Annotated in this window: 422 protein-coding genes, 2 tRNA genes, 2 other RNA genes and 20 pseudogenes (1 of these 446 cut by a window edge); 203 read left to right on the forward strand and 243 right to left on the reverse strand. The window is 58.9% G+C overall.

Annotated features, from left to right (window positions below):
- Nucleotides 1-59 precede the first annotated feature (59 nt).
- The 4 genes and pseudogenes from PCPL58_RS22625 to PCPL58_RS22640 all read left to right on the forward strand — a co-directional run bounded on the left by PCPL58_RS22625 (nt 60) and on the right by PCPL58_RS22640 (nt 3,902).
- Nucleotides 60-890, forward strand: a complete 831-nt coding sequence (locus PCPL58_RS22625; RefSeq protein ID WP_331716530.1) for an effector protein Tle3 domain-containing protein — start codon at nt 60-62, stop codon at nt 888-890.
- 33 nt (nt 891-923) lie between these two features.
- A pseudogene (locus PCPL58_RS30065) lies at nt 924-2,589 on the forward strand (type VI lipase adapter Tla3 domain-containing protein).
- 167 nt (nt 2,590-2,756) lie between these two features.
- Nucleotides 2,757-3,281, forward strand: coding sequence for a hypothetical protein (locus tag PCPL58_RS22635; RefSeq protein WP_065350498.1), 525 nt, complete (start codon nt 2,757-2,759; stop codon nt 3,279-3,281).
- Nucleotides 3,282-3,566: 285 nt separating this feature from the next.
- Nucleotides 3,567-3,902, forward strand: a complete 336-nt coding sequence (locus PCPL58_RS22640) for a hypothetical protein (protein ID WP_065350499.1) — start codon at nt 3,567-3,569, stop codon at nt 3,900-3,902.
- 172 nt (nt 3,903-4,074) lie between these two features.
- On the opposite strand, the gene PCPL58_RS22645 is transcribed toward PCPL58_RS22640, so the two are convergent.
- Both PCPL58_RS22645 and PCPL58_RS22650 read right to left on the reverse strand, forming a co-directional pair.
- Complete coding sequence (locus PCPL58_RS22645; protein WP_003363993.1) at nt 4,075-4,905, reverse strand: mechanosensitive ion channel family protein; 831 nt, start codon at nt 4,903-4,905, stop codon at nt 4,075-4,077.
- 121 nt (nt 4,906-5,026) lie between these two features.
- Nucleotides 5,027-5,506, reverse strand: a complete 480-nt coding sequence (locus tag PCPL58_RS22650) for a YajQ family cyclic di-GMP-binding protein (protein WP_003304827.1) — start codon at nt 5,504-5,506, stop codon at nt 5,027-5,029.
- A 168-nt stretch (nt 5,507-5,674) separates the two neighbouring features.
- Between PCPL58_RS22650 and PCPL58_RS22655 the strand changes: the two genes are divergently transcribed.
- The 3 genes from PCPL58_RS22655 to PCPL58_RS22665 are packed head-to-tail and all read left to right on the forward strand — an operon-like array spanning nt 5,675 to nt 9,270.
- On the forward strand, nt 5,675-6,595 hold the full coding sequence (locus PCPL58_RS22655) for a putative 2-dehydropantoate 2-reductase (protein ID WP_065350500.1): 921 nt from the start codon (nt 5,675-5,677) through the stop codon (nt 6,593-6,595).
- Between the two features lie 44 nt (nt 6,596-6,639).
- Nucleotides 6,640-8,676 (forward strand): sensor histidine kinase, encoded by a 2,037-nt coding sequence (locus PCPL58_RS22660; protein ID WP_003363997.1) that lies wholly within the window; start codon nt 6,640-6,642, stop codon nt 8,674-8,676.
- Between the two features lie 15 nt (nt 8,677-8,691).
- Nucleotides 8,692-9,270 (forward strand): cob(I)yrinic acid a,c-diamide adenosyltransferase, encoded by a 579-nt coding sequence (locus tag PCPL58_RS22665; RefSeq protein WP_065350501.1) that lies wholly within the window; start codon nt 8,692-8,694, stop codon nt 9,268-9,270.
- 262 nt (nt 9,271-9,532) lie between these two features.
- Here the strand turns inward: PCPL58_RS22665 and PCPL58_RS22670 are convergent, their stop codons facing one another.
- The 4 genes from PCPL58_RS22670 to secA form a co-directional block, all read right to left on the reverse strand.
- The gene (locus PCPL58_RS22670; RefSeq protein ID WP_024662628.1) at nt 9,533-10,483 is read right to left on the reverse strand and encodes a Nudix family hydrolase; all 951 of its coding nucleotides are present in this window, start codon (nt 10,481-10,483) and stop codon (nt 9,533-9,535) included.
- Nucleotides 10,484-10,485: 2 nt separating this feature from the next.
- Complete coding sequence (locus PCPL58_RS22675) at nt 10,486-11,112, reverse strand: glutathione S-transferase family protein (RefSeq protein ID WP_044308998.1); 627 nt, start codon at nt 11,110-11,112, stop codon at nt 10,486-10,488.
- A 57-nt stretch (nt 11,113-11,169) separates the two neighbouring features.
- Nucleotides 11,170-12,387 carry a bifunctional glutamate N-acetyltransferase/amino-acid acetyltransferase ArgJ gene (gene argJ, locus PCPL58_RS22680; RefSeq protein ID WP_054082051.1) on the reverse strand — a complete coding sequence of 406 codons (1,218 nt, stop codon included), beginning with the start codon at nt 12,385-12,387 and terminating at the stop codon, nt 11,170-11,172.
- Between the two features lie 109 nt (nt 12,388-12,496).
- Nucleotides 12,497-15,238, reverse strand: coding sequence for a preprotein translocase subunit SecA (gene secA, locus PCPL58_RS22685; RefSeq protein WP_065350502.1), 2,742 nt, complete (start codon nt 15,236-15,238; stop codon nt 12,497-12,499).
- 305 nt (nt 15,239-15,543) lie between these two features.
- On the opposite strand from secA, the gene PCPL58_RS22690 reads away from it, so the two are divergent.
- Nucleotides 15,544-15,999, forward strand: a complete 456-nt coding sequence (locus tag PCPL58_RS22690; RefSeq protein WP_003313540.1) for a DUF721 domain-containing protein — start codon at nt 15,544-15,546, stop codon at nt 15,997-15,999.
- A 104-nt stretch (nt 16,000-16,103) separates the two neighbouring features.
- Here the strand turns inward: PCPL58_RS22690 and lpxC are convergent, their stop codons facing one another.
- From lpxC to rsmI, 18 genes are all read right to left on the reverse strand, one after another.
- Nucleotides 16,104-17,015, reverse strand: a complete 912-nt coding sequence (gene lpxC, locus PCPL58_RS22695) for a UDP-3-O-acyl-N-acetylglucosamine deacetylase (protein WP_003364012.1) — start codon at nt 17,013-17,015, stop codon at nt 16,104-16,106.
- A gap of 112 nt (nt 17,016-17,127) precedes the next feature.
- Entirely contained in the window at nt 17,128-18,315 is a 1,188-nt protein-coding gene (ftsZ, locus tag PCPL58_RS22700) for a cell division protein FtsZ (protein ID WP_065350503.1), read from the reverse strand.
- 101 nt (nt 18,316-18,416) lie between these two features.
- Entirely contained in the window at nt 18,417-19,673 is a 1,257-nt protein-coding gene (gene ftsA, locus PCPL58_RS22705; protein WP_003364017.1) for a cell division protein FtsA, read from the reverse strand.
- Nucleotides 19,674-19,687: 14 nt separating this feature from the next.
- Nucleotides 19,688-20,557, reverse strand: a complete 870-nt coding sequence (locus tag PCPL58_RS22710) for a cell division protein FtsQ/DivIB (protein WP_065350504.1) — start codon at nt 20,555-20,557, stop codon at nt 19,688-19,690.
- Nucleotides 20,558-20,560: 3 nt separating this feature from the next.
- Nucleotides 20,561-21,520, reverse strand: coding sequence for a D-alanine--D-alanine ligase (locus tag PCPL58_RS22715; protein WP_065350505.1), 960 nt, complete (start codon nt 21,518-21,520; stop codon nt 20,561-20,563).
- Nucleotides 21,517-22,977: a UDP-N-acetylmuramate--L-alanine ligase gene (murC, locus tag PCPL58_RS22720; protein ID WP_003424493.1), complete on the reverse strand. Its 1,461-nt coding sequence runs from the start codon at nt 22,975-22,977 to the stop codon at nt 21,517-21,519. The genes PCPL58_RS22715 and murC overlap by 4 nt, the downstream gene beginning before the upstream one ends.
- Nucleotides 22,970-24,040, reverse strand: coding sequence for an undecaprenyldiphospho-muramoylpentapeptide beta-N-acetylglucosaminyltransferase (murG, locus tag PCPL58_RS22725; protein WP_003431460.1), 1,071 nt, complete (start codon nt 24,038-24,040; stop codon nt 22,970-22,972). The genes murC and murG overlap by 8 nt, the downstream gene beginning before the upstream one ends.
- Nucleotides 24,030-25,244: a putative lipid II flippase FtsW gene (ftsW, locus tag PCPL58_RS22730; RefSeq protein WP_003431463.1), complete on the reverse strand. Its 1,215-nt coding sequence runs from the start codon at nt 25,242-25,244 to the stop codon at nt 24,030-24,032. Before ftsW ends, murG begins: the two co-directional genes overlap by 11 nt.
- Nucleotides 25,241-26,587 carry a UDP-N-acetylmuramoyl-L-alanine--D-glutamate ligase gene (murD, locus tag PCPL58_RS22735; protein ID WP_065350506.1) on the reverse strand — a complete coding sequence of 449 codons (1,347 nt, stop codon included), beginning with the start codon at nt 26,585-26,587 and terminating at the stop codon, nt 25,241-25,243. The genes ftsW and murD overlap by 4 nt, the downstream gene beginning before the upstream one ends.
- Nucleotides 26,588-26,592: 5 nt before the next feature.
- A complete protein-coding gene (gene mraY, locus PCPL58_RS22740; RefSeq protein WP_003431468.1) occupies nt 26,593-27,675 on the reverse strand; it encodes a phospho-N-acetylmuramoyl-pentapeptide-transferase in 1,083 nt (360 codons plus the stop codon).
- Nucleotides 27,675-29,045, reverse strand: a complete 1,371-nt coding sequence (locus PCPL58_RS22745) for a UDP-N-acetylmuramoyl-tripeptide--D-alanyl-D-alanine ligase (RefSeq protein ID WP_065350507.1) — start codon at nt 29,043-29,045, stop codon at nt 27,675-27,677. The genes mraY and PCPL58_RS22745 overlap by 1 nt, the downstream gene beginning before the upstream one ends.
- A complete protein-coding gene (locus PCPL58_RS22750; protein ID WP_044308990.1) occupies nt 29,038-30,501 on the reverse strand; it encodes a UDP-N-acetylmuramoyl-L-alanyl-D-glutamate--2,6-diaminopimelate ligase in 1,464 nt (487 codons plus the stop codon). Before PCPL58_RS22750 ends, PCPL58_RS22745 begins: the two co-directional genes overlap by 8 nt.
- Nucleotides 30,501-32,228 (reverse strand): peptidoglycan D,D-transpeptidase FtsI family protein, encoded by a 1,728-nt coding sequence (locus PCPL58_RS22755; RefSeq protein ID WP_010427469.1) that lies wholly within the window; start codon nt 32,226-32,228, stop codon nt 30,501-30,503. The genes PCPL58_RS22750 and PCPL58_RS22755 overlap by 1 nt, the downstream gene beginning before the upstream one ends.
- On the reverse strand, nt 32,228-32,521 hold the full coding sequence (gene ftsL, locus PCPL58_RS22760; protein ID WP_003340690.1) for a cell division protein FtsL: 294 nt from the start codon (nt 32,519-32,521) through the stop codon (nt 32,228-32,230). Before ftsL ends, PCPL58_RS22755 begins: the two co-directional genes overlap by 1 nt.
- Nucleotides 32,518-33,459 carry a 16S rRNA (cytosine(1402)-N(4))-methyltransferase RsmH gene (gene rsmH / locus PCPL58_RS22765; protein ID WP_074805056.1) on the reverse strand — a complete coding sequence of 314 codons (942 nt, stop codon included), beginning with the start codon at nt 33,457-33,459 and terminating at the stop codon, nt 32,518-32,520. Before rsmH ends, ftsL begins: the two co-directional genes overlap by 4 nt.
- Before the next feature lie 2 nt (nt 33,460-33,461).
- Complete coding sequence (gene mraZ, locus PCPL58_RS22770; protein ID WP_002555055.1) at nt 33,462-33,917, reverse strand: division/cell wall cluster transcriptional repressor MraZ; 456 nt, start codon at nt 33,915-33,917, stop codon at nt 33,462-33,464.
- Nucleotides 33,918-34,224: 307 nt separating this feature from the next.
- Nucleotides 34,225-34,582: RNase P RNA component class A (rnpB, locus tag PCPL58_RS22775), an RNA gene on the reverse strand.
- Nucleotides 34,583-34,668: 86 nt separating this feature from the next.
- Nucleotides 34,669-35,538 carry a 16S rRNA (cytidine(1402)-2'-O)-methyltransferase gene (rsmI, locus tag PCPL58_RS22780; RefSeq protein ID WP_003431476.1) on the reverse strand — a complete coding sequence of 290 codons (870 nt, stop codon included), beginning with the start codon at nt 35,536-35,538 and terminating at the stop codon, nt 34,669-34,671.
- 280 nt (nt 35,539-35,818) lie between these two features.
- Here rsmI and PCPL58_RS22785 point away from each other — a divergent pair, with 280 nt between their 5' ends.
- The 4 genes from PCPL58_RS22785 (at nt 35,819) to PCPL58_RS22800 (ending at nt 39,341) form a co-directional block, all read left to right on the forward strand.
- Nucleotides 35,819-37,633 carry a penicillin-binding protein activator gene (locus tag PCPL58_RS22785; RefSeq protein WP_065350508.1) on the forward strand — a complete coding sequence of 605 codons (1,815 nt, stop codon included), beginning with the start codon at nt 35,819-35,821 and terminating at the stop codon, nt 37,631-37,633.
- The gene (locus tag PCPL58_RS22790) at nt 37,630-38,004 is read left to right on the forward strand and encodes a YraN family protein (RefSeq protein ID WP_172666106.1); all 375 of its coding nucleotides are present in this window, start codon (nt 37,630-37,632) and stop codon (nt 38,002-38,004) included. The genes PCPL58_RS22785 and PCPL58_RS22790 overlap by 4 nt, the downstream gene beginning before the upstream one ends.
- 168 nt (nt 38,005-38,172) lie before the next feature.
- The gene (locus PCPL58_RS22795; RefSeq protein ID WP_065350509.1) at nt 38,173-38,766 is read left to right on the forward strand and encodes a phosphoheptose isomerase; all 594 of its coding nucleotides are present in this window, start codon (nt 38,173-38,175) and stop codon (nt 38,764-38,766) included.
- Nucleotides 38,763-39,341 carry a BON domain-containing protein gene (locus PCPL58_RS22800; protein WP_065350510.1) on the forward strand — a complete coding sequence of 193 codons (579 nt, stop codon included), beginning with the start codon at nt 38,763-38,765 and terminating at the stop codon, nt 39,339-39,341. Before PCPL58_RS22795 ends, PCPL58_RS22800 begins: the two co-directional genes overlap by 4 nt.
- Before the next feature lie 59 nt (nt 39,342-39,400).
- Here the strand turns inward: PCPL58_RS22800 and PCPL58_RS22805 are convergent, their stop codons facing one another.
- The 4 genes from PCPL58_RS22805 to rplM all read right to left on the reverse strand — a co-directional run bounded on the left by PCPL58_RS22805 (nt 39,401) and on the right by rplM (nt 41,578).
- The gene (locus PCPL58_RS22805; protein WP_065350511.1) at nt 39,401-39,826 is read right to left on the reverse strand and encodes a ClpXP protease specificity-enhancing factor; all 426 of its coding nucleotides are present in this window, start codon (nt 39,824-39,826) and stop codon (nt 39,401-39,403) included.
- A gap of 17 nt (nt 39,827-39,843) precedes the next feature.
- The gene (locus PCPL58_RS22810) at nt 39,844-40,461 is read right to left on the reverse strand and encodes a glutathione S-transferase N-terminal domain-containing protein (protein WP_065350512.1); all 618 of its coding nucleotides are present in this window, start codon (nt 40,459-40,461) and stop codon (nt 39,844-39,846) included.
- A gap of 281 nt (nt 40,462-40,742) precedes the next feature.
- The gene (rpsI, locus tag PCPL58_RS22815) at nt 40,743-41,135 is read right to left on the reverse strand and encodes a 30S ribosomal protein S9 (RefSeq protein ID WP_002555064.1); all 393 of its coding nucleotides are present in this window, start codon (nt 41,133-41,135) and stop codon (nt 40,743-40,745) included.
- A 14-nt stretch (nt 41,136-41,149) separates the two neighbouring features.
- Nucleotides 41,150-41,578, reverse strand: coding sequence for a 50S ribosomal protein L13 (gene rplM / locus PCPL58_RS22820; RefSeq protein ID WP_002555065.1), 429 nt, complete (start codon nt 41,576-41,578; stop codon nt 41,150-41,152).
- A gap of 494 nt (nt 41,579-42,072) precedes the next feature.
- Between rplM and PCPL58_RS22825 the strand changes: the two genes are divergently transcribed.
- Complete coding sequence (locus PCPL58_RS22825; RefSeq protein ID WP_162273835.1) at nt 42,073-42,978, forward strand: GlxA family transcriptional regulator; 906 nt, start codon at nt 42,073-42,075, stop codon at nt 42,976-42,978.
- A gap of 57 nt (nt 42,979-43,035) precedes the next feature.
- Here PCPL58_RS22825 and zapE read toward each other — a convergent pair whose 3' ends face one another.
- The 3 genes from zapE to PCPL58_RS22840 all read right to left on the reverse strand — a co-directional run bounded on the left by zapE (nt 43,036) and on the right by PCPL58_RS22840 (nt 46,210).
- Nucleotides 43,036-44,130: a cell division protein ZapE gene (gene zapE, locus PCPL58_RS22830; protein WP_003340671.1), complete on the reverse strand. Its 1,095-nt coding sequence runs from the start codon at nt 44,128-44,130 to the stop codon at nt 43,036-43,038.
- Nucleotides 44,131-44,192: 62 nt separating this feature from the next.
- Nucleotides 44,193-45,542: a tryptophan--tRNA ligase gene (locus PCPL58_RS22835; protein WP_065350514.1), complete on the reverse strand. Its 1,350-nt coding sequence runs from the start codon at nt 45,540-45,542 to the stop codon at nt 44,193-44,195.
- Nucleotides 45,543-45,580: 38 nt separating this feature from the next.
- Nucleotides 45,581-46,210, reverse strand: a complete 630-nt coding sequence (locus tag PCPL58_RS22840; RefSeq protein WP_065350515.1) for an alpha/beta hydrolase — start codon at nt 46,208-46,210, stop codon at nt 45,581-45,583.
- Nucleotides 46,211-46,355: 145 nt separating this feature from the next.
- Between PCPL58_RS22840 and PCPL58_RS22845 the strand changes: the two genes are divergently transcribed.
- Entirely contained in the window at nt 46,356-46,799 is a 444-nt protein-coding gene (locus PCPL58_RS22845; protein ID WP_003364066.1) for a Z-ring associated ZapG family protein, read from the forward strand.
- A 112-nt stretch (nt 46,800-46,911) separates the two neighbouring features.
- Here PCPL58_RS22845 and cysN read toward each other — a convergent pair whose 3' ends face one another.
- The 3 genes from cysN to PCPL58_RS22860 form a co-directional block, all read right to left on the reverse strand.
- Complete coding sequence (cysN, locus tag PCPL58_RS22850; RefSeq protein WP_003364069.1) at nt 46,912-48,810, reverse strand: sulfate adenylyltransferase subunit CysN; 1,899 nt, start codon at nt 48,808-48,810, stop codon at nt 46,912-46,914.
- 10 nt (nt 48,811-48,820) lie between these two features.
- On the reverse strand, nt 48,821-49,738 hold the full coding sequence (gene cysD, locus PCPL58_RS22855; protein WP_003313577.1) for a sulfate adenylyltransferase subunit CysD: 918 nt from the start codon (nt 49,736-49,738) through the stop codon (nt 48,821-48,823).
- 153 nt (nt 49,739-49,891) lie between these two features.
- Nucleotides 49,892-50,650, reverse strand: coding sequence for a Nif3-like dinuclear metal center hexameric protein (locus PCPL58_RS22860; RefSeq protein WP_003364071.1), 759 nt, complete (start codon nt 50,648-50,650; stop codon nt 49,892-49,894).
- Nucleotides 50,651-50,761: 111 nt separating this feature from the next.
- On the opposite strand from PCPL58_RS22860, the gene algW reads away from it, so the two are divergent.
- On the forward strand, nt 50,762-51,922 hold the full coding sequence (gene algW / locus PCPL58_RS22865; protein ID WP_002555073.1) for a Do family serine endopeptidase AlgW: 1,161 nt from the start codon (nt 50,762-50,764) through the stop codon (nt 51,920-51,922).
- 773 nt (nt 51,923-52,695) lie between these two features.
- On the opposite strand, the gene hisC is transcribed toward algW, so the two are convergent.
- From hisC to PCPL58_RS22915, 10 genes are all read right to left on the reverse strand, one after another.
- Nucleotides 52,696-53,748, reverse strand: coding sequence for a histidinol-phosphate transaminase (hisC, locus tag PCPL58_RS22870; RefSeq protein ID WP_065350516.1), 1,053 nt, complete (start codon nt 53,746-53,748; stop codon nt 52,696-52,698).
- A complete protein-coding gene (gene hisD / locus PCPL58_RS22875) occupies nt 53,748-55,094 on the reverse strand; it encodes a histidinol dehydrogenase (RefSeq protein ID WP_058397322.1) in 1,347 nt (448 codons plus the stop codon). Before hisD ends, hisC begins: the two co-directional genes overlap by 1 nt.
- A gap of 123 nt (nt 55,095-55,217) precedes the next feature.
- A complete protein-coding gene (hisG, locus tag PCPL58_RS22880; RefSeq protein WP_002555077.1) occupies nt 55,218-55,853 on the reverse strand; it encodes an ATP phosphoribosyltransferase in 636 nt (211 codons plus the stop codon).
- A gap of 153 nt (nt 55,854-56,006) precedes the next feature.
- On the reverse strand, nt 56,007-57,272 hold the full coding sequence (murA, locus tag PCPL58_RS22885) for a UDP-N-acetylglucosamine 1-carboxyvinyltransferase (protein WP_002555078.1): 1,266 nt from the start codon (nt 57,270-57,272) through the stop codon (nt 56,007-56,009).
- A 22-nt stretch (nt 57,273-57,294) separates the two neighbouring features.
- A complete protein-coding gene (locus tag PCPL58_RS22890; protein WP_002555079.1) occupies nt 57,295-57,534 on the reverse strand; it encodes a BolA family protein in 240 nt (79 codons plus the stop codon).
- Nucleotides 57,535-57,648: 114 nt separating this feature from the next.
- Entirely contained in the window at nt 57,649-57,954 is a 306-nt protein-coding gene (locus PCPL58_RS22895; RefSeq protein WP_003431491.1) for an STAS domain-containing protein, read from the reverse strand.
- Nucleotides 57,951-58,601, reverse strand: coding sequence for an MlaC/ttg2D family ABC transporter substrate-binding protein (locus PCPL58_RS22900; RefSeq protein WP_065350517.1), 651 nt, complete (start codon nt 58,599-58,601; stop codon nt 57,951-57,953). The genes PCPL58_RS22895 and PCPL58_RS22900 overlap by 4 nt, the downstream gene beginning before the upstream one ends.
- 10 nt (nt 58,602-58,611) lie before the next feature.
- On the reverse strand, nt 58,612-59,079 hold the full coding sequence (gene mlaD / locus PCPL58_RS22905) for an outer membrane lipid asymmetry maintenance protein MlaD (protein ID WP_003313587.1): 468 nt from the start codon (nt 59,077-59,079) through the stop codon (nt 58,612-58,614).
- Nucleotides 59,079-59,876, reverse strand: a complete 798-nt coding sequence (gene mlaE, locus PCPL58_RS22910) for a lipid asymmetry maintenance ABC transporter permease subunit MlaE (protein ID WP_065350518.1) — start codon at nt 59,874-59,876, stop codon at nt 59,079-59,081. Before mlaE ends, mlaD begins: the two co-directional genes overlap by 1 nt.
- Nucleotides 59,876-60,685, reverse strand: a complete 810-nt coding sequence (locus PCPL58_RS22915; RefSeq protein WP_003313589.1) for an ATP-binding cassette domain-containing protein — start codon at nt 60,683-60,685, stop codon at nt 59,876-59,878. Before PCPL58_RS22915 ends, mlaE begins: the two co-directional genes overlap by 1 nt.
- Nucleotides 60,686-60,989: 304 nt before the next feature.
- On the opposite strand from PCPL58_RS22915, the gene PCPL58_RS22920 reads away from it, so the two are divergent.
- The 10 genes from PCPL58_RS22920 (at nt 60,990) to PCPL58_RS22965 (ending at nt 68,029) form a co-directional block, all read left to right on the forward strand.
- Nucleotides 60,990-61,964 (forward strand): KpsF/GutQ family sugar-phosphate isomerase, encoded by a 975-nt coding sequence (locus PCPL58_RS22920; RefSeq protein ID WP_003400250.1) that lies wholly within the window; start codon nt 60,990-60,992, stop codon nt 61,962-61,964.
- The gene (locus PCPL58_RS22925) at nt 61,964-62,503 is read left to right on the forward strand and encodes a KdsC family phosphatase (RefSeq protein ID WP_003413390.1); all 540 of its coding nucleotides are present in this window, start codon (nt 61,964-61,966) and stop codon (nt 62,501-62,503) included. Before PCPL58_RS22920 ends, PCPL58_RS22925 begins: the two co-directional genes overlap by 1 nt.
- A gap of 8 nt (nt 62,504-62,511) precedes the next feature.
- On the forward strand, nt 62,512-63,084 hold the full coding sequence (lptC, locus tag PCPL58_RS22930; protein WP_024661038.1) for an LPS export ABC transporter periplasmic protein LptC: 573 nt from the start codon (nt 62,512-62,514) through the stop codon (nt 63,082-63,084).
- A complete protein-coding gene (lptA, locus tag PCPL58_RS22935) occupies nt 63,071-63,619 on the forward strand; it encodes a lipopolysaccharide transport periplasmic protein LptA (RefSeq protein WP_002555088.1) in 549 nt (182 codons plus the stop codon). The genes lptC and lptA overlap by 14 nt, the downstream gene beginning before the upstream one ends.
- Nucleotides 63,620-64,345 carry an LPS export ABC transporter ATP-binding protein gene (lptB, locus tag PCPL58_RS22940; RefSeq protein WP_002555089.1) on the forward strand — a complete coding sequence of 242 codons (726 nt, stop codon included), beginning with the start codon at nt 63,620-63,622 and terminating at the stop codon, nt 64,343-64,345.
- Between the two features lie 183 nt (nt 64,346-64,528).
- Entirely contained in the window at nt 64,529-66,022 is a 1,494-nt protein-coding gene (locus tag PCPL58_RS22945; RefSeq protein WP_003364093.1) for an RNA polymerase factor sigma-54, read from the forward strand.
- Between the two features lie 75 nt (nt 66,023-66,097).
- Nucleotides 66,098-66,406: a ribosome hibernation-promoting factor, HPF/YfiA family gene (gene hpf, locus PCPL58_RS22950; RefSeq protein WP_002555091.1), complete on the forward strand. Its 309-nt coding sequence runs from the start codon at nt 66,098-66,100 to the stop codon at nt 66,404-66,406.
- A 10-nt stretch (nt 66,407-66,416) separates the two neighbouring features.
- On the forward strand, nt 66,417-66,881 hold the full coding sequence (gene ptsN / locus PCPL58_RS22955) for a PTS IIA-like nitrogen regulatory protein PtsN (RefSeq protein ID WP_003364094.1): 465 nt from the start codon (nt 66,417-66,419) through the stop codon (nt 66,879-66,881).
- A 2-nt stretch (nt 66,882-66,883) separates the two neighbouring features.
- Nucleotides 66,884-67,741, forward strand: coding sequence for an RNase adapter RapZ (gene rapZ, locus PCPL58_RS22960; protein ID WP_003364096.1), 858 nt, complete (start codon nt 66,884-66,886; stop codon nt 67,739-67,741).
- 15 nt (nt 67,742-67,756) lie between these two features.
- Nucleotides 67,757-68,029, forward strand: a complete 273-nt coding sequence (locus tag PCPL58_RS22965) for an HPr family phosphocarrier protein (protein ID WP_003431495.1) — start codon at nt 67,757-67,759, stop codon at nt 68,027-68,029.
- Between the two features lie 186 nt (nt 68,030-68,215).
- Here the strand turns inward: PCPL58_RS22965 and PCPL58_RS22970 are convergent, their stop codons facing one another.
- The 3 genes from PCPL58_RS22970 to pmbA form a co-directional block, all read right to left on the reverse strand.
- Nucleotides 68,216-68,827 (reverse strand): superoxide dismutase, encoded by a 612-nt coding sequence (locus PCPL58_RS22970; protein ID WP_003364098.1) that lies wholly within the window; start codon nt 68,825-68,827, stop codon nt 68,216-68,218.
- A gap of 1 nt (nt 68,828) precedes the next feature.
- A complete protein-coding gene (locus tag PCPL58_RS22975; RefSeq protein WP_044309009.1) occupies nt 68,829-69,290 on the reverse strand; it encodes a tetratricopeptide repeat protein in 462 nt (153 codons plus the stop codon).
- A gap of 472 nt (nt 69,291-69,762) precedes the next feature.
- Nucleotides 69,763-71,109 (reverse strand): metalloprotease PmbA, encoded by a 1,347-nt coding sequence (gene pmbA / locus PCPL58_RS22980; RefSeq protein WP_044308979.1) that lies wholly within the window; start codon nt 71,107-71,109, stop codon nt 69,763-69,765.
- Nucleotides 71,110-71,216: 107 nt separating this feature from the next.
- Between pmbA and yjgA the strand changes: the two genes are divergently transcribed.
- The gene (gene yjgA / locus PCPL58_RS22985) at nt 71,217-71,738 is read left to right on the forward strand and encodes a ribosome biogenesis factor YjgA (protein WP_065350519.1); all 522 of its coding nucleotides are present in this window, start codon (nt 71,217-71,219) and stop codon (nt 71,736-71,738) included.
- Between the two features lie 47 nt (nt 71,739-71,785).
- Here the strand turns inward: yjgA and tldD are convergent, their stop codons facing one another.
- From tldD to mreB, 8 genes are all read right to left on the reverse strand, one after another.
- The gene (gene tldD, locus PCPL58_RS22990; RefSeq protein WP_065350520.1) at nt 71,786-73,225 is read right to left on the reverse strand and encodes a metalloprotease TldD; all 1,440 of its coding nucleotides are present in this window, start codon (nt 73,223-73,225) and stop codon (nt 71,786-71,788) included.
- A gap of 2 nt (nt 73,226-73,227) precedes the next feature.
- Nucleotides 73,228-74,073, reverse strand: coding sequence for a carbon-nitrogen hydrolase family protein (locus tag PCPL58_RS22995; RefSeq protein ID WP_065350521.1), 846 nt, complete (start codon nt 74,071-74,073; stop codon nt 73,228-73,230).
- 48 nt (nt 74,074-74,121) lie between these two features.
- The gene (locus tag PCPL58_RS23000; RefSeq protein ID WP_065350522.1) at nt 74,122-77,937 is read right to left on the reverse strand and encodes a YhdP family protein; all 3,816 of its coding nucleotides are present in this window, start codon (nt 77,935-77,937) and stop codon (nt 74,122-74,124) included.
- 180 nt (nt 77,938-78,117) lie between these two features.
- On the reverse strand, nt 78,118-79,575 hold the full coding sequence (rng, locus tag PCPL58_RS23005) for a ribonuclease G (RefSeq protein ID WP_065350523.1): 1,458 nt from the start codon (nt 79,573-79,575) through the stop codon (nt 78,118-78,120).
- A complete protein-coding gene (locus tag PCPL58_RS23010; protein ID WP_044308976.1) occupies nt 79,572-80,174 on the reverse strand; it encodes a Maf family protein in 603 nt (200 codons plus the stop codon). The genes rng and PCPL58_RS23010 overlap by 4 nt, the downstream gene beginning before the upstream one ends.
- A gap of 67 nt (nt 80,175-80,241) precedes the next feature.
- Nucleotides 80,242-80,733 (reverse strand): rod shape-determining protein MreD, encoded by a 492-nt coding sequence (gene mreD, locus PCPL58_RS23015; RefSeq protein WP_003364106.1) that lies wholly within the window; start codon nt 80,731-80,733, stop codon nt 80,242-80,244.
- Nucleotides 80,726-81,793, reverse strand: a complete 1,068-nt coding sequence (gene mreC / locus PCPL58_RS23020; protein WP_024663093.1) for a rod shape-determining protein MreC — start codon at nt 81,791-81,793, stop codon at nt 80,726-80,728. The genes mreD and mreC overlap by 8 nt, the downstream gene beginning before the upstream one ends.
- A gap of 231 nt (nt 81,794-82,024) precedes the next feature.
- A complete protein-coding gene (mreB, locus tag PCPL58_RS23025; RefSeq protein ID WP_002555108.1) occupies nt 82,025-83,062 on the reverse strand; it encodes a rod shape-determining protein MreB in 1,038 nt (345 codons plus the stop codon).
- 205 nt (nt 83,063-83,267) lie between these two features.
- Between mreB and gatC the strand changes: the two genes are divergently transcribed.
- From gatC to PCPL58_RS23055, 6 genes are all read left to right on the forward strand, one after another.
- The gene (gatC, locus tag PCPL58_RS23030; protein ID WP_002555109.1) at nt 83,268-83,555 is read left to right on the forward strand and encodes an Asp-tRNA(Asn)/Glu-tRNA(Gln) amidotransferase subunit GatC; all 288 of its coding nucleotides are present in this window, start codon (nt 83,268-83,270) and stop codon (nt 83,553-83,555) included.
- Nucleotides 83,556-83,569: 14 nt separating this feature from the next.
- On the forward strand, nt 83,570-85,021 hold the full coding sequence (gene gatA / locus PCPL58_RS23035) for an Asp-tRNA(Asn)/Glu-tRNA(Gln) amidotransferase subunit GatA (protein WP_065350524.1): 1,452 nt from the start codon (nt 83,570-83,572) through the stop codon (nt 85,019-85,021).
- 10 nt (nt 85,022-85,031) lie between these two features.
- The gene (gatB, locus tag PCPL58_RS23040; RefSeq protein ID WP_058398014.1) at nt 85,032-86,477 is read left to right on the forward strand and encodes an Asp-tRNA(Asn)/Glu-tRNA(Gln) amidotransferase subunit GatB; all 1,446 of its coding nucleotides are present in this window, start codon (nt 85,032-85,034) and stop codon (nt 86,475-86,477) included.
- Between the two features lie 355 nt (nt 86,478-86,832).
- Complete coding sequence (locus tag PCPL58_RS23045; protein WP_003307318.1) at nt 86,833-87,201, forward strand: septal ring lytic transglycosylase RlpA family protein; 369 nt, start codon at nt 86,833-86,835, stop codon at nt 87,199-87,201.
- A 78-nt stretch (nt 87,202-87,279) separates the two neighbouring features.
- The gene (locus PCPL58_RS23050) at nt 87,280-88,311 is read left to right on the forward strand and encodes a calcium/sodium antiporter (RefSeq protein WP_003431514.1); all 1,032 of its coding nucleotides are present in this window, start codon (nt 87,280-87,282) and stop codon (nt 88,309-88,311) included.
- 33 nt (nt 88,312-88,344) lie between these two features.
- On the forward strand, nt 88,345-88,728 hold the full coding sequence (locus PCPL58_RS23055; protein ID WP_065350525.1) for a carboxymuconolactone decarboxylase family protein: 384 nt from the start codon (nt 88,345-88,347) through the stop codon (nt 88,726-88,728).
- Here the strand turns inward: PCPL58_RS23055 and PCPL58_RS23060 are convergent.
- Both PCPL58_RS23060 and PCPL58_RS23065 read right to left on the reverse strand, forming a co-directional pair.
- Nucleotides 88,725-89,666, reverse strand: a complete 942-nt coding sequence (locus tag PCPL58_RS23060; RefSeq protein ID WP_065350526.1) for an AEC family transporter — start codon at nt 89,664-89,666, stop codon at nt 88,725-88,727. The genes PCPL58_RS23055 and PCPL58_RS23060 overlap by 4 nt on opposite strands.
- A 107-nt stretch (nt 89,667-89,773) precedes the next feature.
- Nucleotides 89,774-91,357 (reverse strand): alkaline phosphatase D family protein, encoded by a 1,584-nt coding sequence (locus tag PCPL58_RS23065; RefSeq protein WP_003364116.1) that lies wholly within the window; start codon nt 91,355-91,357, stop codon nt 89,774-89,776.
- Nucleotides 91,358-91,514: 157 nt separating this feature from the next.
- Between PCPL58_RS23065 and PCPL58_RS23070 the strand changes: the two are divergent.
- The 3 genes and pseudogenes from PCPL58_RS23070 to PCPL58_RS23080 all read left to right on the forward strand — a co-directional run bounded on the left by PCPL58_RS23070 (nt 91,515) and on the right by PCPL58_RS23080 (nt 95,973).
- Nucleotides 91,515-92,530 (forward strand): annotated as a pseudogene (locus tag PCPL58_RS23070) (class I SAM-dependent rRNA methyltransferase).
- Nucleotides 92,531-92,653: 123 nt separating this feature from the next.
- Nucleotides 92,654-95,638, forward strand: a complete 2,985-nt coding sequence (locus PCPL58_RS23075; protein ID WP_065350527.1) for a DUF748 domain-containing protein — start codon at nt 92,654-92,656, stop codon at nt 95,636-95,638.
- A complete protein-coding gene (locus PCPL58_RS23080) occupies nt 95,635-95,973 on the forward strand; it encodes a DUF2845 domain-containing protein (protein WP_003364124.1) in 339 nt (112 codons plus the stop codon). The genes PCPL58_RS23075 and PCPL58_RS23080 overlap by 4 nt, the downstream gene beginning before the upstream one ends.
- Nucleotides 95,974-96,123: 150 nt before the next feature.
- Here PCPL58_RS23080 and PCPL58_RS23085 read toward each other — a convergent pair whose 3' ends face one another.
- From PCPL58_RS23085 to rlmE, 16 genes are all read right to left on the reverse strand, one after another.
- A complete protein-coding gene (locus tag PCPL58_RS23085; protein WP_002555119.1) occupies nt 96,124-96,477 on the reverse strand; it encodes a BON domain-containing protein in 354 nt (117 codons plus the stop codon).
- Nucleotides 96,478-96,765: 288 nt separating this feature from the next.
- Nucleotides 96,766-98,871 carry a polyribonucleotide nucleotidyltransferase gene (gene pnp, locus PCPL58_RS23090; RefSeq protein ID WP_065350528.1) on the reverse strand — a complete coding sequence of 702 codons (2,106 nt, stop codon included), beginning with the start codon at nt 98,869-98,871 and terminating at the stop codon, nt 96,766-96,768.
- Nucleotides 98,872-99,045: 174 nt separating this feature from the next.
- Nucleotides 99,046-99,315, reverse strand: a complete 270-nt coding sequence (gene rpsO, locus PCPL58_RS23095) for a 30S ribosomal protein S15 (RefSeq protein ID WP_002555121.1) — start codon at nt 99,313-99,315, stop codon at nt 99,046-99,048.
- 159 nt (nt 99,316-99,474) lie between these two features.
- Nucleotides 99,475-100,392, reverse strand: a complete 918-nt coding sequence (truB, locus tag PCPL58_RS23100) for a tRNA pseudouridine(55) synthase TruB (RefSeq protein WP_065350529.1) — start codon at nt 100,390-100,392, stop codon at nt 99,475-99,477.
- A 3-nt stretch (nt 100,393-100,395) separates the two neighbouring features.
- Nucleotides 100,396-100,812, reverse strand: a complete 417-nt coding sequence (gene rbfA, locus PCPL58_RS23105; RefSeq protein ID WP_003364128.1) for a 30S ribosome-binding factor RbfA — start codon at nt 100,810-100,812, stop codon at nt 100,396-100,398.
- A gap of 159 nt (nt 100,813-100,971) precedes the next feature.
- Nucleotides 100,972-103,497, reverse strand: a complete 2,526-nt coding sequence (gene infB, locus PCPL58_RS23110) for a translation initiation factor IF-2 (RefSeq protein WP_003431531.1) — start codon at nt 103,495-103,497, stop codon at nt 100,972-100,974.
- 27 nt (nt 103,498-103,524) lie between these two features.
- Nucleotides 103,525-105,006, reverse strand: coding sequence for a transcription termination factor NusA (gene nusA / locus PCPL58_RS23115; RefSeq protein WP_003364132.1), 1,482 nt, complete (start codon nt 105,004-105,006; stop codon nt 103,525-103,527).
- A gap of 59 nt (nt 105,007-105,065) precedes the next feature.
- Nucleotides 105,066-105,524 (reverse strand): ribosome maturation factor RimP, encoded by a 459-nt coding sequence (rimP, locus tag PCPL58_RS23120; protein WP_065351099.1) that lies wholly within the window; start codon nt 105,522-105,524, stop codon nt 105,066-105,068.
- 130 nt (nt 105,525-105,654) lie between these two features.
- Nucleotides 105,655-105,731: transfer RNA gene (locus PCPL58_RS23125), tRNA-Met, on the reverse strand.
- Between the two features lie 96 nt (nt 105,732-105,827).
- Nucleotides 105,828-105,913, reverse strand: a tRNA-Leu gene (locus PCPL58_RS23130).
- Nucleotides 105,914-105,959: 46 nt separating this feature from the next.
- Nucleotides 105,960-106,340 carry a preprotein translocase subunit SecG gene (secG, locus tag PCPL58_RS23135; RefSeq protein WP_065350530.1) on the reverse strand — a complete coding sequence of 127 codons (381 nt, stop codon included), beginning with the start codon at nt 106,338-106,340 and terminating at the stop codon, nt 105,960-105,962.
- 4 nt (nt 106,341-106,344) lie between these two features.
- Complete coding sequence (tpiA, locus tag PCPL58_RS23140) at nt 106,345-107,100, reverse strand: triose-phosphate isomerase (protein WP_003364135.1); 756 nt, start codon at nt 107,098-107,100, stop codon at nt 106,345-106,347.
- Nucleotides 107,101-107,166: 66 nt separating this feature from the next.
- Complete coding sequence (glmM, locus tag PCPL58_RS23145; protein WP_003395197.1) at nt 107,167-108,510, reverse strand: phosphoglucosamine mutase; 1,344 nt, start codon at nt 108,508-108,510, stop codon at nt 107,167-107,169.
- Nucleotides 108,511-108,526: 16 nt separating this feature from the next.
- Nucleotides 108,527-109,378, reverse strand: coding sequence for a dihydropteroate synthase (gene folP, locus PCPL58_RS23150; RefSeq protein WP_065350531.1), 852 nt, complete (start codon nt 109,376-109,378; stop codon nt 108,527-108,529).
- 8 nt (nt 109,379-109,386) lie between these two features.
- Entirely contained in the window at nt 109,387-111,291 is a 1,905-nt protein-coding gene (ftsH, locus tag PCPL58_RS23155) for an ATP-dependent zinc metalloprotease FtsH (protein ID WP_065350532.1), read from the reverse strand.
- Between the two features lie 193 nt (nt 111,292-111,484).
- Nucleotides 111,485-112,135, reverse strand: coding sequence for a 23S rRNA (uridine(2552)-2'-O)-methyltransferase RlmE (gene rlmE, locus PCPL58_RS23160; protein WP_003313635.1), 651 nt, complete (start codon nt 112,133-112,135; stop codon nt 111,485-111,487).
- Between the two features lie 103 nt (nt 112,136-112,238).
- On the opposite strand from rlmE, the gene PCPL58_RS23165 reads away from it, so the two are divergent.
- Nucleotides 112,239-112,550: a YhbY family RNA-binding protein gene (locus tag PCPL58_RS23165; RefSeq protein WP_003340569.1), complete on the forward strand. Its 312-nt coding sequence runs from the start codon at nt 112,239-112,241 to the stop codon at nt 112,548-112,550.
- A gap of 78 nt (nt 112,551-112,628) precedes the next feature.
- Here PCPL58_RS23165 and greA read toward each other — a convergent pair whose 3' ends face one another.
- From greA to grpE, 7 genes are all read right to left on the reverse strand, one after another.
- Complete coding sequence (gene greA / locus PCPL58_RS23170; RefSeq protein WP_003400161.1) at nt 112,629-113,105, reverse strand: transcription elongation factor GreA; 477 nt, start codon at nt 113,103-113,105, stop codon at nt 112,629-112,631.
- The gene (gene carB / locus PCPL58_RS23175; RefSeq protein ID WP_058444169.1) at nt 113,102-116,323 is read right to left on the reverse strand and encodes a carbamoyl-phosphate synthase large subunit; all 3,222 of its coding nucleotides are present in this window, start codon (nt 116,321-116,323) and stop codon (nt 113,102-113,104) included. The genes greA and carB overlap by 4 nt, the downstream gene beginning before the upstream one ends.
- A 136-nt stretch (nt 116,324-116,459) precedes the next feature.
- A complete protein-coding gene (gene carA, locus PCPL58_RS23180) occupies nt 116,460-117,596 on the reverse strand; it encodes a glutamine-hydrolyzing carbamoyl-phosphate synthase small subunit (protein ID WP_065350533.1) in 1,137 nt (378 codons plus the stop codon).
- A 216-nt stretch (nt 117,597-117,812) separates the two neighbouring features.
- Nucleotides 117,813-118,616: a 4-hydroxy-tetrahydrodipicolinate reductase gene (gene dapB / locus PCPL58_RS23185; RefSeq protein ID WP_065350534.1), complete on the reverse strand. Its 804-nt coding sequence runs from the start codon at nt 118,614-118,616 to the stop codon at nt 117,813-117,815.
- A 21-nt stretch (nt 118,617-118,637) separates the two neighbouring features.
- Complete coding sequence (dnaJ, locus tag PCPL58_RS23190; RefSeq protein WP_065350535.1) at nt 118,638-119,780, reverse strand: molecular chaperone DnaJ; 1,143 nt, start codon at nt 119,778-119,780, stop codon at nt 118,638-118,640.
- 326 nt (nt 119,781-120,106) lie between these two features.
- Complete coding sequence (gene dnaK, locus PCPL58_RS23195) at nt 120,107-122,023, reverse strand: molecular chaperone DnaK (RefSeq protein ID WP_003431542.1); 1,917 nt, start codon at nt 122,021-122,023, stop codon at nt 120,107-120,109.
- A gap of 111 nt (nt 122,024-122,134) precedes the next feature.
- Nucleotides 122,135-122,698, reverse strand: a complete 564-nt coding sequence (gene grpE / locus PCPL58_RS23200; RefSeq protein WP_003313642.1) for a nucleotide exchange factor GrpE — start codon at nt 122,696-122,698, stop codon at nt 122,135-122,137.
- A 270-nt stretch (nt 122,699-122,968) separates the two neighbouring features.
- Here grpE and recN point away from each other — a divergent pair, with 270 nt between their 5' ends.
- Nucleotides 122,969-124,642: a DNA repair protein RecN gene (recN, locus tag PCPL58_RS23205; protein WP_003431547.1), complete on the forward strand. Its 1,674-nt coding sequence runs from the start codon at nt 122,969-122,971 to the stop codon at nt 124,640-124,642.
- A gap of 44 nt (nt 124,643-124,686) precedes the next feature.
- Here recN and fur read toward each other — a convergent pair whose 3' ends face one another.
- The gene (fur, locus tag PCPL58_RS23210; protein WP_003313643.1) at nt 124,687-125,094 is read right to left on the reverse strand and encodes a ferric iron uptake transcriptional regulator; all 408 of its coding nucleotides are present in this window, start codon (nt 125,092-125,094) and stop codon (nt 124,687-124,689) included.
- Nucleotides 125,095-125,192: 98 nt separating this feature from the next.
- Between fur and PCPL58_RS23215 the strand changes: the two genes are divergently transcribed.
- Nucleotides 125,193-125,714: an outer membrane protein assembly factor BamE gene (locus PCPL58_RS23215; protein ID WP_003431549.1), complete on the forward strand. Its 522-nt coding sequence runs from the start codon at nt 125,193-125,195 to the stop codon at nt 125,712-125,714.
- A 64-nt stretch (nt 125,715-125,778) separates the two neighbouring features.
- Here the strand turns inward: PCPL58_RS23215 and PCPL58_RS23220 are convergent, their stop codons facing one another.
- From PCPL58_RS23220 to PCPL58_RS23230, 3 genes are read right to left on the reverse strand one after another with little or no spacing between them, the layout of a single operon-like run.
- Nucleotides 125,779-126,093: an RnfH family protein gene (locus PCPL58_RS23220; RefSeq protein ID WP_065350536.1), complete on the reverse strand. Its 315-nt coding sequence runs from the start codon at nt 126,091-126,093 to the stop codon at nt 125,779-125,781.
- Nucleotides 126,086-126,520 carry a type II toxin-antitoxin system RatA family toxin gene (locus PCPL58_RS23225; RefSeq protein ID WP_003431552.1) on the reverse strand — a complete coding sequence of 145 codons (435 nt, stop codon included), beginning with the start codon at nt 126,518-126,520 and terminating at the stop codon, nt 126,086-126,088. The genes PCPL58_RS23220 and PCPL58_RS23225 overlap by 8 nt, the downstream gene beginning before the upstream one ends.
- 7 nt (nt 126,521-126,527) lie before the next feature.
- The gene (locus PCPL58_RS23230; protein WP_024648070.1) at nt 126,528-127,931 is read right to left on the reverse strand and encodes a sodium-dependent transporter; all 1,404 of its coding nucleotides are present in this window, start codon (nt 127,929-127,931) and stop codon (nt 126,528-126,530) included.
- A gap of 113 nt (nt 127,932-128,044) precedes the next feature.
- Between PCPL58_RS23230 and smpB the strand changes: the two genes are divergently transcribed.
- The 7 genes from smpB (at nt 128,045) to PCPL58_RS23260 (ending at nt 132,855) form a co-directional block, all read left to right on the forward strand.
- On the forward strand, nt 128,045-128,527 hold the full coding sequence (smpB, locus tag PCPL58_RS23235) for an SsrA-binding protein SmpB (RefSeq protein ID WP_003313649.1): 483 nt from the start codon (nt 128,045-128,047) through the stop codon (nt 128,525-128,527).
- 310 nt (nt 128,528-128,837) lie between these two features.
- Nucleotides 128,838-129,122, forward strand: coding sequence for a hypothetical protein (locus PCPL58_RS23240; protein ID WP_065350537.1), 285 nt, complete (start codon nt 128,838-128,840; stop codon nt 129,120-129,122).
- Nucleotides 129,123-129,232: 110 nt separating this feature from the next.
- Nucleotides 129,233-129,624, forward strand: a transfer-messenger RNA (tmRNA) gene (ssrA, locus tag PCPL58_RS23245).
- 282 nt (nt 129,625-129,906) lie between these two features.
- The gene (locus PCPL58_RS23250; protein ID WP_054082016.1) at nt 129,907-130,410 is read left to right on the forward strand and encodes an Hcp family type VI secretion system effector; all 504 of its coding nucleotides are present in this window, start codon (nt 129,907-129,909) and stop codon (nt 130,408-130,410) included.
- Nucleotides 130,411-130,421: 11 nt separating this feature from the next.
- Nucleotides 130,422-130,853 (forward strand): STM2901 family protein, encoded by a 432-nt coding sequence (locus PCPL58_RS32805; protein ID WP_083188472.1) that lies wholly within the window; start codon nt 130,422-130,424, stop codon nt 130,851-130,853.
- Nucleotides 130,831-131,280 carry a DUF1493 family protein gene (locus PCPL58_RS23255; protein WP_065350538.1) on the forward strand — a complete coding sequence of 150 codons (450 nt, stop codon included), beginning with the start codon at nt 130,831-130,833 and terminating at the stop codon, nt 131,278-131,280. The genes PCPL58_RS32805 and PCPL58_RS23255 overlap by 23 nt, the downstream gene beginning before the upstream one ends.
- Nucleotides 131,281-131,769: 489 nt before the next feature.
- Nucleotides 131,770-132,855: a GGDEF domain-containing protein gene (locus PCPL58_RS23260; RefSeq protein ID WP_065350539.1), complete on the forward strand. Its 1,086-nt coding sequence runs from the start codon at nt 131,770-131,772 to the stop codon at nt 132,853-132,855.
- Between the two features lie 15 nt (nt 132,856-132,870).
- Here PCPL58_RS23260 and PCPL58_RS23265 read toward each other — a convergent pair whose 3' ends face one another.
- Nucleotides 132,871-133,302, reverse strand: a complete 432-nt coding sequence (locus PCPL58_RS23265; protein ID WP_024662458.1) for a GNAT family N-acetyltransferase — start codon at nt 133,300-133,302, stop codon at nt 132,871-132,873.
- A 392-nt stretch (nt 133,303-133,694) separates the two neighbouring features.
- Between PCPL58_RS23265 and katG the strand changes: the two genes are divergently transcribed.
- Nucleotides 133,695-135,965: a catalase/peroxidase HPI gene (katG, locus tag PCPL58_RS23270; RefSeq protein WP_065350540.1), complete on the forward strand. Its 2,271-nt coding sequence runs from the start codon at nt 133,695-133,697 to the stop codon at nt 135,963-135,965.
- A 91-nt stretch (nt 135,966-136,056) separates the two neighbouring features.
- Here the strand turns inward: katG and PCPL58_RS32810 are convergent.
- The 9 genes and pseudogenes from PCPL58_RS32810 to PCPL58_RS31595 all read right to left on the reverse strand — a co-directional run.
- A pseudogene (locus PCPL58_RS32810) lies at nt 136,057-136,317 on the reverse strand (methyl-accepting chemotaxis protein); the annotation flags it as partial.
- Between the two features lie 15 nt (nt 136,318-136,332).
- Nucleotides 136,333-137,355: pseudogene (locus PCPL58_RS32360) on the reverse strand (PAS domain-containing protein); the annotation flags it as partial.
- Between the two features lie 54 nt (nt 137,356-137,409).
- Nucleotides 137,410-138,636 (reverse strand): Na+/H+ antiporter NhaA, encoded by a 1,227-nt coding sequence (gene nhaA, locus PCPL58_RS23280; protein ID WP_065350542.1) that lies wholly within the window; start codon nt 138,634-138,636, stop codon nt 137,410-137,412.
- A 164-nt stretch (nt 138,637-138,800) separates the two neighbouring features.
- A complete protein-coding gene (locus PCPL58_RS23285; protein ID WP_065351100.1) occupies nt 138,801-140,315 on the reverse strand; it encodes an ABC transporter substrate-binding protein in 1,515 nt (504 codons plus the stop codon).
- 38 nt (nt 140,316-140,353) lie between these two features.
- Entirely contained in the window at nt 140,354-141,334 is a 981-nt protein-coding gene (locus tag PCPL58_RS23290; RefSeq protein WP_065350543.1) for an ABC transporter ATP-binding protein, read from the reverse strand.
- Nucleotides 141,331-142,335, reverse strand: coding sequence for an ABC transporter ATP-binding protein (locus PCPL58_RS23295; protein WP_065350544.1), 1,005 nt, complete (start codon nt 142,333-142,335; stop codon nt 141,331-141,333). The genes PCPL58_RS23290 and PCPL58_RS23295 overlap by 4 nt, the downstream gene beginning before the upstream one ends.
- Nucleotides 142,332-143,195: an ABC transporter permease gene (locus tag PCPL58_RS23300; protein WP_065350545.1), complete on the reverse strand. Its 864-nt coding sequence runs from the start codon at nt 143,193-143,195 to the stop codon at nt 142,332-142,334. Before PCPL58_RS23300 ends, PCPL58_RS23295 begins: the two co-directional genes overlap by 4 nt.
- Entirely contained in the window at nt 143,192-144,139 is a 948-nt protein-coding gene (locus tag PCPL58_RS23305; protein WP_065350546.1) for an ABC transporter permease, read from the reverse strand. Before PCPL58_RS23305 ends, PCPL58_RS23300 begins: the two co-directional genes overlap by 4 nt.
- Nucleotides 144,139-144,294 carry a hypothetical protein gene (locus tag PCPL58_RS31595; RefSeq protein ID WP_003368637.1) on the reverse strand — a complete coding sequence of 52 codons (156 nt, stop codon included), beginning with the start codon at nt 144,292-144,294 and terminating at the stop codon, nt 144,139-144,141. The genes PCPL58_RS23305 and PCPL58_RS31595 overlap by 1 nt, the downstream gene beginning before the upstream one ends.
- A 183-nt stretch (nt 144,295-144,477) precedes the next feature.
- On the opposite strand from PCPL58_RS31595, the gene PCPL58_RS23310 reads away from it, so the two are divergent.
- From PCPL58_RS23310 to PCPL58_RS23325, 5 genes and pseudogenes are all read left to right on the forward strand, one after another.
- The gene (locus tag PCPL58_RS23310) at nt 144,478-145,242 is read left to right on the forward strand and encodes a LuxR family transcriptional regulator (RefSeq protein WP_003368638.1); all 765 of its coding nucleotides are present in this window, start codon (nt 144,478-144,480) and stop codon (nt 145,240-145,242) included.
- 95 nt (nt 145,243-145,337) lie between these two features.
- Nucleotides 145,338-146,261, forward strand: a complete 924-nt coding sequence (locus PCPL58_RS23315) for a proline iminopeptidase-family hydrolase (RefSeq protein WP_065350547.1) — start codon at nt 145,338-145,340, stop codon at nt 146,259-146,261.
- 267 nt (nt 146,262-146,528) lie between these two features.
- Nucleotides 146,529-147,296 (forward strand): annotated as a pseudogene (locus tag PCPL58_RS32815) (MCP four helix bundle domain-containing protein); the annotation flags it as partial.
- Between the two features lie 69 nt (nt 147,297-147,365).
- Entirely contained in the window at nt 147,366-148,154 is a 789-nt protein-coding gene (locus tag PCPL58_RS32820; protein WP_371123822.1) for a methyl-accepting chemotaxis protein, read from the forward strand.
- 414 nt (nt 148,155-148,568) lie between these two features.
- A complete protein-coding gene (locus tag PCPL58_RS23325) occupies nt 148,569-149,069 on the forward strand; it encodes a GAF domain-containing protein (protein WP_003431595.1) in 501 nt (166 codons plus the stop codon).
- Between the two features lie 13 nt (nt 149,070-149,082).
- Here the strand turns inward: PCPL58_RS23325 and PCPL58_RS23330 are convergent, their stop codons facing one another.
- Nucleotides 149,083-149,538, reverse strand: coding sequence for a GNAT family N-acetyltransferase (locus tag PCPL58_RS23330; RefSeq protein ID WP_054082003.1), 456 nt, complete (start codon nt 149,536-149,538; stop codon nt 149,083-149,085).
- Between the two features lie 362 nt (nt 149,539-149,900).
- Between PCPL58_RS23330 and PCPL58_RS23335 the strand changes: the two genes are divergently transcribed.
- The 3 genes from PCPL58_RS23335 (at nt 149,901) to PCPL58_RS23345 (ending at nt 153,022) form a co-directional block, all read left to right on the forward strand.
- Entirely contained in the window at nt 149,901-151,724 is a 1,824-nt protein-coding gene (locus tag PCPL58_RS23335) for a sensor domain-containing phosphodiesterase (protein ID WP_065350548.1), read from the forward strand.
- A gap of 92 nt (nt 151,725-151,816) precedes the next feature.
- Entirely contained in the window at nt 151,817-152,602 is a 786-nt protein-coding gene (locus PCPL58_RS23340; RefSeq protein ID WP_065350549.1) for a sulfite exporter TauE/SafE family protein, read from the forward strand.
- A gap of 219 nt (nt 152,603-152,821) precedes the next feature.
- Complete coding sequence (locus PCPL58_RS23345; RefSeq protein ID WP_003313743.1) at nt 152,822-153,022, forward strand: hypothetical protein; 201 nt, start codon at nt 152,822-152,824, stop codon at nt 153,020-153,022.
- Nucleotides 153,023-153,286: 264 nt separating this feature from the next.
- On the opposite strand, the gene PCPL58_RS23350 is transcribed toward PCPL58_RS23345, so the two are convergent.
- From PCPL58_RS23350 to PCPL58_RS23390, 9 genes are all read right to left on the reverse strand, one after another.
- A complete protein-coding gene (locus PCPL58_RS23350) occupies nt 153,287-153,481 on the reverse strand; it encodes a hypothetical protein (RefSeq protein ID WP_003431599.1) in 195 nt (64 codons plus the stop codon).
- Between the two features lie 189 nt (nt 153,482-153,670).
- Nucleotides 153,671-153,910 carry a PLDc N-terminal domain-containing protein gene (locus tag PCPL58_RS23355; protein WP_003368647.1) on the reverse strand — a complete coding sequence of 80 codons (240 nt, stop codon included), beginning with the start codon at nt 153,908-153,910 and terminating at the stop codon, nt 153,671-153,673.
- 244 nt (nt 153,911-154,154) lie between these two features.
- Nucleotides 154,155-155,708 carry a galactarate dehydratase gene (gene garD / locus PCPL58_RS23360; protein WP_065350550.1) on the reverse strand — a complete coding sequence of 518 codons (1,554 nt, stop codon included), beginning with the start codon at nt 155,706-155,708 and terminating at the stop codon, nt 154,155-154,157.
- Nucleotides 155,709-155,718: 10 nt separating this feature from the next.
- Nucleotides 155,719-157,104 (reverse strand): MFS transporter, encoded by a 1,386-nt coding sequence (locus PCPL58_RS23365; protein ID WP_065350551.1) that lies wholly within the window; start codon nt 157,102-157,104, stop codon nt 155,719-155,721.
- A 165-nt stretch (nt 157,105-157,269) separates the two neighbouring features.
- Complete coding sequence (kdgD, locus tag PCPL58_RS23370; protein ID WP_044309446.1) at nt 157,270-158,181, reverse strand: 5-dehydro-4-deoxyglucarate dehydratase; 912 nt, start codon at nt 158,179-158,181, stop codon at nt 157,270-157,272.
- 280 nt (nt 158,182-158,461) lie between these two features.
- Complete coding sequence (locus PCPL58_RS23375; protein ID WP_065350552.1) at nt 158,462-159,211, reverse strand: FadR/GntR family transcriptional regulator; 750 nt, start codon at nt 159,209-159,211, stop codon at nt 158,462-158,464.
- 114 nt (nt 159,212-159,325) lie between these two features.
- Nucleotides 159,326-161,044: an ABC transporter ATP-binding protein/permease gene (locus PCPL58_RS23380; RefSeq protein ID WP_065350553.1), complete on the reverse strand. Its 1,719-nt coding sequence runs from the start codon at nt 161,042-161,044 to the stop codon at nt 159,326-159,328.
- An 89-nt stretch (nt 161,045-161,133) separates the two neighbouring features.
- On the reverse strand, nt 161,134-161,697 hold the full coding sequence (locus PCPL58_RS23385) for a response regulator transcription factor (RefSeq protein WP_003395104.1): 564 nt from the start codon (nt 161,695-161,697) through the stop codon (nt 161,134-161,136).
- Entirely contained in the window at nt 161,694-162,953 is a 1,260-nt protein-coding gene (locus tag PCPL58_RS23390) for an ATP-binding protein (RefSeq protein ID WP_065350554.1), read from the reverse strand. Before PCPL58_RS23390 ends, PCPL58_RS23385 begins: the two co-directional genes overlap by 4 nt.
- Nucleotides 162,954-163,145: 192 nt before the next feature.
- Here PCPL58_RS23390 and PCPL58_RS23395 point away from each other — a divergent pair, with 192 nt between their 5' ends.
- The 10 genes from PCPL58_RS23395 to PCPL58_RS23440 all read left to right on the forward strand — a co-directional run bounded on the left by PCPL58_RS23395 (nt 163,146) and on the right by PCPL58_RS23440 (nt 176,578).
- Nucleotides 163,146-163,859: an SIMPL domain-containing protein gene (locus PCPL58_RS23395; RefSeq protein ID WP_003419020.1), complete on the forward strand. Its 714-nt coding sequence runs from the start codon at nt 163,146-163,148 to the stop codon at nt 163,857-163,859.
- A 137-nt stretch (nt 163,860-163,996) separates the two neighbouring features.
- The gene (locus PCPL58_RS23400) at nt 163,997-165,604 is read left to right on the forward strand and encodes an ABC transporter substrate-binding protein (protein WP_003431608.1); all 1,608 of its coding nucleotides are present in this window, start codon (nt 163,997-163,999) and stop codon (nt 165,602-165,604) included.
- Between the two features lie 257 nt (nt 165,605-165,861).
- The gene (locus tag PCPL58_RS23405; RefSeq protein WP_065350555.1) at nt 165,862-167,490 is read left to right on the forward strand and encodes an ABC transporter substrate-binding protein; all 1,629 of its coding nucleotides are present in this window, start codon (nt 165,862-165,864) and stop codon (nt 167,488-167,490) included.
- Nucleotides 167,491-167,811: 321 nt separating this feature from the next.
- Nucleotides 167,812-169,404: an ABC transporter substrate-binding protein gene (locus tag PCPL58_RS23410; RefSeq protein WP_065350556.1), complete on the forward strand. Its 1,593-nt coding sequence runs from the start codon at nt 167,812-167,814 to the stop codon at nt 169,402-169,404.
- A 156-nt stretch (nt 169,405-169,560) separates the two neighbouring features.
- Nucleotides 169,561-170,940, forward strand: coding sequence for an OprD family porin (locus tag PCPL58_RS23415; RefSeq protein ID WP_065350557.1), 1,380 nt, complete (start codon nt 169,561-169,563; stop codon nt 170,938-170,940).
- A gap of 82 nt (nt 170,941-171,022) precedes the next feature.
- A complete protein-coding gene (locus tag PCPL58_RS23420) occupies nt 171,023-172,618 on the forward strand; it encodes an ABC transporter substrate-binding protein (protein ID WP_003431611.1) in 1,596 nt (531 codons plus the stop codon).
- Between the two features lie 74 nt (nt 172,619-172,692).
- A complete protein-coding gene (locus PCPL58_RS23425; RefSeq protein ID WP_003313766.1) occupies nt 172,693-173,703 on the forward strand; it encodes an ABC transporter permease subunit in 1,011 nt (336 codons plus the stop codon).
- 10 nt (nt 173,704-173,713) lie between these two features.
- Nucleotides 173,714-174,625, forward strand: a complete 912-nt coding sequence (locus tag PCPL58_RS23430) for an ABC transporter permease subunit (protein WP_003431612.1) — start codon at nt 173,714-173,716, stop codon at nt 174,623-174,625.
- Nucleotides 174,626-174,635: 10 nt separating this feature from the next.
- On the forward strand, nt 174,636-175,604 hold the full coding sequence (locus PCPL58_RS23435) for an ABC transporter ATP-binding protein (protein WP_003431613.1): 969 nt from the start codon (nt 174,636-174,638) through the stop codon (nt 175,602-175,604).
- Nucleotides 175,604-176,578: a peptide ABC transporter ATP-binding protein gene (locus tag PCPL58_RS23440; protein ID WP_003313770.1), complete on the forward strand. Its 975-nt coding sequence runs from the start codon at nt 175,604-175,606 to the stop codon at nt 176,576-176,578. The genes PCPL58_RS23435 and PCPL58_RS23440 overlap by 1 nt, the downstream gene beginning before the upstream one ends.
- 299 nt (nt 176,579-176,877) lie before the next feature.
- Here PCPL58_RS23440 and PCPL58_RS23445 read toward each other — a convergent pair whose 3' ends face one another.
- The 3 genes from PCPL58_RS23445 to PCPL58_RS23455 all read right to left on the reverse strand — a co-directional run bounded on the left by PCPL58_RS23445 (nt 176,878) and on the right by PCPL58_RS23455 (nt 180,971).
- Nucleotides 176,878-179,400, reverse strand: a complete 2,523-nt coding sequence (locus PCPL58_RS23445; protein ID WP_065351101.1) for a PepSY domain-containing protein — start codon at nt 179,398-179,400, stop codon at nt 176,878-176,880.
- Between the two features lie 36 nt (nt 179,401-179,436).
- Nucleotides 179,437-179,700, reverse strand: coding sequence for a binary cytotoxin component (locus PCPL58_RS23450; protein WP_065350558.1), 264 nt, complete (start codon nt 179,698-179,700; stop codon nt 179,437-179,439).
- Between the two features lie 107 nt (nt 179,701-179,807).
- Nucleotides 179,808-180,971 carry a type III PLP-dependent enzyme gene (locus PCPL58_RS23455; RefSeq protein ID WP_003368674.1) on the reverse strand — a complete coding sequence of 388 codons (1,164 nt, stop codon included), beginning with the start codon at nt 180,969-180,971 and terminating at the stop codon, nt 179,808-179,810.
- Between the two features lie 468 nt (nt 180,972-181,439).
- Here PCPL58_RS23455 and PCPL58_RS23460 point away from each other — a divergent pair, with 468 nt between their 5' ends.
- Nucleotides 181,440-183,914 (forward strand): M60 family metallopeptidase, encoded by a 2,475-nt coding sequence (locus PCPL58_RS23460; protein ID WP_065350559.1) that lies wholly within the window; start codon nt 181,440-181,442, stop codon nt 183,912-183,914.
- Between the two features lie 40 nt (nt 183,915-183,954).
- On the opposite strand, the gene PCPL58_RS23465 is transcribed toward PCPL58_RS23460, so the two are convergent.
- The 4 genes from PCPL58_RS23465 to PCPL58_RS23480 are packed head-to-tail and all read right to left on the reverse strand — an operon-like array spanning nt 183,955 to nt 187,397.
- On the reverse strand, nt 183,955-185,112 hold the full coding sequence (locus tag PCPL58_RS23465) for an osmoprotectant ABC transporter ATP-binding protein OsmV (RefSeq protein ID WP_003368676.1): 1,158 nt from the start codon (nt 185,110-185,112) through the stop codon (nt 183,955-183,957).
- The gene (locus PCPL58_RS23470; protein ID WP_005745339.1) at nt 185,109-185,762 is read right to left on the reverse strand and encodes an ABC transporter permease; all 654 of its coding nucleotides are present in this window, start codon (nt 185,760-185,762) and stop codon (nt 185,109-185,111) included. Before PCPL58_RS23470 ends, PCPL58_RS23465 begins: the two co-directional genes overlap by 4 nt.
- A 13-nt stretch (nt 185,763-185,775) precedes the next feature.
- Complete coding sequence (locus PCPL58_RS23475; RefSeq protein WP_003431617.1) at nt 185,776-186,669, reverse strand: glycine betaine ABC transporter substrate-binding protein; 894 nt, start codon at nt 186,667-186,669, stop codon at nt 185,776-185,778.
- Between the two features lie 14 nt (nt 186,670-186,683).
- Nucleotides 186,684-187,397: an ABC transporter permease gene (locus PCPL58_RS23480; protein WP_065350560.1), complete on the reverse strand. Its 714-nt coding sequence runs from the start codon at nt 187,395-187,397 to the stop codon at nt 186,684-186,686.
- Nucleotides 187,398-187,741: 344 nt separating this feature from the next.
- On the opposite strand from PCPL58_RS23480, the gene PCPL58_RS23485 reads away from it, so the two are divergent.
- Complete coding sequence (locus tag PCPL58_RS23485; protein ID WP_003368681.1) at nt 187,742-189,325, forward strand: peptide chain release factor 3; 1,584 nt, start codon at nt 187,742-187,744, stop codon at nt 189,323-189,325.
- Between the two features lie 314 nt (nt 189,326-189,639).
- Entirely contained in the window at nt 189,640-189,882 is a 243-nt protein-coding gene (locus PCPL58_RS23490) for a PA4570 family protein (RefSeq protein ID WP_003368682.1), read from the forward strand.
- Nucleotides 189,883-189,961: 79 nt separating this feature from the next.
- On the opposite strand, the gene PCPL58_RS23495 is transcribed toward PCPL58_RS23490, so the two are convergent.
- From PCPL58_RS23495 to PCPL58_RS23515, 5 genes are all read right to left on the reverse strand, one after another.
- Nucleotides 189,962-190,579: an FKBP-type peptidyl-prolyl cis-trans isomerase gene (locus PCPL58_RS23495; RefSeq protein ID WP_065350561.1), complete on the reverse strand. Its 618-nt coding sequence runs from the start codon at nt 190,577-190,579 to the stop codon at nt 189,962-189,964.
- A 152-nt stretch (nt 190,580-190,731) separates the two neighbouring features.
- A complete protein-coding gene (locus PCPL58_RS23500) occupies nt 190,732-191,040 on the reverse strand; it encodes a DUF6482 family protein (RefSeq protein ID WP_003368683.1) in 309 nt (102 codons plus the stop codon).
- A 108-nt stretch (nt 191,041-191,148) separates the two neighbouring features.
- Nucleotides 191,149-191,637, reverse strand: coding sequence for a TIGR00645 family protein (locus PCPL58_RS23505; RefSeq protein WP_003313787.1), 489 nt, complete (start codon nt 191,635-191,637; stop codon nt 191,149-191,151).
- 213 nt (nt 191,638-191,850) lie between these two features.
- Nucleotides 191,851-192,180: a PA4575 family protein gene (locus PCPL58_RS23510; RefSeq protein ID WP_032609169.1), complete on the reverse strand. Its 330-nt coding sequence runs from the start codon at nt 192,178-192,180 to the stop codon at nt 191,851-191,853.
- A gap of 167 nt (nt 192,181-192,347) precedes the next feature.
- A complete protein-coding gene (locus PCPL58_RS23515) occupies nt 192,348-194,783 on the reverse strand; it encodes a Lon protease family protein (protein ID WP_065350562.1) in 2,436 nt (811 codons plus the stop codon).
- A 276-nt stretch (nt 194,784-195,059) separates the two neighbouring features.
- On the opposite strand from PCPL58_RS23515, the gene PCPL58_RS23520 reads away from it, so the two are divergent.
- From PCPL58_RS23520 to PCPL58_RS23535, 4 genes are all read left to right on the forward strand, one after another.
- Nucleotides 195,060-195,548, forward strand: coding sequence for a DUF3015 domain-containing protein (locus PCPL58_RS23520; RefSeq protein ID WP_002555221.1), 489 nt, complete (start codon nt 195,060-195,062; stop codon nt 195,546-195,548).
- Between the two features lie 62 nt (nt 195,549-195,610).
- A complete protein-coding gene (locus PCPL58_RS23525; RefSeq protein ID WP_065350563.1) occupies nt 195,611-197,464 on the forward strand; it encodes an Lnb N-terminal periplasmic domain-containing protein in 1,854 nt (617 codons plus the stop codon).
- A gap of 133 nt (nt 197,465-197,597) precedes the next feature.
- On the forward strand, nt 197,598-197,951 hold the full coding sequence (locus PCPL58_RS23530; protein WP_065350564.1) for a lipoprotein: 354 nt from the start codon (nt 197,598-197,600) through the stop codon (nt 197,949-197,951).
- Between the two features lie 73 nt (nt 197,952-198,024).
- Nucleotides 198,025-198,522 carry a GreA/GreB family elongation factor gene (locus PCPL58_RS23535; RefSeq protein WP_003368688.1) on the forward strand — a complete coding sequence of 166 codons (498 nt, stop codon included), beginning with the start codon at nt 198,025-198,027 and terminating at the stop codon, nt 198,520-198,522.
- A gap of 60 nt (nt 198,523-198,582) precedes the next feature.
- Here the strand turns inward: PCPL58_RS23535 and ettA are convergent, their stop codons facing one another.
- Nucleotides 198,583-200,247 carry an energy-dependent translational throttle protein EttA gene (gene ettA / locus PCPL58_RS23540; protein ID WP_003368689.1) on the reverse strand — a complete coding sequence of 555 codons (1,665 nt, stop codon included), beginning with the start codon at nt 200,245-200,247 and terminating at the stop codon, nt 198,583-198,585.
- A 1,241-nt stretch (nt 200,248-201,488) separates the two neighbouring features.
- Here ettA and PCPL58_RS23545 point away from each other — a divergent pair.
- The 4 genes and pseudogenes from PCPL58_RS23545 to PCPL58_RS23555 all read left to right on the forward strand — a co-directional run.
- A pseudogene (locus PCPL58_RS23545) lies at nt 201,489-204,467 on the forward strand (sensor domain-containing protein); the annotation flags it as partial.
- 138 nt (nt 204,468-204,605) lie between these two features.
- The gene (locus PCPL58_RS23550; RefSeq protein ID WP_065350565.1) at nt 204,606-205,598 is read left to right on the forward strand and encodes a helix-turn-helix transcriptional regulator; all 993 of its coding nucleotides are present in this window, start codon (nt 204,606-204,608) and stop codon (nt 205,596-205,598) included.
- A gap of 138 nt (nt 205,599-205,736) precedes the next feature.
- Nucleotides 205,737-206,631: pseudogene (locus PCPL58_RS30100) on the forward strand (SphA family protein).
- Nucleotides 206,632-206,678: 47 nt separating this feature from the next.
- Nucleotides 206,679-208,130 (forward strand): amidase, encoded by a 1,452-nt coding sequence (locus tag PCPL58_RS23555; protein WP_065351102.1) that lies wholly within the window; start codon nt 206,679-206,681, stop codon nt 208,128-208,130.
- An 84-nt stretch (nt 208,131-208,214) separates the two neighbouring features.
- On the opposite strand, the gene PCPL58_RS23560 is transcribed toward PCPL58_RS23555, so the two are convergent.
- On the reverse strand, nt 208,215-210,953 hold the full coding sequence (locus PCPL58_RS23560; RefSeq protein ID WP_065350566.1) for a HopW family type III effector protein: 2,739 nt from the start codon (nt 210,951-210,953) through the stop codon (nt 208,215-208,217).
- Nucleotides 210,954-211,295: 342 nt separating this feature from the next.
- Here PCPL58_RS23560 and glyA point away from each other — a divergent pair, with 342 nt between their 5' ends.
- Nucleotides 211,296-212,549 carry a serine hydroxymethyltransferase gene (gene glyA / locus PCPL58_RS23565; RefSeq protein WP_003340745.1) on the forward strand — a complete coding sequence of 418 codons (1,254 nt, stop codon included), beginning with the start codon at nt 211,296-211,298 and terminating at the stop codon, nt 212,547-212,549.
- A 106-nt stretch (nt 212,550-212,655) separates the two neighbouring features.
- Here the strand turns inward: glyA and yjiA are convergent, their stop codons facing one another.
- The 3 genes from yjiA to PCPL58_RS23580 all read right to left on the reverse strand — a co-directional run bounded on the left by yjiA (nt 212,656) and on the right by PCPL58_RS23580 (nt 216,029).
- Complete coding sequence (gene yjiA / locus PCPL58_RS23570; protein WP_065350567.1) at nt 212,656-213,633, reverse strand: GTPase; 978 nt, start codon at nt 213,631-213,633, stop codon at nt 212,656-212,658.
- A gap of 95 nt (nt 213,634-213,728) precedes the next feature.
- Nucleotides 213,729-213,926, reverse strand: coding sequence for a YbdD/YjiX family protein (locus tag PCPL58_RS23575; protein WP_003313802.1), 198 nt, complete (start codon nt 213,924-213,926; stop codon nt 213,729-213,731).
- 27 nt (nt 213,927-213,953) lie between these two features.
- On the reverse strand, nt 213,954-216,029 hold the full coding sequence (locus PCPL58_RS23580; protein ID WP_003368701.1) for a carbon starvation CstA family protein: 2,076 nt from the start codon (nt 216,027-216,029) through the stop codon (nt 213,954-213,956).
- Between the two features lie 285 nt (nt 216,030-216,314).
- Here PCPL58_RS23580 and PCPL58_RS23585 point away from each other — a divergent pair, with 285 nt between their 5' ends.
- On the forward strand, nt 216,315-216,689 hold the full coding sequence (locus PCPL58_RS23585) for a PilZ domain-containing protein (protein WP_003368702.1): 375 nt from the start codon (nt 216,315-216,317) through the stop codon (nt 216,687-216,689).
- Between the two features lie 14 nt (nt 216,690-216,703).
- Here the strand turns inward: PCPL58_RS23585 and radA are convergent, their stop codons facing one another.
- Nucleotides 216,704-218,071 (reverse strand): DNA repair protein RadA, encoded by a 1,368-nt coding sequence (gene radA / locus PCPL58_RS23590; RefSeq protein ID WP_002555235.1) that lies wholly within the window; start codon nt 218,069-218,071, stop codon nt 216,704-216,706.
- A 196-nt stretch (nt 218,072-218,267) separates the two neighbouring features.
- On the opposite strand from radA, the gene mscL reads away from it, so the two are divergent.
- A complete protein-coding gene (gene mscL / locus PCPL58_RS23595; protein WP_003368707.1) occupies nt 218,268-218,714 on the forward strand; it encodes a large-conductance mechanosensitive channel protein MscL in 447 nt (148 codons plus the stop codon).
- A 244-nt stretch (nt 218,715-218,958) separates the two neighbouring features.
- Here mscL and PCPL58_RS23600 read toward each other — a convergent pair whose 3' ends face one another.
- Entirely contained in the window at nt 218,959-219,735 is a 777-nt protein-coding gene (locus PCPL58_RS23600; protein ID WP_065350568.1) for a ferredoxin--NADP reductase, read from the reverse strand.
- Between the two features lie 336 nt (nt 219,736-220,071).
- Between PCPL58_RS23600 and PCPL58_RS30110 the strand changes: the two genes are divergently transcribed.
- Nucleotides 220,072-220,305, forward strand: a complete 234-nt coding sequence (locus PCPL58_RS30110) for a helix-turn-helix domain-containing protein (RefSeq protein ID WP_003340758.1) — start codon at nt 220,072-220,074, stop codon at nt 220,303-220,305.
- Between the two features lie 129 nt (nt 220,306-220,434).
- Complete coding sequence (locus PCPL58_RS23610; protein WP_065350569.1) at nt 220,435-221,559, forward strand: methyltransferase; 1,125 nt, start codon at nt 220,435-220,437, stop codon at nt 221,557-221,559.
- 93 nt (nt 221,560-221,652) lie between these two features.
- On the opposite strand, the gene PCPL58_RS23615 is transcribed toward PCPL58_RS23610, so the two are convergent.
- The 6 genes from PCPL58_RS23615 to PCPL58_RS23640 form a co-directional block, all read right to left on the reverse strand.
- Nucleotides 221,653-221,820: a DUF2474 domain-containing protein gene (locus PCPL58_RS23615; protein ID WP_002555239.1), complete on the reverse strand. Its 168-nt coding sequence runs from the start codon at nt 221,818-221,820 to the stop codon at nt 221,653-221,655.
- Nucleotides 221,821-221,841: 21 nt separating this feature from the next.
- Nucleotides 221,842-222,849: a cytochrome d ubiquinol oxidase subunit II gene (gene cydB / locus PCPL58_RS23620; RefSeq protein ID WP_003368713.1), complete on the reverse strand. Its 1,008-nt coding sequence runs from the start codon at nt 222,847-222,849 to the stop codon at nt 221,842-221,844.
- 3 nt (nt 222,850-222,852) lie between these two features.
- Entirely contained in the window at nt 222,853-224,292 is a 1,440-nt protein-coding gene (locus PCPL58_RS23625; protein ID WP_003431639.1) for a cytochrome ubiquinol oxidase subunit I, read from the reverse strand.
- 422 nt (nt 224,293-224,714) lie between these two features.
- On the reverse strand, nt 224,715-226,916 hold the full coding sequence (locus tag PCPL58_RS23630; RefSeq protein ID WP_065350570.1) for a xanthine dehydrogenase family protein molybdopterin-binding subunit: 2,202 nt from the start codon (nt 226,914-226,916) through the stop codon (nt 224,715-224,717).
- Nucleotides 226,913-227,902, reverse strand: a complete 990-nt coding sequence (locus tag PCPL58_RS23635) for an FAD binding domain-containing protein (protein ID WP_054081984.1) — start codon at nt 227,900-227,902, stop codon at nt 226,913-226,915. The genes PCPL58_RS23630 and PCPL58_RS23635 overlap by 4 nt, the downstream gene beginning before the upstream one ends.
- Nucleotides 227,899-228,429, reverse strand: coding sequence for a (2Fe-2S)-binding protein (locus tag PCPL58_RS23640; RefSeq protein WP_065350571.1), 531 nt, complete (start codon nt 228,427-228,429; stop codon nt 227,899-227,901). Before PCPL58_RS23640 ends, PCPL58_RS23635 begins: the two co-directional genes overlap by 4 nt.
- Before the next feature lie 265 nt (nt 228,430-228,694).
- Here PCPL58_RS23640 and PCPL58_RS23645 point away from each other — a divergent pair, with 265 nt between their 5' ends.
- The 5 genes from PCPL58_RS23645 (at nt 228,695) to PCPL58_RS23665 (ending at nt 234,758) form a co-directional block, all read left to right on the forward strand.
- Nucleotides 228,695-229,990: an NCS2 family permease gene (locus tag PCPL58_RS23645; protein WP_003396212.1), complete on the forward strand. Its 1,296-nt coding sequence runs from the start codon at nt 228,695-228,697 to the stop codon at nt 229,988-229,990.
- Nucleotides 229,987-231,072: a tRNA (uridine(54)-C5)-methyltransferase TrmA gene (gene trmA / locus PCPL58_RS23650; RefSeq protein WP_003399943.1), complete on the forward strand. Its 1,086-nt coding sequence runs from the start codon at nt 229,987-229,989 to the stop codon at nt 231,070-231,072. The genes PCPL58_RS23645 and trmA overlap by 4 nt, the downstream gene beginning before the upstream one ends.
- 342 nt (nt 231,073-231,414) lie before the next feature.
- Entirely contained in the window at nt 231,415-232,701 is a 1,287-nt protein-coding gene (locus tag PCPL58_RS23655) for an MFS transporter (protein WP_032609214.1), read from the forward strand.
- 172 nt (nt 232,702-232,873) lie between these two features.
- Nucleotides 232,874-233,764 (forward strand): KPN_02809 family neutral zinc metallopeptidase, encoded by an 891-nt coding sequence (gene ypfJ / locus PCPL58_RS23660; protein ID WP_065350572.1) that lies wholly within the window; start codon nt 232,874-232,876, stop codon nt 233,762-233,764.
- 4 nt (nt 233,765-233,768) lie between these two features.
- Nucleotides 233,769-234,758: a hypothetical protein gene (locus tag PCPL58_RS23665; RefSeq protein WP_003368723.1), complete on the forward strand. Its 990-nt coding sequence runs from the start codon at nt 233,769-233,771 to the stop codon at nt 234,756-234,758.
- Between the two features lie 234 nt (nt 234,759-234,992).
- Here the strand turns inward: PCPL58_RS23665 and PCPL58_RS23670 are convergent, their stop codons facing one another.
- From PCPL58_RS23670 to PCPL58_RS23680, 3 genes are all read right to left on the reverse strand, one after another.
- Nucleotides 234,993-235,583, reverse strand: a complete 591-nt coding sequence (locus PCPL58_RS23670; protein WP_003431646.1) for an HAD family hydrolase — start codon at nt 235,581-235,583, stop codon at nt 234,993-234,995.
- A complete protein-coding gene (gene tesB / locus PCPL58_RS23675) occupies nt 235,580-236,449 on the reverse strand; it encodes an acyl-CoA thioesterase II (protein ID WP_003368725.1) in 870 nt (289 codons plus the stop codon). Before tesB ends, PCPL58_RS23670 begins: the two co-directional genes overlap by 4 nt.
- A 139-nt stretch (nt 236,450-236,588) precedes the next feature.
- Nucleotides 236,589-237,158: a GNAT family N-acetyltransferase gene (locus PCPL58_RS23680; RefSeq protein WP_003368726.1), complete on the reverse strand. Its 570-nt coding sequence runs from the start codon at nt 237,156-237,158 to the stop codon at nt 236,589-236,591.
- 120 nt (nt 237,159-237,278) lie between these two features.
- Here PCPL58_RS23680 and PCPL58_RS23685 point away from each other — a divergent pair, with 120 nt between their 5' ends.
- Both PCPL58_RS23685 and PCPL58_RS23690 read left to right on the forward strand, forming a co-directional pair.
- Nucleotides 237,279-238,196: a histone deacetylase family protein gene (locus tag PCPL58_RS23685; protein WP_065350573.1), complete on the forward strand. Its 918-nt coding sequence runs from the start codon at nt 237,279-237,281 to the stop codon at nt 238,194-238,196.
- A gap of 106 nt (nt 238,197-238,302) precedes the next feature.
- On the forward strand, nt 238,303-239,541 hold the full coding sequence (locus PCPL58_RS23690) for a TIGR03862 family flavoprotein (RefSeq protein ID WP_197676938.1): 1,239 nt from the start codon (nt 238,303-238,305) through the stop codon (nt 239,539-239,541).
- 160 nt (nt 239,542-239,701) lie between these two features.
- On the opposite strand, the gene PCPL58_RS23695 is transcribed toward PCPL58_RS23690, so the two are convergent.
- Both PCPL58_RS23695 and yedA read right to left on the reverse strand, forming a co-directional pair.
- Nucleotides 239,702-241,030 (reverse strand): DEAD/DEAH box helicase, encoded by a 1,329-nt coding sequence (locus tag PCPL58_RS23695; protein ID WP_003368731.1) that lies wholly within the window; start codon nt 241,028-241,030, stop codon nt 239,702-239,704.
- A gap of 62 nt (nt 241,031-241,092) precedes the next feature.
- Nucleotides 241,093-242,007, reverse strand: a complete 915-nt coding sequence (yedA, locus tag PCPL58_RS23700; RefSeq protein WP_044309420.1) for a drug/metabolite exporter YedA — start codon at nt 242,005-242,007, stop codon at nt 241,093-241,095.
- Between the two features lie 167 nt (nt 242,008-242,174).
- Between yedA and PCPL58_RS23705 the strand changes: the two genes are divergently transcribed.
- Entirely contained in the window at nt 242,175-242,642 is a 468-nt protein-coding gene (locus PCPL58_RS23705) for an Lrp/AsnC family transcriptional regulator (protein ID WP_003368733.1), read from the forward strand.
- Nucleotides 242,643-242,646: 4 nt separating this feature from the next.
- Here PCPL58_RS23705 and PCPL58_RS23710 read toward each other — a convergent pair whose 3' ends face one another.
- From PCPL58_RS23710 to PCPL58_RS23720, 3 genes are all read right to left on the reverse strand, one after another.
- A complete protein-coding gene (locus PCPL58_RS23710) occupies nt 242,647-243,258 on the reverse strand; it encodes a 3'-5' exonuclease (protein WP_054082176.1) in 612 nt (203 codons plus the stop codon).
- Between the two features lie 21 nt (nt 243,259-243,279).
- On the reverse strand, nt 243,280-243,756 hold the full coding sequence (locus PCPL58_RS23715) for an NYN domain-containing protein (protein ID WP_003313837.1): 477 nt from the start codon (nt 243,754-243,756) through the stop codon (nt 243,280-243,282).
- 397 nt (nt 243,757-244,153) lie between these two features.
- Nucleotides 244,154-244,858 carry a DUF2076 domain-containing protein gene (locus tag PCPL58_RS23720; RefSeq protein WP_044309419.1) on the reverse strand — a complete coding sequence of 235 codons (705 nt, stop codon included), beginning with the start codon at nt 244,856-244,858 and terminating at the stop codon, nt 244,154-244,156.
- A 197-nt stretch (nt 244,859-245,055) separates the two neighbouring features.
- Between PCPL58_RS23720 and PCPL58_RS23725 the strand changes: the two genes are divergently transcribed.
- The 3 genes from PCPL58_RS23725 to PCPL58_RS23735 all read left to right on the forward strand — a co-directional run bounded on the left by PCPL58_RS23725 (nt 245,056) and on the right by PCPL58_RS23735 (nt 247,316).
- On the forward strand, nt 245,056-245,718 hold the full coding sequence (locus PCPL58_RS23725; protein WP_003368738.1) for a YciC family protein: 663 nt from the start codon (nt 245,056-245,058) through the stop codon (nt 245,716-245,718).
- A 33-nt stretch (nt 245,719-245,751) separates the two neighbouring features.
- Entirely contained in the window at nt 245,752-246,894 is a 1,143-nt protein-coding gene (locus PCPL58_RS23730; protein ID WP_065350575.1) for an endonuclease/exonuclease/phosphatase family protein, read from the forward strand.
- A 173-nt stretch (nt 246,895-247,067) separates the two neighbouring features.
- The gene (locus PCPL58_RS23735; protein ID WP_065350576.1) at nt 247,068-247,316 is read left to right on the forward strand and encodes a hypothetical protein; all 249 of its coding nucleotides are present in this window, start codon (nt 247,068-247,070) and stop codon (nt 247,314-247,316) included.
- Nucleotides 247,317-247,449: 133 nt separating this feature from the next.
- On the opposite strand, the gene PCPL58_RS23740 is transcribed toward PCPL58_RS23735, so the two are convergent.
- Nucleotides 247,450-247,812 carry a hypothetical protein gene (locus PCPL58_RS23740; protein WP_065350577.1) on the reverse strand — a complete coding sequence of 121 codons (363 nt, stop codon included), beginning with the start codon at nt 247,810-247,812 and terminating at the stop codon, nt 247,450-247,452.
- Between the two features lie 60 nt (nt 247,813-247,872).
- Complete coding sequence (locus PCPL58_RS23745; RefSeq protein WP_065350578.1) at nt 247,873-248,328, reverse strand: winged helix-turn-helix transcriptional regulator; 456 nt, start codon at nt 248,326-248,328, stop codon at nt 247,873-247,875.
- 190 nt (nt 248,329-248,518) lie between these two features.
- Between PCPL58_RS23745 and PCPL58_RS31600 the strand changes: the two are divergent.
- Nucleotides 248,519-248,677 (forward strand): annotated as a pseudogene (locus tag PCPL58_RS31600) (alpha/beta hydrolase); the annotation flags it as partial.
- Between the two features lie 6 nt (nt 248,678-248,683).
- Nucleotides 248,684-248,839 (forward strand): annotated as a pseudogene (locus PCPL58_RS30125) (tyrosine-type recombinase/integrase); the annotation flags it as partial.
- Between the two features lie 59 nt (nt 248,840-248,898).
- On the opposite strand, the gene PCPL58_RS23750 reads toward PCPL58_RS30125, so the two are convergent.
- Together PCPL58_RS23750 and PCPL58_RS23755 are read right to left on the reverse strand one after the other, a co-directional pair.
- Nucleotides 248,899-249,321: a DUF6166 domain-containing protein gene (locus PCPL58_RS23750; RefSeq protein WP_199520794.1), complete on the reverse strand. Its 423-nt coding sequence runs from the start codon at nt 249,319-249,321 to the stop codon at nt 248,899-248,901.
- A 19-nt stretch (nt 249,322-249,340) separates the two neighbouring features.
- Nucleotides 249,341-249,646, reverse strand: a complete 306-nt coding sequence (locus PCPL58_RS23755; RefSeq protein WP_083188476.1) for a hypothetical protein — start codon at nt 249,644-249,646, stop codon at nt 249,341-249,343.
- A 109-nt stretch (nt 249,647-249,755) separates the two neighbouring features.
- On the opposite strand from PCPL58_RS23755, the gene PCPL58_RS23760 reads away from it, so the two are divergent.
- Nucleotides 249,756-250,235 carry a hypothetical protein gene (locus PCPL58_RS23760; RefSeq protein WP_065350579.1) on the forward strand — a complete coding sequence of 160 codons (480 nt, stop codon included), beginning with the start codon at nt 249,756-249,758 and terminating at the stop codon, nt 250,233-250,235.
- A 91-nt stretch (nt 250,236-250,326) separates the two neighbouring features.
- Here PCPL58_RS23760 and PCPL58_RS23765 read toward each other — a convergent pair whose 3' ends face one another.
- Genes PCPL58_RS23765 through PCPL58_RS23775 form a run of 3 tightly spaced genes read right to left on the reverse strand, consistent with a single transcriptional unit; the run spans nt 250,327 to nt 251,074 of the window.
- Nucleotides 250,327-250,554 (reverse strand): hypothetical protein, encoded by a 228-nt coding sequence (locus tag PCPL58_RS23765; protein WP_065350580.1) that lies wholly within the window; start codon nt 250,552-250,554, stop codon nt 250,327-250,329.
- 33 nt (nt 250,555-250,587) lie between these two features.
- Nucleotides 250,588-250,827 (reverse strand): hypothetical protein, encoded by a 240-nt coding sequence (locus tag PCPL58_RS23770; protein ID WP_065350581.1) that lies wholly within the window; start codon nt 250,825-250,827, stop codon nt 250,588-250,590.
- A 19-nt stretch (nt 250,828-250,846) separates the two neighbouring features.
- Entirely contained in the window at nt 250,847-251,074 is a 228-nt protein-coding gene (locus PCPL58_RS23775; protein WP_065350582.1) for a hypothetical protein, read from the reverse strand.
- 350 nt (nt 251,075-251,424) lie between these two features.
- Between PCPL58_RS23775 and PCPL58_RS32200 the strand changes: the two are divergent.
- Nucleotides 251,425-251,517, forward strand: a pseudogene (locus PCPL58_RS32200) (recombinase family protein); the annotation flags it as partial.
- A 71-nt stretch (nt 251,518-251,588) separates the two neighbouring features.
- On the opposite strand, the gene PCPL58_RS32450 reads toward PCPL58_RS32200, so the two are convergent.
- Both PCPL58_RS32450 and PCPL58_RS32210 read right to left on the reverse strand, forming a co-directional pair.
- Nucleotides 251,589-252,020 carry a YopT-type cysteine protease domain-containing protein gene (locus PCPL58_RS32450; RefSeq protein ID WP_331716587.1) on the reverse strand — a complete coding sequence of 144 codons (432 nt, stop codon included), beginning with the start codon at nt 252,018-252,020 and terminating at the stop codon, nt 251,589-251,591.
- A gap of 534 nt (nt 252,021-252,554) precedes the next feature.
- Nucleotides 252,555-253,088 (reverse strand): hypothetical protein, encoded by a 534-nt coding sequence (locus PCPL58_RS32210; RefSeq protein WP_232002853.1) that lies wholly within the window; start codon nt 253,086-253,088, stop codon nt 252,555-252,557.
- Nucleotides 253,089-253,391: 303 nt separating this feature from the next.
- Between PCPL58_RS32210 and PCPL58_RS23785 the strand changes: the two genes are divergently transcribed.
- Both PCPL58_RS23785 and PCPL58_RS31165 read left to right on the forward strand, forming a co-directional pair.
- Nucleotides 253,392-253,928 carry an ATP-dependent zinc protease family protein gene (locus PCPL58_RS23785; protein WP_065350583.1) on the forward strand — a complete coding sequence of 179 codons (537 nt, stop codon included), beginning with the start codon at nt 253,392-253,394 and terminating at the stop codon, nt 253,926-253,928.
- Nucleotides 253,929-254,207: 279 nt separating this feature from the next.
- The gene (locus PCPL58_RS31165; protein WP_157893927.1) at nt 254,208-254,477 is read left to right on the forward strand and encodes a hypothetical protein; all 270 of its coding nucleotides are present in this window, start codon (nt 254,208-254,210) and stop codon (nt 254,475-254,477) included.
- An 815-nt stretch (nt 254,478-255,292) separates the two neighbouring features.
- On the opposite strand, the pseudogene PCPL58_RS23790 reads toward PCPL58_RS31165, so the two are convergent.
- The 10 genes and pseudogenes from PCPL58_RS23790 to PCPL58_RS31415 form a co-directional block, all read right to left on the reverse strand.
- Nucleotides 255,293-255,673, reverse strand: a pseudogene (locus PCPL58_RS23790) (Tn3 family transposase); the annotation flags it as partial.
- Between the two features lie 274 nt (nt 255,674-255,947).
- Entirely contained in the window at nt 255,948-256,790 is an 843-nt protein-coding gene (gene xopAF, locus PCPL58_RS32215) for a XopAF/AvrXv3 family type III secretion system effector (RefSeq protein ID WP_083188478.1), read from the reverse strand.
- Between the two features lie 180 nt (nt 256,791-256,970).
- Entirely contained in the window at nt 256,971-257,792 is an 822-nt protein-coding gene (locus PCPL58_RS23800; RefSeq protein WP_065350586.1) for a YopT-type cysteine protease domain-containing protein, read from the reverse strand.
- 441 nt (nt 257,793-258,233) lie between these two features.
- Complete coding sequence (locus PCPL58_RS23805; RefSeq protein ID WP_157893928.1) at nt 258,234-258,914, reverse strand: hypothetical protein; 681 nt, start codon at nt 258,912-258,914, stop codon at nt 258,234-258,236.
- Nucleotides 258,908-259,165 (reverse strand): hypothetical protein, encoded by a 258-nt coding sequence (locus PCPL58_RS31410; RefSeq protein WP_162273821.1) that lies wholly within the window; start codon nt 259,163-259,165, stop codon nt 258,908-258,910. The genes PCPL58_RS23805 and PCPL58_RS31410 overlap by 7 nt, the downstream gene beginning before the upstream one ends.
- Before the next feature lie 317 nt (nt 259,166-259,482).
- Nucleotides 259,483-260,010, reverse strand: a pseudogene (locus PCPL58_RS23810) (replication initiation protein); the annotation flags it as partial.
- Nucleotides 260,011-260,059: 49 nt separating this feature from the next.
- A complete protein-coding gene (istB, locus tag PCPL58_RS23815; protein ID WP_005741073.1) occupies nt 260,060-260,869 on the reverse strand; it encodes an IS21-like element ISPsy4 family helper ATPase IstB in 810 nt (269 codons plus the stop codon).
- Nucleotides 260,866-261,888 carry an IS21-like element ISPsy4 family transposase gene (istA, locus tag PCPL58_RS23820; protein WP_002551322.1) on the reverse strand — a complete coding sequence of 341 codons (1,023 nt, stop codon included), beginning with the start codon at nt 261,886-261,888 and terminating at the stop codon, nt 260,866-260,868. The genes istB (PCPL58_RS23815) and istA (PCPL58_RS23820) overlap by 4 nt, the downstream gene beginning before the upstream one ends.
- A gap of 66 nt (nt 261,889-261,954) precedes the next feature.
- Nucleotides 261,955-262,125 (reverse strand): annotated as a pseudogene (locus PCPL58_RS30170) (primase C-terminal domain-containing protein); the annotation flags it as partial.
- A gap of 137 nt (nt 262,126-262,262) precedes the next feature.
- Nucleotides 262,263-262,604 (reverse strand): hypothetical protein, encoded by a 342-nt coding sequence (locus tag PCPL58_RS31415; RefSeq protein ID WP_054098188.1) that lies wholly within the window; start codon nt 262,602-262,604, stop codon nt 262,263-262,265.
- Nucleotides 262,605-262,651: 47 nt separating this feature from the next.
- Between PCPL58_RS31415 and PCPL58_RS23830 the strand changes: the two genes are divergently transcribed.
- The gene (locus tag PCPL58_RS23830) at nt 262,652-263,521 is read left to right on the forward strand and encodes a hypothetical protein (RefSeq protein WP_003381810.1); all 870 of its coding nucleotides are present in this window, start codon (nt 262,652-262,654) and stop codon (nt 263,519-263,521) included.
- Between the two features lie 49 nt (nt 263,522-263,570).
- On the opposite strand, the gene PCPL58_RS23835 is transcribed toward PCPL58_RS23830, so the two are convergent.
- From PCPL58_RS23835 to PCPL58_RS23885, 13 genes and pseudogenes are all read right to left on the reverse strand, one after another.
- Nucleotides 263,571-263,858 (reverse strand): hypothetical protein, encoded by a 288-nt coding sequence (locus PCPL58_RS23835; RefSeq protein WP_065350588.1) that lies wholly within the window; start codon nt 263,856-263,858, stop codon nt 263,571-263,573.
- Between the two features lie 15 nt (nt 263,859-263,873).
- Nucleotides 263,874-264,134: a hypothetical protein gene (locus tag PCPL58_RS23840; protein ID WP_065350589.1), complete on the reverse strand. Its 261-nt coding sequence runs from the start codon at nt 264,132-264,134 to the stop codon at nt 263,874-263,876.
- Complete coding sequence (locus PCPL58_RS23845) at nt 264,131-264,451, reverse strand: hypothetical protein (RefSeq protein WP_065350590.1); 321 nt, start codon at nt 264,449-264,451, stop codon at nt 264,131-264,133. The genes PCPL58_RS23840 and PCPL58_RS23845 overlap by 4 nt, the downstream gene beginning before the upstream one ends.
- Nucleotides 264,452-264,586: 135 nt before the next feature.
- Nucleotides 264,587-264,898, reverse strand: coding sequence for a hypothetical protein (locus tag PCPL58_RS23850; RefSeq protein ID WP_065350591.1), 312 nt, complete (start codon nt 264,896-264,898; stop codon nt 264,587-264,589).
- Nucleotides 264,899-264,950: 52 nt separating this feature from the next.
- Nucleotides 264,951-265,203, reverse strand: a pseudogene (locus PCPL58_RS23855) (antirestriction protein ArdR).
- A gap of 17 nt (nt 265,204-265,220) precedes the next feature.
- A complete protein-coding gene (locus tag PCPL58_RS23860) occupies nt 265,221-265,502 on the reverse strand; it encodes a DUF6874 family protein (protein WP_065350592.1) in 282 nt (93 codons plus the stop codon).
- Nucleotides 265,503-265,589: 87 nt separating this feature from the next.
- Entirely contained in the window at nt 265,590-265,835 is a 246-nt protein-coding gene (locus PCPL58_RS30175) for a PapB/FocB family fimbrial expression transcriptional regulator (protein ID WP_083188481.1), read from the reverse strand.
- A 188-nt stretch (nt 265,836-266,023) separates the two neighbouring features.
- Nucleotides 266,024-266,233, reverse strand: a pseudogene (locus PCPL58_RS23865) (DEAD/DEAH box helicase); the annotation flags it as partial.
- A 119-nt stretch (nt 266,234-266,352) separates the two neighbouring features.
- A complete protein-coding gene (gene hopI1, locus PCPL58_RS23870) occupies nt 266,353-267,366 on the reverse strand; it encodes a type III secretion system effector HopI1 (RefSeq protein ID WP_065350594.1) in 1,014 nt (337 codons plus the stop codon).
- A gap of 95 nt (nt 267,367-267,461) precedes the next feature.
- Nucleotides 267,462-268,085 (reverse strand): glutathione S-transferase family protein, encoded by a 624-nt coding sequence (locus PCPL58_RS23875; protein WP_065350595.1) that lies wholly within the window; start codon nt 268,083-268,085, stop codon nt 267,462-267,464.
- Between the two features lie 49 nt (nt 268,086-268,134).
- Nucleotides 268,135-268,446, reverse strand: a complete 312-nt coding sequence (locus PCPL58_RS32225) for a hypothetical protein (RefSeq protein ID WP_232002857.1) — start codon at nt 268,444-268,446, stop codon at nt 268,135-268,137.
- Nucleotides 268,447-268,458: 12 nt separating this feature from the next.
- A complete protein-coding gene (locus PCPL58_RS32230) occupies nt 268,459-269,118 on the reverse strand; it encodes a DKNYY domain-containing protein (RefSeq protein ID WP_232002860.1) in 660 nt (219 codons plus the stop codon).
- 132 nt (nt 269,119-269,250) lie between these two features.
- Entirely contained in the window at nt 269,251-269,634 is a 384-nt protein-coding gene (locus tag PCPL58_RS23885; protein ID WP_065350596.1) for a RidA family protein, read from the reverse strand.
- Nucleotides 269,635-269,801: 167 nt separating this feature from the next.
- On the opposite strand from PCPL58_RS23885, the gene PCPL58_RS23890 reads away from it, so the two are divergent.
- Both PCPL58_RS23890 and PCPL58_RS23895 read left to right on the forward strand, forming a co-directional pair.
- Nucleotides 269,802-270,497, forward strand: coding sequence for a tRNA (adenine(22)-N(1))-methyltransferase (locus tag PCPL58_RS23890; RefSeq protein ID WP_331716535.1), 696 nt, complete (start codon nt 269,802-269,804; stop codon nt 270,495-270,497).
- Between the two features lie 340 nt (nt 270,498-270,837).
- Nucleotides 270,838-271,377 (forward strand): DsbA family protein, encoded by a 540-nt coding sequence (locus tag PCPL58_RS23895; RefSeq protein ID WP_065350598.1) that lies wholly within the window; start codon nt 270,838-270,840, stop codon nt 271,375-271,377.
- Between the two features lie 9 nt (nt 271,378-271,386).
- Here PCPL58_RS23895 and PCPL58_RS23900 read toward each other — a convergent pair whose 3' ends face one another.
- Both PCPL58_RS23900 and PCPL58_RS23905 read right to left on the reverse strand, forming a co-directional pair.
- Entirely contained in the window at nt 271,387-272,358 is a 972-nt protein-coding gene (locus tag PCPL58_RS23900) for an alpha/beta hydrolase (RefSeq protein WP_065350599.1), read from the reverse strand.
- 75 nt (nt 272,359-272,433) lie between these two features.
- Entirely contained in the window at nt 272,434-273,360 is a 927-nt protein-coding gene (locus PCPL58_RS23905; protein ID WP_065350600.1) for a Gfo/Idh/MocA family protein, read from the reverse strand.
- A gap of 287 nt (nt 273,361-273,647) precedes the next feature.
- On the opposite strand from PCPL58_RS23905, the gene PCPL58_RS23910 reads away from it, so the two are divergent.
- Nucleotides 273,648-274,067, forward strand: coding sequence for a hypothetical protein (locus PCPL58_RS23910; RefSeq protein ID WP_003368770.1), 420 nt, complete (start codon nt 273,648-273,650; stop codon nt 274,065-274,067).
- A 25-nt stretch (nt 274,068-274,092) separates the two neighbouring features.
- Complete coding sequence (locus tag PCPL58_RS23915) at nt 274,093-274,986, forward strand: cation diffusion facilitator family transporter (RefSeq protein WP_054081967.1); 894 nt, start codon at nt 274,093-274,095, stop codon at nt 274,984-274,986.
- A gap of 6 nt (nt 274,987-274,992) precedes the next feature.
- On the opposite strand, the gene PCPL58_RS32455 is transcribed toward PCPL58_RS23915, so the two are convergent.
- The gene (locus tag PCPL58_RS32455) at nt 274,993-275,712 is read right to left on the reverse strand and encodes a DUF6515 family protein (protein ID WP_003431673.1); all 720 of its coding nucleotides are present in this window, start codon (nt 275,710-275,712) and stop codon (nt 274,993-274,995) included.
- On the opposite strand from PCPL58_RS32455, the gene PCPL58_RS32460 reads away from it, so the two are divergent.
- Together PCPL58_RS32460 and PCPL58_RS23930 are read left to right on the forward strand one after the other, a co-directional pair.
- Nucleotides 275,656-276,204 carry a hypothetical protein gene (locus PCPL58_RS32460; RefSeq protein ID WP_065351104.1) on the forward strand — a complete coding sequence of 183 codons (549 nt, stop codon included), beginning with the start codon at nt 275,656-275,658 and terminating at the stop codon, nt 276,202-276,204. The two genes, PCPL58_RS32455 and PCPL58_RS32460, sit on opposite strands and share 57 nt — an antisense overlap.
- Nucleotides 276,205-276,552: 348 nt before the next feature.
- Entirely contained in the window at nt 276,553-277,032 is a 480-nt protein-coding gene (locus PCPL58_RS23930) for an Lrp/AsnC family transcriptional regulator (protein WP_002555305.1), read from the forward strand.
- A gap of 13 nt (nt 277,033-277,045) precedes the next feature.
- On the opposite strand, the gene PCPL58_RS23935 is transcribed toward PCPL58_RS23930, so the two are convergent.
- The 4 genes from PCPL58_RS23935 to PCPL58_RS23950 all read right to left on the reverse strand — a co-directional run bounded on the left by PCPL58_RS23935 (nt 277,046) and on the right by PCPL58_RS23950 (nt 283,040).
- Nucleotides 277,046-277,678: a pseudouridine synthase gene (locus tag PCPL58_RS23935; RefSeq protein WP_003368776.1), complete on the reverse strand. Its 633-nt coding sequence runs from the start codon at nt 277,676-277,678 to the stop codon at nt 277,046-277,048.
- Nucleotides 277,679-277,757: 79 nt separating this feature from the next.
- A complete protein-coding gene (gene amn, locus PCPL58_RS23940; RefSeq protein ID WP_065350601.1) occupies nt 277,758-279,221 on the reverse strand; it encodes an AMP nucleosidase in 1,464 nt (487 codons plus the stop codon).
- Nucleotides 279,222-279,273: 52 nt separating this feature from the next.
- Nucleotides 279,274-280,923 carry an acyl-CoA dehydrogenase family protein gene (locus PCPL58_RS23945; protein WP_065350602.1) on the reverse strand — a complete coding sequence of 550 codons (1,650 nt, stop codon included), beginning with the start codon at nt 280,921-280,923 and terminating at the stop codon, nt 279,274-279,276.
- Between the two features lie 122 nt (nt 280,924-281,045).
- Nucleotides 281,046-283,040, reverse strand: coding sequence for a sensor histidine kinase (locus PCPL58_RS23950; protein ID WP_065350603.1), 1,995 nt, complete (start codon nt 283,038-283,040; stop codon nt 281,046-281,048).
- 365 nt (nt 283,041-283,405) lie between these two features.
- Between PCPL58_RS23950 and PCPL58_RS23955 the strand changes: the two genes are divergently transcribed.
- From PCPL58_RS23955 to PCPL58_RS23970, 4 genes are all read left to right on the forward strand, one after another.
- Nucleotides 283,406-284,203, forward strand: coding sequence for a hydroxymethylpyrimidine/phosphomethylpyrimidine kinase (locus tag PCPL58_RS23955; RefSeq protein ID WP_065350604.1), 798 nt, complete (start codon nt 283,406-283,408; stop codon nt 284,201-284,203).
- 23 nt (nt 284,204-284,226) lie between these two features.
- Nucleotides 284,227-284,844 (forward strand): thiamine phosphate synthase, encoded by a 618-nt coding sequence (gene thiE / locus PCPL58_RS23960; RefSeq protein ID WP_003368782.1) that lies wholly within the window; start codon nt 284,227-284,229, stop codon nt 284,842-284,844.
- 256 nt (nt 284,845-285,100) lie between these two features.
- Complete coding sequence (hemL, locus tag PCPL58_RS23965) at nt 285,101-286,384, forward strand: glutamate-1-semialdehyde 2,1-aminomutase (RefSeq protein WP_003368783.1); 1,284 nt, start codon at nt 285,101-285,103, stop codon at nt 286,382-286,384.
- Nucleotides 286,385-286,680: 296 nt separating this feature from the next.
- Nucleotides 286,681-287,229: a tetratricopeptide repeat protein gene (locus PCPL58_RS23970; RefSeq protein ID WP_065350605.1), complete on the forward strand. Its 549-nt coding sequence runs from the start codon at nt 286,681-286,683 to the stop codon at nt 287,227-287,229.
- 42 nt (nt 287,230-287,271) lie between these two features.
- On the opposite strand, the gene PCPL58_RS23975 is transcribed toward PCPL58_RS23970, so the two are convergent.
- Nucleotides 287,272-287,598 carry a DUF1820 family protein gene (locus tag PCPL58_RS23975; protein WP_003368785.1) on the reverse strand — a complete coding sequence of 109 codons (327 nt, stop codon included), beginning with the start codon at nt 287,596-287,598 and terminating at the stop codon, nt 287,272-287,274.
- A gap of 139 nt (nt 287,599-287,737) precedes the next feature.
- Here PCPL58_RS23975 and miaB point away from each other — a divergent pair, with 139 nt between their 5' ends.
- From miaB to lnt, 5 genes are all read left to right on the forward strand, one after another.
- Entirely contained in the window at nt 287,738-289,066 is a 1,329-nt protein-coding gene (gene miaB, locus PCPL58_RS23980; RefSeq protein WP_003368786.1) for a tRNA (N6-isopentenyl adenosine(37)-C2)-methylthiotransferase MiaB, read from the forward strand.
- Between the two features lie 176 nt (nt 289,067-289,242).
- Nucleotides 289,243-290,265: a PhoH family protein gene (locus tag PCPL58_RS23985; protein ID WP_003431685.1), complete on the forward strand. Its 1,023-nt coding sequence runs from the start codon at nt 289,243-289,245 to the stop codon at nt 290,263-290,265.
- Nucleotides 290,258-290,758 carry an rRNA maturation RNase YbeY gene (gene ybeY / locus PCPL58_RS23990; RefSeq protein ID WP_003368789.1) on the forward strand — a complete coding sequence of 167 codons (501 nt, stop codon included), beginning with the start codon at nt 290,258-290,260 and terminating at the stop codon, nt 290,756-290,758. The genes PCPL58_RS23985 and ybeY overlap by 8 nt, the downstream gene beginning before the upstream one ends.
- Nucleotides 290,759-290,763: 5 nt before the next feature.
- Complete coding sequence (locus PCPL58_RS23995) at nt 290,764-291,606, forward strand: HlyC/CorC family transporter (RefSeq protein ID WP_003368790.1); 843 nt, start codon at nt 290,764-290,766, stop codon at nt 291,604-291,606.
- A 28-nt stretch (nt 291,607-291,634) separates the two neighbouring features.
- Complete coding sequence (lnt, locus tag PCPL58_RS24000) at nt 291,635-293,155, forward strand: apolipoprotein N-acyltransferase (protein WP_003419312.1); 1,521 nt, start codon at nt 291,635-291,637, stop codon at nt 293,153-293,155.
- Between the two features lie 66 nt (nt 293,156-293,221).
- On the opposite strand, the gene PCPL58_RS24005 is transcribed toward lnt, so the two are convergent.
- Nucleotides 293,222-293,992 carry a YdcF family protein gene (locus PCPL58_RS24005; RefSeq protein ID WP_065350606.1) on the reverse strand — a complete coding sequence of 257 codons (771 nt, stop codon included), beginning with the start codon at nt 293,990-293,992 and terminating at the stop codon, nt 293,222-293,224.
- A gap of 113 nt (nt 293,993-294,105) precedes the next feature.
- Nucleotides 294,106-294,447: a hypothetical protein gene (locus tag PCPL58_RS24010; protein WP_065350607.1), complete on the reverse strand. Its 342-nt coding sequence runs from the start codon at nt 294,445-294,447 to the stop codon at nt 294,106-294,108.
- A gap of 312 nt (nt 294,448-294,759) precedes the next feature.
- Here PCPL58_RS24010 and leuS point away from each other — a divergent pair, with 312 nt between their 5' ends.
- From leuS to PCPL58_RS24035, 6 genes are all read left to right on the forward strand, one after another.
- Nucleotides 294,760-297,366 (forward strand): leucine--tRNA ligase, encoded by a 2,607-nt coding sequence (leuS, locus tag PCPL58_RS24015; protein ID WP_058398064.1) that lies wholly within the window; start codon nt 294,760-294,762, stop codon nt 297,364-297,366.
- An 89-nt stretch (nt 297,367-297,455) separates the two neighbouring features.
- The gene (locus PCPL58_RS24020) at nt 297,456-298,061 is read left to right on the forward strand and encodes an LPS-assembly lipoprotein LptE (protein ID WP_065350608.1); all 606 of its coding nucleotides are present in this window, start codon (nt 297,456-297,458) and stop codon (nt 298,059-298,061) included.
- Nucleotides 298,062-298,102: 41 nt separating this feature from the next.
- On the forward strand, nt 298,103-299,140 hold the full coding sequence (gene holA, locus PCPL58_RS24025) for a DNA polymerase III subunit delta (protein ID WP_065350609.1): 1,038 nt from the start codon (nt 298,103-298,105) through the stop codon (nt 299,138-299,140).
- 6 nt (nt 299,141-299,146) lie between these two features.
- The gene (locus tag PCPL58_RS32240) at nt 299,147-299,362 is read left to right on the forward strand and encodes a hypothetical protein (RefSeq protein WP_080336603.1); all 216 of its coding nucleotides are present in this window, start codon (nt 299,147-299,149) and stop codon (nt 299,360-299,362) included.
- A gap of 273 nt (nt 299,363-299,635) precedes the next feature.
- Nucleotides 299,636-299,791, forward strand: a complete 156-nt coding sequence (gene arfA, locus PCPL58_RS24030) for an alternative ribosome rescue factor ArfA (RefSeq protein WP_002555325.1) — start codon at nt 299,636-299,638, stop codon at nt 299,789-299,791.
- Nucleotides 299,792-299,874: 83 nt separating this feature from the next.
- On the forward strand, nt 299,875-301,212 hold the full coding sequence (locus PCPL58_RS24035; RefSeq protein WP_065350610.1) for a lytic murein transglycosylase: 1,338 nt from the start codon (nt 299,875-299,877) through the stop codon (nt 301,210-301,212).
- 120 nt (nt 301,213-301,332) lie between these two features.
- Here PCPL58_RS24035 and lipA read toward each other — a convergent pair whose 3' ends face one another.
- The 12 genes from lipA to PCPL58_RS24095 form a co-directional block, all read right to left on the reverse strand.
- Nucleotides 301,333-302,340 carry a lipoyl synthase gene (gene lipA, locus PCPL58_RS24040; RefSeq protein WP_002555327.1) on the reverse strand — a complete coding sequence of 336 codons (1,008 nt, stop codon included), beginning with the start codon at nt 302,338-302,340 and terminating at the stop codon, nt 301,333-301,335.
- The gene (gene lipB, locus PCPL58_RS24045; protein WP_003368798.1) at nt 302,333-302,989 is read right to left on the reverse strand and encodes a lipoyl(octanoyl) transferase LipB; all 657 of its coding nucleotides are present in this window, start codon (nt 302,987-302,989) and stop codon (nt 302,333-302,335) included. Before lipB ends, lipA begins: the two co-directional genes overlap by 8 nt.
- Nucleotides 302,989-303,264, reverse strand: coding sequence for a DUF493 domain-containing protein (locus PCPL58_RS24050; RefSeq protein ID WP_065350611.1), 276 nt, complete (start codon nt 303,262-303,264; stop codon nt 302,989-302,991). Before PCPL58_RS24050 ends, lipB begins: the two co-directional genes overlap by 1 nt.
- Before the next feature lie 90 nt (nt 303,265-303,354).
- On the reverse strand, nt 303,355-304,515 hold the full coding sequence (locus PCPL58_RS24055) for a D-alanyl-D-alanine carboxypeptidase family protein (RefSeq protein ID WP_065350612.1): 1,161 nt from the start codon (nt 304,513-304,515) through the stop codon (nt 303,355-303,357).
- 241 nt (nt 304,516-304,756) lie between these two features.
- Nucleotides 304,757-305,785 carry a septal ring lytic transglycosylase RlpA family protein gene (locus PCPL58_RS24060; RefSeq protein ID WP_065350613.1) on the reverse strand — a complete coding sequence of 343 codons (1,029 nt, stop codon included), beginning with the start codon at nt 305,783-305,785 and terminating at the stop codon, nt 304,757-304,759.
- Nucleotides 305,785-306,792: a lytic murein transglycosylase B gene (gene mltB, locus PCPL58_RS24065; protein ID WP_002555333.1), complete on the reverse strand. Its 1,008-nt coding sequence runs from the start codon at nt 306,790-306,792 to the stop codon at nt 305,785-305,787. The genes PCPL58_RS24060 and mltB overlap by 1 nt, the downstream gene beginning before the upstream one ends.
- 17 nt (nt 306,793-306,809) lie before the next feature.
- A complete protein-coding gene (gene rodA, locus PCPL58_RS24070) occupies nt 306,810-307,913 on the reverse strand; it encodes a rod shape-determining protein RodA (RefSeq protein ID WP_003368803.1) in 1,104 nt (367 codons plus the stop codon).
- Nucleotides 307,914-307,944: 31 nt separating this feature from the next.
- The gene (gene mrdA, locus PCPL58_RS24075) at nt 307,945-309,840 is read right to left on the reverse strand and encodes a penicillin-binding protein 2 (RefSeq protein WP_003431692.1); all 1,896 of its coding nucleotides are present in this window, start codon (nt 309,838-309,840) and stop codon (nt 307,945-307,947) included.
- 28 nt (nt 309,841-309,868) lie between these two features.
- The gene (gene rlmH / locus PCPL58_RS24080) at nt 309,869-310,336 is read right to left on the reverse strand and encodes a 23S rRNA (pseudouridine(1915)-N(3))-methyltransferase RlmH (RefSeq protein ID WP_002555336.1); all 468 of its coding nucleotides are present in this window, start codon (nt 310,334-310,336) and stop codon (nt 309,869-309,871) included.
- Between the two features lie 9 nt (nt 310,337-310,345).
- A complete protein-coding gene (gene rsfS, locus PCPL58_RS24085; RefSeq protein WP_002555337.1) occupies nt 310,346-310,732 on the reverse strand; it encodes a ribosome silencing factor in 387 nt (128 codons plus the stop codon).
- Nucleotides 310,733-310,792: 60 nt separating this feature from the next.
- Complete coding sequence (gene nadD, locus PCPL58_RS24090) at nt 310,793-311,452, reverse strand: nicotinate-nucleotide adenylyltransferase (protein WP_161420682.1); 660 nt, start codon at nt 311,450-311,452, stop codon at nt 310,793-310,795.
- 22 nt (nt 311,453-311,474) lie between these two features.
- On the reverse strand, nt 311,475-312,740 hold the full coding sequence (locus PCPL58_RS24095; protein WP_065350614.1) for a glutamate-5-semialdehyde dehydrogenase: 1,266 nt from the start codon (nt 312,738-312,740) through the stop codon (nt 311,475-311,477).
- 285 nt (nt 312,741-313,025) lie between these two features.
- Here PCPL58_RS24095 and PCPL58_RS24100 point away from each other — a divergent pair, with 285 nt between their 5' ends.
- The 3 genes from PCPL58_RS24100 (at nt 313,026) to PCPL58_RS24110 (ending at nt 317,188) form a co-directional block, all read left to right on the forward strand.
- Nucleotides 313,026-313,697, forward strand: coding sequence for a DNA-3-methyladenine glycosylase (locus PCPL58_RS24100; RefSeq protein WP_044309545.1), 672 nt, complete (start codon nt 313,026-313,028; stop codon nt 313,695-313,697).
- 3 nt (nt 313,698-313,700) lie between these two features.
- Complete coding sequence (locus tag PCPL58_RS24105; RefSeq protein ID WP_065350615.1) at nt 313,701-315,017, forward strand: bifunctional DedA family/phosphatase PAP2 family protein; 1,317 nt, start codon at nt 313,701-313,703, stop codon at nt 315,015-315,017.
- A 137-nt stretch (nt 315,018-315,154) separates the two neighbouring features.
- Nucleotides 315,155-317,188, forward strand: a complete 2,034-nt coding sequence (locus PCPL58_RS24110) for a TadG family pilus assembly protein (protein ID WP_065350616.1) — start codon at nt 315,155-315,157, stop codon at nt 317,186-317,188.
- Here PCPL58_RS24110 and PCPL58_RS24115 read toward each other — a convergent pair.
- Entirely contained in the window at nt 317,185-319,965 is a 2,781-nt protein-coding gene (locus PCPL58_RS24115; protein ID WP_065350617.1) for a PAS domain-containing sensor histidine kinase, read from the reverse strand. The two genes, PCPL58_RS24110 and PCPL58_RS24115, sit on opposite strands and share 4 nt — an antisense overlap.
- Complete coding sequence (locus PCPL58_RS24120) at nt 319,955-320,410, reverse strand: TadE/TadG family type IV pilus assembly protein (protein WP_065350618.1); 456 nt, start codon at nt 320,408-320,410, stop codon at nt 319,955-319,957. The genes PCPL58_RS24115 and PCPL58_RS24120 overlap by 11 nt, the downstream gene beginning before the upstream one ends.
- 75 nt (nt 320,411-320,485) lie before the next feature.
- On the opposite strand from PCPL58_RS24120, the gene PCPL58_RS24125 reads away from it, so the two are divergent.
- Complete coding sequence (locus PCPL58_RS24125) at nt 320,486-320,956, forward strand: A24 family peptidase (protein WP_065350619.1); 471 nt, start codon at nt 320,486-320,488, stop codon at nt 320,954-320,956.
- Nucleotides 320,957-321,123: 167 nt separating this feature from the next.
- Nucleotides 321,124-321,918, forward strand: a complete 795-nt coding sequence (locus PCPL58_RS24130; RefSeq protein ID WP_161806720.1) for a response regulator transcription factor — start codon at nt 321,124-321,126, stop codon at nt 321,916-321,918.
- A gap of 7 nt (nt 321,919-321,925) precedes the next feature.
- Here the strand turns inward: PCPL58_RS24130 and PCPL58_RS24135 are convergent, their stop codons facing one another.
- Nucleotides 321,926-323,581 carry a response regulator gene (locus tag PCPL58_RS24135; protein WP_044309551.1) on the reverse strand — a complete coding sequence of 552 codons (1,656 nt, stop codon included), beginning with the start codon at nt 323,579-323,581 and terminating at the stop codon, nt 321,926-321,928.
- Between the two features lie 264 nt (nt 323,582-323,845).
- Between PCPL58_RS24135 and PCPL58_RS24140 the strand changes: the two genes are divergently transcribed.
- The 6 genes from PCPL58_RS24140 to PCPL58_RS24165 all read left to right on the forward strand — a co-directional run bounded on the left by PCPL58_RS24140 (nt 323,846) and on the right by PCPL58_RS24165 (nt 330,382).
- A complete protein-coding gene (locus tag PCPL58_RS24140; RefSeq protein WP_003431710.1) occupies nt 323,846-324,925 on the forward strand; it encodes a DUF2333 family protein in 1,080 nt (359 codons plus the stop codon).
- A complete protein-coding gene (locus PCPL58_RS24145; protein WP_065350620.1) occupies nt 324,925-325,470 on the forward strand; it encodes an NUDIX hydrolase in 546 nt (181 codons plus the stop codon). The genes PCPL58_RS24140 and PCPL58_RS24145 overlap by 1 nt, the downstream gene beginning before the upstream one ends.
- A gap of 188 nt (nt 325,471-325,658) precedes the next feature.
- Complete coding sequence (locus PCPL58_RS24150; RefSeq protein WP_003313912.1) at nt 325,659-326,030, forward strand: translation initiation factor Sui1; 372 nt, start codon at nt 325,659-325,661, stop codon at nt 326,028-326,030.
- Between the two features lie 88 nt (nt 326,031-326,118).
- On the forward strand, nt 326,119-328,032 hold the full coding sequence (speA, locus tag PCPL58_RS24155; RefSeq protein ID WP_003431712.1) for an arginine decarboxylase: 1,914 nt from the start codon (nt 326,119-326,121) through the stop codon (nt 328,030-328,032).
- A gap of 230 nt (nt 328,033-328,262) precedes the next feature.
- Nucleotides 328,263-329,399 carry a contractile injection system protein, VgrG/Pvc8 family gene (locus PCPL58_RS24160; protein ID WP_065350621.1) on the forward strand — a complete coding sequence of 379 codons (1,137 nt, stop codon included), beginning with the start codon at nt 328,263-328,265 and terminating at the stop codon, nt 329,397-329,399.
- An 80-nt stretch (nt 329,400-329,479) separates the two neighbouring features.
- Nucleotides 329,480-330,382, forward strand: a complete 903-nt coding sequence (locus PCPL58_RS24165) for an alpha/beta hydrolase (RefSeq protein WP_054081955.1) — start codon at nt 329,480-329,482, stop codon at nt 330,380-330,382.
- Here PCPL58_RS24165 and PCPL58_RS24170 read toward each other — a convergent pair.
- A complete protein-coding gene (locus PCPL58_RS24170) occupies nt 330,376-331,716 on the reverse strand; it encodes an MATE family efflux transporter (protein WP_065350622.1) in 1,341 nt (446 codons plus the stop codon). The genes PCPL58_RS24165 and PCPL58_RS24170 overlap by 7 nt on opposite strands.
- Nucleotides 331,717-332,062: 346 nt before the next feature.
- On the opposite strand from PCPL58_RS24170, the gene PCPL58_RS24175 reads away from it, so the two are divergent.
- On the forward strand, nt 332,063-337,009 hold the full coding sequence (locus PCPL58_RS24175; protein WP_065350623.1) for an alpha-2-macroglobulin family protein: 4,947 nt from the start codon (nt 332,063-332,065) through the stop codon (nt 337,007-337,009).
- Nucleotides 337,010-337,321: 312 nt separating this feature from the next.
- On the opposite strand, the gene PCPL58_RS24180 is transcribed toward PCPL58_RS24175, so the two are convergent.
- The gene (locus PCPL58_RS24180; RefSeq protein WP_003307908.1) at nt 337,322-337,615 is read right to left on the reverse strand and encodes a hypothetical protein; all 294 of its coding nucleotides are present in this window, start codon (nt 337,613-337,615) and stop codon (nt 337,322-337,324) included.
- 95 nt (nt 337,616-337,710) lie between these two features.
- On the opposite strand from PCPL58_RS24180, the gene pbpC reads away from it, so the two are divergent.
- Nucleotides 337,711-340,059 carry a peptidoglycan glycosyltransferase PbpC gene (gene pbpC / locus PCPL58_RS24185; RefSeq protein WP_065350624.1) on the forward strand — a complete coding sequence of 783 codons (2,349 nt, stop codon included), beginning with the start codon at nt 337,711-337,713 and terminating at the stop codon, nt 340,057-340,059.
- Between the two features lie 126 nt (nt 340,060-340,185).
- Here pbpC and PCPL58_RS24190 read toward each other — a convergent pair whose 3' ends face one another.
- Together PCPL58_RS24190 and PCPL58_RS24195 are read right to left on the reverse strand one after the other, a co-directional pair.
- The gene (locus tag PCPL58_RS24190) at nt 340,186-340,593 is read right to left on the reverse strand and encodes a response regulator (RefSeq protein WP_003368825.1); all 408 of its coding nucleotides are present in this window, start codon (nt 340,591-340,593) and stop codon (nt 340,186-340,188) included.
- Between the two features lie 41 nt (nt 340,594-340,634).
- Complete coding sequence (locus PCPL58_RS24195) at nt 340,635-340,874, reverse strand: Flp family type IVb pilin (protein WP_065350625.1); 240 nt, start codon at nt 340,872-340,874, stop codon at nt 340,635-340,637.
- A gap of 320 nt (nt 340,875-341,194) precedes the next feature.
- Between PCPL58_RS24195 and cpaB the strand changes: the two genes are divergently transcribed.
- The 20 genes and pseudogenes from cpaB to PCPL58_RS24300 all read left to right on the forward strand — a co-directional run bounded on the left by cpaB (nt 341,195) and on the right by PCPL58_RS24300 (nt 363,736).
- Nucleotides 341,195-342,154 carry a Flp pilus assembly protein CpaB gene (gene cpaB / locus PCPL58_RS24205; protein ID WP_065350627.1) on the forward strand — a complete coding sequence of 320 codons (960 nt, stop codon included), beginning with the start codon at nt 341,195-341,197 and terminating at the stop codon, nt 342,152-342,154.
- A 20-nt stretch (nt 342,155-342,174) separates the two neighbouring features.
- The gene (locus PCPL58_RS24210) at nt 342,175-343,425 is read left to right on the forward strand and encodes a type II and III secretion system protein family protein (RefSeq protein ID WP_058402619.1); all 1,251 of its coding nucleotides are present in this window, start codon (nt 342,175-342,177) and stop codon (nt 343,423-343,425) included.
- Nucleotides 343,422-344,612: an AAA family ATPase gene (locus PCPL58_RS24215; RefSeq protein WP_003368829.1), complete on the forward strand. Its 1,191-nt coding sequence runs from the start codon at nt 343,422-343,424 to the stop codon at nt 344,610-344,612. Before PCPL58_RS24210 ends, PCPL58_RS24215 begins: the two co-directional genes overlap by 4 nt.
- On the forward strand, nt 344,612-345,868 hold the full coding sequence (locus PCPL58_RS24220) for a CpaF family protein (RefSeq protein WP_003313926.1): 1,257 nt from the start codon (nt 344,612-344,614) through the stop codon (nt 345,866-345,868). The genes PCPL58_RS24215 and PCPL58_RS24220 overlap by 1 nt, the downstream gene beginning before the upstream one ends.
- 18 nt (nt 345,869-345,886) lie before the next feature.
- The gene (locus PCPL58_RS24225; RefSeq protein ID WP_065350628.1) at nt 345,887-346,771 is read left to right on the forward strand and encodes a type II secretion system F family protein; all 885 of its coding nucleotides are present in this window, start codon (nt 345,887-345,889) and stop codon (nt 346,769-346,771) included.
- 1 nt (nt 346,772) lies between these two features.
- Entirely contained in the window at nt 346,773-347,657 is an 885-nt protein-coding gene (locus tag PCPL58_RS24230) for a type II secretion system F family protein (RefSeq protein WP_065350629.1), read from the forward strand.
- Between the two features lie 35 nt (nt 347,658-347,692).
- Nucleotides 347,693-348,430: a tetratricopeptide repeat protein gene (locus PCPL58_RS24235; RefSeq protein ID WP_065350630.1), complete on the forward strand. Its 738-nt coding sequence runs from the start codon at nt 347,693-347,695 to the stop codon at nt 348,428-348,430.
- Nucleotides 348,427-348,699 carry a DUF3613 domain-containing protein gene (locus PCPL58_RS24240; RefSeq protein WP_003431725.1) on the forward strand — a complete coding sequence of 91 codons (273 nt, stop codon included), beginning with the start codon at nt 348,427-348,429 and terminating at the stop codon, nt 348,697-348,699. The genes PCPL58_RS24235 and PCPL58_RS24240 overlap by 4 nt, the downstream gene beginning before the upstream one ends.
- 105 nt (nt 348,700-348,804) lie before the next feature.
- On the forward strand, nt 348,805-350,592 hold the full coding sequence (locus tag PCPL58_RS24245) for a protein-disulfide reductase DsbD (RefSeq protein ID WP_269453965.1): 1,788 nt from the start codon (nt 348,805-348,807) through the stop codon (nt 350,590-350,592).
- A 129-nt stretch (nt 350,593-350,721) separates the two neighbouring features.
- Nucleotides 350,722-351,174: a type II 3-dehydroquinate dehydratase gene (gene aroQ / locus PCPL58_RS24250; protein ID WP_002555369.1), complete on the forward strand. Its 453-nt coding sequence runs from the start codon at nt 350,722-350,724 to the stop codon at nt 351,172-351,174.
- Between the two features lie 76 nt (nt 351,175-351,250).
- Nucleotides 351,251-351,712, forward strand: coding sequence for an acetyl-CoA carboxylase biotin carboxyl carrier protein (gene accB, locus PCPL58_RS24255; protein ID WP_003368836.1), 462 nt, complete (start codon nt 351,251-351,253; stop codon nt 351,710-351,712).
- Nucleotides 351,713-351,729: 17 nt separating this feature from the next.
- Nucleotides 351,730-353,073, forward strand: coding sequence for an acetyl-CoA carboxylase biotin carboxylase subunit (accC, locus tag PCPL58_RS24260; RefSeq protein ID WP_003368837.1), 1,344 nt, complete (start codon nt 351,730-351,732; stop codon nt 353,071-353,073).
- A gap of 137 nt (nt 353,074-353,210) precedes the next feature.
- Complete coding sequence (prmA, locus tag PCPL58_RS24265; protein WP_065350632.1) at nt 353,211-354,089, forward strand: 50S ribosomal protein L11 methyltransferase; 879 nt, start codon at nt 353,211-353,213, stop codon at nt 354,087-354,089.
- Between the two features lie 24 nt (nt 354,090-354,113).
- Nucleotides 354,114-355,451 carry a DUF3426 domain-containing protein gene (locus tag PCPL58_RS24270; protein ID WP_065350633.1) on the forward strand — a complete coding sequence of 446 codons (1,338 nt, stop codon included), beginning with the start codon at nt 354,114-354,116 and terminating at the stop codon, nt 355,449-355,451.
- A 317-nt stretch (nt 355,452-355,768) separates the two neighbouring features.
- Nucleotides 355,769-356,782 carry a tRNA dihydrouridine synthase DusB gene (gene dusB, locus PCPL58_RS24275; RefSeq protein WP_003368840.1) on the forward strand — a complete coding sequence of 338 codons (1,014 nt, stop codon included), beginning with the start codon at nt 355,769-355,771 and terminating at the stop codon, nt 356,780-356,782.
- Nucleotides 356,779-357,099, forward strand: coding sequence for a DNA-binding transcriptional regulator Fis (fis, locus tag PCPL58_RS24280; RefSeq protein ID WP_002555375.1), 321 nt, complete (start codon nt 356,779-356,781; stop codon nt 357,097-357,099). Before dusB ends, fis begins: the two co-directional genes overlap by 4 nt.
- A gap of 80 nt (nt 357,100-357,179) precedes the next feature.
- On the forward strand, nt 357,180-358,784 hold the full coding sequence (purH, locus tag PCPL58_RS24285) for a bifunctional phosphoribosylaminoimidazolecarboxamide formyltransferase/IMP cyclohydrolase (RefSeq protein ID WP_065350634.1): 1,605 nt from the start codon (nt 357,180-357,182) through the stop codon (nt 358,782-358,784).
- 118 nt (nt 358,785-358,902) lie between these two features.
- Nucleotides 358,903-360,198 carry a phosphoribosylamine--glycine ligase gene (purD, locus tag PCPL58_RS24290; RefSeq protein WP_003431732.1) on the forward strand — a complete coding sequence of 432 codons (1,296 nt, stop codon included), beginning with the start codon at nt 358,903-358,905 and terminating at the stop codon, nt 360,196-360,198.
- Nucleotides 360,199-360,288: 90 nt separating this feature from the next.
- Entirely contained in the window at nt 360,289-363,078 is a 2,790-nt protein-coding gene (retS, locus tag PCPL58_RS24295; RefSeq protein ID WP_003431733.1) for a hybrid sensor histidine kinase/response regulator RetS, read from the forward strand.
- A gap of 69 nt (nt 363,079-363,147) precedes the next feature.
- Nucleotides 363,148-363,736, forward strand: a pseudogene (locus PCPL58_RS24300) (MarC family protein).
- A gap of 6 nt (nt 363,737-363,742) precedes the next feature.
- Here PCPL58_RS24300 and PCPL58_RS24305 read toward each other — a convergent pair.
- From PCPL58_RS24305 to cobG, 8 genes are all read right to left on the reverse strand, one after another.
- Nucleotides 363,743-364,378 carry a hypothetical protein gene (locus PCPL58_RS24305; protein WP_065350635.1) on the reverse strand — a complete coding sequence of 212 codons (636 nt, stop codon included), beginning with the start codon at nt 364,376-364,378 and terminating at the stop codon, nt 363,743-363,745.
- A gap of 35 nt (nt 364,379-364,413) precedes the next feature.
- Nucleotides 364,414-365,049 carry a hypothetical protein gene (locus tag PCPL58_RS24310; protein WP_065350636.1) on the reverse strand — a complete coding sequence of 212 codons (636 nt, stop codon included), beginning with the start codon at nt 365,047-365,049 and terminating at the stop codon, nt 364,414-364,416.
- The gene (locus PCPL58_RS24315; RefSeq protein ID WP_065350637.1) at nt 365,042-365,740 is read right to left on the reverse strand and encodes a hypothetical protein; all 699 of its coding nucleotides are present in this window, start codon (nt 365,738-365,740) and stop codon (nt 365,042-365,044) included. The genes PCPL58_RS24310 and PCPL58_RS24315 overlap by 8 nt, the downstream gene beginning before the upstream one ends.
- Nucleotides 365,741-365,798: 58 nt before the next feature.
- Complete coding sequence (locus PCPL58_RS24320; protein ID WP_065350638.1) at nt 365,799-366,614, reverse strand: hypothetical protein; 816 nt, start codon at nt 366,612-366,614, stop codon at nt 365,799-365,801.
- A 347-nt stretch (nt 366,615-366,961) separates the two neighbouring features.
- Nucleotides 366,962-368,665 carry a precorrin-3B C(17)-methyltransferase gene (cobJ, locus tag PCPL58_RS24325; protein ID WP_065350639.1) on the reverse strand — a complete coding sequence of 568 codons (1,704 nt, stop codon included), beginning with the start codon at nt 368,663-368,665 and terminating at the stop codon, nt 366,962-366,964.
- On the reverse strand, nt 368,665-369,396 hold the full coding sequence (locus PCPL58_RS24330; protein ID WP_003368854.1) for a precorrin-2 C(20)-methyltransferase: 732 nt from the start codon (nt 369,394-369,396) through the stop codon (nt 368,665-368,667). Before PCPL58_RS24330 ends, cobJ begins: the two co-directional genes overlap by 1 nt.
- Nucleotides 369,396-370,022, reverse strand: coding sequence for a precorrin-8X methylmutase (locus PCPL58_RS24335; RefSeq protein ID WP_003368856.1), 627 nt, complete (start codon nt 370,020-370,022; stop codon nt 369,396-369,398). Before PCPL58_RS24335 ends, PCPL58_RS24330 begins: the two co-directional genes overlap by 1 nt.
- The gene (gene cobG, locus PCPL58_RS24340; protein ID WP_083188485.1) at nt 370,015-371,358 is read right to left on the reverse strand and encodes a precorrin-3B synthase; all 1,344 of its coding nucleotides are present in this window, start codon (nt 371,356-371,358) and stop codon (nt 370,015-370,017) included. The genes PCPL58_RS24335 and cobG overlap by 8 nt, the downstream gene beginning before the upstream one ends.
- Nucleotides 371,359-371,493: 135 nt before the next feature.
- Between cobG and PCPL58_RS24345 the strand changes: the two genes are divergently transcribed.
- From PCPL58_RS24345 to PCPL58_RS24355, 3 genes are read left to right on the forward strand one after another with little or no spacing between them, the layout of a single operon-like run.
- Complete coding sequence (locus tag PCPL58_RS24345) at nt 371,494-372,696, forward strand: bifunctional cobalt-precorrin-7 (C(5))-methyltransferase/cobalt-precorrin-6B (C(15))-methyltransferase (protein WP_065350641.1); 1,203 nt, start codon at nt 371,494-371,496, stop codon at nt 372,694-372,696.
- Nucleotides 372,696-373,808 (forward strand): cobalt-precorrin-5B (C(1))-methyltransferase, encoded by a 1,113-nt coding sequence (locus PCPL58_RS24350; RefSeq protein ID WP_065350642.1) that lies wholly within the window; start codon nt 372,696-372,698, stop codon nt 373,806-373,808. The genes PCPL58_RS24345 and PCPL58_RS24350 overlap by 1 nt, the downstream gene beginning before the upstream one ends.
- Nucleotides 373,805-374,524, forward strand: coding sequence for a cobalt-precorrin-6A reductase (locus PCPL58_RS24355; protein ID WP_065350643.1), 720 nt, complete (start codon nt 373,805-373,807; stop codon nt 374,522-374,524). The genes PCPL58_RS24350 and PCPL58_RS24355 overlap by 4 nt, the downstream gene beginning before the upstream one ends.
- Nucleotides 374,525-375,342: 818 nt before the next feature.
- On the opposite strand, the gene PCPL58_RS30200 is transcribed toward PCPL58_RS24355, so the two are convergent.
- On the reverse strand, nt 375,343-375,801 hold the full coding sequence (locus PCPL58_RS30200) for an REP-associated tyrosine transposase (RefSeq protein ID WP_003431749.1): 459 nt from the start codon (nt 375,799-375,801) through the stop codon (nt 375,343-375,345).
- Nucleotides 375,802-375,942: 141 nt separating this feature from the next.
- On the opposite strand from PCPL58_RS30200, the gene PCPL58_RS24360 reads away from it, so the two are divergent.
- The 14 genes and pseudogenes from PCPL58_RS24360 (at nt 375,943) to PCPL58_RS24425 (ending at nt 392,436) form a co-directional block, all read left to right on the forward strand.
- Complete coding sequence (locus PCPL58_RS24360; RefSeq protein WP_065350644.1) at nt 375,943-376,404, forward strand: copper chaperone PCu(A)C; 462 nt, start codon at nt 375,943-375,945, stop codon at nt 376,402-376,404.
- A 395-nt stretch (nt 376,405-376,799) separates the two neighbouring features.
- A pseudogene (locus PCPL58_RS24365) lies at nt 376,800-379,990 on the forward strand (dermonecrotic toxin domain-containing protein).
- 255 nt (nt 379,991-380,245) lie between these two features.
- Entirely contained in the window at nt 380,246-381,511 is a 1,266-nt protein-coding gene (gene urtA / locus PCPL58_RS24370; protein ID WP_058397068.1) for an urea ABC transporter substrate-binding protein, read from the forward strand.
- Between the two features lie 214 nt (nt 381,512-381,725).
- Complete coding sequence (gene urtB / locus PCPL58_RS24375) at nt 381,726-383,315, forward strand: urea ABC transporter permease subunit UrtB (RefSeq protein ID WP_065350645.1); 1,590 nt, start codon at nt 381,726-381,728, stop codon at nt 383,313-383,315.
- Nucleotides 383,315-384,394, forward strand: a complete 1,080-nt coding sequence (urtC, locus tag PCPL58_RS24380) for an urea ABC transporter permease subunit UrtC (protein WP_065350646.1) — start codon at nt 383,315-383,317, stop codon at nt 384,392-384,394. Before urtB ends, urtC begins: the two co-directional genes overlap by 1 nt.
- A complete protein-coding gene (gene urtD / locus PCPL58_RS24385) occupies nt 384,391-385,251 on the forward strand; it encodes an urea ABC transporter ATP-binding protein UrtD (RefSeq protein ID WP_065350647.1) in 861 nt (286 codons plus the stop codon). Before urtC ends, urtD begins: the two co-directional genes overlap by 4 nt.
- A 101-nt stretch (nt 385,252-385,352) precedes the next feature.
- On the forward strand, nt 385,353-386,051 hold the full coding sequence (gene urtE / locus PCPL58_RS24390; protein ID WP_065350648.1) for an urea ABC transporter ATP-binding subunit UrtE: 699 nt from the start codon (nt 385,353-385,355) through the stop codon (nt 386,049-386,051).
- Nucleotides 386,052-386,099: 48 nt separating this feature from the next.
- Nucleotides 386,100-386,945, forward strand: a complete 846-nt coding sequence (locus tag PCPL58_RS24395; RefSeq protein ID WP_003431754.1) for an urease accessory protein UreD — start codon at nt 386,100-386,102, stop codon at nt 386,943-386,945.
- Nucleotides 386,946-387,247: 302 nt separating this feature from the next.
- On the forward strand, nt 387,248-387,550 hold the full coding sequence (gene ureA / locus PCPL58_RS24400) for an urease subunit gamma (protein WP_003317023.1): 303 nt from the start codon (nt 387,248-387,250) through the stop codon (nt 387,548-387,550).
- Between the two features lie 10 nt (nt 387,551-387,560).
- Nucleotides 387,561-388,103, forward strand: coding sequence for a GNAT family N-acetyltransferase (locus PCPL58_RS24405; protein ID WP_065350649.1), 543 nt, complete (start codon nt 387,561-387,563; stop codon nt 388,101-388,103).
- Nucleotides 388,104-388,113: 10 nt separating this feature from the next.
- A complete protein-coding gene (locus tag PCPL58_RS24410) occupies nt 388,114-388,647 on the forward strand; it encodes a GNAT family N-acetyltransferase (RefSeq protein WP_003431756.1) in 534 nt (177 codons plus the stop codon).
- Entirely contained in the window at nt 388,644-388,952 is a 309-nt protein-coding gene (locus PCPL58_RS24415) for an urease subunit beta (protein ID WP_065350650.1), read from the forward strand. The genes PCPL58_RS24410 and PCPL58_RS24415 overlap by 4 nt, the downstream gene beginning before the upstream one ends.
- A 331-nt stretch (nt 388,953-389,283) precedes the next feature.
- Nucleotides 389,284-390,984, forward strand: coding sequence for an urease subunit alpha (ureC, locus tag PCPL58_RS24420; RefSeq protein ID WP_003368889.1), 1,701 nt, complete (start codon nt 389,284-389,286; stop codon nt 390,982-390,984).
- 321 nt (nt 390,985-391,305) lie between these two features.
- The gene (locus PCPL58_RS24425) at nt 391,306-392,436 is read left to right on the forward strand and encodes a sensor histidine kinase (RefSeq protein WP_065350651.1); all 1,131 of its coding nucleotides are present in this window, start codon (nt 391,306-391,308) and stop codon (nt 392,434-392,436) included.
- A 75-nt stretch (nt 392,437-392,511) separates the two neighbouring features.
- Here the strand turns inward: PCPL58_RS24425 and cbpA are convergent, their stop codons facing one another.
- Nucleotides 392,512-393,456: a curved DNA-binding protein gene (cbpA, locus tag PCPL58_RS24430; RefSeq protein WP_003368891.1), complete on the reverse strand. Its 945-nt coding sequence runs from the start codon at nt 393,454-393,456 to the stop codon at nt 392,512-392,514.
- Between the two features lie 327 nt (nt 393,457-393,783).
- On the opposite strand from cbpA, the gene PCPL58_RS24435 reads away from it, so the two are divergent.
- Nucleotides 393,784-395,049, forward strand: a complete 1,266-nt coding sequence (locus PCPL58_RS24435; protein WP_065350652.1) for an Hsp70 family protein — start codon at nt 393,784-393,786, stop codon at nt 395,047-395,049.
- Nucleotides 395,050-395,360: 311 nt separating this feature from the next.
- On the opposite strand, the gene PCPL58_RS24440 is transcribed toward PCPL58_RS24435, so the two are convergent.
- Nucleotides 395,361-396,371 (reverse strand): AI-2E family transporter, encoded by a 1,011-nt coding sequence (locus tag PCPL58_RS24440; protein ID WP_003368896.1) that lies wholly within the window; start codon nt 396,369-396,371, stop codon nt 395,361-395,363.
- Between the two features lie 188 nt (nt 396,372-396,559).
- Nucleotides 396,560-396,850: a PsiF family protein gene (locus PCPL58_RS24445; protein ID WP_003368898.1), complete on the reverse strand. Its 291-nt coding sequence runs from the start codon at nt 396,848-396,850 to the stop codon at nt 396,560-396,562.
- 152 nt (nt 396,851-397,002) lie between these two features.
- On the opposite strand from PCPL58_RS24445, the gene PCPL58_RS24450 reads away from it, so the two are divergent.
- The gene (locus tag PCPL58_RS24450) at nt 397,003-397,884 is read left to right on the forward strand and encodes a DMT family transporter (RefSeq protein ID WP_065350653.1); all 882 of its coding nucleotides are present in this window, start codon (nt 397,003-397,005) and stop codon (nt 397,882-397,884) included.
- Here the strand turns inward: PCPL58_RS24450 and PCPL58_RS24455 are convergent.
- Nucleotides 397,881-398,114 (reverse strand): hypothetical protein, encoded by a 234-nt coding sequence (locus tag PCPL58_RS24455; RefSeq protein WP_065350654.1) that lies wholly within the window; start codon nt 398,112-398,114, stop codon nt 397,881-397,883. The two genes, PCPL58_RS24450 and PCPL58_RS24455, sit on opposite strands and share 4 nt — an antisense overlap.
- A gap of 311 nt (nt 398,115-398,425) precedes the next feature.
- Between PCPL58_RS24455 and osmE the strand changes: the two genes are divergently transcribed.
- Nucleotides 398,426-398,764: an osmotically-inducible lipoprotein OsmE gene (osmE, locus tag PCPL58_RS24460; RefSeq protein WP_065351105.1), complete on the forward strand. Its 339-nt coding sequence runs from the start codon at nt 398,426-398,428 to the stop codon at nt 398,762-398,764.
- Between the two features lie 208 nt (nt 398,765-398,972).
- On the opposite strand, the gene PCPL58_RS32895 is transcribed toward osmE, so the two are convergent.
- On the reverse strand, nt 398,973-399,059 hold the full coding sequence (locus tag PCPL58_RS32895) for a small membrane protein YohP (RefSeq protein WP_441344152.1): 87 nt from the start codon (nt 399,057-399,059) through the stop codon (nt 398,973-398,975).
- Nucleotides 399,060-399,269: 210 nt separating this feature from the next.
- Between PCPL58_RS32895 and PCPL58_RS24465 the strand changes: the two genes are divergently transcribed.
- Nucleotides 399,270-399,809 carry a ferritin-like domain-containing protein gene (locus PCPL58_RS24465; RefSeq protein ID WP_003431762.1) on the forward strand — a complete coding sequence of 180 codons (540 nt, stop codon included), beginning with the start codon at nt 399,270-399,272 and terminating at the stop codon, nt 399,807-399,809.
- 178 nt (nt 399,810-399,987) lie between these two features.
- On the opposite strand, the gene PCPL58_RS24470 is transcribed toward PCPL58_RS24465, so the two are convergent.
- Entirely contained in the window at nt 399,988-402,054 is a 2,067-nt protein-coding gene (locus tag PCPL58_RS24470) for an AsmA family protein (protein ID WP_065350655.1), read from the reverse strand.
- A gap of 223 nt (nt 402,055-402,277) precedes the next feature.
- On the opposite strand from PCPL58_RS24470, the gene PCPL58_RS24475 reads away from it, so the two are divergent.
- From PCPL58_RS24475 to PCPL58_RS24495, 5 genes are all read left to right on the forward strand, one after another.
- Entirely contained in the window at nt 402,278-402,910 is a 633-nt protein-coding gene (locus PCPL58_RS24475; RefSeq protein ID WP_002555418.1) for a TetR family transcriptional regulator, read from the forward strand.
- A 236-nt stretch (nt 402,911-403,146) separates the two neighbouring features.
- Nucleotides 403,147-403,647 (forward strand): urease accessory protein UreE, encoded by a 501-nt coding sequence (gene ureE / locus PCPL58_RS24480; RefSeq protein ID WP_003431764.1) that lies wholly within the window; start codon nt 403,147-403,149, stop codon nt 403,645-403,647.
- The gene (locus PCPL58_RS24485) at nt 403,644-404,318 is read left to right on the forward strand and encodes an urease accessory protein UreF (protein ID WP_065350656.1); all 675 of its coding nucleotides are present in this window, start codon (nt 403,644-403,646) and stop codon (nt 404,316-404,318) included. The genes ureE and PCPL58_RS24485 overlap by 4 nt, the downstream gene beginning before the upstream one ends.
- Before the next feature lie 21 nt (nt 404,319-404,339).
- Entirely contained in the window at nt 404,340-404,957 is a 618-nt protein-coding gene (ureG, locus tag PCPL58_RS24490; RefSeq protein WP_003368915.1) for an urease accessory protein UreG, read from the forward strand.
- Between the two features lie 25 nt (nt 404,958-404,982).
- Entirely contained in the window at nt 404,983-405,555 is a 573-nt protein-coding gene (locus tag PCPL58_RS24495; protein ID WP_065350657.1) for a HupE/UreJ family protein, read from the forward strand.
- Between the two features lie 41 nt (nt 405,556-405,596).
- Here the strand turns inward: PCPL58_RS24495 and PCPL58_RS24500 are convergent, their stop codons facing one another.
- The 9 genes from PCPL58_RS24500 to nrdR form a co-directional block, all read right to left on the reverse strand.
- The gene (locus PCPL58_RS24500) at nt 405,597-406,016 is read right to left on the reverse strand and encodes a hypothetical protein (RefSeq protein WP_003368918.1); all 420 of its coding nucleotides are present in this window, start codon (nt 406,014-406,016) and stop codon (nt 405,597-405,599) included.
- Nucleotides 406,013-406,630 (reverse strand): GTP cyclohydrolase II, encoded by a 618-nt coding sequence (ribA, locus tag PCPL58_RS24505; protein WP_003368920.1) that lies wholly within the window; start codon nt 406,628-406,630, stop codon nt 406,013-406,015. The genes PCPL58_RS24500 and ribA overlap by 4 nt, the downstream gene beginning before the upstream one ends.
- A gap of 133 nt (nt 406,631-406,763) precedes the next feature.
- Nucleotides 406,764-407,729: a thiamine-phosphate kinase gene (gene thiL / locus PCPL58_RS24510; protein WP_065350658.1), complete on the reverse strand. Its 966-nt coding sequence runs from the start codon at nt 407,727-407,729 to the stop codon at nt 406,764-406,766.
- A 16-nt stretch (nt 407,730-407,745) separates the two neighbouring features.
- Nucleotides 407,746-408,243, reverse strand: coding sequence for a transcription antitermination factor NusB (gene nusB, locus PCPL58_RS24515; RefSeq protein WP_003368925.1), 498 nt, complete (start codon nt 408,241-408,243; stop codon nt 407,746-407,748).
- On the reverse strand, nt 408,240-408,716 hold the full coding sequence (gene ribH / locus PCPL58_RS24520; RefSeq protein ID WP_002555427.1) for a 6,7-dimethyl-8-ribityllumazine synthase: 477 nt from the start codon (nt 408,714-408,716) through the stop codon (nt 408,240-408,242). Before ribH ends, nusB begins: the two co-directional genes overlap by 4 nt.
- A 130-nt stretch (nt 408,717-408,846) precedes the next feature.
- Complete coding sequence (gene ribBA / locus PCPL58_RS24525) at nt 408,847-409,938, reverse strand: bifunctional 3,4-dihydroxy-2-butanone-4-phosphate synthase/GTP cyclohydrolase II (protein ID WP_065350659.1); 1,092 nt, start codon at nt 409,936-409,938, stop codon at nt 408,847-408,849.
- Between the two features lie 21 nt (nt 409,939-409,959).
- Nucleotides 409,960-410,622, reverse strand: a complete 663-nt coding sequence (locus PCPL58_RS24530) for a riboflavin synthase (RefSeq protein WP_065350660.1) — start codon at nt 410,620-410,622, stop codon at nt 409,960-409,962.
- Between the two features lie 47 nt (nt 410,623-410,669).
- Complete coding sequence (gene ribD / locus PCPL58_RS24535; protein WP_162273836.1) at nt 410,670-411,770, reverse strand: bifunctional diaminohydroxyphosphoribosylaminopyrimidine deaminase/5-amino-6-(5-phosphoribosylamino)uracil reductase RibD; 1,101 nt, start codon at nt 411,768-411,770, stop codon at nt 410,670-410,672.
- 41 nt (nt 411,771-411,811) lie between these two features.
- Entirely contained in the window at nt 411,812-412,276 is a 465-nt protein-coding gene (nrdR, locus tag PCPL58_RS24540; protein WP_003317051.1) for a transcriptional regulator NrdR, read from the reverse strand.
- A gap of 176 nt (nt 412,277-412,452) precedes the next feature.
- Here nrdR and PCPL58_RS24545 point away from each other — a divergent pair, with 176 nt between their 5' ends.
- The 3 genes from PCPL58_RS24545 (at nt 412,453) to trxA (ending at nt 414,642) form a co-directional block, all read left to right on the forward strand.
- The gene (locus tag PCPL58_RS24545) at nt 412,453-412,902 is read left to right on the forward strand and encodes a hypothetical protein (protein ID WP_065350662.1); all 450 of its coding nucleotides are present in this window, start codon (nt 412,453-412,455) and stop codon (nt 412,900-412,902) included.
- Complete coding sequence (locus PCPL58_RS24550) at nt 412,899-413,552, forward strand: class I SAM-dependent methyltransferase (RefSeq protein WP_065350663.1); 654 nt, start codon at nt 412,899-412,901, stop codon at nt 413,550-413,552. Before PCPL58_RS24545 ends, PCPL58_RS24550 begins: the two co-directional genes overlap by 4 nt.
- Nucleotides 413,553-413,799: 247 nt before the next feature.
- The gene (gene trxA / locus PCPL58_RS24555) at nt 413,800-414,642 is read left to right on the forward strand and encodes a thioredoxin (protein ID WP_065350664.1); all 843 of its coding nucleotides are present in this window, start codon (nt 413,800-413,802) and stop codon (nt 414,640-414,642) included.
- 84 nt (nt 414,643-414,726) lie between these two features.
- Here the strand turns inward: trxA and PCPL58_RS24560 are convergent, their stop codons facing one another.
- The gene (locus PCPL58_RS24560) at nt 414,727-415,080 is read right to left on the reverse strand and encodes a hypothetical protein (protein WP_065350665.1); all 354 of its coding nucleotides are present in this window, start codon (nt 415,078-415,080) and stop codon (nt 414,727-414,729) included.
- 61 nt (nt 415,081-415,141) lie between these two features.
- Nucleotides 415,142-415,559, reverse strand: a pseudogene (locus tag PCPL58_RS24565) (nuclear transport factor 2 family protein).
- Nucleotides 415,560-415,858: 299 nt separating this feature from the next.
- On the opposite strand from PCPL58_RS24565, the gene PCPL58_RS24570 reads away from it, so the two are divergent.
- The 5 genes from PCPL58_RS24570 (at nt 415,859) to PCPL58_RS24590 (ending at nt 419,816) form a co-directional block, all read left to right on the forward strand.
- On the forward strand, nt 415,859-416,446 hold the full coding sequence (locus PCPL58_RS24570) for a DUF2796 domain-containing protein (RefSeq protein WP_003368941.1): 588 nt from the start codon (nt 415,859-415,861) through the stop codon (nt 416,444-416,446).
- 69 nt (nt 416,447-416,515) lie between these two features.
- Nucleotides 416,516-417,226, forward strand: a complete 711-nt coding sequence (locus PCPL58_RS24575; protein ID WP_003368944.1) for an ABC transporter ATP-binding protein — start codon at nt 416,516-416,518, stop codon at nt 417,224-417,226.
- A 1-nt stretch (nt 417,227) separates the two neighbouring features.
- Nucleotides 417,228-418,493 (forward strand): ABC transporter permease, encoded by a 1,266-nt coding sequence (locus tag PCPL58_RS24580; protein WP_065350666.1) that lies wholly within the window; start codon nt 417,228-417,230, stop codon nt 418,491-418,493.
- An 8-nt stretch (nt 418,494-418,501) separates the two neighbouring features.
- A complete protein-coding gene (locus PCPL58_RS24585) occupies nt 418,502-419,026 on the forward strand; it encodes a DUF3299 domain-containing protein (RefSeq protein WP_003431776.1) in 525 nt (174 codons plus the stop codon).
- A 103-nt stretch (nt 419,027-419,129) separates the two neighbouring features.
- A complete protein-coding gene (locus PCPL58_RS24590) occupies nt 419,130-419,816 on the forward strand; it encodes an OmpW/AlkL family protein (RefSeq protein ID WP_003368950.1) in 687 nt (228 codons plus the stop codon).
- A 276-nt stretch (nt 419,817-420,092) separates the two neighbouring features.
- Here the strand turns inward: PCPL58_RS24590 and PCPL58_RS24595 are convergent, their stop codons facing one another.
- From PCPL58_RS24595 to PCPL58_RS24610, 4 genes are all read right to left on the reverse strand, one after another.
- Nucleotides 420,093-420,587, reverse strand: a complete 495-nt coding sequence (locus tag PCPL58_RS24595; protein ID WP_065350667.1) for a hypothetical protein — start codon at nt 420,585-420,587, stop codon at nt 420,093-420,095.
- A 354-nt stretch (nt 420,588-420,941) separates the two neighbouring features.
- Nucleotides 420,942-421,871, reverse strand: coding sequence for an NAD-dependent epimerase/dehydratase family protein (locus PCPL58_RS24600; RefSeq protein WP_065350668.1), 930 nt, complete (start codon nt 421,869-421,871; stop codon nt 420,942-420,944).
- On the reverse strand, nt 421,864-422,748 hold the full coding sequence (locus PCPL58_RS24605; RefSeq protein WP_003431778.1) for a sugar nucleotide-binding protein: 885 nt from the start codon (nt 422,746-422,748) through the stop codon (nt 421,864-421,866). The genes PCPL58_RS24600 and PCPL58_RS24605 overlap by 8 nt, the downstream gene beginning before the upstream one ends.
- A 153-nt stretch (nt 422,749-422,901) precedes the next feature.
- A complete protein-coding gene (locus PCPL58_RS24610) occupies nt 422,902-425,214 on the reverse strand; it encodes a mechanosensitive ion channel family protein (RefSeq protein WP_065350669.1) in 2,313 nt (770 codons plus the stop codon).
- A 291-nt stretch (nt 425,215-425,505) separates the two neighbouring features.
- Between PCPL58_RS24610 and PCPL58_RS24615 the strand changes: the two genes are divergently transcribed.
- A complete protein-coding gene (locus tag PCPL58_RS24615; protein WP_065350670.1) occupies nt 425,506-426,324 on the forward strand; it encodes an alpha/beta fold hydrolase in 819 nt (272 codons plus the stop codon).
- A gap of 45 nt (nt 426,325-426,369) precedes the next feature.
- Here PCPL58_RS24615 and PCPL58_RS24620 read toward each other — a convergent pair whose 3' ends face one another.
- Nucleotides 426,370-427,218, reverse strand: a complete 849-nt coding sequence (locus PCPL58_RS24620; RefSeq protein WP_065350671.1) for an ureidoglycolate lyase — start codon at nt 427,216-427,218, stop codon at nt 426,370-426,372.
- Between the two features lie 320 nt (nt 427,219-427,538).
- Here PCPL58_RS24620 and PCPL58_RS24625 point away from each other — a divergent pair, with 320 nt between their 5' ends.
- The 5 genes from PCPL58_RS24625 (at nt 427,539) to PCPL58_RS24645 (ending at nt 432,367) form a co-directional block, all read left to right on the forward strand.
- On the forward strand, nt 427,539-428,375 hold the full coding sequence (locus PCPL58_RS24625) for an energy transducer TonB (RefSeq protein ID WP_065350672.1): 837 nt from the start codon (nt 427,539-427,541) through the stop codon (nt 428,373-428,375).
- 10 nt (nt 428,376-428,385) lie between these two features.
- Nucleotides 428,386-429,078 (forward strand): MotA/TolQ/ExbB proton channel family protein, encoded by a 693-nt coding sequence (locus PCPL58_RS24630; RefSeq protein ID WP_003431782.1) that lies wholly within the window; start codon nt 428,386-428,388, stop codon nt 429,076-429,078.
- 1 nt (nt 429,079) lies between these two features.
- Entirely contained in the window at nt 429,080-429,484 is a 405-nt protein-coding gene (locus PCPL58_RS24635; RefSeq protein ID WP_065350673.1) for an ExbD/TolR family protein, read from the forward strand.
- Nucleotides 429,485-429,556: 72 nt separating this feature from the next.
- Nucleotides 429,557-431,863, forward strand: coding sequence for a TonB-dependent receptor (locus PCPL58_RS24640; protein ID WP_065350674.1), 2,307 nt, complete (start codon nt 429,557-429,559; stop codon nt 431,861-431,863).
- 264 nt (nt 431,864-432,127) lie between these two features.
- The gene (locus PCPL58_RS24645; protein ID WP_003317071.1) at nt 432,128-432,367 is read left to right on the forward strand and encodes a hypothetical protein; all 240 of its coding nucleotides are present in this window, start codon (nt 432,128-432,130) and stop codon (nt 432,365-432,367) included.
- A gap of 170 nt (nt 432,368-432,537) precedes the next feature.
- On the opposite strand, the gene PCPL58_RS32245 is transcribed toward PCPL58_RS24645, so the two are convergent.
- Nucleotides 432,538-432,963: a hypothetical protein gene (locus tag PCPL58_RS32245; RefSeq protein WP_065350675.1), complete on the reverse strand. Its 426-nt coding sequence runs from the start codon at nt 432,961-432,963 to the stop codon at nt 432,538-432,540.
- 281 nt (nt 432,964-433,244) lie between these two features.
- Here PCPL58_RS32245 and PCPL58_RS24655 point away from each other — a divergent pair, with 281 nt between their 5' ends.
- Complete coding sequence (locus PCPL58_RS24655; protein ID WP_065350676.1) at nt 433,245-433,796, forward strand: hypothetical protein; 552 nt, start codon at nt 433,245-433,247, stop codon at nt 433,794-433,796.
- Nucleotides 433,797-433,839: 43 nt separating this feature from the next.
- Here the strand turns inward: PCPL58_RS24655 and PCPL58_RS24660 are convergent, their stop codons facing one another.
- Nucleotides 433,840-434,475 (reverse strand): hypothetical protein, encoded by a 636-nt coding sequence (locus PCPL58_RS24660; protein ID WP_003368973.1) that lies wholly within the window; start codon nt 434,473-434,475, stop codon nt 433,840-433,842.
- A 315-nt stretch (nt 434,476-434,790) separates the two neighbouring features.
- On the opposite strand from PCPL58_RS24660, the gene PCPL58_RS24665 reads away from it, so the two are divergent.
- The gene (locus tag PCPL58_RS24665) at nt 434,791-435,612 is read left to right on the forward strand and encodes an SDR family oxidoreductase (protein ID WP_065350677.1); all 822 of its coding nucleotides are present in this window, start codon (nt 434,791-434,793) and stop codon (nt 435,610-435,612) included.
- A gap of 94 nt (nt 435,613-435,706) precedes the next feature.
- On the opposite strand, the gene PCPL58_RS24670 is transcribed toward PCPL58_RS24665, so the two are convergent.
- Nucleotides 435,707-438,625, reverse strand: a complete 2,919-nt coding sequence (locus PCPL58_RS24670) for a putative bifunctional diguanylate cyclase/phosphodiesterase (protein ID WP_065350678.1) — start codon at nt 438,623-438,625, stop codon at nt 435,707-435,709.
- Nucleotides 438,626-438,656: 31 nt separating this feature from the next.
- The gene (locus tag PCPL58_RS24675; protein WP_065350679.1) at nt 438,657-439,478 is read right to left on the reverse strand and encodes a phosphate/phosphite/phosphonate ABC transporter substrate-binding protein; all 822 of its coding nucleotides are present in this window, start codon (nt 439,476-439,478) and stop codon (nt 438,657-438,659) included.
- Between the two features lie 195 nt (nt 439,479-439,673).
- On the opposite strand from PCPL58_RS24675, the pseudogene PCPL58_RS24680 reads away from it, so the two are divergent.
- Nucleotides 439,674-440,223, forward strand: a pseudogene (locus tag PCPL58_RS24680) (serine hydrolase domain-containing protein); the annotation flags it as partial.
- 48 nt (nt 440,224-440,271) lie between these two features.
- Here PCPL58_RS24680 and PCPL58_RS24685 read toward each other — a convergent pair.
- Nucleotides 440,272-441,402, reverse strand: a complete 1,131-nt coding sequence (locus tag PCPL58_RS24685; RefSeq protein ID WP_003431794.1) for an ROK family transcriptional regulator — start codon at nt 441,400-441,402, stop codon at nt 440,272-440,274.
- Nucleotides 441,403-441,567: 165 nt separating this feature from the next.
- Between PCPL58_RS24685 and PCPL58_RS24690 the strand changes: the two genes are divergently transcribed.
- From PCPL58_RS24690 to PCPL58_RS24720, 7 genes are read left to right on the forward strand one after another with little or no spacing between them, the layout of a single operon-like run.
- Nucleotides 441,568-442,884: an extracellular solute-binding protein gene (locus PCPL58_RS24690; protein WP_065350680.1), complete on the forward strand. Its 1,317-nt coding sequence runs from the start codon at nt 441,568-441,570 to the stop codon at nt 442,882-442,884.
- On the forward strand, nt 442,881-443,774 hold the full coding sequence (locus PCPL58_RS24695) for a carbohydrate ABC transporter permease (protein WP_065350681.1): 894 nt from the start codon (nt 442,881-442,883) through the stop codon (nt 443,772-443,774). Before PCPL58_RS24690 ends, PCPL58_RS24695 begins: the two co-directional genes overlap by 4 nt.
- On the forward strand, nt 443,771-444,664 hold the full coding sequence (locus PCPL58_RS24700; RefSeq protein WP_044310365.1) for an ABC transporter permease subunit: 894 nt from the start codon (nt 443,771-443,773) through the stop codon (nt 444,662-444,664). The genes PCPL58_RS24695 and PCPL58_RS24700 overlap by 4 nt, the downstream gene beginning before the upstream one ends.
- On the forward strand, nt 444,661-445,767 hold the full coding sequence (locus PCPL58_RS24705; protein WP_003431800.1) for an ABC transporter ATP-binding protein: 1,107 nt from the start codon (nt 444,661-444,663) through the stop codon (nt 445,765-445,767). Before PCPL58_RS24700 ends, PCPL58_RS24705 begins: the two co-directional genes overlap by 4 nt.
- 6 nt (nt 445,768-445,773) lie before the next feature.
- Complete coding sequence (locus PCPL58_RS24710; protein ID WP_003368990.1) at nt 445,774-446,535, forward strand: glycerophosphoryl diester phosphodiesterase; 762 nt, start codon at nt 445,774-445,776, stop codon at nt 446,533-446,535.
- Complete coding sequence (locus PCPL58_RS24715) at nt 446,532-447,275, forward strand: inositol monophosphatase family protein (protein ID WP_065350682.1); 744 nt, start codon at nt 446,532-446,534, stop codon at nt 447,273-447,275. Before PCPL58_RS24710 ends, PCPL58_RS24715 begins: the two co-directional genes overlap by 4 nt.
- Complete coding sequence (locus PCPL58_RS24720; protein WP_065350683.1) at nt 447,275-448,387, forward strand: endo-1,4-beta-xylanase; 1,113 nt, start codon at nt 447,275-447,277, stop codon at nt 448,385-448,387. The genes PCPL58_RS24715 and PCPL58_RS24720 overlap by 1 nt, the downstream gene beginning before the upstream one ends.
- Before the next feature lie 614 nt (nt 448,388-449,001).
- On the opposite strand, the gene PCPL58_RS24730 is transcribed toward PCPL58_RS24720, so the two are convergent.
- From PCPL58_RS24730 to PCPL58_RS24740, 3 genes are all read right to left on the reverse strand, one after another.
- Nucleotides 449,002-449,835 carry a DUF5677 domain-containing protein gene (locus tag PCPL58_RS24730; RefSeq protein WP_065350685.1) on the reverse strand — a complete coding sequence of 278 codons (834 nt, stop codon included), beginning with the start codon at nt 449,833-449,835 and terminating at the stop codon, nt 449,002-449,004.
- Between the two features lie 192 nt (nt 449,836-450,027).
- On the reverse strand, nt 450,028-451,833 hold the full coding sequence (locus PCPL58_RS24735) for an ATP-binding protein (RefSeq protein ID WP_065350686.1): 1,806 nt from the start codon (nt 451,831-451,833) through the stop codon (nt 450,028-450,030).
- On the reverse strand, nt 451,830-452,966 hold the full coding sequence (locus PCPL58_RS24740) for an SIR2 family protein (protein ID WP_065350687.1): 1,137 nt from the start codon (nt 452,964-452,966) through the stop codon (nt 451,830-451,832). The genes PCPL58_RS24735 and PCPL58_RS24740 overlap by 4 nt, the downstream gene beginning before the upstream one ends.
- Before the next feature lie 795 nt (nt 452,967-453,761).
- Here PCPL58_RS24740 and PCPL58_RS24745 point away from each other — a divergent pair.
- Nucleotides 453,762-454,862 carry a hypothetical protein gene (locus tag PCPL58_RS24745; RefSeq protein WP_065350688.1) on the forward strand — a complete coding sequence of 367 codons (1,101 nt, stop codon included), beginning with the start codon at nt 453,762-453,764 and terminating at the stop codon, nt 454,860-454,862.
- A 60-nt stretch (nt 454,863-454,922) separates the two neighbouring features.
- Here PCPL58_RS24745 and istB (PCPL58_RS24750) read toward each other — a convergent pair whose 3' ends face one another.
- The 6 genes and pseudogenes from istB (PCPL58_RS24750) to PCPL58_RS24770 all read right to left on the reverse strand — a co-directional run.
- Complete coding sequence (gene istB, locus PCPL58_RS24750; protein WP_005741073.1) at nt 454,923-455,732, reverse strand: IS21-like element ISPsy4 family helper ATPase IstB; 810 nt, start codon at nt 455,730-455,732, stop codon at nt 454,923-454,925.
- Nucleotides 455,729-456,751 carry an IS21-like element ISPsy4 family transposase gene (istA, locus tag PCPL58_RS24755; protein WP_002551322.1) on the reverse strand — a complete coding sequence of 341 codons (1,023 nt, stop codon included), beginning with the start codon at nt 456,749-456,751 and terminating at the stop codon, nt 455,729-455,731. The genes istB (PCPL58_RS24750) and istA (PCPL58_RS24755) overlap by 4 nt, the downstream gene beginning before the upstream one ends.
- A 502-nt stretch (nt 456,752-457,253) precedes the next feature.
- On the reverse strand, nt 457,254-459,695 hold the full coding sequence (locus PCPL58_RS24760; protein ID WP_104685629.1) for a DEAD/DEAH box helicase: 2,442 nt from the start codon (nt 459,693-459,695) through the stop codon (nt 457,254-457,256).
- Nucleotides 459,696-459,955: 260 nt separating this feature from the next.
- Entirely contained in the window at nt 459,956-460,267 is a 312-nt protein-coding gene (locus PCPL58_RS24765) for a hypothetical protein (RefSeq protein WP_065350689.1), read from the reverse strand.
- 70 nt (nt 460,268-460,337) lie between these two features.
- Nucleotides 460,338-460,442: pseudogene (locus PCPL58_RS32465) on the reverse strand (nucleotidyltransferase domain-containing protein); the annotation flags it as partial.
- A gap of 521 nt (nt 460,443-460,963) precedes the next feature.
- A protein-coding gene (locus PCPL58_RS24770; RefSeq protein ID WP_065348561.1) for an IS5 family transposase crosses the window boundary here: on the reverse strand, nt 460,964-461,373 show its final stretch. Its footprint extends 568 nt past the window's final position; the window shows 410 of its 978 coding nt (coding positions 569-978); its start codon lies beyond the right edge, outside the window; its stop codon occupies nt 460,964-460,966.

Below are 461,373 nucleotides of genomic sequence, written 5' to 3' on the forward strand. Positions count from 1 at the left end.
CTCTCTATATCAGCACTCTCGCTCGGAACGAGCGGCTGGTTTTATATAACGGAGCAACAATGTTAAAGGATCTAACGGCGCTATTTGCGCCACAAAACCGTCGTCTGATCAAACTGACGACCGTTGCCCGTGACGAACAGGAACTCCTGCTGGAATCTCGCTATCCCGGTGGCGGATGGGTCACTGGGCCCCTATCTAAAGGAGCTATTGAAAAAGGGCATAAAATCCTGATCAACGCTGAACAACTGTACCCGCCACATGCCCCCCAAATGTTTGGAGGGGAGGAGAAGACAGAAAAATCGAGCCCATCGGGGCTAGACAGGCCGGATGATGCGAACCAAGCCTCTGCCTTGGGTAATCCCAGGGCCAAATTCAAATGGCGCTATGTTCGCAGCCAGATTGGACCCGTAGATCTGGAGCTAGAGGTCGCCAAATGGAACATGGGAAAAGCGCCAGGTAAACAAACTCGAATGATGCGCAAACGAAGAGCCCCGGGCGAGGGTGCATCGAAACCTATGGATCCTTACGACATAGAACGGGAAGAAACCCCGGACGAAATACGTGAATACATGGACAAGAGCACAGATGTGCTAGATAAAAACAGCTACCATTCGGGCCTGCTGCGAAGCCCGGAAAACCATCAATGGGTAACGGCGATGGATATCGCGATTGGTCAGGCGAAATGCTTGGACGATCCAGAAATGCGTGATGTGCTGGTGGCGATTGCGGATTGGAAGATGGATAAACAGTTTTTCGAAGACGTCCTAAAAATGCCTGGCTGGGAACGACTCAGCGTTGACGCTCAGTTACTGGTCGCAGCCAGCCATAAATATTACGAATACGGAAAATTCCCTTCTGCCAGCCTGGTGTCTTTGCCCCCCCTTCTCTAGTCAATGTTGCCTCTAAAAAAGTGAGGCTCAGTGATGGAGCGAAGAAATAAATTATCAACACGACCGAAGCTGAGGCCTTATCTCTGGATAACCGGAATGATGCTAACACTTTGGTTAGGGTTCGTCCTGCTTGTCCATTTCAAAGCACAGGAAAACAACATGGAACTGCGTGACATAAATTCAGTAACACGCTGGGGGGGTGGCAGCGGTTTTAGGCATCACGCTCTTCGCGTACAGCGGACACTGGTGGGGCAAAGCCGTCGCACATGAAAAAGCCGAGCTAGTCGCATACAAATCCAAGGTAATGAGTCAGGCATCAGAACAGCAAGAGGCGCAAAAACGAAATTATTCTCTAGAAATACGAGGTACGGGCATAACCGTCCATAACTGGCATCAATCTTCAGTTTGGCGAGAAATAGTCGCGAAGAACAACAACTTTTTATCAATATACCCATCATCCCCAAAAGAATACGATTCAGGCCTGAGCTCGCGCGAGATCACTAGAAGCATAAACACACGCGTGGCGTTCCAGCACTCCGCTGGAGAATCTGTTGCATACTGGCCTGTCCCAACATTTGCAATCGCACCTCCCAAACAGCCTTCAGACACGGGAGCTGCAAGTAACATAATGAGTGGTCGAAATGCTGCGACCCTAGGGGTCACTCTTGTTTTGTGGCAAGACGCTGAAAATACTACTCATGCTCAAAAAATGCTTGAGCGTTTATTCCGTTTTTTTGACGACAACCTCAAAGTGCCTGAAGCGCTAATCGTAAGTGAGGATGGTGATGTCACACGAAACGGTTTGCGCGTGGCCGGCACTCCAGGCCTGCAAAAAAACGCTCAAGTAATACCCACTATATTCGAAAGCATGACCGGACTGCTGGTCACTCGTTCAGACAGGGTAGATCGATATATTCGTCCCTATGCGACCGACGAAACGGAAGACAATCAGAACAAAAATACCGATCTGGGCAAGCTTTGGGCTTTCTACTGGAATCGTGATGACGCATTTACGGAACAGTACGAAAACGAACAAAGAGCCAAGGGCGTTGTAATTCCACTAGCCCCCGGCACCATGTCAACCGCCTACTGGCAGTCCCAACTCCCCACCCTGTGGAAAACCATCAGCAATCGCAGCCCCGGCAATTTCGAGCCCTCCCCCTGGCTACCAATCCGCTGGGGTCAGCATCAGGTCAAGGAGTTCGATGCTGCGCCGGTACTTGGCTATCTACATCGCCCGATCAAAGCGCCTATGCAGGATGAAAACGGCAAGCGTCTGAAACCGGCCTTGCAAGCCAAAGCGCTGCAAGCCGCCTGGGTGCAGGCGCTGGATACCTTGCCAGATGGTCAGGAACCTGTGCGGGTGTTCTATGACAGCACCAACAACCCGGAAGCCGAAATTGCCCTGAACAACGCCCTGCACGACCTGGACAAGGACGGCCACGGTCTTGAGCTCGGCAATGTTGAAGAGGGCTACGACATCGGTCGTCGTCTGGGCAATACCGGGGTCAGCGGTGCGCTGGTCGAGATCAATCTGGCGACGATCGCCAGTTACAAGGATGGCGGCGTCAGCGCCGTGGTCTACGCAGGCACCGATGGCAGCCTGACCGTACAAATGGTCCGCCTGCCCGATGAAGCCCGTAAAGCGAAGAACAGCCAGAACCGCGGCGCAGATCCGTTCACCTATGGCTCACCGTAAGTACGAGCCGTGCGAGAGGTGTGTTATTACACCCTTTGTGGCCCTCACGAAATGACCACAGGGCCGAACCTGCACGGAACATGCAACAATGCCGCACGATCAACCCGGGTACCGTGATCCAAAGGGCATGGCTGTCCGGGATGGCGTCCTTTATAGAAGACCTCTCAATGAAAGCATTTCCCCTGCTGGCCACGGCGGCCGTACTGATCTTGTGCGTGGCCGGATGCACGTCGGGCGTAGAAAAAAGCCGTATGCCTAAACCGGTGCACATTACCGTGCAAGTGGTCGATGAAAACGACCAGCCCCTTGCCAATACGGTGGTACGTGTTCAACAAAGCGCACCGGCCGGCGACCGGTTCTTTTGCCTGAACATCGCGCTCTATGGTGGCAGGGGATGCGGTACCTTCAAGGAATGGTCGCTGTTCGAGGGCGATTATCCTGCCAGTGGTTCACTGGACATCACTATCGAGTATTTTGGCGGGCTGAATGTCCAGGTCGTCGAGCCTTGCGATAACACAGACCCCAAGGCCATGCGCCGGTATTCCTTGCTTTCGCTGGCCACCACGGGGCTCATCGACGGCCAGCAGTTCAAGGTAAAGCCGGTGGATAGTCATCTGACGGGGCACAGCGTGGAGTACGGCCCCTGCACGACCCGTCTGCCATCTGTCGAAAGCTTCGACAAACAATTTTGATCGAAGATTGCAGCAAGACAGCGGTGCAGGAAATCGAAGCGCCGGGCTGGGCACGCTCTTGAATGACCTGGGCTTTGAAGGACTTGGAATAGGAGCGGCGTTTTGGCTGCATGAAATACCCACTTAAAAGGCTAGGACTGGTGCCCACTTAAATTTAAGTGCACACCATGTCCTGGCTTTGCGGGGCTGGGTAGATGACTTGGTCGGACGCTTACAGAGGTGTGACGTTTCACTATCGAAGAAAAAACCTGCACGCCAACTGGATAGAAAAACAAGGATCGAACAATGACAACAGAAGCTGAAAATCATATCGGCCACTATTTTCTTCTCACGCTCATTGGCTTGGGAATCTGGCTGCCCATTAGCGGTATAGCCCTTTGTATATACGTGCTTCAAACGGCCAGCAATTTAGGCATGGGCGCGCTGACTGTCGTCGGAACGATATTCTCACTCCTGGGCATAGAGTTTGTCGCAACTGGAATGTTGCTTATATACGCCTATTTGAAGAAACCGTGGAGACGCTCCAGAAAAATCCGAACAGTTTTTTTCTTACATGCCTTGGCGGGAGGCCTGACGGCAAAGTCAGCCTTTGTGTGCTTTTTAATCATCAAGCTGCAATGAGTCCCAAAAATCACACCCAAAAATGTCTGATCTATGTAGACGCAATATTCAAGCAGACGATGATGAGTCGGCCATAAAGGCGGTACTCGCCACAAAAGACCAGCCTTTAACGAACGCATACAAAAAAGCCCCGACTCTCACGAGCCAGGGCTTTTTCATACCGCACTCACAACTATTCCTGAACCACCCGCACAATCCGTTGCGGCAGTGGGATCTCGATGCCTGCGTCCTTCAGGCGGTCGCGCGCTTCGATGTTGAACATCGACGTCACGTCGCCCATGTCGCCACTGCTGGTCCAGACACGCAGGGACAAGGTAATTGCGTTCTCCCCCAGCGCAGCCACCACAGCCTGGGGGGCCGGGTCCTTGAGTACGCGTGGGTCGTCTGCCATGTCCAGCAGGACCTGCAATGCTTTCCTCAAATCCGCATCGTGGCTGACGCCGATGTCGAAGGTGATCTTACGGGTCGGTTGACGGTTGGTGTTGGTGATGATGCCGTTGGACAGGTTGCCGTTGGGAATGATCACGGTACGGTTGTCGCCGGTGCGCAGCACGGTGTGGAAGATCTGGATGTTGTCGACGGTTCCCGACACACCCTGGGCTTCGATCCAGTCACCGATACGGAACGGGCGGAACAACAGAATCAGCACGCCGCCGGCGAAGTTCGCCAGGCTGCCTTGCAACGCCAGACCGATCGCCAGACCGGCAGCACCGATCGCCGCCACGAACGAGGTGGTTTCCACACCGATCATCGACGCGACGCTGACCACCAGCAGGATTTTCAGAATGATGTTGGCCAGGTTGCTGACGAAGCCCTGCAAGGCCAGATCGGCGTGTCGCAAGGCCAGCAAGGCGCCGAGTTTGCCGGTCAGCCGGTTGATCAGCCACCAGCCTACGCACAATGTAACGACTGCCAGCAGCAAGCGGCTGCCGTACTCCATGATCATCGGAATCCAGGCCTGCGACGCTTGCCACAGATGACCGACTTCTGCGTTTAAATCCATCGTTATCTCCTTACTCGTCACGAACTGCGATCAAAACCACGGCAGCCTGCCGTCATTTCAATGCTCAGGGCGATTCGGACTGGCCAGGGAACGCAGGGTTCCCCGGCTTTCAATGCAACGATCAGTCGCGGAAGTTGTTGAATTGCAAAGGCATGCCAGAATCGTAGGCACGCAGCGCTGCGATAGCTTCTTGCAGGTCGTCGCGCTTCTTGCCGGTCACCCGTACCTGCTCGCCCTGAATGGCGGCCTGGACCTTGAGTTTGGCTTCCTTGATGTGAGCGACGATTTTCTTCGCCAGCTCCTTGTCGATGCCTTCACGCAGGATGACTTCCTGCTTCATCAATTTGCCGGAAGCATAAGCGTCCTTGATCTCGAGGCATTTCGCGTCGATCTTGCGTTTGACCAGCGCCAGCTTGAGGATTTCGATCATGGCCTCCAGCTGGAAGTCTGCTTCTGCAGTCAGCGTGACGGTCAGTTCCTTGAACTCGAACGTGCCTTTGCCTTTGAGGTCATAGCGACGGTCCAGCTCTTTGATAGCGTTGTCGACGGCATTCGTGACTTCGTGTTTATCCAATTCGGACACTACGTCGAACGAGGGCATGTATGTTCTCCAGATAAACGGCGTGCGCACAATTCGGGCACGCATGACTTGACGGTGTGAAAGAACGCTCATTATAACGAGACTTTTCCAGCGTTCACTGTGAGCCTCCATGCACATCCTTGTTTTCACCTTCTGCAGACCGCTTCAGCGCCATAACGTGCCGCTGTGATGGCGGTGACATGGCATGTTCTCGGTGCAGGCAGCCTGGGCAGTCTCTGGGCGACGCGACTGGCACGCGCGAATCTGCCGGTGCGGTTGATCCTTCGCAACGCTGATCGGCTGGCCGCCTACCAAGCCAATGGCAGTTGCGTGACGCTGGTCGAGAACGATATTGCCCATGCGTACCCGGTTGAAGCGCAGACCGCCGACCATCGACAACCCATCGAACGACTGCTGGTGGCCTGCAAGGCTTACGAGGCCGAGCAGGCCGTCGCTCAGCTGGCTCCGCGATTGACGGCGCAGGCCGACGTCATCCTGTTGCAGAACGGCCTGGGCAGCCAGGACGCAGTGGCTGCGCGAATCCCCCACGCGCGCTGCCTGTTTGCCTCCAGCACCGAAGGCGCGTTTCTGGAGTCGGACTGGCGTGTCAGGTTTGCTGGCCATGGTTTCAACTGGCTGGGTGACGCATCCAACCCGACAGCCCCCGCGCTTCTGCAGGACTTGCACGACAGTGGCATTCCCCACCAATGGACGCCGGACATCCTGACCCGCCTGTGGCGCAAGCTGGCCCTCAACTGCGCGATCAACCCGCTGACGGTGCTGCATGACTGCCGTAATGGTGGCCTGCTCGAGCACGCCTGCGAGGTCGCCACGCTGTGCGCCGAGCTGACCGAGCTGCTGGGCCGCTGCGGCCAGCCAGCGGCCGCGCAGGAACTGCATGCCGAAGTGCTGCGGGTCATCCAGGCGACCGCCGCCAACTGTTCATCCATGTATCAGGATGTGCTTCACGGACGACGCACCGAAATCAGCTACCTGCTGGGTTATGCGTGCGCAGCCGCAGCGCGTCATGGCAGCCCCGCACCGCACCTGCAGCATTTGCAGACGCGTCTGACAGCCCATCTGGCAAGCAAGGGTTTGCGTACCGACTAGCCCGCGCTACCCTGCTCGCATCACCCGTCACTGCGACTTGCCCAATGCCCTTGCGCCAACGCCTGGAAAACCTGCCAGTCGGCCAGAAACTGCTGGCCGCCCTGCTGGTCCTGATGACCACCGTACTGCTGGTCGCCAACCTGACCTTCATCAGCGCGGCCTATTACATCTCTCAGGAGGCGATGGCTCCGCAGGCCCTGCAGACCATTGGCCGGCTGATCAGCAGCGCCAACCTCAACGAACGGGCCTTGTACTCGCCTGATGAGGCGCGCGCGCTGCTCAAGGAACTGAGAAGCTACGGGCCGTTACGTGCCGCAGCCCTGTATGACAACAACGGCGAGCGGCTTGAGCAGATGCATCAGGGCGAAAGCCTTGAGCTGCCCAGACACTTCAAAGACATGGACAACTGGCGCCTGACCGAATTTCGCAGTACGCAGGTCATTACCGTACCGAAGGGCGACGAGCCGCCAGGGCACTTGTTGCTGGTTGCCAGCAGTGAGCTGCCACCAGCGTTTTACACCGGTACGCTGACTGCCAGCCTGGGCATTCTGGTGTTCAGCGTGTTGCTATGGCTGGTGGTGGCACGGCAGATTCGGCGCCTGATTACTGAACCTATTTATCAGCTTGAAGAACTGTCCCGGCAGGTGACCCGCGAAGAGAACTACGCACTCCGCGCAGAACCCGGTAACGAGGATGAAATCGGCAGCCTGGCCGAGGCGTTCAACACCATGCTGTCGCGTATCGAGGCGCGTGAACAGCAACTCAAGCGCGCGCGGGACGATTCGCAGGAAGCCTACGATCAGGCCCAAGGGCTGGCCGAGGAGACACGCCACACCAACCGCAAGCTGGAGCTGGAAGTCCAGGTGCGCAGCAAGATCGAGAAGAAGCTCACCGGCTTCCAGAACTACCTCAACAGCATCATCGACTCGATGCCGTCGGCGATGATCGCGCTGGATGAACAGCTGTACGTCACCCAGTGGAATCAGGAGGCGACGGCATTGTCCGGGACGACTCTGGACGAAGCGCTGAACCAGCCGATCTTCCTGGCCTTCGAGCCGATGCGCTCGTTTCTGCCGCAGATCAAGCACACCGTCGAGCGCCACAGCGTGACCAAGATCGAGCGCGTGACCTGGATCAAGAATGACGAGTCCCGCCACTACGCGCTGACGTTCTACCCATTGACCGGTGATGCCGGGCGCGGCGTGGTGATCCGGATCGATGACATCACCCAGCGCATATCGCTGGAAGAAATGATGGTGCAGTCGGAAAAAATGTTGTCCGTCGGCGGGCTGGCAGCAGGCATGGCGCATGAGATCAACAACCCGCTGGGCGCCATTCTGCACAACGTGCAGAACATCCGCCGGCGGCTGTCCCCGGAGCTGCCGAAGAACATCGAGCAGGCCGAGGCCGACGGCGTCGATCTGGCGCAGGTCAACCATTACCTGGAAAGCCGCGAAGTGCCCAAACTGCTCGACGGCATTCAGCAGGCCGGTGCCAGGGCTGCAAAAATTGTCAGCCACATGCTCAATTTCAGCCGCCTGAGCAGTCGTCAGTTATCACCCTGCGACTTGCCGGCCTTGATCGATCAGGCCGTGGAGATCGCCAGTAACGACTTCGATCTGACCATCGGTTTCGACTTCAAGGGCCAGCACATCATCCGTCAGTTCGACCCCGAACTGGGTCCGGTGCCGTGTATTGCCAACGAGCTGGAGCAGGTGCTGCTGAACCTGCTGAAGAATGCCGCGCAGGCCATTCACCAGCGGCCGGAGAGCGAAGAGCCCGGGCGCATTACCCTGCGCACGCGCCTCAATCCGCCGTGGGCCGAGATCCAGGTCGAGGACAACGGCATCGGCATGTCGGAGAACATCCGCAAGCGTACGTTCGAGCCGTTTTTCACCACCAAGGAAATCGGCCAGGGCACCGGACTGGGCTTGTCGGTGTCCTACTTCATTGTCACCAACAACCACAAAGGCCAGATGGAGGTACATTCCTCTCTCGGCACAGGCACCTGCTTTACGCTGCGTCTACCGCTGGTGGCCAACCAGGTGAGCGTTCAGCAGCAGGTCATTTCAAAATCCTGATCAGGAATCGCATCAATGGGCTTTCGTTTGTCGAAGATTTACACGCGCACTGGCGATGCCGGTGAAACCGGTCTGGGCGATGGCGGTCGGGTCTCCAAGGATCATCCGCGCGTCGAGGCCATCGGTGAGGTCGATACGCTCAACAGCCAGCTGGGGCTATTGCTGGCAGGGTTGATCGATGAAGCTCAGCGCGTCCCGGCCCTCAAGGAAGTGATCGAAGTACTTGCACCGTGTCAGCACCGTCTGTTCGATCTGGGCGGCGAACTGGCCATGCCGACCTACAAGGCGCTGAACGAAGCCGAGGTCGAGCGACTGGAGGCCGCCATCGATGTCTGGAATGACGAACTGGGGCCACTGGAGAATTTCATTTTGCCAGGCGGTTCATCGCTGATCGCCCAAGCGCACATCTGCCGTAGCCTGGCGCGCAGTGCAGAACGTCGCTGTCAGCATCTGAATGCTGTCGAGCCGCTGGAAGGCGCAGGGCTGGCGTATATCAACAGGCTGTCGGACCTGCTGTTCGTCGCTGCTCGATTGATCGCCAGAAGACAGGGCATTGCCGAGATCCTTTGGCAGCCCGCGCCCAAGCCGGTTTGACGGGCATATCCATTACACGGAGCATCACAGAAGACACCCTCACGCCAGCGGCCTGGCGTTATGTATAGGCCTTGTGGGATTGAGCGGGGCGGGCTCACGAAGACATCTGTCCAGACGCCCCATTTTCAGGGGTTTTACTGGCCTCTTCGCGAGCAAGCTCACTCCCACGGCCTGCGGCCAGAATCAAGAGCAGACTTGTGTATAACGTCAGGTACTCTGCGTGGGCATGCCGTTCTGGGAGCTCTGCGTCCTCTGCTGAGCGTCAGACGATCTCGTCAGGCCAGAACGCGCGAATCCCGGCCACGCCCTGTGCGCCGCTTTCCCAGGCCTGTTGACGCTCGGCAGGGCCTACGCCACCCAACAGAAAGACCGGCTTATTGAAGCCTGCAATCAGTTGCGTTGCCTGCGGCCAGCCCAGTGGCTGCGCATCCGGGTGGGTCAGGGTTGGCTGAACAGGCGACAGGGTGACGAAATCCACACCCATCTGCTCTGCCAAAGCAAGCTCTTCGGCGTTATGGCATGACGCAGCCAGCCAACGGTTCTCAGGGAACGGACGCCCGCGACTGGCGTACTTGCGCAGTTGCTCCGCCGTCAGGTGCCAACCGGCGGACGGAAAGTCGCCCAGCCACTCCAGAGGCCCTTTGAGCATGAGCTGCGCCTTGCCGGCACACAGGCCCGCCGCATCCACGGCCAGGTCACGGTACTTGGGGTCGTAACCACCCGGCGCACGCAACTGGACCAGTTTGATGCCGCCTGCGATGGCTTTCTGCATACCGCGCAACAGCTCGATATTGTCCAGCCCCTCAGGGGTGATCAGGTACTCGCCGGGCAAACGTGCCGCCGCGACGATAGGCTGATTGGCGGCCGGAAAGTCATAATTGGCCAGTTCACGCGGGCTGGCCCAGACCAGCGGCTGCCCTTCTGCACCATGCGCCAGGCCAGTGAAGGCCGAGACTTCCCAGACGTCCAGCAGCACCTGCTTGTCCGGATAGTCGTGACAAACCTTGATCAGCGGACGTGCCGCCGTCACCAGGATGCCCAGCTCTTCCTGCAGTTCACGTGCGAGCGCGGCCTGGACGGTCTCGCCCTCCTCGACCTTGCCGCCAGGAAACTCCCAGAGGCCGCCTTGATGCTGAGTGTCGGCACGTCGGGCAATCAATACGCTGCCGTCAGCGCCACGAATGACGGCGGCGGCCACATGAACTCGTTTCACCATCAGGACTCCTCCAGACCGGCCTGCTGCCAGCGCTTGAAAGCAGGCCACTGGTAAATGGTTTCGATGTACTTCAGCGCTTCTTCAGGCAACTCGACACGGTAGCTGCGCAGGCGAATGGCTACCGGGGCAAAGAACGCGTCGGCAATGCTTGGCTTGCCGAACAGAAACGGACCACTTTCGGCCGACGCAGTGCGGCATTCGGCCCACAGTTCGACGATACGGTCGATGTCGTTCTGGGTATCGACCGGAATCACTTCCAGTGCCTGATCCTGGCGCAGGTCCATCGGCATGTTCGAACGCAGACTGACAAAACCGCTGTGCATCTGCGCGCAGGCAGAACGTGCCTGAGCACGCGCGGCGATGTCACTCGGCCACAGGCCAGCATCCGGAAAACGTTCGACCAGGTATTCGCAAATGGCCAGCGAATCGATGATCGTGCCGTGCTCGCACTGCAACGCAGGGACCTTGCCGGTGGGTGAATACTTGAGAATGTTCGCACGGGTGTCAGGCTGGTTCAGGCGGATGACCTGATCGGTGAACGAAGCACCGGTCATTTCCAGCACCAGCCAGGGACGCAGCGACCAGGAGGAGTAGCGTTTGTCGCCGATAATCAGGTGCAGGCTCATGGTTCAGCTCCATTGAGCCCGGCGCGAAGACAGGATGCCGGCGCGCCGGGCATTGAATCAGGTGCGATATTCCGCGTTGATCTTCACGTACTCGTGAGAAAGATCGGTGGTCCAGATTGTTTCGCTGCAATTGCCGCGGCCCAGCTCGATACGGATGGTGATTTCTTCTTCGGCCATCACCGCCGAGCCCTGCTCTTCGGTGTAGGTCGTGGCGCGGCAGCCCTGGCTGGCGATGCACACGCCACTCAGGAATACGTCGATCTTGCTCACGTCCAGATCCGGCACACCGGCACGGCCGACAGCCGCCAGAATACGTCCCCAGTTCGGGTCGGAGGCGAACAGCGCAGTCTTGATCAGTGGCGAGTGGGCCACGGCATAACCGACGTCCAGGCATTCCTGATGATTGCCGCCACCGTTGACTTCAACGGTCACGAACTTGGTCGCACCTTCACCGTCACGCACGATGGCCTGAGCGACTTCCATGCACACATCGAACACGGCTTTCTTCAACGCTTCGAATAGCGGGCCTTTGGCCTCGGTGATTTCCGGCAGGTCAGCCTGACCGGTGGCGATCAGCATGCAGCAATCGTTGGTCGAGGTGTCGCCATCGATGGTGATGCGGTTGAACGACTTGTTGGCGCCGTCACGAATCAGGTCCTGAAGCACGCTCTGCGCCACTTTGGCATCGGTGGCGATGTAACCGAGCATGGTCGCCATGTTCGGTCGAATCATGCCTGCGCCCTTGCTGATGCCGGTCACAGTGACGGTCACGCCGTCATGGCTGAACTGACGGCTGGCGCCCTTGGGCAGGGTGTCGGTAGTCATGATCCCGGTCGCCGCAGCGGCCCAGTTATCCACAGACAGATCATCCAGCGCAGCCTGCAGAGCGCCTTCGATCTTTTCCACTGGCAGCGGCTCGCCGATCACGCCCGTCGAGTACGGCAGCACCGCAGAAGCATCGACGCCAGTCAGTTGCGCCAGTGTCTCGCAGGTACGCCGCGCCGCCACAAGACCTGGTTCGCCTGTGCCCGCATTGGCATTACCGGTGTTGGTCAGCAAATAACGCACGGTGCCCTGAACACGCTGTTTGGCCAGAATGACCGGCGCCGCGCAGAACGCATTCAAGGTGAATACACCGGCAACGCTGGAGCCTTCGGCACAGCGCATGACCACGACATCCTTGCGCCCCGGGCGTTTGATGCCGGCAGAAGAAATGCCAAGTTCAAAACCGGGAACCGGGTGCAACGCAGGCAAAGGACCAAGACCAACAGCCATCGGGGTGCTCCTCATGGAGTTTGGCGCCGTCCGCATCGGTACGGCGATCAATGAAAAAACGCCGCGACGGGCAAGCCGGTCGCGGCGCAGGTATTACACAGTCAAAGGCTTAGTTGATCTGGCCGTGACAGTGTTTGAATTTCTTGCCCGAACCACACCAGCACAGCTCGTTGCGGCCCAGTTTCTGGTCGTTGCGAACCGGCTCGGATGCAACGGCAACAGGCGCTTCGCCACCCTCTTCGTCGAGCAGCGGCTGCTCGATACCCGGTGCAGGCGCGTGTTCGAACTGCATGCGACTGGCCAGCTCTTCGGCTTCCTGACGCAGGCGGGCTTCTTCTTCCTCTGGATCTTCGCGGCGAACCTGAACATGCGAAAGCACACAAATAGTATCGCGCTTGATCGAATCGAGCAGTTCCTGGAACAGCGTGAAGGACTCGCGCTTGTATTCCTGCTTAGGGTTCTTCTGAGCGTAACCGCGCAGGTGGATACCGTGACGCAGGTGGTCCATGGTCGACAGGTGATCTTTCCACAGGTCGTCCAGCACGCGCAGGAGGATCTGCTTCTCGAAGGAACGCAGGGCTTCGGCGCTGGCCTGGTCTTCCTTCTCGTTGTAAGCCAGCAGCAGCTGCGCCATGATTTTTTCGCGCAGGCTGTCTTCGTGCAGGTTGTCGTCTTCGTCGAGCCACTGCTGGATCGGCAGTTGAACCGCGAAGTCGGTGTTGAGCGCCGATTCCAGACCGGCAACATTCCACTGCTCCGGCAGGGATTGTGGCGGAATATGCTGGCTGATCAGGTTGTTGAGCACTTCTTCACGGAAGTCGGCAATGGTCTCGCCAATGTTCTCGGCGGCCAGCAACGTGTTACGCATGTGATAAATCACTTTACGCTGTTCGTTGGCAACGTCATCGAACTCCAGCAATTGCTTGCGGATGTCGAAGTTGCGACCTTCCACCTTGCGCTGCGCTTTTTCGATGGCGTTGGTCACCATGCGATGCTCGATGGCCTCACCGGACTGCATGCCCAGCGCCTTCATGAAGTTCTTCACCCGGTCAGAGGCAAAGATGCGCATCAGGCTGTCTTCGAGCGACAGGTAGAAACGGCTGGAGCCGGTGTCGCCCTGACGGCCGGCACGACCGCGCAGCTGGTTGTCGATACGGCGCGATTCGTGGCGCTCGGAGGCGATGACGTGCAGGCCGCCCGCTTCGATCACCTGCTGATGGCGTTTCTGCCAGTCAGCCTTGATCTGCGCGATCTGCTCCGGAGTCGGGTCTTCCAGATTGGCGACCTCGACTTCCCAGTTGCCGCCCAGCAGGATGTCAGTACCACGACCGGCCATGTTGGTGGCGATGGTCAATGCACCCGGACGACCGGCCTGCGCAATGATTTCCGCTTCTTTCTCGTGGAACTTGGCGTTCAGAACCTTGTGCTCGATGCCTTCCTTGTTGAGCAGGCTGGACATGTGCTCGGAAGTTTCGATGGTCGCTGTACCCACCAGCACCGGACGGTTTTCTGCAAGGCAGGCCTTGATGTCGGTGACGATGGCGGCGTACTTCTCTTCCGCCGTCAGGTAGACGAGGTCGTTGAAGTCCTTGCGCGCCAAAGGCTTGTTAGGCGGGATGACCATCACGGCCAGGTTATAGATCTGGTGGAATTCGAACGCTTCGGTGTCGGCTGTACCGGTCATGCCGGACAGCTTGTTGTACAGACGGAAATAGTTCTGGAACGTGGTCGATGCCAGGGTCTGGCTTTCGGCCTGAATGTTCAGGTTTTCCTTGGCTTCGATAGCCTGATGCAGGCCCTCGGAGAGGCGACGACCCGGCATGGTACGGCCGGTATGCTCGTCAACCAGCAGCACCTGACCGTCGGAAACGATGTATTCGACGTTGCGATTGAACAGCTTATGCGCCCGCAGACCGGCATAGACGTGAGTCAGCAGGCCCAGGTTATGCGCCGAATAGAGGCTCTCGCCTTCAGCCAGCAGGCCGACTTCGGTGAGCATTTCCTCGATGAACTGGTGACCGGCTTCGTTCAGCTCGACCTGACGGGTTTTCTCGTCAACGGTGAAATGACCCGGCTTGGTGACTTCGCCTTCCACTTCCTCGATATGCTGCTCGAGCTTGGGGATCAGGCGGTTGATTTCGGTGTACAGCTTGGAACTGTCTTCAGCCTGACCGGAGATGATCAGCGGCGTACGCGCTTCGTCGATCAGAATCGAGTCGACTTCGTCGATCACGGCGAAATTGAGTTCGCGCTGGAACTTGTCGTCCACGCTGAACGCCATGTTGTCGCGCAGGTAATCGAAACCGTATTCGTTGTTGGTGCCGTAAGTGATATCGGCAGCGTAGGCGGCGCGCTTCTCTTCCGGCGGCTGGAATGGCGTGACGATGCCTACGGTCAGGCCGAGGAATTCGTACAGCGGACGCATCCAGTTGGCATCGCGGCGAGCGAGGTAGTCGTTCACGGTAACCACGTGAACGCCCTTGCCGGACAATGCGTTGAGGTAGACAGCCAGCGTACCGACCAGGGTTTTACCTTCACCGGTACGCATTTCCGCGATCTGACCTTCGTGCAGGGTCATGCCGCCGATCAACTGTACGTCGAAGTGGCGCATGCCCATGACACGCTTGCCCGCTTCACGAGCAACAGCAAAGGCTTCAGGGAGCAATTGATCGAGGGTCTCGCCTTTGGCTATGCGGGCCTTGAACTCTTCGGTCTTGGCGCGCAGTTGCTCGTCCGAAAGGGCCACCATTTGCTCTTCGAAGGCATTGACGATCTGTACCGTCTTGAGCATGCGTTTTACTTCACGCTCGTTCTTGCTTCCAAAAAGTTTTTTCAACAAAGGCGCAAACATATCGACAGGATCTTCCACACATAGGAATGGAGGGCGGCCCCGTGAGTCGCCCGTGCAGCCCAGATGGCCGCATGCGAACGAGCATTCTACCCGGAAACGATGGTGAGGAAAGTGGCGTTATTCCACGATGCTGGCACAGCGCTGTGACGGGGCAGGTTTACAATGGGGCCATTTTCAAGCACTTCAACCCGTTATCCGGGGAAGTTACTCATTGATTTGCATATGAAAGCACGGAAATGCCCTGAAAAGCAGCCGTCAGAACGCTTTCTGTTAAGATGTTCATCTTGTTACCCAGGCATCCCTCCATGGCCTTTCGTCCTCTGAACGCCCGCCCGCCCGCGGTTTTGCTGCGTGAAGCCAAGCCCCTGAAGGCTATATTTCGTCACGCCGAGCGACTCAGCCACTTGCAGCGCCTGCTCGAAAGCCAGCTGCAACCAGCGGCCCGGGAGCATTGTCGCGTGGCATCGTGGCGCGAAGGTACCTTGTTGCTGATCGTGACGGACGGTCACTGGGCCACGCGCCTGCGCTACCAGCAGAAACGCCTGCACCGGCAAATGATGGCCTTCGACGAATTCATCAACCTGACCCGCATTGTGTTCAAGGTGCAGCCGCCTGAAGCGCCACGCGGAGCTGCCACGCACACCATCGACCTGTCGGCAGTGGCTGCCGAAAACATTCAGGCCACCGCTGAAGGCATCACCGATCCGCGCTTGCGTGCCGCACTGGAAAGACTGGCCAGCCATGCAAAGGACAGGAAGTAACCCTGCCTGATCGCCGCCAGCACTGACTTCCCCTGAAAAACCCATAAAAAAAGGCCACCCGAGGGCAGCCTTTAAAGAACAAAAGGAAAGAGAGTAAAGCTTGCTTACACGGCCGCGACAGGACGCATGTAAGAAATAGGTGCCGTACTGGCATCCTCGAAAGTCACCACTTCCCAAGCGTCTTTCTGCTCGATCAACGTACGCAGCAGACGGTTGTTCAGTGCATGCCCCGATTTGAAACCCCGGAACTCACCAATCAGGCTGTTGCCCAGCAGGTAGAGGTCACCGATGGCGTCGAGGATTTTGTGTTTAACGAATTCGTCCTCGTAACGCAGGCCGTCTTCGTTCAGTACACCGTCCTTGTCGACCACGATGGCGTTTTCCACGCTGCCGCCGAGTGCGAGGTTGTGCTTGCGCAGGTACTCGATATCACTCATGAACCCGAAGGTCCGGGCACGGCTGACTTCCTTCACGAAGGAAGTACTGGAAAAGTCCACGCTTGCACTCTGGGTGCGGTCACGGAAGACGGGGTGATCGAAATCGATCTCGAAACTGACCTTGAACCCTTCGAAAGGCACAAAAGTAGCGCGTTTACCGCCCTCCTCGACTGTGACTTCACGCAGGATACGGATGAATTTCTTCGGCTCGTCCTGTTCTTCCAGGCCTGCCGATTGAATCAGGAATACGAAAGGGCCTGCGCTGCCGTCCATGATAGGAACTTCGGAGGCAGAGAGCTCGACGTAGGCGTTATCGATGCCAAGGCCAGCCATGGCCGAGAGCAAGTGTTCTACCGTGTCGACTTTGACATCACCATTGACCAGAGTGGTCGACAGAGTGGTGTCACCGACGTTTTCCGCACGCGCAGGGATCTGCACGACGGGGTCAAGGTCAGCTCGGCAAAACACAATGCCGGTATTCACAGGTGCGGGCTTGAGGGTCAGGTAAACCTTCTCCCCGGAGTGCAGGCCTACACCTGTGGCACGGATAATATTTTTCAGGGTGCGTTGTTTTATCATGGCATGGGCCGCTTCAGCGCAAGTTGCGAACTGGTATCAACAAAGGCTGGCGATGATAGCAGACCATGCCTTTGCTGAACACCAATCACCCTAATACCCCTGATACATTTCATCAATCGGCCTGACGACGCAGGAAAGCCGGGATGTCCAGGTAATCGAGATCATCGTTTAGATTCATCTTCGCCGCTGCTGTAGCGCCTGCGTGTGCCTGATTGCGCATCACGGTAGGACGATCCAGGTCACGGTAGTTGACCGACGGTGCTTCCTGACGGGACGCCTGCTGCGCAGGAGCCTGCTGGGTGGTCTGCAGCGTGTTGTCGATGACCTTGACAGGTTTCTCGATTTTCGCGCCCAGGCCGGTGGCAACCACGGTCACGTGCAACTCGTCACGCATGTCCGGATCGATAACGGTACCGACCTTGACCATCGCGTGCTCGGAAGCGAACGCTTCGATGATGCTACCCACGTCCGAGTACTCACCCAGAGACAGGTCAGGACCGGCAGTGATGTTGACCAGGATGCCGCGAGCGCCCTGCAGGTTGACGTCTTCGAGCAACGGGTTGCGGATCGCCGCTTCGGTCGCTTCACGTGCACGGTTAGGACCGCTGGCGCAGCCAGTGCCCATCATCGCCATGCCCATTTCGCTCATCACGGTACGCACGTCGGCGAAGTCGACGTTGATCATGCCCGGACGCTTGATGATGTCGGAGATACCGCGAACGGCACCGGCCAGTACATCGTCAGCCTTGGCGAAAGCCGACAGCAGGCTGGCGTCTTTACCGAGGATGGTCAGCAGCTTCTCGTTGGGAATGGTGATCAACGAGTCGACGCTTTCGGACAGCATGCGGATGCCTTCATCGGCGATCTGCATACGCTTGCGACCTTCGAACGGGAACGGACGGGTCACGACTGCGACCGTCAGAATACCCATTTCCTTGGCCACTTCAGCAATGATCGGAGCTGCACCGGTACCGGTACCGCCGCCCATGCCAGTGGTGATGAAAACCATGTTGGTGCCCTGCAGAACTTCTGCAATGCGCTCACGATCTTCCAGTGCGGCCTGACGACCGACTTCAGGATTGGCGCCAGCGCCAAGGCCCTTGGTCACGCCGGTGCCCAGTTGCAGAATGGTCCGCGCGCCGATGTTTTTCAGCGCCTGAGCATCGGTGTTGGCGCAGATGAATTCCACGCCTTCGATGTTGCTCTTGACCATGTGATTGACAGCGTTGCCGCCACCACCGCCTACGCCGATAACCTTGATAACCGGGCTTTGCGGGACGTTGTCTACGAGTTCGAACATTTTCTCTCTCCTTCCGCTTTCTAGTTAGTTTTGCCTACTGCCTGCCGATACTGCTGGTGAAGCCCTGAATCTGAAGCTGTGAAACCGTTGAACGTTGAAACTTAGAAATTGCCCTGCACCCAACGCTTGATACGCTCAAGCACCGGTGCCTTGGTTTCGTCGCTGTAGCTGCTGTTGCCGACAATCCCGGACAGCGAAATGCCATCCGATTGTTTTTGCAGCCCGTACATCAACAGGCCTACGCCGGTTGAGTAAATCGGGTTGCGGACGACATCAGCGAGCCCTTTGACGCTGTGCGGTACGCCCAGGCGAACCGGCATGTGGAAGATTTCCTCGGCCAGTTCGACCGCACCTTCCATTTTCGCTGTGCCCCCGGTCAGCACGATGCCGGCCGGGATCAGGTCTTCGTAGCCGCTGCGGCGCAGTTCGGCCTGGATCAGGGTGAACAGCTCGTCGTAACGAGGCTCTACCACTTCGGCCAGGGCCTGACGCGACAGCTCGCGAGGTGGGCGGTCGCCCACGCTCGGCACTTTGATGGTTTCGCCTGCACCGGCCAGCTTGGCCAGCGCACAGGCATAACGAATCTTGATTTCTTCGGCGTACTGGGTCGGAGTGCGCAACGCCATGGCGATGTCGTTGGTCACCTGATCACCCGCAATCGGGATAACCGCTGTGTGGCGAATGGCGCCTTCGGTGAAGATCGCGATGTCGGTGGTGCCGCCACCGATGTCCACCAGGCAGACACCCAGTTCTTTCTCGTCATCGGTCAGCACGGAATACGCCGAGGCCAACTGTTCGAGAATGATGTCGTCGACTTCCAGCCCACAGCGACGTACGCACTTCTCGATGTTCTGCGCCGCGTTCACCGCACAGGTCACCACGTGAACCTTGGCTTCCAGACGTACGCCGGACATGCCCAGGGGCTCACGCACGCCTTCCTGGTTATCGATCACGTAATCCTGAGGCAAGGTGTGCAGCACGCGCTGGTCGGCAGGAATGGCCACCGCCTGAGCAGCATCGAGCACACGCTCCAGATCCGCAGAGCTGACTTCGCGATCACGAATCGCCACGATGCCGTGTGAGTTCAGGCTGCGAATGTGGCTGCCTGCCACACCAACAAATGCCGAGTGGATACGGCAGCCGGCCATCAGCTGCGCTTCTTCGATTGCGCGCTGGATCGACTGCACGGTCGATTCGATATTCACCACCACGCCCTTCTTCAGGCCGCGGGAGGGATGGGTACCGATACCCACGATTTCCAGCGAGCCATCGGCCGCGACTTCGCCTACCAGTGCCACCACCTTGGAGGTACCGATATCCAGCCCGACGATCATTTTGCCGCTTTGCACATTTGCCATGGTCCTGCCTCTTATCAATTCTTCGCGACGGCGGGTTTTTCCGTCGCCGGCGCTGCCTGTTCGCGCCAACCGACCGCAAGGCCGTTGGAGTAACGCAAGTCGACGCGCGCGATATTCGTTATTTGGTCTTTCAGCGTTTTGTCGTAAATCGCGATGAAGCGGCGCATTTTTTCGACAAGGTGGTCGCGTCCAAGCAACAACTCGATACCCGGGCCAGCACTACCGGCACCTGTCGTCAGGAACCAGCTGCCACGCTCGCGCAGCTCCAGGCGCACGATGGAGAAGCCCATCGGGCGCAACATCTGACTCAACACCTGATACTGCTGCATCACCTGCTGTTGGGCCCGCTGCGGACCGAACAACTGGGGAAGATGTTCGTAATTGGACAGTTCACGCGGTGTGAAAGCCTGCCCCTGGTTATTCAACAGCGCTTCATCGCCCCAACGGGCAACCGGCAACTGCTCTTCAAGACGAATCACGACCTGATCCGGCCATACACGACGGACCTCGGCGTGCGCGATCCATGGCATCTGCTCAAGCTCGGTGCGCATGGCAGCCAGATCGATCTTGAAAAAGCTCGACGCCACATAAGGCGCAATCCGCTGCTGCACAGCCTGCTGGCTGATGTAACTCAAATCGCCCTGCACGTTGATGCGGGTGATCGGGCGGTCGGCGTACGGCAGCAGACGCTGTGCTGCCTCATAAGTACCGAAGCCCAGAACCACCAACAGCACAGGCCAGAGCAGACGCTTCAGAAAACTGAAGTTGGCCTTGGGCAGGCGCGCCGACAAGGGCTCCTTGGCCACCATACGGCTGGCGCCGCGCGGCACCGGCTTGTTGCGGCCGGGAGCAGGTGGTTGAGGACGTGTCGACGCGCCGTACATGCCTTAACCTCTCGCCTGAACGCTGTCGGCCAGAATCGCCAACACAAGTTGTTGAAAATCCAGACCTGCCGCACGGGCCGCCATAGGCACCAGACTGTGATCGGTCATGCCGGGTACAGTATTAACTTCCAGTAACCAGAACTTGCCTTGTGCGTCCTGCATGACATCCGTGCGCGCCCAGCCTGCAATGCCGATGGCATCGCAAGCACGTGCTGCAAGTTTTTTGAGTTCCTGTTCCTGCGCATCGCCAAGTCCGCACGGAATCCGATACTGGGTATCGGACGCCAGGTACTTGGCATCGTAATCATAAAAACTATGAGGAGTGCCCAGGCCGATGGGAGGCAACACCTGGCCACGCAGAGACGCCACAGTGAACTCAGGTCCCTGAATCCACTGTTCGACTAATACTTGCGAATCGTAGGTACTGGCGGCTTTCCAGGCGGCGATCAATTCATCGACGCTGTTCACCTTTGCCATACCGATACTTGAACCTTCATGGGCCGGTTTGACGATCAAAGGCAGGCCCAGTTCCGTCACGGCGCAAATACAATCACTCTCGTTTTCAAGAACGGCATGCAGCGGTGTGGCGAGGCCGAGACTCTGCCAGACCTGCTTGGTGCGCAACTTGTCCATCGCCAGGGCAGAAGCCAGTACGCCACTGCCGGTATAAGGGATTTCCAGGCACTCCAGCAGGCCTTGCATGGTGCCGTCTTCACCGCCACGTCCGTGCAGAACGATAAAGGCACGGTCGATTTTCTCGCTGACCAGTCGCTGCAGAAAGTCATCGCCCACATCGATGCCGAACGCATCCACGCCAGCCTCGAGCAACGCGCCGAGCACGGCATTACCCGAGTTCAGCGAGACCGCCCGCTCGGCACTCTTGCCACCGAAGAGCACGGCGACACGGCCGAAGCTTTTCGGCTCGAGTGTCGAGCGCAGGGACGACTGGGCGACGGCTGTCATTTCAGCTTCCCTTCGGTGGAGGCCACTTTGGCACCGGCGAACAGTGGGCTTTTCAGCAGCTGTGGCGCAAGACCACCGATGTCGCCAGCGCCCTGACACAACAGGATGTCGCCGGCACGCAACAGCGGCTTGACCAGCGGCGCCAGCTCGACACCACGCTCGATGTAGATCGGGTCCAGCTGGCCACGCTGACGAATGCTGTGGCACAGGTTGCGGCTGTCCGCACCAGGAATCGGTTCTTCACCGGCCGGGTAGACTTCCATCAGCAGCAGCACATTGGCGTCCGCCAGCACCTGCACGAAATCGTCGTACAGGTCACGGGTGCGACTGAAACGGTGTGGCTGGTAGACCATCACCAGACGACGGTCAGGCCAGCCGCCACGCACAGCGTTGATAACGGCAGCGACTTCGCGCGGATGGTGACCGTAGTCATCGACCAGCATCACGTTGCCGCCGTCAACCGGCAGCTCGCCGTAGACCTGGAAGCGCCGACCGACGCCCTGGAACCCGGAAAGGCCCTGAACGATGGCCTCGTCGCTGACGCCCTCGTCGGTGGCGATAGCGATGGTCGCCAGCGAGTTGAGTACGTTGTGATTGCCGGGCATGTTCACCGACACATCCAGCGGCTCGCGGTCGCGGCGCAGTACGGTGAAGAATGTCAGCATGCCGTCCTGACGCACATTGATTGCACGTATATCGGCAGACTCGCTGAAGCCATAGGTCAGCGTCGGACGCTTGACCAGCGGCAGAATTTCACGCACCACCGGATCGTCGATGCACATCACCGCCAGCCCATAGAACGGCAGGTTGTGCAGGAACTCGACAAAGGTCTTCTTCAGTTTGTTGAAGTCGCCTTCGTAGGTCGCCATGTGATCGGCGTCGATATTGGTGACCACAGCGACCAGAGGCTGCAGGTGCAGGAAGCTGGCGTCGCTCTCATCGGCTTCGGCGATCAGGTAGCGGCTGGTGCCCAGCTGCGCATTGGTGCCCGCCGCGTTGAGACGGCCGCCAATCACGAAGGTCGGGTCCAGGCCGCCGGCAGCGAATACCGAAGCGATCAGGCTGGTGGTGGTGGTCTTGCCGTGCGTACCGGCAACAGCGATGCCGTGGCGATAACGCATCAGCTCGGCGAGCATCTCGGCACGCGGTACGACCGGAATGCGGCGCTCCAGCGCGGTGGCCACTTCCGGGTTGGAGGTGTTGACGGCACTGGACACTACCAGCACGTCGGCACCGATGGTGTTCTCGGCACGATGGCCGATAAAAATCTGTGCGCCGAACGATTCCAGGCGCTCGGTCACGGCCGAGCCCTTCAGGTCGGAGCCCGAGACTTCGTAACCCAGGTTCAACAACACCTCGGCGATCCCGCACATGCCGACACCGCCGATACCGACGAAGTGGATACGACGGATACGGCGCATTTCAGGTTGTGGCATGGCGCGTTGATTCTCAACCATGGGCCACCTCCACACAGACGTTGACGACAGTGCTGGTTGCATCAGGCATGGCCAGGCTGCGTGCAGTGCGGGCCATGCTGTTCAATTGTTCGGGTTGCATCAAAACCTCTTTCAGGCGTGCTGCCATCTCGGCGGCGCCAGTTGTCGCTTGCGGCATGACGAAGGCTGCGCCTTCGCGAGCCAGATAGTCAGCGTTACGTGACTGATGGTCATCAATCGCGTGGGGCAGCGGTATCAGCAACGACGGCAGGCCGGCGGCGGCCAGTTCGCTGATGGTCAATGCGCCTGCGCGGCAGACCACCAGATCGGCCCAGCCATAGGCTTGGGCCATGTTCTGTATGAATGGCGCAACCTGCGCCTCGACGCCCACGTTGCGATAGCGCTCGGCGGTGACTGCGTCATGATTCTTGCCCGACTGATGAAACACTTCGGGCTGGATGTCCTGAGGCAGCTGAGAAAGCGCCTCGGGCAGCAATTTGTTCAACGGCTCCGCGCCCAGGCTTCCGCCCAGTACCAGCAGACGAGCCTTGCGTCCGGCCAGAGCCTGACGCGGTGTTTCCAAAAACAGCTCGACACGCACCGGGTTGCCGGTGGTGCGACGCTTGGATGAATCCGCAAAGGTGTTCGGGAACGCTTCGCACACCCGGCTGGCGAACGAGGCCAGACTGCGGTTGGCGGTACCGGCAACGGCATTCTGCTCGTGAATGATCAACGGTACGCCTGCCAGCTTCGCCGCCAGACCGCCAGGGCCGGTGACGTAGCCACCGAAGCCGACCACGCAGACCGGTTTCACCTCACGCACAACCTTGCGTGCCTGCATCAGGGCCTTGAGCAACATGAACGGCGCCTTGAGCAGCGACAAGCGGCCCTTGCCACGCAGACCGGTAACGTTGATCAGGTGCAGCGTCAGACCGGCCTGCGGCACCAGTTCGTTTTCGATACCACGCGGCGTGCCCAGCCAATGGACCTTGTAGCCGCGTGCCTGGAACTCGCGCGCACAGGCCAGCGCCGGGAATACATGCCCGCCGGTCCCGCCTGCCATGATCAGCACGTTAGCGTCCATGCGGTGTGTCCTCGGCGAAGTCGCTTTCCTTGAACTCGGCTTCTTCACTGCCCATGTTGTTGCGCGACTCCCACTCGATGCGCAGCAGCAGCCCGAGGCTCGCGCAGCAGATCACCAGCGAGCTGCCGCCGTAGCTGAGGAACGGCAGGGTCAGCCCCTTGGTAGGCAGCAGACCGACGTTCACACCGATGTTGATCAGGAACTGACCGATCCACAGGAACGAAAGGCCGTAGGCCACATAGGCACCGAAGAACTGCTTGGCGCGCTCGGCCCACATGCCGATGTACATGCCGCGAATACTGACGAACAGGAACAGCGCGACGGTGATCAGCGAACCCACCACGCCCAGCTCTTCTGCAAGTACCGAGAACACGAAGTCGGTGTGCGCTTCCGGCAGATAGAACTGCTTCTGCACGCTGTTGCCCAGCCCGACGCCGAACCACTCGCCGCGACCGAAGGCGATCAGTGCCTGGGTCAATTGATAGCCGGAACCGAACTGGTCGGCCCACGGATCGGTAAAGTTGGTCAGACGCGCCATCCGGTAAGGTTGGGCCTGGACCAGCACCACCACAGAAGCGACCGCCAGCACCACCATCAGCGAGAAGCGGAACAGGCCGACACCGCCGAGAAACAGCATGGCTGCCGCCGAGCCCATCATTACCACGGTCGCACCGAAGTCAGGTTCCATGAGCAGCAGACCGGCCATCGGCAGCAGCACGATGAACGGCTTGAAAAAGCCCATCCAGCTTTCGCGAACTTCCTGCTGCTGACGAATCAGGTAGCCGGCAAGGAAGATCACTACGAATACCTTGGCGATTTCCGACGGCTGTACGTTGAACGCGCCGAAACCGATCCAGCGCATCGAACCGTTTACCTCGCGCCCGATTCCCGGCACCAGTACCAGCAGTAACAAGCCGAACGCGCCAAGCAGCATCATCCAGCCCAGGCGTTGCCAGGTGGCGACCGGAATCATCATGGTCACGCCGCAGGCACCCAGACCGATCAGCAGATAAACCAGGTGACGGGTCATCATGTACAGCGTGTTACCGGACTGTACGGCGGCAACTTCCGACGAGGCCGAGGTAATCATCACCAGGCCAAGGCCGAGCAGCGCCAGGCAGCCGACCAGCATCGGGAAGTCCAGGTCGATGCCTCGCCCACTGATCAGTGGCGATGGATAAGGCTTGATCACACCGAAGATCATGACAAGAACTCCACTGCCTGCGCGAACACACGTCCGCGCTCTTCATAATTCTTGAACATGTCCAGACTGGCGCATGCAGGAGAAAGCAATACGGCATCGCCACGCTGAGCCAGTTTTGCGCTGTGCTCGACAGCCGCCTGGACGGTGTCGACATGCACCAGCGGGACAGCGTCGCCCAATGCCTGGGCAATAAGCTGGGCATCACGCCCGAGCAAGACCGCCGCGCGGCAATGCTCGGCGACTGGCGCGCGCAAACCGCTGAAATCAGCGCCTTTGCCATCGCCGCCGGCGATCAGCACCAGCTTGCCGTCGATATCCGAGCCCAGCCCTTCGATGGCAGCCAGCGCGGCACCCACGTTGGTGGCTTTGGAGTCGTTGTAGTAATGAACGCCTTCGTGCTCGCGCAGCCACTGGCAGCGATGCTCCAGACCAGTGAACTCGCGCAGGCTGGCGAGCATGGCGTCGAACGGCAGGCCGACCGCATGCCCCAGGGCCAGGGCGGCAAGCGCGTTGGACTGATTGTGCGCACCACGCACTTTCAGCTCACGTACCGGCATGAGGTTTTCAAACTGGAACGCCAGGTACTTTTCGCCGTTCTCTTCACGCAGGCCGAAACCATGGAAGTCGGGCTTGTTGAGGCCGAATGTCCAGCACGGCAGGCCTTCGCCAATCAACGGACGGGACAGCGCATCCTGACGATTGACCACCACCTGCCGCGCGCCACGGAAAATCCGGTGCTTGGCCAAGTGGTAGGCAGGCAGGCCGCTGTAACGGTCCATGTGGTCTTCGCTGATATTCAGCACGGTCGCCACTTCGGCATTGAGCTGATCAGTGGTTTCGAGCTGAAAGCTGGAAAGCTCCATCACGTACAGCTCGACGTCGTCGCTGAGCAGGTCTAGCGCCGGAGTGCCGAGATTGCCGCCCACCGCCACACGCTTTCCAGCGGCAGCAGCCATTTCGCCGACCAGCGTCGTCACGGTGCTTTTCGCATTCGAGCCGGTAATGGCAATCACCGGCGCCTTCGCGTGACGCGCGAACAGTTCGATGTCGCCCGACAGTTTGACGCCACGTGCGTGAGCCTGCTGCAGGGCCGGGGTCGCCAGGGCCAGACCGGGGCTGACGTACAGCTCATCGGCACGGCAGAGGAAATCCACGTCCAGCTCGCCACAACGCACTTCCACCTGCGGATAGTCGCGACGCAAGGTCGCCAGCTCAGGAGGATTCTCCCGCGTGTCGGCCACGGCAAAGGACACGCCCTGGTTCGCCAGGAAGCGAACCAGGGACATGCCGCTTTTGCCTAGACCCACGACAATGCGGAAGCGGTCGGAAACGATCAGGGACACTCGTTCTACCTCAGTTTCAGCGTGGCAAGGCCAATGAGCACCAGAATCACGGTGATGATCCAGAAACGGACGATCACACGTGGCTCGGGCCAGCCTTTGAGTTCAAAGTGGTGGTGGATCGGCGCCATGCGGAATACGCGGCGGCCGGTAAGTTTGAAAGACGCAACCTGAATGACCACTGAAAGGGTTTCCATCACGAACACGCCACCCATGATGAACAGGACCATTTCCTGACGAACGATCACCGCCATGGTGCCCAGCGCCGCGCCGAGTGCCAGCGCACCGACGTCGCCCATGAACACCTGCGCCGGATACGTGTTGAACCAGAGGAACCCGAGCCCGGCGCCAATCAGCGCCCCAGAGAACACAATCAGCTCGCCCGCCCCCGGCACGTAGGGAATCAGCAGGTATTCAGCAAATTTCACGTTACCCGACAGGTAGCAGAAGATGCCCAAGGCACCGCCTACCATCACCGTCGGCATGATCGCCAGACCATCCAGCCCGTCAGTCAGGTTGACTGCATTGCTGGAGCCGACAATCACGAAATAGGTCAACACGATGAAACCGATACCGAGCGGGATACGCACATCCTTGAGCATCGGCACGATCAGCGTGGTTTCAGTCGCCGACGGTGCAGTCGTATAAAGGAAGATCGCTGCACAGAGGCCAAAAACCGACTGCCAGAAATACTTCCAGCGGCTCGGCAGGCCTCGGGAATTCTTTTCGATCACCTTGCGGTAGTCATCGACCCAGCCGATGGCGCCGAACAACAGTGTCACCAGCAACACAACCCATACGTAACGGTTGCTCAGGTCAGCCCACAGCAATGTACTGATACCGATGGACGACAGGATCAGCGCCCCACCCATGGTCGGCGTACCCGACTTGGACAGGTGCGATTGCGGACCATCGTTGCGCACCGACTGACCGATCTGACGCATCTGCAGGGTGCGGATCATCCACGGCCCCAGGCACAGCGACAGCGTCAGGGCGGTGAGCACGCCAAGGATCCCGCGCAATGACAGGTACTGAAAGACCGCGAAGCCTTTGTAGAACTGTTGTAAAAACTCGGCCAACAGCAGCAGCATTAATGTTTCTCCAGGCTAGAACCGCACAAGGCAGCCACGACGTGTTCCATCGCAGCGCTACGCGAGCCCTTGATCAGTAAAGTGGTATCAGGATTCTGCTCGGCGCCCAGCGCCGCGATCAGTTCAGCCTGACTGGCAAAGTGGTAAGCGTGCTCGCCGAAGGCGCTGACGGCGTGAGTCATCAATGGCCCGACGGCATACAGCGCCGACACCTTGCCAGCGGCATAGGCGCCCACTTCGCGATGGCCCTGCTCGGCCCATTCGCCCAGCTCACCGATGTCACCCAGCACCAGTACTGTACGACCGGTGAAGCCGGTGAGGATGTCAACGGCCGCGTTGATCGAGGCAGGGTTGGCGTTGTAGGTGTCATCGATGACGCGCATGCCATTGCTGGCGATTTGCGCCACGGCACGGCCCTTGACCGGCTGCACGTTGTTCAGCCCGGTGACGATCCCTTCCAGCGGCACGCCCATTGCGCAGCCCGCAGCCGCAGCGGCCAAGGCGTTGGACACATTGTGTGTGCCGAGCAGGTTCAACTGGACCCGGGCATTGCCGAGCGGGCTGTTGAGGGTAAAAGCCGGGCAGCCCCGAGCATCACGGCTCAGCTCGCTGGCGTACACGTCAGCCGCAGAGTCGGTCAGTGCGAAGGTCAGGACATTGCGATCGCCGGCGCGCTTGCGCCAGATCGGAAACGCCTTGTCTTCCAGATTCAATACTGCAGTGCCACCCGCGCCGAGACCTTCGAGAATCTCGCCCTTGGCTTCGACAATTCTGTCCGGGCCGCCGAACTCGCCGACGTGGGCAGTTCCGGCGTTGGTGATCATGGCGACGTGCGGCTTGGCGAGGCTTACGGTGTAGGCAATCTCGCCGACCCGCGACGCACCCAGCTCGATCACAGCGGACGTGTATTCGGGGGCCAGTTCCAGCAGAGTCAGTGGAACGCCCAATTCGTTGTTCAGGTTGCCTCGGGTCGCCAGCACGGGGCCGCGCGTGCGCAGGATGCTCGCGAGCATTTCCTTGACCGTGGTCTTGCCACTGGAGCCGGTGACTGCAGCAACCGGCCGGTCGACGAATGCATTGCGATTCATGGCACCCAGTTGGGCAAGCGCCTTGCGGGTATCCAGCACGACCAGTTGCGGCAAGGCGGCGCCCTGCACTTCGCGCTCGACCAGAGCACCGACCGCGCCTTTGGCAGCCACTTGATCGAGGTATTCATGACCGTCAAAACGCGGCCCGGTCAGGGCTACGAACAGCTGGCCTGGCTCGATGCCACGGCTGTCGGTGCTCACGCCGGAAAAGCTGCAGTCGCCCCCGACCAGACGCGCATCGAGTGGTACAACCAGTTCGCTGAAGGTCATTGGCTTAAGCATTTGCAGGCTCCCATATGGCAAGCGCGCTGGCGGCTTCTTGCAAATCGGAGAATGGCTGCCGCTGACCATTGATTTCCTGATAGTCCTCGTGGCCCTTGCCGGCGAGCACTACGACGTCATCGGCATTGGCGCTGGCAATCAGTTCGGCAATGGCCTGACCGCGACCTTCGATGAAACGCACCTTGTCGACAGCAGCGAAGCCAGGGCGAATATCGTCAAAAATACTGGCTGGCGATTCGGAGCGCGGGTTGTCGTCGGTGACCCACGCACCGTCTGCCAGGCGTTCGACCACTTCAGCCATCAGCGGACGCTTGCCGCGATCACGATCACCGCCGCAGCCGAACAGGCACAACAGACGGCCTTTGGCGTGCGGGCGCAGTGCTTCGAGGACTTTTTCCAGCGCATCCGGAGTATGCGCGTAATCGACAACCACCAGCGGCTTGTCGGCACCACCCAGACGCTGCATGCGCCCGACCGGGCCTTCGAGTTTCGGCAGCACCTTGAGAATTTCGTCCAGCGCGTAATCCAGGCCCAGCAAAGCGCCGACCGCAGCCAGCACGTTGCTCAGGTTGAAGCGACCCAGCAGGCTGCTGCGCAGGAAATGCTCGCCCTGAGGCGTGACCAACGTAGCGCGCACGCCATCATCATCGAATTTCGCATCGCGGCAATACAGGTAGGCCGAGCTATCCAGCTGGCTATAGGTGATCAACCGCGACTCTTGCTTGATACCGGCCAGTTCACGACCGAAAGTATCATCCAGGTTGATTACCCGGCATTTCAGGTTGGACCATGCAAACAGCTTGGCCTTGGCGGCAGCGTACGCTTCCATGGTGCCGTGATAATCCAGGTGATCACGGGACAGATTGGTCAGCACCGCCACATCAAACGCCAGCGCCGTCGCCCGCCCTTGATCCAGCCCATGAGACGACACTTCCATCGCCACTGCGCGCGCACCGGCCTTTTTCAGATCGGCCAGCGTCGCCTGAACGGCAATCGGGTCAGGCGTGGTATGACGGCCGCTTTGTAGCGCGCCGTAGAATCCTGTGCCCAGTGTGCCGACGATGCCGCAGTGCTGACCCAGCGCATCAAGCGCCTGCGCAACCAGCTGGGTGACGCTGGTCTTGCCGTTGGTGCCGGTAACACCTACCAGATTCAGACTGCGACTCGGGTCGCCGTAGAAGCGGCCGGCAATATCGGACAACTGCGCGGCGAGCCCCTTGACCGGGATCAGCGGCACGTCAGTGATCGGCAGAACGGTCGAGCCTTCGACTTCGTACGCCACAGCCGCCGCGCCACGCTTGAGCGCGTCGGCAATATGCGCACGGCCATCGACCTTGATACCCGGTATGGCTAGAAACAGATCACCCGGACGGACATTGCGACTGTCGAGAGTCAACTCGCGAATCAGCGCATCGCGGTCGGTGTGAGCGAAAATCTTGCTCAGATTAAAGGCCATCAACCACGCCCTCCTTTGGCTGCCGGTGCGGCGTTGACTTGTTCAGGTGGCGCAAGGTTGTCCGGCGTCACGTTCATCAGACGCAACGTGCCGGACATGACCTTGCTGAATACCGGGGCCGAAACCAGACCACCGTAGTAACCACCCTTGCTCGGCTCGTCGATGACGACCACGATGGCGTAACGCGGGTTACTCATCGGGCCAAAACCGGCGAACAGCGAGCGATAGGAGTTTTCCGCGTAGCCCTTGGTACCGATGGACGTCTTACGCGCCGTACCACTCTTGCCACCGACGTGGTAAGACGGTACACGGGCGCGATAGACGCCGCGCGGGTCCTCGATAACCTGCTGCAACATGCCTTGCAGGGTCTTGGCGGTTTTCTCCGGAATGGCCTGGGTCGATTCCGGCTCTTTATCTGTTTTCAGAATGGTCAACGGCACAATGCGGCCATTGTTGGCCAGCGCGCCGTAGGCATGCACCAGCTGCAAAGCCGTGACCGACAAACCGTAGCCATAGGACAGCGTGGCGGTTTCAGCCTTGCGCCATTCGCGGTAGTTGGGCAGGTTGCCGACGCGCTCGCCAGGGAAGCCAAGGCCGGTGTACTGACCGAAACCGACGCGCTGCATGGCACGAAAGATCGCCTCACCGCCCACATCGAACGCAACCTTGCTCATGCCGACGTTACTGGAGTTGATCAGAATGCCGGTCAGATCGAGGATCGGGCCTTCGGTCTTGGTCACGTCACGAATCGTGTATTTGCCGATCTGCAGGGTGCCCGGATAAACCTCGACCTTGTCGGTCGGCTTCCAGCGGCCACTGTCCAGCGCCGCGGTCATGGAGATCGGCTTCATGGTCGAACCAGGTTCGAACACGTCGATGATGGCCCGGTTGCGCATGGCGGCAGGCACCATGGTGCGGCGGTTGTTCGGGTTGTAGGTCGGCTGGTTGACCATCGCCAGCACCTCACCGGTCTTGACGTCCATGATCACCATGCTGCCGGCCTTGGCCTCGTTCTCGACGATGGCATTGCGCAGTTCACGGGTCGCCAGGTACTGCAGGCGCAGGTCAATGGACAAAGCCAAGGTCTTTCCGGCCTTGGCATTCTTGGTGACCTGAACATCCTTGATCAGTCGACCGCGCCGGTCCTTGATGACCTGACGTTTGCCGGGCACACCGGCGAGCCAGTCGTCATACGCCAGCTCGACGCCTTCGCGGCCATGGTCATCAAGGTCGGTAAAGCCGACCATGTGTGCGGTGACATCGCCGGCCGGATAAAAGCGGCGGAATTCTTCGATGCCGTAGACACCCGGTACTTTCAGGTCGATGACCGACTGGCCCTGCTCTGGCGTCAGGCCACGGACCAGATAGATGAATTCCTTGTTCGCCTGCGAGTCCAGACGCTCGGTCAATGCCTTGAGATCCTGACCCAGCGCGGCTGCCAGCATCGGCCACTTGGATTTGTCCTGCTGCATTTCACGCGGGTTGGCCCACAGCGTCGTCACCGGAGTACTGACCGCCAGCGGCTCGCCGTTACGGTCGGTGATCAGGCCACGGTGCGCCGGAATAGGGATATGCCGAAGGCTGCGTGCATCGCCTTGCTCTTTAAGAAAGGTATGGTCGATGACCTGCAGGTCGACGATGCGCCAGCAAATGGCGAGCACGAGGGATACCAGCAGCCCTACGACTACGCGAAAACGCCACGGATAAAGAGCGCCATCGAGCTTCATCATGGCGCCACCATCCGTACTTCGGCAGCGCTCGGGATGCGCATCTTCAGTTGTTCGGTGGCCAGAGTCTCGATACGGCTGTGTGCAGTCCAGGTGCTCTGCTCAAGAATCAGCCGGCCCCACTCTGCCTGCGCCTTGTCGCGCACGCTCATTTCCGAATACAGCGAGTTGAGCAGTTGACGATTCCAATGTGCGCTATAGGAAACGCCAATCGCCGAAATCAGGACAGCAATGAACAGCAGCAGCATAATGAAGCTGCCGCCGGGCAGAGGTTTCAGAAACAGACGGCTCACCTGAGCTTCTCCGCTACACGCATGACAGCACTGCGCGAGCGCGGGTTGGCTTTGGTTTCGACATCAGAGGCGAACTGGGCCTTGCCGTGAATTTTGATTTTCGGTTCGAACGGCTTGAACTGGATCGGCAGATTGCGCGGCATGTTGTCGGCTTCGCCCTTGGCGAGCTTGCGCATGAACAACTTGACGATGCGGTCTTCCAGCGAGTGAAAGCTGATGACGACCAGACGGCCGCCCACTTCCAGCGCATCCAGAGCCGCTTCGAGACCGGCTTCCAGATCGCCCAATTCGTTGTTTACGTGAATACGCAGGCCCTGAAAGGCACGCGTTGCAGGATTCTTGCCCTTTTCCCAGGCAGGGTTGGCGACCTTGAGCACTTCTGCCAGATCGGCTGTGCGCTCGAAAGGCTGGACTTCGCGGCGCGCGACGACCGCATTGGCCATCCGCTTGGCAAATCGCTCTTCGCCGTATTCCTTGAAAACGCGGGCAATTTCTTCAGCCGGTGCAGTCGCGATGAACTCGGCAGCGCTCACGCCACGGGTCGGGTCCATGCGCATGTCCAGAGGACCGTCGTTCATGAAGCTGAAACCGCGCTCGGGATCATCCAGCTGCGGGGAAGACACACCCAGATCCAGCAGAATGCCACTGACCTTGCCCGCCAAACCGCGTTCCTGAGTCTCGGATCCCAATTCGGCAAAGCTGCGCTGCACAATGACAAAGCGGCCGTCTTCGGCCGCTAGCGCTTGCCCGGTGGCAATCGCTTGAGGGTCCTTGTCGAATCCCAGGAGCCGACCCTCTGGGCCCAGCTGGCTGAGTATCAGACGACTATGCCCGCCACGCCCGAACGTGCCGTCCAGGTAGCAGCCATCGGCGCGCACCGCGAGAGCCTCCACGGCTTCTTCAAGCAGCACGGTGATGTGGGTAAAGCCGCTATTCATAGTCACAGGATCAAATCACGTAATTCGTCGGGCATCGCGCCAGGTTTTTGAATGGCAGCCAGGTCAGCATCAGCAAGAGCATTCCAGGCGTCCTCGTCCCACAGTTGAAACTTGTTGAGCTGGCCCACCAGCATTACGCGCTTATCCAGCCTGGCGTACTCGCGCAGGCGCGGCGGCACCAGAAAACGCCCACTCCCGTCGAGCTCCAGATCGACAGCATTACCAATCAGAAGCCTTTGCAGACGGCGGTTCTCTTCACGAAACGTCGCCAGATCACGAAGTTTTGCTTCTATCAGCTCCCACTCGGAAAGCGGATAAAGGCAAAGGCATGGATCAACGGCATCAATGGTCACGATAAGTTGGCCGGCGCTACGCGAATCCAACTCGTCACGGTACCGACTCGGCATAGCGAGACGGCCCTTGGCATCGAGATTGATCGCATTGGCACCACGGAACACAGGCGCATTCTCCGAATATTAGCTTTTTGCGCTAAAAAAACCCACTTCGTGCCACTTTCTGCCACTTGCGCACACTATAGGAACGCGCCCACCACACCGTCAAGGCACGGTCTTAAGGAAAACCCTTACATTTCGGAGATTTAGGAGAGGTATCAGGGCTAAAAAGGTAATTTTGCGAAGGAACTGACGGATAAATCCCACACAGCTCAAATCGTTGCGATTCAAAGTTAATGTGATTTATGAGCTGTAAGATTTTTTTGGTATTACGGAGGGGTTTTGCTGCGTGAAACGAAGGGGAAGAAAAAAGGTGGAGAGTCGATCTGTAAGCCGGGTTCTGTCGAGAACAGTCATTCCTCTACGACGGCCATCACTGGACGCCTTTAGCAACCTACCCGGTTCCAGCGCGGGCCACGCCTAGGAACCCTATTTGGTCTTGCTCCGAGTGGGGTTTACCTTGCCACGAACTGTTACCAGACGTGCGGTGCGCTCTTACCGCACCTTTTCACCCTTACCGGCACCGAAGCGCTTAGGCGGTTATTTTCTGTGGCACTTTCCGTAGGCTCGCGCCTCCCAGGCGTTACCTGGCACTCCGCCCTATGGAGCCCGGACTTTCCTCCCCCCCTTGTTGCGGAACAACAAGAGGCAGCGACTGTCCAATCGACTCTCCGCCGACAAGGTTAGCGGCACACGCCATCAAGAACAAGCTTTAATAGCATTGTGTGGCTCGCTTACCCCCTTCAAAAGCAGCCCGTTACTCCTTCTGTTTCTCCAGCGCCACCTGATACAGCAGGTTCTTGCGCACGCCGGTTATTTCGGCTGCCAGCGCTGCGGCGCGCTTGAGCGGCATCTCTGCAAGCAGCAGATCCAGCACCCGACGAGCCTCTTCACCAATGACATCTTCGTCATCCGGCGGCGTCCAGCCAGCCACCAGCACCACGCATTCTCCGCGCTGCTGATTACTGTCCGACTCGACGAATGCACGCAGCTCACCCAAAGGCAGACCCTTGAGGGTTTCGAAAGTTTTGGTTATTTCACGCGCCAGCAAGGCCTGACGGTCAGCACCGAAGACCAGCTCCATATCCTGCAGGCACTCCAGGATGCGGTGCGGCGCTTCATAGTAGATCAGCGTGCGCGGCTCTTCCCTGACACGCTCGAGCCTGGCCTTGCGACCCGCAGCCTTGGCCGGAAGAAAACCTTCGAAAATGAATCGATCTGACGGCAGCCCGGCCGCAGACAGAGCCGCAATCAAGGCACACGCGCCCGGCACCGGTACAACCTGAACACCTGCGGCACGCGCCTGACGCACCAGGTGATAACCGGGGTCGGAGATCAATGGCGTGCCGGCATCGGAAATCAGCGCAACGTCATCACCGGCCAGCAGACGTGTAATGAAGCGACTACCCTCATCACGTTCGTTATGTTCGTGACAGGCTGCCAATGGAGTCGAGATGCCGAAGTGCTGCATCAGCCGTGCGGAATGGCGCGTGTCTTCAGCTGCGATCAGCGCGACCTCACGCAACACCTTCAAGGCTCGCACACTCATGTCGTCCAGATTGCCGATGGGAGTCGCCACTACATAAAGCGAACCCGGAGTGGAATTCGAAACAACCGGAACAGTCAAAACGCAAACCTCGCAGGTTATAACAGGTGCTTGGAAAAACTGCATTGTACAGGCTGCGGCGCGGCGGAACGGTTCGCGCGTCAGGATGCCGACAAAAAAGGAATGAAAACATGTTCAGACCCGAGCAAGAAACGCGGCGCACCTCTCCAATTGAACGATTTGGCCGCCAGATGACCTTAACGCGACTGATATCACGGCTTTAAATACCTTCGACATCGCACCCCGGCCAGCGCTTGGGTACAATCCCCCGTTAATTCGCTCGAGTTTCAGGAACATACCAATGATCGCTTGTCTGCGGCTGCTCTCTGCCCTCTGCCTCGCTGCCCTCCTTGCAGCCTGTGCCAGCTCGCCCTCGTCCAGCCTTGGCGAGCTGCCTCGAACCCCTGATGCCAGCATCGAGCAACTGCTCGAGCAGGCCGCCAGCGCCAAAACCCCCGAGCAGGCCGCAACGCTGCGCTTGAGTGCGGCCGATCTGGCCAGCCGCCAGAATGACGCAGGACGCGCCGCGCAAATCCTTGGACAGGTGCAAATCGATCAACTCAAGCCCGGCTTGCAGGTTTTCGCCAGCACACTGTCCGCCGAACTGGCGATGGGCCGTAATCAACCCAAGGCAGCGCTGACCGCCCTGAATCATCCAAGCATGCAGCGCCTGGGCGAGCTGTCGGTCGAGCAGCAGATTCGCACGCACATGGTCAAGGCACGCGCTCTTGAAGCCGATGGCCAGGCGCTCGCAGCCGCCAATGAACGTGTTTACGCCGGCCCGTTGCTGCAAGGCGCAGACGCCAGCGCCAACAATGACGCGATCTGGACACTGGTCTCTGCCCTGCCTGCCGAGCAACTGCAGAGCACAGCGACCGACGATATGGGCGGCTGGCTGAACCTGGCTCGCTCGATCAAGGGCGCAGGCACGCTTGAGCAGCAACAGACTGCCATCGACAGCTGGAAAGCGCAGAATCCGAAACACCCTGCTGCACTGCAACTGCCAACCGCTCTCGCGCAGCTGCGTGCACTGACCAGCGAGCCGATTACCAAAATTGCCCTGCTGCTGCCGCAGGATGGCCAATTGGCCGCAGTCGCCAAGGCGCTGCGCGAAGGCTTCATGGCCGCGCACTTCCAGGCTCAGCAAGCAGGCGAGAATCCTCCGGCCATTCAGGTCTTCGACAGCTCGCGAATCACCTCGATGGACGAGTTCTACCGTCAGGCTCAGGCCGCTGGTGTGCAGCTGGTCGTCGGTCCGCTGGAAAAGAATCTCGTCAAACAACTGAACAGCCGTCAGCAGTTGCCTATCACTACACTGGCGCTGAACTACAGCGATACCAGCAATGAAGGCCCGGCGCAGCTGTATCAGTTCGGCCTGGCCGCAGAAGACGAAGCCCGCGAGGTTGCTCGTCGTGCCTGGGCGGACGGCAAGCGCAGCGCCGTGGCGATGGTTCCGAAAGGTGAGTGGGGCGACCGCGTGCTGGATGCCTTCCGCAAGAGCTGGCAAGCCAAGGGCGGTACGCTGATCGCTGCAGAGCACGTTGATCAGCCGGTAGAACTGGCACAGCAGGTCGCCGACCTGTTCCAGCTGCGCAATAGCGAAGGCCGCGCTCAGCGCCTGCAAAGCACGGCCGGCACTCAGATCGCAGCTCAGCCGAGCCGTCGCCAGGACATCGACTTCATGTTCCTCGCCGCGACGCCACAACAAGCGCAACAGATCAAACCCACCATGGTCTTCCAGTACGCCGGTGACGTTCCGGTCTATGCCACTTCGCACTTGTTCACCAACAGCAACGATCACGCCCAATACATGGACCTGAATGGCGTGCGCTTCTGCGAAACGCCATGGCTGCTGAACGCCGAAGACCCGCTGCGCCAGCAGGTCACCGCGCAATGGCCACAGGCTGCAGGCAGCCTGGGTCGCCTGTATGCGATGGGTATCGACGCGTATCGCCTGGCGCCGCGCCTCGCTCAACTCAAGGCGATGCCTGACAGCCGCATTGACGGGCTGTCCGGTAGCCTCAGCCTGAACCCTGGCCGCCGCGTCGAACGCCAGCTGCCATGGGCCGAGTTCGTCGACGGCAAGATCCAGCGCCTGCCGGACACCGCTCCTTGATGCAACGCAGCACCCGCCAGCAAGCAGGGCGCGAGGCCGAAGCCTTCGCCCTGCAGTTTTTGCAACAGCAGGGCCTGCGCCTGATTGAACAAAACTGGTTATGCAAACGCGGCGAGCTTGATCTAGTCATGCTTGACGGCGATACAGTAGTATTCGTCGAAGTTCGCTACCGGCGCCACTCAGGCTGGGGCGGCGCCATGGAAAGCGTCGATTTTCGCAAGCAGGAGAAACTCGTCACAGCCGCACAGCTTTTTCTTCAGCACGCAACGGCATGGGCCAATCACCCCTGCCGTTTCGACGTGATCGCCATTGAAGGCGAGCCCGGCAAGGCCGCACCACTGAACTGGATCAAGAGCGCTTTTGACAGCTGACCTGGCGCAGTGAAGCAGCAATCCGACTTGAGTCATGACCTGCAACACACTAACCGTCACCGATTTCGCTATTTGTTTTGCCGGCCGCACACCTTGTGTGCCGGATAGCTCCCGGGAGAACCCGGCGCATCCGTCCCGCCGCCGTACGCTCTAATTAAGGTCACATTGATGGACATGCAATCCCGAATTCGCCGGCTGTTCCAGGCCAGCATCGAAACCAAGCAACAGGCGATGGAAGTCCTTGCACCCTATATCGAGCAAGCCAGTCAGGTCATGGTCAATGCCCTGCTCAACGAGGGCAAGATGCTCGCGTGCGGCAACGGCGGGTCGGCTGGCGATGCACAGCACTTTTCCTCGGAACTGCTCAACCGTTTCGAGCGCGAGCGGCCGAGCCTGCCAGCCATCGCACTGACCACCGACAGCTCGACGATCACCTCGATCGCCAACGATTACAGCTACAACGAAATCTTCTCCAAACAGATTCGCGCGCTGGGTCAGCCAGGCGATGTGTTGCTGGCCATTTCCACCAGCGGCAACTCGGCGAATATTATTCAAGCCATCCAGGCCGCACATGATCGCGAAATGATTGTCGTAGCATTGACAGGACGCGACGGTGGCGGCATGGCCTCGCTGCTATTGCCCGAGGATGTGGAGATCCGCGTACCCGCCAATGTCACGGCACGCATACAAGAAGTCCATCTGCTGGCGATCCATTGCCTTTGCGATTTGATCGACAGCCAACTGTTCGGGAGTGAAGAATGACCCCTAATCGTCTCAGCCTACTGGTTCTGACACTGTGCCTCAGCATCACCGGATGCAGTTCGGTGATCACGGCCACTCGCGAAAAACCGATCGAAGACGATCGCGGCACGCGCACCTTCGGCAGCAAGATCGACGATTCACTGATCGAGACCAAGGCAGCCGTCAACATCTCCAAGGCCAACCCTGACCTTGCAGAGGGCTCGCACATCGTCGTGACCAGCTTCAACGGCATCGTGCTGCTGGCTGGCCAGACACCGCGTGCCGACCTCAAGGCAATGGCCGAACAGGCCGCCAGCGCCGTTCAGCGCGTCAAGAAGGTCAACAACGAACTGCAGGTGATGGCACCCTCCTCGCTGCTGGCGCGCAACAATGATGCCTGGCTGACCACCAAGATCAAAAGCCAGATGATCGCTGACGCATCCATTCCCGGCTCGCGCATCAAGGTGGTGACCGAGAACGGCATCGTCTTCCTGCTGGGCCTGGTAACCCAGGACGGAGCTAATCGCGCCACCAACCTGGTACAGGGCGTCTCCGGCGTGCAGAAGATCGTCAAACTCTTCGAGTACATCGACTAACGGGTAACCGACAGGCATGAAAAAGGCGATCCGAAGATCGCCTTTTTTATTGCCGGTTTTTACTTCACGACCTTCAGACTCGGCCTACCACTCGGACGAGGCGGTTCGCTGTCTGGCGGAGGCGTATCGTCTTCGATCTCGATCTCGATCTCGATTTCCTCGCCCTCTTCCATGGAAGGCTCCAGATCGAAAACCATGCCCTGACCGTTCTCGCGGGCATAAATACCCAGGATGGCAGCGACAGGTACATAAAGCGTGTGCGGCACACCGCCGAAGCGGCCTTCGAAGCTCACCGCTTCGTTATCCATATGCAGATGACGCACGGCACTCGGCGAAACATTCAGGACAATCTGCCCGTCATTGGCAAATCCTTGCGGGACCTGCACCGACGGGTAATCCGCATTGACCAGCACATGCGGGGTGCAATCGTTATCGACGATCCACTCGTAAAGAGCACGAACAAGATAAGGGCGACTGGAGTTCATTAACGGCTCCTTAAGCCTTAGCGCATTTCACGTTCGGCAGCAGACAGACTCGCCTGAAAAGCCTCACGCGCAAATTGGCGCTCCATGTAATCAAGCAGCGGCTTGGCAGGCCGCGGCAATTCAATACCCAAAATTGGCAAACGCCAGAGTATGGGGAGTAGACAGCAGTCAACAAGACTTAGCTCGTCGCTCATGAAAAAAGCTTTTTCCGCGAACAACGGAGAAACCCCGGCCAGACTCTCGCGGAGCTCCTTGCGCGCCTGAACACGAGCAGGGTCTTTGCTGCGCGTATCCAGAATCAGGTCGACAAGGCCACACCAGTCTCTCTGGATACGATGGATCAGCAAACGACTGTTGGCACGGGCAACCGGATAGACAGGCAGCAGAGGCGGATGTGGATAGCGCTCATCCAGATACTCCATCACCACGGTCGACTCGTACAACGCCAGGTCACGATCGACGAGGGTCGGCACGCTGCCGTATGGATTTACTTCAATCAGCTGCGGCGGATGACGACCTGCCACCACTTCAATGATTTCGGCGCTGACACCCTTCTCGGCGAGCACAATGCGTACGCGATGAGAATAGTGGTCGGCGGGGTCGGAGTAGCAGGCCAACCGGTTGGTCACGCCCATGGCGGTCCTCCTCGCTTGTTAAAATTTATCGGACAGACGAACGAACGCGCTTCAAGGGCGCATCCGATAATGAACACAACATGACAGGCGTTCGTCGCGGGCCACAAGATAGCTCATTTACGCGATGTAAATTCCGTAATCTTCGTCGAAAGGCGGATAAATTTCACAATATCGACGTAAAATGAGCAACGCAAAAACATCATGACCGTAAAAATCACGCCCATAAAAAAACGCCCAGCCCCGCGAGGGGATGGACGTTCTTTCTTTGAACGAAGAGCGTATTAACGCTTCGAGTACTGCGGACGCTTACGCGCTTTACGCAGACCGACTTTCTTACGCTCAACTTCACGAGCATCGCGAGTCACGAAGCCTGCTTTACGCAGAGCACCGCGCAGTGTCTCGTCGTACTGCATCAGAGCGCGAGTGATACCGTGGCGGATTGCGCCAGCCTGACCACTTACGCCGCCACCGATAACGGTGACGTAGATGTCGAACTTTTCAACGGTCTCGGTCAGTTCCAGCGGCTGACGAACTACCATGCGAGCAGTTTCGCGGCCGAAGAAATTGTCCAGGGAGCGGTTGTTGATCGAGATGTTACCAGTACCCGGACGCAGGAAAACGCGAGCGGTTGCGGTCTTGCGACGGCCAGTGCCGTAATTTTGAGTCGCCGACATAATGAACTATTCCGTTAAAACTTCAGTTCTTGGGGCTGCTGAGCAGTATGAGGGTGTACAGCGCCCGCATAGACTTTCAGCTTACGATACATGTCGCGACCCAGCGGGTTCTTAGGCAGCATGCCTTTGACCGCGGTCTCGATCACGCGCTCAGGAGCTTTGGCGATCAGCTTTTCGAAGTTGATCGACTTGATCCCGCCCGGAAAACCGGAGTGTGAGTAGTAGATCTTGTCGGTGGTCTTGGCACCAGTAACGCGGATCTGCTCGGCATTGATCACGACGATGTAGTCGCCGGTATCAACGTGCGGAGTGTATTCCGGTTTGTGCTTGCCACGCAGACGGCTCGCGATTTCGGTGGCCAGACGACCCAGGGTCTGACCAGCAGCGTCGACGACGAACCAGTCGCGCTTAACTGTTTCCGGTTTAGCAGTAAAAGTTTTCATTCTTTATAGCCTCAGGGGCCGCCCTGAAAATTAGACGGCGGATCTTACTGAATAGTGCGTACTTTGACAAGTCAAAGGCAGCCGGAAACAGACGCTATCGGGGGCTCGGGTCAGCGCGTCCGTTATACGGCAAGATTCTTCGGCAGACGGCGCATCACTTCCACTGCAAAGAGCTGGCGGATTATACAGACTGTAAAAATAACCTCAACCGGATTTTTTGTTCACATTCTGTTTATTGCCTGCGAGGCGTGGATTGGCGGATATTGAGCCTCTTAGCACAAAGCCATCATGGGTGCCCTGCCAAGGGGCTCCACGTAACGAGACTGGACAGTTTTGGCAAAAAATAAGACGATCCAGCCGTAGCTTGACCATTTACCCATATAAGAATAACGATTATGCCGATCCGACACGCCACTCTTCTGCGCCGCGTAAGTATTCTGACCACGGACAAGATGTTTGCCTCCACTGTCATGCAGGCCAAGGACTTCTTCCACCTGGCGAGCCTGCGCTACAGCAAGCAACTGGGCCACGGCCTGGTGCCCGCCTTCGAAACGCGCCTGGTCAGCCCCGACGGGCTGCCTGTCAGCAGCTTCAGCGATGTCACCCTGCCGGTCGACGGCGCGCTGTGCCAGAGCGACATTATCGTCATCCCGGCCTTCTGGGACGATTTTGAAACCCTCTGTCAGCGCTATCCACAGATCCTGCCGTGGTTGCGCGAACAGCACGCCAACGGCGCCGTACTCTGCGCCGAAGCCACCGGCGTCTACTGGCTTGCCGAAGCCGGTTTGCTGGACGGCAAGGAAGCGACGACCTACTGGCGTTTTTTCAGCGCATTTGCCGAGCGCTATCCCAAGGTCCTGCTCAATCAGGAGAAGCACCTTACCGACGCCGACAACGTGTATTGCGCGGGCGGCACGACCTCAGCCTGCGATCTGTATATTTATCTGATCGAGCGCTTCTGCGGCGCCAATGTCGCCCAGGCCGTCGCCCGCGACATCCTCTATGAAGTGCGTCGCACCTACTCGCCGGGGCGAATCGGTTTTGGCGGTCAGAAGCTTCATCAGGACGTGATCATCCTGCAGATTCAGCACTGGCTGGAAGAGCACTTTGCCGACAAGTTCCGCTTTGAAGACGTGGCCCGCGAGCATGGCATGAGCATTCGCAATTTCATGCGCCGCTTTCAGACCGCCACGGGCGACAAGCCACTGCATTACCTGCAACGACTGCGGATCGAAACGGCGAAGGGATTGCTCTCTGGGACGCGCAAGAGCATCAAGACCATCAGCTATGAAGTGGGCTACGACGACGCCAGCTTCTTTGCCCGACTGTTCCGCCAGCACACCGAGCTGTCACCCAATCAGTACCGGCAACAGTTCGAAGGCCATAAAGAGCGGCTTTGAGGTACAAGGCGCAGCGTGATCGAGCTTCAGGCCTGTCGCCTGAAGCTCGCCGCATTGCTAAGGCTTGTGCGCCCGCGAGAGGAATTCGTGGGATTGCATTTCCAGCAGGCGGCTGAGGGTACGCTGGAACTCGAACATCAACCGGCCGCCGGTGTACAGGTCCTTCAATTCAACCTCGGCCGAGATGATCAGCTTGACGTTGCGATCGTAGAACTCGTCGACCATGTTGATAAAGCGCCGGGCGATGTCGTCAGTAGCAACGTCCATCTGCTCGACGCCGCTGATCAGCACGGCATGGAAGATCTTGCCCAGCTCGATGTAATCGTTCTGACTGCGCGGGCCGTCGCACAACTCGCGGAAGTCGAACCAGGCCACATCATCACAGGTGCGCAGCGCGCGGATCTCGCGGTTTTCGATCATCAACACATCGTTTTCGATGGTTTCTGCGCAATCCGGCGTCAGGGCCTTGAAGCTCTTACGCAGGCTTTCCTGTGCAACTTCGTTAAGCGGAAAGTGGAACAGTTCGGCCTGCTCCAGGTGGCGCAGACGGTAATCGACGCCACTGTCGACGTTGACGATGTCGGTGTTCTGCTTGATCAGCGCGATGGCCGGCAGGAAACGCGCCCGCTGCAGGCCGTCCTTGTACAGGCCGTCCGGGACGATGTTGGACGTAGCCACAAGCGTCACGCCGTTCTTGAACAGCTCTTCCATCAGCGTGCCGAGGATCATGGCATCGGTGATATCGGAGACGAAAAATTCGTCGAAGCAGATGACCCGCGCCTCGTCGGAAAACCGCCTGGCGATGATCGTCAGCGGGTTTTTCTCGCCCTTGAGGGTCTTCATCTCTTCGTGCACGCGCTTCATGAAGCGGTGGAAGTGCGTACGGACCTTGTCCTGGAACGGCAGTGCGTCGAAGAACGTATCGACCAGATACGTCTTGCCGCGGCCTACGCCACCCCAGAAGTACAGCCCCTTGACCAGCGTCTGCTCTTTCTTGCCGAACAGTTTGCCGAACAGGCCAGGCTTGCTGTCGTGAGCGGCGATCAGATCGTCGTACAGGCGCTGCAGATGACGCACAGCGTTTTCCTGCGCGGCATCGTGAAAGAAGTCCGGGCGTTTCAGATCAGCTTGATATCGTTCTAGGGGCGTCATAATTCGTTAGCAAGGCAACAAAAACGGGTCGTCACTGTAGCGACGACCCCGGGGATTGGCAATCAGTCCTGTTGAGGAGCGAGCGCCAGCTTGAGAGTTTCGATGGCACTGTCGCGCGCGGCAGCGTCGGCGAATACCGGACTGTCCGCCACACAGGCGCCGTCCAGCCACAGCGTGAAGCGATCGTCTTCGCTGCGCAGGTCCAGTTCGCCGCCCTGCTGCAACTGCTTGCTGACCACGCCTGCAGCCTTGCCATCGGCAAAGTTGCGCGACAACAGCAACTGCTCGCCATCGGCTGCCAGCAGGCGGAAACGGAAGCTGCCGTCGTCTTCACGGAAGCTGACGAAACGAACGCCCTTGCTCGCCTTTTTCTTGCCGGTGTCGGCGTTCTGCACCACGGTACGGAACGACCGCAGGCCCACCGCCTCGCGCAATTGCTCGAGGAACGGAGTGGCGACGCGACGGGCTTTCTGCGCGCCAGCGAGCAGGATGTCTTCGAGATCGGCAGGACGCTCGATCAGCCCCAGATACTTTTCACGGGGTTCGCTCAGTTGTGCATCCAGCAACGTGAACAGACGATTCTTGGCTTCGCCCCAGCCCAGGCCCTGCAACAGGTCAGAGCGGAATTCAGCGCACTGCTCGGCCGTCGAGAACGCCTGGTACAGAGTAAACAGGTGCGAGGTGTCCGGGTCTTTCGCTTCGCCCGGCGCACGCGAGTCGGTGACGATGCGCGATATCGCGCTTTTCATGTCCTTGGCACCGCTGAACAACGGGATGGTGTTGTCGTAGCTCTTGGACATCTTGCGACCGTCCAGGCCTGGCAGCGTGGCTACGCTCTCTTCGATCAATGCCTCGGGCATGACGAAGAACTCCTTGCCATTGCCGAACAGGTGATTGAAACGCTGGCCGATGTCACGGGCCATTTCAACGTGCTGAATCTGATCACGCCCTACCGGAACCTGATGCGCATTGAACATCAGGATGTCGGCAGCCATCAGCACCGGGTAGCTGTACAGCCCCATGGTGATGCCTGCATCCGGGTCTTCGCCACCTTCCACGTTCTTGTCCACCGACGCCTTGTAGGCGTGGGCGCGATTGAGCAGGCCCTTGGCCGCGACGCAGGTGAGCAGCCAGGTCAGTTCCGGGATTTCAGGAATGTCCGACTGGCGATAGAAGGTCACACGATCAACGTCCAGCCCCGCTGCCAGCCAGGTCGCGGCGATTTCCAGACGCGAGCGCTGAATGCGCAGCGGGTCATCGCATTTGATCAGCGCGTGGTAGTCGGCCAGAAAGTAGAACGAGTCGAAATCGCTCTGACGGCTGGCGACAATGGCCGGGCGAATGGCGCCCGCGTAGTTGCCCAGATGGGGAGTGCCGGTGGTCGTGATACCGGTCAGGATACGAGTGGTCATGGCAGGTCGCTTATCAATAGGATGCAATACGGCTGCAATCAGCTGGAAAGTCGCGGCAGGAGCAGATCTTTCAGATCAGTCAGCTTGCCGTGAAAAAAGTGTCCGCATTCTGCCACTTTCAGCAGCTCATGGGGACGTTGCAACGCGGCGGACCATGCATAGACGGTCTCGGGCTCGATCACTTCGTCGTTCTCGGGCTGAATGATCGTCAGCGGGCAAGCCTGGGGCAGCACGCTCTGATCCTCGAGCCGCGAAGCCGCAGCAGCAACCAGAAACACGTGCGTGAGCTTTTCACCCTGCGCTTCCAGCCTGCCACCCAGGTTTACAGCAACGTAGCCGCCAAAGGAAAATCCGAACAGGGTCATCGGCAGATCCGGATGTTGCGCCCGCAGCCATCGGGCGGCAGCCTGGGCATCATCAATCTCGCCCGGCCCGGCAACCGACGTACCGGCACTGGCGCCGACGCCGCGATAATTGAAGCGCAATGTGATCAAACCCTGATCGCGAGCGGTGCGCTGCAACGTCGAAACGACTTTATTGAGCATCGTTCCGCCCTGTATCGGGTTAGGATGGCAGATCAGTGCAACACCTCGGGCGTCGGGGACGTCCTGATACAGCGCTTCGAGCTGGCCCTCAGGGCCATCGATAAATAATGGGGTTTCACGCATGAGCAAAACAGAACTCCGTGACCTCGAAATGGGTCGACTCGTCTAGCTGATTGTCTGCGGCATGCATATCAACGATACGTCGCGGGTATACAGCGCAGGTTCGAGCCGTTAACGTAAAGCAAAGCCGTTTATAGAGGAAGGACTCGTGGAACACTCGCTCTTAGTCTGGTTGTTGCCGACGCTCGCCCTGGTGGCCGGTGTCGTCATTGGTTTTCTGGTGGCACGCCTGCTGCCCAACACCGTTCCGAACAGCACCCAGCGCCAGCTGGATGACATTCAGGAGCGTTTCGACACCTATCAGAACGAGGTAGTCACGCACTTCAACAGCACGGCCAATCTGGTACAAAAGCTTTCACAGAGCTATCAGGATGTTCAGGAACACCTTGCCGAGGGCGCCAACCGCCTGGCTCTCGACGAGCTGACCCGCCAACGCCTGCTGGCCGCCCTGCACCCTGAGGCCAATCATGCGCACCGCGATCATCGCGACCGCCTGACCCCGCCACGCGACACTGAAACACCCAAGGACTACGCCCCCAAGTCTCCCAACACCCCGGGCATGCTGGATGAGCATTACGGCTTGAAGAAGTAAGCTTTCGCAGCCACACAAAAAGCCCGCCGCAGAGAGCATCTGCGGCGGGCTTTTTTGTGGGATCGAAACTGCAATCCCTTGCAGATGTAAGCCCCTTGCTAGAGGCTATGAATCAGATCGCGCCGCGGCTGCGCAGCAGATCCAGCACCTGCCTGACGCTTTCTTCGACGTTGAGTGTCTGCGTGTCGATCACCAGATCGGCATTCAGCGGCACGTCATACGGGAAGGACTCGCCAGGAATGTTGTCGCCGTCGGCGGCATACAGGCCCTGTGGATCACGCTCGCGGCAGACCGCTGGCGATGCCTGCACATAGACCGTGAGCAAACGATCCTTGCCGATCAGCGCCTTGGCGCGCTCACGCCCTTCGGCGTCCGGCGCAACGAATGCGGCCAGAGTCAGCAGGCCGGCTTCGTTGAACTGACGCGCCACATGAGCAGCACGGCTCCAGTTCTCGGTACGACCGGCACGATCCTGTGGCAAGCCCTTGTTCAGGTCATGACGCAGGTTCTGACCGTCCAGTACATAGACCGCACGGCCCATGTCGAACAGCTTGCGCTCGACCGCATAGGCCAGCGTGCTTTTGCCCGCGCCGGACAGGCCGCTGAACAACACGGTGGCCGGTTGCTGACCGAAGCGCTGCGCGCGCTCCTCTGTGGAGACGTGAGCCAGTTCGCCATGGTGCTGCGATCCGCCACCTGAAACCGGCTTGGCGATGATCATGCCCGCCGCAACGGTGCCATTGGTCAGACGATCGATGACGATGAACGAACCCGTGGTGCGGTTGCTGCTGTAGCCGTCCAGCGCGATGGGCGCATCGAGGCTGACCTTGACGCGGCCGATCTCGTTCAGTTGCAACGAGCTGGCAGGGCCTTCCTCCAGTGTGTTCACATCGACCCGGTGGGTGATGCTGGCAATCGAGCCCGGCACATAGCTGGTGGCGCGCTTGATGTCGTACTTCTTGCCCGGCAGCATCGGCTCTTCGGCCATCCACACCAGCATGGCCTCGAACGCATCGCTGACCTGCGGAACGTTGTCGGCATGCACCAGCAGGTCACCACGGGAAATGTCGATCTCGTCTTCCATGGTCAGCGTCACTGCCTGGCCCGGCCCGGCCTGCTCCAGCTCACCTTCAAAGGTGACGATGGACTTCACACGGCTGCTCTTGCCCGATGGCAGCACGACGATCTCGTCGCCCTTGTGCACGATGCCGCTGGCCAGCGTACCGGCGAAGCCACGGAAGTTCAGGTTCGGACGGTTGACGTACTGCACCGGGAAACGCAGGTCCGCATAGTTGCGGTCGCTGGCGATTTCGACCGTTTCGAGAATTTCCATCAACGACTGGCCGGTGTACCACGGCGAACGCTCGCTCTTGTTCACCACGTTGTCGCCCTTGAGCGCCGACATCGGCACAAAAGCCATGGTGGTCGGCTTGAACGCGATACCCTCGGCGAACTTCAGGTAATCGGCCTTGATCGACTCGAACACGCCCTCATCAAAGCCATTGAGGTCCATCTTGTTGATGGCGACGACGATGTGCTTGATGCCCAGCAGCGAAGCGATGTAGCTGTGACGACGGGTCTGGGTCTGCACGCCATAGCGCGCGTCCACCAGAATGATCGCCAGGTCACAGGTCGACGCGCCGGTCGCCATGTTGCGAGTGTACTGCTCATGGCCCGGCGTATCGGCAATGATGAACTTGCGCTTGGCCGTGGAGAAATAGCGATAGGCGACATCGATGGTGATGCCCTGCTCCCGCTCGGCCTGCAGACCATCCACCAGCAACGCCAGATCGACGTCATCGCCAGTGGTGCCGGACTTCTTCGAGTCACGGGTGATGGCTTCCAGGTGATCTTCGTAGATCATCTTGGAGTCGTGCAGCAGACGCCCGATCAGCGTGCTCTTGCCGTCATCGACGTTGCCACAGGTAAGAAAGCGCAGCATTTCCTTGCGTTCGTGCTGGCCCAGGTAGGCGAGGATGTCCTCGCTGATCAAATCAGATTGATGCGACATGTGACACCCCTTAGAAATAACCCTGACGTTTCTTTTCTTCCATCGAGCCAGCGCCGTCATGGTCAATGACCCGGCCCTGGCGCTCGGAAGTTCGCGTCAGCAACATTTCCTGAATGATGTCGGTCAGGCTGGTCGCTTCGGACTCGACAGCACCGGTCAGCGGGTAGCAGCCGAGGGTGCGGAAACGGACCTTTTTCTTGACGATGCGCGACTTCTCTTCATCGGTGAGATGCTCGAGGATGCGCTCGTCGTCGATCATGATCAGCGTGCCGTTCTTCTCGATGACGTCGCGCTCGGCGGCGAAATACAGCGGCACGATCGGGATGCCTTCGAGGTAGATGTACTGCCAGATGTCCAGCTCGGTCCAGTTGGAGAGCGGGAACACACGGATCGACTCGCCTTTGTTGACGTTGCCGTTGTAGACGTTCCACAGCTCGGGACGCTGGTTTTTCGGGTCCCAGCGGTGCTTGCTGTCGCGGAACGAGTAGACGCGTTCCTTGGCCCGGGACTTTTCTTCATCGCGTCGGGCACCGCCAAAGGCGGCGTCGAAACCATGCTTGTCGAGCGCCTGCTTCAGGCCCTCGGTCTTCATGATGTCGGTGTGTTTGGCACTGCCGTGGGTGAACGGGTTGATGCCCTGTGCCACGCCATCGGGGTTGATGTGGGTGATCAGGTCCAGCCCCATTTCCTCGACCATCTGGTCGCGGAAGCGATACATCTCCTGGAATTTCCAGCGCGTATCGACGTGCATGACCGGGAATGGCAGTTTACCGGGGAAGAATGCCTTGCGCGCCAGGTGCAGCATCACGGCCGAATCCTTGCCGATCGAGTACAGCATCACCGGGTTATCGAACTCGGCGGCGACCTCGCGGATGATGTGGATGCTTTCCGCCTCCAGCTGTTTCAGATGCGTCAGTTTGTCAACCATGGCTACTCACGGATTGCGTTCGTTATGGACCGGGAAACCCCGGGGCGGCCAGCGGGCCGTATTCGAGCCGGGCACTTTAACATGCGTGATATCGCTAATCAGCGATGCAGCTAGATCGAAACGATCTATGCATATGCCCTGCTGTTTGATCGTTCAAATCGGGTTCGGGCAGTCGATGAAGATATGCTCGAGCGCAAACCGTCGCGCCAGATAATCGCCCAGCGCCTGCACGCCATAGCGCTCGGTGGCATGATGACCGGCCGCAATGAAGCTGATGTCATTCTCGCGTGCGCTATGAAACGTCTGCTCTGACGCTTCGCCACTGAGGAACAGATCGACACCTTCCAGCACTGCCTGATCAATGTAGTTCTGACCACCGCCCGTGCACCAGCCGACACGGCGAATCATCTGACTGCCTTCGATGAGCAATGGCTCACGCCCCAGCGCATCCTGCACGCGACGGGCAAAATCCCGCGCAGTCATGGGCTCGGACAACGAGCCGATCAACCCGACCACACGCGGGTTTTCAGGGTCCAGAGGGCCTTCGACCGTGATGTCCAGTTGACGCGCCAGTTGCACGTTGTTGCCCACTTCGGGATGCACATCCAGCGGCAGATGATAGGCCAGCAGGCTGATGTCGTGTTTGAGCAAGGTCTTCAGGCGACGCTGCTTCATGCCGACGACACACGGGTTTTCGCCCTTCCAGAAATAACCGTGGTGAACCAGAACCAGATCAGCCTGGGCATCGACTGCCGCATCCAGCAGGGCCTGACTGGCCGTCACGCCGCTGACGATGCGCATGACTTGCGGCCGCCCTTCGACCTGCAGGCCATTGGGGCAGTAATCCTGAATCCGGGCACTGTTCAGATAGCGGTCGGCTTCTTCGACCAGGGTGCTCAGGGCAACAGCCATAAAAGACTCCTAAATATGCAGTTCAGAGCTGCGTTGTACTCGTATAATGCCCGCCATTATGGCGCACCCGTGGCAAAACTTTCTGCGCCCGCAACCATCAGGACTTGTTAAATGTTCAAGGCACTGCGTTTTTTCGGCTGGCCATTGCTGGCTGGCGTGCTTATCGCCATGCTGATTATTCAGCGCTATCCGCAGTGGGTCGGTCTGCCGAGCCTGGATGTCAATCTGCAACAGGCCCCACAGACCACCAACGTCATGCAAGGTCCGTCTTCCTATGCCGACGCGGTCATTGCCGCAGCGCCCGCGGTGGTCAACCTCTATACCACCAAGATGGTCAACAAGGGCAACAACCCGCTTTTCGAAGACCCGCAGTTCCGCCGCTTCTTCGGCGACAACACGCCCAAGCAGAAGCGTATGGAATCGAGCCTGGGTTCTGGCGTGATGATGAGCCCTGAAGGCTACATACTGACCAACAACCACGTCACCACTGGCGCGGACCAGATCGTGGTAGCGCTAAAAGACGGCCGCGAAACCATTGCCCGGGTCATCGGCAATGACCCGGAAACCGACCTGGCGGTGCTCAAGATCGATTTGAAAAACCTGCCCGCGATTACCATCGCGCGCTCTGACAGCATCCGCATCGGCGATGTTGCGCTGGCGATCGGCAACCCGTTCGGGGTCGGCCAGACCGTGACCATGGGGATCATCAGTGCCACCGGGCGCAATCAATTGGGCCTCAACACTTATGAAGACTTCATTCAGACCGATGCGGCCATCAACCCGGGTAACTCGGGCGGTGCGCTGGTAGACGCCAGCGGCAATCTGATCGGTATCAATACCGCGATTTTTTCCAAGTCCGGAGGCTCCCAGGGCATCGGCTTCGCTATTCCGACCAAATTGGCAATGGATGTCATGAAGTCGATCATCGAGCACGGTCAGGTCATTCGTGGCTGGCTGGGCATCGAAGTTCAACCCCTGACCCAGGAACTGGCCGAATCCTTCGGGCTGAAGGATCGTCCAGGTATCGTTGTGGCCGGCATCTTCCGCGACGGACCGGCGCAGAAAGCAGGCCTGCAACTGGGCGACGTGATCCTGAGCATCAATGGCGAACCTGCCGGCGACGGTCGTCGCTCGATGAACCAGGTGGCGCGCACCAAACCCAAGGACAAGATTGCTATCGACGTGATGCGCAACGGCAAGGAGATGCGCTTGAGCGCCGAAGTCGGCCTACGCCCACCACCCGCCCCGACACCCGCCGCAGCGCCGGAGTGATGCGCCATTACCTGAAAGTGCGGTACAGCACAGATCTGTGACGCCGGGAATAAAGGGCGTCCGGGCTTCTGCCCGAAGTGCGTGGGGGGCGAGCTTGCTCGCGAATACGGTGTTTCAGTCGATGCATTTTCGGCGCTTGTGCAGGCCTTTTCGCGAGCAAGCTCGCTCCCACAGGTCCGGAGTGTTTTCAAGCCATGCGAGACACTCACACAGGTCCGGGATGTTTCAAGCCATGCGAGACACTCACACAGGTCCGAAGTGTTTCAAACCATGTGGATGCTCTGCGGCATCGATGATCCTGTGGGAGCGAGCTTGCTCGCGAATACGGTGTTTCAATCGATGCATTTTCGGCGCTTGTGCAGGCCCTTTCGCGAGCAAGCTCGCGAATACGGTGTTTCAGTCGATGCATTTTCGGCGCTTGTGCAGGCCCTTTCGCGAGCAAGCTCGCTCCCACAGGTCCGGGCTGTTTCAAGCCATGCGAGACACTCACACGGGTCCGAAGTGTTTCAAGCCATGTGGATGCTCTGCGGCAGCGATGATCTTGTGGGAGCGAGCTTGCTCGCGAAGGCGGATTACCTGATCAATGGAGTTTCAGAGGCTGAACGGGCCTCTTCGCGAGCAAGCTCGCTCCCACACAGGTCCGGGGTGTTTTCGAGCCGTTTGGATTACTCACATAGGTCGGCGGTGTTTCCAGGCCATGCGGATGCTCTGCGGCATCGATGATCCTGTGGCAGCGCAAGGTCAGCCCGTTTTCGGGCTGACCGATCCGCGCCTCAGATGTCGCTCAGACCTTCCAGCAACGCCTGATGCTGCTCTGGCGTGCCGATGCTGATACGCAGGAACTGGGCGATTCGCTGCTGTTTGAAGTGGCGGACGATGACGCCCTGCTCGCGCAGTTTGGCGGCCAGTGCTGCGGCATCGTGTTGCGGGTGGCGAGCGAAGATGAAGTTGGCTGCCGATGGCAGCACTTCAAAGCCCTTGCCCTGCAACTGCTCGACCAGCGCCTCGCGGCTTTCGATGACCTTGTTGCGGGTCGTCTCGAAGTGCTCGCGATCCTCGAAAGCCGCTGCCCCTCCCACATTGGCCATGCGATCCAGCGGGTAGGAGTTGAAGCTATTCTTGACCCGCTCCAGCGCCTCGATCAGGTCAGGATGCCCCACCGCCAGGCCGACGCGCAGACCGGCCAGCGAGCGCGACTTGGACAGGGTCTGGGTGACCAGCAGGTTCGGGTAACGGTCGATCAGCGTAATGGCTGTCTCGCCACCAAAGTCGATATACGCTTCATCGACGACCACCACCGAATCCGGGCTGGCCTTGATGATCTGCTCAACCTTGTCCAGACCGAGCAGGCAACCCGTCGGCGCATTCGGGTTGGGGAAGATGATCCCGGCATTCGGCTTGGCATAGTCCACAGCACGGATCTTGAACTGCTCGTCCAGCGGGACCGTTTCATAGTCGATGCCATACAGGCCGCAATACACCGGATAGAAGCTGTAGCTGATATCCGGGAACAGCAGCGGAGCATCGTGCTGAAACAAAGCGTGGAAAATGTGCGCCAGCACTTCATCCGAGCCATTACCCAGGAACACCTGATTGGGCTGCACCTTGTAGTAATCGGCGACAGCGTGCTTGAGCAGATCGCTGTTGGGGTCCGGGTACAGACGCAAGTCGTCGGTCAGCGCAGCGCGCATGGCGTCGATGGCCTTTGGCGAAGGGCCATACGGGTTTTCATTGGTATTAAGCTTGACCAGTCGGGTCAGCTTCGGCTGTTCGCCCGGCACATAAGGCACCAGATCGCTGACAAAAGGGCTCCAGAATTTGCTCATTATTTGCCGTCCTCTGTGTTGCCTGCTTTCCAGTCAGGGTCAGTGATTCGATATTCGGCACTGCGCGCGTGGCCGCTCAGGGATTCGCCACGAGCCAGCACGGACGCTGTCTTGCCCAGCTCGGACGCACCTTGCGGCGAGCAATAGATGATCGACGAGCGCTTCTGGAAATCGTAGACGCCCAGCGGCGAAGAGAAACGCGCCGTACCAGAGGTCGGCAACACATGGTTGGGACCTGCGCAGTAGTCGCCCAGTGCTTCGGAGGTGTGGCGCCCCATGAAGATCGCACCCGCATGGCGGATCTGCGGCAGCCAGGCTTCCGGATCGGCGACCGACAGTTCAAGGTGCTCGGGCGCAATGCGATTGGCGACTTCGATAGCCTGGGCCATGTCAGCCACCTTTATCAGCGCACCGCGGCCATTGATCGACGTTTCGACGATGGCCGCCCGCTCCATGGTCGGTAGCAGACGGGTGATGCTGGCGGCGACCTTGTCGAGAAATTCGGCATCCGGACTGACCAGAATGGCCTGGGCGTCTTCGTCGTGCTCGGCCTGGGAGAACAGGTCCATGGCAATCCAGTCAGGATCGGTCTGGCCGTCACACACCACCAGAATCTCGGAAGGACCGGCGATCATGTCGATCCCCACCTGACCGAACACATGACGCTTGGCGGTCGCCACGTAAATGTTGCCAGGACCGACCACCTTGTCGACTTTCGGCACGCTTTCAGTGCCGTACGCCAGCGCGGCAACAGCTTGCGCCCCGCCGATGGTGAACACCCGGTCAACCCCTGCAATACAGGCAGCGGCCAGCACCAGCTCGTTGATTTCACCACGCGGCGTCGGCACGACCATGACCACTTCGGTCACGCCTGCCACCTTGGCCGGTATAGCGTTCATCAATACCGAAGACGGGTAGGAAGCCTTGCCACCCGGCACGTACAGGCCTGCACGGTCCAGCGGCGTGACCTTCTGGCCCAGCACCGTGCCGTCGGCCTCGGTGTAGCTCCAGGAATCCTGCTTCTGCTTTTCGTGGTAGCTGCGTACACGCTCGGCGGCCTTTTCCAAGGCTTCGCGCTGAACCGGGGTAATGCGCGTCAACGCCAGCTCCAGGCGCTGGCGAGGCAGGATCAGGTCGGCCATCGACGCAACCTGTAGCCCGTCAAACTTCTGGGTGAACTCGACCAGCGCCGCGTCGCCCCGCTCACGCACCGCCTTGATGATGTCGAGCACGCGCTGGTTGACCGAATCGTCAGACACACTTTCCCAGCTCAGCAGATGATCCAGATGTCGTGCGAAATCCGGGTCAGCAGCGTCGAGTCGGCGAATTGCAGTGGGAGTGGTCATAGCGGGGCCTCAATAATTGGCGGATGCTCAGGAGCCTAAAGCTACCAAGCTATCCGCGCAGGCACCTGAGAAATTTGGCTATGACACGGATAGCTGGACGCAACTCAACGTTGCGTGAAGGGATCAGCTACGGTGTCGCGACTCCACTGCCTTGCGCAGGGTGTCGATGAGGGCCTGGATACGTGCGTGCTGCATCTTCATGGAGGCCTTGTTGACCACCAGACGCGAACTGATGGTCGCGATCAGTTCCTGAGGCTCGAGGCCGTTGGCGCGCAAGGTGTTACCGGTGTCGACCACATCGATGATCTTGTCTGCCAGGCCAATCAGCGGTGCCAGCTCCATGGAGCCGTACAACTTGATGATATCGACCTGACGGCCCTGCTCGGCGTAGTAACGCTTGGCAACGTTGACGAACTTGGTAGCCACGCGCAGACGGCCCTTGGGCTCGACCGCACCGATGGCGCCAGCGGTCATCAGCTTGCACTTGGCAATCTGCAGGTCCAGCGGCTCATAGAGGCCCTGACCGGTGTATTCCATCAACACATCCTTGCCCGCGACACCCAGATCGGCGGCACCATGCTCGACATAGGTCGGCACGTCGGTGGCGCGCACGATCAGCAGGCGCACATCGGCCTGAGTCGTGGGGATGATGAGCTTGCGGCTCTTGTCCGGATTCTCGGTCGGCACGATGCCCGCTTCAGCGAGAAGCGGCAGGGTGTCATCAAGAATGCGGCCCTTGGACAGTGCGATGGTCAACATGGGAAACGTAAGTCCTTATCAGGAAACTTTTGTCACGACGCAAGCGGCGCATGACAACCCTCAGGCCTGTTGACCTGAAGTGAAACGAATCAGAAATCACACCCGCGACAGAACAGGCGGCCCCGATGCCAGCGGCATCAGGGCCGCGTGCTGCTAGCCCGGAACGCGGCGGATCTTGGCACCCAGCATTTGCAGCTTCTCTTCGATGCACTCGTAACCACGGTCTATGTGGTAGATGCGGTCGATCAGCGTGTCGCCCTGAGCGACCAGCGCCGAGATCACCAGACTGGCCGATGCACGCAGGTCGGTCGCCATGACTGGCGCGCCCTTGAGTACTTCGGTGCCGGTGACAATGGCGGTGTTGCCTTCAACCTGAATCTGAGCACCCATGCGGTGCATTTCATACACGTGCATGAAGCGATTTTCGAAGATGGTCTCGATGACCGCCCCCGTGCCTTCGGCAATCGCGTTGAGCGAAATGAACTGCGCCTGCATGTCGGTCGGGAACGCCGGGTAAGGCGCGGTACGCACATTGACCGCCTTTGGACGCTTGCCGTGCATGTTCAGCTCGATCCAGTCTTCACCGGTCGTGACTTCAGCACCTGCCTCCTGAAGCTTGAGCAGCACAGCTTCGAGGATGGTCGGATCGGTGTCCTTGACCTTGACGCGACCGCCGGTAACAGCAGCGGCCACCAGGTAGGTGCCGGTCTCGATACGGTCAGGCATGACCTTGTAAGTGGCCGGGCCCAGACGCTTGACGCCATCGATGGTGATGGTGTCGGTGCCTGCACCGTGAATCTTGGCGCCCATTGCGATCAGGAAGTTGGCCAGATCGACAACCTCGGGCTCGCGTGCGGCGTTCTGCAGCACGCTGCGACCGTTGGCGAGGCTGGCTGCCATCATGATGTTCTCAGTACCGGTCACGCTCACGGTATCGAAGAAGAAGTTGGCACCGCGCAAGCCACCCTCGGGTGCCTTGGCCTTGATGTAGCCACCTTCGACGTCGATGATCGCGCCCATGGCTTCAAGACCACGGATGTGCAGGTCGACCGGACGCGAACCGATGGCACAGCCGCCTGGCAGAGCCACTTCGGCCTCACCGAATCGAGCGACCATCGGGCCCAGCACCAGAATCGACGCACGCATGGTTTTCACCAGCTCGTACGGGGCGACCAGGGTCTTGATGGTGCGCGGATCGATTTCGACACTGAGCTTTTCATCGATGACAGGCTCGATGCCCATGCGACCGAACAGCTCGATCATGGTCGTGATGTCGTGCAGGTGCGGCAGGTTCTGAACGGTGACGGGTCCGTCCGCCAGCAACGTGGCGGCAAGGATCGGCAGGGCAGAGTTCTTTGCCCCGGAAATGCGAATTTCGCCATCAAGACGAACGCCGCCGGTAATAATCAATTTATCCATTAGAGTCTCGACACCAATTGGCTCAGGAACGCTCGGCCCATGCGGCGCGGCTGAAAAATTTCATGGTCACCGCGTGGATGCTGCCATCGGCAATCCAGGGGTTCAGATGGGTATAAATCTGTTGCTGACGTTTGACCGGGCTCAGGCCGGCCAACTCGTCGCTGATGATGTTCAACTGGAAGTTGCAGCCTTCGCCTTCGACTTCCACTTTGATTTCCGGCAGCTTTCCTTCAAGGAAGCTTTTAACTTCTACGGCCTGCATGCTTAACCTCGATCGGCGCTGTACGCGCGCGGGTCTGGCATCATACAAAAAAAGCCCATGTTATGCGAAGCCCGACAAGCAGGTCCCGGATAAAGGGCTTTTCGATGATGCCTTTCAGTGGGCGTCCAGCAGCTCGGTCAAACCTGATACGCGAGCTATCTGGCGCATGTCTTCGGGGAGTGCGCGGATGGTCATCGACTTGCCCGCATCCCGGGCGTCGCGCATGAACGCCAGCAACAAGGCCAGGCCGACGCTGCTGGACTTCTCGACACCCGAACAGTCAAGCGTGAGGTCTGCGAGATCACCGGACTTGATCAGTGCCGCACCCTGCTTGCGCAGTTGCGGCCCTGTACGGTAATCCAGCACACCGATCAGCCTGAGCTCACCCGGCCCGACGAGGCGGACGGCAGATTCGGTCATTGCACCGGCTTCTGCGTGGCATCAACGGTAGATTTGGTCTTGGCCACTTCGCCAGCCCAGTTGTTGATGGTGGTATCCAGGTTGTTGCCGTTGCGCTGCATGGCATCGGCGAACTGATCACGGAACAGCTTGCCGATATTGATACCGTTGATGACAACGTTACGCACTTTCCACTCGCCGTTCAGCTTGACCAGCGTGTAGGAAACCGGATAGATCGCGCCGTTATTGCCCTTGACCTGCATGTCAACGCTGGTGCGGTCATCGCCTTCGTCCTTGGCAGGTGCGACGGTGATGCCCTGGTTGTTGAATTCAAGCAAGGCGTTGCCGTAGAACTGCATCAGGCTGCGCTTGAAGTTTTCCTCGAAACGCTTCACCTGTTCAGGGCTCGCCTTGCGGGAGTACTTCACGGTCATGATGCTTTTGGAAATGCCATCGGCATCCACGACAGGACCGACAATGCGGTTCAGTGCATCATAGAACGCGCTTGGGTTGGCTTTGTACTGCTCGCGATTGTTCGCCAGGTCACTCAACAGTTCCTTGGTGGTGCGCTCCACCAGGTCATGAGCCGACGGGGTCGCCGCGGCATTCGCCAGCATTGGCAGAGTGGCCAGCAATACCAGCAGGCCACGGCGCAGAATAGAGATCATTTGAAGCTCCTCACTTGGCGTCTTTACTAACAGTATTGAGCAGGAATTTTCCGATCAGGTCTTCCAGCACCAGCGACGACTGCGTGTCATGGATAGTCCCGCCATCCTTGAGCAGCTTGTCATCGCCACCGACGCTGAGACCGATGTATTTTTCACCCAGCAAACCGGCAGTCAGAATCGACGCAGTCGAGTCCGAAGGCAGGTTATCGACCTTCTTCTGAATCTCCAGCGTGACGCGACCGGTAAAGGTATCGCGATCCAGATCGATCGCCGTCACCTTGCCGATCGTGACGCCGGCCATGCTTACTTTGGCTCTGACAGTCAAACCGGCAATATTGTCGAAGTAGGCATAAAGTTTATAAGTGTCGGTGCTCGCGCTCGTGCTCAGACCACTGACTCGCAGGGCCAGCAGGAGCAGAGCCAGTATCCCCGCCAGCAGGAACAGACCGACTCCGGTTTCGATGGCACGGTTTTGCATCAGAAATCTCCAAACATCAAAGCGGTCAAAATAAAGTCCAGTCCCAGCACGGCCAACGAGGCGTATACGACGGTTCTGGTCGTCGCGCAACTGATCCCCTCGGAAGTAGGCTCGCAATCGTAACCCTGGAAAACGGCAATCCATGTCACCACGAAGGCAAATACGACGCTTTTGATCACCCCATTGAGCACATCGTTCGTGAAAGAAACGCTGTTCTGCATGTTCGACCAGAAAGAACCGTCATAGACTCCGAGCCAATCGATCGCCACCCAGGAAGCCCCCCAGATACCGACCACGCTGAAAATCATCGCCAGAATCGGCAACGAGATGAAGCCGGCCCACAGACGCGGCGCAACGATGTACTTGAGTGGATCGACACCGATCATTTCAAGGCTCGACAGCTGCTCGGTGGATTTCATGTTGCCGATCTCGGCGGTCAATGCAGACCCGGCACGACCGGCGAACAGCAAGGCCGTCACCACAGGACCGAGTTCACGCAGCAGAGTCAGGGCAACCATCTGGCCGACCGCCTGCTCCGAACCGTATTTGGTCAGGATGCTGAAGCCCTGCAACGCCAGTACCATGCCGATGAACATGCCGGACACCACAATGATGACCAGCGACATGACCCCCACCGAATACAGCTGCCTGACCAGCAATTGAAAACTGCTGCCGGCACCGCCGCGACCGAGCAGGGCATGTACCAGAAACAGACCGGAACGCCCCAGAACAGTAACAATATCAATGGCCGAACGCCCCAGCAGGCTGACCCGGTCCATCAGTGACTTATTGCGCATCAGCGCTTCCCCAATAGATCTTCGCGAAAATCCGGCGCCGGATAGTGGAACGGTACAGGGCCGTCCGGCTCGCCGGTCATGAATTGACGAATACGTGGATTGTCCGAGGACATCAGTTCCTGCGGCGTACCCTGCCCCAGCACCTGCCCGTCGCCGACGACATATAGATAGTCGGCAATGCTCGCAGTCTCGCTGAGGTCATGGGACACCACGATGCTGGTGATACCCAGTGCGTCGTTAAGCAGCCGGATCAGACGCACCAGCACCCCCATCGCAATAGGGTCCTGCCCGACAAAAGGCTCGTCATACATGAGAATCTGCGGATCGAGAGCGATTGCGCGCGCCAGCGCGACACGACGCTTCATGCCGCCCGATAATTCGTCCGGCATCAGTTCCACCGCGCCGCGCAGGCCCACGGCCTGAAGCTTGAGCAGAACGATGTCGCGGATCATTTCTTCCGGCAGCTCGGTGTGCACGCGCAGGGGAAAGGCGACGTTTTCGAAAACATCCAGATCGGTAAACAGTGCACCGCTCTGAAATAAAACGCCCATCTGCTTGCGGGCATCGAACAGATCACTGCGCGACAGCTCCGGCAGATTCTGGCCATTGACCCACACCTGCCCCTCGCTCGGGCGCAACTGGGCACCCATCAGGCGCAACAGGGTGGTCTTGCCGCAACCTGACGGCCCCATGATCCCGGTAACCTTGCCGCGCGGAATACGAATATCAACGTTATTGAAAATGCTGCGCGCACCGCGTTTGAAAGACACACCTTTCAACTCGACCGCATAGGCGTCATCAGGACTCATCTAAACTCCTTGCGATACAGCTTCCGCCTTGAGCCGCCGGTTTTTGAACACCGACAGGCTGTCCAGGCGTGCCGAACAGGCCGCGAACTATATCACCGCAGCCACCCGCCCCCAAGAAGAGAACCGAGCGGTTCAGGTATTCGCTGAATTATTCTGTACCACAATGTTATGGCCACAGGCTTGAATACAGACCCGCAGGTACGTAGGAAATTCGTTTAAAAACAACACAACGACGATCAGACGTGAGGGAATCGTTCATTACCGCTATAATCGCCGCCTTTCAGCAGGCTGACCCTTTCCAGACATGAACCAATCCAGTGACCTGATCCAATCGGCGCAACGCACCATTCGCCTTGAGATAGAAGCCATGCAAGGCTTGCTTGAACGTCTTGACGGCGATTTCGTGCGCGCGTGCGAAATGATCCTTGCCAGCAAAGGGCGCGTGGTCGTGGTCGGCATGGGCAAGTCCGGACATATCGGCAACAAGATCGCTGCCACGCTGGCGAGCACGGGCACCACCTCTTTTTTCGTGCATCCGGCCGAAGCCAGCCATGGCGACATGGGCATGATCACCCGTGACGACATCATCCTGGCCTTGTCGAACTCTGGCAGCACCAACGAAATCGTCACCCTGCTGCCACTGATCAAGCGCCTGGGCATAAAGATGATTAGCCTGACCGGCGACCCCGAGTCCATTCTGGCCAAGGCTGCCGACATCAACCTCAACGCGCATGTCGTGCATGAGGCCTGCCCGCTCAACCTGGCACCGACGTCCTCGACAACCGCCGCACTGGTCATGGGCGACGCCCTCGCCGTAGCGCTGCTCGACGCCCGCGGTTTCACCGCCGAAGATTTCGCATTCTCCCATCCGGGCGGCGCATTGGGTCGTCGCCTGCTGCTCAAGGTCGAGAATGTGATGCACTCCGGCGAATCACTGCCCAGCGTGCAACGCGGTACCTTGCTGCGCGACGCACTGCTTGAAATGACTCGTAAAGGTCTGGGCATGACCGCCATCGTCGAAGCCGATGGCACCCTGGCCGGCATCTTCACGGACGGTGACTTGCGCCGGACGCTGGACCGCCCTGTCGATATCCGCCAGACAATCATCGATGAGGTCATGACGCTTCATGGCAAGACCGCCCATGCCGAGATGCTCGCCGCCGAGGCGCTGAAAATCATGGAGGACAACAAAATCAGTGCGCTTGTTGTCGTAGACCAGAACGACCGGCCGGTTGGCGCATTCAACCTGCAGGATCTCCTGCGCGCAGGCGTCATGTAATGGAAACCGAAATAATGACCCAGGATCTCATGCAACGCGGCAAGGCCATCAAGCTGGCAGTCTTCGACGTCGATGGCGTGCTGACCGATGGCCGCCTTTACTTCATGGAAGACGGCAGCGAGATCAAGACATTCAATACCCTCGACGGCCAAGGCATTAAAATGCTGATAGCCTCGGGCGTCACCACGGCGATCATCAGTGGCCGCAAGACCGCGATAGTCGAGCGCCGGGCAAAGAGCCTGGGCATTGAACACCTGTTCCAGGGACGTGAAGACAAACTGGTAGTGCTGGACAAGTTGCTGGCAGAACTCAATCTGAGTTACGAACAGGTCGCCTATCTGGGTGATGATCTGCCAGACTTGCCCGTCATCAGACGCGTTGGTCTGGGCATGGCAGTGGCCAATGCTGCCGGCTTTGTACGCGAGCATGCACACGGGATAACCAGGGCGCGAGGCGGCGAAGGTGCAGCGCGCGAATTCTGCGAACTGATTCTGAGTGCGCAAGGCAACCTTGAAGCGGCTCACTCCGCCTATTTATAGAAGCCATTATGTTCACTAAAAAAATTCGCAAGTTCCTGCTTCTCGGGGTACTGGCGCTGCTGCTGGCAGCGGTCGGCTACTGGAACATCAGCCCGGAAAGCTTCATGGATCAACCGGTCTCGACGGTCGACGACACTGTCATCGACTACTATGCAATCAACGCCCACAGCGTTCAGTACCTGCCCGACGGCACGCTTCAGTACGACATGACCTCCGACAAGGTGGAGCATGTGAAAGCCACTGACGTGACCCTGCTGACCACGCCCGACCTGCACATGTACCGCGGCGGCGAGTTTCCCTGGCACGTGCAGAGCAAGAAAGGCGAGGTTTCGTCCGGCGGCGACCAGGTCGAGCTGATCGATTCCGTGCGCGTTGAACGCACCGATGAAAAACAACGTACGACTATCATCACCAGTAGTCGCATGACCGTATTCCCTCAGAAGCAATATGCGCAGACCGACCAAGACGTTAGAATCGACGGCGCAGGCGGTGTGACCACGGCCAAGGGAATGAAAGCGTATTTGAAAGACAGCAGGATGGACCTGCTGTCCAACGTAAGAGGACAGTATGAGGCTCGTTAAAACTCTTCCTTTATTGCTCGGCCTGGGCGCAGCACTGGGAAGCGCGAGCGCCTGGTCCCTGCCAACCGACCGAGATCAGCCTATTCACATCCAGTCTGACGATGCTCAGCTCGATGACAAGAAAGGCGTGGCGACTTACAAGGGCAATGTCATCATCACTCAGGGCTCGATGAAAATCACGGGCAACACCGTGACGATCACGCGTAATGCCCAGGGCGAAGTCGACGTATTCACCTCGGTCGGCAATCTGGCCTACTACGAGCAGAAGCCTGCCGTGGACAAGCCGATCGTGCAGGCCTATGCCGTCACCATTCAGTATTACGCCGGCCAGGACCGTATCGTCCTGATCGACAAGGCCAAGGTCATCAATGATGGCAACACCTCGGAAGGCGAGAAAATCGTCTATGACACGGTCAGACAGGTCGTCAGTGCCGGCCGGGCCAATGGCGGTGCCAAGGTGACTACACCACGTCCGCGTATCGACATGGTCATCCAGCCGAAAAAGAAAACCGATCAACCTCAGAAGGCCCAGTAAATGGCGACGCTCAAAGCCCAGCATCTGGCTAAAAGCTACAAAAGCCGGCAGGTCGTGCGCGATGTGAGCATCTCCATCGACAGCGGCCAGATCGTCGGCCTGCTGGGCCCGAACGGCGCCGGCAAGACCACCTGCTTCTACATGATCGTGGGTCTGGTCCAGGCTGATCAGGGTCGTGTGCTGATTGACGATCTGGATGTCAGCCATCAACCCATGCACGGTCGCGCCCGCGCGGGTATCGGCTACCTGCCACAGGAAGCCTCGATCTTCCGCAAGCTCTCGGTGTCCGACAACATCATGGCGATTCTCGAGACCCGCAAGGAGCTCGACGCCGGTGCACGCCGCAAGGAACTGGAAAGCCTTCTGCAGGAGTTCCACATCACCCATATCCGCGACAACCTGGGCATGAGCCTGTCGGGTGGTGAACGTCGCCGTGTGGAAATCGCCCGAGCCCTGGCCACCGCGCCGAAATTCATCCTGCTGGATGAACCATTCGCAGGTGTCGACCCTATTTCGGTAGGCGACATCAAGCAGATCATTCACCATCTCAAGGCCAAGGGTATCGGTGTACTGATCACCGACCACAACGTCCGGGAAACACTGGATATCTGCGAAACGGCCTACATCGTCAACGATGGACAGCTGATTGCGGAAGGCGACTCCGAGACCATTCTGGCGAACCAGCTGGTGAAAGAGGTCTACCTCGGCCACGAGTTCCGCCTTTAATCGACTGCCCCTTTGCGCTTCGCAGCCGATTGATGCCTACGCAGTGTATTGACAACATTTTATTTGTCATATCACTCTAGGCAAATGCACAGGTTTCAGGCATATAATTTGCTTAAGTTGGCGCCACGGCGCCTGTAGTAGATGGCGCATGCGCGCCGGCGAATAAGGTGTTTAGCCCCTGCCATGAAACCATCGCTAGTCTTGAGAATGGGCCAGCAGCTGACGATGACACCGCAGCTGCAACAGGCAATCCGCTTACTTCAGCTTTCAACTCTGGATCTTCAGCAGGAGATCCAGGAAGCGCTGGAGTCAAACCCTATGCTGGAGCGGCAGGAAGAAGGCGACGACTTCGACAACTCCGACCCGCTTGCCGACAACATCGAACAAAAGCCCAACCCCGACGTTCAGGAACCGACCTATCAGGAATCCGCGCCTACCGTGGACAATCTTGAAGACGGTGAATGGAACGAGCGCATTCCCAACGAGCTGCCCGTCGATACCGCATGGGAAGACATCTACCAGACCAGCGCCAGCAGCCTGCCAAGCAACGATGACGACGAGTGGGACTTCACCACACGCACCTCCGCCGGTGAAAGCCTGCAAAGCCACCTGCTGTGGCAGTTGAATGTTGCGCCGATGTCCGACAAGGACCGTCTGGTGGCGGTCACGCTGATCGACTGCATCAACAATCAGGGCTACCTCGACGAGACGCTCGATGAGATTCTCGAGTCGTTCGACCCTGAGCTGGACATCGAGCTCGACGAGATCGAAGCCGTACTACATCGCATCCAGCAGTTCGAACCTGCCGGCATCGGTGCTCGCAATCTGAGCGAATGCCTGCTGCTGCAACTGCGCCAGCTGCCAGCGAAAACGCCGTGGCTGACAGAAGCACAGCGCCTGGTCAGCGACTACATCGATCTGCTCGGAAGCCGCGACTACGGCCAGCTGATGCGGCGCATGAAGCTCAAGGAAGACGAGCTGCGCCAGGTCATCGAGCTGGTGCAAAGCCTCAACCCGCGTCCAGGCTCGCAGATCGAATCCACCGAAGCCGAATACGTCATTCCGGACGTGATCGTGCGCAAGGACAACGAACGCTGGCTGGTCGAACTCAATCAGGAGTCGGTGCCACGCCTGCGAGTCAATCCGCAATACGCGGGCTTCGTGCGGCGCGCTGACACTAGCGCAGACAACACCTTCATGCGTAATCAGTTGCAGGAAGCGCGCTGGTTCATCAAAAGCCTGCAAAGCCGCAACGAAACACTGATGAAGGTCGCCACGCAGATCGTCGAACACCAGCGCGGTTTCCTCGAGTACGGCGACGAGGCCATGAAGCCGCTCGTCCTGCACGACATTGCCGAGGCAGTGGGCATGCACGAATCGACCATCTCGCGGGTGACCACGCAGAAATTCATGCACACCCCACGTGGCATTTACGAGCTGAAATACTTCTTCTCAAGCCATGTGAGCACCTCCGAGGGCGGCGAATGCTCGTCCACGGCAATTCGCGCAATCATCAAAAAACTGGTTGCGGCGGAAAATCAGAAAAAGCCGTTGAGTGATAGCAAGATCGCTGGTTTACTGGAGGCACAAGGCATTCAAGTAGCCCGTCGCACAGTCGCCAAGTACCGTGAGTCTCTCGGGATCGCCCCTTCCAGTGAGCGTAAGCGACTGATGTGATGCAGGCCGAGCCACAGCGTCCCAGTGGCAGGCGCCATGCCTGCCTCTTTATGCACTGGCAAAGGAGAAAGCTGTATGCAAGTCAACATCAGTGGACACCAACTGGAAGTGACCAAACCCCTTCGTGAATACGTTGAGCTCAAGCTCAAGAAGCTCGAGGGGCATTTTGACAAGATTACCAACGTGCAGGTCACGATGACGGTCGAAAAGCTCAAGCAGAAGATCGAAGCCACGTTGCACATCCATGGTGGAGAGGTCGTTGCCAATGCTGAACATGATGACATGTACGCTGCCATCGACCTGCTCACTGACAAGCTAGACCGACAATTGCTCAAGCATAAGGAAAAGCAGCAAAGCATCCTCAAAGGTGCGGCAGCTCGCTAACGCCCAATTAATGATCCGAATTGAAAATATCCTGACCCCCGGCCGCTCCCTCGTGAACGTGCCGGGTGGCAGCAAAAAGCGTGTACTCGAAGAAATTGCCAACCTGATCGGCCGTGAAGTGCCGGGCATGGTTTCGGATACAGTATTCGCAAGCCTCGTTGCCCGGGAAAAACTGGGCTCGACCGGTTTTGGCAACGGTATTGCCATTCCCCACTGCCGCCTTGCTGACTGCAGCGAGCCTGTCAGTGCAGTCATTCACCTCGCTACACCCGTGGATTTCGACGCCATCGATGGCGCGCCGGTTGACCTGCTGTTCGTCCTGCTGGTCCCGCAAGCCGCTACCGATGAGCACCTGGAGCTGCTGCGCCAGATCGCCAGCATGCTCGACGACAAAGATGTGCGTAAGCGCCTGCGCAGTGCCGAAAGCGCCCAGGCGCTTTATCAAGTGGTGCTGGACGTGCAGAACGGAAACTGACCATGCGCATGATCATCGTCAGCGGTCGCTCCGGCTCAGGCAAGAGTACGGCGCTCGACGTGCTGGAAGACAACGGTTTTTACTGTGTCGACAACCTGCCGGCAGGTCTGTTGCCGGAGCTGGCGGAACGCGCGCTGATCAACACCGAACTCGCCGAACCGCTGCTGGCGGTTTCAATAGATGCGCGCAACCTGCCCAGCCATCTGACCCGTTTTCCGCAGATGCTGAATGAAGTACGCGCGCGCAATATTCAGTGCGACGTGCTCTACCTGGATGCAGACGAAGCCACACTGCTCAAGCGCTTCTCGGAAACCCGGCGCCGCCACCCCCTGAGCACGGCCGATCGTTCGCTGGCCGAAGCGATACGCGACGAGACCGCACTGCTTGGCCCGATCATCGATCTGGCCGACCTGAAGATCAACACCACCCACCTGAACCTCTATCAGTTGCGCGACGCGCTCAAGCTTCGCCTGCTGAACAAGCCCGAGCCAGGCACGGCGTTTCTGATCGAGTCATTTGGTTTCAAGCGTGGCATGCCCATCGATGCAGACCTGGTATTCGATGTGCGCTGCCTGCCCAATCCCTACTGGAAGCCAGAACTGCGCGACCATTCAGGGCTTGAACAGCCTGTTATCGACTACCTGTCGGTGCAGCCTGATGTCGAAGAAATGTTTCAGGACATCTTTGCCTACCTGAACAAATGGCTACCCCGGTTTGCAGCCAGTAACCGTTCCTACGTTACCATTGCCATCGGCTGCACCGGCGGACACCACCGTTCGGTCTACCTGACCGAGCGGCTTGGTCAGGTTTTGCAACAATCACTCAAGAACGTTCAGGTCCGCCACCGCGACCTCAGCTGAAGGATTTTCACTGCGATGCCCGCTCGTCAAATCACCATCATCAACAAACTGGGCCTGCATGCCCGCGCTGCCGCCAAATTCGTCGGCGTCGCAGGCAAGTTCCCCTGCAAGATCAGGGTCGGCCGCACTCCGGAGAGCATGGTCGATGGCAAAAGCATCATGGCCGTGATGATGTTGGCTGCCGGCAAGGGCACCGAGGTCCACCTGCACACTGAAGGTGAATTCGAACAGGAAGCGCTCGATGGCCTGGTCGAGCTGATCAACAACCGGTTTGATGAGGGCGAATAAGCCCTCGGACAAACGCGGTATACGTCACCACAAGCCTTGCAAGTGCATCCAGCTCAGCCCATGGGCAACCAGTAGCGCCATACCCGCCAACAACAGCACGCTACCCACTACCATCCGAAATAACCGCGCAGTACTGAGCGTAAGGAATCCGAAGCGCATGGGCTGCCTTGGGTCCGGGTGCCAGGCTCAGGCCAGGGCGGCCTGATAACGGCGGGACACCTCATCCCAGTTGATCACGTTGTAGAACGCGTTGATGTATTCGGGACGACGGTTCTGATAGCGCAGGTAGTAAGCGTGCTCCCACACGTCCAGCCCTAGAATCGGCGTGTTGCCGTTCATCAGCGGGCTGTCCTGATTACCGCTGCTTTCCACCACCAGCTTCTTGTCAGGCGTGACGCTCAGCCATGCCCAGCCACTGCCGAATCGGGTCAACGCGGCCTTGGTGAACGCTTCCTTGAAGCTTTCGTAGCCGCCCAGTTGTTCGTCAATCGCCAACGCGACAGCGCCTGTGGGCAAGCCTCCCCCGCCCGGCACCATGACTTCCCAGAACAACGAATGATTGGCATGGCCGCCACCCTGATTGATCACCGCTGGACGCAGGTTTTCAGGCAATTGCTGGACACTGGCGACGAGTTTCTCGACAGACCAGTCCGCAAACTCCGTGCCTTCGACCGCTGCATTGAGGTTGTTGATGTACGTCTGGTGATGCTTGGTGTAGTGGATTTCCATGGTTTGCGCATCGATATGCGGTTCAAGGGCATCGTATGCGTAAGGCAGTGCGGGCAAGGTGTATGGCATGTCAGTGTGCTCCGTAGAAAAGTCCGGAAGGGGCTGCCGAATGGCGTTGCAGCGCTGAGCGCGTATGCTCGCCGCTGCTGTTCAGCAACCGATGGGTGCGCGGGTATTCGCCATGTTCGCTGATGAAACTCAGCAGCTCGGCGTAGGTTTTGCTGCTATGACGCAAGGCCGCCTCGCGCAGGGCGGGCGGGAGGCGCTGATCCTGCAGGGTCCGCAACAGGTGCTGGTGGATGGCACACAGGTACTCGGCGCTCTCCTCCGGCTGGCCCAGACTCAGGTGCAGATCCGCCAGGTTATGGTGAGAAATCACACAGGCCGCGACCGCTTCGTCGGCATCCGCCCAGCGTTCGAACAGGACTTGCGCCAACGCCAGCGCCTGAAGGTACAACTCGCGGGCCTCGACCCACTCGCCGAGATTGAAACAGCGATTGGCCTGCTCGATGGTGCGTTTCCAATGCTGCATGACATACCTCCAGGAACGTTGGCTAGGCAGCGACCATGGGCCAGGGCGTGGCGGTCAACCGCGTCAGGAACGCCTCTTGACGAGGTAATGCTCGATCAGCAGAGGCTCGTCGGTTTAAAGCGCACAACGAATCCGCAGACTCAAGCCACGCTGGTTTCCAGCTAAGACAACTCGTTCAAAGCAGACCCCATGATCGCAGTTCATTTTATAAATGATATTCATTATTAAATGAGATAAGAATCAACACAAGCCCGATCGCTTCACCGCCTTGCGCCGGTGAGCGTGAACATGCTTTGAGGGAAACGTAAAACGCGGGTTCGGAGGGAGGTTATTGGCGGTCAAAGCCGCAAGCGGATGGGTGACGCAGAGCGTCACGAAATGCATTCCCAAGCTGAAGCGTAGGGAACGATGATCGCAACTATCGTGCCCACGCTCTGCATTTATAGGCACGATAGCCGGAATCGGGGGCCTGTCAGCTACCCGCTACGGTCATTCGCTCGATCAGTACCGAGCCGGTGCGGATGTTGCTGCGCAGCTCAAGATCGCTGCCAACGGCGACGATCTGCTTGAACATGTCGCGCATGTTGCCGGCGATGGTCACTTCCTGAACCGGGAACTGAATCTCGCCATTCTCGACCCAGAAGCCTGCCGCGCCACGCGAATAGTCGCCGGTGACCATGTTCAAACCGCTGCCCATAAGCTCGGTGACCAGCAAGCCGCGCCCCATGCGCCGAATCAGCGCAGCCTGGTCGTCCGAACCATGGGTGACGAACAGGTTATGTACACCGCCCGCGTTGGCGGTGCTCGGCAGGCCCAGCTTGCGGCCGGAATACGTGCTCAGCACATAGGAAACCAGATCCCCACCTGCCACGAATGGCTTGGCGAAGGTCGCCAGACCGTCGCTGTCGAATGCCGAACTGCCCATCGCATGCTTCAGGTGCGGGCGCTCATCGATGGTCATCCACTCAGGGAACAGGCGCTGACCCAGCGCGCCTTCGAGGAACGACGATTTGCGGTACAGCGTGCCACCGGAAATGGCGCCGAGAAAGCTGCCGAACAGACCGCCCGCCAGTTCCGCAGCAAACAGCACTGGCACTTCACAGGTCGGCACCGGACGCGCACCCAGACGGCTTGCCGCACGCAACGCGGCCTTGCGGCCAATGCTCTGCGCATCGGCCAGCAGCTCGCCCTGGCGGTTGACGTCATACCAGTAATCGCGCTGCATCTGGCCTTCACCCTCGGCAATCATCACACAGCTGAGGCTGTGACGCGTTGAGGCATAGCCACCGATAAAGCCATTGCTGTTGCCATACACGCGGCAGCCCTGATGGGTATTGAGCGTAGTGCCATCGGCGTTCTTGATGCGGCTGTCGGCATCGAAGGCCGCCGCTTCGCAGATCAGCGCTTTCTCGATGGCCTGCTCGGGCGTGATGTCCCAGGTGTGATAAAGGTCAAAATCCATGACCTCTTTGGCCATCAGCGCAGCGTCGGCCAGCCCGGAGCTTTCATCCTCGGAGGTGTGTTCGGCAATCGCCAGTGCAGCGGCGACCGTTTCACGAATCGCATCGGCGCCGGTTGCCGACGTGCTGGCCGAGCCCTTGCGCTGCCCGACATACAGGGTGATACCAAAGCCCTGATCGCGGTTGAACTCGACGGTTTCGACTTCACGCTGACGGACCGATGTCGACAGCCCCTGGTCCACCGACACCGCGACTTCGCAGGCGCTGGCACCCTGACGCCGGGCTTCGGCGATGATCTGCTCGACCTGTTCCTGCAGTTCGGGCAAGGCTTGTGGGCCGACGCTTTGGGTTGCACTCATGACTTTCTCCATCAAATTCTTCTTTCAGCACAGGCCGAATACCGACCGGGCCGGACAAGCGGCCCACGACTGGTTATCATGGCGGCGTTTATTTGCGGACTGCCCCCATGGTTGATTCTTACGACGACTCCCTCGACGGGGAGAAAAGCAAAAGCCAGGTCAAACGAGAGCTGCATGCTCTGGTCGACCTCGGCGAGCGACTGACAACACTCAAAGCCGATGTGCTGGCCAAGCTGCCGCTGACCGACGCTTTGCGCAAGGCCCTGGCCGAAGCGCCCAAGCACACGGCGAACATCGCGCGAAAGCGGCACATTCTGTTCATCGGCAAGCTGATGCGCGATCAGGACCAGGAAGCCATTCTGGTGTTGCTGGACCAACTCGATGCCTCCACTCGCCAATACAATGAACGTTTCCACAATCTGGAGCGCTGGCGTGATCGCCTGATTGCGGGCGATGACGCCGACCTCGAGAAATTCGTTGTCGAATACCCCGATGCCGACCGTCAGCAGCTGCGTTCGCTGATCCGTCAGGCGCAACACGAAGTTGCACGCAACAAACCGCCGGCCACCAGCCGCAAAATCTTCAAATACATCCGTGAGCTGGACGAACTTCAACGCGGTCTGCGTTGATTTCGCCCTCGGGGCCGGCAGCAGAGGCAGCCGGCCCCGACTCACATTCAGCTACCGGTGCCACCCACGGTGATCGCGTCGATTTTCAGCGTAGGCTGACCCACACCAACCGGCAGCGACTGGCCATCTTTCCCGCACGTACCGACGCCGCTGTCCAGCGACAGATCATTACCCACCATCGACACCCTGCTCATGGCTTCCGGCCCGTTACCGATCAAGGTCGCGCCTTTGACCGGCGCGGTGATCTTGCCGTCTTCGATCAGATAGGCCTCACTGGTTGAAAACACGAACTTGCCGCTGGTGATATCCACCTGGCCACCGCCCAGGTTGGCGCAGTAGATGCCGCGCTTCACTGAGGCGATGATTTCCCGCGGATCGCTCTGCCCGCCCAGCATGTAGGTGTTGGTCATGCGCGGCATCGGCAGGTGGGCATAGGACTCGCGACGGCCGTTGCCGGTACGTGCCACGCCCATAAGGCGCGCATTGAGCTTGTCCTGCATGTAGCCCTTGAGCACGCCATTCTCGATCAGCGTGGTGCATTCGGTAGGTGTGCCCTCGTCATCGACACTCAGCGAGCCACGACGCCCCGCCAGGGTGCCGTCGTCGACGATGGTGCAGAGTTTCGACGCAACCATCTCGCCAATGCGCCCGCTGTAGGCCGAACTGCCCTTGCGGTTGAAGTCGCCCTCAAGGCCGTGACCCACTGCTTCGTGCAGCAGCACGCCAGACCAGCCAGAGCCAAGTACTACCGGCAAGGTGCCTGCCGGGGCGGGAATCGCTTCCAGGTTGACCAATGCCTGACGCAGGGCCTCACGGGCATAGCCCATAGCGCGATCGTCGGTCAGGAAATAACGGTAGTCGGTACGCCCGCCGCCACCATGCCCGCCACGCTCGCGACGGCCATTCTGCTCGACGATGACACTGACATTGAAGCGCACCAGCGGGCGCACATCGGCGGCAAGGCTGCCATCCGCGGCGGCCACCAGAATGCGCTCCCAGACGCCGGCCATGCTCACCGAAACCTGCTGGATACGCGAGTCCAGCGCACGCGTCGCAACGTCGATGCGCTTGAGCAACTCGACCTTCTCGGCGCGGCTCAACACTTCCAGCGGGTTATCCGGGGCGTACAACTGCGCCACGTCCTGCGAGGTGAAAGCCTGCACGCGACCATTCTGGCCAGCGCGGGAGATGGAACGCGCGGCCTGCGCGGCGGTGCGCAGTGCCTCGGCGGTGATCGCGTTGCTGTACGCAAAGCCGGTTTTCTCACCCGACTGGGCACGCACGCCCACGCCTTGATCGAGATTGAAACTGCCTTCCTTGACGATCCCGTCTTCGAGCGACCAGGACTCGGAGATCATGCCCTGAAAATACAGATCGGCCGCGTCGATTCCTGGCCCAGCCAGATCGCCCAGCACGGACTGCAGGCTGTCGAGGTTCAGGCCGCCGGGTGCCAGAAGGTGTTCGCTGACTGAGGACAGATCACTCATATTCACTCCGAAGCAGGCCGCATGGCGTCCTGCGAAAAAAAGCGCCGGTGACTGGACACCGGCATCCGCGCCCGTATGGACGCCTGTTCTTGACTGTCTCGTGTGGCCAGCAGCACCGCTTCACCCTGTGCCTGCTCGGCCAGTACGCGGCCCCATGGATCAACGATGGCCGCGTGTCCGTAAGTCTCGCGAGGCCCCGGATGGCCCCCGCCCTGTGCTGCCGCCAGCACGTAACACTGGGTTTCGATGGCACGCGCGCGGATCAGAATGTCCCAGTGCGCAGCCCCCGTTACCGCAGTGAAGGCTGACGGCGCGGTTATCAGTTCAGCACCGGCTTCACGCAGCGCGGTGTACAGCTCGGGAAAGCGCAGGTCGTAGCAAACGGTCAGCCCCAGACGCCCCACGGGCGTATCGGCTACCACAACACTGCTCCCATGAGCATAGTCATCCGATTCACGATAGCGGCCACGGTTGTCAGCGACGTCTACATCGAACAGATGCAGTTTGTCATAACGGGCCACCTGCTCACCGTGCTCGTCGATCAACAGCGAACACGCCGTCACCTTGCCATCCGGCCGATCATCCGGCGGCAGTGGCAAGGTTCCGGCAACAATCCATAACTTGAGGTCGCGAGCGGCCAGTTTCAACCATGGCAGGATCGGTCCGTGCCCCTGAGCCTCGGCACGACCGATATCGGCAACGTCACGGCGCCCCATCGCGACGAAGTTTTCGGGCAGTACCGCCAACCGCGCGCCACCTTCAGCCGCCTGTTCCAGCAAACGCCGAGCACTGCTCAGATTAGCCAGTACATCGCTTTGGCTGACCATCTGAATCACCGCGAAAGACATGGCAACCCGCTCCTGAATGACATGGCCACCACTGTACTCCATGAGACGCTACTGGGGCTTTTCAAATGGCTTGTCGAACGTGATCTTCGGATCTTTCCAGGGCCCTTCGACCTTGTATTGAACGCTGGCGAAACGCGCAACCCGGTCGCCCAGCAGCTTGTCGACCAGAAACAGCGCCCCGCCAATGGCGGGTGCGCCTACAATCAGCGCAGCGATAGGCAGGTTGTTGGTGACCGGCAAGGTCACCAGCAGCTTCGCATCGACGCGATCACGAACCATGTCCAGGGTACCGTTGAGCTCCAGATTACTCGAAGGCCCGGTCAGGGTGATCGGGTTGCGCGTCACATAGACACCGTCGCTGGCGACCAGCAGCCCTTTGACCCGGTCGTAGCTCAGGCCTTTGCCCAGCAGGTCGGAGAAGTCCAGGCGCAGACGCCGGCCGATGGAGTTGAAGTTCAACAGCCCGAATACCCGCAACGCCTGAGCACCGCCCTCGACTTCGACAAACTGGCCTCTGTTGAGCGTGGCATCCAGACTGCCGGAATAGCGCTTCAGACCGACCCAGGCAGGCGAACCCGGCCAGCGTCCGTCCACGTTCATCTCGAAGCGTTCACTGGTGACGGTGGGGGCGAAGTTCCACGCCTTGAGCACATCCGCGAGGTTCTTGCCCGCCAGGCGGCCTTTGAACGAACTGCTGCTGGCCCCGGGCGTGCCCTCCCAGGTAGCGTCACCCTCCAGCAGGATGCCTTTGAGCCCCAGGCTCATGTCCGACATGCGCATGCCGGCAGGCGTCGGCCGGGATTTCAACGCCCAGGCCCCCAGCAACTGATCGCCCTGAAACAGTTGGGAGATCTTCACGTCCAGCGCAGGGATATTGTGCGGGTCGATATCCGCCAGAGGGTCAGGTGCGTTTTCCACTACGGTCGCTGTCGGATCGGATGCAGGCAGTCGAACGTAGAGCATGTTGATGCCGATCGGGGCAGACTTGGCGTCGGGCAGCGTTGCCGTGCCCTTGGCCAGCGCGCTGTCCAGCGACAGGGCCCAGGCTGCCGCGTTGCGCTGCAATTGAACACGCACGTCATTGAGTGTGGTGCCCATCGCGGTCAGCTTGCCGATCTGCAGATCGACGCTGTTAAGCAGTTGCTTCGCGTTGCCGCCCGGATCATTCCCGGTGTACCGCGCGGCCAGTTCCTGCCAGGGCGCTATATCCAGCTCGGACAACTCGCCACGGATCCGCAAGCCTTTGGCGTCCGGCACGATCGCCCCGCCGCGCCCCAGATAGAGTTCGCCTCGACCTTCGGCAAACTTGCCATTCGGTGCAGCGAAAGCAAAGTTGGCCTGATCGTTATACGCCGCGCCGAGCCTGCGCTCCGCGCCTTGCAGAGTCATGCGGAACTCGCTGGGACGCTCCTGTTCGGCGGTTTTGCCAAACGGTGCGGGCAAATCGATCGCCACGCCCTTGAGCGTGGAGTTGATTACCAGCGGGCTGTCCTTGCTGTCCAGAATCAACTGCAACTGATACGGCAGGTCACCGGAGACCGGCAGCGGCTGGGTCACGTTAAGCCAGTCGGTCAGCCGCTTCACGGTGATTTGCCCGTTCGCCACAATGCGTGTCACGTTGTCGCCTGGCTTGCCCTCGGCGGCGATTTCTGCGGTCACAGGACGATCGAATGCCTGGGCCTTGATGCCTTTGCCACTCAGGCCACTGGCGCTGTCGAAACGGAAATCGCCCTTCAGGCGAGTCAGCTCCAGCACCGGGTCAGCCAGTTTCAGACGCGCATTGTCGGTGCTGAAATCCACCACGACCTTTGGCTCGACGCCCTTGGCCAGCGGGATATCCAGCTTCAGTTTGCCGTCCAGCGGGCCTTCGCCCTGCCATCCGGCAAATGTGCTGCCCGTGCCAATGGGCGCCTGCTGGAGAATCTTCAGGCCGTCGATCAGGTTTCCGGAGAAATTACCGTCCACCAGCAGGTGACTGTCCTGACCTGACGGCACATGGGGAATATTGACCAGCACGTTGCTGACCTTGGTATCGAGCAACTGGCCTTTGCTTGCCTTGACACGTACACCGCTGTTTTCGACGTAGACCTTGCCATCCACCCCGGTCAGCGACGGCCAGCCCGGCTGGAACGCCAGCGTTGCGTTACTGACATCGAAGAACAGGCTGATGACACGCGCCGTATCGGGCGAATTCTTGTTCAGCGACCCTTGATACTGGAAGAACCCCTGCTTGACCGCGCCACTTACCACCGCGGTGCGCAACCAGTGATCAAGCTCCGGACTGAGCGCTGTCGGCAGGTACTTGCTGGTGTAACGGCCATCGCCGTCAACCATGCCGACCCGCAGGTCCATGTAATCTTCCTGATCATGACTGAGATGAATCTTGATCAGAAAGTCCGCCGCAATCTTGCCTTCGTCGCCAAGCACCTTGATATACGGGGCGATCAGCGTGAACGCCTGATCATCCAGTTTCCAGGTCAGACGGGCATTGGCCTTCTGGTAACGCCAGGGTTTGGCGAAGATCGGGTCCAGGTGCAGCATGAAATCATCGGTGTCGAGGCGCAGCTCGCCCTGCCCCAGATCGCCGCTGATGGCACCGGTGACGTTTCCGGCCGCCGGAGCGCCGCGATAGGCGTTGAAACCCACCTTGTCCAGATTGGCGGCAAAGCTCAGGCGCTTGTCGCCCACTGCCTGCGGCCGGTAGTCGAGCAGCACGTTATGCAGCCCGCCTGTCACCTTGAGGCCGTCGACCACTGCCATGGCCTTGTCAGGCAGGGGCGCAAGGGAGTCGATCAGCGGCGTGACGGGAGTCAGGTCCAGACGATCAGCCTGTACGTGCCAGAGCTCTTCGCTGTCGGGCGTCGCGGCGGTTTGCGTCAGTTGCACACGGCTTTCCCAGCGCGTGTCGCCAAGGCTCATCGCCAGTGAATCGAGGTTCAGGTCGAAACCTGTTTCAGTCCGTGCAAACCATGCGTTCAGCGCAAGGTTATCGATCGTCGCCGGTTTGCGACCGGCATAAACGCCTTTGACCTGCGGTGCATTGAGGCGCGTCGTCGCGCTTTGCACGGTGCCCTTGCCCCAATTCAACCAGACCTCGCCCCCGGCCTGCAGCTTCGACAGTGTCCATTCGCGCGTGAGACTTTTCGGCAGCCACTTGGCCCAGTCGCTTTGCGGCAGGCTGGCGTAGACATCGGCCTCGCCGTCCTTCCACTGACTGGCCTGAATGCGCGAACGCACGTTGAGCGCGACCGGTTGACCATCCGGCAGGGTCAGGCGTGCGTCAAGTCGCTGGGCATAGCTGCCGGTGTCCAGGCTGAGGTTTACATAGGTGAGGGTCAGCGGCGCGGCGTCAAACGGTTGCACCGTAACCTGGCTATCGAGTAGCGACAAATGCGCGACCATCTGCATCTGCCTGAGCACCTGCTCGGGGTCGAAGGGGCTGTCGTTGTGCACCGGCAAGCCCTGAACCGACCACGCGCCGTCCTTGTCCTGCCTGAGACTGAACTGCAGGCCGTCCACTTCAAGATGAGCGATGCGCACGTCACGCGCCAGCAGGCTTTCCCAAAGGTCGGGAACAACCCTTACACGATCCAGACGCAGGGCACTGGTGCCCTCGCCGACCATCACATCGTTGGCCAGCAACACCGGAGCAAAGCGGCTCCAGCTGCCTTCCAGGCTGCCGATGCTCAACGGTATACCCAACGCGCTGCTGGCACGGGTTTCCACATCGACACGGTATTCGGCAACCAGCGGCGTCAATTGACGGCCGAGACTCACGTACAGCGCCGCAAGCACCAGCATCAGTGCGCACAGGCTCAGCCCCCAGCGGGTCAGGGTTGCGACAAGGCGAGGAAGACGTCCCATCTCAGGAGGCCCTCCACTGCGGGATGCGAGGAGCAGAATCGGCGAACGGATTCCGGCTCGGAGGTGCAGGTGCGGTCAGGTACAGGTTTTGCTCATTCGCCACGCATCATTCTCGATAAAACGGCATACCTGCCAGAAACCCGTAGGGCACTTTTCATATATTTCAAACGATCAGCACCCTCAGAGCAGCACCACGTCGTATTGTTCCTGCGAGTACATGGTTTCTACCTGAAAACGGATAGTGCGGCCAATAAAGCTCTCCAGCTCAGCCACGTTGCCGGACTCTTCGTCGAGCAGGCGATCCACCACGCGCTGATTGGCCAGAACGCGATAGCCCACTGCCTGATAGGCCCTGGCCTCGCGCAGGATTTCCCGGAAGATTTCGTAGCAGATGGTCTCGGGGGTCTTCAGCTTGCCCCGCCCTGCGCAGCAATGACACGGTTCGCACAGCACCTGCTCGAGGCTTTCGCGGGTGCGCTTGCGCGTCATCTGCACCAGACCCAGCTCGGTGATACCGATGATGTTGGTCTTGGCGTGATCGCGTTCCAGTTGTTTCTCCAGCGTGCGCAGCACCTGACGCTGATGCTCACCGTCTTCCATGTCGATGAAATCGATGATGATGATGCCGCCCAGATTGCGCAGGCGCAGCTGCCGGGCGATGGCCGTGGCGGCTTCCAGATTGGTCTTGAAGATGGTTTCTTCGAGGTTGCGATGCCCCACGAACGCGCCGGTATTGACGTCGATGGTGCTCATCGCTTCGGCCGGGTCGATTACCAGATGGCCACCCGACTTGAGCGGCACCTTGCGCTCGAGGGCCTTCTGGATTTCGTCCTCGACCCCATAAAGGTCGAAGATCGGCCGCTCGCCCGGATAATGCTCGAGCCTGTCGGCGATTTCCGGCATCAGTTCGGCGACGAACTGGGTGGTTTTCTGAAAGGTCTCCCGCGAGTCGATACGGATCTTCTCGATGCGCGGGCTGACCAGATCGCGCAAGGTGCGCAGCGCCAGGCCCAGGTCTTCGTAAATCACCGTGGGCGGACTGACGGTCTTGATCTGCTCGCCGATCTGATCCCAGAGCCTGCGCAGATAGCGGATGTCCATGAGGATTTCGTCGGCACCGGCGCCTTCCGCAGCGGTGCGCAGAATGAAACCTCCGGCTTCCTTGATACCTTCCTGGGCAACACAATCGCTGACCACTTTCTTGAGTCGTTCGCGCTCGGCTTCGTCCTCGATTTTCAGCGAGATGCCCACATGCGCAGTGCGCGGCATGTACACCAGATAACGTGACGGAATGGAGAGTTGCGTGGTCAGCCGTGCGCCCTTGCTGCCGATCGGGTCTTTGGTGACTTGCACGACAAGGCTCTGGCCATCATGTACCAGCGACGCAATGCTCTCGACCGCTGGCCCTTCCCGAATGGAGATTTCCGACGCATGAATGAACGCCGCGCGGTCCAGACCAATGTCGATGAACGCCGCCTGCATGCCGGGAAGCACCCGCACAACCTTGCCTTTGTAGATATTGCCGACAATGCCGCGACGCTGGGTGCGCTCGACGTGCACCTCTTGCAGAACCCCGTTTTCCACCACTGCCACGCGCGATTCCATCGGCGTGATGTTGATCAGAATCTCTTCACTCATGACTTGTCACCTTCCAGGCATTGCCAGCAGGGTATGCCGAAATGGCCGAGCAGTTCTGCGGTTTCGCACAGGGGCAGCCCCACCACCCCAGAATAGCTGCCTTGCAGACCCTCGACGAAAATCGCTGCCAACCCCTGGATGGCATAGCCGCCGGCCTTGTCGGCGGGCTCGCCACTGGTCCAGTAGGCCTGGGCTTCATGGGTTTGAATCGGGCGAAAGCGCACACGACTGGTAACAATACGGGTTTCGCTGCGTTGCCGATCACTGAGCGCGACAGCCGTCAGCACGTCATGCTCGCGCCCGGACAGGGCCATCAACATCGCCAAGGCATCCGCTTCATCGACCGGCTTGCCGAGAATGCGTCCATCGAGCACCACCGCCGTGTCGGCCCCCATCACGCAGGCCTGTTGTTCGGCTGGCAGCACGGACAGCCCGGCCTGAGCCTTGCCCAGCGCAAGACGCTCGACATAGGCAGCGGGGGTTTCATGGTCGAAGGGGGTTTCGTCGATCTGAGCGCTCAGTACGGTAAACGGCACACCGATCTGAGTCAGAAGTTCGCGGCGGCGCGGCGAGCCAGAAGCCAGATAAAGCGAGGGCATAAGGACATCTCCGTGTCTGTGCGGGTGAGCGCGAGGGACGCAGCGGGGCGTCGCGCTCACCTTGCGCTTAATTGATTTTCAAACGTTTGCGCAATCCACGCAGGCCATAACTGATCCAGGGCCACAACAGAGCGCTGACCAACGCGGGCAGCACCAGCGCCAGCGTAGGCTGACGGTTGCCGGTCAATGCGCTCAGCCAGAGTTGCGCAAGCTGCGCCAGACCGAATACTACCAACAGCACCAGGCACTGTTGCCACATGGGAAACATGCGCAGGCGCTGCTGCAGGGACATCACCAAAAAGGTAATCAGGCTGAGGATCAGGGCATTCTGGCCGAGCAGTGTGCCGTACAGCACATCCTCCATCAGGCCCAGTATCCACGCGGTGGTCATACCGTATTTGTGCGGCAGCGCCAGAACCCAGAAGGTCAACAGCAGGGCCAGCCACAGCGGGCGGAAAATTTCCATGAATTGCGGCAGCGGCGAAACGCTCAGCAACAGACCGATCGCAAACGTCAGCCAGACCACCCAGCCATTGCGCCCGGAAACATGACTAACCATCGATAGGCTCCCGAGCGGTGGAAGGTCTTGAGGCAGGCGGCTGTGACGCCGCAGGCCGGGAGGCAGGTCTTGCCGGTGTCGCAGGCGTTGCCGCCGGTGCAGGAGTTGTCGATTGCGCCGCCGGCTTGTGCGTCAGCGTACTGCCCGGAAAGACCGGAACGACCGCCTGTGGCCACATCGGGAAGGCGGGTGTCGGCGGAGGCAACGTCGCCATCACGGAAGGCTCGATGCCCTTGTCGAGGGATTCCTGCGCTTGCGCCGCATCGGCAGCGCGCTCTTCCGGCGAGCGGCCGTCAGAGAACACCAGCAACAGATAGCGACTGCGATTCAACGCAGCGGTGGGCACTGCTCGAACGATCGCGAACGGCTGGCCGGAGTCGTGAATCACTTCCTTGACCGTTGCCACCGGGTAGCCGGCCGGGAATCGCTGGCCAAGGCCCGAGCTAACCAGCAGGTCGCCTTCCTTGATGTCTGCGGTGTCCGCCACATGCCGAAGCTCCAGACGCTCCGGATTACCGGTGCCGCTGGCGATGGCACGCAGACCGTTGCGGTTGACCTGCACCGGGATGCTGTGGGTGGTGTCGGTCAGCAACAAGACGCGTGAGGTATAGGGCATCAACTCGACCACCTGCCCCATCAGGCCGCGTGCATCGAGCACAGGCTGACCGAGCACCACGCCGTCGCGTTCGCCCTTGTTGATGATGATGCGATGGGTGAAGGGGTTCGGGTCCATGCCGATCAGCTCGGCGACCTCGACCTTTTCGTTGACCAGCGCCGAGGAGTTCAGCAACTCACGCAGCCGGACATTCTGCTCGGTCAGTGCCGCCAGCTTTTGCAGGCGACCTTGCAGGAGCAGGGCTTCGGTCTTGAGTTTTTCGTTTTCGGCGATCAGCTCTGTGCGGCTGCCGAACTGACTGGCGACGCCTTGATACAGACGCTGTGGCAGGTCGACGATCCAGTAGGACTGCATGAGCACCATCGACATCTGGCTGCGCACGGGCTTGAGGATCGTAAAGCGGGCGTCGACAACCATCAACGCAACCGACAGAACGGCGAGCACCAGCAGACGTACGCCCAGCGAAGGGCCTTTTGAGAAAAGCGGTTTAATGGGCCGCTCCTCCGGGGCATGCGATCGTTGGATCGAACTTCGATTGGCAATTATTCATGCGGTATGTAACCGGCCCGGACAAATGAAAGAGATAGGCACCCTGTTTCGGCGTCAGCCTGAAGCATACAGGTAGCATATCCGCTACCTGTATACAAAAGACTCCGTGAAAGGCACCCCGGCGAATTATTCGCTGGAGAGCAGATCCATGGTGTGCTTATCCATCATTTCCAGCGCACGGCCACCGCCACGCGCTACACAGGTCAGCGGATCTTCGGCAACGATGACCGGCAGACCGGTTTCCTGCGCCAGCAACTTGTCCAGATCACGCAGCAGCGCACCACCACCGGTCAGGACCAGACCACGCTCGGCGATGTCCGAGGCCAGTTCCGGAGGCGATTGCTCCAGAGCGCTCTTGACCGCCTGAACGATGGTCGCCAGCGACTCCTGCAGTGCTTCGAGCACTTCGTTGGAGTTCAGCGTGAACGCACGCGGAACGCCTTCAGCCAGGTTACGGCCACGGACGTCGACTTCACGCACTTCACCGCCCGGATAGGCAGTACCGATTTCCTGCTTGATGCGCTCGGCAGTGGATTCGCCGATCAGGCTGCCGTAGTTGCGGCGCACATAGGTGATGATCGCTTCGTCGAAACGGTCACCGCCGACCCGTACGGATTCGGCATACACCACACCGTTCAGGGAAATCAGGGCGATTTCTGTGGTGCCGCCGCCGATGTCGACAACCATCGAGCCGCGAGCTTCTTCCACCGGCAGACCGGCACCGATTGCTGCGGCCATCGGCTCTTCGATAAGGAAGACTTCGCGTGCGCCTGCACCCAGGGCCGACTCGCGAATCGCGCGACGCTCAACCTGGGTGGATTTGCACGGAACGCAGATCAGCACACGAGGGCTGGGCTGCAGAAAGCTGTTTTCATGAACCTTGTTGATGAAGTACTGCAACATTTTTTCGCAGACGCTGAAGTCGGCGATAACGCCGTCTTTCATTGGACGAATGGCTGCGATGTTGCCTGGAGTACGGCCCAGCATGCGCTTGGCTTCGGTACCGACGGCCACGACACTCTTCTGGTTGCCGTGAGTACGAATGGCAACGACAGAGGGTTCATTCAGAACGATACCGCGCTCACGCACGTAAATAAGGGTGTTGGCAGTGCCCAGGTCGATGGATAGATCACTGGAAAACATGCCACGCAGTTTCTTGAACATGGGAAAGGGACCCTAGGGAACGCGTGGTAAAAAAAGTGCGGCAAACTCTAACAACGACAGGGATTTTGGGCAAGGAGCCAATATGCTAAATTGGCGGTTTTCCGAACACCACCCTCGACGTTAGCGGCTTGAGACAGTAATAACGCGATAGTGTTCCGCAATTGGCAACAAAGCAAATCCATAAGCATTCCACTGGAGATACCCCATGGCGCTTGAACGCTCCGACGTGGAAAAGATCGCTCATCTGGCCCGACTGGGTCTCAATGACGCCGATATCCCGCGTACCACCGAAGCACTTAACAGCATTCTTGGGCTGGTCGATCAGATGCAAGCAGTCGACACCACTGGCATCGAGCCGCTGGCTCACCCGCTGGAAGCCACCCAGCGCCTGCGCGAAGACGCCGTCACCGAGCGAAATCGTCGTGACACTTACCAAGCCATCGCACCAGCGGTCCAAGACGGCCTCTATCTGGTTCCGAAAGTCATCGAGTAAGGGAAAGCGCCTGCATGCATCAAATGACTCTGGCCGAGATCGCTCGCGGACTCGCCGATAAAAAGTTTTCTTCCGAAGAGCTGACTCGCGTTCTGCTGTCGCGCATCGCGACGCTCGACCCGCAGCTCAACAGCTTCATCAGCCTTACTGAAGACCTGGCCATCACCCAGGCGCAGGCGGCAGACGCGCGCCGCGCCGCTGGTGAAAACGGCCCGCTGCTCGGCGCTCCGCTGGCGCACAAGGACCTGTTCTGCACCCAGGGCACCCGCACCAGTTGCGGCTCGCTGATGCTCGACAATTTCAAGGCACCGTACGACGCCACGGTTGTTTCGCGTCTGGCATCGGCCGGTACTGTGACACTGGGCAAGACCAACATGGACGAATTCGCCATGGGTTCGGCCAACGAATCCAGCCATTACGGCGCGGTGAAAAACCCGTGGAACCTGGAATGCGTTCCTGGCGGTTCTTCGGGTGGTTCGGCAGCCGCTGTCGCTGCACGCCTGTTGCCCGCCGCGACCGGCACCGACACGGGCGGCTCGATTCGCCAGCCTGCGGCACTGACCAACCTCACGGGCCTCAAGCCGACCTACGGCCGTGTATCGCGCTGGGGCATGATTGCCTACGCGTCCAGTCTTGATCAGGCCGGCCCGATGGCACGCACGGCCGAAGACTGCGCACTGCTGCTGCAAGGCATGGCCGGTTTCGATCCGCAGGACTCGACCAGTATCGACGAGCCGGTTCCGGACTACTCCGCCAGCCTCAATACCTCGCTCAAGGGCCTGCGTATCGGTGTGCCGAAAGAGTATTTCAGCGCAGGTCTGGACCCGCGCATCGCGCAGCTGGTGCATGAAAGCGTCAAGGAGCTGGAAAAGCTCGGCGCGATAGTCAAGGAAATCAGCCTGCCGAACCTTCAGCACGCGATCCCGGCCTACTACGTCATCGCCCCGGCTGAAGCCTCGTCCAACCTGTCGCGCTTCGACGGTGTGCGTTTCGGCTACCGCTGCGAAGACCCGAAAGACCTGACCGACCTGTACAAGCGCTCGCGCGCCGAAGGCTTCGGCCCGGAAGTCCAGCGACGCATCATGGTCGGCGCCTACGCGCTGTCGGCGGGTTACTACGACGCCTATTACCTGCAGGCGCAGAAAATCCGTCGCCTGATCAAGAACGACTTCATGAGCGCGTTCGCCGATGTCGACGTGATTCTCGGCCCGACCACGCCCAACCCGGCCTGGAAGATCGGCGCCAAGACCAACGATCCGATTGCCGAATACCTGGAAGACTTCTACACCATCACCGCCAACCTGGCGGGCCTGCCCGGCTTGTCCATGCCTGCAGGCTTCGTCGACGGTCTACCGGTCGGCGTGCAGCTGCTCGCTCCGTATTTCCAGGAAGGCCGTCTCTTGAATGTGGCGCATCAGTATCAGCAAGTCACCGACTGGCACACTCGCGCACCTGAAGGCTTCTGAGGAGAAACACATGCAATGGGAAGTCGTCATCGGGCTGGAGATTCATACCCAGCTTTCGACCCAATCAAAGATTTTTTCCGGTAGCGCGACCACGTTCGGCTCCGAGCCCAACACGCAGGCCAGCCTCGTCGATCTGGGCATGCCTGGCGTATTGCCGGTGCTGAACAAGGAAGCCGTGCGCATGGCCGTCAAGTTCGGCCTGGCCGTCAACGCCGAAATCGGCCAGCACAACGTGTTCGCCCGCAAGAACTACTTCTACCCGGACTTGCCCAAGGGCTATCAGATCAGCCAGATGGAGCTGCCGATTGTCGGCAAGGGCCACCTGGACATCCCCCTTGAAGACGGCACGGTCAAGCGCATCGGCATCACCCGTGCGCACCTGGAAGAGGATGCAGGCAAGAGCCTGCACGAAGACTTCCAGGGCATGACCGGTATCGACCTGAACCGTGCTGGCACGCCGCTGCTGGAGATCGTTTCCGAGCCGGACATGCGCAGCGCCAAGGAAGCCGTGGCTTACGTCAAGGCCATCCACGCGATCGTGCGCTACCTGGGCATCTGTGATGGCAACATGGCCGAAGGTTCGCTGCGCTGCGACTGCAACGTATCGATTCGTCCGAAGGGCCAGGTCGAGTTCGGCACGCGCTGCGAGATCAAGAACGTCAACTCGTTCCGCTTTATCGAAAAGGCGATCAACAGCGAGATTCAGCGCCAGATCGATCTGATCGAAGACGGTGGCAAGGTTATCCAGCAAACGCGCCTGTATGACCCGAACACCAACGAAACCCGCGCCATGCGCAGCAAGGAGGAAGCCAACGACTACCGTTACTTCCCCGACCCGGATCTGTTGCCGGTGATCATCGAGGATTCTTTCCTCGAAGAAACCCGCGCCACCTTGCCGGAGCTGCCACCACAGAAACGCGAACGCTTCCAGAGCCAGTTCGGCCTCTCGACCTACGACGCCAGCGTGCTGGCTTCGAGCCGCGAGCAGGCTGACTACTTCGAACAGGTGGTGAGCATCAGTGGTGACGCCAAACTGGCAGCCAACTGGGTCATGGTCGAGCTGGGCAGCCTGCTCAACAAGCAGGGCCTGGAGATCGACCAGTCGCCGGTCAGTGCCGAGCAGTTGGGCGGCATGCTCAAGCGCATCACCGACAACACCATTTCCGGCAAGATCGCGAAAATGGTCTTCGAGGCGATGGCCAATGGTGAAGGCAGCGCCGATGAAATCATCGAAAAGCGCGGCCTGAAGCAGGTCACCGACAGCGGCGCCATTGAATCGATGCTCGACGAGGTGCTGGCAGCCAACGCGGAGCAGGTCGAACAATATCGCGCCGCCGATGAAGCCAAGCGCGGCAAGATGTTCGGTTTCTTCGTTGGTCAGGCGATGAAAGCTTCCAAAGGCAAAGCCAACCCGCAGCAGGTCAACGAACTGCTGAAGACCAAGCTGGAGGGCTGATCCTCGTCACTCACGTTCCCATGCTATGCGATCAGCGTTATACACGAGTCTTGTGGGAGCGAGCTTACTCGCGAATAGGCCGGTACAGCCTCTAGAGACAGGGCGTTTGGACCAAGGTCTTCGTGAGCATGCTCACTCCCACGGAGATCTTTATTCACATCGCGATCGCGGTCAAAGACCCCGCCTTCTGGGCTCTTCATGACTTATGTATAACGCTGAGCGCTCCGCGTGGGAATGCAGTTCCGGACGCTCTGCGTCCGCTGTTGAGTACGCGGAACGTCACGAAATGCATGCCAGCATGGAGGATTGGCACGAGCTTCAACCACAACTACTCCGGCACTCAGGAACCCACCCCATGCGCCGCCTTATTTTTGCCTGCAGCCTGCTGACCTTACTGGCAGGGTGCGCCAATCACATCATCGACCCCCATGGTTACGACGAGACCGGCACCGCCGCCTATTACGGCGCCCGCCATCATGGCAACCGCACTGCCAGCGGCGAACCGTTCAATCAGAATGCGCTGACCGCTGCGCACCGACAACTGCCTTTCGGCACGCGCGTCAAGGTCACCAACCTGGACAACGACAGGTCGGTAGTCGTACGCGTCAACGATCGCGGCCCTCACACGCGCGGCCGTCTGATCGATGTCTCTCGCGAAGCGGCCGAACAACTGGGTATGCTGCGCAGCGGGACAGCGCCAGTCCGCGTGCAGGCCCTGGATTAACCCCAACCTCAGATCACCTCCGACAAGGACACTCGTATTCTCCAGCTATCGGCCCTGCCCGCCCCCGCGCTTATCCAAATGCTCAGTGGCTTGTTATTGCTGCTGATCGGGGCGGAACTGTCAGTGCGTGCAGCGGTACATCTGGCGGCGATTTTCAAGGTCCGGCCACTGATCGTCGGTCTGACCGTCGTGGCGATGGGCACCAGTGCGCCGCAGATGGCAGTCAGCCTGCAAGCCGCGTTTGCCGATAACACCGACATCGCCGTGGGCAGTGTCATCGGCGGCAACATTTTCAATGTACTGGTGATCCTTGGCCTCTGCGCGCTGATCATTCCGCTACGCGTTGCCCGTCAGGTACTGCACATCGATATTCCGTTGATGATCGGTGCCTGCCTGCTGGCTATCGGTCTTTCGTGGAACGGCGAATTCAGCAAACTGGACGGCGCACTGCTGCTTGCCGGGTTGCTGGCCTGCCTGATTATCATCATCCGTCAGGGTGGTCATGCGCCGCGCCACGGGCATGCCGAGACAGCCGAAAAACCTCGTACCTTCACACGCATGCTCATGCTTGCCACGGGCTTGCTGCTGCTGACCGCTGGCGGACACCTGCTGGTCGACGCTTCAGTGGTGATTGCCATCCACCTGGGGCTTTCCGAGCGCATCGTCGGCCTGACCATCATTGCCATCGGTACATCATTGCCGGCACTGATGACCTCGCTGATCGCAGCGTTCCGTGGTGAACGCGATATTGCCGTCGGTAACGTCATCGGCAGCAACCTGTTCAACCTGCTGGGCGTACTGGGGCTGACCGCACTGATCGCCCCGGTGCCGCTGACGATCTCGCCAAATGCGCTGGTGTTCGACCTGCCGATCATGCTCGGCGTCTCGCTGTTGTGCGTGCCGCTGTTCTATTCCGGATACCGGATAGACCGTCTGGAAGGCCTGTTTCTGCTGTCGTTGTACCTGACCTACGGGCTGCATATCCTGTCGATCAGCACCGGCATGGCGCTGGCCGAACGGCTTGAAAGCAAAATGCTCACGCTGGTGTTACCTGTGCTGGGTGCCGTGGTTGTCTGGGGCACGATCCGCGCTTGGCGACGCCAGCACTGACCTCCAACCCGCATCGATACAAGGAGCAAGGCCATGACAGACAAAACGATCAGCGATGGCGAACAGATCCGTCGCCAGGTGATGGGCGATGTCTTCGTCGACCGTGCGCTGGGGAACGCCACCGATTTCAGCCAGCCGCTGCAGGATTTCGTCAATGAGCACGCGTGGGGCAGCGTCTGGAGTCGCGAAGGTCTGCCGCTGAAAACCCGCAGCCTGATCACCCTGGCCGCCCTCACCGCCCTGAAATGCCCGCAAGAACTGAAGGGCCACGTTCGTGGCGCACTGAAAAATGGCTGCACGGTCGAGGAGATTCGTGAAGCCCTGCTGCACTGCGCGGTGTACGCCGGCGTGCCAGCGGCCATCGATGCGTTTCGTGCGGCGCAGGAAGTGATCGACAGCTACGTCAAAACCGATTAGATCCAGCCGCCCCATTGCAGGATGAAAATCCCCACGTTGGTCGTGACCGCGGCAGCCAGCGTGGTGATGACGATGATCGCAGCGGCCAGCTCGTAGTTGCCGTTGGCCGTGCGCGCCATGATGTAGCTGGCAGCCGCTGTCGGGCTGCCGAAATACAGGAACAGAATCCCCAGTTCAGCGCCGCGAAAACCGGCCAGCCAGGCGGCCAGCGTGCACAGCACTGGCAGCGTGACCATCTTCATGACTCTGGCGCTGACAGCCAGTTTTCCACTCTTGCGCAACGACGCCAGCGACAGCGTGCCACCGATGCAGATCAGTGCCAGCGGCAGGGTCATCTGGGCAAGATAGCTGCCGGAGGTTTCCAGCCATTTGGGCAAGCCGATGGCGAAGTAAGCGAAGGGCGAGGCGATGATCACACTGATGATAAGCGGGTTGGCCAGCACGCTTTTGAAGATGCTCCAAGGGTCGGACTTGATCACCGGGCTGTAAACCGCCAATACCACCGTCGATAACGTGTTGTAAAAGACGATGACCAACGCGGCGAGAATGGCGCCCAGTGAAATGCCATCAGGCCCGTACATGCTGGCCGCCAGGGCCAGACCGATGACCCCGTTATTGCCACGAAACGCGCCCTGGACGTAGATCCCGCGCTCTTCGTGCGGGCAACGCCAGATCGCCCATCCCCAGGCGAACGCGAAACTCAGGAGCGTCGCAACGCTGAAAAAAATCAGCAGTTTGGGCTGCAATGCGGTGCGCAGGTCGGCGTGAATAATGCCCAGAAACAGCAGCGCAGGCATGGTGACGTTGAACACCAGCCCGGAAGCCGCAACGATGAAACCATCATTGATCGCGCCGATACGCCTGAGAAACACGCCCAGAAACAGCATGGCAAACACCGGGGCGGTGATGTTCAGGGTTTCGAGAAAAATAGCCAGCATGCAACGCATCCGGTCCCGTCGTTAGGTAGCTCATGATAGGCCACCGACGACAAGCATGTTGCACGGAATTTCCGAAGCCCTGATCAACCCGCCACAGCGGTTGTTTATCAGACGATGCGGCTGACTTCCTTCTCAGGCTGGAGCCTGCGCTCGAAGACCGAGACCCCGTCGAGATCGCGCAGCGTCACGGTCATCTCACCGGTCTGTCCGTCGATATTCACTTCACCAAAGAACTGAAAACCCGCAAATGGCGAGGTGTTCTGCGCAGGAGGCGCCTTCTGGAACACCAGCTCGGGGCCAAAGGTCTTGTCCAGCACATTGGGACCATAGCTACCGGCATTCAAAGGCCCGGCGACGAACTCCCAAAACGGGTCGAAGTCCTGAAACACGGCCAGATCCGGCTGGTAATGATGCGCAGCGCAGTAATGCACGTCGGCCGTCAGCCAGACACAATCGCGAATCTTCTGCGCGCGCAGGTACGCCAGCAATTCGGCGACCTCCAGCTCGCGCCCCGACGCCGGCCCGTCATTGCCGTTGGCGATGGCCTCCCAACGTTGTACGCCGGGGCTGACCTCACCATCCGGAACGCCTAGGCCGATGGGCATGTCCGCCGCGATGACTTTCCACTGCGCGCGCGACGCATTGAGCTCGCGCTTGAGCCAGTCCAGTTGCTCACGGCCCAGAAACGCAGTGGTCGGACCCGGTTTGTCAGCCAGGTTGGCATCGTTGCCGGCGCGATAGCTGCGCATGTCGAGGACGAAGACGTCGAGCATCGGACCGTAAGGGATCTTGCGATAAATGCGTCCGCCGTTGTCGGCTTCCTGCAAGCGTAATGGCGCGTATTCCAGATAAGCCTGGCGGGCACGCGAGGACAGCAGGCTGATGTCCTTGACCTTGTAGCGATCATCGAGCTGTTTGCTGGGCGACCAGTTGTTGGTGACTTCGTGATCATCCCACTGCCAGATCTGCGGTACTTCGGCGTTGAAGCGACGCAGGTTTTCATCCATCAGGTTGTAGCGGTAATTGCCCCGGTATTCGTCAAGGGTCTCCGCCACCTTGCTCTTCGCCTCGGTGGTGATGTTGCGCCAGATACGCCCGTCCTCCGTGGTGAGCTGCTCCGGCACCGGGCTGTCGGCGTAGATGGTGTCACCGCTGTGGATAAAAAAGTCCGGCAAGCGCAAACGCATGGCTTCATAAATACGCATGCCGCCAATATCGGGGTTGATGCCAAAGCCCTGCCCGACCGTATCGCCGCTCCAGACGAAGCGGATGTCGCGGCGCTGCTGCGGTGTGCTGCGCAAATGGCCGAACCACGGTTCACTGACGACACCGCTCTGCGCATCCTCGAAAGACACCCGGTAGAAAATCGCCTGATCGACCGGCAGCCCGCTCAACTCGACCCGCGCGGTAAAGTCGCTACGCTGATCGGCCAGCGCCGACACCACGCGGCGTGGCTGGGTGAACATGCTGCGCGTGTCCCACTCGACGACCATGCGCGAAGGCCGGTCGCTTCGGCTCCAGACGATCGCCTTGTCGCCGAACACATCGCCGGACTGCACGCCATCCATCATCTTCGGACGATCCTGCACCGAGGCGATGACCGCCGGCGCAACACCCGGTAACAGCAGACCGGCACCTACCGTTCCAACGGCCTGGATGACACGGCGACGCTTGAGATCGAACTGGCTCACGGTTATCCCCTCGCTGACAGGCAAAAAAGCACCGTAGCAGGGGAATATTGGCGCTGTATGACAACGCAGGAGATCAAGCGCATGGCAGACTCCAAAAACCCCCGGTGTCCGGTAACTGGTAAACTCCCGCGCCTTATTCCAGCCCGAGGCGCTCAGCATGTCTTCCTTGAATCAGGCGCTCAGCGTCGCCCTCGATAATCGCCAGGCGTTGCTTGACCAATTGCATGGGCAGGGGACGGACTGCTATCGACTGTTTCACGGCAGCCAGGAGGGCGCCAGCGGGCTGACCATCGACCGCTACGGCCCGCAATTGCTGGTGCAGAGCTTTCATACCCGCCTGGATCGCGATGCCCTGCTGGCGCTGCATGAACAGGCCAACACGCGTCTGGGCCTGGACACCCTGCTGGTCTATAACGATCGCTCGCAAGGCAACTCGCACGTGGATCGCCATGACACCGTGTACAAGGCTGAAGAAGCGGCTCTGGCCGATCATGTCGGCCACGAATGGGGGCTCAATTACCGGGTCCGCGGCCGGCATGCAGGCCAGGACCCGCTGTTGTTTCTCGACCTGCGCAACGCCCGCGGCTGGGTCAAGCAGCACAGCGCCGGGAAAAGCGTGCTGAATTTGTTCGCCTACACCTGCGGCGTCGGCCTCAGTGCTGCGGCCGGTGGCGCGAGTGAAGTGTGCAATCTGGACTTCGCCGAAGGCAATCTGGGGTGGGTCGCGAGAATGGCGCGCTCAATCCGCAACTGCCGCCGATGCAATTCATCCAGTCGGATTATTTTCCGGCAATCCGCCAGTTGGCCGGGCTGCCCATTGCCGCACGCCGCAGCCAGCAATTGCCCAGCTACGTGAAACTGCAACAGCGCCAATAGGATCTGGTCCTGCTTGATCCACCCGCCTGGGCCAAGAGCGCGTTCGGCACCGTTGACCTGCTGCGCGACTATCAAAGCCTGCTCAAACCTGCGCTGTTGACCACGGCAGAAGATGGCGTGCTGATCTGCTGCAACAATCTGGCGAAAGTCAGCATGCAGGACTGGCGTGAGCAGGTACTGCGCTGTGCCACCAAGGCCGGGCGTCCGGTGCGCGACTGCCAGGAGATGCGTCCCGCTGCAGACTTCCCGTCTCAGGACAATCAACCGCCGCTGAAAACGCTGATTCTGCAACTCTGATCCGGCGCTTGATAGCTTAACGTACAACCGGAAAGTTCCTACAAGCCGCGACGGCAGTGCCTTCGGAACCGAACAGGCATGTCATACTCCAAGGGCTTCCAAAAGAGAGAGACGCCGCTGCCCATGTCCAGAGGATTGAAACGCACACTTGGCTCCCTGCTGGCTGTGATCGCGCTCTACAGTTTGCTGGGTTTTTTCATTCTTCCCGGCGTCGCTCTGCGGATCGCGAACCAGCAACTGGCCAATTACGCCACAGTGCCGGCAAAGCTCGAACGCCTGGAATTCAACCCCTTCACGCTGGAGCTGACGCTCTGGGGCCTGAACATCGGCACGCCAGGCAAGGAGCAGGTGGCGTTTGAAAAGCTTTATGCCAATCTGCAAATCAACAGCCTGTGGACGCGGGCCCTGCATCTGCAACGCGTCGAGCTGATCAAACCACGCACCGAGCTGCTGTTCGACAAACAGGGCAAGCTCAATCTGGCACAGCTGTTCAAGCTGCCCGCCAGCGAACCGACACAGGACGAACCCGCCACCAAGCCATTCCCGCTGCGTATCGACGAAATCAAACTGGCGGGAGGCTACGTTCACTTCCAGGATCTGCGCCCCAGCCAGCCCATCGAGTTTCTCTACGACGCGCTGGATTTCGAGCTCAAGAACCTCAGCACACTGCCTGAAGACAATGCCGACATGACCCTGGTCGCGGCGGGTCCGGACGGTGGGCAGATCGACTGGGTCGGCCGCATCAGCCTGATCCCGATCACCTCCGAGGGCACGCTGAAGGTCACCGACAGCAAGATGAAACTGTGGTGGCCTTACGTACGTGATGCCTTGCCGCTGGCGCTTGAGGACGGCGTGCTGAATTTCAGCACGGCCTACACACTGAACCTGTCCAAGAAGACCGAACTCAAGTTGACCAACGTCTCGGCCAGTGTCGCGCCTTTCGCGCTCAACGCTCCCGACGGTCGCCCGTTGGTACGCCTGCAACGCCTGGACGTCAGCGAAACATCGGTCGACCTCGCAAAGCAGCTGGTTACCGTAGGCAAGGTCCGCAGCCATAAGCTGGAAACCTGGGCCGCACGTGAAACCGACGGGCAACTGGACTGGCAAAAACTGTTTGCCAGCCAACCTGGCAAGCCCGCAGCAACGCACACGCCAGCGGTGGACGAAAAAGCCGCCGAGCAGGCGCCTGCCACCGAGGCCTCAGCCAAAGCCAGCGATCAACCCGTGGCGCAGAGCAAACCCTGGCAAGTCCTGTTGCGGGATGTGCAGTTGCGCAACTACATGGTCCATCTGGCAGATCGCGTACCTCAAGAGCCGGTCGCGCTGGACGTTGGCCCACTGAATCTGGACATCCAGAACTTCGACAGCCTGAACAAGGCGCCCTTCACGCTCAAGCTGGATACCGGGCTGGGCAAACAGGGCAATCTCACTGCCGCCGGTGACGTGAACCTCAACCCGGTCAGCGCACGACTCAACGTAACCACCCGCGACATCGACCTGCGCCTCGCTCAGGCCTACATCAGCCCGTTCATTCGTCTGGAGCTGCGCAGTGGCATGCTCGGCAGCGATCTGGCGGTCGACCTGAAAAGCACCGAGCCACTGGCGTTCAGCGTCACCGGTAAAGCACAGGTCAATCAGTTGCACACGCTGGATACGCTCAAGCAGCGCGACTTCCTGAAGTGGCAGCAATTGGCGCTCGAGGGGCTGGACTACCAGCACGGCAAGGGCCTGTCGATTGCCAAAGTGAACATGGATCAGCCCTACGCGCGCTTCATGATCAATGAGGACCGGACCACCAACATCGATGATCTATTGATCCCGCAGCCAGCCGATGCGGCTGCCGGCAAAACCGCCAGCCAGCCAAAGGCAGCCAGAACGCAAGCGGCAGGCAAGAAGGAAAACCCGCTGGCGATCTACGTGGGTGAAGTGAATATCAACGATGGCTCGGCAAACTTTGCCGACATGACCCTGACCCCCAACTTCGCCACCGCGGTGCAGCAGCTCAACGGTCGTATAGGCACCATCGACAATCGCAAGCCTACACCGGCCCCCGTGAATATCGAGGGCAAGGTCGATCGCTATGCGCCGGTCACCATCAAGGGCAGCCTCAACCCGTTCGACCCGATGGCCAGTCTGGATATCACCACCAGCTTCAAGCGCGTCGAGCTGACCAACCTCACCCCCTACTCCGGCAAGTTCGCAGGTTTCCGGATCCGCAAGGGCCGGCTCAATCTCGACCTGCACTACCTGATTACCAAGGGCCAGCTCAAGGCCCAGAACAAGGTGCTGGTGGAGCAGCTACAGCTGGGTGAACGGGTCGACAGCCCGGATGCGCTGGACCTGCCTATTCGTCTGGCGGTCGCGCTGCTCAAGGATACCCAAGGGCGCATTTCCCTGGAGCTGCCCATCGAAGGCGACTTGAACAACCCGCAGTTCAGCGTCATGCCGATTGTCTGGCAGACCCTGCGTAACCTGGTGCTGCGTGCAGCACAGGCCCCGTTCAAGATGCTCGGCGGGCTGGTTGCCGGTGGAAGCTCCGAGGACCTCGGCAGCGTAAGTTTCGCGCCAGGCTCCAGTGACTTGTCGGCAGAGGCGCAAAATGCCCTGGACAAGCTCTCGGTGGCGCTCAAGGAACGTCCGGACCTGAAGCTGGAGATCGAAGGCACCAGCGCCGCCAGCAGTGACGGTCCCTTGATCGCTCAGCAAAGACTGGAACGCGAATACCAGTACACGTACTACAAGATCCTCCAGCGGCGCGGCGACAAGGTTCCAGCCAGGGCCGGTTTGATAGAGGTCCCGGAAGAGGAAAAGGCGCCTATGCTCGAAGGTATCTACAGGACACGCCTGAAACAGCAACCGCCCGCTGAGTGGGCCAGTCTGGGCAAGGAGCAGCGTGCTGCCCAGATGCGTGCCGCCGTACTCAAGTTCTGGAGCAGCAATGAGGTGCTGCTGCGCGAACTGGGCCAGAGCAGAGCCAGCAGCATTAAGGATTACCTGGTGGACAAGGGCAAGCTAGAAGACGCTCGCGTGTACTTCGTCGACGCGCAACTGGGTCAGGCCCAACCGGATGGTAAAGTCATCAGCCCCCTCCACCTCGACAGCGAATGAAGCCATTGGCACACACCCGAATCAAACGGCTGATCAACCTGACCCTCGCCGCCATGGCCGGGTCAGTTGTCGCATCAGCGTATGCCACCTCGACCCTGCGTTGCGGCAGCCAGCTGGTCAGCACCGGCGACCGGACGTTCGAGGTCCAGCAGAAATGCGGCGAACCGGTCAGCCAGGAAGTACTCGGCACTCGGGAAACCTTTAGTAGTAATTATCGAAGGTCAGAAGCCGTGAAGATCGAGGAATGGATCTACGGTCCTGATAACGGCATGTATCAGTACCTGCGCTTTGAAGGCGGTCGCCTGGTAGGCATCGAGAGCAAACGCCGCAACTGATCCCCCGGCTCCCCTTCCCTTAATGTGTTTCGTAGCGCCCATAGAAAAGGCCCCGACTCTTCAGTCGGGGCCTTTAATGGCTACATCCTTGTAGCCTCGCATGAACCTTCCATCAATCAATGACTGCGGGTGTTCATGAGCAGTATTCGATTACTCGGCTTTCAGGCCAGCAGCCGATACGTCTTTAACACCTTTGATTTTCTTGGTGATAGCGACGGCAGTGTTTTTCTGAGCTTCGGTAACTTTTACCATGGAGGACAGGGAAACCACGCCTTTGTTGGTCTCAACCTTGATGTCCGAACCTGGGATGCCTTTTTCAGTCAGCAGATCAGCTTTGACTTTGGTGGTGATCCAGGTGTCAGAAGTGTCTTCTTTGACTTCTTGAGTAGTGGTGTTAGCTGCCAGAACCATTGGCGCTTGAGCCGAGGTCTGTGCGAAAGCAGCGTTGGCCATGGTCAGAGTCAGGGCAGTAGCGGTAGCAGCGGCAATAGCGAACTTCTTCATACGATAACTCCTGTTTTTCTCAAAATCTGCACCAGCATGTGGTGGCAGGGTTAACAGGTATATCGCAAGCGGTGTGCCAAAAACGAGACAGTTAAAATAGCCTTTAAAATCAATTGCTTATGTTTTTCTTTGTTTTGCTGAGTCGTGCAGATTGCCCGTTCGTCCAAACCCGGGCTTGCAAGATGCATGTTTGTACCGAGCAGTTTGCATGCTCCATGTGTAAGCCTCTAATTGCGCTCATAAAAAAAGGACTCCGAAGAGTCCTTTTTCACCTGCTGCTCAGATCAATCAGACGCCCGACGCTTTCGCTGCGGCTACGTCCTTGATCGACAGCTTGATACGGCCGCGGTTATCCACGTCCAGTACCAGTACTTCGACTTCCTGACCTTCCTTGAGGATATCGGTCACTTTCTCTACGCGAGCATCGCTCAGCATCGAGATGTGAACCAGACCATCCTTGCCCGGCAGGATGTTGACGAATGCGCCGAAATCGACGATGCGCTCAACCTTACCGACGTAGATCTTGCCGATTTCCGCTTCTGCGGTGATACCCAGAACGCGCTGACGTGCTGCCTCAGCCGCTTCCTTGGACTCGCCGAAGATCTTGATCGAGCCGTCGTCTTCGATGTCGATCGAAGCCTTGGTCTCTTCGCAGATGGCACGGATGGTTGCGCCACCCTTGCCGATCACGTCACGGATCTTGTCGGTGTCGATCTTCATCGCGATCATGGTCGGAGCGTTGGCCGACAGTTCGTTACGCGACTGACCAATGATCTGGTTCATCTGACCGAGGATGTTCAGGCGAGCTTCCAGGGCCTGGCCCAGGGCGATCTCCATGATTTCTTCGGTGATGCCTTTGATCTTGATGTCCATCTGCAGCGCGGTAACACCTTTGGAGGTACCGGCTACCTTGAAGTCCATGTCGCCCAGGTGGTCTTCGTCACCCAGGATGTCGGTCAGAATGGCGAACTTCTCGCCTTCCTTGACCAGGCCCATGGCGATACCGGCAACCGGCGCCTTCATCGGCACACCAGCGTCCATCAGAGCCAGGGAAGCACCACAGACCGAAGCCATGGAGCTGGAGCCGTTGGACTCGGTGATTTCCGACACAACACGGATGGTGTACGGGAACACGTCTGCGCCTGGCAGCATGGCCTGGACACTGCGACGGGCCAGACGGCCGTGACCGATTTCACGACGACCTGCGCCGCCCATGCGACCACACTCGCCCACCGAGAACGGAGGGAAGTTGTAGTGCAGCATGAAGGGGTCTTTTTTCTCGCCTTCGAGCGTATCGAGCAGCTGTGCGTCACGTGCAGTACCCAGCGTGGCAACAACCAGCGCCTGAGTTTCGCCACGGGTGAACAGTGCCGAACCGTGTGTCTTTGGCAGAACACCGACTTCGATGTTCAGAGGACGTACGGTGCGCGTGTCACGGCCATCGATACGCGGCTTGCCGTTAACGATGTTTTCGCGAACGGTGCGGTATTCGATTTCACCGAAAGCGGCTTTGACTTCGCTGGCAGACGGGCTGCCTTCTTCCACAGCCAGTTTGGCAACGATCTGATCTTTCAGCTCGCCCAGACGCGCATAACGGTCGGCTTTGACGGTGATGGTGTAAGCCTGGGAGATCGCTTCGCCGAACTCGGAGCGGATAGCGCTCAGCAGTTCAGTCGCTTCAGGCTTAGGCTGCCAGGCCCAGGTAGGCTTGGCGGCTTCGGCAGCCAGCTCCTTGACGGCGTTGATCACGACCTGGAACTCGTCATGCGCGAACAGCACAGCGCCCAGCATCTGGTCTTCGGTCAGCTCTTTGGCTTCCGATTCAACCATCAGGACGGCTTCGGAAGTACCGGCAACGACCATGTCCAGGCTCGAAGCCTGCAGCTGCTCGTAAGTCGGGTTCAACAGGTAGCCGGTGCTTTCGTGGAAAGCAACGCGGGCAGCACCAACCGGACCGTCAAACGGGATACCGGAGATGGCCAGGGCAGCCGAAGTACCGATCATCGCAGCGATGTCCGGATCGGTTTTCTTGCTGGTGGAGACGACGGTGCAGACAACCTGCACTTCGTTCATGAAGCCTTCTGGAAACAACGGGCGGATCGGGCGGTCGATCAGGCGCGAAGTCAGGGTTTCTTTCTCGGAAGGACGGCCTTCACGCTTGAAGAAACCGCCAGGGATCTTGCCGGCAGCGTAGGTTTTTTCCTGATAGTGCACGGACAGAGGGAAGAAGCCTTTGCCAGCGTCAGCCTGTTTGGCGCCGACCACAGTCACGAGTACGCTGACGTCGTCGTCAACGGTGACCAATACTGCACCAGAGGCTTGACGGGCGATACGGCCTGTCTCGAGGGTTACGGTCGATTGACCGAACTGAAACTTTTTGATTACCGGGTTCACGGTTTCCTACCTTTCTTTGTGGCTCTTGGGGAACTGGTTTCTTGCGAATTCTTGGGCAGCGTGGGGAATCGGCCCCTTCCACAGCCCAGATAAAACTTGAGGCTGGGAGTCTGCCAGAACCACGGGCAAACCCGACGGATCGTGACAGACAACCAACCTCTAGCAACGTCGTTATTAGCGACGCAGACCCAGACGACCGATCAGGGCGCTGTAACGGCTAACGTCCTTACCTTTCAGGTAATCCAGCAGCTTGCGACGCTGGTTTACCATACGGATCAGACCACGACGCGAGTGGTGGTCCTTACCGTTGGCCTTGAAGTGGCCTTGCAGTTTGTTGATGTTGGCGGTCAGCAGTGCAACTTGCACTTCTGGCGAACCAGTGTCACCAACAGCTTGCTGGTAGTCGGTTACGATCTGAGCTTTTTCTTCAACGCTGAGTGCCATGTGGGCAATCCTTTTGTGCAAGGAAGCGCTTCCGGAGAAACGTTTCCAACAGACCGAGGACAGATCCTCGTATTAAAAAATGAGGTATGACCGTGCCTGTTGACAGCCATCCTCGTTCCACCCCACTCGCCGGCAAGCCGACGCCTGGACTGGTTTCGGTCACTCTGACCGAATCAAGCGACGCGGCGCAATGCGCCCGTCTTCGGCGACTTCACCGATACCGATGAAGCGACCTTCGTGATCCTGCACGCGAACCATACCGAATTTCGGTGCGTCCGGCGCGCGTACTGGCTGACCATGCAACCAGTAAAACGAACTGTGTTCCGAAAACTTCAACAGCGGCCAGTCCAGCAGACCGCTGTCCGATGGCATCAGGAAACGGTCGACCGCTTCATTACCGCCATCGGCATGCACCTGCTCAAGCTCTTCCAGCGTCACTGTCTGAGCCAGCGTGAAAGGCCCGGCCTGGGTACGACGCAATTCTGCGACATAAGCACCACAACCGAGCTTCTCACCGATATCCTCGACCAGCGTGCGGATATAGGTGCCTTTGCTGCAATCGACGGACAGACGTGCTGTGTCGCCTTCGCATTCAAGTAATTCCAGGCGCGTAATAGTAACAGAACGGGGCTCGCGCTCCACTACTTCCCCTGCACGCGCCAGCTTGTAAAGTGGCTGGCCATCACGCTTGAGGGCCGAGTACATGGGAGGTATCTGGCTGATTTGTCCGCGAAAATGCGGCAGAGCCGCTTCGATATCGTCGCGACCAACGGTCACCGGACGCGTGAGCAAAACCTCGCCTTCAGAATCGGCAGTGGTCGTGGTCTTGCCCAGTTGCGCCAGGGTCTCGTAGGACTTGTCCGAATCGAGCAGGTACTGAGAGAACTTGGTCGCTTCACCAAAACACAACGGCAGAACACCCGTTGCCAGAGGATCAAGGCTGCCGGTATGCCCGGCTTTCTCGGCATTGAGCAGCCAGCGAACCTTTTGCAGAGCGGCGTTGGACGTGAAACCCAGTGGCTTGTCGAGCAGGATGATCCCGCTGACATTGCGGCGTATACGCTTGACCTGAGCCACTCTTTATTCCTCGGTACTTTCAGGCTTTGCATCCGTCGATGCGGGGCCTTCCTGATGCTGACCGTCTTCTGCAACGGCACGCTCGATCAGTGCCGAGAGATGCGCGCCACGCACGACGCTTTCGTCATAGTGGAAGTGCAGTTGAGGTACGCTGCGCAGCTTCATTTCGCGGGCCAACTGCATGCGCAGGAAGCCTGCGGCAGCGTTGAGCACCTTGATGGTCTGCGCAATTTCTTCCGCGCTGTCCTGGCCCATGACGGTCATGAAAATCTTCGCATGACCCACGTCACGGCTGACGTCTACGGCGGTGATGGTGACCAGACCCACACGCGGGTCCTTGATTTCGCGACGGATCAGCTGCGCCAGTTCGCGCTGCATCTGATCGCCGATACGTTGGGTACGGCTGTATTCTTTTGCCATGCTTGTTACCTGTTACTGATCCGGGACCAAACCCTGACAGTCTGAAAGCGGCAAACGCCCGGCCTGACAATTGCCAGACCGGGCGTTGCGTTTAGAGCCCATGGGGAAAGCAGGGCATTTGCATGCGAGGCTCCCACCATGACTCCTGAAGCTCGCGATTTAGAGGCTGCGAGCCACTTGGACCTTCTCGAAGACTTCGATCTTGTCACCAACCTTGACGTCGTTGTAGCTCTTGACGCCGATACCGCATTCCATGCCTGCACGTACTTCGGCAGCGTCGTCCTTGAAGCGGCGCAGGGATTCCAGCTCGCCTTCAAAGATAACGATGTCTTCGCGCAGAACACGAATCGGACGGTTACGGTAGACAGTGCCTTCCAGAACCATACACCCTGCGATCGCGCCGAATTTCGGCGAACGGAACACATCGCGGACTTCGGCGATACCCAGGATATTCTCCCGGACGTCGCTGCCAAGCATGCCGGTAAGGGCTTTCTTGACGTCTTCGATGATGTCGTAGATCACGTTGTAGTAACGCATGTCCAGACCTTCCTGCTCGACGATCTTGCGCGCGCCAGCATCGGCACGCACGTTGAAGCCAAACAGTACAGCGTTGGAGGCCAGTGCCAGGTTGGCGTCGCTCTCGGTGATACCACCGACACCGCCACCCACTACGCGCACTTGCACTTCGTCGTTACCCAGGCCGCCAAGGGCGCCCTGCAATGCTTCCAGAGAACCGCGGACGTCGGACTTGAGGACGATGTTAAGCGTCTTCTTCTCTTCCTGACCCATGTTCTCGAAGATGTTCTCCAGCTTGCCGGCATGAGCGCGAGCCAGTTTGACCTCGCGGAACTTGCCCTGGCGGAACAGTGCGACTTCACGGGCTTTCTTCTCGTCAGCCAGCACCGACATTTCGTCGCCAGCATCCGGAGTACCGTCAAGACCCAGGATTTCGACCGGAATCGAAGGACCTGCTTCTTTGACCGGCTTGCCGTTCTCGTCGAGCATGGCGCGGATGCGGCCGAAGTTCGAGCCGACCAGCACCATGTCGCCCTGACGCAGCGTACCGTCCTGAACCAGAACAGTAGCGACCGGACCACGGCCCTTGTCCAGACGGGACTCGACAACAACACCACGACCCGGGGCCGACGGGGTTGCCTTGAGTTCCAGGACTTCGGCCTGCAGCAGAACAGCTTCCAGCAATTCGTCGACGCCAGTACCCATCTTCGCGGAGACCGAAACGAAAGGCGTATCACCGCCCCACTCTTCGGACGTCACGCCATGGACCGACAGCTCGCTGCGGATACGATCGAGGTCAGCACCAGGCTTGTCGATCTTGTTCACCGCAACAACCAGCGGAACGCCAGCCGCAACAGCATGCTGAACAGCTTCGATGGTCTGAGGCATCACGCCGTCGTCAGCTGCAACCACCAGAATCACGATATCCGTTGCCTTGGCACCACGGGCACGCATGGCGGTAAACGCGGCGTGACCAGGGGTGTCGAGGAACGTGACCATGCCGCGTTCGGTTTCAACGTGGTAGGCACCGATGTGCTGGGTGATGCCGCCGGCTTCGCCAGCTGCAACCTTGGCACGACGAATGTAGTCGAGCAGCGAGGTCTTACCGTGGTCGACGTGGCCCATTACGGTCACAACCGGTGCACGGGAGAACGACTCACCTTCGAACTTCAGCGATTCGGCCAGGGAATCTTCCAGGGCGTTGTCGCTGACCAGCGTGACCTTGTGGCCCAGCTCTTCGGCGATCAACTGGGCAGTTTCCTGATCCAGTACCTGGTTGATGGTCACCGGGGTGCCCATCTTGAACATGAACTTGATGACTTCCGCAGCCTTGACCGACATCTGTGCCGACAATTCGCCGACAGTGATGGTCTCGCCAATGGCAACGTCACGGATGACCGGGCCGGTAGGGCTCTGGAAACCGTGAGCATTGCGCTTCTTCAGCTTGGACTTGCCACGGCCACCGCGACGGAAGCTGTCGCTTTCTTCGTCGGTAGTGCGAGGAGCAACGCGAGGGGCCGGAGCCTTCTCCTTGACCGAAGCGCGATGCGGAGCGTTTTTACGCTCGCCGTCGCCGCCACGGGCGTTGCGGTCGTCAGCACGAGGCTTGTCAGGGCGACGTTGTTCGTCACGCTTGCGAGCATCGGCAGAAGGCGCTGCGCTTGCCGGTGCCGGAGCAGCGGCTGGCGATGCTTCACGCACAGGCTCGGCGGCAACAACAGGCTCGGCAGCAGCCGAAGCGGGCTGGCTTGCAGCAGGCTGATTGCGCGCATCTTCTTCAGCGCGACGCTTGGCTTCTTCTTCAGCCTTTTGACGAGCGGCATTTTCTACCGCACGGCGTTCGTCCATCTCGCGCTTGCGCTCGGCTTCGATCTCTTCCGGGCTACGCTGCACAAAGACTTTCTTCTTGCGCACTTCAACGCTGATGCTCTTGCTGCCAGCAACGCGCAGGGTGCTGGTGGTCTTGCGCTGCAAGGTAATCTTGCGAGGCTCTTCCACCTTGGCCTTGTGACCGCTTTTCAGATGCGTCAACAAGGCTTGTTTTTCGTTATCGGTCACAACTTGCTCGGCGGCGGTGTGCGGCAGACCTGCCTCACGCATCTGCTGTAACAGGCGCTCTACCGGTGTGTCGACCACTTTGGCCAGTTCTTTCACCGTGACTTGCGTCATGCACTTCTCTCCTCAGGCCGCGCCCAATTACTCGAACCAGTGGGCTCGGGCGGCCATGATCAACTTGCCGGCACGATCATCGTCAATGCCGTCGATGTCGAGCAGGTCATCTATAGACTGCTCGGCCAGGTCTTCGCGGGTAATTACGCCGCGCACCGCCAGTTCCATCGCCAAATCCTTGTCCATACCCTCAAGCGAGAGCAGGTCTTCGGCCGGATGGGCGTCTGCCAGCTTTTCCTCTGTAGCGATGGCTTTAGTCAACAAACAATCCTTGGCACGAGCGCGAAGCTCGTTGACGATTTCTTCGTCAAAGCCGTCGATGTTGAGCATTTCTTCCAACGGTACGTAGGCAATCTCTTCCAGGCTGGTGAAGCCTTCATCAACCAGCACCTGTGCCAATTCTTCCTCGACTTGGAGTTCTTCGATGAAATTGCGCAGGATGTCACCGGTTTCAGCTTGCTGCTTGGCCTGGATGTCCGATTCGGTCATTACGTTCAGGGTCCAGCCAGTCAGCTGGCTCGCCAGACGCACGTTCTGACCGCCACGACCAATAGCCTGGGCCAGGTTGTCCGCTCCCACTGCGATGTCCATTGCATGCGCGTCTTCATCTACGATGATTGCCGCTACTTCTGCAGGAGACATTGCATTGATCACGAACTGCGCCGGGTTATCGTCCCAAAGAACGATATCCACACGCTCGCCACCCAGCTCGCCGGAAACAGCCTGAACTCGCGAACCGCGCATGCCGATACAGGCACCTTGCGGATCGATTCGTTTATCCTTGGAGCGAACAGCGATTTTCGCACGAGAACCCGGGTCACGGGAGGCAGCCATCACCTCGATGAGACCTTCGGCAATTTCCGGCACTTCAATGCGGAAAAGCTCGATCAGCATCTCTGGCGCAGTACGCGACAGAATCAGCTGAGGACCACGGTTTTCAGTACGAATTTCCTTCAGCAAAGCACGGACGCGAACACCGACCCGGAAAGTTTCCCGGGAAATGATGTCTTCACGAGCCAGCAAGGCTTCGGCATTGTTACCCAGGTCAACGATGACATTGTCACGTGTAACCTTTTTAACAGTACCAGAAATGATTTCACCCAGACGCTCACGGTAGGCATCGACCACCTGAGCACGCTCGGCTTCGCGAACTTTCTGCACAATGACTTGCTTGGCGGTCTGCGCAGCGATACGACCGAATTCGATGGATTCGATTTTTTCTTCGATCAGGTCGCCGGCAACAGCACCCGGCTTTTTCGCCTGGGCCTGATCCACAGCAAATTCGTGCGCAGGATCGTCCAGATCTTCGTCTTCGACAACTGTCCAGCGACGGAAAGTCTCGTAGTTGCCTGTCTGGCGATTGATCTCTACGCGCAGTTCTACTTCATCTTCAAAACGTTTCTTGGTAGCGGTGGCAAGAGCCAGCTCCAGCGCTTCAAAAATTACACTTGCCGGAACGCCCTTTTCATTGGACACCGACTCAACAACCAGCAGTACTTCTTTGCTCATCGTACGCCTCGCCTTTCGCAAGCCATTGGATCCGCGGGATCCGCAGTAACCGGCACGTCTCAGTCAAACGTGGGAATAATGTTGGCCTTGTCGATCATGTCGATCGGCAACAGGAACTCATGGTCTTCAACCTGCACCACGACATCCTGCTCCTCCACCCCGCGGAGAAGGCCTTGAAAGTTGCGTCGACCTTCGAAAGGTGAACGCAGCTTTATTTTCACTTGTTCCCCGGCGTACGAAGCAAACTGCTCAATAGTGAACAGCGGGCGCTCCATGCCAGGAGAAGATACTTCAAGGGTGTACTCGGTGCTGATTGGATCTTCTACGTCCAACACACCGCTGATCTGGCGACTGACGATTGCGCAGTCGTCGACCAGAACGCCCCCTTCCTTGTCGATATAAATGCGCAGCACCGAATACTTGCCCTGGGAACTGAAATCAATACCCCAGCACTGATAGCCAAGGGCCACGACCACTGGGGCCAACAAGTCCTGCAACTGTTCTAGCTTGCTCGACACCTGAACCCCCTCGTGCATGCTTTAGAAATAAAAAAATGGGCAAAAGCCCATCCCTGAAAACGCCGCTGAACATCGACGTCATGTACTGTCCAGCTAACAAAAAGCCCCTTAAAAGGGGCTCCGCTAAAACTGGTTGCGGGGGCTGGATTTGAACCAACGACCTTCGGGTTATGAGCCCGACGAGCTACCAAACTGCTCCACCCCGCGACAAAGCTGGGGCGGAAGTATACGACCGATCCATTGCTGGGTCAATCCAACATCCACCTACAAGAAAGCCCGCTAGTGCGGGCTCTCCTGCTTAATTGGTACCGAGAAGGGGACTCGAACCCCTACACCCTATGGGCACAACCACCTCAAGGTTGCGTGTCTACCAATTCCACCACCTCGGCATTACAACTCTTTTTGGCGACCTCACGAACATCGCCGAATTCTGTCTTACTTCTTCTCTGGGGCTTGAGGTACGTCAGCTAGAACAGCGGCTGGCTTTTGCCCTTCGAGAACCGGTACATCATCTGCTGCCGGTTTTTGCTTCACTTCCAGTACTGCCGGGTCTGGCAAACCTACTTGAGTCAGCTGTTGAGCTTTCTCTTTAGCAAAGTAACCTAACCCCAAGCTGGTTATGAAAAAACATGCGGCAAGTATAGCAGTAAACTTACTGAGAAAGGTAGAGGTTCCTTGACCTCCGAAGACAGTATTTGATGCACCTGCTCCGAACGACGCGCCTGCGTCAGCACCTTTACCCTGCTGCAGCAATACCAGAGCGACAACGCCCAGAGCGCCCAACAGGTGAAAAACGATTACGACTGTTTCCAGCATTTTTTCAGTTTCCCGCGGCGCGACAGATCGCACCGAACTCATCTGCATTCAGGGAAGCTCCACCAATGAGCCCCCCATCGATATCCGGCATGCTGAAGAGCTCGACCGCATTGGCCGCCTTCACGCTGCCGCCATAGAGAAGTCGCACGCCTTGTGCGACTTCGGCATTCTCTTTTGCCAGTTGCGCACGGATGGCTGCGTGCACTTCCTGCGCTTCCTGAGGCGAAGCAGTCAATCCGGTGCCAATGGCCCAGACCGGCTCGTAGGCAATGACAGCATTGACCAGTGCATTGACACCAAACTCGGCGATGACACTGTCCAGCTGACGACCTACCACTTCGAGCGTTTGCCCCGCCTTGCGCTCTTCAAGCGTTTCACCTACACAGAGCACAGGTGTCAGACCTTTTGCCTGGATCGCCGCAAACTTCTTGTTCAAGACATCATCCTGTTCGCCAATCAACTGACGACGCTCGGAGTGCCCGACAAGTACCAGCTTGCAACCTGCATCAGCCAGCTGACTCGATGCAACCTCACCTGTCAGCGCGCCTTGCTCAGCCTGAATGGCTGCATCCTGCGCACCAACGATGATCGACGTTGCCTTGAGCCCCTCGATCACCTGATGGGTAAACAGACTGGCAGGCATCACGGCGATATCGACGCTGCCTGGCAACGACTGCTTGCACAAACCCTCGATCAGCTCAGCGACGCTGGCGCGGGTACCGTGCATTTTCCAGTTACCAGCTACCATTGGGCGACGCATGCTACACCTCGTGGGTCAAAGTGGGCGAAGATGTTACCCAACAGTTCCGACACTGGCAAGCCGAAATCAGGCGCAAACTTCAGTAACCAGTTTTGCGAGTTCTTCGGCGTACGCCCTGACCTGCGTTTCGTCCTCACCTTCGACCATCACGCGCACCAGCGGCTCGGTACCCGATTTGCGCAGCAGCACCCTGCCACGCCCGGCCATCTGCTCGGTGACGCGGGCGCAGGCTTCCTGGACCGACGGATGCGAAACCGGGTCTACACCCGACCCGGCGAAGCGCACGTTGATCAGGATCTGCGGGCATTTGCGCAATTTCAGACGCGCTTCGGCCAGACTTACACCACTGCGGCGCAGAGCCAATATCACCTGCAATGAGGCGATAATCGCATCACCGGTGGTGGCGTGCTGGAAACAGACGATATGACCGGAGTTTTCACCGCCGATCTGCCAGTTGCGCTCGAGCAACTCGGCGATCACATAACGGTCACCGACATTGGCCCGAACAAAGGGAATACCTTGCTCAGCCAGGGCCAGTTCAAGCCCCAGGTTGCTCATCAATGTGCCCACTACGCCGCCCTGCAAGCGTCCCCGCTCGTGCAGGTCGCGGGCGATGATGTAAAGCAATTCATCACCATCGACGATGGTCCCGGTGTGATCGACCATCAACACGCGGTCGCCATCACCGTCGAAACCGATGCCCATGTCCGCATGCTCGGCAAGCACGGCCGCCTGCAGGGCTTCCATATGCGTGGAGCCACAGTCCTTGTTGATGTTGAGCCCGTCAGGCTGCGCGGAAAGCACTACCACCTGCGCGCCCAGTTCACGAAATACGTTGGGTGCCACCTTGTAGGTCGCACCGTGGGCGCAGTCGATGACGACCTTGAGGCCGGCGAAATCGGTGCTGGTAGGCACGCTGCTTTTGCAGAATTCGATGTAACGCCCGGCCGCATCGTTGATCCGCGAGACCTTGCCGAGGTTCTCGGACTCGGCCACGGTCATCGGCGCGTCGAGCAACTCTTCGATCATCATTTCGATCTCGTCAGGCAGCTTGGTGCCCTGACCGGAGAAGAACTTGATGCCGTTGTCGTAGTGCGGGTTATGCGAGGCGCTGATGACGATGCCAGCCTCGGCATGGAAGGTACGTGTCAGGTAGGCGATGGCCGGTGTCGGCATCGGCCCCAGCAAGAGAACGTCAGCACCCGCAGCGGAGAGACCAGCCTCGAGAGCGGACTCGAACATGTAGCCGGAGATGCGCGTGTCCTTGCCGACGAGAATCCGGCAGGCGCCCATCTTGCGGAAAGCCATGCCCGCCGCCCAGCCCAGTTTCAGCATGAACTCGGGCGTGATCGGAAATTGCCCTACGCGACCGCGAATGCCGTCGGTTCCGAAATATTTTCTGGTAGTCATGGATGCCCCACTGTTGTTATTCAGCTGCTTCGACAGCTGCGATCATGCGCACCACGTCAGCCGTTTCGGCGACATCATGCACACGTATAATTCTTGCCCCCTTGGCCATCGCCAGAACCGCCAGGGCGAGCCCGCCGGACAGACGCTGGTCGACGGGACGCCCCAGCACAGCACCGATCATGCTCTTGCGCGAAACACCCACCAGCAAAGGGCGGCCGAGCGCATGCAGCGCTTCCATATGCTTGAACAGGCTCAGATTGTGCTCCAGTGTCTTGGCAAAGCCAAAGCCCGGATCAAGAATGATCTGCTGCTGACCAATTCCCGCCGCAACACACTGTTTCATCCGCTCAGCCAGGAAGGCACAAACCTCGCCCACCAGATCTTCGTAGTACGGGTCATTCTGCATGGTTCCGGGCTCGCCGAGCATGTGCATGAGACAGACCGGCAAACCGGTGCTTGCGGCCGCCTCAAGCGCGCCAGGGCGCTGCAGCGAGCGAACGTCGTTGATAAGCCCGGCACCCAGCCCAGCCGTCGCCAGCATGACCTCAGGCGTGGAGGTGTCCACAGAGATGATCACATCCAGCTCGCGCGCGATGACCTCGACCACCGGAGCCACACGCTCGACCTCTTCCGACGCAGAGACAGCGCGCGCACCCGGCCGGGTTGACTCGCCACCGACATCGATAAGCGTGGCGCCGGCCTGCACCATTGCCTCGGCATGACGCAACGCAGCATCGCGCTGGCTATAGCGGCCACCATCGGAAAATGAGTCTGGGGTTGCATTGAGGATACCCATTACATGCGTATGGGCCAAATCAAGAACCCGGTTGCCGCAAGGCAACCGGGTTGGATACAGCGCAGATGTCATGTCAGACCTTAGTGCTCGGCAGCAGGGCCGCCAATCGGAGTTTCCGGACGAGGGTCAGGCGTGATCGGAGTACCGTTGGTCCCCGAACCACCACCCCAGTCACGCGGCTCACGCGGAGTACGACCGGTCATGATGTCGTCGATCTGGTCGGCATCAATCGTTTCGTACTTCATCAACGCGTCGGCCATCGCTTCCAGTTTGTCGCGATTATCCGTCAACAGCTGCTTGGCGGTGCCGTAACAGTGGTCGATGATGCTGCGCACTTCGGAGTCGATGAGCTTGGCGGTATCGCCGGAAACACTGGAGTTCTGGATGCTGCCGCGCCCCAGGTAACCTGCATCTTCGTCTTCCGAGTACATCAGCGGGCCGAGTTTTTCAGACAGCCCCCACTTGGTGACCATGTTCCGGGCAATCTGGCTGGCACGCATGATGTCATTGGAGGCACCGGTTGTGACGCCATCGAAGCCAAGGGTCATTTCTTCCGCGATACGACCACCGTACAGCGAGCAGATCTGGCTGATCAACGCACGCTTGGACAGGCTGTAACGGTCTTCTTCCGGCAGGAACATCGTCACACCCAGCGCACGACCACGCGGGATGATGGAGACCTTGTAGACCGGATCATGCTCTGGCACCAGGCGCCCAACGATAGCGTGACCCGCCTCGTGGTAAGCCGTGTTGCGCTTTTCCTTATCGGACATGACCATCGATTTGCGCTCGGCGCCCATCATGATCTTGTCCTTGGCCAGTTCGAACTCTTTCATTTCTACAACGCGCTTGCCGGAGCGAGCAGCGAACAGCGACGCTTCGTTGACCAGGTTGGCCAGATCCGCACCGGAGAAGCCCGGCGTACCGCGAGCGATAACGCCTGCGTTGACGTCTTCGCCCATCGGAACCTTGCGCATGTGAACCTTGAGGATCTGCTCGCGGCCACGAATGTCCGGCAGACCTACAACTACCTGGCGGTCGAAACGACCTGGACGCAGCAGCGCAGGGTCCAGTACGTCAGGACGGTTGGTTGCGGCAATGACGATGATGCCGTCATTCATTTCAAAACCGTCCATCTCGACCAGCAACTGGTTGAGCGTTTGCTCGCGCTCGTCGTGACCACCGCCCATGCCGGCACCACGATGGCGACCGACTGCGTCGATTTCGTCGATGAAGATGATGCATGGCGCGTGTTTCTTGGCTTGCTCGAACATGTCGCGAACGCGGCTCGCACCGACACCCACAAACATCTCGACAAAGTCGGAACCGGAAATCGTAAAGAACGGAACCTTCGCTTCGCCGGCAATGGCCTTGGCGATCAGCGTTTTACCGGTACCCGGAGGGCCGACCATCAGCACACCGCGCGGGATTCGACCGCCCAGGCGTTGGAACTTGCCCGGATCACGGAGGAATTCGACCAGCTCGCCGACTTCTTCCTTGGCCTCGTCGCAACCGGCAACGTCAGCCAGGGTGGTCTTGACCTGATCTTCGGACAGCAGACGCGCCTTGCTCTTGCCGAAGCTCATCGGGCCGCCCTTGCCGCCCGCACCGCCCTGCATCTGGCGCATGAAGAACATGAACACCGCGATGATCACCAGTATCGGGAAGCTGGCCACCAGCAACTGGGTCCAGATGCTCTGCTGCTCAGGCTGCTTGCCTTCGATCACGACGTTGTTGCTGACCAGATCACCGATCAGGCCATTGTCCGGGATGTTCGGGCGGATGGTCTTGAAGGTGTCGCCATCGCTGCGCTTGCCCGTAATGACGTAGCCGTCGACAGAAACCTTCTCGACCTTGCCATCCTTGACCTGCTGGATGAACTCGGAATAGTTGAGGTTCTGCGGCTCGTTAGGGCTGGAGAAGTTGTTCATCACCGTCACCAGGACAGCCGCGATGATCAACCACAGGATCAAATTCTTTGCCATATCGTTCAATTAGCTACCCTCTGAAGCAAGCTCCACGCAGCAAGCGTGCCTCGCATGATATTCACCGGCCTAACTTACTACAGAACCTACAGATACGGCAGACACCGTCTGTAACCCTTTGTGAAACTTTGACAACATAATGTTCAGTCATGCTGCATCGGCAACGCCATTTGAAAAAAGCTATCGCGCCTTGTCAAAAACGCTCGATGCTGGCTGCGCCATCAATGCCGCGAAAGCCGCGAGCCAGCAGGTATTGCTCGCGTGACCTGTCGCGGGACGACGACGGTTTGCGCATCTGCACCTTGTCGAACAGCTTGCGAATATCCTTGTGGTAGACATCGAAGCCTTCACCCTGGAAGACCTTGATCAGAAAATCGCCACCGGGACGTAGTACCCGACCAGCAAGATCGAGCGCCAATTCGCAGAGAAACATTGCACGCGGCATATCTACAGCGCTCAATCCACTCATATTGGGGGCCATATCGGAAATCACAAGGTCTACCTGCGTATTACCGACTGCCTCCAGGATCTGCTCAAGAATCGCATCCTCGGTAAAATCCCCCTGAATGAAGGTCACATCGGGGATGCTGTCCATTTCAAGGATGTCGGAAGCGATCAGACGACCTTGACCGCCGATCAGACGACTGGTCACCTGCGACCAGCCTCCCGGCGCTGCGCCGAGATCGATCACGGTCATGCCCGGACGGATGAGCTTGTCCTTTTCCTGAATCTCCAGCAGCTTGTAACTGGCACGCGAACGGTAACCGTCCTTCTGCGCCATTTTGACGTACTTGTCGTCGAAGTGTTCTTTGAGCCAGTTATGGCTTGTCTTGGAACGGGCCACGGGGCACCTCAAAAATAAACGAGTCGTGATTAACTGGGCGGTCCCGGACTCGCTCGGGTAAACTGGCCGCCGCTTTTAAAAGATCAGACGCAGAGGTCAGATTATGCCGCTCACTCCAGAGCAGAAGAAACAATACAAATCCATTGGCCACCATCTGAAACCGGTATTGATCGTGGCTGACAATGGCTTGACTGAAGGTGTACTTGCAGAGCTTGAACGCGCATTGAGCGATCATGAGCTGATCAAGATCAAGCTCAACATCCTCGACCGCGAAAGCCGTCTCGGAGCCATCGCAGAACTGTGCAAGGCCGGTTCTGCTGACCTGGTTCAGGTCATCGGCAAAATGGCGTTGATCTATCGCAAGAACCCAAAGGTAAACAAGCAACTGTCCAACGTCCACCGCGCACACGGATAAAAACAGAAGTCAGGGCCGCCAAAAGCGCGCCCTGACTCTTTTTTGCCGCTGAAAGCGCCCGTAAAACGGGCGCCAGCATCAGATGTGACGTACTTCGATGATTTCGTACTCGATAACGCCACTCGGCGTTTTCACCACGACGACATCACCTTCTTCCTTGGCAATCAAGGCACGGGCAATGGGCGAGCCCACTGAAATCTTGCCTTTCTTGATATCCGCTTCGTCCTCACCCACGATCTGATAGACCACGCTTTCGTCAGTCTCGACGTTAGCGATTTCGACTGTCGTGCCGAAAATCACCTTGCCGGTGTGCGGAATAGTCGTGACGTCGATGATCACAGCGTTCTGCATGCGGCCTTCGATGTCACGTATACGCGCCTCGACCATCCCCTGCTGCTCGCGGGCAGCATGGTATTCGGCGTTTTCCTTGAGGTCGCCCAGTTCGCGCGCAGTACCGATGTCCTGGCTCAACTTGGGACGGACCACCTTGGTCAGGTGGGTCAGTTCTTCTTCCAGGGCGCGAGCGCCCTGGACGGTCATTGGGTATTTGATCATGCCTTCAATCCTGCATGGAGATCCTGCAAGCGACGTACAGTCTTCTCCGGACCAAACTTGAGCGCTTCACAAATCGCTTCGCCTGCTGCAATGGTAGTGGTGCAGTAAATCTTGTGCTGCAGGGCGTTGCGACGGATGGAGTAGGAATCCGCGATCGACTGGCGACCTTCGGTGGTGTTGATGATCAGGGTGACTTCGTCATTCTTGATCATGTCGACCACATGCGGACGGCCTTCGGTCACCTTGTTGACGCGACGCACTTTCAGGCCTGCCGCTTCGATCAGCTTGGCAGTGCCTGCGGTGGCAACGATCTCGAAACCGAGATTGATGAGGTCACGAGCGACCGCTTCAACCAGAGGCTTGTCATCGTCACGTACGCTGATAAACGCGGTACCGCCAGTTGGCAGCACTTCGCTCGCGCCCATCTGGGCCTTGGCAAACGCTTCACCGAAGGTATCACCCACACCCATCACTTCACCGGTCGATTTCATTTCCGGGCCGAGGATCGGGTCAACGCCAGGGAATTTGGCAAACGGGAACACTGCCTCTTTCACGCTGTAGAAGTTCGGAATGATTTCCTTGGTGAAGTTCAGCTCTTTCAGGGTTTTGCCTGCCATCACGCGGGCAGCGATCATCGCCAGCGAAACACCGATGCACTTGGAAACGAACGGCACGGTACGCGATGCGCGCGGGTTGACTTCAATGACGTAGATGTCTTCGCCCTGAAGCGCCAGCTGCACGTTCATCAGGCCGACAACGCCCAGTTCCAGCGCCATCTTCTTGACCTGCTCACGCATTTCGTCCTGGATGTGAGCCGGCAGCGAGTAAGGCGGCAGCGAGCACGCGGAGTCACCGGAGTGAACGCCCGCCTGCTCGATGTGCTGCATGATCGCGCCGATCACCACATCAGTACCGTCGCAGACCGCATCGACGTCCATCTCGATTGCGCAGTTCAGGAAGTGGTCCAGCAGCACAGGGCTGTCGTTGGACACCTGAACCGCTTCGCGCAGGTAACGCTTGAGTTCGTCTTCCTGGTAAACGATTTCCATCGCACGGCCACCCAGTACATAGGACGGACGCACCACCAGTGGATAACCGATCTTCGCTGCGGCACGAATCGCTTCGTCTTCGCTGCGCACCGTGGCGTTTGGCGGCTGACGCAGATTCAGACGCTCGACCATGTGCTGGAAGCGCTCGCGGTCTTCGGCACGGTCGATGGCATCAGGGCTGGTGCCGATGATCGGTACGCCGGCGGCCTCAAGAGCCCGCGCCAGTTTCAGAGGCGTCTGGCCACCGTACTGGACGATCACACCTTTCGGCTTCTCGACACGGACGATTTCCAGCACGTCTTCCAGGGTAACAGGCTCGAAGTACAGACGGTCCGAGGTGTCGTAGTCAGTGGAGACGGTTTCCGGGTTGCAGTTGACCATGATGGTCTCGTAACCGTCTTCACGCAGTGCCAGCGCGGCGTGCACGCAGCAGTAGTCAAACTCGATACCCTGGCCGATACGGTTCGGGCCGCCACCCAGGATCATGATCTTGTCACGCGTCGAAGGGTTGGCTTCGCACTCTTCCTCGTAGGTCGAGTACAGGTACGCGGTGTCGGTTGCGAACTCGGCGGCACAGGTATCGACGCGCTTGTAGACCGGGAACACTTCCAGCTTGTGACGATGAGTCCGCAGGTTTTTCTCGGTAACGCCCAGCAGCTTGGCCAGACGCGCGTCAGAGAAGCCCTTGCGCTTGAGACGGAACATCAGGTCGCGGTCGATCGCCGACAGACCCAGGGTCTTGATCTTCTCTTCGTCCTTGATCAGGTCTTCGATCTGCACCAGGAACCACGGGTCGATCATGTTCATGGCGAAGATTTCTTCGACCGTCATACCGGCGCGGAAGGCATCGGCGACGTACCAGATACGCTCGGCGCCCGGCACGGTCAGCTCGCGCTTGAGCGTGCTCATGCTTTCCGGATGGCTCAGATCCAGTTTCGGATCAAGACCGCACACACCGACTTCCAGACCGCGCAGGGCTTTCTGCAGGGATTCCTGGAAGGTACGGCCGATGGCCATCACTTCACCGACCGACTTCATCTGAGTGGTCAGACGCGCATCCGCCTTGGCGAATTTCTCGAAGGCAAAGCGCGGCAGCTTAGTGACGACGTAGTCGATCGACGGTTCGAACGAAGCCGGGGTCTTGCCGCCAGTGATTTCGTTCGACAGCTCGTCGAGGGTGTAGCCGACGGCCAGCTTGGCGGCAACGCGGGCGATCGGGAAGCCGGTCGCCTTGGAGGCCAGCGCCGAGGAGCGCGATACACGCGGGTTCATCTCGATCACGACCATACGGCCGGTGTTCGGGCAGATGCCGAACTGAACGTTGGAACCACCGGTTTCAACGCCGATCTCGCGCAGCACTGCCAACGAGGCATTACGCAGGATCTGGTATTCCTTGTCGGTCAGGGTCTGTGCAGGCGCCACGGTGATCGAGTCACCGGTGTGCACACCCATCGGGTCGAAGTTTTCGATCGAGCAGACGATGATGCAGTTGTCCTTTTTGTCGCGGACAACTTCCATTTCGTACTCTTTCCAGCCGATCAGCGATTCGTCGATCAGCAGCTCCTTGGTTGGCGACAGGTCCAGACCACGGGCGCAGATTTCTTCGAACTCTTCACGGTTGTAAGCAATACCGCCGCCGGTACCACCCATGGTGAACGAAGGACGGATGATGCAAGGGAAGCCGAGCTTTTCAAGCACCGCGTTGGCTTCTTCCATGCTGTGCGCAATACCGGAGCGCGGGCACGCCAGGCCGATGGACTTCATCGCCTTGTCGAAACGCGAACGGTCTTCTGCCTTGTCGATGGTGTCGGCGTTGGCGCCGATCATTTCGACACCGAACTTCTCCAGAACGCCTTCGCGCTCCAGATCCAGTGCGCAGTTCAGAGCCGTCTGGCCGCCCATGGTTGGCAGCAGTGCGTCAGGACGCTCTTTTTCGATGATCTTGGCAACGGTCTGCCACTTGATCGGCTCGATGTAGGTGGCGTCGGCCATGGCCGGGTCAGTCATGATGGTGGCCGGGTTGGAGTTCACCAGGATCACGCGGTAACCCTCCTCGCGCAGAGCCTTGCAGGCCTGGGCGCCGGAGTAGTCGAATTCACAGGCCTGGCCGATCACGATGGGGCCGGCGCCGAGAATCAGGATGCTTTTAATATCTGTACGTTTTGGCATGGGTTGTCACTCAAATCCGCAGGTCAGTCGGCAAGCCGTCTTGAACATTTGTCTGAGGTGGCCTGGGCGGCAGCGACCGGACATTGAGTCCGGGGCCGCCCTGGGCACCTGCGTATTACCGTCTCAAGGCAACCGGTCAGCTGCGCTTGGCCATGGCTTCGATAAAGCGATCGAACAAAGGCGCGACGTCGTTCGGGCCCGGGCTCGCTTCAGGGTGACCCTGGAAGCTGAATGCGCTCTTGTCGGTCAGCTCGATACCCTGCAGGGTGCCGTCGAACAGCGACTTGTGAATGGCGCGAACGTTGCCCGGCAGGGTCGCCTCATCCACCGCAAAACCGTGGTTCTGGCTGGTGATCATGACCACACCGGTGTCCAGATCCTGGACCGGATGGTTGGCACCGTGGTGGCCGTGGCCCATCTTCACGGTCTTGGCACCCGCAGCCAGCGCCAGCAACTGGTGGCCCAGGCAGATGCCGAACACCGGAATGTCGGTTTCCAGCACTTCCCTGATCGCCTTGATGGCGTAATCGCACGGCTCCGGATCACCTGGGCCGTTGGACAGGAAAACGCCGTCCGGCTTGTAGGCGAGCACTTCACTGGCAGGCATTTGTGCAGGCACCACGGTTACGCGGCAACCGCGCTCGACCAGCATGCGCAGGATGTTGACCTTGACGCCGTAATCGTAAGCGACCACATGATAAGGCAGCTCGGACGCGGCGATTTCAGGGTGGCTGTCGGTTTTCAGATCCCAGACGCTGGAGCGCCACTCGTAGGTATCCTTGGTGCAGACTTCCTTGGCCAGATCCATGCCCTTGAGGCCCGGAAAGCTGCGAGCAGCGGCAATGGCCGCCTCTTCGGTGATGTTATCACCGGCCAGGATGCAGCCGTTCTGGGCGCCTTTCTCACGCAGGATGCGGGTCAGGCGACGCGTGTCGATGCCAGCGATGGCAACGACGTTGTTGGCTTTCAGGTAATCACCGAGGGACAGCTTGTTACGCCAGTTGCTGGCTACCAGAGGCAGGTCGCGAATGACCAGGCCGGCGGACCAGACGCGATCCGACTCTGCGTCTTCAGGGGTGGTGCCGGTGTTGCCGATATGCGGGTAAGTCAGGGTAACGATCTGCTGGGCGTAGGAAGGATCGGTAAGAATTTCCTGATAGCCTGTCATTGCGGTGTTAAACACCACCTCACCAACGGTCTGACCGTCGGCTCCAATGGCTTCGCCGCGAAAAATGCTGCCATCAGCAAGGGCGAGTATGGCTGGCTTAGTCAAGAAGACCTCCCGTAAATAAAACCTGAAAGGGCGATCGCAGGCTGCAAAAAAGCGGAATGACGTAGTTACGTCACCCCGCTTTCTTATGGAATCATCTGCGCGCTTTTAGTGGACACACTAAAGCTTTAGCTTACAGAAAAGGCCCATTTTGGTCTACCACCAATGAGCCTGAAATGCGGGGAAATGCGACAGGGCCACGAATGGCCCTGTATGAAATCAATGCAGACCCAACACATCCTGCATGTCATAAAGCCCAGGTGCCTTGCCGTCGAGCCACATTGCAGCCCGAACGGCACCCTTGGCGAAGGTCATGCGACTGGATGCCTTGTGCGTGATCTCGACCCGCTCACCGTCCGCGGCGAACAGCACGGTGTGATCACCCACCACGTCACCGGCACGAATGGTCGCAAACCCGATGGTCTGGCGATCACGCGCACCGGTCTGCCCCTCACGACCGTAGACCGCAACCTTTTCCAGATCACGACCCAGCGCATTGGCAACCGCTTCACCCATGCGCAAGGCGGTGCCGGACGGCGCGTCGACCTTGTGCCGATGGTGCGCCTCGGTGATTTCGATATCAACCTCATCACCCAGAACGCGCGCAGCGGTGTCGAGCAGCTTCAGACACAGATTCACACCGACGCTGAAGTTGGCAGCAAAGACGATCGGAATGTCTTTACCCGCCTCTTCCAGACGCAGCTTTTCTTCCGTGCTGAAACCGGTGGTACCGATAATCATCGCCTTGCCCGCCTTGCGACAGAACGCCAGATTTTTCAGCGTCACCGAAGGATGAGTGAAGTCGATCAAAACGTCGAACTCGTCCGCCACCTTTGCCAGATCACCCGACAGCGGCACGCCGATACGGCCCAGCGCAGCCAGTTCGCCCGCATCAGCGCCCACCAGCGTGCTGTCAGGACGATCAATAGCGGCGGTCAAGCCGGCGCCCGGTGCCTGCTGAACCGCCTCGATCAAGGTCTTGCCCATACGCCCGGCGGCGCCTACTACAGCAATACGTCGCATGCCCTGCTCCCGTTGATAGCCTTACAGATCGCCGAAGAAACGCTTCACACCCTCAAACCAGCCACTGGCTTTCGGAGAGTGGGACTCGTCGCTTTCAAGCGAGGTGCGGAACTCTTCAAGCAGCTCGCGCTGGCGCTTGCTCAGGTTGACCGGGGTTTCGACTGCAACACGGCACATCAAGTCACCGGCACCGCCGCCACGCACTGGAGCGACGCCCTTGCCACGCAAGCGGAACTGCTTGCCGGTCTGGGTACCTTCGGGGATTTTCAGTTTGACGCGACCGTCGAGCGTCGGCACTTCAAGCTCGCCGCCCAGCGCTGCATCGGTGAAGCTGATAGGCACTTCGCAGAACAGGTGCTTGCCGTCACGCTGGAAGATCGCGTGTTCGCGCACATTGATCACGACATACAGGTCGCCGGTAGGGCCACCCTGGGTACCCGCCTCGCCTTCGCCAGACAGACGAATGCGGTCACCAGTATCGACACCTGGCGGCACTTTGACGGAAAGCGTCTTGGACTCTTCGACGCGGCCTTCGCCATGACAGGAATCGCACGGATCGGAAATGATCTTGCCGTGGCCGTGGCAGCGCGGGCAGGTTTGCTGCACAGAGAAAAAACCCTGCTGCATGCGCACCTGACCAATACCACCGCACGTAGGGCATGTGACAGGCCAAGAACCCTTCTTGGCACCGCTGCCGTCGCATGGCTTGCAGTTGACCAGCGTCGGAACGCGGATATTCACGTTAGTACCGCGAACTGCCTCTTCCAGATTCAGCTCCAGCGTATAGCGCAGGTCGCTGCCGCGCTGAGCGCCGCCACGACCACCGCCGCCACCGGCACGGCCGCCGCCAAAGAAGTCGCTGAACACATCGCCGAAGATATCGGAGAAGTTGGCGCCACCGGCACCGCCACCAAAACCACCGCCGCCACCCATGCTCGGGTCGACACCGGCATGGCCATACTGATCGTAGGCCGCGCGCTTGCTGGCGTCGGAAAGCACTTCGTAGGCCTCGTTGGCCTCTTTGAACAGCTCTTCCGATGCTTTGTCATCAGGGTTGCGGTCAGGGTGATGCTTCATCGCCAGACGGCGATAAGCCTTCTTCAGGTCCGCCTCGCTGGAGCCTCGCTCCACTCCCAACACTTCGTAATAATCACGCTTTGCCATAATTCTTCCGCACTCTTGAGGACGTTCGGCGAAAGCTCTCCTGAGCCACACCAAACTCGTTGAGCCCCATACAGGCCCGGACCCAACTCACGTCGATTCAACGATCCTGGTCTTCGTTCAGAGCCAGATGCATCCGGCCGAGAAAGCGGCAGAATGATTCGCCACGCAGGAGCGTCGCGATCTTGCCACGTGGCTTGCGGAGCAACTCCGCACGCCGAAATTTTTGCTTGTTCCAGACACGCCAACGCGGGAGCAAGCTCCCGCGCGGCGACATCCTACCAGTCAGCGCTCGAAAGAGGTCAACCGGCTTTCAAGTGAGCCTGCGCTTACTTGTGGTCTTTTACTTCTTCAAACTCGGCGTCGACAACATCGTCAGCCTTGGCAGTTTCTTCAGCTGGCTTGGCCGCAGCGTCCGGGTTTTCAGCCTGCTCGGCGTACATCTTCTGAGCGATTGGCGCGGAAACCTTGGACAGCTCTTCAACCTTGGCTTCAATGGCGGCCTTGTCGTCGCCTTTGATAGCGGCCTCCAGAGCAACCAGTGCAGCTTCTACCGCAGTCTTCTCTTCAGCAGTGACCTTGTCGCCCGCGTCAGCGATCATCTTGCGAGTCGAGTGGACCAGCGCATCACCCTGGTTACGGGCAGAGGCCAGCTCTTCGAACTTGCGATCTTCTTCGGAGTTGACTTCAGCATCGCGAACCATCTGCTGAATTTCTTCCTCGGACAGACCGGAGTTGGCCTTGATCACGATGGACTGCTGCTTGCCGGTGGCCTTGTCTTTCGCGCCAACGTGCAGGATGCCGTTTGCGTCGATGTCGAAGGTCACTTCGATCTGTGGCACGCCACGTGGAGCAGGTGGAATCTCGGCCAGGTCGAACTTGCCCAGCGACTTGTTCTGACCGGCTTGCTTACGCTCGCCTTGCAGGACGTGGATGGTTACCGCGTTCTGGTTGTCATCGGCAGTCGAGAACACCTGGGATTTCTTGGTAGGAATCGTGGTGTTTTTCTCGATCAGCGCAGTCATCACGCCGCCCATGGTTTCGATACCCAGGGTCAGCGGGCTGACGTCCAGCAGCAGAACGTCTTTGACATCACCGGCCAATACTGCGCCCTGGATGGCAGCGCCCATGGCAACGGCTTCGTCAGGGTTGACGTCTTTACGTGCTTCTTTGCCGAAGAACTCGGTCACCAGCTTCTGCACCAGCGGCATACGCGTCTGACCACCGACCAGAATCACGTCGTTGATCTTGCTGATATCGATACCCGCGTCTTTCAACGCCATGCGGCAAGGCTCGATGGTGCGCTGAACCAGGTCTTCAACCAGCGATTCCAGCTTGGAGCGGGAGATCTTCACTACCAGGTGCTTAGGACCGGTTGCGTCTGCAGTGATGTACGGCAGATTGACTTCGGTCTGGGTGCTGGAAGACAGCTCGATCTTGGCTTTTTCGGCAGCTTCTTTCAGACGCTGCATCGCCAGCGGATCACCCTTGAGGTTCATGCCGCTTTCTTTCTTGAATTCGTCGACGAAGTAGTCGATCAGACGAATGTCGAAGTCTTCACCACCCAGGAACGTGTCGCCGTTGGTGGCCAACACTTCGAACTGGTGCTCGCCATCGACTTCAGCGATCTCGATGACCGAGACGTCGAAGGTACCGCCACCCAGGTCATAAACGATGACAGTGTGGTCGCCCTTGGCCTTGTCCATACCGTAAGCCAGTGCAGCTGCGGTAGGTTCGTTGATGATGCGCTTGACGTCCAGACCGGCGATACGGCCAGCGTCCTTGGTAGCCTGACGCTGACTGTCGTTGAAGTAGGCCGGAACGGTAATGACCGCTTCGGTAACCGCTTCACCGAGATAGTCTTCGGCAGTCTTCTTCATTTTCTTCAGGATTTCAGCGGAGATCTGAGGAGGCGCCATTTTCTGGCCATTCACTTCAACCCAGGCATCACCGTTGTCAGCTTTGACGATCTTGTAAGGGACCATCTGGATGTCTTTCTGAACGACTTCCTCTTCGAACTTGCGACCGATCAGACGCTTTACCGCATAGAGGGTGTTGTGCGGGTTGGTGACCGCCTGACGCTTGGCGGACTGACCGACCAGGATCTCTCCATCATTTGCATAAGCAATGATCGAAGGTGTAGTACGAGTACCTTCGGCGTTCTCGATAACCTTGACGTTACCATTTTCCAGAATGGAGACGCAGGAGTTGGTAGTCCCCAGGTCGATACCGATAATTCTGCCCATCTTTGACTCTCCCGAAACTTGCAAAACTTGGATTGGGTTGCCGCCAGTGCGCTTACACCGTGCGGTAGCTCTTAAACGCTTGACCTTTAAATGGGGGCCTTACAGCTGATTTCAAGCCTGCTCGTTGATTGACGGCGTTGCAGGCGACGGTGCCTTGCTGACCACGACCATGGCCGGGCGCAACAGGCGACCATTAAGCTGATAACCCTTCTGAAATACCTTGAGCACCGTATTGGGCTCAACGTCGGCACTTTCCTGCATGGCCATAGCCTGGTGCTGGTCGGCACTGAACGGTTGACCGTGTGGATCGATGGCTTCCAACTGATAACGCTTGAGGGTGTCCTGGAACATCTTCAAGGTCAGCTCGATGCCTTCACGCATCGGGCGAATGCTTTCATCGTCCGGACTGGACAGATCAAGGCCTCGCTCCAGACTGTCGATGATCGGCAACAGATCACCGGCAAATTTTTCCAGCGCAAACTTGTGCGCCTTTTCAACATCCTGTTCGGCACGGCGGCGGACATTCTGCAGATCCGCAGCCACGCGAAGGGATTGGTCCTGCGCAGCAGCCAGTTGCTCTTCGAGCACCTGCACGCGAGTTGTCAGTTCATCACCCGCGCCCGCTTCGGCAGCCTGATCCTGCGCCTGCGCATCCAGATTCTGTTCGTCAGCCATACATGTTCTCCTCTAAAGACGTTCGCGATCCCGATTCGCGCTTCTGCCCACCTACATGGGATCGGATTTTCCGGCTTCAAGGGTTTCATGTGATCGAGATACGCATTCCCTGACAAATAATCCGCATTCCAGCCCAACAAAAAATGGCGACTTGACACAAGAGGGACTAAAAACCACTACAGACCGATCAAATCGAGCTAAGCAAGGGCATTGTCAGCCACAAATAAAAGACTGTATAAATAACCAGACAAACAGCCCGGGAGCCGCTCAATGCTGGTGCACCTTTCCGTACACAACTACGCCATCGTCGAACACCTTGACCTTGAACTGGATCGAGGCATGAGCGTCATCACCGGCGAAACCGGCGCGGGCAAGTCGATCATGCTCGACGCCCTCGGCCTGACCCTGGGCGACCGTGCCGACAGCGGCGTGGTCCGGCCAGGCGCCGACAAGGCCGACATCCTGGCCACGTTCGACCTGGGCGACATTCCCGAGGCACAGACCTGGCTCAAAGAGCGTGACCTGGACAACGACGGCCCCTGCATCCTGCGCCGGGTCATCACGGCCGAAGGCCGGTCACGCGCTTATATCAATGGCTCGCCCTGCCCTCAGGGCGACCTTAAAGCGCTGGGCGAATTGCTCATCGATATTCACAGCCAGCATGAGCACCAGTCGCTGCTCAAGACCGATACCCATCGACGCCTGCTCGACGAATACGCGGGTGCGACCGATCTGGCCCGTCAGGTCCATCTCGCTGCACAGCGCTGGCGGCAGACGCGGCAGGAGCTCGAACGCCTCTCCAACTCGGGTGACGAGCAACGCGCACGGCATCAGTTGCTGAGCTATCAGCTCGAAGAACTGGAAAGCCTGAGCCTGGGTGAAAACGAGCTTGAACAGCTCGAACAGGAACACAAGGACCTGACCAACGCCGAAAGCCTGCTGAGCATTTGCCGACAAGTGGTCGAGCAGTGCAGCGAAAGCGATTCCGGCAACGTACTCAATGCCCTGACCGCCAGCCTGCATCGTCTTGGCAGCGTCGACCATTCACCCTCCGCCCTCAGCGAGGCCACAGGGCTGCTGTCCAGCGCGCAGATACAGGTAGAAGAAGCGGTAGGCGAACTGAATCGCTTTCTGGATCACTTCGATGCCGATCCGGCCAGACTGCAACAGCTTGAAGAACGTCTCGATGCCATTTACACACTGGCGCGCAAACACCGCATCCAGCCGGGCGAAGTCGCGACACTGCAACAAAAGCTGCTGGATGAAATAGAAACACTGAATGCCAACGACGAATCCATCGAACGGTTGGAGCATGAAGTGCAGGCATTTGCCAGGCACTATCAGGATAAAGCCCGCGAGCTGAGCGACCTGCGCCACAATTCGGCGACGAAACTGGCCAGCGCTGTAGAACAGGAAATTCATCGTCTGGGCATGCCCGGCGGCCGTTTCCAGATCGACCTCAAAGCCAACGCCAGCGTAGAACCCTCGCCTCACGGCCTGGAGCAGGTAGAGCTACTGGTCAGCGCCAACCCCGGCCAGCCATTGAAAGCGCTGGCGAAAGTCGCGTCGGGTGGCGAACTGTCGCGCATCAGCCTGGCGATTCAGGTCATCACCGCACAAACATCTCGGGTGCCGACGCTGGTATTCGATGAAGTGGATGTGGGGATTGGCGGGCCGACCGCCGAGATCGTGGGGCAACTGCTGCGTCGCCTGGGCGAGCGCGGCCAGGTCATGACCGTCACTCACCTGCCGCAGGTCGCGGCGCAGGGCCATCAGCACCTGTTTGTGCACAAGGTGCGGGACAACGACGCAACGCGCACCGCCGTGTCCAAGCTCAGCAAGACTGAACGTATAGAGGAAGTCGCCCGAATGCTGGGCGGCATCGACCTGACCAAGGAATCTCTGGCGCACGCCAAAAAGATGGTCGTTACGGCTAAAAGCTGAGCCATAGAAAGCACAAAGGCGACCGCGGTCGCCCCTGTTGCTGATTACGCCTTCTTGTTGCGGACGTAGAGCACCAGATTGTGGTCCACCAGGTCAAAGCCGTGTCGTTCGACGATGGCTTTCTGAAGCTTCTCGATTTCTTCGTCGAAGAATTCGATCACCTCACCCGACTCCACGTTGACCATGTGGTCGTGGTGGCCGCCATCAGCCAGCTCGAATACCGCATGACCGCCATCGAAATTGTGGCGCACCACCAGTCCAGCGGACTCGAACTGAGTCAGAACACGGTAAACCGTGGCGAGACCGACGTCCTCGCTGGCCTCCATCAGAGCCTTGTAAACATCCTCGGCACTCATGTGGCGTTGCTCTGCAGAGTCGAGCATTTGCAGTATTTTGACCCGCGGTAAGGTTACCTTGAGTCCTACTTTACGTAGTTCGTTATTTTCAACCATGGTCAGCTTTCTCGCAGACGCTGCTTCGCAGCTTCTCTTAATGCAGGTATGATCGGAGTTTACGTTGTCCCAGCCAAGATAGTGGAAGTCGCCCACCGATGCAAAACACCAAGCTCTTGCTAACCAGTTTCACCTTCGTGGGACTGCTCGCACTCGCCGGTTGTTCATTCCCCGGGGTTTACAAAATCGACATCCAGCAGGGTAATGTCGTCACGCAGGACATGATAGACCAGTTACGTCCCGGAATGACCCGGCGGCAAGTACGGTTTATCATGGGCAACCCCCTGTTGACCGACACTTTCCACTCCGATCGGTGGGATTACCTGTACAGCCTGCAACCAGGTGGCGGTGAACGCCAGCAGGAGCGTGTCAGCCTTATATTCAACGGCAATGACCAGCTCGTGAGCCTGTCTGGCGACTTCATGCCCGGCGTCAGCCGCGATGAAGCCATTCTCGGCAAGGGCAGCGACACCACTGTCCCTGCAGAGAACCAGCCAGTGCAGCAGCCTGAAGAACCGGCCAAGCCAGGTTCGTTGCTGGATACAATCCAGAAGGACGTGGACAGCGTCGAGACCGTACCGGTCCCGACCCAGGAGCCGCTGGACACCAACACCCGGTAGTCCAAAGCGCCCAACAAAAAGCCCGGCATGCCGGGCTTTTTTGTGCCTTCCATTCAGCCAGCGTTCAGCCGGGAGGCGTTCTTTTCTCACGCGCCTTGGCGGCACGCAGACGTCTGATCTCCATGGGGTCGGCCACCAACGGGCGATAAATCTCTATCCGCTCACCCGCCTCGAGCACCCGCGCAGCAGGATCAGCCACCACTTTGCCGAAGATACCCACGGCACACTGACCAAGATCCAGCTCGGGAAACTCCTTGTCCATACCGCTGAGTGCCAGCGCCTGACGTACCGAAGACCCGGCCGGGACATCGATCGTCTTCAATACCTGGCGCTGTACAGAGGCGTAGACCACCTCTATCTGAATCGATGCGTCAGCCATGCAGCTCTTTCGCTCGCTGGCAGAATGCATCCACCAGCGTGTTGGCTGCCTGATTGAACAGTGGCCCTAGTGTGGCGCGAACGAGGGTGCCGGCATAATCGAAGGACAGATCCAGACTGATCTTGCAGGCTTTCTCGCCCAGCGGCTTGAACGTCCAGACGCCGTGAAACTGTTCGAAAGGCCCTTCGACCAGGTCCATCACGATCGACTCACCGGGAACCAGCGTGTTGCGCGTCATGAACTTCTGGCTCAGACCGCCCTTGGCGATCTCCAGGCTGGCGCGCATCTGCGCCTCACTGGCTTCAACCACGGTAGCGGACGAACACCACGGCAGGAACTCGGGATAACGAGCCACATCATTGACCAGGTCATAAAGGAACCCGGCCGGGTAAGGCAGTAAAGCAGAGCGTTGTATATGCGTAGTCATGTGAGCGTCATTTCCAGAGCTGAGCGGCAAACACCACAAGAATGCCGAGCGGCGCCACGTAGCGCATCAAAAAGTACGTCAGGTTGAAGAGCAGCGGACTGCGAATCGACAATTCGTCGCGCACTGTCTCACGGCCCATCACCCAACCAGCGAATACTACAAAACACAACCCACCCAGCGGCAACATGATCCGCGAAGTGAAGAAATCAATGACTCCGAAGAAGTCCAGGCCAGTCGATGCGCCCCATTGATAGAGGTGGAATGCGCCTCCATCGTTCACGAAAAACTTGGCTTTTTGCCAGATATTGAACGAGAACACCGTGCCGAGGCCCACAAACCAGCAGGTAAAGGCCAGCCAGAACGTCACCCAGGCGCGGCGAATACGGGTGCGCTCGACCAGGTAGGCGACCATTGGCTCTAGCAACGAAATCGCCGAGCTCCAGGCTGCGACGGCCACCAGCACGAAGAACACGATGCCCATCAATTGGCCGAATGCGACGTTGCCGAACGCGTAAGGCAGCGTAACGAACATAAGGCCCGGCCCCTCGCTGGGGTTCAGGCCCGCAGCAAACACGATCGGGAACAGCGCAAGGCCGGCCAACAGCGAAACGAAGGTATCGAGCAACGCGATACCGACGACCGTGCTGCTGATCGACGCGCCTTTGGTCATGTACGCGCCGTAAACCATGATCGAGCCGACACCAACGCTCAGGGAAAAGAACGCATGGCCCATCGCGGGCAGCAAGCCATCCAGCACCTTCTCCGGGTTGAAGTCGAACATGAAATGCACGCCTTCCATGAAATGCCCGGTGGTCAGGCTATAGCCCAACAGCGCGAGCATCAGCAGGAACAGCATCGGCATCATGATGCGCAGGCTTTTCTCCAGCCCGGCCTCGACACCCTTGCCGATCACCACCGCCGACAGCAGCATGAAAATGGTGTGCCACAGAATCAGACGCCATGGGTCGGCAATCACCGCACCGAAATACGCACCGACCTGATCCGGCGACACGCCTTGAAAGTCGCCGCGCCCCATGTCGATGATGTAATCCAGCGACCAGCCGCCCACCACACTATAAAAGGAGAGAATCAGCAGCGCCGTGATCATCCCGGCAAACGCACCCCAGGACCAGCGCGGCGAATGCCCGGCTTCCTGCGCCAGCGTCTTGAGCGCATTCGCAGGACTGAGCCGGGAACGACGGCCAATCAGCGTCTCGGCGATCATGACCGGAATACCGATCAGCGCGATGCACGCCAGAAAAACCAGTACAAATGCACCGCCGCCATAGGCACCGACCATGTACGGAAATTTCCAGATACTGCCCAGCCCCACAGCAGAGCCGGTAGCAGCCAGGATGAACACCCAGCGACTTGCCCAGCTACCGTGGACCGAAACCTTGTCCGTCGACATTATCGAAACGCCCAGCCAAAAAAGATCGCGCATTGTCCGGGATTCAACCTTTGTGCTCAAGCACGCGCTTTCCCGTAGCCGACATTGATGCAACTGCCTATAATGCGCCCCCTATGGCTAAGCTCAAGAAACACCCTACAGGGACCATCGCGCAAAATAAGAAAGCGCGTCACGATTACTTCATCGAACACAAGTTCGAGGCCGGTCTGGTCCTGTCTGGCTGGGAAGTAAAAAGCCTGCGTGCCACCAAGGTACAGCTGGTCGACAGTTATGTGCTGCTCAAGGATGGCGAGGCCTGGCTGATGGGTTGCCACATCACGCCTCTCAAGACTGCCAGCACGCACGTCATCGCTGACCCGACACGCACCCGTAAACTGCTGCTGAACAAGCGCGAGCTCGAAAAGCTCACCAGCTCGGTTCAGCAGAAAGGCTATGCCTGCGTAGCCCTTTCCGTTTACTGGAAGGAGCATCTGGTCAAGTGCGAAATTGCACTGGGTAAAGGCAAGAAGGAATACGACAAGCGTCACACCGAACGTGAACGCGATTCGGACCGTGAGCTGCAGCGTGCCGTGCGCTCCAAAGGCAAGGAAGACTAGCAGCCCCTGGCGCTGGCGTGTGCCAAATGTCCTGACCCGGACATTTGGCACTTCGTATCCACCCCTTTATCCCCACACCCCTCTCCACTTCCCCGCTTCAACCCGTTCGATACCCCAAAGCGAAGATCGCCTCATTTTGGTGCTTGAATGCGCAATGTGGCTATTTCGCAGTATTCCGAAAATAAAATAGAACGCCTGCGTCACACCACAGTCAATCCTTTAGGCCCAACTGTTAAACGGGCTTTCAAACCCTCGGGCGACGGCCTCAAATACCGGCCATACCGAGTCCACAGGTTATAAGGAGACACACATGAAGCGTACCGCCCTCACTGGATTGTTCCTCAGCGCCGCCCTGTTGGCTTCGCCGGTTTTTGCCGCCGATGATTTGTGCGCTGCAAACATCAAGACCATCGAAAACGCCAACACCTCGTCCAGCACCAACTTTAGTCCAGAAAACAAGACTATGCTCGAGACCACTGTGAAGAACGCCAAAGCGGCCCAAGCGCAGAATGACGAGAAAAAATGCGTTGAGATCACCACCAAGACCATCACTTCCCTGAAAAATACCGGTTCGGGCAGCGAAGGCACCAAGTAAACCTTCGAGCAGGCCAGCCACTCAGGCTGGCCTGAACGATTGCAGCAGACGGGTCGACGTGCCACGCCAATTGGCGTACACTGCGCCCCAGCGATTGCGAAAGCAGTCTCGGGGCCGATTTGGATTCGACGCCGGTGATGAAACTTTAGGTGCATGCCGAGTTGGTAACAGAACTCGTAAATCCACTGTTGCAACTTTCTATAGTTGCCAATGACGAAACCTACGGGGAATACGCTCTCGCCGCGTAAGCGGTGCTAGCCTTCCTTCTGGTAGCTTCGGCTCCAGCAATCATCAGGGGATGCCTGTAAACCCGAAATGATTGTCATATAGAACAGGATCGTCGCCTAGTACGTTGTGGACGAAGCGACTAAAACTTACACAACTCGCCCAAAGCACCCTGCCCGTCGGGTCGCTGAGGGTTAACTTAATAGACACGGCTAAGCATGTAGTACCGACAGCGGAGTACTGGCGGACGGGGGTTCAAATCCCCCCGGCTCCACCAAATTGCAAATGAGGACGCCCTAGGGCGTCTTTTTTTGTGGGTGAGATTCTGTGGACTCGCACACAAGCCTGCCTTCAATGCAGCATCATCGATGAGAAGCTACTTTTCGTAAGGAGCATAGCTCGCGCACCGTAAGGGCCTGGCTTTGCGATTTCAGGTGGTCACGTCACGGAACGTCAACCCGCACACGCAAAAGGTGCTTGACGACGAATCTCAAATGTATGAGTTGTGCTATCGTACGGCGTCAATGAATTACATTAAGAGATATTCCAAGGAGCTGGAATGAGTATTGATGCATATCTTTGGATTGATGGGATTAGCGGAGAGTCTACGGACTCTGACTGCAAAAACTGGATTGAGATTAACACGTTTTGCCTATCAGCCTCTCAATCAGTTTCAAGGACTGCAAGCTCAGCAGGCGGGGCTACCGTAGCCAGGGTCTATTTAAGCGACTTCAGTATTGTAAAACTCGCTGACAGTGCGACTCCAAAAATCCTCGAAGCATGTTGCGCTGGTCGACATATCAAGCAGATGAAGCTGTATGTACGTCGTGCGGGCGGTGACAAGCAAAAATATCTGGAATACGTATTTGACGAAGTCATAGTAAGCGGCGTCGTATCCGGCAATCTATTTGAGCGGTCGCCCTCAAACTTTCCTGAGGAGGTAGTTAGATTTAATTACGCCAGGATCAGCATGCAGTATTCACAGCAAAGCCGAACCACCGGCTTGATAATTGGACAGATCTCCGGCGGCTGGGATCAAGTAAAAAATAGCACTTACGCATAAGGATGGTTTAAGTGGCTAGAATATATTGTTACGACGGCGACTGCGGATTAACTGCAAATGAGCTGCTATTTGTAATTGCCACAGAGGTGGCAATGGATGAATTTGGATTGGACGATGCAGGGGCTGCATTAGCCATCGTCTTAGGTGCCAACATAATACCAACCAGAACAAAGCCTGGCGGAGCGATTAACAACACTTCCATCATGTCCATAGTCACGCGACGCACTCTAAACAACCGCAGGTTTCCTGGAAGCTTCAGAGCACCCTCTCTTACAGGATGGTTTCCGCCACACCTACGATGGACACGCAGCATTGGCGGTTTCATCGCACGGGCAACACCGGTTATCGGATGGTCTTATACTGCATACGAACTGGGTAAGATAGGATACGTAACGGTGAACACCTACAACTCCATCGTAGATGAACAAGATCAGGTTTTTTAAGATGGATAAAAACGATCTGAACCATGACATCCTTAATTATCTCATAGAGAGAATCTACTTTTATGTTGGATTCGGCAAAAAAGCATTTGAAACGCTTAGCCTCGCCACCAGAGTCAGTTGGGATCTCGGGCTTGACGGTGACGATGCCAGTGACTTCATGGAAGATTTTTTTGAACACTTTAACGTCGACCGAGGCGACTACGACCACTATCGCTATTTCAAGCCTGAAGGGACTGACATTTTCGTATTCTTCAGATCTAAAGATCGGCGCGCAAAGACCGTAATGACTTTAGGCATGTTGTATAACGCAGCCCAAACCAAGGCATGGGACTGCGAAACTCTTGAAAAGATTAACTTTAGCACTTTACCAATTTACAATCGTACCGAAGAAATCCCTATTGAGGGTTTTAGCATAAACACCAGATAATATTTATATTAGAGGATAGCTGAGCAGAAGCACAAATGACTGAGCTCGTTCAAAAGAGCTCCTTATGCCCGGTATAAATATTTAAACCTTGCGAATCCCGAACTGTGCGACCTTGGCCGTCGAATTCTGCGCGACGCCTGCGGTCCGGTAAAGACTCATCCCTGAGATAGTAACCGTTTCAGTCAAGTAATCGTGCCGCGCTGCGTTTCCAGCTTTCAGTCATCGCCATGGAAGGGTACGAGTCATGGGTAGAGACGGGCGGGGAGTTCGGGCGGTCTCCGATACGAGCATCGAAATCACGTTCATGTATCGGGGCGTCCGGTGCCCTGCCCCTCATTCAACAAGGCCTGCGCGCGCCGCCCACAGCAAGACCAGCGGCCATGCCCCCCATCTGACAATCACGTATAGTGGCCATATACCACCACCCCTCTCGACCAAGGCGTGTGCCGTCGATAATGGTTCGGCTGGCATAAGTATGGAAAACTGCACATGCCGCAAAGAAGAAACCTGAAAAACTCTATTTTCATACCCTTGAAGCTGTCTCAACTGATCGGTCTTTTCAGTTGGGTTATCAGTTGGTGCCTGAATCCGTCCATTGATCGATCGCTGGATGTATTCATCTGTTGCGCGCTGACGGGGGCGACGCTGTCGATCATTGTCACGTCCAATAGCAGGAGCATGCTGGCGTGGCGTCTGTTCGGCATTATTTACATGGCGTCACTGACATTTCTGTTCAATGAACAGATCGAACGCATGGGCGAGCAAGCGTCGATGTGGGGGCTGGTTGTCACCTCCCTGCTCATCACGGGAATGAGCGTGTTCTTCGTCAAGTTTATTGATTACATCGCCGCCACTGCGCTTATCTGGTTGATCATGTGGCACACGGACCTGACGGCCATCGGCGTGGGCCATAAGCCGCTGTTTTATGTGTTCCTGATCAGTTCGACCTTGCTGGGCGGCTGCCTGAATGCGACCTTCCTGAGCCTGATCATGCAGACCATGGCAGCCAGGGACCGCTATCAGGAACTGTCCGAAACCGACACCCTGACGCACGCCCCCAATCGCCGTGCGCTGGTTGACAGTCTGAATACTGCGCTGGCGTCTGCTGAAAAATCGTCGTTGTGGTTTGCCATGCTTGATCTGGATCACTTTAAAAGTATCAACGACACCCATGGGCATGAGGTGGGTGACAATGTCCTTATAAGTTTTGCGACACGCCTCAAAGACACAAAGGGGCGAATCGCTTTTGGGCGCTTGGGTGGGGAAGAGTTTGGTGTGATCTTATCGGCGGCGAACGCCACAGACGCTGTACACGCACTGGAAGAGTTATTGATGCTCACGCAAAAGGATGAAACGGCTCAAGTGCCCTATTCATTCAGTGGCGGTGTTGCAAGTTTGTCGCGGGTTGAAACGTTCAATGACCTGTTGAAAGAGGCTGATGAGAACCTCTATCACGCCAAGCGCAGTGGCAGAAAATGTATCGCCCTTGAAGGCAGGATAGTTTCATCGAGCACTGCCAGCACGACAAAGCAGAATCAAGCGATGCAATTAGTTGACGCGCCTACGCATGCGTAGCGCCCGTCTCCCCCTTCAAACATTCCCGCCCCGCCGCACCTTCGAATACCGATCGATATCCTCCCGCAGCGTCCACCCCTGCCCGTGCCAATAACGCCCGGCCGCTTCATTACTCTTCATGACGTCCAGGTGACATTTGTAAATACCCAGCGTGTCCAGACACTCGAGGCAGCGTTCAACCAACTCATGGGCAATACCGCGCCGGCGATACTCGGGCAGCACGATCAGATGCTGCAGATAACCGCGGCGTCCGTCGTGCCCGCACATCACACAGCCGCACAGGGCGCCGCCTGCCTCGGCGACGAAGCTCATGCCGGGGTTGCGTTCAAGGTAACGTGCGGTCGCTTCGCGTGAATCGGCGTCGCGCAGGGAAATGCCGGGCGTGCTGCGCATCAGTTCGATGACCGCGTCGTAGTCGTCCAGGGTCATGCGGCGAATCGTGATCATGGGCTAAGCCTGGCCTGCAGTCTCATGGGCTGGATAGGTTAGCAGAGCCGCTTGATGCCTTGATGACAGCGCCGCCAGAGTCTGCCTATCAACCCGTAATGTTCTTTCTATTAGAAATCTTCGCGAAGAAGGCTAATCTGGATAAGCGTCGGTGAGAGCCGCGCGGTTCCACCCTGATAAGGAGATAAGAATGAGCTCAAGTTTGCGACGCACGTTGCGGGCTTGCCTCGCAGCAATCTGATGATCGCTGTGCTGCGTATCTGTAGAGCTGGCCCGATCGTTGACCGAGCGGCCGGCATGAACCCAGTGCTGTTGAGTTCCGTCATCACTGTCTGAGGTCCCGCGAGTGGACTGGATGGCCGGATGCAAATGACAAAAAAGGTGTATCAAGCATGTCAACTGAATCGAAATGCCCCTTCAACCACGCTGCTGGCGGCGGCACTACCAACCGTGATTGGTGGCCCAAGCAGCTGAATCTGAAGATCCTGCATCAGCATTCCTCGCTCTCCGACCCGATGGGCGAGAGTTTCGACTATGCCAAGGAATTCAAGAGCCTTGACATCGAAGCGGTCAAACAGGACCTGCGCAACGTCATGACCCAGTCCCAGGACTGGTGGCCGGCAGACTTCGGCCACTATGGCCCGCTGTTCATTCGTATGGCCTGGCACAGCGCCGGTACCTACCGCACAGGCGATGGTCGTGGCGGTGCAGGTGCTGGTCAGCAACGTTTTGCGCCGCTCAACAGTTGGCCTGACAACGTCAGCCTGGACAAGGCGCGCCGCCTGATCTGGCCGGTCAAGCAGAAGTATGGCCGCAAGATTTCCTGGGCTGACCTGATTGTGCTGACCGGTAACGTCGCGCTGGAGTCCATGGGCTTCAAGACCTTCGGTTTCTCCGGTGGTCGTGCGGATGTCTGGGAACCGGAAGAAGACGTGTACTGGGGTTCAGAGACCACCTGGCTGGGTGGTGAAGAGCGCTACGGCGCGCAGAAGAAAATGCAGCAACCGGGCGACGGCACGCTGGTGGCCGAGCCGGAGAACCATGCCAACGAAGAAAGCCGTACTGCCAGCGGCGAACGCAATCTGGAAAACCCGCTCGCCGCCGTGCAGATGGGCTTGATCTATGTGAACCCTGAAGGCCCTGAGGGTGTGCCGGACCCGGTTGCTTCGGCAAGGGATATCCGTGAAACCTTCGGTCGTATGGCGATGAATGACGAAGAGACCGTGGCGCTGATCGCCGGTGGTCACGCCTTCGGCAAGACCCACGGTGCCGGCCCTGCCGACAACGTTGGTCCGGAGCCTGAAGCAGCCGGCCTTGAAGAGCAGGGTTTTGGCTGGAGAAACAAATTCGGCAGCGGCAAGGGTGGCGACACCATCACCAGTGGCCTGGAAGTGACCTGGACTTCGACGCCGACCAAATGGAGCAACGAGTACCTCGAAAATCTCTTTGGCTTCGAATGGGAACTGACCAAGAGCCCGGCAGGCGCGCATCAGTGGACGCCAAAGAACGGCGCTGGCGCGGGCAAGATTCCGGATGCCCACGATCCCTCCAAGCGTCATGCACCGAGCATGCTGACCTCTGACCTGGCGCTGCGCTTCGATCCGGCTTATGAGCAGATCTCCCGCCGCTTCCTGAACAACCCTGAGCAACTGGCCGACGCGTTCGCCCGCGCCTGGTTCAAGCTGACTCACCGTGACATGGGCCCGCTGGCCCGCTACCTCGGCCCGGAAACACCGGCCGAAGAGCTGCTGTGGCAGGACCCGATTCCAAACGTTGATCATGCGTTGGTCGATGATCAGGATGTGACCGCACTCAAGGCCAGGATTCTCGCTTCGGGCCTTTCGGTCTCGCAGCTGGTATCGACGGCTTGGGCGGCAGCTTCTACCTTCCGTGGCTCGGACAAGCGCGGTGGTGCCAATGGCGGCCGTCTGCGTCTGGCTCCGCAGAAGGATTGGGCGGTCAACCAGCCGGAGCAACTGGCGGGCGTGCTGAAGACCCTCGAGGGCATTCAGAGCGAATTCAACGCGGGTCAGTCGAGCGGCAAGAAGGTTTCAATCGCCGACCTGATCGTCCTGGCGGGTAACGCAGGTGTCGAGCAGGCTGCGAAAAATGCAGGCCAGCACGTCACCGTTCCATTCGCACCGGGCCGCGCCGATGCGTCTCAAGAGCAGACCGATGTTGAGTCGTTCGGCTTCCTTGAGCCAATCGCTGATGGTTTCCGCAACTATCAGAAGGGGCATTACAAGGTCTCGGCAGAATCGTTGCTGGTCGACAAGGCGCAATTGCTGACCCTGACTGCACCGGAAATGACTGTACTGCTGGGCGGCCTGCGGGTCTTGAACATCAACGTCGGACAGAGCAAGCATGGCGTCTTCACTGATCAGCCGGGCACCCTGACCAACGACTTTTTCAAGAACCTGCTGGACATGGGCGTGGAGTGGAAAGCGACCGCAGGTGGCACTGATACCTTCGAGGCCCGTGACCGCAAGACTGGCGCAGTGAAATGGACCGGCACCCGTGTCGACCTGGTCTTCGGCTCGCATGCTCAACTGCGTGCGATTTCCGAGGTGTATGGCAGCTCGGATGCTCACGAGAAGTTCGTCAAAGACTTCGTGGCAGCCTGGACCAAGGTGATGAACCTGGACCGCTTCGACCTGGCTTGATGTGTCTGATGTGCTGAGTTGAAAAAACGCCTCCCTTGCGGAGGCGTTTTTTTTTGCTGCGATCAAAAAGCGAAGGCTGGTTTCATGAGCGGCTCATCATGCTTGCCGCCTGCTCCGTCGCTTCGGTCGTTCGGGTCGCCAGCTTGCGGACTTCATCTGCCACAACCGCAAAGCCCCGCCCTGCCTCACCGGCGCGCGCAGCTTCGATTGCCGCATTGAGCGCCAGGAGGTTGGTCTGGCTGGCAATGCTCTGGATAGTGCCAACTATCTGGGTCAGTTGAGCGATGTTCTCATCCAGGTTTTTCTGATGCTGTGCTTCGGTGTCGCGAAGAGCGCCCTGTTCATGCTTCAAATGCACATCCACCAACGCACCCACCACCCTGAGTGGAACACCTTCGGGGTCACGGCGAGTCTGGCCGCGCGCACGGAACCAGCGGTACTCGCCGGTTTTCATCTTCAGGCGGTACTCGATATCGAACGGCGTCTTGCCAGTCCGGTCATTCAGGTGCTCACCGAAAGCCGTCAGACTGCGCTCCTTGTCTTCAGGGTGCAGCCGTGACGCCCAGCTATCCAGTACGTCGGGAAACTCTTCCACCGTTTCAAAACCCAGCAGACGCCTGAATTGTGGAGACCACCAAAAAGGATTGCGCGCATTGACCGGGTCGCCAGCAATGACCTCCATGTCCCAGAGCCCGTCGGAGAGCATCTCCCGGGCCAGTTCGAATCGGGTAATGATTACATCGTGTTCAAGATCACGTTCAAGCTCGTCGTGGATATCTCGAAGAGAGCCGGCGACCCGCAGCGGCGTTCCGCGTGCATCTCTTAACGTTTCGCCCTGGGCATAGAACCAGCGATACGTGCCGTTCTTCATCGCCAGACGATTCTTGACTCGGTACGGCGTGTTGCCGGAACGGTCATTCAGATGCTTGGCAAATGCGTCGAGCGTGGCTTGTTTATCCTGAGGATGAAGCCGGTCTGCCCAGCTCGCCAGTACGTTGGGGAAGTCGCGCTCGTCGTTGAAACCGAGAAGCGTGCGTAGTTGCTGAGACCACCAGAATCGGTTGTTCGGGTTGACCGGATCGCCCGCGACCACCTCCATATCCCAGAGGCCCTCGCTCGATGCACGGTTGACCAGATCAAAGCGGGTTTCATAAGCGGCAGCCGAGGCAGAGGCTTCACCCAGTAGATGGCGGGCGGTTTCCAGTTCTTGCTCAAGATCGGCAATACGTTGCTCGTCAAGGCGACGCTGGGTGCTCAGCGAGCTCCAGCATTCAAGTACCGCGGCTTTTTCAGCACACCCCCCTAGCGCGGGCTCAGTGCCGCCCTTGAGCGAGGAGATCAGTTGCTGAAGGGCCTTTTTGTCACGACGGGGACTGAACAGGTGAAGCATGCTGTGGGCTCTCAAAGTAGGAGAAGTTGGCCGAGTCCCTGGCGCGTCCCGTCTTTATCGTCCTGCCGCCCGGTTTCTGTAATGCCAGATTGCGATCAGATTCACCCCCCGCTGCGCAAACCTGCGCAACACAACCACACCCAACACAGCCGACAACACCGAACCGATCAGCACACCCACTTTGACCTCGTCGACCAGTTCCGGCGCGCCCGGAAAGGCCAGTGCGCCGATGAACAGGCTCATGGTGAAGCCGATACCACACAAGGCCGCAACGCCGTAAAGCTGAGCCCAGTTGCTGCCGTCCGGCAAACGGGCCAGGCCTGCGCGAATCGCCAGCGCGGCCATGGCGAATATGCCGACCTGCTTGCCGACCAGCAGCCCTAGCGCAACGCCGAGCGGGACCGGGTCCACGAGCTTGTCGGCGGTAATGCCCGACAGTGACACGCCAGCGTTGGCAAAACCAAAGATCGGCACGACGGCAAACGCCACCCACGGGTGCAGCTTTTCTTCCAGATGCAGCAGTGGCGAGCGAGCCTCTTCATCGGGTTTGCCCAACGGGATGCACAGCGCAAGCGCAACGCCAGCGAGGGTGGCGTGGATGCCGGACTGGAGCATGAAGAACCACAGCAGCGCGCCAACGATGAGGTAAGGCAGCAGTTTTTTAACACCCAGACGATTCAGCGCGACGAGCACGGCGATGGAACCCAGCGCTGCCAGCAACATGGGCATGGAGAGATCGCTGGTGTAGAACAGCGCGATGATCAATACAGCGCCGAGGTCATCGAGAATCGCCAGTGCAGACAGGAATATCTTCAACGACAGCGGTACGCGCTTGCCCAGCAGGGACAGCACGCCCAGGGCGAATGCGATATCGGTCGCTGCCGGAATGGCCCAGCCGCCGATGGTGTCTGGCCGTCCCCAGTTGAACGCCACGTAGATCAGCGCCGGAACCAGCATGCCGCCCAGTGCCGCAAAGCCTGGCAAGGCTCTCTGGTTCCACGACGCGAGCTGACCGGCGAGCACTTCGCGCTTGATCTCCAGGCCGACGAGCATGAAGAAGATCGCCATCAGACCGTCATTGATCCAGTGCGAAACCGATAACCCGGCGAACACTGCGTGCAGCGCGGCGAAGTAGCTGTCGGCCAGCGGTGAGTTGGCAACGATCAAGGCCGCCAGCGCAGCCGCCATCAACACCAGCCCGCCAGCGGATTCAGCAGCGAAGAAACGCGTGATGAACGCCAGCGCGTTTGGGGATTCGGTACGGGGGGTGGGTTTATGCATGACGGCTCCGCAGGGTACAGCGCAAAAAAGGCCGCAACCTTACCATCCGCAGAGCCTGTTGAAGGCTTTGTAAACCTGGGGATACAAATTAACGCTTCCCGGCCGAAACCGGGCCGGGAAACGTCGCTGAACAATGCCTGCCGATCAGGCAGGTATTGTTCATGTCACTTCTTGACCGTTTCCTCGAGCGTAAAGCGGCCCAGCGGGTTCTGACCGAAGTGCTCGATGTTCTTACGCGACACACTGATGTAGGGACTGTAGTAGAGGTCGATCCAGTTGACGTCGGCCTTGGCCATTTTCTGCAGGTCGATGTACATCTGCTCGCGCTTTTTCGGGTCCATTTCGACCCGTGCGGCAGCGACCAGCTCTTTGACCTTGTCGTTCTTGTAATGGGTCATGTAGTTATTGTTGGTGTCGTGGCCGAGCACGAAGGTGGTCTTCTGGTCCGGGTCGAGGATGTCGTTGGTCCAGTACATCACGGAGATGTCGTAGTCACCGGCAATCAGCATGTCCCAGCTCTGGCTCGGGTCGACTTTCTGCAGTGTTGTGGTCACGCCGACCTTGGCCAGTTGCTGTTGCAGCATGACCGCGATTTGCTCGTCGACCTCGTTGCCCGCGTTGACCACGTAATTGAGTTTCAGGTCCGATGCACCGGCGTCCGCCAGCATCTGTTTGGCCTTCACCGGGTCATAAGGGCGTTGCAGGTTGTCGGCGTAGTGGTACAGCGCGCCTTTGGGAATGTAGGAATTGGCCACGGTGCCCAGCCCGAAGGTAGCGGCTTCGACCAGCGATTTCTTGTCGATGGCCATGTCCAGCGCCTGACGCACTTCAGGCTTGGCCAATGCGCCGTGTTCGTGGTTGATCAGCAGGTGATCCTCGCGAGTGGAGGGGTCGAGGTGGACCACCAGATCGGGGTCCTTCTGCAGATTTGCGATGCGCGAGAACGGTATCCATATCGCAGCATCGAGCTCGCCCTTCTGGACCATGAGCGTGCGGGTGTTGTCGTCCGGCACCGAGATCCACTCGACACCGTCCAGGCTCACGCTCGGCGCTTCCCAGAAGTTGGGGTTCTTCGCCAGAATTACCCGGTCACCGCGCCGCCATTCCTTCACGGTAAATGCGCCGGAGCTGACAGGCTGCTCGGCATACGCCTCTTCGCCCATGCTCTTCATGGCTTTCTCGGAGAGAATCGACACGTTGGGCAGGGCCAGTTGCGAGAGGAACGAGGCCGAAGGATTCTTCAGCGTGATGACCAGCGTATGCGGATCTGTCGCAACGGCCTTGTCGATAATCTTGTAGGAATCGCTCCACAGCGAACCCTTGTCGTCGCGAATTCGCAGCAGGCTGAACACTGCGTCACTGGCCGTCAGGTCCGAGCCATCGGAGAATTTGGCCGGGCGCATCTTGAGCGTATAGGTCAGCCCGTCAGGCGAGATCGACCAGCTTTCCGCCAGCCCCGGCACCAGCCTGGTGCCTTTGTCATCTACGCGGATCAGCACATCGTAGACGTTGGAAAACACCCAGTTGTCGATGTTCTGCGCACTTTTGATCGGGTCGAACGTGGTGCCGTCCTCACGACGGCCGATGGTCAGCACGCCCGCAGCTTCGGCAACACCCGCCGCCAGTGAACAGGCCGCCAGCATGGCGACGGTCAGCATTTTCATTGGTCGAGCTTTCATACGCATGAACTCCTTGTCGATGTCGGGACAGATCAGGATCAAAAAATCGGGGCTTCCAGCACACAGTCGTAGCGCTGCTGGCCGACATGCCGCGTCGGTGGCGCGACGCTGGAACAGGTCGGCCTGGCAAACCGGCAACGCGGATGAAACGCGCAGCCGTCGGGTAGCTGCAGGGGGCTTGGCGGCTCACCCTGCAACGGCTCGCCGGGCAACGGGCGATCCGGATCGATTTCCGGAATCGCCTGAATCAGCGCAGCGGTATAGGGGTGACGCGGCGAGAGAAAGACGTCCTCTACCGGGCCTTCTTCAACAATTTTGCCCAGGTACATGACCGCCACCCGATCGCACAGGCGACGCACGATGGCCAGGTCATGGGCAATGAACAGAATCGCCAGGTTCATGCGCTGGCGCAGCTCCAGCAGCAGGTTGATGATCTGTCCCTGAATGGAGACGTCCAGTGCCGCCACACACTCGTCGGCAATGATCAGCCGTGGCTCGATGGCCAGCGCGCGGGCGATGCCGACACGCTGACATTGTCCGCCGCTCAAGGCACCCGGCTTGCGTTCGGCAAATTCGGGCCGCAGACCGACCATGTCGAGCAGCTCGATGACCCGCGCCGGAATGTCGGAAGTGGCGACCTTGCGCTGCACGGCGAGCACCTCGGCCAGCGTCGCACCGATGGTCACGCGCGGGTTGAGCGAAGAGGACGGGTCCTGAAAGACCATCGCGGTTTCGCTGCGCAGGCGTTGCAGATTGATACCGCTGCCCTGGGCCATGTCGACGTCATCGAAGACGATCTGCCCGGAGGTGATGTCATTCAGGCGCAGAATAGCCCGCCCCAGCGTGCTCTTGCCGCTGCCGGACTCGCCGACCAGACCCAGCGTTTCACCCGCACAAATGCTCAGCGACACCCCGTTGACGGCGTGCACCCAACGCTTGTTGAGACCGAGGAAACCCGAGCCGGGGGCCGGGAAGCGCACCACCAGATCATTGACGTTCAGCAGTGTGGTGCCGCTCATGAAACGGCCTCCCGGGATTGCACCAACGGGTAGTGACAGGCCGCAGCATGGGCAACGCCCATCGGCCGCATCAGCGGCAGCTTGTCAGGGCAGTCTGCCCCCGCATGACTGCAGCGGGCATGAAAACGACAACCGCTTGGCAGTGCGTCGAGCAAGGGCGGCTGACCGGGAATGGTCCGTAGCAGTTCGCTGCCCGCGCTGCTGGCGGGCTGGCATTCGATCAGGCCGTGGGTATAAGGATGGCGTGCGCGAGCGAGCACGTCGCGCTTGCTGCCGTGCTCACACAGGCGACCGGCATACATCACCGCGATGGAGTCGCAGGTTTGCGCCACCACGCCGAGGTCGTGGGTGATCATGATCAACGACAGCCCGTGCCGGTCGCGCAAGTCCAGCAACAGACGCAGGATTTGCGCCTGCACCGTCACATCCAGTGCGGTGGTCGGCTCATCGGCGATCAGGACCTGCGGCCCACAGCCCAGCGCTACGGCAATCATTGCGCGCTGGCGCATGCCACCGGAAAATTCGTGGGGGAAGTTATCCACACGCGACGCCGGATCGGGAATGCCGACCTGGCGCAAAAGATCGATGGCCTGCGCCCGGGCTTCACGCTTCGACGCGCCCTGATGCAGACGCACACCTTCGGCGACCTGCTCGCCGATACGCATCAGCGGGTCCAGGTGGCTGCTGGGATTCTGGAAAATCATGCCGATCCGCCGTCCGCGCATGGCACGCATTCCAGCGGCATCCAGCGTCAACAGATCGACATCATTGAGGCGTACCGAGCCGCCGCGCACGTGCAGATCCGGCGACGGCATCAATTGCATCAACGCCCGGCAGGCCATGGTCTTGCCAGAGCCACTTTCACCGACCAGCCCGAGAATCTCGCCCTGGTGCAGGTCGAACGACAACCGGTCAACCAAGGTCACTTCGCGATTTCGATGGTTCGCTGCATGGCTCGCCACCACGCTCATCTCGCTGACCTGCAGCACGGGCGTACTCATTGCCGTTCTCCCAGGGTTTCGGCGACGCCGTCCGCCAACAGGCTGAAGCCCATAGCCAACGTCACGATGGCCAGGCCCGGAAAGGTGCAGATCCACCACGCCGAGGTGAGGAACGCCTGCCCTTCGGCGACCATGGTCCCCCACTCCGCCATCGGTGGTTGCACACCCAGGCCCAGGTAGCTGACCGATGCGCCGCTGAGCAGCACCAGAACCGCGTCAGACATGGAAAACACAATCGAGCTGAACATCGCGTTGGGCAGCAGATGGCGGAACAGGATACGCAAGTGACCAAAACCCAGGCTTTTGGCCGCCAAGGCAAAATCGCTTTCCTTGAGCACCAGGATCTGTGAGCGGATCAGCCGCGCATAAGACACCCAGCCCACCAGTGCCATGGCGATGTAGAAGCTGCCCAGGCCCGGCCCGAGAATCGCGATGATCGCCAGCATCAACACCAGAAACGGGAACGCCAGCACGATGTCGATCACGCGCATGCACAGGTTGTCGAAGCGCCCGCCAATGTAGCCCGACAAGGCGCCGATGAAGGTCCCGATCATGAACGGGAAGATCACCCCGAGCACGCAGATCTGCAGGTCGACGCGTGCCGCCCAGATCACTCTGGACAGAATGTCGCGACCAAAATTGTCGGTGCCGAACGGATGCGCGAGGTGCGGCGCGAGCATGCGCAGCTCGGTGTTCTGGTAGATCGGATCGTAAGGTGCCAGCCATGGCGCAAACAGCGCCAGTATCAGCCACCCGCCCAGTAAGCAGCCGCCCAGCAGCATCGCCAGCCGGCCATTGCGCAAACGCAGGCGCAGCCGGGAACGCCAGTGCGGACGAAGATGCGCATGGGCCACGGTCATTTGATATTCACCCGCGGGTCGATGGCCACCGTGGCCACATCGGCAAGGAAGTTCACGATCACCGTGGCGCATGCCAGCACCATCGCCACACCCTGCACCACCATGTAATCGCGGCTGAAGATGCCGCGCACCAGCAACTGACCGATGCCGGGAATCGCAAACAGACTTTCGATCACCACGGTGCCGCTGATCAGCCAGCCGATGTTCACCGCCAGCAGGTTGATCGAAGGCACCAGCGAATTGGGCAACACGTGGCGCCGAAACAGCGCACTTTCACTGAGGCCACGCGCCCGGGCCGCCGTCACATGATCGGCTTGCAGCTCCACGAGCATGCTCGCACGCAGGTTGCGAATCAGCACCGCAGACAGGGCCAGAGCGATGGTCAGACAGGGCAGCACCAGGTGATGAACCTTGTCCAGCCAGTCGCTGCCGTAGCCCGACACCGGAAACCAGCCAAGCTGCACACTGAACATCAGGATCAGCATGATCCCCAGCCAGAACGCCGGCATGCCCAGCCCAGTGGTGGTGAAGACGCGGATCAGGTTGTCGCTCCAACTGCCTTTGTTGCGAGCCGCGAGCGTGGCGAGGGGCACGGCAATCAGCAACGCCAGCAGAACGCTGCCCAACACCAGACATACGGTGGGCTCGATCCGTGTGCTGATCAGCTTGAGTACGTCTATCTTGTACAGCAGCGATTTACCCATATCGCCCTGCACCAGGTTTTTCATGAAATACACGTACTGTGTCCACAGAGGCTCATCCAGACCATACTGGGCGCGGATGTTGGCCAAGGCCTGCGGTGTGGAACGCGAACCCAGCAGGATGCGCGCCGGATCGCCGGGGATCGAACGCACCAGAATGAAGGTGACCAGGCTGATGCCGAACAGCACCGGCAGCAGCTGCAACGGACGCTGGAGAATGAAACGATAACGACCCAGATTCATCAGACGCCCCGATGCTGTGACAGAAAATTCAGCAGGACCGGAAAGTACGCCGCCGCCCCCTCTACGTAAAAGGGCAGAGCAAAGTTGTAGTCGAACATTGACCATCCGTCGACTTTGATTGTTTTCAGCTCATCCGGCCTGTGTTCATAGCCCATTGCATTGCACCTTTGCGGACGACGCTCATGGCATCAACCCTATCCTGCAAGGCGAGCGCAGACAGCTAGCAATTCTTATAGGTTTTACAGGACTGGCAGCCGGTTGGGCGCACGCGTGGCACCGTCCTTGCTAATTGCTATATTAGCGCCCTACATCGGCTCAATGACAAAGGAGGTCATGCCATGCATATCAGGTTGTCGGATTTCAATTCGCGGCTGCAGTCTGCATCCACGCTGGATCAGCAAATGGATTGCGCGCTGCTGCTGGCATCGGATCTCGGATTCGATGCCGTAATTTATGACTACAGCCCGGTGCCGGTGTCCCATGATGGAGCACTGATCACCCCGTCGCTGCTGTCATTGCGCAATACACCTGCGGACTGGTACGCGCTTTGGTGCAGTCAGGGCTATTACCAGATCGATCCGGTGCAACACCTGGCCGTCGCCAGCGTCTCGCCTTTTGTATGGTCATACCAGCCCAGGGCCGAGACGGTCCTGAAAACCTTCATCACGGATATGCACAAGCCGGTGGTGCGCTATCTGCATGACTCACACATGACCTGTGGCGTGACGGTGCCGATCCACATGCCCAAAGGCGGTTTCGCCACATTGACCGGTCTGTGTGCGGACGGCAGCGATGTCGCTCTCGAGGACGCCCGCCAGAGCCTGGCCGAGTTCGGCCTGCTGGCTCACGCCTTTCAGGAGGTCGCCTACCCGCTGTTCGACCAGAAAATTCGCTCGTGCAATGCGATCAGGCTGACCCCGCGCGAGCGCGAGTGCCTGAGCTGGTCTGCCGAGGGACTGACGGCCAGGGAGATTGCCGATCAGCTCAACCGCTCTGTCGCCACGGTGACCTTGCACCTGAATTCGGCCATGCAGAAGCTGGGGGCCAAAAACCGTGTACAGGCGGTAGTGCGTGCCGTTCATTACCGTTTACTCGACCACTGACCGGTTTATCGGCCAAAACCTATCATTTTCTATAGTTATGAGGCGCAAGACGCCGCGCTATGGTGCCCCCAAACTATCCAGCAGGGACCGGCGACATGGCAGATATGACGATCAAGGAAGGTTTTGCGCCTTTTGGCGACTATCAGACGTGGTATCGCATCACAGGCGACCCGCACGGTCCCGGCACACCATTGGTCATTCTGCACGGCGGCCCCGGTTGTACGCACGACTACGTCGATTCGTTCAAGGACATCGCCAGCACCGGCCGGGCCGTTATCCACTACGACCAGTTGGGTAACGGAAAGTCGACCCACTTGCCCGACAAGGGTCGCGACTTCTGGACGGTCAAACTGTTCCTGAGCGAGCTGGATAACCTGCTTGAGCACTTGGGCATCGAAAACAACTACGCATTGCTGGGCCAGTCGTGGGGCGGCATGCTGGCGTCAGAGCATGCCGTGCGTCAGCCCGAAGGGCTGAAAGCGCTGATCATCGCCAACTCTCCCGCAGACATGCGCACCTGGGTAAGTGAGGCCAACCGGCTGCGCGAGGATCTGCCATCTGACGTGCAGGCCGCGTTGCTCAAGCATGAAAAAGCGGACACCTTGAAAGACCCGGAATACCTGAAAGCCTCGCGAGCATTCTATGACCGTCACGTGTGCCGCATCACACCGTGGCCGGAGGAGGTAAAACGTACCTTCGACGCGATTGACGCCGATCCGACCGTGTACCACGCCATGAATGGCCCTACCGAGTTTCACGTTATCGGCACGATGAAGGACTGGACCATCGTCGATCGCCTGAAACTCATCAGCGTTCCGACCTTGCTGATTTCCGGTAAGTATGACGAAGCCACACCGCTCGTCGTGAAGCCCTATGTGGATAACGTCCCCACCATCAGTTGGTCTGTTTTCGAAGAGTCCAGTCACATGCCCCATGTAGAAGAGCGAATGGCCTGCATGGGATGCATCGCAGGTTTTCTGGACACGTTGGTCGAATCGGTTGCAGAGTCCGCAGCTTGATGTTCAGGCCTGATGGATCCACGCCCTGAGAGTTGCACTATTAGGGCGAATACTTTAGTAGCATTCACCCGACTAACGGTTAACTTTGCTCACAGTGTTACTGGAACTTTTTGCCAACATACGGTTGCCTGATAGCGAATAGTTGCATAAAGCCATTATGAAATAACTTTCATGGCTATTTTGTTAAAGCTCTCTCGTTTTCAGCAGAAAAACAGTTACTGGAAGGAAAGTATTGGCCTTCCGCCTGTTTTGCCGCTGGAGGCAACCATGAACCTCAGATCGTTAAGTATTTCACGCAGGGCCTCCCTGTGCTTTGGCGTTATTACCTTACTGTTGATCGGTCTGGGTGCCTTCTCCTACGTGCAGATCGACCATCTGCGCAAGGCTGAGCAGAACATTGAAGAAAACTCACTGCCCAGCATCCAGGTAGTCGACGACATTCAGATCGCCCTGCTTCACGCTCGCCTGGAAAGCATCAGGATGCTTGCGAGCACCGATCCCGCTGTACACGCCACCGCGGAAGCCAAGGTCCGGGAAGCGATCGAGGCGCTGCGTGCCAACAGCGACTTTTATCAAAAACGCCTGCTTTCAGGCGAAGCCGACCGCGCGCAATTCGAAGAAGCCAACAACAAGATGAGCGTATACATTGATGGCTTGAAACAGGTCGTCGCGCTGGACACCTCTGATCATGAAAGAGCGGTCTCCCTTGCCAACGGAGAGCAGGCCCAAAAGGCCACTGCGTACCAGGAAAAACTTACCAGACTGCGCGAGCAAAATGCCACGGAAGCCGTGAGCTCCGGGAAAGATGCAACCGAGGTCTACAATCACAGCGTCAACGTCCTGATGATTGTGCTGATCGCAGCGTTCCTGCTTACCGTGGTCCTCGCGATTGCCCTGACACGCAGCATCGTCGACCCGATCAGCGTCTCGCTCAAACTCGCAGAAGACATCGCCGCCGGTGACCTGACCCGACAACTTAGCGTTGCCGGCAGTGATGAAGCATCACGCTTGATGACGGCCCTGAATACCATGTCGGGGAACCTGCGCACCACCATTCACGAAATTTCCGGCGCCTCCGCACAACTGAGCACTGCCGCCGTCGAGATGACGTCGATCACCGAAAGTGCCGACCGCACGCTGCAGCAGCAGAACAGCGAAATCGAGCAGGCTGCTACTGCGGTAAACGAAATGAGTGCTGCCGTAGAAGAGGTCGCTCGTAATGCTACGTCGACCTCGCAGGCCGCCCAACAGTCGAGCCTTTCCGCCGACCTGGGTAACCAGCGCGTTAACGAAACCCTGACGGCCATGCAGAACCTGACAGGCCTGGTCGAGGGCTCTTCAGCGCAAGTCACTGCGCTGGCTGGCCAGGCTCAGGACATCAGCAAAGTGCTGGGCGTGATTCGCGGCATTGCCGAACAGACCAACCTGCTGGCACTCAATGCAGCCATCGAAGCGGCGCGTGCCGGTGAACAGGGTCGCGGCTTCGCTGTGGTAGCCGATGAAGTGCGGGCTTTGGCGCATCGCACACAGACGTCCACCCAGGAAGTCGAACAGATGATTTCAGCGATTCAGGCCGGTTCTTCCGCCACGGTCGAGTCCATGCAGAAGAGCACTGAGGAAGTTCACAGCACCCGCAAGACGGCAGAGGACGCCGGAGAGTCGCTGCGTCAGATCACCAACTCGGTACTCGAGATCAATAACCGTAACCTGCAGATCGCAGCGGCCTCCGAGCAGCAGGCGCATGTAGCACGTGATGTCGACAGAAGCCTGGTCAGCATTCGCGACCTGGCCGTGCAGAGCAGCGAAGGCACCCGTCAGACCCTGATCGCCAGTACCGAACTTTCGCAGTTGGCGGTCAATCTGAATGATCTGGTGCTGCGCTTCAAGACGTAATCCAGAACAACACCCACACATGCCGGGCATGACAGAAGGGCAGCAGATTCGTCTGCTGCCCTTCTTTTATAGCGTCAGTACCGTTTTCGGCAAAAAACCCGCAATGGTTCCTCCAGCCGGCGGTCCCCTCCTCTCAAAAACTGTGAGCCGCGTCTCTCTGCTGACAGCCTTTCAGACACATAGTCTTCATTAGTTGAAATAGGATCCATAAAGACCTATTTACAAGCACAGGCTATTTGAAAAAGCCCGCAACGTTGACAGGGGCATTGAACTCATTCAATAGTTGGCGTCGAACAACACAATATTTATGTAAGCCACGATCAGGTATGACACGATCACTTCCTGCACGGGATCGGCAGCGCCCGGCGTACCGCCAAGGCCGCATCAGTGCTTTTATGACCAGGGTGACACATTTTGAACAACAAACTGACTTCAGCAGAGCTGGCAGTCATCAGTGAAATCGAGGCCACTTCCAGTCTTTTACGACTGGTGACCCGGCTGACCGGGCTGAGATTTGCGGCAATTGCCAAAGTAACCGAGGCCAGCTGGACCGCATGTGCTGTATACGATGAAATCCAGTTCGGGCTGGAACCCGGTCATCAGCTCAAGCTGGAGACCACGTTCTGCAATGAGTTGCGTCAGCACCGCCAGCCTATCGTGATCAACGAAGTCGCGACCGACCCCGTCTACGCAGAGCATCCCATTACTAAAATGTACGGTTTCCAGAGCTACTTCTCGTTGCCGATCATTTTTCCCAACGGAGAGTTCTTCGGCACCCTGTGTGGCCTGGATACCAAGCCTGCGCCACTCGATGACGCCAATACCCTCGATACCCTGAAAGTGTTTTGCACGCTGATCGCCAGCACGCTGTATGCGCACTATCAATTGCAGGAAATGCAGGAAGTCACCGCTTAAGGCATGGAATGCCTCAGACGCGCAGTTGCCGCTCCATGATTAATGTGCGCTCCTCTCCCTCCAGATGCTCCCGCACCACGTTGAAACCCAGCGCCAAGTAGAACGCCTGCGCAGTCAAGGATGACGGTACAACCATTCGCACCGCGCCCGCATTGCGTGCGACAGCCTCCAGCTCGGCCATCAATAAACGCCCGATCCCCTGCCTATGCCTGTCAGGGTCGACGAATACCGAGCGCACGACCTCCCCCTCCAGACTCGCAGTGCCCACCACCACATTGCCCTCTGACGCCACGAACACCTGACGCTGCAGCATGAACCGCTCGATCGCACCCGGGCCGAAACCCGATTGCACGCGCTCGATCACGCTGACGGGATAATCCCTGGCATTGCTGGTTCGCAAGGCCGCCAATATCACTCGACTGATGGCATCCGCTTCGGCTATGCGGGCGGGTCGTACCTTGATGCTCATGGCGTGGTTCCTGGTTACCCTGCAGTAGGTGAATTCATTTCGAACGCGCAATGGCAAGCAAGACACCGCTCATACGGCGAAGGATTTGCGCACTCCTCATACAAAAAATGTAGGCGAACAGCCCGAATAACGACGTTCGGTCAACTTATTTTCGGTCAGTCGACGAATGGTAGTGCTCACAAGATACCGTAAACAAACGGCCAACCCCTCGCCGTGCGCGGCTTGAACAACGATACCGTTCAAAAAATCCGATCTGCGGCCGATTAATCGGTATCTCGCCGCTGTGGTCGGAATATTTTCGTCTGTTAAAGTGAGTTTCGTGATGTCATATAGTCATCATCGAGCACCCATTGAGAATTGTCATGAACGCCAGTGCCCCTATTCCCTTGAATGAAACGCAACGTCTGTTGCGCATACGGGAGCTGTGCGTGCTTGAAGATACGTCCGATGACGTATTCGATGAAATCATCGCGATGACCGCTGCCTTTTTCGAGACGCCGATTGCCTTGATCTCGATCGTCGATGAGCACCGTCAGTGGTTCCGCGCAAGGGTAGGCCTGAATGCCCGCGAAACACCACGCAACGTGTCCTTCTGCGCCTACACCATCCTTTCCGAAACACTGTTCGAGATTCCCGACGCCACGCTCGACGAGCGCTTCGTCAACAACAGCCTGGTGACCGGACACCCTGACATTCGCTACTACGCAGGCGCGCCACTGATCACCGATGACGGCATTGCCCTGGGCAGCCTGTGTGTGATCGACACCAAGCCGCGCGAGCCGATGAGCGAGTACCAGACGCAGATGCTCAAGCGCTTTGCGTCGCTGGTCATGAAACGCATTGTCGGCCTCAGGCTCAGTTGCTTTATCGACCAGCCCACCGGCTTGTACAACCGCTCGCGCCTGCAGGAAGATATTCATCAGGCCGTGGCATCCAGTGTCGATTATCAGTTGGTCGTGGTGGACATGATTACCTCCGCGTTCCTCAACGATATCGTCAAGGCCCTGGGTTACAGCTTCTCCCAGGACCTGGTAACAGGTATCAAGAGCCGCTTGGAGCGCCTGTTGCCGCCGACCTGTTCTTTATACAAGGTCAGTCCTACGCGCTTCGGCTTTCTGTTGGCAGGCGACCGTACGCCCGAACACCTGTTCCGCACCATCCTCAAGGATTTCGAGACGCCCGTTGAGTGCCGGGGAATTCCGGTGCAGATGCAGGTCGGCCTGGGCGTCGTGACCCTTAACCGTAATCCGGTCGAAGAACAGGACTGGATGCGCATGGTGATCAGCGCTGCCGACGATGCCCGCGACCGCGACCTCGGCTGGGCGATGTATGAACCGCACTTTGACGCCGCCCAGCAGCGTGCTTTCAAATTGCTCAGTTCGTTGACCGGGGCGGTGCATGCTGACGATCAACTGCGTCTGGTCTACCAACCGCGCATCGACCTCGACTCTGGCCTGTGCACCTCGGTAGAGGCCTTGCTGCGCTGGAATCACCCGACGCTCGGCGCCATCGGGCCTGCCGAGTTCGTGCCGCTGGCCGAGAAGACCGCTCTGATGCGCCCGCTGAGCCTCTGGGTGCTGACCAGTGCAATCGAACAGGCCGCTCGTTGGCAGCAGCAGGGTTTCGATTTCCGTATTGCGATCAACGTGACGCCCGAAGACCTCACCGGCCCGGCGTTCACCGACCGGATGATACGCCTGCTGGGCAAGCACAAGATTGACCCCACCCGCTTTGAGCTGGAGTTCACCGAAGGCGCGTTGATGCACAACCCGGCAGAAGTGCGCCACCAGCTGGAGCGCATGCGCCAGGAGGGCATGGATGTGGCGATCGATGACTTCGGTACGGGCTACAGCAACTGGAACTACCTGCGGCAGCTGCCTGCGACGACGGTCAAGCTCGACCAGTCGCTGATCCGCAATCTGGCGTCCGACAAAACCGATCAGCGTCTGGTCAAGGCATTGATCGGTCTGGCCAAGAAACTTGGCTACTGCGTCGTGGCCGAGGGCATCGAAACCGACGAGATTCGTCGCCTGGTCAAGCAGTGGGGCTGCGATGAAGGTCAGGGTTATCTGATCGCCAAACCCATGGAAGCCGAGGCGTTGCTGAACTGGCTGGGCCCCAACCAGCGCCTGCAGAGTGCCTCCGAAGCCGCAGAAGCCGCCATCATCCGCGACAAACGGTTATAACCTTAGAACACATCTTCATAACCGATTACAACGCAAGCCGTTATGCTGCCCGCCACTTTTTGCCTGATGCGTTTGCTTGAAAAAGGTTGGATATGGAAGCGGGTGGTCTGGGTTTCGTAGTTGCAGGGCTGGTAGTCGGTTTCATCGTGGGCATGACCGGAGTCGGCGGCGGCTCGCTGATGACTCCGATACTGCTGTGGTTCGGGATCAATCCGGCCACGGCGGTCGGCACGGACTTGCTGTACGCGGCGATTACCAAATCCGGCGGGGTTCTGGTTCATCGCAGGAACGACAACATCGACTGGAAAGTTACCGGGCTGCTGACCTTGGGCAGCGTCCCGGCGGTGCTCATGACACTGTGGTTTCTGAGCACCCTGCACACCGCCCCCGAAGCACTTAACGCGATCATCAAGCGGGCCTTGGGCTATGTGCTGCTGCTTACCGCACTCGCCGTTCTGTTCAAGAAAAAACTGCTGGCCTTCGCTCATCGGCGCGGAGACGGGTACTCGTTTTTCAGCGGCACCAGCCTGACGGTACTGACCGTCATCACCGGTCTGATCCTCGGCACCATGGTTGCACTCACCTCCATCGGCGCAGGCGCGCTGGGCACGGTGGCCCTGTTCATCCTCTATCCATTGCTGCCAACCCGACGTCTGGTGGGTACGGAGATCGCCCATGCGGTCCCGCTCACGCTGGTCGCAGGCCTGGGTCATGCGAGCATGGGCAACATGAACTGGGAGTTGCTGGGCTGGCTGCTGATGGGCTCACTGCCCGGCATCTACCTGGGCAGCCACATGGCCGGCCGCGTCTCCGATGACCTGCTACGGCCCTTCCTGGCCATCATGCTGGGCATGATCGGCTTCAAGCTGGCGTTCTGATCGGCGCCTATCCATCAGCCTGTCACATTTCTGAGTCAGGCTTGCCCACGAACATAGCCTCGAAAGCCGCAGAGCCGGTTTGCTTGCAGGCTGTGCGCACTCATCGGGAATTGTAATTTTTTGTAGCGAGACACCGATTTTCGGCGCAGGATTTCGTGCGTCAGCTTCAGCGCCGATGACCCGGCACAGACTTACCCTCACTGAAAGGAGATGCCAACAATGCTCATCCGAATTGAAGAAGGTGTATATGGCGACGCTTGGGTTGTAATACTGGACGACTACCCGGTCAAATGCCGGAGCTGGCAGGAAGCCAGAGAATTTGCCGACCGCATGAAATCCAGAATCGACGCGCCTCATTCGCTGCCGCATATGGCACGCCGCGCAGCGGCCGAAATAAGCGTTCAGGCGGCCGCCCGCTAGACCGCCCCCCTCCCCGCGAATTAATCCCTACAGCGTTGCCAGGCAATGGGCGACGCTGCTTCACCCTGTCACTTCGCCCTGTCATAACGCCGCTTGAATTATCGAACCACTTCTCGTTTCCATGACATCCGTTTCACATCCCCTTCACGTCCGGCTGCGTAAATTGGCCCTACTCCTTTGATGAATCCCATTTGGCCCACCCCGTTGTGGGCCATTTTTTTGCCTGCAGAAAAGTGCCGGTGCTCCCACGCTGATGCGGCGGGATTACTCGTCTTGCGCTGCGGGCGACGATGATACAGCCAGCACTTGGCTGCCCAATACGCCAGCATTCAGCTCTGCCAGCCGATCACTGCCGGTGCCATTGGCAACGTGATTGCTCCAGCTCGCCACCGAAACTGCCATCCAACCCAGCACAAACAACGCAGCTGCCTGTAACGCCCACTTGGTCATGATCGACATACGCTTTCTCCTTGTTCAGGTCTGGATGGCAAGCATGTAAACACCTCACCACTGCAGAAGAATTGCAGAGATTTTTAATTTTGCCAGCCGACATTCCACCTTTGTGAGCAAAGGTGTCGAAAAACAGGAGGGAGCGATCTACATGAGGAAATACCCACGCCCGCAGGCGGGGTATTTTGAAAAGCGGGGTCAGTACTTGGTGCTTTGCTGCTCAGGTCTGGCCGGTGTGTCCACATGACTCGGACCCGCAATCAGCAGAGCCAGCACGCCAACGATTGGCACGGCAACAACGACAATGATCCACATCAGCTTGTTGCTGGATTGTGTCTTGCTCTTGCGAATACGCAGTACTGCCCAGATGTCCGAAATCACGATCAGGGCGGTCAGCGCTGCGAACAACCACAAATGATTTTCCGATATCCAACCCATTTGAAATCTCCTGCACCATCAACGAAGGCAACCAGATCGGCTGCCCTACTGTAGAAGAGGTCAAAAAGAGCCTTAAAGTTCAGAGAATATTTCGGATTGTGACCGGGTGCTCAGCGCAGAGGCAAGAGCGTCCAGAACGGCACGCCCAAGCAGAGCATGGGCACGATAGGCGTATTCCTCTGCACATCGCTCCTCACACTCCAGCGTGGGAATGCCGTTCGTGACGCTGCGCGTCACACTTCCGTCAGGTAATCGGTGCCGGGTTGAAGAGCGTGATGTCGTTGTGCAGCCGGTAATGCTCGGTCCAGGTCTTCTTCTTGCCGCTGGCCACGTCCAGGTAGAAGTGGAAAAGCTCCCAACCCAGGTCCTCGATGCTCGCGCGTCCGGTCGCGATGCGTCCGGCGTCTATGTCGATCAGGTCAGGCCAGCGCTGGGCCAGTTCGGTGCGGGTCGAGACCTTCACCACCGGAGCCATCGCCAGGCCGTACGGAGTACCGCGGCCGGTGGTGAACACGTGCAGGTTCATGCCGGCAGCCAGTTGCAAGGTGCCGCAGACAAAGTCACTGGCCGGTGTCGCGCAGAAGATCAAGCCCTTGCCGCTGACCCGCTCGCCCGGGCCGAGTACGCCGTTGATGGCGCTGCTGCCTGACTTGACGATCGACCCTAGAGACTTCTCGACGATGTTCGACAACCCGCCCTTCTTGTTGCCCGGCGTGGTGTTGGCGCTGCGATCAGCCTCGCCTTTGGCCAGATAGCGGTCGTACCAGTCCATTTCCCGCACCAGCGCCTGTGCGACGTCCTGATCCTGTGCGCGGGAAGTCAGCAAATAGATGGCATCCCGCACTTCGGTCACTTCGGAAAACATCACTGTCGCCCCAGCGCGCAACAGCAGATCCGATGCATAACCCAGCGCCGGGTTGGCGGTAATGCCGGAAAACGCATCACTGCCGCCGCACTGCATGCCCAGAATCAACTCCGACGCCGGAACCGTTTCGCGACGCCGCAGATCCAGCTTTTTCAAACGTGTTTCGGCCAGCTCCATGATCTGTTCGATCATTTCATTGAAGCCATGACTGGAATCCTGCAAGCGATACAGCCAAGGCTCGCTGAGGTCCACCGAGCTGTCGCCCTCATGCATGACCTGCCCGGCCTGCAACTTCTCGCAGCCCAGGCTGATCACCAGCGCTTCGCCGCCCAGGTTCGGGTTGCGCGCCAGGTTGCGTACTGTACGAATCGGGATGTAGGCATCGGTGGCCGTGATTGCCACGCCGCAACCATAGCTATGGGTCAGCGCCACGACGTCATCGACGTTCGGGTACTTGGGCAACAACTCGTCACGGATGCGCTTGACCGCGTGGTCGAGCACACCGGTCACGCACTGCACGGTAGTGGTGATGCCGAGAATGTTGCGAGTGCCCACTGTGCCGTCGGCGTTGCGATAGCCTTCGAAGGTGTAACCCTCAAGCGGCGCCTGCTTTTCCGGCACGGCATCGGACATCGGCAGGCTGTCGAGCGCAGGCGCGGAAGGCATTCGCAACTGGTCTTCCCTGACCCAACTGCCGCGCGGTATTGGTTGCAATGCATAGCCAATGGTGTGGCCGTAACGAATCACGGCTTCGCCCACGGCCAGGTCAACGGTACTGACCTTGTGGCTCTGCGGTACGTTATCGACAGTGACCAGGCCTTTGTCGAATTCGGTTCCGGCCGGCACACCCTGGTCGTTGACCACGACCACGACGTTATCCAGCGGATGCAGCCGGATATAGCGTGGCGAATCGGCATGTTGAATCAGGTTCATCACGGTTTCCTCAGGATTTTGCTTCGGAAAGGTCGCTGACCGAGTCGTTCAGCAATGGCCCCTTGGCAGGCGGCTCTTTCAATTCCACACGCTTGATTTCACCCACGATGAAAATGTAACTGATCACCGCCAGCAGCGCGTTGGCGCCCACGAACACCAGCGCCCATTTGAACGAGCCGGTGCTGCTGATGATGTAGCCAATCACGATCGGAGTGGTGATCGATGCAATGTTACCGAAGGTGTTGAACAGGCCGCCGCTCAAACCGGCGATCTGCTTGGGCGACACGTCGGACATCACAGCCCAGCCCAGCGCACCCACGCCCTTGCCGAAGAATGCCAGGGCCATGAAGCCCACGACCACCCATTCGATGTCGACGTAGTTGCAGGTCACGATCGAGGTCGACAGCAGCAGGCCACCGATGATCGGCGCCTTGCGGGCGAAGGTCAGCGAATGGCCCTTGCGCAGCAGGTAGTCGGAAATGATCCCGCCCAATACCCCGCCGATGAAGCCGCAGATAGCCGGCAGAGAGGCGATGATGCCAGCCTTGAGGATGGTCATGCCGCGCTCCTGAACCAGGTACACCGGGAACCAGGTCAGGAAGAAGTAGGTGATGCCGTTGATGCAGTATTGGCTGAGGTAGATACCCAGCATCATGCGGTTGGTCAGCAACTGGCGGATGTAATCCCACTTGGGGCCGCTGCTGGCTGTTTTTTGCGCGCCTTTACCCTTGTCCTGATCCAGATCGACCAGCGCGCCATTGCTGGAAATGTGCTCCAGTTCGGCCTCGTTGATCATCGGGTGGTTGCGCGGGCCGTAGATGATCTTCATCCAGATCATGGAGAACACGATACCGAACGCGCCCATCACGACGAACACGTGCTGCCAGCCGTAGGTGTAAACGATCCAGCCCATCAGCGGAGCGAACAGCACGGTGGCGAAGTACTGCGCCGAGTTGAAGATCGCCGAGGCGGTGCCGCGCTCGGCAGTCGGGAACCAGGCGGCGACGATGCGCGCGTTGCCCGGGAAGGACGGCGCTTCGGCCAGACCGACCAGAAAGCGCAGCATGAACAGCGCAACGATTGCCGTGGAGACGCCGAACTCGCCCACATAGCCTTGCAGCAGGGTGAACAGCGACCAGGTGAAAATGCTCATGGCATAGACTTTCTTCGACCCGAAACGGTCGAGCAGCCAGCCACCGGGAATCTGACCGGCCACGTAGGCCCAGCCGAATGCGGAGAAAATATAGCCCAGAGTGACGGCACTGATGCCCAGGTCTTTCTGAATGCTGGAACCGGCGATAGCGATGGTGGCGCGGTCGGCGTAGTTGATCGTGGTGACCAGAAACAGCATCAACAGGATCAAATAGCGGACGTGCGTCGGCTTGGACTTTTGCATGGTAGAGCTCCCACTGATTATTTTTTTACGCGGGTAAATCTGTTTTTTGGGTGTAGCGTTACAGGCCCCTTGGCAGTATCACGGCGACGACATCTGCCACCTGTAAGGGTTATGCAGTGCAATGAAAAAACCGCTGATCGCTCAGCGGCTTTGTCGTGGCAGGTGTTATTGCTTGCCTTGCTTGTCCATCAGAGCGGCGAGCATGTCGCACTCGTCTGGCGTCAGATCGGTCAACGGCGCGCGCACCGGACCTGCGTCGTAACCTGCGATCTTCGCGCCGGCCTTGACGATACTCACGGCATAGCCAGCCTTGCGGTTGCGGATTTCCAGGTAAGGCAGGAAGAAATCGTCGATGTATTTACCGACCGCCTGATGATCGTCGCGGGCGATGGCGTGGTAGAAGTCCATCGCCAGTTTCGGTACGAAGTTGAACACGGCAGACGAGTAGACCGGCACGCCCAGCGCCTTGTAGGCAGCGGCGTAGACTTCAGCGGTCGGCAGCCCGCCCAGGTACGAGAAGCGGTCACCAAGACGGCGGCGGATCGAAACCATCAGCTCGATATCACCCAAGCCATCCTTGTAACCGATCAGGTTCGGGCAACGCTCGGCCAGTTGCTCGAGCAGGGTCGGCGTCAGGCGGCAGACATTACGGTTGTAGACCACCACACCGATCTTCACCGATTTGCACACAGCTTCGACGTGCGCGGCAACGCCGTCCTGGCTGGCTTCGGTCAGGTAGTGCGGCAGTAGCAGCAGACCCTTGGCGCCCAGACGCTCGGCTTCCTGCGCGTACTCGATGGCCTGACGAGTCGGCCCGCCTACACCGGCGAGGATCGGCACACTGGTGGCGCAGGTGTCGACGGCAGTCTTGATGATTTCGGAATACTCGCTAGCAGCCAGTGAGAAAAACTCACCTGTGCCGCCCGCAGCGAACAGAGCGCTTGCGCCGTACGGGGCCAGCCACTCGAGACGTTTAATGTAACCGGCGCGGTGGAAGTCGCCCTGGGCATTGAAATCGGTAACCGGGAAAGACAGCAGACCGGACGAGAGGATGGACTTCAGTTCTTGTGGATTCATTATTCGAACACCCTGGAGGACTTAATTGTTAGAGGATCACCGGGTCAGCGCCGACGTCGTAAGTCATCGTACAACTGATAATAAAATCACTCAACAGGGATTTTCGGGTTTTTTCAGGGGGAGCGGACAGAGCCCGGTTTTGACTTTTGCGCTGCCGCATAGATGTGTGACGCAGAGCGTCTGGAGCGTGAGGAACGATAGGTATTCCCCCTGCCACCTATCGTACCCAAGCTCCAGCGTGGGTATGCCGTTCCGGACGCTCCGTGTCCTCTTTTAATCCTCAAGCCCGCTGCGATTCAGCCTCTTCATGCGCATGGCGCAGGCGTTCGCGGCTGTTGGTGAGGTGCAGGCGCATAGCCGCGCGGGCCGCATCGGAATCCTGGCGGGCGATGGCGTCGAAGATTTCTTCGTGCTCACGGCTCAGCCGATCCATGTAGTGCTGCTGGTCATCATGCGCCAGACGCGCGGAATTGAGCCGGGTACGCGGGATGATGCTGGTGCCCAAGTGGGTCATGATGTCCGTGAAGTAGCGATTGCCGGTCGACAAGGCAATCTGCAGATGGAACTGGAAGTCCGACGCCACGGCATCGGTGGCGTGTGCCGCACTTTCATTGAGCGCGTCCAGCGCCGAACGCATGGCTGACAGTTGTTCATCACTGCGCCGCTGGGCTGCAAGGCCTGCCGACTCGACTTCCAGGCTGATGCGCAACTCGAGAATCGCCAGTACATCACGCAGGGTGACGATGGTCGCCGGGTCAATCCGGAAGCCACTGGGGCTCGGCGTGTCGAGCACGAAGGTGCCGATGCCGTGACGGGTCTCGACCAGACCGGAGGCCTGCAGACGCGAAATCGCCTCACGCACGACAGTCCTGCTGACGCCCTGCTCTTCCATGATTGCGGATTCAGTGGGCAGTTTGTCGCCGCGCTTGAGCTGACCGCTGCGAATACGCTCGGACAGCTCTGTCACCAGCTCCTGCGCGAGGCTGCGGTGTTTTCTGCGGGCGCGGGGCAGAGCGCTTTGATTTTCCATCCAACATCGATCTCTGGACTGCTAAACATGGGGCTAATCATAGCTCAGCGGTTGTATGATCACACCCTCAAAAGCGCCGTGTCCCCTATAGCATCGACCTCAAAACGTTGCGAATCACGGTTGCTCGATCAATTTGCCGCCCTCGACACGCACCTGCCGGTCATGAAAGCGTTTGAGGCTGCTGCGGTGCCCGACGCTGATCAGCGTCAGGCCCGGCAGCCCGTCGATGATTGCGCGGTGCATGGCCGTCTCGTCATCTTCGTCCATGGCCGAGGTGGCTTCATCCACATACAGCCAGTTCGGCGCGACCAGCAGGGCACGAGCGAACGCCACCCGCTGCTGCTCGCCCGGTGAGAGAAAACGCTGCCAGTGATTACTTTCGTCCAGACGCGGTATCAGATGCTCCAGACGGCACTGCTCCAATACCTCGGCAAATCGCTGAGCCGGGTAATGTTCCGCAGGTTGTGGATAACTCATCGCCTCACGCAGTGTGCCAATAGGCAGGTAAGGCCGCTGCGGCAGGAACAGCGCCGTCCCAGTGGGCAAGCGAATCTGCCCCGCCCCCTCAGGCCAGAGACCGCCCAACGCCCTCAGTAACGAGCTTTTACCACTGCCCGAACGACCGCTGAGCATCACCCGCTCTCCCGCGCCGACCTGCAGACTCGCGTCGCTCAGCAATTGCCGCCCACCGGCGATGCTCAAGCCCAGATTGCGCAGGTCAAGCGTGTCGTTGGCGTGAATTCTTTCGATAGCAGGCTGCCGATCTTCATTGTCACTCATCGCCTGACGGAAGCTCAGCAGACGGTCGCTGGTGGCGCGCCATGACGCCAGCGTGCCATAGGCGCTGATGAACCAGCTGAAGTTCTCCTGCACATTGCCGAATGCCGAGTTGATCTGCATCAGATCACCCAGCTCGATCTTGCCGGCGAAATACCGTGGCGCGGCCACAATGAACGGAAAGATCAGCGCAATCTGCGAATAGCCCGAGGTGAAGAACGTCAGCCGCTTCTGGACCTTCATCGACGCCCGGAAGTTATTCCAGATCATCATGAAGCGCGCGCTCAGGCGCTGGTTTTCATTGCGTTCGCCCTCGGACAAGGCAATGCTTTCAGCGTTTTCGCGCACACGCACCAGCGCAAAACGCAGGTCTGCCTCGAATCGCTCCTGCTGGTTGTTCAACGGGATCAGCCGCTTGCCGATCCAGTGGGTCAGCAGGCTGCCCACCAGCGCATAGAGCATGGCCGCCCAGAACATGTAACCGGGAATGGTGACGCCGAACACCTCGATACTGCCCGACACGCCCCAGAGGATCACTGAAAACGACACCAGACTGACCACCGCGCTCATCAAACCCAGGCCCAGGCTGAGCGTGCTGGTGGTGAACTCGTTGAGGTCTTCGGACAGACGCTGGTCAGGGTTATCGGTGTAACCGCCCTGCTCCAGGTGGTAGTAGTTCTTGTCCGCGAGCCAGCGCGCGAAGTGTTTCTCCGTCAGCCAGCGGCGCCAGCGGATGGTCAGCAACTGGGTCAGGTACAAGCGATAGACCGCCGCCAGAATGGCGATCGCGGCGATGCCGCTGAAGTACAGGATCAGGTGGGTGAACGCGGCAAGATCCTTGTTCTGCAGAGCGTTGTAGAAGTCTCGGTACCAGCTGTTGAAAAACACCGAGACCTGCACGCTGAACAGCGACAGCGCGATCACCGAGACCAGCAGCAGCCAGGCAGTGGCCTTTTCCTCACTGCGCCAGTACGGCGTTATCAGCTTCCAGACGCGGGGTAGAAAGGCTCCTTGCACAGTATCGTTGACGGCAGAATATTCAGCATTGCGATTCATGTGGTTCAGGCTCGCTCTCTTCGAAAGTACGATGCCTGAGCACAATGAAGCAAAAAAACGCCTAAACGATCACTATGAAAAAACCTTCATCAACGCCGCACGGGACGCTTCTGCAACTTGCGCTGCAAGGTGCGGCGGTGCATACCCAGCGCCCGCGCAGTTGCGGAAATATTGCCCTCGTGCTCGGTCAGCACGCGCTGGATATGCTCCCACTGCAAGCGATCCACCGACATCGGATTCTCGGGAACCAGCGTGTCGAGGTTGGCGTGCTCGGATAGCAGGGCCGCCAGTACGTCATCCGCGTCAGCCGGTTTGCACAGGTAGTTGCACGCGCCGCGCTTGATCGCTTCGACCGCCGTGGCGATGCTCGAATAACCGGTGAGAATCACCACGCGCATGTCCGGGTCCATTTCCAGCAGCTTGGGCAGCAGCACCAGACCGGAATCGCCGTCCATCTTCAGGTCCAGCGCGGCATATTCGGGAATGTCCTGTTGCGCCAGGGCCAGACCTTCTTCGGCCGAGCCGGCGGTGCTCACGCGAAAACCACGACGGCTCATGGCCCTCGCCATCACACGGGTGAACGTCGCGTCGTCATCGACCAGCAACAGGTGCGGCAGCTCTTCGCCTTCGACCTGGATGTCATCGTCACTCATGCTTCTTCTCCTCGCGTATCTCGGGGCAGGCGCAGCTCGGTGAGCGTACCGCCTTCTTCATGACTGTAGAGCTTCACCGAGCCACCCGCACGGGTGACGCTGGCCTTGCTCAGGAAGAGCCCCAGGCCGAAACCTTTGCCCTTGGTAGTAAAGAACGGCTTGCCGATCTGTTCGGCAATCGCCAGCGGCACACCCGCGCCATGGTCGCGAATGCTGATGCAGACTTCCGCACTGTCCCAGTCCAGATTGACTTCAAGGCCATCGGGGCAGGCATCGGCAGCGTTGTTGAGCAGGTTGAGCAGCGCCTGGGTCAGGTCCGGCGGCGGTTCCAGCATCGGCGCTTCGCCCTTGCCCAACTGATAGAAACGGTAACTCACCTCCGGGCGCATCAGATGCCAGCGGTTGAGGGACTCGTCCAGCCAGCGGGTGGCGGTCTGATATTCGACGGCCATGCGCCGATTGGCTTCGGCGGCACGCACCAGTTGCTGCAGGGTTTGCTTGCACTGTTTGACCTGCTCCTGCAGCACGGACAGATCATCCTGCAACGCTGGGTCGCTGTGATCCTGGCGCATTTCCTTGAGCAGCACGCTCATGGTTGCCAGCGGCGTTCCCAATTCATGGGCGGCCCCTGCAGCCTGGGTCGCGACGGCGAGCAATTGCTGATCACGCAGGCCTTCTTCGCGACGCTCGGCACGCAGTTGCTCCTGGCGGCGCAGCTCCTCGGCCATCTTCGCAGCAAAGAAGGTAATCACCGCAGCGGCCAACGCAAAACTCAGCCACATGCCGTAGATCTGCATGTTTTCCCGGGCAATGGAGTCGGTTTCCAGCGGGTAGGAGCGCACCATCAGCAAGGTGTACATGCTCAGCGCAAAGCCGGACAGAATCAGCGAATAACGCCATGGCAGCGTGGCGGCGGCAATGGTCAGCGGCACCAGATAATAGGAAACGAACGGGTTGGCCGAGCCGCCCGAGTAATACAGCAGCGCGCTGTGAATCAGCAGGTCCAGCGCCAGTTGCAGCGCATATTCAAGCTCGGTAAGCGGCAGCGAGGTGCGCAGACGAATGACTGTCAGCCCGCAGAGCACCAGCGAACAGCCCAGGGTGATCGACAGTTGCAGCCACGGCAACGGCAGAAAGTCGAACAGCCAGGCCATACCGACCGAGCCGGCCTGCGCGGCCAGCACCAGAATACGGATGAATGTCAGGCGCCACAGGTTTTGCCGTGTGGCTGAAAGCATTTGAACGGGGGCGAGCATGAGCTCTCCTGATGAGTGCTCCAGGCGGATCGCAGCGAGTATAACCAAGCGGGAGACAAAACTGAAAAAGTGCGTCAACGCACCGCACGCCAGAGCACTCGGTCATCGCAGGAACCGGACCAAAGCGCTACAGTCAGAACACTTTGCGCCGCCCGACCATCGTCGGAGGCCGTTTGATAACAAGGAGCTCTCATGTTCAACCTTCGCCCTGCCGCCACCCTCGTCGCGCTGGCTGCGGCTTTGTCCAGCCTGCCCGCCATGGCTGAAGAAGCCCGTTACAACCAGATTTCATTGCGCGCCGAGGTCAATCAGGAGGTGCAGCGCGACCTGATGCTCGTCACGCTGTACACCGAAGCGCAGGACAGCGATCCGGCCAAACTGGCCGCGCAGATCACCGAGACGCTGAACAAGGCGCTGGGGCAGGCGCGCCAGGTCAAGGACGTAAAGATTCGCCAGGGCAGCCGCAACAGCTACCCGGTCTACGACGATAAAGGCCAGAAGATTACCGGCTGGCGTGAACGCGCCGAACTGCGCCTGGAAAGCGCAGACTTTGCTGTGCTGTCCAAGCTGACCGGCGAGCTGCTGACCGACCTGAAAATGGGCGGCATGGACTTCTCGATCTCGCCATCGACGCGCAAGACCAGCGAAGACGCCCTGCTCAAGGACGCCGTGACTGCGTTCAAGGCTCGTGCGCAACTGGTCACCGAGGCGCTGGGCGGTACAGGCTACAAGCTGGTCAACCTGAATCTGAATACCTCGGGCTACCCGCAGCCGTATCTGCGCGCGCCGGTCATGATGATGGCCAAGTCCTCGCGCGAAGACGCAGCTCCGACGCCCGATGTCGAGGCTGGCACCAGCCAGGTCAGCGTCGCCGCGGATGGCGTGATCGAAGTCGCGATACCCTGAGCAGGGTTGATCATTGAGCCCGAGCCCGGAAAAGCGAGCTCCAATCAGCACAACCATCGTTCCCATGCTCGGCGTGGGAACGCAGTTCCGGACGCTCTGCGTCCGATCTTGAGAACGCAGTACCACGCGAGGGATCCATGGGACACACACTTTTCAAACCGCTGCTGTTGACCACCGCGCTGCTGGCCTGCGCACCTTTGGCCCAAGCGGCAAGCACGCTGGTGTATTGCTCGGAAGCAAGCCCGGCCGGTTTCGACCCCAGCCAGTACACCAGCGGCACCGACTTCGATGCCTCGGCCGAAACCGTTTTCAACCGTCTGACCCAGTTCAAGCGTGGCGGTACGGAAGTGGAGCCGGGTCTGGCCACGCGCTGGGACGTTTCGCCGGATGGTCTGACCTACACGTTTCACCTGCGCGACGGCGTGAAATTCCATACCACGGATTATTTCACCCCGACTCGTACGTTCAACGCCGATGACGTGCTGTTCACGTTCAACCGCCTGCTTGACGCCAACCACCCGTTCCGCAAGGCGTATCCGTCCGAGTCGCCCTATTTCACCGATATGGGGCTGAATACGACGATCAAGAGCGTCGAGAAAGTCGACCCGCTGACCGTCAAGTTCACCCTGAACAACATTGATGCCGCCTTTGTGCAGAACCTGGCGATGAGCTTCGCCTCGATCCAGTCTGCCGAGTACGCAGACAAACTGCTCAAGGAAGGCAAGGCCGAGGACTTGAACCAGAAGCCCATCGGTACTGGTCCGTTCGTCTTCAAGCGCTATCAGAAGGATTCACAGATCCGTTACGTCGGCAATACCGAGTACTGGAAGCCGGAGGATGTGAAGATCGACAACCTGATCTTCTCGATCAGCAGCGATGCCGCCGTGCGCCTGCAGAAGCTCAAGGCCAACGAATGCCAGGTCAGCGGCTATCCGCGTCCGCAGGACATCGAGGAGATGAAAAAGGACCCGAAACTCAAGGTCCTCAGTCAGCCGGGCTTCAACCTGGGCTTCCTGGCCTACAACGTTACGCATCCGCCACTGGATCAGCTCAAGGTGCGTCAGGCGCTGGACATGGCCATCGACAAGCCAGCAATCATCAAGGCGGTTTATCAGAGTGCAGGCCAGCTGGCTGAAAATGCCCTGCCGCCGGGTCAGTGGAGCTTCGATCCGACCATCAAGGACGCCCCGCACGACCTGACCAAAGCCAAACAACTGCTCAAGGAAGCAGGTGTGGCACCGGGTACCAAAATCGATCTGTGGGCCATGACCGTCCAGCGCGCGTCGAACCCCAATGCACGCATGTCGGCTCAGATGATTCAGTCCGACTGGGAGAAGATCGGTATCAAGGCCAACATCGTCAGCTATGAATGGGGCGAATACATCAAGCGCGCCAAGGCCGGCGAACATGACGCAATGATCTATGGCTGGACCGGTGACAACGGCGACCCCGACAACTGGCTCGGCGTGCTTTACAGCTGCGCAGCCGTCAAAGGCAGCAACTACGCCAAGTGGTGCGACCCGGCTTACGACAAGCTGGTGCAGAAGGCCAAGCTGACCAGCAACCGCGATGAGCGCATCAAGCTCTATCAGCAGGCTCAGCACATTCTCAAGCAGCAGGTGCCGATCACCCCGATCGCCAACTCCAAGGTGTTTCAGCCAATGCGCCAGGAAGTGCAGGACTTCAAGATCAGCCCCTTCGGCCTGACACCCTTTTATGGTGTCAGCCTGGGAACAGTGAAGTAACAACACAGCGCCAACCGGGTGCATTATTCTCACCCGGTTGCGCTTATTTGGTGCACGAAACAATTGAAAAAGCGTCGCGCAAACGATCAACTACCAAGAAAGTTACACTTTCGCGACATTCCTGTACGATCGTGCCACTCTTTGTCGCTTCTTTCGCCTCACTGTCTTGCTTTGGGTATGGCCCCTGCATAAGTATCGGACGGATCGGCTCACGAGGTCGTTCCCTCTAATCAAAAATGACAACAACTGAGGCAACCATGCTCAAACACGCGGTCATTCCGTTTCTGGTCGGCGCCAGCTTGCTCGCCAGCGCACCTTTCGCTCACGCTGCATCGAATCTGGTGTTCTGTTCCGAGGGCAGCCCTGCGGGCTTCGATCCAGGTCAATACACCACAGGTACTGACTTCGACGCCTCAGCCGAGACCATTTTCAATCGCTTGAGCCAGTTTGAACGCGGCGGCACCGCCGTGGTGCCAGGTCTGGCAACCAAATGGGACATCTCCGACGATGGCCTGACGTACACCTTCCACCTTCGTGAAGGCGTCAAGTTCCACACCACGCCCTACTTCAAGCCGACCCGTGAATTCAATGCCGATGACGTGCTGTTCACGTTCAATCGCATGATCGACAAGGACATGCCTTACCGCAAAGCGTATCCGACCGAGTTCCCGTACTTCACCGATATGGCGATGGACACCAACATCACCAAAATCGAGAAGATCGACGACCACACCGTCAAGTTCGTTCTGGGCAAGGTCGACGCCGCGTTCATCCAGAACATGGCGATGAGCTTCGCGTCCATCCAGTCCGCAGAATATGCCGCCCAGCTGCTGAAGGAAGGCAAGCCGGAGCTGATCAACCAGCAGCCGATCGGCACTGGTCCGTTCGTGTTCAAGAGCTACCAGAAAGACTCCAAAATCCGTTACACCGGCAACAAGGATTACTGGAAGCCTGAGGACGTCAAGGTCGACAACCTGATCTTCGCCATCACCACCGACGCTTCGGTGCGTATGCAGAAGCTCAAGAAAAACGAATGCCAGATCACTGCCTACCCGCGTCCTGCCGACCTCGAACCGCTCAAGGCCGACAAGAACCTGAAGATGCCCGATCAGGCAGGCTTCAACCTGGGGTACATCGCCTACAACGTGATGCCTGAGATCAAGGGCGAAGACCATCCAAATCCCCTGGCTCAGTTGAAAGTGCGTCAGGCGCTGGACATGGCGGTCAACAAGCAGCAGATCATCGACTCGGTTTACCAGGGTGCAGGTCAATTGGCGGTCAACGCCATGCCGCCGACCCAGTGGTCCTATGACACCACCATCAAGGACGCCAAGTACGATCCCGAGAAAGCTCGCGAGCTGCTCAAGGAAGCCGGTATCAAGGAAGGCACCGAAATCACCCTGTGGGCGATGCCGGTTCAGCGTCCTTACAACCCCAACGCCAAACTGATGGCCGAGATGCTCCAGTCCGACTGGAAGAAGATCGGTATCAACGCCAAGATCGTCAGCTATGAATGGGGCGAGTACATCAAGCGCGCCAAGAATGGCGAGAACGGCGCCATGCTGATTGGCTGGAGCGGTGACAATGGTGACCCGGACAACTGGCTCGGCACCCTGTTCGGCTGCGACGCACTGAATGGCAACAACTTTGCCAAATGGTGTGACAAGCCGTTCGACACGCTGATCCATCAGGCCAAGGAAACGTCCGATCAGGCCAAGCGCACCGAGCTGTACAAACAGGCGCAACACCTCCTGAAAGACGCCGTGCCAATGACGCCTATTGCGCACTCGACGGTCTATCAACCCATGCGCACCAGCGTGCAGGACTTCAAGATCAGCCCGTTTGGCTTGAACTCCTTTTACGGTGTGAGCGTGAGCGGCAAGTAAAAAGTGACAGCTTGCTGCGCCGCTCATCCGGCGCAGCAAACCGCTCTACTTGAATAGCAAGCCCCGAGCGATGGGTTGAAAAAGTGCCGATAACGGCATTCTTCTACTATCACTAAGATATTTCCTACGAGCTTTGCAGCCTTCGAGCCTATATACCGCGGGCCTCTGACGACTTACCGTCGAAGGGCAGCGGCAATGGCAGGAAGCCCGTCGCTTCGTGTCCAGGTGCGCCGGGCATGTCGTGCGAAGTTGCGTGGGGCGACGCCTTTGGGCCAGTTAGACATTCGAGCCTCGGCTCATCCTTCGAGGATAGGGATCATCATGCGTAAAACTCTTGCGATGACGTCGTGCCTGGGACTGTTGGCACTGGCCCCGTTTGCCCAGGCGGCAAGCAATCTGGTGTTTTGCTCCGAAGCGAGTCCGGCTGGCTTCGACGGTGCGCAATACACCTCCTCCACCGATAACGATGCATCCGAGCCGATCTACAATCGACTCACCGAATTCAAGCAAGGCGACACCACCGTGGTTCCAGCGCTGGCGACTTCCTGGGACATCTCGGAAGACGGCCTGGTCTACACGTTTCATCTGCGCGAGGGCGTGAAGTTCCACAGCAACAAGAACTTCAAACCCAGCCGTGACTTCAACGCCGACGATGTGCTGTTCACCTTCAATCGCATGCTCAAGCCCGATCATCCGTTCCGTGTCGCTTACCCGACCGAGTTCCCCTACTTCACCAGCATGGGCCTGAACAAGAAGATCAAGTCCGTCGAGAAGACCGACCCGCTGACCGTCGTGTTCACCCTCAATACGGTCGACGCGGCCTTCATTCAGAACATCGCGATGAACTTCGCCGGCATCCTCTCCGCCGAGTACGCCGAACAGCTGATGGCCAAGGGTGACGTACGCGACATCAACCAGCAGCCTATCGGCACAGGCCCGTTCGTGTTTCAGCGTTATCAGAAGGATTCGCAGATTCGCTACAAGGGCAACAAGGAGTTCTGGGACCCGAGCCGGGTGAAAATCGATCAGTTGATCTTCGCCATCGTGACCGACGCCTCTGCGCGCATGCAAAAGCTCAAGGCCAATGAATGCCAGGTCTCGGTCAACCCGCGCCCGGCGGACCTCGCCAGCCTCAAGGCAGACAAAAGCCTGCAGATCATCGAGAAACCAGGCTTCAATCTCGGCTACATCTCCTACAACGTGCGCCACGAACCGTTGGGCAAGCTGGAAGTGCGTCAGGCGCTGGACATGGCCGTCAACAAGAAGGCGATCATCAACGCGGTTTACCAGGGCGCAGGGCAACTGGCAGTCAACGCCATGCCACCGACCCAGTGGTCCTATGACGACACTATCAAGGACGCCCCCTACGACCCGGAAAAAGCCAAGACACTGTTGCGTGCCGCAGGCGTCAAGGAAGGCACCGAACTGACCCTGTGGGCCATGCCGGTTCAGCGTCCTTACAACCCCAATGCCAAGCTGATGGCCGAAATGCTGCAGGCCGACTGGGCCAAGGTCGGCATCAAGGTCAAGATCGTCAGTTACGAATGGGGTGAATACCTCAAACGCACCAAAAACGGCGAGCACGATATCTCGCTGATCGGCTGGACCGGCGACAACGGTGACCCGGACAACTGGCTGGGCACGCTTTACAGCTGCGCTGCGATTGGCGGCAACAACTACTCGATGTGGTGCGACGAAAAATACGACCAACTGGTCAAGGCCGCCGTTGCGACCACTGACCGCGAGAAACGTACCGAGCTGTACCAACAGGCGCAGCGCTACCTCAAGGAACAGGTGCCGATCACACCGGTTGCCCACTCGACCGTCAATCAGCCATTGCGCGCCGAGGTCAGGGACTTCCACGTCAGCCCGTTCGGTCGCAACAATTTTTCAGGCGTCAGCATCGTCGATTGATCGAAAACTCCGCACGCCCTCGCCGTCTTGTGTCACGGCGAGAGCGGGCACTTGCGCGTCGATACCTATAACAACGCAGGACCCAAAGTCCTGCACCACCAAAAGCCAGGCTTAAAGAACTGGCATATAAAAAAGTGATAAAGGGAGCTGCACATCGTGAAAACAACTAGCACTGCATTATTGGCATTGTCTCTCTCGTCGTTTGGCGCACTGGTTCAGGCTGAACCGGCAAGCCAGACGTTCGTACCGACCGAGCTGAGTTCAAAGAATGCACAGGCCGACGCCAACGGCTTTATCGAAGACCAACACCTGACCGGCACGACCCGTAACTGGTACGCCAATGAACTCAAGCGTCGCGGCGAAGTGTTCCGCTACAACGACAACGGCGTTGCCGAGCAGACCTCGCGTCGCATCAACTGGCAGCAGGGCACGATCGTCAACTACACCTCCGGTTATACGCAGGGCGTTGTAGGTTTCTCCACCGAACTGGCGCTGTACAACGCCATTGCGCTGGACCGTGACACCGATGACTTTGCCGGCAACTCCAACCGTACCCTGGCACACAGCGACGGCGATGCAGTGGGTCAGTGGAGCAAGATGGGCCTGGGCAACGTGAAGGCGCGGGTTTCCAACACCGTCCTGACCATGGGTCGCCAATCGGTGAACACCCCGGTCATCGCCTTCATCGGCAACCGCGCACTGCCCTCCAGCTTCCAGGGTGTTGCCGTACAGAGCGACGAGTTGAATAACCTGTCCTTTCAAGCCGGTAGTTTCGACCGCGTATCGCCACGTATGGAACAGAGCCTGGACAAGTTCCGCTCCGAGTACGGTGATCGCAGCAAGACGGCCGACCGTCTGGACATGTTTGGTGGTGACTACAAGCCGACCGACAGCCTGACCGCCAGCTTCTATGCGTCCAACCTCGAAGACTTCTGGCACCAGTACTACTTCGGCTTCACCCACGAACTGGGTGACAGCAAGGTGTTCGCCCTCAGCACCAACCTGAACTACTACAAGACCAAGGATGCAGGTCAGAGCAAGCTGGGCGCGATCGACAACGATACCTACAGCCTGTCCTTCACCGGTACACATAACGCGCACAGCATCAGCGTTGCGTACCAGGAAGTTAACGGTAACGAGTATTTCGACTACGCCCACGACACCAACGCGATTTTCCTGGCCAACTCCCTGCTCTCGGACTTCAACGGCCCGAACGAGAAGTCCCTGCAGGTCGCTTACGTACTGAACATGGCCGAATATGGCGTGCCGGGCCTGAAATTCAACATCTACCAGGCACGTGGCTGGGACATCGACGGTACGCACTACAAGGGCACCGGCTACACCGACGTACTGGCAATGGACGGCGAGACTCACTACGAATACGGCATTGGTTCGTCGTACTCCGTGCAGTCCGGCCCGCTCAAGGCCACTGCCATCCGCGCCACCTACACCACGCACCGCGCCAGCGAGAATCAGGCTGATGGCAACATCAACGAATTCCGTCTGGTGACCACCGTTCCGTTCAACATTCTTTGATTCGCTGAAAACCGTTGGGGCGCAAGGCAATGGCCTTGCGCCCCATCATCACCATCGACGTCAACTCTATGGAGGGTTCACAATGAAACTGTTATCGCTACGCAACTCGATCGCCCTGGCCCTGCTCAGCGTCGCCGTCAGTGTTTCGGCAAAACCCCTGGTGGTCTGCACCGAAGCCAGCCCCGAAGGCTTCGACATGGTGCAATACACAACAGCAGTGACGGCCGATGCCGTGGCTGAAACCGTGTTCAACCGCCTCGCGGATTTCAAACCCGGTACCACGGAAGTGATTCCTGCGCTGGCTGACTCCTGGGAGATCAGCGACGACGGCCTGACGTACACCTTCCACCTGCGTAAAGGCGTCAAGTTCCACACCACCGATTACTTCAAACCGACCCGCGACATGAACGCCGACGATGTGCTCTGGAGTTTTCAGCGTCAGCTGGACCCGAAGCACCCGTGGCATGACAAGTCGAGCGTCGGCTTCCCCTACTTTGAAAGCATGGGCTTCAAAGAGCTGCTGAAAAGCGTCGAGAAAACTGACGACTACACCGTCAAGTTCACCCTGACCCGCCGCGAAGCACCATTCCTGGCCGACCTCGCGATGGCCTTCGCGTCGATCTACCCGGCTGAATACGCTGACCAACTGTTGAAAGCCAACAAGACCGGCGACCTCAACAGCAAGCCGATCGGCACCGGCCCGTTCATCTTCCAGCGCTATGCCAAGGATGCGCAGGTACGCTTCAAGGCAAACCCGGACTACTTCCGCGGCAAGCCGCCTGCCGATGCCTTGATTCTGGCAATCGCCACCGACAACAACGTGCGCCTGCAGAAGCTCAAGGCCAACGAATGTCAGATCGCGCTGTATCCGAAGCCGGACGACGTACCGAGCATCAAGAAAGACCCGAATCTGAAAATCGATGAGCTGGAGGCAATGACCACCGGCTACATCGCTATCAACACCACGCACAAGTACCTGAGCGACGTACGCGTCCGCAAAGCCATTGACATGACGTTCGACAAGAACGCTTATGTCAACGCGGTGTTCGGCAAGGGCAACGCGCTGGTAGCGGTCAATCCGTATCCGCCGACCCTGCTGGGTTATAACAAAGACCTGAAGAACCCACCGATTGACCTCGACAAGGCACGCGCCTTGCTGAAGGAAGCTGGCGTTCCGGAAGGCACCACGTTTACCCTGTTCACCCGCAACGGCGGCGGACCAACCAACCCCAACCCGATGCTCGGCGCGCAAATGATGCAATCCGACCTGGCAAAGATCGGCATCAAGATCGACATCCGCGTCATGGAATGGGGTGAAATGCTCAAACGTGCCAAGAATGGCGAACATGACATGGTGTCTGCTGGCTGGGCAGGCGACAATGGCGACCCTGATAACTTCCTGACTCCGATGCTGAGCTGTGAAGCGGCGAAAAACGGCGAGAACTACGCCCGCTGGTGCAACGCCGATTTCCAGAAGCTGATCGATAAGGCGCGTGAAACAGTGAACCCCGAGGAGCGCGCTGGGCTCTATGAACAGGCCCAGGCCATATTCAACAAGGATCAGCCATGGATCAGCATGGCTCACACCAGAATGTTCACCGCCATGCGTAAAAATGTGGAGGGCTACCAAATCAGCCCGCTCACAACCAACAACTTCGCCACTACCCAGGTGAAGTAGAAAAACAATCCGGCGAGCTCATAACCCGAGACTCACCGGAGCATGCCTAACCGGCTGATGAGGTACACACCAAGATGTTTAGTTTTATCGCCCGCCGAGTGGGGTTGCTGATACCCACTTTCTTCGGCATCACCTTATTGACCTTCGCCCTGATTCGTCTGATTCCGGGCGACCCGGTCGAAGTCATGATGGGTGAGCGCCGTGTCGATCCGGAAATGCACGCTCAGGCCATGGAACGTCTGGGTCTGAACAAACCCCTCTACGCCCAGTACATCGATTACATCGGCAAGCTCGCCCAGGGCGACCTCGGTGAATCGTTGCGTACACGCACCAGTGTCTGGTCCGAATTCACTTCGCTGTTCCCGGCAACCCTGGAGTTGTCGCTGGCGGCGCTGATTTTCGCGGGTATTCTCGGCCTGCTGGCCGGGGTGATCGCCGCACTCAAGCGAGGGTCCCTGTTCGACCATGGAGTCATGGGGATTTCCCTCGCCGGCTATTCCATGCCGATCTTCTGGTGGGGCCTGATCCTCATCATGTTCTTCTCGGTAACACTGGGCTGGACCCCTGTTTCCGGGCGGATCGACCTGCTGTACGACATTCCGCCGGTCACCGGCTTCATGCTGATCGACACGCTGTTGAGTGACGAACAGGGTGCGTTTCTCGATGCCCTGCACCACATGATTCTGCCGGCCATCGTGCTGGGTACCATCCCGCTGGCGGTGATCGCCCGGATGACCCGCTCGTCGATGCTCGAAGTATTGCGGGAAGACTACGTGCGAACCGCCCGCGCCAAAGGCCTGTCGCCTGCCCGTGTGGTCTTCGTTCACGGCCTGCGCAACGCGCTGATTCCGGTACTGACCGTGTTCGGCCTGCAAATCGGTACGTTGTTGGCCGGTGCGGTACTCACCGAAACGATCTTCTCCTGGCCGGGTATCGGCAAGTGGTTGATCGAAGCCATTGGCGCCCGGGACTACCCGGTCGTGCAAAACGGCATTCTGCTGATCGCCTGTCTGGTGATCCTGGTCAATTTCGTGGTGGATATCCTCTACGGCTTTGCCAACCCACGCATTCGTCACCAGCGCTGAGATCATCGATATGAGCACCCCTACTCCTGCGGTAGCAGTCGATCAAAGCCTGCTTTACCCATCCCCGTACAAAGAATTCTGGCAAGCCTTCTCGAAAAACAAAGGCGCGGTTGCCGGCCTGCTGTTCATGACCCTTATCGTGTTCTGCGCCCTGTTCGCGCCCTGGGTTGCCCCCCATGACCCGAGCGAGCAATACCGCGACTTCCTGCTCACGCCGCCGGTATGGCTTGAAGGCGGTCAATGGCAATTCATCCTCGGCACCGACGAACTGGGCCGCGACCTGCTGTCACGCCTGATCCAGGGTTCGCGCCTGTCGCTGCTGATCGGTCTGGCATCGGTGGTCATGTCGCTGATCCCAGGCATTCTGCTGGGCCTGCTGGCGGGCTTTTTCCCGCGCATTCTGGGCCCTTCGGTGATGCGTCTGATGGACATCATGCTGGCCCTGCCCTCGCTGCTGCTGGCTGTGGCCATCGTGGCGATCCTCGGCCCTGGCCTGATCAACACCGTGATCGCCATCGCGATCGTGTCGCTGCCTTCCTATGTTCGTCTCACCCGCGCTGCGGTGATGGGCGAACTGAACCGCGACTACGTGACGGCCGCCCGTCTGGCCGGCGCCACCCTGCCGCGCCTGATGTTCATCACCGTGCTGCCCAACTGCATGGCACCGCTGATCGTTCAGGCCACCCTGAGCTTCTCGTCGGCGATTCTCGATGCCGCAGCGCTGGGCTTTCTGGGTCTGGGCGTACAGCCACCGACGCCTGAGTGGGGCACCATGCTCGCCTCGGCGCGCGACTACATCGAACGTGCCTGGTGGGTCGTGAGCCTGCCCGGTCTGACCATTTTGCTCAGCGTGCTGGCAATCAACCTGATGGGCGACGGTCTGCGCGATGCGCTGGACCCGAAACTCAAGAACGCCGCCTGAGGAGATTCGCATGTCACTTCTTGAAATCAAGAATCTCAACGTCCGCTTCGGCGACGCCAAGGCCGTACCTGTTGTGGACGGCCTGTCCCTGAGCGTCGAAAAGGGTGAAGTACTGGCCATCGTCGGCGAATCGGGTTCCGGTAAATCGGTGACCATGATGGCGCTGATGGGGCTGATCGACTCCCCCGGCATCATCACCGCCGACGCGCTCAATTTCGACGGCAACGACCTGCTCAAGCTCAACGCACGGCAGCGTCGACGCATTATCGGCAAAGACCTGGCGATGGTCTTTCAGGACCCGATGACCGCTCTGAACCCCAGTTACACCGTGGGCTTCCAGATCGAGGAAGTGCTGCGCCAGCACCTGAACATGTCGGGCAAGGCTGCACGCCAGCGTGCACTGGAACTGCTGGAAAAGGTCGAGATCCCTGGCGCCGCCGCGCGCCTGAATGCCTACCCGCACCAATTGTCCGGCGGCATGAGCCAGCGTGTGGCGATTGCCATGGCGATTGCCGGCGAACCGAAACTGCTGATCGCCGACGAACCGACCACCGCGCTGGACGTGACCATTCAGGCGCAGATCATGGAGCTGCTGCTGAGCCTGCAGAAAGAGCAGGACATGGCACTGGTGCTGATCACTCACGACCTGGCTGTCGTGGCCGAAACCGCCCAGCGTGTCTGCGTGATGTACGCCGGTCAGGCCGTCGAAGTCGGGCAAGTGCCGGGGCTGTTCGATGTCCCTGCCCACCCGTACAGCGAAGCCTTGCTGGCCGCCATTCCCGAGCACAGCATGGGCGCCGAGCGCCTCGCCACGCTGCCGGGCATGGTCCCGGGCCGCTATGACCGTCCACAAGGTTGCCTGCTGTCACCGCGCTGCCCGTACGTGCGCGACAACTGCCGAACCGAACGCCCAGCCCTTGATCCCAAGGCGCACAGTCTGGCGCGCTGCTTCTATCCCTTGAATCAGGAGGTGGCGTAATGAGCGTCGTACTTACCGCCCGCGACCTTACCCGTCACTACGAAGTCTCCCGCGGCCTGTTCAAGGGCACAGCGCTGGTGCGTGCGCTTAACGGCGTGTCCTTCGAACTGGAAGCCGGCAAGACCCTGGCTGTAGTCGGCGAGTCCGGCTGTGGCAAATCGACACTGGCGCGCGCGCTGACGCTGATCGAAGAGCCTTCATCCGGCTCGCTGAAAATCGCCGGTCAGGAAGTTGCCGGGGCCAGCAAGGCCGAGCGCAAGCAGTTGCGCAAGGACGTGCAGATGGTCTTCCAGAGTCCTTATGCCTCGCTCAACCCGAGACAGAAAGTCGGGGATCAGCTCGGCGAGCCGCTGCTGATCAACACCAGCCTGTCAGCCGCCGAACGCCGCGAGAAAGTCCAGGCGATGATGGCCCAGGTCGGTTTGCGCCCTGAGCACTATCAGCGCTACCCGCACATGTTCTCCGGCGGTCAGCGTCAGCGTATCGCGCTGGCTCGGGCAATGATGCTGCAGCCCAAGGTGCTGGTAGCGGACGAGCCGACTTCAGCGCTGGACGTGTCGATTCAGGCGCAGGTACTGAACCTGTTCATGGACCTGCAGCAGGAATTCAACACCGCCTACGTGTTCATCTCCCACAACCTGTCGGTGGTGCGCCATGTCGCCGATACGGTATTGGTGATGTACCTGGGCCGGCCTGCGGAAATGGGTCCCAAGGAAGAGATCTACAACCGTCCGCTGCACCCGTACACCCAGGCGCTGCTGTCGGCGACTCCGACCATCCATCCGGACCCGCTCAAGCCGAAGATCAAGATCGTCGGCGAGCTGCCCAACCCGCTCAACCCGCCAAGCGGCTGCGCCTTCCACAAGCGCTGCCCCTATGCGACCGAGCGTTGTGCAGCCGAAGTGCCAGAGCTGCGCCTGGTGGATAACCGCCAGGTGGCTTGCCACTACGCCGAGCAATTTGTAGCGGCGTAGCTAAAAGCCAAAAGACTATCGTGCCCACGCTCCAGCGCTCAGCGTTATACACAAGTACGCTTTTGATTCTGGCCAGCGGCCGTGGGAGCGAGCTTGCTCGCGAAGAGGCCAGTAAATCCCCTGAAAATGGGGCGTCTGGGCCATCGTATTCGTGAGCAAGCTCACTCCCACAGGGCTCTTGGACGCCCCGCGTCCGGTTTTGAGTATGTGGTGCGGCGCAGATTTGTGACGCAGAGCGTCAACCAAGGCATTCCCACGCTGGAGCGTGAGGAACGATACCCTCAACTATCGTGCGATGCTTAATACACATCCCGCCGATAACGCCCTTCCTCGATCAATTCGCTGATCGCCTGCTCGCCCAGCACCTCGTTCAACACCTGATCCACGCCCGCCGCCATACCCCGCAAGCTGCCACAGATGTAAATCGCAGCCCCTTCGTCGAGCCATAGACGCAGTTCCTCGGCCGCCTCGCGCAAGCGATCCTGCACGTAGATTTTCTCTGCCTGATCGCGGGAAAAAGCCAGGTCCAGGCGCGTCAGGAGACCAGCCTCCAGCCAGCCCTGCAGCTCAGCGCCGCAATGAAAGTCATGCGCCCGGTTACGTTCGCCGAACAGCAACCAGTTGCGCACCTGACCTTGAGCGATACGCGCCTTGAGCAGGCTGCGTAAACCGGCCAGCCCCGTACCATTGCCCAACAGGATCAGCGGGACAGGTTCGACAGGCAGATGAAAGCTGCTGTTACGGCGCAAACGCAGGCTGACGGCACCGCCCACGGCACAATGTTCGGTAAGCCACCCCGAACCCAGCCCCAGGCTACCGTCGGCATGCACTTCCTGACGCACGATGAGTTGCAGAATGCCGTCCTGCGCAATTGAGGCAATCGAGTATTCACGTACGGAGACCGGCATCAGCGCGTCGATCAACGCTTGCGCATGCAGCCCCACCAGATGTGAACGGTTCTGCGGTAACTGGCGGCTTTCCAGCGCCTGCGCGAGCGGCTCCTGCAAGCCATCCACGCTGACCGATGCGCCCGGATCGACACCCAGCCCGGCGAGAAACGGCTCAATGACCTGCAGTGTGTGGCGCGGCATCACCTCGACCAGATCCCCCGCCTGCCAATGCGCAAGGGCTGGCGGCGTCAGGTCCAGCAGATAGACCTCCGAACCACTGCTGCCAGCGTTTAAAAGCACGCGCCGGGCCAGCGTCCAGTTCTCGAAAACCGGTGTCTGCCAATGCGCTGCCGGCACGGAGCCAGTCAACTGCCCCAATTGCTGCTGCCAGTGTTGCAGGGCCACAGGATCGGCGCTGTCCACTTCAACAGGCGGAAACACGCTGCGCCCGCCCTGCTCGGTCAACCAGTCATGCAAACGATGGGCAAAGCCGCAAAAATGCGCATACTGCCGGTCGCCGAGCGCCAGAACGGCGTAATCGAGCTGGTTCAGTGAAAGCGGACTACCCAGCAGATTGCGCTCAAAACGTCGGGCACTGTCCGGTGCCTCTCCGTCACCAAAGGTACTGACAACGAACAAGGCATTGCGGCTTCGGCATAGCTCTTCTTCGCTCAGATCGCCCAGTTGCTTCACGCGCACCGACAATCCTGAAGCCTGCAACTGGCCAGCGGTCTGCCAGGCCAATTGCTCGGAGAAACCGCTTTGACTGGCGAAACAGACGAGCCAGGATGCGTCATCGTCGTGGTCATCACCCTGAACCTCGCCGCGTGCACGCTCGATATCACGCTTCTTGCGACGTCGATCCAGGTACAGCAACCAGCCAGTAATGAAGAACAGCGGCATCAGCAACGATGCGCTGGTCATGATGATTCGACCGACGAGCCCGAAGTAGCTGCCGACGTGCAGCGCATAATTGCTGGCCAGCAATTGCGCACCGAAACTGCGCTCGGCACAGCGTACAACCGAGCTGACCTGACCATTGGCCGGATCAAGGGTGATGGTGTTCAGCGCGCGCGGGTGCGGTGAATCCTTGAGCAGGTAAAACACCGTGGCAGGCTGACCGCCCGCAGCAGGCAGGTGCAAGTTGTAAGCGCGCAAGTCCGGCCCGGCGGCCTTCTGGATACTGTCCCAGACCGCCACGTAATCGACCACCAAGGGCGATCTTCCAGCAGCCTTGGCTGGCGCAGCGACGTCTTCGTTGAGCGGCGAATCCCCGATCAGTTTATTCAGACCGTTGCTCACCCAGTCATACGACCAGGTGAGTCCCGTGAGGGCGAACAACAGGTAGAACAACAGGCACCAGGTGCCGAAGACCGAATGCAGGTCCCAATTGAAACTTCGGCCTTTCTTTGCCCAGTCAATCGTCAGCCAGACCCGCCAGTTCCGCACTGCGCGAGGCCAGCGCAGGTACAGCCCGGACAGGCAAAAGAACACCAGAATCAGCGTACACGCCGCCGTAACCTGCTTGCCCGCCTCGCCCATGGCCAGATAACGGTGCAGCTTCAGGACAAAGTCGAAAAAACCCTCCCCTACTGCATTGCCTTTAAGCTCGCCGGTGTAGGGGTCGAAATTGCGTTTGGGGCCTCGACGCTCACCTGCTTTGGGCGTGAAAAACACCTGAGCGACACGGTTGCCAGTGGTTTCGACACGCAGAATAGCGACCGTCAGGCCGGTCGCGGCCTCCAGCCTGCGCACCAGTTCAACGGGTGGCAGCGTGGCACCACGCGACTCGACCAACAGCACATTCGGGTTCAGCGCGTCGAGAATTTCGTCCTCGAACGAATACAGCGCACCGGTCATCCCCATTAGGGTCAACACCAGACCTGCCGTGATCCCGAAGAACCAGTGCAACTGAAACAGGACTTTCTTCAGCACGCTCGCCACTCTCACTCATATTTCGCGGCGCAATTAATGCACTGACGGCCATGGCCTGTCTATCTGTAACGTGTCTTTTGCATGTTTCAACGCTTCGAGCAATTTGCTCATCTCGCGAACGTAATCGGTCTTGCAAACCTCGACCGAGGCAAGGGCCGAGAGCTGGTCACGCTTGCCCACTTCGACTTCCAGCGCTGCACGCTTTTCGTCAACCGCTGCCTGCAGTTCGGTCAACTGCGTTCGCTGCTTTTCCCTCAAGCCTACCAACTGATCCTGGAACGTATCGGGTTTCGGCAAAAAAAACGCTGCACTTATCGTACGGATCAGCGCCTAAAGGCTTATATAACTATTTTTTTACGGGCAAAAAAAAGCCCACTTTCATGGGCTTTTCTGACGCAGGTAATTTACAGGTAGAACGACTTCAATGGCGGGAAGCCATTGAATTCCACTGCGCTGTAGCTGGTGGTGTAGGCACCGGTGGACAACCAGTACATACGGTCACCGATGGCCAGGTTGAGTGGCAGACCGTACTTGTAGTTTTCGTACATGATGTCGGCGCTGTCGCAGGTAGGGCCGGCGATGACCACTTCTTCCATTTCGCCTTTTTTCTCGGTCCAGATCGGAAACTTGATGGCTTCGTCCATGGTTTCGATCAGACCGGAGAACTTGCCCACGTCGGTGTATACCCAACGCTCGACCGCAGTACGCGACTTACGGGCGACCAATACCACTTCGCTGACCAGAATACCGGCGTTGGAGATCAGCGAACGGCCTGGCTCCAGAATGATTTCCGGCAGGTCATCACCGAAGTCTTCCTTCAGGAAGCGGATGATCTCTTCAGCGTAGGTTTCGAGGCTGTTGGTGCGGGTGATGTAGTTAGCCGGGAAGCCGCCACCCATGTTGATCAGCTTGAGAACGATGCCGTCTTCTTCTTTCAGACGCTCGAAGATCACTTTGACCTTGGCAATGGCAGCATCCCAGACGCTGATGTCGCGCTGCTGCGAGCCGACGTGGAAGGAGATGCCGTAAGGCACCAGACCCAGGTCGCGGGCAAGAATCAGCAGGTCCATGGCCATGTCGGTCTGGCAGCCGAATTTGCGCGACAGAGGCCAGTCGGCAGTGGTCGAACCTTCGGTCAGAATGCGCACATAGACTTTCGCGCCCGGTGCGGCCTTGGCAATGTTGCGCAGGTCGGCTTCGGAGTCGGTCGCAAACAAACGCACGCCCTTCTCGTAGAAGTAGCGAATGTCCTTGGATTTCTTGATGGTGTTGCCGTAGCTCATGCGCTCCGGACCTACACCACAGCTCAGGACCTTGTCCAGCTCGTAGATCGACGCAATGTCGAAGCTCGAACCCTTTTCCTTGAGCAGATTGATGACTTCAACGGCAGGGTTGGCCTTGACCGCATAATAAACCTTGGCGAATTCGAAGCCCGCACGCAGGTCGTCATATGCCTTGCTGATGATGTCAGTATCAATGACCACGAACGGGGTTTCTTGCTTGTCAGCGAACGCCTTCATTTTCTTGAAGGTTTCGGCTGAGTAGTAGTCTTCGACATTGATCGGCATGCTGCTGGAACTCCTATTGGCAAACGGTATTGGTCAATGGGTACAAATGAACGCCCTCCGTATCCCCACTTTGGTTCGCCTACTTCCCAAGGCATGTCGCCGAAAGCAAAAAGGCCCTGAAGGGCTGCCTTCCTGGCCTTGCTGTCTCGTCGTCAGTACTTGAGCCGGATGGATCGTTTCCAGCATGGACGTTCGGCGCGAACTTTAGGACCTGAGGGGCCGGATATCAACAAAAAATGTCGCGTTTTTGCACAGGGCTCTTGAGTTGCCTTCCCAAGGACCTGTTTAACCGACCTGCATGACAGGCAGATGTTCCCCACCTCCGTCGCCAATGCCTTTTCGCAGCACGCTGGGCATCACCTTATTCACCGGCACGCAAAGCAAATCAGCCTGTCAGTTCTGTCAGTAGACGGATGCAGGGGTTGCGCGCTCAATAAACAGCTCAGACCGCCTTTTCAGGTAACGATCATGGATGACCGACACCTTCACGCCGCAAGCTCCGTTGCGCCCAGTGCAGTTCAAGCCCGGTGGCAAGCCTTCGGCTTCGGATCTGCCGAAAGTCATCGCCAACGTCACGCCCGTACCAGGACACACACCGACTTTCAGCCGACTAATATTTATGTAACGAAAGGCGATCGGCTGGAAACCACAGCAACCAGTCTGTACATGAATCTGGTATCTGCAGTGATCGGGGTGCCAGAACTGGATACCCCCACCTCGTACCCGCTGAATCGTGGCATGAACATTCTTGTCGCTACCAACACAGGCCTGCTGGGCTTCACCAACCTGGACCCCCTTGGCCACGTGGTTCTGGACATAACAGGACAGTACAACCATGTGCCGTTTTTCAGAATGGATATGACCAATCTGGAATGGGAACAGCAAATGGCGCACTACAGCGAAGCGCCTGTCGTGCTGCTTACCAGCCCGAGGGCTATTGTCGTGGTGCGCTATCAGAGCGCACAGCTCTATCTGACCGATCCCGTAAAGCTGATGGGCAATTTCGATGGTGCCATTAGCGCGCAGGATGGTATTTCAGGCTTGATCGACTACGGCACGATGGAATGGGCGCTTGATCCCAGTAAACATTTCTACGTGGAAGCGGACCGGCTTTACATGTTTGCCACAAACGGTCATATGGGGTTTAACGGATCGGCTGCGCTGGCGCGTTTACTGTCGACCGCCCCTGAAGATGGTTGGGGCCCTTGGCACGAAAGCGGCCATCAACGACAACTCAGCCCTATGACATGGGGCACCGGCACCGGAATGACAGAGGTCACGGTCAATCTCTACTCGATGGCCGCCCAAGAGTTTTTCCTTGGCCGTGCTACAGGCGCCGACTCCAGTTACGCCCCTGTGAAAGAGTACCTGGCCAGTAGCCTGCGAGCGTACGACAACATCAAGGAGGCCGGACACAAGCTTGTCATGCTCTGGCAATTGCGTCTTAGCTTCGGTACTTCGTTCTACCCGCAATTGCACCAGCGCTATCGGCTCATGCACAACCCGCCCACCGTCAGCGACGATAAAGCGCAGCGCTTCATCGTCGAAACCTCGCTGCTGAGCCACCTCAACCTGGCGGAATTCTTTGATCGCTGGGGATTGTACCCAACCCCTGAAACCCTCAACCAGATCGCCGACCTGCCCGCATTGACACGGGCCATTTGGGAAAATGACGCTGAGACGACGATCCCAATCGATCTGCCGTTGCTCACTTACACCCCGCCGCTTGCCCATATCCTGTCCAGCGTGCACAGCACCTTTCAAGACCGGATAAAGTTTACCGTTGCCAAGCAATGGTACACGCCATACCGTTACGAAATAACGCTCAACGGCACGCTAGTGGCGTGGGCAGACAACGGCGAACACGTGGGTTGTGAAGCCCGTATCGAGGAAGGCATCGCCTACGTTGAAGCCAGCACTCCCCTCTCCGAAGGGGATGAGGCGTCAGTCAAGGTGTTTGCTGGAGGCAAGCCATACACTGTGGCCAGCACCGCATCACGACCCATCCTGCTGTTCAATATCAAGGCCATGTTTACCGATGACCGTTGTGCTGAACTGAGGCCCGGCATTACCCAGCCAAGGCTTGACGTTCTTTTCTTCAATCTGGAGAAAGAAAAGACCGATGAACTGCACGGCCGACTATTGAACCGTGCACAACGGTTGCTCCTGCAAAAAACCATAAGAAGCGTGATCGTCAGCGCAGGACTTGTCCAAGTGACGTTCGAGGGTGAGGCTTTCAAGAATTATGATTACACGATCGTCTTCGGAGCCCCTCCTTATGCAACGCTTGAGAAGGGCTACCCCAACGGCTCAGGACTTATTGACAACACCTGGATACGCCTCGGCGGCGTAGGCCATCAAGAGGTGACCATCACGGCAATTGCAGGCATAGGGAAACCCTATACCCTGTTCTCCGGCAACGTCGAACAGGCAAAAATCGCCCTGCCCATCCGCCAGCTCTTCACCGACTCAACGATGACCCAACTGGTAGCAGGTGTCGATCAGGCAAGCGTTGATGCCCTGTACATGACCGTCAATGGCAACCCTCTCATCAACGTGACAAACCGGGCGTCTTACCGTTCTTATCTGGCCATTGCCCAGAGTATGTTGTTGCGACTGACAGTCGCGAAGGTCGTCAGAACAGATGACCTGCTGGAGGTCTATTTCGAGGGAGACACGTTTAAAAAGCTTAACTACAAGCTTTTGGTCAACGACCTCTATGCCTCCGAGATCACCCAAGGCAAAGCCTACTATTCAAGTGTGTCCAACCGGATCTGGACCAGCAGCAAGAAGTTCGAGGGTAATGACCACTGTAAAGTGAACGTCGAGTATCAGGGGGTCGTGACAACGTTGTATGAGAGCGACGCTGCAGACGCAATGACTGCGTCTGCATTGCAGGAAAACAACGTCACTCAATGTGGCATGGAGAATTTCCAAGTGTGAACATTGCCGCCAGCCATGATGCTGGCGGCAATACATCCGGTCAGGAAGCCACTTGCTCGGCTGGCGAGACAATACTGGTCTTCATGCCACGCGAACGGCCGGAGCTCAGATAAGCCGCAATGGACTCTTGCGTCACTTCACCCAGGAACACGTTCTCGGCGTCCAGCACCGGCAGCCAGGCGCGGTTGAACTCGTACATGCGCGACAGCAGGATGCGCAAGTGCTCGTCGTAAGCGGCGGTGGCGTTGAATTCACGCAGGAACTGCGCGCACGTGCCCTGCTGACGGTGCAGGTCACGACGACGTACATAGCCCATCGCCTTGTTCTCGCTGTCGGTGACCACGATATAGCGACGGTCGTTTTCGTCCATCACTTCCAGCGCATCGGCCACCGGGGTTTCCGGGCTGACCGATGGCGCGTTGTCGGCGGCGTCTTCGGCCTTGACCAACAGCAGACGCTTGAGGGTGCTGTCCTGGCCGACGAAGCTGCTGACGAAGTCGTCGGCCGGATGCGCGAGCAAGGTGTCCGGGTGATCGATCTGCAGCAGTTTGCCACCACGGAAGATCGCGATCTTGTCGCCCAGCTTGATGGCTTCATCAATGTCGTGGCTGACCATGATCACGGTCTTGTTCAGCGCGCGCTGCATCTCGAAGAACTCGTTCTGAATCATCTCGCGGTTGATCGGGTCGACCGCACCGAACGGTTCGTCCATCAACAGCAAGGGGGCGTCGGCTGCCAGGGCACGGATCACGCCGATACGCTGTTGCTGACCACCGGACAGTTCACGCGGGTAGCGATGCAGGTACTGTTTGGGCTCCAGCTTGATCATGCTCATCAATTCACGAGCACGGTCATGGCAACGCTGCTTGTCCCAGCCGAGCAGCTTGGGCACGACCACGATGTTTTCTTCGATGGTCATGTTCGGGAACAGACCGATTTGCTGAATCACGTAGCCGATGTTGCGACGCAGGGTCACTTCGTCCAGATCAGTGGTGTCTTCGCCATTGATCAGCACTTTGCCGGAGGTCGGCATGATCAGGCGGTTGATCATTTTCAGCGTGGTGCTCTTGCCGCAGCCCGAGGGGCCGAGGAAGACGCAGATTTCGCCTTCGTTGACCGTGAGGCTGACCGAATCGACAGCCTTCACTTCTTTGCCGTTGCTCTGGAAAGTCTTGGAGAGGTTCTGGAGTTCGATCATTTCAGTAATCCTTTTGGAGTCAGCGTGCGTTGCAGCCATTGCAGGAGAAGGTCGGCGATGATGGCCAGAATGCTGACCAGTACCGCGCCGACGATCAGCATCGACATATCGCTGCGGCTGATAGAAGCAAGAATGAGTACACCCAGACCACCGGCACCGATGGTCGCGGCAATGGTCATGACACCGATATTCATCACCACGGCGGTGCGCACACCGGCGAGGATCACAGGCACGGCGATGGGCAGCTCGACCATGCGCAAACGCTGGCCGAAGGTCATGCCGATGCCTTTGGCGGCCTCGCGGATACCCGGTTCTACGCCAGTCAGCGCCAGGTAGGTGTTACGCATGATCGGCAGCAGCGAATAGAGAAACACTGCGGTAATAGCCGGCATCGGGCCAAGGCCCTGGCCGAATTTGGAGTAGAACGGCAGCAACAGGCCGAACAGGGCAATCGACGGCACGGTCAGCAATACCGTGGCGCTGGCCTGCAACGGGCCCGCCAGTGCTGGAAAACGCGTCATCAGCACGCCCAGTGGCACGCCGACGAGAATCGCCAGGGTCACGGCAATGCCCACCAGCGTAATGTGCTGCCAGGTCAGTTGCAGAACCTGTGCCCAGTCCAGATGGGAGAAGGCGCTCAAGAAACTCATATCGTCTCCTTCCTTAATTCAATGGGTGCTGGCGCAGAAAGTCTGCAGCAACCGTGGAGGGGCTTTCATGGCCGACGTCGACGCGCGCGTTGAGGTCGATCATGGTCTGGTTGTCCAGCAGGTCAGCCAGCGGCTTGAGCAGCGTGGCGATGTCCGGATGCTTGTCCAGATATTCCTGACGGATCACCGGCGCTGCGGTGTAGTCAGGGAAGTAGTGCTTGTCGTCTTCCAGCACTTTCAGCTTGAACGCATTCAGACGACCGTCGGTTGTGTACACCAGACCGGCGAAAACCTGACCGTTGCGCAACGCGGTGTAGACCAGCCCGGCGTCCATCTGCCGGGTGTTTTCACGACCGAGGTTCATGTCGTAGTGCTTGACCATACCGATAAGGCCGTCGGAACGGTTGGCAAACTCGGTGTCCAGCGCTACGACATGACCCTCTTTGGCTTCGTCCTTGAGCACTTTGGTCAGGTCGGTCATGGTGTTGATCTGCGGGTACTTGTCAGCCACTTTCTGCGGCAGTGCCAGCGCGTAGGTGTTGTTGAACTTCGACGGTGAAAGCCAGACCAGGCCTTTCTTCGCATCCACTTCCTTGACCCGCGCATAGGTCTGGGCGCTGTCGAGTTTTTCGTCGATGTGGTTGTAGGCCACCAGCGATACACCGGTGTATTCCCACAGCAGATCCAGCTGACCGCTCTCCTGAGCGCTGCGCGCCAGGTTGCTGCCAAGGCCGCCGGTAATCTGGACGTCGTAGTTCTTGGTCCGCAGGTATTGCGCGGTCAGTTCGGCAAGCATGGTCTGTTCGGTGAACACCCGTGCGCCGATACGTAGCAGCGGCTTTTCCGCAGCCTGGGCAAGTGCCGGAAACAGCAAGGCAAAGCCTAAAAACAAGCATATTCTTTTCATGAGAATTCCTTCGCTCAGCGAGCCAGTCCGCGTTCCAGCCAAAGACGACTGGCCAGTGTCACCAGACCATCAAGCAGTAGCGCCAGCAGAGCGGTACACGCTGCACCCAGCACCAGTTGCGGCTGGTTGTTCAACGCAATGCCCGGAAAAATCAGGCTGCCAAGGCTGTTGGCGCCGATGAGAAACGCCAGTGGCGCGGTCCCGACATTGATCGCCAGCGCGGCACGCACACCGCCGACGATGATCGGCACGGCGTTGGGCAGCTCGACACGCCACAGCACCTGACGCGGAGTCATGCCAATACCGACGGCAGCTTCCTTGAGTGAACCCTGGACGTTTTTCAGGCCTTCGTAGGTGTTACGCACGATAGGCAACAGAGAGGCGAGGAACAGCGCGAAGATCGCCGGCCCGCTGCCGATCCCGAGAATTCCGAGGGCAATGGCCAGAACGGCGAGAGGAGGAACGGTGTTGCCAATGTTGAAGATCTGCATGAAGCGTTCAGCGCGGCCAACCATGCTCGGTCGGCTGAGGGCAATGCCTGCAGGGATGCCGACCACCAGGGCCGCCAACATTGAAACCAGAACCAGAATCAGGTGAGCCTGAAGGTAGAACAGCAGGTCATCCTGGTATTGCTTGATAGTACTGATGCCGATCCAGTGGATCAGCAGGGCCAGGAGTGCGATCGCAACCGCACCTCCCAATAGCCCCTTGCCATAGCGATTTGCCACAGGCGGACTCCTTATTTCAGTCGGCGAACGCGTTGACCTGGACGTCCGGAAAGGACGCCGGCAATGACGTTCGCGAAGAGCAGCGGGTGGGTCGCCGGTAAGGGTTTAACCTCGGCGAAAACACAAGCCATAAGCGCAGCTTCGTCAAACCAACATGCTGATGAATCAGCCCCTTGCGTTGGCTTCGTTGCGAGCCTTGACGGGGGAGTGGACGTCTCCACGACCTGAAAGGTTCCCACACGAGACATTATCTGGCCATCGTTTATTGTCTGAACGGTTCGGTTATTGCCGCGAGTTGAGCTATAATCTGCGCCCTTTTTCAATCCCATCCCAGGCGATTTCCCATGACCCAACAGGCCGCCGAAGTCGCGAAACGCCGCACTTTCGCCATTATTTCCCACCCGGATGCGGGTAAAACCACCATCACGGAAAAACTCCTGCTGATGGGCAAGGCCATTTCCGTCGCCGGTACGGTCAAGTCGCGTAAATCCGACCGTCACGCCACCTCCGACTGGATGGAAATGGAGAAACAGCGTGGTATCTCCATTACCACGTCCGTGATGCAGTTTCCGTATCGCGACCACATGATCAACCTGCTCGACACCCCGGGCCACGAAGACTTCTCCGAAGACACCTATCGCACCCTGACGGCAGTCGACTCGGCCTTGATGGTCCTCGACGGCGGTAAAGGCGTCGAGCCACGCACCATCGCGCTGATGGATGTCTGCCGTCTGCGCGACACGCCTATCGTCAGCTTCATCAACAAGCTCGACCGCGATATCCGTGACCCGATCGAGCTGCTCGATGAAATCGAAGCGGTCCTCAAGATCAAGGCGGCACCGATCACCTGGCCGATCGGTTGCTACCGGGACTTCAAGGGTGTCTACCACCTGGCCGACGACTACATCATTGTCTACACCGCAGGTCACGGCCACGAGCGCACCGAAACCAAAATCATCGAGAAGCTCGATTCGGACGAAGCCCGCGCTCACCTGGGCGATGAATACGAGCGCTTCGTCGAGCAACTGGAGCTGGTGCAGGGTGCCTGCCACGAATTCAACCAGCAGGAATTCATCGACGGTCAGCTGACCCCGGTGTTCTTCGGCACCGCGCTGGGCAACTTCGGCGTCGATCATGTACTCGATGCCGTGGTGAACTGGGCGCCCAAGCCGCTGGCACGTGTGGCCAACGAGCGCACCGTCGAGCCGGCGGAAGAGAAATTCAGCGGTTTCGTGTTCAAGATCCAGGCGAACATGGACCCCAAGCACCGCGACCGCATCGCCTTCATGCGGATCTGCTCGGGCCGTTACGACAAGGGCATGAAAATGCGCCATGTGCGTCTGGGCAAGGACGTACGGATCGGCGACGCGCTGACGTTCTTCTCGTCGGAGCGCGAACAACTGGAAGAAGCCTATGCCGGTGACATCATCGGTTTGCACAACCACGGCACCATCCAGATCGGCGACACCTTCACCGAAGGCGAAGCGCTGGGCTTCACCGGTATTCCGCACTTCGCACCGGAGCTGTTCCGTCGCGTACGCCTGAAGGACCCGCTCAAGTCCAAACAATTGCGTCAGGGTCTGCAACAGCTGGCCGAAGAAGGCGCCACGCAGGTGTTCTTTCCGCAGCGCAGCAACGACATCATCCTCGGCGCCGTCGGTGTGCTGCAGTTCGATGTGGTCGCCAGCCGTCTGAAGGAAGAATACAAGGTTGAATGCGCCTACGAGCCGATCACTGTGTGGTCTGCCCGCTGGATCGACTGCGACGACAAGAAGAAGCTCGAAGAGTTTGAGAACAAGGCGGTGGAAAACCTGGCAATGGACGGCGGCGGTCACCTGACCTACCTCGCCCCTACCCGCGTGAACCTGGCGCTGATGGAAGAACGCTGGCCCGACGTGAAATTCCGCGCTACCCGCGAGCATCACTGACAGGCCGACGGTGTCGCTGTGTGACGCAGAGCATCACGAACGGCATTCCCACGCTGGAGCGTGAGGAACGATAGTTCTCTAACTATCGTGCCAACGCTCTGCGTCGAGCGTGAGGAATGATAAGCGTCCGAGAGAACACCTATCGTGCCGATGCTCCGCGTCGGCATGCCGTTCTGGACGCTCCGCGTCCTCTCTCGACCGGCATTCGCTGATCTGGATCAACCACTCAGCGCAAAATGAGAATTAATCTCAATAGAGCCTTGCTATTATCCCGATAAGAATTATTCTCATCTGACTTGCACAGGAGATGAGACATGACCTATTTGATCGATGCATGGCTGGACAGACCCCACCCTTACCTGAGAATTCTCCACCGCGAGACGGGGGAAGTGTGTGCCGTACTGGAAGAGGAAGCGCTGGAGGAGTTACGCGATCAGGGCGATCTGGATGTGTGCAGTTTGAGTTCCAGCGAGCCATTGGTGCTCAAGGAACTGGTGAGAAACCTGTTTCTGTTCTGCTACGCGCGGGCGTTGCGCCCCATGAGTGAGTTGCACTGAGCATGAAGCATCAGCACAACTGCGTCGCTGAACGAATCGGCGCGATTCGTTCAGCGACTATCTGCATCGACCGGGTCGCTTACAGAACGTCCAGCAGTTCCACATCAAACACCAGCACGCTGTGCGGTGCGATGCTGCCTACACCCTGAGCGCCGTAAGCCAGCTCGCTCGGCACGTGCAGACGCCATTTGCTGCCGGCGTTCATCAGTTGCAGCGCCTCGGTCCAGCCGGCAATCACGCCGCTGACAGGAAATTCGGCCGGCTCGCCACGATCGTAGGAGCTGTCGAAGACGTTACCGTCGATCAACGTGCCGTGGTAGTGAACGCGTACCTGATCTTCACGGGTTGGCTTAGGGCCAGTGCCAGCGGTCACGACTTCGAATTGCAGACCCGAAGCCAGGGTGGTCACGCCTTCGCGCTTGGCGTTTTCAGCCAGGTAGGCCTTGCCGACGCCCGCAGCCTGCTCGGCTTTGGCGGCTGCTTCAGCCTGCATGATTTCGCGGATGACCTTGAAGCTGGCGGACATTTCTTCCTGACCAACACGGCTTGGCTGACCGCCGAACGCATCGCGCAGGCCTGCCACGATGGCTTCCAGGTCGACACCCGGTGGCGGGTTGTCGCGCAACTGATCGCCCAACTGACGGCCAATGCCGTAGCTGACGCGGGTTTCGTCGGTGGACAGATTGACTTCGGACATGACACTGCTCCGTAGAGGGGCACGCAGTCGGTATCGCGCAAAACCTGAACGGCAATCACGCTATACGCTGATGCGCCCCGAACCAAAAGGCCGAGCAGCCTAGCACAATTGCCGCTACAGCCCCTACCGCAGCAGCAATACGCGGCTGGCGATCAGGACCAGGAGGAATGAAACGAGATCGGCAGGCGCATTTCAGAGCGGTCATTGACCGGCATGCCGCACAGCTCGTCATGGACCACACAATGGACCAAGTAAAAAGGCACCACCGGTATGTCCTTGAGCAAATCCCGCGCATGCTCCACCGAGCGAAGATGCAGGGTCTTGCCCGCTGGGTCCTTGAGCATCACCGAAGTGCCATTCATGCGCACATCCAGCAGATAGATGCCGCCTTCGATGGAGATCAGGTTCAGCTCATCGACCCGCCCGGCCTGGGCGTGGTCGATAAATTCCTGATAATTCATGATCGAACCTCCTGCGCAAATGCCTGATGCATCGGAACGGACGTTTTACAACACACAGCGCCGACATGCCAGAAACGATAACACCCGCCCCTTTCATCGCGCGTCGCCTTAGTGCTTGGTGACCTTGTCCAGATAGCCCATCGCAAACGCCGATATCACGAACGTCATGTGGATAATCACGTACCACATCAGGTATTCGGGCTTGATGTTGGTGGCATCCATGAACACCCGCAACAGGTGGATGGAGGAAATCGCGACAATGGATGCTGCAACTTTCATCTTCAACGAAGACGAATCCATAGTGCCCAGCCAGTTGAGCTTTTCCTTGTCCTCGTCGATGTCCAGCTGCGACACGAAATTCTCGTAGCCGGAGATCATCACCATCACCAGCAAGCCACCGACCAGCGCCATGTCGATCAACGACAGCAGCACCAGAATCAGGTCAGCTTCGGCCAGCGAGAAGATGTTGGGAATGACATGAAAGATTTCCTGGAAAAACTTCAGACACAACGCCAACAGGCCAAGGGAGAGGCCGAAATAGATCGGCGCCAGCAGCCAGCGCGATGCGTACATGGCATTTTCAAAAAAACGTTCCATTGATACTCGCAAGGTGTTTTGAAGGAGCGGGCGAGTATATCAGCGGTAATGCACCGCTCTGGCCGTGCGACAAAATATCGCACAGCGGCAGTTAGCGCACTTGAGAAACCGGATTGAAGGCTAGGCTCTGTACGAAAAGTCAGCGAGCGGAGGTGTCAGGCGAGCCTGTTTTTAACGAAGCATCACCGAGCGCAGCCACTTTTCGTACAGAGCCTAGAACAGCGACGAACTTTGACAGACCGTCCTGCCGCTATCGATACGGCGCAGTTCGGCCTGAATGTGCAGCATCCAGATAGGTACGTCATCGGCACATTGATAACCATGCAACGACAGGCTTTCGAGAATGCTGGTCAGCACCGATTGCGCTGCGGGCAGGCCCTTGAAAGGCCCTTGGGTCTTGATTGCGGAAGGCTGTTCCTCGGCCATTCCGGCCGCGAAGAGCACCATCCATTGTCCGCTGTCATGAGGGAGGGGCCGGATGACGCACTCGATACGTGTCATCAGCCCCATGCATTCTCGGGTAAGGCAAAGGCTACGCTGCATGATGCGCTCCTGATCAGCAACAATATTCATCCTTCTCGTGAAACAGGATTTACGCCAATCTCTTTGGCCACTGCGATCACCTCAAGACTAGAAGAAAACCGCTCTGCGAGAAACTATCCCTGATGAACGGAGCACCGGGCGGCCCTCACCGCCCGGCTCCTGCGCTGTCAGACCTTGAGTTCAGGCTGCAACTGCGCAGGCTCCTTTTCCAGCTCTTCCTTGAGGTCTTCATCACTGAGCATCTCTGCGATATCGCGCAGACGCTCCACGACGCGTGCATTGACGCTGCCCTCAGGGAATTCGCCATGCTCGTCAGGCGCACCGGCAGGTTCGCCCACCAGCAGGCTCAGCGCCTCATCGGCCTGACGTACGGCATAGATGTGGAATTGCCCGGCACGAACAGCCTGCACCACGCGCTCGTCAAGCATCAGCGTGGTGACGTTGGCGTGCGGGATGATCGCGCCCTGCTCGCCAGTCAGCCCACGTGCTTCGCAGAGACGGAAGAAGCCCTCGATCTTTTCATTGACCCCGCCCACCGCCTGAACTTCACCAAACTGGTTGATGGAACCGGTAATCGCGAAGCACTGCTTGAGTGGCGTGCGTGACAGCGCCGAGATCAGCGTGCAGACCTCGCCAAGCGACGCACTGTCGCCATCCACGTAACCGTAGGACTGCTCGAGCGCGATACTTGCGGAAATCGCCAGCGGAAATTCCTGGGCATAACGGCTGCCAAGGTAGCCGGTGAGGATCATCACGCCCTTGGAGTGGATCGGCTGGCCAAGATTGACCTCGCGCTCGATGTCGACAATCCCGCTGCCGCCCGGGTACACCGTGGCGGAAATGCGCGCGGGCACGCCGAAGGCCGAGTCGCCGACCTCCAGCACCGTCAGGCCGTTGCATTTGCCGACGGCCGCGCCGTCAGTGTCGATCAGAATCACACCAGCCATCATGTCATCGAGAATCCGCGCCGAGACCCGCCCGGTACGGGTGGCCTTGGCCTTGAGCGCACGTTCGATATGCCCGGCGTCGGTCTTGTCGTCGTTGGCCAGCTGGCGGATGAAATCGGCCTCGCTGACCAATTGGAACAGGTCACCGATACGCGCCGACAAACGCCCTTGATGCTCGGCCAAACGGGCGCTGTAAGTCGCCAGTCGTGCCACCGCATCGGCGGTCAGCGGCGCCATGCCCTCTTCCGAGGTCCGGGTCTTGAGTAGCTGAGCGAATTGCTCGAGCGTCTCGTCGACCATCGGAATCTCTTCGTCAAAGTCGACCAGCACCCGGAACATCTCCTGGAAGTCAGGATCGAGGTCTTGCAGGGTGTAATACAGCGAGCGGGAACCGATGATGATGATTTTGACGTTCCACGGGATCACCTGCGGCGTCAGGCTCACGGTTGCAACGCGGCCGAGCTCGCCCAGCGGCGACTCCATCTTCAGCTTGCGCGATTGCAGGGTACGCTTGAGCGCATTCCAGACGAACGGCTCGCCCAGCATCTTCTCGGCTTCCAGAATCAGGAAACCGCCGTTGGCACGATGCAGCGCGCCGGGGCGCAGTTGCCGGTACGTGGTGTACAGCGCGCCCTGATCGGTGCTGTATTCGATGCGCCCGAACAGGTTGTCGTAGGTGGGGTGCTGTTCGAAAACCACCGGCGCACCGCCATCACGAGTATGCCCGACCACCAGACTCGGGCTGTATTGCTCTTCCAGCAGCTTGCGCGCCTGAGCGTCGGTCTTGGCGTCATCGACCAACTGCTCGACCAGAGTCTTGAGCAGGTAAACCTGCATGGCCTGCAGGTAGGCGCAGACCGCAGCGTTCTCGGCGTACTTTTCAGAAAGCGGTGCCAGCAAGGGCTGCAGGGTCAGGGTGATGGTCTCTTCATTCAACTGACGCAGCTGATTGTTGGACTCGCGCTTCCACTGCGGCAGGCTGGCCAGTTCTTCGTTGAGACGCTCCTCGAGCGCGGAGATATCTTCGTGGAAGCGCTCGCGATCCGCTTCGGGCAACTGGGAAAACTCGGCCTCATCCAGCGCCTTGCCATCGGCCATCGGCGTGAACGCGATGTTGGAGCTGTCGCGATACAGCGCGATGTCCTTTTCCAGCGACAGGCGCTCGATGACGTCCAGGGCGCGGTCATAGCGCTGATTGAACGCACGGTCGATCGAGCTTTTCTTCTGCTGATACGACGGGTGCTCGAAAACCGCCGGGAAGGTCACCAGCAGGTTGTCGATCAGGCCACCGATGTCGGCGGTGAACTCATGGGCAGTGCCAGGTGGCAGCTCCAGCGCCTTTGGCTCGCGGGGCTCGTCGAAGTTGTTGACGTAGACCCAGTCAGACGGCGTCTGCATCCGTTTGCCTTCGGCCTTGAGATAGCGTTTTACGAACGAAAAGCGCCCGGTGCCGGGCTCGCCCATGACAAACACGTTGTAACCGGGGCGCGGCATCGCAACGCCGAACTGCAGGGCCTCTACGGCTCTCTCCTGGCCAAGGACACCGCGAAAGGGTTCGAGCTCGTGGGTGGTCGCAAAGCTGAACTGCTCAGCGGAAAACGGACGGGTCAGCGCGTTGGGCGCCAGGCGTAGGTTGGCTGCGACAGAATCGGGCATCAGTAATCCTTACATCAGGCGGGGCAGATGTCGGCATTCTGGCGCTCGCTGTGCACGACTTGCAAGGCAGGAAAGAGCCGAAAAGCATTTGCGTGTGTAGCGTCACCCGCCGCGTTCTGAAAAAAGCCGTTTTCAAGTAATAATCTGTAATCCCTCACGGAACCCTTGGAACCTGCCTAAACTCCAAACTGCACAGGTGGCTGCTGGCTGACCATCTGTCTTGATGTGACAACTCAAGAAACTCGACCCTTGGCTGAACTAAAAAGAGAAAAAGCTATGAAACGGATTCTTCTTGGAACGCTCTTCGCCGCTGTATCGATCAACGCTATGGCTCAAGCACCAGGCGGTCCTGACTGCGGTTGGGGCAACATGCTGTTTGAAGGCCAACGCGGTACTCCAGCTCACTTCCTCGCTTCGACCACCAACGGTACATCGGGTAACGCCACCTTCGGCATGACCTCCGGCACCAACGGCTGCTCGACCAACGGCGCGCTGACTTATGGCGGTAAATCCTGGCTTGCCATGAACGGCATGATGGATGAACTCTCCAAAGACATGGCCATGGGTCAGGGCGAAGCACTGACTACCTACGCTGTGGTACTGGGCGTTGCACCAGAAGACCGCGAGCACTTTGCCGCCGTCACTCACGAGCACTTCTCGCAAATCTTCAGCAAGGCCGACGCCACTGCCGAAGACGTTCACACCAACACCGTCAATGTTCTGAAAAACGATCCGACTCTGGCCAAGTACGCTACCCAGGCTTAAAGTCGTTCGCCCGCCCTTTCTTCGCAAAGGGCGGGATCCCCTTTTCTGACTAGTTGCCCTCTATGCTCAAACGTCTTGTATCGCTGGCGCTGTTCGTCTGTGCCCCCTTGTCTGCGGCACCTCATGCCAGCGCTGACCGTTTGCAGCAATTGGCCAATGAGCCGTTCTGGATTTCCCTGGGTCACTACGAAGCCGGCAAGCTCGGTGACTGGCGCAGCTATGTCACAGACCCGAAATTCTTTCTCGCCGCCAACGGTGCACACGACCCGCAGGCAGAGCTGAGCGCGACACTCGACGCTATTTACGCACCGGTCAGCAACGAGCAGACTCACGCCCAGTGCGTATACCCGGCACGCACCCGCTGGCTGCGTGACCAGTTGCACCTGACTGACCTGCCGACACCGGACTGTAAGGAATTCAAGGCCTGGTACAAGGATGTGGCCCCGGACAGCACGGTGCTGATTTTCCCGGCCGCTTACCTCAACAGCCCCTCGTCGATGTTTGGCCATACGCTGCTGCGCATCGATCCGGCCAGCGCGAAAACCAATAACACCACCTTGCTGAGCTACGCGATCAACTTCGGTGCCTATATCGAAGGCATGGACAACAGCATTCTGTACGCGTGGAAAGGTCTGGCAGGCGGCTACCCGGGGTTGTTTGCGCTGGTGCCGTATCAGGAAAAACTGTCGGAATACCGCAGCCTGGAAAACCGTGACCTGTGGGAATACCGCCTGAACCTGAATGCGGAAGAAACCGGGCGCATGGTCGAGCATGTCTGGGAGCTGAAACAGATCCGTTTCAGTTATTTCTTCTTCGACGAAAACTGCTCCTACCGGCTGCTGGAATTGCTGCAGGTCGCCCGACCGGGCCTGAAGCTTACCGATCAGTTTGGCCTGACCGCGATCCCGACCGATACGGTCAAGGCGATCAAGGCCGCCGGGCTGGTGGAGAAGATCGACTATCGCCCGTCACGCGAACGCGAGTTGCTGAGCCGCGCCGAACCGCTCGATGCAGACGAGCAACAGTGGGTATTGAAGGTCAGCGCCGATCAGAAACAACTGCACAACAGCGAGTACCTCGCACAGCCCAAAGAACGCCGCGCGTTGATTCAGGACGCTGCCTATCGTCTGGAGCGCTATCGCGCCAACGGTCTTGAGCGCGATACACAACGCTCGCAACGCAGCTTCGAGCTGTTGCAGGCGATCAATCAGAACCCACCGCCACAGCTGGACATCCCGCGCCCCGGCCTGCCGGAAGAAGGCCATGAATCACGTACCTGGCAGTTGGGTGCGGGCACACGCGGTGACAAGGCGTTCGCTGAATATGGTCTGCGCATGGCCTATCACGACCTGAACGACAATGCCTACGGTTTCCCGCTGGGTGCGCAGATCGAGATTCTTCAGCTCAAGGTGCGTCAATACGAAGGCAATGACTGGCAGGTGCAACAACTGGACCTGGCCACCATCCGCTCACTGACCCCGCGCACCGAACTGCTGAAACCCTGGTCATGGCAAGTCACCGGGGGTCTGGAGCGGGTTCTCGGCAAGCACGGCGACGAAAACCTCGTCAGCCACGTCAACGGTGGTGGCGGCGGCACCTGGCAGCTGGCCGACGACATGCTCGGCTTTGCACTGGGCACCGTGCGAGTCGAGCACAATAACGATTTCGCCGAATTCATCTCTCCCGCCGCAGGCTTTAACACCGGCGTGCTGTGGCGCAACCCGCTGGGCAACCTGAGCCTGGAAGCCAAGGGCGACTATTTCACCAATGGCGAAGTGCGCCGCAGCGTCAGCCTCAACCAGCAATGGGAGCTGTCGCGCAACCTTGGTCTGCGCCTGAGCGCCCAGCGCGAATTCAGCCAGATGAGCTCGCCGCAGAACGAGGTGATGCTTGAGGTGAAGTGGTATCACTACTGACCGGATCAGTGTCAATGGCCGGCAGTGTGCCTGGAAAAAACCGGCACACTGCTATTACACGTTCCCTACATCGCTTTTACGAATAACTCACAAATTACCTTCTAGACTCCTCTCATAAGCAGAGGGAATCACCATGAAGCGGTATTGGCTGTTTTTGTCGCTGGCCATCGTGCTGGCGGGTTGTCAGTCCACCCGTGACCAGATGCTGGCCGAGGGTTATCCGCCGGGTTTTGCAGACGGCTATCAGGACGGTTGCAGCAGCGGCAGGGACGCAGCAGGTGCCACTACCGGCCAATTTCGCAAGAACGTGCCCCGCTATCTGAAGGACAAGCTCTACGCCCAGGGCTGGACCGATGGCTTTCGTCAGTGCGAAACCTCGCAGGACAATCGCGACCGGCTCGACCCCGGCCAGGTCTTCAATGAGCGTGACCGTGCCTGGGAGCAGGAAAAAACCCGCAGCGCGGCCAAGGCCTATCGTCCCAACTGATCAGGCATCGGTGCAATCCGACGAAACCAATGATGTCCTGCTGCGGCCTAAAGCCTATTAGGGAGGACTCTTCATGAGCCGCGCATTCGTAAACGAAGACAACGCTGCAGCCGAGGCCGAGCAACCGGTCGAGCGGCTGGTCAGTACACAGATCAACTACGTCACGGCCGAAGGCCTGACCTTGTTGAAGAAACACGTCAATAGCCTGCAGGCGCAGCACAGCGCGCAAACCGCGTTGGGCGAAGCGGCGGACAAGCAGCGATTGGCCGACCTGGAACGCGACCTGCGTTACTTCAATCAGCGACTGCAAAGCGCGCAGGTCGTCGCCCCGGCTGTGTCGACCGAGAAGGTGCAGATCGGCAGCTGGGTGACGTTCGCGGATGAACAGGATAACCAGCAGCGCGTGCATCTGGTCGGAGAGGATCAGGCCGATGCAGCCAACGGGCTGATCAATTGGGGATCGCCACTGGGCCGCGCCCTGATCGGCGCGCAGAAAGGCGATGAAGTATTGTGGCAGCGCCCGGCGGGCGATCAATCGATTGAAGTGCTGCTGATCGAACCTGACGCGTGAGTCAGGCCAGCCAACGGCAGCGCCGCTCCTTGCAAGGAGCGGCGCGTGCCTGAGCGCTGATCAGGCCAGCTTTTTGTGACGCACACGATGCGGCTGAGCAGCTGCTTCGCCCAGACGCTTCTTGCGATCCGCTTCATACTCGGTGTAGTTACCTTCAAAGAAGATCGCTTGCGAATCGTCTTCGTACGCCAGGATGTGCGTGGCTACACGGTCAAGGAACCATCGATCGTGAGAGATCACAATGGCAGCGCCCGGGAAGTCCAGCAGCGCTTCTTCCAGTGAACGCAGGGTTTCCACGTCGAGGTCGTTGGACGGTTCGTCGAGCAGCAGCACGTTGCCGCCCTCTTTCAGGGTCAGCGCCAGGTGCAGACGACCACGCTCACCACCGGACAGGTCCTTGACAAACTTCTGCTGATCGCCGCCCTTGAAGTTGAAGCGACCGACGTAGGTGCGCGACGGAATCTCATAGTTACCGATACGGATCACATCGGAACCGTCGGATACCGCCTGGAATACCGACTTGCTGCCGTCCAGGTCATCACGGCTCTGGTCCACGCAGGCCAGTTGTACGGTTTCACCGACTTCGATGCTGCCCGAATCCGGCTGCTCCTTGCCCATCAGCATGCGGAACAGGGTCGACTTACCGGCACCGTTACCGCCGATCACGCCAACGATGGCGCCTTTGGGCATGGAGAACGACAGGTTGTCGATCAGCACGCGGTCGCCATAGCCCTTGGTGACGTTCTTGAACTCGATAACCTTGTCACCCAGGCGCGGACCGGCCGGGATGTAGATCTCGTTGGTCTCGCTGCGCTTCTGGAACTCCTGCGACTGCATCTCTTCGAAGCGTTGCAGACGCGCCTTGGATTTGGACTGACGCGCCTTGGCACCCTTGCGAACCCACTCCAGCTCGTCTTTCATGGCCTTTTCGTGAGCGGTCTGCTGCTTGGATTCCTGCGCCAGACGGTCGGACTTGGCTTCAAGCCAGCCGGAATAGTTGCCTTCGTAAGGAATGCCCGCGCCGCGGTCGAGTTCCAGAATCCAGCCAGCCACGTTGTCCAGGAAGTAACGGTCGTGCGTGATCGCAACCACAGTTCCCGGGAAGTCGTGGAGGAAGTGCTCCAGCCAGGCGACAGAGTCGGCATCCAGGTGGTTGGTCGGTTCGTCGAGGAGCAGCATGTCCGGGGCGGAAAGCAGCAGGCGGCACAGCGCGACACGGCGCTTCTCACCACCGGAAAGGACCGAAACCTTCGCATCCCAGGCCGGCAGGCGCAGCGCATCGGCGGCGACTTCCAGCTGGCGCTCCAGGTTATGGCCATCGCTGGCCTGCAGGATGGCTTCGAGCTTGGCCTGCTCGGCCGCCAGCTTGTCGAAATCAGCGTCCGGCTCGGCGTACTCGGCGTAGACCTGATCGAGACGCGCCTGTGCGTCCTTGATCACGCTGACCGCCTCTTCCACGACCTCACGGACCGTCTTGTTCGGGTCAAGTTGTGGCTCCTGCGGCAGATAACCCACATTGAGCTCCGGCATCGGACGCGCTTCGCCATCAAACTCGGTGTCGACACCCGCCATGATTTTCAACAGCGTGGATTTACCCGAACCGTTGAGGCCCAGCACACCGATCTTGGCACCGGGAAAGAATGACAGAGAGATGTTTTTCAGGATTTCACGCTTCGGCGGCACAACTTTGCTCAGCCGATGCATGGTGTAGACGTATTGAGCCATGAAATGAAAACCTAGCGTCTGTAATGAGGACCGATTTGGGTAACGAGCTTAAAGCTCCGGCCGGAAAAAAGCTTTTATTTGTCCTTGAGACTTGCCGCGAGACCGTTCCGAGCCTTGAATAAACTCAGTGCTAAACCTGTCGGGGCAGTACTGGCAAATATAAAGCCTGATCGATATTGCAAAAAGTGGAGTCACTCATGCAGGAGTCGGTGGATACCACGCGTTGCGCAAAGCTACCCGAATGCGTCGTGCAGGGCAAACGATACGGCCCAATGGGGCTGGCACTTTGCCACAACTAAAGGCATGCTAGCCGCCCTCTTTGAGCGACCCTCCTATTTTACATAAAGCACCACTGCTTCAATCCAGCAGTCAGGAACAGCGATTTGCCCACTTTAACGCCTCTGTCGTCATCCAGTCTCGCTCCAGACAGTGCGACCAGGTCTTTGCGTGGGTCAGTGAAAGGCATGCTGGCGGGCCTGGTTCTGGTGGTGCTTGCCCTGTTGCTCTGGCAACTGATCGAGCAGTTCCACCAGACCCAGGAACGTCAGCGTCAGCGCAGTCTGGAGTACAGCGTCCAACTGTCCGACCGGATGAGTCTGAACATGGCGCTCAAGGCGCAGATCGCCATGAACCTGCTGGACGAGGCACTATCCGCCGGGGAGCGACTGGAGCAGTCGACCACGCTGGTGAACCTGCGCACTGCCCTGCCCGCGCTGCGCAGCGTCGCTCGCCTGAACCGGGAGGGTGAAATTGTCAATGACAGCGCCGAGGCCTCGCGCGACAGTGAGTTTCTTGAACAGGCCATGAAACAGGCGCGAGGTCGCCCCTACTTCTATACCGGCTCGGAAGACGGCAACCAGATTTATATACTGATTCGCCTGGGCAACGGCGTGAGCGGCGATTACTGGGCATTGCGCGTGGCCCCCGAAGCCTTGAAGGAACTTGCCAGCCAGCCGGCTCAGGACTTTCAGCACCTGTGGCGTCTTGAACAGCGCAAGACGCAGCGGGTCATTCTCCATGAACCGGTGCCCGCCAACGAAGCGGAGAGTGGCCTGTCCGATACCATTCTGCTTCAACCACTGAGCAATAGTGACTGGCAACTGCGGGGGCTGTTCGACACCTACAAGGCGCGCAGCAAACTGCTCGCGCCACTGATCGGCAAGTGCCTGATCGGCCTGCTGCTGTCGATCCTGCCGCTGATCGCGCTGATGAGCCTGCGCAGGCGCCAGCGCCAGATGCTGCAGAGCCGACGCCGCTATCGGGATATCTTCGAGGGCGCGGGCGTCGCCATCTGTGTCATGGACATGTCCGGCCTTCAGGAGCAACTTGAAGCACTCGAGGTCAGCACCGGCGAGGACTTCGAGCGCCTGCTCAAAAGCCAGCCAGCCGCTCTGAAACGCCTTTTGCAGCAATTGCGCATCAGCGAACTCAATGAAGTCGCCCTGAGCCTGCTGGACATCGAGCACCGCGAACAGGCATGGCAACCGTTGATCGAGGGCGAGTCGCGCTCGCGTCCGGGCGTCGGCATTCCGATCATCCAAGCGGTGCTTTCCGGACAGCCACGACTGGAACTGGAAATCTGCCTGACCCGTGCGGGTGGTCATGACCAGCACCTGTGGCTGGTCATGCGCCTGCCCGAGACACGCAGTGACTTCGATGCGGTGATTCTCAGTATTGGCGATATCACCAGCCGCAAACAGGTCGAGCTGTCGTTGCTGGACCGCGAGAGCTTCTGGTCCGACGTGGTACGAACCGTACCGGACCATTTGTACGTTCAGGATGTGCTCAGCCAGCGGGTGATCTACAGCAACCACCACTTTGGCTATACGCTGGGTTACAACAAGTCAGAACTGCACGCCATGGGCGAGTTCTTCTGGGAAGTCCTGCTGCACCCCGACGACGCCCGAAACTATCAGGACATGCGCCTGCGCCAGCGTCACCACGGGCACAATGAATTACTGCAACGCGTGTTGCGCTTTCGGGACCGCGAGAGCAACTGGCGGTCCTTCGACATTCGCGAGCAGGCACTGGCCTGGGACGAAGAAGACCGGGTCACGCGTATCATCGGCATTGCCAAGGACATTACCGAACAGGTCGCGTCCAGCCAGTCGCTGCGTGACAGCGAACAGCGTTACCGCATGCTGGCCGAAAGCATCAGTGATGTGATTTTCTCCACCGACGGCCGGTTGGCAGTCAACTACGTCAGCCCTTCGGTAGAACGTGCGTTGGGCTACAGCGCCGAGTGGATCCTGCAGAACGGCTGGTCCGCCGCCATTGCCAACCCCCAGCAAACAGTCGGTTTTGATGCACTCATGGGCCGCATCGACAAGGTCCTCGACAAACCTCAGGAACTCGCCAGGCTGCGCGAAGAAGTCACCACCAGAATGTTTCTGTTCGACTGCCTGCGTGCCGACGGTCGCAAGATTCCGGTGGAGCTGCGCGTTGTCCTGGTGTGGGGCGAAAACGGCAACTTTGAAGGCATCTTCGGGGTAGGCCGCGACATCAGTCAGCAGCGTCGGGCCTAGAAAGACCTGCGCATGGCTGCCACGGTATTCGAGCATTCCACATCCGCCATCCTGATTACCGACCCCGCCGGCTATATCGTGCAGGCCAACGAGGCCTTTACCCGCGTCAGTGGCTATGAAGTAGCTCAGGTGCTCGATCAGTTGCAGGGCATGCTCACCGTGGAAGCCGAACAGGAAACCCGTCTGCGCCATATCCTCAGGCAACTGAACGGACAAGGCACGTGGGAAGGTGAAATCCGGCTCAAGCGGCGTAACGGCGAACACTATCCGGCCTGGGTCGGCATTACCGCGGTCCTCGACGATGAAGGCGATCTGGCCAGCTACGTGTGCTTCTTCAGCGATATCAGCGAGCGCAAGGCCAGCGAGGACCGTATCCACCGCCTGGCCTACTACGGCGCGCTGACTCATCTGCCCAACCGCACCCTGTTTCAGGATCGTCTGCACTCGGCGCTGCAGCATGCCGAGCGCCAGCAGGCCTGGGTCGTGCTGATGTTCCTCGACCTCGACCGTTTCAAACCGATCAACGATTCCCTGGGCCATGCCGCTGGCGACCGGATGCTGCAGGAAATGGCCACGCGGCTGCTTGCCTGTGTGTCGGTGGATGACACCGTGGCCCGCATGGGCGGGGATGAATTCACCCTGCTGCTGGAACCGGATGAAACCCGTGAAGCCGCGCTGAGCCGCGCCATTCACGTTGCCGAACGCATTCTGACCAGCCTGATCACACCGTTCGTGCTGGAAGGCCGCGAGTTCTTTGTGACCGCCAGTATCGGCATCGCCCTCAGCCCGCAGGACGGCAAGGAACTCAGCCAGTTGATGAAGAACGCCGACACGGCGATGTATCACGCCAAAGAGCGTGGCAAGAACAACTTCCAGTTCTATCAGGCGGACATGAACGCCACCGCGCTGGAGCGTCTGGAGCTGGAAAGCGACTTGCGCCACGCCCTGGAGCAGAAGGAGTTCACCCTCTTCTACCAACCGCAGTTCAGCGGCGACGGCAAACGCCTGACAGGCGCGGAAGCCCTGCTGCGCTGGCGCCATCCACGCCGCGGGCTGGTGCCGCCCAACGACTTCATCCCGGTGCTCGAAGAGCTCGGGCTGGTCGTAGAGGTAGGCGATTGGGTCCTGGCCGAAGCCTGCCGCCAACTCAAACACTGGCATCAGGAAAGGGTTCGCGTGCCCAAGGTGTCGGTCAACATCTCGGCGCGGCAGTTCTCGGACGGCCAGCTCGGCAAGCGCATCGCCCACATACTCGAACAGACCGGCCTGTCACCCGCCTGCCTGGAGCTGGAACTGACCGAAAGCATCCTGATGCGTGAGGTCAACGAGGCCATGCAGATACTCGACGGCCTCAAGAACCTCGGCCTGAGCATCGCTGTCGATGACTTCGGCACCGGCTACTCGTCGCTGAACTACCTCAAACAGTTCCCTATCGACGTGCTGAAGATCGACCGCACCTTCGTCGATGGCCTGCCATCCGGCGAGCAGGACGCCCAGATCGCCCGAGCCATCATCGCCATGGCGCACAGCCTGAACCTCTCGGTGATCGCCGAAGGCGTGGAGACCCATGAGCAACTGGAGTTTCTTCGCGAACACGACTGCGACGAAGTCCAGGGCTACCTGTTCGGCCGCCCGATGCCCCCCGCCCAGTTCGAAGCGCAATTCAGCAATGATGCGCTGTTCATGCTGGATTGAGGGCGAGCTTCGCTCCCCGGCCATCGTCCATTTGAACGATAGCCGAACCCTTGAATATGAGTAGACTTGAGCCACTGCCTCGCACAGCGTCAATGACAGCGAGCGCTCTACCCATAACAAAGAACACAAGGGGGTAGCATGATCAGCGATACAACGTCCCTGGACAGTGTTTCCTGTCAGGTCGTCGAAGCCTTGAACAAGGTGATTCTCGAGCTTCAGACCGAGGTCAGCAGCGCGTCGATCTCTACATTCCATCAACAGGCGCTTGAGCGCGTGCGCGCACTGGTGCAGTTCGACAAGGCCTGGTGGGGAAGATCTACCTGGCGTGACAACTGGCCCGTCGAGCACAGTTCCTTTTTGCTGGGCCTGCCCAACGGTTACGCCGCCGAGTGGGAGCAACTCAAGACCTCGGACGCCAGCGTCGGCAGAATGCATCAGACACAGGGCGTCTGTCAGGTCATTCACTGCACGGCAGCGAATGCACCTCCTGCGCTTGCCGACCTCGGTCGCCAATACGATCTTTGCTTCGCGCTGGGCATTGTCCTGACCGACCCTCACACCCAGCAGGGCGTGCATCTGACGCTGTTTCGCTCGGCTGGCCACACGCCCTTCTCGCCCTTGGACAAACGCCTGATCGAGTGGCTGATGCCGCATCTGATCGCCGCTGAACAGGCCAGTTATCTGCGTACGCTCACGACTCTGCGGGAAACTCAGGGCGCCTACGATGAGACCGCCATGGCGGTGAGCGATCGTTACGGCGTGCTGCTTTCCATGGAGCCTGCGTTCTCGTCGATGCTGGGCTCGGAATGGCCCGACAGACCGTCCAATCGTCTACCCCGACAGTGCAACCCTCAAGAGGGCTATTCGAGTCATAACCTGCACATCACGTCGCAGCCGGTGGGCGACCTCGTTCTATTGACGGCGCGGCGACGCAGCAGTCTGGAACTGTTGAGCACGCGCGAGCTTCAGGTTGCCCGAGGCTTTGCGGTCGGACAGACGTACAAGGAAGTCGCGCGCAACATCGGTGTATCCCCCTGCACCGTCCGGCACCACTTGAGAAAGATCTACAACAAGCTCGGTGTCACCCGTAAGGCGCAGATCGCCCAGTTACTGCATTTGACTGACGGCTGACGCCAACGCGCTCTACCCCATTTCCGGTTTTTCCAATAACTGCCACCCCGCAAGGGAGGGCTGTGCTCGCCCATAAAAATAACAAGGCACTTACCGATGTCATTAAAAAACCACTTCCTTAGCGCTTCAGGGCTCGCCATGGCGATCCTGTGGTTATCGTCCACGGCCTGTGCCACCGAAAATGCTGCGCCCACGACAGCTGCTGGCGTTTTCGACTTTGGCGCAGGCTTCATGCCGCCCACCACCCCCAATGGCACCGTCGGCCTGCGCATCAGCAACTACCACGCGGATGTCATCAAGGACAGCCACGGCAATGACAGCCCCAACGACTTCCAGATCAACGTCCTGGCGATCGGCCTCGCCTACTTGCGAATGACCGAGCAGGAGTTTTTGGGTGCCCGCTATGGTTTCGCGGTGGTGCCGGTCTTTTTCAAGATGGATGCCGACCTGGGCGTGAACGTCGGGGGGCAGCGGGTATTCAGCGACAGTGCATCGCTGTTTCGTCAGGCGGACCTGCAAGTGGTGCCGATCATCCTGAACTGGAAGCTCGCGCCTGGGCTGGGCATCAATACCCAACTGATGATTCAGGCGCCCACGGGGGACTACGACAAAAACCGTCTGGTCAGCCCTGGCACCCATCACTGGACGGTTTCTCCGCTGTTGAATGCGACCTACATTTCACCCGGCGGCTTCGAGGCTTCCTCAAGTTTCCAGATCGATATAAATGCGCGTAACCCCGACACCGATTATCGCAGTGGCGTTGAGTACCGACATGAGTTCGCAGTGGGCCAGCATGTCGGCGACTGGACCGTCGGCGTGGGAGGCTACTACTACCGGCAGCTGTCGGACGACGACGCGCCGGGGCTGACCCGCGGCAATCGCGCCCGGGTAATCGCCGCAGGCCCTGCAGTAAGTTACTTCAAACCCGGCGCCGGGCTGCCCCCCCATCTGGTTGCACGCCTACAAGGAGTTCGACGCCCACAACCGTGCCGAGGGCTACACCGTGGCGCTGCGTACCGGCATCAGCTTTTAAGTGGCGCGCGTAACGCGACGACACGCTTTCAATCCTGGAGACCATCGATGAAAGACCTGCACGAATTATTCAATACGCTGGACGGCCGTGGCCTGGCAACACTGGTACGCAATGGCGAGGTGAGCCCCGGCGAGCTGCTGGAAACCGCCATCGCACGGGTCGAGCAGGTCGAGCCCGGCCTGAACGCCGTCAGCGAAAGGCTTTACGATCAGGCGCGCAGCCAGGCGAGCGGGAGTAGCGTCAGACAGGGCGTCATGGCAGGCGTACCGACCCTGGTGAAAGACATGTTCACCCCGATGACCGGGGCACGGATGACCAGTGGCTCGCATGCGCTGGGCGAGTTTCGCCCAGACATCGACTGCGAAATCGTCAGTCGGCTGCGTCATGCAGGCTGCCAACTGATCGGCACGACCACCGCTCCAGAATTCGGCGTGTCCTGCAGCACCGAATCGCAACGCTTCGGCGCGACCCGCAACCCCTGGAATCCGCAACACAGCGCGGGCGGTTCCAGTGGGGGCGCAGCCGCTCTGGTTGCGGCACGCGCCATCCCTTTCGCGCATGGCAACGATGGCGGCGGCTCGCTTCGCGTACCGGCCTCCTGCTGTGGCGTATTCGGCTTCAAGCCATCACGCGGCCTGCTGCCTTCAGGCCCGATGGTCGGCGAGGGCTGGGCAGGCCTGAGCACCGCTCACGCGATTACCCTGTCGGTAGGCGACAGCGCCGCCCTGCTCGACGCCACTGCCGGGAGTGACCTGGGGGCTCCCTACGCCGCGCCCATGCCAGCGACGCCCTTTGCACACGCCGCAGGACGCGATCCCAAGCGTCTGAAAATCGCCCTGATCTCGGCAATATCGCCGTGGCCGGCAGAACCGGAGGCCTTGGCTGCACTGCAACACACTGCGGCCTTGCTGGAGGCGCTCGGGCATTACGTGGTCCCGGCGACGTTGCCGGTCCGGCTGCCTGAATTCCTCGACGCGACGTTCGACATCATCGGTTCACACACCCAGGGCTACCTCGATCTGCTGGGCAAAATGCGCGGCTTCCCGGTCGCCATGGACGAACTGGAGCCGCGCACCCGTGTCATTCTGCGCGAACGCGGGCAACTGCCTGCGACACGCTACATTTCCGCGGTCGAGTCGATGCATGCACTGGGCCGGGCGATGGCCGGTTTCTTCGAAGAGTACGATATTGTTCTCACCCCGACGCTCAACCGCGCGCCACCCCGCCTGGGAGAACTGGTCTTCGATGACGACAGCCGGTCCCTGCAGGACTTCATCGCGCTTTCGCACAGCTACTCGCCCTACACGGCGATCTTCAACGCGACTGGCCAGCCAGCCATGTCCGTGCCCCTCTATTGGACAGCCGATTCGCTGCCGCTGGGTTCTCACTTTGCCGCGCGGTTTGGCGACGAACTGACCTTGCTGAGCCTTGCCGGGCAACTGGAGCGCGCCCAGCCGTGGGCCGCACGCAGGCCGCCGTTAAACGCTTGCGCGGGTTGATGCGAAGGGATTATTGGCGGTGATGGTGGTAAGCCAGGCAAGACCACCGCCTGCGTTGCTGGCGGTGGTCTACCGGCTACAGGCTTATGGCTCGCCAGCCGCTTGCGGTGCAGGCGCCGGGTGCGACCAGGTCAGGTACCGGAAGCGATCGTAGAGACCCGCCACGACCTGCCCGCCTGCAATCCTGCCCGGAATTGCCGTTTGCAGGGTGCCGACCGCGCTCCCCAAACGCGAGGTGCTGACGTAATCTCCGGCCCAGGACGCTGCCGCCCTGCCGGCCTGATGCGCCGCCTTGCCTTTGTCAGTCAGGTAGCTCAACCCCTTGCCGGCTGCTGCGCCAGCCACTTCTCCAACCATACCGGGAAGTGTGAGGTTGGCTGCGGTCAGGACCGCAGCACCGGAGGCGTAGCCTTTGATCCCCTTGTCGAGAAAATTCCAGACTTTGTTGACGCCCAGAAACCCCGTCATCACCAGATTCAGACCGACGATTTCCTTGAAGACCTGAACCGCCTTTTGCATATCGACTTCAGGGTTCATGGCCAGTTTGAGCATCTCCGATACGCACCAGACGCCATCCGCCGCGTAATCGGCTTTGCCGACCATGCTTTTCATCAACATCACCAGCGCCGCACCGATACTCGCCGTCAAGGCCACCAGGCCCAGCTTGGTGTAGAAGTCAGGGTCCGCCTTGCGCTCCCCCTCGGCCAGTTGCTGCCCTGCACGCAGGGCATCGGCGACTTCGAACCTGGCCTGGAACTCGCTGCTTTTGGTGCCCAGGTATGTCAGGCTCGAGTTCATGATGTCGGTGATGCTTTTGTCTTGCTTGTACAATTCGGTCGCCACTTTCATCTGCTGGGCAAAATGCTCGCTGACGTCGAAATGCTTGACCACGGCCAGATGGTCTTCCTCCGGGATGCGGGCGTTCCCGGTGTCTTGCCTGGAAAGCTTGCTCTTGGCGAGCTTGAAGGCAGCGACGATCGATTCACGGTTGAATACGCCCAGCGTGGCTGCGCCCGATGCCACGGCCGTTGCGATACCGAAGCCGACCTGCTCCAGCAGGTGTTCGTTCCTGGCAAAGGTGGGCTGCGCCACGATGGCGTTGGCCAGCACGGTGACGAAGTAGCGGTTCAGGCCATGATCGACATTGGTCCGCGCGTTGGTCAGCTCGTTCATCATCAGGCCAGCCATGAACACCGCGTTCTTGGTGAAGTGGGCAACCAGCGATGAGCTGTAGGAGTTGTCCTTGCTGACGAACGCCACAGCCAGTGGCAAGGGTGCCAGCGCGAGCAGCATCGCCGGGCTTGCAAGGACGCGACTCTTGAGCGAGGCGCCGTTCTTGAGCGTGCCCAGTTCGGCATTCATGCTTTTGTTGAGGCTGAGCAACTCGTCTTTCACATCTGAGGGCAGCCCCGAGCGGCTCAACACTGCTGGCAACTGTTCGTTGTGAGCGCGCCAGGCGTCGAGTTGCCCCTGGGCATTGGCCTGAACGATTGCGCCCAACATGTCACGCTCGGCTTCGCTCAGCGCAGACGATGGCTTTTCCAGCAGCGTCTTCAAAACGTCGGACGTCGTGGTAGCGGCACTTGGCAAATCACCAAGACGGGCCAGTTGTTCCTCGCTCAACACCAGCGAACCGTTGGCCAGCGCCAACCGCAGTTTTTCATCGAAACCCATGCCGCACCTGGCCTCGATGTCTTCTTCAGGGGCGAAGGGCAGCGGGGTATTGCTGACGATATCGCGTTGTTCTTGCGTGAGATGCAGCACATGCTTGTTCAGGAAGGCATGCATCTGATCGGGCGACAGGTGTGGCGCCGGGGTGCGCATCAAAGCCAGCAACGCCTTGTCGTCCATCGGCGCGAGCGCCCCATAGGCATCAAACTTGCGCACCAGGTTGCCGCCGGCCTTGAGCAATGCCTGGCGTGTGGTCAGCCTGGGCTCGGCAGGCTCGTGGCCAGGTGCAGGTGCCTCGCCTGGCTCGATGGAGATTTCTTCCAGCCTCGGCAAAAGATCGTGTTCGCGCAATAGCTGCAGCAGCGCCCCCGCCACTTCCGCCAGCTCGCGCAATTCATTGCAGGCTGGCGCGTCCTGGCAATTTTCGGTCAATGCCTGCAATACGCCCGGCAACATCTCCAGATCATTGAGCGTGTCGGCATGTGAGCGCAGCAGACTGACGACCGCGTCGGGTTGACGCTGGAGACTGTCATTCAAATCCGCCGTACGCTGCTTGGCCGTGCGAACGAAATGACTGAAGAGCGTGTAAGACGAAACAACGGGGGGCTCTGCGCCCAGCGTCTCGGGATCCAGATGAGTCAACGTCAGCAAATCCGGAACCGCACGGGCCAGGGCGGGCGACCGGGCAGTCAAACGAGCGACGGATTGGTGCAGCCGTGCCGTCCTGAGCCCTTCACAGGCCTGCGACAGCGAGTCGTGAGATGCGTGAGAAGCCGGCATATCGGCCAGCCGGTGAGTACAACGGTCAAGCAGTTGTCTCAGCGCCGGCACCTGATCCTCGCTTGCCAGTTGATGCCAGCCCTGCTCGGTCGTGCCGACCTCGGCGAGGCTCTGACAGAGTTGAGCAACGGTGTGCCAGGACGGATGCTGTTTATCCAGCTCACGCTGAAGGGCAGACAATAGACGCACAGAGTCCTGCGCTGGCGCAGCCGAGGTGCGACCAAATGCCACGGCCAGCTCGCCGGAGGTAAAAAACGCTACGGTACGAGCCTGCTGCGGAGTTGGCTCACTAACGCCGATTGCATCGCCGGACGCAGGAGCAACCTCCGGCAATGAGGAATGAGAGGAGCGCGTGATCTGAGAGGGCATCATGGCGTTTTTACCTACTGTCGGTGGGTATGGGCAACAGACCGACTGAGTGTCGTCCGGCCCGGAACGGTTCCGGCAGTTGAAGGTAAATAGATGCGTGATCGCTGAAAATTCGAGTGGATGTGCCCGGTTCACGCCGCCGATGACTAAATCGATCTCGACCCTCTCATGTGGGCGAGCCCCCTACAGAACGAGCCTTGCGCCTGCGGCACGTCCATGATTTCAGGCCTTGTCGAAACCCGCGTGAACGGCGTCACTGGTCAAGATGACTGCCTTTCATATGCCAGATAAAACCCGATGGGGTAGAATAGCCGCCTTTTCCGCCATGCCCCCTTGAGGACTGCCATGTTCAGCCGTGATTTGACTATCGCCAAGTACGACGCCGATCTGTTTGCCGCCATGGAGCAAGAAGCTCTGCGTCAGGAAGAACACATCGAGCTGATTGCCTCGGAAAACTACACCAGTCCGGCCGTCATGGAAGCTCAGGGCTCGGCCCTGACCAACAAGTACGCCGAAGGCTATCCAGGCAAGCGCTACTACGGTGGTTGCGAGTACGTCGACGTTATCGAACAACTGGCCATCGACCGCGCCAAGGAGCTGTTCGGCGCTGATTATGCCAACGTCCAGCCACACGCGGGTTCGCAAGCCAACTCGGCGGTCTACCTGGCCCTGCTGCAAGGCGGCGACACCATTCTGGGCATGAGCCTGGCTCACGGTGGTCACCTGACCCACGGCGCCAGCGTTTCGTCCTCGGGCAAGCTGTACAACGCCGTTCAGTACGGTATCGATGCCAACGGCATGATCGACTACGACGAAGTCGAGCGCCTGGCTGTCGAGCACAAGCCAAAAATGATCGTCGCCGGCTTCTCTGCCTACTCGCAGATCCTCGACTTCCCGCGCTTCCGTGCAATCGCTGACAAGGTCGGTGCCTACCTGTTCGTCGACATGGCTCACGTAGCCGGTCTGGTCGCCGCAGGCGTCTACCCGAACCCGGTGCCATTCGCTGACGTCGTGACCACCACCACGCACAAGACCCTGCGCGGTCCACGTGGCGGCCTGATCCTGGCGCGCGCCAACGCCGAAATCGAGAAGAAGCTGAACTCCGCGGTATTCCCTGGCTCCCAGGGCGGCCCGCTGGAGCACGTCATCGCAGCCAAGGCCGTGTGCTTCAAGGAAGCGCTGCAGCCTGAGTTCAAGACCTACCAGCAGCAAGTGGTCAAGAACGCCAAGGCCATGGCCGGTGTGTTCATCGAGCGTGGCTTCGACGTGGTTTCCGGCGGTACTGAAAACCACCTGTTCCTGCTGTCGCTGATCAAGCAGGACATCTCCGGTAAAGACGCCGACGCCGCTCTGGGTCGCGCCTTCATCACCGTCAACAAGAACTCCGTTCCAAACGACCCACGCTCGCCGTTCGTCACCTCCGGCCTGCGCTTCGGCACCCCGGCAGTGACCACTCGCGGCTTCAAGGAAGCTGAGTGCAAGGAACTGGCGGGCTGGATCTGCGACATCCTGGCTGATCTGAACAACGAAGCCGTGATCGACGCCGTTCGCGAGAAGGTCAAGGCCATCTGCGCGAAGCTGCCGGTTTACGGCGCTTGATAAGCCTGGTTTAAACGCAGTACCAAAAAGCCCCGGCTCGTGAGAGCCGGGGCTTTTTGTTGGGCAGATCACTCTATGGGCAGAAGCTCAGCCGCTGCCTGACCTCTCAGCCGCATACCCTCTCGAACCCCGCCCGGATCTTCTCCTCCGGCAATTCATCGGCAATGAACACGATCACGCTCTCGCGTTTTTCGCCTTCGCCCCACTCGGTGTCCCAGTCAAAGCCGTACAGCTTGAGCACGCCCTGAAACACCATCTTGCGCGGTTCGTCTTCGATAATGAGCACGCCCTTGTAACGCAGCAGTTGCTTGCCATGGTCGTCCAGCAGTTCGTTCATGAACTCGCTGAGGCGGTCCAGGTTCAGCGGTTTTTCACTGCGCAGGACCAGGCTGCTGATGCGGTCAGCGGAATTACCGGTCGGGGCCAGTGGGCGCAGGATCATGCCGCCGCCGAGGTCGGCGTTGAGGTTGAAGCCGCGTACGTCGAGCAGTTCGGCGAGGTCGATCCTGCCGTGCTCGACGATACGGATCGGCGCGCGGCGGTTGATGCGGGTCAGGCGCGCGCTCAGGGCATCGAAGGCTGCATCGTCGACCAGATCGCGCTTGCTGACCAGCAACCGGTCGGCAAAGCCGATCTGCGCCTGGGCGATGGTTTGCGCCAGGTGAGTATCGGCGTGCGCGGCGTCGACCAGGGTGATGATGCCGTCGAGGATGTAACGCTCGCGCAGCTCTTCATCGATGAAAAAGGTCTGTGCGACCGGCGCGGGATCGGCCAGCCCGGTGCATTCGATTACCAGCCGGTCGAACACGATCTCGCCGCTGTCCAGACGCTCCAGCAGCAGGTAGAGCGCCTTGGTCAGGTCAGTGTGGATGGTGCAGCACACGCAACCGTTGGACAGGGTCATGATCTGCACGGGGTCCGTGCCGAGCAACTGGCTGTCGATGCCTGCATCGCTGAATTCGTTTTCGATCACGGCGATTTTCAGGCCGTGTTCGGCCTTGAGCAGGTGGCGCAGCAAGGTGGTCTTGCCGGCGCCCAGAAAGCCGGTCAGCACGGTCACGGGGATGGGTTGCAACTCAGTCATAAGGCTCCTGGCGTGAGGCATTCAGCTGAAATGAAAACGCGCCACAGGTGATGGCCTGCGGCGCGTCGGATCAAACAATAACGCAGATCAGCGGATCAACAGCATTTCGGACCGGCCTTGCCGCCGTAACGGGCCTCTTGCCGTTCCCGAAAGAACTGCTCATAGGTCATCACCGGCTTGTCCGGGTGGGTGTTCTGCATGTGCTCTACGTAAGTGTCGTAGTCCGGCATGCCCACCATCAGGCGCGCGGCCTGACCGAGGTATTTGCCGAGGCGACTCAGGTCATTGAACATGGGCAAATCCTCTATGGGTAAGCATGGTCACACCTGCGACGCTGGCGGCATGGCCTGGAACGGAGCTTCCTTGTCGGTGCGCTCCTTGGTGCTCCAGGCCGCTCGGCCGACTTTAATGGCGTAGAACAGGATGCTGAACACCACGAACAGGAACAGCACGGTCAGCCCGGCGTTGGTGTAAGCGTTGAAGATCACATGCTGCATCTGATCCATGGTCTTGGCCGGGGCCAGAATCTGACCGGCATCGGCCGCCGCGCTGTATTTCTTGGCCAGGGCCAGGAAACCTACCGCAGGGTTGGCATCGAACAGCTTGATCAAGCCCGCCGTCACGGTGCAGATCAGCAGCCAGGTGGCAGGCAGCATGGTCACCCAGACATAGCGCTGGCGCTTCATCTTGATCAGCACCACGCTGGCGAGCATCAGGGCGATACCGGCGAGCATCTGGTTGGAGATACCGAACAGTGGCCACAAGGTATTGATGCCACCCAGCGGATCGATTACACCCTGATACAGCAGATAGCCCCACAGCGCCACGCAACCGCCGGTGCCGATGGCGTTGGCCGTCCACGACTCGGTGCGCTTCAAGGCCGGGACGAAGCTGCCCAGCAGGTCCTGCAGCATGAAGCGTCCGGCACGTGTACCGGCGTCGACTGCGGTCAGAATGAACAGCGCCTCGAACAGAATCGCAAAGTGGTACCAGAACGCCATGGTGTTTTCACCCGGCAGCACCTGATGGAGGATCTGCGCGATACCGACGGCCAGCGTCGGAGCACCGCCGGCACGGGCCAGCACGGTGTTTTCACCGATGTCTTTCGCCACAGCGGTCAGTTGCTCCGGCGTGATGGCAAAGCCCCAGCTGGACACGGTCTGCGCCACTGTTACCACGTCACTGCCGACCACCGCAGCAGGGCTGTTCATGGCGAAGTACACACCCGGCTCGATCACCGAAGCGGCAACCATTGCCATGATGGCCACGAAGGATTCCATCAGCATGCCGCCGTAACCGATGTAGCGGGCGTTCTTTTCGTTATCCAGCAGCTTGGGCGTCGTGCCCGACGAGATCAGTGCGTGGAAACCCGATACCGCACCGCAGGCAATGGTGATGAACAGGAACGGGAACAATGCGCCCTTCCAGACCGGGCCTGTGCCGTTGGTGAACTGGGTCAGGGCCGGCATTTTCAGCTCGGGCGCCAGAATCAGGATGCCGATTGCCAGTGCCAGAATGGTGCCGATTTTCAGGAAGGTCGACAGGTAATCACGTGGCGCAAGCAGCAGCCAGACCGGCAGCATGGCCGCGACAAAACCGTAGCCGACCAGCATCCAGGTGATCTGCACACCGGTGAACGTGAACATCGGACCCCAGGTCGGATCCGCCGCGACCATGCCGCCGACCCAGATCGAACCGAGCAACAGAATGACGCCGACGATGGAGATCTCACCAATGCGCCCCGGACGGATGTAGCGCATATAAATGCCCATGAACATCGCGATCGGGATCGTCGCCATGACCGTGAACATGCCCCACGGGCTCTCGGCCAGGGCCTTGACCACGATCAGCGCCAGCACCGCAAGGATGATGATCATGATCAGGAAACAGCCGAACAGCGCGATGGTGCCGGGAATACGGCCCATTTCCTCGCGCACCATGTCGCCCAGCGAGCGACCGTTACGGCGCGTGGAAAGGAACAGGATCATGAAGTCCTGCACCGCACCGGCCAGCACCACGCCGGCAATCAGCCAGAGCGTGCCGGGCAGATAGCCCATTTGCGCTGCCAGTACCGGGCCGACCAGCGGGCCTGCGCCGGCGATGGCTGCAAAGTGGTGACCGAAGAGGATGTGTTTGTTGGTCGGCACATAGTCCAGCCCGTCGTTGTTGACCACTGCCGGTGTCGCACGCAGCGGATCGAGCTGCATGACGTGAGTGGCGATGAAAAGACTGTAGTAACGATAGGCAACCAGGTAGATAGCTACCGCAGCGACCACTATCCACAAGGCGTTGATCGCCTCTCCGCGACGCAAGGCCACGACCCCAAGGGCACATGCCCCGACAATGGCGATGATGAGCCAGGGAACATGGCGCATCAGACTATTATTATTTTTCATTTTTTTTATTCCAGCAGAGTTGACTAGAAGGCAAGCCATGCGAGTTTAGCGCCGGATCAGCGAAAGACCACCCCCAACCAAGGTCTAGGTCGAAATTTGATCAATTGCGGCAGATACCCGGCATAGAGGGCTGGAATGGCCTCGACAGATGGCGTCCCGATCACAAAACCGTGATGCGGAACTGTTCTGCAATTGCTTTACGGTCTATCGTGCATGGACAACAGAATCGATCAGATAACGACCTGCACGCTGACTCCGGCGGCGGTCAACAAGAGAGTTCATTCGATGACCGACTCACCTGCAGATCGCCGTCGTTTCAAACGCATTGCCTTTGATGCCAAGACCGATCTGAAGCAAGGCGACAAAAGCTGGAAAGTGCAACTGGTCGACCTGTCCCTCAAAGGGCTGCTGATCGAACGGCCTGATCCGTGGAACGGTGATCAGACGCAGCCCTTTGAAGTCGACATCATTCTAAGCAACGATGCCCATGTGAAAATGGATGTCGAAATCACTCATGACAACAAACGGCAACTGGGATGCGTTTGCCGGCACATAGGGCTGGACTCGATCAGCCACCTGAGGCGGCTGGTCGAATTGAACCTCGGAGACCCCGAGGAACTGGATCGGGAACTGGCAGCCTTGATCGAACTGCAGGAATAATCCTCAGGGCGAGGTTACTCGAACAGCGCATCCAGGGCCTGTTCCAGTCGCGTAACGGCAATGATCTGCAAACCAGGTGGCGCCTCCTTTGGCGCGTTGCCCTTGGGCACGATGGCGCGTTTGAAGCCGTGCTTGGCGGCCTCCTTGAGGCGCTCCTGCCCACTGGGCACCGGCCTGACTTCACCCGACAGCCCCACCTCACCGAACACCAGCAAATCATGCGGCAGCGGACGATTGCGCAGGCTGGACATTACGGCTGCCATCAAGGCCAGGTCGGATGCGGTTTCCAGCACCTTCACCCCACCTACCACGTTGAGAAACACGTCCTGGTCGTGAGTGGGAATGCCGCCGTGGCGGTGCAGAACAGCCAGCAGCATGGCCAGACGATTCTGATCCAGACCCAGCGTCACGCGGCGCGGGTTGGACATATGACTGTCGTCCACCAGCGCCTGCACCTCCACCAGCATCGGCCGCGTGCCTTCCCAGGTCGCCATGACCACACTGCCCGGTACTTCTTCCTGCGCACGGGTAAGAAAGATCGCAGACGGATTGGAGACTTCTTTCAGGCCCTTGTCGGTCATGCCGAACACGCCCAGCTCGTTGACCGCGCCAAAGCGGTTCTTCACCGCCCGCAGCAGGCGCAGGCGCCCGTCCGACTCGCCCTCGAAATACAACACGGTGTCGACCATGTGCTCAAGCACGCGCGGACCGGCCAAGGCGCCTTCCTTGGTGACGTGACCGACCAGGAAGATCGCCGTGCCGCTCTGCTTGGCGTAACGCACCAGCAAGGCAGCGCTTTCGCGAACCTGCGACACGCCGCCGGGGGCCGACTGCAACTGTTCGGTGAAAATCGTCTGGATCGAATCGATCACCATCACCTTGGGCTTCTCGACCTTGGCGGTGGCAATGATGGTCTCGATGCAGGTTTCGGTCATGACCCGCAGCTTGTCCTGCGGCAGTCCCAGACGACGGGCACGCATGGCGACCTGCTGCTGGGATTCCTCACCAGTGACGTACAACGCGGGCATGCGCTGGGCAATGTTGCACAGCGTCTGCAAGAGGATCGTGGACTTGCCGATGCCGGGGTCACCGCCGATCAGCACCACCGAACCATCAACCAGGCCGCCGCCGAGCACCCTGTCCAGCTCGGTGGAGTTGGTGGAGAAGCGCGGAATCTCTTCGACACTGACCTCCGCCAGCGTCCTGATCTGCGCCTGGGAACCGGTCCAGCCGGTACGCCCGGTAGGCGGCGCGGCGGCACCGCTTTCAATCATGGTTTCGACCAGTGTGTTCCAGGCACCGCATTCGCTGCACTGGCCCGCCCACTTGGGAAATGTCGCGCCGCACTCGGTGCAGCCGTACAAGCGTTTGGCCTTGGCCATGACAACCCCAGTCGTTAGAAAACGCCCATGATAACGCAGGTTGCAACACCTGCCAGTCGCAGGGCGACGACTGCTTTTGAAAACCGGATAAAACTTACGCGGACGACTCCGGTCGATTGAACGTGGCACGGGCGGCAGCAGTACGTCTGGGCTACACTCATCCGGATCAAATTTATCTGCTACAAGGAATTACCCCATGAGCGTGCTTAAGGAATTCAAGGCATTCGCGGTCAAAGGCAACGTAGTTGATATGGCCGTCGGTATTATCATCGGCGCGGCATTCGGCAAGATCGTTTCTTCGTTCGTCGGCGATGTCATCATGCCGCCGCTGGGCCTGTTGATTGGCGGCGTCGACTTCAGTGACCTGGCGGTCACCCTGCGCCCCGCGCAAGGGACCGCACCTGCGGTACTGCTGGCTTACGGTAAGTTCATCCAGACCGTTATCGACTTCATCATCGTCGCGTTCGCGATCTTCATGGGCGTCAAGGCCATCAACCGCCTGAAACGCGAAGAAGCCAAAGCGCCTACCCTGCCGCCAACGCCCACCAAGCAGGAAATCCTGCTGAGCGAAATCCGCGACCTGCTCAAGGAGCAGAGCAAACCGGCAGCGCCCATTACCGTGGATCCTGCGCGTACGCCTTGATTGAGTGAGGCCTGCACCTGCGGGCCATCGCCCCCACGCAGCGCTTTTCAACCGCGATGTCACTGACGACGCAAATTGCGACGTAAGTGACGGCTGCGTCCTGGCGCTGATCCGCCTGACAAAGAAAAGCCGCGGTGTGACGCGGAGCGTCATGAACTGCATTCCCATGCGGAGCGTGAAGAACGATAGTTATGTGACTATCGTGCCAATGCTCGGCACGATAGCCATAGCCAGCTGCCAGCCATCACCAATACGTTTCCACCGCCACTTGCCCCGGCTTGCGTGACAGGCTCAAGCGCATCTCGCGCTGCTTGAGAATCGCCCGAGTGTCATCGATCATCTGCGGATTGCCACACAACATCACCCGCGAATGCTCCGGCGTGAGGGCAATACCGGCAGCGCGCTCCAGCTCTCCGTTTTCGATCAACTGCGTGATACGCCCATTCAATGCACCCGGATGCTGCTCGCGGGTCACCGTAGGCAAAAACAGAAACTTGTCCGCGTATTCAGCCAGGTACTCACGCTGCATCAGTTCGGCAATCAATTGCTGATAGGCCAGCTCGCGCGACTCACGAACGCTGTACACCAGAATCACCCGCTCGAACTTCTCCCAGACCTCGAAATCCTGAAGGATCGACAGAAACGGTGCGACCCCAGTGCCTGTGGATAACAGCCAGAGATCGCGACCGTCAATGAAACGATCCAGAGTCAGATAACCAAACGCCTGCTTTTCCACCAACAGACTGTCGCCCTCACGCAAGCGGCTCAACTCGCTGGTGAATTCGCCATCCGGCACCACGATGGAAAAAAACTCCAGAAACTCGTCGTGCGGTGAAGACACCATTGAGTAGGCACGCCATACGGTGGTGCCGTCGGCCTTGGTCACCCCGAGACGCGCAAACTGTCCGGCACGAAAGCGAAAACCGGGATCACGCGTGGTACGCAGGGTGAACAGGTTCGCGGTCAGCGGCGTGACACGCTGCAGTGTCTGTCGGGTGAATTTGTCGTCACTGACGGTCATGGTGCGCTTTGAACTCCTGAATATGGAAAGCAGCGCCCAGTGTCCCGCAAAGCAGGCTCGATAAACACCGGCTGTTTGTGATGGATTACCCGGCAACGGGCTCTGCAGCTTAGAGTATTTGGTTCTTGGATCAGCCCTTGCAGGGTCGAACATCCACAGAGCCGATTACCCCGACCCTTCTCGCGCGGGGGTTTCAGCCGACAGCCCCAGAACACGCTGCCAAGTGCCATCAGCCCATCCGTCCGGCTGATCCGCGCCACCACGGACTGCCATGTATTTGTCCCTAAACTGGATAAACACCCAGCAAGGTCTGTACACGTACTGCAAGGAGGCTACATGAACACGATGGACATAAATTTCTCACAGCCCTCGCCAGCAAAAAACCTGACTCAGAGAGAAATCGAAGTCCTCAAATGGTCCGCTGAAGGCAAAACAGCTGGCGACATCGCAATGATCCTCTGCCTGAAGGAGCGCACCATTCACTTCCACATTGCCAGCGCCATTCAAAAAATGGGCGTTTGCAACAAGACGGCTGCCGCCGTACAAGCCGCGCTCAGCGGGATGTTCTGACAAAACGGGCAATCACCGCGTAATCAGACAGGTATCGGAACGAAAAAATACGTAAAATCGTCTGTCTCAGCGAGCCCACCTGTCATCGGCTCACTGACATACCTTCGATTGCACAGAGTTCTCCCGCCAATGCCCCTGCTCATCAGTCCCTTCGCTGAACTTGATCTCATTCGCCAACCCGAGCAACAGGATGAGCCCCTGCAGGCCTTCGATGCCGCTGACGAGTACCTGCTCAATCATGTTGCAGAAGCGGGGCTGAGCCTGCAAAGCCGGGTTCTGGTGCTCAATGACAGTTTCGGCGCGTTGGCGGCAAGTCTCGCGCCACATGCCACGGTGATCAGCAGCACCGACTCGTTTCTGGCGGCGCAGGGGCTGGAAAAAAATCTGGCACGCAACGGCATGAGCTACGACGCAGTACCGCACATACCGGCCAGCGAAGCGTTGCAGGGGCCATTCGACTGGGTGCTGATCCGGGTGCCCAAGACCCTGGCGCTGCTCGAAGAGCAACTGATACGCCTGCAAGGTCAACTGGCCCCTGGCGCTCGGGTCATCGCTGCGGCAATGGTCAAGCACTTGCCGCGCTCGGCGGGCGACTTGCTGGAGGAATATGTCGGACCGGTCCAAGCCTCGCTGGCAGTGAAAAAAGCCAGGCTGTTGTTCGCCACGCCACAGCCCATGGAAGTGCGCACCTCGCCCTACCCGACGCGCTACCGGCTGGATGATCCGGCCATCGAACTGCTCAACCATGCCAATGTGTTCTGCCGCGACGGACTGGACATCGGCACCCGCGCCTTCCTGCCGCATCTGCCGAAAAACCTTGGTACGGCAAGGGTCGCAGACCTGGGTTGCGGTAACGGCGTGCTGGCCATTGCCAGCGCGCTGGACAACCCGCAGGCGCACTACACGCTGGTCGACGAGTCGTTCATGGCCGTGCAATCGGCAGCCGAGAACTGGCAAGCGACGCTGGGGGATCGCGACGTACAGCTTCGCGCAGGCGACGGTCTGGAGATCCAGGAGCCTGACTCGCTGGATGTGGTGCTGTGCAACCCGCCCTTCCACCAGCAGCAAGTGGTTGGCGACTTTCTTGCCTGGCGGATGTTTCTTCAGGCCCGGGCTGCTCTGGTGACCGGCGGGGCGCTGTATATCGTCGGCAATCGCCACCTGGGTTATCACACCAAGCTATCGCGCCTGTTCCGCGGCGTTGAGCAAGTCGCCGCCACGCCGAAATTCGTGATTCTGAAAGCCCGCAAGTAACCCAGGCCCACGGCACAAAAAAAGACCCCCTTGCCACGCGAGTGGCAAGAGGGTCGCAAAACGTGTCCGGAGGACACGAACGGGAATTCAGTATCAGTGTGTCGTCAGGCCCGCTGCGCTCATGAACATGCGCATCAGGCTGGCCACGATGAACAGCGCAAATACGCTGCCCGCCCAGATTCCGACCAGCCAGGCCAGTCGTTGCCAGAGCGGCTTGCTCAGCGCCGGATCAGGATCGTGCATGGAATTCTTACCAGACATCGTCATTCTCCTCGGTTCGGACTAGTGATAACCGTCTGCAGCCGTCACCTTGCCGCGGAACACGTAGTAGCTCCAGAAGGTGTAGCCCAGGATGAACGGAATGATGAACAGCGTGCCCACCAGCATGAAGCCCTGGCTCTGCGGCGGTGCGGCGGCTGCCCAGATCGATACCGAAGGCGGAATGATGTTCGGCCACAGGCTGATCCCCAGACCGCTGTAGCCCAGAAAAATCAGCAACAGGGTCAGCAGAAACGGCGTGTAGTGAGCATTGCGGGCCACCGCCTTGAACAGACCGTACATGGTCACCAGCACCAGAATCGGTACTGGCATGAACCAGAACAGGTTGGGCGTGCTGAACCAGCGATGCGCGATATCAGCATGGGCCAGCGGCGTCCACAGGCTGACCACGGCCATGACCGCGAGCACTGCAAGGGCCAGCGGACGTGCCAGATCATGCATCGCCTTCTGCAGCGAACCTTCGGTTTTCATGATCAGCCAGGTGCAGCCCAGCAGCGCATAGGCAACGATCAAGGCCAGCCCGCAGAACATCGGGAACGGCGAGAGCCAGTCCAGCGAGCCTCCGGCAAACTGGCGATCGACCACCGGAATGCCTTCAATGTAGGCGCCCAGTGCCACGCCTTGGAAGAAGGTCGCAGCCAGCGAGCCGCCAATGAACGCCTTGTCCCACCAGTGGCGCTTCAGCTCGGTCGCCTTGAAGCGGAACTCGAATGCCACGCCACGGAAGATCAGGCCCATGAGCATGAACATCAGCGGCAGGTACAGCGCAGACAGGACCACCGAGTAGGCCAGCGGGAAAGCACCGAACAATGCCGCACCGCCCAGCACCAGCCAGGTTTCGTTGCCGTCCCAGACCGGCGCGACGGTGTTCATCATCACGTCGCGGTCGGAGCTGTCCTTCATGAATGGGAAGAGAATCCCGATACCCAGATCGAAGCCGTCCATCACCACGTACATCATGATGCCGAAGACGATGATGACGGCCCAGATCAGCGGAAGATCGATACCCATGGCTTAAATCCCCTTGCCGAGCGGGTCAAGATTGCCGCCATCTTCTTCGCCTTCAACAGCAGCGGAGAGCGGACGGGCCGGTGTGCGTTGCTGGCCGGGACCACCGTGAGGCACATGTTCGACGTAGGCTTTCGGCCCTTTGCGAACCAGACGCATCATGTAGCCAAGACCTGTACCGAAGAGCACGAAGTAGACGACCACGAACAGCACCAGGGTGATGCTCATCTGCGCCACGCTGTGCCCGGACGACGCATCCGCGGTACGCATCAGGCCGTACACGACCCACGGCTGACGACCGATTTCGGTGGTGAACCAGCCTGCGAGAATCGCGATCAGGCCAGACGGCCCCATCCACAACGCCAGGTACAGGAACGGACGCGAGTTATACAGCGTGCCGCGCTTGCGCAGCCACAGGCTCCACAGGCCGGTGAAGATCATCAGCATGCCGAGGGCGACCATGACCCGGAACGACCAGAACACAATTGTCGAGTTAGGGCGATCCTCAGGCTTGAACTCCTTGAGCGCCGGCACCTGCTTGTCGAGACTGTGAGTCAGGATAAGGCTGCCCAGGTACGGAATTTCCACCGCGAACTTGGTTCGTTCTTCCTTCATGTCGGGAATGCCGAACAGGATCAGAGGGGTCGGTTCGTCACCGACGTTCTCCCAGTGACCTTCGATGGCCGCGATCTTCGCGGGCTGATGCTTGAGCGTATTCAGACCGTGGAAGTCACCGACGACAGCCTGGACAGGCGCCACCAGCAGGGCCATCCACATGGCCATCGAGAGCATCTTGCGTACCGCAGGAGTGTCACGGCCCCGCAACAGGTGCCAGGCAGCCGACGAACCGACGAAGAACGCCGTCGCCACGAATGCGGCAATCGCCATGTGCGTCAGGCGATAAGGGAACGACGGATTGAAGACCACGGCGAACCAGTCAGTGGGAATGACCCGACCGTCAATGATCTCGAACCCTTGCGGCGTCTGCATCCAGCTGTTGGACGACAGAATCCAGAAGGTGGAGATCAGCGTGCCGATGGCGACCATTACCGTGGAGAAGAAGTGCAGGTTGCGGCCGACACGATTCCAGCCGAACAGCATGACGCCGAGAAAGCCCGCTTCGAGGAAGAACGCGGTCAGCACCTCGTAGGTCAGCAACGGGCCGGTCACAGCACCTGCGAAGTCGGAGAAGCGGCTCCAGTTGGTGCCGAACTGGTAGGCCATGACGAGCCCGGAAACCACGCCCATGCCGAAGTTGACAGCAAAAATCTTCGACCAGAAGTGGTACAGGTCACGGTAGACGTCATCGCGGGTCTTCAGCCACAGGCCTTCGAGCACAGCCAGGTAACTTGCCAGACCAATAGTGATGGCAGGAAACAGGATGTGAAACGAAATCGTGAATGCGAACTGGATCCGGGCGAGATCTATAGCCTCTAAACCGAACATAGGATGTTCCTCTCTCAGATGAAACCTGCTGCCGGCCGCAAGCCAACAGCGATTGCCCCCACGGTAATGAGTGCTTATGTTTCTTTATTCTGGCGTTTCCAATGGCGAAAACGCTGGTCGATGCACCGATCATTGCCTGAACGCAATGATGCAGATCAATCGACCATCAAAGAGTAGTCCTGTTCAGCCATTAAAGTCGTGTGGTCTATTGTCGCGTGGCGGGTTGTCTCACCTGCACAGCGCTTGCAGATGCGGAGTCCTTCCGGGCACCTATCGTTCCTCACACTCCGCGTGGGAATGCCGTTCGTGACGCTCCACGTCGTACCTGCGCCGCACTGCCTGCGCAGGAGGATGTAGAGCGTCACGCACTGCATGCCAATGCAGAGCATTGGCATGATAGGCCGTTGGATTTGCGGTCGCTGTTACAACAGCTTATCCAGCGTGATCGGAAACTCGCGGATCCGCTTGCCGGTGGCGTGATAGATCGCGTTGGCGATCGCTGCCGGGACGCCCACGATGCCGATTTCACCGACGCCCTTGGAGCCCAGCGCGTTGACGATATCGTCGTGTTCTTCGACAAACAGCACGTCGATGTCGCCGATGTCAGCGTTCACCGGGATGTGATACTCGGCCAGGCTGTGGTTCATCGGACGGCCCAGGTCGTGGTCGAGCATCGCCTCTTCCTGAAGCGCCATGCCCATGCCCCAGACAACGCCACCCAGAATCTGGCTGCGCGCCATTTTCGGGTTCACGACCCTGCCCGCTGCGACGGCACTGACCACACGATTGACCTTGATAGTGCCCAGATCCTCGTCGACCAGCACTTCGACGAACACCGCCGAGTGCGTCGCTGCCGCATAGGCTTCGCGCTTCTTGTCCGGCTCGGCGTCGACTTGCACCTCGATGACACCATGGGCCTGAGACGCTGCCAGTTCAGCCATCGATAGCGCCTGATCGCCTATGTGCAGCTTGCCCGCTTCGAAGCGAACCTGATCCGGCGTCACGGAAGCGAATTGTGGATGCTGCCCCTTGGCAACTTCCAGTGCCTGACGCTGCAAAGCCTGACAGGCCTGTTGCACCGCAGTACCGACTGAAGAAACCGTGAACGAGCCACCCTGCAACGGCGCAGTCGGCAATGAAGAATCACCCAGCAGGAAGCTGACGTTATCCACTTCGATACCCGACGATTCTGCAGCGATCTGCGTCATGACGGTATAAGTGCCGGTGCCGATGTCGGTGGTAGCGCTACTGACCACCAGCTTGCCGTCACCTTGCAGACGCGCCTTGGCGCTGGCCTTCATCTGCATGGCCTCCCAGACACCGCCGGCCATGCCCCAGCCGACCAGTTGACGGCCTTGGCGCATGCTGCGTGGCTCAGGGTTACGGCTGGACCAGCCAAAGCGTTCGGCACCCTGGGCGTAGCATTCGCGCAATTCCTTGCTCGAATACGGCTTGTCTTCGTTACCGTTGCGCTCGGCGTAGTTGGTCAGACGCAGGCGCACCGGGTCGATGGCCAAGGCGTAAGCCAGCTCGTCCATGGCGCATTCCAGGCCGATCATGCCCAGGGCAGCACCCGGCGCACGCATGTCAAGCGGCGTGAACACATCCAGCGGCACCAGCTTATAGGTCAATTTCACGTTGTCGCAGTGATAGAGCATGCCGCTCCATTCCACCACGTGTTCGCTGAAATCTTCGAAGCGCGAAGTCTGCCCGATGGCCTCATGACCGACCGCCAGCAAACGGCCGTTGGCAGCCGCACCCAGACGCAGACGCTGAATGGTGCGCGGGCGATAACCGAAGGTGAACATCTGCTGCCGGGTCAGCGTCAGGCGCACAGAGCGCTTGAGGTGCAATGCAGCCATCACCGCCAGCGGTAACTGATATTGCGGGCGCAGGCCGGAGCCGAAGGCACCACCGACAAAGGCGGCCAGCACACGGATCTTGTCCTTTTCCAGGCCAAAGACCTTGTGCAGGTAGTCCTGACAGTTTTGCGTACCCTGCGTCTTGTCGTGAATCTGCAAGCTGCCGTCGGCCTGATACAGGACGGTCGACGCGTGCGGCTCCATTGGGTTGTGGTATTCGCTGGGCGTGCTGTACGTCACGTCCACACTCAGCGCAGAGCTGGCCAGTTCACCCTCAAAGTTGCCACGCGGCGGCGGCAATTCGGCAGGCGCGTCATAAGCCGTGTCGAGCATGGCCTGCAGATCGGTCTGGTGCTCCTGCTGCTCGTATTCGATACGCACCAGCGAGCCCGCATGCCGCGCCAGCTCCAGCGTATCGGCAACGACCAGCGCAAGCGGTTGGCCGCTGTACATCACGTTGTCGTTGTAGAAAGGACGAAACGGCGACCCGTCAGCCGAATCGGCGTCCTCATAGTTTTCGTCGTAGCTGGCCAGCGAAGGACGATTGGTGTGGTCGATGACAGCGACCACACCCGGCACCTTCATTGCCTCGCTCGTATCGATGCTGGCGACGCGCCCGTTGGCGATGGTGCTGGAGACCACGCTGCCGTACAGCAACCCTTCTTCAGGGTATTCACCGGCGTAACGTGCGCCACCGGTCACTTTCAATCGGCCGTCGACGCGGTCCACAGGCTTGCCCATTGGCGAAAATGGCTGGTTCATTGGGCGCTCCCTCCTGTTGCGGCATCGCTCAAGGCACGAATGATCGCGCGGCGGGCCAGTCTGACCTTGAAACCGTTGTGCTCCAGAGGCTGGGCATCTTCAAGCATGGCGTCTGCGGCAGCGGCGAAGTTCTCGCGGGTGACCGGCTTGCCGATCAGCAGCGCTTCGACCGCCTTGTCGCGCCATGGCTTGTGCGCGACACCGCCCAATGCCAGACGCACGTCGCGAATCACCTCGCCGTCCAGATCGATGGCGGCAGCCACCGATATCAGGGCAAACGCGTAGGACGCACGGTCGCGGATTTTCAGATAAGCGTTGTGGCTGACAAAGCCGTTTGCAGGCAGCTCGACGGCAATGATCAACTCATCGTCGGCCAACTGATTGTCGCGCTGCGGCGCATCACCCGGCAGGCGGTGGAAATCCGCGAACTCGATGGTGCGACGACCGGCACGTCCCTGGACATGCACCACCGCTTCCAGCGCAGCCAGGGCCACGCACATGTCGGAAGGGTGAGTCGCGACGCAATCTTCGCTGGCACCGAGAATCGCGTGAATGCGATTCACGCCGGTGCGCGCCGGGCAGCCGCTGCCCGGTTCGCGCTTGTTGCACGGCACGCCGGTGTCATAGAAGTAATAGCAGCGGGTGCGTTGCAGCAGGTTGCCGCCAGTGCTGGCCATGTTGCGCAACTGCGGCGACGCACCGGCCAGCACCGCTTTGCTCAGCAGCGGGTAACGCGCTTCGATCAACGGGTGATAGGCCAGGTCGGCGTTGCTGACCAACGCACCGATCATCAGACCGCCCGAGGCGGTTTCAGTGACATCCCTTAAAGGCAGGCCGGTGATGTCGATCAGGTGCTCGGGCGTGGCGACGTTTTCTTTCATCAGGTCGAGCAGGTTGGTGCCGCCCGCAATGAAGCGCGTGGCCGGGCCGCTCAGGTTGACAGCTGCGGTGATGTCGGTCGGCTTGCTGTAGGTAAACGGATTCATGCGCTCACCTCCGGCTTCGGCGCCGCATTGTGGAACTGTGGCAACGCCTCTTCGACGGCGGCGAGAATATTGCTGTAGGCACCGCAGCGGCACAGGTTACCGCTCATCAGCTCCTGAATCTCAGCACGCGTGCTGGCGCGACCTTCATTGGCAAGCCCGACAGCCGAGCAGATCTGCCCGGGCGTGCAGTAGCCGCACTGGAACGCATCGTTTTTGATGAACGCCTGCTGCATGGGGTGCAACTTATCGCCATCGGCCAGGCCTTCAATGGTGGTCAGCTCGGCGCCGTCACACATGATCGCCAGCGTCAGGCAGGCATTGATGCGCGTGCCGTCGCGCAGTACGGTACATGCACCGCACTGGCCGTGGTCGCAGCCTTTCTTGGTGCCGACCAGATCGAGCTGATCGCGCAGCAGGTCAAGCAAGGTGGTCCAGGGCAGCACATCCAGTTGGAGGAGCTGTCCGTTCAGGGTCAGAGAAATCGCGTGGGTGGCGAAGTCCTGGGGGTTCGGGGTCGTTGCACTCATGGAAACCTCACGGTAGGCAGTCGCTTAGCGCACTTTTTATGCGTCTTAAGGGGTGGGACTTCGCGAGGTTTGCAACGTTCAGGCTTTCTTGATGAGCGTACTTGTCATCGAAAGGCCGTCATCCACAGGCAGCCATCCCGCCAAGCTGCTGGTATGATGCGCGGCTTTTTCCGAGCCGCAAAAATCAAACGGGCTGCCCTGCAGTCTGTGCTTTGCTGCTGGAGTCGATCATTCACGACGCGCGCCGCGTCACGGAGAGCCAGACATGCTGGAAAGGCTGTTTCAACTCAAGGCACACAACACCAACGTGCGGACCGAGATTCTTGCGGGCGTCACGACTTTCCTGGCGATGGCTTACATCCTGTTCGTCAACCCGAGCATCCTCGGCGAAACCGGCATGGACAAGGGCGCCGTGTTCGTCGCCACCTGCCTGGCAGCGGCCATCGGCTCGACGGTCATGGGCCTGATCGCCAACTACCCGATCGCCCTGGCACCGGGCATGGGTTTGAACGCCTTCTTTACCTACACCGTGGTCCTGCACATGGGTCACAGCTGGCAGGTGGCGCTGGGCGCGGTGTTCATTTCAGCGGTGATGTTCTTCATCCTGTCGATCTTCCGGATCCGTGAATGGATCATCAACAGCATTCCCCTGCCCCTGCGCTCGGCGATTGCAGCCGGTATCGGTCTGTTTCTGGCGCTGATCGCCCTGCATAACGCCGGTATCGTGGTCAGCAACCCGGCGACCATGGTCGGCATGGGCGATCTCAAACAGCCAGCCCCGGTACTGGCGACGCTGGGCTTCTTTTTGATCGTGGCCCTGGATTACCTCAAAGTGCGCGGCGCCGTGCTGATCGGCATCCTCGCGGTCACCCTGGTGTCCATCGCCCTGGGCTTCTCGCCGTTTGGCGGTGTGGTGTCGATGCCGCCTTCGCTGGCACCCACGTTCATGCAACTGGACATCATGGGTGCGCTGGACGTCGGTCTGGTCAGCATCATCTTCGCCTTCCTGTTCGTCGATATCTTCGACAACTCCGGCACCCTCATCGGCGTGGCCAAACGCGCCGGGCTGATGGGCAAGGACGGGCACATGCCGAAGATGGGCCGTGCGCTGATCGCCGACAGTACTGCCGCAATGGCCGGCTCCCTGCTGGGCACCTCGACCACCACCAGCTACATCGAGTCGGCTGCAGGCGTGAGTGCGGGTGGCCGCACAGGTCTGACCGCCGTAGTGGTCGCCGTGCTGTTCCTGCTGGCGCTGTTCTTCGCCCCGCTGGCCGGCAGCGTGCCGGCCTTCGCGACCGCACCCGCGCTGCTGTTCGTCGCCGTATTGATGGCGTCCGGCATGGCGGAAATCGACTGGGATGACATCACAGTCGCAGCGCCAGTAGTCATCACTGCCCTGGCCATGCCATTCACCTACTCCATCGCCAACGGCATTGCCTTTGGCTTCATTTCCTGGACCGCGATCAAACTGCTGTCGGGACGCTGGCGCGAGCTGAATTCCGCGCTGGTGATCCTGTCGATCCTGTTCGTGATCAAGCTGGGCTGGTTCAACGCATGAGTGTTCCCTTCGACCCTGCGAGCTACGACCGTCAGCTCGAAGAAAAAACCGTCCGCCTGCGCGAGTTGCTGGCGCCGTTCGATGCACCCGAGCCGCAGGTATTCGACTCGCCACGCGAACACTATCGGCTGCGCGCCGAGTTCCGCCTGTGGCGCGAAGACCAGAAGCGTTACTACGCGATGTTCGCGCCGGGCGACAACAGGACGCCGATCCTGCTCGAAGGCCTGCCGATCGCCAGCGAGCGCATCAACGCGCTGATGCCGGTGCTGCGCGAACGCTGGGAAGCCAGCCCGACGTTGAACCACAAGCTGTTTCAGGTGGACTTTCTGACCACGCTGGCAGGCGACGCGATGATTACCCTGTGTTATCACCGCCCGCTGGACGCCGAATGGCAGGCCGCAGCCGAGCAATTGGCTGCCGAACTGGACGTCAGCCTGATTGGCCGCTCCAAGGGTCAGAAGCTGGTCATCGGTCATGATTACGTGACCGAGAAGCTCGACGTGGCTGGCCGTACGTTCAGCTACCGGCAACCGGAAGGCGCTTTCACCCAGCCCAACGGCACGGTGAACGGCAAGATGCTCAACTGGGCCTTCGACGCGCTGGGCGAGCGGCAGGACGACCTGCTGGAGCTGTATTGCGGCAATGGCAACTTCACCCTGCCGCTGGCCACCCGCGTGCGCAAGGTGCTGGCGACCGAAATCAGCAAGACCTCGGTCAACGCGGCGCTGAGCAACCTCGATGACAACGGCGTGGACAACGTCACGCTGGTGCGCCTGTCAGCCGAAGAACTGACCGAAGCCCTGAATGAAGTGCGCCCGTTCCGTCGTCTGCACGGCGTGGACTTGAAGAGCTACGATTTCGGCAGCGTGTTCGTCGACCCGCCCCGCGCCGGCATGGACCCGGACACCTGCGAACTGACCCGGCGCTTCGAACGCATTCTGTACATTTCCTGCAACCCGGAAACCCTGGCCGCCAACATCGCCCAACTGCACGACACCCACCGGGTCGAGCGCTGCGCGCTGTTCGATCAGTTTCCGTACACCCACCACATGGAATCGGGCGTGCTGCTGGTTCGCCGTTGAAGCTCCCCGGACGCCACTATCGTGCGACGCTCAGCGTCGCATGCCGTTCTGGACGCTCCGCGTCCTATCCTGAACAGGCGGCGCGGCGTAGATCTGTGACGCAGAGCGTCACCCAAGGCATTCCCACGCTGGAGCGTGAGGAACGATAATCTCGACTATCGTGCGGCGCTCTGCGTCGCATGCCGTTCCGGACGCTCCGCGTCCTATCCTGAACAGGCGGCGCGGCGCAGATTCTTTCATACCCGTCACGGCGAAACTGTCAGAATATTTATTAGCTTCCTATCGATACGCTGGGGTATAAACCAAAAACCTGAATCAGCTGCTTCGATGGGATCCTTTTTCTTGAGCTCCGAGTCTTCCGCGCCTTCTGCCCCGGTCAAGTTGTCCAGCCAGCCCGGTTTCGTCAGTTTTATCCTCTCGCGTCTGATGGCGGTGTTTGCCATGCAGATTCAGGCGGTGGTCGTTGCCTGGCAGGTGTATGACATGACCCGCGAGCCGATGGCGCTGGCGTATGTGGGCCTTGCTCAGTTCATTCCCATGTTGCTGCTGTTGATGCCTGCCGGGGATCTGATCGACCGCTACAACCGCAAGATCATCCTGATGCTCAGTTGGGGGGTGCAGGCGATTTGTGGCGTCATTCTGCTGGTGTTCTCGGCGCTGAAGCTGCAAGACCTGCGGCTGATCTACGGCGCGCTGATGCTGTATGGCTGCGCCCGCGCCTTTACCGGTCCGGCGCTGCAAAGCCTGTTGCCGCAGATTGTCCCGCGCGACCAGCTGCCCTCGGCCATCGCCACCAACAGCGTGATCATGCGCTGCTCGACCGTCGGTGGCCCGCTGATCGGTGGCTATCTGTACTGGCTGGGCGGCGCAGAGCTGACGTATTCGGTCTGCGTCGCAGCCTTCATTGCCGGCATCCTGTTTCTGTCCCCCGTGGCAACGCCCTTTGCCGGTAAACCGGTGGAACTGGGCTCCAGCGCCTGGGGCCGGTTCACCGCAGGTATTGCCTTCATTCGCTCGCGGCCAATCATCCTTGGCACCATTTCGCTGGACCTGTTCGCCGTGCTGCTCGGCGGCGTGGTGGCGCTGCTGCCGATCTACGCCCATGAAGTGCTGCACCTCGGACCGCAAGGGCTGGGCATGCTGCGAGCGTCGATGAGCCTGGGAGAACTGGGCGTGGGCATTTACCTGAGCATGCGCCCGCTGCAGCGCAACGTCGGCATGACCATGTTTCTCGCCGTCGGCCTGTTCGGCGTAGCGAATCTGGTGTTTGCACTGTCGACACTGTTCTGGCTGTCATGCCTGGCCCTGCTGATCGCGGGCGCGGCGGACATGGTCAGCGTGTTCATTCGTTCGGCGCTGGTGCAGTTCTCGACGCCGGACAACATGCGCGGCCGGGTCAATGCCGTGAACATGCTGTTTATTGGCTCCTCCAACGAGCTGGGCGAGTTCCGCGCAGGCACCAGTGCCTCGCTGGTCGGCGCAATCCCTGCCGCAATCATGGGTGGCGTCTGCACGCTGGGCGTGGTCGGTGCCTGGATGACGGGCTTCAAATCGTTGCGCCAGGTCGACCGTTTTGCCGACGCCTCGCCGCCGGACGTGCTCAACGCGCAGACCGTAAAACAGGCCTGACAGCGGCGGATTTCAGCAAAACACAGCCACGGTACAGCTTGCGCGAACCAATCAGCCCCGGCGCACCTCTATACCCTCGCATTCTGCACACGACGCTGGCCGGAACACGCCGGACTGGCGTATTCGCGTATCAGCAGCGACACTCATTGCACGAAAAGAAGAGGGATCCGACATGCTCTGGAAAAAAGGCCGACGCAGCGACAACGTAGTCGATGCGAGCGATGGCGGCAGCAGTGGTGGCGGCGGTGGCATGCGCATCGGCGGCAAGGGCCTGGGTCTGGGCGGCATCGTCATCATCGTCGCCATCGGCCTGCTCACCGGTCAGGACCCGATGCAGATTCTCGGGCAACTGACCGGGCAAGTAACCGAGCAAAGCGCTCCACCCAGCGCGCAGACGCGGGAAGCGCCGCCGGCCAACGACCAGCAGGCCGAATTCGTGCGCAGCATCCTTGGCGATACCGAGGACACCTGGCGTGCCGTGTTCGCCCAGAATGGTCGCGAATACAAGGACCCTACGCTGGTGCTGTTCAGCGGCCAAGTGAACTCGGCCTGCGGTCGCGCGACCTCGGCAACCGGTCCGTTCTATTGCCCGGCTGACCAGCAGGTCTATCTGGACATGGACTTCTTCCGTGAAATGGCACAGCGCTTTTCCGCCGCTGGCGACTTCGCTCAGGCTTACGTGATCGCCCACGAAGTCGGGCACCATGTGCAGACGCTGCTGGGCATTTCCGCCAAGGTCGACAAGGCTCGCCAGGCCGGGCAGAAAATGGAAGGTGCCAACGGTTTACTGGTCCGCCAGGAGCTGCAGGCGGACTGCTTTGCCGGTGTTTGGGCGTACAACGCACAAAATCGTTTGAACTGGCTCGAGCCGGGTGATATTGAAGAAGCATTGAACGCGGCCAACGCTATCGGCGATGATCGCTTGCAACAGCAAAGCAGTGGTCGAGTCGCTCCGGACTCCTTCACTCACGGCACGTCTGCACAGCGTGTACGCTGGTTCAAGGCAGGCTTTGCCCAAGGTCAAATCAATCAATGCGATACGTTCGCCGCCAAGAGTCTCTGAGCACATGATTAAACCGCTTCTGGTCCTGTTGTTGAGCACTGCCTTCGTGAGCCTCGGGGCGCATGCCGAGGATCAAGCGGTCAATTCCATCAGCCCGGATCGCCTCGCCATCAATGGCGCTGAGGCGACTCTGGGGTTGAGCCAGGAGTGGGTACACCCCAAACCGAAGATCGAGCGCGTAGTGATCGTCCTGCACGGTCGCCTGCGCAATGCGCAAACCTACCTGCGCAGCATCGAACGTGCGGCCAACCAGTCCAGAGAGCGCAGCAAGACCCTGCTGATCGCCCCGCAATTTCTGGATGAAAAGGATATCGTCGCGCACCACCTGCCGGACTCTATCCTGCGCTGGCGCCAGAACAGCTGGATGGAAGGTGCCACCTCCACCGATCCCAAGCCGGTCAGCTCGTTTCTGGTGCTGGACCACATCCTCAAGCGCCTGAGCGACAGCAAGCTGTTCCCCAACCTGAAGGAAATCGTCATTGCCGGGCACTCCGGTGGTGCCCAGGTGGTCCAGCGCTACGCGATGATCGGCGGCAAGGAAGACGCCTTGCTGCAACGTGAAGGCGTGAAGCTGCGCTACGTGATCGCCAATCCGTCGTCCTACGCTTATTTCGACGCGGAACGACCTGAGCCGGTAACCGCGCAGAGCTGCCCGAACTTCAACGACTGGAAATACGGCCTCAACAAGATGCCGTTCTACTCGGGCAAGGAAAAGCCGGCTGACATCGAGAAGAATTACGTGAAGCGCGACATCACTTACCTGATGGGCGAGCTGGACACCGACCGCAACCACCCGGCGCTGGACAAGACCTGTGCCGCAGAAGCGCAAGGTCCCTACCGCCTGATTCGCGGACAAAACTACTTCAACTATCTGCAGAAGCGTCACCCGGAAGGGCTGAACCAGCGTCTGGTGATCGTGCCGAAAGTCGGCCACAACGGCGACGGGATCTTCACTTCACCGGAAGGTCAGGCGGTGCTGTTCAAGCCGTTTTGAGTGATAGGGATATAACTATCGTCCCCACGCTCCGCGTTCAACGCTACATACAAGTCCGCTTTTGGCCGGAGGCCGTGGGAGCGAACTTGTTCGCGAAAGGGTCAACATAATCGTCGAAAATGCATCGACTGAAATACCGTCTTCGCGAGCAATGCGGATCGCCGCCCCGGTCGCTCCCACAAAGACTTGTGGATAACGGTGAGCGCTCCGCATTGGCACGGTAGGCAGCTCAGATCACCTCAGCATCCCGCGCAGCACTGTGCAATCCTCCGCATGCCAGTCAGTCAGCTCCGGCCAGGGGTTGTCCTTCAGGTTGACCAGAACAGTCTTGGCGCCCGCCGCACGGCCGCAGTTCAGGTCATGCATGTAGTCGCCGATCATGACCATCTGCTTCGGCTCGACACTCCAGCGAGTGGCCAGTTTCAGCAAACCTGCCGGGTCCGGTTTGGGGGTTGCCTCGTCGCGGCCCAGGACATCCTCGACGGCAAAGCAGTCATCCAGGCCGATAGCCTTCAAGGTGATATACGCCAGCTCCTGAGCGTTACGGGTGAGTATGCCCAGTCGATAACCGCGCGCCGATAACTCACGAACCAGCTCGACCGCGCCCTCGGCAGGCTGCGAAGCCAGCGCCAGCTCGCGTTCATGCTCCAGCAGCCAGGCGTGCTTGGCCGCCGATTCCTCAGCAGGCAACGCAGCAAGATGCCCGAGAATGTCATCGTCCTGAGGGATGCCCAATTCACGTTTGATGGCCGGGAAGTCGTGGATAGGGACGGTCAAGGTACCGTCCATGTCGAACACCCAGTGCCGTATACCTTCGAGTGTCATGCCCAATCCTTACGATGGCGGATCAGCCCTTCCTGACTGACCGATGCGACCAGTTGCCCGGCGCGGTTGAAGATACTGCCGCGCGAGAAGCCGCGCGAGTTGCCTGCCCAGGGGCTGTCCATCGCGTAGAGCAGCCAGTCATCGGTGCGCAGGTCGTTGTGAAACCACAGCGAATGGTCAAGGCTGGCAACCTGCATATCGCGCTGCCAGACCGTCTTGCCATGTGGCAGCAGCGACGTAGTCAGCAAGTTGAAGTCGGAGGCATAGGCGAGCATGTAACGATGCAGTGCCTGCACGTCCGGGAGGCTGCCATCGGCGCGGAACCACACGTACTTCACGGGCTCGCCGGGCTTGGGATCGTACGGATCCTCGGAGGTCACCGGACGGAACTGGATCGGTTTGGGACGCAGAAACTTGTCGTGCATCGCTTCAGGGATCAGGTGTGCGCGGCGGGTCAGCAACTCGAGCTCGGACGGCAGGTTTTCCGGACCGACAATCTGCGGCATCGGTGCCTGATGCTCGAAGCCCTCTTCATCGTACTGAAACGACGCGCTGCAAGTGAAGATCGGCTTGCCCTTCTGGATGGCAGTGACGCGGCGCGTGCTGAAACTGCCGCCGTCACGTACGCGATCCACCTGATAGACCACCGGCAAACCGGCATCGCCGGGACGCAGAAAGTAGCCGTGCAGCGAGTGAACATGACGGTCCTCTTCAACCGTCTGACTGGCGGCAGACAGCGACTGACCCAGCACCTGACCACCAAACAACTGGCGAAAGCCCAGATCCTGGCTATGCCCGCGGAACAGGTTTTCTTCAATGGCTTCCAGCGTCAGCAGCTCAACCAGATCATCCAGCACTTGGCTCATTCTCATTCCTCTCATACATCGACTTTGCACTGGTACGGCAACGGCAGTCGCTGCATTTTCCGACAGGCCTCAAGCCCATCCCACTGGAATGGAATGATACAGATTTAAAATGGTTGGCTTAATTCAATCTACACCCTGATCAAGGCTTCAGCGTCTTGAGCCACTGCTCATGACTGATCCGGTACAGCACGTGCGGCTTGAGCGGGTGGCCGTCCTCCAGATTGGGGTGATCGAAGTTGCCGGACTCATCCTGCTGCATACCGATTGCCTGCATGACCTTTTGCGACGGCTGATTATTGACCGCGGTAAACGACACGATCTCCTTCAGCTCCAGGCGTTCGAAACCACAGCCCAGCGCGGTCCAGGCCGCCTCGCTGGCAAAGCCCAGGCCCCAGTGGTCATAAGCCAGCCGCCAACCGATTTCCACAGCGGGCGTAAAAGGTGCCTTGAAACCCACGACATGCAGCCCGGTAAAACCGATGAATTCGCCGGTATCCTTGCGCTCCAGCGCCCAGAACCCGAAGCCCAGCTCGGCAAAATGACCACGCAACCGTCCGATCATGGCAGCACTTTCAAGACGGCTAAGGGGTTGCGGAAAATAGCGCATGACACGAAGGTCCGCACACATGTCGGCGAACGCTGGCAAGTCATCGTCACGCCACTGCCGCATCAGCAGTCGGGCGCTATCAAGCTTGAGTATCGGTTCCATCGATTCCCCCGTGTAAAGAGACATGAGTGGGCGTCAGTGCGGGTATCCACTGCGCCACACAACTGGGCGTGCGGATACTTTACTGGCACTATCGGGCTTCGGCCCTTCAACGGACGCAAAATGTCCCTACCGCTTATCTACCACGAAGACTACAGCCCGGATTTCCCGGCGGATCATCGCTTCCCGATGGACAAGTTTCGTTTGTTGCGCGATTACTTGATCGACAGCGGCCTGACCAGTGACGTTCAATTAATGCGTCCCGAGTTGTGCCCGGCGGACATTCTGGCGCTGGCTCACGATCCTTCCTACATTAACCGCTACCTTGACGGCGATCTGTCGCGCGAAGACCAGCGACGTCTCGGGCTGCCGTGGAGCGAGGCTCTGGCACGCCGAACCATCCGTGCGGTGGGCGGCTCACTGCTGACTGTCGAGCAGGCTCTCAAGCATGGTCTGGCCTGCCATCTGGCGGGCGGCACGCACCATGCGCACTATGACTACCCGGCGGGTTTCTGCATTTTCAATGACCTGGCGGTGATCAGTCAGTTCCTGCTGCAAAGCGGCCGCGTGGACAAGGTGCTGATCTTCGACTGCGATGTGCATCAGGGTGACGGCACGGCGCGCATTCTGGCTGATACCGAGGACGCCATTACCGTCTCGCTGCACTGCGAAAAGAACTTCCCGGCACGCAAGGCGCAGAGCGACTGGGACATCCCGCTGCCGATGGGCATGGGCGACGCCGATTACCTCAACGTGGTCGACGACCTGCTCAACTACCTGCTGCCGTTCTACAAGCCGGACCTGGTGCTGTATGACGCAGGGGTCGATGTCCACAAGGATGATGCGCTGGGTTATCTGCAGCTCACCGATCAGGGGCTGGCCAATCGCGACGAAGCGGTGCTGCGTCATTGTCTGGGCCGCGACATTCCGGTCATGGGCGTGATTGGCGGTGGCTACAGCAAGGACCGCCGGGCACTGGCAAGACGCCACGGGATTCTCCACCACAGTGCACAACGGGTCTGGAACGACATGGGCTTGTGACCCTGCTCGGTACTTCGCTTGAGTCGCAGGCCATGACGTGCGCCACACCTTGAAAGAGCGCTCGGGTAGAATGCCCCACCCCTCTGCTATCGATATTTCGCTGACCATGACCGACCTCGCCCCCTCCGCTGCCCGAACCGTCGCCATCATCGGAGGCGGCCCTGCAGGGTTGATGGCAGCAGAAGTATTGAGCCAGGCCGGGCTGAAGGTCGATCTGTACGACGCCATGCCGTCGGTTGGGCGCAAGTTTCTGCTCGCCGGGGTGGGCGGTATGAATATCACCCACTCCGAGCCCTACCCGGCGTTTCTGGCACGCTATGCCGAACGTTCGCCGATGATCGCACCGCTGTTGCGCGGCTTTGACGCTGATGCCCTGTGCCAGTGGATTCATGCGCTGGGTATCGAGACCTTTGTCGGCAGCTCGGGGCGCGTGTTTCCCACAGACATGAAAGCCGCCCCCCTGCTACGCGCCTGGCTCAAGCGGCTGCGTGATGCGGGCGTCACGATTCACACGCGGCATCGCTGGTTAGGCTGGAAGGCTGATGGCAGCCTGCGCATCACTCATGCTGACGATGAACTGGCAATCAAACCTGCAGCCACGTTGCTGGCGCTGGGCGGTGCCAGTTGGGCGCGGCTGGGGTCTGACGGGGCCTGGCTGCCATGGCTGCAAGCACAGCAGGTCGAGGTTGCGCCTTTGCAGGCCGCCAACTGTGGTTTCGAGGTGAACGCCTGGAGCGACCTGCTGCGCGACAAGTTTGCCGGTGCGCCGCTGAAGAATATTGCGATGGGCCTGCATGGCCAGGCTCTGCGCCTGGGCGAATGCGTGCTGACTGCGACGGGTGTCGAAGGCAGCCTGGTGTATGCGCTGTCGGCGCAGATTCGTGAACAAATCAACCTGCACGGCTCAGCGGTTGTGGATATCGATCTGCTGCCCGGCAAAACGCTGTCGGACATTCACAAAGCCCTGAACAAACCGCGCGGCTCGCGCTCGATGTCCAAGCATTTGCACAGCCAATTGGGGCTGGACGGCGCGAAGGCAACGCTGCTGCGCGAGCTTGCGCCTCGTGAAGCGTTTGCCGATCCGCTGTTGCTGAGCGAGGCGATCAAGGCGTTGCCACTGCCCCTGATCAAACCACGCCCCATCGATGAGGCCATCAGCACCGCAGGGGGCGTCACCTTCGAGGCCATGGACGAACGTCTGATGCTCAGGCAATTGCCAGGCGTATTCTGCGCCGGTGAAATGCTCGACTGGGAAGCGCCAACCGGCGGCTACCTGCTGACCGCCTGCTTCACCAGCGGCCGCGCTGCCGGGCTGGGGATGGTGGAGTGGCTGAACTCACAGTGATTCCTGTGCATATGCTCTGCGCTCAGCGTTATACATAAATCCTTCTGTGGGAGCGAGCTTGCTCACGAAGACGATGGTCCTGCCGCCCTACTTCCAAAGTCTGTCATGGCCTCTTAGGGAGCAAGCAAAGCGTCGCCCGGTTCGCTCTCACATGTGTATATCAAGGCTTCTTCTTGCGCGGGCCGGTGTTGAAGACCGGGACTTTACGTACCGGTTTGACCACCGGCGCAGGCTCGGACTCGCCGCTGTCGACCCATTTGCCCAGGTTGCGCTTGCTGCCCGACACTTTGGGTTTTTTCGGTTTCTTGGGCTTTTTCAGGATCTGGCCGCTGGCATCCGTACTCGGCACGCGATGCTCCGGTTCGAAGTCCTGCTCTTCCTTACGCTCCAGGGTCTGGCGGGTCAGCACTTCGATGGCTGACAGCAACTCGACCTCATCGGCACACACCAGCGAAATCGCCTCGCCCGTCAGCCCCGCACGGCCGGTGCGGCCAATACGGTGAATGTAATCCTCGGCCACGATCGGCAGGTCCAGGTTGACCACAGTCGGCAGGTCATCGATGTCCAGACCGCGCGCCGCCACGTCGGTGGCCACCAGAATCTTCACTTCGTTGCTCTTGAAGCGGTCCAGCGCACGCTGGCGGGTGGCCTGCGGCTTGTCGCCGTGAATACCGTCGGCGTTCATGCCCAGCGCCTGCAAGCGATCCACCAGTTGATCGACGCCAACCCGGGTCTTGGCGAACACCAGCACCTGACCCCAGCGATGTTTCTTCATCAGATGGATGAACAGATCCGCCTTGCGTTTCTTGTCGACGGTCACGACCCACTGCTTGACCGAAGACGCCGCGACGTTGCGCGGGCTGACTTCGATGGTCAGCGGGTCATTGAGCATCTGCGCGGCCAGCAGACGAATCTCGTCGGAGAACGTCGCAGAGAACAGCAGGGTCTGGCGCTGCTTGGGCAGCACGGCATAGATACCGCGCAATTCCTCGGCAAAGCCCAGGTCGAGCATACGGTCAGCTTCATCGAGGATCAGCGTCTGCAACTGGGAGAACTTGACCGCGTTCTGACGATGCAGATCGAGCAAGCGACCGGGGGTCGCGACCAGCACGTCCACGCCCCTGCGCAGCTTCATCATCTGCGGGTTGATGCTCACGCCGCCGTAAGCCGCGTAGGTGGTCAGCGGCAGGTGCTCGGCGTACTGACGAATACTTTCGTGAACCTGATCGGCCAGCTCACGGGTCGGCGCCAGCACCAGCGCGCGAATTGAGTTGGGAGCGACTTTCGGGCCTTCCATGGTCAGCCGTTGCAGCAGCGGCAGAGCAAAACCTGCGGTCTTGCCGGTGCCGGTCTGCGCAGCTGCCATCAGATCGCGGCCCGCCAGTACCGGAGGAATTGCCTGGGTCTGTACAGGCGTCGGAGTCTGGTAACCGAGCGCTTCGAGGGCGCGCAGCAAGGGTTCGATCAGGCCGAGAGAGGCGAATGTCATGGTAATACCGTAGGAAAGATTCAACGCAAGGCGCGCAGTTTAACCTGTCCGGCGCGCCTCGGTTAGCTTGTGCGTGTCGATACGACCTCTTGCGGCGGCGACCTGCGCCATTGCGGCAGGCCAATCAGCACGACGGCGCTGATGATCACCACCATGGCCATGCACTCTTCGACACCGATCGTTTCGCCAGCGAACACCACGCCGAGCATCACTGCCACGGCCGGGTTGACGTAGGCGTAGCTGGTCGCCGCAGCCGGGCGCACGTTCTTGAGCAAGTACATATAAGCGCTGAACGCGACGATAGAGCCGAACACCACCAGATACAGCAGCGCACCCCAGCCCGCCGCCGTCGGCATATGCGCCAGACGCTCGCCACTCAAGGCACTGCCGATCAGCAGCGTCGCTCCCGCCGTGATCATTTCCGCCGCACTGGCCATCGGGCCTTTCGGCAACGGCAGGTGCTTGCTCAGCACCGAACCGAACGCCCAGGCTGCGGCGGCAAAGATCACCACGGCGGCGCCATAAGGGCTGGCCTGCAAATTGGAGCCGAGGTTTAGCAGGCCGATGCCGATCAGGCCCAGCACGATGCCCGCCCACTCAAGGTTAGTGGTGCGATTGCCCCAGAACAGGCCGAACAGCAGGGTAAACAGCGGCATGGTCGCCACCGCCAGTGCTGCAACGCCTGATGCAACGCCAGCGTGTTCAGCCAGGGTCACACCGCCGTTACCGCAGGCCAGCAGCAGGAAGCCGATCACGAACGCGGCTTTCCACTCGCGCCAGGTCGGCGCGGGCACGCCGCGAAACCGCAGAAAGCCATACATCAGGCAGCCGGCAATCAGAAAGCGCACACCCGCCATCATCAACGGTGGCCATGACTCCACACCAATGCGGATCACCAGATAGGTAGAACCCCAGATCAGGTACAAGGCCAGAAAGGCACCGATGAGCAAAGGTGAAACACGAACGGACTGAGGCATGGCAAGGCCCTGGGATCATTGTTATGGTTGACCTATTGTATGAAGGCCTAAGGCAGATATTAAGCAGGCAAACCTGTTTAAACCGCGCTGAAACTTACGATTCAATGCTTGTAAGACCTGCTTTCCTTTTATTTTAAAATTGCCCACCGCACGGTACGAGGCACGCCATGACCCTGGATAAATACGATCGGATTCTGCTCGATGAGCTGCTGAAAAATGGCCGGGCGTCTTTTGCGCAGTTGGCGAAGCTGGTCAATCTGTCCGCGCCCGCCGTCGCGGAAAGGGTCGCCAAGCTGGAAGCCAGCGGGGTAATTACCGGTTACGAGGCCAAGGTTGACCTGTCGAAAGTCGGCTTGCCGATTCAGTGCCTGATCGAGTTGCGCATGGGCAGTCACGGCAATCAGCAGGCGTATAAGGAACTGTGGAAAGTCCCCGAACTGATCCAGTGCTACCGGGTGACGGGCGACCCATGTGTGATCATGCGCGCGGCGGTCGATTCGATGCCGCACCTGGAAGACCTGATCAACCGGATCGCCAAGTTTGGCTTTAGCAAGACATCAATCGTGCTGTCGACAGCCGTGGAACGCAGCCTGCCGGCCGATTACTTGATCAGCAATGGCAAGCAGGAGCACTGACAGGTCAGATGCCGCGCTGACGCTTCAGCGTTTCGTTGATCTTCGCGGCGGGGACTTTCTGCAGTGAGCACAGCATCTGGTGAGAAATGGCAGAGATGCCGTGGGTCTGGCGCAATTCGTTGGTCAGGTGCACGGTCAGATTGGCCGCCATTTCCGCATCGGCCATCGCCCGGTGAGCCTTGCCGGTGTCGGGCAGGCGCGCATAGCGGGTCAACGTGCCGAGCTTGTGGTTCGGTGCGCCAGGCATCAGACGTCGGGCCAGCAGCAGTGAACAGGCAAAGCTCTGTTCGCGCGTGCGCTGGATACGTGACAGCTCGTAATCCCAGAACTTCTGGTCGAACGAGGCGTTGTGCGCCACCAGCGGTGTCGAGCCGACGAAATCCGCCACATCGCCCATCACCCGCTCGGCGCTGGGGGCGGTACGAATCATGTTGTTGCTGATGCCGGTCAACCCTTCGATGAACGCAGGAATACGCACGCCGGCATTCATCAAGCTCTGAAAACGCTCGACGATACGCCCCTGCTCCATGATCACCACCGCAATCTCGGTCGCCCGGCAGCTATGGCCTGGGGAGATACCGGTGGTTTCGAAGTCGATGACTGCAATACGTTCCAACACTGGCCTGGCCCTGTAAATTCATTTCAACAACAACGCGCCTTCGATCGGCACGTAACGGCTGGCGGCGCGGATCAACGAATTCGCGGTCAGCCCCGGTACGCCGTAGGCGACCGCCTCGACCCCATGCTTGCTGATCACGCGTTCGAGCAACATGTCGAAATCGCCATCACCCGACGCCAGCACGATTTCGTCCACTTGCGGCGCGAAATCCATAATATCGATGGTGATGCCGACATCCCAGTCCCCTTTGGCCGAACCGTCGCTGCGCTGGATGTACGGCTTGAGCCTGACCGTGAACCCCAGATTGCGCAGGATCTGCTGGAACTGCTGTTGCTTGCTGTCGCCACGATCAATGGCATACGCAAACGCGTGAACGATCTCGCCGCGCTTGCTGATATCCGCCCACAAGGCGGCGTAATTGAAATGACAGCCATGCGCCTGGCGCACGGTGTAATACAGGTTCTGCACGTCGGCGAACACCGCGATCTTCTTCACCGCAATTCCTCATGGCGGGCAACATGCCCACGGGTTACAGCGATCCGGAACGTGAATCGGCGCCCAGTATGCCAGTTTGAGGAAGGAATTGAGGGATGGATCGGTATCGGCCGCTGCGAGGCCCGCGCGGCATGGCACAGATTATCGTTCCCACGCTCCAGCGCTCATCGTTATACACAAGTCTGCTCTTGATTCTGGCCGCAGGCCGTGGGAGCGAGCTTGCTCGCGAAGAGGCCGGTACCCCCTGAAAATGGAGCATCTGTACCATCGTATTCGTGAGCAACGCGGATCGCCGCCCCCGACCTGCGGGCAGAAGCCCGAAAGTCACGCTTTTCGGGCTCTTGGAGATTTGTGCATAACGATGCGCGCTGGAACGTGACGAACGACCGTCACGTCCTCAAACGAACGAATCATCGTCTGAGAACATGTCACCACCATCGTCGAAACTGTCGTCAGCCGTGTACTGCTGATCCGGCTGTCCCCAACCGCCCTGATCATTGAACGAGCCGGTGTCCTGAGCCTGTGGCGCGTCGTGAATGACTTCGACGATCTCCTGCGGCTGGCTGTGGTGGCTGAACATGCTGCTGATGCCCTCTGCCAGCAGCACACCGCCCGCTACACCGGCCGCGGTCTTCAGCGCCCCGCCAAGAAAGCCGCTGCCGGCAGCCGGAGCAGGCGCGGCATAACCGCCCTGTGGCGCTGCGGGCGCAGGTGCAGGATTGAAACCACCACCATCACGCCAGCCGCCACTGGAAGGCTGGCTCGGTTGCGGCTGCGAGGCGCGCGGTGCGCTGCTGCCAAAGATACTCGACAAAAACCCGCCACTCGCTGGCGCGGACGAGGACTGCCCCCTGGCCTGCTGAAGCTCGGCCTGCAACTGCTGAATCTGCTCATCACGCTGTTTTACCTGCTGATTGAGCTGATTGACGGCTGCCTCCTGCACCAGAATCGCCTGCGTCATGTAGTACGGCGCAGCGGGCTGGCGGGTCAGATGCTCCTTGATACGCGCCTCGGCCGCAGCATCTCGCGGGGCGGATGCCGTTTCAGCGTCTTTCAGTTTCGAGAAAAGACCGTCAATCAGGGTTTGCTCTTCGCTGTTCATGACCACCTCACTGAGTTGCCACTGGAATTCTTCCCTGCCGCAATGGCAGGACCATGTGCAGAAAATGGGGCCTCATCGACGCGCTTCAATGACATGAAGAAAAAGATAACAAGCCGTGCGCCGAAAACCACTGCGCTTGGTTAGACAGGGGCCATGGGCTAAAGTGTGCGCCTGCTTTTAGCCTGCGATCTATCTCCATGAACCCGTTGAACATCATCCAGGATTCGCTTTATTTCTTTCGGCGTAATCTGGGCAGCATCGCGCTGCTGTGCCTGCCTGTCGTGATCCTTGAAGTGCTGGCCAAACAAGCGCTGGGCAGCGCCATGTCCGCCGACACTTCGCCTGCCTATGCATTGGTGATCGGGCTGTTCTTCTACCCTGTCTATACAGCCGCGCTGATCCTGTTTCTCGACGCACGCAGCCGTGGCGAGGACGTACACACCCGCGATGTACTGGCCATGGCGGTGCGCTTGTGGCCGACCTTCGCCGTGCTGTCGGCCATGAGCACCCTGCTGATCATGTTCGGCCTCTCACTGTTTGTGGTACCCGGCATCTGGGTGATGATCAAACTGGCGTTCAGCGAATACCTGCTGGTTCTGCGCAAACTCACGCCGTTCATGGCCATGCGCGAAAGCATGCAGATGACCACCGGACACTTCACGCGCATTCTGGTGTGCGTGCTGAGCGTCTACATTCCCTTGTGGCTGCTCGAGGGCGCCAGCCTATACCTGTTTCCGGAGCCGCAAAGCGCAGCGGTTTCCGTGATCACCGACAGCATCGGCAGCTTCCTGCAACTGTTCACCACCATCGTGACGTTCCGCCTGTTCATGCTGATCAGCGAACCCGCACACCGCGCCTGAAGCAAAGGCTGACGTCAGGCGCGTCGATTCGGTATGCTCAATGCCGAATCCCTCACTGAGCGCCAGGCGCTCCAAGTCGAGCCGATGCCCCGTTTACTGCTACGTCTGACCCTGTACGGCTTGCTGCTGGTCGCCGTATTGCTGTTGCTGGTTTTCCAACTGGCCTGGCGCCCTCCAGCCCGTGAATTACTCACGGCGAGCTGCAACCCAGCGGTCGAAGCACCGAAACTGGTGCCGGGGCAAGCGCTGAAAGTCATGACCTGGAACATCCAGTACCTGGCGGGTAAACGCTATGTGTTCTGGTACGACATGGCCGACGGCAGCGGCCCGGACGAACGCCCGACCCATGAAGACCTTGCCTACAATCTGGATGAAGTGGCGCGGGTCATCCGTGACGAACAGCCCGACATCGTGCTGCTGCAAGGCGTCGACGATGGCGCCAAGAACTCCGACTATCAGGATCAGCTGGCGCTGATCAAGGAGCGTGTGGCGGACCTCTACCCGTGCAGCACGCAGGCGTTCTACTGGAAGGCAGAGTTCGTACCCAACCCGCATATCTGGGGCAGCGTCGGCAGAAAACTCGCGACCCTCAGCCGCTTCCACATCGACAGCGCCGAACGTCTACAACTGCCGGTGCCCGACGCCAACATCATCAGCCGTCAGTTCCAGCCAAAAGATGCCTTGCTGGTCAGCTACCTGCCCTTGCGTGACGGCGGCAAACTGGCCGTCATCAACACCAGCCTGACCACCGCCAGACACGCCGGCGACACCGCACAAAAACAGGTCGCGGCCACTGAAACGCAGCTGGACAAGCTGGAAAGCGGCGGCACGCCCTGGCTGATCGGCGGCGACTTCAACCTGCTGCCGCTGGGCCAATACCAGCGCCTCCCCGAGCAGCAACGCCTTGGTTACGCCGCCGACAGCGAACTGCACGAGCTGTGGGAAAAATACCCGATGATCCCCGACAACGCCGAATCCAGCGGCATCGACCGCAGCAAATGGCTGACGCGCTTCCCCAACGACAGCCGCATCAACGGGCCGGACCGGACGGTGGATTACCTGTTTTACAGCCCGAGTTTGAAGCGAGTGAGTGCGAGGGTGCGCAGGGATGACACGTTGTTGATCTCTGATCACTTGCCGGTGATCGGGCGGTTTTTGTTGCCGGTTTTGCCTTGAGGGAGCGAGCAGCATTCAGGTTTCAATACTCTGGCTGGCCACCAAACTTTCGAATAGCGCCCTCACAGCCGACAGTGTCAAAACAGTTTGAACCGTTTCTGAGCGCGTTCGCCTAATGATTAGCCTGTGCATACTTCCATGGGCGACGTGCCAATACCGGCATACACCAAAGGGTGATCAACGTGGCTAAAGACGACAAGAAAAGCAAAGACGAAGCCTCAAAAGCCAGCAAGGATCTGAAAGACAAGAAAGCATCACCGGCAAAGAAATCTGAAGCGGCCTCGACGCTTTCCAAGTCTTCCGAAAAGAAAGACAAGAAAAAAGACGCCGAGCCAAAGAAAGCTGCCAAAAAAGCGGATAGCAAGCCAGAAAAGGCCAAGAAATCAGAAAAGGCTGAAAAGCCGGCTAAAAAGAAAAAGTGACATCTGCTACCTGCCAGGGCTTTGCGCCCTGGCGTTCTCTGGGTATCTGAATATCCAACATTTGATCAGGTGTTCCACACCCGGCACTTTGAACAGCAAGAGTTCGATGCTAAAGCACCGACCAGATTGGCATTCAAGCCTTCACATCACCCACCATCGTATCGAGGGCCTCCTCGAACTTCGATAGTTCTATTTCTAGCCCAGCTCCGTAAACAGCTGTGCCGCGCGCGCAGTCGATAGCGACGGCTATTCCGGTCCCGGTGAGCCCTCCGGGGTATTTGCGTAGTTTCAGCTCGACTCTTGTCGCATCCAGCCAGATTGCTCGATCCGCTGTCCAGAGGCTGCTTTTAAAAGAAAAGACACAACAGTTTTGCTGTGTATCGATGATGACGGGCGGAAAAACCCAATGTGAATTGCCCGCTTCCCACGGTGTTGCCTCGACCCGATAGCGGCCGTCAGGTGACAGGGCGAGGGTTTCGATGCCTTCGACGTACATATAACCAACCTCATGAAGCGGCATGCTTGCTTGAGCAATTGACGAACAAACATGCAGTTTTCAGGACTCACGCTTGATCCGAAGCCGATGACAGTCTGCTGAAGTCAACACCTTACCGGTTTTCGAGCGAACCAGGAGAGTGTCCACAGGCTGCGACGATTCGTTATCCAGCAGTATCGAATGAGTATCGCCCTTGCTGAACAGAAAGCGTTCGCCCCACTGGCGCATGCTTACTACAACAGGAAATACGGCGTGCCCCATCTCGGTAAGCACGTACTCCTTGTAAGCACTGCCATCCGACGCTGGCTGCACATCAAACACTCCTAGCTCGACCAGCAGCTTGAGCCTTGCAGCAAGTATGTTCCTGGCCAGCCCGAGGTTTTTCTGGAACTCGCTGAAACGGCGAACGTCGTCAAAGGCCTCTCGGAGGATCATCAATACCCAGCGATCTCCAATAGCCTCGAGCGCGCGAGCCACCGGACATTCGCTTTGTGCCATCAACTTCTGTCTGGCCATGTATCTCCGACGTCAGGCGCCAAATAGTGTGCAGAAGACATTGTGTCGAGTAAATGCGAACCCACAACAGTAGTTGCAAATTAAAACCAGCGCTGCTAAAAATCAATACCTGGTTTCAATTAGAAACTATATCAAGGACGAATGATGATGCTTCTACTCGTTGGGCAGCGGCAGCGGCGTCGGCGCCCTTGCATGCAAGGTAGGCGACCGCATTGAGTGGCACTATTACCCGCAGCTGGATCACTCGGGTGCTGTGAACGGCTCTCTTCCGGACTCCACGCAATTCGTCGAGAAGGCATTTTCGGGGAGGCTTTTGGCGGGGAATTGTGGGCCAATGCCCAAGCGCTGATACTGTTTGCGAGCAACTGCAGCGACCAATGCCCTGGAGCATGACGCCGATATCGCCAAGGTGCAGATGTGGCTGGGGCACGCGAACATCAGTACCACCCGCCTCTACGACCGGCGCGGCCAACGGCCTGAGGATTCACCGACATTCAAAGTGAAGTACTGAGCCTGGCCGTCACTTACAGATTTCAGGAAGCCCCGTACCACGGGGCCTGAGTGGCTTGATCAATCAAAATAAGGCCGCTGACCATCACCAAGAACTTTGCGGATTACGGTGACACTCAAATCGTGATTCATCTGTTGTTGAAGCGCTGGAATCAGTGTATCAACCAGTTTCATTGCTTTCTCGTACATATCTTCTGATGAAAGATCATCGCACTCATACACTCGTCCAATGATGGCAAACGCCAGATTCTTGCAGCCTTCACCTTTGTAGCCCCAGCTATAGCCGCCTTCATATTGAAACAGATCACGCCGGGTCGGCAGCAATTCAGCTTGGCCCGCTGGTGATGAGCGCCACAGTGCTACACCTGCGCCTTCGACAACTCGCAACAAAATGTGTGCTGGATCTTGCGTTGGCTTGGTTGGATTGACCTTAACCTTGCTGAAGTCGTAGTCATCAAGGGTCATTCGTTTTTCATCGTTCACAATCAAATCCTCATTGTCTCTACTTTGCGGGAAGCACAGAAACCAATTCGACGTACTTGTATTTCTTGCGTGCGATCTTCATCGCTTCCACTTCAGCCTGAAGGTGGCTGAGCGTGTCGGCTTCGTGCGTAATCAATTCCATTGCTCCTTCAAACTCGTTACCCACGCTCAACGTAACTATAAGCTTTGGCACGAAATTCCTGGTGCCGTTCCTCTTGGCAGCGGTTTGGACTGCAGGTGGTAGGGCGTGTTGGACCACTGAGCCAATGCCGGACCCACCTGAGCCAAACAATGCCCGGCGCATGTCTTCTTCGGTCATGTTCATTCATCATTCCTTGTACAAATCCCAACGTATTCTGGTCGTTTTTTCCCTAGGATCAATTCATTTTCGATAAACTTTGTTCGTCACTGACCGTCAATTTTTAGAGGCAGGTATGCAAACCGATAGACACTTTCCAAAAAATCCTCCTACCGTTGGTACAGTTTTGCTGACTTCCTATGACTCATTCGCGCATCAAAACGAGATACCTAAATCTCGTGCTGCCGACGCGTTAAGAATGGGCAAAAAGCTCGCCGATGGCTTTGATGATGAGGCGCATCATTTAGGCGCTCTGATGCTGATGATTTCTGACGTTCCAGCAGATCCGCTGCTGAAAGCATCTGCTGCTCAGAAAGGTTCTGTGCTAGGACTTGCTTCGCTTGGCTACCTGTTATCCTATGGATCAACTGGTGAAAAAGCTAAGCGCATCATCGAAGCAGGTGGTGGTGTTTTTCTCATCAGACTGAGTGGTGATATTGAAAACCCTAAAGCAGATACCAAGGTTTTTTGCTCCTGGTCTGAGTACCAGAAATTCCTTGAACCCATTTTGAAGACCGGTGACTTTTATCCAGGAAAAACCTCGTCGTTTTCCTAATGTAACTCCCTGCTCGATCTCAGGGCGCGAAAAGCTCCCTCTCCTAGTGGCTAAGCCCGCGCAGTCATGGGCTTGGTGGTGCAACGACTATTCATAGATATTCCTTCAACGTAACGCGCTCACCATCCGGCATTATCGCTTCAATCTTTGTTTCGACAGGAGCTTGTTTATCGTAAGCAGCTTTTTCGCGTTTGATAGCTTCCACCCTGCGTTCGATCATTGTCGGATACCCGCAAGTGGCCAAGTGCAAAAAAGCCACTGGCGCAAAAATATAAATCAAAGCCCTAATCGGTCCCATTGGTCGCGCACGTTTGATCACTTCAAGCTCCTTGTCTGCCACTGCCAAAGCAAATTAGCGAATGACGCAAACGCGAATCAGCAGCTTGGCCACGGCAGCGACCATCGTCCGCGCATCCTCAATCTTCCGCCAAGCGCGGTCGTGGTCTTCTTGCGGAGCATCAACGGCCAACGCTTGCTGCTCGGCTTCGGCGGCCTCCAGCTTGGCCACCTCTGCCTTGAACTGGGCGATGCGCGCCGCCGACGTCATCCCGGCCGGGTCGCGTTCAAACTGAGTTTCGGTCTGCTTGGTCATGGGGCATTTTCCTAGTAAATTACTGCGCCTGGCGAACGCGTTCGCAGACGACACCCAGCAAAAGCTGGCCGTGCAGCGTGTAAGTTGCCGAGACGCTAGAGCGCTCCGCTTCATCCGCAGCGTTCAGGCCACCATTTATCAGAGCTTTCGCGTCAAGAGCCTTCCAGCGTTCCAAGGCCTGCTCAATGCGCGCTAAGTCTGCGGCGAGGTCGGCCAAGTCAATCAACAAGGGAGCTTTCACGGTCATTGGCACTTTTCCTTCACGATTGACTGGAATCACCGGACTGAACAGTTACTAAAGGATGGTTATCATTGGCGTGCTCAGCCAATTCCAGCAGATCTGTCCACTCAGAATCGCTAACAGCCTCGAGCTCTCTAGCTGTAGCGGCCTGCAATCGAAATAGCCTCGACCTGCAATCATCGCATTTTTCGACCGGGATTAATTGCGTCTATCCGAGCCAGCAGACCGAGATTATTTGCGAATGAACCTGCATTCATCTGATTCGACCTGCAATCGACCGTCATGAACCGGAATTGACTGCGAGTGAGCGCACGCCGTTTCTGTCTCATTCGAGTACGCCTAAATAGGCCACCATCATGACGACTCTCAATGTCGCGCGGATCTACCTGCGTGTCAGTACCGAAGACCAGGACTTGCAGCGCCAAGAAGCAATCATTGGCAATCGCAGAGAAGGTCGACCGAATCAGCCGTCATTGCTCCCCAGCCCCCTGTTCACTACGCATAAACCGGTATCAAAGACTTACGAGCGCACAGGCAGAATATGTATTTCTGGGACCGGAAATCTACTCGAATAGGCTTGAATTATATCTCGCATGTTCTCCTCAACGGTACCTGTGTCAGCTTTAAAACTGTATTCTCCATGATTCGGATCAAATACATGTAATTTGTTACCAGTACAGTGCGTGGCAATCGCATGGTTATCTCCGTTCATCCTCACGATAACAAGAACATGGGACGAATTGGGATCTCGCAGCGTATTTGCCATGCTTCCCATAGCTTGTTCTTCATCGCTCATAATATCAAGAATGCGAGCATTACTGAGACGCAATGAATAATCTCGGAAGGTGGGAGAGAATAATATTTCGTACGGAGTACGAGGATTATTTATTTCATGATTACGGTACGTCTGCTGACGCTCAGCAACTTGTTCCAGGGTCGCTCTATGTCGCATATGATCGATACGTGCTTCGGCCGGTTGTGAGTGATGGCGGACGCGGTCCAATCACGCTGCGGTTAACACAACGCAGGCCGCTCGTTGATCGCCGACTCTTGCCAGCTCATCTGCTTGCTTGAAAGGTATCTCTTTGATGCGTGAAGCTGTGGAGCTGGAGCAACCCCCTATAGTTGCTTGAGTAGTATGTTCGACCGCTGGCTGCAAAGTGTTTGATACTCTCACGCGCGTATCCCCTGAAAAGTAGAAACACTGAGTGGTCGAGACCTTCTATCAGTTCCGCTGAAAAGGCATGGCAGCTCAAAGCCGCCAGTTTTACCCAGAGGGTCAGTTCTAGGTTGGCGTTAGGTGTAGCGGCTTGCAATCGAAAACAGCCGTGCTCGCAATCAGCCAATTTTCAAGCTTAGATTAACTGCGACCGACAGAGCCGTCGGGCTCTGATTAATTGCGAGCGAGCTTGCATTCAGCCGCATCGGCTTGCATTCCATCGTCTCCGACTCACATTAAGTGCAACTGACCGGTCTTCGGCCTGAATCAAATTGGCAGCCCTGCGGCCAGCATATTGTCACGCAGTTCAGCGGCTCGGGCCGGATCGAGTGCGTTACTGAACAGCGCCTTGATCTCGGTGGGTCTGGCGTCGAACTGCTCAACCAAATCTTTGATGCGGTAGCCATGGCGCGTCAGGGTTGGTTCCAGATCATCCAGTTGTCGCGACAGCACAGATTCCACCAACTCCGCTGAGACAGGTTTTTCTCCGGTCAGGTAACCGGCCTCCAAGGCCAGGCTGATGTACAGTTGGATTTGCAGCGGTGTGCGCAACTTGGTGGCGAGCAGGTCGATGGCGTCTTCGGTCAGAATCGATTCAGCGTCAACCCTGCCCTCCGTGCAGGTCTCCAGCAGCCAATGGATGTACTCACGCTGACTGCCAGCGATGCCGTCGAGTGAAAAGATCTCGGTGCGGCAGCCAATTTCCTCCATCGTCGGCCGGCGCAGATCGTTGCGCAGTTTGGGATGTCCGGCCATTACCACCGACAACCGACCGTCGCCATCCTCGACCAGCTCCATCAAGCGCTTAAGCCCGGTCAGCGATAGGACTTAATATTACTAGCATCATATAAGTTACTTTAACTAAATCAGCGCGAATCGGAACTATCGCAAAATTCTCTTGTCTGATTTTCCTACAAAGATTATGCACTGAGGACAGTCTAGCCAACCAATCACTTTACAGGGCGCTTTCATCGAGTCTACAGAGCTTCATCCCATAATTCGGGGCGCTTTCGCAAAACGGAAATGTCGCCCTGAACCTGGCCCTGCGACTCATAGGGGTGGTCGTTGTGGCTATCATTCTGCATCTCTAACTGAGCCGACTCTATGAGACTCAATATAACTGCTATAGTGTATCTTTTTCTCTTAACGCCAAATCTTTGCATCTCTGCGGATAAGCAGATGTACGGAGCGAATGAATACGTGAGCATTCCCGAGATTGACCTGGAAGTTCCCGCGAAACTCGACACCGGTGCAGAAACAGCATCTCTTAGTGCTCGTGACATAAAGTATTTCAAGCGTAATGGCAAGCGCTGGGTAAGCTTTTCCCTTGCTATCCGTGGCAGTGACCATCGCGTCATTGAAATGCCTCTTGCGGGGATCGATCAAATTCTACGCCGTGCCGCCGACCGCGGCCCAAATGACAAAAAAATGTACACAGCACGGCCAGCAATAATGCTTTCCGTGTGCATGGGCGAAGTGCTACGCAAAATAGAAGTAAACTTGACAGATCGTAGTGATTTCGAATATCCATTCTTAATCGGATCCACAGCGTTGAAAGCATTCGGCGCGGCGGTTGATCCGAGTCTTAAATATACGGTAGGAAAGCCTGGCTGCGGTTCTTTAGCAAAAATACAGGAATGAATAAAATATGTACATGCACTTTATCTCTGAAAACTGATCGCAAGTTTTCAGCCTTGACTATCGTGCACTTGATGTTTTGACTCTGAGGGAGAAATCATCAACGTTAAAAACTCGACACCTATACCGAGCGATCTACAGGTAGAAGAATTTTAGTATATGACTCGCATAAGGACTCTAGCTAAATTTTTGCCAAGCACTCGGTGGGAGCCGAATCCTAGTGATTGACCACCCAATAGCGGCGCTGAAGCGGACCGCGTTAGAATAGAGGATGATTTTACCTTGAAAAAAAGCTTATACGCTACTGCTACGATATTGTCCGTGATGGTTCTAGCGGGTTGTGAAAAAACTTCAGAGGATTACGCTCGTGAAGCAGCGCGACATGAAACTGAAGCACGTGCCTACTTGGAGGGAGGAGATCAGGATAAAGCGACTGAATCCAGTGTGAAAGCGACAACTGCTTACAAAAAATCGAAAGAAGCCGCCACTACTGAAGATCGTCACCTTCCTCCCGACTCCGATGTTCCTGAATGGATCAAGTCAACGGAGTAACCTGACATCATGTAACAACCAGCTTTTCAAAATGGAACGACGTTTTTTAGCGTTCCATTTTCGCGCATGCGCGAATTGAGCCTAGGGTCGGAGTCCTCATCCTTATGAACTCAACAATGGAGCTAATGAAGTTACGTGCAATTAAAAGTTTATTGACCAAAAAAACAAGCCGCTTCTATTCAAGAGTTGTTTTTATAAGTGATGCATATCGCGCAGCAGATCAGTTGCTTGGCAGTCTAAACTGCAGAGTTCGGACCTCACAAAGTCTTGAGGCATCAATTAAATTGCTAGCAGCGACCACCCACTGTCTTTTGGTTGTCGGTCATGCCTTCCTACATTTTGAAGCTATAGTTTTTTTGGAACCGAGTGGCTCGTCCTGACTACTCATGCATAGACTTTAGGGTTATTGATTTAGTATTTTTACTTTTAAATTCGCATAAAAAATTATAAAACTTCTATGAAGATGAGTAGGGTACTATCATCGTTCATCGTTGCCTGCCTTGACAGTAAAAAGCGCTGGACAGAACGCTTCGCTCGTCGAAAGCTGCTATCTGACGATATTCTTTAGCATTATGGGGAGCCTACATGTAACGACCTGCAATCGAAATGGCCTCGACCTGCAATCATCGCATTTTTCGACCGGGATTAATTGCGTCTATCCGAGCCAGCAGACCGAGATTATTTGCGAATGAACCTGCATTCATCTGATTCGACCTGCAATCGACCGTCATGAACCGGAATTGACTGCGAGTGAGCGCACGCCGTTTCTGTCTCATTCGAGTACGGGTTGTAAGCCGGAACCCCAGAAAATTCCGTCACCCCAACTCTAGCCCTGCCAGTAGTGCGTCCAGGTCGATCATTTTGTCGCTTTGGAAGGTGTAGTGCCCATTCAGCAGAATGTGCCGCCAGGCCGCCGGTGAAATCTTGGTGATCAGCGCCACGGCCTTGGCATTGCCGCTCGCTTCGCACTTCGTCAGCAGGTGCGACAGGATGGCCGAGTTGTAGTAGATGATGGCATTGGCGATCAGCCTGGCGCACTGGTTGCTGATCTCGATTTCAATGTCGGTGCGCCCGGTCAACTCCTTCTTTCCACCGACCTGTGCGATGGTCGAGCGTAGCTGGTGGTAGGACTCGACGCGGTTCTGCGAGCGATGTACGTTCCGTTCCAACTTCGGATCGCGCAGGTATGGTCGCGTAAGGCGACAGAGTTTTCCGCACATTTCTAGAGCGTCTGCACGATCATATTCGCCAGGTGCAGCAGTGCTGTCGTAAAACACTTGTTTTACGACAGCCAGATGGTGGCCGGTGATACGATCGTTGGGTTTACCGCTTCAGCGCGGTTCAATACAGGTTCATTCGCAGTTAATGCTGGTTGACCCGTCTGGTCAGTCGCAATTAATCCTGGTCAAAAACCGCGCTGGTTGCAGGTTGGGACTTTTTCGTTTGAGGTTACACGTAGCGTTGGTTCAGTTATCCAGTCACCAAATGTTTTATGAAGTGAGTCGAGTTGTCATCTAAAATAACAGCGCCCAGCAGAGTGTCAGAAGTTCTGTTTGCACAGGTCTCGTCAAACTCTAGAGGAATCCCTTCATCTGCAAATAGCTGTTTCAATGCATCCGCCGTGCTAACTGAAAAATCACCCTCTCTATCCCCACCATGCATGGCGACGCGCATTGTCAGACCCTGTGCTCTGGCATTTTGTAAATAATCGCGTATATACGCTAAAACATCTTCTGGCACAAGGTCTTCATGACAAAAAGGGAGCAGATGGAATACGCGGACCTGCGCTCCCTGCATACGTTCACCCGTGTCAGCATCCACGTTTTCTGCAGCACACGCAACAGCAATACACGCAGTCATGTTATCTGTGACGACAGGCATGTTTATTTGACTCGTACCAGCACTGTATAGATGCCGAGTCCCTTCGTTGTTGGGTGTAAGGCCGTTGAACCCCGCCACTTTGACAGTAGTGGTTCTGTTGATCTGAAAGCTGTAATCCAAACCTGTTTTAGAGTGATAGACACGGACCCACGGGAATGTAGATTCACTGCGATCCTTTATTTCATTGCCACTGTGCCGTCTTTCTGCTTGATAAGAGTCTAAAGAAACCATTTTAAGGGTATAATTTCCCCCACGTCGTGCAAGTTGAAAATGAGAGAACTTTGCAGGACGTTCATTCATCTCGCCTGATGCTCTGTAGCTCGTAGACGCGGGTTGATTACCAAAAGTAGCCCTGGTGTTCGGAGAACTTGCAGAAGCTTCCAAGTTTTCACGATAGCTACTAATAGACGGTCTTGAAATACATAGTCCCATAACGATTATCTCTTTAGAATAGGGTTAAACTCTTAGTTCATCTGTAGCTCATAGTGAATTTTGATGCAAAAATAATTGCTCTGCCAAGTCTTCGCTCTCGCCTAGACCGCCGCCTAGATGCATTCGTGGCGGACTTGAACTGGGTAACGAAAATTTGAAATTCCTATACATCGAGCAGTGTCACTCCACGCGCTGAATAACCATGCTCTCCAATTGCAGGTGCCCATTTAGTCGACTGCCGTATCTGGTCATCAGATCCTGGAACATCGAAGGCAACTCCGGCAAAGTGGCGGAAAACTCGCCATAGTTTGGATCAAAGAGGTTCACGCTGCCTTCGGAGCTGGAAGCAGTAATGGCATGCCTGACACGCTTTCCATTGTTTTCAAAACACAAGCTGATCAAATGGGCGCTACCATCGCGCGCAATTTTTTGTAATGCAGTCGATTGCTGATTCGCACGGAATGCCGAGGGTTCATCTACAAGCTGCAAATCTTGACTTCGCAAAAGGGTTTTGCGCGCCGAGATTCGACCTGCTTCTCGCTGCTCACGCGACCCGCTCACTGAACCTGCTGCATTTTCGTATTGGTTCTGGATGTCTGAAGCATCGTCAAGATCCAGCGCCTCCATTCTGTACCTCGCCTCTCCCTTATCACGCAATCGCAGCCATTGGATTGCCAAGCCCATGCAGGATTGATTAGCGTTCGCATTATTCAACGCTGCAATTCTGTAGTTGAATACTGCGTCGATATCCGCCTCAGAGGACTCAGCAGAGGACACTTCGTCATCCGAAATACTCAAGGCCTTCGACGATGAACAGCCTCGTTCCACAGATTGGTGAGTAAGTACTTCTAACCGATGAAGACCAGCCCCTAACCTGACCCTCGTTCTGCCACGTTGAACGATGCTATTAGCCTGCTGCTTGTCTTCCTCCGCTGTCGGAAAGCTCTGCTCGAGCCGCTCTCTGGTTCGGCGCGACAACTCCGTGGACCGTAGCAAAAGCATCTCACGCCCGTCTGGAGCCGTCGAGGGAGGCGGTACCTGCGGACTGTTCGAGAGTCTCGCGCTGCTCGAGTCGCGAGCGCTTGCTCGCTCAGAATCTGTGTACCCACCAAAATAAGCGCCAGATGACCCTGCTCTGCTGATACCCACCATATGCTGATTTTCTCCGCTTGCTGGCTTGCAGGAAACTGAACCTGCAAAATAAAAATGGGTGGTAGCGGGCAAGAAAAAGTTCCATCTTGATGCATAGGCATTTTGAAATTCCTATGCATCAAGTCCGCCGCCTAGATGTACTCGCGGCTGGACTTGGAACTGGGTGCGGAAATTTCTGGGATTCCGGCTTACAACCCCAAGAACGGGCGATTTGCAGCCGCAGGCTGCCCTGTTCAGTGATCCCCGGCCTCCGTTTTCAGTTCCATTGCACCCCAAACCTCCGCTCCCCACTTAAGACATTTTGGTCTTGTCGTACTCCTCATCTAAGGAGATACCGTGGTCTGTGAGATATTTCATATAATAATCACCAGTCGATAGTTCAGTCGCCTCGTTACCTGGATCATTTAGTATTACTTTTTCAAGTTTTCCTAGTCGATCAGCTTTTTTATAGTCGCTCAACATCTGCTCGGCAGTATGCAAAATAATCTTTCGACCAAAATATCCATAATTTTGAGCAGCACAACCAAGACTAGGCAAAATGCGATTAAAGTTTGAAGACTCGTTATTTACATTGGGGTGCGTTATAGAAAAGTCATCAAAAGTAAAGCAATACACAGCATCCTTTACAGCTTTAACTGCATAATTCTTTAAAACAAGGTTAAGCGATCCTTTTGATGCCGTCGAAATATCAGACAACATCTGCTTAATTAAATCAATATCATTTTCCACACATTTCTTGTCAAGACAACAAACGTTAGATAACTTATCCTTCAGCTCCTGAACAATAATTTTTTTAGTATCGATCTCTATATTGTTTAAGGCCGCTAGTTGCGATAGAACATTGCTATCTTTTTGTAGTGCGGCAGGATTCAGTTTTGGAAATAAATTATCGGCACTTACGCCTTCCAATCTATCAGGCTCATGATGCAATGATGGGCCGCTAATGCCAATAGAACCAGGCGAATTCAACATAATTCACTCCAATAATATTTTATCTTGATTTTAACTAAGTCTTGAGTAACGCGTACCTTAGTGGCGTATCCGTTGATTAGGTTCCAGAACAGGATCCGTTCAGTTGCGTGCTGTGCGGGGTTGTAAGCCGGAATCCCAGAAATTTCCGTCATGGGCGGGAAGCCAGTAATGGTGCGGATTGACGCCAAACATTTATTTTCCGGCTGCGACGTCGCCAAGCCGAAAACTTTTTGATTGAGCGGCCAAAACATGTACGGAAACCGTGTCGGATAGCAAAAGCAGCCGTAAACCGCTTTGGTGACGTTTTCCGACGGAATTTTCCGGGGTTCGGGCTTACACCCCGATTAGGAAAACCGGCAGGGATTTTGAAAGTGTAGAAGGGTATGACCTTTCCGGACCCGCACAACCGACCGAGTATTTTGACGTTCATGAGGCGAACCTGGCTGGGAACAGAGTTAACTGTATGGACGTACAGTTAACGACTCACCGCGTCAACACGTCAACTCAAGCCGACCGGCAGCACGCAAAGCCATCGCTGTACGCACTGAATTCATACGCGCACTCCCCATCATGAACCATCCTCATGTTCTGTTTTTAAGGACTCTCCCGCTTGCGGCCCCTGCGGGACCGCAGATATCTGATGTACACCGGATTGCACACCCGAGGCGCGGCCATCAGCAGGCAGACCAACGGGGGCTTTAACGGGTTGGGTAGCGGGTGAACGATCTTGCCTAGGTGGTACGGACACAGCCTTACGGCTGGCCCTGAGAACGCTCACAGTGGCCGGTTGCAAGACTTCGGTAAGGATGTGCGTGTAGCTGGCCACCGTTCTCACCGAAACGCCGGCGAGCGTGGCAATGGCAGAACGCACCAACGCTTTGCCCTGGTCCTGAAGCTGCCTGCACGCGGCACGGATCTTCGATTCTGTGGCTTTGTGCCGCAGCTCATTAGTGCGCTTGGCCGCCAGGCTCTGCCGTTCGGTGAGCGACAAGCTGCCATCGAGCTGCATTGCCCCTCGGTGGCAACGTTGATCACCGGTGTAGCGATCCCACGTCCAGCGGCCTACGGATTTGACCGTAGCGCGTATCGACGACAGGTGTCAACGCCAACTAAAAAGTGACCCCCTTCCGTGCTAAATCGCCAACTTAGTTTTGACCCCCCTCGGGTTCATATTTTCGAGCCGGTTCGGCCCGAGAAGATTTGGTTCCTGCTTTGCGCTTGTCCTTGAGTCGATAGCTTTCACCTGTCATCTGCACGATATGGGCATGATGTAACAGCCTGTCCAGCATGGCCGCTGTCAGTGTTTGATCATCCGCAAAGGTTCCGGCCCACTGGGTAAACGGCAAGTTACTCGTGAGGATCAGGCTGCCTTGCTCGTAGCGCTTGGCGACAACATTGAAGAACAGGTTGGCTTCATCACGACCAAACGGCAGGTAGCCGATTTCATCGATGACCAACAACCCAGGGGCCATCACCACACGACTGAAGTATTCCTTGAGCCGTTCCTGGCGGTGCGCAGCGGTCAGTTGCAGCATCAAGTCAGCCGCCGTGACGAAGCGGGTTTTGATACCGGCCATCACTGCCCGGTAGGCCAGGGCGATAGCCAGGTGGCTCTTGCCTACACCACTAGGCCCCAGGAACACGATGTTCTCGGCACGTCCAACAAAACTCAGTGCTGCCAGCTCCTGGAGCTGTGCCCGGGGGACGCCGGTGGCAAACGCGAAGTCGTATTGCTCCAGCGTTTTCACAGCGGGCAGCGCGGCAGTTTTCAGCAGGGCCTGTCGAGAGCGTTCACTTCGGGCATCGGTCTCGGCAGCCAGCAGCTTTTCGAGGAAGTCGGCAAAGCTGTCTTCGCCGCTTGCTGCTTGTTGGGCCAGGTGCGGCCAGTCCACCCCGACGCGCTCAAGCTTTAGCCCCTTGCATAGTTCTGTCAGGCGAGCATGTTGAAGGTTCATGCTCTCACCTCCAGCAGTTGCTCATAAACCGACAGCGGATGCTGCAAGCTCTCGTACGGCAGGACCCGTCCCAGGCGTAGGCCTTGGGCGGGTTGCGGGCGCAGGCTCTGTGTTGGCAGTGGTAATAGTACCTGCTGCTCTTGGGCCAGACGTACCGCCGGTTGAACACCCGTCGTGCCGTGAATCCGCTGATGAGCGACTTCGTCGAGCCATTGGCCGATATGTGCGTTGGCCGTCACCACATCCAGCGTCAGACCCGCACTCTTGAGCGTAGCGGCCAACGGGGTAATGAAACTGCCCTTCAGATACCCGTTGAAGCGCTCAACCTTGCCCTTGGTCTGGGCACGGTAAGGGCGGCAGACCTTGGGAATAAAACCAAACTCATCGGCCAGCGCAGCCAATCGGGGATGCCAACGGTGCTGGCCCTCCCCAAAAGCATCTCGCTCGGTGATGATGGTTCCGGCGTTATCAAACAATGCCTGCTCGGGCACGCCGCCAAAGTAAGCGAACGCCTCCCGAAGCCCTGTCAGCCAGGCTTCGCTGTCCTCTCGCTCGGAGAAACGGACAAAGCTTGCTCGACTAAAACCAAGTGTCGCCACGAACGCCTTAAGCGGCTGACGGCCTCGTCGAATGGTGGTGAAGTCCACCTGTATCTGCTTGCCGGGCAGTGTCTCGAAACGTACCACCGGCTCTTCTGCCTTACGTTTGAAGGGGCGAATATAAGCCTTCAGACGACTGACGCCGCCGCTGTACCCCAATGCCGTGATCTCACGCAGCAGGACGGTCGCCGGAATCCAGTGTGGGCGCGCCGCCTCAATACGCTCGTGCAGGTAGTCCTTGAAGGGGTCGATTTTGCACGGACGTGCGGGTCTCACCTTGTCACTGGGTAGCGACCGGGCCTTTCGCAGGTACTTGCGCACGGTGTTACGCGAAATACCCAGCTCACGGGCGATGAATTTGATGCCATGGCCCTGACGGGCCAACACTTTAATTTCCACAGACTGCTCCTGGGTCAACATATTGGCAGCTCAAAGCCGCCAGTTTTACCCAGGGGGGTCAATTCTAGGTTGGCGTTAGGGGGTCATTTTTACAGTGGCGGTGACAGACAGGGGCAGGTTTTCCGAAAACCCCTGCTTTAGAAAGCTGTTGTGGTTGTAGGCATACGCATCGAGCGAGCGCATGAACGACTCGAACGAACCCAGCTCGCGCTCGCGATTGACGATGCTGTACGCAAAATAACGCAGCTGCTCGAACAGGGGGTCGCCTCAGAAAATGGATTTTAAAGTACGCTAAGCCATTTCAGTCGTCGTAATGGTCAGAATTTCCCCGCGCTGTTGCCGCTAAAGCTTGATTTCCCCATCAGTGAAAGCTCGGCGCGCAGATTAATGTTACTTCAGCGGCTATGGCATAGATTAGGGAACTTGCTTGGGGGGAACTGACCCGGCCCAAATGACGACATAGCTAGCATGATGAAAGTATTTAATTCGTTGAGATAAAATGAAAATACATAACTCTGGCCTAACCCCACCTTTGCCGGGCATTTCGAATGGAAACGTTGGAAAAGCGGCGCAATCATCAATGACTCAACCGCAGAGCCAACAAGGCTCTCATAGCTTGCCACCAGAAAGCTCTGAGACTCGCCCTGATAGAGCGCGTGCGAACTATCCATATTCATCAGTACAAACACGGTTGCCGCCCGTTGCGTCTGCTGGGAAACCGCTGCCTGATACACCATCTTCTTTGCCCGGCTACTTACTGTTGCGAAGGCTGGACCATCGCCCTGTGGATCAGGAAGGTACCAAAAGTCTGATCCCGGCAGACAAGGCTGTGGCTGAAGCGCGCCGTGCATTGCCCTTTGGAAGAGGCAATATTGATGTGGATGCGCAACTTTCCAATTTAGAAAGTGGAGCCCGCACCCTTGCAGCAAGGTGCTTGAGAAAAGATGCCGAGGCCGCCGGTCATGAGCCGATGCCTGCGAATGAGCCGATGAACTGGCATGTTCTTGTTGCGATGTCAGGACAGGTGTTCGGCGCGGGCAACTGTGGCGAACATGCTCGTATAGCGAGCTTCGCCTATGGAGCTTTGGCCCAGGAAAACGGACGATCTGAAGATGAAAACATCTACTTGGCTGCATCGACTGAGGAGGATCATGTGTGGGCTGAAACCGACGAATCCCAGTCTGGCACCTCAACGATTGTCATGGATCCGTGGTCAAATGGTTCAGCCATATTTGCGGAGGACAGTAGGTTTGCGAAAAATCGAAATGCTGTAGAGCGTACGGATACGTTTAATCTTTCAACCGCAGCTGAAGCGGGCAAAATTACGCGTGAGACAGCCGAGAAGGCTTTGACGCAGGTCACAACCCGATTGCAGAAACGCCTGGCGGATCAGCAGGAGCAAGTCTCGCCCATCAAAAGTGGTCGCTATCGACCAGAAAAATCGGTACTTGATGATGCATTTGTCCGCAGAGTGAGCGACAAGTTGACCTCCACTGATTTGCGGCGTGCACTACAGGTAGACATTGAAGCGGTCGGAGTCGCAATGTCGCTCGGCACCAAGGGCGTCAAGGAAGCTACTCGACAAGCCCGACCTTTGGTTGAGCTTGCAGTGAAGGTCGCCTCTCCTCAAGGCTTGGCGAGACGAGATGTCTGAAACCTGAACCCGCATTTTAAAGTACGTTAAGAATAAGCGCCCCATTCATTCACGATGCCAGCGCTTTGTAGAGGCCTACATCTCTGCTCTCCAAAGTGAAGCCATCCCTCCATAGCATATCTGCCAGCAACAATTCACCCACGCGCTGGGTGTATCTGTAATCGTTACCGCAAGTCAGTTGCTCTTCAAAAATAGCATCAGCGAGTCCCTCAGCCCGGAACCGGTCGTAAAGATCGGTCAGGCAGTCGACCACGACCGTCGCATTCTCAGGGCGTGCAAGGCTCCAGCTTTTAGCGAAACGCTCGATGACTCGTTGGCGGAGCGGATGGTGGTCCATTCAGTCTTTTCCTCGTTACCTGGACAACTGGGCCAGTGCTCTGTCTCTGGCGTATACCAGCGCTGTAAAGAGCAGCCAAAGGATAGCCACAACCGCTGCCCGAATGTTCAAGTCAGACGGTAGACCTCGCACCCAACTGACTAACAAAATCATGGCCGCAGTACCAAAACCCACGAACATGATCGCCTGCCAGTTGCGGTTCGGAAGCCAGCGCCAATACCATCTATTCGCTATTGCCAGTCTCTGCGACTCCATCTGCTTGCGCTTGTTGCTCATGCTCCTTTCCTGTAATCGGAAGCCAAGCCCATGTGCATGACGTACCAGGCACCTATGTCCATCCCCCCTTCCCCAACATAACGGCCCCCAAGACGACGCAGAAAACCCTGCTTAGCCGCCTCCGTGGGCAGTCTCAACCACGGACTATCTTCACCATACGAGACAAAGAGCTGTCCATTTGGAGCACGCTCGGCTTTGTATTGCGCAAACTCGGTTTCACCATCAACTGCTTCACTGAGGGCATACACGTCTTCCACTTCCGATTGCACAGCATCATCAAGCCATTCGTCAAAATCAGTCAGCGTAATTCTAGCCATTGGTGACCCACTCCATCTGATATGGCGCGAACCGCGCACTTTTCCTCGTTACCCGAGCCAAGACGCTCTTCCGGTGTGCTTCTACTGACTCAGCCCCGGCGTAGGCCGAGGCTTGGGATGCAACTGAGCGTTTTCCTACCAGTCCGAACGTTGTAGGCGGTACGTGCCCGGAAGGTGGTTTTCAAAGTGGCTCAATTTCGCCTCAGCCTCGTCCTGGTCATCCGCTCGATCAATAGCGAGCCAGTCACCATTTAGCTGACACTCTTCGACAAACCACACCGGATCGGGCGTGTCCTCTCCCAAGGCCGATTGTCCATCGCTGCCATTGGTATAAAGGCGCTCCAGCTGTGCCCTGTCTTGGACGGCGGTCTTTACCAGTACCGGAAATCCCTTTTTTTGCATCTGCGCAGCGGCTTTAGCAAACACGTCATGTTCTTTGTCTTTCATGCCTTATTACTCCTTATCGGGTGTACCTGGGCGGCAGATCCGCCGCGTTTTCCTATTGCGCGTCAGGGTCAACCGCGACCCACGCTTTTGCACCGTTGTAGTCGTCGCCGCCCTCGGACTTGAAGACCACCCCGGCCTTTGTCCACGGCATACGCACCTGGGCGCTCGCTGGCAGGGTCACGCAGTTCATCCTTCCAGCCGTACACCTCGCCGTCCCACACCAGTACGACGCCCTCACGGTGTTCCTGGTTGCCTGCTCGCCACTTCGCGGCGGTCGAGCGTAGCGCCTCGATCAGTTGTGCCATGGTCAAGTTTTCCTGAACTATGCGGAGAAACGCGGCAGGAAGTGACCTTGCAGCTTTCCGGTTGCGCGGTCGATGTTCTGGCGGATGCCACTTACGTCATGGACCAGATTGAAATCATCGGCTTCGGCCATATCGGCAAGGCGCAGCTTGCAACCATTGGCGTGACACGCGGTGATGTCCATTTCGAGGCTTTCACGATCCGGAAACGTCTCCGGCAGTTTCGCGGTAACACGATCCACGATAGTGGTGATATTTGCGGCTTCTGCTGAGGTCACTTTGAAACTTACGGCCTTACCCATTTTCAGTTCCTTCCTTCGATTCATTAAATCGCCTCTATGAGGAAATGTTAACCGATAACGGTTAACGAATAAAGAAAAAATTAACCTTCATCGGTAAAATTTAGACACTTCTCTAACGCTGTCGCTAACCTCATTCAAATCAGCAACCTTCCGCGAAAGCAGTGGTGGTTTGACTTTGAACTCACGGCAGACATCTGCTTGCTTACGACCTTCGACCAGATGACCACGCAGCGCCGCAAGAACAGACTCGCCATGAATACCGGTGAAGCGTAACAGCCCAGCCAAATGAGCTGGGTTAACCGAACCGGGAACCAGTTTTTTTTTCTCAGACACTGCCAAATCTCAGATGGATAGTTTACCTAATTCGGTTAACTATCTCACAAAACCAAACCTCAGGAAACGTCCTCACAATGCAATCTCAAATGCTCGACGTAGAGACTCGATCGGCACGCTCAGGTAAGGCTTGGTATGGTCAAGACAAACATGGCCTAGAAGGATCTGGACCATCTCCACGTCGCCGGTCGCGGCGAGTACCCCACCGTTTCGCCGACCTTCTCGCCCAGTTCACTGGCCAACCGCTCGGCAGCCGATCTCGCGGCCAGGCGCCGAGGTTCCAGCATCAGAATGGTCTGCCCGGCCAGCCAGGTTTCCTCAAGCAGCGCAAGCGGCAAGCGCGTGGTCAGGGCCTGGCGCAGGGCTGGCAGGACGGCATCGATGGGTAACGAAATCATGGGGGCTCCCGGAGAGATGCAGGGAGTATACCGGGGTGGGGTTGGGGAATCAGGCGGCGTATTTTAGCTGAACGGCAGTCGCCAGAAACACTGCCGCCAGCACGCCTCACGCCGAAAAGTCAGGTCTTGAACTCGTTACCGTTCTCATCAATAAGGCCATTGTCGTATTTCTTGCGCAATTCTGGATCGGACAAAATCCTGAACGCATTTGAAATCACTTTGAAACGCTCAGTCGCCTCAGCCTCGTTACCGAGGTTCTTATCAGGATGATTCTTCAGCGAGGCTTTCTTGTAAGCCTTTTTGACTGCGGAGAGGTCCGCCGTCATGTCCGAGAGGCCCAAGTGCTCGTACAACTGCTTGACGGGCGGCTTGGCGGGGGCGGAATTGTCCACCTTCGCGGACGCGCCAGCAGCGGGTGTTTTGTGGGGCCGCTCTGTTGACGGCCGCTGAGCGCCTGAATTGGGCTGGGCTTTCGGCGGTGGTGGCGGCGCGCTGTTGGCCTGGGGGCGAGCGCTTGGAGGCGTTTGCGGGCGCGCTTGCTGTTGAGTGCTTTCAGGTCTCCAGGAGGGTCCCGGTGTGGGTCGTCGCACGCGATCGGTGTTCTGCTGATGAATCTCGTTGATCACCTGGTCAGCGATGTCGTTCATCAGTTTGTTCAGCTTCAGGTTGCTGGAGAAGAACGCATTGTTCGCCTCACTGTTGTGCTTGCCATACCCAGGCTCGGGCTTGACCATCGCCTCGGCCAGCGTCTTGCCCAAAGAGAACAGCAGGTTGCCCTTGCTATCGCTGACGCCCAAAAAGCTCATCACGTTGCGCATCGACTTGTCGCGCTCCCAGACAACGCTGGCCACGTCGAAGGCAGCTCGCGCCAGATTGAATCGGCCTCCCCCTTCGTGGGTCTCGACATGGGTCACCGGTTCCTTGCCGCGCAACGCGTCCAGGATCACCGCGAGGCCTTTCTGCTGACGCTCGTTGAGCCGACCTGTCTGCTCTAACAATGAGTTGTTGACCTGCAACGCCACTTTGCCAGCGATATGGCTAACGACGTTCATCGCGCGGTCTATCGTTGGCTTTGTCGAATCGCTGAGCGCCACACGCGCCAACGAAGATGCAATGCTGGTGAGGTTGATCATCGGCTTCTCCGGAAACTCATACCGCCTTGGTGGCAAGCAACGAGATCCGGTTCCACGGGCGAGTCAATATTCGATGCAGGGCTCGGGTATAAAGCTCACGGCGTTCCGTTTCGGCCGTGCAAGCGGTAGCCGGGACGTTCGCTCAGTCGTTCGTAATAGGCCTTCACTGCCGGGAAGTCCGGATGACTTAACGGGGTTTCAAACCAGCGATTTACTGAAAGGCCCATCGGGATGTCTGCCAGCGAAAACTCGCTGCCGCTAACGTACGCCCCGGTAGCATCAAGCTGTCGATCCAGGATCGCCATGTGTCGGGTCCATTGACGGCATCCGGCAGCCAGCGCGTCAGGGTCTTGATGGGCGACGCTGTGCCTGACCAGCGACATGAAGGCATAACCCCAGGATTTGTTGAGATCTGTGGCCTGCCAGTCGATCCATTGATCCACTCTGGCTCTGGCTATTGCGTCCGCTGGATAGAGATGCACGGCGTTGTCGCGGTTCGCCAGGTACCTGATGATCGTGTTCGACTCCCACAGAACGAAGCCATTGTCCTCAATGACTGGAACCATCGCATTGGGGTTGAGTGCCATGAATTCAGGCGTGTTGGTTTCCCTGAAACCAGAGCCCCAGTCCTGCCGTTCGAACGGGATTTCCAACTCTGCACAGGTCCAGAGCACTTTGCGGACATTGATCGATGAGGCTTTGCCCAGTATCTGTAGCATTCCATCTCCTTATGGTTAGCCCGCCTTGGCCGCCATCGCAAAAATCGAATCATCCACGATTATTTGTAAAGTCATTCACGTCCATCGGTACCAATTTTTTATTAAATGAATACTCACCGCCGAGTTCATAAAATTTCGCTTTGGTGTAAACATAGATTTTCTTGCTGGTCGCGAACATAAATGTGTCGGAAGACGCCATATCAGCAAATCGCTCAGCGCCAGAAGTATGCAGAAAGACGAGATCATTGCCTACCACCCCCAGCAGGCCTTGACCCCAATTATCATACTTTAAAAAATCTTCTAACTCTCTATGCCCCGCACATTCAGAAATACCGTGTTCAGGACAATCAACAGGAATCAACGGACGAAAATCTTATAAATCAATGTCGCCAATACTCAAACCGCCGACGAACATCTCGTTGCCGCTCATAGAGACACTAAGACTGCGCCACTTTTTGTCATCACCCAAGGGAAAAACCACCGAAAAAAGATGTGGATCTGCGCCCTTTATCTTTCGTCCCCCATAGTAAACAGAAATATCGTCTTTGGCGTAATAGGCAAGCTGATCAGTCTGCCAGTCAATACCCCCCTGAAGGCTGCCCTCCAGCGGCTTGAAGGAAGGCGAGTAATGTGCCACCAGGTTAAGCTCGCGCGTCTCGATCGAGTTGATCTGACCTTGTTTTGATAACAGGCATGAAAACGAAAAATTACTAATCGCTCCTGAGGCATCACCGGCGCCAGTGATGCAGGGTTTCTCCTTATAACGTACTTGGTTCATCCAATAGACGTCGTCGTCAAGCACCACGTAATGGGCAGAAAGAGTACGAAGATCCGAAGAACACTTTCGTGTCTTCTTTTTTGAATCATCAATGGTCCCGTCTCCATTGAAGCGCCCGCTAACAACCTCCTCGCATACGACATTGATATGATCATTACCCATATCACCGGGCAGAGCTTCATATACGGCATGGCCAACAAAACCCAGTACTGCCAGCCCTCCCGCGATCATCAACAGTCTAGGACCCGGTCTCACATACATCTCCTTATGTTTAGTGCTGCTGGAGGCTGACAGACTTGCTTCGCCTCATTATTCATGACAAGCATGTTATGACGAAGAGCGTTACAAAATGCGTCCCCACGCAGAGTGTGGAAGGAGCGACTGCATTCAGCCCGCCTTGGCCGCCATCGCCGTCACTTCAACCCGCATGCCCTCAATTGCCAACGCCGCCACGCCCACTGCTGCGCGCACGGGCCACGGCTTTTTGAAGAAGCGTTTGTACACTTCATTGAAAGCCGCCCGGTCCGCCATGTCGGTCAGGTAGATGGTCAGGTGCATGACCCGGTCCATCGAGCTGCCGGCGCGTTCGAGGGCGTCTTTCAGGGCACGCAGGGTGCATTCGCTCTGCTCGGTGATGCCGCCCAGTTCCAGGCTACCGTCGGGATGAGTAGGGATCTGGGTGCTGACCAGCACGCCGTTGAAGTCGGCGACGTCCGACGAGATGGACTCCGGATCTGGATCGGGGGTGAAGGTGATGTCTGCGTTTGCCATGGGATCTCTGCTTTGCAAAGGATGGAAAACGCCAAGCCTACGCGAGCGACAGGTGGGGGTCGAGCCGTGGGTTTTGTCGCGGAAAGTTGAAATGCGCCGCGTTGCTCTACAGAATCGCGCCCGGACCCGGCCATGCTGTCGGACGTTTGGGGTGAAAGGGGTTGCCGTTGAACGAACAGAGATTGTCCATGCGCCTTGAGCGTGTGGCGACGCACGTACCCGCCGGTGCACGGCTGGCTGATATCGGCTCGAATCACGGTTATCTGCCGGTCGCGCTGCTGAACCGTGGCGCCATCTCGGCGGCGGTGGCTGGCGAGGTGGCATTGACGCCGTTCTGCGCAGCCGAGCGCACCGTGCGCGAGAACGATCTGGAGGATCAGGTCAGCGTGCGCCTGGCCGATGGTCCGGCGGCGATCGAAGCGCAGGACGCGATCACGGCGATCAGTCTCTGCGGCATGGGCGGCGAGACAATTCGAGACATCCTTGAAGCGGGCAAGGCGCGCCTGAGCGGTCAGGAACGCTTGATCCTGCAACCCAACGGCGGCGAGCAACCGTTGCGTGTCTGGCTGATGGAGCATGACTACCGCATCGTCAGCGAAGAGGTGCTGCGGGAAAACCGTTTCGACTACGAAATCATCGTCGCCGAACGCACAGGCCCCGTTAAGTACACGGCTGAGGAGCTGTATTTCGGCCCGCTACAGATGCAGGCGCGCAGCCCGGCGTTTCTGCTCAAGTGGCAGCGTTTATTGGGCAAAAAACAGAAAACGCTGAACAACTTCGAAAGAGCACAGAAAGGCGTGAGCGAAGAAAAAGGGCAGGAGGTTGCGCAGCAGATTCGCTGGATTAGCGCATTGCTGGCCTGAAAATCGAACTCATGTCCGAACCTGCTCTCAAACCCGCATGAGCCGCAGTTCAGGCTTTTATGGCGCCTCAAGCTGGTGGTGTCAAAGTTGCAATGTGTGACGCGGAGCGTCACGAACTGCATTCCCACGCGGAGCGTGAGGAACGAGAGGTGTGCGGGAGATTACTTCTCGTGACCATGCGCGGCGCAGGGCAATCAGCCCGGCGCGCCTGTTTGTCTCGCGCCAATGCTCTGCGTGAGGAGCGAGAGGTGTCCGGGAGAATGCTTCTCGTGACCATGCCCGGCGCGGGCAACCGGCCCGGCGCGTTTTCTGTACAACCATCGACGGGAGCAACACGACCATGTATTCAGACGTACTTTCCTGGGGCCACGGACCTCGTCTGTTCGAAGTCTTCCTTGAGCCAACCTGCCCCTTTTCGGTCAAGGCCTTCTTCAAGCTCGATGAGCTGCTGGCTCAGGCCGGAGAAGACAGGATCACGGTCAAAATCCGCCTGCAATCGCAGCCCTGGCACATGTTTTCGGGTGTCATCGTGCGCTGCATTCTGGCGGCTGCGACCCTTGAAGGCGGCAAGCAAAGCGCCAAGGCGGTCATGACGGCGGTTGCGTCGCACCGTGAAGAATTCGAGTTCGAACACCACGCCACCGGCCCGAACATGGACGCGACGCCCAACGACATCATCGCGCGCATCGAGCGTTACAGCGGCCTGGCGCTGGCGGAGGCATTCGCCAATCCCGAGCTTGAACAGGCCGTGAAATGGCACGCCAAATACGCTCGCCAGAACGGTATACATGTTTCGCCGACCTTCATGATCGACGGTCTTGTGCAGCCGGGCTTGAGCAGTAGCGACCCCGTGTCGAAGTGGGTCGCAGAGTTGGGTTGAGCAGCGGGCTCAACCCAGCGCACCGATCCGCTCATTGATCCATTCACGGCTGCGCGCCAGCGCCTTGCGCGCCAACGTGGTCGGGAAATGGATGAAGCCGTGCGGCGACTCGGGCATGAGGTGCATTTCGACCTCTGCCGAGTTGGCCCAGCGCTCGGCCATTTGCAGAGTGTCATCCAGCAGCGGGTCGATCTCTCCGACGAACATCAGTGCGGGCGGAAGGCCGGTCAAATCGCCATATAGCGGTGACAGTGGCGGCTCGCGGCGTTTATCGTCACTTCGGTCGGGGGTGAGCGCGCGCATGGCGCCGACCATGCCCGGACCGTCCAGCACCAGCGTCTCCGGCCCTGCGGTACGCACGCTCTTGGTGCCCGTCAGGTCGTAAACGCCGTAGTACAGCACCGTACCCACTATCCGCTCGAGCAGATCAGGTCGGCTTTTCAATTTCAGAAGCGTGGCTGCGGCAAGATGTCCGCCAGCGGATTCGCCGACCACGATAACCGGCAGGCCGGCAAACTCCTCGCAGTCTTTGCCCAACAGCCAGCAGGCGGCAGAAAAACAATCCTCCATCAGGCCCTCGATGGGGGTTGTTGCAGCAAGTCGGTAATCAACCGAAACAATGGCTACGTCGCAGGCGTTGACCATGCCGACGTTGAGATCATCGTTCATCTGGGCATTACCGATCACCCATCCGCCACCGTGGATGTCGAACACCACGCCCTTGGGTTTACCTTTGGGGCGGATGATGCGCACGGGCACCGGTACGTTATCCGAACTGACCGTTCTTTTCTCGATGCGCAGGTCATGGCCTCCCGGTTTCAGGGCGCTGCCGATCTGAGCTGCACGCAACAGCGCCTGAATCAGCCGGGGCGTGACGCGATTGCGAATCTGGAAACGCGGCATCCGCGCGAGGGTTTTATTAAACCGTCGTACTTCTACCAATTCCTGCTCACTGGAAGGCCAAGGCTGTTTTGTGTCCACTTTCTGCTCTCTTGTCAGGCTGACGTATGCAGGGGCGCGCAACGCGGTTTGCCCCCACCTGTACCTGAGAGGCTTTTAGTCGTAGAACGGTTCAACGGATGCCCGACTGCCCACGAAAAAACTGTCCGCGACCAGCCGCAACGGTTGCAGGTCCAAGTCACTGGCTTTATCGCCGATCAGCTGTTGGAAGTGGCGATACACCGCTGCGTACTCGCCCTCTTCCGAAACAGCCTGACGCACGCCATCGATACTCAACACTGCACCGCCTTTGTCCAGGCGCAACGTCCCCTCAGCGCAGCGAATCTCGATGCTCCAAAGCTCGTCGTGACCATGATCGAAATCGAACTCGGCGCGGATATCGAGATGGCGCGTGTCGGACATTTTGATGGACGCAGCGATAGGCGACTGGCAATTGCTCGGCACGCGCAGTTCGGCAGACTCGACGAACAATGGCAGTGGCAGCAGGTGGGTCACGATCGACAGGGCATTGATGCCCGGATCGAACACGCCAAGGCCACCGGGCTGCCAGATCCACGCCTGACCGGGGTGCCATTTGCGCACGTCTTCTTTCCAGTCGATCTGCACGCTGTGCAGGGTGCGGGTGGACAACCACTCACGCGCCGCTTCGATACCCTGCGCGTAACGCGAATGCCAGGCAAACAGACCGCTGACGCCCTGCTCTTGCACCTGGGCCACCAACGCCATCGTCTCACCCAGGGTCGCGCACGGCGGTTTCTCGACCAACACATGTTTGCCGGCCGCCAACGCTTCCTGCACCAGGGCAAAGCGACCTTGAGGGGGCGTACAGAACGCAATCGCGTCAACCTGCAGCCCGCTCGCAAGCAGTTCGCCCAGGGATTTGAAATTCTCTACCCCGGCGCACGGCTGGCCTTGCGTGGCCACGGCCACCAGCTCAAACGCGGGGTTGGCGTGGATCGCCGGGACGTGTTGATCCTGCGCAATCTTGCCGTAACCCACCAGACCGAGACGAATCGGTTGCATACATGACTCCTGAGTTTTTGTAGTTATCGTGCGGCACAGTAAACCAGATGTTAATCGTGGTCGGTAAGGGGCATCGGCGCGGGAGCTGTGTTCCTGGCCGATCTCACCTTCGATAATCTTCAGCGCCCGTTCAGGGCCCTTCGTGAGCAAGCTCACTCCCACCACTGCGATGGCTCCGCATCCCATTTGGTTTAACTTAACGGCCGCAGAACCACCCCATCACTCAATAGTCTTAGCCTTGCAGTCATTGCCTTGTATAGTTGCCCTCTTCATCTCAGGAGCTTTCCATGCGCATTCCTTCTCGCTTGATCGGTGGCGTTCTGGTCGCCACGTTGCTGACTCAGATTTCGGCCTGCGGCAGTATTTTCTATCCTGATCGTCGTGGTCAGATCGATGGCAAGGTTGACCCGGCCATTGCGGCGCTGGATGCTTTCGCGCTGCTGTTCTATATCATTCCAGGGGTGATTGCGTTTGCGGTGGACTTCGCCACTGGTGCGATCTATTACGGGCCTGGCGAGCATGCGCAGATCGATCCGCAAAAGCTGCAAAAAGCGCTCAAGGCTGACGGCAGTGTCGACAACACCAAGCTGCAAGCCATCATTGAAACCGAGCTGGGCCGTTCCCTGCCGTTGAACGATCCACGCCTGATCCAGCACAAAGGCAGTGTCGAACAACTGGCAGCACTGGGTCTGGTCCCGGCTGCCTGATATCAATTCCGTTCAAGGAAGCGTCATGAGCACCACTGCCGAACATTCCCGACTGCTGCGTCTCGCGACACGGGCCTCGCTGGCAGTTGCCACGACACTGATCCTGGCCAAGGGCGTTGCCTGGTGGCTGAGCGGTTCGGTGAGTCTGCTGGCCGGTCTTACCGACTCGCTGCTCGATGGCGCCGCCTCGTTCCTCAACCTGCTGGCGGTGCATTACGCACTTAGGCCTGCAGATGACGATCATCGCTATGGCCACGGCAAGGCGGAAGCGCTGTCGGGCATGGCGCAGGCGTTGTTCATCACCGTCAGTGGTGTGCTGATTGCCGTTCAGGCGGTCGAGCGCATCCAGAATCCCGAACCGCTGGGCGCGCCGCTGCTGGGCATGGTCGTGATGGTGGTTTCCATCGCGCTGACGATCGCGCTGCTCACCCTGCAATACCGGGTTATCAAGGCGACCGGCTCGGCAGCGATCCGCGCCGATTCGCTGCACTACCGTTCAGACCTGCTGCTTAACGCCAGCATTCTGGTGGCGCTGACGCTGGCGTATTTCGGCTGGCAACAGCTGGACGCGTATTTTGGGCTGGGCATCGCGCTGTATATCTTGTGGAGCGCCTTTCAAATCGCCCGCGAAACGATATCGGTGTTGATGGATGCGGAGTTGCCGGCCGATGTCAGCACTCAAATGCTGGCACTGGCGTGCGATGTGCCGGGCGTGCTCGGGGCGCATGATCTGCGTACACGAATCTCCGGTAATCACTGGTTTGTGCAATTGCACCTTGAGCTACCGGGCACCCTGACGCTGTCGGTCGCCCACGCCATTTGTGATCAGGTGGCCGACGCCATTCACAAGCAATTCCCGAAGGCCGAAGTGCTGGTGCACGCCGACCCTCAGGAAGTCGTCAAGCAGGCCAGTGCCTGACCGGCATCAGTTGACGCTGTAACCTCGCCCCGCCAGGCACGCGCCCATCGAGCGACGATACAGATCGACCATGTCAGGCGATGGCTGGCCGGTGACATTGGCCGGGTCGAAACCGCTTTGCTCCGCAGCCCAGCGGTAGCACTGGTATTTATCCAGCTCGACCTGCTGCGGGCTCTGCCCGTTGGTAGGGTAGGCCACCGGATCATAGCCATTGCCCTGTTGTTCGGCCGGCGGAGCCTGATACACGGCTTCGTTCTGCGGCGGATTGACCACCACATAGTCCTGACTGTCCGGCTGGTAGGCGTAATAAGTGCCGGCAGCCAGAAACAGCAGGCTGCTGCCGATCCATACTTCCTGAGAGTAGGACGGTAGTCTGCTGACACGCACGCCGTAGGGCGGTGTCACCACGACATAACGCGGGCCTTGCGGGCGATACCAGTAGCCACCCGAGTAGTAATAGTCCTGCCCACGATAGGGAATACGCGAGTAGCCACCCGGTACGCGATCTATCGCATAGCCAGGCCGATATTGCGGGCCGGGTCCCCAGCCGTTGCCACGCCCATCGGGGCGCCCTTCCCAGTGATCATTAGGGCGACCGTTACCGGCCTGCCAGTTGCGATTGTTGCCGCGTGGAATGTCCTGGTAATAGCCCTGACGCGGCGGCTGGGTTTGCCACGCCTCTTTCGGGCCGCTCTGAATCGGCAGATTGTCCTGAGCCTGGCGCAACTGCTGACGCTGCTGGTTTTGCTGCTGCTGAATCTGGCGCTGCTGATCGCGCTGTTGCTGCTCGATCTGCTGTTGCTGCTGGCGCTCGACGTTGCGCTGCTGAAGCTGCTGTTGCTGGATCTGCTGCTGTTGCTGACGCTCGACCTGACGCTGCTGGTTCTGCTGTTCCTGAATCTGGCGTTGCTGATTGGTCTGCTGCTGGTTGATCAGTTGTTGCTGCTGACGCTCGACCTGGCGCTGCTGGTTTTGCTGCTGTTGGATCTGCCGCTGCTGATTGTTCTGCTCTTGAGCACGCTGTTGCTGCTGCTGACGCTGCTGCGCGTTTTCACCGGGGCTGCCGTAAAGCGGATTGCGCGGAGGTTCATCACGTTCGTCGGCCAGCGCGTGAGCACTGATGCTCAGACACAACAGACTTACACCCGCAAACTGCCAGATGCCAGATTTCATGCTTTCCTCACTAGAGCGCGGGTTGACGTCATTAAGACTGTTTAAGCGTAGCGCCGTTCTGCGCACTTTATCAGCAGACAAAGAAAAGGGGACCAAATGGCCCCCTTGAGATACTTCGTCCTGGCGCAGCGCTTTTGACGCTGGCTCACCTCATGCCGTCTTCTGGACAGTATGTAGCCCGGGGGCCTGACACACCCTGTTGGGTGGGAGGCCGCGACTGGCCTGATTCGGCGGGTCGCGCTGGACGCTGTGTCCGGGCAGTGATTCTGTTTAAAAGAATAGGCCTGAGGCTGAGGCAGAAGATTGCTAATATTGCGGATTAAAACATTACTGGCGCAATTTTTGACTTCAGATGAATAATCCAGCGCAATTGAATTGATAATGGGGTGCATCGTGAGCAAGCTCGACAGATACGACCTGAGCATTTTGGCTGAATTGCAACGGGACGCACGGATATCCAACCAGGAATTGGCCGAACGCATTGGTCTGTCGCCGTCGCCCTGCTCGCGCCGGGTCAAGCAACTGGAAGACGACGGTTACATCGTGCGCCAGGTTGCCCTGCTGGACCGCAAGAAACTGGGCCTGAACCTGACCGCCTACGTGCTGATCGGCATGGACCGGCACACACCCGAGCGCTTCGAGAACTTCGAGCAGCAGATCCGCAACCTGCCTCAGGTACTGGAATGCAGCCTGGTGACCGGCATGGACGCGGACTATCAACTGAAGGTGGTGGTGCCGGACATGGATCACTATCAGAAGCTGCTGTTGGGCCATCTGACCCGCATCGAAGGCGTGACCAGCGTCAAGTCGAGTTTTGTCCTCAATCAAGTGCTGGCCAGCACCGAAATGCCGCTGACTCACCTGCGCAACTGAGCCAGCACCGGTATCACAGTTTTGCGGCGACTTCCCTGTACTGGCCCTGATCCAGGCCCTCCAGCGTCCAGTCGCCAATCCTGACCCGCACCAGCCGCAGGGTCGGCAAGCCGACGGCAGCGGTCATACGCCGCACCTGCCGATTGCGCCCTTCCTTGATCACCAGCTCCAGCCAGCTTGTCGGCACACTCTTGCGAAAGCGCACGGGCGGGTTGCGCGGCCAGAGTTGCGGTTCATCGAGCCGCCGCGCTTCGGCGGGCAAGGTCGGCCCGTCATTGAGCTGGACACCGTCGCGTAACTGCTGCAACTGCTCATCGCTCGGCTCGCCTTCGACCTGCACCCAGTAGGTCTTGGCCAGCTTGTGCTTGGGATCGGCAATGCGCGCCTGCAACTGGCCGTCGTTGGTCAATAGCAGCAAACCTTCGCTGTCGCGATCCAGACGCCCGGCCGGATAGATGCCGGGGATCTTGATGAAGTCCTTGAGCGTGGCGCGCCCTTCCTCATCGCTGAATTGGGTCAGCACGTCGAAAGGCTTGTTGAACAGGATCAGCCTGGGCTCGGCCGGTGGCGCTTTGGCGACACGCCGGGCAGTGCCTGTCGGTGTGGAGGCAGGACGGCGGGAAACGGGGCGTTGGGTGCGGGACATGAGAATTCGGCAATCGGAAAACAGAAAGGGCCACTTTAGTGGCCCTTGGTGCAAATACCAATCTATTAACGGCAAGCCATCAACGGAATGGCGGCTCGTCGAAGCTGCGCAGTTTGCGTGAGTGCAGCGAGTTCACCTCGGTACGCAGCAGGTCCAGCGCAGCGATGCCGATTTTCAGGTGCTGACTGACAGCACGCTCATAGAACGCATTCGCCGAACCCGGCAGCTTGATTTCGCTGTGCAGCGGCTTGTCGGATACACACAGCAACGTGCCGTAAGGCACACGCAGGCGATATCCCTGAGCAGCGATGGTGCCGCTTTCCATGTCGACCGCCACTGCGCGCGACAGGTTGATCAGCGGACGTTCCTGAGCCCAGCGCAGTTCCCAGTTACGGTCGTCATAGGTCAACACCGTGCCGGTGCGCAGGCGCTTCTTGAGCTCTTCGCCGCGCTCGCCGGTAATCTGCGCAGCCGACTCCTGCAAGGCCAGTTGCACTTCGGCAAGCGCCGGAATCGGGATATGGGGCGGCAGTACGCGGTCGAGAATCCCGTCGCGACGCATGTAGGCGTGAGCCAACACGTAATCGCCGATGGTCTGCGACTGACGCAGGCCGCCGCAGTGACCGATCATCAGCCAGCAATGCGGACGCAGCACCGCGAGGTGATCGGTGATGTTCTTGGCGTTGGACGGGCCGACGCCGATGTTGACCAGCGTCACGCCATGACCGTCTTCGGCGATCAGGTGGTAGGCCGGCATCTGATAGCGGTGCCAGACCACGCTGGCGACGATGGCCTGGGCTTCTTCCTGGCCCATGCTCTTGTCGACCACCACGTTACCCGGCAGGACCATGCGCACGAAACGCGGGTCTTCGCGGAGCTGTTCCAGGCCGTGCAGAATGAACTGGTCGACATAGCGATGGTAGTTGGTCAGCAGAATCCACGGCTGCACATGGCGCCAGTCGCTGCCGGTGTAATGCACCAGACGGCGTAGCGAAAAATCCACCCGCGCAGCGTCGAACAGCGCCAGTGGCAGCGGATCGACGTTGGCCCAGTCGTAGAGGCCGTCGGCAATGCCGTCGGTGGCAGCCGACAGGTCGGTGCTCGGGAACACTCGTGCCAGCGCCGCAGCGGTGACGCCCGTGCCGGCCAGCTCATCGCCCTGCTCGACCACGTAAGGATAAGGAATGCTCTGCTCGCTCATACCGACTTCGACCGTCACGGTGAAATCGTTCATCAGCGGGACAAGTTGTTCGAGCAGGTACTTTTTGAAGGCCTTGGGCTGCGTGACGGTGACGCTGTAAGTGCCCGGCAGCTGCACCTTGGCGTAGGCGCGCGTGGTGACCGGCACTTCGCCCTGGCATTTGTAGACCAGGCGCAGTTCCGGGTAGCTGAATTGCGCTCGCTCTTCGGCAGTGGGTTCAACGCGGTCTTTCAGGTAGCGCTTGAGCGCCTGACTCAGCGCACTGGTGGCGCGTTCATGCAGCTCGGCGAGCCGTTCTACAGCCTGCTCGGCGGTGTCGACAACAACAAAGGCTTGGGTCACGATTCATGTCCTGTCTGATCTTGCAGACGTGCATCGTAACGGGTTCGCGTGCTCATGCCACCTGCGGCGAGGCCCTTTGCAGCAATGTTTCTACGTCAACACCCTTGGGCAAAGCGCCATACACCCGCCCGCCAGACACCAGTCGACCGGCAATGAAGCCGTCACTGACCGCCGCGTTACCCGCTTCCAGCAACAACTTGCCCTGCAAGGCGATGGCGATGTCTTCGGTCAGTTGGCGGGCGCGGTACTGAATGTCGCCGGTGTCCTGAAACGCCGCCTTGAGCTTGCCGATATGTGCCGCCAGTTGCCGGTCGCCATGTCCGTCGCCCAGTTCGTCGAACAGCGCATCAAGTGCGCCGGGCTCCTTGGACAGGGTTCGCAGCACGTCCAGGCATTGCACGTTGCCGGAGCCTTCCCATGTCGAGTTGACCGGCGCTTCGCGGTACAACCGGGGCAGAATGCTGTCCTCGACATAACCGGCGCCGCCCAGGCACTCGGCGGCTTCGTTGATCATGGCCGGGGCGCGCTTGCAGATCCAGTATTTGCCCACTGCCGTGACCAGACGCACAAAACGCTTTTCGTGGTCATCATCCAGGTGATCAAGCGCGCGCCCCATCCGCAGGGTCAGGGCCAGCGCGGCCTCGCTTTCCAGTGCCAGATCAGCCAGCACGTTCTGCATCAACGGTTGCTCGGCGAGCAACCGGCCACTGACCGTACGGTACGCGCAATGGTGGGTCGCCTGAGTCAGCGCCTGACGCATCAGGGCACTGGAGCCAATCATGCAGTCGAAACGGTTCATGGCGACCATTTCGGTGATGGTCGGGACGCCACGCCCTTCTTCGCCGATCATCCATGCCAGCGCGCCACGAAACTCGACTTCGCTGGAGGCGTTGGACCAGTTGCCGAGCTTGTTTTTCAGGCGCTGAATGTAAAACTCGTTACGCGTGTCGTCCGGCCTATGGCGCGGCAGCAGAAAACAGCTGAGGCCCTTGTCGGTCTGCGCCAGGGTCAGGAATGCATCGCACATCGGTGCCGAGCAGAACCATTTGTGCCCGACCAGCTCGTAGGCCTGGCCGGGGCCGCCTGCTCCCACCGGGAACGCACGCGTGGTGTTGGCGCGCACGTCGGTGCCGCCCTGCTTCTCGGTCATGGCCATGCCGATGGTCGCGCCACGCTTGTGCGCAATGCCCACGTTGCGTGGATCGTACTCAGTCGACTGCACCTTGGGCAGCCAGATTTCAGCCAGATCCGGTTGCAGCCTGAGCGCAGGAACGCTGGCGAAGGTCATGGTCAGCGGACAGCCGCTGCCAGGGTCTGCCTGGGTATGCAAATAACTCATGGCCGCACGCGCCACGTGAGCGCCGGGCTGCGGATCGGTCCATGGCAACGACGGGATGCCATGCTCGATGGCCGTGCTCATCAACTGGTGATACGTCGGGTGGAATTCGACCAGGTCGATGCGGTGCCCGTAACGGTCATGGCTGGCAAACTCAGGCTTGTGCTGGTTGGCCAGAAAGCCCGCCGCCATCAGCGGGCCACCTGCCAGCGAACCGTAGGCATCGATACGCGACTGCGCCCAGCCCGCCCCGAATCGCCTGCTCCATTCCTGAAGTGGCACGTCGATACGGTAAAGGTTTGCCCCGTCCAGCGGCGGCGGTTGATTGGTGACTTCGTGGGTTTCGGCGAATTGATTCAGGTTCATGAGTCATCTCCTGCCTGAGTACACACACAACATGCACACAGTGAATCACGCACCCGGCCCTAGCAAAAGTGCCGTAGCCGCCTAACCGTCGGCGCTTTCAGCTGATGACGCTATAAGGCCGCTTATATACCCCATTGAGCCTTGAGTTCAGGCGCCCTGCGCACCGCGCCCGGCACGACCATCAGCATCGGCACGCTCAGCGTGAAACAGCTGCCCTTGCCGGGTTCGGAACGATGACTCAGTTCGCCGCCCTGCAACTCGACCAGTTTCCGGCAGATCGCCAGTCCGATGCCCAGCCCGCCGTATTCGCGGGTCATGGAGCCGTCGACCTGAAAGAAATGCTGATACAGCCGGGCTTCGTCCAGGCGGCTGAAGCCGATACCGCTGTCCATCACTTCGACCCGCAGGTACAGGCGCTCCAGGTCTTGCGGATGGCCACTGAAACGTACCTGCACCGCGCCCTTCCGGGTGAATTTGATCGCGTTGTCCACCAGACACTCGATGCACTGGTAGAGCTTGCTCGCGTCGCCACGAAGGCTCGGCGGCAGTTTATCGTCCAGATCGAGCGTCAATATCAGGCCCTTGGACTGAGCCGCGCCGCTGAAACGCTCCTCTAACCTGTCAGCCAGATCCTCGGGGGAAAACGCCTCGCAGTCGGCGTACAGCACACCGGCCTGCAGCTCGGTGAGGGTCAGGATACCGTTGATCATGCTCATCATGTCGCGTGCCGAACTGGCGGCGGTTTGCTGATACATCTCGACTTCGTCGTCCATGTCCAGCGTCTGCATGACCTCCAGCGATCCGATCACCCCGTTCATCGGCGTTCGCAGCTCATGGGTGAGCGTGGCAAGGAACTCGTCCTTCAGCCGGTTGCTGTTGGCCAGTTGCTGGTTGAGGCGCTCCAGATCCTGACCGGCGGCCAGCAAGGTTTGCGCCTGCTGCCTGCGGGCGTGGTTGATACGGTCGGCCAGCGCCATCGACAGGAAGGCCATTTCCAGCACCGTGCCGATGTGCGAGGCGTACATGGTCAGGAAGGTATTGGGCAGATAGCCAAGCAGCATCAAGCCGAAGATCAGTCCGCTGACCATGAATACCGACCAGGCAAGTACGAAGTAGCGCCCGACCCGTTCGCCTTTGATGACCGCAACGATACCCGCCAGGTAGATCGTCAGAGAGCCCGCCATGACCAGCTGAGTGGCACCGCGCAGAGCCGGCCCGTAGCTGAGGAACAAGGCCATGAACATGACCAGTACGGCAGCGCCGATAACCGCCAGCAGCAGCCGGTCCAGCCAGCGGCTCAATTGTGCGGTGCCCAGAAAGCTACGCGAAAACTGGCATGCGAATAACGTCGCCAGCGACATCAGGAAGGGGGTCGACGCATTCGCCCACCAGGGGCTGTCAGGCCATAGGTATTCGATGGCGACGCCGTTGATCGACATCTGATAAAGCCCGAACGAGGCGACATACAGCAGGTAATACAGGTAATCCACCTCACGAACGCTGAGGTAGATGAACAGGTTGTAGACCAGCATGCCCAGCAGCACGCCGTAGATCAGACCGAAGACGTAAACCTTGGTGGGCTGAGCGTCCAGATACGCGTGGGTAGACCAGAGGTTGAGCGGTGCCTGAACAGAGCCTTCGCTGCGAATACGCATGTACAGGGTTCGCGCCTGGCCCGGCGGCAGGTCCAGCTGGAAGAGGTAGTTGTTCTGGGCGAACTGGCGGCTGGAGAACGGCAGCATGTCTCCGGTCTGCCAGACCCGCCCGGGATTACCGTCGGCATCCGGGACATAGAAATCAATGTGGTCCATTGGCGGATAGGCCAGTTCCAGCAACCAGTCGTTATGGATGCTGGCGTCCGTCGGGCGATAGGTCAGCTCGACCTTCAGCCAGAAGGCGGAACGCGAATAACCGGCGTTGAAGGTCCCGGCAGGCACGGACTGAAAGGCACCGGCGTGAGCGGCGGCGCTGACGCTTTCGATGGTCGCCTCGCCGGTCGGGTCTTCGAATACCTGAATGGCACGGCCCAACGGCAGAAAACGAGTGTTTTCATCAAACTCGACTGCATGACTCTGCAACGGCAGCCAAAGAGCCAGAATGATCAACAGATAGCGCATTGAAGCCCCAAGGTAGGTCGTCGCGTTCAATCCATCCATTGATTACGACGTCCCGCAAATTTCTATCCTTGAAACAGGCTAATGATTCAAACAGACCGTTGAACGTGCACATGTACCGGCAGACATCAGTAAAGACCCGAACCGTCACTTGTCAGCCTTGCCACTCAAGCATAGCCGCTAATAGCTTAAAGACAGTATCGCGATCAAAATCAAGGCAATAGCTCTATATCGGTGACCGCAAGGCAAACATGAGTACTTTTTAAGGTTTTGTCGAGCCTGCCGTTGTCACCGATCGGGCTCGATCCGCAAGAAAAAACCGGCACCCCGAGCGGCCCGCGAAAGGTTTAGTGATAAGCTCGCGCACCATGAATATCTATAGCTCCCGCCCCGTAGTCCTTTGCCTGTCCGGTCACGACCCTAGTGGCGGCGCCGGTATGCAGGCCGATATAGAAGCCCTGCTCGCCCAAGGCTGCCATGCCGCTCCGGTGATTACCGCGCTCACCGTGCAAGACACGGTGAACGTCAGTGATTTCCGCGTGCTGGATCGCGAATGGGTGATGGCGCAAGCCAATGCAGTCCTCAACGATTCGAGCGTAGCAGCCGTCAAGCTGGGCATGCTGGGGTCACTGGAAATGGTCGATACGGTAGTCGAACTGCTTCTGGCCCACCCGAATTTGCCCATGGTCTGTGATCCGGTGCTACGCGCTGGCGGCGGCGGCAGACTGGGCAAGGACGAGGTCGGCTACGCCATGCGTGAACGCCTGTTGCCCCTGTCGACCATCGCCACCCCGAACCTTCCGGAAGCCCGCATCCTTGCCGAGCTTCCCGAAGGGACTGCGGACGAGTGCGCTGACAGACTACTGCCGTTTTGTGAATATCTGTTGATCACAGGCGGACATGGTGATGAGCAGCAGATCCATAACCGTCTGTACCTGCATGATGGCCGGACCCACACTTTCGTCTGCGAGCGTTTGCCCGGCAGCTACCACGGCTCTGGCTGTACCCTGGCCAGCGCACTGGCCGGGCGCATCGCCCAGGGTGAAGAGCTGGTCAGCGCGGTGAAGTCGGCACTCGACTACACCTGGCGGACCCTGAGGGATGCCGAACAGTTGGGCCGGGGGCAATTCGTGCCACGTCGGCTGCCGCTGGATTTTTGCTCGTAACACATCGCCATGAGGGTCGATTCATGAAACTGCGTGGCCTGTATGCCATTACCGACAGCCAGTTGCTGTCCGGAAAATTTCTGTCGTATGTCGAAGCTGCGCTGGACGGCGGCGTGACGCTGCTGCAATACCGCGACAAGAACAGTGACGAGTCCCGTCGTCTGCGTGAAGCGACCGAACTGCTCAAGCTCTGCGAGCGCTACAAGACCCGACTGATCATCAACGATGACGCTGAGCTGGCTGCGCGGCTGGGGGTGGGCGTGCATCTGGGACAGTCCGACGGCTCGCTGCCCGATGCCCGCGCCCTGCTCGGACACAAGGCGATTGTCGGTGCCACCTGTCATGGCCGCGTGGAGCTGGCCGAGCAAGCCAAGGCTGACGGCGCGACGTACGTGGCATTTGGCAGGTTCTTCAATTCCCTGACCAAGCCTGGCGCCCCCGCTGTACCGCTGGACCTGATCGCTCAGGTGCGTGCCAGGGTCCATCTGCCGATCGCGGTGATTGGCGGCATTACCCTGGAGAACGCACCGCAACTGGTTGAACACGGGGCCGACCTGCTCGCCGTGGTGCACGGCTTGTTCGGCGCTGAAAACACTCAGGAAGTGACGCGCCGGGCAAAAGCTTTCACGGCGTTGTTGTAGAGCGGAATGGTCGTGGGCCAGAAACGGGCGACGCTTCGCCTTCTCGCGAAGGCGATGGTTCAGAATGCTCTGTTTTCGGGGCCTGCACTGCCCCCCTCGCGAGCCAGTACGTGGATCCTCCTTCATTTGATATAGTGCGTGTTCCTGCGCCTTCTCTGGCTCATGCCACCCAATAAAGCAGCCCACCCTGAAGCTGCCCGCCTCGGCTGACCCCAGCGTAGACACGAATTCCCCGTTTCAAAGCAGAGACCCGATCATGTCCCGTTCCGAAACACTGTTCGCCAACGCCCAAAAACACATCCCCGGCGGCGTCAATTCGCCGGTTCGCGCCTTCAAGAGCGTGGGTGGCACGCCACTGTTCTTCAAGCACGCTGCGGGCGCCTACGTGACTGACGAAGACGACAAGCGTTATGTGGATTACGTCGGCTCCTGGGGCCCGATGATTCTTGGCCATAGCCACCCCGACGTGCTCGATGCCGTGCGCAGCCAGCTGGAACACGGCCTGTCCTACGGCGCACCGACGGCCATGGAAACCGAAATGGCCGACCTGGTCTGCGAACTGGTGCCATCCATGGAAATGGTTCGCATGGTCAGCTCGGGCACTGAAGCGACCATGAGTGCAATCCGTCTGGCCCGTGGCTTCACCGGCCGCGACAGCATCCTCAAGTTCGAAGGTTGCTACCACGGTCACTCCGACAGCCTGCTGGTCAAGGCCGGCTCCGGTGCGCTGACCCTCGGCGTGCCCAGCTCGCCTGGCGTACCTGCTGCTTTCGCCAAACACACCCTGACCGTGCCCTTCAACAACCTCGACGCCGTGCGTGACCTGCTGGCCGAAGTGGGTCAGGAAGTGGCGTGCATCATCGTTGAACCCGTGGCTGGCAACATGAACTGTGTGCCGCCTGCGCCTGGCTACCTGCAAGGGCTGCGCGACCTGTGCGACGAGCACGGCGTGGTGCTGATTTTCGATGAAGTGATGACCGGTTTCCGCGTTGCCCTCGGTGGCGCACAGGCTTACTACGGCGTGACGCCCGACCTGAGCACTTTTGGCAAAATCATCGGCGGCGGCATGCCGGTCGGCTGCTTTGGCGGCAAACGCGAAATCATGTCGCACATCGCACCGCTCGGCCCGGTCTATCAGGCCGGCACCCTGTCGGGCAACCCGCTGGCGATGGCGGCCGGCCTTACCACCCTGCGCCTGATCAGCCGTCCGGGCTTTCACGATGAACTGAGCGACTACACCCGCCGCCTGCTCGAAGGCCTGCAACAGCGCGCCGATGCCGCAGGTATCCCGTTCGTGACGACCCAGGCCGGCGGCATGTTCGGCCTGTATTTCAGCGAAGCCGACCAAATCGTGACGTTCGAAGACGTGATGACCAGTGACTCCGAGCGCTTCAAGCGCTTCTTCCACCTGATGCTGGAAGGCGGTGTTTACCTCGCGCCGAGCGCTTTTGAAGCGGGTTTCACTTCCATCGCCCATGGTGATGCCGAGCTGAAACTGACCCTGGATGCCGCAGAAAAGGCATTCGCTGCGCTGAAATAAGCTCGGCATGCATCACTCGCGCAGGGTGTCAGTGAACCGGCGCGAGTGATGACTGCGAATGAAACTGAACGTTAAGTACGTATTTTGCTTCTACAATGCAACGCGAACGCTGCACAGACACGCTGACAACAACCCTCTTTCAGGTAATCCGCCCGTAAAAAAGGATGTTTTCAGGCCGTGCAGCAGAAAATCCGTAAAGACTTTGTAAGGTTGGCTCTGCTTATTTCATAATGCGCAGCCAGCACGTTTAGCTGGTCGGGCATGCCCGCACCTTTTTCAGAGGTAAGTCGACTCCCATGAACCGCACCGGCCGCACCCTTGTATTGGGCTGCCTGTTGCTTGTCTATCCTCTGCTGGCAACTGCCGGCGGCAACTCGTTGTTAGTCCCGGCGATGGGTCGTTGCACCCTCAATACCCAGCCAGAGAACCTGCCTGCAGCGCTCGAAGCCTGCCAACAGGCCGCCAAGGGTGGGGACGCGCAGGCGCAGTACGAGTTGGGTGAGTTGTATTACGAGGGCAGAAATGCACCTCGCGATTTGTCGCAGGCGCTGAATTATTTCGAGCAGGCTTCGCTGCAGGGCCATGCCCAGGCGCAGTATCAACTGGGCTTGATGTTCAGCCGTGGTGAAGGTGTGCAGGCCAACAACATTCAGGCCTACATCGTGCTGAAGATGGCCGCGGTCAACGGTTCGGAAGACGCGCTGGACGCTGCCGACGAAGTCTCGGCGAAGATGCAGCGTGACGAGCTCGAAGTCGCCACTCAGGTACTCGGGCAGATTTTCCGCAAATACCTGCTTGAACTGCAGACCGCCGAAGGTCGCAGTCCTTTTTCTCCGTTGCCCTGATCAGGAATCTTTCAGGGCAATCGCGATTCACACCTGCAACGCTTACTTTTCCGGCATCGGCATGGGGAACGGCATCACATTGCTGCTGCCGCGCGCTTCGCTGATCTTCGGCGTGCCCATGCGTTCGACTTCATCAATGCGCACAATCGAATGCATCGGCACGAAACTGCGCACCACACCTTCGAACTGGGCCTTGAGCTTCTCTTCGCTAGGGTCCACCACAACGGTCGTGCGCTCGCCGAAGACGAATTCTTCAACTTCCAGAAAGCCCCACAGATCACTTTGGTAGATCTGCTTGGCGTACATCTCGAACACCTGTCCCTGGTTGAGGAAAATCACCTTGTAGATTGGAGCTTCGCGTTTGGTCATAACGGGCGGGTAACGATCGGAGATGAAAAAGGGGCACGGACTATAGCATGTCCGCCCGCCTCGTCGGACAGCCGACGCTAGGAACCCGAGCCCTTCATCCTTATAATGCGCGGTTCACTGACACGGTTGATCATCACGCATGGCCAAAAAGCTTTATATCGAAACCCACGGTTGCCAGATGAACGAGTACGACAGCTCGCGCATGGTCGACCTGCTGGGCGAACATCAGGCCCTGGAAGTCACCGCTCGCGCGGAAGACGCCGACGTGATCCTGCTCAATACCTGCTCGATTCGTGAACGCGCCCAGGACCGGGTGTATTCCCAGCTCGGCCGCTGGCGTGAGCTGAAGCTGGCCAATCCGGAAATGGTTATCGCTGTCGGCGGCTGCGTGGCCAGCCAGGAAGGCGCAGCCATTCGTGATCGCGCGCCCTATGTGGACGTGGTGTTCGGCCCGCAGACCCTGCACCGCCTGCCGGAAATGATCGACGCCGCACGCGTGACCCGCTTGCCGCAGGTCGATGTCTCGTTCCCGGAAATCGAAAAATTCGACCACTTGCCCGAGCCGCGCGTCGATGGCCCGAGCGCTTATGTGTCGGTGATGGAAGGCTGCAGCAAATACTGCACGTTCTGCGTGGTGCCCTACACCCGTGGCGAGGAAGTCAGTCGCCCGTTCGACGATGTGCTGAGCGAAGTGATCCACCTGGCCGAAAACGGCGTGCGTGAAGTCACCCTGCTGGGGCAGAACGTCAACGGTTATCGCGGCACCACCCACGACGGCCGCGTCGCAGACCTGGCGGACCTGATTCGCGTGGTCGCCGCCGTCGATGGCATCGACCGAATTCGCTACACCACCTCGCACCCGCTGGAGTTTTCCGACAGCCTGATCCAGGCCCACGCGGAAGTGCCGGAACTGGTCAAACACCTGCATTTGCCTGTGCAGTCGGGCTCCGACCGCATTCTGGCGGCGATGAAGCGCAACCACACCACGCTGGAATACAAGTCGCGTTTGCGCAAGCTCAGGGCCGCAGTGCCGGGCATCAGTATCAGTTCCGACTTCATCGTCGGCTTCCCCGGCGAGACCGAAAAGGATTTCGACAACACCATGAAGCTGATCGAGGACGTGGGTTTCGACTTCTCGTTCTCGTTCGTCTACAGCCCGCGCCCGGGCACGCCCGCCGCGGACCTCAAGGACGATACGCCCGAAGCCCTGAAGAAAGAGCGCCTGGCCGCCCTGCAACATCGTCTGAACCAGCAGGGTTTCGAGATCAGCCGGCAGATGGTGGGCAGCATCCAGCGCATTCTGGTGACCGACTACTCGAAGAAAGACCCAGGCGAACTGCAGGGCCGCACCGAGAACAACCGGATCGTCAATTTTCGCTGCGACAACCCCAAATTGATCGGGCAGTTTGCCGATGTACACATCGATGATGCGCAGCCTCACTCGTTGCGCGGCTCGCTGCTACAGTAAAGCTTGAGTGTCGCTGCAGAAACGAATCGCCGAATGAATTCGTTTCTGCGCGGTCCCTACCATTGAGCACGGTGAATCCCTGGCGCGGCCTTTAACAAGGCAACGCTTTCGCACAATCAGCGCTAGGGGTATTCTTCAATACATCTCAATTGCCGCCGGACGGCCATTAAACGACCTTGAACGCACCCATAGAACCTCATCGCTTCACCCTCGAGCCTTTCGAGGCCCATCGTTTCGCCAACTTGTGCGGGCAACTCGACGAGCACTTGCGCCTGATCGAGCAACGCCTGGACATCGAGATCCGCAATCGCGGCAATCAATTCGAGCTGATTGGCGACGCCAAACAAAATCATTCCGCCGAGAACCTTCTGCGCCGTCTGTACCGGGAAACCAAAGGTACCGAACTGACGCCGGACATGGTCCACCTGTTCCTTCAGGAATCGGGTGTGGACGGCCTCGACAATCACCCTGCCGCCGAAGTCGGCGTCTCGCTGCGCACCAAAAAGGGCATGATTCGCCCGCGCGGCCTGAACCAGCAGCGTTACGTCAAGGAAGTCCTCAGCAACGACATCAACTTCGGCATCGGCCCGGCGGGTACCGGCAAGACCTACCTGGCGGTGGCCTGCGCGGTGGATGCACTGGAGCGCGAGCAGATCCGACGCATCCTGCTGGTGCGCCCGGCGGTCGAGGCTGGCGAGAAGCTGGGCTTCCTGCCCGGCGATCTGGCACAGAAGATCGACCCGTACCTGCGCCCGCTGTACGACGCGCTGTACGAGATGCTCGGTTTCGAATACGTCGCCAAGCTGATCGAGAAGCAGGTCATTGAAGTGGCACCGCTGGCTTACATGCGCGGACGCACCCTTAATAACAGCTTCATCATTCTCGACGAAAGTCAGAACACCACCGTCGAGCAGATGAAGATGTTCCTGACCCGTATCGGCTTCGGCTCCACGGCCGTGATCACCGGCGACATCACCCAGGTCGACCTGCCGAAGGGCACTCGCTCCGGGCTGACGCACGTCATCGATGTGCTCAAGGACGTGCCGGGCATCAGCTTCACGCATTTCAAACCCAAGGATGTGGTTCGCCACCCGCTGGTTCAGCGCATCGTCGAAGCCTACGAGCGTTTCGACGACCGCCTCAGCGATGGTCCGTCGGGCAACAACAGTTACCCACGGGACAACCACCGCGATGCTTGAGCTGGACCTGCAGATTGCAAGCGAGACAAGCGCCCCTGACGAAGCCCGATTCCGCCTCTGGTGTGAAATGGGCCTGCGTCAGCGCAGTGCCGACTCCGAGCTGACCATCCGCCTGGTTGACGAAACCGAAGGGCGTGAGCTCAATCACACCTGGCGACACAAAAATTACGCAACAAACGTGCTTTCATTCCCGGCAGACGTTCCAGACGACATGCTGGACATCCCGTTGCTGGGTGATCTGGTTATCTGCGTTCCGGTCGTCAACCGTGAAGCCGTTGAACAGGGCAAGTCCGTCGACGCGCACTGGGCGCACATGGTCATTCATGGCTGCCTTCATCTGCTGGGTTACGACCACATCGATGATGAAGAAGCCGAAGAAATGGAAGCACTGGAACGAACGTTGCTTGAGGAGCTGGGCTATCCCGATCCCTACGCCGACGACGAAAGTGCCGACCATCCACATTCAGACACACCAAGCAAGGACCACGAGTAAGGGCTATGAGCGAAGACCGATCGAGCAACGGGCAAAAGTCATGGTTGGGTAAACTGACCCAGGCCTTTGTCCATGAGCCGAAAAACCGCCAGGAGCTGCTTGAGCTGCTGCGCGAAGCCCACCAGAACAAACTGCTGGACAGCGAAGCGCTGGCCATCGTCGAGGGCGCCATTCAAGTGGCTGACCTGCAAGTGCGCGACATCATGGTGCCTCGCTCGCAGATGATCAGCATCAAGGCGACCCAGACACCCCGGGAATTTCTGCCTGCGGTCATCGATGCTGCGCACTCGCGCTATCCGGTGATCGGCGAAAGCCACGATGATGTGCTCGGTGTGCTGCTGGCCAAGGATCTGCTGCCGCTGATCCTCAAGGCCGACGGTGACAGCGATGACGTCAAGAAGCTGCTGCGTCCGGCCACTTTCGTGCCCGAATCCAAGCGTCTCAACGTGCTGTTGCGCGAATTTCGCGCCAACCACAACCACATGGCCATCGTCATTGACGAATACGGCGGCGTGGCGGGTCTGGTAACCATCGAAGACGTACTGGAACAGATCGTCGGCGATATCGAAGACGAGCATGACGTCGAGGAAGACAGCTACATCAAACCGCTGCCCAGCGGCGACTTCCTGGTCAAGGCCCTTACGCCGGTCGAGAATTTCAACGAATTCTTCGATAGCACGTTCTCGGACGACGAGTTCGATACTGTGGGCGGTCTGGTGATGAATGCCTTCGGCCATCTGCCCAAGCGCAACGAAATCACTGAAATCGGTGCCTATCGTTTCCGCATCCTGAGCGCTGACAGCCGTCGCATTCATTTGCTGCGCGTGACGCCCATTTCACGTCCGTAAACACTTGATGCTGCTTTAAGGAATCTACATGCGCTGGATAACCCGCCCCGGCTGGCCCGGTAACCTGCTGGCCCTGGCGGCTGGCGGGCTCACGACCCTGGCCCTGGCGCCCTTTGACCTCTGGCCTCTGGTGCTGGTCGCAGTGGCGATGTTCTATCTGGGCCTGCGCGACCTGAACCCGCGCCAGGCACTGGCCCGTGGCTGGTGCTATGGCTTCGGTCTGTACGGCGCCGGCACCAGCTGGATCTACGTCAGCATTCACACCTACGGCGGCGCTTCCGTGCTATTGGCCGGGCTGTTGATGCTGTTGTTTATCGCCGCCATTGCCCTGTTCTTCGCCCTGCCCGCCTGGGTCTGGGCGCGCTGGCTGCGTCGCAATGAAGCACCGCTGGCCGATGCGCTGGCCTTCGCAGCGCTATGGCTATGGCAGGAAGCGTTTCGCGGCTGGTTTCTCACTGGTTTCCCGTGGCTCTACTCCGGCTACAGTCAGCTCGACGGCCCACTGGCCGGGCTCGCCCCCGTCGGCGGCGTATGGCTGATTTCGTTCTCGCTGGCGCTGACTGCTGCACTGTTGTGCAACCTGCACCGCCTGCGTGCACGCAAATCGTTTCTGGCCATGGGCGTGGTGCTGTTACTGGCCCCGTGGGTCATCGGCTTGGCACTCAAGGGTCACGCTTGGACATCGCCGTCCGGCGCGCCACTGAAAGTTGCGGCGATGCAGGGCAACGTCGAACAAAGCATGAAGTGGGACCCGCAAAAGCTTAACGATCAGCTGGCGCTGTACCGCGACATGACCTTCCGCTCGCAGCAGGCAGACCTGATCGTCTGGCCGGAAACCGCCGTGCCGGTGCTCAAGGAAAGCGCAGAAGGCTATCTGTCGATGATGGGCAAGTTCGCTTCGGACCGCGGCGCTGCGCTGATCACCGGCGTACCGGTGCGTGAACCGACCGGGCGCGGTGAGTATCGTTATTACAACGGCATCACGGTCACGGGTCAGGGTGACGGCACCTACTACAAGCAGAAGCTGGTGCCGTTCGGTGAGTACGTGCCGCTGCAGGACCTGCTGCGCGGGCTGATTTCCTTCTTCGATCTGCCAATGTCGGACTTCGCGCGCGGGCCGAACGATCAGGCGTTATTGCAGGCCAAGGGTTATCACATCGCGCCCTTCATCTGCTACGAAGTGGTCTATCCAGAGTTCGCCGCAGGCCTGTCGGCACAAAGCGACCTGCTGCTGACGGTCAGCAACGACACCTGGTTCGGCACCTCGATCGGCCCTCTGCAACACTTGCAGATGGCCCAGATGCGCGCCCTTGAAGCAGGCCGCTGGATGATCCGCGCCACCAACAACGGCGTGACCGCGCTGATCGACCCGTTTGGCAAGATCACCGAGCAGATTCCGCAGTTCGAACGCGGCGTGCTGTACGGCGAAGTGGTGCCCATGCATGAACTCACGCCTTATCTGCACTGGCGCTCGTGGCCGCTGGCGATTGTCTGCCTGCTGCTGTTTGGCTGGGCGTTGATGGCGGCACGGATTTCCAAGACCGTCTGACTGCACCAAGCCGGTTTCATCTGCCTGCAGGTGGAATCGGCTTCAGATGGCCATTGCTTCAAATGATCATTGCCCCTTCCGATAGATCCACGGATAAACCAGCAAGCCTGCGGCTTCATTGAGCAGCATCCCGCTCTGCGTGAACACGCGACTTTCAGGCAGCCAGCCGCCAAAAGGCCGAGCATTGTCGACACCCATATAGCCGACCGGCGCACTCACCACAGTAAAGCCCGCCTGCTCGAAGCTCCAGCGTGCCCGCGGCATGTGCCAGGCCTGAGTCACCAGCACCACGCGCTTGATGCCTTGCGGCTGCAGAACTGCGGCGCTCATGGTCGCGTTTTCCCACGTGGTGCGACTCAGCCCCTCCTGCCAGCGCACCGTCACAGCAAAATCGTCCTGCAGTGACTGCGCCATGATCGCCGCCTCGCTGGGCGGCTGGTCAAAATGCAGGCCGCCGGAGGTCAATATCGGCAGTCCGGATTCTTTCGCCAATCGAGCCGCCAGACGCAGGCGCTCCAGTCCAAGACCGGTGGGCGTGTCTGCACCCCAGGTCGGCGAATTGCGCTCGCGCCCATTGCCCAGCACCACAATGGCATCCGCCTGCTGCGCCAGCGTCGCCCACTGCTGCTGCGGCAAGGGCGGGACCTGCTCCAGTTTACGAGCGGCAAACTCTACGGCGACCGGCAGGCTCATCAGCCACAATCCGCCGAGGCCGACCGCAAAGGATACCGTCGCCAGTCGTGGCCGGGAGCGACGCAGCCACCAACCAAGAATCAGCAGGACAAACAGAATACCGGGCGGCAAAAGAAGGGTTTTGAGCAGGTAGCGCAAAAGCATCGGGACATCTCCATGAGTGCCCGCAGCCTAGAATGTTTACAGACACGCGACAATGCCTGAAGCAGGAAGCCCGAAATGGCCAGGCCCTTGGCCCGCGTGCAGGCAGGCAATGCCTAAGTGTTACGGCCCAGCCGCACTGACGCCCTGGCTCGTCGCCGATCTTTCAGCCACACGATGGTGGCTGACGCACGGGGCGACCTGCCATGCTCCGCAGCCGCCAGAGCGCTTCCCGCAGGCATGTCGACGATAACTGCGCCTGCGTCCCCGTTGCCCTTTTCGAGATAGGCTTCGATCAACCGGAACTCGGCATGGCTCAACCCCTTGAGCTCAAGCTCGGCAGGCGACTCGTTTCGGAGCCGGACCGAGGTACTCGCCGTCTCGAGTGCCAGTCCGAGACGATCGATCAGACGCTCATACAGCCTGGTCAGGCTTGCAACATGCTGCAACTCTGTCATCCACTCACCTCATCGAAGATAATCATCACCCTCGCGTTTGAGCTTAGCGCTGCTGCAAGAACCGGTAGGGGACTACGACCAACGGCCAGATGAGGTTGCCGGCCGGGCGTTGAGCCCGCAAGGGACGCAATCAGGGTTTCCCTCGATAGACGGCCCTCATGTATGCTACTGCGCTTCCTGTAATTCCACTTCCGCGCTCTTGAGCCTGAACGCACCGCACAGACAGTTGCAAATGTCCGCCACGCGGTGCCGACCTGACTCGGCGAAGCAATGAAGAGGTCAAGGGTCACTAATCCTTAGTAAAAAGTAGCCATGCACGAACTCTATCAGCCCCGTGAAATCGAAGCCGCCGCCCAAACGTTCTGGGACGAGCAAAAGTCTTTTGAAGTCAGTGAACAGCCAGGCAAGGACACCTTCTACTGCCTGTCGATGTTTCCTTACCCGAGCGGCAAGCTGCACATGGGTCATGTGCGCAACTACACCATTGGTGACGTGATCTCCCGCTACCAGCGCATGCTGGGCAAGAATGTTCTGCAACCACTGGGCTGGGACGCTTTCGGCATGCCGGCTGAAAACGCCGCCATCGACAACAACGTCGCGCCGGCCAAGTGGACCTACGAAAACATCGATTACATGAAGACCCAGCTCAAGAGCCTGGGTCTGGCGGTTGACTGGTCGCGCGAAGTCACCACCTGCAAGCCTGATTACTACCGCTGGGAACAATGGCTGTTCACTCGCCTGTTCGAAAAGGGTGTGATCTACCGCAAGAACGGCACCGTGAACTGGGACCCGATCGACCAGACCGTACTGGCCAACGAGCAGGTCATCGACGGCCGCGGCTGGCGTTCCGGCGCGCTGATCGAAAAGCGCGAAATCCCGATGTACTACTTCAAGATCACCGCGTACGCCGATGAGCTGCTGGAAAGCCTCGACGAACTGCCGGGCTGGCCTGAACAGGTCAAGACCATGCAGCGCAACTGGATCGGCCGTTCGCGCGGCATGGAAGTGCAGTTTCCGTACGACCAGGCCTCGATCGGCGAAGCCGGTGCCCTGAAAGTCTTCACCACCCGCCCTGACACCCTGATGGGTGCGACCTACGTCGCGGTGGCGGCCGAACACCCACTGGCAACCCTGGCCGCGCAAGGCAACCCAGCGCTGCAGGCGTTCATCGATGAATGCAAGGGCGGCAGCGTTGCCGAAGCCGACGTTGCCACGCAGGAAAAGAAAGGCCAGGCGACTTCGTTGTTCGTCGAGCATCCACTGACTGGCGAGAAACTGCCGGTGTGGGTCGCCAACTACGTGCTGATGCACTACGGCGATGGCGCGGTCATGGCTGTACCGGCGCACGACGAGCGTGATTTCGAGTTTGCCACCCAGTACGGTCTGCCGATCAAGCCCGTGGTCCGCACCAGCGCCGGCGACGAAACACCTGCCCCATGGCAGCCGGCCTACGGCGAGCATGGCGAGCTGATCAATTCCGGCGAATTCACCGGCCTGACCTTCCAGGACGCGTTCGACGCCATTGAAGCCGCACTGGTCAAGAAATCCCTGGGCCAGTCCCGTACCCAGTTCCGCCTGCGCGACTGGGGTATCAGCCGCCAGCGTTACTGGGGCTGCCCGATTCCTATCGTGCATTGCGACACCTGCGGCGACGTGCCGGTCCCGGAAGACCAGTTGCCGGTTGTCCTGCCGGAAGACGTCGTGCCCGACGGCGCTGGCTCGCCACTGGCACGCATGCCCGAGTTCTACGAGTGCAGCTGCCCGAAATGCGGCGCACCGGCCAAGCGTGAAACCGACACCATGGACACCTTCGTCGAGTCCTCGTGGTACTACGCGCGCTATGCCTCACCGCATTACGAGGGTGGTCTGGTCGAGCCGAACGCTGCCAACCACTGGCTGCCGGTGGATCAGTACATCGGTGGTATCGAACACGCGATCCTGCACCTGCTCTATGCGCGCTTCTTCCACAAGCTGATGCGCGACGAAGGCCTGGTGACCTCGAACGAACCGTTCAAGAACCTGCTCACCCAGGGCATGGTCAACGCCGAAACCTACTTCCGCATGGAAACCAGCGGCAAGAAGACCTGGATCAACCCGGCCGATGTGACCCTCGAAAGAGACGCCAAGGCCAAGGTGATCAGCGCCACATTGACCAGCGATGGCCTGCCGGTGGAAATCGGCGGCACTGAAAAGATGTCGAAGTCGAAGAAAAACGGCATCGACCCGCAGACCATGATCGACCAGTACGGCGCCGACACCTGCCGCCTGTTCATGATGTTCGCCTCCCCGCCCGACATGAGCCTGGAATGGTCCGACTCGGGCGTCGAAGGTTCGCATCGTTTCCTGCGCCGCGTATGGCGTCTGGCCCAGGCGCACGTGGCTCAAGGCCCGTCGACCGGCCTGGACGTTGCGGCATTGTCCGATGAGCAGAAAGCCATCCGCCGCGCGATTCATCAGGCGATCAAACAGGCGAGCCAGGATATTGGCCAGAACCAGAAATTCAATACCGCTGTCGCGCAAGTGATGACGCTGATGAACGTGCTGGAAAAAGCCCCGCAGGACACACCGCAGGATCGCGCACTGATGCAGGAAGGCGTGGAAACCGTCGCCCTGCTGCTGGCACCTATCACGCCGCACATCAGTCACGAACTGTGGAAGCAACTGGGCCACAATGAGCCGGTGATCGACGCGGGCTGGCCTGCATTCGATGCAAACGCACTGGTGCAGGACAGTCTGCAACTGGTGATTCAGGTCAACGGCAAGCTGCGCGGTCACATCGAGATGCCTGCCAGCGCCAGCCGCGAAGAAGTCGAAGCGGCCGCACGCGTCAACGAGAACGTATTGCGCTTCACTGATGGCCTGACCATTCGCAAGGTGATCGTCGTGCCTGGCAAGCTGGTCAACATCGTCGCAAGCTGATTGGATCGGGCGCCCTGCAAACGCAGGGCGCCGAACATATTTCCAGGGCACGCACTGGCGGCCCAAACGGATTCAAGGGGAGCATCAAGATGATCAAACGCAATTTGCTGGTGATGGGCCTGGCTGTTCTGTTGAGTGCCTGTGGCTTCCAGCTGCGTGGCACCGGTACCACCGAGCTGGCGATCAAGGAGCTGGATGTCAGCGCCCGCAACGCCTATGGCGACACCGTGACGCAACTCACTCGCCTGCTGACCAGCTCTGGCGTCAAGGTCTACACGGGCGCGCCTTACAAGCTGATGCTGACCAACGAAGCCGAGACTCAACGCGCCATCAGCTACTCGGGCTCGGGTCGCTCGGCTGAATACCAGCTGACCACCACCCTGACCTATGAAGTGCATGGCGACAAGGATCGCTTCCTGCTTGGCGATAAAGTCACCGCAGACCGTTCCTACGTACACGACGGCAACAACCTGACCGGCTCCGACCAGGAAGCCTCTCAGGTTCGTCAGGAAATGCGCAACGACCTGATCCAGAAACTGATGGCTCGCTTGCAGCAACTGACCCCTTCGCGTCTGGACGAGCTGCAGGCCAAGGCCGACGCGGTTGCCAAGGCCGAAGCCGACGCACTCGAGGCTGCTCAGCGAATCCGCGACGAGACGCCTCAGCAGTCGCCTGTCGAAGTTCCAGCCAGATAAGTGTTCGGGGCCGGCTTTCCGGCCCCGACATGCTCTGACTCATGAAACTCGCCCCCGCCCAACTCGGCAAGCACTTGCAAGGCACACTTGCGCCCGTCTATGTGATCAGCGGTGACGATCCGCTGCTCTGTCAGGAAGCGGCTGACGCCATTCGCGCGGCCGCACGCCAGCGGGGCTTCGATGAGCGCCAGGTGTTCAGCGCCGACGCCAGCTTCGACTGGGGCACATTGCTCCAGGCGGGTGCCAGCATGTCGCTGTTTGCCGAGCGCCGTCTCCTGGAGTTGCGTCTGCCCTCCGGCAAGCCCGGCGACAAGGGTGCTGCGGCGCTCATGGAATATTGCGCCAGACCTGCCGAAGACACCCTGCTGCTGATCAGCCTGCCCAAGCTCGATGGCAGTGCGCAGAAAACCAAATGGGGCAAGGCTCTGGTTGAGGGTGCGCAAACCCAGTTCGTGCAAATCTGGCCGGTGGACATCGGCCAGCTGCCGCAATGGATTCGCCAGCGCCTGTCGCAGGCGGGTCTGGCAGCGACTCAGGACGCCGTCGAACTGATCGCGGCCCGTGTCGAAGGCAACCTGCTGGCCGCCGCGCAGGAAATCGAAAAGCTCAAGCTGATGGCCGAAGAAGGCCAGATCACCGTCGAGACTGTGCAGGCGGCGGTGGCCGACAGTGCCCGCTTCGACGTATTTGGCCTGACCGATGCCGTGCTCAATGGCGAAGCTGCCCATGCCCTGCGCATGCTCGAAGGACTACGTGGCGAAGGGGTCGAGACGCCCGTGATTCTCTGGGCATTGACCCGTGAACTGCGCGCCCTGGCCAATATGTCGCAACAGTTCAGTCAGGGCGTGCCGCTGGACAAGGTCTTCAGCTCGGCACGCCCGCCGATCTGGGACAAGCGCAAGCCACTGATGAGCAAAGCCCTGCAACGCCATTCGGCAAAACGCTGGAGCCAGTTGCTCATGGATGCGCAACGCATCGATGCGCAGATCAAAGGCCAGGCAGCAGGCTCGCCCTGGAGCAGCCTGAGCAGGCTGGCGCTGCTGATGGCGGGGCAACGGCTGGCACTGCCTGCGGAGTGAGCTGTCATGTCCGAGCTTGTTCAAGAGTTACTCGAAGTAATCCTTCGTGCGATCTGCTATCCCGTTGGCTGGCCCATCGTGCGACTGTTGTCACGCGGTAGATATCCATCCAGAGGGTCGTGGTTTTCAAACACCGCAGAAGCAAACTGGACGGTAGCAACAGGGCTCGCAATTCTGGCGATCACCATGATGGCGTTGCTTCATCAATTCGATATGCCCTGATCGGCCTGCATTTTATACCCTCGTTATTACACAGCGGCCAAGCGCGCTTTTCAGCACCATACACATATCTCGTGGGAGCGAGCTTGCTCGCGAAGAGGTCAGTGCAGCCCCTGAAACTCGAGCGTTCGGACGATTGCCTTCGTGAGCAAGCTCGCTCCCACAGGTATTGCATTCAAGTCCACCTCCCGCGTCATAGCACACGACTATTAGACACAACCGCCAATCTGCCCGATTATTTGCATCGCTTTACAACACCCATCAGGAGCACCCGCCATGAGCAAGCCAAAGCGGCCGAACAAGGCCAAATCCATCATCGCCCAGCCCTTGTTCCGCAGTCGTCAGGAACAACCCGCCAAGGGCAAAGGCAGCTACCGCCGCGAAGCCTTCCAGTCTAAAAGCTGGGAGGCTTCCTGCTTTATGGCAGCCTGATATCGAGCAACATTTCCGGGGCGCTTTCAACCGCTTAGCCGTGTTATGGTCTGCACCTAACGGTAATACCCTTGGACTCAAGCATGCCTTCTCGTTTTACCCATCGCCCGCAGCTGCGCCAACTCATCGCTGCCTCCAGTCTTGTTGCCCTGGTAGCCTGCGCAGAAAAACCCACTGCAGCCGATGCCACGCCTCTTCAATCCGGCAAGGTGCAGACAAACGCTCCTGCCGTGGCGCCTACGCCAGCGCTGGTCGTTGATGACAACCTCACGATTCAGCCCGCCGTCAGCTTCAGCGAATGGCAGGCCGGCTTTCGTGCCCAGGCGTTGAAGGCAGGTATCCGTGCGGACGTATTCGATCTGGCATTTGCCGGCGTCACCCCCGACATGAGCGTGGTCAAGGCCGACCGCAGTCAGCCTGAATTCAGCCGCCCGGTCTGGGAATACCTCGACGGTGCCATCTCTGCCGTACGTGTGCGCAAGGGTCAGGCGCTGCTTTCGCAGTATGCCGACGACCTGCAGAAGATCGAGCAGCAGTACGGCGTGGATCGTCAGGCGCTGGTCGCGGTATGGGGCATGGAAAGTAACTTCGGCTCGTTCCAGGGCACGCAATCTGTCATTCGCTCACTGGCAACGCTGGCCTACGAAGGCCGTCGTCCAGGTTTTGCACAGAGCCAATTGCTGGCCGCGCTGGAAATCATCCAGCATGGCGACATCACACCGGACAAGATGCTGGGTTCGTGGGCAGGTGCGATGGGCCAGACCCAGTTCATCCCGACCACCTACAACACCCATGCCGTGGATTTTGACGGCGATGGCCGCCGCGATATCTGGAACACCCCTGCCGATGCCCTGGCCTCCACCGCACACTACCTGCAAAGCTCCGGCTGGCAGCGTGGTCAGCCCTGGGGCTTTGAAGTGGTGCTCGGCTCGGGATTCGATTACTCGCTGGCCGACTCGACGACCCGCAAGAGTCTCGCTGAATGGCAGCAACTGGGCCTGAAACAACCGGACGGCTCAGCCATTCCGGTCGCCGCCAGCCAGCAGCAAGCCACCTTGTTGTTGCCAGCCGGTTATCGCGGGCCAGCCTTTCTGGTGCTGGACAACTTCCGCGCGATTCTCAAGTACAACAACTCGACCTCCTACGCGTTGGCGATCAGCCTGCTTTCCGATCGCTTCAAGGGCGCGGGTTATGTAGTGGGCAGCTGGCCACGCGGAGACCTGCCGCTGAGCCGCTCAGAGCGCATTGAGTTGCAAACCCTGCTCTCGGCACGCCAGTACGACGCAGGCGCGCCAGACGGCATTATCGGCGCTAACACACGCAAGGCTATCCGCAGTGCGCAGCAATCGTTCGGCTGGCCAGCCGATGGTTACCCGACACATGAATTGCTGGAGAACCTGCGCAAGCCTGTCGGGCAGTAATCAGGAGGACGCGGAGCGTCCAGAACGGCATGCCCACGCGGAGCGTTGGCACGATAATCAACCGCAAACAAAAAGGGCCAGGTATCGCTACCTGGCCCTTCCTGTTTTTGCAGCGTGCTGTCAGAGCATTGCCTTGGCGATCTTGGCCTGCTCGTCGGCGTGGTACGAAGAGCGTACCAGTGGCCCGGACGCGACGTTCTTGAAGCCCATCTTGTAGCCTTCTTCGGCGAACCAGGCAAAGGTGTCCGGGTGGACAAAGCGCTGCACGGGCAAGTGATTGCGCGAAGGCTGCAGGTATTGACCCAGAGTGAGCATGTCGATGTCGTGCTCACGCATGCGCTGCATGACCTCGATGACCTCTTCGTCAGTCTCGCCCAGCCCCAGCATCAGACCGGACTTGGTCGGTACGTGCGGGACCATCTGCTTGAAGCGCTGCAGCAGGGTCAGCGACCACTGGTAGTCCGAACCCGGACGCGCAGCCTTGTACAGACGCGGCACGGTTTCCAGGTTGTGGTTGAACACATCCGGCGGCTCGGCGGCGGTGATTTCCAGCGCAACGTCCATCCGGCCACGGTAATCCGGCACCAGCGTTTCGAGCTGTACGCCCGGCGACAGCAGGCGGATTTCACGGATGCAGTCGGCGAAGTGCTGAGCGCCGCCGTCACGCAAGTCGTCACGGTCCACCGAGGTGATGACCACGTACTTCAGGCGCAGGTCGGCAATCGCGATGGCGAGGCTCTTCGGTTCGTTGACGTCGAGCGGCTTCGGACGGCCGTGGCCCACGTCACAGAACGGGCAGCGACGGGTGCAGATGTCGCCCATGATCATGAACGTGGCAGTGCCACCGGAGAAGCACTCGCCCAGGTTGGGGCAGGACGCCTCTTCACAGACGCTGTGCAGCTTGTGCTTGCGCAGCAATTGCTTGATGCGGTCGACTTCCGGAGAAACCGGGATGCGCACGCGAATCCAGTCGGGCTTCTTCGGCAGATCTACCGTCGGGATGATCTTGACCGGGATGCGCGCAACCTTTTCCGCTCCGCGAAGCTTGACGCCCGCTTCGACTTTCGGACGGGCCACTCGCTCGGAAACATCCAGCGTCGGGATCAGGGTTTGCACGGTGTCAGTCATAATGGTTTATTCCGCCCGTAAGGGTCGCCTGCTCAGCGTAGTCGAGGTGTTTGACGAGCTGCGCACGCAGTCGGGCACTTACCTCGGAAAATTCTATCTGCCCTGCCTGATCGCTCAGTTGGGTCATGGCCAGCCCCGCGTATCCGCAAGGGTTGATGCGACGGAACGGCTCAAGGTCCATGTCGACGTTCAACGCCAGGCCATGAAACGAACAGCCGTTGCGAATGCGTAGACCGAGTGACGCGACTTTCGCGCCATCAACGTATACGCCAGGGGCATCAGCCTTGGCTGCTGCCTTGACGCCGTAGTCGGCGAGCAAGGCGATGAGGGTGTTCTCGATCCGGGTGACCAGATCACGAACGCCGAAACCAAGGCGCCTGACGTCCAGCATCAGATAAGCCACCAGTTGGCCCGGGCCATGATAAGTCACTTGGCCGCCACGATCGACCTGTACGACAGGAATATTACCCGGCAGCAGCAAATGCTCGGGCTTGCCGGACTGTCCCTGGGTGAAAACCGGCGGATGCTGGACCAGCCAGACTTCATCGGCAGCCTCGCGGCCACGCTCGTCGGTAAAGCGCTTCATGGCGTGCCAGGCGGTTTCGTAATCGATCAGGCCCAGATCACGAAAACCCAGCGTACCCGCCATCAGAGCACCATGTGCACGAAACCCGTAGCGCGCAAGGCACTATTGATATCGCGCAACTGGTCTTCGCCGGTAGCAACAATGTGCAATTGCACAGTGGTGTATTTGCCGTTGCTGCTCTGCCGCTCGGCGAGCGTCTTGAGGTCGACCGTGGCGTGCTTCTTAAGCACTTCCATCACGGCCGCCGTAAAGTCCACACTGGTGTCACCGATCACCTTGATCGGATAGTCATTGCAGGGAAATTCGATTTTGTGCGACTTGATGTCGGTATCGGTCATGGCAGTAAAGGTCTCACAAGCCGTGACGACGGACACGCGGCCCGCTCAGATCATGAGCAGGCCGCGAGAAGGTCGGCATTGGTTACTGGATCAGTTGAACAAGCCGCAGAAGAACAGGCGGATGCTATCCCACACGCGGCGGAAAATACCACCTTCCTCAACCGCATCAAGGGCAATCAGATTGGCGGTGTGAACCACCTGATCGTCTTTCTTGACCTCGACCTTGCCGATCACGTCGCCCTTGGCGATTGGCGCAACCAGTTGCGGGTTCATGGTCATGCTGGCAGACAGCTTCTTCATGTCGCCTTTTGGCATGGTCATGCTCAGATCTTCAGCCAGACCGGCCTTGACCTGACGCTCTGTACCTTTCCAGACCGTGGCCTGAGCCAGCTCAGTGCCCTTCTGGTAGAAGTTCTGGGTTTCGAAGAAACGGAAGCCATAGGTCAGCAGCTTCTGGGTTTCAGCTGCACGGGCCTGTTCGCTGTTGGTACCGAACACCACGGCGATCAGACGCATGCCGTCACGCACTGCCGAAGAGACCATGCAATAGCCGGCTTCATCGGTGTGGCCGGTTTTCAGACCGTCAACGGTCTTGTCGCGCCACAGCAGCAGGTTGCGGTTAGGCTGCTTGATGCCGTTCCAGAAGAACTCCTTCTGCGAGTAGATCGCATAGTGAGCCGGGTCTTCGTGGATGATTGCGCGCGCCAGGATCGCCATGTCGTGAGCCGACGAGTAGTGCTCAGGGTTCGGCAGACCGGTCGGGTTCATGAAGTGGCTGTTGGTCATGCCCAGATCGGCAGCAGTTTTGTTCATCATGTCGGCAAAGGCATCTTCGCTGCCGGCAATGTGCTCGGAGATCGCGACGCTGGCGTCGTTGCCCGACTGAATGATGATGCCGTGCAGCAGGTCGCTGACCGTGACCTGGCTGCCGACCTTGATGAACATCCGCGAACCGCCTGTGCGCCAGGCGTTTTCACTGATCGTCACCGGATCGTTTTCGCCGATCTGGCCGCGACGGATTTCCAGGGTCGCGATGTAGGCGGTCATCAGCTTGGTCAGACTGGCAGGAGCCAGACGCTGATCACCGTTGTTCTCGACCAGGACGTTGCCGCTGGTCGCATCCATCAGCACGTAGGCCTTGGCCGCCAGTTGCGGTGCAGCAGGCGTCATCTGCTCTGCCGCCCACACAGTCGGGGTGATAATCAGTGGAACAAGCAGGCACAAACGTTTTGCAAAGGTGGTGATGTTCATCCGTCTCTCGAGAATCCTAATGGGCAAACATGCCCTTGCGGGCAAAACTGAACAGACCGGCGAAGCGAAACGCCTCGGTACGGCTCGTGGCGCCAGGCTGTAACCCTGGCTGACAAAGTCGCCTGTTCGACACACGACCTTGTGGGCAGTTACCTGCAACGCTTGCCCTGAAAGCAAATCTGCGCCGCCTGCGACTGCATACCGTCCCCCATTGTTGCCGGGGAACGATTGTCGAAAAAACTTACTGATCCGATGTCACTACGCTCGGCTGACCCAGATTGGCCGACCTGACGCTGTTTTGCAGCTGCTGGGCTTCACCCTGCGTGTCGATCGGTCCCATCCGCACTCGATAGAGCGTTTGCTGATTGCGCGCTATCGAGCTGACGAACACCGGCGCTCGAACCATCCCGCTCAATTTCGACCTCAGGAGTTCCGCAGCGTCCGGATTGGCGAAGGCTCCCACCTGGAGAAACAGCCCAGCGGCTTGTCCTGAAGCGTTTTTTTTTGCGTCAACCTGCAACGGCACGACAGGTGCGGCGTACTGCTGAGGGGGTGGCGTGTACTGCTCGACGGTGCCGGTCGAAGTGGACAGCGCAGGCGGCGTCGCCTGGGCAACGACCTGCGGCTGATTGAGCATCAGCGGCGCCGGACGACCACGTTGCGCCCACCATTCCTGCGGGTCGATCCCTTCTACCTTGACGCGTGCAGTGCCGGTTTCGGCGTAGCCGAGCTTTTTGGCGGCCGCATACGAAAGGTCGATGATACGGTCGGAATAGAACGGCCCGCGATCGTTGACGCGCAGGATCACCGTACGATTGTTGTCCAGGTTAGTCACTTTGACATAGCTGGGCAGCGGCAGGGTCTTGTGCGCGGCACTCATGCCGTACAGGTCGTACACCTCGCCATTGGCGGTGTTCTGGCCATGGAACTTGGTGCCGTACCAGGAGGCGGTGCCCGAAGCGACGTAACGCTTGGCATCGCTCATCGGGAAGTAGGTCTTGCCCAGCACGGTGTACGGATTGGCCTTGTAGGCCCCGGTGTGCAGGGTCGGCGTTGCATCAGGGATACGCGAGACATCCACATCCCACCACGGCGCGCCGTCCTTGTGGGCCCGGTTGATATCCAGCCCCGGCATCGAGCGCACGACTGCACCGCCTTTTGGCGACTGCGACGACGTTGTGCGTGACGGAGACGAGCAGCTGGCAACCAGCACTGCCAGGCCGGTCAGCGCCAGAAGCTTGAATGATTGAAGAATTGGCGATGCCCGCATTACTTGACGCCTCGAGCTTGAACCAACGATTCAGACAGCTGATATACGGCCATGGCGTACATCACACTGCGGTTATAACGGGTAATTGCATAAAAATTGTTCAAACCCAGCCAGTATTCAGGACCATTGTCGCCTTCCAGACGAAACGCCGTCACCGGCATATCGTCGCGCAGCGCATCATGACTCGCCCAGCCCAGCTGTCGCAACTCCCCGACCGACATTACCGGATCAAGCGCAGGGCTCAACCCCTCGTCAACCCGGTCGCCACGCGCTGTGGCACGACTGACCACCGGCTGCCCGGCCACCCAGCCATGACGTTTGAAATAGCTGGCGACACTGCCGATTGCATCGTCCGGGTCGGTCCAGATATTGATGTGGCCGTCGCCGTCGAAATCCACTGCATAGGCGCGGAAACTGCTCGGCATGAACTGCGGCAGCCCCATTGCCCCGGCATACGAGCCCTTGAGGGTCAGTGGATCGACCTGCTGCTCGCGAGCCAGCAGCAGAAACTCGCGCAACTCCTTGCGGAAAAACTGGGCGCGTGGCGGGTAATCGAAGCCAAGCGTCGACAGTGCGTCGATGACCCGATAGTTACCGGTATTGCGGCCGAAAAAGGTTTCTACACCAATGATCGACACGATGATCTGCGCCGGCACGCCGTATTCCTGCTCGGCACGCGCCAGGGCCGCCTCATGCTGACGCCAGAAGTCGACACCGCGAGCAATGCGCGTGTCGGTGATGAACATCGGCCGATACTCTTTCCACTGCTTGACCCGTTCGGCCGGGCGGGAAATGGCATCGAGAATGGCCTGCTTGCGCTCGACCTCCCGAAACAGACTCATCAACTGCTCACCGGCAAAACCATGATCGCGGGTCAGTTCACCGACGAATTCCGCCACCTGGGGCGAACCTTCATAGTCGCCCGCCAGTGCCTCTTGCACCGAGCCAAGGATGCCCACCAGACCGACCACCGGAGCATATCGAGCCCAGTTACGCATTGCTTGCATTGAATAGTTCACCTTAATCAAACCTGAGCGATCCATTTACGATGTGTATGGATCGACATCAAAACCCCAAACGCTGACAGTAGGGTCACGAGCGAAGTTCCGCCGTAGCTAATGAAGGGCAACGGCACCCCCACCACTGGCAGCAGGCCACTGACCATACCGATGTTGACGAAAACGTAAACAAAAAACGTCATGGTCAACGCGCCAGCCAGCAGTTTGCCGAATAATGTCTGCGCCTGTGCAGTGATCACAAGCCCGCGACCGATCAGCAGCATATAGATGATCAGCAGCGCACAGATGCCTACCAGGCCGAATTCTTCACCCAGTACTGCAATGATGAAGTCGGTATGGCTTTCCGGCAGAAAGTCGAGGTGCGACTGGGTGCCGAGCAGCCAGCCCTTGCCGAACACACCGCCCGAACCGATGGCAGCCTTTGATTGAATGATGTTCCAGCCGGTCCCCAGCGGATCGCTTTCGGGGTCCAGAAACGTCAGTACGCGCTGCTTCTGGTAGTCATGCATGAAGAAGAACCACATGGCCACCGCCGCCGGTACGGCCGCCGCCAATACGCTGATGATCCAGCGCCAGCGCAAACCGGCCATGAACAGCACAAAGGCACCCGAGGCCAGAATCAGCAGCGACGTCCCCAGGTCAGGCTGGCGAACGATCAGAATGAACGGCACACCGACCAGGGCGAGACTGACCGCCACATGCTTCAAATGCGGGGGCAGCGTGCGCTTGGACAGGTACCAGGCGATGGTCGCCGGCATGATGATCTTGAGAAACTCCGAAGGCTGGAAGCGGATCACCCCGGGAATGTTGATCCAGCGCGTCGCGCCCATGGCGTTGTGGCCCATGACATCCACCACTACCAGCAGCAGGACACCGATGACATACAGTACCGGCACCCAGCGCGCCATGAAGCGCGGCTCCAGCTGGGCGATCACCACCATCGCCACCAGACCGATACCGAACGAACTGGCCTGCTTGATCAGCAGATCCCAGTTCTTGCCGCTAGCCGAATACAGCACGAACAGGCTGCCCGCCGCCAGCGTCAGCAGCAGGATCAGCAATGGACCATCGATATGAATGCGCTGCAGAAAGGTAGCGCGGCGACGCATCACGTCTTCACTGGACAGGATGCGGTCGAAATTACTCTTCACGGGCCGCAGCCTCCAGATTCAGGGAACCGGCGTACTCGGGTTTGAGATGGCCGTTTTCGTCGAGCAGCCAGGCGTCCAGGACCTGACGCACGACGGGTGCAGCAACGCCGGAACCGGATTCGCCGTTCTCGACCATCACTGCAACAACGATTTTCGGGTTGTCGGCCGGGGCGAAGCCGACGAACAAGGCGTGGTCGCGATGACGTTCCTGCACCTTGGTGCGGTCGTATTTCTCGCCCTGCTTGATGGCCACCACCTGGGCCGTACCACTCTTGCCGGCGATCCGGTACTGCGCACCGATGGCGGCCTTGCGCGCCGTACCGCGCGCGCCGTGCATCACTTCCTGCATGCCGTGGTTGACGCGCTCCCAGTTGGCCGGATCGCGCAGCACGATGTTCGGCATCGGGTTTTCATCCACAGGCGCCTTGCCTTCAATGGTTCTGGCCAGATGCGGACGGTTCCACACCCCCTTGTTGGCCACCAGCGCGGTCGCCTGGGCCAGTTGCAACGGCGTTGCCTGCATGTAGCCCTGACCGATCCCGAGGATCAGCGTCTCGCCGGGGAACCAAGCCTGACGACGCGTGGCGCGCTTCCATTCACGGGAAGGCATCAGGCCGGGAGATTCTTCGAACATGTCCAGCGAGACCTTCTGCCCGATACCGAACTTGTTCATATAGGCAGCGAGCCGATCAATGCCCACCTTGTGCGCCAGATCGTAGAAGTACGTATCATTTGAACGCATGATCGCCGTGTCCAGATCAACCCAACCGTCGCCGGTGCGGTTCCAGTTGCGGTACTTGTGATCGTAATTGGGCAATTGGTAATAGCCCGGATCAAATACCCGCGAGCCAGGCGTCACCGCACCGGTATCCAGCCCGGCAATCGCCACCGCAGGCTTGATGGTCGAGCCCGGCGGGTAAAGCCCTCGCAGGATGCGGTTGAACAGCGGCCGGTCGATGGAATCGCGCAGTTCGGCATAGGCCTTGAAGCTGATGCCGGTGACAAACAGGTTCGGATCGAAGCTCGGCGCACTGACCATCGCCAGCACTTCACCGGTAGCCGGATCCAGTGCGACGACCGCGCCACGACGACCGCCCAGCGCGGCTTCGGCAGCCTCCTGAAGGTTGATGTCCAGGCTCAGGACGATGTCCTTGCCGGGGATCGGGTCGGTGCGCTTGAGCACACGCAGTACGCGACCACGGGCGTTGGTCTCGACCTCTTCGTAGCCGACCTGACCATGCAGCTCGGGCTCGTAAAAGCGCTCGATACCGGTCTTGCCGATGTGGTGCGTGCCGCTGTAATTGATCGGGTCGAGGCTCTTGAGCTCTTTCTCGTTGATCCGTCCCATGTAGCCGACCGAGTGGGCAAAGTGCGGCCCTTGCGGATAATGCCTGACCAGTTGCGCAACCACTTCGACGCCCGGCAGGCGGAACTGGTTAACGGCGATCAGGGCGATCTGCTCTTCGCTCAGCTCGAACAGGATGGGCACCGGCTCGAACGGCCGACGCCCCTGCTTCATGCGCTTTTCGAAGATGATGCGATCGTCAGGGGTGAGCTGCAGGATCTCGACAATGGTGTCGAGCACGCTGGACCACTCGCCTGCGCGTTCACGGGTCATGCTGAGACTGAAACTGGGCCGGTTATCGGCGACCACAACGCCATTGCGATCGTAGATCAGCCCACGGCTGGGTGGAATCGGCTGAACGTGAACGCGGTTGTTTTCCGAAAGCGTGGAGTGATACTCGTACTGGATGACCTGCAGGTAATACAACCGGGCAATCAGCACGCACACCAGCAACACCACCGCCACGGCACCGAACACGACCCTGCCGCGCACCAGGCGTGCGTCCTTTTCGTGGTCTTTGAGGCGGATCGGTTGAGACATTTAGGCCGTATTCACAGTAAAGACGATGCTACTTGTGATAAGGGTGCCCGGACAGGACCGTCCAGGCGCGATACATCTGCTCGCCGATCAGGATGCGCACCAACGGGTGCGGCAGGGTCAGCGGCGACAGAGACCAGCGTTGTTCACTGCGGGCACAGACTTCAGGTGCCAGCCCCTCGGGGCCGCCGACCATCAGGTTGACCGTGCGTGCATCGAGACGCCAGCGATCGAGTTCGACCGCCAACTGTTCGGTGCTCCACGGTTTGCCATGCACTTCCAGCGTGACAATCCGCTCGCCCGGCTGCACTTTTGCCAGCATCGCCTCGCCTTCCTGACGGATAAAGCGTGCGACGTCGGCGTTTTTGCCCCGGGTATTGAGCGGAATTTCCACCAGTTCCAGCGCAAGCTCGGAGGGCATCCGCTTGGCATACTCGTGCCAACCTTCTTCCACCCACTTGGGCATGCGCGAACCCACAGCGATCAGACGCAGACGCACATCAAAGCCTTATTCGTTGCCTGGTGTGTGGTGCGCAGCGCTGGCAGCACGGCTTTGCTCTGCACCCTGCCACAAGCGCTCAAGGTCGTAGAACTGGCGTGCGGCAGCGGTCATCACGTGGACGATCACATCACCAAGGTCCAGCAGGACCCAGTCGCTGTCGCCCTTGCCTTCTTCGCTCAGGGACTTCAGGCCGGCAGCCTTGACCTTGTCACGGACGTTATCGACCAGTGCGTTCAACTGACGGTTGGACGTACCGGTGCAGATCAGCATGTAGTCGGCGATGCTGGTCTTGTCGCGCACGTCGATGGTCAGGATGTCTGCACCCTTGACCTCTTCAAGGGCTGCAATCGCAACATTGATGACTTCTTCACTGCTCATTTTTTGCTTTGTCATATAAAACTCATTCAGCTCGTATGTGTGGGACCGTCCAGACGCTTGTCGATCAAAGCAGTTTCAGGACGACCCATCAGTGTTCGGCGCGCGGTAAAGTCCGCGTGCATCGATATAGGCCAGTACCGCGTCTGGCACCAGAAAACGTACCGACTTACCGCTGGCCAGCAGTTGACGGATCTGGGTGGCAGACACCGATAAAGGCGTCTGCCAGACGAATGTAATCTGTCCACCCGGCCCTTTCAGGGCCTTGGGATCGCTGACTGCGCGGGCCGCCAGCAGATTGCGCATGGCATCCGGCGACTCGCTGTCCGCATCCGGGCGTTGCAGCACCACGATATGGCAGTGCTCCAGCAGTTCTTCCCATCTGTGCCAGGTCGGCAGCCCGCAAAAGGCATCCCAACCGAGCAACAGGAACAACTGGTCCCGAGGCGCCAGTTCGGCGCGCATCGATTCCAGTGTGTCGAGGGTGTACGACGGTTTGTCACGCTTCAGTTCACGGTCATCCACCGTCAGGGGCGACACACCCGCAACGGCGCTTTGAACCATCGCCAGACGATCCTCTGCGGTGACGCTCGGCATGTCACGATGCGGAGGCCTGGCGCTGGGCGTCAGGCGCAACTCATCGAGTTCCAGCAATTCGGCCACTTCGAGCGCACCGCGCAAATGACCGATATGAACCGGGTCGAACGTGCCCCCAAGCATGCCGATACGTCTGGGCAGCGCGGTCATGGGGCTATTCAAGTCAGGCTTGTCCGCGCAATTGGCCGTCACCGATCACGATGTACTTCTCGCAGGTCAGACCTTCAAGACCGACAGGACCGCGGGCGTGCAGCTTATCAGTAGAAATGCCGATCTCGGCACCCAGGCCGTATTCGAACCCGTCAGCGAAGCAGGTCGGCGCGTTGACCATGACCGAACTGGAATCGACCTCGGTCATGAATCGGCGCACCTGACTCTGGTGGTCCGAGACGATGGCGTCGCTGTGATGCGAGCCGTAGTGGTTGATGTGCTCGATGGCTTCATCCAGACCGGAGACGACGCGAATCGACAGAATCGCCGCCAGGTACTCGGTGTGCCAGTCGTCCTCGGTGGCCGGGATCACGTCGATCAAGTCACGGGTACGCTCGCAACCGCGCAACTCGACGCCCTTCTCGCGAAACTGCGCGGCCATCGAAGGCAGAAAGTCGGCGGCAATGGTCTGATCGACCAGCAGGGTTTCCATCGCGCCGCAGATCCCGTAACGGTAGGTCTTGGCGTTGAAGGCGATCTTCTGCGCCTTGGCCAGATCGGCGTGGGCGCTGACATACACATGGCAGATGCCATCCAGATGCTTGATGACCGGAACACGCGCGTCGCGACTGACGCGTTCGATCAAACCCTTGCCGCCGCGCGGCACGATGACGTCCACGTACTCGGGCATGGTGATCAGCGCGCCAACCGCCGCACGGTCGGTGGTTTCGACCACCTGCACGACAGCAGCGGGCAGCCCGGCCTCGGCCAGACCGCGTTCGATGCAGGCCGCGATGGCGCGATTGGAATGAATGGCTTCGGAACCACCGCGAAGGATGGTTGCGTTTCCGGACTTCAGACACAGACTGGCAGCATCGATGGTCACGTTCGGACGTGACTCGTAGATGATTCCGACAACACCCAGCGGCACGCGCATCTTGCCGACCTGAATACCCGAAGGCCGATAGCTCATGTCGCGGATCGCACCGACCGGGTCTGCAAGCGCTGCAACCTGACGCAACCCGACGATCATGCTGTCGATCCGGGCGGGGGTCAGCGCCAGACGCTCGAGCATGGCCGGCTCGAGCCCGTTCGCCTGACCATTGGCCAGGTCCAGCGCATTGGCGGCAGACAGCTCGGCGCGGGCTTCGTCCAGAGCGGCGGCAGTGGCCTGCAGGGCGCAGTTCTTCTGCACAGTGCTGGCACGACCGATCACTCGCGAAGCTTCGCGGGCGGCGCGACCCAGGCGGGTCATGTAGTCAAGAACGGACTCAGTCATTGGTCTCAGAGGTCTTGGCAAAGAGGAAAGCGGCTGATTATAGCTGTCGTGCCGTCCGAACGACAGCGCAGACAGGCGGATGGTCAATATCAGTGCGCAGATTTTTCGCCACAGTGACGGGTGTTGCCGGCGGCAATGCGCAGACAGGCATCACGCACGGGCCTAACGACATGTCATGCGTCGGTCACGTTCAGAAACAACAAAGTGCCTAATCCAGACACATTCAGCTGCAATTAAAGTTGCGCTTGTTATCATCGGGCTCTTTCCCAATGTACCCGTCTGATTATGCCCACAGCCCTACCCGACCACTTCTTTCACCGCGATGCCCAGTTGCTGGCGCGCGATCTGCTGGGCAAGGTCATCCGTCACAAGGCAGGCGATCTGTGGCTGGCCGCGCGGATCATCGAAACCGAGGCTTACTACTGCGCCGAAAAGGGCAGTCATGCCTCGCTGGGCTATACCGAGAAACGCAAGGCGCTGTTTCTCGACGGCGGCCACATCTATATGTACTACGCGCGCGGCGGAGATTCGTTGAATTTCAGCGCCGAAGGGCCGGGCAATGCCGTACTGATCAAGTCGGCATTTCCCTGGACCGACGCGACCAGCGACGAAAACGCGTTGGCGCAGATGCAGTTGAACAACCCCGACGCCAGCGGTGCGATGCGCCCGGCGCAACGACTGTGCGCTGGCCAGACGCTGCTGTGCAAGGCGCTCGGCCTGAAAGTCCCAGTGTGGGACGCCAAGCGCTTCGACCCGCAGAGGTTACTGGTCGAGGACGTCGGTCAGACACCCGAACGCGTTATCCAGACCACCCGACTGGGCATTCCTGCCGGTCGCGATGAGCACCTGATGTATCGCTTCGTGGATGCCGGTTACGCCCGTTTCTGTACACGGAACCCCCTCAGACGCGGTCAGGTCGAAGGCCGCGACTACCTATTTCTCGATCAAGGAAACTGACCGATGGGCGATCTGCTCAATGGAATGACCGGCTGGCTGACCGCAAATCCTTCCTGGGTGGCTGTCGCGATCTTTTTGGTGGCCTTCACTGAATGCGTCGCGATCGTCGGGATCGTCGTGCCGGGCACGGTCATCATGTTTGCCATCGCCGCCTTGGCGGGCAGCGGCATACTGCCGTTGAGCGAAGTGCTGTTACTGGGTTTTCTCGGCGGGCTGCTGGGTGACGCGGTGTCGTACTTCATAGGCCGGCGCTTTCATCAGAATATCCGTCAGTTGCCCGGCTTGCGCACGCACCCGGAGTGGATGGAAGGTGCGGAAAAATACTTCCACCGTTACGGCATTGCCAGTTTGCTGGTCGGACGTTTCATCGGTCCGCTGCGCCCGATGCTGCCGATGATCGCCGGTATGTGCGACATGCCACTGCCGCGCTTCGTGACGGTCAGCGCGCTGGCGGCGGCCGGCTGGTCGATTGCCTACCTGATGCCGGGCTGGGCAGCCGGCGCGGCCATTCGCCTGCCACTGCCGGAAGGCTTCTGGCCCGAAGCGGCCGTGGTCGGCGGCAGCCTGGCCGTGCTGTTCGGGCTGAGCATCCAGAGCAGTATTCGCCAGAAACGCTACGCAACCCGATTGATTTCCGCGCTCAGCCTGGTGCTGGTCGCGGCGCTGTTCTTCGGCTTTCCCTTGCTGGCCGACTTCGACAACGGCCTGATGACGCTCATCCAGGAACACCGCAGCGAAGCCACGCAACACATCGTAGTCTTCGTCACCAGCATCGGCGATTTCAGGGCGCAGTTGCTGGCCGCCAGCCTGCTGATCATCGTGCTGGCGGTTGCCAGGCAATGGCGCCACGCAGCCTTTGCCCTGACCGCCACACTGGGCACCGCGATCGCCAACGGCGTCCTGAAAACGTTTTTCGCCCGCGCTCGCCCGGAGGTGCTGTTAGAGCCGCTGACGACGTACAGCATGCCCAGCGGCCACAGCTCGGCAGCCTTTGCGCTGTTCATGACCCTGGCAGTGCTGGCCGGACGCGGCCAACCCGTGCGCCTGCGCCTGACCTGGATGCTGGTCGCCGGTATTCCGGCCCTGGCAATCGCGCTGTCGAGGGTTTACCTGGGCGTGCATTGGCCCACCGACATTCTCGCCGGCATGCTTCTGGCGTTCTGCGTCTGTGCCGCCAGCCTGGCGTTCATCCAACGCAAGGACCCCTTGCCGGCCATGTCGGTGCGCGTCTGGTGGCTCGTTGTGCCAGCCATGACCGCACTGCTGGGTATCTTCGCCGTTCGTGCCCTGTCGCATGGGGTGCTGCGTTACCAGTATTGATCGACAGCACTGATCGCGCCCGCCCATGACGGGTGCGACACTTCTCAAGTCTGGCACCTTGCCAGTGCTCTTTCGGGGCGTTGACTACACTCTCCAGTGACAGATGAGTGTGCAACGGCGTGATCGAAGGAGTGTTGATGTCTCCACTGGATGGTTATACGGCGATGCCCTCCCGGCAGCGCGGCGCAATCGGCCTGATGGCCGCGCTGACCATGGGCCTGGCGTTGCTGTGCACGCTGACCGTTATCGACAGCGGCAGGCTGTATCTGGAAAAGCGCTCGTTGCAGCGGGTTGCGGACATTGCCGCACTGGAAGCGGCGGGCCGTAGAGGAACGTGCAGCGGCACAGCGGCCACGGCGCCCGATTTCGCCAATCAGAGCGCCACTCGCAACGGTTTCACCCCCAATACCGATGGCCGCACCCTGGTGACTCGTTGCGGAACACTCACGGTGGACGTCGCGGGACCGCGCGTATTTGTCGCTGATTCGACGCAGGCGCTGGCTATCCAGGTGGTCGCGGCTCATCCGGTGCCGCGCAGCATTGCAGCCGGTATTGGCGCACTGTTCGAAAAAACGCCCTCCCCACCCAACGTCACGATCAGCGCCACCGCGGTTGCCGCCAGTGCCGCGCCGCTGGCAGCACTGACCATTCGCAGTGCGGCAGTCACCGTGGACAGCACCGGTGCCGCCCTCCTCAACCCGGTGGTCGGCAGCCTGTTGGGGGGCTCGTTGAACCTGAGTGTTGCCAACTGGCAAGGCATCGCCGACACCAACCTGAGCCTGCTGAGCTACCTGAACAGGCTGAAAACCGACCTCAGCCTGACGGCAGTGGGCTACAACGATGTACTCAACACCTCGGTATCGGTCAGTCAGTTGCTGCAGAGCGCAATCAATATCATCAGTCCGAACGCCACGCTGGGCGGTGCCGCCGCCATTCAGGGCCTGCAAGCCTTGAAGCTGGCGGCTGGAACGACCACCGTGCTGCTGGGGGATCTACTGTCAGTGCAGAGCGGCACGGACCTCGCCGCACTGAATACCAATCTGCGGTTGATGGATCTGGTTCAGGGCCTCGCGCAACTGGCCAACGAAAAGACCGGTGTTCTGACCGCGACCCAGATCAATGTCGCCGGGCTGGCGCAGGTCACCACACGCATTCAGGTGATCGAGCCGCCTCAGTTGTCGGCCATCGGCGACCCGAGCAAAATCGACCCGCTCAACCCTCGAGACGGTGCAAACCGGATTTACGTGCGCACGGCACAAATGCGCGCGCTGGTGTCGATCAACCTGCCGGTGCTCGGCACGATAACCTCGCTGGCCAATACCGCAGGTTCGGTGATCGGCAGCATCACGCCGATCCTCAACAGCGCATTGGGCCTGAACATTGCCGGGCTGGGGACCTCGGCCACCTGCGCGCTGGGACTGAACAGTTGCATGGTGACCGACTTCAAGTTTCTGACAGACAGCTCGTCAAACTCGGGCCCTAGAATCGACATGAGCCTGTCAATGGCCAGCGCCGACAGCTACGTCACCGGTTTTACCTGCACCAGCAACGCCAGCAAAACCCTCAACGTCAAGACCGACGCAGCGCTGCTCAGTGCCAAGATCGGCTGGATCGACAGTGCATCGGCCTTCCCCGCCAGCACTGATCCGGCGGCAATCACCGCACTGCCTCTGCCTGTCATCGATATCGGCACCAAAACCTGCCAGAAGATCGCTGGGCTGCTGGGCAATTGCACCGCCCGCACGCCTTTCGGGGGTGGCGGCATCGGCCTGACCTTCGACAATGTCAGCCAGTCGGCACTGGGCAGCTCGACGGTGACCAGTACGACGTTCAGCTCGCCCAACCTGCCGGAGATTAACAGCGCCCCGTATTACCTGACAGGCGTTGCGCACACCAAGCCGAGCACCTTGCTCAACGGCACGGCGTCGAGCGTCAAAGTGAATGTGTATAAACCGGCGACCAGCAATGTGCTGGGCAACGTCATCACCGGCGCGGCCACCACGCTGAGCAGCCTGACCCTGGCGCTGGACGCGATTGTCGATGACACCCTGACACGCTTGCTGACGTCGGTTGTCGACCCCCTGTTCGAATCGCTGGGCGTGAGCATGGGGGCTACCGACGTCGGCACCAACCTGAGTTGCAACCTGGGTCAGGCGACACTGGTCATTTAGCTGCCGGTCTGATCGGCGTTGAAGATCGGCAGCTCGATCTGGAATCGAGCACCCTCGCCGACGTTGGCGACGCTGAGCTGGCCGCCCATCTGGTCAACGATGCCATAACTGACGGACAAGCCCAGACCGGTGCCGACCCCCACCGGTTTGGTGGTGAAAAACGGCTCGAAAATGCGCTCCAGCAACCGCGGGTCAATGCCCCCGCCATTGTCCTGAACCGCCAGGCGGATGATGTTTTCATCGCGTTCTGCCTCGACGCTGATCCACGGCTGGAAATCGCGGTCCTTTTCCCGACGCGACAACAAGGCATCACGGGCATTGACCATCAGGTTGATCAACACCTGCTCAAGTTGATCGACATGGCCACGAACCTGCACCGCGTCGATCATCGCGCCGACCCGCAACTGCACGGCCTTGCCTTTCATGCCTTCAGCCAGCATCGAGATCGTGCCTTCCACCGCCTGGGCCGGATCGAACAACTGCTCCTCTACCTCAGAGCGGCGACCGAATACCCGCATATGATCGACCACCCGGGCGGCACGCTGCACCTGGGTGTCGATGCGATTGAGTTTTTCGGTGAGGTGTTCGATGTCCACATCACCCCGGCCCAGACGCTTGAGAACGTTGACCACGGCCATGCGCATGACGTTGAGCGGCTGATTGATCTCGTGGGCCAGACCGGTGGACATCTCGCCAAGCGTTGCCATCTTCGCGCTCTGATTCAACTGCATGCGCGAGCGACGTACATCGGTGTTGTCACGGCCTACCGCCTGCACTTCGACCAGTTTGCCGTGTTCATCGAATACTCCCCGGTCGGCCCATATCCACCAGGCATACTCGCGTCCCGGCAGCTCGATGCAGATTTCTTCGGTACTCACCGGCGCCTCCGGAGTCAGTTGACCGATACGCCGGATGAACGCCTCGCGCTGCTCGGCCGACAGCCAGTCGCCCAGGTTGATCCCGGTCAGTTGCTCGGGTGTGCACTCCATATAATTGGCCAGCGGCCGGTTGCCGAAACTCAACACCAGATCCGGCGTGTAGCGGCAGATCATGGCCGGCGAATCCTCGACCAGAATGCGGTAACGCTCCTCGCTGCGTCGTATATGCTCGGCGGCCAGGGTGGCCTCGGTCACGTCCAGCCACAGCCCCACCGCCTCCACCGGCATGCCAAGGTCGTCACGCAGCAATCGCGCCTCGTCCAGCAGCCAGTGGTATTGACCGTTCCGGTTGCGCAATCTGAACCGGCGACTGACGAATCCTTCGCGCAGCAGTTGGCGGTTACGCTCGAACCAGATGTCGTGATCTTCGGGATGGATGTATCCCGCCAGTTGCCCATCGACGCAATCGGCCAGCGTCCAGCCCAGCAAAGGCGTGAGGCTGTCGCTGAAAAAGGTTGGCTCCAGATTGCCGCGATCGTAACGCTGCACGTAAATCACCGCTGGCGAACTGGCAATCAGGTTATCCAGCCGGGCATGGGCGGCAGCGGCCTCGGTTTCCTGACTCTTGATATCGCTGACATCCAGCATGAACCCCAGCACACGCTGAACCTGCCCTCGGATCAACGCCTGCCCCTGGATACGAAACCAGAGGTTTTCCTGAGCGGGATCGCTTTGCGCCAGACGCACACAGAGCAACAGCGGTGTGCCCTTGTCGCGTAACTGCGCGAGGCGACTGGACAGTTCCTGTCGATCGGCGGGATGAATCAGCGCCAGCCAGTCCTGACGCGACAGGCTCTCGACCTGGTCGCCCAGACGCAGACTGCGAGCCAACTGCGGCGCCAGCAAAACCTCGTCACGATCAGGCACCAACTCCCACCATCCGGTGCCCAGCAGGTCCTGAAGCACTGCCAGGCGTTCGACATGGTGACGGTTGGTCTGCTCGGACAGGCGAAAAAGCACTGGCCCGGCCAAGGCCGAGCACAGGTTCAGCCACTCTCGCTCGCCAAGGTCCGGAGCCTGCTGCTGCGCGTTATAAAATCCGAACATCAGCCAGGCCTTGGCAACGTTATCGCGACTGTGGGGAATCAGAAAACCGTCAGCGTTGCCGAAAGCACTTTGCAGCGCCCCCTGATCGACACCGCCGTCAAACCTCAGCTGTCGCGTAGCGTCGGCGTTGAATCGATCCAGCGCGGAGCCCAACCGCTGCCCGACCTGCCACAACTCGGGCGCCGTATGGGCGCTGTACTGACAATACACGCGCCAGCCAACACCGCCGACCTCCGGCAACACCAGCGCTACACAGGGGATGCGCCACAGCTGCGCGAGTTCCTCCAGTTGCTCGCTCACCACCGCAGTCAGGCGGTCGACGCTGCACCCTCGCACACGCTCGGCCATTTGCCCGGCGAACCGCAGGCACTGCTGACGGCTGCGTGCGGCACTGGCCTCCTCCATCAGGTCGCTGATATCCAGCAATTGCAAGAGCCAGCCCTTGCCATGCGCCTGCACCCAGCCTCGGGCGTGCAAGGTGTGTGCGTCGGCACTTTTGAAGTCCAGGTCGAGCATGTGCCCCAGCCAGTCACGCGGCACGCCTTCGATGACCAGCGCGCTATTGGGTAACAGCAGACTCATCAATCGCTGGGCAGCCGGCAGTGGCGCAGCCATGTCCAGGCGGGCAAGCAAGTGCGGGCTGATGCTTTGGATGCGGCCCTCGTCATCCAGCAGCAGATAGAGGTCCGCACCGATCGGACCGGGCTCGCTCGATACGGGCAAGGGCTGCGGCACTTGTGTTGCCTCACCACGGCCCAGCCAACGGCTCAAACGATTCTTTTCAAGGGACAAGTTGCAGACTCGCTTGTGCAGTCAGGTTGCTCGGCAAGCGCGGGACCTCCCCGATACCAGGGAGGGTCAGCAAGGGCAGAACCTGAGCCAGTCGGGCCTTGGGGTACTGGATGGTCACTGTCAGAATGCCTGCGCTGTAAGTCACGCTGGTGTAGCTGACATTGAAGCCCAGCGCTGGAGGTATCCACGACAACTGGTTCATGACCACACTCTGGGCCTGACTCTTCAACACCTCGTTATAGCCAGTAACTGTCGGACTGAGGGCAACACTTCTGCGCACCGCTTCACTGGCGGCGGCATTGAATGACTGGACCATGAGCAACGGCAGGCTATAACTCACCATGCCGTAAAACACAGCAAAGAAAATAACGAACACCGCAGAGAATTCAATAGCGGCAGCACCGTGTTGACGGCGGGGCGAGGTATGTTGCGGAACTGTTTTCATATCGACGTCTACCCTGACATGTACTGCATCAACACAGCATAGATTCTTTCCCGATAACAGGATGTCTTCGGCGTGATGAAATTATTTTTCCTACTGATATGGTTTGCAATTTGCGCCGAACAGGATGCGCGTTGCAAGCAGATTTCCAACGGGCTGACACTCGGCGCAGCAACGCTGGCTATTATCTACCTGGCTTTGACCGGTATGACCTGGCTCGGCTCGCCTGCGCTGGAGGCCTTGCTGGCCGTGACCCTGGCATGGGCGCTGACATTGCCAGGTTATGCCCTCGGCAAGTTGGGCGCCGCAGACGTCAAACTGATGACGGCATTGGCGCTGGCCTCAAACAGTGCTTACCTACTGTGTACGTTTATTGGCGCCGGCCTCACCATGGCAGCCTGGCTTATCGTCGGAAAGAGTACCTGGCCTCATACGCAGCAATGGGTTGCGCAACGCTACCGGTATATGAACCCCGGCACGCCAGATAAATATCCTTTTTCACCTTTTTTATTCGCAGGTTTACTCCTGAGCACAGCACTGCTCCATTAGTCGAATAACGGCACGGGAATATTTTAATGCTATGTACATAGTCAGGAAGTACGACTACGGTTAAGTCATGGCTATGGCGTACTGTCAGCAATACCCGCACCGATCGAATGACGCCGAATCATGGTTTGCTGAATGGATCGGGGCGCCGTCGACGGCCCCCCAACAGCATGGAGTCGCCTGTGGATAATTACCCGCTCACGAAAGTTCTGGTGGTCGATGACCAGCCCCTTATCGTTGAAGAGCTCTGCGAGTTTCTGGAGAGCAGCGGCTATGAGTGTGTGCGTTGCTATTCAAGCCTGGAAGCCATCGAGCGTTTCAGCGCCGACAGCACCATCGGTATCGTACTCTGCGATCTGGAAATGCCCGGCATGAACGGGATCGAGATGGTCGAAGCGATGAAGATGACCGGCGGCAAGACGCATCTGTTCGAGGCCATCATGCTGACCGGCGAGGCCGAGAAAAAAGACGTCATCAAGGCGCTTCGGGCCGGCATCGCTGATTACTACCAGAAGCCGGTCGATCTGGAAGAATTGCTCGAAGGTGTGCAGTTGCAGGTCCAGGCGCTGAACGAGCGGCAGAAAAACCGTCAGCAGCTGGGCCTGCTCAACGAAAAGCTTCAGTTTTTGGCCGCGTCCATTGATGATCTTTATCAGAACCTGGACAGTGTCCAGAACAGGCCTCAGCCCGAGCGAAAAGCGCGTGACGGTGTGGAGCGTGAGGTGCAGATGCCGGTGGCTCTGGCCAAGTTGTCACCTCGCCAGCTTGACGTAGCGCGTCTGGTCAGCACCGGACTGACCAATTATCAGATCGCCTGCGAACTGGGGATTACTGAAAACACTGTGAAACTCTATGTGTCGCAAGTGCTGCGCCTGACTCACATGCATAACCGCACGCAGCTGGCATTGGCATTTTCACCGGGCAAATCGGCGGAGCGGCAAAGACTGATCGAAAGCCAGGGCTGAATGGAACTCAGGCTTCGATCTCGCTCAGCACGACGTGAAAAGGCACATCGACCAGCACCGAATACACTTGATTGCGGCCTGCGTGCTTGGCGCAGTACAACGCCGCATCGGCCTGGGACGCAAGGCTCAGGCTGTCGTCATTGGCACCGAGCGAAACCACCCCGGCGCTGAAGGTGCAGAACAGGTCGACGGGCTGCGCCGGGTAATGGATCTCGGCAAAGCGCTGGCGGATGTCATCCAGCACCCTATGAGCGCTTTGAATGTCGGTGTCCGGCATGACAATGGCAAATTCCTCACCGCCGTAACGACCGATGAAGTCGGTTTTGCGCAGGCGTTGCTTGAGAAACAGCGCAAGGCTCTTGATGACACGATCCCCCATCGGGTGACCGTGGCTGTCATTGACCCTCTTGAAGTGGTCGATATCAAGCATGGCAAAGCACAGCGGCTTGCCTTCACGTCGCGAACGAAAGCAGCAATCTTCCAGCAGTTGCAAAATGTGCGTGTGATTGTAAAGCCCGGTCAGGCTGTCGCGGACCATGCGCGCCTTGAGGTTGCGAGCCCTCGCGGCACGGTTGCGCACAGTGGTGATGAGATGGCGGGGTTTGATCGGCTTGGTCAGGAAGTCGTCGCCGCCTTCGCTCATGGCATCGAGCTGCTTGTCCTGATCGTCTTCAGCCGACAGATAAATGATCGGCACACTGACGTAACGGTCGTTATGGCGAATGACCTTGGCCAGCTCCGTGCCGGTACACCCCGGCATGTACATGTCGAGGATGATCAGGTCCGGCTGAAACTCAGCCAGCTCGGACATTGCCTGAATCGGGTCGAGCAACACCCGCGTAACGATTCCGGCAGCATTCAGAACACGCTCGGTGTGCAGCGCCTGCGCGCGGGAATCGTCGATGATCAGCACTTTATAGGGCTCGTATTGAGCCACGCAGGTCAGGACTTCAATTTTTTCCAGCAGACTCGACGCTTCCAGCGCGCCGGTCAGAAACTCCTCGCCACCGGCCCTGACTGCGGCCAGGCGGGTGGGCGTATCGGTTTCATTGAGGCTGAAAAACAACAGCGGAAGTTTCTGCTCCAGCCCTTCCTGAGCCTGGGAGGCCAGTTCGAGCCCCTTGCCGGGCCCGCTGAAATCGACATCCATGACAATCGCCGCCGGATGCCGCTGGGCCATCGCCCGCTGAAACTCGCCGACATTGTGCAGCGACAGCGCCGCCAGCCCGAAAAACTCCAGCTGCTTGGCCAGACGCTCGGCCCGCTCGTGATCATGAAGCACCACATAGACGGGCTTGCGCAACGGTGGCAGCGTCGTTTGCTCAAAACGGTCGCCGTGTCGCAGCCCGGTTCGGGAAAGGCGTTGCATCAGACGATTGAGATCGGTGATGACCCGGCTGTTGAGGCGACCGCGATTGGCTTCCACCGCATCGAGCGCCTGGCTGATCTCCTGCGCCAGCGCGCTGTGTTCGGCCTGCTCGAAGCGTTCGGCAAAGCGCGAAAGACGCAGCGTGGACTCCTTGAGCTCGGCCATATCGCCAATCGACCACTCGGCCTTCTGCAGACGTTGCCACGTCTCCAGAATCTGGCGCGCCTGGTGAATGACCCTCTGGGCAAAGTGGTGCTTCAGGCGGTCTCGGCTAGGGTCTTCGGGGTCGGTCATATTCAGACTACTGTGGTTTTGCTGAGCAATACGGCTGATGGCGCTATGCTAGCACCTCCGTTACAACAGAACAGTGTCGCAAGTCACTTATTTGACAACAGTTTGATGGCGCATAGCCATTATGCAAAATCAATCGGTGCATAGACTGCGCCTATCAACGTTACAGTTCAAATCTCAAGATAATGTCTGCCAGCCGCACCTTGAGGTAAGGTTGCGGTCGAACGCCTCGTGAAGCATTCAACTCAAGATCGAAAGGACCCTACCATGCTGGATTGGAAGAACCGCGCAGGCAGCGCGGGTGCGCGCACCGCAGACACTTCATCGACCAAACGCCGCGGTTACCTGGGTAACCTGTTCTATAGTCGCGCGCTGGGCGCCCTGATCTTGATCTACCTGCTGGTGGCACTGGCAGTCGGCTGGTACTGGAGCAAGGAACCTGCGCTGTTCCCGGTACAGCAAAACGCCCAGGCTGCCGCCGAGCGTGAAGGCAAACAGATGGTCATCGGTTACACGACGGTTGAAACGCTCAAGACCGTGGCGGGCACGTTGCTTAACAAGCCCGGTGGCTACCTGTCCAACGACCGCATGCCACCGGGCCTGTGGCTGGACAACATCCCGAGCTGGGAATACGGCGTGCTGGTTCAGGTGCGTGACCTGAGCCGTGCGCTGCGCAAGGACTTCGCGCGTTCCCAGTCGCAATCGGCTGAAGATGGCGACCTGGCGCGTGCCGAGCCGTTGTTCAACTTCAATAATCGCAGCTGGGTCCTGCCTTCCAGCGAATCGCAGTACGCCGAGGGGATCAACTCCCTGAGCCGCTACCAGGCACGTCTGTCCGATCCGAACCAGAAGGGCGCGCTGTTCTATGCCCGCGCCGACAACCTGAACAACTGGCTGGGCGATGTCGGCACCCGTCTGGGCTCGCTGTCGCAGCGTCTGTCGGCCAGCGTTGGCCGGGTCAAACTCAACAGCACGCTGAAAACCGAAGCTGCTGTTTCGGTCAAGCCCGGTGAAGTACCGCAGGTCGATGAGGAAATCGTCGAAACGCCATGGCTGGAAATCGACAACGTGTTCTACGAAGCACGTGGTCAGGCCTGGGCGCTCTCGCACCTGCTGCGCGCCATCGAGGTTGATTTTGCCGACGTACTGGCGAAAAAGAACGCGACGGTCAGCGTGCGCCAGATCATTCGTGAACTGGAGGCCTCGCAAGAGCCAATGTGGAGCCCGATGATTCTCAACGGCAGCCCGTTCGGCGTGTTCGCCAACCACTCGCTGGTCATGGCCAACTACATTTCGCGTGCCAACGCCGCAGTCATTGACCTGCGCCAGCTGCTGAATCAAGGCTGATGTCCATACCTGCCAACGAGGCCGCGCATCGCGCCGCCTCGGATGCCGAGCAGATCGCCTGGGTCGACGAACAGGATCGGCTGCTCGGTTCACTGGTCCGCGCCGACCTGCGTGAACGCGGGCTGATAGGACGCGGCACTTATATCCTGCTGTTCAACAGTCTGGGTGAGCTGTGTGTGCACCGACGCACGCTGAGCAAGGCGATCTATCCCGGCTACTGGGACGTAGCCGCAGGCGGAATGGTCCAGGCGGATGAAAGCTATGCGGAGTCTGCTGCGCGCGAGCTGGAAGAAGAACTGGGGGTCAGTGGCGTGCCGCTGCAGGCCCACGAACAGTTTTTCTTCGATCAGCCGGGCAACCGGCTCTGGTGTGCAGTGTTTTCAGCCGTGTGGGACGGCCCTTTGAAACTGCAATCTGAAGAGGTGCTGGAAGCGCGCTTCATGCCCGTCGTCGAAGTTCTGCAACAGGCTGAGCACAATCCCTGGTGCCCCGACTCCCTGGCGGCGCTGAAACGCTACCTGAAACAGATAGAGAACGAGCAGTAAGCGAGTGTTCAGAAATTGGCGCATTCAGCCCCTTAGCAACCGGCCGGTTTGCCGTTACACTGCGCGACCTTTTCAAACTGAACCGGCCCTGCCGTTTCAGTAGCGCTGCCCCTGCCAGAGTGGGGCTTCGCGGTCGATGGCTCATACGAGCCCGACCCATCTTCAGTCCTCAACAAGAGGATTTTTGCGTGGCTAAAAAAGCCGCTTCTCTCGCTGCCCTCGGTGGCCTGGTATTTTCAACCGACGCGGGGCGCCACTGCCCCGATTGTCGTCAACCCGTTGCCGAGTGCACCTGCAAACAGACGGCCATCCCCGAAGGTGACGGCATTGCCCGTGTACGTCGTGAAAGCAAGGGCCGTGGCGGCAAGACGGTTACCACCATCAGCGGCGTCCCGCTGGCCGAAGAGCCGCTCAAAGAGCTGGCCAAGGCCCTCAAGCAGCGCTGCGGCACAGGCGGATCGCTCAAGGAAGGCGTGATCGAGATTCAAGGCGATCACGTCGAACTGCTGTTGGCCGAGCTGATCAAAAAAGGCTTCAAGGCTAAAAAGTCCGGCGGCTGAACCCGCGAATCAAATCGTCATTTCCACTCATTACAATGCGCGCAGCTGGCTACTGGCTGGCGCTACGACTTCTTTATAGGGGACTTCGATGTCCGTACGACGCACACGCAAAGACGATGGCAGCCAATGGACCGTTGCGGACAGCCGCAGCGTTTATGGCATTCGCCATTGGGGCGCGGGTTATTTTGCAATCAACGAAGCGGGGCGCGTTGAAGTCCGTCCCAACGGGCCGGACAGCTCGCCCATCGACCTTTACGAACAGGTCGACAACCTGCGCAAGAGCGGCCTCTCGCTGCCTTTGCTGGTGCGTTTCCCGGACATCCTGCAAGACCGCGTGCGCCAGCTGACCGGCGCGTTCGACAGCAACATTGCGCGCCTGGAATACCAGAGCAAATACACCGCGCTGTACCCGATCAAGGTCAACCAGCAGGAAGCGGTGGTGGAAAACATCATCGCCACGCAGAACGTCTCCATCGGCCTGGAAGCGGGCTCCAAGCCTGAACTGATGGCTGTGCTGGCACTGGCGCCGAAAGGCGGCACCATCGTCTGCAACGGTTACAAGGACCGTGAGTTCATCCGTCTGGCGCTGATGGGCCAGAAGCTGGGCCACAACGTGTTCATCGTCATCGAGAAAGAATCCGAAGTCGAACTGGTGATCGAAGAAGCCGCCGAGCTGAAGGTCGCCCCCCAGGTCGGCCTGCGTGTGCGTCTGTCTTCCCTGGCATCGAGCAAATGGGCGGATACCGGTGGCGAAAAATCCAAGTTCGGCCTGTCGGCAGCGCAATTGCTGTCGGTGGTCGAGCGTTTCCGCATGGCCGGCCTGGATCAGGGCATCCGCCTGTTGCACTTCCACATGGGCTCGCAGATCGCCAACCTGGCCGACTATCAGCACGGTTTCAAGGAAGCGATCCGTTACTACGGCGAACTGCGCAAGCTCGGCCTGCCGGTGGACTACATCGATGTCGGTGGTGGTCTGGGTGTCGATTACGACGGTACGCACTCGCGCAACGCCAGCTCGATCAACTATGACATGGACGACTACGCAGGCGTCGTGGTCGGCATGCTCAAGGAATTCTGCGACGCGCAAAGCCTGCCGCACCCGCATATTTTCTCGGAAAGCGGCCGCTCGCTGACCGCCCACCACGCCATGCTGGTGGTTCAGGTGACCGACGTCGAAAAACACAACGACGAAGTCCCGGAAATCGCCGACAAGGCCAGCCTGCCGGAAACCGTGCAATGGCTGGTCGACCTGCTGGGTCCGACCGACATCGAGATGGTCACCGAAACCTACTGGCGCGCCACGCACTACATGAGCGACATCGCGGCCCAGTACGCCGACGGCAAGATCAGCCTGTCGGAAAAGGCACTGGGCGAGCAATGCTACTTCGCCGTCTGCCGCCGTCTGTACAACTCGCTGAAAGCCCGTCAACGCTCCCATCGTCAGGTGCTGGACGAGCTCAACGACAAGCTGGCCGACAAGTACATCTGCAACTTCTCGGTGTTCCAGAGCCTGCCGGACACCTGGGCCATTGGCCAGGTACTGCCGATTCTGCCCCTGCACCGCCTGAACGAAGAGCCGGTGCGCCGCGCCGTGCTTCAGGACCTGACCTGCGATTCGGACGGCAAGATCAAGCAGTACGTCGATGAGCAGAGCATCGAGACCAGCATGCCGGTGCATTCGCTGAATGAAGGCGAAGACTATCTGCTGGGCATCTTCCTGGTGGGTGCCTACCAGGAAATTCTCGGCGACATGCACAACCTGTTCGGTGATACCGACTCGGTGAACATCTACCAGAACCCGGACGGCAGCGTTTACCACGCCGGCATCGAAACCCACGACACCATCGAAGACATGCTGCGCTACGTGCACCTGTCGCCGGAAGAACTGATGACCCATTACCGGGACAAGGTCGCCAGCGCCAAGATCACCCCACGCGAGCGCACCTACTTCCTCGATGCCTTGCGCCTGGGGCTGACCCGCTCGTCGTACCTGTCGTCCTGATCCTTGCGCGGAGCCAGATCTGACTGCTTATCATGCCAATGCTCCGCATTGGCATGCAGAGGCGTGCGTAACCATCGCCGCGCATGCTCCGCGCTCATACAGCCCACCCACTCGACGTAATCCCCCACCGACACCTGCTGTAGGCAACGTCCTGTTCTACCTGCAGACCTCTACCCTGCCCGGCTTCTGCGCGAGAATCCGCGGTCGCATTCCCGGTAGAGAAGCCCTCCATGCCCGACCCCGCCAGCGCGCCGTTATTTCATCTGGAGATTGCAAGCCTGCAGCGCCGTTTCACTGTCGTATCGTTCAGCGCAACCGAAGCGATCAGCCAGCCGTATGCCATTGAGCTGGAAATCCTCGGCGACGGTTTCGATCTGGACCTCACCAGCCTGATGTACCAGCCTGCCTGGCTGAGCTGCGGCGGCGAGCAGGGTTTTCCGGGGCAGAGTTTTCGAGGGCAAGGCTTTCACGGTCAGATCCACGGCGCGACACGTAAGCATTACCACCCCGGCCCGGCCTGCTACACGCTGCTGATGGGGCCTCGACTGGCCTGCCTCGGGCTGCGTCAGCACTCACGTATCTTTCAACACATGACCGCCACGCGGATCATTGCCCAGGTGCTGGAAGAACATGGTTTGAGGAACACCTTCCGCTTTGACCTGCAGACAGAATGCATCGAGCGCGAAAGCTGCGTGCAGTACCAGGAATCCGACCTGCAACTGGTCCAGCGGCTGTGTGCAGAAGAAGGCATTCACTACCATTTCGTCCACTCACGTCGCCGCCATCAGTTGGTATTTGGCACCATCCCTTGGGAAGCCGGGTTCACAGCACCTGCCCCGGCACCGCGTCCCTGCATTGCGTCTCTGCAGCGTGGCTGGATCATCGGTCGCGACGGCGAACCGGCAAGGACCGATGCGTCAGGCCGGTTGCACGTGCGCCTCGAATGGGACTGGCAACACCCGGAAGGCCCCGATGCTGGCTGCTGGCTGCATTTGGCTGCGGGGCTGGATGTCGAATGTCGGGGTGGGATGTCGGTGATAGTGAGCTTTTGCGCAGACGATAAACGCCCGCCGCAGATCAGTGGCTGCCTGTCAGCGCTGGCAGATGACGGCTGCCACAGGCGTGATCAAGCACCCGCCGATAACGTTGAGATGCACCTTGACTGGCAGGCGATCACCGGGCCAGACCGACGACTGCAACTGGCGAACGGGACCCGCATAGAACTGGCTGAAGGCAGCACACTGATCGTCGACGCCGGGCCGAGCAAGGTACAGATCGACGACAGCGGTCTCACGCTGAGCAGCCCGCGCATCAGCTTCGCCAACAAAGCGGATGGCAAATCGAGTGATCCACACGCCATTGAATGACGTAGCAGCAACTGTGCGGCACTGGGATGAAGCGTGATGGTCTCAGGCATATCCGACTCACCTTCCAGAGCCCCTCCGCCATGATCCGAGTGATTTTCCTGACACTGATGACCGGTGCCGTACTGGCAGCCTTGTCCGGTTGCTCGCCTTTGAAGCTGCTCAATACGTTGAACCCCAGCGGGCCTGTCGATCATGTCTACAACCTGGCGTACGGGCCGGATCCACGCAATACGCTGGATATCTACACGCCCAAGGCGAAACCGGCCAAGGCACCGGTCGTGGTGTTTTTCTATGGTGGCAGCTGGAACAGCGGCTCGAAGGCCGATTACGCGTTCGTCGGCGAAGCGCTGGCTGCGCGAGGCATGGTGGTGGTTATCGCCGACTACAGGCTGTATCCACAGGTACGTTACCCCAGCTTTCTGGAAGACTCGGCCAAGGCGCTGGCCTGGGCGCACAAACATGCGAACACCTACGGTGGCGACCCGAGCCGCCTGTACGTGATGGGCCACAGCGCGGGTGCCTACAACGCCGCAATGCTCGCGCTCGACCCGCGCTGGCTGGCTCGTGAAGGCTTGTCCCCCTCCATCCTCAGCGGCTGGATCGGACTGGCCGGGCCTTACGACTTCCTGCCCATCGAGAACCCGGACGTGAAGCCGGTGTTCTTCTTCCCGAATTCACCGCCAGACTCGCAACCCATCAACCACGTCACGTCCAGCGCGCCACCGGCATTGCTGATGGCCTCGAACACCGACTCGCTGGTCAACCCAAAGCGCAACACCGGCGGCCTGGCCAGGTCGCTGCGTGAAGCCGGCGTGCCGGTGCGAGACTTGTATTTCTCGCGCACCAATCACGGCACGCTGGTCGGCGCATTTGCCAGATTGCTGAGCGGTCTGGCCCCTGTGATCGATGAGGTGGACATGTTCGTCAGCCACACCCCGCAAATGGCGTCTGACAAGAACGGAACCGGGCAGAAGGCTCAGTGAACGAACCAGCCGTCGCTGCGCGTCAGCCGCCAGGCAATGACCCCAAGGCTCAGGCCGCGCAGCAGGGTAAAGGCCAGGAACGTCAGCCATAGGGCGTGGTTGCCGTGGCTGGCAGCCAGATAAGCCAACGGCGCGATGCCCGCTGCGCTGAACAGCATCGCGTTGCGCATTTCCCGCGCACGGGTAGCACCGATGAACAGGCCGTCCAGCAGGTAGCTCCAGACGGCCAGCAACGGCATCAGTGCCAGATACGGCAGATACGTCATCGCGGTGGCGCGTACTTCCGGGATATCGGTCTGCAGGCTGACGAAGCCATGCCCAGCCACCAGAAAGAACAGCGCAAACACCATGCTGGAAATCAATGACCAGCCTCCCGCAACCACCAGGGAGCGTCGCAACGTATCCCGGTCCCGCGCGCCGATGGCATGGCCACACAGCGCTTCTACCGCATGCGCCAGCCCATCCAGGGCATGGGCAGTCAACAGCAGGCCGTTGAGCAGCAAGGCATTGGCAGCAACCGTCGCATCCCCCAAACGAGCGCCCTGCACGGTGATCAGGAACATCACCGATTGCAGCGCGAGTGTGCGCAAAAAGATGTCCCGGTTGACCGCCAGCAGGGGCCGCCAGTTACTCCATAGCCGCAAGGCCGACCAGACGATCCGGCCCGGCCAGGCGCGCAAGGTGTTACGTGCCAGCAGCAGACCGAGCACCACGCCAGTCCACTCCGCGAGTACCGACGCACGCGCCGAACCGATCACGCCCCAGTCCAGCCCGATGACGAACCACAGATTGAGAACGATGTTGACCGCATTGGTCAGCAACAGAATGGCCAGTGGCGCCCGCGCGTTCTGCGCGCCAAGAAACCAGCCGACCAGCGCATAACTGGCCAGCGCCGCAGGCAGGCCGAACAGTCGGGTGTGGAAGAAATCCAGGGTCATTTGCTGCAGATCGGCAGACGGCTGCATCATCGTCAGCGCCAGATGGCTGAAAGGCAAGGCGATCACACCCAGCAATACCGCCAGCCCGACGGCCAGCAGCAACCCCTGCAACAGAATGCGGCGCAACGCTGCGCTATCACTGCGCCCTGCCGCCTGTGCGGCAAAACCGGTGGTGCCCATGCGCAGAAAGCCCATCGCCCAGGCGAGAAAGGTATACAGCGTAGAGCCCACCGCCACAGCGCCCAGCTGATGGGCGTGCGGCAAATGACCGATCACCGCGCTGTCGACCAGCGCCACCAGCGGCACGGAAATATTCGACAGAATCATCGGCGTCGCAAGCGCCCAGACACGACGATGGGTTGAGCGATGACGCCAGTCAGTGAACAACGTAGACATGAGAACTCCCGGCAAGGCGGGCATTGTAGCCAGATCAAACGCAGGGTGTCCCAGCGTTTCGATACGTCCGGAAACGGTACTCATGCCTCGAAAGCGGCAGCGTTATCATTCAGCACGCTCCACTGGAGCGTGAGGAACGATAGTCAACTGTCTAACTTTTTGGGGTCAGTCCGCAGCGTGTGAATGCATTTCGTGACGCTCTGCGTCACCCGCTGCATGCCAACGCGCAATGGCACGATAGTCAGTCCGCTCGATATGTGACCTTACTGGTCAATCTGACAGTAATACTTGTCATCACGACTGTTATATAGTCGCATCCTCTCTACCGTTGCCGATGAGTGCCCCCATGTTAAACAAAGGATTGTTTCTGGCTTGCGCGCTTGCGCTGTTGAGCGCCTGTGATTCTTCTTCCACGGATAAACCCGCGCCCGCCACGGCCCCCACGACCCAGGCAACGGTCAACGACAAAAAGCCCAAACCCGCAGTCGACCTAGCCGCGCTGAGCAAGCGCTACGCAGGCCGCGAACTGACGGTCATCGACGTGTCGGAAATCCAGGTCGACGGCGCAAGCACCCTGTCGGTGAGCCTCTCGGTCCCGCTCGACCCCGAACAGAAATTCGACGAAAAACTTCACCTGGTGGACAGCAAGAACGGCAAGGTCGACGGTGCCTGGGAACTGTCGGATAACCTCATGGAATTGCGCCTGCGCCACCTGGAGCCGCAGCGCAAACTGGTCCTGACCGTCGATGCCGGTCTGCTGGCCGTCAACAAGGCCAAACTTGCCACCGAATACATCAGCCGCCTGGAAACCCGCGACTTGCAGCCCTCGGTTGGTTTCGCCAGCCGTGGCAGCCTGTTGCCGACCCGTCTGGCCGAGGGCCTGCCGGTGATCGCGCTGAACGTCGACAAGGTGGATGTCGAGTTCTTCCGCATCAAACCCGACTCGATGCCGAATTTCCTCGCCCAGTGGGACGGCGCGTCGAGCCTGTCCAGCTACAGCTCCGAAGAACTGCTGCCCATGGCCGAACTGGTCTACAGCGGCCGCTTCGACCTCAAGCCCGCGCGCAACACCCGTGAAACCCTGCTGCTGCCGATTGCCGGTATCAAGCCCCTGCAACAGCCAGGTGTTTATCTGGCGGTGATGCGCGCCTCGGGCACCTACAGCTACTCGCAGCCGGCCACCCTGTTGACGCTCAGTGACATCGGCCTGTCGGTGCACCGTTACAGCAACCGTCTGGACGTCTTCACTCAAGCGCTCGAGGGTAGCAAGGCGCTGAGTGATATCAGCGTCGATGTGTATGACGACAACGGCAAGGTCGTCGCCCAGGGCAAGACCGACAGCGACGGCCACGCGCAACTGCCATTGCCGGCCAAGGCTGCCGTAGTACTGGCGCACAAGGACGAACAGACCAGCATGCTGCGCCTCAACAGCTCGGCACTGGACCTGGCCGAGTTCGATATCTCCGGCCCGCAGGCTCACCCGCTGCAGTTCTTCATCTTCGGCCCGCGCGACCTGTACCGCCCCGGCGAAACCGTGCTGCTCAACGGCCTGCTGCGCGACAGCGACGGCAACACCGTCAAGCCGCAGCCCATCACCGTCGAAGTGCGCCGTCCCGATGATCAGGTCAGCCGCAAATTCGTCTGGGAAGCCGACAGCAACGGTTTCTACCAGTATCAATTGCCGCTTGCCGACGAAGCGCCCACCGGACGCTGGCAACTGCTGTTCGACCTGGGTGACGGCAAACCGCAGCTCTACGAGTTCAAGGTCGAGGACCTCCTGCCCGAGCGTCTGGCGCTGGAACTCAAGGGCAGCGACACGCCGGTGGCGCCTGCTGACAACCCGCAATTCGATATCACTGGCCGCTACCTGTACGGCGCCCCCGCTTCGGGCAATACGCTGACCGGTCAGGTCTATGTCCGCCCGCTGCGCGAGGCGGTGCCGAAGCTGCCGGGTTATCAGTTCGGCTCGATCACCGAGGAAGACCTCAAGCATGATCTGGAGCTTGAGCCCGTCACCCTCGATGCCGAAGGTCATTCGACGCTCGCCGTGCAGAGCGAGTGGGCGCAGGCCAAATCGCCGCTGCAACTGATTCTGCAAGCCAGCCTGCAAGAGTCTGGCGGGCGGCCGATCACCCGTCGTCTGGTGCAGCCGATCTGGCCTGCCGAACACCTGCCCGGCGTGCGTGCACTGTTCGGCAGCAGCACGGGTGGTGATGACTACGACAACGAGGCCAAGGGCGAAGCGCAGACCAACGGCGACGGCCCGGCCGATTTTGAAATAGTCATGGCCGACGCGGCGGGCAAGAAGCTGGGCGCTGACAACGTGAAAGTCCGACTGATCCGCGAGCGTCGCGATTACTACTGGAACTACTCGGCCGACGACGGCTGGAGTTACCACTTCAACGAGAAATTCCTCAACCTCAACGAAGAAACCGTCAGCATCACCAAGGACGCCACCGCCAAGGTCAGCTTCCCGGTCGAATGGGGTCCTTACCGTGTCGAGGTGGAAGACCCGTCCACCGGAATGGTCAGCAGCCTGCGCTTCTGGGCCGGTTATCGCTGGCAGGACAACACTGACGGCGGCGCGGTCAGACCGGATCAGGTCAAGCTGGCGCTGGACAAACCGGCCTACAACGATGGCGACACCGCGAAAGTCACTGTCACCCCGCCGGCTGCGGGCAAGGGTTATCTGTTGGTCGAGTCCAGCGAAGGTCCGCTGTGGTGGCAGGAAATCGACGTGCCTGCCGAAGGCAAATCGTATGACATCCCGCTGGACAAAAAATGGGCACGCCACGACCTGTACGTCACCGCTCTGGTGATACGTCCCGGTGAACGCAAGGCCAATGTCACACCCAAGCGCGCCGTGGGTGTGCTGCACCTGCCGCTGGACCGGGCGCAGCGCAAGCTGGCGCTGACGGTCACCGCGCCGGAGAAAATGCGCCCCAGACAACCCCTGACCCTCAAGGTCGCCGCCAAAAATGCTGACGGCAGCGTCCCCAAACAAGTCCACGTGCTGGTATCGGCGGTGGACGTCGGCATCCTCAACATCACCAGCTACGCGACGCCCGATCCGTTTGCCAGCCTGTTTGGCCGCAAGCAGTACGGAGCAGACCAACTGGACATCTACGGTCAGCTGATCGAAGCCGGTCAGGGGCGCCTGGCAAGCATGGCGTTCGGTGGCGATGCACTGGCGAAGGGCGGCAAACGTCCGGACACCAGCGTCACCATCGTGGCATTGCAAAGTGCGCCGGTGACGCTCAATGACGCCGGTGAAGGTGAAGTCAGCGTCGATATCCCGGACTTCAACGGCGAGCTGCGCGTAATGGCTCAAGCCTGGACCGACGACCGCTACGGTATGGCCGAGGCGAAAACCGTGGTTGCCGCGCCGATCATCGCCGAACTGTCGACGCCGCGCTTTCTTGCCGGTGGCGACCAGACCAGCGTGGCGCTGGACGTCTCCAACCTGTCGGGCAAGGCACAGAAGCTGGACGTGAAAATCAGCGCTGAGGGCCAGTTGAGCATTCCGGGCGGCGACCAGAGCAAGCCCCTGCAGCTCAAGGAAGGCCAGCGCGTCACCCTGAAGGTTCCGGTGCTGGCGCAAGGCGGCCTGGGTCAGGGCAAGATCAAGGTGCTGGTCGAAGGTCTGGACCTGCCGGGCGAAAACCTGCCGGCCTTCACACGCGAATGGACCGTCGGCGTACGCCCGGCCTACCCGGCAATGCTCAAGCATTATCGCGCCACGCTCAATGATCAGCCCTGGAGCCTGCCGGAGGGCGCGCTGGAAGCGTTCGAACCGGCCGGTCGTGAGGCGCTGCTGTCGTTGTCGAGCCGTCCGCCCTTGAACCTCGGCGAACAGATTCGCGCATTGAAAGCCTACCCCTACGGCTGCCTGGAACAGACCGCCAGCGGTCTGTACCCGTCGCTGTATGCCGATGCCGCAACCCTCAAACGCCTGGGCCTGACCGGCGAAACGGATGCCGAACGCAAGCGCAAGGTCGAGATCGGCATCGAGCGGCTGCTGGGCATGCAACGTTACAACGGCAGTTTTGGCCTGTGGGGCTCGGACAGCGACGAGGAATACTGGCTGACGGCGTATGTCACAGACTTCCTGTTGCGCGCCCGGGATCAGGGCTTTGCCGTGCCGCCGGATGCGCTGAAGAAAGCCAGTGAACGCCTGCTGCGTTATCTGCAGGACGCCGGCCAGATTCAGGTCAATTACAGCCAGAACGCCGAACATACGCGCTTCGCCGTGCAAGCCTATGCCGGGCTGGTGCTGTCGCGCAGTCAGCAGGCACCGCTCGCCGCCTTGCGCAGCCTGTTCGACCGCCGCAGTGACGCCCGCTCCGGCCTGCCATTGGTGCAATTGACAGTCGCGCTGGAGAAGATGGGCGACAAACCCCGCGCCGACCAGGCCCTGATGGCGGGTCTGGCCGCCAGCCGCAAGAATGAATGGCTGGCCGACTACGGCAGTTCGCTGCGTGATCAGGCGTTGATACTGGCATTGCTGGAAGAAAACGACCTCGCCAAAGACAAGCGTGATGAGCGCCTATTCGCCTTGGCGGATGAGGTGGCGGCCAATCGTTACCTGTCGACCCAGGAAAGCAATTCACTGTTCATGGCTGGCCGTAACCTGCTGGGCAAACCGGAAAAAGACTGGACCGCCAGCATTGTCAGCGGCACTCAAAACCGCGAACTGAGCAACCGGCAGCCGGGCCTCAAACTGGACGGTTCGCTGCTGGCCTCGCCGCTTTCGGTGCACAACCAGAGCGGCGAAGCGCTTTACCAGCAACTGACCGTCTCCGGTTATCCCACCCAGGCGCCTGTAGCGGGTGGCGAAAACCTGAGCATTCGCCGCGAGTACCTGAACCTGAGCGGCGCACCGCTGAACATCGGCGCCTTGAAAACCGGGCAACTGGTGCTGGTGCACTTGGAAATCGGTGCCAAACAGCGCGTCCCGGATGCGCTGGTGGTGGACCTGCTGCCTGCAGGCCTGGAGCTGGAAAACCAGAACCTGGCGCAAAGCGCGGCAAGCCTGGAAGACGCCAGCGAGGAGGTGAAAACCATCCGCGAATCGATGGAAAACGCCGGGATCAAGCATCAGGAATATCGTGGCGACCGCTACGTGGCAGCCCTGGACATCGACGGCAGCAGCACTGTGCACCTGCTCTACCTGGCGCGAGCCGTCACCCCGGGCACCTACCGCATACCGCCGCCGCAGGTCGAATCCATGTACCGCCCGAACTGGCAAGCCCTGGGCGAAGCGCCAGCGCAGATGGTGGTGAAGGGAAAATGATCGCCAATTGATTGGAATGCATGACAGTGGAAGCAAGCTTGCTCACAAAGGGGCCGACGCACCACAGATCCAGTAGGAGCGACCGGGGCGGCGATCCGCATTGTTCGCGAAAGGACCGGTACAGGCTTCGGAAACAGCGTGCCCGAACCATCGTCTTCGCGAGCAAGCGAAGCGTCGCCCGGCTCGCTCCCACAAAGGCCTCACTGCATCGACAGCAATGGTGGTTCTTCGGTGTATCTACGTGGGAGCGAGCTTGCTCGCGAAGGCGTCGCCCCGTTCACCCACCATGGCGGCAGGCTAGCCTTCAACGCATCAATGAATGATCCAGCTCAGCAACCAGAGGCCCAGCGCCAGCCAGATGATGCCAAGGATGATCGAAGCGCGCATGAAGGCGCGGACCGCCGAGTACAGCAGCATCAGGCCGATGACCAGTGCGATGATGCTGATCAGCGAGGTGTCCATGCCCAGCGTGCGGGACAAGCCATCGACAAAATTTCCCCCAGCATGGGTAAACCCGTTGAACAACCACGCCAGACCGTCGACAAAGAAGCGAATGATCGCGCCGATGGCCTGCCCGAGCCATTCAAAAAAGCCTTCTACCTGCATATGTACGTCCTGATTGGGGTCGTGAAGAAAATGGTCTGTCCGCTTTGGCTGTCGCAATGCGTGTCAGGTTCCGTGGATCATAAAGGCTCTTTGCGTTGAAACCTGAATTTCTTCTGCGCCTGCCGCGAACATTCAAGTGGCTGGCGGGCGCGATCATGCTGCTGATCGCCCTCCTCTGGCTGGCCGACCGACTTTGGCCGCTGCCACTGCCCAGAGACGATCTGGCTCGCGTCGTCCTGGCCGAGGACGGCACGCCACTGTGGCGCTTTGCCGACGCCAATGGCGTGTGGCGCTACCCGGTCAGCAACGAGCAGGTCTCGCCCTACTACCTCGAAGCCCTGCTGACCTACGAAGACCGCTGGTTCTACAGCCATCCCGGGGTTAATCCGCTGGCGCTGTTACGCGCCACCTGGCAAAACCTCAGCGGTGCCCGTGTAGTCTCGGGTGGCAGCACGCTGTCGATGCAAGTGGCGCGGTTGCTCGATCCGCATTCACGCACGCTATCCGGCAAGTTTCGTCAGCTGTGGCGTACGCTGCAGCTTGAGTGGCACCTGTCCAAGGATCAGATCCTCAGTCTGTACCTCAATCGCGCCCCGTTCGGCGGCACACTGCAAGGCGTCGCAGCCGCCAGTTGGGCCTATCTGGGCAAGTCGCCGCAGAACCTGACCCGCGCCGAGGCAGCATTGCTGGCGGTGCTGCCACAGGCGCCAAGCCGCCTGCGTCCTGATCGCCACCCGCAGCGGGCGCAGCAGGCCCGCGACAAGGTGCTGAGGCGCCTGGCAGAGTTTCAGGTGTGGCCGCAAGCAAGCGTGAACGAAGCACTGGAAGAGCCTTTGTGGCTGGCACCGCGACAGGAACCGAGCCTGGCGCCGTTGCTGGCCCGACGCCTGAATCGCCCCAACAGCCCGCCACTGATCCGCACCACGCTGGACGCCTCACTGCAACGGCGCATGGAAGACCTGCTGATGGGCTGGCGCGCACGACTCCCGGAGCGAACGTCGGCAGCGATTCTGGTGGTCGAGGCGGAAAACATGGCCGTGCGCGCGTACGTCGGCTCGGTGGACATCAACGACGCCAAGCGTTTCGGCCATGTGGACATGGTCACTGCCCTGCGTTCGCCGGGCTCGACGCTCAAGCCGTTCCTGTACGGCATGGCCATGGACGCCGGGCTGATCCACTCCGAATCCCTGATGCAGGATGTACCGCGGCGCTATGGCGACTATCGACCAGGCAACTTTTCGAGCGGTTTCGGCGGGCCGGTGGCGGCCAGTTCGGCGCTGTCGATGTCGCTCAACCTGCCTGCCGTGCAATTGCTCGAGGTCTACGGGCCGAAGCGCTTCGCCGCCGAACTGCGCAATGGCGGCGTCCCCCTGACCCTGCCGCCGCTGGCCGAGCCGAGTCTGGCACTGATTCTTGGCGGCGCAGGCAGTCGGTTAGAGGACTTGGTGACAGGCTACAGCGCCTTCGCGCGCGGCGGGCGCAGTGCCGATGTTCGACTGCAACCGCAGGACCGACTGCGTGAACGGCGGATGATGTCACCGGGCGCTGCGTGGATCATTCGACGCATTCTCAGTGGCCAGTCGCGCCCGGACATCGACCCGCGCGCCGAGCTGGTACAGCGCCCGCAACTGGCCTGGAAAACCGGCACCAGCTATGGCTTCCGCGATGCCTGGGCGATTGGCGTCGGGCCGCGTTTCCTGGTCGGTGTCTGGATCGGTCGGCCGGATGGCACACCGGTGCCAGGGCAGTTCGGGCTGGCTTCGGCGGCGCCGCTGATGCTTCAGGTGCACGATGTGCTGGTCAATCGCGACAGTCAGCGCGGGATCGCCGCACCGGTGCAACCCGTGCCGCAGAACGTCGGTGTGGCCGCCATCTGCTGGCCGCTGGGTCAACCGATGAGCAAAAGCGACCCCAATTGCCGTCGCCAACGTTTCGCCTGGACGCTTGACGGCACCACGCCGCCCACCCTGCAAGCGGCCGACCAACCGCTCGGGCTGGGTTTGCAGGAACGTGTCTGGGTCAATGCCAAGGGGCTACGCGTCGCGGCCAATTGCCCGGACGCCCGAGCGCAGGACATCGCGCTATGGCCTGCGCCTCTTGAGCCCTGGCTGCCCAGAGCAGAGCGGCGTGATGCACGCCTGCCGCCCGCTGACCCGGATTGCCCACCGCAGAACCTGAACCTGGCGCCCCCGCTGAGCATTGTCGGCGTGCGCGAAGGCGACAACCTGCGCCTGCCTGCCGCCAGTCGTCAGGCTTTACGCCTCACGCTCTCGGCGCTCGGCGGCAGTGGCCATCGCTGGTGGTTTATCGATGGCAAACCTCTGGCAGACACCGACACCCGGCAAGACTTCACCCCCACCCTGAATAAACCGGGGCGTTATCAGTTAAGCGTGCTGGACGAGAGCGGCCAGACGGCGCGGGTTGAATTCAGCGTGGTGGAGTGAACGCAGACGGGTGTGACGCAGAGCGTCACGAAAGGCGTTCCCACGCTGGAGCGTGAGGAACGCTAGCCCTTTAACTATCGTGCCCATGCTCCAGCGTGATCATGCTGCAGGGCGCGATGCCTGTCGTCACTGAACCTGGAAAACCTTCGGCTCGGGAAACAGGTTGTTGAGGGTTTCCAGCAAACGGACGTGATAGATCGGCTTGCGGAACAGGTCGAGCACGTGCAGGCGCAGCAAATCGCTGACGTCATCCATGTCGGCATGGCCGGAGGTGACGATAACGGGCAAATGCTGACGTGAGGTGTGATCGCGCAGGTGGCGAATCAGCTGAATGCCGCTTTCCTCGGGCATACGCAGGTCAGTGATTACCAGCGCGATATCCGGATGAATGGTCAACTGGTGCAGGGCCATCTTGACGGAAGACGCCGTGAAACAGCAGAACCCCTCACCTTCGAGCAGTTCTGCCAATTCCTCGTTTGCGTCCTCTTCGTCATCAACCAGAAGCAGTTGTTGGCGGATGGGGTGGACAGCCATGTGGTTATCTCAACAGGGTGAACTCATAGCGCAATCATAGACTACCCCGCCGCAGGTGTGGAGGCCCCAGGCGTTGTACCCGTCGTGGTACCCGTCAAGGCAGTCTGAATTTTTGTGAAAATCGCCCCCACACTTGTGCTGATCGTTGGAACAAAAGCAATCAACGCCACGGCAACCATCGCCGCTACCAAAGCGTATTCAATACCTGACGCCGCTTCACGATCCCTCAAAAAACAACTGATCCGGGTATAGGCGCCTACATAAATCTTGGTCAGGAACATCTCATTTCTCCTTGCGCCTCCGAGACGCGAACATGCATGACACATGCGAAACTGTGTGTACCTCCAGCATTGTCTCCAATCCATAAACCCACAATCGCAACAAAGCATTAACCAGAAAGTTATAACCCCTGCACATGCCCCAAAACAAAGGCTTCAAACGGAGTCTCTTCAGCAAAAAACCCTTACACACCAAAGCATAATGGCGCTTTTGAATGAATGAGCTAATGTCACTAAAAGCCGTTATGCCGTTCACCGTTGCTTGGTTTAAAAGTTGATGCACCGGTTCGAGAATGTCCTGCGATGACAAAGGGAAACTTGCCATGAGCAGTCGTGTCACCATGGTGCTCGCTGTAGTGTTTTTGCTGGGTGCGTTAATCGCTGGGTATCTGGAAATTATTGTCGGCAGACCAACCGAAGTGTCTGTTGATACCCCACAATCGGCACCACCTGTAACCACCGAACAAACCACCCCGCCCGCTCCGACTCCGCCCGTCGAGGATGCTGTGCGTCACAACGTTGTGGTGCTGGCGCGGGATGTTCCTGCCTACACCGCAATCACGGCCGATGACCTGACCATCGAGCGCCTCAAGGTCGCCCCACCCGGTAGCTTTGAAGGCATCGATAAAATCGTCGGCCGCAGCAGTTGGCGTACGCTGACCGCCGGAACCTGGCTGACCGAAAGCAGCTTCGAGACGGGCGGCACCCTGGCGCGGATGATTCGGCCAAACGAGCGGGCCCTGGCGTTGCAAGTCGATGAAGTGACGGGCGCCTCCGGGCAACTCAGCCCCGGCGACTACGTGGATGCGCTGCTTTACCTGCCTGAAGACGCGAGCAATCCGAATCGATCGAGCCAGGTCGTGGTGCCTGCCCTGCGCATTCTCAGCGTTGGCGCGCTGCTCGGTCCGGACCGCAGCGGCAAGCCGGTGCAGGACATCAACGCCGACGAACGCCTCAAACAGGAGCAGCAGCGGATCAACGCGCGAACCGTCACGGTCGCGGTGCCGCAGGCCCTGGTGGCGCGCCTGATGCTGGCGTCGCAAACCGGTGTTCTGCGTCTGGCCGTGCGCAGCGCCGACGAGGGCAACCTGCAGGATTACTGGGCCAACGAAGCCGGCGGCCCTGACGCTGCCGAGCGACTCGATTCAGCCAACCGCCAACTGGTCAGCTTCAGACAACTTAGCCTGGGGCCGGCCAGCGCGCCAGCAACAGGCGCAATCCCGCGTACGTCTCGCGCTGTCGAGGTCATACGCGGTAACCAGATCACGCAACAAACTCCCTGATTGAGCAAGGATTGCATTTGATGAGCTGTTGTTCCGTGCCAGTTATAAAACCCCGGCTGCTGGCGTTAGTCATTGCAGCACTGGCCGCGCCAGGCGCGTGGGCCGCTTCGGGCAATTGTGCCGGCCTTGCCGCCATGCCGGCGGCCGTGGAAATCGACCAGGGCATTCAACGGGAGGTGCGCTCTGCGGTGCCCATCACCCGCATCGCCGTGGGTGATCCGAAAATCGCCGATGTGCACGTCAACGGCACCGACGGTTTTCTGTTGACCGGCGTCGCGCAGGGTACGACCAGCCTGATGGTCTGGACGACCTGCGCAAGTGCGCCGCGCCAGAGCATGGTCTTCGTGCGTGGCCGGGCGACGACAGCCATGGTCGAGAGTGTCACCGCGCCCTCTGCCGATGCGCAGTTACCCAGCCAGGTGCAGACCGACATTCGCTTTATCGAAGTCAGCCGCACCAAGCTCAAGGAAGCCAGTACCTCGATCTTCGGCAAGGGCTCGAACAACTTTCTGTTCGGCGCGCCCGGCACGGTGCCGGGTGTCAACGTCACGCCCGGCACCGTCAGCGGCACAAAGCCAAACATTCCGCTGAACAACAGCAATTTCAATATCGTCTGGGGCGGTGGCAGCAGCAAGGTGCTGGGCATGATCAATGCCATGGAAAACAGCGGCTACGCCTACACCCTGGCACGCCCCAGCCTGGTCGCCCTCAACGGGCAAAGCGCGAGCTTTCTGGCCGGCGGCGAATTCCCGGTGCCGGTGCCCAATGGTGAAGGCAACGGTATCTCCATCGAGTACAAGGAGTTCGGCGTGCGCCTGACCCTGACCCCGACTGTCGTCGGCCGGGACCGGATTCTGCTGAAGGTCGCGCCGGAAGTCAGCGAACTGGATTTCTCGGCCGGTATCACCATCGCGGGGACCACTGTGCCGGCACTCAACATCCGCCGTACCGACACCAGCATTGCGCTTGCCGACGGGGAGAGCTTCGTGGTCAGCGGCCTGATCAGTTCCAGCAACAGCGGCTCGGTGGACAAGTTTCCCGGCCTCGGCGACATCCCGATTCTCGGTGCATTTTTCCGCAGCTCGCAGATCCAGCGCGACGAGCGCGAACTGCTGATGATCGTCACCCCGCATCTGGTCCAGCCACTGGCCGCCAACGCCCGCCTGCCGTCACTGCCAGGCGAGGGGCTGCGCACCTATGACCCGAGCTTCCCGCGTCTGTATTTTCTGGAAAACGGCGATTTCGACCGCCGCGACGGATTATCCAAATGAGCCAGAGCCTGAGCCAGACTTTCCTGGCAATCACCCGTAACAATACCGACCTGGAGTGGCTGCAAAGTGCTCTGGGTTCGCTGGGTCAGGTGGTCAGTGCCGGTACGGGCAGCCTCGACGACCTCCTGGCGCTGGTGGACGTAACGTTTGCCAGTGTGGTGTTCGTCGGGCTCGACCGTGAGCATTTGATGACTCAGAGCGCCCTGATCGAAAGTGCGCTGGAAGCCAAGCCGATGCTGGCCATCGTTGCGCTCGGCGATGGCATGGACAACCAGTTGGTGCTTAACGCCATGCGCGCCGGGGCCAGGGACTTCGTTGCCTACGGGTCCCGCTCCAGTGAGGTCGCCGGCCTGGTCAGACGTCTGAGCAAGCGCCTTCCCGCTGTGACGCCCAACCCGAACATGAGCGGCCTGTCGGTGCTGTACGGTGTGCAAAGCGATGACGACGGGGCCTTGATCGCGACGCACCTGGCGATGGTCGTGCACAAGACCGGCCAGCGCACACTGCTGCTGGACCTCGGCCTGCCACGCGGCGACAGCCTGTTGATGCTCGGTCTTGAATCGACCTTCAGCTTCGGTGACGCCCTGCGCCATTTGCGCAGGCTCGATGCAACGCTGATCGACAGCGCCTTCACCACCAGCGAAAGCGGCCTGCGCATTCTGGCCTACAGCGAAGCCGACGATCATCTGGAACAGTCCAGCGCCGCCGAGCTTTATATGCTGCTCAGCGCACTGCGCCAGCATTTTCAGCATGTGGTCGTGAACCTGGTGGGGCAGCCGGACAGCGAGGCCTTGCGCTCGCTGGTCAGCCATTGCGATCAGTTGCTGTGGTACACCGACCAGAGCGTGCTGGGCTGTCGACGCAACCTGACGGTGCTCAACAACTGGCGCGAAAAAGGCATGAAAATGCAGCACGCCAGCCTGCTGGTCGATCGCTATCAGCGCTCGGTTGCACCCAATTCCGAAACCGTGAGCAAAACCTTCGGCCTGCCGGTGCTGGCGGTACTGCCGCTTGCCCCGGAACTGCGCCTCAACGCCAAGAATCAGGGCGTGACGCTGTTCGAACTGGCCTCACGCGACGCACTGTGCTCCGGGCTGCGGCGGCTTGGCGAGCATTTGGCACGGCATGCCGAGGCACGCGAGAAACCCGATCAGGGCTGGCTCGCTCGACTGTGGGGGAACCGGTAATGGCGGAGAAACTGTTTGGCGTCTCATCGCGCACGCAAGGCAAGCCTGACGACGGGCAAGGCCTGAAACTGGTGCTGCACCGTTACATCATCGATGGCATGGAGGAAAGCGGCAAAAGTCTGCTCGAAGGCTCAAGGCCAGCCCTGGCGCAATTCGTCATCGACAAGGTGGCCGAATACGTCGCACGGCTGCGGCTGGCCATCTCGCGTTACGAAATGGAGCGCCTGGCTGAAGAGCTGGTCGATGAACTGACCGGCTTCGGCCCACTGGAAGTGCTGCTGCGCGACACTTCGGTGACGGAAATTCTGGTCAACGGGCCAGGCAAGGTATTTGTCGAGCGCGACGGCGTGCTGCACCACACCGACCTGCGCTTTATCGATTCACACCATGTCGAGCGCGTGATGCAGCGCATCCTGGCACCACTCGGGCGCCGCCTGGACGAATCCTCACCGATGGTCGATGCGCGTCTGCCCGATGGCAGCCGGGTCAACGCGATCATTCCGCCCATCGCGCTGGACGGCCCATGTCTGTCGATCCGGAAGTTTCGCAAGGACATGCTCAAGAGCGCTGACCTGGTGGCCATGCAGACCATCGATCAGTCGATTTTCGAATTCTTCCAGGAGGCCGTCGGCAAACGCTGCAACATTCTGGTCAGCGGCGGCACCGGCACGGGCAAGACCACCATGCTCAACGTGCTGAGCCAGTTGATCGACAGCAATCAGCGGCTGGTCACCATCGAGGACGTCGCCGAGTTGCAGCTCAGTCACCCGCATGTGGTGCGCCTGGAAACCCGCCCGCCCAACGCCGAAGGGCATGGCGAGGTGCGCGCCAGCGACCTGATCCGCAACTCGCTGCGGATGCGCCCGGACCGCATCATCCTCGGCGAGATCCGCGGTGTCGAAGTGCTGGACGTGTTGACGGCGATGAACACCGGCCACGACGGTTCGATGAGTACCGTGCACGCCAACAATGCACAGGATGCCCTGCTGCGCCTGGAAACGCTGGTGGGCCTGACCGGGCGGCTGATCCCGGAAAAGACCCTGCGCCAGATGGTCTGCGCGGCACTGGATGTGATTATCCAACTGACGCGTCTGCCTGACGGGCGCCGCTGTGTCAGTGAAGTGGTGGAAGTGGTCGGCATACGCGATGACATCTATGTCACCAATACCCTGTTCCGCGTTGATCGTCGCACCGGGGTCGGCTTCATGCGCGAAGCGGCCCACGCTGCCGGCGACAAGCTGCGGCCTGGCTACTGACATGACCAGAGAGTCGGCATGAGTGCGTCACTGGTACTGGGCCTGATCTCCGTGATGCTGCTGATGGCGTCCATCCGCATGTTCTATCTGGCGCTCAACCAGGGTGCCAGTGAGCGGGTCAGGCAGCGGCTGATGGCCGGGCAAGTGCAACCCGTGGTCGAAAAGACCGGCTGGACCTACCTGGATCGGGCCTTTTTGCGCGCCGGGCTGGGACAGCCGACCAAGCGCGCGGGCCTGGCCTTGACGCTGTATGCGCTGCTGATACTGATCGGCTACGCAACGGCGGGGGGCGTCGGCGCGATCAGCGTCATGCTGGCGGTGCCTTTGACACTGCGCCTGTTCGTTTCGTGGCGCTATGAGGTGCGCGTGCGCCGCATGATCCAGCAACTGCCGCAATTGCTCGACCATACCGTGCGCAGCCTCAAGTCCGGCAGAACCCTGGCCGACGCCGTACTGCACGGCATCGATGCCACGGACCAGCCGCTCAAGGACGGCATGAGCCGGATCGAGCGTAACGTACAGCTGGGCGTCAGCCTGCCGGATGCGGCGAGGGATTTTGCCGAACTGTATGAGCGCGACGAGTTTCACCTGTTCGCCATCGGCTTGCGGGTCAATCACCGTTATGGCGGCAATGCCAGCGAACTGATGGAAAACCTGATCAAGCTGATTCGCGATCGGGAACAGGCCGGCCGTCAATTGCGCGCCATGACCGGCGAAACCCGCATGACTGCGTTGGTGCTGGCCCTGCTGCCGATCACCATGGCCGGTTACTTTCTGGCGGTGAACCCCAGTTATCTGCTGCATATGTGGGACGACGACAGCGGCAAGATCATGCTGAGCATGGCCTTCGCGCTGCAGGTCACGGGGTGCGTGGTGCTGTGGCGCATGTTGAGGAGCATTTGAGATGGAACTGGTATTCGCTGCCATGATGCTTGCCGCTGCAGCATTTCTGCTGTTGTCCGGCGTAGCCCGTCAACGCCGCAATGAACGTCTGGTGGCCAGGCGCTTGAGGGGCCAAGTGATCCGCGAAAGCCGCATCGGCAGCCTGTTGCGCTTGCTCGGCGATACCCGCATAGGCCAACGCAGCATCAGCCTGGATTCGGAAACCCAGATACTGCTCAACCGCATCGGCTGGCGGCGCGCCAGCAAACGTTCGTTGTTCGCGGCCTGCCAGGTCGGCGTTCCGGTCGGCCTGATGGTCATAGTCATCCTCGGCCAACTGCTGTTTTTCAAAGGCGTCCAGCAACCACTCATCGCGCCGATCTTTGCCTTGGGAGTCGGCTATCTGCTGCCCAGGCGGATTCTGGCGGCCGCGGCTCGGCGCCGTCAGAAACAAGTGGTGGTGGAAATCTCTACCTTTATCCCGCTGCTGCGCATCCTGTTCGAGTCCGGCATGGCGGTCGAGCAGGCCCTTCGCGTGCTCAGCAACGAAGGCAAGGACCTGTTACCGGTGCTGTCCGAGGAAATCCGCGTAGTGCTGGTGCGCGTCGACTCCGGCCTGGAGCTGGGCGAAGAACTGAGAAAAACCGCTGCCCTGCTGGCTGTCGACGAGTTGAGCGACACTTGTGTGATCCTCAATCAACTGATTCATCAGGGCGGCGGCGCGTTGAAGTCTCTGCTCACGCTCAAGCAACTGATCGACGACCGACGCCTGACCCGTCTGCAGGAATACATTTCCAAACTCTCGGCAAAGATGTCGGTGGTCATGATGGTGTTTCTGTTCCCCGCCCTGCTGATTGTGCTGGCCGGGCCAGGATTCATGGCAATAAGCCGCGCACTGGGCAGTTGACCCGGTGTTACCCGTGGACGAAAGGACGCATTGCAATGAAACCAGTGATCGTACTACTCGGGCTGTTGTTGCTGGGCGGATGCGCCAGTGATGGTCGCCCCCTCTGGACGCAGACCACGGCTCAGCCGGGCCAGTGCCCCAAGCTGACCTCGGATCAGGAGTTTTCCCTGAATCTGGCTCAGAACATGGCCGATGAAGGCCGCCTGCATGCCAGCCTTGCCAACCTGGAAAGCCTGCCCGACAGCCTGGGCGAGGTTCGCCTGCGCAAGGCCCGGGTGTTGCGGCTTTTGGGCAGCAACGAGGCCGAGCCTCTGTACCGCAGCCTGCTGGGCACCTGCCGGGCAGCCGAGGGTGAGCATGGCCTAGGGCAACTGGCCGCAGCGCGTGGTGACAACACGCTGGCACAGCAACACCTGCTGATGGCCAGCAAGCTGCAACCGACCGATGAAAAGATCCGTAATGACCTGGGCGTCGTCTACCTCAATCAGTTGAAACTGGAACAGGCACGCTTTCAGTTCCTGACGGCCATGGAGCTCAAACAATCGGACTCGCTGGCGGCGGTGAACCTGGCCACGCTGCTGATCTATCAGAATAACTGGACGCAAGCCGCCGAACTGGCGTCGCGGGCCGGGCTGACGCCTGAGCAGGTGACCGATGCCCAGGCGCGTGCCGAGCAATTGCGGAAGCCCCCTGCCGCTCCTCTAGCATCTGCACGGCCCATTGCGAGCCTGACAGGGCAAAATGATCGTCAGTCCCAGGAGGTACGACCATGAAGCGCATCCTATTCACCGGGTGTGTACTGCTGTTGAGCGCAGGTGATGCCTGGGCAGACAACAATGAAACTGCGGCCTCTGAAACCAGACAGACCGAGACTTGGCTGCAGCTTCAAGCCAGCGGCAAGGCCGCTTCGCCGACGCCGCAGGTCAATACCGCGGCAGAACGTGACCTCAGCCTGCAACGCTGGCTGGACACGTATAAGTACAAGATCCCGGATTTTTACGACCAGGAAGCTGGTGGCAGCTTTTCCTCGGGCAAGAAATAATTCCGGCACGTCGTGGGCCTGCTGACACCCACTTTTACAACCTGCCCTCGGCACGCCGCTGGGCACTCCGTTATCATGCGCAGACTTTCGAGATTCGAGACTGCCATGCGCCGTTTGTTATGCCTGCTGTTATTGATCCTGGCCCTACCCGCCTCCGGCGCCGGTCTGCTGGACAGCCGACCTTCATCCACGCTGGGCGGCGGCTCGCTGGATAACAGCAAGGACTTCCTGCCAGTGCGTCAGGCCTTTCAGTTGAGCCTGATCGAAACGACGCAGGAGTCGATCAAGCTGAGGCTGGTCGCCACCGATGGCTACTACCTGTATCGCCACCGCTTTCAGTTCCGCACCGAGCCTGCCGACATCGGCCTTGGCGAAGCGCAACTGCCCAAGGGCGAGCAGAAACACGACGAGTATTTTGGCGATGTCGAGGTCTATCACGGCATTCTCGATATCGACCTGCCACGCAAACCCGGCGAACAGCGCCCCTTCACCCTCGCCATCACGTACCAGGGCTGCGCCGACAAGGGCTTGTGCTATCCACCTGAAACCGAGCGTTTGAGCATTGGCGACGTAGCCGCCAGCCCGAGCGGCCAGGCGTCTGCCAGCGCAGCCACAGCGGCCGCCTGGAGCTGGAAAGAACTGGCGCTGTTTTTTCTCGCGGGCGTAGGCCTGACCTTCACACCGTGTGTACTGCCGATGTTGCCGATTCTGTCCGGCGTGGTGCTGCGCGGCCAGGTTGGCGGGTTGCGCGGGCTGAGCCTGTCTCTGGCTTACGTACTGCCGATGGCGGCGTGCTTTGCCCTGCTGGGCGCGCTGATGGGTGTGTTCGGCGCAGGCCTTAACCTGCAGGCGCGCTTGCAATCGGCCTGGGTACTGGTGCCGTTCTCGGCATTTTTCGTGATCTTCGCCATTGCCATGTTCGGCGCCTTCGAACTGCGCCTGCCGCAGTCCATCAGCTCTCGTCTGGACCGTATCGCCGGCAAGACCCAGGGCGGTTCATTGTGGGGTGCAGCGGTGCTGGGCGTGGTCTCCAGCCTGTTGGTGTCACCTTGCGTATCGGCGCCTCTGGCCGGTGCGCTGTTGTATATCAGCGCCAGCGGCGATGCACTCGGCGGCGCTCTGAAACTGTTCGCGCTGGGCCTGGGCATGGGCGCGCCGCTGTTGCTGATCGCAACCGGTGGTGCCACATGGCTGCCGAAAAGCGGCCCTTGGCTGGTGACGGTTAAAAACGCCATCGGTGTGCTGCTGCTGGGGCTGGCCATCGGTCTGCTGAGCCGCGTACTGCCAGGGCAAGTCACGCTGTTGCTGGTGGGTCTGTTGTCGGCCGGTGTCGCACTGTTTCTCGGCACCCTGGAATTCAATGTCAAAACCACACGGCAGAAACTCGCCCAACTGCTGGGGCTGGCGCTGCTGGTCTATGCGCTGGCGTGCTGGTACGGCGCGCTGTCCGGGCAGACCGACCCCATGCGCCCGCTGGGCCGCGAGTACGCCACGGCGAATAACGGAGCGTTAGCTCCGGCCGCCTCACAGTGGCAGACGATCACCACCTCCGCCGAACTGGACCGTGTGATGCAGGAAGCCCGGCGCGAGGGCAAACCGCTGGTGCTCGACTGGTATGCCGACTGGTGCATCAGTTGCAAGGTCATCGAACACGAAGTCCTGCCTGACCCGAGTGTGGTCGCCCGCTTGTCGGGTTACAAGCAGGTGCGTTTCGACATGACCGACAGCAACGCAGAGCAACGCGCCCTGCTTGACCGGTACAAGCTGTTTGGCCCGCCAGCGCTGCTTTTCTTCGATAAAAACGGCGAAGAACTGCAAACTGTACGGGTCGTCGGCGAAATCGACGCTGCAGGCCTGATCGAGCGTCTGAACAGCGCCAATGACCAAAACTGATCCCTGAGTCATAAACTTTGCGCGAATATCGCTCATTGTGCTGGCTACTGTTGTTAACTGGACAGTCCACTGCCCTTCCGGCATAGTCGCCGGGCGTAAACCGCTCGCAGACAATAAAAGGAACACGCAATGGCGACTATCCTGGTCCTCCACGGACCCAACCTGAACCTGCTGGGCACTCGGGAACCCGGGGTCTACGGCACTATCACCCTGCCTCAGATCAATCAGGACCTGGAGCAGCGCGCTCGCGATGCCGGTCACCATCTGATGTATCTGCAAAGCAACGCCGAGTACGAACTGATCGACCGCATTCACGCCGCTCGCGGTGAGGGTGTGGATTTTATTTTGATCAATCCGGCTGCTTTTACGCACACCAGCGTTGCAATACGTGACGCGCTGATGGGAGTGAGCATCCCATTCATCGAAGTGCATTTATCGAACGTGCACAAACGCGAACCTTTCCGCCATCACTCCTACTTTTCAGATGTCGCTGTAGGAGTGATCTGCGGCCTTGGCGCCAGCGGTTACCGACTGGCCCTGGAAGCCGCCCTGGAACAACTGGCCGCCAGTGCCAAGCCATGATGAGTCCAGCCTGAAGCTGACCATATGGCTTGAGCCGGCCGACACATTGCCCTTACAGAACCTTGGGAGTTGATTAATGGATATTCGCAAAGTCAAGAAACTGATCGAATTGCTGGAAGAGTCCGGCATCGACGAGCTGGAAATCCGTGAAGGCGAGGAATCCGTACGGATCAGCCGCCACAGCAAGACTCCGGCACAGCCTTACTACGCACCGGCTCCGGTTGCTGCACCTGCAGCCGCTCCGGCTCCGGCAGCAGCACCGGTTGCGGCCGCTGCAGAAGCGCCATCGGCTCCGAAACTGAACGGCTTTGTAGTCAAGTCGCCAATGGTCGGTACGTTCTACCGTACCCCGGCGCCTACTTCGCCTGCATTCGTTGAAGTCGGCCAGACCGTCAAGAAAGGCGACACCATCTGCATCGTCGAAGCGATGAAAATGATGAACCACATCCAGGCAGAAGCCAGCGGTGTGATCGAATCCATCCTGGTAGAAAACGGTCAGCCGGTTGAGTTTGACCAGCCGCTGTTCACAATCGTTTGACCCGGGGAGAGCCTGCGATGTTGGAAAAAGTTCTGATCGCCAACCGCGGCGAAATTGCCTTGCGCATCTTGCGTGCCTGTAAAGAACTGGGCATCAAGACCGTCGCTGTACACTCCACAGCAGATCGCGAGCTGATGCACCTGGGCCTGGCAGACGAAACCGTCTGCATCGGTCCGGCACCGGCCAATCTGTCCTACCTGAACATTCCGGCGATCATTTCGGCTGCCGAAGTGACCGGCGCCACTGCGATCCACCCGGGTTACGGGTTTCTCGCCGAGAACGCCGACTTCGCCGAACAGGTCGAAAAATCGGGCTTCGCTTTTATCGGTCCCAAAGCAGACACCATTCGCCTGATGGGCGACAAGGTTTCCGCCAAGGACGCCATGAAGCTGGCCAACGTGCCGACCGTTCCCGGTTCCGACGGCCCGCTGCCGGAAGACGAGGCAACCGCTCTGCGCATCGGTCGTGAAGTCGGTTACCCAGTGATCATCAAGGCCGCCGGTGGCGGTGGTGGTCGCGGCATGCGTGTGGTTCATCGCGAAGAAGACCTGATCGAAGCTGCGTCCCAGACCCGCGCCGAAGCAGCGGCCTGGTTCAGCAACCCGATGGTCTACCTGGAAAAATACCTGACCAACCCACGTCACGTGGAAGTCCAGGTAATTTCCGACGGTCAGGGCCAGGCCATTCACCTGGGCGATCGCGACTGCTCGCTGCAGCGCCGTCACCAGAAGGTTCTGGAAGAAGCGCCGGCACCGTTCATCGACGAAAAGGCGCGCGAGGATGTCCTGGCCGCCTGCGTCAAGGCGTGTATCGATATCGGCTATCGTGGTGCGGGTACTTTCGAGTTCCTGTACGAAAACGGTCGTTTCTACTTCATCGAAATGAACACCCGTGTTCAGGTGGAGCACCCGGTTTCGGAAATGGTCACCGGCATCGACATCGTCAAGGAGATGCTCAGCATCGCCGCCGGCAACAAACTGTCGTACACCCAGGATGACGTGGTCATCAAGGGTCATGCGCTGGAATGCCGGATCAACGCCGAAGACCCTAAGACCTTCGTGCCAAGCCCTGGTCTGGTCAAGCACTTCCACGCACCGGGCGGCAACGGTGTACGGGTCGATTCGCACCTGTACAGCGGCTACAAGGTACCGTCCAACTATGACTCGCTGATCGGTAAAGTGATCACTTGGGGCGCGACCCGCGAAGAAGCCATGGCACGCATGCGCAATGCCCTGGACGAAATCGTGGTCGACGGGATCAAGACCAACATCCCGCTGCACCGCGACCTGACCCGCGATGAAGGCTTCTGCGAAGGCGGAATCAACATCCACTACCTGGAGCACAAACTGGCCAATCAATAAGCCAGTCTGCTTCACCACGACAAAGCCGCAGTGATGCGGCTTTGTTGTTTGCAGCGCATAGCAGTAAACTTGCCCGCTTCCTGCGGCCGCACCGGCTGTACAAGCCGCACTTATTTCCAAATCGAAGGTAATCCGCCATGCCTTGGCTGCAAGTCCGCCTCGCCATCAGCCCAGAACAAGCCGAAACCTACGAAGACGCCCTTCTTGAAGTCGGCGCCGTGTCTGTGACATTCATGGACGCCGAAGACCAGCCGATTTTCGAACCCGAACTCAATACCACGCCGCTGTGGGCGAACACGCACCTGCTCGCACTGTTCGAAGCCGACACCAATGCCGAAATGGCCCTGGCACACCTGAGCCTGCTGACCGGCGAAGAGTTACCCGAGCACAGCGCCGAAGTCATCGAAGATCAGGACTGGGAACGCAGCTGGATGGATAACTTCCAGCCGATGTGTTTCGGCAAGCGCCTGTGGATCGTGCCGAGCTGGCATGCCGCACCACAGCCGGACGCCGTGAACCTGTTGCTCGATCCGGGCCTGGCGTTCGGCACCGGGACCCACCCGACCACCGCGCTGTGCCTCGAGTGGCTGGACGGCCAGGACCTCGAAGGCTGCAACGTGCTGGATTTCGGCTGCGGCTCGGGCATTCTGGCCATCGCCGCACTGCTGCTGGGTGCCGAACAGGCCGTTGGTACCGATATCGACGTGCAGGCACTGGAAGCCTCTCGAGACAATGCCGGACGCAACAATATCGCGGCCGAACGCTTCCCGCTGTACCTGCCCGAGGATCTGCCGCCCCAGCAGGCCGACGTGCTGGTCGCCAACATTCTGGCTGGCCCGCTGGTTTCCCTGGCGCCGCAACTGGCAACCCTGATCAGGACCGGCGGACGCCTGGCACTGTCAGGCATTCTTGCCGAACAGGGTGAGGAAGTCGCGGCAGCCTATGCTGAAAGTTTTGATCTGGACCCGATCGCAAACCGAGATGGCTGGGTACGCATCACGGGTCGCCGCCGTTAATCGCCGCTTCAACCGGACAGCCGCATGACCGACAGTTTCGTCACCCAGTGCCCGCACTGCCAGACCAGTTTCAGAGTCAGTCACGCTCAGCTGAGCGTGGCCCGTGGCGTGGTGCGGTGCGGAGCCTGCCTGCAGGTGTTCAACGCAGCGCGGCAGTTGCTCGAGCAGCGCGCCAGCGATGACGCCGAAAAAGAGACCCTGCCCGCCTCGCCGGTGATCGCGGCCCTGCCCGAACCGGAGGCCCTGCCGACGCCAGTGCCCGAGCCCGAGCTGAAGCCGGAGCCGGAGCCGGAGCCGGAGCCGGAGCCGGAAAAGACGCCCGAAGAGGACGATCCCTGGCAGGTCAGCGAGCTGGATCTGGACAATCTCAATCTGGACGAAGAACTGGCCCGCCTCGAACAACGCGAGACCCGCAGGCCTGACACCTTCGCCCGCCCTGTAAGCGATATCGGCAACGACGATGTGAGCCTGACGGCGAAGCGTGACAGTCGGCAGAGCGACGAGGCGGCATGGGTCGATACGCTGCATAACGACGATGTCGAGCAACTGCCCGAGCTGCATGCAGAAGTCATCCCGGACACCGACTCTGTAGACGCTCCAGAGCCGCTGGAGGATGACACGCGTACCGAGCCGTCGCTGTCACTGGACAAGCATCTGGACGATGACGAGCCCCCGATGCCCGTCATCATCCAGCGCAAAGCTCCGCCTGCCGAAAAAGTCGAGCGCTGGTCTGCGGTGGATGACGATGATGAAGACGACCATGAGCCGGAGCCAGAACCGCGAGGCAAGCGCAGCCGCAACGAACCGGCAGTGCGCGACCAGACACTTCTTGACCTGACCGACGACCCTTTGCAACTGGACTGGCAACGGCCCAAACCACGCTGGGGGCGACGCCTGGCCTGGTGTCTGTTGATCGTACTGGCGCTGGCGGGCCTGGCAGGACAATACGTCTGGTACCACTTCGATCAGCTGGCACGCCAGGACCAGTATCGCCCGTGGTTTCAGCAGATTTGCCCGCAGGTCGGCTGCAAGGTGCCGAGCAAGGTCGACATTTCCCAGCTCAAGAGCAGCAACCTGGTCGTGCGCAGCCACCCGGAGTTTCAGGGGGCTCTGGTGGTGGACGCGATCATCTACAACCGCGCCTCGTTTTCCCAGCCGTTTCCCCTGCTGGAACTGCGTTTTTCCGATACCGGCGGTCAGTTGATTGCCAGTCGTCGGTTCAAGCCCAGTGAATACCTGAGCGGCGAAATGGCCGGCAAGGAAGAGATGCCACCCCAGACGCCGATCCATATCGCGCTGGATATCCTTGATCCAGGTGCAAAGGCCGTGAACTACAGCCTGAACTTCCGCTCGCCGGAATGACTCGTCCGGCGCGACAGCGTCGGCCGCGACTGCTTTTTTACACGCTACTTTCACCAAAGAACGCTGCATGATCGCAGAAATTCAGCAACAAAATACCCTCTGACCGGACTCATCGAACTCAGGCAAGAGCTGTTCAGATTTTATCCAATTCAGCCTTTATCCAGTCATCGAGAGCGGGTATCATGCCAACCCTTTTTCAAACTCTCGGTTCGATCTGACGGTGGCGCATGCGGCTGGCGGGATGAGCCGTTGCAGACCGGGTGAAACGGTTTTTTACACGGCCTGCGGATGATTTGGCCTCCACAACAGGTAAGGCTATGTCGGCAGTACGCATCGGCCCATATACAGTGCAAAACGGCTTGATCCTCGCCCCGATGGCGGGCGTCACCGACCAGCCTTTCCGTCAGCTGTGCCGAAGACTCGGTGCCGGCCTGGTGGTGTCGGAGATGGTCACCAGTGACATGAGCCTGTGGAACAGCCGCAAATCGCGTCTGCGCATGATCCACGAAGGTGATCCCGAGCCGCGCTCGGTACAGATCGCCGGCGGTGATCCGCAGATGCTGGCGGACGCAGCACGTGCCAATGTCGAACTGGGCGCCCAGATCATCGACATCAACATGGGTTGCCCGGCCAAGAAAGTCTGTAACAAGGCGGCTGGCTCGGCGCTGTTGAAGGATGAGCAACTGGTCAACGACATCCTGCAGGCCGTCGTGGCTGCAGTCGATGTACCGGTCACGCTGAAGATCCGCACCGGATGGGATCGCGACAACCGAAATGGTCTGACGGTGGCGAAAATCGCCGAGCAGGCAGGCATTCAGGCACTGGCAGTGCACGGGCGAACCCGTGCCGACCTGTACACCGGCGAGGCCGAGTACGACACCATTGCCCAGATCAAACAGGCCGTGTCGATACCGGTCTTTGCCAATGGCGACATCGATTCACCGGAAAAGGCCCGGCACGTGCTGAAAGCCACCGGAGCAGACGGATTACTGATTGGCAGGGCCGCACAGGGGCGTCCCTGGATTTTTCGCGAGATAGAACACTTCCTGCGGACCGGAGAGACACTCCCGGCGCCGCAGTCGAGTGAAGTGGAACGCATTCTGCTTGAGCATCTGGCAGCGCTCCACGTTTTCTATGGAGACGTGATGGGCGTGCGCATTGCACGCAAACACGTCAGCTGGTATCTCGCAACCCTGCCGGGCGCCAGAGAGTTTCGCGCCCACTTCAATCGTTTGGAAGATACGGAAGCACAGTGCGCCAACGTCCGGGAGTTCTTCAGCCAAGGCTGCAAGGGCCCGGATAACGAGAATGATAAAGAGGTGGCCGCATGACGATGATGACCGAGACTTTAGTGAGTGGAACAACACCCGTGAGCGACAACGTCAATTTGAAACAGCACCTCAACACGCCGAGCGAAGAGGGTCAGACCCTGCGCGGAAGTGTCGAGAAGGCGCTGCACAATTATTTCGCCCACCTCGAAGGCGCATCCGTCACTGACGTCTACAACCTGGTGTTGTCGGAAGTCGAGGCTCCGCTTCTGGAAAGCGTGATGAACTACGTCAAGGGCAACCAGACGAAGGCCTCCGAGCTGCTGGGACTGAATCGCGGCACGCTGCGCAAGAAACTCAAACAGTACGATCTGCTTTAAAGCATTCAAAACAGAAAAGGCGACCTTGCACCGCGGTCGCTTTTTTTTGCTGACTTCTTTTGCTTTTGATGGAAATCGAGATGACCGACCAGACTACCCGCCTGCCGATCCGCCGCGCCCTGATCAGCGTATCCGACAAGACAGGAATCCTTGAGTTTGCCCGCGAGCTTGAAGCGCTGGGCGTCGAGATTCTTTCCACTGGCGGTACGTTCAAGCTGCTCAAGGACAACGGCGTCGCGGCAGTCGAAGTGGCCGACTACACCGGCTTCGCTGAAATGATGGATGGCCGGGTCAAGACCCTGCACCCCATGATCCATGGCGGGATTCTGGGTCGTCGCGGCATAGACGACGCCATCATGACCGAGCACGGCATCAAGCCGATCGATCTGGTTGCGGTCAATCTGTACCCGTTTGAAGCCACTGTCTCCAAGCCAGGCTGCGACCTGCCGACCGCCATCGAAAACATCGACATTGGCGGCCCGACCATGGTCCGTTCCGCAGCGAAGAACCACAAGGACGTCGCCATCGTGGTCAATGCCAGCGATTACGGCCAGGTTCTGGAAAGCCTCAAGGCCGGTGGCCTGACCTACGCCCAGCGCTTCGACCTGATGCTCAAGGCGTTCGAGCACACCGCCGCCTACGACGGCATGATCGCCAACTACCTGGGCGGCGTCGACCAGACTGCCGAAACCCTGAGTACCGAAGGCCGCAGCCAGTTCCCGCGCACCTTCAACACCCAGTTCGTCAAGGCTCAGGAAATGCGCTATGGCGAGAACCCGCACCAGAGTGCGGCGTTCTACGTCGAAGCCAAACCTGCCGAGGTCGGCATCGCCACCGCCACCCAGCTGCAAGGCAAGGAGCTGTCGTTCAACAACGTGGCCGATACCGATGCCGCACTGGAATGCGTCAAGAGCTTCGTCAAACCGGCCTGCGTGATCGTCAAGCACGCCAACCCGTGCGGTGTCGCGGTCTGCCCGGATGATGAAGGCGGCATTCGCCAGGCTTACGAACTGGCCTATGCCACCGACTCCGAGTCGGCATTTGGCGGCATCATCGCCTTCAACCGCGAGCTGGACGCTGCAACCGCCAAGGCCATCGTCGAGCGCCAGTTCGTCGAAGTGATCATCGCCCCGAGCGTCAGCGCCGAAGCCCGCGCCATCGTCGCGAGCAAAGCCAACGTTCGCCTGCTGACCAGCGGCCAGTGGAGCGAGCGCCTGCCTGCCTGGGACTACAAACGCGTCAATGGCGGCCTGCTGGTACAGAGCCGTGACATCGGCATGATCACCGAGGCCGACCTCAAGGTCGTCACCCAGCGTGCGCCGACCGAACCGGAAATGCATGACCTGATCTTCGCCTGGAAAGTCGCCAAGTACGTCAAGTCCAACGCCATCGTCTACGCCCGCAACCGCCAGACCGTCGGCGTCGGCGCTGGCCAGATGAGCCGTGTGAACTCGGCGCGTATCGCGGCCATCAAGGCTGAGCATGCCGGGCTGCAGGTTCAGGGCGCCGTCATGGCCTCCGATGCCTTCTTCCCGTTCCGTGACGGCATCGATAACGCGGCCAAGGTCGGCATCACCGCTGTCATCCAGCCAGGCGGCTCGATGCGTGACAACGAAGTGATCGCTGCAGCAGACGAAGCCGGCATCGCGATGGTGTTCACCGGCATGCGTCACTTCCGGCACTAATTAGAAAAACGGCCGCACTGGCGCAGGCGTCTGCTGCGTCATTGCGGCCTCGTACGGCGGGTTGGGTCGCCCCAGGCACACCGCGTACTCCAGAATCAGCGTCATCGAGGTTTTTGAAATGAATGTTTTGATCATTGGCAGCGGCGGTCGTGAACACGCCCTGGCATGGAAAGTCGCTCAGGACCCACGCGTGCAGAAGGTGTTTGTCGCACCGGGCAATGCGGGCACGGCGATCGAGGCCAAATGCGAAAACGTGGCCATCGACGTTCTGGCACTGGAGCAACTGGCGGATTTCGCTGAAAAGAACGTTGCGCTGACCATCGTCGGCCCGGAAGTACCGTTGGTCGCAGGCGTCGTCGACCTGTTCCGCAGCCGAGGCCTGGACTGCTTCGGCCCGACCGCTGGCGCTGCCCAGCTTGAAGGCTCCAAGGCGTTTACCAAGGACTTCCTGGCGCGTCACAAGATTCCTACTGCCGACTACCAGAACTTTACAGAGATCGAGCCTGCCCTGGCCTATCTGCGTGAAAAAGGCGCGCCGATTGTCATCAAGGCCGACGGCCTGGCCGCAGGCAAGGGCGTGATCGTCGCCATGACCCTGGCAGAAGCCGAAGACGCCGTACGTGACATGCTGGCTGGCAACGCCTTTGGCGACGCCGGTTCGCGCGTTGTCATCGAAGAGTTTCTCGATGGCGAAGAGGCCAGCTTCATTGTCATGGTCGACGGCAAGAATGTACTGCCCATGGCCACCAGCCAGGACCATAAGCGCGTCGGCGACGGCGACAGCGGGCCGAACACCGGCGGGATGGGTGCCTACTCCCCTGCCCCGGTGGTCACCGCCGAGGTTCATCAACGTGTCATGGACCTGGTTATCTGGCCGACCGTCAGGGGTATGGCCGATGAAGGTAACGTTTACACCGGCTTCCTCTATGCTGGTTTGATGATCGATAAAGCAGGCAACCCGAAAGTCATCGAGTTCAACTGCCGCTTCGGCGACCCGGAGACCCAGCCGGTCATGCTGCGTCTGCAATCGAGCCTGGTACTGCTGGTCGAGGCTGCGCTGGCGCAAGCGCTGGACAAGATCGAAGCACAGTGGGACCCACGCCCCAGCCTGGGTATCGTGCTGGCAGCAGGCGGTTATCCTGGCGACTACGCCAAAGGCGCGGTCATCGAGGGCCTGGACGCAGCGGCACAGCTCGAAGGCAAGATATTCCATGCAGGCACGGCCTTGCAGGATGAGCGTGTCGTGACCAGCGGTGGTCGTGTACTGTGTGCCACAGCGCTGGGTGACAGCGTCGGCAACGCGCAGGAAAATGCCTATGCGCTGGCCGCAAAAGTCGACTGGCAAGGGTGTTTCTATCGCAAGGACATTGGCTACCGTGCCATTGCCCGCGAGCGTGGCGAAGACCAGGAATAATCGATCGGACCAGCCTCTTCAAGCAGAGGCTGGCCGGTTGCTCCGGTATTCGCGGTTTTACCAGGCATTCACTCACGAAGGGATTTCATTGTGCGCTGGCTCAGGATTGCCATAGCCTCAACCGTCGGACTGCTGACCCTGCTGTTCATGCTTTCGGCGCAGGCCGAGCATGGTGCAGGCTGGTCGACGCTGCTCGACGAAAAGGCCCATCTGACGCTGGATGAAATCCGCTCGGCGCGCTATCAGAATCAATTCAGCCCCACCGAGCTGGAACGGGTCGCTGCAGCGGATCGCGGCAGCGCGGTATGGCTGCATTACCGCCTGCAACCGACCCAGCACGAGCAATTGCTGCGTATCTTCGCCCCGGACCTTTCCAGCGCCGACATGTATGTCATGGACGGCGATCGACAGATTGATCATCTACGCACGGGCAACGACGTGCCGATTGAAGATCAGCGACTGCCATCCAACGATTTCCTGCTGCCGGTTCCGCAAAGCTCGGCCTCGCTGGATATCTACCTGAGACTGGTCTCTGCGCAGAAAATGCGCCCCAGCATCACCCTTGAACCGGCCATAGAAAGCGCCGCCAACGAAACCCAGCCATTGCTGTTCGGACTGCTGTTTGGCGCGCTGTCCATGCTGATCGTGCAGAATCTGACGCGTTACGGACACACCCGGTCGCGCAGCAATCTGTGGCTGGCCGCCTGCGAATCGTTACTCGGGCTCAGTGCGCTGTTGCTCCTCAACCTGCTCCGCCCGATCGACCCGTGGAATATCGCGCAAACCCCGAGCGCACACCTGGCGCTGCTGCTGGCCGCTGTCGCAGGCCTGATCTACACCTACTGTTTCTTCGTCCATCGCAATGCCCGCAAACTTGATCGTCTGTTGCTGGGCAACGCGGTGCTCATGGGGATCGGCGCCTTGCTGGTGCTGTTCGACGAAAAGCTGCCGATCAACTTCCTGACGTTCGGCCTGGTCTCGCTGACGACACTGAGCATTCTGGCGGTGTCAATGTGGCACTGGCAGAAGGGCTATCGCTCGGCGCGCCTGTTTGTCCTCGGAATGATCACCTTCAATATCGGCTACATGGTGGTCCTGCCCGGCCTGCTGTGGCTGAGCCTGGTGCCACCGCAATGGCTGCTGCTGGCGCTGCTCAGCGTGTTCTGCATCAGCGGCCTGCTGATGAGCCTGGCCCTCAGCGAACGTCATCGCAGTATCACCGAAGACCGTTTCAGCATCAGCCGCGATCAGGCGGCCAGCACCGCCGAAATCAACGCCAAAGCCGAGTTTCTGGCCAAGATCAGCCACGAGATTCGCACCCCGATGAACGGCGTGCTGGGCATGACCGAGCTGCTGCTCGGCACCCCGCTGTCGGTCAAACAGCGCGACTATGTGCAGACCATTCACAGTGCCGGTAACGAACTGCTGACGCTGATCAACGAGATTCTCGACATCACCAAGCTCGAGTCAGGACAGATCGAACTGGACGACGTGCAGTTCGACATCGGCGCGCTGGTCGAGGACTGCCTGAATATCTTCCGCGCCAAGGCCGAACAGCAACAGGTCGAGCTGATCAGCCAGATCCAGCCTCAGGTGCCACGTGTCATCAATGGTGACCCGACCCGCCTGCGCCAGACACTGCTGAGCCTGCTGGAAAATGCCCTGAAGAAGACTGACGAAGGTGAGATTCTGCTGGCCGTCGCCCTCGAGTCCTCGAAAAGCGGGAATACGCGGCTGCGCATTTCAGTTCAGGACAGCGGCGAAACGCTTTCCGACGAAGAACGTGAAGAACTGCTGCACGCCGAACTACACAGCCGGAACTTCCTGGCCAGCAGCCGGCTCGGCGGTCATCTGGGACTGGTGATCGCTCGTCAGTTGATCGTACTGATGGATGGCGAATTCGGCATTCAGAACAATGGCGCGCAAGGCAATACGCTGTGGCTGAACCTGCCTCTGGACGCAAAACTGCTCGAACAGCCGACCATTGATCTGGACAGCCCGCTTAAAGATGCCAGGGTGCTGGTGGTCGATGACAACGACACATGCCGCAAAGTGCTGGTTCAGCAATGCAGTGCCTGGGGCCTGAATGTCAGTGCAGTGGCATCCGGCAAGGAGGCACTGGCCTTGCTCAGGACCAAGGCGCACCTGCGCGACTATTTCGATGTGGTCCTGCTCGATCAGAACATGCCGGGCATGACCGGTATGCAACTGGCCGCCAAGATCAAGGAAGACCCGAGCCTGAATCACGACATCCTGTTGATCATGCTGACCGGCATCAGCAATGCACCCAGCAAGATCATCGCGCGCAACTGCGGCATCAAGCGCATTCTGGCCAAACCGGTGGCGGGCTATACGCTCAAGACCACGCTGGCAGATGAACTGACCCAGTTGAACAAGGGTGTCGTGTCGAACAAGCCCGGCCCGGTCGTGACGCCGCCGGTCAGCGTCCCCGGCGACTTCCGGATTCTGGTGGCCGAAGACAACAGCATTTCGACCAAGGTCATCCGCGGCATGCTCGGCAAGCTCAACCTCAACCCCGATACCGCGAGCAATGGCGAAGAAGCGCTGCGAGCCATGAAAGCGCAGCGTTATGATCTGGTGCTGATGGACTGCGAGATGCCGATACTCGACGGCTTCTCGGCCACCGAGCAATTGCGCGCCTGGGAAGTCGGCAATCAGCGTGTACGCACCCCGGTCGTTGCACTGACCGCGCATATTCTCACCGAGCATAAAGACCGCGCACGCCAGGCCGGCATGGACGGCCACATGGCCAAGCCCATCGAACTGTCGCAGTTGCGCGAACTGGTCGAGCACTGGGTGGCGCACCGTGACAAGGCCCGTGGGCTGACGTCGGACGGCGAGCACTATCGGCAAAACTGACGGCGACGGGAAAGGCCTGTGGCCTGATAGACTGCCGATGCCATCCACCTGCTGCTGTGAGTCGAAGCCATGCTTCACGTGTTGTTCAGCGTCTATCTGAAAATGCTGGTGCTTTACAGCCCGTTTTTCGTTCTTTCCTGCTTCATCAGCCTGACGCGTGGTCACTCGCGCAAGGAACAGCGGCGCCTGGCCTGGAAGGTGGCGCTGGCGACACTGGTTTCCAGCGTCTTGCTCTATCTGTTCGGGCGCGTGATTTTCGATGTATTCGGCATCACGGTCGATGCATTCAGGATTGGGGCTGGCAGCGTGCTGTTCATCTCGGCACTGGGCATGGCCCAGGGCAAGTCGGCGGTGCAGACCGACAATATCCAGCAGGATGTGACCATCGTTCCGCTGACCATCCCGCTGACCGTAGGCCCCGGTACGATCGGTGCGCTGCTGGTCATGGGCGTCAGTCAGCCCCACTAAACTCACCGCCATTCTGAGTATTGCGCTGGCCAGTCTGACCGTCGGCGTCGTGCTTTACCTCTCCAACCGTATCGAACGCATCCTCGGCGATCAGGGTTTGCAGATTGTCAGCCGTTTGATGGGACTGTTCGTCTGTGCACTGGCCGCGCAAATCATTTTCACCGGCATCAGGGGCTACCTGCTGCCCTGACAGGACTCAGATACTTGCAGCCCGCACCATGCCTTGCGCCCTGCCGTCCAGATAACGCATCACCGCGTCACGATGAGCGGCATACACCTTGCTGTCAAAGATGTAACTGCCGTCCTTGAAGTGAAACAGCAGTCTTCGCCTTCCTGGCGCATGGTCGTCCACACTCAGGTGCAGACTGCAAAGCAACAGGAGCATCCGGCCAGGTTCATACTTTTCGCAGGGTACGATCTGAAAACTGCCCAGACGTCCCTGGTCGAAGCCGCGCTGAAAGTACGACTCTGCTGCCTGGCCTACCCCCATTGCAGCAACCGCACGCTGCACCATGCCGCCAAGACGCTTACGATCCGCAGGATGACTGACCTTGAACGTGGCCTGCAATAAATCGTCAACACTGCTCACCACCAGCGAGTCCCCAAGGACCACGCCCTTTTGCTGTATGCCGCGCGCCTTGAGGCGGCTGCGGTAGTAATACATCCAGGTCCCCCACTGGGTTTTGAAATCAAACTGCCTGCCCGCGAACAACTGGGCGTCCAGAAGAACGCTCTGAACATCCGTGCGCTCTTCGTTCGAAAGCCCGGGCAAAAACGCGACCATACTGGAGATATTGCCCAGATAGGCCGCGTTACCTGTGTCTGCATTCATTTGCGTTACTCCCTTCCATGGGCTTATCCAGGTTGCTAAAGACTGATGATTTCGGCTGCAGCACGATCAGCCAGGGCGTCCCGCACCGTCTGGCGAAAAGGCTCGAAACTCTGGCGACTGAAGCGGAACGCAGTACTGACGGCATGCACCTGCATCTCGCCGCCCAATATCTGCCAGAAATAACGCGCGGGCCGCAGCGCCAGGGTGGTCATCTGCAGGCTGCACAGAAGGATCGACACCTCGTCCTTATTGCGCATTGCACAGGGCATGAGCTGAAAGCTTTCTGAGCGCCCGGACGTAAACCAGCTGCTGAAAAAACTCGTCGCATGATCACTGCTCAATAGCCTGTCGAGCGAACTGCGGTAGAGTTGGCGAAGCTCGCCAGCGTTATCGATCACGGATAGCTGCAGTTTTCCGATGTCACTGAAACTGTGGATTTTCAATCGGGCATCGTTGATCCCGGCGCTCCGCGAACCGCCTGTGGCGGCAATCGAGCGCTGGTAAGCATCCAGCCATGCACGCCAGTTCACTCTGGAAGAATGGCGATCATCTGCGACCAGTCGGGCATGGTGCAGACAATCCATTATGTCCTGGCGCAAATCAGGTTCGACATTGCGGGCGAAGGACAGCACGCTGGCACCCGTCAGTAGAGTTTCATCCGGATCAGACATCGGGACTGCCCCCGAGCGGCATGATCAGGCACGCACGCTTGCTCGACAGCGCGGTGTCGATGCCATCGCGAAACTGCGAATAGACCTGTTCAAACAGTTGCATTGCATGGACAGTCACAGCGATGTTGCCGTAGACACTCTTCGGCTCGATGACCTCGAAAAGAAACCCGGATGACAACGGTTGACGTGTGGCGAATTGAAGCTGCACCAGCTTGAGCTTCTGTCGGGTGTCGACGAAAGCCAGTTGCAGAACTACGCTGACCTGCAATTTTCCCGAGTGATTCAAACCGCTCTGTACCGTCTGACTGCGCAGCAGATGAAGCGCTTCGCTCGCGACGGACTGGCTGCCTGCCCTGCGCATGAACGCCTCCGCACGCAGGAGCGTCTCGGCTGACACCAACGGTGCAAGCGCATGCACCATGCAACTCCACACTGTTTCAGCGGAGTCTTCAGGCAAAGGCTGGCTGATATGTTCGCTGGCGCTCGGCAGCCAGCCGAAACGCTGCGCAGCGGTGAGACGGGTTTCATTCCATTTTTCGGGTTCGGCAAACTTCGAGTGTTGTTTCGATGCGGCCAACTGCACGTACAGCATCGAGTCCAGCACATCATTTTTCAGGGCGACCCGCTGCGGCTCGGGGAAAAACATCAAACAGCCCGCATTGACGACTACGGCATCCAATTCCTGCTTCATGGGAGAATTCCTTTTATCCCGAAAGCGGAGGCAGTCCGCGCCTCCGCCAACACTCCGATCAGATTTCGTACTCTGCAATCGCATTACTGACATTGTCGCTAAGCCGTTGCTCGATCAGCTTGCGATAGCGCGCATACAGGTCCGTGTTGAGCAACAGGTTGTGCTCGCCCTTCCAGGTCTGGACACTGGTGCCCTGCCATTCCCAGAACAGCACATTGGTGACGTCACTGTCGGCCTGAAAGCTGACTGCCGCCATGGCCAGACTGACGATGCTGTCCCCGGATTCGATACAGGAGGCGATACGGAAGCTACCTCCACGGTGTGCCTTGGTCTGGTTCTCGAACAGGCGCAGGGGCTCTTTCCTGGCCTGCAGCGCGGCGACGGCATCTGCAGCCACTTTGAGCATCAGCAGCGATGCAGGACCGGGTAACGCGGCAGTTGCAATGGCCGAACCGAGGATCTCCAGACCGACTTCGTCCATGGTGAAACGCTGCTGGGTGGCACGATAGCGCGCATAGTTCCAGTGGCTGGAGAGCCAGCCCACCTTGGAAAGCACTTCGTTGAATTTGTCATACCACTGATCGCCCTGGGTTTCAGAGCTGAACGCCTTGTTGGCCACAAGGGTGGCGAACAGAAAGGAATTCATCACGTCCTGCTTGCTCTGCGCCGACATACCGTTGGGAAATGCCAGCACACTGCCTGCAACCACCGCACCTTCATGGCCGGACTGTGCGTCAGTGACGTCACCTGCCTGAGGCAATCCGGGGATTGCGGGGGCCGCGAATGCGCCCAACGAAGGTGGGCATTCAGCCAGCTCGCAGGCGGCAATGTAATCGAGGTTGTCAGTGCTGTTCATGGTTTTGTCCTGTGTCATTTCATTAGTCCTTTAACTCATGCGTCCTGATGGACTGAATCGAGACTAACGAAATAAATCAGGCGGTTTTTTCGGAGCTTTCCGTTGCCCCCTGATGGCTTTCGGGCACTTGGCTGCCGAACTCGATACGCAAAGCCAGATTCGACCCGCCATCTGCCTCCCGGCGTACCGCAGGTGAGCGAAGATTCCGGGGAGGCTTCTGGAATCGGACTACCGACGACGACGGTTGAAGAGAGCCGATTCGCTCAAGCCTGTGGGCCGAAACAAAGGCTCACAGGCTTGAAGTGACATCGCCACTTCAGCGCTTTCCCACGCTGGATGGCGGCAGGTATGACACGCGTGCGCGCTCAACCTGTAGGCTTGTTGCCGTACCAACGCGGCGTATAGACCCAGTTGCCGCCTGCGTGGCGAGGAAAGGTGCACGTCAGGGAAGAGCCGATCAACACCATGGTGCGCATGTCCACCTGCTCCGGTGTCAATTCGCCCAGCGTGATAACCCTCAATGTCTGCCCGGGACGGCCGATGTCGCGGCCCAGCGTCACAGGGGTTGCAGGGATGCGATGCTGGCGGACAATCTCCAGCGCACGCCCCAGTTGCCAGGGTCGGGAGCGAGATATCGGGTTGTAGAATGCCAGCGCCAGATCGGCCTGACAGGCGAGGTCCAGACGCTTTTCGATGATGTCCCAAGGCTTGAGGTTGTCGGACAGCGACAGCACGCAGAAATCATGTCCCAGCGGCGCACCAGCCTGAGCGGCGGTTGCCAGAGAAGCCGAGACACCCGGCAGAATCTCCAGCTCGACCGCATGCCAGTGAGGATTATCCGACTCATGCAACGCCTCAAGCACCGCTGACGCCATGGCGAACACTCCCGGATCACCGGACGACACCACGACCACCGAACGGCCTTGAGCAGCCAGCTCGAAGGCATGCCGGGCACGCTGCATTTCTTCGCGATTGTCAGTGCAGTGCAGTACCTGATCGGCACGAAACGGCCCTGCCATGCGCACGTAGGTTTCATAGCCCAGCACATCATTGGCACGTGCCAGTTCGGCCTTGACCGCAGGCACCATCAGGTCTGCTGCGCCAGGGCCCAGACCAATGACTGCAACGCGGCCACGCCCGCGGCCGATGCTCTGCACATCCAGCGGTTGCGCCGCGACAGCAATCGCGGTGTGGGCGTCGACGCAGAGCGGTGGCAACAGCTGCGGCACAGCCTTCATGGCCATCTCGCTGGCCGCAGCGGCGCTGACGAATCGCACCGCAACGTCCAGCTCGGCGGCAGCCTTGTGCAGGTGCGGATTGGCCATCTGCTCCTCGGCAGCCAACAGGCACGCCAAGGACTGCCCGGCAATACGTACCTCGCGCAGGGCCGAGCGCACTTGCTCAGCCAGTTCGTCACTGAGGTCAGTCACCGCCACCAGCACGTTACGCGGGTATATCAGCAATTCATGGGGTGACGGCTCGCGCAGGGTACTGCCAACATGAATGGCCAGCGCGGCCTGTGGATCTTCGGGCAGTTGCGCCTGGGCCAGCCAAGGGGCTTCGCCCTCGATGCGTACAGGTTCGCCGGACAGCAGGTCGGAAACGAAACGCTTGCCCAGCTCCAGATCGCCCAGCGCATAGCCGCTTGGCGGGTTGAGCAGACAGGTGCCGAAACGCAGCTCGCCGCTGGTGGTGATCGCCGGCGCAACGCCAAGCCCGCTGGCGATGCTGCGCGCCAGGACATTCACCCCGCCAAGGCCGCCAAGCAGCGGCACTACGGCGCTGCCGTCTTCGGCCACGGCGAGCACTGGCGGTTCGGCGCCCTTCTCCAGCAGCACGGCGGCCAGGGTGCGAATAACGATACCGGCTGCGCAAAGGGCGATGATCGGTGTGTTCTGTTGATACAGCTGGCGCAGCGTCGCGCCGAACTCGCTGTAAGTGCGGTCGGCCCCCTGCACGCGCTCGGCCAGGCCATGAATCAGCGCATCGGGAAACAGCTGTTGAATGCGCCGCGCGGTGGCAAGGCTGCCATTGCCGAGAATGACGATGGCCGGGGTCATGGAGGTCATCAGCCTTGCCACCTGTCGCCAGGGACGATAATCAGCGAAAAATACGGCGAAGACATCGGGTCGACCTGGTCCAGCGGGACGATTTTCTGGTTGCTCATCGTGGCGCGCTCGACATACAGCGCGCGCCCGGCCATCCCCAGCTCGGTCAGTACCTCGCGAACCTTGTGGAAGTTGCGCCCCAGTTTCATGATCACCGCCGCGTCGGCGTCGGCCAGCTTGCGTTTCAGGTCGTCGTGGGACAGCACACCGGACAGCACTGACAGGCTCTGGTTGCGATACACCAGCGGCGCGCCCAGCACCGAAGCGCCACCGAGCATCGAGCACACACCCGGGATCACTTCGGCCTCGTAGCGCTCGGCCAGACGATCGTGCAGGTACATGTAGGAGCCATAGAAAAACGGATCGCCTTCGCAGATCACCGCCACGTCACGTCCGGCGTCCAGGTGCGCGGCAATGTGCCGGCTGGATTCGTCGTAGAAGTCGCTGATGAGCTTTTCGTAGGACAGTGTCGGCGGCAATGCCTCAGTGGTCACCGGGTAGACCAGCGGCATCAGGGTCTGAACGTCCTGCAGATGCGCTTCGATGATGCCGAATGCGTTGCCCTTTTTGCCCTTGGCCACGAAATACGCCACCACCGGCGACTCCCGCAGCAGACGCAGGGCTTTGACAGTGATCAGCTCCGGGTCGCCGGGACCTACGCCCAGGCCAATCAATCGACCGCGTGCCTGCATCATTCGATCTCCGTGGCCAGTGCGTTGACTGCGGCCACGGCCATGGCGCTGCCGCCACGGCGGCCCTGCATGATCACGAACGGCACACCGCGGCTATCGGCGGCAAGCATCGCCTTGGACTCGGCGGCGCCGACAAAGCCGACCGGAAAGCCGAGAATCAGTGCAGGCTTCGGCGCACCGGCATCGAGCATTTCCAACAGATAGAACAGCGCGGTCGGCGCGTTGCCGATGACCACCACGCTGCCTTCCAGGTGCGGACGCCACAGCTCAAGCGCCACCGCAGAACGCGTATTGCCCAGCTCCAGGGCCATTTCCCGCACGCCTTCATCATGCAAGGTGCAGATGATCGGATTATTGGCGGGCAGACGGGTGCGAGTGATGCCTTCGGAGACCATGCGCGCATCGCACAGGATCGGCGCTCCGGCGGCCAGAGCGTTGCGCCCGGCAGTACCGGCACCCGGCGAGAAGCGCAGGTCTTCGATGACTTCGACCATCCCACAGGCATGGATCACGCGCACGGCGAGTTTTTCCAGGTCGGCAGGGATCGTGTCAAGACGCGCTTCGGCGCGAATGATCGAGAAAGAGTTGCGATATATCTCCTGACCATCGCGGATGTAATCAATCATGCATGTTGCTCCGTGAGCCAGCGTTCAACTGCGCGCCGACTGCTTCAATAGTAAGGTTGCGCGCGCGCAGCACGCCGAAACCGGCATGCGCTGCATCGCGAAAATAAAGATCGTAACGGCCCGGCGCGACAGCCAGCAAGGTTACTGGCGCTACGTGAGCGGCAGCGCAGGAACGCGTGCAACCGCTCAAGTGCAAAGCCTGGCCGGTAGCCAGCCCGGCAGCCAGTTGCAGGGCGTCGGACTTGGTATCGGCCAGCCCCTTGGCGCACCCGGCAGAACCGGTACAGGCGAGCATCTGCGCCAGTGGTTGCTCGGCCGCCGCGACGAATCCCGATGCCTGCAACGCGTCCAGCACCGCCGCGGCGCGCTCGACCGGCACGTTCGGCAACAACAGGCTTTGCCAGGGCGTCAGGCGCAGCGTGCCGTCGCCCTGATCCGCCGCCAGTTGCGCCACACTGGAAAGCATCGCCGCATCGAGACGCCCCAACGGTACTGCAGCGCCCACCGCCACCCGATTCGGCTGGGCCTGTGGATAAACACCAATGTGGCGAATGCCTTGAATGGCCGGACGCTGCCAATCGGTGATCGCCTTATCGGTCCGCACTGTGCAGCCGGACCGGGTCGACAGCTCGCGCAGCATATCGTCGGTCGAAACCTCGGCCAGCAGGTGTCGCATCCGGGTGTGCTCGGGACGGGCAAGGTCGAGAAACAGCTCCAGCAGTGCGACAACCAGCGTCTTCCCCTCGGCCACAGGGACAGCGGCCAGCGGTCGGTCATGGGCCGGGCAGCCGGCCAGCCCGAACGCCAGCAACACTTCGCCATCGACTTTCAGCGCCGACAGCCACACGTCATGCGGGTGTTCGAGCATGACCAGCGTTTCACCAGCGTCCAGCGACAAGGCAAACTTGGGGGACAGCTCATGAAAACGCGGATGATGTTCCAGCGCGTCGAGAATCTGCGCCGCCAGCGGCCGGGCATCGAAGAGCATCTGCGGGTCCAGGCCGGCCGTCGGGCTGAGCATCAGGTTGCGCACATCGTCGCTGGCCGGGTTGGCGGGGCCGAGCCCTGCCGCCATCAAGGCGCCGATCAACCCGTCGTGATTGGCACCAATGCCGCGAATCTGCAAATTGGCGCGGTTGGTGGCTTCGATAACACCCTGTGCATACGTGCTCGCGGCCTCGGCAACGGCCATGGCCTGCGCACGGGTGATCACCCCGCCCGCCAGCTTGATCCGGCAGATCCCGCCGTCCAGTGCCGGGACGATACGCAGCAACCCCGGGCAGGCCGAGGGGCGTAGCGTTGCAGAGGATGTGCGAGCGGACTGCTGCTCGTTCAATGGGTCACCCGATGTGAACTGGCTGGAAACGGACGTTGATTAGAGCACTTGTACCCCGTCGGGCGCGGTATTATGCCTGCTTTGTCCGCAGGCATGAAAAGGCGCTCTGTCGGAAGTTCGGATTGAGGTAAGTACATGTCACCGTGGCTGACAGTCGTGGGAATCGGAGAAGACGGTTACAAAGGGCTCGGCAAGAACGCCAGACACGCTCTGCTGCAAGCTGATCAGGTGTTCGGCGGCCCGCGTCAGCTGGCGTTACTGCCGCCGTGCATTCGCGCCGAACGACGTGCGTGGCCGAGTCCTTTCTCGTTGAACCCGGTGCTCGAGCAGCGGGGTGCCGAGATCTGCGTGCTGGCCAGTGGCGACCCGATGATATTCGGCGTCGGCGCCAGTCTTGCACGCGTGGTCAGCATTGACGAAATGCGCATTCTGCCCGCGCCCTCCTCTTACTCTCTGGCCGCCGCCCGCCTCGGCTGGCCGCTGCAGGACGTCGTCACCCTGTCGGTGGTTGCCCGGCCGGCGGCCGCGCTGAACGCACACGTCCACCATGGCATGCGTCTGCTGGTGTTGAGTAACGACGGCAGCAGCCCCGCCCTGATTGCCGGTTTGTTGCGCGAACGCGGCTTTGGTCCAAGCCGCATGACCGTCCTGGAGCATCTGGGTGGCGAAGCCGAGCGGCGCGTCGAAGGACTGGCCAGCGAGTGGGGCAACCCCGAGATCGCCGCGCTGAACCTGGTTGCCATCGACTGTCGTGCCGACGCCAGCGCCATCCGTCTGAGCCCCATTTCAGGTTTGCCGGACAGCGCGTTCGAACATGACGGCCAGCTTACCAAGCGCGACGTGCGCGCCATCACCCTCGCCCGCCTTGCACCGCTGCCGGGCGAACTGTTGTGGGATGTCGGCGCGGGTTGCGGCTCCATCGGCATCGAATGGATGCGCGCGCACCCGACCTGCAGGGCGATGGCTATCGAAGCCGATGAAGGCCGCCAGCAACTGATCGAATTCAACCGCGACGCACTCGGCGTGCCCGGCCTGCAATTGGTGCGGGGCAGCGCGCCCCAGGCCCTAAGCGGTCTGGAACGCCCGGATGCGATCTTCATCGGCGGTGGCGTGACGCGTGTCGGCGTGCTGGAAACCTGCTGGGAACAACTGCGTCCGGGCGGCCGACTGGTCGCCAATGCGGTCACCCTGCAAAGCGAAACGGCCTTGATGGCCTGGCGCGAACGGCATGGCGGCGAGCTGACCCGTATCCACGTCGCCCATGCACAACCCCTTGGCGAATTCGACACGTGGCGTCAGGCGTTGCCTATCACCCTGCTGGACGTAGTCAAACCCTGATGCGCGAAGAAACCGCCGAACAGCCTGCGCCACTGCGCAGTGGCCTGACCACTGGCAGCTGTGCGACCGCAACCAGCCTCGCAGCGGCGCGGCTGTTGCTCTACGGGCAGATCAGCGATGCGGTGGACATCGTTCTGCCCAAGGGTAAACAGGTACAGATGCGCCTGGAATTCTGCCGGCTTGTGGATGACTTCGCGGAAGCTGCAACGCTCAAGGATGCAGGCGACGATCCAGATGTCACCCACGGCGCCCTGGTATTTGCCCGCGTCAGGTTACAGGCGGCAGCAGGCGTGCGCTTCGTGGCGGGTGCAGGTGTCGGCACCGTGACCCGCCCCGGGCTGGTGCTGGCAGTCGGTGAGCCGGCCATCAACCCGGTGCCCCGGCGCATGATGACCGAGCATCTGCTTCGGCTGGCCGAAGAACAAGGCTACAGCGGCGGATTCGAAGTCACGATCGGCGTCGAGGGCGGCGAGGCGCTGGCGCTCAAGACCATGAACCCGCGCTTGGGCATTCTCGGCGGACTGTCGATTCTCGGCACCAGCGGGATTGTCCGGCCGTTCTCCTGCGCGGCCTATATCGCCTCGATCCATCAGGGCATCGACGTCGCCACCACCAACGGCTATCGGCATATCGCCGCCTGCACCGGCAATGCCAGCGAAGACACCATGCGCCGCGTCTATAAAATCCCCGATATCGCCCTGATCGAGATGGGCGACTTTGTCGGTGCGGTGCTCAAGCACTTGCGCAAGGTGCCTGTGGATAAGTTGAGCGTGTGCGGAGGCTTCGGCAAGATCAGCAAGCTGGCCGCCGGCCATATGGACCTGCACAGCCGCCATTCCAGCATCGACCTGCCGCAACTGGCGCACTGGGCTGCGCAGGTCGGCGCGGATGCAGGCCTGCAACAACGGATCCTTGAAGCCAACACCAGTCAGCAAGCGCTGGCGATGAGCGCTGCGGCAGGTGTGCCACTGGGTGACGAAGTGTGTCGCCACGCGCTGAGTTTCGCGCGCAGCATCGTGCCTGCGAGCGTTCAGGTGGAGGTTTTCGCCATTGACCGTCAGGGCGGACTGGTGGGTCAGGCTGGCGTTGATTTACAGAGAGAAGCGACATGAAACGCATCCTGCTGCTGGGCGGCATTACCGAGGCCTTGGCGATTGCGCGGAAGCTCGGGCCTGAGCACATCTACAGTCTCGCGGGCGTGGGCCGGGTGCCGTCTGACCTGGCCTGCCAATTGAAGGTCGGCGGTTATGGCGGCGCCGAGGGGATGGCGCAGTACATGGGCGAACAGGGCGTCGACTTGCTGCTGGACGCCACCCACCCGTACGCCGCACAGATCAGCCACAACGCGGCGCGAGCGGCCAGGCTGGCCGGCATTCCCTGCTGGGCCTTGCGCCGCACCGCGTGGCAGGCAGGTCCAGAGGACGACTGGCGCGAAGTGGCTGACTGGTCAGAACTGGCCACTGCCCTGCTCCCGTTCAAGCGCCCGTTGTTCACGCTGGGTCGCGAGCCCTTGCAGCACCTGAACGAAATCCCGCCACACCAGTTCTGGACACTCCGGGCACTGGACGACTACCCCGGCAACCAACGCTGCGAAGTGATCGGCGCACGTGGCCCGTTCATGCTGGAAGACGAGCGCCAGTTGTTCGAACAACGCCGCATCGACGTACTGATCAGCAAAAACAGCGGCAGCAGTTCCACCGAACCCAAGCTCGACATCGCCCGCGAACGCGGCCTGCCCGTCCTGATCCTCAAACGCCCGCAGTTGCCTGACGCTGATAGGCTGTTCTGGGGTGTGGATGCAGTGCTGGAGGCGTTGGGTCTGGATTGATGAGCCGTCTTTAGTCCTCACTGAATGGAGCCGTGGGAGTGAGCTTGCTCACGAAGAGGCCGGTGCAGCCGCTGGAAATCTGTGATCCGTTAATACGCCTTCGCGAGCAAGCTCGCTCCCACAGGATAAGTGATGCTGCAGAACACATCTCGGTCCCGTGGGAGTGAGCTTGCTCAAGAAGAGGCCGGTGCAGCCGCTGGAAATCTGTGATCCGTTACTACGCCTTCGTGAGCAAGCTCGCTCCCACAGGATCAGCGATGCTGCAGAACACACCTCGGCCCCGTGGGAGTGAGCTTGCTCACGAAGAGGCCGGTGCAGCCGCTGAAAATCTGCTGATCCGTTAATACGCCTTCGCGAGCAAGCTCGCTCCCACAGGATCAGCGATGCTGCAGAACACACCTCGGCCCCGTGGGAGTGAGCTTGCTCACGAAGAGGTCGGGGCAGCCACTGGAAATCTGTGATCCGTTAATACGCCTTCGCGAGCAAGCTCGCTCCCACAGGATCAGCGATGCTGCAGAACACACCTCGGACCCGTGGGAGTGAGCTTGCTCACGAAGAGGTCGGTGCAGCCGCTGAAAATCTGTTGATCTGTTAACAGGCCTTCGCGAGCAAGCTCGCTCCCACAGGATCAGTGATGCTGCAGAACACACCCCGGACCCGTGGAGTGAGCTTGCTCACGAAGAGGTCGGGGCAGCCGCTGGAAATCTGTGATCCGTTAATACGCCTTCGCGAGCAAGCTCGCTCCCACAGGATCAGCGATGCTGCAGAACACACCTCGGACCCGTGGGAGTGAGCTTGCTCACGAAGAGGCCGGTTTTTCACAACCAGATTGCGTCCCATAGGGGATAATCGCGCACGCTTTTGACTAGGTTGGCTCGAACCGGATTGGCCACAATATAACGGGCAAAACCCAAAAGGCTTTCTTCAGTGCGGATGCTGACGTCGTGGAATCCGCTTTGCCAAAAAGGTCCACTGCAGCCTCTGGCTCTGTTTATGGCGATCGCGCTTTTCGATTTCACGCGCTGCACAACTCTGGATAATGAATGACTATTCAACTGCAGCAGCCAGTGAATATGGTCGGGCATTACCACCCAGGCTAATGAATCAGCCAGTTGCTGCTCCTGAACGTGTCGAAGTTCATCAACCAGCAGACGGCCCATGCGCCAATCGGAAAAGACAGGATTTCTCTGGAATGTTTTTGCGGTGACCAAATACATTTGGCCTGCACTGGAGCATCGCCCCAAACGCAAACGATGTGACTGTGCCCTTTCATACATCCCGACCCCCTTATGACTGCATGCCGGGGAACGACTTTACGAAACGGGCTCACTCAGCGGTGCTCAAAGGTTTACCCAGGTGTTTCGGATTTCCATTTGAGCTACCTTTCACCCCTTCATTGAATCCTGCGGAGCCCCCCCATGCTCAAAAAAGCACTGCTGCTGGCCGCACTGCTGCTGCCAGCCAGCCTCGTCCACGTCCATGAGTACAAGGCAGGGCTGTTGCTGATTGGCCATCCGTGGTCAATGGAGCTACCGCCCAACGCACCGACGGTGGCAGCGTATTTCACTATCGAGAACAAGGGTGACAGCGCCGACCGTTTGATTAGCGTCGACACACCCATCGCCGGGCAGGCGCAGTTGCATGAGCATGTACATGTCGACGGGCTGATGAAGATGCAGCACGTTCAGGCGGTCGACATACCGGCTGGCGCGAAGGTGGCTTTCGCCCCCATGGCCTGGCACGTGATGCTGCTGGACATCAAGGACCGCTCGAAGCTGGTGGTCGGCCAACGCTTCCCGATGACCCTGCATTTTGAAAAGGCGGGGGATGTCGAGGTGCAGGTCGTGGTACAAAAACAGGCTTCAGAACACCAGCACTGAGTAACTCTCAACGAGCAGGGCCGGGAGCTGAATGCCTTCATCGATCCTATCGCGGTGGTATCCCTGACACCCAGGACCGATGCTGGTTGTCCGGGCGCTTGATCGAATAGTGCTTTCGCGCTTTGCCAAAACAGCGACAACAGCTTAGATTGCTCTCTGCGGGGCCTGAAACCATTGAGTGGCGTTGTGATGAATTCCTCCTCATACCCGGTTTCAGGCCCCGTCCTTACCTCAATCTCGCGCGTTTCCGAGACTTCCTACCTATCAGAGAGCCGATGCTGCAGTCCTCTGACTGCGCTGGCCGATACCCGCGTGCCTTTAACCCTGACTATATGAAATGAACCGCCCGGCCAACGCCTCGAGCGGATCATCCATCATGCAGACGAATCGGCACCATGAACTTACCGCTCACCGCATCAACCCAGGCTCTAAACGCCTCGCTTGCCAGCGATACCTATCCACCCGACTTCAGCAAGACGACCCAAGAACTGGCCCGTACCCTGCTGCATCCCCTCAAACCCGAGCTGGATGTCGAGACGACCTGGCTGACTTACCGTGACAGCGAGGTCGGATTCGACCACGGGAGCAACATACATAGGGTTCCGCTGATCCCAGGCCTGATCGAATACTTCACCGGCCATTTGCAATGGATCGACAATGATGTAGTCGCTCTCCACCCGCCTCTCGACACGCCTTCTCCAACGCCTGACACACAGCAGCCTGACGTCAAGCCACCTGCCATTCAGCCGCTGGGGCGGGCAGCGACTGTAACGTTCTTCACCCAGGTCAGCGAGCAACTTGAGCAGTGCTACACACGAAATCTTGCAGACTACTGGAGCACTGCGACGCTTGATGGCGAAACCCGGAGCAGCCAGTTTGTCGCAGAGCAGATCGAGTGCCTGACATCCGAATGTGCGGTGCTGATCGCCCTGGGAAAGATGACGACCGGGCACTACAGCCTGCTTTCGGCCGCCCTTGGGCCCTGTGCCACAGATGCGACCGCGGGTCTCGCAGACTTGCAGCCGCACAGTGTTTACAGCCTGTCGGCACAAGACGGCGACGGCCCCTCGCTGTCGCTTTACGGTGCGTTTACCATTGCCCGGCGTCTTCGTGATGCGCCGGTCCAGCCAGACCTGGAAGAGCTGGAAGATGTACTTCTGTTTACGCCGCATGACGGGCTGGAAGCATTTGCCTCATTACAACAGTTGAACCACGCGCTTGTTCAGCGAGTGACTGAACCCGAGTACCGAGGACGTTTGGGCGACAGCGTCACCGCCGGGGAGGCAAGCCCCACCAAACCCACCCCCGTCTTGCAATGGCAATACACCCTGATGGACGGCAATTTTCTCAGCCTGCTGCTTGCCCGGCAGGTTGTCGCGCAGCAGTCGGTCTTCGCTCAGGCTGTACAGCTGGCCCGCGCTCAGAAGATGGACGCGGTCTGTTTCGAGCAAACGATAGCGAGTTTGCTGAAACCCAGGATTTACTTCGACAACCACTGGCGACTCGACGGATTCGACAGCGATCTGGTGCAAAGCCGAATGCCCGATTGGTGGAAAACCATGACGCTGACGCAGCGTCAGGCATGGCATCGCCAGGCAAAGCGGTTTGGCGAATTGGTGGTGAACATGCGCAAAGCCAGCAAGGAGCACTTCGGCCAGGCGGAAAATGACAGCCGCACCTAACAGAGCTGATTGCCACGCTGGAAGATCCCCAATACCTCAGTAATTACCTTGACCTGCACCTGAAAACCTCGGCGTATGCACAGCAGCTCAAGCGGTCAGAAAAAGCCATGTTGCGAGCTCAGATGAAGATGGCGCTGCTGGAGATCGAACAACAGGCTTTTGCACCCACCGGCCGCGAGTGGATCAAGGCTGTGCTGGATTCGCCAGGACTCCAAGGACGTCGAACCATCAACAAGCAAGCCATTGAAGTCCGTTTTTTCAGCGTCAACCAACTCAAGATGACCAACGTGATGCTGATTGCTCCAGCCGGAAAATTCGAGAAGGGGCCACTGGTGCTGTGCACGCTGGATGCTGCCGACGGTGTCGTTTTCCGCTGGTTCAACAGCATGTATCACCTGACCACCAGCTTTCTGGAAGAGGCACCCTTCCAGCAGTATCTGATTCAGCAAATACCGGTTTCCAGGCGTCTTGAGACGCTGCATGCCATGCAGTACGAAAAGGAAGCGAAGCATTGGCGTCCACCCGAAGTATTTACCCAACTGACGCTGCTACCGATCCCGTCAAGGCTGCTGCACCCCGTCGTGTTTGTCAGCCAGAGCAAAGACATTTACGAGGAAAATCACGAGACCAAGATCAACCTTCTGATCAACGAAGCCAAACGGCAGATGAGTCTGACCACCGGTACAGGGCAATCGGGTCTGGGCTTCGATCTGATCGCGAGCATTGCGATTCTGTTTCTGCCTGGCGCGATCATGATGCCTGTCGCGCTGGGCGCTGGCCTTTACAAAACCTGGAGCGCTTTTTCGAAAATCGATGAAAACGACCTGGAAGGCGCCGCCGAGGAGTTTCTGAGCGCCCTCAGCTATCTTGCCATTGCCTTGGTCGGGCACTTGGCGCTGGCCTTGAAGCCGGCAGGAAGCGCCGCAAAAATGGTGAGACGTCCGCACCTCGTACGCAGAGTCGGTCGTGATGGTCAGGCGCAGATCGGCTACCTCCTTTCGCACTCAAAGGCGCCGCGTTTCGCAGGCTCGAAATTGATCACTGCCATGGACCCCAAAAGCTTCGTCGCCATTGAGGTAGAGGGCCAGACCTGCTTCATAAGCCGGCGGGCTAACGTGTTCGGCCACTCGCGCCTTTATCGGGTAAACCCGATGGATGCCACACAACTGGTGCACGGGCAGGAGTTTGCTCTTCGCAGCACGACCGGCGTCTGGAAAATCGCGGGCAAACAGATACCGCGCATGAGTCAATCGGCAATCCGCAGTGCCGAGGCGCGGCTGACCAGCCTGACAACTCTCTGGCCGGCGTCTCTGGAGGAAGCAAGTAGCATCGAACGCCTGAAGTTCGAGACCGACTACCTGACGCTGGCCCATACATCCAACGCAGAAAAATTTTCCGAAATAACCACCTACGTGGAAGGCGGTTCAACGGAGATCAACCCGCTGCTGCGAAGCGGCGTGCGCAATGCCACCACGCGCAGGTTTCTGCGTCAGTTCCATAAGCTCAAGGCATGGGAAGGCACTGCATTTCGCGCCACCTATGTGTCCAGCAACGGGGTGGCATGCCTTGAGCGCGAAGTGGGTGCAGTGTTTACCGACAATGGCGTGCAGTCTGCATCGATGTCGCGAGCCAACGCCTCCAGATGGAGCCAGGACGGGTTCGTGAATCGCAACGCCAATGCCGAAAACCACCCGGTATTCTTCATCTTTGCACCGGCTGTTCCCAAGAAGAACATGTTCACCGGCTTTCTTGGTGATCACGTGGCCATTGCGCCGGGGACATACGTGCAACTGGGTGCGACCAAGCGGGTCAACGGACAGCTGTTTGCCTGGTTCGATGCGCCCGAACAACTGGTTGATCAGACCTACGATCTCTATACCGGGGAACAGGAACTCTGGGTCTGAAACCCGCACGCGGCTGATCCGGGAAGCCGGTCGTTACTGGCCGGCGCTCCTGCAAAGCAGCCTTGCACCATTGCAGAGCCCGGAGCGCACGCGGGACAAAGCCTGGCCCCACCTTGGTGCACACCTTCCACGAGCCGCGACACATTCGTTCCATTTTGCGACGTTTCTGCATTGGCCCAGACCTTGCTAAAGCCTGAAAGAGCAAAAAATGCACCCCCGCCAAACCTCAAAACAATGTACTAAGGGAGCCAGTCAATGAAGCGTCGCAGCCTGATCAAAGCCTTTACCCTGTCCGCATCCATCGCCGCCATGGGGCTGACCTGGACCGTTCAGGCTGCCGAGACCATCAAGGTCGGCATTCTGCATTCGTTGTCCGGCACCATGGCCATCTCCGAGACATCGCTCAAGGACATGGCCTTGATGACCATCGACGAGATCAACGCCAAAGGCGGCGTCAACGGCAAGATGCTGGAGCCGGTCGTCGTCGACCCGGCGTCCAACTGGCCGCTGTTCGCGGAAAAAGGCCGTCAGTTGCTGACCCAGGATAAAGTAGCCGTGGTATTCGGCTGCTGGACATCGGTGTCGCGCAAATCGGTGCTGCCGGTCTTCGAAGAACTCAACGGGCTGCTGTTCTACCCGGTGCAGTACGAAGGCGAAGAGATGTCGCCCAATGTTTTCTACACCGGTGCTGCGCCTAACCAGCAGGCCATCCCTGCCGTCGAATATGTCATGAGTGAAGATGGCGGCTCGGCCAAGCGCTTCTTCCTGCTCGGCACCGACTACGTCTACCCGCGCACCACCAACAAGATTCTGCGCGCCTTCCTGCATTCCAAAGGGGTGAAAGATACCGATATCGAAGAGGTCTACACCCCGTTCGGTCACTCCGATTATCAAACCATCGTGGCCAACATCAAGAAGTTCTCCGCCGGTGGCAAGACGGCCGTTATCTCCACCGTCAACGGCGACTCCAACGTGCCGTTTTACAAGGAACTGGCCAACCAGGGCCTGAACGCTACCGACGTGCCGGTTGTGGCCTTCTCGGTAGGCGAAGAAGAACTGCGCGGCATCGACACCAAGCCACTGGTAGGCCATCTGGCCGCCTGGAACTACTTCCAGTCGGTGGAAAACCCGGTCAACAAGAAGTTCGTGGCTGACTGGAAGGCCTACGCCAAAAAGAAAAACCTGCCAGGCGCTGACAAGGCCGTGACCAACGACCCGATGGAAGCCACGTATGTCGGCATTCACATGTGGGCGCAGGCGGTCGAGAAAGCCAAATCCACCGACGTGGACAAGGTCCGTGAAGCCATGGCCGGACAAACGTTCGCCGCGCCGTCGGGCTTTACCCTGACCATGGACAAGACCAACCATCACTTGCACAAGCCAGTGATGATCGGCGAAATCCAGGACGACGGTCAGTTCAACGTTGTGTGGCAGACCAAAGAGCCGATCCGCGCCCAGCCTTGGAGCCCGTACATCCCTGGTAACGACAAGAAGCCGGACGCCCCGGCGAAGAGCAACTGACCCCCTATCAACACAGCCTGATCGTTCCCACGCTCCAGCGTGGGAACGCAGTTCTGGACGCTCCGCGTCCGATCCTGAGCGCGCGACTCGGTGCATGGTTGACGCAGAGCGTCACGAAAAGCATTCCCACGCAGAGCGTGAGGAACGAGCAGCGTCAGGGCGAACAGCCACGAATGTCTAGTGGAACGCCATAACAGACCAAGGCCATATTGATATGCCTTCTTATTTCTACCGTTTGATCCTCGCCATCAGCCTGCTGCTGCCTTTGGCTGCCCAGGCCGGTGATGCCAGTGACTTTGTCGCAGCCAGTTCTTCGCAACAGGCAGAGCTGCTGGAGGCCTGGGCCGCCAAGCCTGTGCCGGAACGCGTCGAGCTGCTTGAAGCCTTGCGCGATGGCCGTGTAGGTGCTGACAGCAGCAAGCGCGCCTGGATCGAAAACAACGATCAATACGTGGCCGTCGATGCACAGGCTCCTGCCGCCGCCGATGCTCCAACGCCTGACGAACCGCGTAAATTGCGCTTGAACAACCGGCTGCGTGGCCTGGTTGAAACGGCGCTGGCCAGCCATCAGTTGCTGGCAGCCGACACACAACTGCGCATGGCCGCGGCCCTGCAATTGCAAAAAAGCGCGCGCCCTGCACAACTCGAGTTGCTGACCGAACGCGTGGCCAGCGAATCCGACTCAAGCGTCAAAAGCGCGCTGACCCTGGCGCTGGCCAACCTGCAAATGGTCGATTCCAGCCCGACAGTACGTCTGGCTGCCGTGCGGCGGCTGGGCGAAACCGGTGATCCGCTGGCGCGTACCCGTCTTGAATCATTGCTGGCACCCGGCGTGGAAACCGACGCTTCGGTACGCGTGGCGGCTGAAACCAGCCTGGCGCAGGTCAAGCGCAAGCTGATGATCGGTGAAATCCTCGGTCAGGCGTTCAGCGGCATGTCGCTGGGCTCGATCCTGTTGCTGGCGGCGCTGGGTCTGGCGATCACCTTCGGCCTGCTGGGTGTGATCAACATGGCCCATGGCGAGATGCTGATGCTGGGAGCCTACTCCACCTACGTTGTGCAACTGATGCTGCAGCGCTATGCACCGGGGGCCATCGAGTACTACCCGCTGATCGCGCTGCCAGTGGCGTTCTTTGTCACCGCCGCGATCGGCATGGCTCTGGAACGTACGGTCATTCGTCACCTGTATGGCCGCCCGCTGGAAACGCTGCTTGCAACTTGGGGCATCAGTCTGATGCTGATTCAGGCCGTGCGTCTTGCCTTCGGCGCGCAGAACGTTGAAGTCGCCAACCCGCAATGGCTGTCGGGTGGCATCCAGGTGCTGCCTAATCTGGTGCTGCCTTACAACCGCATCGTGATCATCGCCTTCGCGCTGTTCGTGGTGGTACTGACCTGGCTGCTGCTGAACAAGACCCGCCTGGGCCTGAACGTGCGCGCCGTCACCCAAAACCGCAACATGGCCGCCTGCTGTGGCGTACCGACCGGGCGCATCGACATGATGGCCTTCGGTCTGGGCTCAGGTATCGCTGGTCTGGGGGGTGTTGCCCTGAGCCAGATCGGCAACGTGGGTCCTGATCTTGGGCAAAGCTACATCATCGATTCGTTCCTGGTGGTCGTGCTCGGTGGCGTCGGGCAACTGGCCGGCAGCGTGATGGCGGCCTTCGGGCTGGGCATCGCCAACAAGATTCTAGAACCGCAAATCGGCGCTGTATTGGGCAAGATCCTGATTCTGGCGCTGATCATTCTGTTTATCCAGAAACGTCCGCAAGGCCTCTTCGCACTGAAAGGACGGGTGATCGACTGATGAGCCAGCCATTGATAGTAACTGCCGCGCAAAAAGTCGGGCCAAGAGGCACGCTGACTGCAGGTTGCGTAATACTGGCGGTGCTGCTGGCACTGCCGCTGCTGTCGTTGCTGCCTGCCGATAACGGCTTTCAGGTCTCGGCCTACACCCTGACCCTGGTGGGCAAGATCCTCTGCTACGCCATTGTCGCGCTGGCGCTGGATCTGGTCTGGGGCTATGCCGGGCTATTGTCGCTGGGCCACGGCCTGTTCTTCGCGCTGGGCGGTTATGCCATGGGCATGTACCTGATGCGCGAGGCCGCAGGCGACGGTTTGCCTGCGTTCATGACCTTCCTGTCGTGGACCGAGCTGCCGTGGTACTGGGCAGGTACCGACCATTTCCTCTGGGCGATGTGCCTGGTGGTATTGGCACCGGGACTGCTGGCGCTGGTATTCGGCTTCTTCGCCTTCCGCTCGCGGATCAAGGGCGTGTACTTTTCGATCATGACCCAGGCGCTGACCTTCGCCGGCATGCTGCTGTTCTTTCGCAACGAGACCGGCTTTGGCGGCAACAACGGCTTCACCAACTTCCGCAGCATTCTGGGCTTCAGCATCAGTTCACAAGGGACCAGAGCCGCGCTGTTTCTGGCCACGGTCGCATTGCTGGTGGCCAGTCTGTACATCGGCTGGTGCCTGGCGCAGAGCAAGTTCGGCCGCGTGCTGACGGCACTGCGCGATGCGGAAAACCGCCTGATGTTCTGCGGTTACGATCCGCGCGGCTTCAAACTGTTCGTCTGGGTCCTGAGCGCTGTGCTGTGCGGTCTGGCTGGGGCCTTGTATGTGCCGCAGGTCGGCATTATCAACCCCAGCGAAATGTCGCCGACCAACTCCATTGAAGCCGCTGTCTGGGTTGCCCTGGGTGGCCGCGGCACGCTGATCGGCCCGCTGCTGGGCGCAGGTCTGGTGAACGGCATGAAGAGCTGGTTCACCATGGCCTTCCCGGAATACTGGCTGTTCTTTCTTGGCGCGCTGTTCATCATCGTCACGCTGTATCTGCCCAAGGGCGTGATCGGCATGCTGAAGAAAAGGAGCGAGCAATGAAAACCACTCCGACCCCGTCTTTCATGCTTGAACCGATCCTGGCGCCAAACTCCGATGCCGGCACCAGCCGCGACGCAGTGGGGCTCGGCAAAAGCGCCGGCAAAGGCCTCAACACTCGCCACGGTACGATCCTGACGCTGGAAGACATCAGCGTCAGCTTCGACGGCTTCAAGGCCCTGAACGATCTGAATCTGTACATCGGCGTAGGCGAACTGCGCTGCATCATCGGCCCCAACGGCGCGGGCAAGACCACGCTGATGGACGTCATCACCGGCAAGACCCGGCCCAGCCACGGCAAGGCCTGGTTCGGTGAAACGCTGGACCTGACGCAGATGACCGAAGTGCAGATTGCCCAGGCTGGCATCGGCCGCAAGTTCCAGAAACCCACAGTATTCGAGGCCTTGAGCGTGTTCGAAAACCTCGAACTGGCGCAGAAGACCGACAAATCGGTGTGGGCCAGTTTGCGTGCGCGGTTGAGCGGCGAACAACAGGACCGGATCGGTGAGGTGCTGGAAACGATCCGCCTGACCAGCTCGATGCAGCGCCCTGCAGGCTTGCTGTCCCACGGCCAGAAGCAGTTTCTGGAGATTGGCATGCTGCTGGTGCAGGACCCGCAATTACTCATGCTCGACGAGCCGGTGGCGGGCATGACCGATGCCGAAACCGAATTTACCGCCGAGCTGTTCAAGAGCCTCGCCGGCAAGCACTCGCTGATGGTGGTTGAGCACGACATGGGTTTCGTCGGCTCGATTGCCGACCATGTCACCGTGCTGCACCAGGGCAGCGTACTGGCTGAAGGCTCGCTGAACGACGTACAGGCCGATGAACGCGTGATCGAAGTGTATTTGGGACGCTGACGCAACGAACTGATCGTTCCGGCGCGCTGCGCGGGAATACCTGTCCAGACGCCCCGCGTCGCAACACTGCGATTACGCTGCAATAGACGAGAACACCCACCATGCTCCAGGTCGAAAAGCTTCATCAGTATTACGGCGGCAGCCACATTCTTCGCGGTCTGTCGTTCGATGTGAAGGTCGGTGAAGTCACCTGCCTGCTGGGCCGCAACGGCGTGGGCAAGACCACGTTTTTACGCGTGCTGATGGGCCTGCTGCCATCCAAGGAAGGTTCGGTGCAGTGGGAAGGCAAGACCATCACCCAGTTCAAGACGCATCAACGGGTACATGCCGGGATCGCTTACGTGCCGCAGGGCCGGGAAATATTCGGCCGGCTGACGGTCGAGGAAAATCTGCTAATGGGCCTGTCCCGTTTTCCGGGCTCCGAGGCCAAGGAAGTGCCGGCCTTCATCTACGAGTTGTTCCCGGTGCTGCTGCAAATGAAGCACCGCCGCGGCGGCGATCTGTCCGGTGGTCAGCAGCAGCAACTGGCCATAGGCCGGGCATTGGCGAGCCGTCCACGCCTGCTGATTCTCGACGAGCCCACCGAAGGTATTCAGCCCTCGGTGATCAAGGAAATCGGCGCCGTCATCAAAAAGCTCGCCGAGCGTGGCGACATGGCGATTCTGCTGGTCGAGCAGTTCTACGACTTCGCCGCGGAGCTGGCCGATCAGTACCTGGTGATGTCGCGGGGCGAGATCGTCCAGCAGGGCCGTGGCGAGAACATGGAGACCGACGGCGTTCGTGGTCTGGTCACTATTTGATGCGCCAATCCGTTATCGTGCAGCATTCGACAAGCCAATGAAGACACCATGAACCTGCCTGCCAACACCGCCCTCTTCACCCCCAGCTGGCACGCCGAGCTGGAATTGGGTTACGGCCGTTTCGATGACAGCACACGCCCGACGCAGCGGCGCCACAAAGGACCGCTGCGGGTGCAAAAGCATCTGTACGCTGAAGGCCCGGAGGTGTGCCAGCACATCATCGTTCATCCACCAGGCGGTATCGCCGGGGGTGACCGGCTGGATATCTCGGCCACCGTGGGGGCCAATGCCTGGGCACAGTTGACCAGCCCCGGCGCGGCCAAATGGTATCGCGCCGCCAGCCCGGCCTTTCAGCAACTGGAACTGCACGTCCAGCCTGGTGCGACGCTGGAATGGCTGCCGCAGGAAACCATCGTCTTCAGCAATGCCCAGGCAGAGCTGAGCACTCGGATAGAGCTGCACGGTGATGCGAAGCTGTGTTACTGGGATGTAGTGGCGCTGGGCCGCCCGGCCAGTGGCGAGCGGTTCGAGCACGGGCATTTTCAGTCGCATCTGGATATACGTCGCGACGGCACATTGCTCTGGCATGAGCGACAACGCATTATCGGTGGCGACGGGCTGCTGGACTCGCCCATCGGCCTGGACGGCAGAACGGTGTTCGCCACCCTGCTGATGACCGGCGAAGTAAGCAGCGAGCTGCTCGAGGCCTGCCGTTCGCTGTCGATGCCCAACCCGGTACGCGGCGACCTGACTCAATTGCCCGGTCTGCTGGTCGCTCGCTGTCTGGCAGACGAAGCATTGCACGCGCGGGCCTGGCTGATACAAATCTGGAAATACCTGCGCCCTGCCCTGCTGGGACGCGAGGCGGTAACGCCAAGAATCTGGAACACCTGATTGATGACTGGACGCTCTGCATTCCAGGCTACACCCTCGGCGCTGATGCACTCAGCGTGGTACATAAGTCCTGAAAAGCCCGAAAATCGGGGCTTTTAGCGCTTCTGCCCGCAGGGCGTGGGAGCGAACTTGTTCGCGAAGACAATGTTTTAGGCGCTGCCTTTTCGGCGACTACACCGGCCCCTTCGCGAACAAGTTCGCTCCCACGGCCTTCGGCCAGAACCCAAAACAGACTTATACATAACAATGAGGGCTCAAGCCTGGGAACGATCAACCACCGAATTTGAACAAACGGAAACCCCATGGACCTGACACCACGCGAAAAAGACAAGCTGCTGATCTTCACCGCCGGACTGGTCGCCGAACGGCGTCTGGCACGCGGTGTGAAGCTCAATTACCCGGAAGCCATGGCCTACATCTCTGCGGCACTGCTCGAAGGTGCGCGTGACGGACAGACCGTCGCTGAGCTCATGCACTACGGCACGACCTTGCTGAGCCGCGATCAGGTCATGGAAGGTATCGCGGAAATGATCCCGGAGATTCAGGTGGAAGCCACCTTTCCGGACGGCACCAAACTCGTCACCGTGCATCAGCCGATTGCCTGAAGGAGTGATCATGCAGGACGTGATTCGCGATGCCCTGCCGGACGATCTGCCGGGCATTCTGGAGATCTACAACGACGCAGTGCTCAATACCACGGCTATCTGGAACGAGCAGCCGGTTGATCTGGCCAACCGCCAAGCCTGGTACGCCGCTCGCCAGAGTCAGGGTTATCCGATTCTGGTGGCCATCGACACCGCAGGCGAAGTGCTCGGCTATTCGTCGTTTGGCGACTGGCGGCCGTTCGAAGGCTTTCGCCATACGGTCGAGCATTCGGTTTACGTGCGCGCCGACCAGCGTGGCAAACGCTTGGGCCCGCGTCTGATGGCCGCCTTGATCGAGCGCGCCCGCGACTGTGACAAGCACATGATGGTCGCGGCGATCGAAAGTGGTAACGCTGCGTCCATCGCCCTGCATGATCGCCTGGGTTTCAAGACCACCGGACAAATGCCTCAGGTCGGCACCAAATTCGGCCGCTGGCTGGACCTGACCTTCATGCAGCTCGACCTGTCGCCCGGTGCTCAGCCACCGGCTTCGCAAGCCCCCTCCGCCCTTTAGAGAGCACGCCATGAATCCAGCACAGCTGCGCCGCGTCACCGCCGAAAGCTTCGCGCATTACCGCCAGGGTCTGGCGCAATTGTTGTTCGATACGGTTCATGATGGCGCGTCGGTCGGTTTCATGGCCGACCTCGACATGGCGCAGGCCTACGGCTGGTGCGACGGGCTCAGAGCCGATGTCGCCGCTGGCTCTCTGCTGCTGTGGGTGGTGGTCGAGAACGAGAACGTCCTGGCCAGTGCGCAACTGTCGCTGTGCCAGAAGCCCAACGGCCTGAACCGCGCCGAAGTACAGAAACTGATGGTGCTGCCTGCGGCGCGCGGGCGTGGCCTGGGCAGGCAATTGATGGAGGCCGTTGAACAGGCGGCCGTGAAACACAAACGTGGGCTGTTGCACCTGGACACCGAAGCAGGCTCGGCGGCTGAAGCCTTCTACAGCGCGCTGGCCTACCACCGTGTCGGTGAGCTGCCGGATTATTGCGCCACACCGGACGGGCGCCTGCATCCCACCGCCATTTATTTCAAAACCTTGGGGCAACCGACATGATCCCTGGTCAATACCAGATCCAGCCCGGCGACATCGAACTCAACGCCGGACGCCGCACCCTCAGCCTGACCGTCGCCAACAGCGGCGACCGGCCGATTCAGGTGGGCTCGCATTTCCACTTTTTCGAAACCAACGACGCACTGACCTTCGACCGCGCCGCCAGCCGGGGCATGCGCCTGAACATTCCGGCCGGCACCGCGGTGCGCTTCGAGCCGGGCCAGTCCCGCGAAGTCGAGCTGGCGGACCTGGCCGGCTTGCGCAAGGTTTACGGGTTTGCCGGTCGGGTGATGGGCGATCTGGATTGAAGGCTTTTTGAATACCGTTCCTACGCTCCGCGTTCATCGTTACACACAAGTCTGCTTTTGATTCTGGCCGAAGGCCGTAGGAGCGAACTTGTTCGCGAAGAGGCCGGTACAGCCTCCAGAAACAGGGCGTTCGGATTAACGTCTTCGTGAGCAATGCGGATCGCCGCACCGGTCACGCAGGCATCCAATCGAGACGTGTGTATGACGATGGGCACTCGGCACGAGGATCAAAAGCTTTGACGACTAACGACTTGCAGCTCGCCGCTGGTCGCTTTGAAAAACTTACAGTTTGCGGCCTGCAGCTTGCCGCTCTGAATCCGAGGTACGAAAGATGAAGATAAGCCGACAAGCCTACGCAGACATGTTCGGCCCCACCGTCGGCGACAAGGTTCGCCTGGCCGACACCGAGCTGTGGATCGAGGTCGAGAAGGACTTCACCACCTACGGCGAAGAAGTGAAGTTCGGCGGTGGCAAGGTCATTCGTGACGGCATGGGCCAAGGCCAGTTGCTGGCCGCTGACGTAGTCGACACGCTGATCACCAATGCCCTGATCATCGATCACTGGGGCATCGTCAAGGCCGACGTCGGCATCAAGAACGGGCGTATCGCGGCCATTGGCAAGGCGGGCAACCCGGACATCCAGCCGGACGTGACCATCGCGGTCGGCGCCGCCACCGAAGTCATTGCCGGCGAAGGCATGATCCTTACCGCGGGTGGCGTCGACACGCACATCCACTTCATCTGCCCGCAGCAGATCGAAGAGGCGCTGATGAGCGGCGTGACGACCATGATCGGCGGCGGCACCGGCCCGGCCACGGGCACCAATGCCACCACTGTCACGCCCGGCCCGTGGCACATGGCGCGCATGCTCCAGGCCTCGGACTCGTTCCCGATGAACATCGGCTTCACCGGCAAGGGCAACGTCAGCCTGCCCGGCCCGCTGATAGAGCAGGTCAAGGCGGGGGCCATCGGTCTGAAGTTGCACGAGGACTGGGGCACCACACCTGCGGCCATCGACAACTGCCTGAGCGTGGCCGACGAATACGACGTGCAGGTCGCGATCCACACCGACACCCTCAACGAGTCAGGTTTTGTCGAGACCACCCTGGCCGCGTTCAAGAACCGCACGATTCACACCTATCACACCGAAGGTGCCGGTGGCGGTCACGCGCCGGACATCATCAAGGCCTGTGGTTCGCCGAACGTGCTGCCGAGCTCGACCAACCCGACGCGTCCGTTCACCCGCAACACCATCGACGAGCACCTGGACATGCTCATGGTCTGCCATCACCTGGACCCGAGCATCGCCGAAGACGTGGCTTTCGCGGAAAGCCGCATCCGCCGCGAGACCATCGCTGCCGAAGATATCCTTCACGACCTGGGCGCCTTTTCGATGCTCAGTTCCGACAGCCAGGCCATGGGTCGGGTTGGCGAAGTGATCATGCGCACCTGGCAAACCGCCGACAAGATGAAGAAACAGCGTGGCCCACTGCCGCAGGATGGTCCGGGCAACGACAACTTCCGCGCCAAGCGTTACATCGCCAAATACACCATCAACCCGGCGATCACTCATGGCATCAGCCATGAAGTAGGCTCTATCGAAGTTGGCAAGTGGGCCGACCTGGTGCTGTGGCGTCCGGCATTCTTTGGCGTCAAACCGACCCTGATCCTCAAGGGTGGCGCCATCGCCGCCAGCTTGATGGGCGACGCCAACGCTTCGATCCCGACCCCGCAACCGGTTCATTACCGCCCGATGTTCGCCAGCTACGGCAGCTCATTGCACGCCACCAGCCTGACGTTCATCAGCCAGGCAGCGTTCGATGCCGGTGTACCAGAGTCACTGGGCCTGAAGAAGCAGATCGGTGTCGTCAAAGGCTGCCGCACCGTGCAGAAGAAAGACCTGATCCACAATGATTACCTACCGGATATCGAGGTCGATCCGCAGACCTATCAGGTCAAGGCCGACGGGGTGTTGCTGTGGTGCGAGCCCGCGGATGTGCTGCCGATGGCGCAGCGGTACTTTCTGTTTTGAACCCAAAAAAGGGCCTTCCTTTCGGACGGCCCTTTGATGTTACCGACTTGGCCTGGTATTCGGTTACCTCGGGTAGAAATTTCGACCAGGACCGGCTTCGTCTTGCTGGCTTCAAGAGCTTCCTGTTGAAAAGTCGCATCTGTAACCGTAATGACGCTCATGTCATGGCCCTCCGTTCGTATAGTCCCCGGAGGGAACATAGGACGAAGCGAATAGGACGTCTACTGACAGAAATGACAGCAAACGCCCTGTTTGTCGTGTCATGCAAAGGAGGTAATATGCGCCCATTCTTTCGTCACGCATCTCCAAAGGTAACCGGCCATGCGCCTTTCCGAATTCATCGTTATTCATGTGGATCGCATCGTCGATGAATGGGAAGACTTCGCCAGAACCCTGAAACCGGCGGCAGAAACGATGAGCAAAGCCGAGCTGCGGGATCATGCCAGGTCGATCCTGCTCGCCGCTGCGCGGGACATGAATACCGCGCAGAGCAAAAGCGAGGAGATTGCCAAGGCCAGAGGCGAAGAGTTGAACAAGACGCCAAGCCTGGACGAAGCAGCCAGCAGCCATGGCGAGTTGCGTCATGAGGTCGGCTTTGATCTGGTGCAGATGACGTCGGAATTTCGCCATCTGCGCGCCAGCGTCATCCGCCTTTGGGTAGAAAGCCTGGCAGCGCCGCAACTGGCCGATTTTCAGGACGTGATTCGTTTCAACGAAGCCATCGACGAGGCGCTTGCCGAATCCACCGCTGCCTATGCTGAACGGGTCGGCCGCTCACGGGATATATTTCTTGCCATTCTGGGTCACGATCTGCGCGCGCCGCTGCAGGCCGTCAGCATGTCGACGGAATTGCTGGCACGCAAGATAGCGCTGGACGAAAAGACCCAGTCCTATGTTTCGCGTATCCAGACCAGCACCCGCCATATGGGCTCGATGGTCAGCGATCTGCTGGAATTCGTGCGCAGTCGCTTGGGCGCCGGGCTACCGGTTGAACGCAAATACATGGATTTGGCCAGTGCTTGCCGTGAAGCCATCGAGGAAGCCTGCGCCGGGCGACCGGACTCTGTTCCGGTGCTGAACATCGAAGGCAACACCAAGGGGCATTGGGACGCCGGGCGGATCAGCCAGATGTTACAGAACCTGATCGGCAACGCCCTGCAACACGGTGCGGCCAGTCACGAGATAACGGTCAGTGTTACGGGTGCCGAGAAAGCGGTGATATTGGTGGTACACAACGAAGGCAAGCCGATTGCCGAAGACGCTATCGGGACGATCTTCGATCCGCTGGTGCGCAGCACCGAGGAAAACAGCGAAACACGCGGTACATCGACCAGCCTGGGTCTTGGCCTGTTCATCGTCAAGGAAGTGGTCAACGCCCACGGTGGCAGCATCACTGTGACCTCGTCCATTGGTGAGGGCACGACCTTCAATGTGGTGCTGCCGAAAAACTGAGCGAGGCTGATTGCCTGCTGATGCGGGTGGCGCATCAGCCCATTCAGAAAAGACAGAATCGCAAGACCGCTATGCTCAACCCTTCCACTGCGCGCGGGGATCGAACGACGAACTGTCTGCCAGTTTCTGCCAGAGCGCCCGGGTAGCCTCGTCGGTGTGCTTGGGCACGACGACTTTCAACTGCGCGTAAAGATCACCGCGTTCGCCACTCTTGTTCATCAAGCCATTACCCTTGATCCGCAGACGCTGACCGTTCTGACTGTCCGGGCGGATGGTCAGGTTGATCCTGCTGGTCAGCGTCGGCACAGCCACCTTGGTACCCAGCACGGCTTCCCAGGGGGCCAGTGGGACGGTGATGACCAGATCATGGCCCTCGACCTCGAACAGCGGGTGCGGGGCCAGGCGAATAATCAGGTACAGGTCGCCATTGGCACCACCGCCCACGCCCGGCGCGCCCTGCCCCTTCAGGCGAATACGCTCGCCATCGACCACGCCCGCGGGAATCTTCACGTTCAGGGTCTTGGTGATATCGCTCATGCGCTGCCCGTTGGGGCTGTGCTGCGGCACCTTGAAGCTGACCTGCTTGGATTCCCCCGACAGGGTCTCTTCGAGGAATACCGCCAGTTCCATCTCCACGTCCTGCCCGGTACGCCCAGGGTTGCGGGTACGCCCGCCCTGCTGTGGCCGGCCACCGAAAATGGAGCTGAAAAACTCCGAGAAGTCTGCCGTTTCCTCGAACCCGCCTGCCCCGGCGCCGGCACGGCTTTGCCAGCCCGGCGGGGTCTGGAACGGGCGGCCCTGACGACCGTATTTGCGCAGCTCGTCATACTCGGCGCGCTTTTCCGGGCTGCTGAGTACCTCATACGCTTCGGAGGCTTCCTTGAACTTGTCTTCGGCGCCTGCCTCCTTGCTGACGTCCGGGTGATACTTGCGCGCGAGTTTGCGATAGGCGGTCTTGATCGCCTTGTCGTCCGCAGTCGGCTCCACGGCAAGTATCTTGTAGTAGTCTTTGAAATCCATGTAACGATCACCCATCCGAATTATCCGGCAAAGCCAGATACGCTGGCGTCACGCGCCCAGCTCCCTCTGTCACGAGGTATCTGGATTACCTAACGTCGAAAAATATACAGATAGACCAGCTGCCTTTGTCGGCAGGTCGATAGCTCGACAACATAATGTCCGACAACAGGGTCTACCGAGAATCCCTTCAAGATTGGGGGTAACGGGCCTCAGTTCAAGCCTTGGTCGCAAATACAGCCAGGTAAATATAAGCGACGTGTCGCGCTACGCAATTTGCCCGCGCTGGCATAAACTGCGCGGCCGTTTTTTGACTGGAACGTAAAAGACATGAATGACCAATCCCCGGCCCGTGCCTGCGGTATCGATTTCGGCACGTCCAACTCCACTGTCGGCTGGCAACGACCCGGCATGGAATCGTTGATCGCGCTGGAGGACGACAAGATTACCCTGCCTTCGGTAGTGTTCTTCAATATGGAAGAACGCCGCCCGGTGTATGGCCGCCTGGCGCTTCACGAGTATCTGGAGGGCTACGAAGGCCGCCTGATGCGCTCGCTCAAGAGCCTGCTGGGCTCGAAGCTGATCAAGCATGACACCAGCGTGCTGGGCACGGCGATGCCGTTCAAGGATTTGCTGGCACTGTTTATCGGCGAGCTGAAAAAGCGCGCGGAGCAAACAGCTGGCCGCGAATTCGAGCAGGTCGTGCTGGGCCGTCCGGTGCATTTTGTCGATGACGACGCCCAGGCCGATCAGGAAGCCCAAGACACGCTGGCTGAAGTGGCGCGCAAGATCGGCTTCAAGGACGTATCTTTCCAGTTCGAGCCCATCGCTGCGGCCTTCGATTACGAGTCCACCATCCAGGACGAAGAACTGGTGCTGATTGTCGACATCGGCGGCGGTACGTCAGACTTTTCTCTGGTACGTCTGTCGCCCGAGCGACGCCGGCACGATGATCGCCAGCAGGACATCCTTGCCACCGGTGGCGTACACATCGGCGGGACCGACTTCGACAAGCAGTTGAGCCTGCAAGGCGTGATGCCGCTGTTCGGTTATGGCAGCCGCATGAAAAGCGGTGCGTACATGCCGACCAGCCACCACATGAACCTGGCGACCTGGCACACCATCAACGCGGTGTACTCGCAAAAATCGCAACTGGCCCTGGGCAGCATGCGCTACGACATCGAAGACACCGGTGGCATCGATCGCCTGTTCAAGCTGATCGAACAACGCGCCGGGCACTGGCTGGCCATGGAAGTGGAAGAAACCAAGATCCAGCTGACCCACGCCGACAGCCGCCATCTGCCTATGGATCGCGTGGAAGCCGGACTGAGCGTCGACCTGAGCCGGGTGATGTTCGAAGCAGCGATCGACGCCCAGCTCGAGCGGGTGCGCAACAGCGTGACGAACTTGCTGAACGATGCGGGCGTGAGTGTCGAACAGGTCAGCACGGTGTTCTTCACCGGCGGTTCAAGCGGCATCCCAGCCCTGCGCAACAGCGTCTCGGACATGCTGCCCAACGCGCGCCACGTTGAAGGCAACATCTTCGGCAGCATCGGTAGCGGCCTGGCCATCGAAGCGAAGAAGCGTTACGGCTAGTCATGCGCCTATCGTGGGAATGCCCTTCGTGATGCTCCGCGTCACAGATCGCTGATCTTGTGGGAGCGAGCTTGCTCGCGAAGGCGGATTACCTGACCAATGGGCTTCCAGCGGCTGCACGGGCCTGTTCGTGAGCAAGCTCACTCCTGTAGGGCCGGGGTGTTTTCAAGCCATGTGAATCACTCCCACGGGCGGGAGTGTTTCGAGCCATGTGGATGTTCTGCGGCACCGCAGACGCAGAGCGTGCAGAACTGCACGCCAACGCGGTGAAGTGACAGGCGTTGTTTCGGACGGCTACATACGCAAGCGCCCTAGACCAACCCTTCCTTCTGCAACTCGCTCTTCAGATACGCATAGTAAATCGGCCCTGCAACCACGCCCGGCAGGCCGAATGCGGCTTCGAACAGCAGCATCGCCAGCAGCAACTCCCACGACTTGGCGTTGATCTGTCCGCCCACGATGCGCGCATTGAGGAAATACTCGACCTTGTGGATCACGATCAGATAGCCCAGCGCAGCCAGCGCGACCCAGATCGAGATGGACATGCCGACGATGAAGATCAACGTGTTGGACATCAGGTTACCCACCACCGGCAACAGGCCGAGCAGGAAGGTCATGATGATCAGGGTCTTGGTCAGCGGCAGGTGAATCCCGCACAGCGGCAATACGATGGCCAGAAACACCGACGTGAACGCCGTGTTGAGCAGGGAAATCTTGATCTGGGCAAAAACAATGTTGCGAAACGCCCGGCTGACCAGGTACAGGCGATCGAACAGAGCAGCCGCCAGCGGCTTGCGCGCATGCACGTCGGAGATACGCTGCAAGGCAATGATCGCGCCCAGTACCATGCCGATCAGCATGGTGACGAACATGTGCGCCGCCCCCTTGCCGATCAACTGCAATTCGCCCACGTGCTTCTGCAGCCATTGCCCGAGCGAAACCTGAAACTCCGCTGCGCTGGCAGGCAGGTAGGCATCGATGAACGGAGGCAGCTGACCACGAGCGCGGTCGACCAGGGTCATGAACTTGTCGAGCGAGGCGCCCGGATTTTCGGCTTCGTGCAGCACAAAACTGATGGCGCCGGCAAAAATCAGCGTCAGCAGGCTGACCACCAGCGTGCCGAGCAACGCTACGGCCAGCCAGCGAGCACGTTCGCCGGAGATCAGCCGCTGCAGTTTGGGGGTCAACATGTTGACCAGCTCGAAAACCAACAGTCCGGCCAACAGACTGGGCAACAACTTGAATGGCAACACCAATAACAGACCGCCAAATACAAGAATCCAGCTGGCTATTAACACCTGACGCGCAGAAAACGTTGGCATAGACCCTCAACGGGCAACAAAAGGAAGGTGGGCAGTCTGCCAGCCTTCTCAGTCCAGAACCAGTGATCAGAAAGCCGGAAAAAACACGCCGCAATCATCTGCCCGATGATCGGCTCGAGAACGGCGCGAAAGTGCAGTGTTTACTGCACCCGCGCCTCTTGCCTGCCGCAAAGATGCCGACTGAAAAATTATTTCTTCTTGAGACAATCGCTCATGAAACTCTTGCGCGCGTCTCCCTTGAGCGCCTGAGTGCTGGCAGTCGCGTTGCAGGTTTTCATCTTCTCCTGCTGGGTCGCCGCTGGCGGCGGTGCCGCTTTAAGGCAAGTGCTCATGAACGTCTTGCGCTCATCGCCCTTCAGCGACTTCGCGCTGGCGTCGGCATTGCAGGTGGTCATTTTGTTCTGCTGCGCGGTCGCAGCGAAACCCTGGGCAGATAACATCAAGCCAACGAGCAATACAGGAATACCGAGCTTGTTCATCGATCCACTCTCCAGATCCACTGCACCGGGCGGCACAGACTGAGATTCAGTGTAGTCAGCGTCTGCGCTCTGTGACGGAGCACCCAACATCGCCGCTGGCATTCTCGACAAACAGGCGGATAATTACGCCTCGCTCTAACGATGATCCACTCATGCAATACGCTTTTCCGCTGATTACCATCCTTATCTGGGCGATCAACACAGCCGTCACCAAGGCGTCTGCCGGGGTGATCTTTCCGGCTGAAATTGGCTTTTATCGCTGGGCGCTGGCTGGCTTGCTGTTCACACCGTTCATGCTCGGGCCTGTGTGGGCGAACCGAGCGGCTATCAAACCGGTACTCGGCAAGATTTTCATTCTGGCCGTGCTCGGCACAGCGCTGTATCAAAGCCTGGCGTATTTCGCGGCCAGCCTGACAACCGCCACCAACATGGGGATCATTCAGTCGATGGTGCCGATGATGGCGCTGGGGCTGTCGATAGCCTGCCTCGGCACTCGTCTGACCTCGGGTGCGCTGCTGGGGGCGGTGCTGTCATTCGCGGGAGTGGTGGTCGTGGTCTCGGCGGGCAATCCGGCCGGTCTGATTGAGCAGGGGGTCAATCGGGACGATGCGATGGTGCTGGTGGCCGCCGCATCGTATGCGGTCTACAGCACGCTGCTGAAGAAGTGGCAGTTGCGTTTGCCGCCCCTGCAGTTGCTTTACGTACAGATCCTGCTGGCGATTATCGTTTTGCTGCCGCCGTTCATGCTGTCGGCGAAAACCGGCCTGAATGCGAACAACATACCGATGGTGCTGTACGCAGCGATTCCAACCTCGATGCTCGCACCATGGTTGTGGATGACCTCGATCATGCGCCTGGGCCCCAGCCGTACAACACTGTTCTTCAACCTGATGCCCATCGCCACGGCCTTGATTGCCGCGGCGACACTGGGCGAGCAGCTGGCGCTCTATCACCTGTTCGGCGGAGCGCTGACCCTCTGCGGCGTCATCCTCGCGGAACGCTGGACGACGCCGCTGCGATCCAGGGCGGACTAGGCAGTCGCGCTGCCTTCGCCGCCCTCCAGGCTGTGAATCGACACATCGGTGATGCCGGCGGCAAGCGGCAGCCCGGCTTCACCCATTGGCAGCTCGTCCAGTTCTACGTGATGCTTGAGCGCCAGTTCGTGCACCACTTCGATGATGGGCACATCCAGATTCTCGATAATGTCTACGTGGTGCTCGCCGAGCAGGGTGTACTCGATCTCATACAGTTCTTTATCGCTCATCGCATCTTCCTGGCCGTCACTGAGGAGCGGCTGATTAACGAACTACGGTCCGACAACCGATGACCGAGCCCAAGGCCGAGCAAAACGCTCAACCATGCCATCAGATTGACCTCGGCCTTTCGGGAACGTGCGAGGAATATTCAAAGCGCTTTTCATGCGCGATTGTCATGGCGTTCAGGGGGGGTCAGCAACGGCCTCAGGGTGGATACGAGGTACTGCCTCATCGCCATCTTTTTTTCGAACTCTTGAGCCCCTCCTCTGCTCCAAGGCATACCGGGCCAAAACCGGCTCTGACATGTGGAGCAATAACGCTGTACAAAAAACTCTTCGCGGCGACCTTTGTATTGGCGACGATGGCTGGCTGCTGCAACACAACCGTGCAGAACCCGGTGGACTACGTCACTTATCGCAACGAGCCGCTGGTCAAGCAGGTCGAGAATGGCGTGACGCGCCAGCAGGTCCTGACTATCGGCGGTGAGCCGTCGAGCACTATCGAGCGTAAGGTCAACCCAGGCACTTGCAACAACTACGTCATGAACAAGGACGGCCACAAACAGGTCTACCACGTCAGCTTCAACAGCGACGGCCGTGTGACCAACAAAGGTTTCATGACGTGCGAACAACGCGAGAAGAACGAAAAAGCGATGTAATCAAAACGCAGGCACAAACAAAAAGCCCGAGGCATGAATGCCTCGGGCTTTTTGTTGAATGCTTTTTAGGATCTCTACGAAAAGTGGCTGAGCTCGGTGATGCTTCGTTAAAAACAGGCTCGGAATGCTCATTTACAACACGTAGACTCCGCTTCCTCGCCTGTTTTTGCCTCGCCTGACCTTCGCTCGCCGACTTTTCGTACAGAGCCTAGAAAACCAGCTTGAACAGGGCGATAACCACGACCAGGCCGATCAGAAAGATGATGCCAACGGTGCTTCCCAGGAACTTGAGCATTGTGTATCTCCACGATTTATTTGGGTCTCAAGGTTGGGACCGCGGGGCTCGGAACTCGTTTCTTATATTTTTACATTCAGACACAGCCGTCCGTTTCAGTGAAAATCCGATAAAACTTTTTGCCCCCTTCGCTACTCACAATCTTTGCTGATCCTGCCGGGCCACCCACAGAGCGAGACAGCAAAACCTGATGAGTCCTGGAGATAAATGATGAATTCTGCACCGCAATCACAGCTTTCCGATGTAAATACTCTGCGCCAGCGCGCACGCCAGAACGTTGAGGATGGTGCTGTGACTCAAGGCTACAGCGCTGACCGCGAAACGGTCCTGCGCCTGCTCAATGAATCGCTGGCTACCGAGCTGGTCTGTGTGCTGCGCTACAAGCGTCACTACTACATGGCGTCAGGCCTGAAAGCGAGCGTCGCGGCAGCCGAGTTTCTGGAACACGCAGAGCAGGAAGCGCAGCACGCCGACAAACTGGCCGAGCGTATCGTGCAACTGGGCGGCGAGCCGGAGTTCAACCCGGACACCCTGTCGAAGAACTCCCACGCGCAGTACGTGGCGGGTAACACACTGAAGGAAATGGTTTACGAAGATCTGGTTGCCGAGCGCATCGCCGTCGACAGCTATCGCGAAATCATTCAATACCTCGGCGACAGCGACCCGACTACCCGCCGCATCTTCGAAGAGATCCTTGCTCAGGAAGAAGAGCACGCTGATGACATGGCGGATATTCTCGAAGACCTGTAACTCGCGACAGCAAATGAAAAGCCAGGACCTGTGTCCTGGCTTTTTTGTGGGGAAGTATTTTCTCAGGCCAGCGACGTAAACGTCGTTCCTCACGCTCCAGCGTGGGAATGCATTTCTGGACGCCCTGGGTCCGGCCAAGTGCGCGCCAACGCGGAGCGCTGGCACGAGAGGTGGAGCGTTACTTCACCGTCTTAGGTGCCTTGCCGGTGCGCATCTGCTCCAGCAGCGGGCCACACTGATTGGGCTCGCTGTCGCCAGTGGCGACCAGCGCCAGCAGGCCTGCAGCAGGGCCTACGGTTGCGCCGAGCAGGACCATGCCGGCTCCGCGCAGCAACAGCGGGCCGGACTGTACGCCTGCGTTGGGCTTGGCGAACGGGCCGTTGACATACAACGGCGAGCGCAGCGAGAACACGCGGAAGCCCTTGGACTCAGGGTTGATCTGCAGGTCCAGTTGCTCGGTCTTCAGGTTCGCAGTGCCGTTGATGTAGATGATGGCGTTCTCGGTATCGAAGACAAATAGCCGACTGGTCGCCAGCCCGTCCTTGATGCCGAAGTCCGAGGCCGCGCAATTGATCTTCACATCCTTGTCGCCGAACAGCTTGCCAACGACGTAGTTGCCCACGTTGAGCCCGGCAATTTCCATCAGGCCACGACTGATCGCACCGTCGTTCACCAGCATCTTCATTTCGCCGTTGGCAGTCCCCAGCAAGGCTGCAACCGAGTTGCCACGGCCACTGATATCGGCATCGCCGTTCAGCTCACCGAAGCTGGTTTTCATCGGTTCGAAGGTCGGGAACAGTTGCTTGAGCTTGAAATTGCGCGCCGACAGCCTGGCCCTGCCCTGCATCGGTTTGTTTTGCCCGTTGAGGCGAATGTCCGCGTCCAGCTTGCCACCTGCCACCCCAAAACGCAGCGGCTCAAGGCTCAACTGACCATCGTTGAGAACCAGATGGGTGTAGAGGTCAGTGAACGGCAGGTCCGGGCTCTGCACGATGCGCTTGCCGGTGAACTCCACGTCGGCATCCATTGCCCGCCAGCGATCAGTCTGAAACTCCTCGACGGGCAGTACCTTGCCCGAAGGCTGCTTGCTCTCGCCACCGCGCTTTTTCTGCGCGGCATTGGAGTCCGCACCGATCAGTGGCGCGAGGTCACTGAACAGCAATTGATTGGAGACCAGCACGCCACTCAGCTTGGGCCGAGGCTGACTGGCGACGAAGCCCAGGTCGCCGTGGATATCGCTGTTGCCGATCTTGCCGTTGAAGCCTTCGTAACGGAAGTTGGCGCCGGCCGGGTCGTGCAGTTTGGCGATCAGGCGGCCATCGGTGGAGTACGCTGGAGAATCCGGCAGGGTCACACCCGTCAGCGGGTACAGATTGCTCAGGCTCGCGCCGGAAAGCTTGAGGCGCACGTCCAGCGCGCCCAGGTTCTGTGGATCGGTCAGGGTCCCGGCGATCACCGCATGGGTGTCACCGACCTTCACGTCAGCCTGTACCGGAAACGGTTGATTGGCATCCTTGAGCGCGAGCAGGCCGCCGACCTTGCCGGTGCCGCTCAGCTTCTGACCGTGGTACTGGCCGGTGACCGCCAGACCGAATGCGTAATCCTGCGGTACTGCGCCCTTGTCCTGGGCCTTTTTCGCTTCCTTGCTGCCGACGATTTCACTGAACGGGATCGGCTTGCCGAGCAGGTCTATCACCACGTCCAGGTTGGCATTGAGTTTCTGGTCGTTGAAGCTCACCAGTCCCTTGTCGAACTTGATCGCGCCGATGTCCATCACCCATTTGGAGGGCTCGGCATTCGGGTCGGATTTGGGCAGATCGAACACCCAGTTGGCGCGACCATCGGCCAGACGCTCGAGTTTAGCCTCGGGGCCAGTCAGATCGATACGCGGGATAACCACTTGCTGCGCCAGCAGCGGCAGCAGCGAGAGACGAAATTCGACGTGCTTGAGGGTCACCATCTGCGGGGTCTTCGACCACTCAGGGTTACCCAGACTCAGGTCGTCAGCAACAAAGTGCGGCGACGGCACCCAGGCACGCCAGCCACCGAGTTCGGGCTCACGCGTCCAGCGCACATCCAGATCACCATTGATGGCGAACGGACGATGCAGCGCTTCGCTGACTTTCGCATTGAGGGTGGGTTTGATGCGATTCCAGTCGAAAGTGACAATCACAATGACCAATATAGCCAGCACCACCAGCAACGTGGCACCTGTCCAGGCGAAAATCTTGCGGCTGCGCGTCATGCGTCACTCTCCAGAAAACAGCGCCCCGACCCTGGCGCGCTGAATACGACATGAATGTTCGACTGACAAACGCGCCGAGGGTTTGATTTGAATACGAAAATGCATCGAAGGCCAGCACTCATGCACTATTACTGGTCAAGGAGCCTGACTGAAAACCCTTTCGACGCAGGTAAAGCGCATTTGCTAAAGTGCAACCCAGCCTAATCCAAGAATCGTTTGAGCCATGCTGCCCCGCGCCGAACAGAAACAACAGACCCGAAGAGCCCTGCTCGATGCTGCCCATCAATTGATGGAGAGCGGGCGCGGCTTCGGCAGCCTGAGCCTGCGGGAAGTGGCGCGCACGGCAGGCATCGTACCGACCGGGTTCTACCGGCACTTTGAAGACATGGACCAGTTGGGGCTGGCGCTGGTCAGCGAGGTCGGCCAGACCTTTCGCGAGACCATCAGGCTGGTGCGCCACAACGAATTCGCCATGGGCGGGCTGATTCGTGCCTCGGTGAAGATATTCCTCGAACGTGTGGCGGCCAACCGGTCGCAGTTCCTGTTTCTGGCGCGCGAACAATACGGCGGCTCCTTGAAGGTGCGTCAGGCGCTTGGCGCATTGCGCGAAGGCATCAGCGCCGACCTCACAGCCGACCTGGCAAAGATGCCCAAATGGCAGCACCTGAATGCCGATGCCCTGTCGATTATCGCCGACCTGGTGGTCAAAAGCGTGTTCGCGATGCTGCCGGAGCTGATCGACCCGCCGCCCGCCTCGCTCGCCCCGCACCTGACACCTCAGGCGAAGATCACTCAGCAACTGCGCTTCATCTTCATTGGCGCACGGCACTGGCGTGGTCTGGGCAGTCACGATTGAGCGGCGACACGCTCTGCCTGGGGCTGAGATGTGAACCGTCTCACTATTAACTTCACTTCCAGCAATGCAAAATGCACCAAATTAAAGCGCTATCATGATTACGCACCAAAATAGATCTTTAGTGATCTTGCCGATGCTTGGATCACCTGCCTCTGTCAGCCATTTCCCCGCAAGCTGCACTGTTGGCAAGCCCCTTGCTCTGATTTGAAGCATCGCAATTGGCTGGAAGCTATCTGATGCTGGTGATTCACGACCGAATCGAACCTCAGGCCGAATGGGCCGCCGAGCTGCATTTGAATTTCGAGGCACGCAGCAAAAGTCGACTGCGCTGCTTCAGTGCGGAAAACGAAGACGTCGGCCTCTTTCTGCAACGCGGTCAGTCGCCGCTGCGCGATGGCGAGTTTCTTCAGGCCCAGGACGGCCGCGTGGTGCGTGTCTGCGCACGTCCCGAAAAACTCATGCACGTCACGTGCAGCAGTACTTTCGAACTGACCCGCGCGGCCTATCACCTTGGCAATCGTCACGTGGCCCTGCAAGTCGGCGACGGCTGGCTGCGCCTGCTCGACGATTACGTGCTCAAGGCGATGCTCGACCAACTGGGCGCCACTGTCGAAACCATCGAAGCGCCGTTCCAGCCGGAACATGGCGCCTACGGCGGGGGGCATCATCATTCGCGCGCGGGCGAGGAGGATTTCAACTATCCGCCGCGCATGCACCAGTTCGGCGTGCGCAAGTGAACAGCGCCTGGGCGCTATTGCGCCTAGCCAGTCCGCAGCTGCCTATCGGTGGCTACAGCTATTCGCAAGGGCTGGAAATGGCCGTGGAGCAATCCATTGTGGTGGACCCGCCGACCGCGGGCCGCTGGATCGGCGATCAACTGCTGCTCAATCTCGCGCGCTTCGAGGCCCCGCTGCTGCTGGCTCATTGTGAGGCGGCGGCAGCCGGTGACTGGGGCCAGTTGCTGCAAGTCAGCGAGCAGCATCGCGCCAGCCGCGAGACCCGCGAGCTGCATCTGGAAAGCCGGCAGATGGGCTACTCCCTGCAGCAGTTGCTCAATGGCCTGCCTGAACTGGATCGTGAAGCACGCCATTTTCTGCAGCAGACTGCCGAGCCGCACCTGGCCCTTGGCTGGGCGCTGGCCGCACGCGCCTGGCAGATCAGCCCGCAGGATGCGCTGGCCGCCTGGCTATGGAGCTGGCTTGAAAACCAGCTGGCCGTGCTGATGAAAACCCTGCCGCTGGGCCAGCAAGCCGCCCAGCGCCTGACCAGCGAATTGTTGCCGTTATTGCAGCAGGCGCAGGTCAGTGCCAGCACACAAGATCCCTGCCATGCCGGCAGCGCAGCCTTTGGTTTGTCCCTGGCGAGCATGGCGCACGAACGTCAATACAGCCGGTTATTCCGGTCCTGATCAGTCCTTATGGAGAACTCAATGAACAGCCAACCTCTGCGCGTCGGAATCGGTGGCCCGGTCGGATCCGGCAAGACGGCGCTGACCCTGGCGCTGTGCCTGGCATTGCGCGACCGCTATAACCTGGCCGTGGTGACCAACGATATCTATACCCGCGAAGACGCTGACTTTCTGGTGCGCAACGAGGCACTGGCACCTGAGCGCATCATCGGCGTTGAAACAGGCGGCTGCCCGCACACCGCGATTCGCGAGGACGCTTCGATCAACCTGGAAGCAGTCGACCAGCTCAATCGCCGCTTCGAAGGCCTGGACCTGATCATCGTCGAATCCGGTGGCGATAACCTTTCCGCGACCTTCAGCCCGGAGCTTTCCGACCTGACCATTTACGTGATCGACGTGTCGGCCGGCGACAAGCTGCCGCGCAAGGGCGGTCCGGGCATCTGCAAGTCCGACCTGCTGGTGATCAACAAGATCGACCTCGCCCCTTTGGTAGGCGCGTCACTGGAAATGATGGACAGCGACACGCGCAGGATGCGTGGCGAAAAGCCGTTCGTGTTCAGCAATCAGAAAACCGGCCAGGGTCTGGAACAGATCATTGCCTTCATTGAGCGCCAGGGCCTGCTGACTGCGGCCGCCTGAATTCACAACCAAAAGGAACCCGTCGATGAACTACAAAAAAGCCCTTGGCGCCCTGGCGCTGTTGCTGGTCCCGACTCTGGCGCTGGCTCACCCCGGTCATGGCGATAATGGCCTGATCGCAGGTATCAGCCACCCGATTGGCGGGCTGGATCATTTGCTGGCCATGCTGGCCGTCGGCTTGTGGGCTGCGCAGCAACAAGGTTCGGCACGCTGGGCGCTGCCGTGCACCTTCGTCGGCACCATGCTGATCGGCGGCATGCTGGGCTTTGAAGGTTTGAACCTGCCAGCGCTGGAAGGCGGCATTGCCGCCTCGGTACTGGCTCTGGGCCTGGCCGTGGCATTGGCAGTGCGTCCGCCGCTGGCGCTGGCGGTAACCGCAACAGCCCTGTTCGCCTTGTTCCACGGCGTAGCACATGGCCTTGAACTGCCGGAAATGTCCAGCCCATGGGCGTACGCAGCAGGTTTCGTTGCTGCAACTGCGGCCTTGCATGCGCTGGGTTATGCGGTGGTTCGCGTGTTGCCTCAGGCGGCGGCCCCCCTGGTGCGTATCGCCGGTGCAGCCTCTGCGGCAGCGGGTGTCTGGTTACTCGCAGCCTGATGGCGTTTCGCGTTGATCGTGTCCGCTTCAGCCGGGGACGATCAGCGCGAAAGCGCGGGAATGCGGTACAGGTAAAGCAGCACTGCGCTGGCAAAAGCCAGCAGGCAGACCGGCAAGGGATGCAGACCGAACAGCACCGCGATGGCGGCGATCCAGGCGGGCAAGCCGGCGGCCAGGAACGCCAGGCGGCGGATGGCAGCGAGTTTGAGCCATGCTGCCGGCTCCTCGGGTGTATCGAGTGCAGCCTGGGTGACCGCCAACGCGCGCTTGTAGGCGCCGAAGGGTTTCAGGCTGACGAACATCGAGCCTATCCCGGCGATGAACAGCGGGATCGCCAACACCGGAATGAGCGGTTCGCTGGCACCGAAAAATACACAGACCACCAGCAATGGCGCCAGGGTCAGACCCAGTTGACGCCACCATTGCATCTCCAGCTTTTGACGAACCTCGCTGCGTGTCACGCGGGGCCGACCTCGCTTTGATGTTCGTTGCCCATCATGTGCCCCAGCTTGCCCGCCTTGGTCGCCAGATAAAGACGGTTATGCGGGTTTTGTCCGGTGTGCAGAGGCACGCGCTCGGCGACCCTGATGCCCATGTCGGTCAAGGCTTTGACCTTGCGCGGGTTGTTGGTCATCAGCCGCAACGATTGCACGCCCAGATGCTGAAGCATCGGCAGGCAGATCGCGTAGTCACGCTGATCGGCAGCAAAGCCCAGGCGCTCGTTGGCCTCAACCGTATCGGCGCCGCCATCCTGCAGCTCGTAGGCGCGGATTTTGTTCATCAGACCGATACCGCGCCCTTCTTGACGCAGGTACAGCAGTACACCACGCCCTTCGGTGGCGATGGCGCGCAGGGCAGCCTCCAGTTGAGAACCGCAATCGCAACGCTGACTGAACAGGGCATCGCCCGTCAGGCATTCGGAATGTACGCGACCCAGAACCGGCTCACCGTCCGCCACATCGCCCAGACTCAGGACGACATGTTCACGGCCGGTTGCCGACTCGATAAAGCCGTGCATGGCAAATTCTGCAAAGGGAGTGGGCAGTTTGGAAGCGGCGACAAAGACGACGGGCACCGTGTGCTCCTGATCAGTGTGAAGACTGGAAATTCGCAAGATTTGCATTGTAACAGCAGGTTCCTGCGGACGCTCAGGGTGAATTCTCGGGCATTTAGATCATAAAGTTCGATAGATAGAAGCGCTCATCCGCTCACTGCTCAGCGCCAAAATGCTGGTAGCCACGCGTGTCGGGCGTGACGTCTTGCCCTGTGTCGTCGACAAGCACGACGCCTTGACCCTGCTCTACCCGGCCAATGACATACACCGGCCAGCCTTCTTTCAGCAACGCCGACAGGTGTTCGGAAGGCAGCGTGAAGGCCAAGATGTAATCATCGCCACCGCTGAGCGCGGCCTGTCGGGCAGAGGGCAGATCGAACAAGGTCAGCAACTGGTCGGACATCGGCAGCCGGTCACGCTCGATCACCAGACGAACATCCGAAGCGCGGGCGATGTGTCCGCAGTCGGCCAGCAGCCCGTCGGAGATGTCCAGCGCGGACGTCGCCCTGCCCCGCAACGCCTGCCCCAGCGCCAGTTGCGGTTGAGGCGACCAGTAGCGGGCCAGCAATGCTTCGGCGATCAAGGGCTCGGCGCTGCGCTGCTTCAATACCAGCGGCAATGCACCTGCACCATCACCCAACGTGCCGCCGACACACAGGAGGTCACCCGCCTGGGCACCCGCGCGGGTCAGGGCTGATCCGGTCGGCACGGCACCGAACACCGTCAGCGTCAGGCTCAAGGGACCGCGCGTGGTATCACCACCGATCAGACGCAGCGAACAGCCTTGCGCCATCTGGTTCAAGCCGCGAGCGAAGGTCTGCAGCCAGTCGGCATCGACCTGCGGCAGGGTCAGGGCAAGGGTGAACGCGACAGGCCGGGCACCCATGGCCGCCAGGTCACTGGCAGACACCGCCAGCGCACGCTGACCGAGCAGAAAGGGGTCGCAGACATCAGGAAAATGTACCCCGGCAACCAGGGTATCGGTCGAGATCGCCAACTGCTCGCCGGGCGCCAACGCCAGCAGCGCGCAGTCGTCGCCGATCCCCAGGGCAACTTCCTCGCCCGCCTGCGCACAGGGCGCGGCGGCGAAGTAATTGCGGATCAGCTCGAACTCTCCCATGAAGGTCAGGCGCGGATCAGCGCTTGTGGGCCTTCACTTCGACTTCACGCAGGCGCGGCGCCAGCTTGTCCAGCACGCCATTGACGAACTTGTGGCCGTCAGTGGAACCGTAGACTTTCGCCAGCTCGATGCCCTCGTTGATCACTACGCGATAAGGCACGTCGATACGTTTGAGCAGTTCGAACGTCGACAGACGCAATACCGCCAGTTCAATCGGGTCCAGCTCTTCGATGGTCAGATCAAGACAAGGCGAAAGAGCAGCATCGATCTCGGTCTGGTTGGTCGCTACGCCGTGCAGCAGCTCACGGAAGTAGGGGCCGTCAACGTTGCTGAAGTCGTTATCGACCCGAAACTGTGCTTCGATTTCGTTCAGCGCGTGGCCAGCCATGTGCCGTTGGTACAGGGCCTGAGTCGCCATCTGACGCGCTTCGCGACGCTTGGCGCTTTTACCCTTGGCGGCTTCCGGCGATTTGGCGTCGCGCGGGTTGAACTGGTCGGTATCGTCGGAAATCACTTGGCCTCCAGCTGCGACAGCAGACTGACCATTTCGATGGCGGACAGAGCGGCTTCAGCGCCCTTGTTGCCGGCCTTGGTGCCGGAACGCTCGATGGCCTGTTCGATGGAGTCGACGGTCAATACGCCGAAAGCGACCGGCACGCCGAATTCCATGGACACCTGGGACAAGCCCTTGACGCACTCGCCTGCCACGTATTCGAAGTGTGGAGTACCGCCACGGATCACTGCACCCAGTGCGACGATGGCCGCGAACTCGCTGCGTTGGGCAACTTTCTGCACAACCAGTGGAATCTCGAACGCACCCGGCGCACGGATGATGGTGATGTCGCTTTCGCTCACGCCATGGCGTACCAGTGCATCAACGGCACCGCTAACCAGGCTTTCCACGACGAAGCTGTTGAAACGGCCAACTACCAAGGCATAGCGGCCTTGGGGGGCGATGAAGGTACCTTCGATGGTCTTCAAGGTCATTCGGTGAGTCTCGTATTAAAGAGCAAGCCCGCCTTGGGGCGGACTTTGAGGGATATTAGGCCACGAATCATGCCTGTCAGGCCAAGACCTGCGAAAAAACCATCTTTCACACGCCCCGACCTGCCGGTATTTATTCGGAGGGCACGTATTCTACAACTTCCAGATCGAAACCGGATATCGCATTGAACTTCATCGGCGAACTCATCAGGCGCATTTTGCGCACGCCGAGGTCACGAAGGATCTGCGAACCAGCGCCGACCGTGCTGTAAGTGGTCGGTATCTTGATCGGTTGCTGACCGGCGGTTTCGCGAATATGAGCCAGCAAGACATCGCCATCCAGCGGATGACCGAGCAGCAGCACCACACCGCTGCCAGCCTCGTTAACCGCGCGCATGGCGGCGCGCAGGCTCCAGCGGCCGGGCTGGCTGACCATCAGCAGGTCACGCAGCGGGTCCATGTTGTGCACGCGAACCAGCGTAGGCTCTTCGGCGCAGATGGTGCCCAGGGTCAGCGCCAGATGCACGTCGCCCTCGACCGAATCGCGGTAGGTCACCAGGTTGAAACTGCCCAGTTCGCTGTCCATCGGCTGCTCGGCAATCCGCTGAACGGTACGTTCGTGGATCATCCGGTAGTGAATAAGGTCGGCGATGGTGCCGATCTTGATGTCATGTTGCAGGGCAAATGCTTCGAGTTCGGCACGTCGCGACATGGTGCCGTCATCGTTCATGACTTCGCAGATCAGGCCCGTCGGCTCGAAACCGGCCATGCGCGCCAGGTCGCAGGCCGCCTCGGTATGACCGGCACGCGCCAGGGTGCCGCCAGCCTGGGCCATGAGCGGGAAAATATGCCCAGGGCTGACGATGTCTTCAGCTTTCGCGTCCTTGGCAGCGGCAGCCTGCACAGTACGTGCGCGGTCGGCTGCCGAGATGCCGGTGGTCACGCCTTCGGCAGCTTCGATGGAAACGGTGAACTTGGTGCCGAAACCCGAACCGTTGCGCGCTGCCATCAGCGGCAGCTTGAGGGTTTCGCAGCGCTCGCGAGTCATCGGCATACAGATCAGACCACGGGCGAAACGCGCCATGAAGTTGATGTGCTCGGGCTTCACGCATTCGGCGGCCATGATCAGGTCGCCTTCGTTTTCGCGGTCTTCGTCATCCATGAGGATGACCATCTTGCCCTGGCGAATGTCTTCGACCAGTTCTTCGATACTGTTGAGCGCCACGCGGCACCCCCTTCAATCAATTCAGGATTTGAGGTAGCCGTTCTCGGCCAGGAAGCTTTCGGTGATCGTGCCGTGGCCCGGCTCGGCGGCCTTGTCACCCAGCAGCAGGCGCTCCAGATAACGCGCCAGCAGGTCGACCTCCAGGTTGACCTTACGGCCGGGCTGGTAGTCGGCCATGATCGTTTCGCTCCAGGTATGAGGCACGATGGTCAGTTCGAACTCGGCGCCGTTGACCGAATTGACGGTCAGGCTGGTGCCGTCGACCGTAATCGAGCCTTTGTGGGCGATGTATTTGGCCAGTTCACGTGGCGCACGCACCGCAAACTGAATGGCGCGGGCGTTGTCCGCACGGGCGACGATCTCGCCCACGCCGTCGACATGGCCGCTGACCAGATGGCCGCCCAGACGCGTAGTCGGGGTCAGGGCCTTTTCCAGGTTGACCCGGCTGCCGCTCTTGAGGTCGACAAAGGCGGTGACGGTCAGGGTTTCCCGGCTGACATCAGCCCAGAAGCCATCACCGGGCAATTCGACGGCGGTCAGGCATACGCCATTCACGGCAATGCTGTCGCCGAGTTTGACGTCGGTCAGGTCAAGCTTGCCGGTTTCCACATAAACGCGGACGTCGCCGCCTTTCGGAGTCAGGGCGCGGATGCTGCCAATGGATTCGATAATGCCGGTAAACATGGGTCCTCCGGGAGAACAAGGGCTGCGCGCTAGGCGAAAGCCAGGAATTATACGCCGGGTGTGCGCACAGGGAGAGCGATGACTCGCCAGTCATTACCGACAGCACGCATTTCCACAATGTTCAGCTCAAGTGCCTCGCTCATCTGCGCCAGGGGCAGATCGAGCAGCGGGCGGGCCGATGAGCCGAGAAACTTGCCGGCGATGAAGAGCTGAAATTCGTCGACCAGCCCGAGACGCGCAAAAGCCCCCGCCAGTCGCGGACCGGCCTCAACCAATACTTCATTGACGCCACGCGCGGCGAGTTCGCCCATCAACCTGCGCAGGTCCACATGACCGGCGCTGTCGGCCAGAGCGAGCATTTCGTGGCCCTCTTCCTGATAGCGACCTCGCGCCGACGCAGCAGCACACGTCACGACCAGCGCACTGCCTGCCTGGAAGAACGGTGCATCGAGCGGCACACGCAAACGGCCGTCGATCAACACGCGCAACGGCGGGCGTGCAGCGGCCAGTGAGGTCAGTTCGGCATCGAGCCCCAATTCATCAGGGCGTACGGTGAGACGAGCCTTGTCGGCCAGCACCGTATCGGCGCCGCTCAGCACCACACTCGACTGCGCACGCAGACGCTGCACGGCAGAGCGCGCCTCGGGACCGGTGATCCACTGGCTTTCACCGCTGGCCATCGCCGTGCGGCCATCCAGGCTCATGGCCATCTTGACCCGCACGTACGGCAGGCCGGTTTCCATGCGCTTGAGAAAGCCTTTGTTCAGCGCTCGCGCTTCGCTTTCCAGCACACCACATTGAACGCCGATACCGGCATTCATGAGGCGCAACAGGCCACGGCCGGAGACTTCGGGATTGGGGTCCTGCATCGCAGCGACAACCCGCGCCACTCCGGCTCCGATCAGTGCATCGGCACAGGGCGGTGTGCGCCCCTGGTGACTGCACGGTTCGAGGGTGACGTAAGCGGTCGCGCCTCTGGCCAGCTCGCCAGCCTGGCGCAAGGCATGCACTTCGGCATGCGGCTCACCGGCCCGTACATGCCAGCCTTCGCCAACGATCCGGCCTTCACGCACGATCACGCAGCCGACTCGCGGGTTGGGATGCGTGGAGTACCGCCCCTTGCGCGCCAGCTCGAGTGCTCGCGCCATGTAATGAACGTCGAGAGCCGCCTGTTCAGTCAGCAATGCATTTATTCCTTGCCCGGCTCGCGGGCCAGACGGTCGATTTCTTCACGGAATTCGTTGAGGTCCTGAAAGCGGCGGTACACGGAAGCGAAGCGGATGTAGGCCACTTCGTCGAGCTTCTGCAGCTCGGTCATGACCAGCTCACCCACCACCAGCGATTTGACTTCGCGTTCGCCGGTCGCGCGCAGCTTGTGTTTGATGTGAACCAGGGCCGCTTCAAGGCGTTCGACACTCACCGGACGCTTTTCGAGCGCGCGCTGCATACCGGCGCGCAGTTTTTCTTCATCGAAAGGCTGGCGGCTGCCGTCCTGTTTGATCAGACGCGGCAAGACCAGTTCGGCAGTTTCGAACGTAGTGAAGCGCTCGCCGCAGGCCAGGCACTCGCGTCGGCGGCGTACTTGCTCGCCTTCGGCGACGAGGCGGGAGTCGATGACTTTGGTGTCATTGGCACCGCAGAAGGGACAGTGCATGGTGGCTGGCAACGAAAGAATGGGGAGCGCCATGTTAGCGCATCCTGCCGGCAAGACAAGGCTGAGGGTTTACGGTATATAGACGCGCATTAAAGCGGTGTGAAATTGTCCGGGCTCGGTAATACTGCACGCTTGGCGTCACCCAGCCTTTCGAATTTTGCCTTGTGGAGCTCTTGATGACGTTACGCCCCGCTTTTCTACTCTGCTTCATCGGCTTGCTGGCCGCGTGCAGCAGCAATGACGCGCCGATACCCGTTGCGCCGCCACCGGTCGCACCGTCGATCAAGCTGCCCGCCGGTCCAGGGCCGTTGCAGCCGTACCAGCGAGAAATCAGCGGGCAGTTGCTGGGCGTACCGGCCGGCGCCGAGGTCGAGCTGGCGATGCTGGTCATCGACGAACGCGGACGTCCGCAGAAGCTGCTGACCAACACCCTGCTCAAGGGTAACGGTCAATCATTGCCGTTCCAGCTGCGCTTCAACCCGGAAGCCTTTCCGGTCGGCGGACGCGTCGAGTTGCGTGGCCGTGCCAGTCAGTCCGGGCAGTTGATTCTGCATCTGCCGTCAATGCGCATCGATCAGCCGGTGACTCAGGCCCTGGGGCAGTTGCAGTTCGTCAAGGCGCCATGATCGCTCCGCAACATCTGCAACACGCGCTGAGCGAACTGCTTGGCGACGCCCGGCTGGCAATTACTTCGCTGCCGGGCACAGGTCTGAATCTGTGGCTGATCGACGATGCCAACATGGACCGCGCCTTCAGCCCGGATGAAACGCGGCGCATTCTGGAAGATCCACCGTACTGGTGCTTTTGCTGGGCCAGCGGCCTGGCTCTGGCACGCTTTCTGGCTGAAAACCCGCACTGGGTGGCCGGCAAGCGGGTACTGGATTTCGGTGCCGGCTCGGGTGTGGCGGGCATTGCCGCGCTCAAGGCAGGGGCGCTTGAGGTAGTGGCCTGTGATCTCGACCCACTGGCGCTCGCTGCCTGCCGGGCCAATGCCGAACTCAATCAGGTGCCATTGAGCTACTCGACGGATTTCTTTGCCGAGGCGGACCGCTTCGATCTGATTCTGGTCGCCGACGTGCTCTACGACCGCGCCAACCTGCCGCTGCTGGATCATTTCCTCTCCCGAGGCCGCGAGGCACTGGTGGCCGATTCCCGCGTGCGCGACTTCAGGCACACTGCCTACCAGCGTCTGAGAATGCTGCATGCGCGCACCCTGCCGGACCTGGCCGAACCGCACGAGTTTCGCGACGTGAGCCTCTATCACGCGGCGCGGTGAGCGCTCAGCCAGACGGTCTCTGCAGGAGCGAACTTGTTCGCGAAGACGGTCGTTCAAACGATAAATCCCTTGGAGCTCTCCACCCCTTTCACGAACAAGCGAGGCGTCGCCCGGCTCGCTCCCGCGGCCTTCGGCCAGCATCAGGAGCAATGAGTGCGGGAACGATCATGTCCAATAGACGACGCCGCTTTCAGCATTGTCCTGCGGGCTTTATAGTTGGCAGCATTCAGATTCTTCGAGACGTGCAATGAGCCAGGAAACTGCTTACATTTTCGACGCAACCGCCGCGAACTTCGATCAACTGGTGATCGACAAGTCCTTCGACCAGCCCGTGCTCGTCGATTTCTGGGCCGAGTGGTGTGCGCCCTGCAAGGTCTTGATGCCCCTGCTGCAGCAAATCACCGAGAGTTATCAGGGCGAGTTGCTGCTGGCCAAGGTCAATTGCGACATCGAGCAGGACATCGTGGCGCGCTTCGGCATTCGCAGCCTGCCTACCGTGGTGCTGTTCAAGGACGGCCAGCCGGTGGATGGCTTTGCCGGTGCACAGCCCGAGTCGGAAATCCGCAAGATCCTCGAACAACACGTAGTCATGCCGCCACCGCCAGCCGCCGACCCGCTCAAGCAGGCACAGACGCTGTTTGCGGAAAGTCGTTTCGCCGAAGCCGAAGCACAGCTCAAGGTGCTGTTGGGCGAAGGCAACACCAATGGCGCCGCGCTGATTCTGTATGCGCGCTGCCTGGCCGAACGGGGCGAACTGAGCGAAGCCAAGGCCGTGCTGGATGCGGTCACCGGTGATGCACACAAGGCAGAACTGGCAGGTGCCAAGGCCCAGCTGACGTTCCTCGCGCAAGCCGCGACCCTGCCGGACGCCGCCGAACTGAAAAGCCGTCTTGCACAAAACCCTCAAGACGATGAAGCGGCACTGCAACTGGCGATTCAGCAGCTGTCGCGTCAACAGTACGAAGCTGCGCTCGAGGGCCTGCTCAAGCTGTTCATCCGCAATCGCAATTACGCCGAGGGCCTGCCGCACAAGACGCTGCTGCAAGTATTCGACCTGCTGGGCAACGACCATCCGCTGGTCACGGCGTAACGTCGCAAGCTGTTTGCCGCGCTGTACTAATGTACAAAGCAACAGGCACCGCTCGGGTGCCTGTTGTTGCCGAGCGCAGTCAAGTCATGTCGCTTCGACCCAACTGTACAGCGGCGCATCTCCGCCGCTCTCGACTTTCACGTTCGCCGAGTGGCGCAAGCGCACCAGTAGATGCTTGCCCGCTGCGGTGCTGCCCGCCAACCCTTCCAGTTGCCCCAACAGATCCGGCCCACTCATCTGCCCGGCCTTATGCAGCAACTCCTGAGCGACTTGCCAGAGCCTGTCGTCCTGATTGAGCGGCTTGTTCTCGGCCACGGCAGCGGGTACCTCCGGGGCGGCTGCCTTGAGCTGCGCGCCCAGTTGCGCCCAGTCCCCGTCGTCCAGTTCAAGGGTCAAATCCACCGGCCATTGGCCTACGGTTCCACGAATACGCAACATGATGTGCACCTGCTGACAGTCAGGCGTACATGCTCCCACAGGCTGGCGCGCATTCCCATGATCAACCGTAACGCCACGGGTTGAGGACAGGTTCCTTGCCGTTCATGAAATTGCCAAGCGCCCGCACGTCGTAGACGTTTTCCCAGTACTCGATAATTCGGCCATCGCGAAACCGCCACAGGCCGCAAAACGGCATGATGATTTTCCGGCCCCCGCAGTTGGCGCGCATCTCGCCCAGCACCGAGCCGAAGTGATCGTTGGCGACGATGTCGTGGACATCCATGTACAGGGTCTGATGCGTCCGCCTGATCAGATTGATCTGGTGGGAAAGTACTGCCTCCCATGGCTATGGACAACCCACCACCAGCGCCTTGATCCGCCTTGTGCAGCACGACGTCAGCGTCGGCGAATTCGGTGATACGTTCCATATCCTTGTACACAGCACGCAGGACTTCCCTGTTCGAATGGAGCTTGTTCATGAGTATCTTCCCTGATGTCGCACTCGGCCCAGGTCGAGCGCAGGCCCTGGCTGGGATGAAAATCTTCCTGCGCATCCGGCGCAGGTGTAGCGATTTTCATCTTCCAGAGTAGGACTTGATGACGCTAAGTGTGAGACTACTTAGGCATAAGCACCTGACCGAGTATTCCCGATAAGACCGTCAATAGCGCTTTGCTGAAGCCCGGTCTTCCGGCGCCTGGATAAAAACACGTCCACGCAGGTCACCACTTGTTATAAGATCACATAACAGTTTTTCCGATTATTGTTCTGGAGCCCGCTATGCGCCGTCTGCTACTCGCCCTGCCTTTCGCCCTGTTACCACTCGTTGCTGCGCACGCTGCCGAAGAACACGACCACGATCATGGCGATGAACATGGCAGCCTGGGTGCGCACGAGCACGGCGTAGGACGCCTGGATGTTGTGCTGGAAGGCAAGACGCTGGAGTTCGAATTTGACAGCCCGGCCATGAACATCGTCGGTTTCGAGCACGTTGCGACCTCGGATGAAGACAAGGCCAAAGTCGCCAAGGCCCGTGAGTTGCTGCTCAAGCCCAACGCCTTGTTCAGCATTGCCGATGCCGCCAATTGCTCGGCCACTTCGGTGAAGCTGGAAAGCCCGCTGTTTGGCGACAAGGATGACGATCACGATGAACACGCCAAGGACGGCGAAGCCGATCATCATGAGCACAGCGAAATTCACGGTCACTACAAGTTCGTCTGTGACGCACCGGCCATTCTGAAGAAGCTCGACCTGTCGCAAATCTTCATAACCTTTCCCGACACCAAGAAGCTTCAGGTACAACTGATTTCGCCAGGTGGCCAGTCAGGCGCAGAAGTGATCGCAGCCAACCCAACGCTGAAATTCTGATCGCACCCTGCGGTACAACAACCGGGCCTGGCCCGGTCTTTTAATTTCCAACCGAGCGTGAGTCAGCCCATGACCCAAGCACTGATCGAACTGTCGGACCTGCGCTTCAACTGGCCCGGCCATCCGCAACTGCTGGACATCCCCGAATTCCGTCTGCAAAGCGGCGAAACCCTGTTCCTCAAAGGCCCCAGCGGTAGCGGCAAAACCACATTGCTGGGCCTGCTGGGCGGTGTGCAAAAACCGGTCAGCGGCAGCATTCGCCTGTTGAACCAGGAACTGTCGGCCCTCTCTTCGGCCGCGCGTGACCGCTTTCGCGTCGATCACACTGGCTACATCTTCCAGCAGTTCAACCTGCTGCCATTTTTGTCGGTGCGGGAAAACATCGAACTGCCCTGCCACTTTTCCAGCGTGCGTGCCGAACGTGCCAGACAACGCCACGGCAGCGTCGAGAAAGCCACCACCACCCTGCTCGCCCACCTGGGTCTGAAAGACCCGGCGATGCTGGCACGCCGCGCCGACTCGCTGTCCATCGGCCAACAGCAGCGTGTTGCTGCCGCCCGAGCGCTGATCGGTCAACCGGAGCTGGTGATTGCCGACGAACCTACGTCTGCGCTGGACGCAGACTCGCGCGAGGCGTTCATTCGCCTGTTGTTCGCCGAGTGCCGCGAGGCCGGGGCCAGCCTGCTGTTCGTCAGTCATGACCAGAGCCTGGCACCGCTGTTTGATCGCAATCTGTCGCTGAGCGACCTGAATCGCGCCGCCGTCGCCGTGGAGATTTGAGATGTATCTGTGTCGTCTGGCCATGGCCAGCCTGGCCAATCGCCGTTTCACCGCGTTCCTCACTGCCTTCGCCATTGCCCTGTCGGTGTGCCTGTTACTGGCCGTCGAGCGGGTACGCACCGAAGCGCGCTCCAGCTTCGCCAGCACCATCAGCGGCACCGACCTGATCGTCGGTGCGCGCTCCGGCTCGATCAACCTGTTGCTGTACTCGGTGTTCCGCATCGGCAATGCCACCAACAACATTCGCTGGGACAGCTTCGAGCACTTCGCCAACAGCAAGCAGGTCAAGTGGGCGATCCCGGTTTCGCTGGGCGACTCCCATCGTGGCTACCGGGTGATGGGCACCAGTGAAGCGTATTTCGAGCATTATCAGTTCGGTCGCCAACAGCACCTGGAGATGGCCGAAGGACGCGAGTTCAAGACCGATCCCTTTGAAGTGGTGCTGGGTTCGGAGGTCGCCAAGGCGCTGCATTACAAGCTGGGCGACAAGCTGGTCCTGGCGCACGGTGTCGCCGCGATCAGTCTGGTCAAGCATGACGACAAACCGTTCACCGTGGTCGGCATCCTCAAGCCGACCGGTACGCCGGTGGACCGCACGCTGCATATCAGTCTGGGCGGCATGGAGGCCATTCATATCGACTGGCACAACGGCGCCCCGGCACGCGGCAACGAGCGCATCTCAGCCGATCAGGCGCGCAATATGGACCTGACGCCGACTGCGATCACTGCCTTCATGCTGGGCTTGAACAGCAAGATTTCCACCTTCAGCCTGCAACGCGAGATCAACGAATACCGTGGTGAGCCGATGCTGGCGATTCTGCCCGGCGTGGCCCTGCAGGAGCTGTGGAGCCTGATGGGCACGGCGGAAAAGGCGCTGTTCGTGATTTCGCTGTTCGTGGTACTGACCGGGCTGATCGGCATGCTGACCGCAATTCTTACCAGCCTCAATGAACGGCGCCGGGAAATGGCCATCCTGCGCTCGGTCGGCGCGCGTCCCTGGCATATCGCAAGTCTGCTTATACTCGAAGCCTTCGCCCTGGCGCTGGCGGGTGTCATCAGCGGCCTTGCGCTGCTCTATATCGGCATCTTCGTGGCCCGCGACTACGTGCTCGACAACTACGGTCTGTACCTGTCGTCTATGCCACCTGGCCAATATGAATGGACATTGCTCGGTGCCATTCTCGGCTGCGCGCTGTTGATGGGAACCGTGCCAGCCTGGCGAGCCTACAGGCAGTCACTGGCCGATGGACTGTCGATTCGTTTATGAGGACCTTCATGATGCGGCGCATGCTACTCACTCTGCTGTTCTCGGTTACCACTCAAGTGTGGGCCGCCGAGCCGCGTGAGCTGACTTGGAATGACATGATTCCACCCGATGCACCTGTGGTGAAGCCGGTAACGACTCCGCTTCACGATATGTCCAAGCTGTCCGATGCACTGGCCATGGAGGCAGCGCCTGCGGCTCACCAACTGGCACCGCATGCGCCGGTGGTCAAGGCACTGGACGGCAAACTGGTGCGTTTACCGGGCTACATCGTGCCGCTCGAGGTCAGTGAGGAAGGCCGGGTGACGGAGTTTTTGCTGGTGCCGTATTTCGGCGCCTGCATCCATGTGCCGCCGCCACCGGCGAACCAGATCGTGCATGTCACGAGCGAGCTGGGTGTGAAGGTCGATGAGCTGTATCAGCCGTACTGGATCGAAGGACCGATGCAGGCCAAGTCGTCTTCCAGCGAACTGGCAGAAGCGGGTTATCAGATGCAGGCAGACAAGATTCTTGTCTACGAGTTGCCGGATTCATAAGGATCACGAGGTTCCCAGCGATTTCATTGAGCTGAGTCAAAGTCGCCGCTCGACAGCGCTTTAACATTACGCCCATAAATTTTGACTGATCTCTGGAGCCTCCATGCACAAGCATCTGCTACGCGCGTCCCTTGTCGCGCTTGCCCTCACCGCCCCGGTCGCGGCACACGCCTACGAGCCTGGCGACTTCATCGTTCGCGCCGGTGTCGCGCACGTTCAGCCCAATGAAGACAGCGGCGAAGTGCGCCTCGACGGCACCAAGGTTTCTGGCACCAAAGCGACTGTCGACGGCGAAAACCAGCTGGGCCTGACCTTCGCCTACATGCTGACCCAGCACGTCGGCATTGAGCTGCTGGCCGCCACACCGTTCAGCCACACTGTGTCGGTCAAAGGCCTCGGGCCTGGCCTGGATGGCAAGCTGGCCGATATCAAACAACTGCCGCCGACGCTGTCGTTGCAGTACTACCCGATGGAACCGTCGTCGAAATTCCAGCCGTACGCTGGCGTGGGCATCAACTACACCACGTTCTTCGATACCGACCTGACCGGCAACCGCAAGGATCAGGGCTTCAGCAACCTCAAGCTCAAGGACTCGGTCGGCCTGGCCGCACAGCTGGGCATGGATTACATGATCACCGACAACGTACTGCTCAACGCCTCGGTCTGGTACGTCGACATCGATACCAAAGCAACCGTGGACGGCCCGTCAGCCCTGGCCGTCGGCAAGACCAAGGTCGACGTGGACATCGACCCGTGGGTGTACATGGTGGGTGTGGGTTACAAGTTCTGACCTGAACGTCTTAAGCGCCACAAGCACAAAGGCACCCTTATTGGGTGCCTTTGTTTTTTGCGGGAGCTGATGACGCTCGTGCCAGTGCAACACGCTTGTCGGTTCTCAACAGTTCGCGGATGAGCAGAGCATCTTTCGATCCGCTCTTCCCCCCAAGTGGTGAAGTTGTATCAAAGAAACTCAAGCCCTGTTCAAGTTGCCTCTTTGCACCTCGAAAAACTGCCTTGATGAGGTAAAATGGCCAGACTCTTGAACTTCTTTTCGGGCCGAAGCTTATTATGCCTGCTCGACAGTATCCTCAATTCTGAATACGCCATCACCGACATAAGTGATCGTCAGCGGCTTATCATCGTCAATTCCCTCTGGCAATTTCAGGTGGTAATTAGCCGTCAGGAACTGCTCCGGAATCATCGGCTCAACTATGCCAGAGGAACGAAGAAAGGTGCTGATGCCGTACACCAGCACACCTACGGAAGCGATAGGACCGGGGTAAAGTTGAAGAAACTGAAGAAACGTTAGCCCGGTCAGATAGTCGATACGAACAGTGCCAGGGCCAAATATGATAAAAGCGCCCCCAACTACAAACAGCAGCAACCCAATAAGACTCAAGAGGAGTGACGTCAAAATGACCGGTGCGCTATCGGTTTCCTTTTCAGTAGAGAGATAAGCCAAATATGCTTCAATAAAGCCCGGTACTGCGACCTCTCCCGGCACTTGGTGCACGTTGACCTCGCCGAGATTTTCTACCTCTAGTTCATCTTCGTCTTGCATGCCATGCGTCCTTCATAAGAATGACGATGGATACTAGAAGCCATTGAAATTGCTGAACACCTTAAAGTCATCAATTACAAAAAATGCAGAATGCTCCTACATATTCGGAAGCTAAATCCTGCGCAACCAGCCAATAGATCTCACACCAGCGTTGGGCCGCAGGCAATTGGTAGCTGACACCATTTGCCGAAACAGGCAGTAAAACCCGTGCAGACGGTGCATCAGTGTAACCGAGGCCGCATATTCCAAAGCCTCAGTCCATCGCAGTTGTCATAGCCTCCCATGCTCTGGTGCATAAGCACCTTCTTCAGGGCTGATTGAGGCACGGATAACGACAAGCACTTAGCGCGGGACTCACTGTCCCATCAACAACTCAAGCCCACGCACCAGTGGCGTTGGCTCGTCGATGGTGAAGTGCTCCAGCAAGCGCTGGTTGCTCGCGCGGGAATGCTTGATGTCGCCCGAACGCGGTACCTGATAGCTGACTTCCGGCTGTTTGCCGACCACTTGCGAGAGTGCCGACAGCAACTCATTGAGCGACGTGGTCTTGTTCAGGCCGACGTTGATCGCGCCTTCGATGGCGCTGTCTCGTGACAGAGCCTGCAGCAGCAGCTTGAGCAGGTCGCCCACGTAGTAGAAATCCCGCGTCTGCTCACCATCGCCAAACACACTGATCGGCAGGCCTTTGCGGATACGCTCGGCAAAGATGCTGATCACGCCGGAGTACGGCGACGATGGGTCCTGGCGTGGCCCGAAAATGTTGAAGAAGCGGAAGATCACCGGTTCCAGGCCATGCTGGCGACGGTAGAAATCCAGGTAGTGCTCGCTGGCCAGCTTGTCCGAGGCGTAAGGGGTCAGCGGTGCCTTGGTGGTGTCCTCGGTGATCGCTTCGCCCTCACCGTTATTGCCGTACACCGCCGCGCTGGAAGCAAAGATCACCCGTTTGATGCCCGCTTCGCGCATGGCCTCGCAGACATTCAACGTGCCGATGAAGTTGCTCTGATGGGTGCGCACCGGGTCGTCTACCGACGCCTGCACCGAGGCCACTGCCGCCAGGTGCACGACGGCCTTGCAACCCTGCGCCGCGCGCTTGACCAGGTCGGCATCGGCCACGTCCCCTTCGATCAGTTCGACCCGCGGGTTATCGAGCGGCAAATTGCTGCGCTTGCCTGCCGAGAGGTTGTCGAGGATACGCACGGCCTGCCCACTGGCAAGCAATGCGTCGGTCAGGTGCGAGCCAATAAAACCCGCACCTCCAGTGATCAGAACAGGAGCGTCAGACATGTCGATAATACCGATCCAGCAGGCTTGGCAGACCGGCCCGCCAGGCGCGGGGCTTGATGCCGAAAGTGTGGAGAATTTTCTTGCAGGCCAAGACCGCGTGCTGCGGTTCTTCGCCTGCATCGGGGCGCGCGGCGTGGGCCTGCGCAGTGGGCGATTCGATAGCCAGCGCGTGCAGCAGACGCGCTTCGGTGAGCACTGCCTGCCCCAGCGCCAGCGGCGTGGTCGCCTCGTGTCCGGCGTAGTGGTAGGTGCCCCACAGCGGCGCTTCGCAATCGAGTTGCTTGATGACCGAAATGATCACCCGCGCCGCATCGTCGACCGGCGTCGGGTTGCCGCGACGATCGTCGGCGAGCAGCAGCTCTCCGGGTTCTTTCGCACGCGAGAGAAAGCGGCCCAGCACACCATCGGTGCTGTCATCCAGCAGCCAGCCGAAACGCACCAGCACATGTTGCGGGCAGGTCGCACGAACACTTTGCTCGATACGCCACAGGGCCTGACCGCGCAGGCCCAGAGGTACAGGCTCGTCTTTTTCGCTGTAGGCCGTCGCGCGGGAACCATCGAACACACGATAGCTGGACGGCTGAACCAGCGTGATGTTGTGGTGCTGACAGAGTTCGGCAAGACGCTCGACAGAGCGCTCCTGATGAGTCAGGCGAGCTTCACTCACGGTCTCCGCCTGAAACCAGTCGAAGTAGTAAGCAAGGTTGATCAGGGCATCGGGGCGGGTGTCATCAAGCAGTTGCGTAAGGCTCGCCACGTCCCAGCCGTCTTGCGGTGGACGTGGTGCGAGGAAACCAATGTCTTCCTCGGCACCCAGACGAATCAGCGCCTGCCCGAGGGCATTCCCGCCGCCCAATAGCATAAGGCGCATTCGCATAGAGTCAGCAGGCTCGGTATCAGATAATCAAACGAACAATTGAAAAACGCCTGCAAACATAACACGTTGCCTGCCAACCCCCAACAGTTGCGCAGCCTGGCGGGTTAATGACGCCGCGACAAAGCGTTGCAGCGTCCGCGCATGTCGGTTGAGTTACTGAGCTGCCGGGCCCGGCGTGCTGTTGCCCTTGGACAGACTGAGCGGCGCAGGCGCAGAAGGTGTCGCCATGGCAGGGTCCGAGGGCGCGGGTGGCCCTTCGGCTTCGACGCCAGCCTGCGGATTATTGAAGCCCGGCCCCATGACCATCTGTGGATAAGTCTGCGCAAAGCGTACGCTCGGATTCTTGTCCACAAGCCGCTTGAGACGCTCGTTGAACGCACGTCCCACCGCGTACTGACCGCCCGAAGAGGTACGAAATTGCGCGGTCAGCACCACGCCGTTGAGGTCCATGCGGTCGACGCCGAAGACCTCCAGCGGTCCCTGCAGGTTGTGCTTGAGCAAGATGTCTTCGCTGATCGACTGGCCGGTCTCGCGGATCAGCGCCAGTGCGTCATCGATGTCCGAGTCGTAGGTGAACTGCACCGAGAAGAACGCATAAGCGAATTGCCGCGACTGGTTGGTGACGGCCTTGATCTGCCCGAACGGCACCGAGTGAACGAAACCCTTGCCGTCACGCAGGCGCACGGTGCGAATGGTCAGGCTTTCCACCGACCCGGAATGGCCGGTACTCAGCACCACCCAGTCGCCCACCGAAAAGGTGTCCTCGATGATGATGAACAGGCCGGTGATCACGTCCTGCACCAGTTGCTGCGAACCGAAACCGATGGCCAGACCGACGACCCCGGCACCCGCCAGCAGTGGTGCCACGTTGATGCCCAGGTTGGCCATGGTGGTGATCGCACAGATCACTACCAGAATGATTTTTACCGCATTACGCAGCAGCGGCAGAATGGTTTTAACCCGAGTGCTTGGCTGGCGACCGCTGCGATGATTGACCGGCGGTTTCAGGGCTTCCTGAATGGCGGTGTCGAGCACCACCCACAATAGCCAGGTGACGACGAAGATCAGACCGATGCTGCTCAGTGAATCACTGATTACCCGGCCAAGGGTGTTGCGCTGGGCAAACTCGAACATCGAGAAGCCCCAGATACGGCCCAGGATCTCGATGAACCCGATGGCCAGCGCAATACGCAGCACCGCATACACCAGGCTCAACAGACGCGCCTTGTACACATGCCCGCCGCGACCCAGGGTCTCGGTCGGTTTGAACAGGTGCTGGAACACGGTGCTGAGGAACACCGTGGCAATCAGCAGAATGGTGGTGAACAACGCACAACGCAGCGCTTGCTGACTGTCCTCACCGGCACCGATGAGATTGATCGCCGAGACCAGAATCATCAGCAGGATCGGCAGGTGCCACAGCTTGGAGAATATCTTCAACGACTGTTGCAGCGCGGGCCGTTGCAGGCGACTGCTCAATGAGCGGTTACGGATCAGGTGGGCCACCGGGCGACGCACCTTGATGATCAGCATGCAGAACACCACCGAGGCGAACAGCCCGGTAAACACCGCAACACTGGTGGTGACGTTACTGCCCAACTGGCGGGCGATCTGCGGACTGGTCAGCGCGTCACTCAGCGCCGCGAGGAAGCCGACCACGAACAATGGCCTAGGCGCGTAGCGGCGAATCATGCGCACGGCGGCACGCTTGTGGCCGAAATTGAACATCACGATCACGCAGAGCAGCACCGAAGTCGAGACGATGCCGCTGCTGGTTGCATACGCGAAACACAGTGCCAGCGCACGGCCTACCGAAGACGGCATGAAATGGCTGACGTAAAGGGTTAACGGCAGGCAGACGATGGCTGGCAGGGTAAATGGCAACACGTACTTGAGCAGCGCCTGACTGCGTGCGCGCACCCGCATGAACGGTGTGCGGCACAAGCGTACGGCGAGAAAACGACCCAGCGTGGTCAGAATCGCAAACGATGCGATCCATACAAAAGACAGGGCGAGGAAGTCCCCGGCGACGCTCCATGGGGAACGTGTAGTGCGTTTGTTGACCAGCTTTTCCAGCTCGTCGGCGGCACGATCGGCACGCAGTTGCCAGGCGTCGAACAGGTTGTCATCCAGATTGAGCTTTTCCTGGACGTCATCGATGCTGGTACTGATGGCGCCGAGTAACCCGCCCTGCACCAGCAACTCGGGAGCCTCGGCCGCAGGCTCTTCACCATCAGCCGGTTTCGCATCGGCCTTGTCCTTGTCCGCCGCCTTGTCATCCGCTTTCGGGGCGGGTTTGTCAGCAGCCTTGGGGTCGGCTTTGGGGTCAGCCTTTTCAGCAGCCTTGTCATCTGCCGGCACCGCCGCGCCCATTGGTAATGCAGGTACATCGGCCGCCTGGAGATTGAAACTGCCTGCGAATAACAGCAGACCCGAAAGGATCAAGATTTTCAGCTGAGACGCCACGCAGTTCTCTCCTTCAATGGGCAAGTCAAACCATGGACAGGGCAAGGCAAGCCTCGACCCCAATGAACTGATTCCCGTATGCGCGGCAAGTTCGGTTTCGGCAGGGAAATACGATGAGGCAATGTTTCAGAAAACCGCGGTTGGGCAGTACGCTCAGTCTTCTCGACTGAACTATGCAAAACCCTCACTGCCGGAATTATCGGGAGCTGCCGAAGGCGTGCACCCGCCTGCGCACCAAAGCGCTCGCCCGATAACCCCGACATCGAGAACCTGACATCGAGAGGAATCTGCATGAGCACGTTCAACACCAAAGATGGCACCGAGATCTATTACAAGGATTGGGGCACGGGCAAACCGGTCCTGTTCAGCCACGGCTGGCCGCTGGATGCGGACATGTGGGAATACCAGATGGAATACCTGAGCAGCCGGGGCTATCGCACCATCGCCTTCGACCGCCGCGGGTTCGGTCGTTCCGGTCAGCCGTGGACCGGCTATGACTATGACACCTTCGCTGACGACATCGCCGATCTGATCGAACACCTCGATCTGCGCGACGTGACACTGGTGGGTTTCTCCATGGGCGGCGGTGACGTCACGCGCTATATCGCCAAACATGGCAGCAAGCGGGTGGCCAAACTGGCGTTGCTGGGCTCGGTCACACCGTTCTTCCTCAAGACCGCTGACAACCCGGAAGGCGTCGACCAGTCCGTATTCGATAGCATCATGGCAGGCCTGCTCAAGGACCGCGCCCAGTTCATCAGCGACTTCGCCAGCACGTTCTATGGCATAAACCACGGCCAGAAAGTCTCCGAAGGCGTACAGACGCAAACGCTGAACATCGCCCTGCTCGCCTCCCTCAAGGGCACGCTGGATTGCGTGACAGCGTTCTCCGCAACCGACTTCCGCCCGGACATGGCAAAAATCGATGTGCCGACCCTGGTGATTCATGGTGACGATGATCAGGTGGTGCCGTTCGAAGCCTCGGGCAAACGGGCTGCTGCGATGATCAAGGGTGCCGAACTTAAGGTGTATTCAGGAGCACCGCACGGGTTTGCAGTGACCCATGCAGAGACGCTTAACAAAGACCTGCTGGCGTTTGTACAGGGCTGATGACTGGTGTGACAGGGAGCCGACTGACTCCCTGCTGGCAGCGGGTCAGTCGGCCGGAACGGTCAACTGATTCTGCTCGCCCAGCCCCGTGATCCCCAGACGCATGCGTTGCCCTGCACGCAGGAAGACAGGTTGTGGCTTCACGCCCAGTCCCACACCCGGCGGTGTCCCCGTCGAGATGACATCGCCTGGTTGCAGGCTCATGCAACGGCTCAGGTAGGCGATCAGTTGCGGCACACTGAAAATCAACGTGCGCGTATTGCCATTCTGATAACGATGGCCATCCACTTCCAGCCACAGGTCGAGCGAGTGAGGGTTGGCAACCTCGTCGCGGGTCACCAGCCATGGACCCAGCGGGCCGAAGGTATCGAAGCCTTTGCCCTTGTCCCAGGTCCCGCCGCGCTCAAGCTGCCATTCGCGCTCGGACACATCATTGATCACGCAATACCCGGCTACATGCTCCATGGCATCGGCTTCGTCGATGTAACGTCCGCCCTTGCCGATGATCACGCCCAGCTCGACCTCCCAGTCGGTCTTGAGCGAACCACGGGGGATCTGGACATCATCGTTGGGACCGCAAATAGCACTGGTCCACTTGTTGAAGATGATCGGTTCCTTCGGCACGTCCATCTGCGACTCTGCCGCGTGGTCAGCGTAGTTCAAGCCTATGCAGATGAATTTGCCGACCTGCCCGACACACGCCCCGATGCGTGGTTGGCCCGAAACCAGCGGCAGGCTGGCAGGATCGATTGCCGCCAGGCTCGCCAGACTGGCCGGGCTCAGTGCCTCGCCCGCGATATCCCTGATGTGCGCAGACAGGTCGCGGATCTGGTTGTTGGCATCCAGCAGCCCGGGTTTCTCCAAGCCTTTTTCACCGTAACGTAGCAATTTCATCGAGTTCTCCCGTTTCTGTCCAAGGTGTGAACCGCGGATCAAGAGGGTGACGCCCTGTTGCCCAGCCTGCGCGGCAATACGTTTTCGTGTCAGTACGAACCTGGCAAGTCTGGACAGATAGCATTGCAGCAAATGCCTTGCCTAATGAAATTTACGAACAATTGCGCGACAAGCCGGGTTCACTTTCAACAGCAGAAAACCACGATCACACGGCGGCGGTCATAATTAATACACACAACGAGTATTAATATCAGCTCCAGTTGAAACGAGCCTCTCGCCAACACGACGGGCTTGTATTCTTTCACGGGTGAGTTGAATTCATGTCAACGCTGATACTGTCCCGCCGCTTACCGCCGCGTCAGCTACGCCACTGGCCCCATCAGCCTGTGGGTAACTGCAACGTTGCCCCTTCGTCGCTTGTCGTCCAGCAGCACAGCCACAACGCACCACGCACATGGCCGCACGCCGCATTGGCGATTGCACTGGCGATCGGGTTGCATGCCGCGCTGGCAGCGTGGCTGATGGCCGATCACCCGCAAGCGCCCGAGCCGACCCCGCCGATGCCGATCACCGTGCAGTGGGTACCGCCGCCCGTTGCGCTGCCGGTAGCCCAATCGACGCCGACTGAGCCCAACCCTCAGCCAGCACCGGAGCCGCCTGCGCCGGCGCCAGCTCCCAGGCCGGAGCCAGCCCCCACGCCAGCGCCTCCTGAGCCCAAACCTGCCGAGCTACCCAAGCCCAAGGCGCAGCCCAGAACCGCACCAAGCAAACCTGTCGCCAAACCTGCTGCGCCGGCGCCTTCCATCGCGGCGCCCACACCGACGCCTGCTGCAGCGCCAGCGCCAAGACCTGCGCCAGCGGCACCACAGACCACCACCGCGCCCATAGGCCGCGCCGGTTACCTGAACAATCCGCCACCGGTCTACCCGCCCGCCGCCGCACGCCGCCATCAGGAAGGCACGACGATGCTGCGTGTGCATGTGCTGCCCAACGGACGTACCGACCAGGTGCAGGTGCTGCAAAGCAGCGGCGTCCCGGCGCTGGACGACGCCGCGCAGGCAGCCGTCCGGCAATGGACCTTTATTCCCGCCAAACGCGGCGACACCCCGGTAGAAGGCTGGGTCAACGTCCCCATGGCTTTCAAACTCGCACCCTGAGGCTCACGTCATGAACACTGCTTACTCCGTACTCATTACCCAATCCTCAATGGCCCTGCTGGTGATTTTCTCGCTGGTGACCTGGGCGCTGCTGCTCGGCAAGACCTTTCAGCACTGGCGACTGACCCGGCAGAACCGACGCTACGCCACGCAGTTCTGGGCCGCCCGCGACCTCAAAAATGCGCTGCACCTGCCAAACAGTGAAGGCAGCCTGGCGCGCCTGACCGATGCCGGCGCGCAGGCCCTCGCCGCGCCCCACGACTCGCCGGACCTGGGCCACAGCTGGAACCGCCAGGACTTGCTCGAGCGCAGCCTGCGCCAACAGATCCACAAGGAACGTCGTCGCCTGGAGAGCGGCATGATCCTGCTGGCATCGATCGGCAGCACCGCGCCCTTCATCGGCCTGTTCGGTACGGTGTTCGGGATCATTCATGCACTCACTGCGATCAGCCAGGCCAGGTCGGCGAGCATTGCGGTGGTCGCCGGGCCCATTGGCGAAGCGCTGGTAGCGACCGGCGTCGGCATCGCCGTCGCGGTGCCTGCGGTGCTGGCCTACAACTTCTTCGGGCGGCGTCTGAAGCTGGTGATCGCGGACCTTGAGGAGTTCGCCGTGGATTTCCTCAACCTCTCGCAACGCAACGCCTTCCGGCTGCAACCCGACCATCGCGACAAGACGGCCCCGAGCCTGAAAGGAGTGAGCTGACATGTCCTTCTCCACGTCCAATGATGACGATGCAATCAGCGACATCAACATCACGCCGTTGGTGGATGTGATGCTGGTGCTGCTGGTGACCTTCATCGTCACCGCACCGCTGCTCAATAACGCCATACCGCTGGACCTGCCGCAGACCGTCGCCACCACCTCACTGGATCAGGCCGACCCGGTAGTGCTGAGTGTCGACGCCACTGGCGGCGTGTTCATCGACAGCGAAGCTGTAGCGCTGGAGCAACTTCCGGAGGCGCTGCAAGCCCTGCACAGCAAAGACCCGGACGTCGCCGTCAGCCTGCGCGCCGATCAGGCGACGGGTTATGGCCGCGTGGCGCAGGTACTGGCCGATGTGCAGAAAGCCGGCATCAGTCGCCTGTCGGTGATTACCGAAAGCCCCTGAAACAAAAACCTGTCGTTAACCACATGACCCGCCGCAAGCGCGGCGCCCTGACGCCCCCAGGAAAATCTTTCCATGAACAATCGATCGATACCGCGTGCCCCTCGATTCCCGGTAACGCGCCTAGCGCTGCTGGTTTCATTGAACTCACTGTGCCTGATCAGCCCGTTCATTCAGGCCGATGACGAGGTGCCCACCTCGGTAACGGCGCCCGCCAGCGACGACACCGCCGCCATGACGCTGGGCACGGTGTCAGTGATCGGTCAGGGCGAGACTCGCCAGGTGCAGCGCGTGACGCAAAAGGATGTGAAGGCTTACTCGGCAGGCACCAGCCCGATGAAGGTTCTGCAACGCCTGCCTGGGGTCAACTTTCAGTCTGGTGACCCGCTGGGCCGTGAGGAAGGCAGCCAGCGCATCAGCCTGCGCGGCTTCGATATGCACCACCTGGGCTACACGCTGGACGGCGTCACCCTCGGCAACATGAGCTTCGGCAACTTCAACGGCCTGAGCATCACCCGGGCGATCATCGCTGAAAACATCGCCTCCAGCGAAGTGGCACCCGGCATCGGCTCACTGGGCACGGCATCGAACAGCGATCTGGGCGGCACCATCCAGTTCACCAGTTCCAATCCCGATAAAGAGTTCGGCGCGCGTCTGTCGCAAACCCTGGGCAGCTACGACACCTCGCGCACTTTCATGCGGGTCGATACTGGCGAATACAACGGACTTTCAGCGTACGTGTCAGGCGAAAAGTACGATGCCGACGCCTGGAAAGGCCACAGCAACCCGCAAAAGTCCGACGCAGTGAACGCCAAGGTCAACTACAACTTCGGCGACAACCGGGTCAGTTTCTTCCACAGCACCTCGTCACATGACGAAGCCAACCTGCCGAACCTGTCGAAGAGCATCATCCAGCGTCTGGGCTACAACTGGAGCTACTACACGCCGGACTGGACGCGCGCGGTCAATGCGGCCAACGGCATTTATACCGGCGGGGTAACCAGCGCAAACGATGCGACCTACAACGCCAGCAGCCTGCGCGACGACGAACTGGACATCCTCAACGGCAATTTCTCTCTGACCGATGATCTGGTCCTGGACGCGACCGTCTATCACCACCATGACTCGGGTCGGGGCAACTCGTATTACCCGTTCGTCTACACCAGCGGCTCGACGACAGTGCCGAGCAATTCGATTCGCAGCACAAAATACGGCATCGATCGAACCGGCTTCCAGAGCTCGCTGACCTACTATCTCGGCCAGCATGAAATTCAGGGCGGGTTCTGGATTCAGTCCAACAAGAACGACATTTCGCGTTACCTGTTCGATACCACCAATGCGACGCCGCAGAACCACATCGTCAAAACCGATGGCCTGCCCCTGGCGGCCACCGTTCTGGATCAGAGTTACAACGACCTGACCCGGCAGTTCTACCTGCGCGACACCTACACCCTGCTCGATGACCGCCTCAAACTTGAGTTCGGCGCGAAAAATACTGTGACGACCTCAACAGCCGAAGGCAAAGGCGGCGGTTGCGCCAGTGGCTCGCTGCAAGCGCGGGACAGGTTTCTGCCGCAAATAGGCGCAACCTACAAACTCGACGAGGACGACGAAGTCTTCACTTCTTACTCGGAAAACATGGCTGCGTTCCCGAGTGGCGGGTACAGCCCGTTCTTCACGACGCAGAGCGCCGTCGATGCGCAGAACGGCTTCAAGGACCTGAAGCCGGAAACCTCGAAAACCGTCGAATTGGGCGTGCGCCGCAGCACCAAACTGTATTCGGCCTCGGCGGCGATCTACAACACCAAATTCGATAACCGCCTGGTCGCCATCACCAACTGCACCGGCATCGTCATATGCCAGAACGGCGTCGCCAACGTCGGCTCGGTCACCAGTCGAGGACTGGAACTGTCGTTCGGCCTGACGCCCAATGAAAACTGGCGCTGGTCCAACTCCATGTCCTACAACCACAGCACTTACGACGATGACTACGCCAGCGGCGGCAACACCGTTCATGTCAAAGGCAAAACCGTAGTCGATACACCGAAACTGATGTATTCGAGCAACCTGGACTGGACTTGGGAACACTGGAACGCCGGCTTGCAAGGCAGTTACATCAGCAAGCGCTATTACACCTACACCAATGACTCCAGTGTCAGCGGCTACTGGCTGGCGAACGCCAACCTTGGCTATGACTTCGGCAAACTCGGCGCCCTCAAGGACACCACGCTGTCGCTGAACATGGTCAACCTGTTCGACAAACGCTACATCTCCACCCTCAACACCGACGCCAGCGCAGCCACCGACCCGGCGGGCAACCTGCAGATCCTTCAAGTGGGCACACCGCGCAGCGCGTTTGTAACACTGGGCGTGAAGCTCTGATCGTTGCTGACTGAGGACGGGCGAAGGATCGCCCCATCCGCCACTTGCATTGAGTGACGCTGCGCGGTGTGCTTCTGGAGACAGGATCCTGCGGGAACGGGCCTGCTCCTGAAGACAGGCATCTGTGGGAGCGAGCTTGCTCGGGAAAGCAATCTGCCAGTCACTGCATAATACGTGTCGGTTGCCAGCCCCACGGCGACGAACAGCGCACGGTGCTGCATACTCCCCCGCATCTATAGCGCCTGACTTCCATCTGGACACACCATGACACCCAACGCAGAACTCTATAACCCCTCCACCGAATATGCCGACAAACTGATCTCGCGCATCGGCCAAACCCCTTCATGGATCGCCAAGCGCATCGGTGTGACCGACAAACGCATTCGCTACATCCTCGATGGGGAAAGGACCGTCAAAGGCGAGACCACGCCGATTCAGATGACCTATACCGAGCAGTTTGCGCTGGAGTGCCTTGTGGCAGAGGCTATAGCGCTGAGGATGTAAGGCCTGTGTTGCGGCGGGACAACATGAACCGTCGCAATGTGCTGCATCCCGTTCGGAGGGTACGCATCTTCATAACGCACTTATGACTTCTCGGGTCTACACCGCCAGAGGTCGCGACCAGCAGTGATAGACCTCTGACAGACAGTAGGGATCAGTCAGCACAGCCAGAGTCAGCGCTTCTCCGACTCACACTTTGCGCGCAAGTCGTGATCATTGATGCTGACGCAACTGCCGCCTTCCTTCTTGGCAGCGCAATAGGCACGCTGGTCACGATCATTGATGCTGACGCAAGAACTACCTTCCTTTTCTGCCATGCACCGCGCGCGCAAGTCACGATCATTGATGCTGGTGCAACCGCTGCCGCCCTGCTTGGCATTGCAGTAGGCACGCTGGTCAAAATCATTGATGCTGGTGCAAGAACTACCTTCCTTTTCTGCGCTGCACCGCGCGCGCAAGTCATGATCATTGATGCTGGTGCAACTGCTGCCTTCCTGCATGGCAGAGCAATAGGCACGCTGGTCATGGTCATTGATGCTGTTGCAACTGGCAAACGCGTAACCGCTGAACATCAACAACATTGCAAAAATCAGTTTCATTTCACACTTCCTTGGGCTTACCAGAGAAACAGCCTGACGCTGGCTGATTCTTCTTCATTGAACATACGACACTATATCAAATTGACATCACTTTATCGTCTGAGTTATCAATGCATCCGGTTCCGAGCGGCTTCAGGTCGAAGGCCTGCACCGAAATCAACTGGCAGGTACGCCTCATCATGACCTGCGCGGCGTAAAGGGCAGGCGATCAAGCATTGCCCTTGAACGAGCCTGAGGATCCTGATAATCACGCCCTCAAATAACTCAGACAAGGAAATGCAGTGAAAGGAAATCTACTGTTGGTTGCGGTGCTTGCACTGTTGATACAAGGCTGTGGCGTGACCATGACGCGTTACGAGCCCAGCTTCGATAATGTCCAGAAGCTCAAGCAAACGCCTCCCCTTTTACCGATCCGTCAGACTCAGGTCAGCGCTGCGGCAGGTCAGGATTCACTGCAAGTGCGCGGCAATCCTGTCACATCCCCTAGCGGCAGCATCACGCAACACATCCAGGATGCCCTGACGGGTGAACTGGACCGCGCAGGTCTCATCGACCCGCAATCGCCACGCCATCTAAATGTGCTTGTTACGCAGAATGAACTGACCGCTGGAATGGGTACAGGCACCGGCACAATCGCCGCGCACTTCACCCTGATCAACGGCGCGAAAGTTGAATATGACGCTACCAAGCAGGTCAGCAGCCAATGGAACAGCAGTTTTTTGGGGGCCGTCGCTATCCCCAATGCGGCAAACGCCTACAACCCGTTGGTGCGTGATTTGCTCAAGGCTTTATACAGCGACCCACTGTTTACCCAAGCGCTGAATCACAAATAAAAAAAGAGCCCAAATGGGCTCTTTTTTTCGGGCGGTCAGTTCATTACGCCTGCGGAACAGTAACCTTCAGCATTGAGTACTTCAGACTCTGGCTCTCCACCAACTGCTTGAGCAGTGAATTGACCTGGCGCGTAAACGTATCGTTAACAGCCTTCTGCGGTGTATTGGCCATCATCGGCACAAACCAGATACCTATCCAGGTGTTGATTGCATCATGGTTACCGACTGTTCTCAGCACCTTGCCCTGGGAATCCTGCGCATCCAGGCTCATGCTGTACTGATCGGTGGCCATCGACGGAATAATAGTCAGAGTCAGACCACTGATAAACGCCATCACCAATTGGCCACCGCTTGGCGGATGGTTATACACCTTGAGGTGCAGGCTGTAGTCGCCTGGCTGTTTCTTGAACTCGTCAAGGGTCACTCGGCCAAACAACCCAGAGTCAGTCAGCGCTTTTTGCAGTTGGGGCTTGAGTGCATCCCGAGCTTGCGGTACTTCTACTGCGCCGGTGGTTCCGGGTGTGCCCTGGTAGAAATCGAACGCAACGAACACGTTGGGTTTATTCGTGTAGCTGGCCATGGAAGGCATGGTGACTGGCGCTACTTCGTCCTTGGTAAAACTGGCGCAGCCGCTCAATACCAGCATTGCCGCAAGGCCCAGTGTCTTCAAGCGTTTCATTTACGATTTTCCTTAGTCAATAACAGAACGTCTGTCCGAATCCATTCAAGAATTGCGGCCTTACCACTGCCTCATACGACAGCGATAGAGGCCACTATTGTGCCATCAACTAAAACTTCGTCAATAATCTTAAGGCTGGCGCAGACCTCCAGGCGAATGATCTGAGAAACCCTTGGCCACAGCCGCAAAGGATTTCATGCTCTGGGTCGTCTCACGATACTTCGTTACAACCGTTCGCCGATGATTGCAATTGGAAGCGGGTTGACCCAACACTCAGCATGCTGTTGGACACGCTTTACCACGGAGGCTTCATTTATGGACAATAAACTGACATCCAGGATCGCGATTATTACAGGTGCGGCTCAGGGGATCGGCGCCGCGATTGCGCGACGGTTCGTACAGGAGGGCTGCTTTGTTTACGTCACAGATATAAACGACGTGCTCGGAAGAGAGACTGCAAGCGCATTGGGAGATTCTGCCTGCTATCTGCATCTTGATGTGAGGTGCGAAGAAGATTGGCAGCGAGTGACAACCCATGTCGTAAAGACTCACGGCCGCCTCGATGTGCTGGTCAACAACGCGGGCATTACCGGATTTGAGCTGGGCGCTGCCCCGCATGACCCAGAACATGCGCTTCTGGAGGACTGGCAAGCCGTACATCACACCAATCTCGATGGTGTGTTTCTAGGGTGCAAGTACGCTATACGAGCCATGCGCCATACGGGGGCGGGTTCCATTATCAACATTTCCTCTCGCTCCGGACTGGTGGGTATTCCTGGCGCAGCTGCGTACGCATCGTCCAAGGCCGCCGTTCGCAATCACACCAAGACGGTGGCGCTTTACTGCGCCGAGCAAGGATTGAAAGTTCGATGCAACTCGATTCATCCAGCCGCCATCCTCACCCCTATATGGGAGCCCATGTTGGGTGCTGATGCGGGTCGTGAAGAGCGAATGGCCGCACTCGTTCGAGACACTCCACTCAGAAGATTTGGCATGCCTGAAGAAGTGGCGGCTGTGGCCCTGTTACTGGCCACCGATGAGGCTACGTACATTACCGGCAGTGAGTTCAACATTGATGGAGGTCTGTTGGCGGGGTCGGCAGCGACGCCAGCGGTATTGGATGACAGCGAAACCTGAAAACTGCCCGCGCGAATGGCTGTAATGGGGCGGCAGCAGCCGCTGCGTACAGCGGCGCGCCATGACCGCTCTCGCAGACGCTATCACTACTACGCTACGCCACACCGCTTTCAGAAAACCCTATATCCAGACTGCGTGACGATTTGATCATCGCTGCACACTCATCACTGATGACAGGCTTACTGAAAAGATAACCCTGCATTTGATCGCAGCCATACGCCACGAGCAGCTCTAGCTGGTCGACTGTTTCAACGCCTTCTGCAATGACCTTAAGACCCAATTCGTGCGCCAGTACGATTACTGCCCTGGTGATCGCGGCGTCCTCATGATTGCTGGTGATATCCTTTATGAACGCCCTGTCGATTTTGAGGGCATCAAGAGGAAACCGCTTCAGGTAGGCCAAACTGGAATAGCCCGTTCCGAAATCATCGACGGAGAGGCTTATACCATACGATTTTATATCTCGAAGTATCTCAACCGCCGACTCGGGATCGATCATCAGCATCGACTCGGTCAGTTCGAACTCTAAAAGAGCGGGGTTGATACCGTATGCTTCAACGACGTGCTTGACGGTCTCAGCCAGGCCTTTGACTTGAAGCTGCCTGACGGACAAATTGATGGCGATCGGTACCAGCCTTATGTTGTTCTCTTCCCAGCTTTTTAGGGTTTCACAGACTTTCCGTATAACCCAAACGCCGACAGGAATGATCAGGCCAGTGTCCTCAAGAATAGGGATAAAATCGGCCGGAGAAATCATACCTTGCTCCGGGTGATTCCAGCGCAATAAAGCCTCCAGACCACTTATCCTGCCATCGGCGAGGCTGACCTTTGGCTGAAAATGCAGAATAAACTCATCGCGATCAAGCGCACCCCGCAATAGCGTTTCCGTTTGCAAGCGTCTGGTTAAACTTTCGTTCATTCTGGCGTTGTAAAACTTGAAATTGTTACGGCCACTTTTTTTCGCATGGTACATGGCGGTGTCCGCATTCTTCAAGATAACGCCAGTGTCACGCCCGTCAAACGGATAATTAGCGATGCCTACACTCGCTGAAACGAATATATCCTGACCGCCAAGGTTGAACGGTTTGCCCAGCGCATCAACAACGTGGGTCGCCAGCGATTTTATGAGGCTCTCGGAATAGACGTTGTGTGTGACGACAATCGAAAACTCATCGCCTCCCAGCCGCGCAACCACACTGTTCTCATCCATGCAGCCTTTCAAGCGTCGACCCGCCTGGATAAGCAATTGATCGCCTACTGAATGCCCCATGGTGTCATTGACGGCCTTGAACCTGTCCAAATCTATGAATATGACGCTTACTGCGTCTGGCGCTGACGTTGTCCGACTGATTATCTCGCGCAGATAATTGCTGAGAAACCAGCGATTAGGCAGATGGGTAAGCGAATCATTTTCGGCCAGGTAGGTGAGCTTTCTCTTTGCGTCATACCTTTCAAGCGCGGCTGCCAAAAGGTTGGCAAGTGTTTGAAGGTAGCTGACATCTTCACGCGTAAAGGTGTAATCCCTGCTGGCATACACACCAAGAACGCCCTTGAAGACCTCCCTGCAAGAGATATCAACCTCCAGGCCACTTCTAATATTGCAAACGTCCACTGTTTCACCAGGAAGCAGCGCGTACCTGCTATCTGGCGCATCAGCATTAATGAAAAACCCGACAGAAGCACCAGTCCCGCTCAAAAAATCATTGTGATAACCACTGCGGATCTCAACGTCGGTGAAGCCAACCTCCGCGCTGAGGATGACCTCATGATTCACTCGATCAATGACCCGTAAAGCGGCCTTGCTCAAGTTCAATCCTTGCGCCGCAGTCAGTGTTGCCCGTTCACCCAGAACACTGACGTTTTCCTCGGTCAACGCCTGCTGGCCAAACAAGGCGATAAGGTTTTGCCTTCTGGAGTTATCCAGAATCGCCACCTCAAACTCTTTTCGATCGGTGATATCGATATCGATGCAGATATATTTTTCAACGCCGCCCAGGTCATCGAGAATAGGTATGATAGTGCGTCGATGCCATGCAACCTTGCCGCTGCGACCTGAGAGCCTGACCTCACCGTTCCACACCTCATTTTCCGGTGCCCATTGCCACGGTTCAGTGGTTGAAGACATGCCGATCCAGACCTCATCGATCGTCAACTCTAAAAGCTCGGCTCGCGAGTGCTGTGAGCTTGTTACGAATCGTTCGTTAACGTAGGTGATACGTCCGGAGGCCGACACTTCGCAAACGATGGACACCTCATCCAGGGCATTTTTATGCTGCACCAAGGTATTCATCAACGATTCGATACGCAGACCAAAGTGATTGCGCATACTTGCGGCAGTGCGGTTTACCGCTTTTATAGCCTCCTGTATTTCCATGGGAGCATCAGCGACCAACATCGCTTCTGCTGCCACTGCACCTGAAGCAATTTCCGCCTCATAAGAGTGAAGTTTGCCCAGATGAGCAAGCGAACGCTTGATCATGAACCCCATCAACATCAAACTTATCAGCAGAAAAAATACCGCAAACAATGTAGCCTGGATCACAAGACTATAGAGTTCGGCAGCAATTCTCTCGGCATTAAAAGACAAACGCATCACGCCATAATCTTTTCCGCCAATAGTGATCGGGCGATTGACATCGAATAATCTTGCAGCGACTTCAGACTCTATCCACGCAGGCGCTCTTCCAACCGGTGCACTGGCTGCCTCAAGGCGAATCACGCCACCCGACAGGTCAATAAACATGGCCGACTTGAACGGCGAGCGAGCCAGGGTTTTTTCGAGGGTTCTTTTGATGGTGTCGTAATCGCCGATGACGACACTTTCCTCAACCGCTTGCGCCGCAACCTCAATGAGCATGTTAGCGGTGTCTTGTATCTCTTCAATATGCTGAAGCAGCTGATTTTTATAAAACAGCCCCAGCCCTGTCGTCAAAAAAGTCAGTATCAGAATGGATAACATCGCCAGTATTCGCGACGTCAGTGATTTGGGCAGCAGGCTTTTAAAGAAATTCATTAACAGCCTCTCCAGCTAACGTTGAAATTATTTACTTAAGGTTTGCTGGCAAACTGTTATAAAAATCACGATAGGACGCATAATCCGCTTCCGTCGCAGGAATGAAGGTAATCGGTGCCGGTGCATGGACCAGCTCGGTCGCCTCACGAAGAACCCTGCTACCGTCGGGATCGTTTTGCATATTAAAAAATGCGTTGGCGACCGCATCACGTTCTTTTTTAGAAACCCGAGGGGATGCCATGAGGGCCAAATCATTGAACGAGGCTGAACTCCACAGTACGCGGAACGACTTCCCTTCTCTCTCCGTGTAGCCACTTACCAGCTGTGAATTGGCTCCCATCGCTTGAGCCTTACCACTGAGGAGTTGGCTGAAAGCACCGTCCATGTTCCCTGCAAACACAGTAGACGTGTTGATCCCCTTCTTGACCAATTCCGAGCTTGTGACTTTATAAGCAATGAACGCTTCCGGTCCCGGGTACACGACTTCCTTGCCCTCCAGCTCCGAAAGGCTATGAATTGGCGAGTCGGCAGGCACCACGATTTGCCCCTCAAGCGCAGGCGCGTCACGGCGACCAAACACCTTCCAGCCCATCTTGTCGCGTTCCGGGCTAAACAGATGATTGGTAAAAGCGAAATCAACTTCTTGGGCGAGCACATAACTCGTTGTATCAGAGGACGTTCGCCCTAACTTCAGCGTAAGAGTCACGCCGCTTTTTTCGGACACATACTTTATGATTGGATTCCAAAAGCTGGCTGAAAGATTAAGATTGTACTGATTGACGGGCGAAAAGTTGTACACTTTAAGCTCTTCAGAAATCGCCACATTCGACAAGGCAAACGACAGGGCGATCATTATAGCTTTGCAGCTCAGGCGTAACTTCACTTGTCAACTCCGACTGTACAATAACGGCTTATTCAACGATGATTAGAGCCAACTTAATTTCAGCAATATCGTATAATCGGCCGAGCTTCTTGAATCTTAAGCACCGATTGCATGAATAAATGTTAATGGCCAGCCAACGCACCTGCCTGCCCCCGCCGCAGAGAGCTCATTGAACGACTGACCGATCTGACGCTTGATGATGCAGTGATTCAACGTGCTCTTGCCCCTCTGGGTATCTCGAACGTTCGCTTTGCTAAAGCGCGAGCCGACCTACAAACGATCCCTCTGGGAAGTACCTCGAATGATGACCCCGCCTGGGTTTACCACGGCTTGTTGATAGGTCCGATTTCTCAAGCAGCGCTATTTCTGGACCGACTTCTCAGTGCAGAGCTCCTCTGCGCAGGCTTGCTTCAGGAAATGCAGACAGCACGAACACTAGGCGGCCCGATTTCAGGGCGCCCATGGATCACGCCGGGCTATGGCCTCGGCTTGATGCAAGGTTCGATTGACGGCGGGCATTCTCTAGCTGGGCACACAGGCTGCGGGCCAGGCAGCGTCATTGCTGTCTATCGCATCGGCGATGGCGACGCATCGGCTTGCTGCGCTGCTTTTGATGCGGACGCCACTGAAGGTGCCGTTGAAGCCACCGTCGTTGAGCAACTGATGCAAGCTCTAAGACAGAAGGGCTGAGGGCGTCAAAATGCTTTTGGCGTAGATGTCATCATGCGTTGAATGCCCGCTTCGACTCGATACTGACGACAGATCAAACAAAAAACCGCTCTTTCAACGGCACCAACGCCGCCCCCAGAGCCGCCGCATCGCCATTCGTCTCGCTCAGCAATAACTGCGGCCGAGGCGGTGGGGAGTTGTAGCGATGGGTGCCCCAGAAAGTCGTCGCGGCGATCAGGCGTTTTCCCAATTCGGGCGGTAATTGCCCGCCAAACACCACGGCCTGCGGATCGAACAACCCGGCCAGTGCGTTGACCAGACGATCCAGGGTGGGCTTGACGCGTGTCAGCCAGGTATCCACACCGGGCCAGTCGAGGTCGAAGCGCGAGCGCAGGTCTTCGATCGAGTCGACCTGCACGCCGCTCTGATGCAGGTCTTCGAGCAAGTAACGCAGAGCCGGACGGTTTATCGATTCTTCGTCGTTGTAGAGGGTGATCTCGCCTGCGTTGCCGTGGCTGCCGAAGTACGGCTTGCCGTTAATCACGACGCCCGCGCCGAAGCCGAAGTTGAATGACAGGTAGATGAAGTTGCTGGCCCAGGCGCCCACACCGACCAGGCTTTCGCCGATGGCTGCGGTGGTGGCGTTGTTTTCCAGCCAGACCGGCATGCCGAATCGTTCTTCCAGCACCGGTTGCAGGTCCATCAATGACCAGTCGCGCAGCGGTTCAGGCGCATTGATCTGGCGGTTCTCGAGAAAAAAGCCGGCAATCGCGAAGCCCATGCCGACGACCCGTTGCACTTCGATGCCGTTGCGCTGAAGCATGCGTTCGATGGTCTTTTCCAGCGAATCCAGGGTGCTGTTGCGGCTTAACGGCGGCGTGCGTAGGGTGACCTGTTCCAGCACATTGCAGCCCAAATCGGCGACGCAGACCACTGCCGAGTCGGTGTTGATCGATACGCCGATGGCATACACCGCTTCGTTGATCAGTTCGATCCGCGGGCTGGGTTGGCCGCGACCGTTTTTGACGCGCTCACCGCTGCGCAGCAGACCACGGCTGATCAGTTCTTCGATAAGCCGGTGCACCGACTGTTGAGCCAGGTCCATCTCGGTCGAAACCGTGGCACGGGTGATCGCGCCTCGACGACGAAGGATGTCCAGCAGCTTGCGTTCATTGAGGCTCAACGGTTGATGCGAATCAAGTGGCGTGTCGAGGTCGAGAGGCATGGAATCTTCAAATCATAGGAGGATTAAAACAGTCGGCGCGTGAAGCAGTGTATCGCCCACCATCCATTGCACACTTCAATCATGAAAATTTAATAAAAGTCGCGCAGGTCACAAATACTACACACAACCTGTATTAAATGGCATTGAGTTCTTGTGAGTGTTCTCATGCCTTCCATCCGTAAGCTATTTTCCACACTGGCCCTGCTGTCGCTCGCTGCACACACCTTCGCCGCACCGGCCGAGTTCTGGTACAGCCACAGTGGCGCGGCCGGGAGTGCCATCGCGGACTTGTGCAGAAGCTTCAATGCGCAACGCGAGGAAGAGGATCGTCTGCACTGCATTCGCCAGGGCAGCTATGAGCAGACGCTGCAGAAAACCGTCGCCGCTTACCGGGCGGGAATAGGCCCGGCACTGGTGGAGATTTACGACGTCGCCACGCCTGACATGCTCTTGGGCGGTGCCACCCGACCTGTCGAGGCGATCATGGCCGATCATCACAGGGCCTATCCCGACGACACCTTTCTGCCAGCCTTGCGGCGCTACTACGCCGACGATCACGGCACACTCGCGGCGCAGCCTTTTGCGGCGTCCACAGCCGTGCTCTACACGCACAGAAATGCGCTGGCCGCTGCCGGGATCAGTGCGCCACCCGCTACGTGGGAAGCTTTTGCGGATGCCTTGCGAGCCCTTAAGAAAAGCGGCCAGAAATGCCCGGTCGTCAGCGCGTTTGCGCCCTGGATCTGGCTGGAGCAGACCAGCGCAGCGCAAGGCACCGCCGTTGCTGTTCGCTCCGCAGGCAGTGACCGTTATCAATTCGACGAAGGCTCCCATCTGCGTCTCATGAAAGACCTCGCGCAATGGGCCCGTGAAGGTCTGGTGGTCCATGAGGATGCAACCCGCAGCGGACAGCAGGCACTGGCGTTTGCCACCGACGACTGCGCCATGCTGATCGACTCCACCGGGGCGTGGAATGTTGTGCACAGCACGCCCGAATCCGATATTCAGGTCACGGCACTGCCGATTTACGCGGGTACCCAACGACGCGCCAATGTCCCCGGAGGCTCCTCGCTGTGGGTGATGCGCGGGCATTCCGTGAGGGATTACCGACTGGTGTCGGAATTTCTGGCATTCGTGCTGCAACCGGACAATCAGTTGATGTTCAGCGCACGAACGGGCTACCTGCCTGTTACTCAGGCTGCCGCCGCACGCTTGCAATCCGCAGCCAGCGAGCCATCGGCAATGACGGTCGGACTGGCAGCGCTGACCGATATCGACGGTCAGCCCTCCGCGCCTTTGCGCTGCGGTTTTATCACGCTGATGCGCCTGATCTGGTCGCAGGAAATGGAGAACGCGCTCGCGGGTCGCCAGAGCATCGATCTGGCCCTGCGCCAGACGACGCTGCGGGCCAACCAGCTGCTGGGGCTGTTTCAACAGATGCATCAGGCCCAGGCCAGCAACGACTCAAACGAGGCAACGCCATGAAACCGCGTGCGCATTTCCCACAGCCACGTCTGGCGTTACTGTTCGCCCTGCCGCAACTGCTGGCGCTCGGCCTGTTCTTCTATTGGCCTGCGATCCAGGCCATCTGGTGGTCGTTTCATCTGGTGCCACCTTTCGGCGGTAATGAAATCTTCGTTGGCCTGAGCAACTACTGGCGTGTGCTGAAAGACCCCGGCGTGCTGACGTCGCTGGGCTCGACGCTGGTGTTCAGCTTATCGAGCGTCGTGCTTTCGATCCTCATCGCGCTGGTGCTTGCGCTATGCCTGGAACTGAAACTGCGCGGCAACGCCGTGTTTCGCAACCTGCTGATCTGGCCCTACGCGGTATCGGGCGCAACCATCGGTATCGTCTTTCATGTGCTGGCCAATCCGGTGATGGGTATTTTCGCCTGGCTCAACGCGATTGCACCCGGCACCTGGGCGCCCTACTCCAGCCCGATACAGAGCATGCTGTTGCTGATCGTGGCGTATGCCTGGTGCCTGGTGCCGTTCAACTTCGTGATGCTGGTCGCCAGCCTGAAATCGGTGCCCGACGACTACCTCGCCGCTGCAGCACTGGATGGCGCAGGTCCATTGCGGCGCATGCTCGACATACAACTGCCCCTGATCGCGCCCTATCTGTTGTTCGTGTTTGTCATCGACCTGCTGGAAAGCCTGTCGAACAGTTTCGGCCTGGTCGACACCCTCACCCAAGGCGGACCTGGCGACACCACCAATGTGCTGGCCTACAAGATTTACACCGACGGGTTCATGGGGTTGGACCTGGCAGGCTCATCGACCCTGTCAGTGCTCATGCTGCTCGCGGTGGTGGCGCTGAGCATCGCTCAATTCAAACTCCTGTCGCGCTTCCAGCGCCGCGGGGTGAAAGCATGATCGAGCATAACCGGCTGTTCAACGCAGGTGCTTACCTGCTGTTGACTCTGGGGCTGGTGTTCGCGCTGGGCCCGCTGTACATGGCGGTCTGCTCGGCGACCGTCAGCAACCCACAACTGTTCGCCCACGGTCTGGCGGTGATTCCCGGCGACCAACTGCTGGAGAATCTGCAGCAGGTCACCCGGCGTCTCGATCTGCTGCGCCTGCTGGGCAACAGCCTGCTGGTCGCCACACTGGTGGTGATCGGCAAGCTGACGCTCTCGGCGCTGACAGCCTTTGCCGTGGTGTACTTCCGCAGCCGCTACAGTTCGGTGATTTTCTTCGCCGTGCTGGGGGCGCTATTGCTGCCGCTGGAAGTACGGATCATCCCCACGTATGCAGTGGCCAGCGATCTGTTCGGCCCCGTGCGCAGCCTGTTGCACTGGCTGGGCATTCAGTGGCTGCCGCTGCCGACCATCAATTTGCTCGACAGCTACCCCGGCCTCGCCCTGCCGCTGATTGCCTCGGCGACCGGCACCTTCCTGTTCCGACAGTTCTACCAGACGCTGCCTGCTGAGCTGGTCGAAGCCGCACGGATGGACGGTGCCGGGCCCTGGCGGTTCTTCATCGACATCCTGCTGCCATTGTCGAAGACCAACTTTGCAGCGCTCGGCACGCTGGTGTTCATCGGCGCCTGGAAGGATTACCTGTGGCCGCTGGTCGCAACCAATCGCGAGGACATGCGCACGCTGGTGCTGGGCGTCGCCAGTTTCCTGCCGACCGATGCAACTCAGGTCCCCGAGTGGAACCTGCTGATGGCCGCTGCTGTGGTCAGCATGCTGCCGCCCATCCTCGTCATTGCGCTCATGCAGCGATGGTTTGTCAAAGGCCTGATTGGAGTCGGTAAATGAACGCGCTCACCCCTATTACCTGCGCGCCGGATATTGTCCTCAAAGGCCTGCACAAAACCTATGGCACAGACCCCATCCTTCACGGGCTCGACCTGGTTTTCAAGGCGGGCGAGCTCAACGTGATCCTTGGCCCGTCCGGGTGTGGCAAGTCCACGCTGCTGCGCATGGTGGCAGGGCTGGAAGAGGTCAGCCAAGGGCAGATTCTCATGGGCGGCCGCGACGTTACGCGCCTGCCGCCCAAGGAACGCGGCTGCGCCATGGTGTTTCAGAACTACGCGCTCTACCCGCACATGAGCGTGGCCGACAACATCGGCTACGCGCTCAAGCTGGCGCGGGTTACACGCAAGGAACGCGAGCAGCGCATCCGCGAGTGCGCCGCCTCACTGGGCCTGGAGGAACTGCTGCAACGCAAGCCTGGAGAACTTTCCGGCGGCCAGCGCCAGCGCGTCGCCATCGGTCGGGCGTTGATCCGCAAACCGCCGGTGCTGCTGTTCGATGAGCCGCTGTGCAATCTGGACAGCGCGCTGCGTCATGAAATGCGTCTGTTGATTCGCAGCCTGCACCGGCAGACCGGCGCGACGATCCTGTATGTCACCCACGATCAGACCGAAGCCATGACCCTCGCCGAGCGCGTGGTGATTCTCGACAAGGGCCGTGTCGAGCAGATCGGCACGCCCGCCGAGATCTACGATCAACCCGCCAGCACATTCGTTGCCAGCTTCATCGGCACGCCGCCCATGAACCTGCTGCCGGTGCATTGCCTCGACGACAGGATTTTGCTCCTCGCCGATGGGCAGCGTTTGCCCATCAAGCTCGGTATTGCGAGCAACCGGACCGGCAAATGGCTGATGGGCCTGCGCCCCGAGACCTTCATGCTCGACCAGGAAGGCGTCACTGCCACAGTCGAGTCATCGGAGAATCTGGGTAGCCACACGCTGCTGTATTGCCAACTGGCTGGAACGCGCTGCGTTGTCAGCCTCGCCGGACGGCAACATCAGATACCCGGCACCCAGGTTCGACTCGCGATCAATTCCACGCCCTTGCTGTTCGATATCGAGACCGGCCAGCGCCAGCTCGTGACCTTCTCCCACACCACCAAGTGACCCGCCATGCTCAAACCTGCTCCCCTCGTCCGCTCGTCCCTGATTGCCCATCGCGGTGCCAAGGCTTACGTGCCGGAAAACACTCTGCTGGCCCTGGAAAAAGCTGCCGAATGCGGCGCCGAGTGGGTCGAGATCGACGTGAAGCTGACCCGTGATGGCCAGCCGGTCGTGATTCATGACGACTTGCTGGACCGCACCACCAACGGCCGTGGCGCCGTCGTGCTGCATGAGCTGCAAGCTATCCGCATGCTGGACGCCGGCAGTTGGTTCGCGCCTGAATTCGCCGGCCTGCAGGTGCCGACCTTCGAAGAGATCGTGGCCTGTGCGCTGCGCCTCAACCTGGGCTTGCAGGTCGAACTCAAGCCGACCATTGGCGACGATGTCGAGACGGCGGAAGTGGTGATGCCGATCCTCAAAAATCTGTGGCCCGCCGACAACGATCGGTTGTTCGTCTCCAGCTTTTCGGTGCGCTCACTAACGGCCGCGCGACGCTTGTGGAACGATGTACCGCTGGCTATCGCATCCGTGGTGGCGCCTGCCGACCCGGTCGCGCTGTTGGCCGAATATGACTGCCGAATACTTCACGTACTTGACGATATGCTCGATGACCATCACCTTGTTCGCCTGAAAAGCAGCGGCGTCGAATTCGCCGTGGCTACCATCAACAGCCCGAAACGTGCGCACTACCTGCTGGAACATGGCGCACAGTCGATTCTCAGTGATTACCCGGACCTGTTGAACCTGCCGAACGGAGGCTGTCTGCAATGAACAACCGACTCAGCGTCGCCATGCAAGCTGTAGAAAAGGCCACTGGCCTGGCCATGGCGTATTTTAACGACCGCCACACCCTCGACATCACCACCAAAAGCGCGCAAGACCTCGTCTCCCGCGCCGACTTTGAAGTGGAACAACTGCTGCGTGCAGAACTGAGCAAACACTTCCCCGACGATACAATCCTGGGCGAAGAAATGGGCGGCGAATTCATCACCGACGGCTGGGTCATCGACCCCATTGACGGCACCGGCAACTACCTGCGCGGCACCCCATTGTGGGGGATCGCGGTAGCGTATATGTCGGCAGGCGAGTCCGAAATCGGCGTCGTCGCCTACCCGGCACTGGGCTACACCCTGGCAGCCCGCACGGGTGATGGCTTGCTGCGCAACGGCGTCCCTTTTGTCCGCCCTCAACCACCCGAGCACCTGCGCATCGCCGGCGTCGGCGAAAACACCCGCTGGGACGCCGAAGAGATGGGCAAACTGCACCTGAGCCTGCGCCGACAGGGCTGGGGCCTCGCCGGTTATCGCTGCGCCACCATCGGCCTGGCGTTCGCCGCTTTGGGGCAGACAGACGGCTACATGGAGAAATTCACCAGCCTGTGGGACATCGCAGCAGGCGCAGTGATCTGCCGGGAAGCCGGGTTGTTGTGCACGATTGAGGGCGAGCAGAAACAAGGCTCGATGACGGTGATGGTAGGCCGTGAGGAGTTGATGGAGATTTTTGGTGCGTAATGCTCCGGGCTAGTCGACGCAGTTTTCTGACTGCGTTTGTCCGCCTGCTGGCATGCCTGCCCTTCGTCAACAGCAGGCTGCTGGCGGCAGAAACCTTTCCCGCATTGCGCCAGCCTGCCGCCGAGAAAGGTATCCGGTTCGGCTTTGCGATTGATCCGGCAAAGCTGAATGACGATGCGGCCTATCGGCAGCTGGTCGCCCGTCAGGCCAGCATCGTTGTGCCAGAAAATGCTTTGAAGTGGCAGACTGTCCACCCCGAACCAGACCGTTACAACTTCGCGCCCACCGACGCAATCGCGGCGTTTGCGAAAGCGCATGACCAGCGTATGCGCGGCCACACCTTCTGCTGGCATCGCTCCTTACCCGACTGGGTTCACCACACCATCACCCCGATGAACGCCGAAGCAGTGCTGACGGCGCACATCAGTACCGTCGCCAGCCATTATCGCGGCCTCATCAGCGCATGGGACGTCGTCAACGAAGCCATCCAGCTGGAGGACGGCCAGCCTGACGGGCTGCGCAATTCATTCTGGTATCAGATGCTCGGGCCTCGCTATCTGGACATAGCCTTCAAGGCTGCGCACAAGGCTGACCCGGACGCCCTGCTCTGCTACAACGATTACGGCCTGGAAAAGGATACCCATTACGGCGAAAGCAAACGTACTGCCGTGCTCGCCCTGCTGCGCGGGCTCAAGCAGCGGGGCATTCCCATACACGGCCTTGGCATTCAGTCCCACCTGCGTACAGGCGACACATTTGGTCCGGGCCTGTCTCGCTTTATTCTGGCAGTGCGTGATATGGGGTTGTCGATCCACATCACGGAACTCGACGTCGACGACAGCCACTTGACGGGGTCCACCGCAGATCGTGATGGATCAGTTGCAGCGACTTATAAGCGGTATCTCGACGTGGTGCTTGCCACGCGCTCGGTATCTACCGTTGTTACGTGGGGTGTTTGGGACAGCCCGCATATTGCCGGTGCCACGGCCAGCAACGGGCCGTTGGCACAGCGGGCATTGGCGTTTGGCCCACGAGGTGAGGTGAAGCCGGCGAGCTGGGTGATCGCGCATTGTTTCGAAAACGCGCAAACACAGAAGGATGCGCGGTTTTAGGCGCATAGCAGCCTTCATGGCAGCAGTATCGCCAGAGCGGTTCAGCGCTTTCTGACGCCTGAAAACGACGAAGCCCCCGATAAAAGGGGGCTCCTGCTCTGGACCTGAACAGCAGGTTCCGGCTACATCCTAAAAAGGTTATGAACACCAGAAACCTCTGGATTCTGGCGGATGAGCGGGTTCCCCCCCCCCAAATACGGCATCTCGCGACACATTCCACTCAAGTTAGCGTTGATTTTGTATACTTTTTTGTAAATCTTCTGCCTAGTTTCACCAATTTATCATCCCAAACTTTACAAAATCCCCTGCGACTAACTCCGTGCTCCAAGCAGCGAACCCCGTCAAAAAAGGCGACGAACGGCAGACCCATATTTGGTCGCTTCTGAGCTACGGCACAGCGATGTCATTGCTGCGAAGTCGCACTCCACTTGACCACCCGCTTGCGTTCAACTTGACCATTTATTTCGTTCTGGCCACCGACTGCATCGAATTTGACCAGCACGCTTTGTGACCATAACCGGCAGAAAACGGCAGAAAGCAGTCTATGCACGGAGCGATGCCAGAATCGCTATCTCTGAGCTGCTTAGATGGTTTTCATCGGTCAGCTATGGACGTTACTGAATAGGACCATAAATCGCAGCCACTTCCTTTTTATGTATGTGCCATCCGTCCGCGATTTCAGTTAGTTCAGGGTTTGATGCCATTACTATTTTTGCGCCGGGGAACAATTGTGCGTAGGAAAATAAAAAGTGCGAAATCACCATGCATAGTATTTGGCGGGCAGCTCCCGCCAGCATAGCTTGCTGTTCGATATTCCATGCGTCTCTAATTTGAAGCGCACTTATAAAGCTAGCATGTGAATGCCCGCTTAAGTGATTATAAATATCACTAAAGTAACGTTGGTGAATGTCGGTCTTATAAGTAATAGCATGCCAGCCTCCCTTTGGCTTCCAATTACCTTTGTCAATTTCTTTTCTTTCGTCACGATTGCTTTTTTGGTAGTAGAGGCTGCTAGTGATTTCGTTATAAAGTTGTTTTATGGACTCAGCTTCCTGCAAAAGAACATTTTTACTCTCTGGAGTATTGGCTAATATCTTACTTCTGTCTATAAGCCCGGATCGACGCCAAAGCTTATGTCGATAAATGGACAAATTCTCCTCTTGATTCACGAATATATAGTTAAAAGCCAAATATGATTCGATGGCAGCTCTAACGATCACTGCAACTGAAGAGTGATCGATATGAGAAAAGACCTGTCCTGCACCAAATTCAAAGCCAATTCCCGCGCTAACCTGCTGAGCCGTTGCGATATGCCTAAAAATTTTAACGCCTAAAACTTGAGCGTCATTTTTCCATTCGCATCCAGGAAGCAGCTGTTTACCATTTTCGGATTCTATTAAAAGAAAACATAAGTTCATAAGTTTGGAAAGGTCGGCGTCCCAGCTCATAATTCACCCGAAAAATAAAACGAAATTGGTACATCAAGGGCCCGTTCATTACCGTTTTCACCGATCGCGTCAGGCGGAAATCAACCCATTGCTGCTGGTGACGAAAGGCGGAAAACGGCCAGAAGCAGACACTCAATACATCTACAAAACTGGCGTCGATTCGACCGTCCTTCATTTTTAGTAAGAGTGCTATCAGTCAGGTAAAGGAGCCATAAGGATATCCGGTGAAGATTTCGGGTTAGCCCATAACTCCTCAAGATTGACATCATCGCTGGCAGGCCGATGCGCCTTGACCAATGGGTCAACTTTAAGAATCATGGGGATGTCAAATGCTGTACCAGTAACCACACAACAGCCTTTGGCAAGAGTGGGTATCAATGCCTTCGAGGACGAGTCTAACGTACTGATGGTATTGTCCAAAAGCATGAGGTCACGTTCATTGACCAAACGGTGAATAAAAAAATTGTGAATTTGTGAAACGATAGTGGGAGAAATATCGGCTGGTCGCTGACTCGAAAGTGTTAGATATACACCGTACTTTCGCCCCTCTTTAATTATTTCCTCGAATAGTTCCAGGCGATAGTCTTTCCATATCTCGTGTTCTCGCGTGGACTGTTCCGACAGTATATTGTGGGCTTCATCAATAATTAAATGCAATGTTTGCGTTGGTGGGCTTCTTAAAGTTTCCGACTCCTTGTGATTGATGTAGAAATTCTTGGCGATAAGAATGGGAAGGAGCTTCTTGATTTCATTGTTGCATTTTTTCAGTGAAATCACATGGAGTAGATGACGTGGTGTTGGCGCATCAACGATTTTTATTACTTTCCGAAGGGAATCAATAGAAGATTTGGCACGTGACAGGACTGGTTGGATATGCTCGTATTGCGCATAGCCCAAGAGCACATCCAAGCAGAGCTGAAGATAGCAGCGCACAATAAGCTCATCAAATTGATCGAGGTCGCTCAAGTCCAAGTGTGCTTCCAATAACGGCTTTAAAAATGCAGCATAGCTTTTGCCGTCAGAGTCATAATAATGGCCATCTAGAAAAAAATACTTCTTTGAGGCGTTATACTTTATTTTTGCGAGATGCTTCTCCAGTTCCTCACAGCACACCAACCTAGCAATTTCTCTAGTCAGTTCAAGCGCGTCAGATTTGGGCTCGCTTGCACTGAAAACTTTTTGAAACGTTTTCATAAAGTAGTTAGCCAGAGGGATATCTTTAAATCTATCTCTGCCACTCACTACCCGCCTAAGAAAAGGCTGTTGAGTATTGGTCGTAGCTTGGAATAGTAGGCTAAGTGTCTGCGCATCCCAAAAATGGATGCTTTCGATCATGAATTGTTTCCCACCTCGTTTGGTATCTAATACTGTGATTTGTTTATCTTTGGCAGGAAGGATTTGCCCTTCAGTGTATTCACCATTGAAATCTATGATAACAAATTGGCTTTTGCTCTTCAGTCCGTCTAACTTTTCTCTAAATAAAGTGGTGTACAGTTGGGCGAGAGTGTTGGATTTGCCGCTCCCTGTATTGCCAAAAATGCCAAGATGGCCATTGAAGATCTTGGCCCATGGCAGATTTATTGATACATCCTCCTTTAGCATGGCACCTATGGAAAAATTGCTATCTCCTTCGGTCCCATAGATTTTGCTGACCATGGATACGCTTAGTAGGAATGCCTGGTCTCTGATCATGGGCATGTATTTCACGCCCTCATAGAACGTGTCATCAACAACATACCCTATGGGTCTAACGTCGACCTTACGAACGTATATGGTTTTTTCGGCTTCTACATCGAGCTTTTTTTCATCTAGGTATTCGCCCTCAACTAAACAGACAATATCAATGAATCCTCGCTGAATAAGGAGGTGTTCTCTTAATGACACCCCCCGATATTTCATCCCGTCGTAAAAAATGGTCTCGTGGCTGGAGTCCTCGAAAATACGAAGAGAAATCCTAACACCCGACACGGCAATAACCTCACCAACGACAATACTCATACGAGATCGTCCTCTGGCGGGATATAAGTTTGTGGCTTGAGCGAAAGCACGTACTTGTTGAAGTTGGAAAAATCCATTTTGACGCCCTCTGGCGGACCGATTACAGTTACATTCCTCCATTGCTGAAATTCTTTCCGCATCGAGGCTGCGCTACCCGAGCTATAGCAGCAAATGAACGTCTGGAGTTGAGGGTTTACGAGCGAGCGCTGAACCAACTTAAGGATGTGCTCATCAGCAAATGAGAAGCCAAAAGTAATAAGGATCGAGTTCGGCTTTTCAAGCTCATAGCTCAGCAATCGAAGCATCTGGTAATAATGCTCTTCAAATACGGTTTCGTGGAATTTCCATTTTGTTGGGTTGACGATAGGTAACTTATTGTATGCCTGCCAAAATTTAGCGATTTGCTCACTAGTGAATTTCACATTTGGGACGCGTGCGGTAGACCCGCCCGGGGTGCCTAAGTAGCTGGAGAATGGACTGATCTTGCTAATTGCCCTTGCAGTGAGCAGATGGTTAAATTGATTAGCATAGCTAACCTCAATTTTATCTGCGTGTTTCGACCAGTAAACAGATCCGTGCAGATGGATGATATTTAGTTGAGGAACTCCATAGCTGGCTCGTTCAAAAACTCCTGTTTGACATTGAAATGTATTAAAATTTTTCGCATGTAGATATTTCTTATGAAACCCGGACGTGCCATCATTGATTACAAAATCATACGTCCCTTGCGCTTGAATTTGGTCCGCGCTATGGGCGAGGCACCCATCATAGTTGGTAGTAAAAATATTGATCTTACGATTTAGTTCCTTTCGTCGATCAAGAAAGCCTAGCAGAGTTTTCATGAGCGCCTGATAATTCAAAAGATTCTCCATGCCTTTGGTAGTGTGAACTGCCGAAGGGGAAAATGTCTGAACGGGAAAGATACATGTGTTGTAATAATGCATGAATAGGGCTGTACGCTTTTCTGGATAATGCTCGAACTTTGTAGCTAGCGTCTCAATCGTTTCCCACCCGCCGGTGGCGTCTTTAATTTCTAGTGCCAAGGTTGGGAATAAATCCGCCGACGCCCCTGAGCCGATTAGAATATTCACATTTTTGTTATAGGCATCCAATGGGTCAATTGATTCGAACATAATGGCTCCGTTGGTTGAACTTGCACATATGGCAATGTTTCCGGCTAGGAATCCCAGTTCTAGGGGGGCTGTCTTTCGGTCTTTGTATGCATGAAGGGTCGTCACTGTGACGATTTCGGCAGCACTTAACCGACCGCCCGTTGAGGGCGCTCAAAACCAGAAATGAAAGATCGTCACCTGAAGACGTTTTATAGCAACGTCCGCAGCTTAAGCCGTGATGTTGTTCCATCAAGAAATTCCCTCTTCGCACCCGGATTCCATTTGTTCGGCTCGACGGTTGGCTTGACGGGGCACTTATCCCTAGCAAGCTAGTATTTCGCCAGCACGCTGTCCACTCCAAGAGCCGATAAAGTCAGTAGGGTTTTGCTTGGAAGGGATGCCAGGGAAAACTGGATCTGGCTACGCTTAGGGTGTGGAGCGTGTCAACGCGCGATAAAGGATGACTTACTTCACGAGCACAAATGTTTCCAAGGGCGCGTGTTACCCATCTATCGGGTGATAACAGGGTTTTGATTTGGCAATTACAGCGCAAACCAGCCGCGAGCCTTTTCAAGCCGTTTTTGATTTGATGTTGGTGAACGTCCGTTTCTGGATTGAACCTGACACAGAGATTGACCGTCTCCTTTGGGTCGTTTTCTGCCGGTCACGACAGACTGAAATCGACCCGAAGCGGTCGGTCAACACCGGCAGAAATCGGCCTGACGTCGGCCATGGAAACGCCGAAGGGAGTTCCATGCCACACTGATGTAGCTGCACTGCGGCTGGTCAATCAAAAATTATCACGGAGGAACTCTGATGCCCACAGCCTTCTCAACAGCGCTTTACTACCCACACATCGACATAAAAAATGAGCGTTGGCTACGAAGTGCGGTGTTGTTCTGGGACTCCATCCGAACAATAGTCCCCGTTTCCCATCGTGAACCTTACTCGAATGATTTTGCTCGTGCCCTTTGTGATGAAGGCGTACTCAATCCCGTTCGTGTCTCATCGGATATGGAGGAGGTTGAGGAGCTCACCGAAAAAGTTCTCGAATTTCTTACGGACCCAGCCTCGGCCGGTGTAATGTTTGATACAGATAAATACCCGACTCGTAGAATTCATCCCGAGAAGATGTCCCATGAGCTGCGCGAGCTTGCTCATATTCATCCGGAAAAGCTGCCATACATGATCCGCTCAGAACTTGAGCGTGGGCTTAATGATGACGGTTGGCTTCACGTCGCACCTGGCTTCGCAAATTTCTACATGACGCTCCTCGCCTCTCAATTGGCTGAACGACTAGGCCTGGGCTTGGTGACCGAGTCGTCTGCAGCAGACCAATTGGCAATCGCTGTGCGTAAGGGAAAGCCGCTTGGCACTTCTGGCGATCGACGCGCTGGCCGCCAGTTCGACGCGTTTGGGCAGAGGCGCTCGTTGCCAACAGATGTTGCCCCTAGTTTGCTCATTGATCTTATGGTGCAAGGAGTTTCTTTGCCTGAGCATCTCTCGGTGGATGAAATTCTCAAGTTCAAAAAGTATCACGTGGAAGAGCTGGCTGTATTCCGGCGAGAAATTTCACGTCTTACTGCGGACTTGCCTAAAGAAGTACCTATCGAGGCGTTGCGACAAGCAGTATCAGACCAGTATCAGGCCAACGTATTGCCAGCGATGCATAGTCTCCGAGAGTCCCTGCGGGCTCAACGTTGGGATGCGGGTCTTAGCGGGTTATTAAAAGTTTCATTCTTCACAGCTGCCCCAGCCTCGGCAGCAATCCTTGCAGGTATTCCAAGCTCTATCGCTTTGGTTGCTGGAGTGGGAATCTCGCTGACAGCATCAGCGGTCTTATTAACAAATCAGAGACGTCGTACGATAATAGATAGTCCTTATTCTTATTTGCTTTCAATGGAACGCAAGTGGTGAGCCGCTACCAGATGTCAACGCCAACTAAAAAGTGACCCCCTTCCGTGCTAAATCGCCAACTTAGTTTTGACCCCCCTCGGGTTCATATTTTCGAGCCGGTTCGGCCCGAGAAGATTTGGTTCCTGCTTTGCGCTTGTCCTTGAGTCGATAGCTTTCACCTGTCATCTGCACGATATGGGCATGATGTAACAGCCTGTCCAGCATGGCCGCTGTCAGTGTTTGATCATCCGCAAAGGTTCCGGCCCACTGGGTAAACGGCAAGTTACTCGTGAGGATCAGGCTGCCTTGCTCGTAGCGCTTGGCGACAACATTGAAGAACAGGTTGGCTTCATCACGACCAAACGGCAGGTAGCCGATTTCATCGATGACCAACAACCCAGGGGCCATCACCACACGACTGAAGTATTCCTTGAGCCGTTCCTGGCGGTGCGCAGCGGTCAGTTGCAGCATCAAGTCAGCCGCCGTGACGAAGCGGGTTTTGATACCGGCCATCACTGCCCGGTAGGCCAGGGCGATAGCCAGGTGGCTCTTGCCTACACCACTAGGCCCCAGGAACACGATGTTCTCGGCACGTCCAACAAAACTCAGTGCTGCCAGCTCCTGGAGCTGTGCCCGGGGGACGCCGGTGGCAAACGCGAAGTCGTATTGCTCCAGCGTTTTCACAGCGGGCAGCGCGGCAGTTTTCAGCAGGGCCTGTCGAGAGCGTTCACTTCGGGCATCGGTCTCGGCAGCCAGCAGCTTTTCGAGGAAGTCGGCAAAGCTGTCTTCGCCGCTTGCTGCTTGTTGGGCCAGGTGCGGCCAGTCCACCCCGACGCGCTCAAGCTTTAGCCCCTTGCATAGTTCTGTCAGGCGAGCATGTTGAAGGTTCATGCTCTCACCTCCAGCAGTTGCTCATAAACCGACAGCGGATGCTGCAAGCTCTCGTACGGCAGGACCCGTCCCAGGCGTAGGCCTTGGGCGGGTTGCGGGCGCAGGCTCTGTGTTGGCAGTGGTAATAGTACCTGCTGCTCTTGGGCCAGACGTACCGCCGGTTGAACACCCGTCGTGCCGTGAATCCGCTGATGAGCGACTTCGTCGAGCCATTGGCCGATATGTGCGTTGGCCGTCACCACATCCAGCGTCAGACCCGCACTCTTGAGCGTAGCGGCCAACGGGGTAATGAAACTGCCCTTCAGATACCCGTTGAAGCGCTCAACCTTGCCCTTGGTCTGGGCACGGTAAGGGCGGCAGACCTTGGGAATAAAACCAAACTCATCGGCCAGCGCAGCCAATCGGGGATGCCAACGGTGCTGGCCCTCCCCAAAAGCATCTCGCTCGGTGATGATGGTTCCGGCGTTATCAAACAATGCCTGCTCGGGCACGCCGCCAAAGTAAGCGAACGCCTCCCGAAGCCCTGTCAGCCAGGCTTCGCTGTCCTCTCGCTCGGAGAAACGGACAAAGCTTGCTCGACTAAAACCAAGTGTCGCCACGAACGCCTTAAGCGGCTGACGGCCTCGTCGAATGGTGGTGAAGTCCACCTGTATCTGCTTGCCGGGCAGTGTCTCGAAACGTACCACCGGCTCTTCTGCCTTACGTTTGAAGGGGCGAATATAAGCCTTCAGACGACTGACGCCGCCGCTGTACCCCAATGCCGTGATCTCACGCAGCAGGACGGTCGCCGGAATCCAGTGTGGGCGCGCCGCCTCAATACGCTCGTGCAGGTAGTCCTTGAAGGGGTCGATTTTGCACGGACGTGCGGGTCTCACCTTGTCACTGGGTAGCGACCGGGCCTTTCGCAGGTACTTGCGCACGGTGTTACGCGAAATACCCAGCTCACGGGCGATGAATTTGATGCCATGGCCCTGACGGGCCAACACTTTAATTTCCACAGACTGCTCCTGGGTCAACATATTGGCAGCTCAAAGCCGCCAGTTTTACCCAGGGGGGTCAATTCTAGGTTGGCGTTAGGGGGTCATTTTTACAGTGGCGGTGACAACCAGATTTATTCTCTGTCCAAAGCGGCCTTTGGGGGGAAAGCTAACACCCGTCGCTGACTGCTTTTGGCCTATAGCTTACTAACGAGAATTTCTCTCTAGCGATAAAGATTTAGGGGGAAATTAGGGCTGACTTCGGGCCGCCATAGGCCATGGCATACTTAAATAGCACGTACGAAAAATGCGTTGTTAATGGCTTGGAGCGGCCCGAAGAAGCACGAAGGGATTGAATCCCTATGTAGGGACTATCAATCACACTCTAGAATGCTGATCGTTGTTGCAGTGGTGACATATGGAGGAATTATGTATTCCTCCACAATACTTTAAGGCAGTTGTTAGTTTAGTTAGTGTGAGACTCTGAATACATTGTAGTTAGGTGGCCTGGATCTAAACTGTGAAAACTTAGCAGCTTGTTAATTTACTCCGTTGAAATACTGTGGATGTCAAATTTTTGTAGCTCCATAATGAACGATCGGAAGTTTTCTTTTAGTTTGTTAAGCGAGCGTTTTCGCATGATCGAAACGTCGTGAGTAAAGTTTCCATGATATGAAAGTTTTTTGGTGGGGTGTACCAGAATTCTAGTGCATTCTGCTTCGCCGTAAACTTCTTCAAACCAACCGCAGTGCGTGTTCATCTGGCCAGCTTCGTTTTTGTTTATTTCCACCCGGTTCGATTCGACCTCGTTTTTGCACTCTAGAAATATATACTTATTAACTCCAATACACCAAAGGTTGTCAGGGCCTTTTTTGATTTCTTTGTCTGGCCTCTGACTTTCGAAGCCCAAGCCCAGGCCAAGCTCTTTAAGAGCTAGCTCAAATTTTTCTGAGGCTACACCAAAAGCAAGGTTGTCGAGTATCCCATTAGCAGAAAGTTGAAGTTCTTCGTGAGTGTTAAAAGTTTTTAGCCAATTCTGAATTCGTGAAATTCGATTTTCATTGATGAAAGATATTTTTTTGTAATTGACACCGGTTTTTGGCTTCAAAAGCTGGGTGTTTAATCTGAAGGCAGTGCCTTGAATGGTATTAGCGTCTGCTTTGCTAAGCCTGTAAGTGTATCGAGCTAACTGTTGTACATACCACCCTTTTTCGGCAGGTTCTTCCTGGAATTTATCTGATAGTTTCTGAATGATTTCACACGCCCGTGCTTCGTTACCAGATGCAAACGCTAGTTCCGCATCGAACTCCATTTTTAATACGTCATACAAAGATGTACTCTGGTTTGTTTTGACTATTTCATCCATTTCTTCGACATAATATTCTTTCCAGCCCTCATCTCGGGTAAGAGCTTGTTTCATGAGATCAATTAGAACCTCATACTCGTTGGGCTTAGTTTTGAGCTCTGCTTTCGCGTCTTCTGCAATCTGCAGGCCAATTTCAATCTGTTTTTTTGTTTGCGGGGAGAAATATTTGTGAGTAGATTGGCTTTTGATAAACTTTGTAAGATCGCCCCCCACTATCAAGATTACGCTGTAATCTTTTTCACCTCTTACACTGCGCCCCAAGCCTTGTTCTACTTTTTGCGCGATCTTTACATTCATTATATCGCTACCAGTACGACAGTCCTCTTCGTAACGGTCGAGAAGAGAGTCAAAGTAGGGTTTTGAGTCTAGGATAAGGATGCGGCAAGCGTCATCGGGCAGGTCTATACCATCATATCTATTCGCAAAAACCATGGACGAAGCCGTTTTTCCAGTTTTCAACTGCTGAACATGTTCGAAAATGGTTTCGGTTTCAGCAACGGTCGCGCCCAAACGTTGGTACTGAGTTTTATTTGAGAAGTCAGGGGTTAAGAATACGATGCCGAAACTGCGATCTTTATCCGGCTTTGCGAGCCAGTCAACAATATTTTCTCTGTCTAAAGATGCGTCGATTAAGGTAGGAATTAAGATCATCTTCTCACCCGACCATTTTAGTATGGTATTGGTGAGAGGAGTTTTAATTGCCTCAATGTCAAAACCAAGCCCCTTGATCGAGAAGGAGTCGTCTTGCGTGGTAGCTGACATTAAAATTCGGTGTTCTGCTCGAGCGAATGAGCCGAATGCATTTATGGGAATTAATATAGGCGATATTTCGAGGTAGGTTCCAGCTATGAAAGCTTGACAATTCTCTAAATTATTTTTTATTAGCTCCCATACAAAAACAATTTCTTTATCGTCCTTATGGCTTAGTAGGAGCTGAATCATTTCGTCTTTTCGGTCTACCCAAGACCAGTAAGGAATTGGCAGCATAGTGTTGTAGCTGCCACTCTCAATTTCAAGGAAGCTGCCCTCCCCTTGCTCTCTTAAATCTTGGTCGAAAAGCCTGATGAATTTTTCATAAAGAGGATGCTTTCGATCTATCTTGATGGTAAGCGCGCTTTTGATCGAGTCAATGCAGGCATGTGAGTCATCTAAAACAATGGAGCCGACTTCCACAGACTTGTTATTGAGTCCGAATTTCGTTCTTCCATTGAAAAGCTTTTGAATATGTGTGATTAAGAGGGTTTTCCCGGCGATAAACTCGTCGGGAAGCTCTCGGTCTTTACCAATTTCGCAAAAGGGTATGCCGAATTTTTTGGCTTCAGATGTTACTTGTCTTGCGAGGTAAATGTTGGGGCACAAAAAAACGCATGGCTTTCCGGATTCATTCAGCTTCGATTGAAGCATCAAAAGTCCAATCAGAGTTTTGCCTTCACCTGTGTGGAGTTTTACAACGCTATCCTTCAAATTTCTTCGGGAACTATGCCATTCTTTTAATAATGTTTCTTGAGAAGGGCGCAGCGGTCCTGCTTCGCTTCTTCGATCCAGTGAGTCGTATATTTCAGTTGGATCTATCCTCTTTTCAACACTTTTATTTTTTAGCTTTTTCTTGAAGTCGACCATTTACTACTCCTTGTAATAGTTGAATCTTTGAAAGTACGTCTAGGTTTTTTATGCAGCCAGAGTCCACGCACAACCTTGAGTATGGTGCAGAATACGGAAAATTTTCCGGAAAAAACTACTTCGTCGGATCCTCATTCTCTAGTAAACGGCCTTGTCTGGTAGTTTTTCGCAGTCACGACCGTCTGCTCCTGGCCGATAGTTGCCGGTCGCGAGGCCCTTCGAAATCTGAACGGCGGATGAAGTCAGTTGGCTGATCAACTTCATTCGCTCATAAAGGAGTCATTAGGGATCAGACCGAAATCATCGCCGACAAAAGCCCTATCAGCACGACCATCATCGCTGAAGAGAGTCTGGGTACGCCGCTCCTGCTTGAGATTAGCAACTGCCTGAAAGAAGCAGCCTTCACATAGGTGCAGCTCGTATCGCTCGCCATGATGTTTCGTGCCGTCCCCCCAGTGCGCTTGGAGCGTGGCGAATTGAAGCCCGCCATTTGTCACCCGAGTGGAGAGCTGGCAGACGTCGCACACGACATCCATGACGGATTCGATTTCGACCTTACCGATAATTTTCATCACTACCTCCCAAACAACCGGTTCAAATGACGATATCAGCATACAGCCGCTGTCAGCTGGCGGTGCAGCAAAGTACTTGAGTTGACCGGATGAGTTTGCGCGAGGCTTCGCGTTGCAAACGTAGCGATTGCGTCGGGGGGTTCGCCTGATCAATAAGATCGGCAGGGTGGGTCAGTTTTCAATCAGCGCCAACAGATTGACCTCAAAATGCGAATTATCGTCGTTACGTAGCACCGGTGAGCTAACCCTAGCTCATCCATGAGCGCTATCGTTCACCGATGAGCTACCCCTAGCTCATTAATGAGCGCTTCCGCAGCTTAAGACTTAACCATTCCTTCATGTACGCACCATCTCTGATCATTTCTGCACGTAACGATTGCAATTCATTCTCAGTAAGAACCGAGCCACAACGAGGACGCTTTCCAGAAGACCTCGATAATTCAAAATTGGTTAGTCTTGAAATTGTTTCGCTCATGGTTAGAACGCCCAGCGGCTCTTTCGGGGGGATCTTCATAAACATGTACAACCCTCCATAAACTAAACCTACCTAGGGAAGGTCTGAAGTAGGCAGACTTTTTAACCCTCCCGTTGCTTCAAAGTTTCAAAAAACGTCGTTTCAATCGAAAATCAGACCTTTGCCTCGCCCAACTCCTCTTTTTTCTTCGGACAAGCGCTTTTTAGCGTCAATTGTCCACATTACAGGCGCACCTCTCCTGTATTCAGCAGTCGTTTTCGCATCATCCACAGATTGGACAGAGCAAATAGCGTGGTCTGCTGCGCAGTGTTTTTCAGCAGGCCTCGGAAGCGTACTTTCGTATAACCAAACTGGCGTTTGATCACTCGAAACGGATGCTCAACCTTGGCGCGCAGTTGAGCTTTCGCGTATTCGATTTTGCGACGCATGCGCCCGATCAGACTTTCCTTTGCATGCTTTTTATAACTGCTGGGCCGCGCTGCAATCGACCATATCATTTGGCGATTTTGATGCTCGGGACGCTTTTCGACACCGGTGTAGCCCGCGTCGCCAGAGACGTAAGTTTCTTCTCCGTGCAGTAACTGGTCGACCTGAGTTACGTCAGCTACATTCGCCGCCGTGCCCACCACGC

Origin of the sequence: Pseudomonas cerasi (assembly GCF_900074915.1) — a bacterium.
Lineage (GTDB): Bacteria > Pseudomonadota > Gammaproteobacteria > Pseudomonadales > Pseudomonadaceae > Aquipseudomonas > Aquipseudomonas cerasi.

Coding starts and splice junctions, on each gene's coding strand:
- PCPL58_RS23805 (WP_157893928.1), bottom strand. CDS start 258,914: ATGTTGAATTCGCCTGGTTCTATTGGCATTAGCGGCCCATCATTGCAT.
- ureE (WP_003431764.1), top strand. CDS start 403,147: ATGCTGGTGATTCACGACCGAATCGAACCTCAGGCCGAATGGGCCGCC.
- PCPL58_RS23640 (WP_065350571.1), bottom strand. CDS start 228,429: ATGAGTGCAACGACCCCGAACCCCCAGGACTTCGCCACCCACGCGATT.
- yjiA (WP_065350567.1), bottom strand. CDS start 213,633: ATGACTGAGTTGCAACCCATCCCCGTGACCGTGCTGACCGGCTTTCTG.
- ureG (WP_003368915.1), top strand. CDS start 404,340: ATGAACAGCCAACCTCTGCGCGTCGGAATCGGTGGCCCGGTCGGATCC.
- yedA (WP_044309420.1), bottom strand. CDS start 242,007: ATGCCTCAGTCCGTTCGTGTTTCACCTTTGCTCATCGGTGCCTTTCTG.
- PCPL58_RS23410 (WP_065350556.1), top strand. CDS start 167,812: ATGCGTAAAACTCTTGCGATGACGTCGTGCCTGGGACTGTTGGCACTG.
- PCPL58_RS23470 (WP_005745339.1), bottom strand. CDS start 185,762: ATGAGTTTCTTGAGCGCCTTCTCCCATCTGGACTGGGCACAGGTTCTG.
- PCPL58_RS24190 (WP_003368825.1), bottom strand. CDS start 340,593: ATGGCTGTCCACCCCATCCGCCAACAACTGCTTCTGGTTGATGACGAA.
- PCPL58_RS22800 (WP_065350510.1), top strand. CDS start 38,763: ATGACCCCTAATCGTCTCAGCCTACTGGTTCTGACACTGTGCCTCAGC.
- PCPL58_RS24720 (WP_065350683.1), top strand. CDS start 447,275: ATGCTCCGGGCTAGTCGACGCAGTTTTCTGACTGCGTTTGTCCGCCTG.
- speA (WP_003431712.1), top strand. CDS start 326,119: ATGTCCGTACGACGCACACGCAAAGACGATGGCAGCCAATGGACCGTT.
- PCPL58_RS23600 (WP_065350568.1), bottom strand. CDS start 219,735: ATGACCGTCAGTGACGACAAATTCACCCGACAGACACTGCAGCGTGTC.
- PCPL58_RS24360 (WP_065350644.1), top strand. CDS start 375,943: ATGCTCAAAAAAGCACTGCTGCTGGCCGCACTGCTGCTGCCAGCCAGC.
- ftsH (WP_065350532.1), bottom strand. CDS start 111,291: ATGGCAAAGAATTTGATCCTGTGGTTGATCATCGCGGCTGTCCTGGTG.
- PCPL58_RS24355 (WP_065350643.1), top strand. CDS start 373,805: ATGAAACGCATCCTGCTGCTGGGCGGCATTACCGAGGCCTTGGCGATT.
- PCPL58_RS24160 (WP_065350621.1), top strand. CDS start 328,263: ATGCCCGACCCCGCCAGCGCGCCGTTATTTCATCTGGAGATTGCAAGC.
- PCPL58_RS24760 (WP_104685629.1), bottom strand. CDS start 459,695: ATGGTCGACTTCAAGAAAAAGCTAAAAAATAAAAGTGTTGAAAAGAGG.
- PCPL58_RS23345 (WP_003313743.1), top strand. CDS start 152,822: ATGCTCATCCGAATTGAAGAAGGTGTATATGGCGACGCTTGGGTTGTA.
- PCPL58_RS30110 (WP_003340758.1), top strand. CDS start 220,072: ATGAACACGATGGACATAAATTTCTCACAGCCCTCGCCAGCAAAAAAC.
- thiE (WP_003368782.1), top strand. CDS start 284,227: ATGAAACTGCGTGGCCTGTATGCCATTACCGACAGCCAGTTGCTGTCC.
- cobJ (WP_065350639.1), bottom strand. CDS start 368,665: ATGACCTCCATGACCCCGGCCATCGTCATTCTCGGCAATGGCAGCCTT.
- PCPL58_RS23295 (WP_065350544.1), bottom strand. CDS start 142,335: ATGAGTACGCCCGTGCTGCAGGTCAGCGAGATGAGCGTGGTGGCGAGC.
- katG (WP_065350540.1), top strand. CDS start 133,695: ATGTCAACTGAATCGAAATGCCCCTTCAACCACGCTGCTGGCGGCGGC.
- gatA (WP_065350524.1), top strand. CDS start 83,570: ATGCATCAAATGACTCTGGCCGAGATCGCTCGCGGACTCGCCGATAAA.
- PCPL58_RS23405 (WP_065350555.1), top strand. CDS start 165,862: ATGCTCAAACACGCGGTCATTCCGTTTCTGGTCGGCGCCAGCTTGCTC.
- dnaK (WP_003431542.1), bottom strand. CDS start 122,023: ATGGGCAGAATTATCGGTATCGACCTGGGGACTACCAACTCCTGCGTC.
- urtD (WP_065350647.1), top strand. CDS start 384,391: ATGAAAACCACTCCGACCCCGTCTTTCATGCTTGAACCGATCCTGGCG.
- PCPL58_RS24220 (WP_003313926.1), top strand. CDS start 344,612: ATGGCGGAGAAACTGTTTGGCGTCTCATCGCGCACGCAAGGCAAGCCT.
- lpxC (WP_003364012.1), bottom strand. CDS start 17,015: ATGATAAAACAACGCACCCTGAAAAATATTATCCGTGCCACAGGTGTA.
- PCPL58_RS23610 (WP_065350569.1), top strand. CDS start 220,435: ATGCCCCTGCTCATCAGTCCCTTCGCTGAACTTGATCTCATTCGCCAA.
- ribH (WP_002555427.1), bottom strand. CDS start 408,716: ATGACCTTGAAGACCATCGAAGGTACCTTCATCGCCCCCCAAGGCCGC.
- ureC (WP_003368889.1), top strand. CDS start 389,284: ATGAAGATAAGCCGACAAGCCTACGCAGACATGTTCGGCCCCACCGTC.
- PCPL58_RS23420 (WP_003431611.1), top strand. CDS start 171,023: ATGAAACTGTTATCGCTACGCAACTCGATCGCCCTGGCCCTGCTCAGC.
- PCPL58_RS24445 (WP_003368898.1), bottom strand. CDS start 396,850: ATGAACAAGCTCGGTATTCCTGTATTGCTCGTTGGCTTGATGTTATCT.
- PCPL58_RS24470 (WP_065350655.1), bottom strand. CDS start 402,054: ATGACGCGCAGCCGCAAGATTTTCGCCTGGACAGGTGCCACGTTGCTG.
- glyA (WP_003340745.1), top strand. CDS start 211,296: ATGTTCAGCCGTGATTTGACTATCGCCAAGTACGACGCCGATCTGTTT.
- PCPL58_RS23935 (WP_003368776.1), bottom strand. CDS start 277,678: ATGTCCCGCACCCAACGCCCCGTTTCCCGCCGTCCTGCCTCCACACCG.
- PCPL58_RS22925 (WP_003413390.1), top strand. CDS start 61,964: ATGGAAACCGAAATAATGACCCAGGATCTCATGCAACGCGGCAAGGCC.
- PCPL58_RS23440 (WP_003313770.1), top strand. CDS start 175,604: ATGAGCGTCGTACTTACCGCCCGCGACCTTACCCGTCACTACGAAGTC.
- PCPL58_RS22970 (WP_003364098.1), bottom strand. CDS start 68,827: ATGCCATACACCTTGCCCGCACTGCCTTACGCATACGATGCCCTTGAA.
- PCPL58_RS24550 (WP_065350663.1), top strand. CDS start 412,899: ATGATCGCTCCGCAACATCTGCAACACGCGCTGAGCGAACTGCTTGGC.
- urtC (WP_065350646.1), top strand. CDS start 383,315: ATGAGCCAGCCATTGATAGTAACTGCCGCGCAAAAAGTCGGGCCAAGA.
- radA (WP_002555235.1), bottom strand. CDS start 218,071: ATGGCCAAGGCCAAACGCTTGTACGGCTGCACCGAGTGCGGCGCGACA.
- PCPL58_RS23885 (WP_065350596.1), bottom strand. CDS start 269,634: ATGGCAAACGCAGACATCACCTTCACCCCCGATCCAGATCCGGAGTCC.
- PCPL58_RS22625 (WP_331716530.1), top strand. CDS start 60: ATGTTAAAGGATCTAACGGCGCTATTTGCGCCACAAAACCGTCGTCTG.
- PCPL58_RS24740 (WP_065350687.1), bottom strand. CDS start 452,966: ATGTTCGAATCAATTGACCCATTGGATGCCTATAACAAAAATGTGAAT.
- PCPL58_RS23060 (WP_065350526.1), bottom strand. CDS start 89,666: ATGCTGGCTATTTTTCTCGAAACCCTGAACATCACCGCCCCGGTGTTT.
- ettA (WP_003368689.1), bottom strand. CDS start 200,247: ATGGCTCAATACGTCTACACCATGCATCGGCTGAGCAAAGTTGTGCCG.
- PCPL58_RS23010 (WP_044308976.1), bottom strand. CDS start 80,174: ATGCCCTCGCTTTATCTGGCTTCTGGCTCGCCGCGCCGCCGCGAACTT.
- PCPL58_RS22645 (WP_003363993.1), bottom strand. CDS start 4,905: ATGGATTTAAACGCAGAAGTCGGTCATCTGTGGCAAGCGTCGCAGGCC.
- PCPL58_RS23355 (WP_003368647.1), bottom strand. CDS start 153,910: ATGGGTTGGATATCGGAAAATCATTTGTGGTTGTTCGCAGCGCTGACC.
- PCPL58_RS23240 (WP_065350537.1), top strand. CDS start 128,838: ATGAAGCGTACCGCCCTCACTGGATTGTTCCTCAGCGCCGCCCTGTTG.
- accC (WP_003368837.1), top strand. CDS start 351,730: ATGTTGGAAAAAGTTCTGATCGCCAACCGCGGCGAAATTGCCTTGCGC.
- PCPL58_RS24335 (WP_003368856.1), bottom strand. CDS start 370,022: ATGATTGATTACATCCGCGATGGTCAGGAGATATATCGCAACTCTTTC.
- PCPL58_RS32895 (WP_441344152.1), bottom strand. CDS start 399,059: ATGCTCAAGTTCCTGGGAAGCACCGTTGGCATCATCTTTCTGATCGGC.
- PCPL58_RS22835 (WP_065350514.1), bottom strand. CDS start 45,542: ATGACCACTCGTATCCTGACCGGTATCACGACCACCGGCACTCCCCAT.
- PCPL58_RS23395 (WP_003419020.1), top strand. CDS start 163,146: ATGTTCAACCTTCGCCCTGCCGCCACCCTCGTCGCGCTGGCTGCGGCT.
- PCPL58_RS23785 (WP_065350583.1), top strand. CDS start 253,392: ATGAGACTCAATATAACTGCTATAGTGTATCTTTTTCTCTTAACGCCA.
- PCPL58_RS23625 (WP_003431639.1), bottom strand. CDS start 224,292: ATGTTCGGTTTAGAGGCTATAGATCTCGCCCGGATCCAGTTCGCATTC.
- PCPL58_RS24050 (WP_065350611.1), bottom strand. CDS start 303,264: ATGACCGATACCGACATCAAGTCGCACAAAATCGAATTTCCCTGCAAT.
- PCPL58_RS23085 (WP_002555119.1), bottom strand. CDS start 96,477: ATGAAGAAGTTCGCTATTGCCGCTGCTACCGCTACTGCCCTGACTCTG.
- glmM (WP_003395197.1), bottom strand. CDS start 108,510: ATGACTACCAGAAAATATTTCGGAACCGACGGCATTCGCGGTCGCGTA.
- PCPL58_RS23255 (WP_065350538.1), top strand. CDS start 130,831: ATGAACAAGATCAGGTTTTTTAAGATGGATAAAAACGATCTGAACCAT.
- PCPL58_RS22915 (WP_003313589.1), bottom strand. CDS start 60,685: ATGAGTCCTGATGACGCCTATGCGGTCGAGTTGAAAGGTGTGTCTTTC.
- PCPL58_RS23515 (WP_065350562.1), bottom strand. CDS start 194,783: ATGCCCGATTCTGTCGCAGCCAACCTACGCCTGGCGCCCAACGCGCTG.
- PCPL58_RS24180 (WP_003307908.1), bottom strand. CDS start 337,615: ATGCAGGTAGAAGGCTTTTTTGAATGGCTCGGGCAGGCCATCGGCGCG.
- miaB (WP_003368786.1), top strand. CDS start 287,738: ATGGCCAAAAAGCTTTATATCGAAACCCACGGTTGCCAGATGAACGAG.
- PCPL58_RS24100 (WP_044309545.1), top strand. CDS start 313,026: ATGCCCACAGCCCTACCCGACCACTTCTTTCACCGCGATGCCCAGTTG.
- PCPL58_RS23475 (WP_003431617.1), bottom strand. CDS start 186,669: ATGAAAAGAATATGCTTGTTTTTAGGCTTTGCCTTGCTGTTTCCGGCA.
- rplM (WP_002555065.1), bottom strand. CDS start 41,578: ATGAAAACTTTTACTGCTAAACCGGAAACAGTTAAGCGCGACTGGTTC.
- prmA (WP_065350632.1), top strand. CDS start 353,211: ATGCCTTGGCTGCAAGTCCGCCTCGCCATCAGCCCAGAACAAGCCGAA.
- trmA (WP_003399943.1), top strand. CDS start 229,987: ATGAGTGTTCCCTTCGACCCTGCGAGCTACGACCGTCAGCTCGAAGAA.
- PCPL58_RS24665 (WP_065350677.1), top strand. CDS start 434,791: ATGGACAATAAACTGACATCCAGGATCGCGATTATTACAGGTGCGGCT.
- PCPL58_RS23290 (WP_065350543.1), bottom strand. CDS start 141,334: ATGAGCGGCACCACACTGCTGAACGTCAATGATCTGGTGGTGCGCTTC.
- hemL (WP_003368783.1), top strand. CDS start 285,101: ATGTCCCGTTCCGAAACACTGTTCGCCAACGCCCAAAAACACATCCCC.
- PCPL58_RS23860 (WP_065350592.1), bottom strand. CDS start 265,502: ATGGGTAAGGCCGTAAGTTTCAAAGTGACCTCAGCAGAAGCCGCAAAT.
- PCPL58_RS24315 (WP_065350637.1), bottom strand. CDS start 365,740: ATGAAGCAGGAATTGGATGCCGTAGTCGTCAATGCGGGCTGTTTGATG.
- PCPL58_RS23505 (WP_003313787.1), bottom strand. CDS start 191,637: ATGGAACGTTTTTTTGAAAATGCCATGTACGCATCGCGCTGGCTGCTG.
- holA (WP_065350609.1), top strand. CDS start 298,103: ATGAAACTCGCCCCCGCCCAACTCGGCAAGCACTTGCAAGGCACACTT.
- lptB (WP_002555089.1), top strand. CDS start 63,620: ATGGCGACGCTCAAAGCCCAGCATCTGGCTAAAAGCTACAAAAGCCGG.
- PCPL58_RS32820 (WP_371123822.1), top strand. CDS start 147,366: ATGACGTCGATCACCGAAAGTGCCGACCGCACGCTGCAGCAGCAGAAC.
- PCPL58_RS22890 (WP_002555079.1), bottom strand. CDS start 57,534: ATGCAGGCCGTAGAAGTTAAAAGCTTCCTTGAAGGAAAGCTGCCGGAA.
- nusA (WP_003364132.1), bottom strand. CDS start 105,006: ATGAGCAAAGAAGTACTGCTGGTTGTTGAGTCGGTGTCCAATGAAAAG.
- PCPL58_RS31415 (WP_054098188.1), bottom strand. CDS start 262,604: ATGGTGTATCAGGCAGCGGTTTCCCAGCAGACGCAACGGGCGGCAACC.
- PCPL58_RS23520 (WP_002555221.1), top strand. CDS start 195,060: ATGAAACGGATTCTTCTTGGAACGCTCTTCGCCGCTGTATCGATCAAC.
- PCPL58_RS24135 (WP_044309551.1), bottom strand. CDS start 323,581: ATGACCGACCCCGAAGACCCTAGCCGAGACCGCCTGAAGCACCACTTT.
- rng (WP_065350523.1), bottom strand. CDS start 79,575: ATGAGTGAAGAGATTCTGATCAACATCACGCCGATGGAATCGCGCGTG.
- PCPL58_RS23950 (WP_065350603.1), bottom strand. CDS start 283,040: ATGCGCTATCTGTTGATCATTCTGGCTCTTTGGCTGCCGTTGCAGAGT.
- lptC (WP_024661038.1), top strand. CDS start 62,512: ATGTTCACTAAAAAAATTCGCAAGTTCCTGCTTCTCGGGGTACTGGCG.
- PCPL58_RS23975 (WP_003368785.1), bottom strand. CDS start 287,598: ATGACCAAACGCGAAGCTCCAATCTACAAGGTGATTTTCCTCAACCAG.
- PCPL58_RS23435 (WP_003431613.1), top strand. CDS start 174,636: ATGTCACTTCTTGAAATCAAGAATCTCAACGTCCGCTTCGGCGACGCC.
- PCPL58_RS23705 (WP_003368733.1), top strand. CDS start 242,175: ATGACCCTGGATAAATACGATCGGATTCTGCTCGATGAGCTGCTGAAA.
- PCPL58_RS23510 (WP_032609169.1), bottom strand. CDS start 192,180: ATGCAGCGTAGCCTTTGCCTTACCCGAGAATGCATGGGGCTGATGACA.
- PCPL58_RS23340 (WP_065350549.1), top strand. CDS start 151,817: ATGGAAGCGGGTGGTCTGGGTTTCGTAGTTGCAGGGCTGGTAGTCGGT.
- PCPL58_RS23055 (WP_065350525.1), top strand. CDS start 88,345: ATGACAGACAAAACGATCAGCGATGGCGAACAGATCCGTCGCCAGGTG.
- PCPL58_RS23850 (WP_065350591.1), bottom strand. CDS start 264,898: ATGAAAGACAAAGAACATGACGTGTTTGCTAAAGCCGCTGCGCAGATG.
- PCPL58_RS23330 (WP_054082003.1), bottom strand. CDS start 149,538: ATGAGCATCAAGGTACGACCCGCCCGCATAGCCGAAGCGGATGCCATC.
- secA (WP_065350502.1), bottom strand. CDS start 15,238: ATGTTTGCGCCTTTGTTGAAAAAACTTTTTGGAAGCAAGAACGAGCGT.
- PCPL58_RS22745 (WP_065350507.1), bottom strand. CDS start 29,045: ATGCTTAAGCCAATGACCTTCAGCGAACTGGTTGTACCACTCGATGCG.
- PCPL58_RS24440 (WP_003368896.1), bottom strand. CDS start 396,371: ATGCCAACGTTTTCTGCGCGTCAGGTGTTAATAGCCAGCTGGATTCTT.
- PCPL58_RS23895 (WP_065350598.1), top strand. CDS start 270,838: ATGTATTCAGACGTACTTTCCTGGGGCCACGGACCTCGTCTGTTCGAA.
- PCPL58_RS24765 (WP_065350689.1), bottom strand. CDS start 460,267: ATGAAAATTATCGGTAAGGTCGAAATCGAATCCGTCATGGATGTCGTG.
- PCPL58_RS23905 (WP_065350600.1), bottom strand. CDS start 273,360: ATGCAACCGATTCGTCTCGGTCTGGTGGGTTACGGCAAGATTGCGCAG.
- PCPL58_RS24560 (WP_065350665.1), bottom strand. CDS start 415,080: ATGTTGCGTATTCGTGGAACCGTAGGCCAATGGCCGGTGGATTTGACC.
- PCPL58_RS30200 (WP_003431749.1), bottom strand. CDS start 375,801: ATGTATGAAAGGGCACAGTCACATCGTTTGCGTTTGGGGCGATGCTCC.
- PCPL58_RS23645 (WP_003396212.1), top strand. CDS start 228,695: ATGCTGGAAAGGCTGTTTCAACTCAAGGCACACAACACCAACGTGCGG.
- PCPL58_RS22785 (WP_065350508.1), top strand. CDS start 35,819: ATGATCGCTTGTCTGCGGCTGCTCTCTGCCCTCTGCCTCGCTGCCCTC.
- PCPL58_RS22715 (WP_065350505.1), bottom strand. CDS start 21,520: ATGACAGCCGTCGCCCAGTCGTCCCTGCGCTCGACACTCGAGCCGAAA.
- PCPL58_RS32450 (WP_331716587.1), bottom strand. CDS start 252,020: ATGCGACATAGAGCGACCCTGGAACAAGTTGCTGAGCGTCAGCAGACG.
- PCPL58_RS24305 (WP_065350635.1), bottom strand. CDS start 364,378: ATGAATGCAGACACAGGTAACGCGGCCTATCTGGGCAATATCTCCAGT.
- PCPL58_RS24210 (WP_058402619.1), top strand. CDS start 342,175: ATGAGCTGTTGTTCCGTGCCAGTTATAAAACCCCGGCTGCTGGCGTTA.
- PCPL58_RS23840 (WP_065350589.1), bottom strand. CDS start 264,134: ATGAGCAACAAGCGCAAGCAGATGGAGTCGCAGAGACTGGCAATAGCG.
- mraY (WP_003431468.1), bottom strand. CDS start 27,675: ATGCTGCTGCTGTTGGCCGAGTTTTTACAACAGTTCTACAAAGGCTTC.
- PCPL58_RS24145 (WP_065350620.1), top strand. CDS start 324,925: ATGTCCATACCTGCCAACGAGGCCGCGCATCGCGCCGCCTCGGATGCC.
- PCPL58_RS23945 (WP_065350602.1), bottom strand. CDS start 280,923: ATGAACCTGAATCAATTCGCCGAAACCCACGAAGTCACCAATCAACCG.
- PCPL58_RS23995 (WP_003368790.1), top strand. CDS start 290,764: ATGAGCGAAGACCGATCGAGCAACGGGCAAAAGTCATGGTTGGGTAAA.
- PCPL58_RS24125 (WP_065350619.1), top strand. CDS start 320,486: ATGAAATTATTTTTCCTACTGATATGGTTTGCAATTTGCGCCGAACAG.
- PCPL58_RS24215 (WP_003368829.1), top strand. CDS start 343,422: ATGAGCCAGAGCCTGAGCCAGACTTTCCTGGCAATCACCCGTAACAAT.
- PCPL58_RS24595 (WP_065350667.1), bottom strand. CDS start 420,587: ATGCAAGACGAAGATGAACTAGAGGTAGAAAATCTCGGCGAGGTCAAC.
- PCPL58_RS23390 (WP_065350554.1), bottom strand. CDS start 162,953: ATGCTCGCCCCCGTTCAAATGCTTTCAGCCACACGGCAAAACCTGTGG.
- mreD (WP_003364106.1), bottom strand. CDS start 80,733: ATGGTTAGTCATGTTTCCGGGCGCAATGGCTGGGTGGTCTGGCTGACG.
- PCPL58_RS24020 (WP_065350608.1), top strand. CDS start 297,456: ATGATCAAACGCAATTTGCTGGTGATGGGCCTGGCTGTTCTGTTGAGT.
- PCPL58_RS24415 (WP_065350650.1), top strand. CDS start 388,644: ATGATCCCTGGTCAATACCAGATCCAGCCCGGCGACATCGAACTCAAC.
- istA (WP_002551322.1), bottom strand. CDS start 261,888: ATGTTGACCCAGGAGCAGTCTGTGGAAATTAAAGTGTTGGCCCGTCAG.
- PCPL58_RS22750 (WP_044308990.1), bottom strand. CDS start 30,501: ATGGCCTTTAATCTGAGCAAGATTTTCGCTCACACCGACCGCGATGCG.
- PCPL58_RS24410 (WP_003431756.1), top strand. CDS start 388,114: ATGAATCCAGCACAGCTGCGCCGCGTCACCGCCGAAAGCTTCGCGCAT.
- PCPL58_RS22810 (WP_065350512.1), bottom strand. CDS start 40,461: ATGGGCGTGACCAACCGGTTGGCCTGCTACTCCGACCCCGCCGACCAC.
- PCPL58_RS24530 (WP_065350660.1), bottom strand. CDS start 410,622: ATGTTTACCGGCATTATCGAATCCATTGGCAGCATCCGCGCCCTGACT.
- istB (WP_005741073.1), bottom strand. CDS start 260,869: ATGAACCTTCAACATGCTCGCCTGACAGAACTATGCAAGGGGCTAAAG.
- PCPL58_RS23335 (WP_065350548.1), top strand. CDS start 149,901: ATGAACGCCAGTGCCCCTATTCCCTTGAATGAAACGCAACGTCTGTTG.
- PCPL58_RS24645 (WP_003317071.1), top strand. CDS start 432,128: ATGACACCCAACGCAGAACTCTATAACCCCTCCACCGAATATGCCGAC.
- PCPL58_RS24675 (WP_065350679.1), bottom strand. CDS start 439,478: ATGATCGCCCTGTCGTTTGCCTTGTCGAATGTGGCGATTTCTGAAGAG.
- PCPL58_RS22860 (WP_003364071.1), bottom strand. CDS start 50,650: ATGGCTGTTGCCCTGAGCACCCTGGTCGAAGAAGCCGACCGCTATCTG.
- PCPL58_RS23050 (WP_003431514.1), top strand. CDS start 87,280: ATGCTCAGTGGCTTGTTATTGCTGCTGATCGGGGCGGAACTGTCAGTG.
- PCPL58_RS24585 (WP_003431776.1), top strand. CDS start 418,502: ATGATGCGGCGCATGCTACTCACTCTGCTGTTCTCGGTTACCACTCAA.
- gatB (WP_058398014.1), top strand. CDS start 85,032: ATGCAATGGGAAGTCGTCATCGGGCTGGAGATTCATACCCAGCTTTCG.
- PCPL58_RS23720 (WP_044309419.1), bottom strand. CDS start 244,858: ATGAACAGCGAAGAGCAAACCCTGATTGACGGTCTTTTCTCGAAACTG.
- aroQ (WP_002555369.1), top strand. CDS start 350,722: ATGGCGACTATCCTGGTCCTCCACGGACCCAACCTGAACCTGCTGGGC.
- ribD (WP_162273836.1), bottom strand. CDS start 411,770: ATGGCGCGAGCACTCGAGCTGGCGCGCAAGGGGCGGTACTCCACGCAT.
- PCPL58_RS23400 (WP_003431608.1), top strand. CDS start 163,997: ATGGGACACACACTTTTCAAACCGCTGCTGTTGACCACCGCGCTGCTG.
- PCPL58_RS23615 (WP_002555239.1), bottom strand. CDS start 221,820: ATGTCTGGTAAGAATTCCATGCACGATCCTGATCCGGCGCTGAGCAAG.
- PCPL58_RS22920 (WP_003400250.1), top strand. CDS start 60,990: ATGAACCAATCCAGTGACCTGATCCAATCGGCGCAACGCACCATTCGC.
- rpsI (WP_002555064.1), bottom strand. CDS start 41,135: ATGTCGGCGACTCAAAATTACGGCACTGGCCGTCGCAAGACCGCAACC.
- PCPL58_RS24465 (WP_003431762.1), top strand. CDS start 399,270: ATGAATTCTGCACCGCAATCACAGCTTTCCGATGTAAATACTCTGCGC.
- PCPL58_RS22900 (WP_065350517.1), bottom strand. CDS start 58,601: ATGATCTCTATTCTGCGCCGTGGCCTGCTGGTATTGCTGGCCACTCTG.
- PCPL58_RS24580 (WP_065350666.1), top strand. CDS start 417,228: ATGTATCTGTGTCGTCTGGCCATGGCCAGCCTGGCCAATCGCCGTTTC.
- PCPL58_RS24425 (WP_065350651.1), top strand. CDS start 391,306: ATGCGCCTTTCCGAATTCATCGTTATTCATGTGGATCGCATCGTCGAT.
- mlaD (WP_003313587.1), bottom strand. CDS start 59,079: ATGCAAAACCGTGCCATCGAAACCGGAGTCGGTCTGTTCCTGCTGGCG.
- PCPL58_RS24130 (WP_161806720.1), top strand. CDS start 321,124: ATGGAGTCGCCTGTGGATAATTACCCGCTCACGAAAGTTCTGGTGGTC.
- PCPL58_RS22635 (WP_065350498.1), top strand. CDS start 2,757: ATGAAAGCATTTCCCCTGCTGGCCACGGCGGCCGTACTGATCTTGTGC.
- PCPL58_RS23310 (WP_003368638.1), top strand. CDS start 144,478: ATGCATATCAGGTTGTCGGATTTCAATTCGCGGCTGCAGTCTGCATCC.
- PCPL58_RS31410 (WP_162273821.1), bottom strand. CDS start 259,165: ATGTTTTGGCCGCTCAATCAAAAAGTTTTCGGCTTGGCGACGTCGCAG.
- PCPL58_RS24435 (WP_065350652.1), top strand. CDS start 393,784: ATGAATGACCAATCCCCGGCCCGTGCCTGCGGTATCGATTTCGGCACG.
- hopI1 (WP_065350594.1), bottom strand. CDS start 267,366: ATGATCAACCTCACCAGCATTGCATCTTCGTTGGCGCGTGTGGCGCTC.
- PCPL58_RS23775 (WP_065350582.1), bottom strand. CDS start 251,074: ATGACCGTGAAAGCTCCCTTGTTGATTGACTTGGCCGACCTCGCCGCA.
- PCPL58_RS24670 (WP_065350678.1), bottom strand. CDS start 438,625: ATGAATTTCTTTAAAAGCCTGCTGCCCAAATCACTGACGTCGCGAATA.
- PCPL58_RS24395 (WP_003431754.1), top strand. CDS start 386,100: ATGAACCTGCCTGCCAACACCGCCCTCTTCACCCCCAGCTGGCACGCC.
- PCPL58_RS23560 (WP_065350566.1), bottom strand. CDS start 210,953: ATGATGCCCTCTCAGATCACGCGCTCCTCTCATTCCTCATTGCCGGAG.
- PCPL58_RS23260 (WP_065350539.1), top strand. CDS start 131,770: ATGCCGCAAAGAAGAAACCTGAAAAACTCTATTTTCATACCCTTGAAG.
- PCPL58_RS31595 (WP_003368637.1), bottom strand. CDS start 144,294: ATGGGCTATGAACACAGGCCGGATGAGCTGAAAACAATCAAAGTCGAC.
- istA (WP_002551322.1), bottom strand. CDS start 456,751: ATGTTGACCCAGGAGCAGTCTGTGGAAATTAAAGTGTTGGCCCGTCAG.
- PCPL58_RS24575 (WP_003368944.1), top strand. CDS start 416,516: ATGACCCAAGCACTGATCGAACTGTCGGACCTGCGCTTCAACTGGCCC.
- PCPL58_RS22945 (WP_003364093.1), top strand. CDS start 64,529: ATGAAACCATCGCTAGTCTTGAGAATGGGCCAGCAGCTGACGATGACA.
- PCPL58_RS24685 (WP_003431794.1), bottom strand. CDS start 441,402: ATGCCTCTCGACCTCGACACGCCACTTGATTCGCATCAACCGTTGAGC.
- cysN (WP_003364069.1), bottom strand. CDS start 48,810: ATGTCGCATCAATCTGATTTGATCAGCGAGGACATCCTCGCCTACCTG.
- PCPL58_RS23695 (WP_003368731.1), bottom strand. CDS start 241,030: ATGACATTCGCCTCTCTCGGCCTGATCGAACCCTTGCTGCGCGCCCTC.
- recN (WP_003431547.1), top strand. CDS start 122,969: ATGCTGGTGCACCTTTCCGTACACAACTACGCCATCGTCGAACACCTT.
- PCPL58_RS23575 (WP_003313802.1), bottom strand. CDS start 213,926: ATGTTCAATGACCTGAGTCGCCTCGGCAAATACCTCGGTCAGGCCGCG.
- PCPL58_RS23300 (WP_065350545.1), bottom strand. CDS start 143,195: ATGACCGTGGCCCATGCGCATCTTCGTCCGCACTGGCGTTCCCGGCTG.
- PCPL58_RS24660 (WP_003368973.1), bottom strand. CDS start 434,475: ATGAAACGCTTGAAGACACTGGGCCTTGCGGCAATGCTGGTATTGAGC.
- mltB (WP_002555333.1), bottom strand. CDS start 306,792: ATGCAAGCAATGCGTAACTGGGCTCGATATGCTCCGGTGGTCGGTCTG.
- PCPL58_RS23970 (WP_065350605.1), top strand. CDS start 286,681: ATGAACCGCACCGGCCGCACCCTTGTATTGGGCTGCCTGTTGCTTGTC.
- PCPL58_RS24590 (WP_003368950.1), top strand. CDS start 419,130: ATGCACAAGCATCTGCTACGCGCGTCCCTTGTCGCGCTTGCCCTCACC.
- ybeY (WP_003368789.1), top strand. CDS start 290,258: ATGCTTGAGCTGGACCTGCAGATTGCAAGCGAGACAAGCGCCCCTGAC.
- PCPL58_RS24245 (WP_269453965.1), top strand. CDS start 348,805: ATGCGCCGTTTGTTATGCCTGCTGTTATTGATCCTGGCCCTACCCGCC.
- PCPL58_RS24545 (WP_065350662.1), top strand. CDS start 412,453: ATGACGTTACGCCCCGCTTTTCTACTCTGCTTCATCGGCTTGCTGGCC.
- PCPL58_RS24605 (WP_003431778.1), bottom strand. CDS start 422,748: ATGCGAATGCGCCTTATGCTATTGGGCGGCGGGAATGCCCTCGGGCAG.
- PCPL58_RS22965 (WP_003431495.1), top strand. CDS start 67,757: ATGCCCGCTCGTCAAATCACCATCATCAACAAACTGGGCCTGCATGCC.
- PCPL58_RS24625 (WP_065350672.1), top strand. CDS start 427,539: ATGTCAACGCTGATACTGTCCCGCCGCTTACCGCCGCGTCAGCTACGC.
- PCPL58_RS23630 (WP_065350570.1), bottom strand. CDS start 226,916: ATGAACCAGCCATTTTCGCCAATGGGCAAGCCTGTGGACCGCGTCGAC.
- PCPL58_RS24640 (WP_065350674.1), top strand. CDS start 429,557: ATGAACAATCGATCGATACCGCGTGCCCCTCGATTCCCGGTAACGCGC.
- PCPL58_RS23550 (WP_065350565.1), top strand. CDS start 204,606: ATGATCAGCGATACAACGTCCCTGGACAGTGTTTCCTGTCAGGTCGTC.
- PCPL58_RS22690 (WP_003313540.1), top strand. CDS start 15,544: ATGGCCTTTCGTCCTCTGAACGCCCGCCCGCCCGCGGTTTTGCTGCGT.
- PCPL58_RS24635 (WP_065350673.1), top strand. CDS start 429,080: ATGTCCTTCTCCACGTCCAATGATGACGATGCAATCAGCGACATCAAC.
- PCPL58_RS23690 (WP_197676938.1), top strand. CDS start 238,303: ATGACCGACCTCGCCCCCTCCGCTGCCCGAACCGTCGCCATCATCGGA.
- PCPL58_RS22755 (WP_010427469.1), bottom strand. CDS start 32,228: ATGAAGCTCGATGGCGCTCTTTATCCGTGGCGTTTTCGCGTAGTCGTA.
- PCPL58_RS23740 (WP_065350577.1), bottom strand. CDS start 247,812: ATGTACGTCGAAGGCATCGAAACCCTCGCCCTGTCACCTGACGGCCGC.
- PCPL58_RS23955 (WP_065350604.1), top strand. CDS start 283,406: ATGAATATCTATAGCTCCCGCCCCGTAGTCCTTTGCCTGTCCGGTCAC.
- ptsN (WP_003364094.1), top strand. CDS start 66,417: ATGATCCGAATTGAAAATATCCTGACCCCCGGCCGCTCCCTCGTGAAC.
- PCPL58_RS24270 (WP_065350633.1), top strand. CDS start 354,114: ATGACCGACAGTTTCGTCACCCAGTGCCCGCACTGCCAGACCAGTTTC.
- PCPL58_RS23530 (WP_065350564.1), top strand. CDS start 197,598: ATGAAGCGGTATTGGCTGTTTTTGTCGCTGGCCATCGTGCTGGCGGGT.
- cydB (WP_003368713.1), bottom strand. CDS start 222,849: ATGGGTATCGATCTTCCGCTGATCTGGGCCGTCATCATCGTCTTCGGC.
- PCPL58_RS24745 (WP_065350688.1), top strand. CDS start 453,762: ATGCCCACAGCCTTCTCAACAGCGCTTTACTACCCACACATCGACATA.
- zapE (WP_003340671.1), bottom strand. CDS start 44,130: ATGACGCCCCTAGAACGATATCAAGCTGATCTGAAACGCCCGGACTTC.
- PCPL58_RS24310 (WP_065350636.1), bottom strand. CDS start 365,049: ATGTCTGATCCGGATGAAACTCTACTGACGGGTGCCAGCGTGCTGTCC.
- ftsA (WP_003364017.1), bottom strand. CDS start 19,673: ATGGCAAATGTGCAAAGCGGCAAAATGATCGTCGGGCTGGATATCGGT.
- PCPL58_RS23555 (WP_065351102.1), top strand. CDS start 206,679: ATGAAAGACCTGCACGAATTATTCAATACGCTGGACGGCCGTGGCCTG.
- PCPL58_RS23535 (WP_003368688.1), top strand. CDS start 198,025: ATGAGCCGCGCATTCGTAAACGAAGACAACGCTGCAGCCGAGGCCGAG.
- PCPL58_RS24405 (WP_065350649.1), top strand. CDS start 387,561: ATGCAGGACGTGATTCGCGATGCCCTGCCGGACGATCTGCCGGGCATT.
- PCPL58_RS23915 (WP_054081967.1), top strand. CDS start 274,093: ATGAGCACCACTGCCGAACATTCCCGACTGCTGCGTCTCGCGACACGG.
- PCPL58_RS24055 (WP_065350612.1), bottom strand. CDS start 304,515: ATGAACATCACCACCTTTGCAAAACGTTTGTGCCTGCTTGTTCCACTG.
- accB (WP_003368836.1), top strand. CDS start 351,251: ATGGATATTCGCAAAGTCAAGAAACTGATCGAATTGCTGGAAGAGTCC.
- tldD (WP_065350520.1), bottom strand. CDS start 73,225: ATGAGTGATCTGTCCTCAGTCAGCGAACACCTTCTGGCACCCGGCGGC.
- PCPL58_RS23635 (WP_054081984.1), bottom strand. CDS start 227,902: ATGAATCCGTTTACCTACAGCAAGCCGACCGACATCACCGCAGCTGTC.
- argJ (WP_054082051.1), bottom strand. CDS start 12,387: ATGGCTGTTGGTCTTGGTCCTTTGCCTGCGTTGCACCCGGTTCCCGGT.
- PCPL58_RS23670 (WP_003431646.1), bottom strand. CDS start 235,583: ATGACACTCGAAGGTATACGGCACTGGGTGTTCGACATGGACGGTACC.
- PCPL58_RS24570 (WP_003368941.1), top strand. CDS start 415,859: ATGCGCCGTCTGCTACTCGCCCTGCCTTTCGCCCTGTTACCACTCGTT.
- PCPL58_RS23730 (WP_065350575.1), top strand. CDS start 245,752: ATGCTCAATGCCGAATCCCTCACTGAGCGCCAGGCGCTCCAAGTCGAG.
- lipA (WP_002555327.1), bottom strand. CDS start 302,340: ATGACTGACACCGTGCAAACCCTGATCCCGACGCTGGATGTTTCCGAG.
- PCPL58_RS23685 (WP_065350573.1), top strand. CDS start 237,279: ATGTCCCTACCGCTTATCTACCACGAAGACTACAGCCCGGATTTCCCG.
- ypfJ (WP_065350572.1), top strand. CDS start 232,874: ATGCTCTGGAAAAAAGGCCGACGCAGCGACAACGTAGTCGATGCGAGC.
- PCPL58_RS24695 (WP_065350681.1), top strand. CDS start 442,881: ATGAAACCGCGTGCGCATTTCCCACAGCCACGTCTGGCGTTACTGTTC.
- PCPL58_RS24330 (WP_003368854.1), bottom strand. CDS start 369,396: ATGCAGGCACGCGGTCGATTGATTGGCCTGGGCGTAGGTCCCGGCGAC.
- xopAF (WP_083188478.1), bottom strand. CDS start 256,790: ATGGGACTATGTATTTCAAGACCGTCTATTAGTAGCTATCGTGAAAAC.
- ftsZ (WP_065350503.1), bottom strand. CDS start 18,315: ATGTTCGAACTCGTAGACAACGTCCCGCAAAGCCCGGTTATCAAGGTT.
- PCPL58_RS22665 (WP_065350501.1), top strand. CDS start 8,692: ATGGGCTTTCGTTTGTCGAAGATTTACACGCGCACTGGCGATGCCGGT.
- hisD (WP_058397322.1), bottom strand. CDS start 55,094: ATGACCACTCCCACTGCAATTCGCCGACTCGACGCTGCTGACCCGGAT.
- pmbA (WP_044308979.1), bottom strand. CDS start 71,109: ATGAGTGCAACCCAAAGCGTCGGCCCACAAGCCTTGCCCGAACTGCAG.
- hisG (WP_002555077.1), bottom strand. CDS start 55,853: ATGTTGACCATCGCACTGTCCAAGGGCCGCATTCTTGATGACACCCTG.
- PCPL58_RS23835 (WP_065350588.1), bottom strand. CDS start 263,858: ATGGACCACCATCCGCTCCGCCAACGAGTCATCGAGCGTTTCGCTAAA.
- PCPL58_RS22675 (WP_044308998.1), bottom strand. CDS start 11,112: ATGAGCCTGCACCTGATTATCGGCGACAAACGCTACTCCTCCTGGTCG.
- PCPL58_RS24705 (WP_003431800.1), top strand. CDS start 444,661: ATGAACGCGCTCACCCCTATTACCTGCGCGCCGGATATTGTCCTCAAA.
- PCPL58_RS23350 (WP_003431599.1), bottom strand. CDS start 153,481: ATGTCGATCATGACCAAGTGGGCGTTACAGGCAGCTGCGTTGTTTGTG.
- fis (WP_002555375.1), top strand. CDS start 356,779: ATGACGATGATGACCGAGACTTTAGTGAGTGGAACAACACCCGTGAGC.
- PCPL58_RS24230 (WP_065350629.1), top strand. CDS start 346,773: ATGGAACTGGTATTCGCTGCCATGATGCTTGCCGCTGCAGCATTTCTG.
- carB (WP_058444169.1), bottom strand. CDS start 116,323: ATGCCAAAACGTACAGATATTAAAAGCATCCTGATTCTCGGCGCCGGC.
- PCPL58_RS23425 (WP_003313766.1), top strand. CDS start 172,693: ATGTTTAGTTTTATCGCCCGCCGAGTGGGGTTGCTGATACCCACTTTC.
- PCPL58_RS23680 (WP_003368726.1), bottom strand. CDS start 237,158: ATGGAACCGATACTCAAGCTTGATAGCGCCCGACTGCTGATGCGGCAG.
- smpB (WP_003313649.1), top strand. CDS start 128,045: ATGGCTAAGCTCAAGAAACACCCTACAGGGACCATCGCGCAAAATAAG.
- urtE (WP_065350648.1), top strand. CDS start 385,353: ATGCTCCAGGTCGAAAAGCTTCATCAGTATTACGGCGGCAGCCACATT.
- cysD (WP_003313577.1), bottom strand. CDS start 49,738: ATGGTTGACAAACTGACGCATCTGAAACAGCTGGAGGCGGAAAGCATC.
- PCPL58_RS23000 (WP_065350522.1), bottom strand. CDS start 77,937: ATGGGACGTCTTCCTCGCCTTGTCGCAACCCTGACCCGCTGGGGGCTG.
- folP (WP_065350531.1), bottom strand. CDS start 109,378: ATGACATCTGCGCTGTATCCAACCCGGTTGCCTTGCGGCAACCGGGTT.
- nrdR (WP_003317051.1), bottom strand. CDS start 412,276: ATGCACTGTCCCTTCTGCGGTGCCAATGACACCAAAGTCATCGACTCC.
- PCPL58_RS22840 (WP_065350515.1), bottom strand. CDS start 46,210: ATGCGTGAAACCCCATTATTTATCGATGGCCCTGAGGGCCAGCTCGAA.
- dusB (WP_003368840.1), top strand. CDS start 355,769: ATGTCGGCAGTACGCATCGGCCCATATACAGTGCAAAACGGCTTGATC.
- thiL (WP_065350658.1), bottom strand. CDS start 407,729: ATGGGAGAGTTCGAGCTGATCCGCAATTACTTCGCCGCCGCGCCCTGT.
- PCPL58_RS23800 (WP_065350586.1), bottom strand. CDS start 257,792: ATGCTTTTGCTACGGTCCACGGAGTTGTCGCGCCGAACCAGAGAGCGG.
- infB (WP_003431531.1), bottom strand. CDS start 103,497: ATGACGCAAGTCACGGTGAAAGAACTGGCCAAAGTGGTCGACACACCG.
- PCPL58_RS24175 (WP_065350623.1), top strand. CDS start 332,063: ATGTTAAACAAAGGATTGTTTCTGGCTTGCGCGCTTGCGCTGTTGAGC.
- PCPL58_RS24105 (WP_065350615.1), top strand. CDS start 313,701: ATGGGCGATCTGCTCAATGGAATGACCGGCTGGCTGACCGCAAATCCT.
- PCPL58_RS22795 (WP_065350509.1), top strand. CDS start 38,173: ATGGACATGCAATCCCGAATTCGCCGGCTGTTCCAGGCCAGCATCGAA.
- hisC (WP_065350516.1), bottom strand. CDS start 53,748: ATGAGCAAATTCTGGAGCCCTTTTGTCAGCGATCTGGTGCCTTATGTG.
- PCPL58_RS24715 (WP_065350682.1), top strand. CDS start 446,532: ATGAACAACCGACTCAGCGTCGCCATGCAAGCTGTAGAAAAGGCCACT.
- PCPL58_RS24010 (WP_065350607.1), bottom strand. CDS start 294,447: ATGACAGAGTTGCAGCATGTTGCAAGCCTGACCAGGCTGTATGAGCGT.
- PCPL58_RS23525 (WP_065350563.1), top strand. CDS start 195,611: ATGCTCAAACGTCTTGTATCGCTGGCGCTGTTCGTCTGTGCCCCCTTG.
- kdgD (WP_044309446.1), bottom strand. CDS start 158,181: ATGAATCCACAAGAACTGAAGTCCATCCTCTCGTCCGGTCTGCTGTCT.
- PCPL58_RS23165 (WP_003340569.1), top strand. CDS start 112,239: ATGCCGCTCACTCCAGAGCAGAAGAAACAATACAAATCCATTGGCCAC.
- garD (WP_065350550.1), bottom strand. CDS start 155,708: ATGAACCTGATTCAACATGCCGATTCGCCACGCTATATCCGGCTGCAT.
- tpiA (WP_003364135.1), bottom strand. CDS start 107,100: ATGCGTCGCCCAATGGTAGCTGGTAACTGGAAAATGCACGGTACCCGC.
- lnt (WP_003419312.1), top strand. CDS start 291,635: ATGCGCTGGATAACCCGCCCCGGCTGGCCCGGTAACCTGCTGGCCCTG.
- dapB (WP_065350534.1), bottom strand. CDS start 118,616: ATGCGACGTATTGCTGTAGTAGGCGCCGCCGGGCGTATGGGCAAGACC.
- PCPL58_RS24120 (WP_065350618.1), bottom strand. CDS start 320,410: ATGAAAACAGTTCCGCAACATACCTCGCCCCGCCGTCAACACGGTGCT.
- PCPL58_RS23580 (WP_003368701.1), bottom strand. CDS start 216,029: ATGAAAAATAATAATAGTCTGATGCGCCATGTTCCCTGGCTCATCATC.
- trxA (WP_065350664.1), top strand. CDS start 413,800: ATGAGCCAGGAAACTGCTTACATTTTCGACGCAACCGCCGCGAACTTC.
- PCPL58_RS22660 (WP_003363997.1), top strand. CDS start 6,640: ATGCCCTTGCGCCAACGCCTGGAAAACCTGCCAGTCGGCCAGAAACTG.
- PCPL58_RS23665 (WP_003368723.1), top strand. CDS start 233,769: ATGATTAAACCGCTTCTGGTCCTGTTGTTGAGCACTGCCTTCGTGAGC.
- PCPL58_RS24475 (WP_002555418.1), top strand. CDS start 402,278: ATGCTGCCCCGCGCCGAACAGAAACAACAGACCCGAAGAGCCCTGCTC.
- rsfS (WP_002555337.1), bottom strand. CDS start 310,732: ATGACAAAGCAAAAAATGAGCAGTGAAGAAGTCATCAATGTTGCGATT.
- PCPL58_RS23485 (WP_003368681.1), top strand. CDS start 187,742: ATGACCCAACAGGCCGCCGAAGTCGCGAAACGCCGCACTTTCGCCATT.
- PCPL58_RS23045 (WP_003307318.1), top strand. CDS start 86,833: ATGCGCCGCCTTATTTTTGCCTGCAGCCTGCTGACCTTACTGGCAGGG.
- PCPL58_RS23585 (WP_003368702.1), top strand. CDS start 216,315: ATGACCGACTCACCTGCAGATCGCCGTCGTTTCAAACGCATTGCCTTT.
- purD (WP_003431732.1), top strand. CDS start 358,903: ATGAATGTTTTGATCATTGGCAGCGGCGGTCGTGAACACGCCCTGGCA.
- PCPL58_RS23490 (WP_003368682.1), top strand. CDS start 189,640: ATGACCTATTTGATCGATGCATGGCTGGACAGACCCCACCCTTACCTG.
- PCPL58_RS24165 (WP_054081955.1), top strand. CDS start 329,480: ATGATCCGAGTGATTTTCCTGACACTGATGACCGGTGCCGTACTGGCA.
- lipB (WP_003368798.1), bottom strand. CDS start 302,989: ATGGCGGGTACGCTGGGTTTTCGTGATCTGGGCCTGATCGATTACGAA.
- PCPL58_RS23250 (WP_054082016.1), top strand. CDS start 129,907: ATGAGTATTGATGCATATCTTTGGATTGATGGGATTAGCGGAGAGTCT.
- nhaA (WP_065350542.1), bottom strand. CDS start 138,636: ATGCATAAACCCACCCCCCGTACCGAATCCCCAAACGCGCTGGCGTTC.
- hpf (WP_002555091.1), top strand. CDS start 66,098: ATGCAAGTCAACATCAGTGGACACCAACTGGAAGTGACCAAACCCCTT.
- PCPL58_RS24710 (WP_003368990.1), top strand. CDS start 445,774: ATGCTCAAACCTGCTCCCCTCGTCCGCTCGTCCCTGATTGCCCATCGC.
- murC (WP_003424493.1), bottom strand. CDS start 22,977: ATGGTTGAGAATCAACGCGCCATGCCACAACCTGAAATGCGCCGTATC.
- PCPL58_RS23075 (WP_065350527.1), top strand. CDS start 92,654: ATGTCCAGAGGATTGAAACGCACACTTGGCTCCCTGCTGGCTGTGATC.
- PCPL58_RS23365 (WP_065350551.1), bottom strand. CDS start 157,104: ATGCAAAAGTCCAAGCCGACGCACGTCCGCTATTTGATCCTGTTGATG.
- PCPL58_RS24690 (WP_065350680.1), top strand. CDS start 441,568: ATGCCTTCCATCCGTAAGCTATTTTCCACACTGGCCCTGCTGTCGCTC.
- lptA (WP_002555088.1), top strand. CDS start 63,071: ATGAGGCTCGTTAAAACTCTTCCTTTATTGCTCGGCCTGGGCGCAGCA.
- PCPL58_RS24195 (WP_065350625.1), bottom strand. CDS start 340,874: ATGTTCCTGACCAAGATTTATGTAGGCGCCTATACCCGGATCAGTTGT.
- yjgA (WP_065350519.1), top strand. CDS start 71,217: ATGGTTGATTCTTACGACGACTCCCTCGACGGGGAGAAAAGCAAAAGC.
- mscL (WP_003368707.1), top strand. CDS start 218,268: ATGAGCGTGCTTAAGGAATTCAAGGCATTCGCGGTCAAAGGCAACGTA.
- PCPL58_RS32245 (WP_065350675.1), bottom strand. CDS start 432,963: ATGAAACTGATTTTTGCAATGTTGTTGATGTTCAGCGGTTACGCGTTT.
- PCPL58_RS24735 (WP_065350686.1), bottom strand. CDS start 451,833: ATGAGTATTGTCGTTGGTGAGGTTATTGCCGTGTCGGGTGTTAGGATT.
- murA (WP_002555078.1), bottom strand. CDS start 57,272: ATGGATAAATTGATTATTACCGGCGGCGTTCGTCTTGATGGCGAAATT.
- PCPL58_RS24350 (WP_065350642.1), top strand. CDS start 372,696: ATGCGCGAAGAAACCGCCGAACAGCCTGCGCCACTGCGCAGTGGCCTG.
- PCPL58_RS24225 (WP_065350628.1), top strand. CDS start 345,887: ATGAGTGCGTCACTGGTACTGGGCCTGATCTCCGTGATGCTGCTGATG.
- PCPL58_RS23875 (WP_065350595.1), bottom strand. CDS start 268,085: ATGCTACAGATACTGGGCAAAGCCTCATCGATCAATGTCCGCAAAGTG.
- mlaE (WP_065350518.1), bottom strand. CDS start 59,876: ATGCGCAATAAGTCACTGATGGACCGGGTCAGCCTGCTGGGGCGTTCG.
- rapZ (WP_003364096.1), top strand. CDS start 66,884: ATGCGCATGATCATCGTCAGCGGTCGCTCCGGCTCAGGCAAGAGTACG.
- PCPL58_RS24455 (WP_065350654.1), bottom strand. CDS start 398,114: ATGAGCGATAAAGAACTGTATGAGATCGAGTACACCCTGCTCGGCGAG.
- PCPL58_RS24060 (WP_065350613.1), bottom strand. CDS start 305,785: ATGCGGGCATCGCCAATTCTTCAATCATTCAAGCTTCTGGCGCTGACC.
- PCPL58_RS24095 (WP_065350614.1), bottom strand. CDS start 312,740: ATGACTGAGTCCGTTCTTGACTACATGACCCGCCTGGGTCGCGCCGCC.
- PCPL58_RS24320 (WP_065350638.1), bottom strand. CDS start 366,614: ATGACACAGGACAAAACCATGAACAGCACTGACAACCTCGATTACATT.
- rodA (WP_003368803.1), bottom strand. CDS start 307,913: ATGCGTCGCCGCGCTACCTTTCTGCAGCGCATTCATATCGATGGTCCA.
- PCPL58_RS24600 (WP_065350668.1), bottom strand. CDS start 421,871: ATGTCTGACGCTCCTGTTCTGATCACTGGAGGTGCGGGTTTTATTGGC.
- PCPL58_RS24615 (WP_065350670.1), top strand. CDS start 425,506: ATGAGCACGTTCAACACCAAAGATGGCACCGAGATCTATTACAAGGAT.
- PCPL58_RS22655 (WP_065350500.1), top strand. CDS start 5,675: ATGGCGGTGACATGGCATGTTCTCGGTGCAGGCAGCCTGGGCAGTCTC.
- istB (WP_005741073.1), bottom strand. CDS start 455,732: ATGAACCTTCAACATGCTCGCCTGACAGAACTATGCAAGGGGCTAAAG.
- PCPL58_RS32240 (WP_080336603.1), top strand. CDS start 299,147: ATGTCCGAGCTTGTTCAAGAGTTACTCGAAGTAATCCTTCGTGCGATC.
- dnaJ (WP_065350535.1), bottom strand. CDS start 119,780: ATGGCAAAGCGTGATTATTACGAAGTGTTGGGAGTGGAGCGAGGCTCC.
- PCPL58_RS23285 (WP_065351100.1), bottom strand. CDS start 140,315: ATGAAAGCTCGACCAATGAAAATGCTGACCGTCGCCATGCTGGCGGCC.
- PCPL58_RS23225 (WP_003431552.1), bottom strand. CDS start 126,520: ATGACTACGCATATACAACGCTCTGCTTTACTGCCTTACCCGGCCGGG.
- PCPL58_RS23465 (WP_003368676.1), bottom strand. CDS start 185,112: ATGATCGAACTCCAGAACCTCTCCAAGACTTTCCAGAGCAACGGCAAA.
- mreB (WP_002555108.1), bottom strand. CDS start 83,062: ATGTTCAAGAAACTGCGTGGCATGTTTTCCAGTGATCTATCCATCGAC.
- PCPL58_RS23725 (WP_003368738.1), top strand. CDS start 245,056: ATGAACCCGTTGAACATCATCCAGGATTCGCTTTATTTCTTTCGGCGT.
- urtB (WP_065350645.1), top strand. CDS start 381,726: ATGCCTTCTTATTTCTACCGTTTGATCCTCGCCATCAGCCTGCTGCTG.
- PCPL58_RS24345 (WP_065350641.1), top strand. CDS start 371,494: ATGTCACCGTGGCTGACAGTCGTGGGAATCGGAGAAGACGGTTACAAA.
- PCPL58_RS23220 (WP_065350536.1), bottom strand. CDS start 126,093: ATGGCTGACGCATCGATTCAGATAGAGGTGGTCTACGCCTCTGTACAG.
- fur (WP_003313643.1), bottom strand. CDS start 125,094: ATGGTTGAAAATAACGAACTACGTAAAGTAGGACTCAAGGTAACCTTA.
- PCPL58_RS23385 (WP_003395104.1), bottom strand. CDS start 161,697: ATGAGTGACGATGACATCCAGGTCGAAGGCGAAGAGCTGCCGCACCTG.
- PCPL58_RS24140 (WP_003431710.1), top strand. CDS start 323,846: ATGCTGGATTGGAAGAACCGCGCAGGCAGCGCGGGTGCGCGCACCGCA.
- PCPL58_RS23265 (WP_024662458.1), bottom strand. CDS start 133,302: ATGATCACGATTCGCCGCATGACCCTGGACGACTACGACGCGGTCATC.
- PCPL58_RS24450 (WP_065350653.1), top strand. CDS start 397,003: ATGCAATACGCTTTTCCGCTGATTACCATCCTTATCTGGGCGATCAAC.
- PCPL58_RS23845 (WP_065350590.1), bottom strand. CDS start 264,451: ATGGCTAGAATTACGCTGACTGATTTTGACGAATGGCTTGATGATGCT.
- secG (WP_065350530.1), bottom strand. CDS start 106,340: ATGCTGGAAACAGTCGTAATCGTTTTTCACCTGTTGGGCGCTCTGGGC.
- PCPL58_RS23215 (WP_003431549.1), top strand. CDS start 125,193: ATGCAAAACACCAAGCTCTTGCTAACCAGTTTCACCTTCGTGGGACTG.
- PCPL58_RS23305 (WP_065350546.1), bottom strand. CDS start 144,139: ATGAATCTGGGTCGTTATCGTTTCATTCTCCAGCGTCCGTTGCAGCTG.
- ftsW (WP_003431463.1), bottom strand. CDS start 25,244: ATGATCTTCGGTGTGATCAAGCCTTATCCATCGCCACTGATCAGTGGG.
- tesB (WP_003368725.1), bottom strand. CDS start 236,449: ATGAGCCAAGTGCTGGATGATCTGGTTGAGCTGCTGACGCTGGAAGCC.
- PCPL58_RS23760 (WP_065350579.1), top strand. CDS start 249,756: ATGCAAACCGATAGACACTTTCCAAAAAATCCTCCTACCGTTGGTACA.
- PCPL58_RS24240 (WP_003431725.1), top strand. CDS start 348,427: ATGAAGCGCATCCTATTCACCGGGTGTGTACTGCTGTTGAGCGCAGGT.
- PCPL58_RS23770 (WP_065350581.1), bottom strand. CDS start 250,827: ATGACCAAGCAGACCGAAACTCAGTTTGAACGCGACCCGGCCGGGATG.
- PCPL58_RS24110 (WP_065350616.1), top strand. CDS start 315,155: ATGTCTCCACTGGATGGTTATACGGCGATGCCCTCCCGGCAGCGCGGC.
- PCPL58_RS23495 (WP_065350561.1), bottom strand. CDS start 190,579: ATGTCCGAAGTCAATCTGTCCACCGACGAAACCCGCGTCAGCTACGGC.
- PCPL58_RS24630 (WP_003431782.1), top strand. CDS start 428,386: ATGAACACTGCTTACTCCGTACTCATTACCCAATCCTCAATGGCCCTG.
- PCPL58_RS23755 (WP_083188476.1), bottom strand. CDS start 249,646: ATGAACATGACCGAAGAAGACATGCGCCGGGCATTGTTTGGCTCAGGT.
- rbfA (WP_003364128.1), bottom strand. CDS start 100,812: ATGGCAAAAGAATACAGCCGTACCCAACGTATCGGCGATCAGATGCAG.
- PCPL58_RS23080 (WP_003364124.1), top strand. CDS start 95,635: ATGAAGCCATTGGCACACACCCGAATCAAACGGCTGATCAACCTGACC.
- PCPL58_RS23745 (WP_065350578.1), bottom strand. CDS start 248,328: ATGGCCAGACAGAAGTTGATGGCACAAAGCGAATGTCCGGTGGCTCGC.
- rpsO (WP_002555121.1), bottom strand. CDS start 99,315: ATGGCACTCAGCGTTGAAGAAAAAGCTCAGATCGTAACCGACTACCAG.
- leuS (WP_058398064.1), top strand. CDS start 294,760: ATGCACGAACTCTATCAGCCCCGTGAAATCGAAGCCGCCGCCCAAACG.
- PCPL58_RS22975 (WP_044309009.1), bottom strand. CDS start 69,290: ATGCAGCATTGGAAACGCACCATCGAGCAGGCCAATCGCTGTTTCAAT.
- PCPL58_RS24620 (WP_065350671.1), bottom strand. CDS start 427,218: ATGAAATTGCTACGTTACGGTGAAAAAGGCTTGGAGAAACCCGGGCTG.
- PCPL58_RS23460 (WP_065350559.1), top strand. CDS start 181,440: ATGGATGACCGACACCTTCACGCCGCAAGCTCCGTTGCGCCCAGTGCA.
- greA (WP_003400161.1), bottom strand. CDS start 113,105: ATGATCAAATACCCAATGACCGTCCAGGGCGCTCGCGCCCTGGAAGAA.
- PCPL58_RS23230 (WP_024648070.1), bottom strand. CDS start 127,931: ATGTCGACGGACAAGGTTTCGGTCCACGGTAGCTGGGCAAGTCGCTGG.
- purH (WP_065350634.1), top strand. CDS start 357,180: ATGACCGACCAGACTACCCGCCTGCCGATCCGCCGCGCCCTGATCAGC.
- cbpA (WP_003368891.1), bottom strand. CDS start 393,456: ATGGATTTCAAAGACTACTACAAGATACTTGCCGTGGAGCCGACTGCG.
- PCPL58_RS22650 (WP_003304827.1), bottom strand. CDS start 5,506: ATGCCCTCGTTCGACGTAGTGTCCGAATTGGATAAACACGAAGTCACG.
- PCPL58_RS24005 (WP_065350606.1), bottom strand. CDS start 293,992: ATGCTTTTGCGCTACCTGCTCAAAACCCTTCTTTTGCCGCCCGGTATT.
- PCPL58_RS24730 (WP_065350685.1), bottom strand. CDS start 449,835: ATGAGCTGGGACGCCGACCTTTCCAAACTTATGAACTTATGTTTTCTT.
- PCPL58_RS22710 (WP_065350504.1), bottom strand. CDS start 20,557: ATGTACGGCGCGTCGACACGTCCTCAACCACCTGCTCCCGGCCGCAAC.
- rsmH (WP_074805056.1), bottom strand. CDS start 33,459: ATGAATAGCGGCTTTACCCACATCACCGTGCTGCTTGAAGAAGCCGTG.
- urtA (WP_058397068.1), top strand. CDS start 380,246: ATGAAGCGTCGCAGCCTGATCAAAGCCTTTACCCTGTCCGCATCCATC.
- PCPL58_RS22640 (WP_065350499.1), top strand. CDS start 3,567: ATGACAACAGAAGCTGAAAATCATATCGGCCACTATTTTCTTCTCACG.
- PCPL58_RS23375 (WP_065350552.1), bottom strand. CDS start 159,211: ATGGAAAATCAAAGCGCTCTGCCCCGCGCCCGCAGAAAACACCGCAGC.
- PCPL58_RS24170 (WP_065350622.1), bottom strand. CDS start 331,716: ATGTCTACGTTGTTCACTGACTGGCGTCATCGCTCAACCCATCGTCGT.
- PCPL58_RS23315 (WP_065350547.1), top strand. CDS start 145,338: ATGGCAGATATGACGATCAAGGAAGGTTTTGCGCCTTTTGGCGACTAT.
- PCPL58_RS22995 (WP_065350521.1), bottom strand. CDS start 74,073: ATGTCTTTCGCGGTGATTCAGATGGTCAGCCAAAGCGATGTACTGGCT.
- mrdA (WP_003431692.1), bottom strand. CDS start 309,840: ATGTCTCAACCGATCCGCCTCAAAGACCACGAAAAGGACGCACGCCTG.
- PCPL58_RS23500 (WP_003368683.1), bottom strand. CDS start 191,040: ATGAATTATCAGGAATTTATCGACCACGCCCAGGCCGGGCGGGTCGAT.
- PCPL58_RS23380 (WP_065350553.1), bottom strand. CDS start 161,044: ATGAATCGCAATGCTGAATATTCTGCCGTCAACGATACTGTGCAAGGA.
- arfA (WP_002555325.1), top strand. CDS start 299,636: ATGAGCAAGCCAAAGCGGCCGAACAAGGCCAAATCCATCATCGCCCAG.
- cpaB (WP_065350627.1), top strand. CDS start 341,195: ATGAGCAGTCGTGTCACCATGGTGCTCGCTGTAGTGTTTTTGCTGGGT.
- algW (WP_002555073.1), top strand. CDS start 50,762: ATGTTCAAGGCACTGCGTTTTTTCGGCTGGCCATTGCTGGCTGGCGTG.
- PCPL58_RS23430 (WP_003431612.1), top strand. CDS start 173,714: ATGAGCACCCCTACTCCTGCGGTAGCAGTCGATCAAAGCCTGCTTTAC.
- PCPL58_RS22805 (WP_065350511.1), bottom strand. CDS start 39,826: ATGAACTCCAGTCGCCCTTATCTTGTTCGTGCTCTTTACGAGTGGATC.
- murG (WP_003431460.1), bottom strand. CDS start 24,040: ATGGACGCTAACGTGCTGATCATGGCAGGCGGGACCGGCGGGCATGTA.
- PCPL58_RS23910 (WP_003368770.1), top strand. CDS start 273,648: ATGCGCATTCCTTCTCGCTTGATCGGTGGCGTTCTGGTCGCCACGTTG.
- grpE (WP_003313642.1), bottom strand. CDS start 122,698: ATGGCTGACGAACAGAATCTGGATGCGCAGGCGCAGGATCAGGCTGCC.
- PCPL58_RS24235 (WP_065350630.1), top strand. CDS start 347,693: ATGAAACCAGTGATCGTACTACTCGGGCTGTTGTTGCTGGGCGGATGC.
- PCPL58_RS24495 (WP_065350657.1), top strand. CDS start 404,983: ATGAACTACAAAAAAGCCCTTGGCGCCCTGGCGCTGTTGCTGGTCCCG.
- PCPL58_RS24700 (WP_044310365.1), top strand. CDS start 443,771: ATGATCGAGCATAACCGGCTGTTCAACGCAGGTGCTTACCTGCTGTTG.
- PCPL58_RS22895 (WP_003431491.1), bottom strand. CDS start 57,954: ATGACCGAATCTGCCGTCCGCCTCGTCGGGCCGGGTGAGCTCAGGCTG.
- PCPL58_RS24035 (WP_065350610.1), top strand. CDS start 299,875: ATGCCTTCTCGTTTTACCCATCGCCCGCAGCTGCGCCAACTCATCGCT.
- ureA (WP_003317023.1), top strand. CDS start 387,248: ATGGACCTGACACCACGCGAAAAAGACAAGCTGCTGATCTTCACCGCC.
- gatC (WP_002555109.1), top strand. CDS start 83,268: ATGGCGCTTGAACGCTCCGACGTGGAAAAGATCGCTCATCTGGCCCGA.
- PCPL58_RS23455 (WP_003368674.1), bottom strand. CDS start 180,971: ATGCCGATCAATGTCGAAGACTACTACTCAGCCGAAACCTTCAAGAAA.